Annotated in this window: 403 protein-coding genes, 6 tRNA genes, 4 pseudogenes and 2 riboswitches (2 of these 415 cut by a window edge); of the genes and pseudogenes, 240 read left to right on the plus strand and 173 right to left on the minus strand. The window is 71.0% G+C overall.

The genetic code is table 11. The features are described 5' to 3' along the window. The 3 genes from ACZ69Q_RS04310 to ACZ69Q_RS04320 form a co-directional block, all read left to right on the plus strand. A protein-coding gene (locus ACZ69Q_RS04310) for a 6-phospho-beta-glucosidase (RefSeq protein WP_471036084.1) crosses the window boundary here: on the plus strand, positions 1-1,241 show its 3' portion. The gene continues 100 nt to the left of window position 1, outside the view; 1,241 of the gene's 1,341 nt are visible here — the last part of the coding sequence; its start codon lies beyond the left edge, outside the window; it ends in the stop codon at positions 1,239-1,241. 88 nt (positions 1,242-1,329) lie between these two features. Continuing rightward, entirely contained in the window at positions 1,330-4,377 is a 3,048-nt protein-coding gene (locus ACZ69Q_RS04315; RefSeq protein WP_471036087.1) for an alpha-mannosidase, read from the plus strand. Further along, the gene (locus ACZ69Q_RS04320; protein ID WP_471036091.1) at positions 4,377-5,627 is read left to right on the plus strand and encodes an alpha-L-fucosidase; all 1,251 of its coding nucleotides are present in this window, start codon (positions 4,377-4,379) and stop codon (positions 5,625-5,627) included. The genes ACZ69Q_RS04315 and ACZ69Q_RS04320 overlap by 1 nt, the downstream gene beginning before the upstream one ends. 215 nt (positions 5,628-5,842) lie before the next feature. Here the strand turns inward: ACZ69Q_RS04320 and ACZ69Q_RS04325 are convergent, their stop codons facing one another. Next, positions 5,843-7,525 carry a carbohydrate binding domain-containing protein gene (locus ACZ69Q_RS04325; RefSeq protein ID WP_471036096.1) on the minus strand — a complete coding sequence of 561 codons (1,683 nt, stop codon included), beginning with the start codon at positions 7,523-7,525 and terminating at the stop codon, positions 5,843-5,845. A gap of 152 nt (positions 7,526-7,677) precedes the next feature. Beyond that, on the minus strand, positions 7,678-8,817 hold the full coding sequence (locus ACZ69Q_RS04330) for an ATP-grasp domain-containing protein (protein ID WP_471036099.1): 1,140 nt from the start codon (positions 8,815-8,817) through the stop codon (positions 7,678-7,680). Positions 8,818-9,126: 309 nt separating this feature from the next. Here ACZ69Q_RS04330 and ACZ69Q_RS04335 point away from each other — a divergent pair, with 309 nt between their 5' ends. Both ACZ69Q_RS04335 and ACZ69Q_RS04340 read left to right on the plus strand, forming a co-directional pair. Further along, positions 9,127-9,987, plus strand: a complete 861-nt coding sequence (locus ACZ69Q_RS04335; RefSeq protein ID WP_471036103.1) for a metallophosphoesterase family protein — start codon at positions 9,127-9,129, stop codon at positions 9,985-9,987. After that, positions 9,984-10,664, plus strand: a complete 681-nt coding sequence (locus tag ACZ69Q_RS04340) for a 4'-phosphopantetheinyl transferase family protein (RefSeq protein ID WP_471036105.1) — start codon at positions 9,984-9,986, stop codon at positions 10,662-10,664. Before ACZ69Q_RS04335 ends, ACZ69Q_RS04340 begins: the two co-directional genes overlap by 4 nt. A 24-nt stretch (positions 10,665-10,688) precedes the next feature. Here the strand turns inward: ACZ69Q_RS04340 and ACZ69Q_RS04345 are convergent, their stop codons facing one another. After that, entirely contained in the window at positions 10,689-10,919 is a 231-nt protein-coding gene (locus ACZ69Q_RS04345) for a hypothetical protein (RefSeq protein ID WP_471036108.1), read from the minus strand. A 229-nt stretch (positions 10,920-11,148) separates the two neighbouring features. Between ACZ69Q_RS04345 and ACZ69Q_RS04350 the strand changes: the two genes are divergently transcribed. Then, a complete protein-coding gene (locus ACZ69Q_RS04350; RefSeq protein WP_471036111.1) occupies positions 11,149-12,192 on the plus strand; it encodes an alpha/beta fold hydrolase in 1,044 nt (347 codons plus the stop codon). Between the two features lie 28 nt (positions 12,193-12,220). Here ACZ69Q_RS04350 and ACZ69Q_RS04355 read toward each other — a convergent pair whose 3' ends face one another. Together ACZ69Q_RS04355 and ACZ69Q_RS04360 are read right to left on the minus strand one after the other, a co-directional pair. Next, positions 12,221-12,745, minus strand: coding sequence for a toxin-antitoxin system, toxin component (locus ACZ69Q_RS04355; protein ID WP_471040050.1), 525 nt, complete (start codon positions 12,743-12,745; stop codon positions 12,221-12,223). Positions 12,746-12,783: 38 nt separating this feature from the next. Next, positions 12,784-13,434, minus strand: a complete 651-nt coding sequence (locus ACZ69Q_RS04360) for a helix-turn-helix domain-containing protein (protein WP_471040053.1) — start codon at positions 13,432-13,434, stop codon at positions 12,784-12,786. A gap of 224 nt (positions 13,435-13,658) precedes the next feature. On the opposite strand from ACZ69Q_RS04360, the gene ACZ69Q_RS04365 reads away from it, so the two are divergent. The 13 genes from ACZ69Q_RS04365 (at position 13,659) to ACZ69Q_RS04425 (ending at position 28,468) form a co-directional block, all read left to right on the plus strand. Then, on the plus strand, positions 13,659-14,321 hold the full coding sequence (locus ACZ69Q_RS04365) for an MmyB family transcriptional regulator (protein WP_471036113.1): 663 nt from the start codon (positions 13,659-13,661) through the stop codon (positions 14,319-14,321). Positions 14,322-14,564: 243 nt separating this feature from the next. Continuing rightward, complete coding sequence (locus ACZ69Q_RS04370) at positions 14,565-15,716, plus strand: NAD(P)/FAD-dependent oxidoreductase (protein ID WP_471036116.1); 1,152 nt, start codon at positions 14,565-14,567, stop codon at positions 15,714-15,716. Then, a complete protein-coding gene (locus tag ACZ69Q_RS04375; protein ID WP_471036119.1) occupies positions 15,713-16,015 on the plus strand; it encodes a (2Fe-2S)-binding protein in 303 nt (100 codons plus the stop codon). The genes ACZ69Q_RS04370 and ACZ69Q_RS04375 overlap by 4 nt, the downstream gene beginning before the upstream one ends. Next, positions 16,008-17,429 carry an FAD/NAD(P)-dependent oxidoreductase gene (locus ACZ69Q_RS04380; protein ID WP_471036122.1) on the plus strand — a complete coding sequence of 474 codons (1,422 nt, stop codon included), beginning with the start codon at positions 16,008-16,010 and terminating at the stop codon, positions 17,427-17,429. Before ACZ69Q_RS04375 ends, ACZ69Q_RS04380 begins: the two co-directional genes overlap by 8 nt. Positions 17,430-17,514: 85 nt before the next feature. Continuing rightward, positions 17,515-18,411, plus strand: a complete 897-nt coding sequence (locus tag ACZ69Q_RS04385; protein WP_471040056.1) for a dihydrodipicolinate synthase family protein — start codon at positions 17,515-17,517, stop codon at positions 18,409-18,411. Between the two features lie 14 nt (positions 18,412-18,425). Further along, the gene (locus ACZ69Q_RS04390) at positions 18,426-19,427 is read left to right on the plus strand and encodes a proline racemase family protein (protein WP_471036125.1); all 1,002 of its coding nucleotides are present in this window, start codon (positions 18,426-18,428) and stop codon (positions 19,425-19,427) included. Between the two features lie 91 nt (positions 19,428-19,518). Continuing rightward, a complete protein-coding gene (locus tag ACZ69Q_RS04395; protein ID WP_471036128.1) occupies positions 19,519-20,229 on the plus strand; it encodes a GntR family transcriptional regulator in 711 nt (236 codons plus the stop codon). 38 nt (positions 20,230-20,267) lie between these two features. Next, entirely contained in the window at positions 20,268-21,266 is a 999-nt protein-coding gene (locus tag ACZ69Q_RS04400; RefSeq protein ID WP_471036132.1) for a LacI family DNA-binding transcriptional regulator, read from the plus strand. Between the two features lie 143 nt (positions 21,267-21,409). After that, the gene (locus tag ACZ69Q_RS04405) at positions 21,410-22,756 is read left to right on the plus strand and encodes an ABC transporter substrate-binding protein (RefSeq protein ID WP_471036136.1); all 1,347 of its coding nucleotides are present in this window, start codon (positions 21,410-21,412) and stop codon (positions 22,754-22,756) included. Between the two features lie 6 nt (positions 22,757-22,762). Then, on the plus strand, positions 22,763-23,719 hold the full coding sequence (locus ACZ69Q_RS04410) for a carbohydrate ABC transporter permease (protein WP_471036141.1): 957 nt from the start codon (positions 22,763-22,765) through the stop codon (positions 23,717-23,719). Then, the gene (locus ACZ69Q_RS04415; protein ID WP_471036146.1) at positions 23,716-24,576 is read left to right on the plus strand and encodes a carbohydrate ABC transporter permease; all 861 of its coding nucleotides are present in this window, start codon (positions 23,716-23,718) and stop codon (positions 24,574-24,576) included. The genes ACZ69Q_RS04410 and ACZ69Q_RS04415 overlap by 4 nt, the downstream gene beginning before the upstream one ends. A 72-nt stretch (positions 24,577-24,648) precedes the next feature. After that, positions 24,649-26,250, plus strand: a complete 1,602-nt coding sequence (locus tag ACZ69Q_RS04420) for a glycoside hydrolase family 13 protein (protein WP_471036148.1) — start codon at positions 24,649-24,651, stop codon at positions 26,248-26,250. A 76-nt stretch (positions 26,251-26,326) separates the two neighbouring features. Continuing rightward, positions 26,327-28,468 carry a discoidin domain-containing protein gene (locus ACZ69Q_RS04425; RefSeq protein WP_471036153.1) on the plus strand — a complete coding sequence of 714 codons (2,142 nt, stop codon included), beginning with the start codon at positions 26,327-26,329 and terminating at the stop codon, positions 28,466-28,468. Here the strand turns inward: ACZ69Q_RS04425 and ACZ69Q_RS04430 are convergent. Genes ACZ69Q_RS04430 through ACZ69Q_RS04445 form a run of 4 tightly spaced genes read right to left on the minus strand, consistent with a single transcriptional unit; the run spans position 28,437 to position 31,782 of the window. Then, the gene (locus tag ACZ69Q_RS04430; protein WP_471036156.1) at positions 28,437-29,249 is read right to left on the minus strand and encodes an ABC transporter ATP-binding protein; all 813 of its coding nucleotides are present in this window, start codon (positions 29,247-29,249) and stop codon (positions 28,437-28,439) included. The genes ACZ69Q_RS04425 and ACZ69Q_RS04430 overlap by 32 nt on opposite strands. A gap of 24 nt (positions 29,250-29,273) precedes the next feature. Then, on the minus strand, positions 29,274-30,050 hold the full coding sequence (locus tag ACZ69Q_RS04435) for an ABC transporter permease (RefSeq protein WP_471040059.1): 777 nt from the start codon (positions 30,048-30,050) through the stop codon (positions 29,274-29,276). Beyond that, a complete protein-coding gene (locus ACZ69Q_RS04440) occupies positions 30,050-30,817 on the minus strand; it encodes an ABC transporter permease (protein ID WP_471036161.1) in 768 nt (255 codons plus the stop codon). Before ACZ69Q_RS04440 ends, ACZ69Q_RS04435 begins: the two co-directional genes overlap by 1 nt. After that, on the minus strand, positions 30,814-31,782 hold the full coding sequence (locus tag ACZ69Q_RS04445; RefSeq protein ID WP_471036164.1) for an ABC transporter substrate-binding protein: 969 nt from the start codon (positions 31,780-31,782) through the stop codon (positions 30,814-30,816). The genes ACZ69Q_RS04440 and ACZ69Q_RS04445 overlap by 4 nt, the downstream gene beginning before the upstream one ends. A 156-nt stretch (positions 31,783-31,938) precedes the next feature. Here ACZ69Q_RS04445 and ACZ69Q_RS04450 point away from each other — a divergent pair, with 156 nt between their 5' ends. Further along, complete coding sequence (locus ACZ69Q_RS04450) at positions 31,939-32,790, plus strand: IclR family transcriptional regulator domain-containing protein (protein WP_471040061.1); 852 nt, start codon at positions 31,939-31,941, stop codon at positions 32,788-32,790. Here ACZ69Q_RS04450 and ACZ69Q_RS04455 read toward each other — a convergent pair. From ACZ69Q_RS04455 to ACZ69Q_RS04480, 6 genes are all read right to left on the minus strand, one after another. Continuing rightward, entirely contained in the window at positions 32,705-33,643 is a 939-nt protein-coding gene (locus ACZ69Q_RS04455) for a PDR/VanB family oxidoreductase (protein WP_471036168.1), read from the minus strand. The two genes, ACZ69Q_RS04450 and ACZ69Q_RS04455, sit on opposite strands and share 86 nt — an antisense overlap. Next, on the minus strand, positions 33,636-33,827 hold the full coding sequence (locus ACZ69Q_RS04460; protein WP_471036172.1) for a hypothetical protein: 192 nt from the start codon (positions 33,825-33,827) through the stop codon (positions 33,636-33,638). The genes ACZ69Q_RS04455 and ACZ69Q_RS04460 overlap by 8 nt, the downstream gene beginning before the upstream one ends. Then, positions 33,824-34,894, minus strand: coding sequence for an aromatic ring-hydroxylating dioxygenase subunit alpha (locus ACZ69Q_RS04465; protein ID WP_471036177.1), 1,071 nt, complete (start codon positions 34,892-34,894; stop codon positions 33,824-33,826). Before ACZ69Q_RS04465 ends, ACZ69Q_RS04460 begins: the two co-directional genes overlap by 4 nt. A gap of 159 nt (positions 34,895-35,053) precedes the next feature. Next, positions 35,054-36,790: a ubiquinone-dependent pyruvate dehydrogenase gene (gene poxB, locus ACZ69Q_RS04470; protein WP_471036180.1), complete on the minus strand. Its 1,737-nt coding sequence runs from the start codon at positions 36,788-36,790 to the stop codon at positions 35,054-35,056. Positions 36,791-36,894: 104 nt separating this feature from the next. After that, entirely contained in the window at positions 36,895-37,383 is a 489-nt protein-coding gene (locus ACZ69Q_RS04475; protein ID WP_471036183.1) for a hypothetical protein, read from the minus strand. Positions 37,384-37,606: 223 nt separating this feature from the next. Next, positions 37,607-38,905 (minus strand): MFS transporter, encoded by a 1,299-nt coding sequence (locus ACZ69Q_RS04480; RefSeq protein WP_471036185.1) that lies wholly within the window; start codon positions 38,903-38,905, stop codon positions 37,607-37,609. 162 nt (positions 38,906-39,067) lie between these two features. Between ACZ69Q_RS04480 and ACZ69Q_RS04485 the strand changes: the two genes are divergently transcribed. Further along, complete coding sequence (locus ACZ69Q_RS04485; RefSeq protein ID WP_471036188.1) at positions 39,068-41,119, plus strand: phosphocholine-specific phospholipase C; 2,052 nt, start codon at positions 39,068-39,070, stop codon at positions 41,117-41,119. A gap of 30 nt (positions 41,120-41,149) precedes the next feature. Here ACZ69Q_RS04485 and ACZ69Q_RS04490 read toward each other — a convergent pair whose 3' ends face one another. Beyond that, entirely contained in the window at positions 41,150-42,295 is a 1,146-nt protein-coding gene (locus ACZ69Q_RS04490) for a DMT family transporter (RefSeq protein ID WP_471036191.1), read from the minus strand. Further along, on the minus strand, positions 42,292-43,149 hold the full coding sequence (locus ACZ69Q_RS04495) for a phosphatase PAP2 family protein (protein ID WP_471036193.1): 858 nt from the start codon (positions 43,147-43,149) through the stop codon (positions 42,292-42,294). The genes ACZ69Q_RS04490 and ACZ69Q_RS04495 overlap by 4 nt, the downstream gene beginning before the upstream one ends. A 234-nt stretch (positions 43,150-43,383) precedes the next feature. Here ACZ69Q_RS04495 and ACZ69Q_RS04500 point away from each other — a divergent pair, with 234 nt between their 5' ends. Further along, entirely contained in the window at positions 43,384-43,998 is a 615-nt protein-coding gene (locus ACZ69Q_RS04500) for a TetR/AcrR family transcriptional regulator (RefSeq protein WP_471036196.1), read from the plus strand. Between the two features lie 174 nt (positions 43,999-44,172). Here ACZ69Q_RS04500 and ACZ69Q_RS04505 read toward each other — a convergent pair whose 3' ends face one another. The 3 genes from ACZ69Q_RS04505 to ACZ69Q_RS04515 all read right to left on the minus strand — a co-directional run bounded on the left by ACZ69Q_RS04505 (position 44,173) and on the right by ACZ69Q_RS04515 (position 48,271). After that, positions 44,173-45,336 carry a DUF2510 domain-containing protein gene (locus ACZ69Q_RS04505; protein ID WP_471036198.1) on the minus strand — a complete coding sequence of 388 codons (1,164 nt, stop codon included), beginning with the start codon at positions 45,334-45,336 and terminating at the stop codon, positions 44,173-44,175. Between the two features lie 447 nt (positions 45,337-45,783). Next, positions 45,784-46,938, minus strand: coding sequence for an anhydro-N-acetylmuramic acid kinase (locus ACZ69Q_RS04510; RefSeq protein WP_471036200.1), 1,155 nt, complete (start codon positions 46,936-46,938; stop codon positions 45,784-45,786). Positions 46,939-46,942: 4 nt separating this feature from the next. After that, the gene (locus ACZ69Q_RS04515; protein ID WP_471036202.1) at positions 46,943-48,271 is read right to left on the minus strand and encodes an MFS transporter; all 1,329 of its coding nucleotides are present in this window, start codon (positions 48,269-48,271) and stop codon (positions 46,943-46,945) included. 251 nt (positions 48,272-48,522) lie between these two features. On the opposite strand from ACZ69Q_RS04515, the gene ACZ69Q_RS04520 reads away from it, so the two are divergent. Further along, positions 48,523-51,192 carry an ATP-binding protein gene (locus tag ACZ69Q_RS04520; RefSeq protein ID WP_471036207.1) on the plus strand — a complete coding sequence of 890 codons (2,670 nt, stop codon included), beginning with the start codon at positions 48,523-48,525 and terminating at the stop codon, positions 51,190-51,192. A 102-nt stretch (positions 51,193-51,294) separates the two neighbouring features. On the opposite strand, the gene ACZ69Q_RS04525 is transcribed toward ACZ69Q_RS04520, so the two are convergent. From ACZ69Q_RS04525 to ACZ69Q_RS04560, 8 genes are all read right to left on the minus strand, one after another. Then, a complete protein-coding gene (locus ACZ69Q_RS04525) occupies positions 51,295-52,086 on the minus strand; it encodes an SDR family NAD(P)-dependent oxidoreductase (RefSeq protein ID WP_471036211.1) in 792 nt (263 codons plus the stop codon). Between the two features lie 70 nt (positions 52,087-52,156). Next, complete coding sequence (gene pcaDC, locus ACZ69Q_RS04530) at positions 52,157-53,284, minus strand: bifunctional 3-oxoadipate enol-lactonase/4-carboxymuconolactone decarboxylase PcaDC (RefSeq protein WP_471036215.1); 1,128 nt, start codon at positions 53,282-53,284, stop codon at positions 52,157-52,159. Further along, on the minus strand, positions 53,281-54,576 hold the full coding sequence (pcaB, locus tag ACZ69Q_RS04535) for a 3-carboxy-cis,cis-muconate cycloisomerase (RefSeq protein WP_471036219.1): 1,296 nt from the start codon (positions 54,574-54,576) through the stop codon (positions 53,281-53,283). Before pcaB ends, pcaDC begins: the two co-directional genes overlap by 4 nt. Then, a complete protein-coding gene (pcaG, locus tag ACZ69Q_RS04540; RefSeq protein WP_471036222.1) occupies positions 54,573-55,178 on the minus strand; it encodes a protocatechuate 3,4-dioxygenase subunit alpha in 606 nt (201 codons plus the stop codon). The genes pcaB and pcaG overlap by 4 nt, the downstream gene beginning before the upstream one ends. Positions 55,179-55,184: 6 nt before the next feature. After that, the gene (gene pcaH / locus ACZ69Q_RS04545; RefSeq protein ID WP_471036226.1) at positions 55,185-55,958 is read right to left on the minus strand and encodes a protocatechuate 3,4-dioxygenase subunit beta; all 774 of its coding nucleotides are present in this window, start codon (positions 55,956-55,958) and stop codon (positions 55,185-55,187) included. Positions 55,959-55,975: 17 nt separating this feature from the next. Further along, positions 55,976-57,178 (minus strand): thiolase family protein, encoded by a 1,203-nt coding sequence (locus ACZ69Q_RS04550; protein ID WP_471036230.1) that lies wholly within the window; start codon positions 57,176-57,178, stop codon positions 55,976-55,978. Continuing rightward, the gene (locus ACZ69Q_RS04555) at positions 57,175-57,819 is read right to left on the minus strand and encodes a CoA transferase subunit B (RefSeq protein ID WP_471036233.1); all 645 of its coding nucleotides are present in this window, start codon (positions 57,817-57,819) and stop codon (positions 57,175-57,177) included. The genes ACZ69Q_RS04550 and ACZ69Q_RS04555 overlap by 4 nt, the downstream gene beginning before the upstream one ends. Before the next feature lie 2 nt (positions 57,820-57,821). Then, the gene (locus tag ACZ69Q_RS04560; protein WP_471036236.1) at positions 57,822-58,601 is read right to left on the minus strand and encodes a CoA transferase subunit A; all 780 of its coding nucleotides are present in this window, start codon (positions 58,599-58,601) and stop codon (positions 57,822-57,824) included. 211 nt (positions 58,602-58,812) lie between these two features. Between ACZ69Q_RS04560 and ACZ69Q_RS04565 the strand changes: the two genes are divergently transcribed. Then, entirely contained in the window at positions 58,813-59,277 is a 465-nt protein-coding gene (locus ACZ69Q_RS04565) for a MarR family winged helix-turn-helix transcriptional regulator (protein ID WP_471036238.1), read from the plus strand. Between the two features lie 28 nt (positions 59,278-59,305). On the opposite strand, the gene ACZ69Q_RS04570 is transcribed toward ACZ69Q_RS04565, so the two are convergent. After that, the gene (locus ACZ69Q_RS04570) at positions 59,306-60,253 is read right to left on the minus strand and encodes a DUF3048 domain-containing protein (protein WP_471036241.1); all 948 of its coding nucleotides are present in this window, start codon (positions 60,251-60,253) and stop codon (positions 59,306-59,308) included. A 281-nt stretch (positions 60,254-60,534) separates the two neighbouring features. Here ACZ69Q_RS04570 and ACZ69Q_RS04575 point away from each other — a divergent pair, with 281 nt between their 5' ends. Next, positions 60,535-61,725, plus strand: a complete 1,191-nt coding sequence (locus ACZ69Q_RS04575; protein ID WP_471036244.1) for a zinc-dependent alcohol dehydrogenase — start codon at positions 60,535-60,537, stop codon at positions 61,723-61,725. A gap of 26 nt (positions 61,726-61,751) precedes the next feature. Here the strand turns inward: ACZ69Q_RS04575 and ACZ69Q_RS04580 are convergent, their stop codons facing one another. Further along, on the minus strand, positions 61,752-62,822 hold the full coding sequence (locus ACZ69Q_RS04580) for an ATP-dependent DNA ligase (protein ID WP_471036246.1): 1,071 nt from the start codon (positions 62,820-62,822) through the stop codon (positions 61,752-61,754). Positions 62,823-62,897: 75 nt separating this feature from the next. On the opposite strand from ACZ69Q_RS04580, the gene ligD reads away from it, so the two are divergent. After that, complete coding sequence (gene ligD, locus ACZ69Q_RS04585; RefSeq protein WP_471036247.1) at positions 62,898-63,929, plus strand: non-homologous end-joining DNA ligase; 1,032 nt, start codon at positions 62,898-62,900, stop codon at positions 63,927-63,929. A gap of 17 nt (positions 63,930-63,946) precedes the next feature. Here the strand turns inward: ligD and ACZ69Q_RS04590 are convergent, their stop codons facing one another. From ACZ69Q_RS04590 to ACZ69Q_RS04610, 5 genes are all read right to left on the minus strand, one after another. Further along, entirely contained in the window at positions 63,947-64,774 is an 828-nt protein-coding gene (locus tag ACZ69Q_RS04590; RefSeq protein WP_471036251.1) for a hypothetical protein, read from the minus strand. Continuing rightward, positions 64,774-67,566: a CHAT domain-containing protein gene (locus ACZ69Q_RS04595; RefSeq protein ID WP_471036255.1), complete on the minus strand. Its 2,793-nt coding sequence runs from the start codon at positions 67,564-67,566 to the stop codon at positions 64,774-64,776. Before ACZ69Q_RS04595 ends, ACZ69Q_RS04590 begins: the two co-directional genes overlap by 1 nt. After that, positions 67,556-68,467, minus strand: coding sequence for a chlororespiratory reduction 6 domain-containing protein (locus tag ACZ69Q_RS04600; RefSeq protein ID WP_471036258.1), 912 nt, complete (start codon positions 68,465-68,467; stop codon positions 67,556-67,558). The genes ACZ69Q_RS04595 and ACZ69Q_RS04600 overlap by 11 nt, the downstream gene beginning before the upstream one ends. Positions 68,468-68,593: 126 nt before the next feature. Then, positions 68,594-70,783, minus strand: a complete 2,190-nt coding sequence (locus ACZ69Q_RS04605; protein WP_471040063.1) for an OmpL47-type beta-barrel domain-containing protein — start codon at positions 70,781-70,783, stop codon at positions 68,594-68,596. A gap of 14 nt (positions 70,784-70,797) precedes the next feature. Continuing rightward, complete coding sequence (locus tag ACZ69Q_RS04610; protein ID WP_471036260.1) at positions 70,798-73,275, minus strand: ThuA domain-containing protein; 2,478 nt, start codon at positions 73,273-73,275, stop codon at positions 70,798-70,800. A gap of 178 nt (positions 73,276-73,453) precedes the next feature. Here ACZ69Q_RS04610 and ACZ69Q_RS04615 point away from each other — a divergent pair, with 178 nt between their 5' ends. Then, positions 73,454-74,452 (plus strand): multicopper oxidase domain-containing protein, encoded by a 999-nt coding sequence (locus tag ACZ69Q_RS04615; protein WP_471036264.1) that lies wholly within the window; start codon positions 73,454-73,456, stop codon positions 74,450-74,452. 14 nt (positions 74,453-74,466) lie between these two features. After that, positions 74,467-75,402, plus strand: a complete 936-nt coding sequence (locus ACZ69Q_RS04620) for an ornithine cyclodeaminase family protein (protein WP_471036267.1) — start codon at positions 74,467-74,469, stop codon at positions 75,400-75,402. A 34-nt stretch (positions 75,403-75,436) separates the two neighbouring features. On the opposite strand, the gene ACZ69Q_RS04625 is transcribed toward ACZ69Q_RS04620, so the two are convergent. Beyond that, entirely contained in the window at positions 75,437-76,336 is a 900-nt protein-coding gene (locus ACZ69Q_RS04625; protein ID WP_471036270.1) for a hypothetical protein, read from the minus strand. Between the two features lie 141 nt (positions 76,337-76,477). Between ACZ69Q_RS04625 and ACZ69Q_RS04630 the strand changes: the two genes are divergently transcribed. After that, the gene (locus tag ACZ69Q_RS04630; protein WP_471036273.1) at positions 76,478-77,515 is read left to right on the plus strand and encodes a LacI family DNA-binding transcriptional regulator; all 1,038 of its coding nucleotides are present in this window, start codon (positions 76,478-76,480) and stop codon (positions 77,513-77,515) included. Positions 77,516-77,537: 22 nt separating this feature from the next. Here ACZ69Q_RS04630 and ACZ69Q_RS04635 read toward each other — a convergent pair whose 3' ends face one another. Continuing rightward, the gene (locus tag ACZ69Q_RS04635; RefSeq protein WP_471040066.1) at positions 77,538-78,329 is read right to left on the minus strand and encodes a VOC family protein; all 792 of its coding nucleotides are present in this window, start codon (positions 78,327-78,329) and stop codon (positions 77,538-77,540) included. A 271-nt stretch (positions 78,330-78,600) separates the two neighbouring features. Between ACZ69Q_RS04635 and ACZ69Q_RS04640 the strand changes: the two genes are divergently transcribed. The 5 genes from ACZ69Q_RS04640 (at position 78,601) to ACZ69Q_RS04660 (ending at position 82,027) form a co-directional block, all read left to right on the plus strand. Continuing rightward, on the plus strand, positions 78,601-78,855 hold the full coding sequence (locus ACZ69Q_RS04640) for a WhiB family transcriptional regulator (protein WP_471036276.1): 255 nt from the start codon (positions 78,601-78,603) through the stop codon (positions 78,853-78,855). A gap of 198 nt (positions 78,856-79,053) precedes the next feature. Then, positions 79,054-79,127 (plus strand) — tRNA-Gly (locus tag ACZ69Q_RS04645). Positions 79,128-79,137: 10 nt separating this feature from the next. Then, positions 79,138-79,209: transfer RNA gene (locus tag ACZ69Q_RS04650), tRNA-Glu, on the plus strand. A gap of 236 nt (positions 79,210-79,445) precedes the next feature. Beyond that, positions 79,446-80,801, plus strand: coding sequence for an SDR family NAD(P)-dependent oxidoreductase (locus ACZ69Q_RS04655; RefSeq protein WP_471040068.1), 1,356 nt, complete (start codon positions 79,446-79,448; stop codon positions 80,799-80,801). Beyond that, positions 80,795-82,027, plus strand: a complete 1,233-nt coding sequence (locus ACZ69Q_RS04660) for a leucine-rich repeat domain-containing protein (protein WP_471036279.1) — start codon at positions 80,795-80,797, stop codon at positions 82,025-82,027. Before ACZ69Q_RS04655 ends, ACZ69Q_RS04660 begins: the two co-directional genes overlap by 7 nt. Positions 82,028-82,105: 78 nt before the next feature. On the opposite strand, the gene ACZ69Q_RS04665 is transcribed toward ACZ69Q_RS04660, so the two are convergent. Together ACZ69Q_RS04665 and ACZ69Q_RS04670 are read right to left on the minus strand one after the other, a co-directional pair. Next, positions 82,106-83,842, minus strand: a complete 1,737-nt coding sequence (locus ACZ69Q_RS04665; RefSeq protein ID WP_471040071.1) for an ATP-binding protein — start codon at positions 83,840-83,842, stop codon at positions 82,106-82,108. A gap of 102 nt (positions 83,843-83,944) precedes the next feature. After that, on the minus strand, positions 83,945-85,348 hold the full coding sequence (locus ACZ69Q_RS04670; protein WP_471036283.1) for a DUF2201 family putative metallopeptidase: 1,404 nt from the start codon (positions 85,346-85,348) through the stop codon (positions 83,945-83,947). Positions 85,349-85,437: 89 nt separating this feature from the next. Between ACZ69Q_RS04670 and ACZ69Q_RS04675 the strand changes: the two genes are divergently transcribed. After that, positions 85,438-85,513 (plus strand) — tRNA-Trp (locus tag ACZ69Q_RS04675). 23 nt (positions 85,514-85,536) lie between these two features. On the opposite strand, the gene ACZ69Q_RS04680 is transcribed toward ACZ69Q_RS04675, so the two are convergent. The 6 genes from ACZ69Q_RS04680 to ssgD all read right to left on the minus strand — a co-directional run bounded on the left by ACZ69Q_RS04680 (position 85,537) and on the right by ssgD (position 93,302). Next, positions 85,537-86,376 carry a hypothetical protein gene (locus ACZ69Q_RS04680; protein ID WP_471036285.1) on the minus strand — a complete coding sequence of 280 codons (840 nt, stop codon included), beginning with the start codon at positions 86,374-86,376 and terminating at the stop codon, positions 85,537-85,539. A gap of 102 nt (positions 86,377-86,478) precedes the next feature. Then, positions 86,479-87,453 carry an acyl-ACP desaturase gene (locus tag ACZ69Q_RS04685; protein ID WP_471036288.1) on the minus strand — a complete coding sequence of 325 codons (975 nt, stop codon included), beginning with the start codon at positions 87,451-87,453 and terminating at the stop codon, positions 86,479-86,481. A 219-nt stretch (positions 87,454-87,672) separates the two neighbouring features. After that, positions 87,673-88,449, minus strand: a complete 777-nt coding sequence (gene ddaH, locus ACZ69Q_RS04690) for a dimethylargininase (protein WP_471036290.1) — start codon at positions 88,447-88,449, stop codon at positions 87,673-87,675. 101 nt (positions 88,450-88,550) lie between these two features. Further along, on the minus strand, positions 88,551-90,935 hold the full coding sequence (locus tag ACZ69Q_RS04695; RefSeq protein WP_471036293.1) for an excinuclease ABC subunit UvrA: 2,385 nt from the start codon (positions 90,933-90,935) through the stop codon (positions 88,551-88,553). A gap of 10 nt (positions 90,936-90,945) precedes the next feature. Next, positions 90,946-92,571, minus strand: coding sequence for an ABC-F family ATP-binding cassette domain-containing protein (locus ACZ69Q_RS04700; RefSeq protein ID WP_471036296.1), 1,626 nt, complete (start codon positions 92,569-92,571; stop codon positions 90,946-90,948). Between the two features lie 314 nt (positions 92,572-92,885). Further along, complete coding sequence (gene ssgD, locus ACZ69Q_RS04705) at positions 92,886-93,302, minus strand: spore wall synthesis regulator SsgD (protein WP_471036298.1); 417 nt, start codon at positions 93,300-93,302, stop codon at positions 92,886-92,888. Positions 93,303-93,525: 223 nt separating this feature from the next. Here ssgD and ACZ69Q_RS04710 point away from each other — a divergent pair, with 223 nt between their 5' ends. Next, positions 93,526-94,629, plus strand: a complete 1,104-nt coding sequence (locus ACZ69Q_RS04710; RefSeq protein ID WP_471036301.1) for a WD40/YVTN/BNR-like repeat-containing protein — start codon at positions 93,526-93,528, stop codon at positions 94,627-94,629. Positions 94,630-94,691: 62 nt separating this feature from the next. After that, positions 94,692-95,015, plus strand: a complete 324-nt coding sequence (locus tag ACZ69Q_RS04715) for a plasmid stabilization protein (protein ID WP_471036303.1) — start codon at positions 94,692-94,694, stop codon at positions 95,013-95,015. Positions 95,016-95,018: 3 nt separating this feature from the next. Here ACZ69Q_RS04715 and ACZ69Q_RS04720 read toward each other — a convergent pair whose 3' ends face one another. Beyond that, a complete protein-coding gene (locus ACZ69Q_RS04720; RefSeq protein ID WP_471036306.1) occupies positions 95,019-95,315 on the minus strand; it encodes a YciI family protein in 297 nt (98 codons plus the stop codon). Positions 95,316-95,356: 41 nt separating this feature from the next. Here ACZ69Q_RS04720 and ACZ69Q_RS04725 point away from each other — a divergent pair, with 41 nt between their 5' ends. Both ACZ69Q_RS04725 and mmpA read left to right on the plus strand, forming a co-directional pair. Continuing rightward, on the plus strand, positions 95,357-96,046 hold the full coding sequence (locus ACZ69Q_RS04725; RefSeq protein ID WP_471036309.1) for an endonuclease V: 690 nt from the start codon (positions 95,357-95,359) through the stop codon (positions 96,044-96,046). An 85-nt stretch (positions 96,047-96,131) separates the two neighbouring features. Beyond that, the gene (gene mmpA / locus ACZ69Q_RS04730) at positions 96,132-96,278 is read left to right on the plus strand and encodes a morphogenic membrane protein MmpA (protein WP_164905106.1); all 147 of its coding nucleotides are present in this window, start codon (positions 96,132-96,134) and stop codon (positions 96,276-96,278) included. A gap of 11 nt (positions 96,279-96,289) precedes the next feature. Here mmpA and ACZ69Q_RS04735 read toward each other — a convergent pair whose 3' ends face one another. Then, on the minus strand, positions 96,290-97,468 hold the full coding sequence (locus tag ACZ69Q_RS04735) for a saccharopine dehydrogenase family protein (protein ID WP_471036314.1): 1,179 nt from the start codon (positions 97,466-97,468) through the stop codon (positions 96,290-96,292). A 91-nt stretch (positions 97,469-97,559) separates the two neighbouring features. Between ACZ69Q_RS04735 and ACZ69Q_RS04740 the strand changes: the two genes are divergently transcribed. From ACZ69Q_RS04740 to ACZ69Q_RS04760, 5 genes are all read left to right on the plus strand, one after another. Further along, a complete protein-coding gene (locus tag ACZ69Q_RS04740) occupies positions 97,560-97,940 on the plus strand; it encodes an MmcQ/YjbR family DNA-binding protein (protein ID WP_471036317.1) in 381 nt (126 codons plus the stop codon). Between the two features lie 128 nt (positions 97,941-98,068). Beyond that, entirely contained in the window at positions 98,069-99,217 is a 1,149-nt protein-coding gene (locus ACZ69Q_RS04745; RefSeq protein WP_471036322.1) for a CaiB/BaiF CoA transferase family protein, read from the plus strand. Then, positions 99,214-100,356 (plus strand): acyl-CoA dehydrogenase family protein, encoded by a 1,143-nt coding sequence (locus tag ACZ69Q_RS04750; protein ID WP_471036326.1) that lies wholly within the window; start codon positions 99,214-99,216, stop codon positions 100,354-100,356. Before ACZ69Q_RS04745 ends, ACZ69Q_RS04750 begins: the two co-directional genes overlap by 4 nt. Positions 100,357-100,379: 23 nt before the next feature. Next, positions 100,380-101,594, plus strand: coding sequence for an acetyl-CoA C-acetyltransferase (locus ACZ69Q_RS04755; protein ID WP_471036328.1), 1,215 nt, complete (start codon positions 100,380-100,382; stop codon positions 101,592-101,594). 34 nt (positions 101,595-101,628) lie between these two features. After that, complete coding sequence (locus ACZ69Q_RS04760; RefSeq protein WP_471036331.1) at positions 101,629-103,803, plus strand: 3-hydroxyacyl-CoA dehydrogenase NAD-binding domain-containing protein; 2,175 nt, start codon at positions 101,629-101,631, stop codon at positions 103,801-103,803. A 204-nt stretch (positions 103,804-104,007) separates the two neighbouring features. Here the strand turns inward: ACZ69Q_RS04760 and ACZ69Q_RS04765 are convergent, their stop codons facing one another. Beyond that, positions 104,008-104,763 (minus strand): MerR family transcriptional regulator, encoded by a 756-nt coding sequence (locus ACZ69Q_RS04765; protein ID WP_471036335.1) that lies wholly within the window; start codon positions 104,761-104,763, stop codon positions 104,008-104,010. Between the two features lie 221 nt (positions 104,764-104,984). On the opposite strand from ACZ69Q_RS04765, the gene ACZ69Q_RS04770 reads away from it, so the two are divergent. Next, positions 104,985-106,451 (plus strand): amino acid permease, encoded by a 1,467-nt coding sequence (locus tag ACZ69Q_RS04770; protein WP_471036338.1) that lies wholly within the window; start codon positions 104,985-104,987, stop codon positions 106,449-106,451. A gap of 183 nt (positions 106,452-106,634) precedes the next feature. Continuing rightward, on the plus strand, positions 106,635-107,537 hold the full coding sequence (locus ACZ69Q_RS04775) for a PfkB family carbohydrate kinase (protein ID WP_471036341.1): 903 nt from the start codon (positions 106,635-106,637) through the stop codon (positions 107,535-107,537). A gap of 79 nt (positions 107,538-107,616) precedes the next feature. Here the strand turns inward: ACZ69Q_RS04775 and ACZ69Q_RS04780 are convergent, their stop codons facing one another. After that, positions 107,617-109,110: a M1 family metallopeptidase gene (locus ACZ69Q_RS04780; protein WP_471036344.1), complete on the minus strand. Its 1,494-nt coding sequence runs from the start codon at positions 109,108-109,110 to the stop codon at positions 107,617-107,619. Positions 109,111-109,317: 207 nt separating this feature from the next. Here ACZ69Q_RS04780 and ACZ69Q_RS04785 point away from each other — a divergent pair, with 207 nt between their 5' ends. From ACZ69Q_RS04785 to ACZ69Q_RS04805, 5 genes are all read left to right on the plus strand, one after another. Then, complete coding sequence (locus ACZ69Q_RS04785) at positions 109,318-111,291, plus strand: Xaa-Pro dipeptidyl-peptidase (RefSeq protein WP_471036347.1); 1,974 nt, start codon at positions 109,318-109,320, stop codon at positions 111,289-111,291. Then, the gene (locus ACZ69Q_RS04790) at positions 111,288-112,547 is read left to right on the plus strand and encodes a M14 family metallopeptidase (protein ID WP_471036352.1); all 1,260 of its coding nucleotides are present in this window, start codon (positions 111,288-111,290) and stop codon (positions 112,545-112,547) included. The genes ACZ69Q_RS04785 and ACZ69Q_RS04790 overlap by 4 nt, the downstream gene beginning before the upstream one ends. Positions 112,548-112,635: 88 nt before the next feature. Beyond that, a complete protein-coding gene (locus tag ACZ69Q_RS04795) occupies positions 112,636-114,339 on the plus strand; it encodes a BCCT family transporter (RefSeq protein ID WP_471036355.1) in 1,704 nt (567 codons plus the stop codon). 170 nt (positions 114,340-114,509) lie between these two features. After that, positions 114,510-115,532, plus strand: a complete 1,023-nt coding sequence (locus tag ACZ69Q_RS04800; RefSeq protein WP_471036358.1) for an oxidoreductase — start codon at positions 114,510-114,512, stop codon at positions 115,530-115,532. 177 nt (positions 115,533-115,709) lie between these two features. Then, positions 115,710-117,350, plus strand: a complete 1,641-nt coding sequence (locus ACZ69Q_RS04805; protein WP_471036360.1) for an ABC-F family ATP-binding cassette domain-containing protein — start codon at positions 115,710-115,712, stop codon at positions 117,348-117,350. A gap of 22 nt (positions 117,351-117,372) precedes the next feature. Here the strand turns inward: ACZ69Q_RS04805 and ACZ69Q_RS04810 are convergent, their stop codons facing one another. The 4 genes from ACZ69Q_RS04810 to ACZ69Q_RS04825 form a co-directional block, all read right to left on the minus strand. After that, positions 117,373-118,542: a serine hydrolase domain-containing protein gene (locus ACZ69Q_RS04810; RefSeq protein ID WP_471036363.1), complete on the minus strand. Its 1,170-nt coding sequence runs from the start codon at positions 118,540-118,542 to the stop codon at positions 117,373-117,375. Between the two features lie 110 nt (positions 118,543-118,652). Continuing rightward, positions 118,653-119,204, minus strand: coding sequence for a putative glycolipid-binding domain-containing protein (locus ACZ69Q_RS04815; RefSeq protein ID WP_471036366.1), 552 nt, complete (start codon positions 119,202-119,204; stop codon positions 118,653-118,655). A gap of 107 nt (positions 119,205-119,311) precedes the next feature. Next, on the minus strand, positions 119,312-121,690 hold the full coding sequence (locus tag ACZ69Q_RS04820) for a Tex family protein (protein ID WP_471036369.1): 2,379 nt from the start codon (positions 121,688-121,690) through the stop codon (positions 119,312-119,314). Between the two features lie 300 nt (positions 121,691-121,990). Then, entirely contained in the window at positions 121,991-122,860 is an 870-nt protein-coding gene (locus ACZ69Q_RS04825; protein ID WP_471036373.1) for an SCO6745 family protein, read from the minus strand. Positions 122,861-122,973: 113 nt separating this feature from the next. Here ACZ69Q_RS04825 and ACZ69Q_RS04830 point away from each other — a divergent pair, with 113 nt between their 5' ends. Together ACZ69Q_RS04830 and ACZ69Q_RS04835 are read left to right on the plus strand one after the other, a co-directional pair. After that, positions 122,974-123,933, plus strand: a complete 960-nt coding sequence (locus ACZ69Q_RS04830; RefSeq protein WP_471036374.1) for a GlxA family transcriptional regulator — start codon at positions 122,974-122,976, stop codon at positions 123,931-123,933. 122 nt (positions 123,934-124,055) lie between these two features. After that, a complete protein-coding gene (locus ACZ69Q_RS04835) occupies positions 124,056-124,691 on the plus strand; it encodes a DJ-1/PfpI family protein (RefSeq protein ID WP_471036376.1) in 636 nt (211 codons plus the stop codon). Here ACZ69Q_RS04835 and ACZ69Q_RS04840 read toward each other — a convergent pair. Beyond that, a complete protein-coding gene (locus tag ACZ69Q_RS04840) occupies positions 124,678-125,433 on the minus strand; it encodes an enoyl-CoA hydratase/isomerase family protein (RefSeq protein ID WP_471036380.1) in 756 nt (251 codons plus the stop codon). The genes ACZ69Q_RS04835 and ACZ69Q_RS04840 overlap by 14 nt on opposite strands. Positions 125,434-125,701: 268 nt before the next feature. Between ACZ69Q_RS04840 and ACZ69Q_RS04845 the strand changes: the two genes are divergently transcribed. After that, positions 125,702-126,211, plus strand: a complete 510-nt coding sequence (locus ACZ69Q_RS04845; protein WP_471040074.1) for an ATP-binding protein — start codon at positions 125,702-125,704, stop codon at positions 126,209-126,211. A gap of 64 nt (positions 126,212-126,275) precedes the next feature. On the opposite strand, the gene idi is transcribed toward ACZ69Q_RS04845, so the two are convergent. The 3 genes from idi to galE (ACZ69Q_RS04860) form a co-directional block, all read right to left on the minus strand. Continuing rightward, positions 126,276-126,869, minus strand: coding sequence for an isopentenyl-diphosphate Delta-isomerase (gene idi, locus ACZ69Q_RS04850; protein WP_471036383.1), 594 nt, complete (start codon positions 126,867-126,869; stop codon positions 126,276-126,278). A gap of 222 nt (positions 126,870-127,091) precedes the next feature. Beyond that, positions 127,092-128,033: a cation diffusion facilitator family transporter gene (locus ACZ69Q_RS04855; protein WP_471036386.1), complete on the minus strand. Its 942-nt coding sequence runs from the start codon at positions 128,031-128,033 to the stop codon at positions 127,092-127,094. Between the two features lie 157 nt (positions 128,034-128,190). Then, positions 128,191-129,162 carry a UDP-glucose 4-epimerase GalE gene (galE, locus tag ACZ69Q_RS04860; protein WP_471036391.1) on the minus strand — a complete coding sequence of 324 codons (972 nt, stop codon included), beginning with the start codon at positions 129,160-129,162 and terminating at the stop codon, positions 128,191-128,193. Between the two features lie 280 nt (positions 129,163-129,442). On the opposite strand from galE (ACZ69Q_RS04860), the gene ACZ69Q_RS04865 reads away from it, so the two are divergent. The 20 genes from ACZ69Q_RS04865 (at position 129,443) to ACZ69Q_RS04960 (ending at position 150,667) form a co-directional block, all read left to right on the plus strand. Then, positions 129,443-131,269: a DUF5941 domain-containing protein gene (locus ACZ69Q_RS04865; protein ID WP_471036393.1), complete on the plus strand. Its 1,827-nt coding sequence runs from the start codon at positions 129,443-129,445 to the stop codon at positions 131,267-131,269. Further along, positions 131,266-132,018, plus strand: a complete 753-nt coding sequence (locus tag ACZ69Q_RS04870; protein ID WP_471036394.1) for a phosphocholine cytidylyltransferase family protein — start codon at positions 131,266-131,268, stop codon at positions 132,016-132,018. Before ACZ69Q_RS04865 ends, ACZ69Q_RS04870 begins: the two co-directional genes overlap by 4 nt. Continuing rightward, entirely contained in the window at positions 132,006-133,067 is a 1,062-nt protein-coding gene (locus ACZ69Q_RS04875; RefSeq protein WP_471036397.1) for an iron-containing alcohol dehydrogenase family protein, read from the plus strand. The genes ACZ69Q_RS04870 and ACZ69Q_RS04875 overlap by 13 nt, the downstream gene beginning before the upstream one ends. Further along, entirely contained in the window at positions 133,045-133,824 is a 780-nt protein-coding gene (locus tag ACZ69Q_RS04880) for a CDP-alcohol phosphatidyltransferase family protein (RefSeq protein ID WP_471036399.1), read from the plus strand. Before ACZ69Q_RS04875 ends, ACZ69Q_RS04880 begins: the two co-directional genes overlap by 23 nt. A 5-nt stretch (positions 133,825-133,829) precedes the next feature. Beyond that, on the plus strand, positions 133,830-134,702 hold the full coding sequence (locus ACZ69Q_RS04885; RefSeq protein ID WP_471036402.1) for a glycosyltransferase family 2 protein: 873 nt from the start codon (positions 133,830-133,832) through the stop codon (positions 134,700-134,702). A 93-nt stretch (positions 134,703-134,795) separates the two neighbouring features. After that, the gene (locus tag ACZ69Q_RS04890) at positions 134,796-135,725 is read left to right on the plus strand and encodes an ABC transporter permease (protein WP_471036407.1); all 930 of its coding nucleotides are present in this window, start codon (positions 134,796-134,798) and stop codon (positions 135,723-135,725) included. Then, positions 135,718-136,497: an ABC transporter ATP-binding protein gene (locus ACZ69Q_RS04895; protein WP_471036411.1), complete on the plus strand. Its 780-nt coding sequence runs from the start codon at positions 135,718-135,720 to the stop codon at positions 136,495-136,497. Before ACZ69Q_RS04890 ends, ACZ69Q_RS04895 begins: the two co-directional genes overlap by 8 nt. Before the next feature lie 391 nt (positions 136,498-136,888). Further along, positions 136,889-137,788 (plus strand): squalene synthase HpnC, encoded by a 900-nt coding sequence (gene hpnC / locus ACZ69Q_RS04900; RefSeq protein ID WP_471036415.1) that lies wholly within the window; start codon positions 136,889-136,891, stop codon positions 137,786-137,788. After that, positions 137,785-138,732, plus strand: coding sequence for a presqualene diphosphate synthase HpnD (gene hpnD / locus ACZ69Q_RS04905; RefSeq protein WP_471036417.1), 948 nt, complete (start codon positions 137,785-137,787; stop codon positions 138,730-138,732). Before hpnC ends, hpnD begins: the two co-directional genes overlap by 4 nt. Beyond that, entirely contained in the window at positions 138,732-138,875 is a 144-nt protein-coding gene (locus ACZ69Q_RS04910) for a DUF6380 family protein (RefSeq protein WP_471036419.1), read from the plus strand. The genes hpnD and ACZ69Q_RS04910 overlap by 1 nt, the downstream gene beginning before the upstream one ends. Continuing rightward, complete coding sequence (gene hpnE / locus ACZ69Q_RS04915; protein WP_471036423.1) at positions 138,872-140,299, plus strand: hydroxysqualene dehydroxylase HpnE; 1,428 nt, start codon at positions 138,872-138,874, stop codon at positions 140,297-140,299. The genes ACZ69Q_RS04910 and hpnE overlap by 4 nt, the downstream gene beginning before the upstream one ends. Then, positions 140,299-141,435, plus strand: a complete 1,137-nt coding sequence (locus ACZ69Q_RS04920) for a polyprenyl synthetase family protein (protein WP_471036427.1) — start codon at positions 140,299-140,301, stop codon at positions 141,433-141,435. Before hpnE ends, ACZ69Q_RS04920 begins: the two co-directional genes overlap by 1 nt. Before the next feature lie 143 nt (positions 141,436-141,578). Beyond that, positions 141,579-143,603 carry a squalene--hopene cyclase gene (shc, locus tag ACZ69Q_RS04925; RefSeq protein WP_471036431.1) on the plus strand — a complete coding sequence of 675 codons (2,025 nt, stop codon included), beginning with the start codon at positions 141,579-141,581 and terminating at the stop codon, positions 143,601-143,603. Beyond that, complete coding sequence (locus tag ACZ69Q_RS04930) at positions 143,603-144,244, plus strand: phosphorylase family protein (protein WP_471036433.1); 642 nt, start codon at positions 143,603-143,605, stop codon at positions 144,242-144,244. Before shc ends, ACZ69Q_RS04930 begins: the two co-directional genes overlap by 1 nt. 5 nt (positions 144,245-144,249) lie before the next feature. Beyond that, the gene (gene hpnH / locus ACZ69Q_RS04935; RefSeq protein WP_471036435.1) at positions 144,250-145,272 is read left to right on the plus strand and encodes an adenosyl-hopene transferase HpnH; all 1,023 of its coding nucleotides are present in this window, start codon (positions 144,250-144,252) and stop codon (positions 145,270-145,272) included. Positions 145,273-145,276: 4 nt separating this feature from the next. After that, complete coding sequence (gene ispG, locus ACZ69Q_RS04940; protein ID WP_471036440.1) at positions 145,277-146,452, plus strand: flavodoxin-dependent (E)-4-hydroxy-3-methylbut-2-enyl-diphosphate synthase; 1,176 nt, start codon at positions 145,277-145,279, stop codon at positions 146,450-146,452. A 31-nt stretch (positions 146,453-146,483) separates the two neighbouring features. Further along, positions 146,484-148,442, plus strand: coding sequence for a 1-deoxy-D-xylulose-5-phosphate synthase (gene dxs / locus ACZ69Q_RS04945; RefSeq protein WP_471036444.1), 1,959 nt, complete (start codon positions 146,484-146,486; stop codon positions 148,440-148,442). After that, entirely contained in the window at positions 148,439-149,824 is a 1,386-nt protein-coding gene (locus ACZ69Q_RS04950; protein WP_471036447.1) for an aspartate aminotransferase family protein, read from the plus strand. The genes dxs and ACZ69Q_RS04950 overlap by 4 nt, the downstream gene beginning before the upstream one ends. A gap of 94 nt (positions 149,825-149,918) precedes the next feature. Then, positions 149,919-150,551, plus strand: a complete 633-nt coding sequence (locus tag ACZ69Q_RS04955) for a helix-turn-helix domain-containing protein (protein WP_471036449.1) — start codon at positions 149,919-149,921, stop codon at positions 150,549-150,551. Beyond that, positions 150,548-150,667, plus strand: a complete 120-nt coding sequence (locus ACZ69Q_RS04960; protein WP_128379435.1) for a DUF6126 family protein — start codon at positions 150,548-150,550, stop codon at positions 150,665-150,667. The genes ACZ69Q_RS04955 and ACZ69Q_RS04960 overlap by 4 nt, the downstream gene beginning before the upstream one ends. 66 nt (positions 150,668-150,733) lie before the next feature. Here ACZ69Q_RS04960 and ACZ69Q_RS04965 read toward each other — a convergent pair whose 3' ends face one another. Beyond that, positions 150,734-151,531, minus strand: a complete 798-nt coding sequence (locus ACZ69Q_RS04965) for a tyrosine-protein phosphatase (RefSeq protein ID WP_471036453.1) — start codon at positions 151,529-151,531, stop codon at positions 150,734-150,736. A gap of 180 nt (positions 151,532-151,711) precedes the next feature. Here ACZ69Q_RS04965 and ACZ69Q_RS04970 point away from each other — a divergent pair, with 180 nt between their 5' ends. The 3 genes from ACZ69Q_RS04970 to ACZ69Q_RS04980 all read left to right on the plus strand — a co-directional run bounded on the left by ACZ69Q_RS04970 (position 151,712) and on the right by ACZ69Q_RS04980 (position 156,247). Further along, complete coding sequence (locus ACZ69Q_RS04970) at positions 151,712-153,781, plus strand: alpha-galactosidase (RefSeq protein WP_471036456.1); 2,070 nt, start codon at positions 151,712-151,714, stop codon at positions 153,779-153,781. 307 nt (positions 153,782-154,088) lie between these two features. Continuing rightward, positions 154,089-154,246: riboswitch (cyclic di-AMP (ydaO/yuaA leader) on the plus strand. Between the two features lie 4 nt (positions 154,247-154,250). After that, positions 154,251-155,189 carry a peptidoglycan DD-metalloendopeptidase family protein gene (locus tag ACZ69Q_RS04975; RefSeq protein WP_471036458.1) on the plus strand — a complete coding sequence of 313 codons (939 nt, stop codon included), beginning with the start codon at positions 154,251-154,253 and terminating at the stop codon, positions 155,187-155,189. Between the two features lie 272 nt (positions 155,190-155,461). Next, positions 155,462-156,247 (plus strand): SGNH/GDSL hydrolase family protein, encoded by a 786-nt coding sequence (locus ACZ69Q_RS04980; RefSeq protein WP_471040076.1) that lies wholly within the window; start codon positions 155,462-155,464, stop codon positions 156,245-156,247. 242 nt (positions 156,248-156,489) lie between these two features. Here ACZ69Q_RS04980 and ACZ69Q_RS04985 read toward each other — a convergent pair whose 3' ends face one another. Both ACZ69Q_RS04985 and ACZ69Q_RS04990 read right to left on the minus strand, forming a co-directional pair. After that, positions 156,490-157,110 (minus strand): TetR/AcrR family transcriptional regulator, encoded by a 621-nt coding sequence (locus ACZ69Q_RS04985; RefSeq protein ID WP_471036460.1) that lies wholly within the window; start codon positions 157,108-157,110, stop codon positions 156,490-156,492. A 68-nt stretch (positions 157,111-157,178) separates the two neighbouring features. Next, positions 157,179-158,375 carry a Glu/Leu/Phe/Val dehydrogenase dimerization domain-containing protein gene (locus ACZ69Q_RS04990; protein WP_471036463.1) on the minus strand — a complete coding sequence of 399 codons (1,197 nt, stop codon included), beginning with the start codon at positions 158,373-158,375 and terminating at the stop codon, positions 157,179-157,181. Positions 158,376-158,626: 251 nt separating this feature from the next. Between ACZ69Q_RS04990 and ACZ69Q_RS04995 the strand changes: the two genes are divergently transcribed. From ACZ69Q_RS04995 to ACZ69Q_RS05025, 7 genes are all read left to right on the plus strand, one after another. Then, positions 158,627-159,805: an MBL fold metallo-hydrolase gene (locus ACZ69Q_RS04995; protein ID WP_471036464.1), complete on the plus strand. Its 1,179-nt coding sequence runs from the start codon at positions 158,627-158,629 to the stop codon at positions 159,803-159,805. Between the two features lie 561 nt (positions 159,806-160,366). Then, positions 160,367-162,856, plus strand: coding sequence for a sensor histidine kinase (locus ACZ69Q_RS05000; protein ID WP_471036465.1), 2,490 nt, complete (start codon positions 160,367-160,369; stop codon positions 162,854-162,856). Positions 162,857-162,948: 92 nt separating this feature from the next. Beyond that, entirely contained in the window at positions 162,949-163,383 is a 435-nt protein-coding gene (locus tag ACZ69Q_RS05005) for a roadblock/LC7 domain-containing protein (protein WP_030956513.1), read from the plus strand. Between the two features lie 2 nt (positions 163,384-163,385). Continuing rightward, positions 163,386-163,757, plus strand: a complete 372-nt coding sequence (locus ACZ69Q_RS05010; RefSeq protein ID WP_194049910.1) for a DUF742 domain-containing protein — start codon at positions 163,386-163,388, stop codon at positions 163,755-163,757. Beyond that, on the plus strand, positions 163,735-164,334 hold the full coding sequence (locus tag ACZ69Q_RS05015; protein WP_030956515.1) for a GTP-binding protein: 600 nt from the start codon (positions 163,735-163,737) through the stop codon (positions 164,332-164,334). The genes ACZ69Q_RS05010 and ACZ69Q_RS05015 overlap by 23 nt, the downstream gene beginning before the upstream one ends. A 61-nt stretch (positions 164,335-164,395) precedes the next feature. Further along, positions 164,396-164,974 (plus strand): GAF domain-containing protein, encoded by a 579-nt coding sequence (locus ACZ69Q_RS05020; protein ID WP_471036471.1) that lies wholly within the window; start codon positions 164,396-164,398, stop codon positions 164,972-164,974. A 105-nt stretch (positions 164,975-165,079) separates the two neighbouring features. Continuing rightward, a complete protein-coding gene (locus ACZ69Q_RS05025) occupies positions 165,080-165,673 on the plus strand; it encodes a TetR/AcrR family transcriptional regulator (RefSeq protein WP_471036473.1) in 594 nt (197 codons plus the stop codon). A 22-nt stretch (positions 165,674-165,695) separates the two neighbouring features. Here ACZ69Q_RS05025 and ACZ69Q_RS05030 read toward each other — a convergent pair whose 3' ends face one another. Beyond that, positions 165,696-166,301, minus strand: coding sequence for a GOLPH3/VPS74 family protein (locus ACZ69Q_RS05030; RefSeq protein WP_471036474.1), 606 nt, complete (start codon positions 166,299-166,301; stop codon positions 165,696-165,698). Positions 166,302-166,538: 237 nt separating this feature from the next. Next, entirely contained in the window at positions 166,539-166,841 is a 303-nt protein-coding gene (locus tag ACZ69Q_RS05035) for a muconolactone Delta-isomerase family protein (protein ID WP_471036476.1), read from the minus strand. A 134-nt stretch (positions 166,842-166,975) separates the two neighbouring features. On the opposite strand from ACZ69Q_RS05035, the gene ACZ69Q_RS05040 reads away from it, so the two are divergent. From ACZ69Q_RS05040 to ACZ69Q_RS05115, 16 genes are all read left to right on the plus strand, one after another. After that, positions 166,976-167,905, plus strand: a complete 930-nt coding sequence (locus ACZ69Q_RS05040) for a LysR family transcriptional regulator (protein WP_471036478.1) — start codon at positions 166,976-166,978, stop codon at positions 167,903-167,905. 150 nt (positions 167,906-168,055) lie between these two features. Next, complete coding sequence (locus ACZ69Q_RS05045) at positions 168,056-168,769, plus strand: SDR family NAD(P)-dependent oxidoreductase (RefSeq protein ID WP_471036481.1); 714 nt, start codon at positions 168,056-168,058, stop codon at positions 168,767-168,769. Between the two features lie 68 nt (positions 168,770-168,837). After that, a complete protein-coding gene (locus ACZ69Q_RS05050; RefSeq protein ID WP_471036484.1) occupies positions 168,838-169,218 on the plus strand; it encodes a YybH family protein in 381 nt (126 codons plus the stop codon). A gap of 144 nt (positions 169,219-169,362) precedes the next feature. After that, the gene (gene tdh, locus ACZ69Q_RS05055; protein ID WP_030950389.1) at positions 169,363-170,391 is read left to right on the plus strand and encodes an L-threonine 3-dehydrogenase; all 1,029 of its coding nucleotides are present in this window, start codon (positions 169,363-169,365) and stop codon (positions 170,389-170,391) included. A gap of 36 nt (positions 170,392-170,427) precedes the next feature. After that, positions 170,428-171,621: a glycine C-acetyltransferase gene (locus ACZ69Q_RS05060; protein ID WP_471036491.1), complete on the plus strand. Its 1,194-nt coding sequence runs from the start codon at positions 170,428-170,430 to the stop codon at positions 171,619-171,621. 37 nt (positions 171,622-171,658) lie between these two features. Next, on the plus strand, positions 171,659-172,561 hold the full coding sequence (locus ACZ69Q_RS05065; protein ID WP_471036495.1) for a LysR family transcriptional regulator: 903 nt from the start codon (positions 171,659-171,661) through the stop codon (positions 172,559-172,561). A 46-nt stretch (positions 172,562-172,607) separates the two neighbouring features. Then, entirely contained in the window at positions 172,608-173,231 is a 624-nt protein-coding gene (locus ACZ69Q_RS05070) for a helix-turn-helix domain-containing protein (protein WP_471036499.1), read from the plus strand. Further along, complete coding sequence (locus ACZ69Q_RS05075; protein WP_471040079.1) at positions 173,231-173,743, plus strand: GNAT family N-acetyltransferase; 513 nt, start codon at positions 173,231-173,233, stop codon at positions 173,741-173,743. The genes ACZ69Q_RS05070 and ACZ69Q_RS05075 overlap by 1 nt, the downstream gene beginning before the upstream one ends. A 180-nt stretch (positions 173,744-173,923) precedes the next feature. Next, positions 173,924-174,406, plus strand: a complete 483-nt coding sequence (locus ACZ69Q_RS05080) for a YfbM family protein (RefSeq protein WP_471036502.1) — start codon at positions 173,924-173,926, stop codon at positions 174,404-174,406. 111 nt (positions 174,407-174,517) lie between these two features. Beyond that, the gene (locus ACZ69Q_RS05085; RefSeq protein ID WP_471036506.1) at positions 174,518-174,877 is read left to right on the plus strand and encodes an MmcQ/YjbR family DNA-binding protein; all 360 of its coding nucleotides are present in this window, start codon (positions 174,518-174,520) and stop codon (positions 174,875-174,877) included. A 168-nt stretch (positions 174,878-175,045) separates the two neighbouring features. Next, positions 175,046-176,353, plus strand: coding sequence for an MFS transporter (locus tag ACZ69Q_RS05090; RefSeq protein ID WP_471036509.1), 1,308 nt, complete (start codon positions 175,046-175,048; stop codon positions 176,351-176,353). Positions 176,354-176,453: 100 nt separating this feature from the next. Further along, positions 176,454-176,527 (plus strand) — tRNA-Pro (locus ACZ69Q_RS05095). A 478-nt stretch (positions 176,528-177,005) separates the two neighbouring features. Beyond that, positions 177,006-178,316: an ABC transporter substrate-binding protein gene (locus tag ACZ69Q_RS05100; protein ID WP_471036511.1), complete on the plus strand. Its 1,311-nt coding sequence runs from the start codon at positions 177,006-177,008 to the stop codon at positions 178,314-178,316. Between the two features lie 70 nt (positions 178,317-178,386). Continuing rightward, positions 178,387-179,346 (plus strand): carbohydrate ABC transporter permease, encoded by a 960-nt coding sequence (locus ACZ69Q_RS05105; RefSeq protein ID WP_471036514.1) that lies wholly within the window; start codon positions 178,387-178,389, stop codon positions 179,344-179,346. Beyond that, positions 179,346-180,179, plus strand: a complete 834-nt coding sequence (locus ACZ69Q_RS05110) for a carbohydrate ABC transporter permease (protein ID WP_030967155.1) — start codon at positions 179,346-179,348, stop codon at positions 180,177-180,179. The genes ACZ69Q_RS05105 and ACZ69Q_RS05110 overlap by 1 nt, the downstream gene beginning before the upstream one ends. 90 nt (positions 180,180-180,269) lie before the next feature. Further along, complete coding sequence (locus ACZ69Q_RS05115) at positions 180,270-181,457, plus strand: ABC transporter ATP-binding protein (protein WP_471036517.1); 1,188 nt, start codon at positions 180,270-180,272, stop codon at positions 181,455-181,457. Between the two features lie 428 nt (positions 181,458-181,885). Here the strand turns inward: ACZ69Q_RS05115 and ACZ69Q_RS05120 are convergent, their stop codons facing one another. The 4 genes and pseudogenes from ACZ69Q_RS05120 to ACZ69Q_RS05135 form a co-directional block, all read right to left on the minus strand. Then, entirely contained in the window at positions 181,886-182,653 is a 768-nt protein-coding gene (locus ACZ69Q_RS05120) for an NPP1 family protein (protein ID WP_471036519.1), read from the minus strand. A 13-nt stretch (positions 182,654-182,666) separates the two neighbouring features. Next, the gene (locus tag ACZ69Q_RS05125) at positions 182,667-183,776 is read right to left on the minus strand and encodes a glycoside hydrolase family 19 protein (protein WP_471040081.1); all 1,110 of its coding nucleotides are present in this window, start codon (positions 183,774-183,776) and stop codon (positions 182,667-182,669) included. A 93-nt stretch (positions 183,777-183,869) separates the two neighbouring features. Further along, entirely contained in the window at positions 183,870-186,074 is a 2,205-nt protein-coding gene (locus tag ACZ69Q_RS05130) for an RICIN domain-containing protein (protein WP_471040082.1), read from the minus strand. Between the two features lie 97 nt (positions 186,075-186,171). Beyond that, positions 186,172-187,050 (minus strand): annotated as a pseudogene (locus tag ACZ69Q_RS05135) (chitinase); the annotation flags it as partial. Positions 187,051-187,425: 375 nt separating this feature from the next. Here ACZ69Q_RS05135 and ACZ69Q_RS05140 point away from each other — a divergent pair. Beyond that, positions 187,426-188,079 carry a TMEM175 family protein gene (locus ACZ69Q_RS05140; protein ID WP_471036523.1) on the plus strand — a complete coding sequence of 218 codons (654 nt, stop codon included), beginning with the start codon at positions 187,426-187,428 and terminating at the stop codon, positions 188,077-188,079. Between the two features lie 22 nt (positions 188,080-188,101). Here ACZ69Q_RS05140 and rox read toward each other — a convergent pair whose 3' ends face one another. The 6 genes from rox to ACZ69Q_RS05170 form a co-directional block, all read right to left on the minus strand. After that, the gene (rox, locus tag ACZ69Q_RS05145) at positions 188,102-189,526 is read right to left on the minus strand and encodes a rifampin monooxygenase (protein ID WP_471036527.1); all 1,425 of its coding nucleotides are present in this window, start codon (positions 189,524-189,526) and stop codon (positions 188,102-188,104) included. Positions 189,527-189,690: 164 nt separating this feature from the next. Next, positions 189,691-190,218: an NUDIX hydrolase family protein gene (locus tag ACZ69Q_RS05150; protein WP_187284255.1), complete on the minus strand. Its 528-nt coding sequence runs from the start codon at positions 190,216-190,218 to the stop codon at positions 189,691-189,693. Between the two features lie 16 nt (positions 190,219-190,234). After that, positions 190,235-191,413, minus strand: coding sequence for an amidohydrolase family protein (locus ACZ69Q_RS05155; RefSeq protein WP_471036529.1), 1,179 nt, complete (start codon positions 191,411-191,413; stop codon positions 190,235-190,237). 1 nt (position 191,414) lies between these two features. Continuing rightward, positions 191,415-192,818: a glutamine synthetase family protein gene (locus ACZ69Q_RS05160; RefSeq protein WP_471036532.1), complete on the minus strand. Its 1,404-nt coding sequence runs from the start codon at positions 192,816-192,818 to the stop codon at positions 191,415-191,417. A 58-nt stretch (positions 192,819-192,876) separates the two neighbouring features. After that, entirely contained in the window at positions 192,877-193,686 is an 810-nt protein-coding gene (locus tag ACZ69Q_RS05165; protein WP_471036536.1) for an SAM-dependent methyltransferase, read from the minus strand. Between the two features lie 140 nt (positions 193,687-193,826). Further along, positions 193,827-194,639, minus strand: a complete 813-nt coding sequence (locus tag ACZ69Q_RS05170) for a hypothetical protein (RefSeq protein WP_471036540.1) — start codon at positions 194,637-194,639, stop codon at positions 193,827-193,829. Positions 194,640-194,829: 190 nt separating this feature from the next. Here ACZ69Q_RS05170 and ACZ69Q_RS05175 point away from each other — a divergent pair, with 190 nt between their 5' ends. From ACZ69Q_RS05175 to ACZ69Q_RS05205, 7 genes are read left to right on the plus strand one after another with little or no spacing between them, the layout of a single operon-like run. Further along, positions 194,830-195,501 (plus strand): helix-turn-helix domain-containing protein, encoded by a 672-nt coding sequence (locus ACZ69Q_RS05175; protein ID WP_471036543.1) that lies wholly within the window; start codon positions 194,830-194,832, stop codon positions 195,499-195,501. Positions 195,502-195,546: 45 nt separating this feature from the next. Then, positions 195,547-196,872 carry a M24 family metallopeptidase gene (locus tag ACZ69Q_RS05180; protein ID WP_471036547.1) on the plus strand — a complete coding sequence of 442 codons (1,326 nt, stop codon included), beginning with the start codon at positions 195,547-195,549 and terminating at the stop codon, positions 196,870-196,872. Further along, complete coding sequence (locus ACZ69Q_RS05185) at positions 196,872-197,849, plus strand: thiamine pyrophosphate-dependent dehydrogenase E1 component subunit alpha (RefSeq protein WP_471040085.1); 978 nt, start codon at positions 196,872-196,874, stop codon at positions 197,847-197,849. The genes ACZ69Q_RS05180 and ACZ69Q_RS05185 overlap by 1 nt, the downstream gene beginning before the upstream one ends. Next, on the plus strand, positions 197,837-198,817 hold the full coding sequence (locus tag ACZ69Q_RS05190) for an alpha-ketoacid dehydrogenase subunit beta (protein ID WP_471036552.1): 981 nt from the start codon (positions 197,837-197,839) through the stop codon (positions 198,815-198,817). The genes ACZ69Q_RS05185 and ACZ69Q_RS05190 overlap by 13 nt, the downstream gene beginning before the upstream one ends. A 22-nt stretch (positions 198,818-198,839) precedes the next feature. Then, a complete protein-coding gene (locus ACZ69Q_RS05195; protein WP_471036555.1) occupies positions 198,840-200,192 on the plus strand; it encodes an amidohydrolase family protein in 1,353 nt (450 codons plus the stop codon). Beyond that, positions 200,189-201,064: a cupin domain-containing protein gene (locus ACZ69Q_RS05200; RefSeq protein ID WP_471036557.1), complete on the plus strand. Its 876-nt coding sequence runs from the start codon at positions 200,189-200,191 to the stop codon at positions 201,062-201,064. The genes ACZ69Q_RS05195 and ACZ69Q_RS05200 overlap by 4 nt, the downstream gene beginning before the upstream one ends. Further along, the gene (locus tag ACZ69Q_RS05205) at positions 201,061-201,753 is read left to right on the plus strand and encodes an SDR family NAD(P)-dependent oxidoreductase (RefSeq protein ID WP_471036559.1); all 693 of its coding nucleotides are present in this window, start codon (positions 201,061-201,063) and stop codon (positions 201,751-201,753) included. The genes ACZ69Q_RS05200 and ACZ69Q_RS05205 overlap by 4 nt, the downstream gene beginning before the upstream one ends. A 10-nt stretch (positions 201,754-201,763) precedes the next feature. Here ACZ69Q_RS05205 and ACZ69Q_RS05210 read toward each other — a convergent pair whose 3' ends face one another. From ACZ69Q_RS05210 to ACZ69Q_RS05225, 4 genes are all read right to left on the minus strand, one after another. Beyond that, on the minus strand, positions 201,764-202,570 hold the full coding sequence (locus ACZ69Q_RS05210) for an SAM-dependent methyltransferase (protein WP_471036560.1): 807 nt from the start codon (positions 202,568-202,570) through the stop codon (positions 201,764-201,766). Between the two features lie 123 nt (positions 202,571-202,693). After that, a complete protein-coding gene (locus tag ACZ69Q_RS05215) occupies positions 202,694-203,026 on the minus strand; it encodes a DUF3140 domain-containing protein (protein ID WP_471036562.1) in 333 nt (110 codons plus the stop codon). A gap of 46 nt (positions 203,027-203,072) precedes the next feature. Further along, positions 203,073-203,555 (minus strand): Dps family protein, encoded by a 483-nt coding sequence (locus tag ACZ69Q_RS05220; RefSeq protein ID WP_471036565.1) that lies wholly within the window; start codon positions 203,553-203,555, stop codon positions 203,073-203,075. A 139-nt stretch (positions 203,556-203,694) separates the two neighbouring features. Then, entirely contained in the window at positions 203,695-204,504 is an 810-nt protein-coding gene (locus tag ACZ69Q_RS05225; RefSeq protein WP_471036568.1) for an alpha/beta hydrolase, read from the minus strand. A gap of 173 nt (positions 204,505-204,677) precedes the next feature. Between ACZ69Q_RS05225 and ACZ69Q_RS05230 the strand changes: the two genes are divergently transcribed. Continuing rightward, the gene (locus ACZ69Q_RS05230; RefSeq protein WP_471036572.1) at positions 204,678-205,865 is read left to right on the plus strand and encodes a thiolase family protein; all 1,188 of its coding nucleotides are present in this window, start codon (positions 204,678-204,680) and stop codon (positions 205,863-205,865) included. A 66-nt stretch (positions 205,866-205,931) separates the two neighbouring features. Beyond that, complete coding sequence (locus tag ACZ69Q_RS05235; protein WP_471036576.1) at positions 205,932-206,705, plus strand: sulfite exporter TauE/SafE family protein; 774 nt, start codon at positions 205,932-205,934, stop codon at positions 206,703-206,705. Here the strand turns inward: ACZ69Q_RS05235 and ACZ69Q_RS05240 are convergent. Both ACZ69Q_RS05240 and ACZ69Q_RS05245 read right to left on the minus strand, forming a co-directional pair. Then, positions 206,691-207,497: an HAD-IIA family hydrolase gene (locus ACZ69Q_RS05240; protein WP_471036580.1), complete on the minus strand. Its 807-nt coding sequence runs from the start codon at positions 207,495-207,497 to the stop codon at positions 206,691-206,693. The genes ACZ69Q_RS05235 and ACZ69Q_RS05240 overlap by 15 nt on opposite strands. 33 nt (positions 207,498-207,530) lie before the next feature. Continuing rightward, positions 207,531-209,000: an alpha/beta hydrolase gene (locus ACZ69Q_RS05245; RefSeq protein WP_471036584.1), complete on the minus strand. Its 1,470-nt coding sequence runs from the start codon at positions 208,998-209,000 to the stop codon at positions 207,531-207,533. Between the two features lie 288 nt (positions 209,001-209,288). On the opposite strand from ACZ69Q_RS05245, the gene ACZ69Q_RS05250 reads away from it, so the two are divergent. Further along, a complete protein-coding gene (locus ACZ69Q_RS05250) occupies positions 209,289-210,038 on the plus strand; it encodes a cobalt-precorrin-6A reductase (protein WP_471036588.1) in 750 nt (249 codons plus the stop codon). On the opposite strand, the gene ACZ69Q_RS05255 is transcribed toward ACZ69Q_RS05250, so the two are convergent. From ACZ69Q_RS05255 to ACZ69Q_RS05270, 4 genes are all read right to left on the minus strand, one after another. After that, on the minus strand, positions 210,025-210,426 hold the full coding sequence (locus ACZ69Q_RS05255; protein WP_471036592.1) for a hypothetical protein: 402 nt from the start codon (positions 210,424-210,426) through the stop codon (positions 210,025-210,027). The genes ACZ69Q_RS05250 and ACZ69Q_RS05255 overlap by 14 nt on opposite strands. 107 nt (positions 210,427-210,533) lie before the next feature. Next, complete coding sequence (locus tag ACZ69Q_RS05260) at positions 210,534-212,618, minus strand: MDR family MFS transporter (protein ID WP_471036596.1); 2,085 nt, start codon at positions 212,616-212,618, stop codon at positions 210,534-210,536. A gap of 110 nt (positions 212,619-212,728) precedes the next feature. Then, a complete protein-coding gene (cobF, locus tag ACZ69Q_RS05265; RefSeq protein WP_471036601.1) occupies positions 212,729-213,532 on the minus strand; it encodes a precorrin-6A synthase (deacetylating) in 804 nt (267 codons plus the stop codon). Positions 213,533-213,833: 301 nt separating this feature from the next. After that, complete coding sequence (locus tag ACZ69Q_RS05270; RefSeq protein ID WP_471036604.1) at positions 213,834-214,355, minus strand: DUF309 domain-containing protein; 522 nt, start codon at positions 214,353-214,355, stop codon at positions 213,834-213,836. Between the two features lie 116 nt (positions 214,356-214,471). Between ACZ69Q_RS05270 and ACZ69Q_RS05275 the strand changes: the two genes are divergently transcribed. From ACZ69Q_RS05275 to ACZ69Q_RS05285, 3 genes are all read left to right on the plus strand, one after another. Further along, positions 214,472-214,545, plus strand: a tRNA-Pro gene (locus ACZ69Q_RS05275). Positions 214,546-214,672: 127 nt separating this feature from the next. Then, positions 214,673-215,104, plus strand: a complete 432-nt coding sequence (locus ACZ69Q_RS05280) for an HIT family protein (protein WP_471036608.1) — start codon at positions 214,673-214,675, stop codon at positions 215,102-215,104. Between the two features lie 218 nt (positions 215,105-215,322). Then, positions 215,323-215,988: an NUDIX domain-containing protein gene (locus ACZ69Q_RS05285; protein ID WP_471036611.1), complete on the plus strand. Its 666-nt coding sequence runs from the start codon at positions 215,323-215,325 to the stop codon at positions 215,986-215,988. 470 nt (positions 215,989-216,458) lie between these two features. Here ACZ69Q_RS05285 and ACZ69Q_RS05290 read toward each other — a convergent pair whose 3' ends face one another. Further along, positions 216,459-217,004: a hypothetical protein gene (locus ACZ69Q_RS05290; protein WP_471036615.1), complete on the minus strand. Its 546-nt coding sequence runs from the start codon at positions 217,002-217,004 to the stop codon at positions 216,459-216,461. Positions 217,005-217,255: 251 nt separating this feature from the next. Then, complete coding sequence (locus tag ACZ69Q_RS05295) at positions 217,256-220,432, minus strand: putative bifunctional diguanylate cyclase/phosphodiesterase (protein WP_471036619.1); 3,177 nt, start codon at positions 220,430-220,432, stop codon at positions 217,256-217,258. A 172-nt stretch (positions 220,433-220,604) separates the two neighbouring features. On the opposite strand from ACZ69Q_RS05295, the gene ACZ69Q_RS05300 reads away from it, so the two are divergent. Together ACZ69Q_RS05300 and ACZ69Q_RS05305 are read left to right on the plus strand one after the other, a co-directional pair. After that, positions 220,605-221,588: an aldo/keto reductase gene (locus ACZ69Q_RS05300; RefSeq protein ID WP_471036621.1), complete on the plus strand. Its 984-nt coding sequence runs from the start codon at positions 220,605-220,607 to the stop codon at positions 221,586-221,588. A gap of 46 nt (positions 221,589-221,634) precedes the next feature. Further along, complete coding sequence (locus ACZ69Q_RS05305; RefSeq protein ID WP_471036623.1) at positions 221,635-222,450, plus strand: DUF427 domain-containing protein; 816 nt, start codon at positions 221,635-221,637, stop codon at positions 222,448-222,450. Here ACZ69Q_RS05305 and ACZ69Q_RS05310 read toward each other — a convergent pair. The 4 genes from ACZ69Q_RS05310 to ACZ69Q_RS05325 all read right to left on the minus strand — a co-directional run bounded on the left by ACZ69Q_RS05310 (position 222,416) and on the right by ACZ69Q_RS05325 (position 227,186). Further along, a complete protein-coding gene (locus ACZ69Q_RS05310; RefSeq protein ID WP_471036626.1) occupies positions 222,416-223,174 on the minus strand; it encodes a TetR/AcrR family transcriptional regulator in 759 nt (252 codons plus the stop codon). The genes ACZ69Q_RS05305 and ACZ69Q_RS05310 overlap by 35 nt on opposite strands. Before the next feature lie 84 nt (positions 223,175-223,258). Next, positions 223,259-224,878: a right-handed parallel beta-helix repeat-containing protein gene (locus tag ACZ69Q_RS05315; RefSeq protein ID WP_471036628.1), complete on the minus strand. Its 1,620-nt coding sequence runs from the start codon at positions 224,876-224,878 to the stop codon at positions 223,259-223,261. 5 nt (positions 224,879-224,883) lie between these two features. Beyond that, a complete protein-coding gene (locus tag ACZ69Q_RS05320) occupies positions 224,884-225,846 on the minus strand; it encodes a UDP-glucuronic acid decarboxylase family protein (protein WP_471036629.1) in 963 nt (320 codons plus the stop codon). Next, complete coding sequence (locus ACZ69Q_RS05325) at positions 225,843-227,186, minus strand: UDP-glucose dehydrogenase family protein (RefSeq protein WP_471036630.1); 1,344 nt, start codon at positions 227,184-227,186, stop codon at positions 225,843-225,845. Before ACZ69Q_RS05325 ends, ACZ69Q_RS05320 begins: the two co-directional genes overlap by 4 nt. A 217-nt stretch (positions 227,187-227,403) precedes the next feature. On the opposite strand from ACZ69Q_RS05325, the gene ACZ69Q_RS05330 reads away from it, so the two are divergent. Together ACZ69Q_RS05330 and ACZ69Q_RS05335 are read left to right on the plus strand one after the other, a co-directional pair. After that, on the plus strand, positions 227,404-229,245 hold the full coding sequence (locus ACZ69Q_RS05330) for a glycosyltransferase family 2 protein (RefSeq protein WP_471036631.1): 1,842 nt from the start codon (positions 227,404-227,406) through the stop codon (positions 229,243-229,245). Positions 229,246-229,265: 20 nt separating this feature from the next. After that, a pseudogene (locus ACZ69Q_RS05335) lies at positions 229,266-229,637 on the plus strand (glycoside hydrolase family 15 protein); the annotation flags it as partial. Here the strand turns inward: ACZ69Q_RS05335 and galE (ACZ69Q_RS05340) are convergent. The 7 genes from galE (ACZ69Q_RS05340) to iolC form a co-directional block, all read right to left on the minus strand. Further along, the gene (galE, locus tag ACZ69Q_RS05340; protein ID WP_471036633.1) at positions 229,595-230,665 is read right to left on the minus strand and encodes a UDP-glucose 4-epimerase GalE; all 1,071 of its coding nucleotides are present in this window, start codon (positions 230,663-230,665) and stop codon (positions 229,595-229,597) included. The pseudogene ACZ69Q_RS05335 and the gene galE (ACZ69Q_RS05340) sit on opposite strands and share 43 nt — an antisense overlap. A gap of 81 nt (positions 230,666-230,746) precedes the next feature. Then, positions 230,747-231,532, minus strand: a complete 786-nt coding sequence (locus tag ACZ69Q_RS05345) for a GntR family transcriptional regulator (RefSeq protein ID WP_471036635.1) — start codon at positions 231,530-231,532, stop codon at positions 230,747-230,749. Between the two features lie 23 nt (positions 231,533-231,555). Continuing rightward, positions 231,556-233,049, minus strand: coding sequence for a CoA-acylating methylmalonate-semialdehyde dehydrogenase (locus ACZ69Q_RS05350; RefSeq protein ID WP_471036637.1), 1,494 nt, complete (start codon positions 233,047-233,049; stop codon positions 231,556-231,558). Positions 233,050-233,078: 29 nt separating this feature from the next. Then, complete coding sequence (gene iolD / locus ACZ69Q_RS05355) at positions 233,079-234,956, minus strand: 3D-(3,5/4)-trihydroxycyclohexane-1,2-dione acylhydrolase (decyclizing) (RefSeq protein WP_471036639.1); 1,878 nt, start codon at positions 234,954-234,956, stop codon at positions 233,079-233,081. Between the two features lie 8 nt (positions 234,957-234,964). After that, the gene (iolB, locus tag ACZ69Q_RS05360) at positions 234,965-235,852 is read right to left on the minus strand and encodes a 5-deoxy-glucuronate isomerase (protein ID WP_471036643.1); all 888 of its coding nucleotides are present in this window, start codon (positions 235,850-235,852) and stop codon (positions 234,965-234,967) included. Between the two features lie 26 nt (positions 235,853-235,878). After that, complete coding sequence (locus ACZ69Q_RS05365; protein ID WP_471036646.1) at positions 235,879-236,757, minus strand: Cgl0159 family (beta/alpha)8-fold protein; 879 nt, start codon at positions 236,755-236,757, stop codon at positions 235,879-235,881. Positions 236,758-236,792: 35 nt separating this feature from the next. Continuing rightward, complete coding sequence (gene iolC, locus ACZ69Q_RS05370; RefSeq protein WP_471036648.1) at positions 236,793-237,752, minus strand: 5-dehydro-2-deoxygluconokinase; 960 nt, start codon at positions 237,750-237,752, stop codon at positions 236,793-236,795. A gap of 304 nt (positions 237,753-238,056) precedes the next feature. Between iolC and ACZ69Q_RS05375 the strand changes: the two genes are divergently transcribed. The 5 genes from ACZ69Q_RS05375 to ACZ69Q_RS05395 are packed head-to-tail and all read left to right on the plus strand — an operon-like array spanning position 238,057 to position 243,018. Beyond that, positions 238,057-239,073 carry a sugar ABC transporter substrate-binding protein gene (locus tag ACZ69Q_RS05375; RefSeq protein WP_471036649.1) on the plus strand — a complete coding sequence of 339 codons (1,017 nt, stop codon included), beginning with the start codon at positions 238,057-238,059 and terminating at the stop codon, positions 239,071-239,073. Continuing rightward, positions 239,073-240,152, plus strand: coding sequence for an ABC transporter permease (locus ACZ69Q_RS05380; protein ID WP_471036650.1), 1,080 nt, complete (start codon positions 239,073-239,075; stop codon positions 240,150-240,152). Before ACZ69Q_RS05375 ends, ACZ69Q_RS05380 begins: the two co-directional genes overlap by 1 nt. Before the next feature lie 5 nt (positions 240,153-240,157). After that, positions 240,158-241,066 carry an ATP-binding cassette domain-containing protein gene (locus ACZ69Q_RS05385; RefSeq protein WP_471036653.1) on the plus strand — a complete coding sequence of 303 codons (909 nt, stop codon included), beginning with the start codon at positions 240,158-240,160 and terminating at the stop codon, positions 241,064-241,066. Between the two features lies 1 nt (position 241,067). Then, positions 241,068-241,970: a sugar phosphate isomerase/epimerase family protein gene (locus tag ACZ69Q_RS05390; protein WP_471036656.1), complete on the plus strand. Its 903-nt coding sequence runs from the start codon at positions 241,068-241,070 to the stop codon at positions 241,968-241,970. 25 nt (positions 241,971-241,995) lie between these two features. Then, on the plus strand, positions 241,996-243,018 hold the full coding sequence (locus ACZ69Q_RS05395) for a Gfo/Idh/MocA family protein (protein WP_471036660.1): 1,023 nt from the start codon (positions 241,996-241,998) through the stop codon (positions 243,016-243,018). A gap of 54 nt (positions 243,019-243,072) precedes the next feature. Here ACZ69Q_RS05395 and ACZ69Q_RS05400 read toward each other — a convergent pair whose 3' ends face one another. From ACZ69Q_RS05400 to ACZ69Q_RS05415, 4 genes are all read right to left on the minus strand, one after another. Continuing rightward, the gene (locus tag ACZ69Q_RS05400; protein ID WP_471036663.1) at positions 243,073-244,095 is read right to left on the minus strand and encodes a Gfo/Idh/MocA family protein; all 1,023 of its coding nucleotides are present in this window, start codon (positions 244,093-244,095) and stop codon (positions 243,073-243,075) included. After that, entirely contained in the window at positions 244,092-245,096 is a 1,005-nt protein-coding gene (locus ACZ69Q_RS05405; RefSeq protein ID WP_471036666.1) for a Gfo/Idh/MocA family protein, read from the minus strand. Before ACZ69Q_RS05405 ends, ACZ69Q_RS05400 begins: the two co-directional genes overlap by 4 nt. 117 nt (positions 245,097-245,213) lie before the next feature. Continuing rightward, positions 245,214-245,990 carry an SDR family oxidoreductase gene (locus ACZ69Q_RS05410; RefSeq protein WP_471036670.1) on the minus strand — a complete coding sequence of 259 codons (777 nt, stop codon included), beginning with the start codon at positions 245,988-245,990 and terminating at the stop codon, positions 245,214-245,216. 16 nt (positions 245,991-246,006) lie between these two features. Beyond that, positions 246,007-247,173 carry a phytanoyl-CoA dioxygenase family protein gene (locus ACZ69Q_RS05415; RefSeq protein ID WP_471036673.1) on the minus strand — a complete coding sequence of 389 codons (1,167 nt, stop codon included), beginning with the start codon at positions 247,171-247,173 and terminating at the stop codon, positions 246,007-246,009. Positions 247,174-247,280: 107 nt separating this feature from the next. Here ACZ69Q_RS05415 and ACZ69Q_RS05420 point away from each other — a divergent pair, with 107 nt between their 5' ends. Then, positions 247,281-248,300: a LacI family DNA-binding transcriptional regulator gene (locus ACZ69Q_RS05420; protein ID WP_471036677.1), complete on the plus strand. Its 1,020-nt coding sequence runs from the start codon at positions 247,281-247,283 to the stop codon at positions 248,298-248,300. A 226-nt stretch (positions 248,301-248,526) separates the two neighbouring features. Here ACZ69Q_RS05420 and ACZ69Q_RS05425 read toward each other — a convergent pair whose 3' ends face one another. Further along, the gene (locus tag ACZ69Q_RS05425; protein ID WP_471036681.1) at positions 248,527-249,687 is read right to left on the minus strand and encodes a Gfo/Idh/MocA family protein; all 1,161 of its coding nucleotides are present in this window, start codon (positions 249,685-249,687) and stop codon (positions 248,527-248,529) included. A 133-nt stretch (positions 249,688-249,820) separates the two neighbouring features. Here ACZ69Q_RS05425 and ACZ69Q_RS05430 point away from each other — a divergent pair, with 133 nt between their 5' ends. After that, positions 249,821-250,825, plus strand: a complete 1,005-nt coding sequence (locus tag ACZ69Q_RS05430) for a LacI family DNA-binding transcriptional regulator (RefSeq protein WP_471036685.1) — start codon at positions 249,821-249,823, stop codon at positions 250,823-250,825. Here the strand turns inward: ACZ69Q_RS05430 and ACZ69Q_RS05435 are convergent. Then, the gene (locus ACZ69Q_RS05435; RefSeq protein ID WP_471036688.1) at positions 250,815-251,159 is read right to left on the minus strand and encodes a cupin domain-containing protein; all 345 of its coding nucleotides are present in this window, start codon (positions 251,157-251,159) and stop codon (positions 250,815-250,817) included. The two genes, ACZ69Q_RS05430 and ACZ69Q_RS05435, sit on opposite strands and share 11 nt — an antisense overlap. A 212-nt stretch (positions 251,160-251,371) precedes the next feature. Here ACZ69Q_RS05435 and ACZ69Q_RS05440 point away from each other — a divergent pair, with 212 nt between their 5' ends. The 9 genes and pseudogenes from ACZ69Q_RS05440 to ACZ69Q_RS05480 all read left to right on the plus strand — a co-directional run bounded on the left by ACZ69Q_RS05440 (position 251,372) and on the right by ACZ69Q_RS05480 (position 257,364). Further along, the gene (locus ACZ69Q_RS05440) at positions 251,372-252,022 is read left to right on the plus strand and encodes a GntR family transcriptional regulator (RefSeq protein ID WP_471036692.1); all 651 of its coding nucleotides are present in this window, start codon (positions 251,372-251,374) and stop codon (positions 252,020-252,022) included. Positions 252,023-252,084: 62 nt separating this feature from the next. After that, a complete protein-coding gene (locus ACZ69Q_RS05445) occupies positions 252,085-252,834 on the plus strand; it encodes a PIG-L deacetylase family protein (RefSeq protein WP_471036696.1) in 750 nt (249 codons plus the stop codon). Then, positions 252,831-253,517 (plus strand): annotated as a pseudogene (locus ACZ69Q_RS05450) (4-carboxy-4-hydroxy-2-oxoadipate aldolase/oxaloacetate decarboxylase); the annotation flags it as partial. The gene ACZ69Q_RS05445 and the pseudogene ACZ69Q_RS05450, both read left to right, overlap by 4 nt. A 227-nt stretch (positions 253,518-253,744) precedes the next feature. Beyond that, positions 253,745-254,809 carry a 4-oxalomesaconate tautomerase gene (locus ACZ69Q_RS05455; RefSeq protein ID WP_471040088.1) on the plus strand — a complete coding sequence of 355 codons (1,065 nt, stop codon included), beginning with the start codon at positions 253,745-253,747 and terminating at the stop codon, positions 254,807-254,809. Beyond that, positions 254,806-255,756 carry a catechol 2,3-dioxygenase gene (locus ACZ69Q_RS05460; protein ID WP_471036699.1) on the plus strand — a complete coding sequence of 317 codons (951 nt, stop codon included), beginning with the start codon at positions 254,806-254,808 and terminating at the stop codon, positions 255,754-255,756. The genes ACZ69Q_RS05455 and ACZ69Q_RS05460 overlap by 4 nt, the downstream gene beginning before the upstream one ends. A gap of 130 nt (positions 255,757-255,886) precedes the next feature. Beyond that, entirely contained in the window at positions 255,887-256,066 is a 180-nt protein-coding gene (locus tag ACZ69Q_RS05465) for a hypothetical protein (protein ID WP_471036703.1), read from the plus strand. Positions 256,067-256,110: 44 nt separating this feature from the next. Further along, positions 256,111-256,476, plus strand: coding sequence for an MFS transporter (locus ACZ69Q_RS05470; RefSeq protein WP_471036706.1), 366 nt, complete (start codon positions 256,111-256,113; stop codon positions 256,474-256,476). Further along, positions 256,404-256,841, plus strand: a complete 438-nt coding sequence (locus ACZ69Q_RS05475) for an MFS transporter (protein WP_471036710.1) — start codon at positions 256,404-256,406, stop codon at positions 256,839-256,841. Before ACZ69Q_RS05470 ends, ACZ69Q_RS05475 begins: the two co-directional genes overlap by 73 nt. Before the next feature lie 223 nt (positions 256,842-257,064). Beyond that, a complete protein-coding gene (locus ACZ69Q_RS05480) occupies positions 257,065-257,364 on the plus strand; it encodes a hypothetical protein (RefSeq protein WP_471036711.1) in 300 nt (99 codons plus the stop codon). On the opposite strand, the gene ACZ69Q_RS05485 is transcribed toward ACZ69Q_RS05480, so the two are convergent. Continuing rightward, entirely contained in the window at positions 257,357-258,298 is a 942-nt protein-coding gene (locus ACZ69Q_RS05485) for an alpha/beta hydrolase (protein WP_471036715.1), read from the minus strand. The genes ACZ69Q_RS05480 and ACZ69Q_RS05485 overlap by 8 nt on opposite strands. A gap of 175 nt (positions 258,299-258,473) precedes the next feature. Between ACZ69Q_RS05485 and ACZ69Q_RS05490 the strand changes: the two genes are divergently transcribed. Then, positions 258,474-258,547: transfer RNA gene (locus tag ACZ69Q_RS05490), tRNA-Pro, on the plus strand. 111 nt (positions 258,548-258,658) lie between these two features. Here ACZ69Q_RS05490 and ACZ69Q_RS05495 read toward each other — a convergent pair. After that, positions 258,659-259,900, minus strand: coding sequence for a PP2C family protein-serine/threonine phosphatase (locus ACZ69Q_RS05495; RefSeq protein WP_471036719.1), 1,242 nt, complete (start codon positions 259,898-259,900; stop codon positions 258,659-258,661). 266 nt (positions 259,901-260,166) lie between these two features. Continuing rightward, a complete protein-coding gene (locus ACZ69Q_RS05500) occupies positions 260,167-260,592 on the minus strand; it encodes an ATP-binding protein (protein ID WP_471036721.1) in 426 nt (141 codons plus the stop codon). A 150-nt stretch (positions 260,593-260,742) separates the two neighbouring features. Here ACZ69Q_RS05500 and ACZ69Q_RS05505 point away from each other — a divergent pair, with 150 nt between their 5' ends. Then, positions 260,743-261,510 carry an IclR family transcriptional regulator gene (locus ACZ69Q_RS05505; protein ID WP_471036723.1) on the plus strand — a complete coding sequence of 256 codons (768 nt, stop codon included), beginning with the start codon at positions 260,743-260,745 and terminating at the stop codon, positions 261,508-261,510. Positions 261,511-261,552: 42 nt separating this feature from the next. Continuing rightward, complete coding sequence (gene glpK, locus ACZ69Q_RS05510; protein ID WP_471036728.1) at positions 261,553-263,067, plus strand: glycerol kinase GlpK; 1,515 nt, start codon at positions 261,553-261,555, stop codon at positions 263,065-263,067. 111 nt (positions 263,068-263,178) lie between these two features. Here glpK and ACZ69Q_RS05515 read toward each other — a convergent pair whose 3' ends face one another. From ACZ69Q_RS05515 to ACZ69Q_RS05535, 5 genes are all read right to left on the minus strand, one after another. Continuing rightward, positions 263,179-264,090, minus strand: coding sequence for an ABC transporter permease (locus ACZ69Q_RS05515; RefSeq protein ID WP_471036732.1), 912 nt, complete (start codon positions 264,088-264,090; stop codon positions 263,179-263,181). After that, entirely contained in the window at positions 264,077-264,874 is a 798-nt protein-coding gene (locus ACZ69Q_RS05520; protein WP_471036736.1) for an ABC transporter ATP-binding protein, read from the minus strand. The genes ACZ69Q_RS05515 and ACZ69Q_RS05520 overlap by 14 nt, the downstream gene beginning before the upstream one ends. Positions 264,875-264,908: 34 nt before the next feature. Then, positions 264,909-266,015: an aliphatic sulfonate ABC transporter substrate-binding protein gene (locus tag ACZ69Q_RS05525; RefSeq protein WP_471036739.1), complete on the minus strand. Its 1,107-nt coding sequence runs from the start codon at positions 266,013-266,015 to the stop codon at positions 264,909-264,911. Positions 266,016-266,368: 353 nt separating this feature from the next. Beyond that, positions 266,369-268,330: an FAD/NAD(P)-binding protein gene (locus tag ACZ69Q_RS05530; protein ID WP_471036742.1), complete on the minus strand. Its 1,962-nt coding sequence runs from the start codon at positions 268,328-268,330 to the stop codon at positions 266,369-266,371. Further along, a complete protein-coding gene (locus ACZ69Q_RS05535; protein WP_471036746.1) occupies positions 268,327-269,340 on the minus strand; it encodes an amino acid ABC transporter permease in 1,014 nt (337 codons plus the stop codon). The genes ACZ69Q_RS05530 and ACZ69Q_RS05535 overlap by 4 nt, the downstream gene beginning before the upstream one ends. A gap of 601 nt (positions 269,341-269,941) precedes the next feature. On the opposite strand from ACZ69Q_RS05535, the gene ACZ69Q_RS05540 reads away from it, so the two are divergent. From ACZ69Q_RS05540 to ACZ69Q_RS05560, 5 genes are all read left to right on the plus strand, one after another. Next, positions 269,942-271,078, plus strand: a complete 1,137-nt coding sequence (locus ACZ69Q_RS05540; RefSeq protein ID WP_471036749.1) for an LLM class flavin-dependent oxidoreductase — start codon at positions 269,942-269,944, stop codon at positions 271,076-271,078. Continuing rightward, positions 271,075-271,590, plus strand: coding sequence for a GNAT family N-acetyltransferase (locus ACZ69Q_RS05545; RefSeq protein WP_471036752.1), 516 nt, complete (start codon positions 271,075-271,077; stop codon positions 271,588-271,590). The genes ACZ69Q_RS05540 and ACZ69Q_RS05545 overlap by 4 nt, the downstream gene beginning before the upstream one ends. Next, a complete protein-coding gene (locus ACZ69Q_RS05550; RefSeq protein ID WP_471036756.1) occupies positions 271,587-272,543 on the plus strand; it encodes an ABC transporter substrate-binding protein in 957 nt (318 codons plus the stop codon). The genes ACZ69Q_RS05545 and ACZ69Q_RS05550 overlap by 4 nt, the downstream gene beginning before the upstream one ends. Continuing rightward, a complete protein-coding gene (locus ACZ69Q_RS05555; protein WP_471036759.1) occupies positions 272,540-273,304 on the plus strand; it encodes an amino acid ABC transporter ATP-binding protein in 765 nt (254 codons plus the stop codon). The genes ACZ69Q_RS05550 and ACZ69Q_RS05555 overlap by 4 nt, the downstream gene beginning before the upstream one ends. Before the next feature lie 127 nt (positions 273,305-273,431). Then, entirely contained in the window at positions 273,432-274,721 is a 1,290-nt protein-coding gene (locus ACZ69Q_RS05560) for a sulfite oxidase (RefSeq protein ID WP_471036764.1), read from the plus strand. A gap of 9 nt (positions 274,722-274,730) precedes the next feature. Here the strand turns inward: ACZ69Q_RS05560 and ACZ69Q_RS05565 are convergent, their stop codons facing one another. After that, complete coding sequence (locus ACZ69Q_RS05565) at positions 274,731-275,639, minus strand: LysR family transcriptional regulator (RefSeq protein ID WP_471036768.1); 909 nt, start codon at positions 275,637-275,639, stop codon at positions 274,731-274,733. A gap of 138 nt (positions 275,640-275,777) precedes the next feature. Between ACZ69Q_RS05565 and ACZ69Q_RS05570 the strand changes: the two genes are divergently transcribed. The 7 genes from ACZ69Q_RS05570 (at position 275,778) to ACZ69Q_RS05600 (ending at position 282,129) form a co-directional block, all read left to right on the plus strand. Continuing rightward, entirely contained in the window at positions 275,778-275,858 is an 81-nt protein-coding gene (locus tag ACZ69Q_RS05570; RefSeq protein ID WP_351187348.1) for a putative leader peptide, read from the plus strand. 188 nt (positions 275,859-276,046) lie between these two features. Beyond that, complete coding sequence (gene sfnG / locus ACZ69Q_RS05575; RefSeq protein WP_471036772.1) at positions 276,047-277,174, plus strand: dimethylsulfone monooxygenase SfnG; 1,128 nt, start codon at positions 276,047-276,049, stop codon at positions 277,172-277,174. A 106-nt stretch (positions 277,175-277,280) separates the two neighbouring features. Then, positions 277,281-277,838, plus strand: coding sequence for an NADPH-dependent FMN reductase (ssuE, locus tag ACZ69Q_RS05580; RefSeq protein WP_471036775.1), 558 nt, complete (start codon positions 277,281-277,283; stop codon positions 277,836-277,838). Beyond that, complete coding sequence (locus tag ACZ69Q_RS05585; RefSeq protein WP_471036779.1) at positions 277,835-279,031, plus strand: SfnB family sulfur acquisition oxidoreductase; 1,197 nt, start codon at positions 277,835-277,837, stop codon at positions 279,029-279,031. Before ssuE ends, ACZ69Q_RS05585 begins: the two co-directional genes overlap by 4 nt. Before the next feature lie 26 nt (positions 279,032-279,057). After that, complete coding sequence (locus tag ACZ69Q_RS05590; RefSeq protein WP_471036781.1) at positions 279,058-280,215, plus strand: LLM class flavin-dependent oxidoreductase; 1,158 nt, start codon at positions 279,058-279,060, stop codon at positions 280,213-280,215. 144 nt (positions 280,216-280,359) lie between these two features. Next, complete coding sequence (locus ACZ69Q_RS05595) at positions 280,360-281,619, plus strand: acyl-CoA dehydrogenase family protein (protein WP_471036784.1); 1,260 nt, start codon at positions 280,360-280,362, stop codon at positions 281,617-281,619. A 51-nt stretch (positions 281,620-281,670) separates the two neighbouring features. After that, entirely contained in the window at positions 281,671-282,129 is a 459-nt protein-coding gene (locus ACZ69Q_RS05600) for an RrF2 family transcriptional regulator (protein WP_471036788.1), read from the plus strand. Positions 282,130-282,176: 47 nt separating this feature from the next. Here ACZ69Q_RS05600 and ACZ69Q_RS05605 read toward each other — a convergent pair whose 3' ends face one another. Beyond that, positions 282,177-282,917 carry a class I SAM-dependent DNA methyltransferase gene (locus tag ACZ69Q_RS05605; protein ID WP_471036790.1) on the minus strand — a complete coding sequence of 247 codons (741 nt, stop codon included), beginning with the start codon at positions 282,915-282,917 and terminating at the stop codon, positions 282,177-282,179. 462 nt (positions 282,918-283,379) lie between these two features. On the opposite strand from ACZ69Q_RS05605, the pseudogene ACZ69Q_RS05610 reads away from it, so the two are divergent. Then, positions 283,380-283,490 (plus strand): annotated as a pseudogene (locus ACZ69Q_RS05610) (BBE domain-containing protein); the annotation flags it as partial. Positions 283,491-283,565: 75 nt separating this feature from the next. Here ACZ69Q_RS05610 and ACZ69Q_RS05615 read toward each other — a convergent pair. After that, positions 283,566-284,840 carry a cytochrome P450 gene (locus ACZ69Q_RS05615; RefSeq protein ID WP_471036792.1) on the minus strand — a complete coding sequence of 425 codons (1,275 nt, stop codon included), beginning with the start codon at positions 284,838-284,840 and terminating at the stop codon, positions 283,566-283,568. Between the two features lie 35 nt (positions 284,841-284,875). Beyond that, positions 284,876-286,186, minus strand: coding sequence for a glutamine synthetase family protein (locus ACZ69Q_RS05620; RefSeq protein ID WP_471040090.1), 1,311 nt, complete (start codon positions 286,184-286,186; stop codon positions 284,876-284,878). 364 nt (positions 286,187-286,550) lie between these two features. On the opposite strand from ACZ69Q_RS05620, the gene ACZ69Q_RS05625 reads away from it, so the two are divergent. The 10 genes from ACZ69Q_RS05625 (at position 286,551) to ACZ69Q_RS05670 (ending at position 296,790) form a co-directional block, all read left to right on the plus strand. Next, the gene (locus ACZ69Q_RS05625) at positions 286,551-286,739 is read left to right on the plus strand and encodes a ferredoxin (protein WP_471036795.1); all 189 of its coding nucleotides are present in this window, start codon (positions 286,551-286,553) and stop codon (positions 286,737-286,739) included. Positions 286,740-286,744: 5 nt separating this feature from the next. Then, entirely contained in the window at positions 286,745-287,953 is a 1,209-nt protein-coding gene (locus ACZ69Q_RS05630) for an NAD(P)/FAD-dependent oxidoreductase (RefSeq protein ID WP_471036798.1), read from the plus strand. Between the two features lie 11 nt (positions 287,954-287,964). Further along, a complete protein-coding gene (locus ACZ69Q_RS05635; protein ID WP_471036801.1) occupies positions 287,965-288,777 on the plus strand; it encodes an acetoacetate decarboxylase family protein in 813 nt (270 codons plus the stop codon). A gap of 97 nt (positions 288,778-288,874) precedes the next feature. Next, positions 288,875-290,338, plus strand: a complete 1,464-nt coding sequence (locus ACZ69Q_RS05640; RefSeq protein WP_471036804.1) for an aldehyde dehydrogenase — start codon at positions 288,875-288,877, stop codon at positions 290,336-290,338. Continuing rightward, positions 290,331-291,269, plus strand: coding sequence for a 3,4-dihydroxyphenylacetate 2,3-dioxygenase (locus tag ACZ69Q_RS05645; RefSeq protein WP_471036807.1), 939 nt, complete (start codon positions 290,331-290,333; stop codon positions 291,267-291,269). The genes ACZ69Q_RS05640 and ACZ69Q_RS05645 overlap by 8 nt, the downstream gene beginning before the upstream one ends. A gap of 18 nt (positions 291,270-291,287) precedes the next feature. Then, on the plus strand, positions 291,288-292,133 hold the full coding sequence (locus ACZ69Q_RS05650) for a fumarylacetoacetate hydrolase family protein (RefSeq protein WP_471036810.1): 846 nt from the start codon (positions 291,288-291,290) through the stop codon (positions 292,131-292,133). A gap of 146 nt (positions 292,134-292,279) precedes the next feature. Continuing rightward, complete coding sequence (locus tag ACZ69Q_RS05655) at positions 292,280-292,858, plus strand: TetR/AcrR family transcriptional regulator (RefSeq protein ID WP_471040092.1); 579 nt, start codon at positions 292,280-292,282, stop codon at positions 292,856-292,858. 162 nt (positions 292,859-293,020) lie between these two features. Continuing rightward, entirely contained in the window at positions 293,021-294,469 is a 1,449-nt protein-coding gene (locus tag ACZ69Q_RS05660) for an APC family permease (RefSeq protein WP_471036813.1), read from the plus strand. A gap of 123 nt (positions 294,470-294,592) precedes the next feature. After that, positions 294,593-296,083 (plus strand): aldehyde dehydrogenase, encoded by a 1,491-nt coding sequence (locus tag ACZ69Q_RS05665; protein ID WP_471036816.1) that lies wholly within the window; start codon positions 294,593-294,595, stop codon positions 296,081-296,083. Continuing rightward, positions 296,080-296,790, plus strand: coding sequence for a gamma-glutamyl-gamma-aminobutyrate hydrolase family protein (locus ACZ69Q_RS05670; RefSeq protein WP_471036819.1), 711 nt, complete (start codon positions 296,080-296,082; stop codon positions 296,788-296,790). The genes ACZ69Q_RS05665 and ACZ69Q_RS05670 overlap by 4 nt, the downstream gene beginning before the upstream one ends. Before the next feature lie 229 nt (positions 296,791-297,019). Here ACZ69Q_RS05670 and ACZ69Q_RS05675 read toward each other — a convergent pair whose 3' ends face one another. Next, the gene (locus ACZ69Q_RS05675) at positions 297,020-297,598 is read right to left on the minus strand and encodes a MarR family winged helix-turn-helix transcriptional regulator (RefSeq protein ID WP_471036822.1); all 579 of its coding nucleotides are present in this window, start codon (positions 297,596-297,598) and stop codon (positions 297,020-297,022) included. 178 nt (positions 297,599-297,776) lie between these two features. On the opposite strand from ACZ69Q_RS05675, the gene ACZ69Q_RS05680 reads away from it, so the two are divergent. The 10 genes from ACZ69Q_RS05680 (at position 297,777) to ACZ69Q_RS05725 (ending at position 305,840) form a co-directional block, all read left to right on the plus strand. Next, a complete protein-coding gene (locus tag ACZ69Q_RS05680) occupies positions 297,777-297,887 on the plus strand; it encodes a putative leader peptide (protein ID WP_471036825.1) in 111 nt (36 codons plus the stop codon). Between the two features lie 56 nt (positions 297,888-297,943). After that, complete coding sequence (locus ACZ69Q_RS05685) at positions 297,944-298,840, plus strand: glutathione S-transferase C-terminal domain-containing protein (protein WP_471036828.1); 897 nt, start codon at positions 297,944-297,946, stop codon at positions 298,838-298,840. Positions 298,841-298,907: 67 nt separating this feature from the next. Then, positions 298,908-299,016, plus strand: a riboswitch (SAM riboswitch). Between the two features lie 29 nt (positions 299,017-299,045). After that, positions 299,046-299,195, plus strand: a complete 150-nt coding sequence (locus ACZ69Q_RS05690) for a hypothetical protein (protein WP_471036831.1) — start codon at positions 299,046-299,048, stop codon at positions 299,193-299,195. Between the two features lie 169 nt (positions 299,196-299,364). Further along, the gene (locus ACZ69Q_RS05695; RefSeq protein WP_471036833.1) at positions 299,365-300,348 is read left to right on the plus strand and encodes an amino acid ABC transporter permease; all 984 of its coding nucleotides are present in this window, start codon (positions 299,365-299,367) and stop codon (positions 300,346-300,348) included. Next, positions 300,345-301,130 carry an amino acid ABC transporter ATP-binding protein gene (locus ACZ69Q_RS05700; protein ID WP_471036835.1) on the plus strand — a complete coding sequence of 262 codons (786 nt, stop codon included), beginning with the start codon at positions 300,345-300,347 and terminating at the stop codon, positions 301,128-301,130. Before ACZ69Q_RS05695 ends, ACZ69Q_RS05700 begins: the two co-directional genes overlap by 4 nt. Before the next feature lie 67 nt (positions 301,131-301,197). Then, on the plus strand, positions 301,198-302,220 hold the full coding sequence (locus ACZ69Q_RS05705) for an ABC transporter substrate-binding protein (protein ID WP_471036837.1): 1,023 nt from the start codon (positions 301,198-301,200) through the stop codon (positions 302,218-302,220). 58 nt (positions 302,221-302,278) lie between these two features. Beyond that, entirely contained in the window at positions 302,279-303,025 is a 747-nt protein-coding gene (locus ACZ69Q_RS05710; RefSeq protein WP_471036841.1) for a GNAT family N-acetyltransferase, read from the plus strand. A gap of 11 nt (positions 303,026-303,036) precedes the next feature. Further along, a complete protein-coding gene (locus ACZ69Q_RS05715) occupies positions 303,037-303,171 on the plus strand; it encodes a putative leader peptide (RefSeq protein WP_471040094.1) in 135 nt (44 codons plus the stop codon). A gap of 75 nt (positions 303,172-303,246) precedes the next feature. Then, positions 303,247-304,446, plus strand: coding sequence for an LLM class flavin-dependent oxidoreductase (locus tag ACZ69Q_RS05720; RefSeq protein WP_471036844.1), 1,200 nt, complete (start codon positions 303,247-303,249; stop codon positions 304,444-304,446). 20 nt (positions 304,447-304,466) lie between these two features. Next, positions 304,467-305,840, plus strand: a complete 1,374-nt coding sequence (locus tag ACZ69Q_RS05725; protein WP_471036847.1) for an NtaA/DmoA family FMN-dependent monooxygenase — start codon at positions 304,467-304,469, stop codon at positions 305,838-305,840. A gap of 129 nt (positions 305,841-305,969) precedes the next feature. Here the strand turns inward: ACZ69Q_RS05725 and absR1 are convergent, their stop codons facing one another. Further along, on the minus strand, positions 305,970-307,055 hold the full coding sequence (absR1, locus tag ACZ69Q_RS05730; RefSeq protein ID WP_471036850.1) for a beta-glucuronidase AbsR1: 1,086 nt from the start codon (positions 307,053-307,055) through the stop codon (positions 305,970-305,972). A 94-nt stretch (positions 307,056-307,149) separates the two neighbouring features. Between absR1 and ACZ69Q_RS05735 the strand changes: the two genes are divergently transcribed. Then, the gene (locus ACZ69Q_RS05735; RefSeq protein WP_471036854.1) at positions 307,150-309,126 is read left to right on the plus strand and encodes a LuxR C-terminal-related transcriptional regulator; all 1,977 of its coding nucleotides are present in this window, start codon (positions 307,150-307,152) and stop codon (positions 309,124-309,126) included. A 269-nt stretch (positions 309,127-309,395) separates the two neighbouring features. Here ACZ69Q_RS05735 and ACZ69Q_RS05740 read toward each other — a convergent pair whose 3' ends face one another. Then, positions 309,396-311,963 (minus strand): CHAT domain-containing protein, encoded by a 2,568-nt coding sequence (locus ACZ69Q_RS05740; protein ID WP_471040097.1) that lies wholly within the window; start codon positions 311,961-311,963, stop codon positions 309,396-309,398. Positions 311,964-312,111: 148 nt separating this feature from the next. Between ACZ69Q_RS05740 and ACZ69Q_RS05745 the strand changes: the two genes are divergently transcribed. Genes ACZ69Q_RS05745 through ACZ69Q_RS05755 form a run of 3 tightly spaced genes read left to right on the plus strand, consistent with a single transcriptional unit; the run spans position 312,112 to position 314,662 of the window. Next, positions 312,112-313,542, plus strand: a complete 1,431-nt coding sequence (locus tag ACZ69Q_RS05745) for a S8/S53 family peptidase (protein WP_471036857.1) — start codon at positions 312,112-312,114, stop codon at positions 313,540-313,542. A 59-nt stretch (positions 313,543-313,601) separates the two neighbouring features. Then, entirely contained in the window at positions 313,602-314,177 is a 576-nt protein-coding gene (locus ACZ69Q_RS05750; protein WP_471036860.1) for an RNA polymerase sigma factor, read from the plus strand. 8 nt (positions 314,178-314,185) lie between these two features. Then, positions 314,186-314,662: a hypothetical protein gene (locus ACZ69Q_RS05755; RefSeq protein ID WP_471040100.1), complete on the plus strand. Its 477-nt coding sequence runs from the start codon at positions 314,186-314,188 to the stop codon at positions 314,660-314,662. 9 nt (positions 314,663-314,671) lie between these two features. On the opposite strand, the gene ACZ69Q_RS05760 is transcribed toward ACZ69Q_RS05755, so the two are convergent. Continuing rightward, positions 314,672-315,469 (minus strand): N-formylglutamate amidohydrolase, encoded by a 798-nt coding sequence (locus ACZ69Q_RS05760; RefSeq protein WP_471036863.1) that lies wholly within the window; start codon positions 315,467-315,469, stop codon positions 314,672-314,674. A 48-nt stretch (positions 315,470-315,517) separates the two neighbouring features. Here ACZ69Q_RS05760 and ACZ69Q_RS05765 point away from each other — a divergent pair, with 48 nt between their 5' ends. Beyond that, positions 315,518-315,859, plus strand: coding sequence for a DUF5713 family protein (locus ACZ69Q_RS05765; protein WP_471036867.1), 342 nt, complete (start codon positions 315,518-315,520; stop codon positions 315,857-315,859). 5 nt (positions 315,860-315,864) lie between these two features. Next, complete coding sequence (locus ACZ69Q_RS05770) at positions 315,865-316,971, plus strand: DNA glycosylase AlkZ-like family protein (protein ID WP_471036870.1); 1,107 nt, start codon at positions 315,865-315,867, stop codon at positions 316,969-316,971. A 100-nt stretch (positions 316,972-317,071) separates the two neighbouring features. Here the strand turns inward: ACZ69Q_RS05770 and ACZ69Q_RS05775 are convergent, their stop codons facing one another. Continuing rightward, a complete protein-coding gene (locus ACZ69Q_RS05775) occupies positions 317,072-319,291 on the minus strand; it encodes an NADP-dependent isocitrate dehydrogenase (RefSeq protein ID WP_471036874.1) in 2,220 nt (739 codons plus the stop codon). A 235-nt stretch (positions 319,292-319,526) separates the two neighbouring features. Here ACZ69Q_RS05775 and ACZ69Q_RS05780 point away from each other — a divergent pair, with 235 nt between their 5' ends. Further along, entirely contained in the window at positions 319,527-321,095 is a 1,569-nt protein-coding gene (locus tag ACZ69Q_RS05780; protein ID WP_471036877.1) for a M1 family metallopeptidase, read from the plus strand. A gap of 15 nt (positions 321,096-321,110) precedes the next feature. Here the strand turns inward: ACZ69Q_RS05780 and ACZ69Q_RS05785 are convergent, their stop codons facing one another. The 3 genes from ACZ69Q_RS05785 to ACZ69Q_RS05795 form a co-directional block, all read right to left on the minus strand. Next, positions 321,111-322,205, minus strand: coding sequence for a mechanosensitive ion channel family protein (locus ACZ69Q_RS05785; RefSeq protein ID WP_471036880.1), 1,095 nt, complete (start codon positions 322,203-322,205; stop codon positions 321,111-321,113). A gap of 490 nt (positions 322,206-322,695) precedes the next feature. Further along, complete coding sequence (locus ACZ69Q_RS05790) at positions 322,696-323,460, minus strand: crotonase/enoyl-CoA hydratase family protein (RefSeq protein ID WP_471036883.1); 765 nt, start codon at positions 323,458-323,460, stop codon at positions 322,696-322,698. 87 nt (positions 323,461-323,547) lie between these two features. Continuing rightward, positions 323,548-324,513 carry a lysylphosphatidylglycerol synthase transmembrane domain-containing protein gene (locus ACZ69Q_RS05795; protein WP_471036887.1) on the minus strand — a complete coding sequence of 322 codons (966 nt, stop codon included), beginning with the start codon at positions 324,511-324,513 and terminating at the stop codon, positions 323,548-323,550. A 150-nt stretch (positions 324,514-324,663) separates the two neighbouring features. On the opposite strand from ACZ69Q_RS05795, the gene ACZ69Q_RS05800 reads away from it, so the two are divergent. After that, complete coding sequence (locus tag ACZ69Q_RS05800) at positions 324,664-326,601, plus strand: ABC transporter ATP-binding protein (RefSeq protein ID WP_471040103.1); 1,938 nt, start codon at positions 324,664-324,666, stop codon at positions 326,599-326,601. A gap of 93 nt (positions 326,602-326,694) precedes the next feature. Further along, on the plus strand, positions 326,695-330,618 hold the full coding sequence (locus ACZ69Q_RS05805; RefSeq protein WP_471036890.1) for a glycoside hydrolase family 2 TIM barrel-domain containing protein: 3,924 nt from the start codon (positions 326,695-326,697) through the stop codon (positions 330,616-330,618). A 48-nt stretch (positions 330,619-330,666) separates the two neighbouring features. On the opposite strand, the gene ACZ69Q_RS05810 is transcribed toward ACZ69Q_RS05805, so the two are convergent. Then, complete coding sequence (locus tag ACZ69Q_RS05810) at positions 330,667-331,347, minus strand: DUF1345 domain-containing protein (RefSeq protein WP_471036893.1); 681 nt, start codon at positions 331,345-331,347, stop codon at positions 330,667-330,669. A 353-nt stretch (positions 331,348-331,700) separates the two neighbouring features. Here ACZ69Q_RS05810 and ACZ69Q_RS05815 point away from each other — a divergent pair, with 353 nt between their 5' ends. From ACZ69Q_RS05815 to ACZ69Q_RS05835, 5 genes are all read left to right on the plus strand, one after another. Further along, complete coding sequence (locus ACZ69Q_RS05815) at positions 331,701-333,098, plus strand: DEAD/DEAH box helicase (RefSeq protein ID WP_471036896.1); 1,398 nt, start codon at positions 331,701-331,703, stop codon at positions 333,096-333,098. A 103-nt stretch (positions 333,099-333,201) separates the two neighbouring features. After that, positions 333,202-333,444: a DUF5302 domain-containing protein gene (locus ACZ69Q_RS05820; RefSeq protein ID WP_471036899.1), complete on the plus strand. Its 243-nt coding sequence runs from the start codon at positions 333,202-333,204 to the stop codon at positions 333,442-333,444. A 402-nt stretch (positions 333,445-333,846) separates the two neighbouring features. After that, positions 333,847-334,269, plus strand: a complete 423-nt coding sequence (gene panD / locus ACZ69Q_RS05825; protein ID WP_471036902.1) for an aspartate 1-decarboxylase — start codon at positions 333,847-333,849, stop codon at positions 334,267-334,269. Between the two features lie 45 nt (positions 334,270-334,314). Continuing rightward, on the plus strand, positions 334,315-334,659 hold the full coding sequence (locus tag ACZ69Q_RS05830) for a GNAT family N-acetyltransferase (protein WP_471036905.1): 345 nt from the start codon (positions 334,315-334,317) through the stop codon (positions 334,657-334,659). 681 nt (positions 334,660-335,340) lie between these two features. Continuing rightward, entirely contained in the window at positions 335,341-335,505 is a 165-nt protein-coding gene (locus ACZ69Q_RS05835) for a hypothetical protein (RefSeq protein WP_471036908.1), read from the plus strand. Between the two features lie 100 nt (positions 335,506-335,605). Here the strand turns inward: ACZ69Q_RS05835 and ACZ69Q_RS05840 are convergent, their stop codons facing one another. The 3 genes from ACZ69Q_RS05840 to gndA form a co-directional block, all read right to left on the minus strand. Beyond that, complete coding sequence (locus ACZ69Q_RS05840; RefSeq protein ID WP_471036912.1) at positions 335,606-337,195, minus strand: alpha/beta fold hydrolase; 1,590 nt, start codon at positions 337,193-337,195, stop codon at positions 335,606-335,608. Continuing rightward, positions 337,192-338,451: an alpha/beta fold hydrolase gene (locus ACZ69Q_RS05845; protein WP_471040104.1), complete on the minus strand. Its 1,260-nt coding sequence runs from the start codon at positions 338,449-338,451 to the stop codon at positions 337,192-337,194. The genes ACZ69Q_RS05840 and ACZ69Q_RS05845 overlap by 4 nt, the downstream gene beginning before the upstream one ends. 601 nt (positions 338,452-339,052) lie before the next feature. After that, positions 339,053-340,492: an NADP-dependent phosphogluconate dehydrogenase gene (gene gndA, locus ACZ69Q_RS05850; RefSeq protein WP_471036916.1), complete on the minus strand. Its 1,440-nt coding sequence runs from the start codon at positions 340,490-340,492 to the stop codon at positions 339,053-339,055. Between the two features lie 292 nt (positions 340,493-340,784). Between gndA and ACZ69Q_RS05855 the strand changes: the two genes are divergently transcribed. Beyond that, positions 340,785-341,936, plus strand: coding sequence for a transglycosylase family protein (locus ACZ69Q_RS05855; protein ID WP_471036918.1), 1,152 nt, complete (start codon positions 340,785-340,787; stop codon positions 341,934-341,936). Here ACZ69Q_RS05855 and ACZ69Q_RS05860 read toward each other — a convergent pair. Next, positions 341,926-343,086 (minus strand): DMT family transporter, encoded by a 1,161-nt coding sequence (locus ACZ69Q_RS05860; protein WP_471036920.1) that lies wholly within the window; start codon positions 343,084-343,086, stop codon positions 341,926-341,928. The genes ACZ69Q_RS05855 and ACZ69Q_RS05860 overlap by 11 nt on opposite strands. 228 nt (positions 343,087-343,314) lie before the next feature. Between ACZ69Q_RS05860 and ACZ69Q_RS05865 the strand changes: the two genes are divergently transcribed. From ACZ69Q_RS05865 to ACZ69Q_RS05885, 5 genes are all read left to right on the plus strand, one after another. Continuing rightward, positions 343,315-344,052 carry a (2Fe-2S)-binding protein gene (locus ACZ69Q_RS05865; RefSeq protein WP_471036922.1) on the plus strand — a complete coding sequence of 246 codons (738 nt, stop codon included), beginning with the start codon at positions 343,315-343,317 and terminating at the stop codon, positions 344,050-344,052. A 41-nt stretch (positions 344,053-344,093) separates the two neighbouring features. Beyond that, positions 344,094-345,245 carry a glycogen synthase gene (gene glgA / locus ACZ69Q_RS05870; RefSeq protein WP_471036924.1) on the plus strand — a complete coding sequence of 384 codons (1,152 nt, stop codon included), beginning with the start codon at positions 344,094-344,096 and terminating at the stop codon, positions 345,243-345,245. Between the two features lie 51 nt (positions 345,246-345,296). After that, positions 345,297-346,517 (plus strand): glucose-1-phosphate adenylyltransferase, encoded by a 1,221-nt coding sequence (gene glgC, locus ACZ69Q_RS05875; protein WP_471036928.1) that lies wholly within the window; start codon positions 345,297-345,299, stop codon positions 346,515-346,517. Between the two features lie 297 nt (positions 346,518-346,814). Next, positions 346,815-348,152 (plus strand): wax ester/triacylglycerol synthase family O-acyltransferase, encoded by a 1,338-nt coding sequence (locus tag ACZ69Q_RS05880; protein ID WP_471036931.1) that lies wholly within the window; start codon positions 346,815-346,817, stop codon positions 348,150-348,152. A 121-nt stretch (positions 348,153-348,273) separates the two neighbouring features. Beyond that, positions 348,274-349,794 carry an SDR family NAD(P)-dependent oxidoreductase gene (locus tag ACZ69Q_RS05885; RefSeq protein WP_471036934.1) on the plus strand — a complete coding sequence of 507 codons (1,521 nt, stop codon included), beginning with the start codon at positions 348,274-348,276 and terminating at the stop codon, positions 349,792-349,794. On the opposite strand, the gene ACZ69Q_RS05890 is transcribed toward ACZ69Q_RS05885, so the two are convergent. Both ACZ69Q_RS05890 and ACZ69Q_RS05895 read right to left on the minus strand, forming a co-directional pair. Then, positions 349,773-350,660 (minus strand): SDR family oxidoreductase, encoded by an 888-nt coding sequence (locus ACZ69Q_RS05890; protein WP_471036938.1) that lies wholly within the window; start codon positions 350,658-350,660, stop codon positions 349,773-349,775. The genes ACZ69Q_RS05885 and ACZ69Q_RS05890 overlap by 22 nt on opposite strands. 25 nt (positions 350,661-350,685) lie before the next feature. Continuing rightward, positions 350,686-351,135, minus strand: a complete 450-nt coding sequence (locus ACZ69Q_RS05895) for a hypothetical protein (protein ID WP_471036941.1) — start codon at positions 351,133-351,135, stop codon at positions 350,686-350,688. A 472-nt stretch (positions 351,136-351,607) separates the two neighbouring features. Between ACZ69Q_RS05895 and ACZ69Q_RS05900 the strand changes: the two genes are divergently transcribed. The 4 genes from ACZ69Q_RS05900 to ACZ69Q_RS05915 all read left to right on the plus strand — a co-directional run bounded on the left by ACZ69Q_RS05900 (position 351,608) and on the right by ACZ69Q_RS05915 (position 354,202). Continuing rightward, positions 351,608-351,781 (plus strand): hypothetical protein, encoded by a 174-nt coding sequence (locus tag ACZ69Q_RS05900; RefSeq protein WP_269639534.1) that lies wholly within the window; start codon positions 351,608-351,610, stop codon positions 351,779-351,781. A 55-nt stretch (positions 351,782-351,836) separates the two neighbouring features. Further along, entirely contained in the window at positions 351,837-352,319 is a 483-nt protein-coding gene (locus ACZ69Q_RS05905) for a GNAT family N-acetyltransferase (RefSeq protein ID WP_471036947.1), read from the plus strand. A gap of 90 nt (positions 352,320-352,409) precedes the next feature. Then, positions 352,410-352,988: a TetR/AcrR family transcriptional regulator gene (locus tag ACZ69Q_RS05910; RefSeq protein ID WP_471036949.1), complete on the plus strand. Its 579-nt coding sequence runs from the start codon at positions 352,410-352,412 to the stop codon at positions 352,986-352,988. Between the two features lie 17 nt (positions 352,989-353,005). After that, on the plus strand, positions 353,006-354,202 hold the full coding sequence (locus ACZ69Q_RS05915) for a GDSL-type esterase/lipase family protein (RefSeq protein WP_471036952.1): 1,197 nt from the start codon (positions 353,006-353,008) through the stop codon (positions 354,200-354,202). A gap of 36 nt (positions 354,203-354,238) precedes the next feature. Here the strand turns inward: ACZ69Q_RS05915 and ACZ69Q_RS05920 are convergent, their stop codons facing one another. The 7 genes from ACZ69Q_RS05920 to ACZ69Q_RS05950 form a co-directional block, all read right to left on the minus strand. Continuing rightward, positions 354,239-354,991, minus strand: a complete 753-nt coding sequence (locus ACZ69Q_RS05920) for an SDR family NAD(P)-dependent oxidoreductase (protein WP_471036954.1) — start codon at positions 354,989-354,991, stop codon at positions 354,239-354,241. After that, positions 354,988-355,953, minus strand: a complete 966-nt coding sequence (locus tag ACZ69Q_RS05925) for a fumarylacetoacetate hydrolase family protein (protein ID WP_471036955.1) — start codon at positions 355,951-355,953, stop codon at positions 354,988-354,990. The genes ACZ69Q_RS05920 and ACZ69Q_RS05925 overlap by 4 nt, the downstream gene beginning before the upstream one ends. A gap of 88 nt (positions 355,954-356,041) precedes the next feature. Continuing rightward, complete coding sequence (locus ACZ69Q_RS05930; RefSeq protein WP_471036956.1) at positions 356,042-357,004, minus strand: VOC family protein; 963 nt, start codon at positions 357,002-357,004, stop codon at positions 356,042-356,044. An 11-nt stretch (positions 357,005-357,015) separates the two neighbouring features. Further along, positions 357,016-358,050 carry an amidohydrolase family protein gene (locus ACZ69Q_RS05935; RefSeq protein WP_471036960.1) on the minus strand — a complete coding sequence of 345 codons (1,035 nt, stop codon included), beginning with the start codon at positions 358,048-358,050 and terminating at the stop codon, positions 357,016-357,018. Then, positions 358,047-359,192: an FAD-dependent oxidoreductase gene (locus tag ACZ69Q_RS05940; protein WP_471036963.1), complete on the minus strand. Its 1,146-nt coding sequence runs from the start codon at positions 359,190-359,192 to the stop codon at positions 358,047-358,049. The genes ACZ69Q_RS05935 and ACZ69Q_RS05940 overlap by 4 nt, the downstream gene beginning before the upstream one ends. A 104-nt stretch (positions 359,193-359,296) precedes the next feature. Further along, the gene (locus ACZ69Q_RS05945; protein WP_471036966.1) at positions 359,297-360,277 is read right to left on the minus strand and encodes a cyclase family protein; all 981 of its coding nucleotides are present in this window, start codon (positions 360,275-360,277) and stop codon (positions 359,297-359,299) included. After that, complete coding sequence (locus ACZ69Q_RS05950; RefSeq protein ID WP_471036969.1) at positions 360,274-361,284, minus strand: fumarylacetoacetate hydrolase family protein; 1,011 nt, start codon at positions 361,282-361,284, stop codon at positions 360,274-360,276. Before ACZ69Q_RS05950 ends, ACZ69Q_RS05945 begins: the two co-directional genes overlap by 4 nt. A 134-nt stretch (positions 361,285-361,418) precedes the next feature. Between ACZ69Q_RS05950 and ACZ69Q_RS05955 the strand changes: the two genes are divergently transcribed. Both ACZ69Q_RS05955 and ACZ69Q_RS05960 read left to right on the plus strand, forming a co-directional pair. Beyond that, the gene (locus tag ACZ69Q_RS05955) at positions 361,419-362,363 is read left to right on the plus strand and encodes a LysR family transcriptional regulator (RefSeq protein WP_471036973.1); all 945 of its coding nucleotides are present in this window, start codon (positions 361,419-361,421) and stop codon (positions 362,361-362,363) included. Positions 362,364-362,482: 119 nt separating this feature from the next. Continuing rightward, a complete protein-coding gene (locus tag ACZ69Q_RS05960) occupies positions 362,483-363,742 on the plus strand; it encodes an MFS transporter (protein WP_471036976.1) in 1,260 nt (419 codons plus the stop codon). Between the two features lie 25 nt (positions 363,743-363,767). Here ACZ69Q_RS05960 and ACZ69Q_RS05965 read toward each other — a convergent pair whose 3' ends face one another. Further along, positions 363,768-365,111 carry an amidase gene (locus tag ACZ69Q_RS05965; protein ID WP_471036979.1) on the minus strand — a complete coding sequence of 448 codons (1,344 nt, stop codon included), beginning with the start codon at positions 365,109-365,111 and terminating at the stop codon, positions 363,768-363,770. A 250-nt stretch (positions 365,112-365,361) separates the two neighbouring features. Between ACZ69Q_RS05965 and ACZ69Q_RS05970 the strand changes: the two genes are divergently transcribed. The 3 genes from ACZ69Q_RS05970 to ACZ69Q_RS05980 are packed head-to-tail and all read left to right on the plus strand — an operon-like array spanning position 365,362 to position 369,943. Next, entirely contained in the window at positions 365,362-367,209 is a 1,848-nt protein-coding gene (locus tag ACZ69Q_RS05970) for a family 20 glycosylhydrolase (RefSeq protein ID WP_471036982.1), read from the plus strand. Positions 367,210-367,249: 40 nt separating this feature from the next. Then, positions 367,250-368,794, plus strand: coding sequence for an alpha-L-fucosidase (locus tag ACZ69Q_RS05975; RefSeq protein ID WP_471036986.1), 1,545 nt, complete (start codon positions 367,250-367,252; stop codon positions 368,792-368,794). A 42-nt stretch (positions 368,795-368,836) separates the two neighbouring features. Further along, a complete protein-coding gene (locus ACZ69Q_RS05980; RefSeq protein ID WP_471036990.1) occupies positions 368,837-369,943 on the plus strand; it encodes a serine hydrolase domain-containing protein in 1,107 nt (368 codons plus the stop codon). A gap of 72 nt (positions 369,944-370,015) precedes the next feature. Here ACZ69Q_RS05980 and ACZ69Q_RS05985 read toward each other — a convergent pair whose 3' ends face one another. Then, positions 370,016-371,062, minus strand: coding sequence for a LacI family DNA-binding transcriptional regulator (locus tag ACZ69Q_RS05985; protein ID WP_471036994.1), 1,047 nt, complete (start codon positions 371,060-371,062; stop codon positions 370,016-370,018). Positions 371,063-371,271: 209 nt separating this feature from the next. Between ACZ69Q_RS05985 and ACZ69Q_RS05990 the strand changes: the two genes are divergently transcribed. The 7 genes from ACZ69Q_RS05990 to ACZ69Q_RS06020 all read left to right on the plus strand — a co-directional run bounded on the left by ACZ69Q_RS05990 (position 371,272) and on the right by ACZ69Q_RS06020 (position 381,621). Next, complete coding sequence (locus ACZ69Q_RS05990) at positions 371,272-372,564, plus strand: ABC transporter substrate-binding protein (RefSeq protein ID WP_471036997.1); 1,293 nt, start codon at positions 371,272-371,274, stop codon at positions 372,562-372,564. Between the two features lie 6 nt (positions 372,565-372,570). Then, entirely contained in the window at positions 372,571-373,464 is an 894-nt protein-coding gene (locus tag ACZ69Q_RS05995; protein ID WP_471037001.1) for a carbohydrate ABC transporter permease, read from the plus strand. Then, complete coding sequence (locus ACZ69Q_RS06000; protein ID WP_471037005.1) at positions 373,461-374,369, plus strand: carbohydrate ABC transporter permease; 909 nt, start codon at positions 373,461-373,463, stop codon at positions 374,367-374,369. The genes ACZ69Q_RS05995 and ACZ69Q_RS06000 overlap by 4 nt, the downstream gene beginning before the upstream one ends. 29 nt (positions 374,370-374,398) lie before the next feature. Next, on the plus strand, positions 374,399-375,655 hold the full coding sequence (locus ACZ69Q_RS06005; protein ID WP_471037008.1) for a glycoside hydrolase 5 family protein: 1,257 nt from the start codon (positions 374,399-374,401) through the stop codon (positions 375,653-375,655). Further along, on the plus strand, positions 375,652-377,658 hold the full coding sequence (locus ACZ69Q_RS06010) for an endo-beta-N-acetylglucosaminidase (RefSeq protein WP_471037011.1): 2,007 nt from the start codon (positions 375,652-375,654) through the stop codon (positions 377,656-377,658). Before ACZ69Q_RS06005 ends, ACZ69Q_RS06010 begins: the two co-directional genes overlap by 4 nt. A gap of 33 nt (positions 377,659-377,691) precedes the next feature. Next, entirely contained in the window at positions 377,692-380,706 is a 3,015-nt protein-coding gene (locus tag ACZ69Q_RS06015; protein WP_471037014.1) for an alpha-mannosidase, read from the plus strand. A gap of 99 nt (positions 380,707-380,805) precedes the next feature. Then, complete coding sequence (locus tag ACZ69Q_RS06020) at positions 380,806-381,621, plus strand: N-acetylmuramoyl-L-alanine amidase (protein WP_471037017.1); 816 nt, start codon at positions 380,806-380,808, stop codon at positions 381,619-381,621. Between the two features lie 70 nt (positions 381,622-381,691). Here ACZ69Q_RS06020 and ACZ69Q_RS06025 read toward each other — a convergent pair whose 3' ends face one another. Continuing rightward, complete coding sequence (locus tag ACZ69Q_RS06025; protein ID WP_471037020.1) at positions 381,692-382,393, minus strand: FadR/GntR family transcriptional regulator; 702 nt, start codon at positions 382,391-382,393, stop codon at positions 381,692-381,694. Between the two features lie 163 nt (positions 382,394-382,556). On the opposite strand from ACZ69Q_RS06025, the gene ACZ69Q_RS06030 reads away from it, so the two are divergent. From ACZ69Q_RS06030 to ACZ69Q_RS06060, 7 genes are all read left to right on the plus strand, one after another. Then, positions 382,557-383,627 carry a sugar ABC transporter substrate-binding protein gene (locus ACZ69Q_RS06030; protein WP_471037023.1) on the plus strand — a complete coding sequence of 357 codons (1,071 nt, stop codon included), beginning with the start codon at positions 382,557-382,559 and terminating at the stop codon, positions 383,625-383,627. Next, positions 383,624-385,126 (plus strand): sugar ABC transporter ATP-binding protein, encoded by a 1,503-nt coding sequence (locus tag ACZ69Q_RS06035; RefSeq protein ID WP_471037027.1) that lies wholly within the window; start codon positions 383,624-383,626, stop codon positions 385,124-385,126. The genes ACZ69Q_RS06030 and ACZ69Q_RS06035 overlap by 4 nt, the downstream gene beginning before the upstream one ends. Further along, complete coding sequence (locus ACZ69Q_RS06040) at positions 385,119-386,144, plus strand: ABC transporter permease (RefSeq protein WP_471037030.1); 1,026 nt, start codon at positions 385,119-385,121, stop codon at positions 386,142-386,144. The genes ACZ69Q_RS06035 and ACZ69Q_RS06040 overlap by 8 nt, the downstream gene beginning before the upstream one ends. A gap of 38 nt (positions 386,145-386,182) precedes the next feature. Beyond that, complete coding sequence (locus tag ACZ69Q_RS06045) at positions 386,183-387,532, plus strand: L-fuconate dehydratase (RefSeq protein ID WP_471037033.1); 1,350 nt, start codon at positions 386,183-386,185, stop codon at positions 387,530-387,532. Then, entirely contained in the window at positions 387,529-388,284 is a 756-nt protein-coding gene (locus ACZ69Q_RS06050) for an SDR family NAD(P)-dependent oxidoreductase (protein ID WP_471037037.1), read from the plus strand. Before ACZ69Q_RS06045 ends, ACZ69Q_RS06050 begins: the two co-directional genes overlap by 4 nt. After that, complete coding sequence (locus ACZ69Q_RS06055; RefSeq protein ID WP_471037041.1) at positions 388,281-389,252, plus strand: aldo/keto reductase; 972 nt, start codon at positions 388,281-388,283, stop codon at positions 389,250-389,252. Before ACZ69Q_RS06050 ends, ACZ69Q_RS06055 begins: the two co-directional genes overlap by 4 nt. 61 nt (positions 389,253-389,313) lie before the next feature. Further along, a complete protein-coding gene (locus tag ACZ69Q_RS06060) occupies positions 389,314-390,147 on the plus strand; it encodes an amidohydrolase family protein (protein WP_471037044.1) in 834 nt (277 codons plus the stop codon). Here ACZ69Q_RS06060 and ACZ69Q_RS06065 read toward each other — a convergent pair. After that, complete coding sequence (locus ACZ69Q_RS06065; RefSeq protein ID WP_471037047.1) at positions 390,135-391,556, minus strand: lipase maturation factor family protein; 1,422 nt, start codon at positions 391,554-391,556, stop codon at positions 390,135-390,137. The genes ACZ69Q_RS06060 and ACZ69Q_RS06065 overlap by 13 nt on opposite strands. A gap of 137 nt (positions 391,557-391,693) precedes the next feature. Here ACZ69Q_RS06065 and ACZ69Q_RS06070 point away from each other — a divergent pair, with 137 nt between their 5' ends. From ACZ69Q_RS06070 to ACZ69Q_RS06080, 3 genes are all read left to right on the plus strand, one after another. Beyond that, positions 391,694-392,947, plus strand: a complete 1,254-nt coding sequence (locus ACZ69Q_RS06070; RefSeq protein WP_471037051.1) for a DUF6777 domain-containing protein — start codon at positions 391,694-391,696, stop codon at positions 392,945-392,947. Positions 392,948-393,034: 87 nt separating this feature from the next. Next, a complete protein-coding gene (locus tag ACZ69Q_RS06075; RefSeq protein ID WP_471037054.1) occupies positions 393,035-395,110 on the plus strand; it encodes a SpoIIE family protein phosphatase in 2,076 nt (691 codons plus the stop codon). Positions 395,111-395,163: 53 nt separating this feature from the next. Then, on the plus strand, positions 395,164-396,027 hold the full coding sequence (locus ACZ69Q_RS06080; protein ID WP_471037058.1) for an Fpg/Nei family DNA glycosylase: 864 nt from the start codon (positions 395,164-395,166) through the stop codon (positions 396,025-396,027). Positions 396,028-396,052: 25 nt separating this feature from the next. On the opposite strand, the gene ACZ69Q_RS06085 is transcribed toward ACZ69Q_RS06080, so the two are convergent. The 3 genes from ACZ69Q_RS06085 to ACZ69Q_RS06095 form a co-directional block, all read right to left on the minus strand. Further along, on the minus strand, positions 396,053-396,706 hold the full coding sequence (locus tag ACZ69Q_RS06085; protein ID WP_471037061.1) for a zf-HC2 domain-containing protein: 654 nt from the start codon (positions 396,704-396,706) through the stop codon (positions 396,053-396,055). Between the two features lie 151 nt (positions 396,707-396,857). Further along, positions 396,858-397,373: a hypothetical protein gene (locus ACZ69Q_RS06090; RefSeq protein WP_471037064.1), complete on the minus strand. Its 516-nt coding sequence runs from the start codon at positions 397,371-397,373 to the stop codon at positions 396,858-396,860. 146 nt (positions 397,374-397,519) lie between these two features. Then, entirely contained in the window at positions 397,520-398,065 is a 546-nt protein-coding gene (locus ACZ69Q_RS06095) for a sigma-70 family RNA polymerase sigma factor (RefSeq protein ID WP_030952315.1), read from the minus strand. A 213-nt stretch (positions 398,066-398,278) separates the two neighbouring features. Between ACZ69Q_RS06095 and ACZ69Q_RS06100 the strand changes: the two genes are divergently transcribed. Then, on the plus strand, positions 398,279-399,424 hold the full coding sequence (locus ACZ69Q_RS06100; protein ID WP_471037069.1) for a CapA family protein: 1,146 nt from the start codon (positions 398,279-398,281) through the stop codon (positions 399,422-399,424). Here the strand turns inward: ACZ69Q_RS06100 and ACZ69Q_RS06105 are convergent, their stop codons facing one another. After that, positions 399,425-399,898 (minus strand): MarR family winged helix-turn-helix transcriptional regulator, encoded by a 474-nt coding sequence (locus ACZ69Q_RS06105; RefSeq protein WP_471037073.1) that lies wholly within the window; start codon positions 399,896-399,898, stop codon positions 399,425-399,427. It lies immediately after the preceding gene. 57 nt (positions 399,899-399,955) lie between these two features. Here ACZ69Q_RS06105 and ACZ69Q_RS06110 point away from each other — a divergent pair, with 57 nt between their 5' ends. Further along, on the plus strand, positions 399,956-400,780 hold the full coding sequence (locus ACZ69Q_RS06110; protein ID WP_471037075.1) for an alpha/beta fold hydrolase: 825 nt from the start codon (positions 399,956-399,958) through the stop codon (positions 400,778-400,780). Between the two features lie 21 nt (positions 400,781-400,801). Here ACZ69Q_RS06110 and ACZ69Q_RS06115 read toward each other — a convergent pair whose 3' ends face one another. Further along, positions 400,802-400,969: a hypothetical protein gene (locus ACZ69Q_RS06115; RefSeq protein ID WP_471037077.1), complete on the minus strand. Its 168-nt coding sequence runs from the start codon at positions 400,967-400,969 to the stop codon at positions 400,802-400,804. Positions 400,970-400,996: 27 nt separating this feature from the next. Continuing rightward, entirely contained in the window at positions 400,997-401,458 is a 462-nt protein-coding gene (locus ACZ69Q_RS06120) for a universal stress protein (protein ID WP_471037078.1), read from the minus strand. Between the two features lie 87 nt (positions 401,459-401,545). On the opposite strand from ACZ69Q_RS06120, the gene lysX reads away from it, so the two are divergent. Beyond that, entirely contained in the window at positions 401,546-404,827 is a 3,282-nt protein-coding gene (gene lysX, locus ACZ69Q_RS06125; protein WP_471037080.1) for a bifunctional lysylphosphatidylglycerol synthetase/lysine--tRNA ligase LysX, read from the plus strand. A 105-nt stretch (positions 404,828-404,932) separates the two neighbouring features. Next, on the plus strand, positions 404,933-405,784 hold the full coding sequence (locus ACZ69Q_RS06130; RefSeq protein WP_471037084.1) for a polysaccharide deacetylase family protein: 852 nt from the start codon (positions 404,933-404,935) through the stop codon (positions 405,782-405,784). 28 nt (positions 405,785-405,812) lie between these two features. On the opposite strand, the gene ACZ69Q_RS06135 is transcribed toward ACZ69Q_RS06130, so the two are convergent. Then, on the minus strand, positions 405,813-406,475 hold the full coding sequence (locus tag ACZ69Q_RS06135) for a class F sortase (RefSeq protein ID WP_471037087.1): 663 nt from the start codon (positions 406,473-406,475) through the stop codon (positions 405,813-405,815). Between the two features lie 332 nt (positions 406,476-406,807). On the opposite strand from ACZ69Q_RS06135, the gene ACZ69Q_RS06140 reads away from it, so the two are divergent. Continuing rightward, positions 406,808-407,305: a hypothetical protein gene (locus ACZ69Q_RS06140; protein ID WP_471037091.1), complete on the plus strand. Its 498-nt coding sequence runs from the start codon at positions 406,808-406,810 to the stop codon at positions 407,303-407,305. 142 nt (positions 407,306-407,447) lie between these two features. On the opposite strand, the gene ACZ69Q_RS06145 is transcribed toward ACZ69Q_RS06140, so the two are convergent. The 3 genes from ACZ69Q_RS06145 to ACZ69Q_RS06155 form a co-directional block, all read right to left on the minus strand. Beyond that, positions 407,448-407,951, minus strand: a complete 504-nt coding sequence (locus ACZ69Q_RS06145) for a hypothetical protein (protein WP_471037095.1) — start codon at positions 407,949-407,951, stop codon at positions 407,448-407,450. A 240-nt stretch (positions 407,952-408,191) separates the two neighbouring features. Then, positions 408,192-408,956: a bestrophin-like domain gene (locus tag ACZ69Q_RS06150; RefSeq protein WP_471037098.1), complete on the minus strand. Its 765-nt coding sequence runs from the start codon at positions 408,954-408,956 to the stop codon at positions 408,192-408,194. Between the two features lie 15 nt (positions 408,957-408,971). Continuing rightward, on the minus strand, positions 408,972-409,550 hold the full coding sequence (locus tag ACZ69Q_RS06155) for a hypothetical protein (protein WP_471037102.1): 579 nt from the start codon (positions 409,548-409,550) through the stop codon (positions 408,972-408,974). A gap of 368 nt (positions 409,551-409,918) precedes the next feature. Between ACZ69Q_RS06155 and ACZ69Q_RS06160 the strand changes: the two genes are divergently transcribed. The 6 genes from ACZ69Q_RS06160 (at position 409,919) to ACZ69Q_RS06185 (ending at position 417,348) form a co-directional block, all read left to right on the plus strand. Continuing rightward, complete coding sequence (locus tag ACZ69Q_RS06160; RefSeq protein WP_471037105.1) at positions 409,919-410,893, plus strand: SCO0930 family lipoprotein; 975 nt, start codon at positions 409,919-409,921, stop codon at positions 410,891-410,893. A gap of 371 nt (positions 410,894-411,264) precedes the next feature. Continuing rightward, positions 411,265-412,077, plus strand: a complete 813-nt coding sequence (locus ACZ69Q_RS06165) for an SAM-dependent methyltransferase (RefSeq protein ID WP_471037108.1) — start codon at positions 411,265-411,267, stop codon at positions 412,075-412,077. Next, on the plus strand, positions 412,074-414,209 hold the full coding sequence (locus ACZ69Q_RS06170) for a putative bifunctional diguanylate cyclase/phosphodiesterase (protein WP_471037113.1): 2,136 nt from the start codon (positions 412,074-412,076) through the stop codon (positions 414,207-414,209). The genes ACZ69Q_RS06165 and ACZ69Q_RS06170 overlap by 4 nt, the downstream gene beginning before the upstream one ends. A 131-nt stretch (positions 414,210-414,340) precedes the next feature. Continuing rightward, the gene (locus ACZ69Q_RS06175; protein WP_471037117.1) at positions 414,341-415,243 is read left to right on the plus strand and encodes a LysR family transcriptional regulator; all 903 of its coding nucleotides are present in this window, start codon (positions 414,341-414,343) and stop codon (positions 415,241-415,243) included. A 131-nt stretch (positions 415,244-415,374) separates the two neighbouring features. Further along, entirely contained in the window at positions 415,375-416,385 is a 1,011-nt protein-coding gene (locus ACZ69Q_RS06180) for an alcohol dehydrogenase catalytic domain-containing protein (RefSeq protein WP_471037120.1), read from the plus strand. A gap of 72 nt (positions 416,386-416,457) precedes the next feature. Next, on the plus strand, positions 416,458-417,348 hold the full coding sequence (locus ACZ69Q_RS06185) for an SDR family oxidoreductase (protein ID WP_471037123.1): 891 nt from the start codon (positions 416,458-416,460) through the stop codon (positions 417,346-417,348). Between the two features lie 3 nt (positions 417,349-417,351). Here the strand turns inward: ACZ69Q_RS06185 and ACZ69Q_RS06190 are convergent, their stop codons facing one another. After that, positions 417,352-418,236, minus strand: coding sequence for a LysR family transcriptional regulator (locus tag ACZ69Q_RS06190; RefSeq protein ID WP_471037125.1), 885 nt, complete (start codon positions 418,234-418,236; stop codon positions 417,352-417,354). 120 nt (positions 418,237-418,356) lie between these two features. Between ACZ69Q_RS06190 and ACZ69Q_RS06195 the strand changes: the two genes are divergently transcribed. From ACZ69Q_RS06195 to ACZ69Q_RS06215, 5 genes are all read left to right on the plus strand, one after another. Beyond that, positions 418,357-419,028, plus strand: coding sequence for a succinate dehydrogenase (locus ACZ69Q_RS06195; RefSeq protein ID WP_471037130.1), 672 nt, complete (start codon positions 418,357-418,359; stop codon positions 419,026-419,028). A gap of 2 nt (positions 419,029-419,030) precedes the next feature. Beyond that, complete coding sequence (locus tag ACZ69Q_RS06200) at positions 419,031-420,977, plus strand: fumarate reductase/succinate dehydrogenase flavoprotein subunit (RefSeq protein WP_471037133.1); 1,947 nt, start codon at positions 419,031-419,033, stop codon at positions 420,975-420,977. After that, positions 420,974-421,720: a succinate dehydrogenase/fumarate reductase iron-sulfur subunit gene (locus ACZ69Q_RS06205; RefSeq protein WP_401548791.1), complete on the plus strand. Its 747-nt coding sequence runs from the start codon at positions 420,974-420,976 to the stop codon at positions 421,718-421,720. The genes ACZ69Q_RS06200 and ACZ69Q_RS06205 overlap by 4 nt, the downstream gene beginning before the upstream one ends. A gap of 398 nt (positions 421,721-422,118) precedes the next feature. Continuing rightward, entirely contained in the window at positions 422,119-422,889 is a 771-nt protein-coding gene (locus ACZ69Q_RS06210) for a GNAT family N-acetyltransferase (protein ID WP_471037137.1), read from the plus strand. A 14-nt stretch (positions 422,890-422,903) separates the two neighbouring features. Further along, entirely contained in the window at positions 422,904-423,893 is a 990-nt protein-coding gene (locus ACZ69Q_RS06215) for a lysophospholipid acyltransferase family protein (RefSeq protein WP_471037141.1), read from the plus strand. On the opposite strand, the gene ACZ69Q_RS06220 is transcribed toward ACZ69Q_RS06215, so the two are convergent. After that, entirely contained in the window at positions 423,883-426,234 is a 2,352-nt protein-coding gene (locus tag ACZ69Q_RS06220) for an ATP-binding cassette domain-containing protein (RefSeq protein WP_471037144.1), read from the minus strand. The genes ACZ69Q_RS06215 and ACZ69Q_RS06220 overlap by 11 nt on opposite strands. Before the next feature lie 170 nt (positions 426,235-426,404). Here ACZ69Q_RS06220 and ACZ69Q_RS06225 point away from each other — a divergent pair, with 170 nt between their 5' ends. Next, entirely contained in the window at positions 426,405-427,718 is a 1,314-nt protein-coding gene (locus ACZ69Q_RS06225) for a phytase (protein ID WP_471037148.1), read from the plus strand. A 25-nt stretch (positions 427,719-427,743) separates the two neighbouring features. Here ACZ69Q_RS06225 and ACZ69Q_RS06230 read toward each other — a convergent pair whose 3' ends face one another. From ACZ69Q_RS06230 to ACZ69Q_RS06265, 8 genes are all read right to left on the minus strand, one after another. Beyond that, complete coding sequence (locus tag ACZ69Q_RS06230; RefSeq protein ID WP_471037150.1) at positions 427,744-428,742, minus strand: LLM class flavin-dependent oxidoreductase; 999 nt, start codon at positions 428,740-428,742, stop codon at positions 427,744-427,746. Between the two features lie 54 nt (positions 428,743-428,796). Then, entirely contained in the window at positions 428,797-430,182 is a 1,386-nt protein-coding gene (locus tag ACZ69Q_RS06235; protein ID WP_471037154.1) for an FAD-binding oxidoreductase, read from the minus strand. 131 nt (positions 430,183-430,313) lie between these two features. Next, positions 430,314-431,987, minus strand: coding sequence for a LuxR C-terminal-related transcriptional regulator (locus ACZ69Q_RS06240; RefSeq protein WP_471037157.1), 1,674 nt, complete (start codon positions 431,985-431,987; stop codon positions 430,314-430,316). Positions 431,988-432,058: 71 nt separating this feature from the next. After that, positions 432,059-433,246, minus strand: a complete 1,188-nt coding sequence (locus tag ACZ69Q_RS06245; RefSeq protein WP_471037161.1) for a GTP-binding protein — start codon at positions 433,244-433,246, stop codon at positions 432,059-432,061. Positions 433,247-433,252: 6 nt separating this feature from the next. Then, complete coding sequence (gene rpmF, locus ACZ69Q_RS06250) at positions 433,253-433,423, minus strand: 50S ribosomal protein L32 (protein WP_346181028.1); 171 nt, start codon at positions 433,421-433,423, stop codon at positions 433,253-433,255. Between the two features lie 106 nt (positions 433,424-433,529). Continuing rightward, positions 433,530-435,134, minus strand: coding sequence for a sodium/solute symporter (locus tag ACZ69Q_RS06255; RefSeq protein ID WP_471037168.1), 1,605 nt, complete (start codon positions 435,132-435,134; stop codon positions 433,530-433,532). Then, positions 435,128-435,574: a DUF485 domain-containing protein gene (locus ACZ69Q_RS06260; RefSeq protein WP_471037171.1), complete on the minus strand. Its 447-nt coding sequence runs from the start codon at positions 435,572-435,574 to the stop codon at positions 435,128-435,130. Before ACZ69Q_RS06260 ends, ACZ69Q_RS06255 begins: the two co-directional genes overlap by 7 nt. Positions 435,575-435,835: 261 nt before the next feature. After that, complete coding sequence (locus ACZ69Q_RS06265; RefSeq protein WP_471037174.1) at positions 435,836-436,486, minus strand: methyltransferase domain-containing protein; 651 nt, start codon at positions 436,484-436,486, stop codon at positions 435,836-435,838. Positions 436,487-436,630: 144 nt separating this feature from the next. Here ACZ69Q_RS06265 and pgm point away from each other — a divergent pair, with 144 nt between their 5' ends. Continuing rightward, positions 436,631-438,271, plus strand: a complete 1,641-nt coding sequence (pgm, locus tag ACZ69Q_RS06270; protein ID WP_471037178.1) for a phosphoglucomutase (alpha-D-glucose-1,6-bisphosphate-dependent) — start codon at positions 436,631-436,633, stop codon at positions 438,269-438,271. A gap of 79 nt (positions 438,272-438,350) precedes the next feature. Here the strand turns inward: pgm and ACZ69Q_RS06275 are convergent, their stop codons facing one another. Then, on the minus strand, positions 438,351-438,737 hold the full coding sequence (locus ACZ69Q_RS06275; RefSeq protein ID WP_471037181.1) for a peptidase inhibitor family I36 protein: 387 nt from the start codon (positions 438,735-438,737) through the stop codon (positions 438,351-438,353). Between the two features lie 178 nt (positions 438,738-438,915). Here ACZ69Q_RS06275 and ACZ69Q_RS06280 point away from each other — a divergent pair, with 178 nt between their 5' ends. Next, the gene (locus ACZ69Q_RS06280; protein WP_471037184.1) at positions 438,916-439,299 is read left to right on the plus strand and encodes a hypothetical protein; all 384 of its coding nucleotides are present in this window, start codon (positions 438,916-438,918) and stop codon (positions 439,297-439,299) included. Positions 439,300-439,332: 33 nt separating this feature from the next. Further along, positions 439,333-439,824: a phosphatase domain-containing protein gene (locus tag ACZ69Q_RS06285; protein ID WP_471037187.1), complete on the plus strand. Its 492-nt coding sequence runs from the start codon at positions 439,333-439,335 to the stop codon at positions 439,822-439,824. Positions 439,825-439,835: 11 nt separating this feature from the next. Here the strand turns inward: ACZ69Q_RS06285 and ACZ69Q_RS06290 are convergent, their stop codons facing one another. The 5 genes from ACZ69Q_RS06290 to egtA form a co-directional block, all read right to left on the minus strand. Then, positions 439,836-440,051, minus strand: a complete 216-nt coding sequence (locus ACZ69Q_RS06290; protein WP_471037190.1) for a dodecin — start codon at positions 440,049-440,051, stop codon at positions 439,836-439,838. Positions 440,052-440,117: 66 nt separating this feature from the next. Further along, positions 440,118-441,080, minus strand: a complete 963-nt coding sequence (gene egtD / locus ACZ69Q_RS06295) for an L-histidine N(alpha)-methyltransferase (RefSeq protein ID WP_471037194.1) — start codon at positions 441,078-441,080, stop codon at positions 440,118-440,120. Then, complete coding sequence (egtC, locus tag ACZ69Q_RS06300) at positions 441,077-441,868, minus strand: ergothioneine biosynthesis protein EgtC (RefSeq protein WP_471037197.1); 792 nt, start codon at positions 441,866-441,868, stop codon at positions 441,077-441,079. Before egtC ends, egtD begins: the two co-directional genes overlap by 4 nt. Further along, positions 441,868-443,187 (minus strand): ergothioneine biosynthesis protein EgtB, encoded by a 1,320-nt coding sequence (egtB, locus tag ACZ69Q_RS06305; RefSeq protein WP_471037201.1) that lies wholly within the window; start codon positions 443,185-443,187, stop codon positions 441,868-441,870. Before egtB ends, egtC begins: the two co-directional genes overlap by 1 nt. Further along, positions 443,184-444,488, minus strand: a complete 1,305-nt coding sequence (egtA, locus tag ACZ69Q_RS06310; protein ID WP_471037204.1) for an ergothioneine biosynthesis glutamate--cysteine ligase EgtA — start codon at positions 444,486-444,488, stop codon at positions 443,184-443,186. Before egtA ends, egtB begins: the two co-directional genes overlap by 4 nt. A 310-nt stretch (positions 444,489-444,798) precedes the next feature. Here egtA and ACZ69Q_RS06315 point away from each other — a divergent pair, with 310 nt between their 5' ends. After that, complete coding sequence (locus tag ACZ69Q_RS06315) at positions 444,799-445,623, plus strand: TIGR02452 family protein (RefSeq protein WP_471037207.1); 825 nt, start codon at positions 444,799-444,801, stop codon at positions 445,621-445,623. Between the two features lie 3 nt (positions 445,624-445,626). Here the strand turns inward: ACZ69Q_RS06315 and ACZ69Q_RS06320 are convergent, their stop codons facing one another. The 4 genes from ACZ69Q_RS06320 to ACZ69Q_RS06335 all read right to left on the minus strand — a co-directional run bounded on the left by ACZ69Q_RS06320 (position 445,627) and on the right by ACZ69Q_RS06335 (position 449,409). Then, the gene (locus ACZ69Q_RS06320) at positions 445,627-446,073 is read right to left on the minus strand and encodes a type II toxin-antitoxin system PemK/MazF family toxin (protein WP_471037210.1); all 447 of its coding nucleotides are present in this window, start codon (positions 446,071-446,073) and stop codon (positions 445,627-445,629) included. Between the two features lie 43 nt (positions 446,074-446,116). Beyond that, on the minus strand, positions 446,117-447,592 hold the full coding sequence (locus ACZ69Q_RS06325) for an SPFH domain-containing protein (protein ID WP_471037212.1): 1,476 nt from the start codon (positions 447,590-447,592) through the stop codon (positions 446,117-446,119). Between the two features lie 134 nt (positions 447,593-447,726). Continuing rightward, positions 447,727-447,945 (minus strand): hypothetical protein, encoded by a 219-nt coding sequence (locus tag ACZ69Q_RS06330; protein ID WP_030961567.1) that lies wholly within the window; start codon positions 447,943-447,945, stop codon positions 447,727-447,729. Positions 447,946-447,984: 39 nt separating this feature from the next. Continuing rightward, complete coding sequence (locus ACZ69Q_RS06335; RefSeq protein WP_471037216.1) at positions 447,985-449,409, minus strand: amidase; 1,425 nt, start codon at positions 449,407-449,409, stop codon at positions 447,985-447,987. Between the two features lie 248 nt (positions 449,410-449,657). Here ACZ69Q_RS06335 and ACZ69Q_RS06340 point away from each other — a divergent pair, with 248 nt between their 5' ends. After that, complete coding sequence (locus ACZ69Q_RS06340) at positions 449,658-451,046, plus strand: glycoside hydrolase family 43 protein (RefSeq protein ID WP_471037220.1); 1,389 nt, start codon at positions 449,658-449,660, stop codon at positions 451,044-451,046. 21 nt (positions 451,047-451,067) lie between these two features. On the opposite strand, the gene ACZ69Q_RS06345 is transcribed toward ACZ69Q_RS06340, so the two are convergent. Together ACZ69Q_RS06345 and ACZ69Q_RS06350 are read right to left on the minus strand one after the other, a co-directional pair. Beyond that, the gene (locus tag ACZ69Q_RS06345) at positions 451,068-452,000 is read right to left on the minus strand and encodes an RNA polymerase sigma-70 factor (RefSeq protein WP_471037224.1); all 933 of its coding nucleotides are present in this window, start codon (positions 451,998-452,000) and stop codon (positions 451,068-451,070) included. 45 nt (positions 452,001-452,045) lie between these two features. Next, complete coding sequence (locus tag ACZ69Q_RS06350) at positions 452,046-452,939, minus strand: sigma-70 family RNA polymerase sigma factor family protein (protein ID WP_471037227.1); 894 nt, start codon at positions 452,937-452,939, stop codon at positions 452,046-452,048. A gap of 206 nt (positions 452,940-453,145) precedes the next feature. On the opposite strand from ACZ69Q_RS06350, the gene ACZ69Q_RS06355 reads away from it, so the two are divergent. Next, positions 453,146-453,424 carry a WhiB family transcriptional regulator gene (locus tag ACZ69Q_RS06355; RefSeq protein ID WP_471037230.1) on the plus strand — a complete coding sequence of 93 codons (279 nt, stop codon included), beginning with the start codon at positions 453,146-453,148 and terminating at the stop codon, positions 453,422-453,424. Between the two features lie 43 nt (positions 453,425-453,467). Further along, positions 453,468-454,148, plus strand: coding sequence for a sigma-70 family RNA polymerase sigma factor (locus tag ACZ69Q_RS06360; RefSeq protein WP_471037234.1), 681 nt, complete (start codon positions 453,468-453,470; stop codon positions 454,146-454,148). 96 nt (positions 454,149-454,244) lie between these two features. Here ACZ69Q_RS06360 and ACZ69Q_RS06365 read toward each other — a convergent pair whose 3' ends face one another. After that, on the minus strand, positions 454,245-454,991 hold the full coding sequence (locus ACZ69Q_RS06365; protein ID WP_471037237.1) for an SDR family oxidoreductase: 747 nt from the start codon (positions 454,989-454,991) through the stop codon (positions 454,245-454,247). A gap of 115 nt (positions 454,992-455,106) precedes the next feature. Then, positions 455,107-456,654: the 3' portion of an FAD-dependent oxidoreductase gene (locus tag ACZ69Q_RS06370; protein WP_471040107.1), read on the minus strand. Its footprint extends 153 nt past the window's final position; the window shows 1,548 of its 1,701 coding nt (coding positions 154-1,701); its start codon lies off the right edge, out of view; it ends in the stop codon at positions 455,107-455,109.

Raw genomic sequence — 456,654 nt, forward strand, 5'->3', positions numbered from 1 at the left:
TGCACGACCTGGACGCCGGCCGGCTGAACGCCGTCACCCGCGTCCTCGCCGAGCAGGCGGCGGGCGTGCCCGACGCACCCGAGGTGACCGCCACCACCGACCTCGACGAGGCACTGCGGGGCGCCGACTTCGTCTTCTCGGCGATCCGCGTCGGCGGCCTCGAAGGCCGGGCGAACGACGAGCGGGTCGCGCTCGCCGAGGGCGTCCTCGGCCAGGAGACGGTCGGCGCGGGCGGCATCGCCTACGGCCTGCGCACGGTCCCGGTCGCCGTCGACATCGCCCAGCGCGTGGCCCGTCTCGCGCCGGACGCCTGGGTCATCAACTTCACCAACCCCGCGGGCCTGGTCACCGAGGCCATGTCCCGCCACCTCGGCGACCGCGTCATCGGCATCTGCGACTCACCGGTCGGCCTCGGCCGCCGTATCGCCCGGGTGCTCGGTGTGAAGAACCCCGGTGAGGCGTGGATCGACTACGTCGGCCTCAACCACCTCGGCTGGGTGCGCGGCCTGCGCGTCGCCGGCCGTGACGAGCTCCCGCGGCTGCTCGCCGACCCCGACCTGCTCGGCTCCTTCGAGGAGGGCAAGCTCTTCGGCGTCGACTGGCTCCGCTCGCTCGGCGCCATCCCGAACGAATACCTGCACTACTACTACTTCAACCGCGAGGCCGTCCGCTCCTACCAGCAGGCCGACAAGACCCGCGGCGCCTTCCTGCGCGACCAGCAGGCCGGCTTCTACGAGCAGATGCGCGACCCCGATGCCCGCGCCCTGGAGGTCTGGGACCGCACCCGCGCCGAGCGCGAGGCCACCTACATGTCCGAGAACCGGGAGACGGCAGGCGCCGGCGAGCGAGACGCCGACGATCTCTCCGGCGGCTACGAGAAGGTGGCGCTCGCGCTGATGCGGGCCATCGCCCGTGACGAGCGCACGACCCTGATCCTCAACGTCCGCAACCAGAACACGCTCTCGGTGCTCGACTCCGACGCCGTGATCGAGGTGCCCTGCCTGGTCGACGCCAACGGCGCCCACCCGGTCGCCGTCGCCCCGCTGCCCGACCACGCCACCGGGCTCGTCTGCTCGGTGAAGGCGGTCGAGCGGGAGGTGCTGGCCGCCGCCGAGTCCGGCTCCCGTACGACGGCCGTGAAGGCCTTCGCACTGCACCCGCTGGTCGACTCGGTCAACGTGGCCCGCAGGCTGGTCGAGGGCTACACCGGGGTGCATCCCGGCCTCGCGTACCTTAGGTAGCGCCCGCCCCAGAAAGCGCTTCCAGCGCTTGTCCCCCTCGCAGTCCCCTCGCTTCCCATCTCCGTTCTCTCCCTCCCTGGAGACCCTGATGCACGACGAACGCCGCCGGATCGAGGAACGCGTCGAGCGCGTCCACAACCAGCGCATCAAGCCCGCGATCTACTCGGCCACCGTTCCCTTCGAGGTCGAGGCCTGGCAGGCGCCGGGCGAGCCGGTCTCCTTCGAGGAGGCCGCGGCCGCCCGGTACCAGCCCTTCGCGATGGACACTCCTTGGGGACCGCCCTGGGGCACCACCTGGTTCCGGATGCGCGGACAGGTGCCCGCCGAGTGGGCCGGACGACGCGTCGAGGCGGTCATCGACCTCGGCTTCGTGGGGGACTGGCCCGGCAACCAGGCCGAGGCCCTGGTCCACCTCGCCGACGGCCGCCCGCTGAAGGCGGTCAACCCGCTCAACCAGTACGTGCCGATCGGCAACCCGGTCGCGGGCGGCGAGAAGATCGACTACCTCGTCGAGGCCGCCTCCAACCCGGACATCCTGGCGAACGACTTCGCGGTCCCGACCCCGCTCGGCGACGTGCTGACGGCCGGCGACAAGCCCCTCTACACCTTCCAGCGCGCCGACATCGCCGTCCTGGACGAGGAGGTCTGGCACCTCGACCTGGACCTTCAGGTGCTGCGCGAACTCATGGTCCACCTCGGCGAGCACGAGCCCCGCCGGCACGAGATCATGCACGCCCTCGACCGGGCCATGGACGTCCTCGACCTGGACGACATCTCCGGCAGCGCCGCGGCCGTACGCGAGGTCCTCGCCCCCGTCCTGGCCAAGCCCGCCCACGCGAGCGCCCATGTCGTGTCCGGTGTGGGCCACGCGCACATCGACTCCGCCTGGCTGTGGCCGATCCGCGAGACCAAGCGCAAGACGTCCCGCACCTTCTCCAACGTCACGTCCCTCGCGGACGAGTACGACGACTTCATCTTCGCCTGCTCGCAGGCCCAGCAGTACGAGTGGGTGCGCGACAACTACCCGCACGTGTGGGCCCGGATCCAGGAGTCGGTGAAGAAGGGCCAGTGGGCGCCGGTCGGCGGCATGTGGGTCGAGGCCGACGGCAACCTGCCCGGCGGCGAGGCCATCGCCCGCCAGCTCATCCACGGCAAGCGGTTCTTCATCGAGCACTTCGGCGTCGAGACCAAGGGCGTCTGGCTGCCGGACTCCTTCGGCTACACGGCCGCCTACCCGCAGCTCGCCAAGCTCGCCGGCAACGAGTGGTTCCTGACCCAGAAGATCTCCTGGAACCAGACCAACAAGTTCCCCCACCACACCTTCTGGTGGGAGGGCATCGACGGCACCCGCATCTTCACCCACTTCCCGCCCATCGACACCTACAACGCCCGCTTCAGCGGCGAGGAGATGGACCGCGCGGTCCGCAACTACTCCGAGAAGGGCGGCGGTACGCGCTCCCTCGCGCCCTTCGGCTGGGGCGACGGCGGCGGCGGTCCCACCCGCGAGATCATGGAGCGGGCGCGCCGGCTCGCCGACCTGGAGGGCTCGCCCAAGGTCGTCGTGGAGCACCCGGACGAGTTCTTCGCCAAGGCCCGCGCCGAGTACGAGGACGCCCCCGTCTGGAACGGCGAGCTCTACCTGGAGCTGCACCGCGCCACCTACACCTCCCAGGCCCGCACCAAGCAGGGCAACCGACGCAGCGAACACAAGCTGCGCGAGGCCGAGTTGTGGGCGACGACGGCCGCGCTGCACGCGCCGGGCTACAGCTACCCGTACGAGAAGCTCGACCGCCTCTGGAAGACGGTCCTGCTGCACCAGTTCCACGACATCCTGCCGGGCTCCTCGATCGCCTGGGTGCACCGCGAGGCGGAGGCCGAATACGCCCGCGTCGCCGAGGAGTTGGAGACGCTGACGGCCGAGGCGGTCGCGGCGCTGGGCGGGGGGCAGGCCCGCGTCTTCAACACGAGCCCGTTCGAGCGCGCCGAGGTGGTCCGTACGGCCGAGGGCGCACCGGCGTATGTCACGGTGCCCGCGAGCGGCAGCGCGCCCCTCGCGTCGCAGGAGCCCGCGCAGCCGGTGTCCGTCACCGGCCGTGTCCTCGACAACGGCCTGGTCCGCGTCGAGGTCGCCGAGGACGGCACCCTGTCGTCCGTGTTCGACCTGCGGGCGAACCGAGAAGTCCTCGCCGACCAGGGCAACCTGCTCCGCCTGCACACGGACCTGCCCAACTACTGGGACGCCTGGGACATCGACAAGCACTACCGCAACCGCTACAAGGACCTGCTGGAGGCGGAGTCCCTGACCGTCGTCGAGGACGATCCGCTCATCGGCGCGATCCGGGTCACCCGCGCCTTCGGCAAGGGCTCCAAGCTCACCCAGACGATCACCCTGCGCGCCGGCAGCCCCCGGATCGACTTCGAGACCGAGATCGACTGGCACGAGGCCGAGAAGATCCTCAAGGCGGGCTTCCCGGTCGACATCCGCGCCCCGCACTCGTCCGCCGAGATCCAGTTCGGTCACATCCAGCGGCCCACCCACACCAACACGAGCTGGGAGGCGGCCCGCTTCGAGGTCTCCGGCCACCGCTGGGTGCACATCGCCGAGCCCGGCTACGGCGTCGCCGTCATCAACGACTCGACGTACGGCCACGACGTGACCCGCACGGTCCGCGAGGACGGCGGTACGACGACCCGGGTCAGCCTCAGCCTGGTGCGCGCCCCGCGCGTCCCGGACCCCGAGGCCGACCAGGGCATGCACCGCTTCACCTACTCGCTGCTGCCCGGCGCGAGCATCGAGGACGCCGTCGCCGAGGGCTACGCCCTCAACCTCCCGCTGCGCGTGGCGGACGCCGCCGGCGCGCCCGAGCCGGTCGTCTCGGTGGACGGCGACGGTGTGACCGTCGAGGCGGTCAAGCTGGCCGACGACCAGTCCGGCGACGTCGTCGTACGCCTCTACGAGTCGCGGGGCGGCAGGGCACAGGGCGTGGTGCGCACCGGGTTCCCGCTGGCCGGTGCGCAGATCACCGACCTCCTGGAGCGCCCGCTGGAGGTCGCCGAGGTCGACGGCGGAGTACCGGTCTCGCTGCGCCCCTTCCAGGTGCTGACCCTTCGCCTCCAGCGCGCCGAGGTGCACTGATGGCGATGCAACCCTGGTTCACCGACGCCAAGTTGGGGATCTTCATCCACTGGGGCATCTACGCCGTCGACGGCGTCCAGGAGTCCTGGTCGTTCTACGACGACATCGTCCCGTACGACCGGTACATGTCCCAGTTCGACCGGTTCACCGCCGCCCGCTACGAACCGCGCGACTGGGCGAAGCTCTTCGCGCGGGCCGGCGCCAGGTACGCCGTCCTGACCAGCCGCCACCACGACGGCGTCGCCCTGTGGGACACGGCCCACGGCGATCTGAACGTGGGTCGCGACCTGATCGCCGGCTACGCCGACGCCCTGCGCGAGCAGGGCCTCAAGGTCGGCCTGTACTACTCCCACTCGGACTGGAGCCACCCCGACTACGCCTCCACCCGCAAGCCCGGCCGCCCGCCGGAGCTGGAGGACAACCGGTACTCCGAGGTCGCCGCCGAGGACGAGGACCTTGCCGCCTGGGAACGCTTCCTCGGCTACCGGGACGGCCAGATACGGGAGTTGGCGTCCCGCTACAAGCCGGACCTGATGTGGTTCGACGGCGAGTGGGACCGCAGCGAGGAGCAGTGGCGCATCCCGGAGCTGGCCGCACTGATCCGCTCCGAGGTGCCGGACGTCGTTTTCAACGCCCGCATGCTCAGCGAGGGCGACTACGCCACGCCCGAGCAGGGCGCCCCGGTCGTCCCGCCCGACGGCCCCTGGGAGCTGTGCCTGACGATCAACGACTCCTGGGGCCATCAGCACCACGACCACAACCACAAGTCGGTCGACCAGCTCATCCGCTACTTCACCGAGACGATCGGCGGAGGCGGCAATCTGCTGTTGAGTGTGGGCCCGCGTGAGGACGGCATGATCCCGGCCGAACAGGCCGAGAAGCTGGAGGGGCTCGGCGACTGGATCGCCAAGCACGCGGAGGCGGTATACGGCACCGGACGCGGCCTGCCGGCCGGGCACCACTACGGCCCCAGCACCCTCTCCAAGGACCGTCGCACCCTGTACCTGATGCTGTTCGACGCCCCGCGCGCCGAGATCAACGTACGCGGGCTGCTCGGCGGGGTACGGCGGGTCACGGTGCTCGGCAGCGGCCGGGAACTGGCCCATCGGGTCACCGGCGGTCTGCACGAGACACCCGGGGTGCTCTGGATCGAACCGCCCGCCGGGGCGGACCTCGACCCGCACGCCACGGTGCTCGCGGTCGAGCTGGACGGGGAGCTGGAGCTGTACCGGGGCTCGGGCCGCTTCTGACCCACCACGCTGCGGTTCATTCGGGCCGGTCGGCCGCCGCCCCGTGACAGCGGTCGGCCGGCCCGAATCCCCCGTGCTTCCCCCGTGGTGGTGCTTCCCCCGTGTTCCCTCGGTCCCCCGTTGTTCCCCCGTTGCCTTTCACTCTTATGAGCACGGCGTCGGCGCCCTGATACACCCTCCCGGGAAAAAACTTTCCCGGGAGGGCGACCGGGGCCTCAGCCGGTGAACCCGGCCGTGATCGAGGTGAACTGCCAGTTGCTCTGGCTGATCCCGGAGCAGTTGCTCGTCACGCCGCCGCCGGGGCACGGCCGGTCGCGGTTGACCGACCAGAACGCGAGGCGGGCGATGTGATGGGAGTTCGCCCAGTCCCGGATCTGCGTCCAGGTCGCGGGCGAGGTGAGCTCCTGCTGGTCGGACAGGCCGTTCATGCCGGAGATGCCGATGTGGGCGTAGGCCGTGGCGTCGTCCCACCCGAAGGTGGACTTCAGCTTGTTCTTCAGCCCCTCCGAGGCGTTCACGGTGTTGCCGTACATGTCGGCGCCGCCGCCGAAGTCGAACGGCATGATCGTGAAGACGTCGATGTCCGCGTTCAGCGCCTTGGCCTGCTCGATGAGCCGGTTGCCCCAGTACGTCGGGCCGGTCGTGGAGGTGCCGAAGGTCAGGATGGTCCGCAGGCCCGGGTTGTTCGCCTTGACGATCTTCAGGGCGTTCAGGATCCGGTCCTGCACGGTCGCGTTCTCGAACTCGTCGGTGTTCTCGATGTCGACGTCGATCGCCTTCAGCCCGTAGGCGTCGATGACCTTCTGGTACGCCCCCGCCAGCGCCTCGGCGCTGGAGCAGTTCGGCCCGAGCTTGTTGCCGCTCCAGCCGCCGATCGACGGCACGATGTCACCGCCCGCGGACCGGATGGAGTTGATCACGCTCTGGTCGTTGCCGCCGGTCAGCGGCCGTGACCCGTCCCAGGCGGGGTTGCAGCCGCCGGAGGAGAGGATGAACGCCATCGTGTACCACTTGATCCCGGTCGAGCTCATCACCGAGGTCGCGCTCGGCGGATCGCCCCAGCCCAGGTACAGATACGGCGCGGCCTGCTTGAAGCCGGTACCGCCACCGCCGCCCGCGTCCGTCGTGACGGAGACGGCATTGGAGGCGGCCGACACGTTCCCGGCCGCGTCCCGTGCCTTCACCGTGAACGTGTAGCCCGTGCTGGGCGACAGCCCGCTGACCGTGGCGCTCGTACCGGAGACGCTGAGCACCTGGGTGGAGCCGCGGAAGACGTCGTACCCGGTCACCCCGACATTGTCCGTCGAGGCGTTCCACGCCAGCGACACGCTGGACGAGGTCTTGCCGGTGGACCGCAGACTGCCCGGCACGCTCGGCGCCTGGCTGTCGGAGCCGCCGCCCGGCCCGTCGAGGCTGATGTCGTCGGCGTAGTAGGTGCCCTGGGCGTACCAGCCGTGCACATACACCTGGGCGCTGGTCTGGGAGGCGCCGGTCGTGAAGGACAGCGACAGCCGGCTGTACGCCGACGGCGACGACGTCCAGGTGGAGGCGCCGCCGTCCACACCGAGGTAGACGTAGGACCCGCGCACCCAGCCGCTGAGGGTGTAGGCGGTGTTCGGCTGCACCGCGACGGTCTGGCCGCACTTGGCGATGTCACTCGAACTGACCGCCCCCGCAAGGGCTCTGGACCCGCCGTGCACGGGCGAGGAGACGACCGACCCGAGGTTGCCGGTGCAGCTCCACGGGGAGAGCCCTCCCGACTCGAAGCCGGCGTTGGACAGGACGTTGGCCGCTTGGGCCGTACCGGGAAGGGCGACGGCTCCGGTGATCGCGAGAGCGGTGGAGCCGAGCAGTGCCAGAAGTCGACGTCTCAGACGTCTGAGGGGTTGGTTGCGCACGTGATCTCCCTGGGAAAGTGGGGTGTTCGGGAGTGCACAGATGCAGAGATGTGCAGAGAGGTGCGCAGACCAAGTTGGTATGGACCAATTCCGGTGTCAAGCTCTGACACAGGGATTGGTCCATACCGAAGGTGTGATGAGCGGCAGAACAGCTAGAGCGGCAGTACCTGAGCCGCCCCGCTCTTCTCGACCGATTCGACCGGCGTGGGCGCCGGTACGGCAGGCAGCAACGGCTCCGTCTCCTCCGCCGCACGCTGCTGCGGAATGGACACCGGCCTGAGCTGCCGCGGCCCCGAGACGACCGTGTAGTCCTGCCCCAGGAACGGCGGAACGACCTCGCCCGGGTCCTCGCCGAGCGCCAACTGCACAGCCAGCCAAGGCACATTGACGCCGCACAGCGAGAGCTGGTGCAACCCGCCCGCAGGGCGCGTGTTGACATCCATCAGCACCGGCGTGTCCCCGAACATCCGGAACTGGATGTTCGACAGGTAGTGCAGCCCGAAGCCTTCCGCGATCAGCCGCGCCGGCTCCAGCCACTGCTCCTGGAGCGTGAACCCACGCCGGCGCCCGCTCTTGCTGCGTCCGATCGCCAGCCGCACCCGGTTGTCCGGCCCGGTCAGGCAGTCCACCGACACCTCCGGCTGCTCCAGCCGCGGCATCACCAGCCAGTCCACCGGCTCGTCGGTCCGCCGCAGGGCGTCCACCACCAGGTCAAGCTGCACATAGGGGGTCGGGAACCCGCTCAGGTGCATCAACGAGAACGGGGATCGCGTGATCACCCGGAAGCCCACCCCGCCCGCGCCGGACGCCGGCTTGAAGCAGGCCTTGTGCCCGGCCTCTTCCAACTCCTCTACGGCGGCGACGAGTTCGTCGGCGTTGCGCACCCGCCACCACGGGGGCACCGGCACCCCGACGGCCTGCACGGCCTCGTACGCGATCACCTTGTCCTGGAAGACGGCCACGGCCTCCGGCGGCGGCGCGAGCAGCGCCGTACCGACCGCCTCGAACTCCGCGCGGTGCGCCACGATCGCCGACTGGTGCAGCCGGGGCACGAACACGTCGATGCCGCGGCGCCGGCACTGGGCGAGGGCGTACTCCACGTACCCGGCCGGGGACAGGCCCTCCGGCTCCAGCTCGGCGGTGTCGGCGGCGGCCAGCACGGGCGAGTCGGCGTCCCCGTGCGTCGCATGGATCTCCACGGCCCGATCGCTGGGATTTCGCCGGAGCTGATCCATGAAGAACACGTTCTCCGCGTACGTGCGGTTGAGCCAGACGCGTACGCGAGAGACCATGCAGGGCCGTCCTTTCGGGGTTCGCGGGCACGCCGAAGCAGGCCCGTGCCCGGGCAGGGTGGTTGGAGGGACACCAAACCGCCCCTTGCGAAGGGACGTTCACGGCGGTGGTGTTGGGGCGATCATACGGGTTTCAAGGGGGGCCGCGTGCAACGTACGTGTTACGGAATTGCGGATGCCTCCTGACCGTCCGGAACACCCGAGGTACTCCTGACGGTGACGACGTGATCCGACCTTGTACCCGTGGGGCACTCTGTGTTCTGGTGGTCCTGTTCGAGTGATCGTTCCGTGTGATCGGAAGGGGCGAAGGTGACGTCGACGGCCCGCGGTGCCGGAAAGCTGCTGGCCATCAGCGACCTGCACATCGGATACGAGGAGAACCGCGCCCTCGTGGAGAAGATGCGCCCCGACTCGGACGACGACTGGCTGCTCGTCGCCGGCGACGTGGCGGAGACCGTCGCCGACATCCGCTGGGCCCTGAAGACGCTCGCGGACCGCTTCGGCAAGGTCGTCTGGGCACCCGGCAACCACGAGCTGTGGACCCACCCGAAGGACTCGGTCACCCTGCGCGGCGTCGAGCGCTACGAGCACCTGGTCGAGGTGTGCCGCGAACTCGGTGTGACGACCCCCGAGGACCCCTACCCCGTCTGGGAGGGACCCGGTGGCCCGGCCGCGGTGGCGCCGCTGTTCCTGCTGTACGACTACTCCTTCCTGCCCTCCGGCTGCGCGACCAAGGAGGAGGGGCTGAAGTACGCGCACGGCACCGGGATCGTGTGCAACGACGAGTACCTGCTGCACCCCGACCCCTACCCGACCCGCGAGGCCTGGTGCGAGGCCCGGGTCGCCGAGACCGAACGCCGGCTCGCCGCGCTGCCCGAGGACCTGCCCACCGTCCTCGTCAACCACTACCCGCTGGACCGGCATCCCACGAACGTGCTGTGGTACCCCGAGTTCGCGATGTGGTGCGGCACCCGGCTGACCGCCGACTGGCACCGCAGGTTCCGCGTCGAGACCATGGTCTACGGCCACCTCCACATCCCGCGGACCACCTGGCACGAGGGCGTCCGCTTCGAGGAGGTGTCGGTGGGGTACCCCCGCGAGTGGCGCAAGAGACCGGACCCGCCGGGCCGTCTGCGTCGCATTCTGCCGAAGGAGGGCACGGCCCGTTGATCGAGGAACTGCTGCCGGACCCGGTGGTCACCGTCGAGGCGTACGGCAACGGCGAGCACGCGGGCGCGGCCCTGTACCCCGAGGAGGAGGCCGTCGTCGCCAAGGCGGTCGACAAGCGCCGCCGGGAGTTCGCCGTCGTACGCTCCTGCGCGCGTCGCGCCATGGAGAAGCTCGGCGTGCCCCCGCAGCCGATCCTGCCCGGTGAACGCGGCGCCCCCGGCTGGCCGGCCGGTCTGGTCGGCAGCATGACCCACTGCGACGGCTACGGCGCCGCAGCCCTGGTCCGCGCCGCCGATCTGGCCTCCCTCGGCATCGACGCCGAACCCCACCGGACGCTCCCGGAGGGCGTACTGCCCGCCGTCGCGCTGCCCGCCGAGTCGGACCGGCTGCGCAGGCTGGCCGGCGACCACCCGGATGTCCACTGGGACCGGCTCCTGTTCAGCGCCAAGGAGTCCGTCTACAAGGCGTGGTTTCCCCTCACCGGCAAGTGGCTGGACTTCACCGAGGCCGACATCGACGTCTTCGCCGATCCCGGTGAGCGGCACAGCGGCGGACTGCGCGCACGGCTCCTCGTGCCGGGCCCGCTGGTGGGCGAGCGCCGGATCGACGTCTTCGAGGGCCGGTGGACCGTCCAGCGGGGGCTGGTGGCGACCGCGGTCAGCGTGCCCCACACCTGAGCCCCCGCCAGGCGCCGCGACCCGCTAGGGCTCCGCCGGGCACCAGCTCGTCAGCAGCCGGAAGAACGCCTCCTCGTTGCCCGTCAGACCCGCGGCCGCCAGAGCCTGTTCCGCCTCGGCGAGCACGGCGGGCGGCACCATGGGTGGCCGGCCCTTCCCGGGCGGACCGTCGAACGCGGCTCGTACGGTGTGCAACAGCCGCAGGTAGGCCTGGACGGCGGTGCGCTCGCGATCGGTCAGTACGGCAGTGGGCATCGGTCGGCTCTCCCCAAGTCGGCGTCGTCGCGTCACGCCCGCACATGAGGGCGCACCACCAGCTTGCCGTCCACCACTGACAATCGGGCCCGTCCACATCGGCGTTCGCCCGCTTAGCGGAGGCGAAACCTCCCCGAAATCCCTGGTGGGAAAGGCGTCCTACGCTGAGAGGAAGGGCTTTCGGCCGCGCGCGCGGCCGGGGCGATGCGGCACGAACGGAGGTGGGCGCATGGCCGACGTCCAGGGGCGGCGCGCTGCGCGCGCCGTACGGCTGCGTTCGGTGGGCGACAGGGAACTCGCGTTGCAGTACCGCGTCGTGCACGGCTACCGGCGTGCCTTCCGCATGGCCGGCGAGGGGCCGGTCCTGGTGCTGATCCACGGCATAGGAGACTCCTCCGACACCTGGGCCGAGCTGATCCCCGACCTCGCCCGGACGCACACCGTGATCGCCCCCGACCTGCTCGGCCACGGCGCCTCGGACAAGCCGCGCGCCGACTACTCGGTCGCCGCGTACGCGAACGGCGTGCGCGACCTGCTCACCACGCTCGGTGTCGAGTCGGCGACCCTGGTCGGGCACTCGCTGGGCGGGGGCGTGGCGATGCAGTTCGCCTACCAGTTCCCCGAGCGCACCGAGCGGCTGATCCTGGTCAGCGCGGGCGGCGTGGGCCGCGAGGTCAATCCGGTGCTGCGGCTGGTGTCGCTGCCCGGCGCGCATCTGCTTCTGTCGACACTGCGGCTGCCGGGTATGAAGCTGCAAGTGGGGCTGGCGGTACGGCTGATGAAGCTCCTCGACACCGATCTCGGGCAGGACGCGCCGGAACTGCTGACCCTCGTCGACGCCCTGCCCGACGAGACCTCGCGCAACGCGTTCGTCCGTACTCTTCGAGCGGTGGTCGACTGGCGCGGACAGGTGGTCACCATGCTGGACCGCTGTTATCTGACCGAGGGCATGCCGACCATGCTGCTGTGGGGCGACCGGGACAGCGTGGTGCCGGTGCGGCACGCCTACGGTGCGCACGAGGCGATGCCCGGCAGCCGGCTGGAGATCTTCGAGGGGGCGGGCCACTTCCCGTTCCACACCGACCCGGCCCGTTTCGTGGCGCTGGTCGAGGAGTTCACCAGTGCCACGTCCCCCGCCGACTGGAGCCGCGAGAACTGGCGCGAGACGCTACGCGCGGGGCGGCCCGGCACGGCGGCGGGGCAGCCGGACACGGCCCGTTCCCGCGCGGTCGAACGGGAGCTGCGAGAGGCGAGCGAGCGCAGCGCGACCTGATCCCGGTCGCCGCCCGGCGCGCCTCCGATCAGCCCTGCGGCCCCAGATAACCCAGCGACGCCTCGATCCGCCCCGCCAGATGGTCCCGCTGCCCCCGCACCGAGGAGTCCGCCAGCCAGGTGCGGCACCTGCTGGCCAGCAGCAGGCCGAAGCTCTCGGCCTCCTGCTCCTCGGCCTCGTCGAAGCGGCTACGGGCAGCGACCTTCAGCACGGTGGAGCGCAGGTCGGCCTCGTCGCTGAGCAGCCGGGCCGCGACGGAGGCGCCCTCGATGCTGTGGGTGCAGTGACCTGCCTTCATGTGCCACAGCTCGTGGCCGAGGATCACCAACTGGTGGTCGGGCGCGGTGCGTTCCTCGATCACGACCAGGTCCTGGTCGGCCATGTCGAGCCACAGCCCGCTGGCGGTGCCGGCCGGGAAGGCGGCCGTACGGAAGTGGACGGGACGGCCGCGGCGTCTGCTCATCGCGTCGCACAGCGCGCCGTACAGCATGCCGGGCGCCGCGGGCGCGGGGAGCTCCAGCTCCGCGACCAACTCGCCGCACAGGCGGCGCATTTCCCTACCGATGCCCACAGATCTCCCGTCTCCCCGGATCACGACTCGGGTCGCTTGACGCTCTCCAGGAGCATGTCCAGCCACTCGGCGACCTTGTCGCGGTGCTGGTCGGTGGGCAGTTGGGCGGCACGCCACGCTATGCCGCGCACGCCGTGGTCCTGGAGGAGCTTCTCGAGCGGGTCCTCGGCCGCCTGGGCCGCCTCGCGCTCGGCGAGTTTCTGGAGCAGGTCCTGTTCGGTGCGCTGGAGGGAGCCCGCGAGCGCCTCGGGGTCCTCGGCGGTGAGGAATCCGGCGTGCACCCGGAAGAAGCGCTGGATGGCGTCGCAGTGTTCCATGGTGGGACGCCGGTCGCCGTTGATCAGGGCGCCGGCCTGCTGCCGGGACATGCCCGCGCCGTCGGCGATCTCCTGCTGGGTGTACTTACGGCCGTTCGGCTTCAGCCGGGTCCGGCGCAGCAGGTCGAGCCGCTGGAGGAAACGCTCCTGCACGTCGGGCTCACCTGCGGGACGGCCGCTCAGCAGGGCCTTGACGACCGGCTCCGGGACGCCGGAGGCGACGGACAGCCGCCCGGTGTCGCAGACCTCCGCGTGCGACACGCCGAGCCGGTCGGCGAGCGCGGTGACACGGGCGACGACGGCCGGCAGCGCTACCGTCGGCGTGGCGCCCGAACCCTCGAAGCCATCCGTCACCGGCAGATCTCCTACGTCTCTCACAGGCTCCTCACAAGCCCTTCCCGTGAACTCGACGGACATTACCGGGTAGTTCGAACTCACATCCAGGTCTCGCCACAACTGTGGCCAATTTCAGCCGTCAACAGGCATGAAATGCCACGATAGTTGACACGGCTCGGGCTCGGGCAGCAGGATCGGGGCGCCGCGTGAAGGCCCGCAAAGGCAAGAGGGGTGACCTCCCGATGGCATATCAGGCAGGTGGGGAGCGGTCCGTGCCGCGCCCCGTCCTCGAGAGGCCACAGGCCCAGGCCTATCTGCGGGACTACGCCGCCCTCGTGGAAGCCGTGCCCTTCCCGTCCGTGGTGCTCGACCACCGCTGGGACGTCGTTCTGGCGAACACCGCTTTCGCGTCACTTTTCCGCGGTGTGGGCTCGCACCCGACGGCGATGCCCGGCGACAACTTCCTCAGATTCGTGCTCTTCCACCCGGACGCGAGCACGGTCCTCGGCGAGCACGAGTCGAGCTGGTGCCTGCCGATGCTGGCCCACTTCGCCGCCGCCGTGGAGCGGCACGGCCACGACCACGGGTTGCAGGCCATCCGCCGTGACATCGCCCAGGACCCCATCATGGAGGCCGCCTACCGGCAGGGCCTGCCGCACTGGATCCGCGCGGTCGGCGAGCAGGCCGTCGCCCGGGACGGCGCCGTACGTCCGCTGCTGCACCCCGACCCGCGCTGGGGCGCGACGGAGTGCCGGGTCGTCGACGAGACGCCGAGGACCCTTGAGGAGATGGGGTACACCCGGCTGACGCTGGTGCTGCGCGAGCTGCGCCGCGAACGGCCCCGGACGCGAGGGGCGCGCCGTGGTGCCGCCCATCTGCGCGTCGTGCCCGCCACCGAGAACTGAACGGGGCACCGTCGGCGTTCAGGTCGCCGGCGGCGCCCCGTCAGCGCGCGGGGAGGTTCGGCCCGGCGGCGTCCTTCGGCGCGCTCCCCTTTTTTTGGTGAGGCGGCGGCTCTTTCTGCGGGGTGACCCTTTCTATGGGGGACGCCTTCTGTGAGGCGACGCTTTTTGTGAGGCGACGCTTTTTGTGAGGCGACGCCCGTCGGGACCATTCCGTCTCTGAGTGGTGTGTGACATAGTACTGGCGTGAGCAAGCGACTGACCTGCGACGTCGTGGTCGTCGGAGCCGGCATGGTGGGTGCGGCCTGCGCGCTGTACGCGGCCAGGGCGGGCCTGGACGTGATCATCGTCGACCGTGGCCCGGTGGCGGGCGGCACCACCGGCGCCGGTGAGGGCAACCTCCTCGTCTCCGACAAGGAACCGGGCCCCGAACTGGACCTCGCCCTGCTGTCCGGCCGTCTGTGGGCAGAGCTGGCGGGGGAGTTCGCAGCGGCCGTCGAGTACGAGGCGAAGGGCGGTGTCGTCGTGGCATCGTCCCCGGGCGGGCTCGCGGCGCTGGAGCGGTTCGCCGACGGACAGCGCGCCGCCGGGGTCGTCGCCGAACCCGTCGCGGGCGATGCCCTGTACGCCCTGGAACCCCACCTCGCCCCCGGTCTGCCGGGCGGTGTCCACTACCCCCAGGACTGCCAGGTCATGCCCGCCCTTGCCGCCGCCCACCTCGCCCGCGGCTCGGGCGCTCGCCTGTTCACCGGCCGTACGGTGACCGGCGTACTGCGCACGCGGGCCGGCGCGGTGCGCGGGGTCCGCACGGACAAGGGCGACATCCACGCCCCGGCGGTCGTCAACGCCGCCGGCACCTGGGGCGGTGAACTCGCCGCACTCGCGGGCGTGCCGCTGCCCGTCCTCCCGCGCCGGGGCTTCGTCCTGGTCACCGAACCCCTCCCGCGCAAGGTCCGCCACAAGGTCTACGCCGCCGACTACGTGGCCGACGTCGCCAGCGACTCGGCCGCGCTCCAGACCTCCCCGGTCGTCGAGGGCACCGCGGCGGGCCCGATCCTGATCGGCGCGAGCCGCGAACGCGTCGGCTTCGACCGGGCCTTCTCGCTGCCCGTCGTACGGGCGCTGGCGGCGGGCGCGACGCGGCTGTTCCCGTTCCTGACGGACGTCCGCGCGATGCGCGCCTACCTCGGCTTCCGCCCGTACATGCCCGACCACCTGCCCGCCGTCGGCCCCGACCCCCGTGTGCCCGGTCTGTATCACGCGTGCGGCCACGAGGGCGCCGGCATCGGACTGGCCACCGGCACCGGCCACTTGATCGCACAGGCCCTGACCGAGCAGACCCCCGAGCTGGACCTGACGCCGTTCCGTCCCGACCGCTTCGCCGAGGAGGCCGTATGAAAACCCCCCTGGAGCTCGCCGACGCCCATCCGGGCCCGGCCTTCACGGTCACCCTGGACGGGCGCGAGATCCAGGCCCTGCCCGGACAGACGGTCGCCGCCGCGCTCTGGGCGGCCGGGGTCGTCTCCTGGCGGACCACCAGGGGAGAGGGCCGTCGGCGCGGCGTCTTCTGCGGTATCGGGGTCTGCTATGACTGTCTGATCACCGTCAACGACCGCCCGAACCAACGGGCCTGTCTGGTGCCATTGCACCCGGGCGACGCGATCCGGACCCAGGAAGGGACGGGTCACCATGACTGACCGCGACCGTGAGCGGGCGGCGGTCCCGCACCTCGCCGTGATCGGCGCGGGGCCCGCCGGGCTCGCCGCGACCGTCGCCGCCGCTGCCCGAGGTGTCCGGGTCACGCTGATCGACTCGGCCGCCGAGGCGGGGGGCCAGTTCTATCGGCAGCCGGCCGCCGGGCTTCGTGCCCGCAGGCCCGAGGCCCTGCACCACCAGTGGGGGGCGTGGGAGCGGCTGCGGGACGCGCTGGCCGGGCACGTGGAGGCAGGCCGCGTACGGCATTTGACGGATCATCACGTCTGGTTCGTCGAGCGCCTGCCCGACGGCGGTTTCACCGTGCACGCCCTGCTCGGCCCCGAACAGCAGGAGCCTGCCGAGGTGCGGGCCGACGCCGTGCTCCTCGCCACCGGCGGCTACGAGAAGGTGCTGCCCTTCCCCGGCTGGACCCTCCCGGGCGTCGTCACGGCGGGTGGCGCCCAGGCCATGCTCAAGGGCACCCTCGCGACCTCCGGGCGCACCGCGGTCGTCGCCGGGACCGGCCCGCTGCTGCTCCCCGTGGCGACCGGGCTCGCCGCGGCCGGCGTCGCAGTGGCCGCCCTCGTCGAGTCGGCCGACCCGAAGGCTTTCGTACGGCGCGCCCGAGCATGGGCTGCACAGCCCGCAAAGGTCGCCGAAGGCGCGCAATACGCCTCCCTGTTGCTGCGACACCGTGTGCGGCTGCTCGCGCGGCACACCGTCGTCGAGGCGCACGGCACCGAGCGGCTGGAAGCCGTGACCGTCGCCGCGCTCGACGTCGACGGGAGGGTCCGGCCCGGCACCGGGCGCCGCATCCCCTGCGACACCCTCGCCGTCGGCCACGGGATGCTCCCGCACACCGATCTCGCCGAGACGCTCGGCTGCCGTCTCGACTCACTCGCCGTACGCGTGGACGACGAGCAGCGCACCGACGTGCCCGGCGTGTGGGCCGCGGGGGAGACGACCGGCGTCGGAGGGGCGGCGCTCTCGCTCGCCGAAGGGCACATCGCCGGGCGTTCCGTCGCCGCCTGTTTGCGAGGTGTGCGGCCCGACCCGGCCGGATGGGCGGCGGTGGCCGAGGTCCGTACCCGACTGCGTGCGTTCTCCGCCGCGCTCGACTCCGTGTACGCCCCGCCGGCGCGGTGGGCAGAGCGGATCACCGACGACACCGTCGTCTGCCGCTGCGAGGAGGTCACCGGCGGTGCGATCCGTGCGGCGGTGGCGGAGTTGGGCGCCGGGGACGCGAGGACCGTGAAGCTGCTGACCCGGGCCGGGATGGGATGGTGCCAGGGGCGGGTGTGCGGGCCGGCGGTCGCGGGCCTCGCGGGCTGTGAACTCGCCGCTTCGCGCAGGCCCTTCGCCCGGCCCGTGCCGCTCGGCGTGCTCGCGCGGGCGGGGGAGAGGGAGGACGACTGAGCGCCGTAGTCATCGGGCGCCCGGGCAGCAGTCCCAAGTTCAATGCAATGTCACACTCCACTGAGAGGGAACCGAGATGACCGACCTGACCGTCACCGAACACCGTCCCTGGCGCGGCGTCCTGGTCGCCACCGCCCTCCCGCTCGACGACGATCTCCGCGTCGACCACGGCAGGTACGCCGAGCACTGCTCCTGGCTGGTCGAGAACGGCTGTGACGGTGTCGTGCCGAACGGCAGCCTCGGGGAGTACCAGGTGCTCACCCCCGAGGAGCGGGCGAAGGTCGTGGAGACGGCCGTCTCCGCGATCGGCGGCACGCGTGTGATGCCCGGTGTGGCCGCCTACGGTTCGGCCGAGTCCCGGCGCTGGGCGGAGCAGGCCCGTGACGCGGGCTGTGCGTCCGTGATGCTGCTGCCGCCGAACGCCTACCGCGCCGACGAGCGCTCCGTCCTCGCCCACTACGAGGAGGTCGCCGGGGCGGGCATCCCGGTCGTGGCGTACAACAACCCCATCGACACCAAGGTCGACCTCGTCCCCGAACTGCTCGCGAAGCTGCACGGCGAGGGGTACATCCAGGCGGTGAAGGAGTTCTCCGGCGACGTCCGCCGCGCCTACCAGCTCGCCGAACTCGCCCCGGAACTCGATCTGTTGATCGGTGCCGACGACGTCCTGCTGGAGCTCGCGCTCGCCGGCGCCAAGGGCTGGGTGGCCGGCTACCCGAACGCGTTGCCCCGTTCCACCGTCGAGCTGTACCACGCCGCCGTCGGCGGCGACCTCGGCACCGCCAAGAAGCTCTATGAGGAGCTGCACCCGCTGCTGCGCTGGGACTCCAAGGTCGAGTTCGTGCAGGCGATCAAGCTCTCCATGGACATCGTCGGCCGGCACGGGGGACGCTGTCGTCCACCACGGGTGCCCCTGCTGCCGGAGCAGGCGGCCGTGATCCGCGCCGCCACCGAGAAGGCCGTCGCCGCCGGGCTCGCGTGAAGGAGGCTGGTCCAATGCGCAGCAAACTCGTCCTGCACGCCGTCGACTCGCACACCGAGGGCATGCCCACCCGCGTGATCACCGGTGGGATCGGGACCGTCCCCGGCGCGACCATGAACGAGCGGCGCCTGTACTTCCGTGAGCACCGCGACGACATCAAGCAGCTCCTGATGAACGAGCCGCGCGGCCACTCGGCCATGAGCGGCGCAATCCTCCAGCCGCCCACCCGCCCCGACTGCGACTGGGGCGTGCTCTACATCGAGGTCTCCGGCTATCTGCCGATGTGCGGGCACGGCACGATCGGGGTCGCGACCGTGCTCGTCGAGACCGGCATGGTCGAGGTCGTCGAGCCGGTCACCACCATCCGGCTCGACACCCCGGCGGGCCTCGTCGTCGCCGAGGTGGCCGTGGAGGACGGCGCGGCCAAGGCGGTCACCCTCCAGAACGTGCCGTCCTTCTCCGTCGCCCTCGACCGCAAGATTGCCCTCGCCGACGGGCGCACGGTGACATACGACATGGCGTACGGCGGCAACTTCTACGCCATCCTGCCGCTGGAGCAGTTCGGGCTGCCCTTCGACCGCTCCCGCAAGGACGACATCCTCCAGGCCGGCCTCTCCCTGATGGCGGCGATCAACGCCGAGGAGGAGCCCGTCCACCCTCAGGACCCGTCCATCCGCGGCTGCCATCACGTCCACCTGATCGCCCCCGGCGCCACCGCCCGGCACTCCCGGCACGCGATGGCCATCCACCCGGGCTGGTTCGACCGCTCGCCCTGCGGTACGGGCACGAGCGCCCGCATGGCGCAGCTCCACGCACGGGGTGAACTGCCGTTGCACACCGAGTTCGTGAACGAGTCCTTCATCGGCACCCGCTTCACGGGCCGGCTCCTCGGCACCACCGAGGTCGCCGGCCGCCCCGCCGTCCTGCCCAGTTTCACCGGCCGCGCGTGGATCACCGGGACCGCGCAGTACCTGCTCGATCCGTCCGACCCGTTCCCGGCCGGGTTCGTGCTGTAGGGAAGGGGCCCGGCAGGGCACCGGAGCCGGGGATAATGGCGGTTACCGCGTGACGGTAGCGCGTGACATTGCACCAGCTAGGAGACACCGCATGGCCGCCCAGCGCACCGGCGCCCCGTCCACCGCAGCCGCCCCGGCGCTGCCGAGTCTGGGCGGCAGGAAGAGCAGCTACCGGGAGCGGGTCGCCGACGCCCTGCGGGCCGCGCTGATCGCCGGGGAACTGCTCCCCGGCGAGGTGTACTCGGCGCCCACGCTCGCCGCCCGCTTCGGCGTCTCGGCGACGCCGGTGCGCGAGGCCATGCTGGACCTGGTCAAGGAGGGCCTGGTCGACACGGTCCCCAACAAGGGGTTCCGGGTCACCGCCGTCTCCGAGAAGCAGCTCGACGAGTACACCCACGTCCGGGCGCTCATCGAGGTCCCGACGGTGGTGGAGCTGGCCCGCACCGCCGACAAGGTCTCCCTGGAGGCACTGCGCCCCGCCGCCCGGGAGATCGTCCAGGCCGCAGTCACCGGTGACCTCATCGCGTACGTCGAGGCCGACACCCGCTTCCACCTCGGCCTGCTCGCCCTCGCCGGCAACGCCCACCTGGTCGAGGTCGTCGGCGACCTTCGCAAGCGCTCCCGGCTCTACGGCCTCACCGCACTCGTCGAGGCCGGTCGCCTCCTGGCCTCCGCCGAGGAGCACCTCGAACTCCTCGACGCGCTGATCGCCCGCGACGAGAAGGCCGTACACGAGGTCATGACCCGCCACCTGGGGCATGTCCGCGGACTCTGGGCGGCGAAGAAGGAGAAGGCAACGTAACGCAAGCGGCTTGCGCTTCTTGCGCTATTCTTGCGTGTATGACGCGACGACTTGCTGAGGTGGCGAAGAAGGTCGGGGTCAGCGAGGCCACGGTCAGCCGGGTGCTCAACGACAAGCCCGGTGTCTCCGAGGCCACCCGGCAGGCGGTGCTCTCCGCGCTGGACGTCCTCGGCTACGAGCGGCCCACACAACTGCGCGGCGAACGCGCCCGGCTCGTCGGTCTGGTGCTGCCCGAGCTCCAGAACCCGATCTTCCCGGCGTTCGCCGAGGTGATCGGTGGCGCGCTCGCCCAGCTCGGCCTGACGCCGGTGCTGTGCACGCAGACCAAGGGCGGGGTGTCCGAGGCCGACTATGTCGCGCTGCTGCTGCAACAGCAGGTCTCCGGGGTGGTGTTCGCCGGCGGGCTGTACGCCCAGGCCGACGCACCGCACGACCACTACAAGGAGCTCGCCGACCGCAACATCCCGGTGGTGCTGGTCAACGCGGCCATCGAGCACCTCGGCTTCCCGGGTGTGTCCTGCGACGACGCCGTGGCCGTCGAACAGGCCTGGCGGCACCTGGCGTCGCTGGGGCACGAGCGCATCGGATTGGTGCTCGGGCCGGCCGACCACATGCCGTCGGCGCGCAAGCTGGCCGCCGCGCGCGGCGTCGCCGGCGAGCTGCCCGAGGAGCGCGTGGCGCGGGCCATCTTCTCGATCGAGGGCGGGCACGCGGCCGCCTCCCGGCTGATCGACCGGGGCGTCACCGGCATCATCTGCGCGAGCGACCCACTGGCGCTCGGCGCGATCAGGGCCGCCCGCCGCAAGGGACTTGACGTCCCGTCGGAGATCTCCGTGGTCGGGTACGACGACTCGGCGTTCATGAACTGCACGGAACCCCCGCTCACCACCGTCCGCCAGCCCATCGAGGCCATGGGCAGGGCGGCGGTCGAGTTGCTGAACGCGCAGATCGGCGGCACCGCCGTACCTGCGGACGAGCTGCTCTTCGAGCCGGAGCTGGTGGTGCGCGGCTCCACGGCGCAGGCCCCGCGCGCCTGACGCCCGGCCCTCGCCCACTCCGTCGTCCCTCGAGATCCATTCAACTGTTCAAAAATTTCAAATCTCGCGCGACATCTTGCGTTCAGATGTCGCCGGTGCTTGAGTGTGCGGCGCCCACCGCTCCTGCCCAGAGGGGTCCACCGATGAGAAGCACCGGGTTCCGCCGTACCTTCGCCGCGCTGAGCGTCTGCTCCCTCGCCCTGGCCGTCTCCGCCTGCGGGTCGGGCGACGACTCCGCGAGCGGCAAGACCCGCATCACGGTCAACTGCATGCCGCCCAAGAGCGCCAAGGTCGACCGCCAGTTCTTCGAGCAGGACATCGCGGCCTTCGAGAAGGCCAACCCGGACATCGACGTCGCGGCCCATGACGCGTTCCCCTGCCAGGACCCGAAGACCTTCGACGCCAAGCTCGCCGGCGGGCAGATGGAGGACGTCTTCTACACGTACTTCACCGACGCCCGGCACGTCGTCGACATCAACCAGGCCGCCGATCTCACGCCGTACGTGAAGGAGTTGAAGAGCTACGGGACGATCCAGCAGCAGCTCCGCGACATCTACACCGTCGACGGCAAGATCTACGGCATCCCGCGCACCGGCTACTCGATGGGCCTGATCTACAACAAGGCGCTCTTCGAGAAGGCCGGCCTCGACCCCGAGAAACCCCCCGCCACCTGGGACGAACTGCGCGCCGCCGCCAGGAAGATCGCCGCTCTCGGCAACGGCACGATCGGCTACGCCGACTACAGCGCCCAGAACCAGGGCGGCTGGCACTTCACCGCCGAGCTCTACTCGCAGGGCGGCGACGTCGTGAGCGCCGACGGCAAGAAGGCCACCGTCGACACCCCCGAGGGCCGCGCCGTGCTGCAGAACCTGCACGACATGCGCTGGACCGACAACTCCATGGGCAGCAAGCAGCTCCTCGTCATCAACGACGTCCAGCAGATGATGGGTTCGGGCAAGCTCGGCATGTACCTCTCCGCCCCCGACAACATCCCGATCCTGGTCAAGGAGAAGGGCGGCGACTACAAGGACCTCGCGCTCGCGCCCATGCCCGGCGGCCAGGGCACGCTCATCGGCGGCGACGGCTACATGTTCAACAAGAAGGCGAGCCCCGAGCAGATCCGCGCCGGCCTGAAGTGGCTGGACCACATGTTCCTCACGCCCGGCGACGGCTTCCTCGGCGACTACGCCCGCGCCAAGAAGAACGACGCCCCCGTCGGACTGCCCGAGCCCCGGCTGTTCACCGGTGCCGCCGACGCCAAGGACCAGCAGGTCAAGGAGGCCAACGCCAACGTCCCGGTGGACAACTACCAGGCGTTCCTCGACGGCAACCAGAGCCTGGAGATGAAGATCGAGCCGCCGAACGCCCAGCAGATCTACTCCGTCCTCGACGGTGTCGTCTCCGCCGTCCTCACCAAGAAGGACGCCGACATCGACCAGCTCCTCAAGGACGCGTCCGGGAAGATCGACGGCATCCTGTCCCGGGGCTGACGGACCATGACCGAGACGGCTCAGCGAGCGACCGCCGCGAAGGTCGCGGTCCGCCCGATGCAGGCGCCGCCCCCGGCAGGGGACCGGAGGCGGCGCCGCCTCGCCGACCAGGCACGCGCCTACGGCTTCCTCCTCGGCGGCCTCGTCTGCTTCGCCCTGTTCTCCTGGTACCCGGCGATCCGCGCCGTCGTGATCGCCTTCCAGAAGTACACGCCCGGCAGCGACCCCGAGTGGGTCGGCACCGCCAACTTCACCCGCGTCTTCGCCGACCCGGAGTTCGCCGCCGCCTGGCGCAACACCCTCACCTTCACGCTGCTCGCCCTGCTGCTCGGCTTCGCGATCCCCTTCGTACTCGCCCTGGTCCTCAACGAGTTGCGGCACGCCAAGGCGTTCTTCCGGGTCGTGGTCTATCTGCCGGTGATGATCCCGCCGGTGGTCAGCGCCCTGCTGTGGAAGTGGTTCTACGACCCCGGCACCGGCCTCGCCAACGAGGCGCTGCGGTTCCTGCACCTGCCGACGTCGAACTGGTCCAACGGAGCCGACACGGCACTGGTCTCCCTGGTGATCGTCGCCACCTGGGCCAACATGGGCGGCACCGTCCTCATCTACCTCGCGGCGCTCCAGTCCATCCCGGGGGAGCTGTACGAGGCGGCCGAGCTCGACGGCGCCAACCTCCTGCAGCGCGTCCGGCACGTCACCATCCCGCAGACCCGCTTCGTGATCCTGATGCTGATGCTCCTTCAGATCATCGCCACGATGCAGGTCTTCACCGAACCGTTCGTCATCACGGGCGGTGGCCCGGAGAACGCCACGGTCACCGTCCTGTACCTGATCTACAAGTACGCCTTCCTCTACAACGACTTCGGCGGCGCCTGCGCCCTCAGCGTCATGCTGCTCGTGCTCCTCGGCGCCTTCTCCGCCGTATATCTGCGCCTGACGCGCACCGAAGGGGAGGACGCATGACCACCCGGACCCTGCTCTCCCCGGCGGCGCTGGCCCGCCCGCGCGGCAGGGCCGTCTACTGGTCCGTCTTCACCGGCACCGTCCTGCTGTTCACGCTCGCCTTCCTCTTCCCCGTGTACTGGATGGTGACGGGCGCGATGAAGTCGCCGGACGAGGTGGCGCGGACCCCGCCCACGCTCGTACCCGAGCAGTGGCACCTCAGCGGCTACACGGACGCCTGGGACCTGATGGCGCTGCCCGGTCACCTGTGGAACACGGTCGTCCAGGCCGCCGGCGCCTGGCTGTTCCAGATCGTGTTCTGCACGGCCGCCGCATACGCCCTGTCCAAGCTGCGCCCCGTCTTCGGCAAGGTGGTCCTGGGCGGCATCCTCGCCACCCTGATGGTCCCGGCCCAGGCACTGGTCGTACCGAAGTACCTGACGGTGGCGGACCTGGGGCTGCTCAACGACCCGCTCGCCATCTGGCTGCCGGCCGTCGCCAACGCCTTCAACCTCTATCTGCTGAAGCGGTTCTTCGACCAGCTCCCGCGCGATGTCCTGGAAGCCGCCGAGATCGACGGTGCCGGAAGGCTGCGCACCCTGTGGTCGATCGTGCTGCCGATGTCCCGTCCGGTACTCGGCGTGGTCTCGATCTTCGCCCTGGTGGCCGTCTGGCAGGACTTCCTCTGGCCGCTGATGGTCTTCTCCGACACCGAGAAACAGCCGATCAGCGTCGCGCTCGTCCAGCTCTCGCAGAACATCCCGCTGACCGTGCTCATCGCCGCGATGGTGATCGCCAGCATCCCCATGGTCGCGATGTTCCTTCTCTTCCAGCGGCACATCATCGCCGGGATCGGCGCGGGCAGCACCAAGGGCTGACGCCCCCGCCTCCCGGACACCGCCCGCCCTGCGGACGCCCGCCCTCCTCCTTCCGACAGAAAGGGCCGCACCGTGGCACAGTCCCGTCATGCCGCCGCACAGTGGTGGCGCTCCGCCGTCATCTACCAGGTCTACGTCCGCAGCTTCGCGGACGGCGACGGCGACGGCACCGGCGACCTCGCGGGCGTCCGCGCCCGGCTGCCGTATCTCGCCGAACTCGGCGTGGACGCCCTGTGGTTCACGCCCTGGTACGTGTCACCGCTGAAGGACGGCGGCTACGACGTCGCCGACTACCGCGCGATCGACCCGGCGTTCGGCACCCTCGCCGAGGCGGAGAAGCTCATCGCCGAGGCACGTGAGCTGGGCATCCGCACGATCGTCGACATCGTGCCCAACCACGTCTCCGACCAGCACCCGTGGTTCCGGGCCGCGCTCGCCGCCGGTCCCGGCAGCCCGGAGCGCGAGCTGTTCCACTTCCGGCCCGGACGCGGCCCGGACGGGGACCTCCCGCCCAACGACTGGCCGTCGCAGTTCGTCGGCTCCACCGAGCCCGTGTGGACCCGGCTGCCGGACGGCGAGTGGTATCTCCATCTGTTCACGCCCGAGCAGCCCGACCTCAACTGGGCCCACCCCGCCGTCCGTCAGGAACACGAGGACATCCTGCGCTTCTGGTTCGAGCGGGGCGTGGCGGGTGTGCGCATCGACTCGGCCGCGCTGCTCGCCAAGGACCCCGCGCTCACCGACCTCGCCGACGCACCCGACCCGCACCCATTCGTCGACCGCGACGAACTCCACGACATCTACCGCTCCTGGCGGACCGTGGCCGACGACTACGACGGTGTCTTCGTCGGCGAGGTCTGGCTCCCCGACCCCGAGCGCTTCGCCCGCTATCTGCGCCCGGACGAGCTGCACACCGCCTTCAACTTCGCGTTCCTGTCCTGCCCCTGGGACGCCGAGCGGCTGCGGGCGTCCATCGACACGACCCTCGCCGAGCACGCGCCCGTCGGCGCCCCCGCGACCTGGGTGCTGTGCAACCACGACGTCACCCGCACGGTCACCCGCTACGGCCGCGCCGACACCGGCTTCGACTTCGCGGCGAAGGCCTTCGGCACCCCGTCCGACCGGGCCCTCGGCACCCGGCGCGCACGGGCGGCGGCCCTGCTCTCGCTCGCCCTGCCCGGCGCCGTCTACCTCTACCAGGGCGAGGAACTCGGTCTGCCCGAGGCCGACATCCCCCTGGACCGCATCGAGGATCCGATGCACGCCCGCTCCGGCGGCACCGACCCCGGCCGGGACGGCTGCCGGGTGCCGCTGCCCTGGGCGGCCGAGGCGCCGCACGCCGGCTTCGGCTCGCAGGAGGAGCCCTGGCTGCCGCAGCCCGCCGACTGGGCCGCGTACGCCGCGGACCGGCAGGCCGCCGACCCCGGTTCGATGCTCGGCCTCTACCGCCGGGCGATCGCACTGCGCCCGGAGTTCGGCGACGGCCCGCTCACCTGGCTTCCGGCAGCCGAGGGCGTGCTCGCCTTCACCCGGGCGCCGGGCGTGATCTGCGTGGTCAACCTCGCCGACGTGCCCGCCGACCTGCCCGACCACACCGAACTGCTCCTCACCAGCGGCCCCCTGGACACCGGCGGTCGGCTGCCGAAGGACACCGCGGCCTGGCTGCGCGCCTGACCGCGGACCCGCTATCCCCGTACCCCCACCACGAAGGGATCAGCACATGCAGTACACGCGCAGATCTGTCAGGATCATGCCAACCGCGGTGACGGTCGCCCTCGCCGCCGGCCTGCTCACCACGACTGCCCCCACCGCCCACGCGGCCGCCGGCGCCACCCTCCCGTTCACCTCGGTCGAGGCCGAGTCCGCCACCACGACCGGCACGAAGATCGGCCCCGATTACACGCAGGGCACCCTCGCCTCGGAGGCCTCCGGGCGTCAGGCCGTACGCCTCGCCTCCGGCCAGCGCGTCGAGTTCACCGCGCCGCGCGCGGCCAACGCCCTCAACGTCGCCTACAGCGTCCCCGACGGCCAGACCGGCTCGCTGAACGTGTACGTCAACGGCACCAAGCTGGCGAAGACCATCACCGTCACCGCCAAGTACTCCTACATCGACACCGGCTGGATCCCGGGCGCCAGGACCCACCACTTCTACGACAACGCCCGGCTGCTGCTCGGGCAGAACGTGCAGGCCGGCGACAAGGTGGCCCTGGAGGCGACGAACGCCCAGGTCACCCTCGACGTCGCCGACTTCGAGCAGGTCGCGGGCGCGGCGAGCCAGCCCGCCGGGTCGGTGTCGGTGACCTCCAAGGGCGCCGACCCCACCGGCCAGGGCGACTCCACGCAGGCCTTCCGGGACGCCATCTCCTCGGCCCAGGGCGGCGTCGTATGGATCCCGCCGGGCGAGTACAGGCTGACGTCCTCCCTGAGCGGGGTCCAGAACGTCACCCTCCAGGGCGCGGGCAACTGGCACTCGATCGTGCGCACCTCGCGCTTCATCGACCAGTCGAGCTCCTCCGGAGGCGTCCACATCAAGGACTTCGCGGTCATCGGCGAGGTCACCGAGCGGGTCGACTCCAACCCCGACAACTTCGTCAACGGATCGCTGGGGCCGAACAGTTCCGTCTCCGGAATGTGGCTCCAGCACCTCAAGGTCGGCCTCTGGCTGATGGGCAACAACGACAACCTGGTCGTCGAGAACAACCGCTTCCTCGACATGACCGCCGACGGCCTCAACCTCAACGGCAACGCGCGCGGGGTGAGGGTCCGGGGCAACTTCCTGCGCAACCAGGGAGACGACGCGCTCGCCATGTGGTCGCTGTACGCGCCGGACACGAACAGCAGCTTCGAGAACAACACCATCACCCAGCCGAACCTGGCCAACGGCATCGCGATCTACGGCGGCACCGACATCACCGTCAGGAACAACCTGATCTCCGACACCAACGCTCTCGGCAGCGGCATCGCGATCTCCAACCAGAAGTTCCTGGACCCCTTCCACCCGCTGTCCGGCACCATCACGGTCGACGGCAACACCCTCGTCCGCACCGGCGCGATGAACCCCAACTGGAACCACCCGATGGGCGCCCTGCGCGTCGACTCCTACGACAGCGCCATCGAGGCCCAGGTGAAGATCACCAACACGACCGTCACCGACAGTCCGTACAGCGCCTTCGAGTTCGTCTCGGGCAGCGGTCGCGGCTTCGCGGCCAAGAACATCACCGTCGAGGGCGCCACCGTCCGCAACACCGGCACGGTCGTCGTCCAGGCCGAGGCCCAGGGCGCCGCCACCTTCCGCAACGTCACCGCGACCGGCGTCGGCGCAGCCGGCATCTACAACTGCCCCTACCCCGCCAACTCCGGCACCTTCACCCTCACCGACGGCGGCGGGAACTCCGGCTGGAGCAGCACCTGGTCCGACTGCTCGACCTGGCCGCAGCCCGGCCAGGGCAACCCCGACCCGGACCCGGCGCGCAACCTCGCCAAGGGCCGTCCGGCCACCGCCACCGGCTCGCAGGACGTCTACACGCCGGGCAAGGCGGTCGACGGCGACGCCAACAGCTACTGGGAGTCCAGCAACAACGCCTTCCCGCAGTCCCTGACGATCGACCTCGGCGCCGGCGAGGCGGTGCGCCGTCTGGTGCTCAAGCTGCCGCCGTCCTCGGCGTGGGGCGCCCGCACCCAGACCGTGACGGTGCTGGGCAGCACCGACGGCTCGAGCTACTCCACGGTCGTCGGCGCCACCGGCTACCGCTTCGACCCGGCCACCGGCAACACGGCCACCGTCGCCCTGCCCGGCGGCACCAACCTGCGCTATCTGCGGCTGTCGGTCAGCGCCAACACCGGGTGGCCGGCGGGCCAGTTCAGTGAGGTGGAGGCGTATCTGACTTCGTGACCGCGTCCTGCGCGACCCCGCGCTTCGCCGCCTGGATCTGCTCGTACACATGGGTGCGCAGTTCGGCGAAGCGCGGGTCCACCCGAGTGTGCAACTGGTCGCGCTCGGCGGGCAGATCGACCTTGAGCTGCTCACGTACGACGGTCGGGGACGCGGACAGGACGATCACCCGCTCACCCAGGTACACGGCCTCGTCGATGTCATGGGTGACGAACAGGATCGTCATGTCGCGCTCCCGCCACAGCCCCCGCACCAGGTCCTCCAGATCGGCCCGCGTCTGCGCGTCGACCGCCGCGAACGGCTCGTCCATCAGCAGTACACGGGGCTCGTACGCGAGGGCGCGGGCGATGGCGACGCGCTGCTGCATGCCGCCGGACAGTTGCCACGGATACGCCCCCACGGCGTCCGCCAGCCCCACCGACTCCAGCGCGTCGCGGACCAGCTCCCGACGTCGCGCCTTGCCCAAGTCCTTCTGTTTCAGGGGGAGTTCGACGTTCTCGCCGACCCGCATCCAGGGGAAGAGGCTGCGCCCGTACTCCTGGAACACGAACGCCATCCCCGGTGGCGGCCCGCTCACCCCGCGCCCCTCCAGGAGCACCTCACCGCTCGTCGGCGTCAGCAGTCCGCCCATGCACTTCAGCAGGGTCGTCTTCCCGCAGCCCGACGGCCCGACGAGACAGACGAGTTCTCCGGCGTCGACGGTGAAGGTGAGGTCGCGCACCGCCTCCACACGCCGCCCGGAACCCTCGTAGACCTTCTTCAGGCCGCGTACGTCGAGCATGACCCGCCCCTTCACGGTGTTCACTCAGGACCGCCGGGTGGTGGCGCGCAGACCGTGGTACCAGCCGAGCACCCGGCGCTCGACCGACTGGAACACGACGGAGAGCAGAAAGCCGAGCAGGCCGAGGACGAGGATCCCGGTCCACATGTCGGGGACCGCGAAGCTGCGCTGGAACTGGACGACGGTGAAGCCGATGCCGTTGTTGGCGGCGAACATCTCGCTGATGACCATCAGGATGATGCCGATCGACAGCGCCTGGCGCAGCCCGGCGAAGATCTGCGGGCTCGCCGAGGGCAGCACCAGATGCCGCAGCCGGGCGAGGCCCGAGACGCCGTACGAACGGGCCGTCTCCAGCATCACCGAGTCGACCGCGCGCACGCCCTCCACGGTGTTCAGCAGGATGGGCCACACGCAGCCGCTCGCGATCACGACGATCTTCATCGTGTCGCCGATGCCCGCGAACAGCATGATGACCGGCACCAGCACGGGCGGCGGCACCGCCCGCAGGAACTCCAGGACCGGCTCGCACACCGCGCGCACCGTCCGGTAGGAGCCGATGACCGTGCCGAGCGCGACGCCGGCCAGGGCGGCGAGCGCATAGCCCGCGAGGAGCCGCAGCAGGCTCGGTAAGACGTCGGTTCGCAGCCGGTCGGCCGTCCACACGTCCGGGAAGGTGTCGAGGATCGTCCGCAGCGGCGGCCAGAAGGGGTCGGTGCTGCCGGCCGACGCCGCCCACCACACCGCGACCAGGACGATGGGCAACGCGACGACGAACAGCGCTCTGAGCAGCAGGCGCCCGATCACACCGCCACCTCCCCGCGCACCGACTGGTGCCAGGCCAGCGCCCACCGCTCGACCGTGCGCGCGCCGACGTTGATGAGCAGCCCGAGCAGGCCCGCGACCACGATCAGCGCGTACATCTCCGGCACCGCCTGCGAGGTCTGCGCCACCGCGATCTGCCGGCCCAACCCCGGCGCACCGATGACGAGTTCGGCGGTGATGGCGAGGATCAGCGCCACCGCGGCGGCCAGCCGGACACCGGTCATGACGTACGGCAGCGCGGTCGGCCACAGCACATGGCGGACGCGCGCCCAGGTGCCGAGGCCGTAACTGCGTGCCGTCTCCTCGGCGACCGGGTCGACGTCCTGGACGCCGTACAGGGTCTGGATCAGCACCTGCCAGAACGACGCGTACACCACCAGCAGCAGCACCGACCGCAGTTCGGTGCCGTACAGCAGCACCGCGAGCGGGATCAGTGCCACCGACGGGATCGGGCGCAGGAACTCGATCGTGGAGGCCGTCGCCGCGCGCAGATACGGCACGACGGAGACGACGACGCCCGCGACGACACCCGCGCAGACCGCGATGGCGAGGCCCAGCGCCCAGCCGGTGAGGGTGTCGCCGAGGGCGTCCCAGAAGGCGGCGTCGGATAGTTCGTCCCCGAGGGCTGAGGCGATCCGGCTGGTCGGCGGGAAGTACGCCTCCTTGACCAGGCCGAGCCGCGGCACCGCCTCGCCCAGGGCGAGGAAGGCCGCGAGCCCGGCGGCACCGAGTGCGGTGTTCCTCACGGGAGGAGCGCGTCCAGATCGGGCGTCTTCTTGAAGAGGCCGTCCTCCTCGCCGAGCTTCATGAGGGCCTCGATGGAGGGACGGTTCGCCTCGGCCGGCCACTTCGGCAGGACGACCTGCTCCAGTACCGACACCGGGATCTTCGTGTACGTCGTGACGATCTGCCGGGCCTCGTCCGGGTGGGCCTCGGCGTACGCGAGGGACTCGGCGGTGGCGTCCTGGAACTTCTTGACCAGGTCCGGGTGTTGCTGCGCGTACTGCGTCGAGGTGAAGTACATCGCGACGGTGAGCTCGGGTGCGATGTCGATCAGCGGCGAGGCGATCTCCCGACCGCCCTGGCTGCGGATGGTGGCGGTCGCCGGTTCGACCACGCACGCGGCGTCGATCTGGCCCTGGTCGAGGGCGGCCGGCATCTGGTCGAAGGCCATCTCGACGAGCTGCACCTTGTCCGGGTCGCCGCCCGCCTCGCGCACCGCCTGGCGGACCGCGGTCTCGTTGATGTTCTTCAGGGTGTTGATGGCGACCTTCTTGCCCTCCAGGTCCTTCGCCGACTTGACGGGGCTGTCCTTCTTGACCATCAGGCCGTTGAAGTCCTTGCCCCGCACGCCGGTCGACGCGATGCCGTTGGCGACGGCCTTCACGGGGACGCCATTGCTCTGAGCCACCATCAGGGACGTCACATTGCTGAAGCCGAACTGGAACTGACCGCTCGTCACCCCCGGCACGATCGCCGCACCGCCCTGAGCGGTGGTGAACTCCAGCTTCAGGCCGTGCTTTTCGAATAACCCCTTCTTCTGGCCGAGATACAGCGGCGCGACATCGACGATCGGGATGAGTCCGAGCTTGACGGTGGTGACACCACCGGACGACGCGCCCGCGTCCGACGATCCGCCGTCGGACGTGCCACAGGCCGTCGCGACGAGCAGCAGGGCGCCGGCGCTGAGACCGGCGGACAGACGACGCATGGCTCCTCCTGTACAGACAACGTGCAACGGTGTTCCGACAGGTTGTGCGCAAGGCGCACAGTAGTGCGCAGGGTTGCTCAGCGGGAAGGTAGAAGCCTCAAACGCATCCGGTCAATGGATTCGCCGACAAGATTGTTGACAATTCTGGAGGTGGCGATGTCCGCCGAGGCCCGCGCACCGCACTTCGTGAAGTCCTTCGAGCGCGGACTCGCCGTCATCCGCTGCTTCGACGCCGACCACCCCGCGCGCACGCTCAGCGAGGTCGCCCACACCTGCGACCTGACCCGCGCCGCCGCACGCCGCCTGCTGCTGACCCTCGCCGACCTCGGCTACGTCCACCAGGACGGCCGCCTCTTCCGCCTCACCCCGCGAGTGCTGGAACTCGGCTACTCCTACCTCGCCGGCTACACCCTGCCCCAGATCGCCGAGCCGCATCTTGAGCAACTCGTCACGCAGGTACGGGAGTCGTCGTCGCTGTGCGTCCTCGACGGCGACGACATCGTGTACGTCGCCCGCGTGGCGACCCGGCGCATCATGACGGCGTCCATCACGGTCGGCACCCGCTTCCCGGCGTATGTGACCTCGGTGGGCCGGGTGATCCTCGCGCATCTGCCGGAGCGGGAGGTCGAAGTGCGGCTCGAACGGGCCGAGTTGAAGCCGCTGACCGCGCGCACCCTCACCTCGCCGGACGCCCTGCGGGCAGAACTGCGCCGCGTCCGCCGGCAGGGCTACGCCCTCGTCGACCAGGAACTGGAGGAGGGGCTGAGGTCCCTCGCCGCCCCGGTGCGGGACCGGGGCGGCGAGGTGGTCGCGGCCGTCAACATCGCGGTGCACGCCGGTCGCAACACGGTCGACTCCGTGCGCCGGGACCTGTTGCCGCCGCTGCGGGCGACGGTGGCCCGGATCGAGGCGGATCTGCGGATCACAGGTCCAGGACCAGCCGCTTCCCCCGGCAACGTGACACACAGATCATCATCGTCTCGCCACTCTCCCGCTCCTCCCGAGTGAGCACGGAGTCCCGGTGGTCCGGGGCGCCGTCGAGGACGTCGGTCTCGCAGGTCCCGCAGGTGCCCTCGGTGCAGGAGTACAGCACCTCGATGCCGGCCGCCCGCACGGTGTCCAGCACGGAGACGCCGGGCACGACGGTGAGCGTCCGCCCGCTCTGCGCGAGTTCGACCTCGAACTCCCCGTCCTCACCGGTGAGTTGTTCCTTGGGCTGGAACCGCTCGATGTGCAGCACCCCGGCCGGACACCGCTCCTCCACGGCGTCGAGCAGCGGACCGGGCCCGCAGCAGTAGACGAGCGTGCCGTCGGGGACGTCGCCGAGCACCGAGGCGAGGTCGAGCAGCCCGGACTCGTCCTGCGGGGCGACGGTGACCCGATCGCCGTATCGCCCCAACTCCTTCGTGAACGCCATGGACTGACGCGTTCGCCCGCCGTACAGCAGCGTCCACTCGGCGCCCGCCGCCTCTGCCGCCGCCAGCATGGGCAGGATCGGGGTGATGCCGATGCCGCCCGCTATGAAGCGGTAGCCGGGAGCGGGCTCCAGCCGGAAGTGGTTGCGGGGTCCGCGCACCCGGACCTTGTCGCCGTGTCCCAACTGCTCGTGCACATGGGCGGATCCGCCTCGGCCGTCCGGCTCCCGCAGCACCGCTATCCGCCAGGCGGCACGGTCCGCCGGATCCCCGCACAGGGAGTACTGCCGTTCCAGCCCCGGCCCGAGAACGACGTCGACATGGGCGCCGGGCTCCCAACCGGGGAGCTGCTCGCCCAGCGGGTGCCGCAGGGTGAGGGCGAGGACCCCGTCGGCGGCGAACTCCCGCCCTTCCACGACGAGTTCGGCCTCGTACACATCACTCATGACCGGTTCCTCGCGGCTCGTGTCCCTGCGGCTGGTGCCCCTGGGGGTGGGCGAGCATCCACTCCCACATCTCCACCGGGTCCTGCGCGGTGTGCTCGCGGCCGCAGTGACAGGTGCCGTGCAGGACGTCGGTGCCCGGCAGCCAGTCGATGCGGTAGATCTCGCCCGTCGAAGAAGTGCTCACAGGACCTTCTCCACGGGCTTGTCGCCCTCCTCGGCCAGCCGGGCGAGGATACGGCGGGCGGCCAGGCCGCCGGTGTCGATGTTGATGCTCAGCTCCTGGTAGCCGTGGCGCTCGGTGCCGAGGGTCTTCTGGAGCAGGTTGAGGGCGTTGACGTCCTGCATGACGACCGTGTGGTTGTTGCCGCGCAGGAACTCGGTGACCTCGTCGTCGTCCGTCGCCCAGTCCCGCGAGACCGCCCAGAAGTCGTACACCTTGCCGTCGCCGGACGGCGTGATGGCGTACGTGATCTCGGTGTGGAAGCCGTTCGGGTCGCTGCCGTCCGCCTCGGGCAGCACGCCGACCGGCGCGATGCGGCTGTGCAGCAGGTACAGGCACGGGGCGTGATACTCGATGTCCTGCCAGCGGGTGATCCGGCCCTCGATGCCGGTCGACCTGGCGTAGAACGGCGGGCACTCGGCGTCGTCCATGTGCCGGCTCACCCGCACGATCCCGGCGCCCTCGTCGACCTCCGTGGTGATCGGCGTCTCGGCGACCTCGGGGGTGCCGATGTAGCCGCCGTGGAGGTAGGTCTCGTGGGAGAGGTCGAGGAGGTTGTCGACGAGGAGGCCGTAGTCGCAGTCGATGGGCTCCATGCCGCGAACGGTGACCCAGCCCGGCGAGTCCAGGTGCCTGGCCCGCGGGATGCCCTGCGGGTCGGCGAGCGCCGGGTCGCCGATCCACACCCATATCAGGGAGTCCTGCTCGACGACCGGGTACGAGGCCACGCGCGCGGTGCGCGGGACGCGCTTTTGGCCCGGCACGTACACGCACGTCCCCGTCGTGTCGTAGGTGAACCCGTGGTATCCGCACACGATCCGGTCGCCGTCCAGCCGGGTCGGCGCCTCGGACAGCGGGTAGCGGCGGTGCACACACCGGTCGTGCAGCACGACCGGCGTCCCCTCCTCCTCGGTCCGGTACAGCACGAGCGTCTCACCGAGAATCGTCCGGCCGAGCAACTCCCGCCCGACCTCATGGCTGTAGGCGGCGACGTACCACTGGTTCCTGGCGAAGGCGGTGGTGTGAGGCATGGCGTTCCCGTCCCTGAGAGCGGGGCGCCCTCGCCCCGCGTGCCGTGGTTGGACTCAGGGTCGTGACGGCCGCGGCAGCGGCGCAAGGCCGCTTCTGCCAGGCGGAAGGGCTTACGCAAAGATGCTGGTCAGCGCGGTGGCACCGAGCGGCCGGCCACCCTACTCAAGGCTGAGCTGGCGAAGATTGGTCCTGGTGAGCTCGACGATCTCGTCACCGCGTCCGGAGAGAACGGTGCGGGTGGCGAACAGCGTGAACCCCTTGATCTGCTCAAGGGTGAGCTTCGGAGGAAGCGAGAGCTCCTGGCGCTCGGTGTGGACGTCGACCAGTGCGGGCCCGTCGTGCGCGAACGCCTCTTGCAACGCGTCCTCCAACTCCTCGGCGCGCCGGACGCGCGACGCGTGCAGGCCGGCCGCGCGGGCCTGGGCGCTGAAGTCGGGATTCTCCAGGCCGGTGCCGTAGGTGACGACGCCCGCGGCCTTCATCTCCAACTCGACAAAAGCCAAGGCCGAGTTGTTGAAGACGATGACCTTCACCGGAAGGTCCAACTGTCGCAGGGTGATCAGCTCGCCCAGAAGCATCGCCAGGCCGCCGTCGCCGGAGAGCGCGATCACCTGCCGCCCGGGGTGAGCGGCCTGGATCCCGATCGCGTGCGGCAGGGCGTTGGCCATCGAGCCGTGATTGAACGAACCGATGAGCCGTCGCTCGCCGTTCATGCGCAGATAGCGCGCCGCCCAGACGGTGGGCGTGCCGACGTCGGCGGTGAAGGCCGCGTCGCGGGCGGCCAGCCGGTCGACGGTGGCGGCGACGTACTGCGGGTGCAGCGGGGAGTCGGTGGGTTTGGCCTCGGCCAGCCGGTCCAGGCGGGTACGCACCCGCTCGTAGTGGCCGGTCATCGTCTTCAGGAAGCCGTCGTCGCCTCGACGTTCGAGGAGGGGAAGCAGCGCCTGGGCGGTGTCCTTGACGGTCCCGACCAGGGGTACCTCCACCGGCGTACGGCGGCCGATGTGCTCACCGCGCACGTCGACCTGCACGACGGAAGCCTTCTGCGGGTAGAACGAGCGGTAGGGGAAGTCGGTGCCCAGCATCAGCAGGGCGTCGCAGTGCTCCATCGCCCGGTAGCCGGAGCTGTAGCCGATCAGCCCGGTAAGGCCCACGTCGTAGGGGTTGTCGTACTCCAGGAACTCCTTGCCCCTCAGGGAGTGCACCATGGGCGCCTGCAGCGCCTCGGCCAGCGCCAGCGCCTCGTCGTGGGCCCCTTCGCAGCCGGCCCCGGCGAGGATCGTCACCCGGTCGGCCCCGTTGAGGACCTGCGCCGCACGGGCCAGCGAGGCGTCGTCCGGGCGGACGTGGGACGAGGTCTTGAGCACCGGGTGCTGGGCGGGTCTGTCGGGCGCCGGCGCCAGGAACAGTTCGCCGGGGACGACCAGCACCGCCACCCCCCTGCGTTCGAGGGCGGCGCGCAGAGCCATGCCCAGGAGCCAGGGCACCTGTTCCGGCATGCTCGCCAGTTCGCAGTACACACTGCACTCGCGGAAGAGCAGCTCCGGATGGGTCTCCTGGAAGTACTGGCTGCCGATCTGCTCCTGCGGGATCTGCGCGGCCACCGCGAGCACCGGCACCCGGCTGCGCTGTGCGTCGAACAGCCCGTTGATCAGATGCAGGTTGCCCGGCCCGCAACTGCCGGCCGCGACCGCCAGGCGCCCCGTCACGCCCGCGTCGGCAGCGGCGGCGAAGGCCGCGGCCTCTTCGTGGCGGACATGCCCCCACGCGATGGTGCCGTCACGGCGCAGGGCGTCGGTGAAACCGTTGAGGGAGTCGCCGGGCAGGCCGTACACCCGTCGCACACCGGACGCCTTGAGCATGGAGACGATGAGGTCGGAGACCGTGTCGGCCATGATGTGACGTCCTCCTGACCCGGGCTGCGGACGGCGGTGGACTCATCGAGGTCCTGCCCTCAGGATGGCCCGGCTCGGGGGAGCCCGCACCCGCTGTCCGCGGCTCAGCGGGGCGCCGGGACACCGCCGAGGAGCCGGTTGAACACGCTCACCGTCACCACCGCGTAGGCGAGGTGGGGAACGATGTCGGCAATCCAGTCGGACCTGGCCCAGGTCCGGGGATCGGTCACCCCCAGGACGGTCATGGGCCCGTTGGTGGCCACCAACGCCCCCACCACGGCCACCGCGTACTGGGCGCCTGGAGCCGGACGCCAGCCGGCCGCGTGCGCCAGCCCCAGCATCGCGCCCATACCGGTCCCGGCCGCCAGGCCCGTCAGCGCACCGAGAGCCTCGACGCGACTGTCCTGGGCCAGGCCCTCGCCGGGGATGTGCAGGTGAAGTTTCTGCGCCAGCCTGCGCACCGTCGTCTCGGGCGTGGAGCTGGCAGGCCGGCCCCGCACCACCATGTCACCGTAGGAGACCACGTTGAGCGCGGTCGTACCGGCGGCTCCGGCGGCGGCCCCGTACAACAGCGGGCGCGTGAGACACACCATGGGAACCCTCCAACTCCCTCCCCTCAGGATGCGCCCCATCCGCCTCCCTCGCCACAGCACGTCGTGCGCGGGGACATCACCGAGCCGCGTGACGGCTGACCTGGGACGCGGGCGCCTCATGGACTCCGGTCGTGTCCAACGGGGTTTGCGGATGTGCCGGTCAGCCCAGAGGACGTTCGAACCTTCTCGCCCGGGTGTTCGCCACACGGGCGTCCTGCCAGGCTCACCGTTCCAGCGGCTTGTGAGCGGTCTCCGGCAGGCGCAGATACACCAGCGACGAGCCGAGGCAGAGTACGGCGACGTACCAGGGGAAGAGATCCGCGTGGCCGAGCTCCTTGAACAGTGTGCCGACGTACGGTGCCGTGCCGCCGAACATCGCGACCGTCAGCGAGTACGGGAACCCGATGCCCGCCGCCCGCACCCGGGGCGGGAACACCTCCGCGTTCACGGCCGCGCTGATCGAGGTGAAGCCGGTCAGCAGCACCATGCCCGCGCACTGCACCAGCAGCAGCACCGCGAAGGAGTCGCGCAGGGCGTGCAGCAGCGGGACGGTGAGCAGGGTGAAGCCCAGGCCGAAGAAGAGGAGCAGGGGGCGGCGGCCGAAGCGGTCGGACATGAGGCCGCCGATCGGCTGGAGCAGGGCGAAGAAGGCCAGCGAGATCGTGCCCGCGAGCAGCGCGTCCGACTTCTCGATGCCCGCGTTGAGTTCGGCGTACGTCGGCAGGTACGACGTCCAGGTGTAGTACGCGATCGTGCCGCCCGCGGTGATGCCGCAGATCAGCAGGGACTGCCGGGGATGGCGACGCAGCGCCTCCAACAGGCCGGGGCGCGGCGCCTGTTGCTGCTCGGTGCTCCGTGTCTCCTGGGCGCCCTGCCGGATCCAGAAGCCGACCAGGCTGAGCACGGCACCGAGGACGAAGGGCAGCCGCCAGCCCCAGCCGTTCATCTGGCCCTCGCTGAGAGTGTCCACCAGCAGTGTCGCGATACCGGACGCGACGAGCTGACCTGCGGTCGTCGACACATACTGGAAGCTGGAGAACAGCCCGCGCCGGCCCGGCCCCGCCGACTCCACCAGGAAGGTCGTCGACGCCGCGAACTCGCCGCCCACGGACAGGCCTTGGAGAAGGCGGGCCAGGACCAGGGTCACCGGAGCGAGGACGCCGGCCGCTTCGTACGTCGGGGTCAGGCCGACCAGCAGGCTGCTGCCGCCCATCAGCAGGATGGTGACCGTCAGCGCGGCGCGCCGGCCGCGACGGTCCGCGATCGCGCCCATGAGCAGCCCGCCCACCGGCCGCATGAAGAAGCCCACCGCGAAGACCGCGAACGTCGACAGCAGCGGAACCAGGGAGTTGTCCGCGCTCTTGGGGAAGACCTCGGCCGCGATGTAGGTGGCGAGGAACGTGTAGGCGTACCAGTCGTACCACTCGACGGCGTTGCCGACCGAGGCGGCGAGGAGCTGGCGTACGGGCCGTGAGGCCGGCGGGGAAACCGTGCGCGTCGTCTCTGTCATGATCGCGACCATCCCCGTGCCCCGGCCCCGGCACACCTCACGTACCCGCGACTTTCACACGAGCGCCACCGGACCCTTCCCTGACGTTTGGTGCTCCTGGAACACTCCTTCCGCGCGCATTCCGTCACATGCCGTTCGGTCAAATCACCCCTATTGGGAAGAGGTCCCTCACTCATGCCCGAAGTCAATCGCCGCAGATTCATTCAACTCGCGGGCGCGACCACGGCGTTCACCGCTCTGTCGAGCAGCATCCAGCGGGCCGCCGCCATCCCGGCGAACCACCGCACCGGGTCGATCGAGGACGTCGAGCACATCGTCGTCCTGATGCAGGAGAACCGTTCTTTCGACCACTACTTCGGTAAGCTGCGCGGCGTCCGCGGCTTCGGCGACCCGCGCCCGGTGGCGCACGACAACGGCAAGTCGATCTGGCACCAGTCGAACGGCACCAAGGACATCCTGCCGTTCCACCCGGACGCCGACGACCTCGGCATGCAGTTCCTGGAGGGCCTGCCGCACGGCTGGACCGACGGCCAGCAGGCCTACAACCGCGGCAAGTACGACAAGTGGATCCCCGCCAAGGGCACCACGACGATGGCGTACCTGAACCGCGAGGACATCCCCTTCCACTACGCGCTCGCCGACGCCTTCACCATCTGCGACGCCTACCACTGCTCGTTCATCGGCTCCACCGACCCGAACCGCTACTACATGTGGACGGGTTACACGGGCAACGACGGCCAGGGCGGCGGCCCGGTCCTCGGCAACGACGAGGTCGGCTACGGCTGGACGACCTACCCCGAGCGCCTGGAGCAGGCCGGCATCTCCTGGAAGATCTACCAGGACATCGGCAACGGCCTGGACGCGGCCGGCTCCTGGGGCTGGATCGACGACGCCTACCGGGGCAACTACGGCGACAACTCGCTGCTGTACTTCAACAAGTACCGCGAGGCCAAGCCCGGCGACCCCTGGTTCGACAAGGCCCGCACCGGCACCGACGTCAAGAACGGCGACGGCTACTTCGACCGGCTGAAGGCCGACGTCAAGGCCGGCAAGCTGCCGCAGATCTCCTGGATCGCGGCCCCCGAAGCCTTCTCCGAGCACTCCAACTGGCCCTCGAACTACGGCGCCTGGTACATCGCCCAGGTCCTGGACGCTCTCACCTCCAACCCCGAGGTCTGGTCCAAGACGGCCCTGTTCATCACCTTCGACGAGAACGACGGCTTCTTCGACCACGTCGTACCGCCGCTGCCGCCGAAGGACGCCTCCCAGGGCAAGTCCACCGTCGACGTCTCGCTCGACCTCTACAAGGGCGACAGCAAGCGCCCGGCCGGCTCGTACGGCCTCGGCCCACGGGTGCCGATGCTGGTCGTCTCGCCGTGGAGCACGGGCGGCTACGTCTGCTCCGAGACGCTCGACCACACCTCGATCCTGCGCTTCATGGAGCGCCGCTTCGGCGTCAAGGAGACCAACATCTCCCCCTGGCGCCGGGCCATCTGTGGCGACCTGACCTCGGCCTTCGACTTCTCCCGCAAGGACAGCCGCCCGGCCGCCCTGCCGGAGACGGACGAGTACGAGCCGCAGGACCGCGAGCGGCACCCCGACTACAAGCCGACGCCGCCGGCCGATGCCGACATGCCGAAGCAGGAGCGTGGTCTGCGCCCCTCGCGCCCGCTGAAGTACGCCCCGCACGTCGACGGTTCGGTGGACTCCGCGGCCGGCAAGTTCACGCTGTCCTTCGCCTCCGGCGCCAAGGCCGGTGCCGCATTCCACATCACGTCGGGCAACCGCACCGACGGCCCGTGGATGTACACCACCGAGGCCGGCAAGGGCATCGCGGACACCTGGAACTCGGCGTACTCGGGCGGCTCGTACGACCTGACGGTGCACGGCCCGGCCGGTTTCGTGCGCTACTTCAAGGGCTCGAACAAGGTGGCCGGTCCCGAGGTCACCGCCCGCCACCAGGGCGACGACATCGAGCTGACCTTCACCAACAAGGGCACGACGAGCGTCCGCCTCAAGATCGCCAACGGCTACGGCGGCCGTCCCTCGACGGTGACCGTGCGCCCCGGCGCCAAGGTGTGCCGGACGGTCGACCTCGCGGCGAGCCGGCGCTGGTACGACCTGACCGTCACGTCCGAGGCCGACCCGGCGTTCCTGCGGCGCTTCGCCGGGCACGTCGAGAACGGGCGGCCGGGCGTGAGCGACCCGGCGATCATCTCGGAGTAGTCCGGACCGCCGTGCCGCCCGGCGCACGGTTCACAGCGCGGTGAGGTGCCCCGGCCCGGGTTGCCGGGGCACCAACGCCGGTTCCTGGGCTGCGGACTCGGGTTCCAGAGCCAGTACGGCGGCGACGGGGTGGTCCTCGTCGGCGGCCGGGTCCTGCGAGCCGCGGTCATTCTTGGCGAGGTCGGTCGTGCCGAGTGTGTTCGTGGTGAGGCCGGTCGTGCCGAGTGTGTTCGTGGTGAGGCCGGTTGTGTCGAGTGTGTTCGTGGTGAGGCCGGTTGTGTCGAGTGTGTTCGTGGTGAGGCCGGTCGTGGCGTGCGTGTTCGTGGCGACGACGATCGAGGCGCTCGACTCGGCCGGCTTCGGTGTCGCGCGGCTCAGCAGCACCACACCACACGACGCCAGGCCCGCTCCGGCCAGCGCGAGCAGGATTCCCGCCGGCCCGCCCTGAAGGCGCTCGCCGAGCAGGACGAGCCCGATCACCGCGGCCGCCAGCGGGTTCGCCAGCGTCACCATCGCGAGCGGGGCGCCGAGGCCGCCCCGGTAGGCGGTCTGCGACAGCAGCAGCCCGCTCGCCGCGAGGGCCGCGACCAGCAGAGCCACGCCGACCACCTGAAGGCCGAGCAGTGGGGCGGAGTGGTCCGTCGCGGCGACCGTCACGGTCTGTGTGAGCGCCGAGGCGACACCGGAGGCGAAGCCGGACGCGGTCGCGTGCCGCAGCCCCGGGGGGGGGGCCAGTCGCGACAACATGCCGAGCCGGGCCGCCACACCCACCACACCCACCCACACTTCCCAAATGCTCCCCCCGTCGTTAGGTGCGGGCCCGGACGCCGTGACGAGGATCGCGCCGAGGCCGGCCAGGGTCAGTGCCGTACCGCGCCACTCGACCCCGCTGACCCGCCGCCCCGCCAGGCGCGCGCCCAGCGGCACCGCGGCGACGAGGGTGAGCGCGCCGAGCGGCTGCACCAGGGTCAGCGGACCGTACTTCAGGGCCACGACGTGCAGCAGCGCGCCCGAGCCGTTGAGCAGGACCGATCCCCACCAGGCGCCGGAGCCCAGCAGCCGCAGCAGGCCCGAGCCCGGGGCGCGGGAGGCCAGCCGCTCCTGGGCGACGGCCGCGGCGGCATAGGCGACGGCGGAGAGCAGCGACAGGGCGACGGCGAGCACGGTGGCGTTCATCGGGTCGCTCCCACGAGCACGGACTCCTCGTCGACGGCTTCCTCGCCCCGGGCCGCCGGAGCGAGCTGCCCGGCGCCGCGTCCGGCCTTCGCCGCGGTGCGCTTCGGCGAGCGGAGCGAGATGGGGGTCCGCCCGGACGAAGTCTGGGGGACGATCACGGCGAGGGCGATGCCGAGCATGGCCGTCGCCACGATCGCGTCGAGCCAGTAGTGGTTGGCCGTGCCCACGATCACCAGCAGGGTCAGCAGCGGGTGCAGCAGCCACAGCCGGCGCCAGCGCGACCGGGTCGCCACGATCAGGCCGATCGCGACCATCAGGGCCCAGCCGAAGTGCAGCGACGGCATCGCCGCGAACTGGTTCGACAGGTGGTCGGTCTGGGGTGAGCCGTACACGGACGGGCCGTAGAGCTGTCCGGTGTCGACCAGTCCGGTCGCGGCCAGCATGCGCGGCGGGGCCAGCGGGAACGTCAGGTGCACCACCAGGGCGGCGGCCGTGACGGCGGCGAGGACGCGGCGGGCCCAGACGTAGTGCGTGGGGCGCCGCAGGTACAGCCAGACCAGGAAGGCCGCGGTGGCCGGGAAGTGGACGGTCGCGTAGTAGGTGTTCGCGATGTGTATGAGCGTGTTGCCGTGCAGCAGCAGGTTCTGCACCGAGCCCTCGCCGGGCAGATGGACCGCCCGTTCCAGGTCCCACACGCGGTCCGCGTTGCGGAAGGCCTCATCGGTGTGGCCGGTGGCGAGCTGGCGGCCGAACTTGTACACGAGGAAGAGCCCTGCGACGAGCAGGAGCTCCCGGACGAGAGGAGGCCGCGCTATCGCGGTCTCGGCCTCTGAAGGCTCGGTGCGGGCATTCATTCCCCCGGCCCTTTCGCTGACGTGGGTGGTGCTGGCTGTGCTGTCGAGCTGATGACTCCGCGGGTACGGCGAACTCATCGGTACGGGGGCGTACCGAAACGCCCCTGTACCGATACGCCACTGTACCGATACGTTGGCGTTCCGGTACAGTGACGTTTCGATAGACGTGCGACACACTGGAAGGCGACCCCCCGGACACGGCGGGGCGTGGCACCCGAGCGAGGAGACGAGCAGATGACGTCGCAGGCCGCGGACGGACCGGAGACGGTCGCCGCCTCGCGCCGCTCCAAGATCACGCCCGAGCGTGAGCAGGAGTTCTTCGACGCCGTGCTCGAACAGGTCCGCGCCTGCGGCTACGACTCCGTCACCATGGAGGGTGTCGCCGCCAGCACGCGGTGCAGCAAGGCCACGCTCTACCGGCAGTGGAAGACGAAGCCGCAGTTCGTGGCGGCGGCCCTGCGCGCCAACAGGCAGACCCGGTTCGACGGCATCGACACCGGCACGCTCGCGGACGACCTGCGGGAAGCCGCACGGGCCGCGGGGGCGTGGTCGGCCAAGGACACCCGGCTGCTGCAGGCCCTCGGTCACGCCGTCATGGAGGACCCGGAGCTCAAGAAGGCGCTGCGCGAGGCGCTCATCGACCCCGAGATCGACGCGCTGCGGCAGATCCTGAGGCGGGGCGTCGAGCGGGGAGAGGTGGCCGCCGACAATCCGGCGCTGGAGTACATCCCCGCCCAGATCTTCGGGGTATTGCGCGCCCGGCCCGTGCTGGAGGGCGAGGACGCCGACCCGGAGTACATCGTCCGATTCGTGGAGGCCGCCGTGCTGCCCACGCTCGGACTCACATAGGACCCAGGCCGCCGTCCACGGGATGACTGGACGGTGACCTGTTCCGCGCCGCACCGTGGGGACGGGGGCGGCGCGCACCACCCGGCCGGGTGGGGTTCCTCTTGAGCGGAGGGGAGCCCCCACCCGGCCGCCTGGTGTCCGGGGCCGCCGGGTGGGGGTTCGGTCAGGGGCGGATCAGACGTCCTGGCCGTTGCCGCCGCCGGTGGACACCTTGATGCCCTTGGTGATCTCGTCGAGGACCGACTGCTTCTCACCGACGTCGACGCCGAAGCGGACCACGACCATCTGCCGCGCATTGGCGGGGGAGGGGAAGGCGAGCGACTCGACGTAGCCGTCGGAGCCCTTGCTCGTGACCGCTTTCCAGCGGACCAGATAGCCCTTCTGCCCGGCAACGGTCACCGCCTTGGAGGCCAGCACCTCGTGCGAGGTGATCTCGCCGTACCCCTTGCCGTAGGACTCCTCGGCGTTCGCCGCGATGTCGGCCTTGGCGACCTCCTCGGGGGTGTCGCCCTTGGCGCCGTGCACGAGTGCGGGGGCCGAGTAGGCGCCGCCCTTCATGCAGGTCTCGGAGGTGTCGGCGGGGCACTTGTACGACTCCTTCGACGACACCTGCGCACCCACGCGGATCTCCTGGCCGTACCAGCCGTCCGGCACGGGGATGCTGATCCCGTTCACCGGATCGGTCACCGAACCGCTCTCGATCCTCGGCGCCTCGGAATCCTCCGGCGCGGGCGACTGCCCACCGGATCCGCCGTCGCCGCCGCCGGAGTCCCCGAAGGGACCGCCCTGACCGCCGCCGGGACCGCCCTGCCCGCCCTGGCCGTCCTGCCCTCCCGGGCCCCGCTGGGAGTTGGCGCTGCCACCGCCCGAGCCGTCGTTCGCGGTCAGCGCGTACACGCCGACGCCGATGCTCGCGAGGACGACCACGGCCACCCCCACGGCTATGCCCGTGCGCAGCCCACGCCGACCGCCGGACTGCACCTGACCGGGATACCCCGGGTGCGTGGGATACCCAGGGAGCGCGGGATATCCCGGCTGCACCGGATGGGCCGGGTACTGCGGGAGGCCCGGACCCTGCGGGTGGCCCGGATCCTGTGGCCGGCCGAGACCCTGCGGGTGGCCCGGATCCTGCGGGTGGCCCGGACCCTGCGCCTGGTCCGGAAACGCCGAGGGCTCCCCGTCGGCCGGTGGCTGCTCCGGAGGGTTCCCTCCGTCGGTCGACCCCGCGGGCCGGACCTGGTCCGTCCATGCCTTGCCGTCCCACCAGCGCTCGGTGGGCGGACCGTCACTTTTCCGGCCGGGGTCGGGGTACCAGCCGGGAGGAGTCACCTGCGTCATGTGCACACCGTATGAGGCGTCGGTGAAAGCGGGATGAGAGGCCCCGGCCCGATGCCCGGAATGTCAGCCCGCGCCGCTCTGCATATCGCCCGCGACGTGCTGGAATGCGGCCCGCGACGCCTTGGCGCTTCGGCCGCGACGCCCTGCTGCATCGGCTGCGACGCCCCGGAATGCGGCTGGCGATGCCCTGGTACATCGGCCGCAACGCCCCGGAATGCCGCCCGCGACGCCCCGGCACATCGGCCGCGATACCTCGGAATGCGGCCCGCGACGCCCCGGCACATCGGTCGCGACGCCCCGGCACATCGGCCGCGATACCTCGGAATGCGGCCCGCGACGCCCCGGCACATCGGTCGCGACGCCCCGGCACATCGGCCGCGATACCTCGGAATGCGGCCCGCGACGCCCCGGCACATCGGTCGCGACGCCCCGATATATCGCCCGGCGTCACTCCACGACGAGCCGCACAGGCCGCTGCCCGGCCGGCGGTGGTAGCCGCAGTGCGTGCCGTCCCGGGGTGATCGAACCCAGTACGCGTGTGTGCCGGGCGCCGGTGGCCGAGGGCTCGGTGCCGGGCAGGCCGTGTGCGGTCAGGAAGCCCAGCACGGCGAAGGCGTACGCCTCCTTCGCGGCCGACGGCAGCCCGAGCTCGTCGGAGGTGCGCAGCGCCACCCCGGGCAGCCGCTGCCCGAGCATCCGCATCAGCACGGGGTTGCGCGTCCCGCCCCCCGAGGCGATGACCTCGGTCGCACCCAGCGTGCTCACGGCGTCGGCGACCGTCCGTGCCGTGAGCATGGTCAGCGTGGCGACGACGTCCTCGGCGGGCAGGGTGCCGACACCCGACAGCGCGTCTCGCAGATGGCCCAGGTGGAACAGTTCCTTGCCGGTCGTCTTCGGCGCGGGCAGCGCGTAGTACGGCTCCTCCAGCAGCCTCAGCAGCAGTGGCTCATGGACGGTGCCGCGACCGGCCAGCGCCCCGTCCACGTCGTACGACAGCCGTCCGCCGCTGAACCCGCGTGCTGCCGCGTCGATCAGTGCGCAGCCGGGCCCGGTGTCGAAGGCGGTGCCGTCGGGCGCGGTGAGGTTGGCGATGCCGCCGAGGTTGAGGGCGGCCGGTGCCCCCGGCCGGCCGCGCAGCCACAGCAGGTCGACCAGGCTGACCAGCGGCGCTCCCTGGCCTCCGGCGGCGATGTCGCGCGAGCGGAAGTCGGCGACCACGGGCAGCCCGGTGGCCTCGGCGATCCACGCGGGCTGCCCGAGCTGGAGCGTTCCGTGCACCCGGCGGTCCTCGGCCCAGTGGTAGACGGTCTGCCCGTGCGAGGCGATCAACTCCGCCCGCCCGTCGCACACTTCACGCACCGCGCGCACTGCCGTCGCGGCGAAGGCCTGCCCGATGCGGGTGTCGAGCCGGCACACCTCGGCCATCGAGGTCGCCCCCGGCGGCAGCGCCGCCGCGAGTGCTTCCCGCAGCGTCTCGTCGTACGCCTCGCTCACCAGCCCCAGCGGCTTGAGGACGAGGCTGTCGCCGTCGAGGCTCAGGTCGGCGGCGCCGGCGTCGATGGCGTCGTACGACGTGCCCGACATCAGACCGATCACCCGCATACGATCAACTCGCCTTTCCCTTCGCATCCTTGGCCGGGGCCGCCGAAGCCCCGGTCCTCGGGCCGCCGGCCGCCGCCGTCGGTGTCCAGGCCAGCGCCAGGACACTCACCGCGCACGTGGCCGCCGCGTAGTGGGCGGGGATGTCCACGCTCCCCGTCCGTTCGATCGTCTCCGTGATGATGAGGCCGGCGCATCCGGAGAACACCGCATTGGACAACGCGTAGGCGAGTCCCAGCCCGGTGTAGCGCACATTCGTCGGGAACAGTTCCGCGAGCATCGCCGGTCCCGGTCCCGCCATCAGCCCCACCACGGCTCCCGCGCCCCACACTGCCGCACCCTTCACGGTGAGGGAAACGCCCGGGTCCTGAAGAAGGTTGAGCAGCGGCACCGCGAGCACCACCACGAGCACCGCTCCCGTCAGCATCAGCGGCCGCCGTCCGAACCGGTCGCTGAGCCATCCGGCCGGCACGATCGTCACCGCGAAGCCGAAGTTGGCCAGCACTGTCGCGATCAGCGCCTGCTGGAAGGAGGCGTCCAGCGTGGACTGGAGATACGACGGCAGCACGACCAGGAACGTGTACCCGGCCGCCGCCCACCCCATGATCCGCCCGGCACCCAGCGCGATCGCGCCCGCGACCTCGCGCGCGGGCGGACGCTCGGCCCGCCGCTCCTCCCGGAACGCTGGCGTCTCGTCCAGTCGCAGCCGCAACCACAGCGCGCCAAGACCCAGCGGCAGCGTCAGCAGGAACGGCAACCGCCAGCCCCAGTCGCCGAGTTGTTCCTCGGTCAGCACGGTGGCGAGCAGCGCCGCCACCCCCGCGCCGCCCAGCAGCCCGAGCGCGACCGTGAACGACTGCCACGACCCGTACAGCCCGCGCCGCCCCGGTGGCGCGAACTCGGTCAGCACCGACACCGCGCCACCGAACTCCCCGCCCGCCGAGAGCCCTTGCAGCACCCGCAGGAACGTCAGCAGCCACGGCGCGAGGGCGCCGGCGGTGGCGTACGTCGGCAGCGCGCCGATCAGCGTCGTCGCCACGGTCATCAGCGTGATCACCAGGATCAGCACCGGACGCCGGCCGATCCGGTCGCCGAGCCGGCCGAACAGGGCCGCCCCGACGGGCCGGAAGAAGAACGCCAGCGCGAACGAGGCGTACGTCCTGACCAGCGCCTCGACCTCGCTGCCGCCCTCCGGGGTGAAGAAGCGTGCCGCGATGATCGTCGCGAAGTAGCCGTAGACACCGAATTCGTACCACTCGATGAAGTTGCCCACCGACCCCGCGACCAGGGCCTTGCGGGACCGGACCGTGCCTCGTTCGTGGAAAGCCAACGTCATCCCCGCGCCTTCGCAAGCCGCCCGGAGGCCGGCCGGGCGTCGAGTGCGTGTCGACTGAATACCGGTTCGACCGTCGGTTTTTGACTGCCATTCAGTTTTTCCGGAGCAGGTCGCGGGCCCTGCGCGTCGCCTGCCCGTACCCGCTGTCACCCATCACGGCAAGAGCTGCCCGGACCGGCCTCCACTTAGGCACCCGGACGGCTACGCTCGAGGTCTGTACGTCGTCAGGGCGACAATGGGGAGGTAGCGGGATGACGCAGGTACGGCCCACGCCGGCCGCCTCGGCCTCCCTCTGGGAGCGCGACGAGGAACTCGCCGCGGTCGAGGGGGCCCTCGACACGCTGTGCGCGGACAACTCCTCGTCGGGCAGCCTCCTGGTGCTCCGAGGCGAGGCGGGGCTCGGCAAGACCGCGCTGCTGGCCGAAACCCGTCGTATCGCCGAGCTGCGCGGCTGCACGGTGTGGTCCGCCCGCGGCAGAGAGACGCTGAGCTCGGTCCCGTTCAACGTCGTACGGCAGTTGCTCCAGCCCGCGCTGCTGTCGCTGATGCCGGAGGAGGCGCGGGAGTACCTCGGCGACTGGTACGACATCGCCGGACCCGCCCTTGGCATAACGGACCCCGGCGAGCGTCAGGCCGACCCGCAGGGCGTGTGCGACGGCCTGGTCGCCGCCGTACGCCGACTGGCCCGGCGCGACTGGCCGCTGGTGCTGCTGATCGACGACGCGCACTGGGCCGACCAGGAGACCCTGCGCTGGCTCGCCGCGTTCGCCGAGCACGTAGGCGAACAGAACGTGCCGGTCGTCGTGGCCCGCCGCCCCGGCGAGACAAGCGGCGACAGCGCCCGCCATCTCGACACGGTCGCCGCCGCGGGCTCCTCCGTCGCCACCCTGAGCGCTCTCACACCGGACGCCACCACCGGCCTGACCCGCGCCACCCTGGGCGCGCACGCCGACGCCCCGTTCTGCCGCGAGGTCTGGGCGGTCACCGGCGGCAACCCGTACGAGACCGTCGAGCTCCTCGCCAAGGTCCAGGACAGCGAGTTCGAGCCGACCGAGTCCGCGGCCGCCGAGCTGCGCGCCCTGAACCGCGAGGCCCGTGGCGGCGGCCTCGTCGCCCGTCTGGAGACCCTCGGCATCGAGGCCACCCGGTTCGCCTGGGCGGCCGCCATCCTCGGCACCGGCATCTCCGTCGACCTGGTCGCCGAACTCGCCACCATGAACCCGGACGAGGCCGTGCGCTGCGCCGAGAAGCTGCGCACCGCCCGCATCCTCACCGAGTCCGACCCCGCGGGCGTCCAACCGGACGACGGCGAGCTCCAGTTCGTGCATCCGCTGATCGCCACCGCCGTCTACAACTCCATCCCGGACGCCCTGCGCACCGCGATGCACGGCATCGCCGCCCGCGTCGTCACCGACAACGGCCACGGGGCCGCGGTCGCCGCCCGTCACCTCCTGGAAGTGCACCCGGACGACGACGAGGAACTCGTCGAGCAACTGCGCGAGGCCGCCCGCGAACACCTCGCCGTCGGCGCCCCCGACGCGGCCCGCCGCTGCCTGGAGCGCGCCCTGCTGGAGCCGCCCCTGCCCGCCGTCCACGCGCGCGTGCTCCACGAGCTCGGCTGCGCCACCCTGCTGACCGCACCCGCCACCACCATCGACCACCTCCAGACCGCTCTCGCGATGCCCGGACTCGACGGCGGCGAGCGCGTCGACGCCGTCTACCGCCTCTCCCAGGCCCTCCTGCACAACGACCAGTTGGAGGAGGCCGTCCGCACGGTCGAGGCGGAAGCCGCCCGGCACCCGGTGGGACCGGCCAGGCTGCGGCTCCAGGGGGTGCAGTTCATGTGGGAGGGCATCCACGCGGGCGAGACGACCTCACCCGGGCGCTCCGCACGCCTCGCCGAACTCGCCAAGACCTGCACCGGCCGCGACAACTCCGAGCGCGCCCTGCTGATACTGCGCGGCTTCGACGCAATGGCCCGCGGCGAGAACGCCGAGGAGGTCGTCGAAGTGTGCGACCGCGCCCTCGTCAACGGCCGTCTCGCCCCCGGACTCGGCTGGACCGACCCCGAGTGGGGCATCGAACTGCCGATGATGCTGGCCAGCGCCTACGCCTACACGGACCGGCTCGACCGCGCCGAGGCCCTCTACAACGAGGCGCTGCGCGCGTACGAGTCCGCCGGCTGGAGCGGCGGCCACCTCTCCCTGGCGCACGCATACGTCGGACTCGGCCTGCGCCGGCGCGGGCGGCTCCGCGAGGCGGAGGCGTCCCTGCGCAAGTCGCTCGCGCTCGCCGAGCGCGTCGGCCGACGGCTGCCCCTGCACTGGTCCGCCACCTGCAACCTCGTCGACACGCTGCTCGCCCGCGGCCATGTCCAGGAGGCCTGGGAACTCGCCGAGCAGTACGGCTTCGCCCCGCCCTACCCGTCCACCATCGTCCTGCCGGACCCGCGCTCCGTGCGCGGCCGTCTGCTCCTGGCCGTCGGCCGCACCAAGGACGGCATCAACGAACTGGAGGCGGCGGAGAAGGCGGCCGAAGTGCGCGGCCACCACAACCCGGTGCTCGTCCCCTGGGCCGTGGACCTGACCCGGGTCCTGGCCAGTGAGGACCCGGCGCGCGCCGCCCGCCTGGCCACCGAGGTCCGCCGCAACGCCGAGCGCCTGGGCACCGACACCGCCATCGGCGAGGCCCTGCGGTGCGCTGCCGCGCTGGAGACCGGGCAGCGTGCGGTGCGCCTCGCCGAGCAGGCCGTCGCCTATCTGGAAGCCTCGCCGTGCCAGTACGAACACGCCGCCGCCCGCGTCGAGTACGGCATCGCCGCGCGTTCCGCCACGGAGCTGCGGCGGGGGATCACCCTCGCCCGGTCGTGCGGTGCGGACGGGCTGGTGCTCCAGGCCGAGGCGGCGTTGGCGCACCGCTAGGGGGCCGAGGAGGTCGTTTGTCGGCTGCGGTGCCTTGGGGCTGGGCGCGCCGACGCGGCGGAGCCGCACATCGATACAGCCCCGCGCCCCCTTCGGGGCGCGTCAGAGTTCGAGGAGCTGATCCGTGACGGCGGTCAGCCGTCGTCGGACGCTCGCCTCGTACGCTTCCTCGTGTGCCCGGGCCGGGGTCGTGCCGTCGAAGTACCTGCCCGTGCCCAGGTCCTGTGTCGCCAGGGCCAGGACGCCCGGTGCGCCGTCGGCGACCGTGCTCCACGGTTCGATGCCGCCCTCGCGGACCATCCCGGTGTCCATGAACGTCGCCGGATGCAGCACGTTGACGGCGACCCCGGTGCCCGCCAGCTCCTCGGCGAGGGCGAACGTATGGGCCGCGAGGGCGAACTTGCTGCGCCGGTACGCCGCGGCACCGTCGTAGCCGCGGGTCATTTCGGGGTCGTCGAAGTCGAGCGGCTCCTGGCCGGCCGAACCCACGTCGACGATCCGCGCGGGAGCGTTCGCGCGCAGCACGGGAAGCAGGGCACGGGTCAGTACGACCGGCGCCAAGTAGTTCACCGCGAGCCGCAGTTCATGCCCGTCGGCACTGAGCTCACGGCCCGAGCCGGGCGAGCCGAAGCCCACCCCCGCGTTGTTGATCAGCACGTCGAGCTCGGGATGCTCCCCGGCGACATGCGCCGCGAGCTGACGCACCTGCCCCAGCGAGGCCAGGTCCGCCGTGAACCCCTCGGCCTCGCCCTCGGCCCGCAGCTCCTCGACGAGCCGCTCCGTACGGCCCGCGTCCCGCCCGTGCGCGAGGACCCGATGCCCGGAGCGGACCAGCTCGAAGGCGACGTGGCGGCCGAGACCCGAGGTGGCGCCGGTGATCAGAATCGTGGACATACCCCCACCGTAGGCACGCGGAGCGGGCATGTGCGAGGCGCTCCTGGACCTACGACCGCCAGGGTCACCCTCAGGTGCCGGACTCCGGCTCCGCCTCCTCGGCGAGCACCCGCTGGGCCGTCGCGAACGCCGAGTTCGCCGCCGGGACCCCGCAGTACACGGCCGTCTGGAGCAGTACGGCGCCGATCTCCTGCGACGTCAGCCCGTTGCGCAGCGCCGCCCGGACATGCATGGCCAGCTCGTCGTAGTGGCCGTGCGCGACCAGCGCCGTCAGGGTGATCATGCTGCGCTCGCGGCGGGAGAGCGTCGGGTCGGTCCAGATCTCGCCCCAGGCGTAGCGCGAGATGAAGTCCTGGAAGCGCGCGGTGAACGGGGTCTGCCGGGCCTGCGCCCGGTCCACGTGCGCGTCGCCGAGGACCTCGCGCCGCACCTCCATGCCCCGCCTCGCGCCCCCGTCGAAGTGCGCCCGCAGCGCCGTGAGCACGGCTTCCGGGCACTGCGCCGGCGCCAGGTGCGAGGCCCCTGGGATCTCGACGAGCGCGGCGCCCGGCACGGCGTCCGCGATCTCCCGGAGGTGGACCGGCGGGGTCGCCGGGTCCTCGCGCCCGGCGATCAAGAGAGTCGGGGTGGAGATCTCGGCCAGTCGGTCGCGCAGGTCGAAGGCGGCGAGCGCGTCACAGCAGGCGGCGTACGCCGCGGGATCGGCGTCGCGGTGGTCCTGGACCAGCTCCGGCACGGTGAACCGGGGCGTGAACCAGCGGGCGTTCGCGCTCTCGGCGAGCCCCGCGAGCCCTTCGCGGCGCACCAGCGCGGCCCGCTCCTCCCACGGCTTGGAGCCGTTGAAGTGCGCCGACGAGCAGATCACGGCCAGGGAGTGGACCCGCTGCGGATGGTGCACGGCGAGATGCAGTCCCACCGCACCGCCCAGCGAGACACCCGCATACGCGAACCGCTCGATGCCGAGCGAGTCGGCGAGCGCCAGCACCAGGCCGGCGAGGTCGCCGACCGTCGCGCCCGCCCCGATGAGACCGGCACTCGAACCGCCGTGCCCCGGCAGCTCCCAGCGGACCACCCGATGGGTGATCGACAGCTCGGGCGCGACCTTGTCCCACAGGGCGGACGATGTGCCGAGCGAGGGTCCGAGCAGCAGCGGCGGCGCCGAGGCGGGCCCTTCGGCACGGTGGTCGAGGAGTTTCAACGTCGCTCCAGAGCACGGTCGGTGAGGGCTCCGGCGGAGCCGGTGTAATGGGTGGGGTCGAGGTCGACGTCCGCCAGCTCCGGGGCCCCGGCGAGCGGACGCCCCTCGGCGGCCAGCCGGGTCAACAGCTCCTTGGCCCCGGCCCGGCCAAGCACCGGGGCCAGCTCGGCGGACAGCCGCTCGGAGACGATCAACCCATGGGTGAGATCAAGGTGTTCGCGCATGACACCGGCCCTGACCCGCAGTCCCTCGGCCAGCTCCACGGCATCCCGGGCGGCCCCGCCGATCAGCCGCAGCAGATCCCTCAGCGGTTCCCACTCGGCGTGCCAGGCGCCGGCCGGCCGCTCGTCCTCCGCCGCCAGTGACCCGTACAGCGTGGCCGCGAGCTGCGGCGCCCGTCGTGCGGCGGAGGCGATGAGCGTGGACCGTACGGGGTTGGACTTGTGCGGCATGGCGGAGGACCCGCCGCCGCTGCCCTCCGCGACCTCGGCGATCTCGGTGCGGGAGAGGGTGAGGACGTCCACGGCGACCTTGCCGAGCGCGCCCGCCGTGAAGGCGAGGCATCCGGCGAGATCGGCGACGGGGGTGCGCAGGGTGTGCCAGGGCAGGTCGGGCGCCCGGAGGCCGAGCTCCCGGGCGTACCCGGCCGGCAGCGCGGTCGGATCGCTCGCGCCGTACGCCCCGAACGCCGCCAGCGTCCCTGCCGCGCCGCCGAGTTGGGCGGGCAGCGAGTCCCGTACGGCCCGTACCCGGTCCCGTGCGTCGAGCACCAGCGCCCGCCACCCGGCCGCCTTCAGCCCGAACGTGGTCGGTACGGCGTGCTGGGTCAGCGTCCGCCCGGGCATCGCGGTGTCGCGGTGCTCGGCGGCCAGCCGGGCGAGCGCCGCTGCCGTGCGGTCCAGGTCGCCGAGGACCAGGTCGAGTGTGCGCGCGGCGACCAGCATCGTCGCCGTGTCCATGATGTCCTGGCTGGTCGCGCCCCGGTGGACATAGGGGCCGTACTCCTCGCCGACGGCCTTCGTCAGGTCGCCGACCAGCGGGATGACCGGGTTGCCGCCGGCGCGGGAGCGCTCGGCGAGCGTCCGTACGTCGAAGCGTCCGGCGTCCGCCGCCTCGGTCACCGCCACCCCGGCCTCGGCCGGGGCGAGGCCCAGGGCGGCCTGGGCCCGGGTGAGGGCGGCCTCCGCGTCGAGCAGGGCCTGGAGCCAGGCCGTGTCGCCGGTCGTGGAGGCCGCGGGGGAGCCTGCCCACCCGGGGGCGAGCAGGCCGGTGTCGTCGCCGGCAGAAGTCACTGGAACTCCAGGAAGACCGTTTCGCCTTCGCCCTGAAGGCGGATGTCGAAACGGTATGTGTCCCCGCCCTGCCCGGCGGCGATCAGCGTGTCGCGTCGCGCCTCGTCCAGTCGGGCGAGCAGCGGGTCGGCGGCCAGCGCCGCGTCGTCGCCCGGCAGGTAGATCCGGGTGAACAGGTGGACCAGCAGCCCGCGAGCGAACACGCACACGCTGATGTACGGCGCGCTTTGCCCACGCGCCCCCGGCCGCAGGGTACGGGCCGTCCATTGGCCGTTCGCGTCCGTCTGGACACGTCCCCAGCCGGTGAACTCCACGCCGTTGCGGCCCAGGAATCCGCCGCTCGCCGGGTCCCGCCGCATCGAGCCGTCGACCTGGGAGACCCGGCCGTCCGGGTCGGCACCCCACAGCTCCACGAAGGCGTCAGGGAGCGGCTTGCCCTCGCCGTCGAGGACGTACCCCTGGAGCGTGATCGTGTCCGGATGGCCGACGGGCGCGATGTCGCCGCCGCCGGGGAAGGGCAGGGCGTGGCCGTAGAAGGGGCCGACCGTGTGCGACGGAGTGGGGAGCACCGTCTCCGGACGGCTTGTGTCGATCTTCGTCATGGCAGGTCAGCGCCCTTCTTCGATCCAGGTGGCGGCGGGCCCGTCGAGCACGATGTCCCAGCGGTAGCCCATCGAGAACTCCGGCACGGACAGGCTGTGGTCGTACGTCGCCACCAGCCGCTGCCGGGCCGCGTCGTCCGTCACCGACTGGATGATCGGGTCGTACGGGAACAGCGGGTCGCTCGGGAAGTACATCTGGGTCACGAGCCGCTGGGTGAACGCCGTTCCGAACAGCGAGAAGTGGATGTGGGCCGGCCGCCAGGCGTTGTCGTGCTGGCGCCAGGGGTAGGGGCCCGGCTGGACGGTGGTGAAGCGGTAGAAGCCGCTGTCGTCGCTCAGCGTGCGGCCGACGCCCGTGAAGTTCGGGTCCAGCGGTGCGTCGTGCTGCTCGCGCTGATGGGCGTAGCGGCCGGCCGAGTTCGCCTGCCAGATCTCGATCAACTGGCCGCGGATCGGGCGGCCGTCGCGGTCGAGGAGGCGGCCCTCGACGGTGATGCGTTCGCCGATCGGCTCACCGGTGTGCTGCCGGGTGAGGTCGTTGTCGATCTCGGTGATGTCGCGCTCGCCGAAGGCGGGGGAGTGCAGCTCCACCAGCTCCGGGTCCTTGCTGACGTCGATGGCGATCGGCGGCTGCTTCGGGTGGCGCAGGACGGAGGAGCGGTACGGGGCGTAGTCGCGCCGCGGGTGGTGCTCGACGGGGGCGCCGTCGGCGACCCGCTTCTCGTACGCGGCGTGCTCGGCCGCGATCTCCTGGTCGATGTCGTGCTGGGTGAGAGTCATGGGAGTTCCTCGGGTTCCTAACGCTCCAGAACGAGGGCGAGGCCCTGGCCCACGCCGATGCAGAGGGTGGCGACGCCGACCCCGGCACCCTTGCGGGCCAACTGGTGGGCGACCGTGCCGGCGAGGCGGGCACCGGAGGCGCCCAGCGGGTGGCCGAGGGCGATGGCGCCGCCCTGCGGGTTGAGGATCGCCGGGTCGAACTCGGGCCATTCGGCGACACAGCCCAGCACCTGGGCGGCGAACGCCTCGTTCAGCTCGAGCACGTCCAGATCGCCGAACCCCTTGCCCGCCTTGGCGAGAGCCCGGTTGACGGCCTCGACGGGCGCGAGGCCGAAGTAGTGCGGGTCGAGGGCCGAGACGCCGGTGGCGGAGATCCGGGCGAGCGGTTCGCGGCCGGTGGCCCTCAGGCCCTCCTCGTCGGTCAGCAGCAGTGCGGCGGCACCGTCGTTGAGCGGGGAGGCGTTGCCGGCGGTGACGGTCCCGTTCTCCTTGCGGAACGACGGCTTCAGCCGGGCCATCGCGGCGAGGGAGGCGTCCTGCCGTACGCACTCGTCGGCGCCGAAGGCGACCGGGTCGCCCTTGCGCTGCGGGACCGGCACGGGCGCCAGCTCGGCGTCGAACAGGCCGGCCTGCTGTGCCTTCGCGGCCTTGAGATGCGAGGCCAGCGCGTACTCGTCCTGCTGCTCCCGGCCGATCTTGTGCTTGTCCGCGATCAGCTCGGCCGATTCACCCAGCGGGACGGTCCACTGCGGCTCCATCGCCGGGTTGACCATGCGCCAGCCGAGGGTGGTGGAGTACAGCTCCGTGTGCCCGGCGGGGAACGGCCGGTCGGACTTGGGCAGCACGTACGGCGCCCTCGTCATCGACTCCACACCGCCGGCCACCGCGATGGAGGCGTCCCCGACGGCGATGGCGCGGGCCGCCTGGATCACCGCTTCGAGGCCGGAGGCGCACAGCCGGTTGACCGTCACGCCCGGCACGGAGGTGGGCAGTCCGGCGAGGAGGGCGGCCATCCGGCCGACGTTGCGGTTCTCCTCGCCCGCGCCGTTGGCGTTGCCGAAGTAGACGTCCTCGATCCGGGACGGGTCCAGGTCGGGCGTACGGCCCATGAGTTCGCGGATCGCGTGGGCGGCGAGGTCGTCCGGGCGCACGCTCGCCAGGCCACCGTTGTGGCGGCCGATGGGGGTGCGGACCGCGTCCACGAGGTAGACGGTCTTCACAGCAGGCCCTCCGCGACGGTGAGTTCGGCGTCGGTCTTCGCGATGATCTCGTCCGTGCTCACCCCGGGCGCCGTCTCCACGAGCAGCAGGCCTTCCTCGGTGACGTCCAGGACGCCGAGGTCGGTGATGATCCGGTTCACACACGCCTTGCCCGTGAGCGGCAGCGCGCACTCGGCGAGGATCTTCGCCGAGCCGTCCTTGGCGGTGTGCGTCATCACGACGATGACCGTGCGCGCCCCGTGCACCAGGTCCATCGCCCCGCCGATGCCGGTGATCATCTTGCCGGGGATGGCCCAGTTCGCCAGGTCACCGGTCTGGGACACCTGCATGGCGCCGAGCACGGCGACGTCGATGTGCCCGCCGCGGATCATCGAGAACGACAGCGCCGAGTCGAAGAAGGAGGCGCCGGGCAGGACCGTCACGGTCTCCTTGCCGGCGTTGATCAGGTCGGGGTCGACCTGGTCCTCGGTCGGGTAGGGGCCGGTGCCCAGGATGCCGTTCTCGGACTCCAGGATCACCTCCACGCCCGGCGGCAGATAGTTCGGGATCAGGGTCGGCAGTCCGATGCCGAGATTGACGTACTGGCCGTCCTGAAGCTCGCGAGCGGCCCGCGCGGCCATCTCTTCCCGCGTCCACGCCATGATCAGCTCTCCGTCCCTCGTGCCCGGGGCACGGAAACCGTGCGTTGCTCGATGCCCTTGTCCGCGGCCTGCTCCGGGGTGAGCGCCACGACCCGCTGCACGAAGATCCCCGGCAGATGCACCGCGTCCGGATCGATCTCGCCGGGCTCGACGAGTTCCTCGACCTCGGCGATCGTCACCCGCCCGGCCATAGCGGCCAGCGGGTTGAAGTTCCGGGTGGACTTGTTGAACACCAGGTTCCCGTGCCGGTCACCCTTGGCGGCCCGCACCAGCGCGAAGTCGGTGCGGATGCCGCGCTCCAGCACGTACTCGGTGCCGTCGAACTCGCGCACCTCCTTGGGCGGGGAGGCGAGCGCGACCCCGCCGGAGCCGTCGTAGCGCCAGGGCAGCCCGCCCTCGGCGACCTGGGTGCCCACCCCGGCCGGCGTGTAGAACGCGGGGATCCCGGCGCCGCCGGCCCGCAGCCGCTCGGCCAGCGTGCCCTGCGGGATCATCTCGACCTCCAGCTCCCCGGCCAGGTACTGGCGGGCGAACTCCTTGTTCGCGCCGATGTAGGAGCCGGTCACCCGGGCGATCCGCCCCGCCGACAGCAGCACCGCGAGGCCGGACTCCATCGCCCCGCAGTTGTTGGAGACGACCGACAGCCCGGACACGCCACGCTCGTACAGAGCCTGGATCAGTACGTTCGGCACACCGCTCAGCCCGAAGCCACCCACCGCGAGCGACGCGCCGTCGCCGACATCGGCCACCGCCTCCAGGGCCGTGGCGACCACCTTGTCCATCCGAGAAGCCCCATCTCTTCCGAGCTCCCAGCACCCTAATTAGTCAGGGCACTGATTATTTCTGCGAGGTTCCCCCTCACGCTGTCACTGGAGCGGGAAGCCGTCAAGACCTCGGTAAATGTGATGCCGGCCGGGCCTGCTGGGCCGCAGACAGTTAGGGCAAGGCCGGGTATTGTTCAGTGCACCGACGAAATGACCAGGGGGAGTGCGCATGGCTGCCGTGGACCTCACCACCCACCCCGGGCACCTGGCCCGGCGGCTCCAGCAGGCGCACTACCTGCTGTGGAACACGATGGTCTCCGAGGAGATCACCTCGCCCCAGTTCGCCGTGCTCAACACCCTCGTCGCCGAGCCGGGCCTGGACCAGCGGACGGTGGGGGAGCGGGTCGGACTCGACCGGTCCACCATCGCCGAGGTGATCAGCCGGCTCGGCCGGCGCGGGCTGCTCGACAAGGTCCGCGACCCCCAGGACGGCCGCCGCTTCCTGCTGCGCCTCACGGACGAGGGCCTGCGCACCCACAAGAAGCTGACCGTGCGCACGGCCCGGATGAACCAGGTCTTCCTCGCCCCGCTCTCCGCCGAGGAGCAGACGCTGTTCTTCGACCTGATCCGGCGCGTGGCGGACGCGGCCGAGGGGCTGCGCAACCCGGGGGAACCCCTGGTCGCACAGCCCTGATCCGCTGCCTTCCGGCGCGTTCGGATGTTCAGGAGGCGTTCGCGAACACCACCCACACCTGGCCGTGCTGGAAGTTCATCCGCTTGCCGCTGTTCGTCGTGAACGTCGTTCCGTCCGACGCCTTCGGGCGCTTCCACCTGACGTCGTAGGCGCGCCCGTCGCGCAGCACCCGCGCCTTTCCGGAGCCGACCGTCTCGGTGTACGGCGTGTAGTGGCCGAGCTTGTCGTGGAACGGGGACTTGCGGATCTTCACGTACTGCACGACGACCGTGCCGGCCATGACCCGCTTGCCGTCCGTCGTACCGGCGGCCTTGCCGTCCATGGCGACCAGCCAGCGGTCCTGGCTCCTGGACCAGGTGAAGGTGTACCGGGCCGCGTCGTAGCGCACCGTCTGCGAGGTGGTGGGCTTGCCGCCCGCGGGGGGTGAGCCGAAGCGGAAGCCGGTCGTCAGGACGGACGTACCGGGCGGCTTGGCCATCAGCCGGTGGGGTCGCAGATAGAGGTTGTGCGGTGCGGGCCGGTACTTGCCGCGGAAGTAGGCGTCGGTCGCCTTCTCGGGCGGCTTCGCCTGTACGGGGGTCTTGTCGATCAGCGGCAGGAGCTTGTTCTGCGCCCCGGAGAAGGCGAGCACCGGCCGGTCGAACTGGCCCAGCAGCTCCAGGTCGGTCTCGCGGGCGCTGCGCACCGGCCCGATCGCCTTCGGCAGCTTCTGCGCGTACACCGCCATCAGCCGGCTGAGCCCGCCCTCGACCTGCTCCACGTAGACGATGTCCGCCTCGTTCAGGCCGGTGTGCGGCCGTGCGTGCCGGGAGTTGTCGATCTTCACGGCCAGCACCGAGCCGCCCTTCGCAAGGCTCTCGCCGTCGCCGGGCGCCGTCGAGCGGCCCTGGCCGCGGCCGTCGTCGCGTGAGCCGCCGGACGTCGTGCAGCCCGCGGCCAGGGAGGCCGCCAGTGCGGCGGCCAGCAGTCCGGTCATGGTCGTGGCGCCTCTTGTGCGCGCCGCTCGTTGCCTGCCCACCTTGGTCACCCGTAGCCACCCGTCCGGTTCATGCCATTAATTGTGCGCTTATCTGTTCATAGGGTGCATACCCGATCGGGTCCCGCGCTCCTCGCCATTGCGCCGATCGGCTCACCCGGCGCACCTGGCGGAGCAGGGGCGGGCTCCTGTACGTCGGCGATTCGGCCGGGGAGCGCGCGGGTACCCGGGTCGCCCACCGTACGAGGGCCGTGCGCGGACGACCGGAGGGAGCGCGGGCGATGAGGGCAGTGACCTGGCAGGGCAGGCGGGACGTGCGGGTGGAGACCGTGCCCGATCCCGGGATCCAGGAGCCGACGGACGCCGTCGTCCGCATCACCTCCAGCGGGCTGTGCGGCTCCGATCTGCATCTGTACGAGGTGCTCACCGCGTTCATGACACCGGGGGACATCCTCGGGCACGAGCCGATCGGCGTCGTCGAGGAGGTCGGCGCCGCAGTGCCGGACCTCCAGGCCGGCGACCGGGTCGTGGTGCCGTTCCAGATCGCGTGCGGCAACTGCTGGATGTGCCTGACCGGGCTGCCCACCCAGTGCGAGACCACCCAGGTCACCGGCGAGGGCATGGGCGCCGCCCTGTTCGGCTACACCCGTCTGTACGGCGCGGTGCCCGGCGCGCAGGCCGAGTACCTGCGGGTCCCGCAGGCGCAGTACGGCCCGATCAAGATCCCCGAGGGGCCGCCCGACGACCGGTTCGTCTACCTCTCCGACGTGCTGCCCACCGCCTGGCAGGCGGTCCGCTACGCCGAGGTTCCCGATGGCGGCAGCGTCGCCGTGCTCGGCCTCGGCCCCATCGGCGACATGGCCTGCCGCGTCGCCCAGGTGACGGGCGCGGGGAGGGTGTTCGGCGTGGACCTGGTGTCCGAGCGGCTGCGGCGGGCACGGGAGCGGGGCGTCGAGACGTTCGACCTCAGGAGCTTCGACGACGAGAAGGAACTCGTCACCGCCATCCGTGACCGGACCGACGGCCGCGGCCCCGACGCCGTCATCGACGCGGTCGGCACCGAGGCCCACGGCAGCGCGGCGGCCCGGCTCGCCCAGCAGGCCTCGACGCTGCTGCCCCGCAAGCTGGGCGCACCGCTCGCCGAGCGCTTCAGCGTCGACCGGCTGGCCGCCCTGTACACCGCGATCGACCTGGTGCGGCGCGGCGGCACGATCTCGCTGTCCGGCGTCTACGGCGGCACGGCGGACCCGATCCCGCTGCTCACGCTGTTCGACAAGCAGATCCAGATCCGGATGGGGCAGGCCAACGTACGCCGCTGGGCCGACGACATCCTGCCGTACCTGACGGACGAGGACCCCCTCGGCGTCGACGACTTCGCCACCCACCGCCTGCCGCTGAGCGACGCCCCGCACGCGTACGAGATGTTCCAGCACAAGCAGGACGGCGCGGTGAAGGTGTTGATGAAGCCCTGACGGGGCCGACGTGGACGTCCCGTCGGTCAGGCCTGTGGACCGAAGATCGCCGCGAGGTCGTACCGGACCGGCTCCTCGAGCTGGGCGTACGTGCAGCTTTCCGGCGTGCGGTCCGGGCGCCAGCGGCGGAAGCGGGCGGTGTGCCGGAAGCGCACGCCGTTCTCCATGTGGTCGTACGCCACCTCGGCCACCCGCTCCGGTCGCAGCGGTACCCAGGACAGGTCCTTCTTGCCCGACCAGCGGCTCGGCGCGCCGGGCAGCCGGGCCGACTCGTGCGCCGCCTCGTCGGACCACGCCGCCCAGGGATGCCCCACGGCGTCCTCCATCCGCAGCGGCTCCAGCTCCTCGATCAGCTCGGCCCGCCGCTTCATCGAGAACGCGGCCGACACACCCACGTGCTGGAGGGTGCCACGGTCGTCGTGGAGGCCGAGCAGCAGGGAGCCCACGATCGGTCCGCTCTTGTGCAGCCGGTAGCCGGCGACGACGACGTCCGCCGTGCGCTCGTGCTTGATCTTGAACATGGCCCGCTCGTCCGGGAGGTAGCGCAACGTCAGCGGCTTGGCGATCACACCGTCGAGACCCGCCCCCTCGTACTGCTCGAACCACCCCTGCGCCGTCTCGACGTCGGTCGTCGCGGGCGCCACGTGCACCGGTGCCGACACCCCGGACAACGCCATCGTGAGCAGCGCCCGCCGGTCCGCGAGCGGGGTCTCCACCAGGGACTCGTCCGCCAGCGCCAGCAGGTCGAAGGCCACGAACGACGCCGGCGTCCGCTCCGCCAGCGTCCGCACCCGCGAGTCGGCCGGGTGGATGCGCTCGGTGAGCGCGTCGAAGTCCAACCGCCCCTCCCGGGCGATCACGATCTCCCCGTCCAGCACGCACCGCTTGGGCAACCGCTCCTTCAGCCCCGCGATCAGCTCGGGAAAGTACCTGGTCAGCGACTTGGTGGTACGGCTGCCCAGCTCGACCTCGTCCCCGTCGCGGAACACGATCGCCCTGAACCCGTCCCACTTCGCCTCGTACTGCATGCCCGGCGGGATCTTCGCCACCGACTTGGCGAGCATCGGCTTCACGGGCGGCATCACCGGCAGGTCCATGCCCTCGATTCTGCTCGCATCCGGCAGGCGCCGCCCGGTGTGCGAGCGGTACGTCGTGCGCCTACCGTGGCTCGCATGGGCGAAGCGGTGGAACTGGAGGCGGGCGGGCGGACCGTGCGCCTGTCCAACCCGGGCAAGATCTTCTTCCCGGAGCACGGCTACACCAAGCTGGACCTCGCCCGCTACTACATCGCCGTCGGCCCCGGCATCCTGCGCGCCCTGCGCAACCGCCCCACCACCCTGGAGCGCTACCCGGACGGCCTGAACGGCGAGTGGTTCTACCAGAAGCGGGCCCCCAAGAACATGCCCGACTGGATCCCCACGGCCCACATCACCTTCCCCAGCGGCCGCAGCGCCGACGAGATGTGCCCCACCGAAGAGGCGGCCGTCCTGTGGGCCGCCCAGTACGGCACCCTCACCTTCCACCCGTGGCCGGTCCGCCGCGACGACGTCGACCGCCCCGACGAACTGCGCATCGACCTCGACCCGCAACCCGGCACCGACTTCGACGACGCCGTACGCGCCGCCCACGAACTGCGCGCCGTCCTGGACGAGTTCGGCGGCCTGCGCGGCTGGCCCAAGACCTCCGGCGGCCGCGGCCTGCACGTCTTCGTGCCCATCGAGCCACGCTGGACCTTCACCCAGGTCCGGCGCGCCGCGATCGCCGTCGGACGCGAGCTGGAGCGCCGGATGCCCAAGCAGGTGACGATCAAGTGGTGGAAGGAGGAGCGCGGCGAGCGCATCTTCGTCGACTACAACCAGACGGCCCGCGACCGCACGATCGCCTCCGCCTACTCGGTGCGTCCCCGCCCGCACGCCCCGGTCTCCGCGCCCCTGAGCTGGGACGAGGTCGGCGTGGCCCACCCCCAGGACTTCGACATCACCACCATGCCGGCCCGCTTCGCCGAACTCGGGGACGTGCACGCCGACATGGACGACCAGCGCTTCTCCCTGGACGCCCTGCTCGAACTCGCCCGACGCGACGAACAGGACCACGGCCTGGGCGACCTGCCCTACCCGCCGGAGTACCCGAAGATGCCGGGGGAGCCCAAGCGGGTGCAGCCGAGCCGGGCCAAACGGAACCCGACAGAGCCGGGAAGCGCCTAGGCGTATGGATTGCCGCCTCAGCCTGCGTCGTCACCGGGGGCGGGATCCAGTTGGCCGGGAAACTCCAGGGCGATGTCAGGGCTTTCCCTGATCTCCTCCAGGACGTCCGCCGGCACGTCGCGCGGCCGGTTCGCCGAGGTACGCAGCGTCCGCACGTCTCCGTACACGCCCTCGACGCCCCGGATGAACCGGCGTCGCAGCCGCATCACGCGGTAGAACGGCGTCACCTGCTTGCCCAGCAGTTCCAATTCGAGCCCGGAGGAACGGGCACCGCGTACACCGGCCGCCAGGTCGGCCAGCGTGGCCGGAGCTTCGCCGAGGGCCGCACGCGCGTGCATCTCTATCAAGGCACCCTTCTGGCCCGCGACCAGCACGGTTCCCGATTTGGCCGTCACCAGATGGCTGACCACGTACCAGTCGAGCTGCCAGGTGCCCGCCCAGTAGCGTTCGATCAGTCCCCTGGCCAGGAGCGGCTGGTCCGCCAGGCGGTGCTCGGTCAACCCCCGATAAGCGACCAGCAGGGCGTTCTCGCGGGAGAACTCGACCAGGGCGCCCGCCTGGGCGTCGGCCAGCATGGCGAACGGGCCACCCGCCTGTCCCGCCGACTTGTAGGTCACGCTGACCCCGCCCCTGGTACGCCAGGTCAGCTCGTCCCGGCTGGTGGGAGCGACCTGAGAGGTCGCGATCCCGATCTCGTCGAGACTGGTGATCGGCACGAGCCCCTGACCCCTGGCCGTGCCGACATCGCCCAGCCGGTACCGGGCGGAGGGGTGCCAGGTCACCCAGTAGCCCTTGCCCCAGACGTCGGCCAGCGCACGGATGAACAAGCGGGAGGGATCGGCCATCAGTCGACTCCATAGTGCTGGAAGCAGTCGGTGTACACGCTGTCCGCGAACGGCGGGTCGAACGGAGGCAGATCGTCCGTGCCCAGGACGGCGACCGCCTCCGCACGACTGATCGAGGCGAGGCGCTGCCGTGCCATGGCCAGCGCGGCGGAGGGGGGCGGGTTCGAAGCGGCGGCGCTCGCGGTGTAGAAGGCGTTCATGAGCAGTGCCGCGGCCGCGTCGTGAGCCGGCCACAGGGAGGCGATGACGTTGCGGGCCCCGGCGATCAGGAACGCGCCCGGCAAGCTGGTGAACTCGCTGGCCGCGTGGTGCCGGGGCAGTCCGGAGTCACAGGCCGACAGCACCACGAGAGCACAGTGCGGCAGCAGCAGCCGGCCGGTGATCTGAGCGGCGGTGAACAGTTCGAGGCCTGCCCTGCGCTGTTCCTCGCGGGCCCCCAGCGGGTCCGGCAGGGACGACACGGCCACTTCGAGCCCGGAACGGTAGGCGCTGTCGGGGTCGAAGTGCCCGTGGCACGCGAAGTGGACACGGCCCGCGCCGGGCAGGGTGGCGAGCAGAGCCTCGGTCTCGGGAGGACACGGCTGGTAGCCCAGCGACTCAGGGATGTCCCGGGCCGTGTGACGAAGGGTTCGGGAGGGATCCGAAACCGAGATCCACGGCCGCCTGCCGTCGCGGCGCCGGGCCCGCAGCAGGGGCAGCGCACCTGAAGTCGGCAACACGCTCACGACGGAGCCCGGCAACAGGTCTGCCAAGCGCCAGTACGGCAGTTGGAACAGCTCGTTCTCCGGGCTGACGAACAGCCGCACCGGAGGCTTGGAACACACGTCTCCCACCGCCCCGGCGATTTCGGCGAACAGCCCTTCATCGAGCCGGCGCGCGCTCTCCTCGGCCAGGGCCCGGGTCTCCTGGAGATCGTCGGGATGCGCGTTCAGATACTCGCGACGCACCCGTTGGAGCCGCAGCAGAGTACGGCGTCGAGTCAGTGCACCCCACTTGAACAGCCGGGCCGTGGTTGCGCCGTCACTGCTGAGACATGTGATCGTCACGCCATCGGGCACTGCCAGAAGGTCGACCAGAACATCCCCCGGGGCGAGCACTCCCGCCAGTTGCTCGATGGGCACCGGATCGGCGTTCACGCGCAGTGAGCTGCCCGCCATGGCGGAGGCTCGCTCCAGTTCGGTCGCGGCGCGCTCGCGCTCGGCGATCGGCTCAGCCAGGCCTTTGAACTCGGCGGCAGCGAGCTGCAGTGCGGCCTCCGCGGCCCGCAGCCCGAGAACCGCGGACTTCAGCGCCGGATCCGCGTCGGCCTCCACGACCTCCCCGACGCGCAGTTCCTCGGTCATGGTGGCGGCACGCGCTCGTTGCCCCATCTCGAGCAACGAGCTTGTGCGCGAGGGGAGCTCTGCCGGATCGTCACTCTCGTCCACCGGTTCGCCCGACTGGTGGAGTACGGCGGTTACGAACACGTGCGCGTCGTATGCCGCGGACAGGGCCACGGCGACGCTCTGCCGAAGCTCGACGGTGACGGCCCCTGCTCGTAAGCGCTCGCCGAGCTCGATGGCCGGGGCCACCTCCGCCATGGCTTGATGGGCCTTGCCTTGATGGATCAGATTGCGCACCAGGTCAATGCGGTAACGCACAGAGCGCAGCATGTCCCCGCTGCGCTCGGCTGCCCGCACGGCCGTACGCAGGGCGACTTCGGCCTGTGCCGAGTTGCCGCAGAGGCCGTGGGCGATCCCCAGTGCATGGCGAGCGTCGGCCTCGTACACAGGTGAGTGGAGTCCCAGTGCCTCGGCGATGCATCCCCTCAGCAGAGGAACCGCCTCGGCGGCCCGCTCAGGTTGCCGGTTGATGATCACAGAAGCCCGCCGCCAGGCCCATCCCTTCTCGTACCGGTCGTCCACTCCGTCCGTGAACTCGCCCCGCCACTCGGCCGCCCAGTCGTGACGTCCGAGCCTCTCGGCCTCCGTCGCTGCCTGCTCGACCATCCGCGTGCTCCGCTCCCGCTCGCCGAGGAAATTCCAGGTGCGTCCCGATTCCTGCAACATCAGGGCGGCAAGATCGGAATCACCGGCCGCGAAGGCGAGTCCCCGGGCCTCTTCGAGTACCTCGAGGGTCTCCTCGAACAGACCTGCCTGCCGTGCGATCAAGGCGTGTTGATAGGCAAACGACACCAGGGAGTACACAGGGCCCCCGTCGTGAGCCCGCACTGTGCCGCGGATGCGGCGAGCCACCCGTACCGTGTCAAGAGCAGTCCTCGCATCACCGCTCTGTGCCGTGACATCAGCCTGGTCCATGAGCGCCATGCTGAGGTCCACGCGGCTGTCCAGCCGCTCCGCTTCGGCGACGACGGCAGGACAGTCGCGGCGGAACTCGTCGTGGCGGCCCAGCAGGGCAAGGGTTTGCAACCGGAGCCGACGAGCCGTTAGCCGGATCGGTTCATCGGCCTCGAGAAGGCTCAAGGCCCGCTCGAGGAAGTCGAACGCGGGGGCGGGAGCGTCCAGCGCGATGAGCCGCAGAGCTCCTTGCATCAGGATGTATCCGCGGGTCTCGGCGGGAAACAACGTCGCAGCCGTGACGCCGAGCTCGGTTGTGGTCTGGGCGTGCAGTGCGGTGGGGGCCGTACCGATCCTGTCCACGAGATCTGTGAGCTCCTGCCCCCGGGTCTCGAAAAAGGACCGGTCGTACCACTCCGGATCGCCCTTGAGTTGCTGCTCCGCATCGGGCAGTGACAACCGTCCCTCCAGCACGTCTGTCACCACCCGAGCCACCGTGCCGTCCTCACTCGTCATGGCTGAAGACCTTCTCGACGAGGGAGATGACGCGGGACCTGAACGGAGGGGGCAGAGGAGCGAACACCGAGGCACACGCGTCGTCGGGATCGTCGCCCAACAACTCGGCCAGCAGTCGCGTCGCGTGCATGCTCCAGGCGGTGACGGCGACGACGTGGTCATTGTCCAGGTCCAAGTTGCCCTCGGAGCAGGCATGGGCCGGCGTCAGGCAGGCCAGCCACATGAACAGTGAGCCGCTGTCCTGAGGTTTGAAGTAGTAGGGCAGATACGGCAACTGATCGCTGAGCCGGTCCACATAGGATCGGATCTCGGGGATCTCCCACACCTCGCGAGGATCGGAGTCCGGAACTTCGAAGGTGACCATGTACCTGCCGTGGCGCTTCCTGAGCTCGGCGATCCGCTCCGGCCCGAGCCCCTGTGCGCGGTGGGAGAACATGACGACGAAGGGGTAGATGTCGCCGCCCTCGACAAGATCGAGGGAAATGGAGAACCGCACCGGCTTCTCGGCCGGTGGACCCGGACTCTCTTCCGTAGGGACCCAGTCCGGCTGGCGGACAGTGATCCCAGCGGCATCGAACGCGGATTCCACAAACTCCGTCAACGTGTCGTCGCGGAACTCCAGGTCATAGAGCGCGGCGATGACGACGGCCAGTTGGGCGAAGCCGTGCCAGGTGCCTTTCCGTGCCTTGGCCTTGTCGACCAGATGGCGGCATGCCGAGGCCGTCTGCTCGGCGTCGGACGCGACCAGTTCTCTGAGCTCACGGCCGTCCATCTGCTGAGTGCCGTCCCCAACGGGCACGGCGAGAGCCTCGATCCGTCCGAAGAATCCGCCGAGAGGCTGCTCGTCGGCGCCCTGTTCCTCGGCGTTCAGCCCCGCGGAACGCCGCTCCCCCTCGGACATGTCCGACCCCCGTTCCGGACAAGGTGACGTTGGGCACGCCACCTTGCCGGAATTGTACGGTTGGTCATCAAAGATCGTGACTGTCTTTCCGGATGAACCCTGACACGATCCCTGCCCGTCCTCTTCTCACAACTCCTTGATCCGGATGTCCCGGTACGACACCACGTCCGTCGTGCCGTGCACCTGGAGTCCGACGTAGCCGGAGGCGAACCGCCGTCCGTCCGTGCCCGGGTCGTCCGAGCGGGGCGGGACGAAGTCCTGGCCGCCGGTGTTGTCGAACTCGTTGATCAGCACGCCGTTGCGGTAGACCGAGTAGTGCTGGTCGACCACCCGGATCTCGTAGTCGTTCCACGCGCCCTTCTGGGTGACGCCGGCACCGGCGAGCCCCACCCGGTCGAAGCCGTAGATCGAGCCCGTCTTGTACATGTCGCCGTCAGGACGGTCGAACACCTGCACCTCGTGCCCGTACTTGATGGCGGCCCACTCCGGCCGTGGCTCCTCGGGATGGTCGTGGACCCACGGGAAGCGGACGAAGACGCCGGAGTTGGCGTTGCCCGTGCCCGGTGCGTCGTCGCGCCACTGGAGCTTGAGCGAGAAGTCGCCGTACTTGCGCTCGGGGAACCACAGCATGCCCAGGCCGGCCTTCGTCGTCCCGGACGTGATCGAGCCGTCGCCGTTCGGCGCGAACGAGCCACCGCCCACCTGCTGCCACTTGGCGAACGACGCCGCGCTGCCGTCGAGGATCGTGCGGTAGCCCTCGGTCTGTCCGGGCTTGCCGATCCCGGACTGGCGGGCCGCCTTGCGGACGGCGTTGTACTCGCGCTGGTCGACGACGCCTTCCTTGAGGAGCTTGTCCAAGACCGTCGTCACGTGCTTGAGGAACAGCGCGTGGGACGTCCACTCCCTCTCGTCCTCGATCAGCTCGTTGATCCGGCACCGGCTGTTGGTGAGCCGGTTCGGGACGCCCGAGTCGACCGTGCCGACGATCACCGTCAACCGCTCGTCGAACTCCGGGCAGTTGGGGGCGGGGACCTGGCCGGACACCACGGTGAAGGTCACCGTGCGGGCGGCGGAGGTGTTGCCCGCCTTGTCGGTGGCACGGTAGGCGAGGGTGTGCGTGCCCGCGCGGTCGACGACCACCGGGGCGGTGTACGCCAGGTACGGCCCGCCGTCGATCGAGTACTCGATCCGGTCGACGCCCGAGCCGTGGTGCTCGTCGGTCGCCGTGACGGTCACCTTGGCGTTGCCGATGTACGCCCCGGACGAGTTCTTCGTGCCCTCGACGCTCACACCCGTCACCGGCGCGGTCGTATCCGGCTGGGGCGCCGCCACGACCGTGAACTGCACGCTCTTCTCGGCGGCGACGTTCCCCGCCTTGTCGGTGGCCCGGTAGCGCACGGTATGGGAGCCGACCTCGTGCACCATCACCGGACCGGTGTATGCCTGCCAGGCACCGGAACCGACCGCGTACTCGATGGTGTTGACGCCGGAACCGGTGTCGGAGGCCGAGACCGTGACCGTCGCCATGTCGATGTACGTGCCGTCGGGGTTCTGCTCGCCACCGACGGTCGCCGAGGTCTCCGGCGCCGTCGTGTCGTCGGTCGGCGGCGGGACCACCGTGAAGGTGACGCTCTTCTCCGCCGAGACGTTCCCCGCCTTGTCGAGCGCGCGGTAGCGGATCTTGTGGTCGCCGACCTGATCGACGACGACCGGGGTGGCGTACGGCGTCCAGGCGCCCGCGTCGCCGACCGCGTACTCGACACGGTCGACCCCGGAGCCGCCCTCGTTGTCGGTGGCGTGCAGTGCCACGCTCGCCGAACCGACGTACTGCCCCTGCGCGTTCTGTGTCCCGCTGACATGCGCCGACGCCTCGGGTGCCGTCGTGTCCTCGCCGGTGCCCTCGGTCACCACCAGGATGCCCTGCATCTGCCCGTGACCGGGGATCGTGCAGTAGAAGCGGTAGCGGCCGGGGGTGAGCGTGACCTCGGCGGTGTGGCGGCCGCCCTGGTCGTCGTTCGGGTTGGCGAGGATGTTGAGCTGGACGTCGTTGTTGAACTCGGGATCGGAGGTGTCGAACGTCAACGTGTGCGGCATCCCGGTGGTGTTGCCGGTCGCCTTGCTGTTCTCGAAGACGATCGTCGTCGCACCCGCCACGGCCGTCGTGGGGGCCGAGACGTACTTCGTGATGTCGTCGCCGGCCGTCCAGGTGAGGACCTGCGCGGCGGCCGCCTGAGGCTGCGGTTGCGGCTGTCCGGTCGCGGGCAGGGCTTGCAGCCCCAACACCACCAGCAGTGCGGCCAGCAGGGCCGCCCACATTCTTCGTTGCCGTGTCACTGCGCCCCCCTCGCGAGCTGGTCGGCGGCCGGTGTCGGCCCGCCGCCCGTGTAGGTGACCCGCCACAGCGCCGACCTGGCGTCCGAGGTGAAGAAGCCCCGGCCGTAGTCGAGCACGTACAGCGCGCCGTCCGGACCGAACTTCCAGTCCATGAGGTTCTTGATGCCGTCGTTGCCGATCGGCACGATCTTCTTCAGGGACTCCGAGTGGACCGGCAGACCGCCGTCCCCGTGCGTCTTCGGGTCCGTGATCACCGCGTTGCGCGGCTGGTCGGCGTCGTAGAAGTCACCGACGAACCACTTGCCGTCCCAGTAGGCCGGCCACTTGGTGCCGCTGGTGCTCGCCGCGTCGTACCGGTAGACCGGACCGTTCATCGCGGCCTGGCCGCCGCCCTTGAGCCACGGCAGACCGTAGGTGGCCTCCTCCTGCTTGTACGACGGCACGCCGTTCGCGTCGCGCGGGAAGTCCGGGGCGCCGCCCTGGGGCGAGTACCAGATGTTGTTGCCGGTGACCGGCGGGAGGTTGACGAGGCCGTCGTTGTTCGGCGACTCGTTCTTCGGGTGGTTGCAGTCGTACCAGCCCAGCGGCTTGCTCGGATCGGGCAGGTTGCGGTCCCGGTAGGGCTGCTTGTTGCCCATGCAGTACGGCCAGCCCCGGTTGCTCGCCTTGGTGATGACGGCGAACGTGTCGTACTTCGCCGGACCCCAGGTCGTCGACGGCGCGCCCGCGTCGGGGCCGACCCAGCCCGCGTACAGGATGTCCGTCTGCTTGTCGACGAAGATGCGCGCCGGGTTCCTGACGCCCATCACATAGATCTCGCCGCGCGTCTTCCCGCCGCCCTCCTCGGTCTCCTTGCCGGTGAAGAGGTTGCCCGCCGGCAGCGTGTACGTGCCGTCCGGCTCCGGGTGGATGCGCAGGATCTTGCCGTTGAGGTTGTTGGTGTTGCCGGCGGTGCGGCGCGCGTCGGCGAACGAGACGCCCTTGTAGTTGGGCTCGGGGTTGTTGCCCGAGTAACCCCCGCTGAAGCCGCTGGAGTTGTTGTCGCCGGTCGCGATGTACAGGTTGCCCTTGGAGTCCCAGGTCATCCCGCCACCCGAGTGGCAGCAACTGTGCACCTGCACCGGCCACTTGAGCAGCACCTTCTCACTGCCCAGGTCCAGCTTGTTGGTGGCCAGGTCGAGCGTGAAGCGGGAGACGCGCCGCTCCGCCATCCGCGTGTCGCGGTTGAGCTGCGAGTGCGGGGTGTAGTGCAGATACACCCAGCCGTTCTCCTCGAAGCGCGGGTCGAGCTCGATGCCGAGAAGGCCTTCCTCGACCTTGATCAGCTCGTCGCCGCCGCCCTTGTTGCCGAACACGGTCAACGCCCCGGCCAGGGTGACCTTCTTGGTCTTCGGGTCGTAGACGTGGATCTCGCCCTTGCCCTTGCCGATGTCCGGGTTGTTCCAGTCGGTGACCACCGGCTGGGAGGAGTCGGCGCCGCCCCGGCCGATGTACAGAACCCGGCCGTCGGGGGCCGTCACCAGGCCGTGCGGTTCGCCGATCTGGTCGTTCTGGCCGGCCTGGTTGGGCTGGGTGAGGCGCTCGGCCTTGTAGTTGCCGTTGATGGTGGCCTTGCAGTCGGCCTGGGACAGCCGGGTCGTCCACAGCAGGGCGCCGCGCAGATGCGTACGGAAGTCGGTCTCGTCGTACGACGACACCGTGCCGCCCATGCCCGTGTAGAAGGAGCGGCCGCCGTCGTAGTCACGGCACCAACTCACCGGGTGGTCCCAGCCGTTGGCACTCGACCCCGGCTGGTAGCTGGACTCCCGCACGCGGGCGACCGTGTGCACCGAACCCGACGGGTTCTTCGTCCAGTTCAGCCACTTGTCCGGCCGTTTCCACTGAACCGGCAGGTCCTTGGTGGCCGGATGCCGCCGGTCGCCGACCTCGACGACCGCGCGCTGCGCGTTCGTCGGGCCGCCGGCCGCCGGGCGGGCGCCGACGAGGCCGGTGAACCAGTCCGAGTACGGCTCGGCGCGGGCCGCGTCATGGACGCCGACGAAACCGCCGCCCGCCTCCATGTAGGCCTCCAGGCCTGCCTCCTGCTCCGGGTCGAGGACATCGCCGCCACCGGTCAGGAACACGATGGAATTGAACCGGCCCAGCCTGGTCTCATCGGTGAACACCGAGGCGTCGTTGGTGGCCTCGGTCTTGTAACGCTGGTCGGCCGGGCCCGACAGGCCGATCTTCTCGATCGCCTCGATGCCGGCGTTCACCAGCGGCGACTCCTCGCCGGAGGCGGCGGACCCGTAGAAGATGAGCACCCGTACGTTGGCGCCGCCCGGAGGCGACTTGATGGACATCGTTGTCAGGGGTGGTTCCGGGGCAGGGCGTGCGTCCGCCGCCGGGGCTGCCATCAGCCCGGCGGCGACAATCCCTGCCGTCACGGCAGCCACCCAGGTCTGTCTTCTCGTGCTCAACCCTCGTAAGTGCATGGGCACCTCCACGGTCACAGCAACAGCGACAAGGAAGCTAGACCCCTTTGAGCGACAGGCCAATACCTATGACCTGACTGAGACGAACTTTGTCCTGAGTGTGGATAAACGAGGGAGTGGCCGGTACCGTCTCACCGGTTCATCCCCGTAATTTCCGTACCGCCGTGGGGAGTTCGGCATGGACAGACGCAGCTTCAACAGACGTGTACTGCTGGGCGGCGCCACCGTCGCGACATCGTTGTCGCTGGGATCGGTACCCGAGGCCGTCGGCGCTGACGCACCACCGCGTACCGCCCCGGCCGGAGGTGAGGTCCGACACCTGAAGCTGTACGCCGAGAAGCTCGCCGACGGGCAGATGGGCTACGGCCTGGAGAAGGGCAAGGCGACCATCCCCGGTCCGCTGATCGAGCTCAACGAGGGCGACACCCTGCACGTCGAGTTCGAGAACACCATGGACGTGCCGGTGAGTCTGCACGTCCACGGCCTCGACTACGAGATCACCAGCGACGGCACGAAGCTGAACAAGAGCGACGTCGAGCCCGGCGGCACCCGCACCTACACCTGGCGCACCCATGCCCCCGGCCGCCGCAAGGACGGCACCTGGCGGGCGGGCAGCGCCGGTTACTGGCACTACCACGACCATGTCGTCGGCACCGAGCACGGCACCGGCGGCATCCGCAAGGGCCTGTACGGGCCGGTGATCGTGCGGCGCAAGGGCGACATCCTCCCCGACGCGACCCACACGATCGTCTTCAACGACATGCTCATCAACAACAAACCCGCGCACAGCGGCCCCGACTTCGAGGCCACGGTGGGCGATCGGGTCGAGATCGTGATGATCACGCACGGCGAGTACTACCACACCTTCCACATGCACGGGCACCGCTGGGCGGACAACCGCACGGGCATGCTCACCGGCCCCGACGACCCCAGCCAGGTCATCGACAACAAGATCGTCGGCCCCGCGGACTCGTTCGGCTTCCAGGTGATCGCCGGTGAGGGGGTCGGAGCCGGTGCGTGGATGTATCACTGCCATGTGCAGAGCCACTCCGACATGGGCATGGTGGGGCTGTTCCTGGTGAAGAAGACGGACGGCACGATTCCCGGCTACGACCCGCACGAACACGGTCACGAGCCGGCCTCGGCGTCCGCGCACGAGCACGAGCACGAGCACTGACGGATCATGGACGGGTGACTCTTGTTCTGACACGCAGTGACCTGGAAGCGGTGCTGGCACCCGGGACCTGTCTGGAGGTGCTGCGCGACGGCTTCCGCCGGGCGCGGGACGCCACGGTCGCGGGGCAGCGGGTGCGCACCGATCTGCCGTTCCCCGGCACGGCCACCGCGCTCATCCCCGGCGTCCTGCCGGGCATCGAGGCGTACACGGTGAAGGTCAACGCCAAGTTCCCCGGCGCCCGGCCCGCCCTGCGCGGGGTGATCTGCCTGCACAGCGGCAGGGACGGGGAACTGCTGGCGCTGCTGGACTCGGCCACGGTGACGGCGTGGCGCACCGGGCTGGCGGCGGCGCTGGGGACGCACGCGCTGGCCGGTCCCGGCGACGTCCTCGGTGTGGTCGGCGCGGGCGCCCAGGCCGAGCTGACGCTGCGTGGGCTGGCGGAGCTACGGCCCTGGCGTGCCCTCGTCGTCCATGACACGGATGCCGGGCGGGCCGAGGAGTTCGCCGCACGGCACGCCGGCCGGACGGCGGCCTCGGCACAGGAGGTCGCGGCGGACGCCGACACCGTACTGCTGGCGACCTGGGCCCGGGAGCCGCTGCTGCGGCTGTCGGACACGCGGGACGGCCAGCACTTCACGAGCCTGGGCGCGGACGAGCCCGGCAAGCAGGAGCTCGCCGCCGACCTGCTGCGTGCCGCGCTGCTCGTCGTGGACGACCGTGAACTCGCCGCGAGCACGGGCGCCTTGGCGGCAGCCGGCCTGCCTGCCACCGCCGCCGACGCCGAGCTCGGGGACCTCCTTCGGGGCGACCACCCGGGGCGGGTGAGCGCCGCAAGCCGCAGCGTCTACGCGCCGGTCGGGCTGCCCTGGCAGGACCTGGCGCTCGCGTGGACGGCGTTCCGGGCCGCGGAGCGGGAGGGCGTGGGACGGCAGGTCGACCTGCTGGCCTGAACGCCACTCGTCCCAAGCTCCCTCGCCCCCTTGCTCAGGAGATGTCGAGCACCGTCCACTCCAGGCCGGGCTCCTCCTGGACGTAGATCCGCGGACCGCGGCAGACCAGACGGCGGCGGCCGACAGGGCTGCCGTCCGGACGGAGCAGTCTGCCCGCGGCGGCCGTATCGACGGTCCGCTCGGTGATACGGCAGTCCACCAGCCGGTCGTGGTCGGTGCCGTATCCCCCGAAGAACACGAGCCGGTCGGCGTGCACGGCCATCCCCTTCGCGCCCCGGACGCAGGACTCACGCACCCGCATCGCTGCGTCGCTCCGGATCTCCAGAACCGGGAAGAGATGGTACGGGCACGCCCAGGCGGTCCGGCCGTGCACGTTGAGGGCGTAGCAGTCGGAGATCTCCCCGGCTCCCGGACCGCCGCGGTAGGTCCACAGAGGTTCACCCGACGAACTCCAGCGACGCAGGCCGGGCCGACTCAACGCATCGTCGCCGTAGATGCCTTCGTCGAAGTAGCCCACCCACAGATCGCCCGCCTCGTCGGCAAGGAGATGCTCGATCGCGTCCCCGACCCGGAACGTCGCCGTGCAGCGTCCCAGCGCGTCGAAGACCTGCACCTGCTCCTCGTGCGGGCGGGCGCGGGGGGCCGCGATCACGAAGCCACCGTCCGGGAGGGCCTGCAGCCGTGGGGAACGCGCCGACACGGCACTGAGGTGCGTCTCTTGGGGATATCCGTCCGCGACGGTGACCACCACCGCCTCGTACGGGTCGCGCGCTCCGCCGGGGTCCTGCCCGGTGAGCAGCCAGTGCGCGCGGCCGTAGGCGTCGACCGTGCTGTGCGCGATGTGCGCGATGTGCCGGTCGTGGTGGCGGCGGGGGAGCCGGGCGTACGGCACGAGCCGGGGCTCGGGGTGCTTGCCGGGGCGCCTACTCGGCATGAGCCTTTCTCATCGTCATGGCGCCGATCCTCACCGGCACCGGGCTCGGGGGCAAGGCGTTTTCGCCCGGGCGAGAGCGCTCTCACGTGCGGCTCACGGCGGGGCTATCCTGATCGGCATCCGTCGACGAGGAGCAACGCAGTGACCGACACCGCCCCGCGCCCCACCCTGGAGGCAGTCGCCGCGCGGGCCGGGGTCTCGCGGGCCACCGTGTCACGCGTCGTCAATGGCGGGGACGGAGTCAGGGAGCCGCTCGTCGAGCGGGTCCGCAAGGCCGTGGACGAGCTGGGCTACGTGCCGAACCAGGCCGCCCGCAGCCTGGTGACCCGGCGCCACGACGCCATCGCGGTCATCGTCGCCGAACCCGAGACCCGCGTCTTCGCCGACCCCTTCTTCGCCCTGCAACTGCGCGGCATCAGCAAGGAGTTGACGGCCCACGACAACCAGCTCGTGCTGCTGCTCACGGAAGGGCGGGACGACCACGCTCGCGTCGGCCGCTATCTCGCCGGCGGGCATGTCGACGGGGCGCTCGTCTTCTCCCTGCACCTCGACGACCCCCTGCCCGAACTGATCCAGCGCGCCGCAGTGCCCACCGTCTTCGGCGGACGGCCCGGCTGGAGCGGGGACCGAGGCGGTGTCGTGTACGTCGACGTGGACAACCGCGGCGGCGCCCGCGACGCCGTACGGCATCTCGCCGGCCTGGGCCGCACCCGGATCGCGCACATCACCGGCGCCCTCGACCAGACCTCGGCGGTGGACCGGCTCGACGGGTACCGGGACGTCATGGTCGACGCCGATCCACGGCTGATCGTCGAGAGCGACTTCACACCGGCCGGCGGGGAACGGGCGATGCGCGAACTGCTGGCGCGATGCCCGGACCTGGACGCCGTGTTCGCCGCCAACGACCTCACCGCCGCCGGGGCGCTGCGGGTGCTGCGGGAGGCCGGGCGGCGGGTGCCGGACGATGTCGCCGTGGTCGGCTTCGACGACATGCTGCCGGTGACCGAGCAGACCGAGCCGCCGCTCACGACGATCCGTCAGGACATCGAGGAGATGGGCCGGCTGATGGCCCGGCTGCTGCTGCGCGGCCTGGAGCGCAACGCCGCCGACCAGGGCATCGCGGCCACGCCGTCCAGCGTGGTGCTGCCGACCACGCTGATCCGGCGGGCGTCCGCGTAGGCCCGAAGCCCGGCGGCGCTCGTCAGCTCCGTGCGGGCGCGCTCTTGATCACCGCGAAGCGGGCGCCGTAGGGGTCGGTGAGCTTGGCGATACGGCCCACGTCCGGCAGATCCGTGGCGGGCATGCGGACCGTGCCGCCCAGCTCCTGGGCCCTCGCGAGTGTCGCGTCCGTGTCGGCGACCTCGAAGTACGGCAGCCAGTAGGCAGGGCCCTGCGCCTCCGCCGGGTCGTCCGCCTTGTCGACGACACCGCCGAACATGGCGTCCTCACCCTGACCGGCCGGGCTGAACGTCGTGTACGTGCCGCCGTAGAAGTCGAGGGCGAAGGTCTCCAAGCCGAGCGTCGCGTTGTAGAACCCCGCCGCGGCCGGCACGTCCGTCGTGTACAGCTCCAGCCAGCACAGCGAACCGGGCTCCTGGACGACGTCGAGGCCCTTGTTGGTGCCGGGCTGCCACAGGCCGAAAGACACGCCCGACTTGTCGGCGAGGATGGCCATGCGGCCCATATCCATCACGTCCAGGGGCTGCATCAGCACCGAGCCGTGCGCCTGCTCGGCCGCCTTCGCCGTGGCGTCCGTGTCCGGCGTCTGGAAGTACACCGTCCAGGACGGCGGACCCTGCTCCTCGGTGGTCTGCATACCGCCGGCCACCGTCTTCCCGTCGAGCTGGAAGAGGCCGTAACCGCCGGTCTCGGGCCCGCCCGGCTGGAACCGCCAGCCGAACAGACCGCCGTAGAAGTAACCGGCGCCACCGATGTCGGGTGTGCCGACGTCGATCCAGTTCGGCGCGCCGGTGACGAAACGGGTGGTGAGCATCATCGCCCTCCTCGGAAGGGTCCCGCTGTCTGCACTGCCGAGTCTTGCACCGCCCACTGACAATCGCTGCCGGAACGCCGCCGTCTGCCGGGACCTCCGATTCCGGTCACTGTCAGTGACGGTCGAGCTTCTCGTTGTTTTCTTCCGGCTCCGCGCGCCGCCGTGCGCCGCGGCGAAACGAAGGGGACCATCGGGTCGGCCGGGGGCCCTGCGACGCGGCGTTGATCCCGCGTTGATCGAACGTTTTTCGCCGACCGGCACGATCCTGCGCATGCACACCGACACGATCACGATGATCACCTCGCCCGACCTGGCCTGGCAGGAGGAGGCGTTGTGCGCACAGACCGGGGCGGACTTCTTCTTCCCCGAACCAGGAAGCTCCGTCCGGGAGGCGAAGCGGATCTGCGGCATGTGCCCGATCCGCTCCGCCTGCCTGGAGTACGCCCTCGACAACGACGAGCGCTTCGGCGTCTGGGGCGGCCTGTCGGAGAAGGAGCGCCTGGAGATCAGGCGCACGTCACGCTGACCGGCAGGCGCCAGGTCCGTCGCGGCGAGCCGCCTCCGCCGAACAGGTCGACGAGCGGGCGCAGATCGCCGCATGACCTCGTAGAACCGCCCCTCATGGGTCCGCGCGACGGTGTGCACCCCCTGCGTGCACCGCTGCATCGCGGCGCGTAAATCGGTGCGGAGCGCCGCACGCCGGCGGTTAGGATCCGGGAGCGCACCCGGGGTAGCGCAGAGGCAGGCGCACTCGCCTTGCCCAGGCGAAAGACATCGGTTCGAATCCGATCCCCGGGCTGCGTCCGTGGGCCCTGTAGAGCAGAGGCAGACTCGCCGCCCTCTCAAGGCGGATACGCCGGTTCGAATCCGGCCGGGGCCCCACACCGGCACGGAGTGCGGGACACAGGGCACGGGCGGGGATTCGGGGCGGGAATGACGGGCGACGCGAGCGGCACCGGTATCGGCTCCGGCATCAGCACGGGCTCCGGCATCGGCTCGGACTCCGGCATCGGCTCGGGCTCCGGCATCGGCTCGGGCTCCGGCATCGGCTCGGGCTCCGGCATCGGCTCGGGCTCCGGCATCGGCTCGGGCTCCGGCATCGGCTCGGACTCCGGCATCGGCTCGGACTCCGGCATCACTCAGGAGGAGCTCGCCGCCTTTCACCGTACGGTCGGACGGCTGCGCGCGCTGCCCGCGGACGACCCGGTACGGCTGCGGGCCGAGCAGGTCGCCGCGTCCTTCGCCCGGGACGGACGGCTGCGCCGGCGCAAGGTGCGGGACGCACAGGCGTCGGCGGCCGACGCGGCGGTGATGGCCGCGACCTCGACGGGCGCTGTGGACAGGCGCGAGGACGCGCCGCTCCCTGTGCCTGCCTCTGTCCAGGAGGCGCCGGGCGACGCGGGCGTTTATCGCAGGCCGCGAGGTTGCTACGTCTGCAAGTCGTCCTATCGACAGGTCGACTCCTTCTATCACCGGCTGTGCCCGCGGTGCGCCGCCGACAACAGGTCCCGGCGCGCCCTGAGCACCGACCTGAGCGGGCGCAGGGCACTGGTCACCGGCGGCCGGGTGAAGATCGGGTTCCAACTGGCCCTGATGATGCTGCGGGACGGCGCCGAGCTGCTGGTGACCAGCCGCTTCCCGCACGACACCGTGCGCCGATTCCGGGAGGCGCCCGGCAGCGAGAAGTGGCTGGACCGGCTCACCGTCGTCGCCGTCGACCTGCGCGACCCGCGCCAGGTCCTGGGGCTCTGCGAGGAGTTGCGACGCGAAGGCGAGCCGCTGGACATCCTCGTCAACAACGCCGCGCAGACGGTACGGCGGCCCGTGGAGTCCTACGCCCTGCTGGCCGCCGGGGAGTACGACGCGCTGCCCGAGGGCGCTCGGCGGGCGCCCGGGTTCACGCCGACGCGGATGCTGGAGAGCGGTGCCGCCTCCCTGCCCGTCGCCCTGCGCGAGGCCGACGAGGCCGGGCTGCTGCCCGACCCGTCCCCGGAGAACTCCTGGTCGGCGCGGCTCGGCGAACTCGACCCCGCCGAGGTGCTGGAGACCCAGCTCGTCAACGCCCTCGCGCCCGCGCTGCTGTGCGACCGGCTGCTGCCGCTGCTGCTGGCCTCGCCGCACCCACGGCGCTACGTCGTCAACGTGACCGCGGTGGAGGGGCGTTTCGCCGTCCGCAACAAGATGGCGGGGCATCCGCACACCAACATGGCCAAGGCCGCCCTCAACATGCTCACCCGCACCAGCGCCGCCGAACTCGCCGAGCAGGGCGTGCACATGTGCGCCGTCGACACCGGCTGGATCACCGACGAGAACCCCGCGCCGAAGAAGGCACGCATGGCCGGGGCCGGCTTCCGTACGCCGCTGGACATCGTGGACGGGGCGGCGCGGGTGTACGACCCGATCGTGCGGGGCGAGGTGGGGGAGCCGGTGTCCGGGGTATTCCTGAAGGACTACCGGGAGGCGGCGTGGTGAGCGACGAGGCCGGACGGTCGGTGCAGGCAGAGGGACCGGCGGTCGAGGCGGCGGCGCCGGCCGCCTTCGCCGGGGTGCCGTCCGTCGTGCCGCGCCCGACCGTGGAACTCGGACCGCTGCTGGACTGGCTGCGCGCCGGGCGCCCCGCCGGGCAGCGGCTGGACTTCGCCGCGGGTACGGCGCTGCCCGACGGGCGGCTCGACCTGTGCAAGCAGGGGCTGGGCGCCGAGGGCGCCGCGCTCGTCGCGGACGCGCTGGCCGTGGGGCCGTCTCCGGTACGGCATCTGCTGCTCGGCACCGACGGGCTGGGCGACGAAGGCGCCGCCGCGGTGGCCGCAGCCGCCACGGACGTGGAGACGCTGTACCTCGGCTGCAACGGGATCACCGCGGGCGGGGCCTGCCGGATCGCCGACCGGCTGCGGGCGTCGCCGCAGGCGCTGACCGGTGTCTGGCTCAAGCGGAATCCGCTGGGCAGCAGGGGAGGGCGGGCCGCCGCCGAACTCATCGAGTCGGTACGGTCGTTGCGCACGCTCGACCTCGTGCAGACCGGGCTCGACGCGGGCGCCGTCACCGCTTTGGCCGACGCGGTGCTGGCCGCCGACGGGAACGGTCGGCGGATCGAGCGGCTCTTCGTCGGCGGGAATCCGCTGGGGGAGGCCGGAGCGCGGGCACTGGCCGCGGTGGTCGAGGCGGGCGCGGTCGATGAGCTGTACGTGTCCGCTGCGAAGCTGGGGGACGCTGGGGCGCTGCGCCTCGCCGACGCTCTGGAGCGGGCACCGTACGGGCGGCTCACCCGGTTGTCCCTCGCCAGCAACGGCATCGGGCCGCGGGCGGCGGCCCGACTGGTGACGGCGGCGACCGCTTCCGGCGTCACCCTGCTGGACCTCGGGCGGGTGCGGGCGGCCGCGGTGCTCGGGGCGGCGGACAACCGGGTCGACCTTGCCGCTGCCGAGGCGATGGCGCAGGTGCTGGCGAGGCGGGAGCATCGGCTGTCCCATCTGGTGCTGGTCCACACCGGTATGCGCAGCCGGGAGGCCCACCGGTTGCTCGACACCGCGCCGAATGCCGCTACGGCCACCCGGTTCGTGCTGGGGCAGGGGATTGCCGCGAGTATCAAGCGGCGGCTGGAGGTGCTGAGCGCGCGTGTTCCTCCGCCGGCGGTTCCGGCCGACGTGGCCGCCGTGCGCAGCGTGCACCGGACGGCTCCGCCGTCGCCGGGTGGCTGACGAGGGTTCCTCGAACGCCGGACGGACTGAAGGACGCGGGCCCGCCCTGAGCGGCGCCGGCCGGACCGCCCCGTCATCTCACCGCCGCATCCCCACGAACACCTCCGTCCAGAACCGCTGCTGCCGCTCCGACGCCCCCACCAGATACGTGGCCCGCAGTTTCGGTGGCAGCAGGGCCACCAGGCGGGTCACCACCGATCGGTGCTTCCTGAGCTGGGACAGTTCCGCGTTGGCCAGGATCTGATGGACCACGTCCGTGTCGTCCGCGCCCTCGTCCGAGGCCTCGGCGGCGCGGCGCAGACGGGACTCCCAGGCGTCCACGTCACGGGCCAGCTCGCGCAGGCCCGTGACCGGGCGGCCCTTGAAACGGTCCATGAGGGCTGTCAGGGGCACCGGGGCGTACTCGCCGTCGCCCAGGTAGACGGTGGCCATCTCCAGGGGCAGGCCCCGCCGGTGCAGCTTGATGAGCCGTTCGAGGGTGCGCTTGGTGATCCAGGCGCGGCCGTCGTCGTCGATGTCGTGCTTCCACCACTCGAGCACCGTCTCGGCGTCCTGGCCGTAGCGCGCGAGCAGCCACTCGTTCGCCGGGATGTCCTCGGGCCGCACCTCCAGGGACGCCGTGAACCGGGTCGCCTGGGCGATGTTGTTCCGAGCGACCAGCAGCTTGCGGCCCAGGTGGTACGGCGGATTCTGGACGGCGATCTGGGCCCGCAGGTCGGCTATGCGCCGGCCCGCCAGCGACCACTCCTGGGTGATCTCCATGAGCTTGGCGAACGCCGCCTTGTCCTTGGGGCGGTTGTACTCGTCCCACACGATCGCCTTGGGCTCCGGCCCGGTGAACTTCGCCGCGAGCAGGTTGTCCAGGGTCCCGTCGGCAGACGGGACCGGCGCGCACAGATCCTCGACGTTCGTCACCGGCAGCGAGAAGTACAGCGCGTCGCGGCCCAGGCCCTCGCGCACCGTCTCCCGCACCAGCTCCGTCTTGCCGCAGCCCGGAGGGCCTTGCAGCAGCACGGTCCAGCGGTTGCGCAGGGCCGCCCGGACCACCTGCCGTACCGGATCGGGGACGGCTGCCGGGTTGGGCGCGCCCAGGGCCTCGGCGATGCGGTCCAGGATCTCCGCCGTGCGGTTCTGACCGGGCCTGCCGTCCGGGCCCGGCTCGGCCAGCCGCAGCCGCTCCCCGTCGACCAGGGGCAGGCCCCAGCGGAGCGGGAAGCCCTCCTTGGCGTTGGCCAGGATGTGGTCCAGGGTGCGCGGGGACAGCAGTTCGCGCAGGGCCGGGGACAGCGAGGCCCAGAGCGAGAACACCGGGCGCAGGTCCCACGGGCGGTACTTGGCGGCCAGATGCCGCCGCCAGGCCGTGTCGTTCGCCGTGATCCGCATCGTGACCATGCGGTCCAGCAGCGCGAGGTCGCTGCGCCGTGCCGACGTCTCGGCCGGCGACTCGTTGTCGGTGAGGAACACGCCCACGCAGCCCAGCGCCCGCAGATCGTGCTCGCCGAGCGTCCAGTTGCAGGCGATCTGCATGAGCTGCGACTGGATCGTGTCGCCCGCCTGGAGCGAGTCGTCGATCAGCAGCACGAACGGCCTGCCCGGCTTGAGCCGGCTCATCACCAGTTGGCGCAGCACGAGTTCACCGGTGTGCGTGTCACGCACCGGCGCGTTGACGAGCAGATCGTCCGGCGTCAGGTTCGCCGCCGGGACGTACACCAGCTCGGTGCCCTCGTGGGCGCGGGCGATGTGCGTGAAGAACGTCGCCGTCTTGCCGATGCCGTGCTCGCCGAAGATCTGCCCGGTCTGCCCCATGTCGATCATCGCGTCGATGAAGGACTCCAGGTGGGACCGGTCGGCCGGATGGCCCCCGCCCCGGGTGGAGTCCTCCCCGGACACGTCCGTCCGCCGTGCTTGCGTGGTCATCTACCGGGTTCCTGTCGTGACGCGATGGCAGTCCATCGCCGGGTGGTGCGTCTCGGGCCACTCGCTGCCGCCCTCGGTGATCAGCCAGATCCACTTCTCCGGCTCGGCGGGAGTGATCGGCGGCGCGTATCCGTCGGTGAGGACGACGACCGCGTCCGGCACGACGTCCAACCGCCGTCCGTTCACCTCCGTGCGCCCCTCCACGTAGTCGGCGACCACCCGGAAGCTCGTGCCGCCTCCGCCGTACACCCGCTCGCCCGGCGCGAACGGCATCACCACGGCGTCGAAGGACAGCCAGTGCGCCTCCACGCCGTCGATACGGCCCACCAGTTCGGTGAGCCAGGTGATCACACGGGCCGGCATCGAGCCCGAGGTGTCGTACGCGATGACGAGCACCTTGTCCCGCACCGGGCCGCGCCGCGCGAGCATCGGGTCCTGGCCGAGTGCCGCGAGCAGCGCGCCCCGCTTCTTCGGGTACACCAGCCGCTCGCCGTCGCGCAGCTTCGAGCCGAGCACGTCGACCAGCCAGCGCTGCCACCAGTCGACCGTGCGGGTGCGCGTCGTCTCGCCGCGCAGGGCGCCCGCGCCGAGGTTCCCCCAGAGCTTTGCGGCCCGGGGATTGCCCTCTTCGCTGCGGCCCATCAGCTCCAGCAACTCCCGCTCCGCGCCCGCGTGTCCGCGCCGAGCCGTGAGCAGGGCGTTGAGCAGGGCCGAGGAGGCCGCCCCGTCCACGGTCTCCTGGTCGGCGGGGACAGCGCCGTCCAGCAGATGCACGCACAGGCGTCGCGCCGGCACCGGCGGGCGGTGCATGCGCTTCAGCTCGCCGTAGACCCGCATGTCCGTCTCCGTGAACGTCTCGTACGGCACCGGCTCCAGGCCGTGCGCCGTCAGGTCCGCACGGTAGGCGTCGTGGACCTCGCGCGGGTCGACGCCCGTCGGCCGGCCGTCCAGCAGCGGCAGTTGCCCTCTGCCGAGCCGGATCAGTGCCACGTGGTTGATGGAGACCTCGCAGGCCAGCTCGAACACCGGGTCCTCACGCAGCTCCGGGTCGGTGAACAGATGCCGGTGCACGAGATGGCGGGCCTCGTGGAACAGCACGAACTTCACGCCGTCCAGGCCGAGTCGGACGAAGAAGTGGGGGTTGTAGAGCAGCAGGCAGGTGCCGTCGCCGGAGGCCACCACGGCCGCCGTGTCCACGGCCGTCGTCGGGATCTGGTGGTGGCACTTCGCGTACAGCCAGGACGCCACCGCCGACTCGGTCAGGCCGAAGTCCAGCAGCGCGGCCTCCTTGAGCCGGCGTGCCCGTTCGATCACGTCCGGGTCGGCCGGCCGGTACCGCTCCAGCGCCCTGCGGTCGGCGAGGTCGACCACCGGGGCACGCCGTCCCCGCTCTCCGTACGTCATACCGAGCCCCCGTACCGAATTTCCCCCGGACCTCATTGGTAGCAGCGCCCACTGACAACGGGCCAACGCATTACGCTCGGGGATCAAGGGCGGGGTCGTAGCGCAGAGGCAGGCGCACCGGTCTCCAAAACCAGAACACGCTGGTTCGAATCCAGCCGCCCCGCCCCCTTACGCCCGGGAGTCCGACGTCAGGCGATCGCACCCGCCGTCATCACCAGCTCCGGCGTCCTCCCGTGGAACGTCTCCATGAGCTGCGCCAGCACCGCCCAGGCCTCCTCACGCTCGCCCAAGTGGTCCCGCACGAGCGGGCGCAGGGCGTCCTGCGCCTCGTGGACGCGCGAGGGGAACAGCAGGTGCCCCATCGCCAGGACCTCCAGGACGTCGACGGCGGGTCCGTGGCCCGTCGCGTACTCGGCCGGACCGTCGATGATGCCCGCCGTACGCACGCGATGGGCGAACTTGGCATGTGAGCCGAACCCTTCGCGCACCTCAGGCGGGCAGTCCGGACGCACGGCGAGCGCCCAGCGGGCGTAGCCGGGCAGCGGGCGGTCGAGGTCCGCCTCCGCGACCGTCCACCAGTCGTCGGCCGTCAGCACCATGGACGCGGCGGCGCGCCCCTGGCCCATCGACGTGACGGCGCGCAGCGCGCCGACGAGGCCGTGGCGGACGTAGCTGTCGGGCACTTCGGGCTCCTGCTCCCGCAGGACCCGGTCGACGGGCAGGGGATCGGTGCGGCCCTGCCCGAAGGGCACGCCACGGGCGACCGCCCGGCGCAATCCCGCGTCGGCGGCGATGTAGTGCCACACCACGCCGTTGAGCGCCGGATCGTCGTTCTCCAGGATCCACAGCGCCACGGAGGACGGCAGACGCCGGGCCCACGTCCACGCGCGCGCCAGTCGGCGCCGGGACACGGCCGGGTCCTCGGGCCCGGGCAGCCCGGTGCGCGCCCGGACCCGCTCGGCGGTCTCCGCATCGACCAGTTGGAGCAGGAAGCCGACGGCCTGCTCCACCCCGCTGTTCTCACGCATGGCGTGCATGATGCCGCAGGCCAGGGCGGACGCGCATACGAAAAAGCGACGGCCGGCCCGCTTAACGGCGGGCCGGCCGTCGGTGACCGTGGGGGCCGGCGGTCAGCCGGCCGCCCGTGCCGCCATGCGAGCCTTGCGCGCGGCCAGCTTCTCGTCGAACTTCAGGGCCTCGGCGTTCAGACCGCCCATGAACAGCCCCAGCTCCTCCTGGGCCTTCTGGCCCTCCGGGCCCAGGCCGTCGATCTCCATGACCTTCAGGAAGCGCAGGACCGGCTCGAGGACGTCGTCGTGGTGGATGCGCATGTTGTACACCTCGCCGATGGCCATCTGGGCGGCGGCCCGCTCGAAGCCGGGGATGCCGTGGCCGGGCATGCGGAAGTTGACCACGACGTCGCGGACCGCCTGCATGGTGAGGTCGGGGGCGATCTCGAACGCGGCCTTCAGCAGGTTCCGGTAGAAGATCATGTGGAGGTTCTCGTCGGTCGCGATGCGCGCGAGCATGCGGTCGCAGAGCGGGTCGCCGGACTGGTGGCCGGTGTTGCGGTGCGAGATGCGGGTCGCGAGCTCCTGGAAGGAGACGTAGGCGACCGAGTGCAGCATGGAGTGCCCGTTGTCCGACTCGAAGCCCTCGCTCATGTGGGCCATGCGGAACTGTTCCAGCTTGTCCGGGTCCACCGCGCGCGAGGCGAGCAGGTAGTCGCGCATCACGATGCCGTGGCGGCCCTCCTCGGCCGTCCAGCGGTGCACCCAGGTGCCCCAGGCGCCGTCACGGCCGAAGAGCGAGGCGATCTCGTGGTGGTAGCTGGGCAGGTTGTCCTCGGTGAGGAGGTTGACCACCAGGGCGATCCGGCCGATCTCGGTGACCTTGGACTGCTCCTTGTCCCAGGCCTCGCCGTCCTCGAAGAAGCCCGGGAAGTTGCGGGCGTCCGACCACGGGACGTACTCGTGCGGCATCCAGTCCTTGGCGACCTTCAGATGCCGGTTGAGTTCCTTCTCGACCACTTCCTCCAGCGCGTGCAGCAGACGGGCGTCGGTCCAGACGGCAGAGCTGCCGAGGTGCGGGGAAGTGATCGTCACGGGAACTCCAGGGGGACGCGCAACACAGGAAAAAGGTGACCGGCGAGCGGTTGCCGGAACCTACGGGATCGTAGGCTACGAACCCGTAGGTTACGAAGCCGTAGGGTAAGAGCGGTGTAAAGACCGCTGATCAGCCAGCGTTCCGCCGGAAGTTCACAGGGCTGTGCGCAGCGCCAGGACTCGCAGGTCCCGGGCTGAAAAGGCGATCGGCTCAGCCGGTCAGGCGTACAGTTCCCGCATTCGCACCGAGAGGCAAGTCACACATCCTTCGAGCTTCTCGAACTCGCTGATGTCGACCAGTACGGTCTCGTGGCCGAGGTCGGAGAGCAGCTCCGCCGTCTTGGGCGCGCTCGCCGCCAGGAGCAGCTTGTCGCCGCCGAGCAGCACGACGTGCGCCCCGGACTCCTCCGGCACCGGCAGGAAGCGCGGGAACAGCGACGGGACGTCCAACTGCGGGATACGGCCCAGAATCGTTCCGTCCGGCAGCGCCGTGATCGCCGACTTCAGGTGCAGCACCTTGCTCACGGGGACGGCGACCACCCGCGCCCCCAGCGGCTCGAACGCGGCCCGGAGCTGCTGGACGCCGGCCGCGTTGGTACGCCCGCCCCGGCCGACGTAGATCGTGTCGCCGACCTTCAGGACGTCGCCGCCGTCCAGCGTGCCCGGCTCCCAGATCCAGTTCACGGAGCAGCCGAGCGAGGCCACGGCCTCCTCGACGCCCTCGGTCTCGCCGCGCCGGGACTCGGCGCCCGAGCGGGCTATCAGGGCGACGTTGCGGTACATGACGACCGTGTCCTCGACGAACACCGAGTCGGGGCAGTCGTCGGCCGGGTCGACCTCGATCGTCTCCCAGCCGTGCGTGCGCAGCGCCTCCGTGTACGCCTCCCACTGCTCGACCGCGAGATCGACGTCGACCTTCTCCCGCTCGACGTGCGTGACCAGCCCTTCGGCGAGGCGCGGGCTCGGGCGGCGGATGAGGGCCTTCTTGCTGGGCACGACGGGATCTCCGGATCGGTGGCAGGTTTCGGCGCCCATGATGCATGGGCCACCGACCCGCCATGATGCAGGGCCTACCCGCCCGTAGAAAACCCTCGCGGTCAGGCTGTGGCCCTCCTGAGATGCGCCGCGGTGAAGGAGTCGCGGTCTTCGAGGAGCTCTCGTGGCGTTCCCTCGAAGACCACCCGGCCACCGTCGCGGCCGCCGTCCGGACCCAGGTCGATGATCCAGTCGGCGTGCGCCACCACGTCCAGGTCGTGCTCGACGACCACCACGGTGTTGCCCGCGTCGACCAGCCGGTCCAGCAGACCGAGCAGCCCCTCGACGTCCGACATGTGCAGCCCGGTCGTCGGCTCGTCGAGGACGTACACCGCTCCGGTGCTGTTCTTGTTGCGTCGCCTCCGGGGCGCTCCAGCCGGTGTCGAGAGCTCGACCGTGCCCGGCCCTTCGGGCCTCCGAGCGCTCGAACTCTCGACACCGGCGCCCCCCTCCGGCTCCTGGTGCAGCCGCGTCGCCAGCTTGATGCGCTGCCGTTCCCCGCCGGAGAGCGTGGACAGCGGCTGCCCGAGGGTGAGGTACGTCAGCCCCACGTCCCGCAGCGCGCACAGGCGCCGTCGTACGCCCTTGTCCTCGAAGGCATCCAGCGCCTGGTCGGCCGTCATCGCCAGAACGTCCGCGATGGAGTTCCCGTCCACGGTCAGCCGCAGCACCTCGTCCTTGAAGCGGCGCCCCTCGCAGTCGTGACAGGTCGTGGTCACCGGATCCATGAAGGCGAGGTCGGTGTAGATGATCCCGCGGCCCGCGCAGGTGCCACAGGCGCCGGACGAGTTGAAGCTGAACAGGCCCGCCTGGGCGCCCGTCCCGCGCGCGAAGATCTTCCGTACCGTGTCCATGATCCCCAGGTACGTCGCCGGGGTCGACCGCCCGGAGATCCCGATCGACGACTGGTCCACGACCACCGCGTCGGGGTGGGCGGCGGTGAACTCTCCGACCAGTGTGCTCTTGCCGGATCCGGCGACCCCGGTCACCACGGTGAGCACCCCGGTCGGGAACTCGACCGTCACCTCCCGCAGGTTGTGCCGGTCGGCGTCCTTCACCCACAGCCCGCCGCGCGCCGCCCGCACCGCCTCCTTGAGCACCGTACGGCGCCGCAGGCACCGCCCGGTCACGGTGCCGGACCCGGCGAGCTCGTCCGGCGTGCCCTCGAACACGACCCGTCCGCCGTCCGCGCCGGCCCGCGGCCCCATGTCGACGACATGATCGGCGAGCGCGATGACGTCCGGGTCGTGCTCGACCACCAGCACGGTGTTGCCCTTGTCGCGCAACCGCAGCAGCAGATCGCCGAGCCGGCCGACGTCGCGCGGGTGCAGTCCGACGCTGGGCTCGTCGAAGATGTACGTCATTCCGGTGAGGCTGGAGCCCAGGTGGCGCACGGTCTTCAGGCGCTGCCCCTCGCCGCCGGAGAGGGTGGCCGTCTCGCGGTCGAGGCTGAGGTAGCCGAGACCGATGGCGTCGATGCGTTCGAGGGCGGTCACGGCGGCCCGGGCGATGGGGCCGGCGACCGGGTCGTCGATGTCCCCCAGCGCGGTGATCAGGTCGGTGATCTGCATACGCGTGCAGTCGGCGATGCCCAGGCCGTTGATCCTGGTCGCGAGCGCCGCCGCGTTCAGACGGGCCCCGTCGCAGACCGGGCAGGTGCCCTCCACGAGGTACTCGCGCACCAGGTCGCGGGTCTTCTGGCTCATCGCCGACAGGTCCCGCTTCAGGTACAGCCGCTCGAAGCGGGTGGCGAGGCCCTCGTAGTCGGTGGTCCAGGTGCCGCCCGTGCCGTTGACGGTGACCTTGCTGCCGGGGCGGCCGCGCATCAGGAACTCCCGCTCGGCGGGCGTGAACCGGCCGACGGGTGTGTGCGGATCGAGGTCGGCGCTGTTGGTGTACGCCTGCCCCTGCCAGGTCCCCGCGGCGAACGGCGGGAAGCGGACCGCCCCGTCGGCGAGCGAACGGTCCGGGTCGAGGATGCGGTCCCAGTCCGGCCGTACCGTCCGGCCCAGGCCGTCGCACTCGGGGCACATACCGGCAGGGTCGTTGAACGAGTACGCGGTCGCCGGCCCGGCGCTCGGCGTGCCGTGCCGGGAGAACAGCACCCGCATCACCGAGTAGATGTCGGTCATCGTGCCGACCGTGGACCGGGAGTGGCCCCCGATCGGCCGCTGGTCGACGACGATCGCGGGGGAGAGGTCCAGCAGCTCCTCCGCGTGCGGGCGCTCGTACTTCGGCAGCCGGTTGCGCACGAACCAGGTGAAGGTCTCGTTCAGTTGGCGCTGCGACTCCACCGCGATCGTGTCGAAGACGATCGAGGACTTCCCCGATCCCGAAACGCCGGTGAACACGGTCAGCCGGCCTTTCGGGATGCGGAGCGTGACGTCCTTGAGGTTGTTCTCCCTGGCTCCGGTGATGGTGATGAACTGCGGTGTGAAATCGGGCATGCCCCCGAAGCTAGGCCGGATACCCGACAGCTTCTGGCGTGATTTCCTTCAGTTCTCCCTCCTCCACCATCAGCCAGCGCGTGATGCCGATCGACTCCAGGAACGGCAGGTCGTGGCTGGCCACGATCAGCGCGCCCTCGTACGACTCCAGGGCCGTGGTGAGCTGCCGCACGCTCGCCATGTCCAGGTTGTTCGTCGGCTCGTCCAGCATCAGCAACTGCGGCGCGGGCTCGGCCAGCATCAGCGCGGCCAGCGCCGCACGGAAGCGTTCGCCGCCCGAGAGTGTCGCCGCCTGCTGGTCGGCTCGGGCACCCCGGAACAGGAAGCGGGCCAGCCGCGCCCGGATCCGGTTGTTGGTGGCGCCCGGCGCGAACCGGGCCACGTTCTCGGCGACCGACAGCTCACCGTCGAGAACGTCCAGCCGCTGCGGCAGGAAGCGCAGCGGCACATGTGCCGTCGCCTCGCCCGCCACCGGCGCCAGCTCGCCGGCGATCGTCCGCAGCAGCGTCGTCTTGCCCGAGCCGTTGCGCCCGATCAGCGCGATCCGCTCCGGACCGTGCAGATCGAGACCACCGCCCACCCGCGCGCCGTACACCATTTCCAGGTCGCGCAGCGTGAGCACGCTGCGGCCAGGCGGTACGGCCGTGTACGGCAGGTCGACGCGGATCTCGTCGTCGTCCCGTACGGCGTCCACCGCCTCGTCGAGCCGGTCCTTGGCCTCGGCGAGCTTCTCCTCGTGCATGATCCGGTGCTTGCCCGCGGACTCCTGCGCCGACCGCTTGCGCGCACCCATGACGATCTTCGGCTCGCGCTTCTGGTCCCACATCTTCTGGCCGTACCGCTTGCGGCGGGCCAACTTGACCTGGGCGTCGACCAGTTCGCGCTTCTGCTTCTTCAGGTCGGCCTCGGCGACCCGCACCATGCGCTCGGCCGCCTCCTGCTCGGTGGCGAGCGCCTCCTCGTACGCCGAGTAGTTGCCGCCGTACCAGGTGATCTCCCCGGAGCGCAGATCGGCGATCTGGTCGACCAGGTCGAGGAGTTCACGGTCGTGACTGACCACCACCATCACCCCCGGCCAGGACTCGACGGCCGAGTACAGCCGCCTGCGGGCGTACAGGTCGAGGTTGTTGGTGGGCTCGTCCAGCAGCAGGACGTCGGGCCGGCGCAACAGCAGCGCGGCCAGGCGCAGCAGCACCGACTCGCCGCCCGACACCTCGCCGATCGTGCGGTCCAACTCGACGTGGCCGAGCCCGAGTTCGCCGAGAGTGGCGAGGGCGCGCTCCTCCACGTCCCAGTCGTCGCCGACGGCCTCGAAGTGCTCCTCGGCCACGTCGCCCGCCTCGATGGCGTGCAGCGCGGCCCGCTTGGCGGCGATGCCGAGGGCCTCGTCGACCCTGAGGGCGGTGTCGAGGGTGACGTTCTGCGGGAGGTAGCCGAACTCGCCCGCGACGCGCACGACGCCGTCGGCCTGGGCGAGCTCACCGGCGATGAGCTTCAACAGGGTTGATTTTCCCGACCCGTTGATCCCGACGAGCCCGGTCCTGCCGGGACCGAACGCGACGTCCAGACCCTCGAAGACGGCGGTGCCGTCGGGCCAGGCGAAGGAGAGGGAGGTACAGCTAATGGAAGTAGGCATAAGGGCGCCTCCGCGGTTGCTCGAAACGATCAGGGGCAAACGCGTATCGAGACACCGGCGACCAACGGGCGGTGAGAGGCACTGGGCATGAGAAAAGCCCTGTTCCGTGAGGACGGCTCGAACGCCGAGGTCGCACGCGGCGTACACACACTTCAGGTGTGACGCGGTGTCTCAGACCTCAGACGAGCAACGTCCTTCTCCAATCGACGGCAACAGGACCGATATACACCGTACGAGGGAGCCGCGACGGTGTCAACGGGATTAGGCGGGCCCGGTGCGCGGCCCTTGCGGGCGGGGGAGCCCGGCGGGGCGCCTCAGCAGGCGTCCCGCATCAGCTCCGCCAGGTCGCGGTCCAGGTCGAGCTGGAGGTGCTCCAGACCGAGCGGCACCAGGTCGCTCGTCGACTTCAGGAAGCGGCGCACCTCACCGCTGCGGATGTGCACGACCGCGGTGCCCTCGGGGGCGTGGAACTCCAGGACGGTGCGGTCGAAGCCGTACGGCCGTACCCGGACGTCGCCGTCGCCCTCGGGGCCTTCGAGGCCGGCCAGCAGCAGTTCCCGGCTGAAGGTCCAGCAGACCTCGACACCCTCCAGGGTGGCCGGGGCCGGGAAGGTCATCCGGACGGCGAACGGGTCGCGCCGGTCGTATTGCAGGGTGGCTGGAATGCTCGGCATCCGCGGCGCGGCGGCGACGAGACGGGCCTCAACGGGCTGCTCGATGACGGTGGACAACGCCTTGCTCCCTTGTTACGGCTGGACCAACATCCGGTTGGACAGGACCGGGCACTCGTAGAGACGACGGAATCGGTGAATCCGTGCACCCTGATGCCGAGTGACCTCTGTCACCGCCTTCATGCATGGGAGTGGGGCGTTCGTCCTTCAGTGACCGGATGATCGCCTGTGGCCGGTGTGGCCATCTGGACGGCAACGGGGCGGTGGACTAGCTTCGCCCGCCATGAGGCGTTCGGGAAGCACGCGACGGGTGGGGCGTACGTTTCGGACAGTGGCCGCGGGGGTGGCGTGCGGGGCGGCGCTGGCCGCGCTGACGGCCGTACCGGCGCAGGCGCACGAGCCGGAGCGGCGCGCGCCGCACTGGGAGCTCAAGGACAGCGGCACGCCCGAGGTGCGCTTCCGCGGTCTGGCCGCGGTGAGCCGGCACACGGCGTGGCTGGCCGGGACCGCCGGCACCGTGCTGCGCACCACCGACGGCGGCGCGAGCTGGCGTAACGTCTCGCCGCCCGGCGCGGCCGAGCTCCAGTTCCGGGACATCGAGGCGTTCGACGCGCGGCGCGCGGTGGTGCTGGCCATCGGGGAGGGCGAGGCGTCCCGGGTGTACCGCACGGACGACGGCGGCGCGACCTGGACCGAGTCCTTCCGCAACACCGATCCGCGGGCCTTCTACGACTGCCTCACCTTCTTCGACCGCCGCCACGGTCTGGCGATGAGCGACCCGGTCGACGGCAGGTTCCGCATCCTGTCGACCGGCGACGGCGGCCGTACCTGGAAGGTGCTCCCCGGCGACGGCATGCCCGCGGCGCTGGAGGGCGAGGCCGGGTTCGCGGCGAGCGGGCAGTGCCTGGTCACCTCCGGGCCGAAGGACGTCTGGCTGGCCACCGGCGGGGCGTCGCGCGCGCGTGTGCTGCACTCCGCCGACCGGGGGCTGACCTGGACGGCCGCGGACACGCCGATCCCGGCCGGGGACCCGGCCCGCGGTGTCTTCGGGCTCGCCTTCCGCGACCGTACCCACGGCCTCGCGGTCGGCGGCGACTACCGCCCCGACCAGGGCTCCCCGCAGGCCGCGGCCCGCACCGGCGACGGGGGCGCCGCCTGGCGGTCCGCGACGACGCCGGTGCCCGCCTACCGCTCCGGCGTGGCCTGGCTCCCGCACAGCCGCAGCTCCGCCCTCGCGGTCGGCCCCACCGGCACCGACCTGACGACCGACGGCGGCCGGACCTGGCGGACCGTGGACACCGGCTCGTACGACACCGTGGACTGCACGCCCGACCTGGGCTGCTGGGCCGCGGGGGAGAAGGGGCGGGTCGCGCGGCTGGAGGGGTGAGCGCCGGAATGCGGGTACTCGGACGCGGATCGCGTAAGGAGTCCGCGAGAGGAGTGACGCACATGCCGGCCGGATCGAACGCGAAGCGGGAACGCCAGTACGAGCACATCAAGAAGAGCGCCCAGGACCGCGGCGAGAGCACCTCGCGTGCCGAGGAGATCGCCGCGCGGACGGTGAACAAGGAACGCGCGCGCTCCGGCGAGTCGAAGACCGCCAGCCGTACGTCCACCGAGGACATGTCCTCCGGCAGGCGGGGCGGGCAGCGCTCCGGGAAGGGCCCGCAGGGTCCCACCTACGACCAGCTCTACGAGGAGGCCAAGCGGCGCAACATCCACGGGCGTTCGGACATGAACAAGGGCCAGCTCAAGCAGGCGCTGGGCAAGTGAGGCTCACCGGGGCGCCTCGCGGTACCGATCCAGTTCCGGCGCCGTCTTGGTGGCGACGAACTCGGTGACGCGGTAGGCGCAGACGCCCGCGCCGACGAACGGGTCGGACGCGGCGATCCGCTCGATCCCGGCGCGGTCCTCCGCGACGGCGAGGATCACCCCGCCGTCACGGGGGTCCTTGCGCCCGGACGCGAGGAAGATCCCCTTCGCGTACTGCTCGTCGAGCCACGCCACATGGGCCTCCAGCACGGCGTCGACGTCCTCGATCGGTGCGGTGTAGGTCAGCTCCAGCACGAACATGATCGCGAGCCTACCGCCGGGCCCGTACGCTCGTGCCCACCATGACGACCGTACGCATTCCCGCGGGCTGGCCCGCGACCGAGGAGGAGGCCCGCGCCGTCCAGGACGAGCTGCGGGCGCGGGTGGTGCTCGACGAGCCGGGGCCACCGCCCGGATCCGGACACGTGACCGGCGTGGACGTGGCCTACGACGACGAGCGCGACGTGGTCGCGGCCGCGGCGGTCGTCCTCGACGCGGCGACCCTCGACGTCGTCGCCGAGGCCACGGCCGTCGGGCGGATCTCCTTCCCCTACGTCCCCGGCCTGCTCGCCTTCCGCGAGATCCCGACGGTGCTGGCCGCCCTCGAAGCCCTGCCCTGCCCGCCCGGCCTGGTCGTCTGCGACGGCTACGGCCGAGCCCACCCGCGCCGCTTCGGCCTCGCCAGCCACCTGGGCGTCCTCACCGACCTGCCCACGATCGGCGTCGCCAAGAACCCGTTCACCTTCACGTACGACGCCCCCGCCGCCCCCCGAGGATCCTGGACCCCCCTCCTGGCAGCAGACGAGGAAGTCGGCCGGGCCCTGCGCACCAGCGACTCCGTCAAGCCGGTCTTCGTCTCGGTGGGCCACCGCGTGACCCTGGAGAACGCCTGCGCCCACACACTGGCGCTGACCCCCGAGTACCGCTTGCCGGAGACGACCCGCAGAGCGGACTCGTTGTGCCGGAAGGCGCTGAAGGAGGTGACTTCCTGACGGGGCGGCACCGCGCGATCTGAGTACCGGGACTGAGTACCCGTACGGATGCCGCCGCCCCGCCCTGGTCGGCAGGCTGAACCCCATGACGACGCACCGCTCCCCGAAGCCCCTCGCCGATCCCGACCGTCCCGTTGAGCGTGCCGTGACGGCCGCGCTGGTGTTGGCCACGTTGGCCGGGCTGGGGTGGATCGTCGGGATGATCTACACCATCGCGGGGTGGCCGCTGTAGGGCAGGGGGCTTCAGCGGGTGGCCGCCACCCGGAAGGTGATGCCCGCCGTGCGCAGGCGTTCGATCAGGGTGTTTCCCATCGCGACGGCCGTGGTGACCTGGCCGGCTGTCGGCGGCAGGTCGTCGAAGGCGAGCGAGAGGGCCGACTCGGCGAACATCTTCGCCGTCTCGCCGTAGCCGGGGTCGCCGCCGGACACCTCGGTGAAGACCCGCCGGCCGCCGCCCTCGCCGACGAAGCGGACCGAGAACCAGCTCTTCGCGCGCTTCTCCGGACCCGGTCCCTCGCCGGGCTTGAGCCGGTCCGACAACCAGCGCCGGGCCGGTGCGAGCTGGGCGGCCGAGAAGAGCGCGCCCATCGCCGCGACTCCGCCGACCGCGACGGGAAGGGTCCGTACGGCGGCGTAGTGGCGGTAGCGGAAGTCGGGGCCGTAGCGGTCCAGGGCGCGCGCGGACCGCTTCACGATCTGCGGGTCGATCGTCGGCAGCGGCAGCGCCCACGCGCCGACCTCCCCCGCGAACCGGGGCACCCCCGTCGGCGCCTGCGCCCGGCGCCCCATCAGCCGCGGCTCGTGCCGGGCGCGGTCGCGCGCGGCGGTGATCATCTGGCGTCCGCGCGCGAACTGGTTGAGCGCCGAGGCGAACGTACCGCCCGAGAAGGTGGCGTCGGCCGTCACGAACCCGTCCACCGTCAGCGGCACGTCCTGCGGCAGTTGCTGCACGGTGAAGTACGCGCCCAGGTCGTGCGGGATCGAGTCGAAGCCACAGGCGTGCACCAGCCGGGCGCCCGTCTCACGCGCGCGTGCGTCGTGCCGGACGTACGTCAGGTCCACGAACTCCGGCTCACCGGAGAGGTCGAGATAGTCGGCGCCGGTGTCCGCGCAGGCCGCCACCAGGTCCTCGCCGTACTTGATGTAAGGGCCCACCGTCGTGGCCACCACGCGCGCCTGCTCGGCGAGCCGGCGCATCGAGGCCGGATCGGCGACGTCCGCCTCCAGCACCCCGACCCCCTCGCCGCCCGGCAGCGACTCGCGCAGTCGCTCCAGCTTCTCGGCGCTGCGGCCGGCGATCGCCCAGCGCAAGCCCTCGGGCGCGTTCTCCGCGAGATACTCCGCGGTGAGTACCCCGACGAAGCCCGTCGCTCCGAAGAGCACGATGTCGTACGGACGATCCGTCCTGCCCAGCCTGCTCATGACACCCCTCGGTCCCGCACCACGCGCCGTTGTCGGTGGCCGAGGCTAGCGTGAGGTGTGCGGAGCCCGACGACGAGCCCGGAGGTATGCGGTGGCCGTACCCAGGTCTGCCCTGAAGAAGTGGGAAAAAGTACGCGAGTTCGCCCTCGGCATGCCCGGTGCCGTCGAGGAGTTCCCCTGGGGTGAGACGGTCGCGAAGGTCAACAAGAAGGTGTTCGTCTTCCTCGGCGTCGCCGACGGCAGCTATCCGATGGGCGTCACCGTGAAGCTCAAGGACGAGTCGGCCCACGCCCACGCGCTGACCTGCCCGGGCGCCGAGCCCGCCGGATACGGCCTGGGCAAGGCCGGCTGGGTCAGCCTCCCGCTGGAGCAGAAGGGCGCCCCGGCGGCGGAGCTGCTGTGCGACTGGGTGGAGGAGAGCTACCGCACGATCGCGCCGAAGCGGCTGATAGCGGAGCTGGACGCGCGCTGATTGCGCCGGGATGGTTCGCGACCCGGCTTCCGGCGAGTAACTTCCTAAGCGCTTGCTCTTGTATCCGTCCGGACACTTTCTTAGCATCGCTGGTGTTACAGCAGTAGTGTCACACCCCTGGGGGCAGGATGGCGACGACGCCAGGACAGGGCCCGCTCACCGGCGTACGCGTGGTCGAGCTGGCCGGAATCGGGCCCGGCCCGTTCGCCGCCATGCTCCTCGCCGACCTCGGCGCCGACGTCGTCCGCGTCGACCGGCCCGGCGGCACCGGGCTGGGCATCAACACCGAGTACGACATCACCAACCGCAACAAGCGCTCGGTGGTCGTCGACCTGAAGTCCCCCGAAGGCCCCGCGCGCGTCCTCGACCTCGCCGCCCGCGCCGACATCCTCATCGAGGGCTACCGCCCCGGCGTCGCCGAGCGCCTCGGCGTCGGCCCCGAGGCCTGCCACGCCCGTAACCCCGCGCTGGTCTACGGCCGGATGACCGGCTGGGGCCAGGACGGACCGCTTGCGCACCGCGCCGGCCACGACATCGCGTACATCGCGGTCACCGGCACCCTCGGCATGATCGGGAACCCCGACGAACCACCGGCCGTCCCCGCCAACCTGGTCGGCGACTACGCGGGCGGCTCCCTGTACCTCGTTGTCGGTGTCCTCGCCGCCCTGCACCACGCGCGCGCCACCGGCACCGGCCAGGTCGTCGACGCCGCCATCGTCGACGGCACCTCCCACCTCTCCGCGATGATCCACGGCATGCTCGCGTCCGGCGGCTGGCAGGACCGGCGCGGCGCCAACCTCCTCGACGGCGGCTGCCCGTACTACGGCACCTACGAGACCGCCGACGGCCGGTACATGGCGGTCGGCGCCCTTGAACCCCAGTTCTACGACGAGTTCCTCCGGCTCCTCGGCGTCGAGGACTTCGCCTCCGCCCGCAAGGACTTCTCCCGCTGGGGCGAGCTGCGCGACGCGGTCGCCGCCCGCTTCAAGTCCCGTACGAGGGACGAATGGACGGCCCTCTTCGAGGGCTCCGACGCCTGTGTGGCCCCCGTGCTGTCCCTGGGCGAGGCCCCGCGGCATCCGCACCTCGCCGCCCGCGGCACCTTCACCGACCACGGCGGCATCACCCAGCCCGCCCCGGCGCCCCGCTTCTCCGCGACCCCCACCGCCGTACGCACCGGCCCCGCGCAACCGGGCGCCGACACCGCGGCCGTGGCCCGCGACTGGGAAGTACCCGACCTCCTGAAGCACCAGGAACCCACGAAGGGCCTCGAATGAAGCGGCAGATCTTCGCCCCCGAGCACGACGCGTTCCGCGCGACCGTGCGCAGCTTCCTGGACCGGGAGGTGCTGCCGTACTACGAGCAGTGGGAAAAGGACGGCATCGTCTCCCGCGAGGCCTGGCGCGCGGCCGGCAAGCAGGGCCTGCTCGGCTTCGCCGTGCCCGAGGAGTACGGAGGCGGCGGCACCGACGACTTCCGCTACAGCGCCGTCCTCGCCGAGGAGTTCACCCGCGCGGGCGCCCCGGGCCTCGCCCTCGGCCTGCACAACGACATCATCGGCCCCTACCTGACGAGCCTCGCCACCGACGAGCAGAAGCGCCGCTGGCTGCCCGGCTTCTGCGACGGCTCGATCATCACCGCCATCGCCATGACCGAACCCGGCGCCGGCTCCGACCTGCAGGGCATCCGCACCCACGCCGAGGACCGCGGCGACCACTGGGTGCTCAACGGCTCCAAGACGTTCATCTCCAACGGCATCCTCGCCGACCTGGTGATCGTCGTCGCGAAGACCACCCCCGAGGGCGGCGCGCACGGGCTGTCGCTGCTCGTCGTCGAGCGCGGCACGGACGGCTTCGAGCGGGGCCGCAACCTCGACAAGATCGGCCAGAAGTCGCAGGACACGGCCGAGCTGTTCTTCCGCGACGTCAAGGTGCCCAAGGAGAACCTCCTCGGCGACCTCAACGGCGCCTTCGTGCACCTGATGACGAACCTCGCGCAGGAGCGCCTGAGCATCGCCGTCTCCGCCATCGCCGCCGCCGAGCACCTGCTCGAGATCACCACCGAGTACGTCAAGGAGCGCGAGGCGTTCGGCCGGGCGCTCGCCACCAAGCAGCACATCCGGTTCGAGATAGCCGAGATGGCCACGGAGTGCGCCGTCACCCGCACGTTCCTCGACCGCTGCATCGAGGACCACTCGAACGGGGAGCTGGACGCCGTCCACGCCTCGATGGCCAAGTGGTGGGCGACCGAGCTCCAGAAGCGGGTCGCCGACCGCTGTCTGCAACTGCACGGCGGCTACGGCTACATGAGCGAATACCCGGTCGCCCGTGCCTTCACCGACGGCCGTATCCAGACCATCTACGGCGGGACGACCGAGATCATGAAAGAGATCATCGGCCGTTCCCTGCTGGGCTGACCCTCACCTCGAAAGGCTTACCAGTGAGCACCGAAGCGTATGTGTACGACGCGATCCGCACCCCGCGCGGCCGCGGCAAGGCGAACGGCGCCCTGCACGGCACCAAGCCCATCGACCTGGTCGTCGGCCTGATCCACGAGATCCGCGCCCGCTTCCCGGACCTGGACCCGGCGGCCATCGACGACATCGTGCTCGGCGTCGTCGGCCCGGTCGGCGACCAGGGCTCCGACATCGCCCGGATCGCCGCCATCGCCGCCGGGCTGCCGGACACGGTCGCGGGCGTACAGGAGAACCGGTTCTGTGCCTCGGGTCTGGAAGCCGTCAACATGGCCGCCGCCAAGGTCCGTTCGGGCTTCGAGGACCTCGTCCTCGCGGGCGGCGTCGAGTCCATGTCCCGCGTGCCGATGGCCTCGGACGGCGGCGCCTGGTTCAACGACCCGATGACCAACCTCTCCGTCAACTTCGTGCCGCAGGGCATCGGTGCCGACCTCATCGCCACGATCGAGGGATTCTCCCGCCGAGACGTGGACGAGTACGCGGCGCTCTCCCAGGAGCGGGCGGCGACGGCCTGGAAGGAGGGCCGCTTCGACCGGTCCGTCGTCCCGGTCAAGGACCGCAGCGGCCTCGTCGTCCTCGACCACGACGAGCACATGCGCCCCGGCACCACCGCCGACTCCCTCGCCAAGCTGAAGGCGTCCTTCGCGGACATCGGAGACCTGGGCGGCTTCGACGCCGTCGCGCTGCAGAAGTACCACTGGGTCGAGAAGATCGACCACGTTCACCACGCGGGCAACTCCTCCGGCATCGTCGACGGCGCCTCCCTGGTCGCCATCGGCAACAAGGAGGTCGGCGAGCGGTACGGCCTGACGCCCCGCGCCCGGATCGTCTCCGCCGCCGTCTCCGGCTCCGAGCCCACCATCATGCTCACCGGCCCCGCCCCCGCCACCCGCAAGGCCCTGAAGAAGGCCGGTCTGACCATCGACGACATCGACCTCGTCGAGATCAACGAGGCGTTCGCGGCGGTCGTCCTGCGCTTCGTCAGGGACATGGGGCTGTCCCTGGACAAGGTCAACGTCAACGGCGGCGCCATCGCCCTCGGCCACCCGCTCGGCGCGACCGGCGCCATGATCCTCGGCTCGCTCGTCGACGAACTGGAGCGCCAGGACAAGCGGTACGGCCTCGCCACGCTCTGCGTCGGCGGCGGCATGGGCATCGCCACCATCGTCGAGCGCATCTGACCCCCTCCCGACGGATCACACGGAGCACCTCCACATGAGCACTGAATCCACCACCATCCGCTGGGAACAGGACCGCGACGGCGTCGTCACCCTCGTCCTGGACGACCCGAACCAGTCCGCGAACACCATGAACCAGGCGTTCCGCGACTCGCTCGCCGTGGTCACGGACCGGCTCGAGGCGGAGAAGGACACCATCCGCGGTGTCATCATCACCTCCGCCAAGAAGACCTTCTTCGCCGGCGGCGACCTGCGCGACCTCATCCGGGTCACCCCCGAGACCGCGCAGGACCTGTTCGAGGGCGGCATGGCGATCAAGCGCCAGTTGCGCCGCATCGAGACCCTCGGCAAGCCGGTCGTCGCCGCGCTGAACGGAGCGGCCCTGGGCGGCGGCTACGAGATCGCCCTCGCCTGCCACCACCGCATCGCCCTCGACGCGCCCGGCTCGAAGATCGGCTGTCCCGAGGTCACCCTCGGCCTGCTGCCCGGCGGAGGCGGCGTCGTCCGCACCGTCCGCCTCCTCGGCATCGCCGACGCCCTGCTGAAGGTCCTCCTCCAGGGCACCCAGTACAACCCGCAGCGCGCCCTGCAGAACGGCCTGATCGACGACGTGGCCACCACCCAGGAAGAACTGCTCGCCAAGGCACGCGCGTTCATCGAGGCCCACCCCGAGTCGCAGCAGCCCTGGGACAAGCCGGGCTACCGCATCCCCGGCGGCACGCCCGCCAACCCCAAGTTCGCGGCGAACCTGCCCGCCTTCCCGGCCAACCTGCGCAAGCAGACAGGCGGCGCGCCCTACCCGGCCCCGCGCAACATCCTCGCGGCCGCCGTCGAGGGCTCCCAGGTCGACTTCGAGACCGCGCAGGTCATCGAGGCGCGCTACTTCGTGGAGCTGGCCGCCGGCCAGACCTCCAAGAACATGATCCAGGCGTTCTTCTTCGACCTCCAGGCCGTCAACTCCGGCGCCAACCGCCCCAAGGGCATCGAGCCCCGCAAGGTCCGCAAGGTAGCCGTCCTGGGCGCCGGGATGATGGGCGCCGGCATTGCCTACTCGTGCGCCCGCGCGGGCATCGACGTCGTCCTGAAGGACGTGTCGGCGGAGGCCGCCGCCAAGGGCAAGGCCTACTCGGAGAAGCTGTGCGCCAAGGCGGTCTCCCGGGGCCGTACGACGCAGGAGAAGGCCGACGCGCTGCTCGCCCGCATCACACCGACGGGCGACCCGCAGGACGTGGCCGGCTGCGACGCGGTCATCGAGGCCGTCTTCGAGAACCCGGAGCTCAAGCACAAGGTCTTCCAGGAGATCCAGGGGATCGTCGAGCCGGACGCGCTGCTGTGCTCCAACACCTCGACGCTGCCGATCACCGTCCTCGCCGAAGGCGTGGAGCGCCAGGCCGACTTCATCGGACTGCACTTCTTCTCGCCCGTCGACAAGATGCCGCTCGTCGAGATCATCAAGGGCGAGCAGACCGGTGAGGAGGCGCTGGCCCGGGCGTTCGACCTGGTCCGGCAGATCAACAAGACGCCGATCGTCGTGAACGACTCCCGCGGCTTCTTCACCTCCCGCGTCATCGGCCACTTCATCAACGAGGGCGTGGCGATGGTCGGCGAGGGCATCGAGCCCGCGTCGGTCGAGCAGGCGGCGGCCCAGGCGGGCTACCCCGCCAAGGTCCTGTCCCTGATGGACGAGCTGACGCTCACGCTGCCCCGCAAGATCCGCAACGAGTCCAAGCGGGCCGTGGAGGAGTCGGGCGGCACCTGGACTGCGCACCCCGCCGAGGCGGTCATCGACCGGATGGTCGACGAGTTCGACCGCCCCGGACGCAGCGGCGGAGCCGGCTTCTACGACTACGACGAGGACGGCAAGCGGGCCGCCCTGTGGCCGGGCCTGCGCGAGCACTTCACCCGTGCGGGCGCTGAGATCCCCTTCCGGGACATGCAGGAACGCATGCTCTTCTCCGAGGCCCTGGACACGGTCCGGCTCCTGGAGGAGGGGGTGCTGACGTCCGTCGCGGACGCCAACATCGGCTCCATCTTCGGCATCGGTTTCCCCGGCTGGACCGGCGGCGTCCTGCAGTACATCAACGGCTACGAGGGTGGAGTCGCCGGCTTCGTGGCACGCGCGCGTGAGCTGGCGCAGACGTACGGAGAGCGCTTCGCGCCGCCCGCGCTGCTGGTGGAGAAGGCGCAGAAGGGGGAGACCTTCGGCGACTGACGCCGTATCGCGGCGTGTCGTTCAGCGATACGCCGGCCCTGCTCCCCGGGAACGGCCCCCGAAGCCGGCGGACGAACCGTCCCCACTCCGGTGCCCGGCCCCGGGGAGCCCCCATGGGATCCCGCCCCGCCTGATCGGTCCGCTCGACGTCCGCCGCTCCCGCACCCGGTTGGTGCGAACTGCGCGACGCCGCGCGCCAACGTGTCAGGCGGATCCGCGTTCCGTCGGGTCGCCGCCCAGCCACTGCCGCAGCTCCTCGCGCAGGGACCGCTGAAAGGTCGTCAACAGGGCCTGCACGATCACGGGTTGCATATAGGCGGACAGCGACTTCACGTCCTGCGCGGTGCGCTCCGACACCTCGCCGCGGAAGAGCTGCGACAGCTCGTGTGCCGCGGCGCGCGAGTGCTCGATGAGGACCCCCCGCGCCGCGAGGATCGCCTCCTGGGAGAGCGGTACGTCCAGCAGTCCGACGCCGAGCCGCAGCAGCCCCAGGTCGACGCGGTAGTCGCGGTGACCGTCGCCGTCCGTCTCGCCGCCCCCTTCGCCGGACTCGACCACGCCCATCGCGGCCAGCCGCTCCAGGTCGTCGTCGCCGAGGGGGCGCCCCGCCCGCCGCTCCAGCTCGTCCCGCGACACCGTCTCCACGGTCTCCGGCGCCCAGGAGGCCACCACGGACCGGTGCAGGGCGAGGTCGTGGGCGTCCAGATCCGGCGGCAACTGCTGGAGATACCGCTCGATCGCCGCCAGCGTCATGCCCTGCTGCTGAAGCTCCTCGATGAGTGCCAGCCGGGCCAGATGCTCGCGTCCGTAGTGCCCCACCCTGCGCGGACCGATCACCGGCGGCGGCAGCAGCCCCTTGGTGCCGTAGAACCGCACCGTGCGGACCGTCATACCCGCGCGCGCGGCAAGCTCGTCGATCGTGAGGGTGGGCCGGGTCGGTTCCTCGGTGCCGGTCGTCATGTGCAGCAGTATCGCTGTCTCACCACTGCTGTGACACCCGACGGGACCGGCGGGACGTCCGTGTGAGAAGTGACGCTCTGTGACGTGCGCCACCGTATGAGGTGCGCTCCGTGGGGGAAGGTGGCCCCTTGGTCTGTGCCTTTTACGGAGGGCGCAGGCCATACGTTCGTCCGGACACCCGAGCGCGATCCGCTCGGGCGCACCAGAGATTGGTACCACCCGTGAGCAAGGACGCCGTGAACACGGCAGTGGCCGCATCCCGTACCGACGCGGCCCAGGTGCCCGCGGACGCGGGCGACGCCGGTTACAGCAAGGACCTCAAGGCCCGCCACGTCAACATGATCGCCATCGGCGGGGCCATCGGCACCGGCCTCTTCCTCGGCGCCGGCGGCCGCCTCCACAACGCGGGCCCGGCCCTCGCCCTCGCGTACCTCGTCTGCGGCGTCTTCGCCTTCTTCGTCGTGCGCGCCCTGGGCGAGCTGGTCCTCTACCGCCCCTCGTCCGGCTCGTTCGTGTCGTACGCGCGCGAGTTCCTCGGCGAGAAGGGCGCCTACGTCGCCGGCTGGATGTACTTCCTGAACTGGTCGACGACCGGCATCGCCGACATCACCGCGATCGCGCTCTACACGCACTACTGGAGCCTGTTCACCGACATCCCGCAGTGGGTGCTGGCCCTGATCGCGCTGGCGGTCGTGCTGGCCGTGAACCTGATCTCGGTGAAGATCTTCGGCGAGATGGAGTTCTGGTTCGCGATCATCAAGGTCGCCACGCTCGTCGGCTTCATGTTCGTCGGCATCTTCCTGCTGGCCACGCAGCACGAAGTGGGCGGTACAACGCCCGGCATGAGCGTGATCACCGACAACGGCGGTGTCTTCCCGCACGGCCTGATGCCCGTCGTCCTGGTCATGCAGGGCGTGATCTTCGCGTACGCCGCCCTGGAACTGGTCGGCGTCGCCGCGGGTGAGACCGCGGAGCCGGAGAAGATCGTCCCGCGCGCGGTGAACTCGATCATGTGGCGCGTCGGCCTCTTCTACGTCGGCTCGGTCGTCCTCCTCGCCCTGCTTCTGCCCGGCTCGGTCTACTCGGCCGACGAGAGCCCCTTCGTGACGGTCCTGTCGAAGATCGGCATCCCGGCGGCGGGCGACGTGATGAACCTGGTGGTCCTCACGGCCGCCATGTCCTCCCTCAACTCCGGCCTCTACTCCACGGGCCGCATCCTGCGCTCCATGGCGATGGCGGGCTCGGCCCCGAAGTTCACGGCCCGCATGAACCGCAGCCAGGTGCCGTACGGCGGCATCCTGCTCACCTGCGCGGTGTGCGTGCTCGGCGTCGGCCTGAACTTCCTCATGCCCAGCCAGGCCTTCGAGATCGTGCTGAACGTGGCATCCCTCGGCATCATCTCCACCTGGGTGATCATCATGGTCTGCCACCTGATCTTCGTCCGCCGCGCCAAGGCGGGCCTGGTGGAGCGCCCCTCCTTCCGCCTCCCGGGCAGCCCGGTCACCGAGATCGCCACGGTCGTCTTCCTCCTCGCCTGCCTCGGCATGATGTGGAACGACCCCGAGGTCGGCCGCAAGACCCTCCTCCTCATCCCCGTGATCGCCGTGATGCTGGTCGGCGGCTGGTACGCCGTCCGCCGCCGCGTCAACCGCACGGAGGACCAGGAACTGGCCGAGCTCACGAAGTAATTCCGGGGCCGTTGTCAGTGCCGGCCTCTACGGTGGCGTCATGTCGGAGATCACTTACATCCGGGGTGACGCCACCGTTCGGAGCCTTTCGGCGTACGGCCACGCATGCGCGGCGAGCCGACCTGCCTCCGCAGCGAAGTGCCCCGTCGCCGTCACGGTCTACGACCATGGGGAGGGTGCGAGTTGAGCCGTGACATCGACGTGCTCGTCCTGGGCGGGGCGGGCGTCGACACCATCGTGTACGTGCCGGAACTGCCGCTGCCGTACGCCGACAGCTACATGATCGATTCGGGTATCCGTACCCGCGCCGGGCAGACCGGTGACTTCGTCGCCCTGGGCCTCGCCGCCCTCGGCCTGCGGGTCCACCACCTCGACATGCTCGGGGACGACCCCGAGGGCGACCTGGTCCGAGCCCTGCACCGCGAGAAGGGCATCGCGCTCACCGCGATCCCGCAGCCCGCGGGGACGAAGCGGGCCGTCAACCTCGTCAGCCCCGACGGCAGACGGCTGTCGCTGTACGACACCAGCCGCGGCCACGCCGACGACCGCCTCCCGCATGCCACCGTGCGTGCCCTGGCCGGAGCGAGCCGCCACGTCCACGTCACCATCACCCAGCCCTGCGCCCACGCCCTGCCCCTCCTGCGCGAGTCGGGCGCCACGCTCTCCACCGACCTGCACGACTGGGACGGCGAGAACCCGTACCACGAGCCGTTCGCGCAGGCGGCGGACGTCGTCTTCCTGTCCGCCGCCGCCCTGGACGACCCCGAGCGCACGATGCGCCGCATCGCCGACCGGGGCCGGGCCGAGGTGGTCGTGGCCACGGCAGGCGCGAAGGGCGCCTACGTACTCGCCGACGACGAGCTGACCCGCCTGCCCGCCGCGACACCGCCCGCGCCGGTGGTGGACTCCAACGGCGCGGGCGACGCCTTCGCCGCCGCGTTCCTCTACGCCTGGCTGAACCGCGAGACCCCCAGGCGCAGCGCCCTGTACGGCACGCTCGCCGGCGCCCACGCCTGCACGGTGCCGTCGACGCAGACGCACGCGATAGGGCGAGACGAACTGCTCCGGCTCACTGCAACCCCCTGAGGGGCGCGGGGAACTGCGCGATCAGCCACGGCACACCCGCAGGCGCCCGACGGCATGATGAGGCACCCCCAACGGCGACTCAGTGCTCATGCCCGTGCACATCATTGGTCGCGGCGATCTTCTTCCACGACTTCGGCTGCACCGGCGCCGACTTGGCGATCGACGCACTACGCGCCGCAGGCGCACCTGGCTTCGACGGCTCGAACAACCACGTGTCGAACAGCCCCGCCAGCGGCTTGCCGGACACCTCCTCGGCGTACCGCTCGAAGTCATCGACCGAGGCGTTGCCATAGGCGTACTTCTGCGGCCAGCCCTTCAGAATCGCGAAGAACGCGTCGTCACCGATCTCGTTTCGCAACGCCTGAAGCGTCAGCGCACCCCTGTCGTAGACGGCGATGTGGAACTGGTTCTCCGGCCCCGGATCCCCGGGCTTGACCGACCAGAACGCGTCGCCGGCCGACCGCGAGGCGTACACGTAGTCGGCGATCTCCTGCGCCGTCCCCTCGCCCTCGTGCTCGGACCACAGCCACTGCGCGTACCGCGCGAAGCCCTCGTTGATCCAGATGTCCTTCCACTTCTCGACGGACACCAGGTCGCCCCACCACTGATGGGCCAACTCATGCACGACCACGGAGGTGTTCGACCCGTTCGCGAAGTTGGAGGGGCTGTAGAACGGCCGGGTCTGCGTCTCCAGCGCGTACCCGGTGTTCGTGTTCGGCACATACCCGCCGAGCGCGTTGTACGGATACGGCCCGAAGTACTCGCTCAGCCAGTCGGCGATCTCCCCGGTCCGCTCGATGCTCGCCCGCGCCGCCCCCGCACGGTCGCCGAGGTCCTTGCTGTAGGCGTTGATGACCGGAATTCCGCTCTCGGACGTCCCCGTGGTGACGTCGAAGCGTCCCGCCGCGAAAGTGGCCAGATAAGTGGCCTGCGGCTTGTTGGAGCGCCAGTTGTAACGGGTCCAGCCCGCCCGCGAACTCGTCGACTGGAGCGTTCCGTTGGAGATGAACTGCGTGCCGTTGGGCACCTGCACCGACACGTCGTAGGTCGCCTTGTCGAGCGGGTGGTCGTTGCTCGGGAACCACCACCAGGCCCCCTCGGGCTCACCCGCTGCGACGCCGCCGTCCGAGGTGCGCAGCCACACGTTGAAGCCGTACGCCTCCTTCGTCGAGGGCACACCGTGGTAGCGCACGACGACGGTGATGGGCGTGTCCTTGGCCAGCGCCTTCTTCGGCGTGATCTCCAGCTCGTGCTCGCCCGAGGCCGCGAACGACGCCTTCACGCCGTTCACCCGCACCTCGCTGACGTCCAGCAGGAAGTCCAGGTTGAACCGGGACAGGTCCTGCGTGGTCTTCGCCAGCAGCGTCGCCGTGCCCTCCAGCTCGTCCGTGGCCGGCTGGTACTTGAGCCGGAGGTCGTAGTGGGAGACGTCGTAGCCGCCGTTGCCGTAGGCCGGGTAGTAGGGGTCGCCGATGCCCGAAGCTCCGGGGGTGTGACTGGCCGCCGACGCCGGGATCGCCAGCATCAGCGAGGCAGCCGCCAGTGCGCCCGGCGCCATGATTCTGCGGTGCACAAAAGCTCCAAGTCGTAGGGGCCGAAGTCTGTCCGGAGCCTATTGAGTACCTGTGCCCCCTGCGTGTCCATGGCCACCGCTGTCACACGATCGCCATTCGGCCGACATGAGTGGATCCGCCACAAGGGTGTTTATCGGCCACAGGAGGTCTCATACGGCGTCAGTCGCCCTCTTCTGCACAGGAGTTGACCGATGTACCGTCCGCGCATGCCGAAACGCACGCGCTTCACGATCTGGAGACCGCTCGCGACGGCGGCCGCGGCCGCCCTGATGGCCACGTTCCTCGTGCCCTCGACGGCACACGCCGGCCCCGGGGCGAGTGGCCCGCGGGAGAGCACACCCGTCTACTCCTACGACAACGCCGTCCGCGAGGCGGTCTGGGTGGACACCGGACTCGACCTCGACGGCGACGCCGGGCACGACCGCGTCGCCGTCGACATCGTCCGGCCCCGCGAGGCGGCCGCGCAGGGCCGCAAGGTGCCCGTCATCATGGACGCCAGCCCGTACTACTCCTGCTGCGGGCGCGGCAACGAGAGCCAGAAGAAGACGTACGACGCGAGCGGCAACCTGGTCCAGGCGCCGCTGTTCTACGACAACTACTTCGTGCCCCGCGGCTACGCGTTCGTCGGCGTCGACCTCGCCGGCACCAACCGCTCCGACGGCTGCGTGGACGTCGGAGGCCGCTCCGACATCCTCTCCGCGAAGGCCGTCGTCGACTGGCTCAACGGCCGCGGGAAGGCGTACACGACCCGCACCGGCACCACCAGCGCCAAGGCCACATGGACCAACGGCCGCACCGGCATGATCGGCAAGAGCTGGGACGGCACCATCGCCAACGGCGTGGCCGCGACCGGCGTCGAGGGCCTGAAGACCATCGTGCCGATCAGCGCCATCTCCTCCTGGTACGACTACTACTTCCAGCAGGGCGCCCCGCTGTACGACTCCGGCCCCGACTGGCTCTCCGACTACGTCGACAGCCCCGACGCCCGCGCCAAGTGCGGCGCCGTCCAGCAGATGCTCGCCGACGGCGCTCCGCGCACCGGAGACTGGACGCCGCTGTGGACCGAGCGCGACTACGTCAAGGACGCGCGCAAGGTACGTGCCAGCGTCTTCGCGATCCACGGCATGCAGGACCTCAACGTCCGGATGAAGCACCTCGGCCAGTGGTGGGACGCCCTCGCGAAGAACGGCGTCGAGCGCAAGATCTGGCTCTCCCAGACCGGCCACGTCGACCCCTTCGACTTCCGTCGTGCCGACTGGGTTCGGACCCTGCACCGCTGGTTCGACCACGAACTGCTCGGCTACGACAACGGCATCGACCGTGAGCCGATGGCCGACATCGAGCGCCACCCCGACCAGTGGGCCACCTCCAAGGTCTGGCCGCCGCGCGGCACCGACACCACCACCCTGCGCCCCGCCAAGGGCGCCGAGGCGGGCGTCGGCACCCTCGGCCTGCGCAAGGGCAAGGGCACCGAGGCCTTCACCGACGATCCGCAGCACAGCGAGACCGACTGGGCCACGCACATCGACGCGTCCACCCCGGACAAGGTGGGCTTCACGACCGGCCCGCTCACCCGGGACCTGCGCCTGTCAGGCTCCTCCGAGGTCACCGTCACCGCCACCCCGAGCACCTCGAGCGCCCACCTCTCCGCCGTCCTGGTCGACCTCGGCCCCGACACCATCCGGGACTACGCGGCGAGCGGCGAGGGCATCGCCACCCTCACCGACCGCACCTGCTGGGGCGCGAGCACGAGCGGCGACAGCGCCTGCTTCAAGGAGACGAAGGCCAAGACGGCTGACGTCGACCACACGGTCGTCAGCCGCGGCTGGGCCGACCTCGGCAACCACGCCTCCGACCTCAAGGGCGAACCGCTGACCCCGGGCAAGGCGTACACGATCACCATCGACCTGGCCGCCACCGACCACGTCGTCCCGGCCGGCCACCGCCTGGCCCTGATCGTCGCGGGTACCGACAAGGACCTGATCGACCCTCCGGCCACGAAGCCGACCCTCACCCTCGACCTCTCCCGCACGAAGGCCCGCGTCCCGCTGGTCGGCGGCGCCTTCGCCTTCGCGCGCGCCACCGCCGACGCGCCGTCAGCCGCCCCGGCGGCGGGGCTCCTCGACGGCGTGACGAGCGTGCCGCGCCCCACCCACCGCATCCCGGAGGGAGCCCGGTGAACCGCGTCCGAGCCCTCACCCTGACCGCGGCGGCCCTCGCCGCGTCCCTCGTGGCCGTACCCGCCCACGCCGCCGACTCCCCGCCCCGCACCGGCTTCGAGCAGTCGGGCGGCGCCCGCTGGACCGGCCAGAGCGAGGAACAGGAGTTCCTGGCCGCCGTCGACAAGGCGACCGACCGGGTCTCCGTCGACGAGATCGGCACGACGAAGCAGGGCCGGCCGCTCCAACTGGTACGGATCGGCGAACACCCCGCGCCGAACAAGGTGCTGCTCGTGTGCAGCCAGCACGGCGACGAACCCTCCGGCCGCGAGGCGTGCCTGTCCACCATCCGCGACCTGGCCTACGCCAAGGACCGGCAGACCCGGCGCTTCCTGGAGCGCACCACCGTGCTGGTCGTACCCACCGCCAACCCCGACGGCCGGGCCGCCGACACGCGCGGCAACAGCGACGGGGTGGACATCAACCGCGACCACCTGGCGCTGGCGACCGCCGAGGGGCGGGCCATGGCCGCGGTCGTCCGCGACCGGCGCCCCGACGTGATCTACGACCTGCACGAGTACGGCGCCACGCCCCCGTACTACGACAAGGACCTGTTCGACCTGTGGCCGCGCAACCTCAACACGGACGACGACGTCCACGACGCGGCGCGGGACCTGTCCGAGTCGTACGTGCGCCCGGCCGCCGCGGCCGGCGGCTACTCGACCGGCACGTACGGCATCTGGACCGACCCCGAGACGGGGGATCCCATCCGGCAGGTCGCCGGTGACGGCCAGGAACGCATCCTGCGGAACATGTCCGGCGTCAAGCACTCCGTGGGCCTGCTCATCGAGAGCCGTGTCGATCCGCTGACCGAGGCGGAGAAGGCAGACCAGGCCCTGAACAACCGGCGCCGGGTGAACTCCCAACTCGGCGCGCTGGAGGGCCTGTTCGGCTTCACCGATGCCCGGCGCGGCCGGATCGAGGCGGCGACCGGCCTGGCCCGTCTGACCGGCTACGCCGACACCGGGCCCGTGTACGTGGGCGGAGCCGACAACGACCCGCCCGAGACCACCGAGGTGATCCAGGACCCGCCCTGCGGCTACCGGCTCACCGACGACCAGTACGCGCAGGTGAAGGACGAACTCGCCCTGCACGGAGTACGGACCCACGGCACCTACGTCCCGCTCCGTCAGTCCCTGCGGGCCCTCGTCCCACTGCTCCTCGACGAGCGCGCCCCGTACCACCTCACGGTCGGTGAGCCTGACACCGACTGCTGAACGGCTGTGATCGGCGGGATCTGTGGTAGGTCCTGGGAAACGACGTGGAAACCGGCGTATCCACTGTTTCCAGGGGAAGGTGCCGCTGATGACTGAGGATCTGAAGAACAGGAGTGGTCGGCCGGAAGGTCACGCGGACGCTTCCGGCCGCCACACCGATCGAGTGGTGTTCGGGGTCACTGCCGCCATCACGCTGGCGTTCGTGATCTGGGGCTGGGCGGGCACGGACTCGCTGGAGAGCGTGTCCACGAAGATGCTCAACGGCCTGATCCACAACGGCGGCTGGGCCTTCATGCTGTCCGCGTCCGCTTTCGTGGTCTTCGCACTGTGGCTCGCCATCAGCCGCTACGGCCGCATCCACCTGGGCACGGAGGGCGAGGAGCCGGAGTTCCGCACCGTGTCGTGGGTCGCGATGATGTTCAGCGCCGGCATGGGCATCGGCCTGATGTTCTACGGCGTCAGCGAACCGCTCGCGCACTACACGACCCCGCCGCCGGGAACCGACCCCGCCAACTCCGGTGAGCGCATGGAGACGGCGATGGCCACCACCCTCTTCCACTGGACGCTGCACCCCTGGGCGATCTACGCGGTGGTGGGGCTGGGCATCGCCTACAGCACCTTCCGCAAACGGCGCCGCCAGACCATCAGCGCGGTGTTCACCCCGCTGATCGGTGAGAAGCACGCGAACGGCGCCGCGGGACGGGTGATCGACATCCTGGCGATCATCGCCACCGTCTTCGGCTCCGCGGCCTCGCTCGGCCTCGGCGCGCTCCAGATCGGCTCCGGCTTCCAGGAGCTGGACTGGATGGACGACGTGAGTACCGGCCTGCTCGTCGCGATCATCGCCGTCCTCACGCTGGCGTTCGTCGCCTCGGCCGTCTCCGGCATCGAGCGGGGCATCCAGTGGCTGTCCAACACCAACATGGTGCTCGCCCTGATCCTCGCGGTGTTCGTGTTCATCGCGGGCCCCACGATCATCGTGCTCGACCTGGTGCCGACCTCGATCTTCGCCTACCTCGGCGATCTGCCCCAGCTCGCCGGCCGCACCGAGGCCAGCGGCGGCGAGGGCGTCGCGGACTGGCTCGGTAGCTGGACCGTCTTCTACTGGGCCTGGTGGATCTCCTGGACGCCCTTCGTCGGCATGTTCATCGCCCGCATCAGCCGCGGCCGCACCATCCGGCAGTTCGTCGGCGGCGTCATCCTCGTGCCCAGCACCGTCAGCCTCATCTGGTTCGCGATCTTCGGCGGTACGGCCATGAAGCTGAAGGAGGGCGGCGCGCTCGGCGGCGAGGAGACCCCGGAGGGCCAACTCTTCGGCCTCCTCCAGGAGTTCCCCATCGCCACCGCCACCAGCCTGCTGGTGATGATCCTGGTCGGCATCTTCTTCGTCTCCGGGGCCGACGCCGCCTCCATCGTGATGGGCACGCTCTCCCAGAAGGGCGCCCTTGAACCCGGCCGGTTCGTGGTGGTGTTCTGGGGCGTGGTGACCGGCGCGGTCGCCGCCATCATGCTGCTCGTCGGCAGCGGCCAGGGCGGTGCGCTCACGGGCCTGCAGAACCTCACCATCCTGGCCGCCGCGCCGTTCGTCCTCGTGATGATCGGAATCTGCTTCGCCCTCATGCGCGATCTGCGCCGGGACCCGATCATCGTGCGCGGCGAGATGGCTTCCGAGGCCGTCGAACTCGCCGTGATCACGGGCCACAAGAGGTACGACGGGGAGTATGAGATCAAGGTCGGCCCGGGCCCGGGCACCGAGGCGGAGGGCGATCCGCTGGGGCACGACCACGGCTGATTGACGCGCACGCGCCGGGCGGAGGCGAGCCGGGCAGCCTCCGCCCCGCGCGCCTTCACGCCCCCTCCTGACCGGGAACAACCTCGGCCACCTGTTCTTTTCCCATGCCGGACGTAGCGGAATATGTCATGCCGCGCTCATATCGGTCTCGCTCTGGGGATACTCACAGCATGTCTGCCGAGTACGCGACCTTCGGCCTGGCACCGGCGATGCGTGCCGGTGGCGTCCTCGCCAACGGTGACTTCCAGGTGCACCGGGACTTCGTGGACTTCATCGTCGACGGACGCCCGCTGCTGTTCCAGCTCTCCGACCTCGACGCCGTCTCCCCGCTCGCCTCCGACGTCCCGCCCGCCATCTTCACCGCGCAGGTTCGCAGCCTGCTGCTGGAGGCGGAACCCCCGCTTCCGGGCGGCCGGTACGTCATCTACGGCTGCCCCGAATGCGCGGACCTCGCCTGCGGCGCCGTCACCGCGGTCATCGACAAGGAGGACGACGACTACATCTGGCAGGACTTCGCCTGGCAGACCGACGAACACGCCGACCTGGAGCTCAACGGCTACCACGGCATCGGCCCGTTCCGCTTCCAGGGCGCCGAGTACCGCGCGGCGCTCGGCGCCCTGCTCGACCGGGCCGCCGAGGCCCCCCGCCGCCGGGTGCTCCTCATCGGCGCCCGCGTCGCCGTTCTCGCCAAGCTCGCCGCCGCCCTGCGCACCATCGGCATCGGCGCCGAGATCACCCATGACCTCAGCGGCGTCCCCGCCGACGAACTGCGCACCTACGGCGCCGTCGCCTTCGGCCGCGGGATCGGCGGGGAACAGCGCGCAGCCGTGCGCCGCGCCTTCACCGACGCCGGGGTGGAGGTGACGTACGTCGACGGACTCGCGCCGATCGTGCCGCTGCTCGTGGCGCAGATCGAACACGCCCTGGACCGCAGCCCGGTCGAGCAGCGCCGCCTGACCCGGCTCGTGGCCGCCGACGGCGAGGCGGGCGTCGAGGTCACCTCGCCCTGCCGGGTGCGCCTGACCGCGTACCGCCTCGACCGCCTCTACCGCACCCACACCCACGAGGTCTTCGACGGCATCCTGGAAGCGGGCCGGCACCGCATCGCGCTGGACGCGAAGGCCGTGAAGGGGGAGTCGTTCGTCGTGGCGCGGACGTCCGGGAGCGTGCTGGTGGAGGCGATGGCACGGTAGCGCTCCGCCGGGTCGGCCGCGCGAGGAGGGTGCCGCGATTGCCGTCGCGTGTCTGCGGGCGGGTTGTGGCTGGTCGCGCGGTTCCCCGCGCCCCCTGAGGGGCGCCGGGCGTCCGGCGATCTCGTGCCCCGATATCCCGACGCCGCCACGGCGGCGCGGCCACTAGGATCGCTCCCTGTGACTGCCACCCTCGTCGCCAAGAACCTCGCCGCCGGCCACGGTGACCGCTCCCTGTTCACCGGGCTCGACCTCGTCGTCGCGCCCGGAGACGTGATCGGCCTGGTCGGGGCCAACGGCGCGGGCAAGTCCACCCTGCTGCGCCTGCTCGCCGGGCTCACCGCGCCGGAGGAGGGCGAGCTGCGGCTGTCCCCGCCGACCGCGACCGTCGGTCACCTCCCCCAGGAGCCGGAGCGGCGCCCCGGCGAGACCGTACGCCAGTTCCTGGCCCGCCGCACCGGAGTCGCCGAGGCCCAGCGGACCATGGACGAGGCGACACAGGCCCTCGTCGACGGGGCGCCGGGCGCGGACGACGCCTATGCGACGAGCCTGGAGCGCTGGCTGGACCTGGGCGGCGCCGACCTCGACGAGCGGGCGGAGGAGACCGCCGACTCGCTGGGCCTCGCCGTGGACCTGGACCAGCCGATGACCTCCCTGTCCGGTGGCCAGGCCGCCCGCGCTGGACTGGCCTCACTGCTCCTTTCCCGCTACGACGTCTTCCTGCTGGACGAGCCGACGAACGACCTGGACCTCGACGGCCTGGAACGCCTGGAGGCGTTCGTCTCCGGCCTGCGCGCCGGCACGGTCGTCGTCAGCCACGACCGCGAGTTCCTCACCCGCACGGTCACCAAGGTCCTCGAACTCGACCTCGCCCAGCAGCAGATCAACCTCTACGGCGGTGGCTACGAGGCGTACCTCGAAGAGCGCGAGGTGGCCCGCCGGCACGCCCGCGACGACTACGAGCAGTACGCCGACAAGAAGGCCGCCCTCCAGGACCGGGCGCAGATGCAGCGCTCCTGGATGGACAAGGGCGTCAAGAACGCCCGGCGCAAGGCGAGCAACGACAACGACAAGATCGGCCGCAAGTTCCGCAGCGAGGCCAGCGAGAAGCAGGCCGCCAAGGCCCGCCAGACCCAGCGCATGATCGAGCGCCTGGACGTCGTCGACGAGCCCCGCAAGGAGTGGGAACTGCGCATGGAGATCGCCTCGGCCGCCCGCTCGGGCGCCGTGGTCGCGACCCTGCGCGACGCCGAGGTACGACGCGGCGGCTTCACCCTCGGTCCGGTGTCCCTCCAGATCGACTGGGCGGACCGCGTGGCGGTCACGGGCGCCAACGGCGCGGGCAAGTCGACGCTGCTGGGCGCCCTGCTGGGCCGCGTCCCGCTGACCGCCGGCCAGGCGTCGCTCGGCTCCGGTGTGCTGATCGGCGAGGTCGACCAGGCCCGCATGCTGTTCCACGGCGAGGAGTCCCTGCTGGACGCCTTCTGTGCGGCGGTCCCGGACACCGAACCGGTCGAAGTGCGCACCCTCCTGGCCAAGTTCGGTCTCAAGAGCGGTCACGTCATGCGCTCCGCCGGCACCCTCTCGCCCGGCGAGCGGACCCGCGCCGCCCTCGCGCTCCTCCAGGGCAGGGGCGTCAACCTCCTGGTCCTGGACGAGCCCACCAACCATCTCGACCTGCCGGCCATCGAGCAACTGGAGTCGGCCCTGGACGCCTACGAGGGCACACTGCTCCTGGTCACCCACGACCGGCGCATGCTCGACGCCGTCCACGTCACCCGCCGCCTGGACGTCGCCGACGGCAAGGTGACGGAACGCTAGGGCGTCATCCCGCGCACGCCGGTCAGCGCAGCAGCGCGCAGACGAAGTCCTCCTGCACCGCCCGCAGTCGCTCCAGCAGCGCGGGCTTCAGGGTCCGGTTGATCTGGGTCGTGGTGGAGAAGGTCAGCGACCGCCGCCCGTCCGGCGTGGCCGCGATGAGCTGCGTGTAGCCCGGCGTGTTGCCGGTGTGCCCCAGCACCGTCCCGCACCTGGTCGTGTACCGGAAGATGGCGAGCCCCGCGTCGTTGCGCCCCGGCCCGGCCGGCTCGGACGCGCCCCCGAGGATCCAGCGCCGCTGCTCCCGTACGACGTGATGGCCGTACAGCCGGCCGCCGGCGTAGCCACGGATGAAGCGGGTCAGGTCGACGGGCGTGGACACGATGCCGCCCGAGGCCCACACACCGGACATGCTGAGGGCCTCACTGATGTCCTCCGGCGGCGCGGGCGGGCTCACGTCGTAGCCGTGCAGATAGGGCGTGGGCATCCGGTAGCCCTGCGGCAGGCTGGTCCGGCGCAGACCGAGCGGCCGGTACACCAGCTCCGCCAGCAGGTGCTCGTACGGCACGCCCGTGGCCGCCTCGGCCATCAGGGCCACCGTGATGTTGTCGGAGTTGGAGTACTGGTACCGGGAACCGGGCCGGAACCGCAGCGGCCGGTCCGCGACGTAGTCGAGCAGCCGGCGGGAGTCGAAGTGGTGCCGCGGGTCGGCGTTCAGCGTCTCCAGGAACGCCGGGGCCTCGGTGTAGTCGGGCAGCCCGCTGGTGTGGTTCAGCAGCTCGCGCAGTGTCACGGAGCCCCATGCGCGGGGCAGTCGGGGCAGCCGTGCGCGCAGGGTGTCGTCGAGCCGCAGGCGGTGGCGGTCGACGAGGGACAGCGCCACGGCGCCGCTGAACGCCTTGGCCGTACTGGCGATCCGCATGTGGTCGTGCGGGTCCGGTCGGTGGCCGGTCCGCAGATCGGCGACACCGGCCCGGACGACCCGGCTGCTCGTGCCGTCGGTGAGGACGGCGATGACGCCGGGCGGGCCACCCGGCGCGCGGACCAGTTCCTCCAGTTGCCGTTGGAGGGTGTCGTCAGGGTGCGGTCCGGGCCGCGTGGCGGCCTGCGCACCGGCCGGGAACAGCGTGGCAAGACAGGCGGTGACGAGGGAGACCGCCCCGAGTCGGGTACGGCGGCGAAGGCGAGGGGGCATCGGCTCTCCTGAGCGGCGACGGGCACGCGGATCGGCGTCCAGCCTCACCCGCCCGCAGCTCTACGGCCGCTCGTGCTACTGCACATGGCGCAACGCCCTGTGCCGCCGCCTCAGCCGAGCCGGCCGGCCAGCCCCGGGTAGTCGACGACGAAACCGTCGTCGTCGAACTCGATCTCCGTGCGGAAGTCCTCGGAGACGAAGCGAACCCGGCCGGGGCCCAGATGGGTGTACATCTGCGGCGAGGCGACGACGGTCAGCTCGGGCACCGACACCCAGGCCATCAGGAACTCCCGTTCCCCGGGCGCCCGATGGAGCCCGTGCCGCAGCACCGGCATCGTGTTGGTGAGCGGGCACAGCCCGAGGTCGCAGTCGAGGGCGCCGTCGACCTGCGGGATGCGCTCACCGTTCATGGTCCAGCGGCCTTCGCCGTCGTGACGCAGGTCGAGGAGGCGGGTGCCGTGCGTGGTGGCGGCCTCCACCAGAAGACGGCGGGTGACGAAGCCGTCGGCCGTGTCGAGCGCGTACGAGATCCAGTACGGCTCCGACGCCGTCCCGACCGAGCGACCGCGCGCCCTCAGCGCATCACCGTCGAAGTCGATCCAAGCGGTCTCGAACCCCTTGCTCTGGAACACTTGCCAGGTGATGACGCGCGAAGCGGGCATGCCGGTCACTCCCTAGGTGGGGAAGGCGCGCCGGGCGCCTCTTCCAAGGGCGCAGGGGAACCGCGTGACCCGCCGCGGCGGGCCCGCAGTTCCCCACGACGCATCCGTCAGCGCTTGCCGTTCTTCGGATCGAGCAGCCCGGCCTTGCGCAGAGCATCGGCCATCGCGCTGTTGGCCGGAGGCGGCGCCTGGCGCGAACCGGCGCCCTGACCGCCACGGCCGCCGCCCTGGCGCTGGCGCTGCTGGGGCGGACGCCCGCCACGCTGGCGCCGCTCACCTCCGCCGCCCTGCCTGTCCTGCGGCGCCGACTCGTCGTCCAGCCGCAGCGTCAGCGAGATCCGCTTGCGCGGGATGTCGACGTCGAGGACCTTCACCTTGACGATGTCACCCGGCTTCACCACGTCCCGCGGGTCCTTCACGAACGTCTTCGACAGCGCGGAGACGTGCGCGAGACCGTCCTGGTGGACACCGACGTCGATGAACGCCCCGAACGCCGCCACGTTCGTCACGACGCCCTCCAGGACCATCCCGGACACCAGGTCGGAGATCTTCTCCACGCCCTCCTTGAAGGTGGCCGTCTTGAAGGCGGGACGCGGGTCGCGCCCGGGCTTCTCCAGCTCCTTGAGGATGTCCGTGACGGTCGGCAGACCGAACGTCTCGTCCACGAACTCCTGCGGCTTCAGCGAACGCAGCACACCCGTGTTGCCGACGAGCGAGGCCACCTCCTGGCCCGACGTCTTCACCATCCGCCGGACGACCGGATAGGCCTCGGGGTGCACGCTGGACGCGTCCAGGGGGTCGTCGCCGCCGCGGATGCGCAGGAAGCCCGCGCACTGCTCGTACGCCTTCGGGCCGAGCCGCGCCACGTTCTTGAGCTGCGCGCGGGACGTGAACGGGCCGTTGGAGTCCCGGTGGGACACGATGTTCTCGGCGAGCCCGGAGGTGACGCCGGAGACGCGCGCGAGCAGCGGCGCGGAGGCGGTGTTGACGTCGACGCCGACGCCGTTCACACAGTCCTCCACCACCGCGTCCAGCGAGCGCGAGAGCTTCACCTCGGACAGGTCGTGCTGGTACTGGCCGACACCGATCGACTTCGGGTCGATCTTCACCAGCTCGGCGAGCGGGTCCTGGAGCCGGCGGGCGATGGACACGGCGCCGCGCAGCGACACGTCCATGTCGGGCAGTTCCTGGGAGGCGAAGGCGGACGCCGAGTACACCGAGGCGCCGGCCTCGGACACCATCACCTTGGTGAGCTTCAGCTCCGGGTGCTTGGTGATGAGTTCACCGGCGAGCTTGTCCGTCTCGCGGGACGCCGTACCGTTGCCGATCGCGACCAGCTCGACCGCGTGCTCCTTCGCCAGGCGCGCCAGCTTGGCGATCGCCTCGTCCCACTTGTTCGCCGGGACGTGCGGGTAGATGACGTCCGTCGCGACGACCTTGCCGGTGGCGTCCACGACGGCCACCTTGACGCCCGTGCGGAAACCGGGGTCCAGGCCGAGCGTCGCGCGCGTGCCGGCCGGGGCGGCGAGCAGCAGGTCGCGGAGGTTCTTCGCGAACACGTCGACCGCCTCGTCCTCGGCGGCGGTGCGCAGCCGCAGCCTGAGGTCGATGCCGAGGTGCACCAGGATCCGGGTCCGCCAGGCCCAGCGGACCGTGTCCGTCAGCCACTTGTCGGCGGGACGCCCGCGATCGGCGATCTGGAACTTGTGGGCGACGATCCCCTCGTACGACGAAGGACCGTCGGTCGGCTCCTCGGGCTCCAGGACGAGGTCGAGGACCTCTTCCTTCTCGCCGCGCAGCATGGCCAGGATGCGGTGCGAGGGCAGCTCGGTGAACGCCTCGGCGAAGTCGAAGTAGTCGGCGAACTTCGCGCCCGCCTCCTCCTTGCCCTCGCGCACTTTGGCGGCCAGCCTCCCGCGCACCCACATGCGCTCACGCAGCTCGCCGATCAGGTCGGCGTCCTCCGAGAACCGCTCCGTGAGGATGGCCCGGGCGCCGTCCAGGGCGGCCTGCGGATCGGGCACGCCCTTGTCGGCGTCCACGAACGCGGCGGCAGCGGCCAGCGGCTCGACCGTCGCGTCCCCGAGCAGTCCCTCGGCCAGCGGCTCCAGCCCGGCCTCGCGGGCGATCTGCGCCTTGGTCCTGCGCTTGGGCTTGTACGGCAGATAGATGTCCTCGAGCCGCGCCTTCGTCTCGGCGCCGCGGATCTGGGCCTCCAGCTCCTCGGTCAGCTTGCCCTGCTCGCGCACCGAGTCGAGGATCGCCGTCCGCCGCTCCTCCAGCTCACGCAGATAGCGCAGCCGCTCCTCGATCGTGCGGAGCTGCGCGTCGTCGAGCATCTCGGTCGCTTCCTTGCGGTAGCGGGCGATGAAAGGCACCGTCGAACCGCCGTCGAGCAGCTCCACGGCAGCCTTCACCTGCCGCTCCCGTACGCCGAGCTCCGCGGCGATCCTGCCTTCGATGGACCCTACGAGGGGTGTCGTCACGATCCCGTCCCGCCTTCTCACTGAGGTTGCGCGGCAATTGTGGCAGGTGACACCGACAACCGGGGATCAGGGCGCCAACCCGGCCCGTCGCGCCACACATCACCACTCGACGCCGGTCCGTACAACTTCAGCCCGTCCGGCGTTCGGGAGCTCGCTGCATCATCCAGCCCGTCCGGCGTTTGAGGACGAGGCCCGTTCAGGGCCGAAGCGGGGTCTGGGGCGGCAGCCCCAGCGGGGTCGAAGGGGCGGAGCCCCTTCAGGACGGGACGGGTAGGGGCGGCGGGGGCGAGAATCCGCGGCTCAGCCCTTGCCGAGCAGATCCGCCGGGAACGCCCCCGCCGTCACCGCCGCCTGCGCGAACCCGGCGGCGAGCTCGGTCAGCCGCGCGACGCCCTGAGCCCCGAGGTGCTCGTACGGCGCCCGGTCAAGGCGATCCGTCTCGGCCTCGATCTCCGCACGCAGCGCGACACCCTCGGACGTGAGCTCACCGCCATCGTCCAGAAGGCCGCGCCCGCGCAGTCGCCCGGACGCCGCATCCCAGTCCTCCTGCGTCCAGCCGCGCGTGGAGAACACCCACTTCGGCGTCATCCCCTTACCGGTCGCCGTATGGGTCACCACCGCCTCCAGCCCGTCGAGCCCAGCGGCCATCAGCACGGCGAGATGCCCGTCACCGCGGTGCTCACGCAGCAGCGTCGTGGCATGGAAGTACGCCAGATGCGGCTCCTCCGGCACCGGCAGATCCGCGTACGCCGAGTACAACGGCCGGGCGCTGCGCGAACACGCCTCGGTCGCCCGCAGCGCGAGCTGAGCGGCCTCCGTCATCTCCGCGGACGTCACGGCCTCCTCGCCGAGCAGCCGCCGCAGCGCCGCGTCGACCGCACGCGCGCGTGCCGCCAGCACGACCTCGGGCGAGGCGGCCGCCCAGACCGCGGGGACGTGCCGGGCGACCAGTTCGTGCTTGTAGTTGTAGAACGTCGCCGTCACCGCGCCGGCACCGACCGGACCCAGTGCGGCGGCCCGCACCGCGAAGTTGACCGCCCTCGGGTGCGTGATCCCCACAGCGGCCAGTTCCCTGCCCAGCTCGGGAGCGAAGTACGACGTCGCGTGCAGGGAGTTGAGCATGTTGTGGCAGCGGCGGCCGGCACGGGGCTCAAGGACGGCAGTAGTCATGTCCGGCAGGTTACCAACCGCTTGGTACGTTGCTCCGGCCCGAGCGCATCATGGCAGGAAAGGTGGGGAGCCCGTCATTGCGGCCATCGCGTCGGTTCCGAAGAATCGAGGACATGGCGCAGCGAACCGTTCTCTTCCTACTCTTCGACGCGGTGCAGAGCCTCGATGTCACCGGGCCGCTGGAGGTCTTCGCGGGGGCCGAGAAGCACGCTCCGGGCACGTACCGCATCCGCACGGCCTCCGTGGACGGCGCTCCCGTACGCACCTCCAGCGGTCTGACCCTCACGCCGGACCAGCCCCTCGGTGACCGGCTCGACGCGCACACCCTCGTCGTCCCCGGCGGGGAGGGCACCCGCACCCCGGACCCCGGCCTGGTGGAGTGGCTGCGCGAGCACGGCCCCCGCGTCGACCGCCTGGTCTCCGTGTGCACCGGCGCGATCCTGCTCGCCGCGGCGGGCCTGCTGGACGGCCGCCGCGCGACGACCCACTGGGCGTACTGCGACAAGCTCGCCCGCGACCATCCGGCCGTCGAGGTCGACCCGGACCCCATCTATGTGCGCGACGGACATGTCGCCACCTCCGCCGGTGTGACCTCGGGCATCGACCTCGCCCTCGCCCTGGTCGAGGAGGACCTCGGCCGGGACGTGGCGCTCGGCATCGCGCGCCATCTGGTCGTGTTCCTGCGCCGGCCCGGGAACCAGGCCCAGTTCAGCGCCCAGCTCGCCGCCCAGACCGCCCAGCGGGCGCCCCTGCGGGAGGTCCAGCGCTGGATCACCGAGCACCCCGACACCGATCTGACCGTCGAGTCGCTCGCCACCCGCGCGAGCCTCTCACCGCGCCACTTCGCCCGCGCCTTCCAGACCGAGACCGGCATGACCCCCGGCCGCTACGTCGACCGGGTCCGCCTGGAACACGCCCGCCGGCTCCTGGAGGACACCGCCGACGGCATCGAGGAGATCTCCCGGGCCAGCGGCTACGGCACCCCGGAGGCCATGCGACGGGCCTTCGTCAAGGCCCTGGGCGCGGCCCCGGCCGAGTACCGCCGCCGGTTCCGCCCGGCACCGGCCCGCTGAACACGCGTACCGACCACGAAGACACAAGCTGAAGACGCGTATCGACCCCGAAAACACAAGCCGAACACGCCTACCGACGCCGAAGACACGAACCGGCGGATCCGCCACCGAAAGGGAGACCCATGCAGATCGCGATGGTCCTCTACGACCGCTTCACCGCCCTCGACATCGTGGGGCCCTACGAGGCACTGAGCCGGCTCCCGGACGCGCGCGTGGACTTCGTCGCCGAGACCGCGGGGCCCGTGCGGGCCGACACCGGGTTCCTGGCCATCACGGCCGACAAGGCCCTCGCCGACGTACCGCATCCCGACATCGTCGTGGTGCCGGGCGGCCCCGGAACCTTCGACCAGATCGAGAACGAGTCCCTCCTGGACTGGCTGAGGACTGCCGACACCACGAGCACCTGGACGACCTCCGTCTGCACCGGCTCGCTGCTCCTCGCCGCCGCGGGGCTCCTCGACGGGCGCCGCGCCACGACCCACTGGCTCACCCTCGACTTCCTGGCACAGTACGGCGCGGAGCCCACGGGTGAGCGGGTCGTGCCCGACGGCAAGTACGTCACCGCGGCCGGCGTCTCCTCCGGTATCGACATGGGCCTGACCCTGGTCGGCCAGATCGCCGGCGACGAGCACGCCCAGGCCGTACAGCTCCTGACGGAGTACGACCCGCAGCCGCCCTACGACGCCGGTTCACCGCAGAAGGCGCCCGCGCACCTCGTCGAGGAGTTCCGCACGAACAGCCGGTTCAGCCTCGCGTAGGCACGTTCCAGGTGAAGTGCGGCTGCCTGCGCTCCAGGAACGCGGCGACGCCCTCCGCGGTGTCGCCGCTTCCGCGCGCCTGCCGGGCCCAGTGGTCGTCACGGTCGGTGTGCCCGTTCGCGAACTCCTTCGCCGCGGCCTGCGTGAGCTGCGAACGCGACGCCAGGATCCCGGTGAACTCCGCCACCCGCTTGCCGAGTTCGTCCTCCGGCAGCACCTCGTCCACCAGACCCGTGCGCAGCGCCCGCGCCGCGTCGATCAACTCGCCCGAGAACAGCAGGTACTTGGCGGAGGCCGGCCCCACCAGCGACACCAGCCGCCGGGTGGAGGACGCCGGATAGACGATCCCGAGCTTCGCCGGCGTCACTCCGAACAGCGATCCCTCCGCGGCGAACCGCAGGTCACAAGCCGCCGCGAGCTGCGATCCGCCGCCCACACAGTGCCCCCGGATCGCCGCCAGAGTCGGCTTCGGGAACGCCGCCAGCGCCTCCTCCGCGGCCACGGCCAGTTCCTGTGCCTCCTGCGGCGACCCCTGGAGCGTGGAGATGTCGGCGCCCGCACAGAACGTGCCGCCCTCGCCGGTCAGCACCAGCACCCGTACGGCCGGGTCGGCGGCCAGAGTCTCGAGCAGCGGGGGCAGCGCGCGCCACATCGCGGCCGTCATCGCGTTGCGCTTGGCCGGATGGTGGACGACGACGGTGGCGACCGAGCCGGCGATGTCGTGCAGTAGCTGGGGCTCCATGCGGCGGATGCTATCCGCTGGCGCCGAACGGCCGATCACCGAGGGCTGCACGGCATTGGGCAGGGGCGGCAGCAAACCCGTACAACCCGAATAGTTCCCCAAGTCGGCACGAGCGGCACAGGAGCGGTCCCACAACTGACCGTGTCATACGCCAACGGTCAGAAACGCTCGATACCTGCTGACTTCTGTTCAGTTCAACGGCCCGGACCTGCGCGTTACCAACACTCGAGTTGTGGTGACAATCGAGCGCGAGGGTGGCGACCGGACGATGGAGAACCACGGGCGCGGGTCCGGCCCACGCCCAGCAGGCGGCGCGAACGAGCCCGTCGATCCGCGGCCGCCGAATTCCCTGCCTTATGAGGGCGTCTGGCGGTTCACCGCCCCCGCCGTGGAAGCCTCGGTCCCGCAGGCCCGGCACGCCGTACGGGACCTGCTGTACCGCCAGGGCGTGCCGGTCTCGGACGATCTCGTCCAGGGGCTGCTGCTGATCGTCTCGGAGCTGGTCACGAACGCCGTCCGGCACGCGGCGCTGCTGTCGCCGATGCTCGCCGTGGAGGTCGCCGTCGGCGCCGAGTGGCTGCGGGTGTCCGTGGAGGACAACCACCCCTACCGCCCGACCGCTCTGGAGGCCGACCACGGCCAGACGGGCGGCCGAGGGCTGCTCCTGGTGCGCGAGGTGGCCCGGGAGGCGGGCGGCGTGTGCGACGTCGAGCACACGGCGAGCGGCGGCAAGGTGATCTGGGCCGCAGTACCGCTCAAGCCCGTGCACGTGCCCTAGGGGGTGTCCGCCGGATCCTCCGGTTCGTCTTCGTCCCGCGTCCGCGGGACACCCCCGGGACAGGTCACCAGCCGGCCGACGGACCCGTCAGCTCGCGCATCGCGGGACGGGCCGTGTCCAGCACGGTCATGAACCAGGCCGAGAAGGTGTCCTTCGCATGGCGCTCCGCCAGCTCGGCCGGCGTCACGAAGGCCGTCTCGCCGACCTCCTCCGGGTCCGGGCGCAGCGGGGACTGCACCAGGCCGACGAAGAGGTGGTTGTACTCCTGCTCCACCAGGCCCGAGGCCGGGTCCGGGTGGTTGTAGCGGACCGTGCCCGCCTCGGCGAGCAGCGACGGGGAGACGCCGAGCTCCTCGAACGTCCGCCGGGCCGCGGCCGCGAAGGGCGCCTCGCCGGGGTAGGGGTGGCCGCAGCAGGTGTTGGACCAGACGCCGGGGGAGTGGTACTTGCCGAGCGCGCGCTGCTGGAGCAGCAGCCGGCCCTGCTCGTCGAAGAGGAACACCGAGAAGGCGCGGTGCAACTGTCCCGGTGGCTGATGGGCGGCGAGCTTCTCAGCGGTGCCGATCGTCACACCGTTCTCGTCGACGAGTTCCAGCAAAATCGCGTCAGCGGCCCCGTTCGACGGACTGTGCGTCGTGGTGGCAGGTGTGATCGACATACCCATCCTTCACATCGGTCTTGCGCCCCAAGTGTGCCGTACGCGTACGACACTCCCGGCAGTTGATCGTGCCCGGCGCGGCGGGTGCGGAACCGTCCGAGGCGGGGCTGTGAGCAGGAGGACGCGGCAGGCCACCGGATCGCTGCATTCCGTCCGTACTGACGTCTTATAGGACCGCACGGTTGTTTTAGTGGGGTCCTTGGTGCCCGTGGTGCCCGTGCGTCAGTGGCAGAGCCGGGCCTCGTGCTCTGCGTGCCCGATCGGCTCCAGTTGGAAGGTGCAGTGCTCCACGTCGAAGTGGTCGCCGAGGCAGCCCTGGAGCTCGTGCAGCATCTTCTCGTGGCCGATCGCGTTCAGGACGTCGGAGCGCACCACCACGTGGGCCGACAGCACCGGCATGCCGGACGTGATCGTCCATGCGTGCAGGTCGTGGACGTCCTCGACGCCGTCCAAGGCGAGTATGTGGGTCCGGACCTGGGCCATGTCGACGTCCTTGGGTGCCGACTCCAGCAGTACGTCGAGGGTCTCGCGCAGCAGCTTCAGCGTGCGCGGCACGATCATGAGGCCGATGACCAGCGAGGCGATCGGGTCGGCCGCCTGCCAGTTGGTGGTCAGGATCACCGCGGCGGAGATCATCACCGTGAGCGAGCCCAGCGTGTCGGCGGCGACCTCCAGGAACGCGCCGCGCACGTTCAGGCTCTCCTTCTGGCCCCGCATCAGCAGCGTGAGCGAGATCATGTTCGCGACCAGGCCGATCGCGCCGAACACGATCATCAGGCCGCCCTCGGTCTCCGCGGGCGTGAAGAACCGCTGGATCGCCTCGTACAGGACGTAACCGCCCACGCCCAGCAGGAGCAGACAGTTGGCGAGAGCGGCGAGGATCTCCGCGCGGGCGTAGCCGAAGGTGCGGTTGGTGCTCGGCGGGAGGTTCGCGAAGTGGATCGCGAGGAGGGCCATGCCCAGGCCCAGCGCGTCGGTCGCCATGTGCGCGGCGTCCGCGATCAGCGCGAGCGAGTCCGCCAGCACACCGCCGACGATCTGGACCACCATGACGCCGAGCGTGATCGACAGCGCGACGCGCAGCCTCCCGCGGTACGCGGCGGCCGCGGTACCGGTCGGGGGCGCGTGCGAGTGCCCGTGCCCGTGGTCGTGCCCAGCCCCCATGAAAAGCCGCCCTTCTGTGTCCGTCGGACGATCGGAATCTCCGTCCCGGGATCACAGTGAACTACGGGTGGGGGGTATCGGGCAACGCGGCACTGAACACCGTTGTCATGTGCCCTGACCTGCGGAAACGATCCGCAGGTCAGGGTGCTGCGCATGATCAGTGGCCGTGGTGGAGCTGCCAGCCCGCCCACGCCGACTCGACCATCTCGCGTACCCCGCGCCGGGCCGTCCATCCGAGCTGCTCGGCTGCGAGCGCGGCCGAGGCGACCGCACGCGGGGCGTCCCCGGGCCGCCGGGGCTCCACGACGGCCGCACGCCGGTCGCCGCTCACCTCGCCGATGACGGTGATCAGCTCGCGCACCGAGACGCCCTCGCCGCTGCCGATGTTGACCGTGAGATCGCCGTCCGCGTCCGCCTCGGTCAGGCGCCGGGCCGCCGCCAGGTGCGCCTCGGCGAGATCGGCGACGTGAATGTAGTCACGGACGCAGGTGCCGTCCGGCGTCGGATAGTCGTCGCCGAAGATCCGCGGGGCCTCGTCGCGGGTGAGCCGGTCGAAGACCATGGGGACGATGTTGAAGACGCCCGTGTCGGCCAGCTCGGGCGAGGCGGCGCCCGCGACGTTGAAATAGCGCAGACATACGGTGGAGATCCCGTGTGCTCGCCCCGCCGCGCGCACCAGCCACTCCCCGGCGAGCTTGGTCTCGCCGTACGGGTTCACCGGCGCGCACGCGGTGTCCTCCGTGATGAGCTCCACATCCGGGTTGCCGTAGACGGCGGCGGACGACGAGAACAGGAACCGCTTGATGCCCGCCTCCGCGACCGCTTCCAGGAGCGTGGTGAGACCGCCCACGTTCTCCCGGTAGTAGCGGGTGGGCTGGGCCACGGACTCACCGACCTGCTTGCGCGCCGCGAGGTGCACCACACCCGTCACCGCGTGCTCGGCGAACACCCGCTTCAGCAGCTCGCCGTCCAGTGATGAGCCCTCGACCAGCGGGACGTCCTCCGGGAGCCGTGCGGGGTACCCGGCCGAGAGGTCGTCCAGTACGAGCACCCGTTCCCCGGCGCCGGTCATGGCCCGCGCCACATGTGCCCCGATGTAGCCGGCTCCGCCTGTGATCAGCCATGTCATGGTCGCCCACCCTATGCGCAGCCTTTCGCGCGCTACGCAATGTCGTCGATGCCCCGTTCTGTGCGCTCGGGTTTGTGGGCGGACCCCGGAATCCCTGATGATGATCGCGGCGGAGGTCCGGGCAAACCACGTTGATCGCTTCGCCAAACGGCCGGTGAACGTTGTCTTCCAATCATCCGATAGCCTCTGCCGACACACCGCCCGGCCGCACCGCCGACAGGCGCTGCCACCCACGTACACGACCGGCGCGGACATGCCGGCACCCAGGGAGTGAGTTCGGTTGTCGACCGCCATCCTCACCGGTCAGCCGGTCCCCGGATCGTCGATCGAGGGCGACCTGCGGTCCCTCGGCTACGACGTGCGGGCCGCCGCCGACGCGGCCGATGCCGAGACGCTGCTCGCCCAGGTGCCCGGTGACCAGCGCGTCGCCCTGGTCGACGCCCGTTTCGTCGGCCACCAGCACGCGCTGCGCCTCGGTCTGACCGACCCGCGCTTCCCGCTCGCCGCGATCCCGGGAGCCCTGACCGCCCAGGCGGCCGGCCGGCAGGCCCTGACCCGTGCGATGGCGCGCGAGAACTCGGGCGGCTCCGCCGAGCTCTCGGCCCCGCCGGAGCAGGGCGGCGCCCCCACCGTCGCCGTGGACAGCCTCGCCGACCGTATCGTCACCGCCCTCGACGACGACGGCGCCGACGTCCACCGTCCCGAACTCGGCAGCCTCGTCGCCGCCGTACCGGCCGACCCGCAGGCCCGCAACGAGGCGCGGCAGGCCGTCGCGTCCGTCGACGACGAGGCCATACGCCTGAAGTCGGCCGTGAAGGCCCGCGACGGCTTCTTCACGACCTACTGCATCAGCCCCTACTCCCGCTACATCGCCCGCTGGTGCGCCCGCCGGGGCCTGACCCCCAACCAGGTCACCACCGCCTCCCTGATCACCGCGCTCATCGCGGCGGGCTGCGCGGCCACCGGCACCCGGACCGGGTTCATCGCGGCCGGCCTGCTGCTGATCTTCTCGTTCGTCCTGGACTGCACCGACGGCCAGCTCGCCCGCTACTCCTTGCAGTACTCCACGCTCGGCGCCTGGCTCGACGCCACCTTCGACCGGGCCAAGGAGTACGCCTACTACGCCGGCCTCGCCCTCGGCGCGGCCCGCGGCGGCGACGACGTGTGGGCCCTCGCCCTCGGCGCGATGATCCTGCAGACCTGCCGGCACGTCGTGGACTTCTCCTTCAACGAGGCCAACCACGACGCCACCGCCAACACCAGCCCCACGGCCGCCCTCTCCGACAAGCTCGACAGCGTCGGCTGGACGGTCTGGGTGCGCCGGATGATCGTCCTGCCGATCGGCGAGCGCTGGGCGATGATCGCGATCCTGACGGCGGCCACGACGCCGCGCATCACCTTCTACGCACTCCTCATCGGCTGCGCCTTCGCCGCCACGTACACGACGGCGGGCCGCGTGCTGCGCTCGGTGACGCGTAAGGCGAAGCGCACGGACCGGGCTGCCAGGGCACTGGCGGACCTCGCGGACAGCGGGCCGCTGGCAGAGCTGCTGGCGCGCGCCGCGAGCGGCAGGAGCAAGGCCCCCGCCGCCGGTGCCGCCGCCGTCGGTGCCGCCCTCGTGGTGATCCCCGCCACTCTCTGGGGCGCGAGCTGGCAGACCGCCGTGTTCGCCGTCGCCTATGTTCTCGCGGCTGCCATCGCCGTCGTACGCCCGCTCAAGGGCCCCCTCGACTGGCTGGTTCCGCCGCTGTTCCGGGCCGCCGAATACGGCACCGTCCTGATCCTCGCGGCCAAAGCCGAGGTGAACGGAGCCCTTCCGGCAGCTTTCGGACTGGTGGCCGCTGTCGCCTACCATCACTACGACACGGTGTACCGCATCCGCGGCAACGCCGGAGCGCCCCCGGCCTGGCTGGTGCGCGCCATCGGGGGGCACGAAGGACGGACGCTGCTCGTCACCGTCCTTGCCGCGGTGCTCTCCGCCTCGCAGTTCAGCGTCGCGCTCACGGTGCTCGCCGTGGCCGTGGCCCTCGTGGTGCTCGTCGAGAGCATCCGCTTCTGGGTGTCCTCCGGGGCGCCCGCCGTACACGATGAAGGAGAACCCGCATGATCGGCCTCGTGCTGGCGGCCGGCGCCGGACGGCGTCTGCGCCCCTACACCGACAGCCTTCCCAAGGCTCTCGTGCCGGTGGGTCCTGCGGGTATAGAGGGCGAACCCACGGTTCTCGACCTCACTCTCGGCAACTTCGCCGAGATCGGTCTGACCGAGGTCGCCGTCATCGTCGGCTACCGCAAGGAAGCGGTGTACGAGCGCAAGGCCGCGCTGGAGGCGAAGTACGGCCTCAAGCTCACCCTCATCGACAACGACAAGGCCGAGGAGTGGAACAACGCCTACTCCCTGTGGTGCGGTCGTGACGCCCTCAAGGACGGCGTGATCCTCGCCAACGGCGACACCGTGCACCCGGTCTCCGTCGAGAAGACGCTGCTCGCCGCCCGCGGCGACGGCAAGAAGATCATCCTCGCCCTGGACACGGTGAAGAGCCTCGCCGACGAGGAGATGAAGGTCGTCGTCGACCCCGCCAAGGGCATGACGAAGATCACCAAGCTGATGGACCCCGCCGAGGCCACCGGTGAGTACATCGGCGTCACCCTCATCGAGGGCGACGCCGCCCCCGAGCTGGCCGACGCCCTGAAGGCGGTGTGGGAGACGGACCCGCAGCAGTTCTACGAGCACGGCTACCAGGAGCTCGTGAACCGCGGCTTCCGCATCGACGTGGCGCCGATCGGCGACGTCAAGTGGGTGGAGATCGACAACCACGACGATCTCGCCCGTGGACGGGAGATCGCGTGCCAGTACTGACCCGGCTGATCCCCTCGCCGCTCGTCGTCGACATCCGCCCGGGTGCCCTCGACGACCTGGCCTGTGTGCTCGCCGATGAGCGCATCTCGCACTCCGGCAAGCTGGCCGTCGCCGTCAGCAACGGCTCCGGTGCCCGGCTGAAGGAGCGGCTCGCTCCCGCGCTGCCCGGCGCGACCTGGTACGAGGTCGGCGGCGGCACCCTCGACGACGCCGTCCGGCTTGCCGGGGACATAAAGTCCGGCCACTACGACGCCGTCGTCGGCCTCGGCGGCGGCAAGATCATCGACTGCGCCAAGTTCGCCGCGGCGCGTGTCGGCCTGCCGCTGGTCGCCGTACCGACGAACCTCGCGCACGACGGCCTGTGCTCGCCGGTCGCCACCCTCGATAACGACGCCGGGCGCGGCTCCTACGGCGTGCCGAACCCGATCGCCGTCGTCATCGACCTCGACGTCATCCGCGAGGCCCCCGTGCGCTTCGTCCGGGCCGGCATCGGCGACGCCATCTCCAACATCTCCGCCATCGCGGACTGGGAGCTGGCCAACCGGGTCAAGGGCGAGAAGATCGACGGCCTCGCGGCGGCCATCGCCCGGCAGGCCGGCGAGGCGGTGCTGCGCCACCCCGGCGGCATCGGGGACACCGACTTCCTCCAGGTGCTGGCCGAGGCGCTGGTGCTCAGCGGTATCGCCATGTCGGTGTCGGGCGACTCCCGTCCGTCCTCCGGCGCGTGCCACGAGATCAACCACGCCTTCGACCTGCTGTACCCGAAGCGCGCCGCCGCCCACGGCGAGCAGTGCGGGCTCGGCGCCGCCTTCGCGATGTACCTGCGCGGAGCCCACGAGGAGTCGGCCTACATGGCCGAGGTGCTGCGTCGGCACGGGCTGCCGGTACTGCCGGAGGAGATCGGCTTCACGGACGACGAGTTCGTCCGCGCGGTGGAGTTCGCTCCGCAGACCCGGCCCGGCCGGTACACGATCCTCGAACACCTCGACCTGACAACCGACCAGATCAAGGACATCTACGCCGACTATGTCAAGGCCATCGGTAGCTGAACTCCGCCCCGTCGTTCACCCCGCGGGGGTGAAGGACCGGCGCAGCGGTGAGCACTGGATGGGACGCCTCTACATGCGCGAGGTGTCCCTGCGGGTCGACCGCTACCTGGTGAACACCAGGGTCACGCCCAACCAGCTCACGTACCTGATGACCGTTTTCGGTGTGCTCGCGGCCCCGGCGCTTCTCGTGCCGGGGATCCCGGGCGCGGTGCTGGGCGTGGTGTGCGTCCAGATGTATCTGCTCCTTGACTGCGTCGACGGCGAGATCGCGCGCTGGAAGAAGCAGTACTCCCTCAACGGCGTCTACCTGGACCGTGTCGGCGCCTACCTCACCGACGCCGCCGTGCTCGTCGGTTTCGGCCTGCGCGCCGCCGACCTGTGGGGCAGTGGCCGTATCGACTGGCTGTGGGCCTTCCTCGGCACCCTGGCCGCGCTCGGCGCCATCCTGATCAAGGCCGAGACCGACCTCGTCGGCGTCGCCCGTCACCAGGCCGGCAAGCCGCCGGTCCAGGAGTCGGCGTCCGAGATGCGTTCCTCCGGCATGGCCCTGGCCCGCAAGGCCGCCGCCCTGCTCAAGTTCCACCGGCTGATCCTCGGCATCGAGGCCTCGTTGCTGATCCTGGTCCTGGCGATCGCCGACCAGGTCCGCGGCGACCTGTTCTTCTCCCGGCTCGGCGTCGCCGTACTCGCCGGCATCGCGCTGCTCCAGACCCTGCTGCACCTCGTGTCCATCCTCGCCTCCAGCAGGCTGAAGTGAACGGCATGAAGGTCGGCGCGGTCATCATCACCATGGGCAACCGCCCCGACGAGCTACGTGCCCTTCTCGACTCGGTCGCCAAGCAGGACGGCGACTCGGTCGAGGTCGTCGTGGTCGGCAACGGCTCCCCGGTGCCCGACGTCCCCGAGGGCGTACGCACCATCGAGCTGCCCGAGAACCTCGGCATCCCCGGCGGCCGCAACGTCGGCATCGAGGCCTTCGGCCCGAGCGGCCGCGACGTCGACATAGTGCTCTTCCTCGACGACGACGGCCTCCTCGCCCACCACGACACCGCCGAGCTGTGCCGCGAGGCCTTCACGGCAGACCCGAAGCTCGGCATCGTCAGCTTCCGCATCGCCGACCCCGAGACCGGCGTCACCCAGCGCCGCCACGTCCCCCGGCTGCGCGCCTCCGACCCGATGCGCTCCTCCCGGGTCACCACCTTCCTCGGCGGCGCCAACGCCGTGCGCACCCAGGTCTTCGCCGAAGTCGGCGGCCTCCCGGACGAATTTTTCTACGCCCACGAGGAAACCGACCTGGCATGGCGGGCCCTCGACGCGGGCTGGATGATCGACTACCGGTCCGACATGGTGCTGTACCACCCGACGACCGCGCCCTCGCGGCACGCGGTCTACCACCGCATGGTCGCCCGCAACCGTGTCTGGCTGGCCCGCCGCAACCTCCCCGCCCCCCTCGTCCCGGTCTATCTGGGCGTCTGGCTGCTCCTCACCCTGGCCCGGCGTCCCTCCCGCCCCGCTCTGCGAGCATGGTTCGGCGGATTCCGGGAAGGCTGGACCACTTCGTGCGGTCCCCGCAGGCCCATGAAGTGGCGTACGGTGTGGCGGCTGACTCGACTGGGCCGACCTCCTGTCATCTGACAGGCTCGACCCTGAGAGTGACCGGGCCCAACGGCCCCAGGTTCATGCCAGGCCCGCACAGTCTGCGCATCTCGAAGACGAAAGTTTCAACTGGTGAGTGAGACAACGCACGACGGCTCGGTCGCGGTGAGCGCGCCGCCGTCGCCCGACGAGGGACTCACGGCGTCCGAGCTGGCCGCCAAGTACGGGCTGGCTGTCAGCGGCGCCCGCCCCTCGCTGTTCGAGTACGTCCGCCAGCTCTGGGACCGGCGGCACTTCATCCTCGCGTTCTCGCGGGCGAAGCTGACCGCCCAGTACAGCCAGGCGAAGCTCGGCCAGCTCTGGCAGGTGGCCACCCCGCTGCTGAACGCGGCCGTGTACTTCTTCATCTTCGGCCTGATCCTCCAGGCCGACCGGGGCATGCCCCGCGAGGTGTACATCCCGTTCCTGGTCACGGGCGTCTTCGTGTTCACCTTCACCCAGAGCTCGGTGATGGCGGGCGTACGCGCGATCTCCGGCAACCTGGGCCTCGTGCGCGCCCTGCACTTCCCGCGCGCCTCGCTCCCCATCTCCTTCGCGCTCCAGCAGCTCCAGCAGTTGCTGTTCTCGATGATCGTGCTGTTCGCCGTGGCGATCGGCTTCGGCAGCTACCCGAAGCTGAGCTGGGTGCTGATCCTGCCGGTGCTGGCGCTTCAGTTCCTGTTCAACACCGGCCTCGCCCTGATCATGGCGCGCGCCGGCGCGAAGACCCCGGACCTGGCCCAGCTCATGCCGTTCGTGATGCGTACGTGGATGTACGCGTCCGGCGTGATGTTCTCCATCCCGATCATGCTGAAGGACAAGCCGGACTGGATCGCCACCGTCCTTCAGTGGAACCCGGCAGCGGTCTACATGGACCTGATGCGCTTCGCCCTGATCGACGGCTACGGCTCCTCGAACCTGCCCGACCACGTCTGGGCGGCGGCGGCCGGCTGGGCCGTGCTGTTCGCGGTCGGTGGCTTCGTGTATTTCTGGAAGGCGGAGGAGAGGTACGGCCGTGGCTGAGCAGAGGGCGGATGCGCACATCCCCACCGTCATCGCGGACGAGCTCCACATCGTCTACCGCGTCAACGGCGCCAAGTCCGGCAAGGGCAGCGCCACGGCGGCCCTCAGCCGCATACTGAAGCGCGGCGAGGACCGAGGCGTGCGCAAGGTGCACGCCGTCCGAGGCGTCTCCTTCGTCGCCTACCGCGGCGAGGCCATCGGCCTGATCGGCTCCAACGGCTCCGGCAAGTCCACCCTGCTGCGCGCCATCGCCGGCCTGCTCCCGCCGGAGAAGGGCAAGGTCTACACCGACGGCCAGCCCTCCCTGCTCGGTGTGAACGCGGCCCTGATGAACGACCTCACCGGCGAGCGCAACGTCATATTGGGCGGGCTCGCCATGGGCATGTCCCGCGAGCAGATCAAGGAGCGCTACGAAGGGATCGTCGACTTCTCGGGCATCAACGAGAAGGGCGACTTCATCACCCTGCCCATGCGCACCTACTCGTCCGGCATGGCCGCCCGTCTGCGCTTCTCCATCGCCGCCGCCAAGGACCACGATGTCCTCATGATCGACGAGGCGCTGGCCACCGGCGACCGCAAGTTCCAAAAGCGCTCCGAGGACCGCATCCGGGAGCTGCGCAAGGAAGCGGGCACCGTGTTCCTGGTCAGCCACAACAACAAGTCGATCCGCGACACCTGCAACCGTGTGCTGTGGCTGGAACGTGGCGAGCTGCGTATGGACGGACCGACGGACGAGGTCCTCAAGGAGTACGAGAAGTTCACGGGCAAGTAGTCCACCCGGACATGGGCCGTGCGGCCCAGCAAGCTTCCCGGGGCCCCGCCGGAACTGCGACCGGCGGGGCCCGCGTCTGCAAAGGAAACGTCAACTCCGGCTTGCGCCAGGAATCTTGACGCCAATCGGTGTGTTGTTGTGATGTGCAGGACACCCGCACGGGCCACGCCGCGTTGTACAACGTAAGCTGTACCGGTACCGAAACGCGGCAAGTGGGGCGATAAGGCGCGACACCCCTCTCTCCGGGCTGCTGCGCGGACCGCCGGGCGGCGTGTCCGAAATAGTGTGCATTGGGTCGGCGGTGTAGAACGGGAGATGTGACGGCAATGGCTACGGAAACTCCCCAGCTCAAGGCATCCGCCTGCGCCGTCCCCGCCCCGGGCAGTCCACGGTGACGGCAACCGGCGCGCGCGCGGACGATCCGGAGCGCGGCACGCTGGACAAGGCCGCCGCGGAGAACTTCCCCGTTGCCCCGTTCTTCCTGCCCAAGGCCTGGCGAGCCGACCTCATGGCGGTCTACGGCTTCGCCCGCCTCGTCGACGACATCGGTGACGGCGATCTCGCCCCCGGCGGAGCCGACGCCCGCCTCCTCGGCGTTTCGGCCAAGGAGGCCGAGGACCGTCTGATCCTGCTCGACGCCTTCGAGGCCGATCTGCACCGGGTCTTCGAAGGCACCCCGCGCCACCCCCTGCTGCACCGCCTCCAGCCGACGGTCCGCCACCGCTCGCTGACCCCCGAGCCCTTCCTCGGTCTGATCGCCGCCAACCGCCAGGACCAGCTCGTGGGACGGTACGAGACCTACGACGATCTCCTTGCCTACTGTGAACTGTCCGCCAATCCCGTCGGCCGTCTCGTCCTCGCCGTCACCGGCACGGCGACGCCCGAGCGGATCCGCCGTTCCGACGCGGTGTGCACGGCGCTCCAGATCGTCGAGCACCTCCAGGACGTCGCCGAGGACCTCGGTCGTGACCGGATCTATCTGCCCGCAACGGACATGAAGCGCTTCCACGTCGAGGAAACCGACCTCGGGGCGAAAACGGCGGGCGCATCGGTGCGCGCACTGGTTGCATACGAAGCCGAACGTGCCCAAAACCTCCTGAATGAAGGCACCCCTCTGGTGGGTAGCGTCCACGGCAGGCTCAAGCTGCTGCTCGCGGGTTTCGTGGCGGGGGGAAGGGCGGCGATCGGTGCGATCGCCGCCGCCGAATACGACGTACTGCCCGGCCCGCCCAAGGCCAGCAGGCTACGGCTGCTGCGCGAGGTGGGCGTGACTCTGCGAGGAGAGGGGTGATCCGGACCGTGGAGTCTGCACCACACGCGTCCGCACCGGTACTCGCCGCCTACAGCTACTGCGAGGCCGTCACCGGACAGCAGGCACGGAACTTCGCCTACGGCATCAGACTGCTGCCCACGCCCAAGCGCCGGGCGATGTCGGCGCTGTACGCGTTCTCGCGCCGCGTCGACGACATCGGTGACGGCGCCCTGAGCGGCGAGGTCAAGATGGCCAGGCTCGAGGACACCCGGGCGCTGCTGACCCGGATCCGCGACCGCGCGGTCGACGAGGACGACATCGATCCCGTGGCCGTCGCCCTCGCCCACGCCGCCGACGCCTTCCCGATCCCGCTCGGCGGACTGGACGAGCTGATCGACGGCGTGCTGATGGACGTGCGCGGCGAGACCTACGAGACCTGGGACGACCTGAAGGTCTACTGCCGCTGTGTGGCGGGCGCCATCGGACGCCTGTCGCTCGGCGTGTTCGGCACCGAACCGGGGGTGCGCGGCGCCGAACGCGCCCCCGAGTACGCGGACACGCTCGGCCTGGCGCTGCAACTGACCAACATCCTGCGTGACGTCCGTGAGGACGCCGAGGGAGGGCGCACCTATCTGCCCTCCGACGACCTCGCCAAATTCGGCTGCTCGGCCGGCTTCAGCGGGCCGACACCACCGGAGGGCTCCGACTTCGCGGGCCTCGTGCACTTCGAAGTGCGTCGGGCCCGCGCCCTTTTCGCCGAGGGCTACCGGCTGCTCCCCATGCTCGACCGGCGCAGCGGTGCGTGCGTCGCCGCCATGGCCGGCATCTACCGCCGCCTCCTGGACCGCATCGAGCGCGACCCGGAGGCCGTGCTACGCGGCCGGGTCTCCCTGCCCGGGCGCGAGAAGGCGTACGTCGCCGTGCGCGGTCTGTCCGGTCTGGACGCCCGGCATGTCACCCGAACCGTCAGGAGGCGCGCCTGATGGACATTTCGGCCCAAGGTGATGCCGCCGGGGAAAAATGGCAGGCAACCCTCCGCCGTCAGGCGGCGTCCCTGACTGAGACGACCGGCCGTGCACCGTTGAACCATCGGCACAGCGGTCGCGCAGGGGAGGGTGCACGATGACCGACGGCATGCGGCCGGACGGGTCGCTCGCGGACATCCCGGGACGCGCCGGGAAGGACGCGGTCGTGGTCGGCGGGGGGCTCGCCGGCATCACCACCGCGCTCGCGCTCGCCGACGCGGGCGTCCGCGTCACCCTGATCGAGGGCAGGCCGAGGCTGGGTGGCCTGGCCTTCTCCTTCCAACGCGGCGACCTCACCGTCGACAACGGACAGCACGTCTACCTGCGCTGCTGCACCGCCTACCGCTGGTTCCTCGACCGGATCGAGGGGACGGCGCTGGCTCCGCTCCAGGACCGGCTCGACGTGCCCGTACTCGACGTCGACAAGCCCGAGGGCCGACGGCTCGGCAGACTGCGGCGCGACGCGCTGCCCGTACCCCTGCACCTGGGCCGGAGCCTGGCGACGTATCCGCATCTCTCCCTCGCCGAACGCGCCAAGGTCGGGCGTGCCGCGCTCGCGCTCAAGGGGCTCGACCTCGCCGATCCGACCCTGGACACCCAGGACTTCGGAAGCTGGCTGACCGCGCACGGTCAGTCGGCGCGTGCCGTCGAAGCCCTCTGGGACCTGGTCGGGGTCGCCACCCTCAACGCGGTCGCGGGCGACGCCTCGCTGGGGCTCGCCGCGATGGTGTTCAAGACCGGTCTGCTGTCCGACCCGGGCGCGGCCGACATCGGATGGGCGCACGTCCCGCTGGGCGAACTGCATGACCGGCTGGCCCGCAAGGCGCTCGACACCGCGGGCGTGCGTACCGAGGTCCGTACACGCGTCACCTCCATCTCTACTGACGAGAACGGACGTTGGAGCGTTCAGGTTCCCGGCGAGACGCTCCACGCGGACGCGGTCGTGCTCGCCGTGGCCCAGCGCGAGGCGTACGACCTGCTGCCCGGCGGTGCCCTCGACGCCCCCGAACAGCTCCTGCAGATCGGCACCGCACCGATCCTCAACGTCCATGTCGTCTACGACCGCAAGGTGCTCGGCACGCCGTTCCTCACGGCCCTGGGCACCCCGGTCCAGTGGGTGTTCGACCGCACCGACGCCTCCGGGCTGAAGGAGGGCCAGTACCTCGCCCTGTCCCAGTCGGCCGCACAGGACGAGATCGACGAACCCGTCGCCGCCCTGCGCGAGCGGTATCTGCCCGAGCTGGAACGGCTGTTGCCCAGGGCGCGCGATGCCCGGGTGAAGGACTTCTTCGTGACCAGGGAGCGCACGGCGACGTTCGCCCCCACCCCCGGCGTCGGGCGGCTGCGGCCCGGCGCCCGCACCAAGGCATCCGGCCTGTACCTGGCCGGAGCGTGGACCGCCACAGGGTGGCCCGCGACCATGGAGAGTGCGGTCCGCAGTGGCGTGAGTGCGGCCGAAGCCGCGCTGAGCGCTCTGGGCCGGCCTCGCCCCAGCCACCTCTTCGACGTCGAGGAGGCGGCGTGATGCTGAACGAGCAGTCGGCGGCAGGCCCCCGCACCCCCCGTAGCGCAACAAGAGGAGAGAACGTGCCCACTGTGCCCCCGGCCGAGAAGGCCGCTCGAGAGACCGCGGTGGACGTGACCGCGCTCCTGGAGCGCGGTAGGACCCTGACCACGCCGGTTCTGCGGGCGGCCGTCGACCGCCTGGCTCCTCCCATGGACACCGTTTCCGCCTACCACTTCGGCTGGATCGACGCCGACGGAAAGCCCACGGCCGGCGACGGCGGCAAGGCCGTGCGCCCCGCCCTCGCGCTGCTCTCCGCCGAGGTCACCGGCGCCGCGCCCGAGGCCGGTATCCCCGGCGCCGTCGCCGTCGAACTGGTCCACAACTTCTCGCTGCTGCACGACGACCTGATGGACGGCGACGAGCAGCGCCGCCACCGGGACACGGTCTGGAAGCTGCACGGCCCCGCCCAGGCCATCCTCGTCGGCGACGCCATGTTCGCGCTGGCCAACGAGGTGCTGCTGGAGCTCGGCACCGTCGAGGCCGGTCGTGCCACCCGCCGCCTGGCCACCGCCACCCGCGCCCTGATCGACGGCCAGGCCCAGGACATCTCCTACGAGCACCGCGACCGCGTCAGCGTCGAGGAGTGTCTGGAGATGGAGGGCAACAAGACCGGCGCCCTGCTCGCCAGCGCCAGCTCCATCGGCGCGGTGCTCGCCGGCGCGGACGACCACACCGCCGACACCCTGGAGAAGTACGGCTACCACCTGGGGCTCGCCTTCCAGGCCGTCGACGACCTCCTCGGCATCTGGGGCGACCCGGTCTCCACCGGCAAGCAGACCTGGAGCGACCTGCGCCAGCGCAAGAAGTCCCTGCCGGTCGTGGCCGCGCTCGCGGCGGGCGGCTCCGCCTCCGAGCGGCTCGGCGAGATCCTCGCCGCCGACGCCAAGAGCAGCGACTTCGAGAACTTCTCCGAGGAGGAGTTCGCCGCCCGCGCCGCCCTCATCGAGGAGGCGGGCGGCCGCGAGTGGACCGCCGGGGAGGCGCGCCGTCAGCACGCGGTCGCCGTCGAGGCCCTCGACGCCGTCGACATGCCCGACCGGGTGCGCGCACAGTTCACGGCGCTCGCCGACTTCGTCGTCGTACGAAAGAGATGATCACCGCCGGGCGAAATGAGATGATCAGTATCGGTCGAATAGCCCTCGCATAGTCGCCGGCTGGTGTCGCTGGAAGAAGCGCGCCGGCCGACGGCGGACCCGTAGCAGACGCACTACCTGTAGCACTGCACGAAGGGGAAGCCATGACAGCGACGACCGACGGAAGCACCGGGGCGCGGCCGCCCCGGGCAGCCGCGGCCAGCGACACCGACAGCGAGAACCCCGTGGCGGCCGGGGTGCACGAAGCCGCCGCAGGCGCGGTCCGGCGCGCCACCGACTTCCTGCTGGCGAAGCAGGACGCCCAGGGCTGGTGGAAGGGCGACCTCGAGACGAACGTCACCATGGACGCCGAGGACCTTCTGCTCCGTCAGTTCCTGGGCATCCGCGACGAGAAGACGACACAGGCCGCCGCGCTCTTCATCCGCGGCGAGCAGCGCGAGGACGGCACCTGGGGCACCTTCTACGGCGCGCCGGGCGAGCTCTCCGCCACCGTCGAGGCGTACGTCGCCCTCCGTCTGGCCGGCGACGCGCCGGACGCACCGCACATGGCACGGGCCTCCGCCTGGGTCCGCGAGCAGGGCGGCATCGCCGCCTCCCGGGTCTTCACGCGGATCTGGCTGGCCCTGTTCGGCTGGTGGAAGTGGGAGGACCTGCCCGAACTCCCGCCGGAGCTCATCTACTTCCCCAAGTGGGTCCCGCTCAACATCTACGACTTCGGCTGCTGGGCCCGGCAGACCATCGTCCCGCTGACGATCGTCTCCGCGAAGCGACCGGTACGCCCCGCACCCTTCGCGCTCGACGAGTTGCACACCGACCCGGCGCTCCCCAACCCGCCCAAGCCCCTCGCCCCGGCGGCGAGTTGGGACGGCGCCTTCCAGCGGCTCGACAAGGCGCTGCACCAACTGCGCAAGGTCGCCCCGCGCAGGCTGCGCAGAGCCGCGATGAACAGCGCCGCCCGCTGGATCATCGAGCGGCAGGAGAACGACGGCTGCTGGGGCGGCATCCAGCCCCCGGCGGTGTACTCGATCATCGCGCTGCACCTGCTCGGCTACGACCTTCAGCACCCCGTGATGCGCGAGGGTCTCGCCTCGCTGGACCGTTTCGCCGTCTGGCGCGAGGACGGGGCCCGGATGATCGAGGCCTGCCAGTCGCCGGTCTGGGACACCTGCCTCGCGACCATCGCGCTCGCGGACGCGGGCGTACCCGCCGATCACCCGCAGCTCGTCAAGGCCGCCGACTGGATGCTGGGCGAGGAGATCGTCCGGCCCGGCGACTGGGCGGTCAAGCGGCCCCAACTGCCGCCGGGGGGCTGGGCGTTCGAGTTCCACAACGACAACTACCCCGACATCGACGACACCGCCGAGGTGGTCCTCGCCCTGCGCCGGGTCCGGCACCACGACCCGGAGAAGCTGGAGAAGGCGATCGGCCGCGGTGTGCGCTGGAACCTCGGGATGCAGTCGCGCAACGGGGCGTGGGGCGCCTTCGACGTCGACAACACCAGCCCGTTCCCCAACCGGCTGCCGTTCTGCGACTTCGGCGAGGTCATCGACCCGCCGTCGGCGGACGTCACCGCGCACGTCGTCGAGATGCTCGCGGTCGAGGGCCTCGCCCACGACCCGCGCACCCGGCGCGGCATCCGGTGGCTGCTCGCCGAGCAGGAACCGGACGGCTCGTGGTTCGGCCGCTGGGGCGTGAACTACGTCTACGGCACCGGATCCGTCGTACCCGCCCTGGTGGCCGCCGGCATGCCGGGCTCGCACCCCGCGATCCGGCGCGCCGTCACCTGGCTGGAGTCCGTCCAGAACGACGACGGCGGCTGGGGCGAGGACCTGCGCTCCTACAAGTACGTCAAGGAGTGGAGCGGCAGGGGCGCCTCGACGGCCTCACAGACCGGGTGGGCGCTGATGGCGCTGCTGGCCGCGGGGGAGCGGGACTCCAAGGCCGTCGAACGCGGCATCGAGTGGCTCGCGGCGACTCAGCGGGAGGACGGCTCCTGGGACGAGCCCTACTTCACCGGCACCGGGTTCCCCTGGGACTTCTCCATCAACTATCACCTCTACCGGCAGGTCTTCCCGCTGACCGCGCTCGGCCGGTACCTGCACGGGGAGCCCTTCACCGACAAGAGCGGCGGGCCCAGGAGGTCGCTCGCCGAGGCCAAGGGGAGCTGATGAGTCCGCAGCCCGCCCCGGCCCCGCTGCTGATCGCCTGCGCGCTCGGCATCGAGCAGTTCGCCCTGCGCGCCGGCGAGCGGGGCGGGGCCGGCGGGCCGGTCACCGTGCTCCGTACGGGCATGGGACCCCGGGCGGCCGAACGCTCCGTGGCCCGGGTGCTGGCCGACCCGGCCCTCAGCGGGGCCGCCGTCCTCGCCACCGGCTTCTGCGCGGGGCTCGCCCCCGGGATGCACCCCGGCGATCTGGTGGTCGCCGAGGAGACCCGGGATCCGGCGGGAACCGTTCCGTGCGTGGGGACCGACCTACTCGTCAAAGAACTCGTGCGGACCATCCCGGGCCGCACCGTCCACACCGGACCACTCACCGGCTCCGATCATGTCGTCCGCGGTCAGGAACGGTCCGATCTGCTCGCGACCGGCGCAATCGCGGTCGACATGGAGTCGGCGGCCACACTCCTGAGCGCCGTCCGCACGGGCGAGCGCCCGGTTGCGGCCGTCCGGGTGGTCGTGGACGCTCCAGAACATGAACTCGTCCGGATCGGCACGTTGCGCGGTGGAATATCGGCTTTCCGCGTCCTTCGTACCGTTCTTCCCGCATTCTACGAATGGCACCGTTCTTTGCTGCTCCCCAGGAGGTGAGCCAGATGGCCATGCCGCTGCGTCAGTCCATCAAGGTCGCTACATACTTGGCCGAACAGAAGCTCCGTAGGCGTGACAAGTTCCCGCTGATCGTGGAGCTGGAGCCGCTCTTCGCCTGCAACCTCAAGTGCGAGGGCTGCGGCAAGATCCAACACCCGGCCGGAGTCCTGAAGCAGCGCATGCCGGTGGCCCAGGCCGTCGGTGCGGTGCTCGAGTCCGGTGCGCCGATGGTGTCCATCGCCGGCGGCGAGCCGCTGATGCACCCGCAGATCGACGAGATCGTGCGGCAGCTCGTGGCCAAGCGGAAGTACGTCTTCCTGTGCACCAACGCCATGCTGCTGCGCAAGAAGATGGACAATTTCACGCCCTCGCCCTACTTCGCCTTCGCCGTGCACATCGACGGCCTGCGCGAGCGCCACGACGAGTCCGTCGCCAAGGAGGGCGTGTTCGACGAGGCGGTGGAGGCGATCAAGGAGGCCAAGCGGCGCGGCTTCCGGGTGACCACCAACTCGACCTTCTTCAACACCGACACCCCGCAGACCATCATCGAGGTGCTGAACTTCCTCAACGACGACCTCAAGGTCGACGAGATGATGATCTCGCCCGCCTACGCCTACGAGAAGGCCCCCGACCAGGAGCACTTCCTCGGCGTCGAGCAGACCCGCGAGCTGTTCAAGAAGGCCTTCGCGGGCGGCAACCGCAGGAAGTGGCGGCTGAACCACTCGCCGCTGTTCCTCGACTTCCTCGAGGGCAAGGTCGACTTCCCGTGCACCGCGTGGGCGATCCCGAACTACTCGCTGTTCGGCTGGCAGCGCCCCTGCTACCTGATGAGCGACGGGTACGTTCCGACGTACCGGGAGCTGATCGAGGAGACCGACTGGGACAAGTACGGCCGCGGCAAAGACCCGCGCTGCGCCAACTGCATGGCGCACTGCGGCTACGAGCCCACCGCCGTCCTCGCCACCATGGGCTCGCTGAAGGAGTCGCTGCGCGCCATGCGCGAGACGGTCTCCGGAAACCGGGAGTGACGCCATGACCGCCATCTCCTTGGGCGTCCCCGAGGTACCGGTCCGGCCGGTCGCCGAGCGACGTGTGTCGCGGCAGATCCACGTCGGCCCGGTGGCGGTCGGGGGCGGTGCCCCGGTGTCGGTGCAGTCGATGACGACGACCCGTACGTCCGACATCGGCGCCACCTTGCAGCAGATCGCGGAGCTGACGGCGTCCGGCTGCCAGATCGTGCGCGTGGCCTGTCCGACGCAGGACGACGCGGACGCGCTCGCGACCATCGCCCGCAAGTCGCAGATCCCGGTGATCGCGGACATCCACTTCCAGCCGAAGTACGTGTTCGCCGCGATCGAGGCCGGCTGTGCGGCCGTACGCGTCAATCCGGGAAACATCAAGCAGTTCGACGACAAGGTCAAGGAGATCGCGCGGGCCGCCAAGGATCACGGCACCCCGATCCGGATCGGCGTCAACGCCGGTTCGCTCGACAGGCGGCTGCTGCAGAAGTACGGCAAGGCGACCCCGGAGGCGCTCGTGGAGAGCGCGCTGTGGGAGGCGTCGCTGTTCGAGGAGCACGGCTTCCGGGACATCAAGATCTCGGTGAAGCACAACGACCCGGTCGTGATGATCGAGGCGTACAGCCAGCTCGCGGCGCAGTGCGACTACCCGCTGCATCTCGGGGTCACCGAGGCCGGGCCCGCCTTCCAGGGCACGATCAAGTCGGCGGTCGCCTTCGGCGCGCTGCTGTCGCGGGGAATCGGAGACACGATCCGGGTGTCGCTGAGCGCCCCGCCCGCCGAGGAGGTCAAGGTCGGCATCCAGATCCTGGAGTCGCTGAATCTCAAGCAGCGGCGCCTGGAGATCGTCTCCTGTCCGTCGTGCGGGCGTGCGCAGGTCGACGTCTACAAGCTGGCCGACGAGGTCACGGCGGGCCTGGAAGGCATGGAAGTGCCGTTGCGGGTGGCCGTCATGGGCTGTGTGGTCAACGGCCCCGGCGAGGCCCGGGAGGCCGACCTCGGCGTCGCCTCCGGCAACGGCAAGGGGCAGATCTTCGTGAAGGGCGAGGTCATCAAGACGGTCCCCGAGTCGAAGATCGTCGAGACGCTGATCGAAGAGGCGATGAAGATCGCCGAGCAGATGGAGCAGGACGGGGTCGCATCGGGCGCCCCCACCGGCACGGGGAAACCGGCAGTGACGGTGAGTTGAAGCAAGGCACGGACCGAGAGGGGGCCCGAACGTGACGATTCTGGAGAGCATCCGGGGACCACGTGACCTGAAGGCGCTGTCCGAGGCAGAACTCGGTGAACTGTCCGACGAGATCAGGGAGTTCCTGGTGCACGCGGTCGCCAGGACCGGCGGACATCTCGGGCCCAACCTGGGGGTGGTGGAGCTCTCCATCGCGCTCCACCGGGTCTTCGAGTCGCCGGTCGACCGCATCGTCTGGGACACCGGTCACCAGAGCTACGTGCACAAGCTGCTGACGGGTCGGCAGGACTTCTCCAAGCTGCGCGGCAAGGGCGGCCTGTCCGGCTACCCCTCGCGGGAGGAGTCCGAGCACGACATCGTCGAGAACAGCCACGCCTCCACCGCGCTCGGCTGGGCCGACGGGCTCGCCAAGGCGCGTCAGGTGCAGGGGGAGAAGGGGCACGTCGTCGCGGTGATCGGCGACGGGGCGCTGACCGGCGGCATGGCCTGGGAGGCGCTGAACAACATCGCGGCGGCCAAGGACCGGCCGCTGATCATCGTCGTCAACGACAACGAGCGCTCGTACGCACCGACCATCGGCGGCCTTGCCAACCACCTGGCCACCCTGCGCACGACGGACAGCTACGAGCGGGTCCTGGCCTGGGGCAAGGACGTGCTCCAGCGCACGCCCGTCGTCGGCAACACCGTCTACGAGGCCCTGCACGGCGCGAAGAAGGGCTTCAAGGACGCGTTCGCACCGCAGGGGCTCTTCGAGGATCTCGGGCTGAAGTACGTCGGTCCGATCGACGGGCACGACATCGGGGCCGTCGAGTCCGCGCTGCGCAGGGCCAAGCGCTTCCACGGGCCGGTGCTGATCCACTGCCTCACGGAGAAGGGGCGCGGCTACGAACCCGCCCTCGCCCACGAGGAGGACCACTTCCACACCGTCGGCGTGATGGACCCGCTGACCTGCGAGCCGCTCGCGCCGTCGGGCGGTCCGTCCTGGACGTCGGTGTTCGGCGACGAGATCGTGCGGATCGGCGAGGAGCGGGAGGACGTCGTCGCGATCACGGCGGCCATGCTGCATCCCGTCGGGCTCGGCAAGTTCGCGGAGCGGTTCCCGGACCGGGTCTGGGACGTCGGGATCGCCGAGCAGCACGCGGCCGTGTCGGCGGCGGGGCTCGCGACGGGCGGGGTGCATCCGGTCGTCGCCATCTACGCCACCTTCCTGAACCGCGCCTTCGACCAGCTCCTCATGGATGTCGCGCTGCACCGCTGCGGAGTGACGTTCGTGCTGGACCGGGCCGGCGTCACGGGCGCCGACGGCGCCTCCCACAACGGCATGTGGGACATGTCGATCCTCCAGGTCGTCCCCGGTCTGCGGATCGCCGCGCCGCGCGACGCCGACCAACTGCGGGCGCAGTTGCGCGAGGCCGTGGCCTGCGACGACGCGCCGACGCTCGTACGATTCCCGAAGGAGTCGGTCGGGCCGTCGATCCCGGCGGTCGACCGGGTGGGCGGGCTGGACGTGCTGCACAGGGACGCCGGTGAGCCGGACGTCCTGCTCGTCGCCGTCGGCGTGATGGCCCCGGTGTGCCTCCAGGCGGCCGAGCTGCTCCAGGCCCGCGGCATCAACTGCACCGTCGTCGACCCGCGGTGGGTGAAGCCCGTCGACCCCGCGCTCGCACCACTCGCCGCGCTGCACCGACTGGTGGCCGTCGTCGAGGACAACAGCCGCTCGTCCGGGGTCGGCTCGGCCGTGGCGCTGGCGCTGGGCGACGCCGATGTCGACGTACCGGTGCGGCGCTTCGGCATCCCGGAGCAGTTCCTCGCGCACGCCAAGCGGAGCGAGGTGCTCGCCGACATCGGGCTCACGCCCGTGGAGGTCGCGGGCCGGATCAGCGCGAGCCTGGCCCTCAAGGAGGCCGAGGAGAGCGTCGCCGGCGCGGAGCGGGCCGAGGGGAGTCATGACGGTCCTGCCGTCGTGCCAGTCAAGGAGAAAGCTGAATGACGAGCGAGTTCGACCTCGGCCGGCTCCTCGCCGAGCGCGGAGCCGAGCGCTACGAGCTGCACACCAAGTACCTGAACCACCAGCTCCCGCGCATGCTGCACACCATCGGCTTCGACAGGGTCTACGAGCGGGCCGAGGGCGCGTACTTCTGGGACGCGGACGGCGACGACTACCTGGACATGCTCGCCGGGTTCGGGGTGATGGGCCTGGGGCGCCACCACCCCGTCGTCCGCAAGGCGCTGCACGACGTCCTCGACGCCCAGCTCGCCGACCTCACCCGCTTCGACTGCCAGCCGCTGCCCGGGCTGCTGGCGGAACGGCTTCTGACCCACAGCCCGCACCTGGACCGGGTGTTCTTCGGCAACAGCGGGACGGAGGCGGTGGAGACCGCGCTGAAGTTCGCGCGGTTCGTCACCGGCAAGCCGCGGGTGCTGTACTGCGACCACGCCTTCCACGGGCTGACCACCGGTTCCCTGTCCGTCAACGGCGAGTCCGGCTTCCGGGACGGCTTCGCCCCGCTGCTGCCGGACACGGCAGTACCCCTCGGCGATCTCGACGCCCTGGCCCGGGAGCTGAAGAAGGGCGACGTGGCCGCCCTGATCGTCGAGCCGATCCAGGGCAAGGGCGTGCACGAGGCCCCGCCCGGCTATCTGCGGGCCGCCCAGGAGCTGCTGCACAAGCACAAGGCGCTGCTCATCGCCGACGAGGTGCAGACGGGACTGGGCCGGACCGGCGACTTCTACGCCTACCAGCACGAGGAGGGCGTCGAACCGGACCTGGTGTGCGTCGCCAAGGCGCTCTCCGGGGGCTATGTACCGGTGGGGGCCACGCTCGGCAAGGACTGGATCTTCAAGAAGGTCTACTCGTCCATGGACCGCGTGCTCGTCCACTCGGCGAGCTTCGGATCCAACGCCCAGGCCATGGCGGCCGGGCTCGCCGTGCTGTCGGTCATGGAGAACGAGCAGATCGTCGCGAACGCGCGGGCGACCGGGGAGCAGTTGCGGTCCCGGCTCGCGGCGCTGATCGACAAGTACGAACTGCTCGCCGACGTCCGCGGCCGGGGCCTGATGATCGGCATCGAGTTCGGCCGTCCCGACTCACTCAAGCTGCGCGGCCGCTGGACCATGCTCCAGGCCGCGCGCAAGGGACTGTTCGCGCAGATGGTCGTCGTACCGCTGCTGCGGCGGCACCGGATCCTCACCCAGGTCTCCGGCGACCACCTGGAAGTGATCAAGCTGATCCCGCCGCTGATCATCGGCGAGCGGGAGGTGGACCGGTTCGTCGACGCCTTCACCGATGTGATGGACGACGCACACAGTGGGGGCGGGCTGATGTGGGACTTCGGCAAGACGTTGATCAAGCAGGCGGTCGCGAACCGGTGAGCCCCCGGCAGCCCTCTCAGCTCGGCCCTTCGCAGATTTTGCCTCTGAGGCAAGAAATTTGCCGCTGAGGCAAGCCTGCGGCTGAATGGAGAGCATGAGCTCTCCCGAGACCTCGCCTGAAGGCGATACGGCGGTGCCGGTCGACGCCCTGCCCGCAGTCGCGCCTCAGCTTCGGGCCCTGCGTCGTCGAGCCGCCCTCACCCTGGAGGCCGCGGCCCGCTCCGCCGGGCTGTCGCCCGCCCACCTCTCCCGACTGGAGACCGGGCAACGCCAGCCCTCGCTGCCGATGCTGCTCGCGCTCGCGCGTATCTACGGTACGACGGTCTCCGAGCTGCTCGGCGAGACGGTCGCCGACCGGGACGCCGTCGTGCGCGCCGCCGACATGGAACCGACCGCGGCGGGCGGCTGGACGTACTGGCAGGCGGGCGCGCCCGGGCGCGGGATGCAGGCTCTGCGCGTCCATGTGCCGCACGGCGCGCAGGGCGACATCGTGCGGGTGCACCCCGGCGAGGAATGGCTCTATGTCCTCGAAGGGCGGCTGCGGCTGCGCCTCGGGGACACCACACACCGGCTCGCGCCCGGCGACAGCGCGCACTTCGACTCGCTGACCCCGCACCGCATCGCCGCCGAGGACCCGGGCGGGGTCGAGCTGCTGTTCGTCCACACCTTGTTGCAGAGCCCCACGGCCACCCTGTGCCTGGGCCCCACCCCTGGAGAGACGCCATGAGTGACATGGAGGAGAAGTTCCCGCGCGCCCTGTGGGTGCGGCTCATCATCTACATCGCGGTGGGGCACGTCTTCGCCGCCTTCATCTACTTCCTGTTCGAGGCGGGCGCGAAGTAGGCACGGGTGCGCGGTGGCGGCCGGCGCCGGTCGAGCGCATGGGCGCGCGCCGGCGCGGACGCGGCGTCAGTCGAGCAGCCGCTCCCGCAGCCGCTCCCGGGACTCGGGGCTCAGCCGCACGCCCTGCTCCAGGTAGGTGTCGACGCCGCCCCACGTCTCCTCGATCGTCTCGAAGGCCGCCGTCAGATACTCGGCCCGCGCGTCGAACAGCGGGCTGAGCAGCTCCATGACCTCGGGCGAGTAGGCGGAGGCGTCGCTGCCGTTGCGGCGCACCTTGTAGCGGCGGTGCTTGGCGTTGGACTCCAGGTAGTCGGCGACGATCGCCTCGCGTTCCACGCCGAGGGCCAGCAGCGTCACGGCGATGGTCAGACCCGCGCGGTCCTTGCCGGCAGCGCAGTGCATCAGAGCTGGGACGCTGTCCTCGGCGAGCGAGTGGAGCACCTGGGAGTGTTCGCCGGTGCGCTCCTTGATGATCGAACGGTAGGAGACGATCATCCGGTTCGCGCCCTTGCCGTCCGCCAGGATCCCGCGCAGTTGGTCGAGATCGCCGTCCCGGACCATCTTCCAGAACTCCGCGCCGTCCGCCGGGTCGGACAGCGGCAGGTTGACATTGCGCACGCCGGGCAGCTCGATGTCCGGTCCTTCGAGCTTCTGGTCGGCCGCGTTGCGGAAGTCGAAGATCGTGTGCAGCCCCAGCGAGCCGAGGAAGCCGGCGTCCTCGGCGGTCGCGTGCGCGAGATGGCCGCTGCGGAACAGCACTCCGTGCCGCACCCGTCGTCCGTCCACCGTGGGCAGGCCGCCCACATCACGGAAGTTGCGAACCCCGGCCAGTTCGGGCTCGGTCGACGGGATCTGCTGCGTCACGGGGGCTCCTCCCGGTCGGCCCCGGCGGCGCGGCTCGGCGATGCGGCCGACGGGGTGCGATCTCGACCATACGACATGGATTCCAGGGCCAATGAGTTGTCCACAGGCGTTGCCTCAGGGCCGCACGACCCTTGATGATGTTGGTACTTGATCGCGCCTGTTCGTCTCTGTGAGGGTTTGATGCTGGACATCTCCGACAACGGCCGTACGTGGGTCCTCTCCGGGCCGACCAGCAGCTACGCCGTCCACCTGACCGACGGGGACGAGCTGCTGCACCTCCACTGGGGCCCGCGCATCGGGCTCGCCGACGCCGAGGCCCTCGCCGTCCGCCCGCTGCCGGAGTACTGGCCCTTCGAGTCCCCGCTGGACGGGCGCGAGGAGTACCCGGTCGAGGGCGGCCCGCGCTTCGTTCGGCCCGCCCTGTCCGTGCGCAGCGACGAGCGGCGCGGCACCGAGTGGAGCTTCGAGCGGCATGAGTCCGAGGGTGACGAACTGCGGTTGCTTTTTCGTGACGGCGCACTGAAGGTCACGCTGCACTACCGGATGCGCGAGGACGTCGTAGAGCGCTGGGTGACCCTGGACAACCAGGGAGGCGATCTGGAGCTGCTGCGCGCCGACTCGGCCACCTGGACGCTGCCGGAGAGGGAGGGCTGGCGGCTGTCCCAGTTGCACGGCCGCTGGGGCGCCGAGTCACGGCTGGCGCGGGCCCCCCTCACCTACGGCGAGAAGGTCATCGGCAGCCGCCGCGGGCACACCGGGCACCAGCATCTGCCGTGGGTCGCGCTCGACACGGACGCCACCGAGGAGCGCGGCGAGGTCTACGGCTGCGCGCTCGGCTGGTCGGGGTCCTGGCGGATCGCCGTGGCCCAACTCCCGGACGCGCGCGTGCAGGTCACCGGCGGCGCCGGACACGACGACTCCGGCCTGCTGCGGCTGGCGGCGGGGGAGTCCTTCACCACGCCCGTCTTCGCCGGCCTGTGGAGCGACGGCGGCTTCGGCGGCGCCAGCCGCGCCTGGCACGCGTATCAGCGCGCGTACGTGATCCCGGACGCCGACCAGGACCGGCCGGTGCTGTTCAACTCCTGGGAGGCGACGGAGTTCGACATCTCCGAGGAGCAGCAGAGCCTCCTCGCGCGGCGGGCCGCGGCCATCGGCGTCGAGCTGTTCGTGGTGGACGACGGCTGGTTCGGGACGCGCACCAGCGACCGCGCCGGGCTCGGCGACTGGACGCCCAACCCCGACCGCTTCCCCTCCGGCCTCAAGCCGCTCGCCGAGTACGTGCACGCGCTCGGCATGCAGTTCGGCATCTGGGTCGAACCGGAAATGGTCAATCCGGACAGCGAGCTGTACCGCGCGCATCCCGAGTGGGTTCAGTATCAATCGGGACGAAAGCGGACGGAATTCCGCAATCAACTAGTGCTGAACCTCGCCCGCGACGACGTCCGGGAGTACCTCTGGGAGCAGCTCGACGGGCTCCTCTCCAGTGCCCCGATCGACTATGTGAAGTGGGACTTCAACCGCTGCTTCAGCGACGCGGGCTGGCCCGGTGAGCCGTACCCGCAGCGCCTGTGGGTCGACCATGTGCGCGCCCTGTACGACCTGCTGGACCGGCTGCGCGCCGCTCACCCCGGCGTCGCCTTCGAGTCCTGCTCGGGCGGGGGCGGACGCATCGACCTCGGCGTGCTCGGCCGTACGGACCAGGTGTGGACCTCGGACAACACCGACCCCCTCGACCGGCTCGCCATCCAGCACGGCTTCAGCCAGATCCACCCCGCCCGGGCCATGGCCGCCTGGGTGACCGACAGCCCGAACGCCATGCTCAACCATCGCGCCAGCTCGCTGCGCTTCCGGTTCGTGAGCGCGATGGCCGGCGTGCTCGGGGTCGGCGGTGACCTTGCCCAGTGGACCGAGGAGGAGCTCGCCGAGGCGCGGGAGTGGGTGGAGCTCTACAAGGAGATCCGGCCCCTGGTGCAGCGCGGCGACCTGTACCGGCTGCGGGCCCCGCGGGGCGGGCTGAGCGCGGTGCAGTACGTGCTCGGGGACGAGGCGGTCGTCCTCGCCTGGCTCCAGGCGCAGAGCTTCGGCGAGCCCCTTCCGGCGCTGCGGCTGCGCGGCCTGGATCCGACAGCAGCGTATGAATGCCTTGAAACGGGCGAAATTCACCGAGGTGCCGTACTGGTGCATCACGGACTGCGTACCGGCTTGCGAGGCGACCTTGATGCGGCAGTTATTCGACTCCGTCGCATCTAGGCGTTCTGTCCGAATTGGCGCCTTCATTCCAACTCGCTCTGCAATAAGGAAAGCTGGAGCAGTGTCACGTGAGGAGCGTCATATCCGTGACCGTGAGTCGCCCGTCATGTCCACGTAATTCGTATGCTTTTCAAGGGGCTTTGGGTCCGGCGGCACTCCTGTATTTAACGGACGGTGACGGTTAATTCCCACAAGGGATCAACAGGAACGCATTCGGACGGAACCTCTCACTTGTTCCCATGCGTCTTCCTCGCTTACGTTCGCCACCAATCCGGACGGACGCCCAATCCTGCCGCCGCTCGGATTCCGCGCAAACTCACCCGTCCACGGCAGGAGCGGGGGACCCACAGGTAGAACCGCCTGTTCCGGTCTCCGGAACGGCTAGGGGTCAAGCCGCACCTCGGCGCGGCCGGGCATCTCCAGCCCGCACCCGACAGCTCACCTCGCAGGCGCCGGAGAGGAATTCGCCATGCCCGCGAAGGGTAAGCATCGCCGTCCGAAGTCCCTGCGCTTCACCCGCTCCATCGCCGTCGCCGGAACCGGTGGCGCCGCTCTCGCTCTCCCGCTCATGGGGGCAACCGGCGCCCACGCCGCTCCCTCGCAGTCCGTTTCGGAAAAGGCCGTTCAGTCCCTTCCGGTCGTCGGCCAGAAGGCCGTTGAGAAGAAGGCCGCCCAGAAGAAGGCTGACGTACGGACCTATTCTGTGAAGGTCGGCGACTACCTTTCGAAGATCGCCGACGAGCAGAACGTGAGCGGCGGCTGGAAGCGGCTCTACTCCGACAACCGCGAGGCCGTCGGCTCCGACCCGTCGCTGATCCACCCGGGACTCAAGCTCGCCATCGGCGGCAAGAAGGCCGCGACGACCGCCCCCAAGTCGTCGTCCTCCGCGCCCTCTTCGACGCACAAGTCGTCCTCGAAGGACTCGTCCGCCTCGAAGTCCTCCACGCCGAAGAAGGCGCAGAAGGCGACCACGGCCGCCGAGACCACCAGCACCGTCAACGGCTTCTCCGCCCCGCTGACCGGCGCCTCCCTCGGCACCGGTTACAAGGTCGCGGGCAGCATGTGGTCCAGCGGCTACCACACCGGCGTCGACTTCGCCGCCGCGACCGGCACCCCGCTGAAGGCGGTCGGCGCGGGCACCGTCGTCTCGGCCGGCTGGGGCGGCGCGTACGGCAACCAGGTCGTCATCCAGCTCGCCGACGGCTACTACGCCCAGTACGCCCACCTGTCGTCGCTCTCGGTCTCCAGCGGCCAGACCGTGACCGCCGGCCAGCAGATCGGCCTCTCCGGCGCGACCGGCAACGTCACCGGCCCGCACCTGCACTTCGAGATCCGCACCACGCCGGACTACGGCTCGGACGTGGACCCGGTTGCCTACCTGCGCGGCAAGGGTGTCGCCATCGGCTGACGCGACCCACGCGACAACCACTTGCCTGACACGCGGCCGAAGGCCGGACCCCGATCCCCGGGTCCGGTCTTCGGCATGTTTCGGGGGGTGTCGACAGGGCGGTTTGGCTTGACCACAACACCCCTGCTCAGAGGGTTATTCCAGGTTTGGTGAACACTTTAGGAGTGGCTTATCTCACCGATCGTCAACCCTTTCCTACGGTCGCGTAGGTCACATTCAAAGGTGAATCATGTGCCGATGTGGCAGACGATTCGAAGAGTGACAGCAGTGCAGTGATCGGGTCGTACGTTGCGGTGGGGGACAGCTTCACCGAGGGCGTCGGCGACCCCGGCCCCGACGGGGCGTTCGTCGGCTGGGCCGACCGGTTCGCGGTCCTCCTCGCGGACAGGCGACCCGAGGGCGACTTCAAGTACACCAACCTCGCCGTACGCGGCAAACTGCTCGACCAGATCATCGAGGACCAGCTTCCGAAGGCCGTCGAACTGGCCCCGGACCTGGTCTCGTTCTGTGCGGGCGGCAACGACATCATCCGACCCGGAACCGACCCCGACGAGGTCGCCGAGCGCTTCGAGCGGGCGATCATCCGGCTCACCTCGGCCGTCGGCACCGTCATGGTGACGACTGGCTTCGACACCCGTGGCGTACCCGTGCTGAAGCATCTGCGCGGCAAGATCGCCACGTACAACGGACATGTGCGGGCCATCGCCGACCGGTACGGCTGCCCGGTGCTCGACCTGTGGTCCCTGAAGACCGTTCAGGACCGCCGGGCCTGGGACGACGACCGGCTCCATCTGTCCGCCGACGGGCACACACGCGTGGCGCTCCGGGCGGGCCAGGTCCTCGGCCTGGAGATCCCCGCGGACCCGGACCAGCCCTGGCCGCCGCTCCCGCCCCGCGGCACCCTCGAGGTCCGCCGGGACGACGTCCACTGGGCGCGGGAGTACCTGGTGCCGTGGATCGGCCGACGACTGCGCGGGGAGTCGTCGGGGGACCATGTGACGGCCAAGGGCGCTCTTTCCCCGGACGACATCAAGATGCGGATCCGATCGGTGGCTTGAGAACCGTTCGCGAGCGAGCGATAGGTCCGGGCCGTACCGATGGCTGATCGGTGCGGCCCGGACGTACGCATGGGGTGCGGGGTGCGGGGTGCGGGATTCGGTGCTGCGTACGACACATGGCGGCATCGCACACAGCGTCCCGGCACATGGCGGCATCGCACACAGCGTCCCGGCACATGGCGGCATCGCACACAGCGTCCCGGCACATGGCGGCATCGCACACAGCGTCCCGGCACACAGGCTCACCGGTTCGACGCCGTCAACGCCTTTCGCTCCAGCCCGAGTTCCCGGGCGAGCGCCTCGTCCACCCACTCCTGGGCACGCGCGCGTGAGATCGCGCCCGGGTACGACGTGAGCTGTACGGCGAGGCCGTCGAGCAGGGCCGTCAGGCGCAGGGCCGTGCCGTTCGGGTCCGGGCAGTGGAACTCCTCGGCGGCGACGCCCTCGGCGATCACCTCGGTGATCGCCCCCTTCCACTGCCGGTCGAGGTCCCGGGTGACCTCCTGGAGCGCGGGTTCGCGCAGCGCCGCCGCCCAGCCCTCGATCCACAGCCGCCAGCCCTTGGCCTGGCCGGTCGGCGCGTACCAGCGCACGGCCGCCCGCAGCCGCCGCAGTGCCGTCGTGCGGCGCCCGAGGAGCCGGCGCAGATGGGCCAGGTCGCCTTCGGCCGCGTGGGTGAACGCGGCCGCGACGAGCTTTTCCTTCGTGTCGAAGTGATAGAGCACCAGCGCGTTGCTCACGCCGAGCACCGAGGCCACGTCGGCGATCCTGACCGCCGCCACGCCCCGCGCCTCTATCTGCTCGACGGCGGCACGCAGCAACTCCTCACGCCGCTCCGCCACGCTCAACCGCACTCTTGCCACGTCGTCACCCTAAAGCCTCGTCACCGACCGGTCCCGAGCCAGGTCGGGCAGGGCCTGCGCGACCGCCGTCACCGGTGCCAGCCGAACCGTTCGGTGATCAACGGCAGCCGGTCCGCGGCGACGGCGTGCGCGGCCGCCCGCGGAGCCGTCCCGTCCGCCTCGGCGCGGGCCAGCGTGAGGTCGGTCAGGGCGCGCATCGAGCGCCGTGTGTGGGCGAACGCCTCGTCCGCGTCCGGGCCGATGTCCCCGAACAGCGTCCACCACCACCAGGCGTTCGTGCCCGAGTTGACCACGACGTCCGGCAGCACGGTGACGCCGCGCGCGGCGAGTAGTTCCTCCGCGTCGGGCCGTACGGGCATGTTGGCCGCCTCGGCGATCCAACGCGCGGTGATCCGGCCCTGGTTCGCGGCGTCGATCGCATACGACACGGCCGCAGGCACCAGCACCTCCGCCTCGGTCGACAGCCAGGCGTCGCCCGGCAGTTCGCGGTCCCCGGGACGCAGCGCGGCTCGGTCGACGGTGCCGTACGCGTCGCGTGCCGCCAGCAGGCTCTCGATGTCGAGTCCGGCCGGGTTGGCGATGGTGCCCTTGATGTCGGCGACGGCGACGACGGTGAGCCCCGCGCGCGTGAGGAAGCGAGCCGTGGCCCCGCCCATGGTCCCCAGGCCCTGCACGGCGACGCGTGTCCTCCAGTACGGCACACCGGCCCGGTCCAGCGCGGTCAGCACCGACTCCGCGACCCCGCAGCCGCCGACCAGCTCGTCGAGGCCGATGCCGTCGACCTCGACCGCGAACGCCTCCGCGAGCCGCCGCCGTGCACCGACCTCGTCGTCGAGCAGCGGGTACACGGCCTGGACGGACGAGACGAGCCCCGCCTCGGCCGCCGCCCGGTCGACGACGTCCTGGGTGAGTCCGAGATCCTCGCCCGTGGTCCAGAAGTTCTCGATGTACGGCCGCATGCTGCGCAGGTAGCGCACCAGGAGCCCGTACGCCTCCGGGTCCCGGGGATCGCAGTCGATGCCTCCCTTGGCGCCGCCGAGGGGGACGTACCGGGCCTCGGGGTCGTAGTGCAGGGCTTCCTTCATGCTCATGCCCCGAGCGAGCCCGGTGACCTCGTCCAGCGTGCAGCCCGGCCGCATCCGCAGCCCGCCACTGGCCACGCCGCGCACCAGCCGGTCGACGACCAGGAAGCCCTGACGGCCGGTGATGTGGTCGGTCCAGGTGAGGGAGAGCAGGGGGGTGGTGGGGGCGGCTGGGGTGGTCATGGGGTCTCCGGGGTCGGGGGCAGCCCTCTTCGGGATCGAGGGGCCCCGCGCTGCTACTGAACGATGAGTCAGTATCGGAGTGGGACGGGGACATGTCAAACGTGGTGCAGGGGCTTCGGTGTCGGGATGACCAGCGGGAGGCACCGGAGCCCGGCCGGACGTGGCGGACCCGGGCATATCCAGGGGGTATCCGGGGTTGTCGGAGGTGCCGACCATAATGGAAGGCCTCACCGAATCCACCTGGAGGTAGCGTGGCCGGTTTCCGTTTCCCGAGCTCCGGGCTGCGCGCCCTGCGGCCCGAGGCCTTCGGCGTGGATCCGAGCGGTGAGCGCATGGCGCGTATCCGCAGATCACCCCACTTCAAGGACGGGGTGTTCCAGAACCCGGGCGGCGAGGCGCGGACGAGGCCGTCCGGGTCGATGCTGGAGTTCGGCAAGGTCTTCTTCGACAAGGAGTCCCGGCCCCACCGGACCCCGAAGGGCACCGTGCCGGTGCACCCCACCACTTACGCGGACCTGGCCAAGCCGCCCGCCACGGGGCTGCGCCTTACCTGGATGGGGCACTCCAGCATCCTCGCGGAGATCGACGGTCGCCGGGTCCTCTTCGATCCCGTGTGGGGCGAGCGCTGCTCCCCGTTCCCCTTCGCCGGGCCGAAGCGGCTGCACCCGGTACCGCTGTCGCTCGCCGCGCTCGGCCCGGTCGACGTCGTCGTCATCTCGCACGACCACTACGACCACCTCGACATGCCCACGATCAAGGCACTGGCCGACACCGACACGGTCTTCGCCGTGCCGCTCGGCGTCGGCGGCCACCTCGAACACTGGGGCGTGTCCCCCGACCGGCTGCGCGAGCTGGACTGGCACGAGGCCACCAAGATCGGCGGGCTCACCCTGACCGCCACCCCGGCCCGCCACTTCTGCGGCCGCGGACTGCGCAACACGCAGCACACGCTCTGGGCCTCCTGGAGCGTCGCCTCCGACGAGCACCGGATCTACCACAGCGGGGACACCGGCTACTTCGACGGCTTCAAGGACATCGGCGCCGAGCACGGCCCGTTCGACGCCACGATGATCCAGGTCGGCGCCTACTCGGACTTCTGGCCCGACATCCACATGACGCCGGACGAGGGCGTCCGTGCCCACCTCGACCTTCAGCGCGGCGACCCGAGCGCGGGCGTCATGCTGCCGATCCACTGGGGGACCTTCAACCTGGCGCCGCATCCGTGGGCGGAGCCGGGGGAGTGGATGATGCGGGCCACCCACAAGGCCGGGGCCACGATGGCGGCTCCGCGCTGCGGCGAGCCCTTCGAACCGGCCTCCGTGGCACCCGTGACGCCGTGGTGGCGAGACGTCGCCGAGGCGCCCGCCCAGGGGTGGCCGGCCTGGCCGCCGGTTGCTCCGGCGCCGGACGGCACGGTGCAGTTCTCCTAGCGCGAGCGCCGCAACCACCGTCGAGGGACGACCCATGGGGCGCGGACGGCAACAACTCGCGCCCCTACGCGGCGATTCACGCGGGGCGTGCAGGAGTGCTCCTGAGCGCTCGCGCGGCATCGCGCGCCGCTACTGTCAGTGATGCTCTGGGGGTCGGGGCGTCGGGCGGGTGAGGTGCTGAAACGTCCCCACCGGGACGGTCGGGGGCGAGGAAGCGAGACGTAGTCGAGGGGCGGGGCACGGAAAGTGCCCCGCCCCTCGGCCTTTCCTCGTGACCACTTCTGACCAGGTCCGATCATTCGACTGCCCCTTGTGGGCGAACGGCGTGACGGGTTATCGGTCTGTCGTACGAGGCCTCATACCAGAGCGGGACGCTGCCTGCGGGAGTTTGTCAACTGCCCACCGCACTTGATGCGAAGGCGACTACTGTCAGTGTCCGTCGGGCGACGCGGAGCCGAATTCGTCGGCTCTGTCGACCGACATCGCGATGGCGCACGCCCCGGGCCGCGCAGACCGCGCGCACCCCCAGGCCCCGACCGACGGACCAGTACGAGGACCCCGATGTCTCATCTACGCGCCCCGGCCGCACGCGCAGACCGCCGTGAGGGCGGGCGGCACGGGCGCCCGGCCACCCGCACGGCACCCGCGCTGCCCGAGACCCATATACGGCCCCAACTGCTGCGGCTGGCCGTGCTGCCACCCGTCGCGGTGACCCTCAGCGCCTCGGCGGCCGTGCTGTTCGCGGTGCGCTCCACGGGCGCCCGGCCGAGCCTCACCCTGTGGGCCGTGCTGGCCGGCGCGGTCTCGGTGACCCTCGCCGGCATCCTGATCGCTGCCGTGGCCGCCAACCGCACCGCCAGGTCAGTGAGCGACCGCATCCGTGCACTGCGCCGCAGCAGCGCGCGTGGCGAGGCCGAACTGCGGAACCTGGTCGAGACAATGCGCCGCGGCGAAGCACCGCCGAAGCGCAAGTCCCGCAGCGGTCCGCCCGAGGGCGCCGACGACTTCGAACTGCTCGCCGCCGACCTGGCCCACGCCCACGACGGCGCCGTCACCGCCGTCGTTCAGGCCGCCCAGCTCTCCAGCCAGGCGGGCAGCGAACAGAAACTGGAGGTCTTCGTCAATCTCGCCCGGCGCCTTCAGTCGCTGGTGCACCGGGAGATCTCCATCCTCGACGAGCTCGAGAACGAGATCGAGGACCCCGACCTGCTCAAGGGCCTCTTCCACGTCGACCACCTCGCCACCCGCATCCGCCGCCACGCGGAGAACCTCGCCGTCCTCGGCGGCGCCGTCTCCCGCCGGCAGTGGAGCAACCCGGTCTCGATGACCGAGGTGCTCCGCTCGGCCATCGCCGAGGTCGAGCAGTACTCGCGGGTGAAGCTGGTGCCGCCCATCGACGGCACCCTGCGCGGCCACGCCGTCGCCGATGTCATCCACCTGCTGGCCGAACTGGTCGAGAACGCCACGGTGTTCTCCGCCCCGCACACCCAGGTACTGCTGCGGGCCAACCTCGTGACCTCGGGCCTCGCCGTCGAGGTCGAGGACCGCGGGCTCGGCATGCCCGTGGGCGAGCAGAACCGTATGAACGCCCTGCTCACCGACCCCGACCAGGTCAATGTCGCCAGCCTGCTGGCGGACGGACGCATCGGGCTGTTCGTCGTGTCGCAGCTCGCGAAGCGTCACGGCATCCACGTGCGCCTCCAGACCAACATCTACGGCGGTGTACAGGCCGTACTCGTCGTGCCGCAGGGGCTGTTGGGAAGCGAACCGGGGGCACGGGCGGGTGCGGCGCGAGGGCAGGAGCCGCAGGGCGTTGCCGGTACCGCCATGCCGCCGCAGGCTCCTCCGTCCTCGCCACAGGCACGTCAGCAGCAGGCGCCGGTGCCGCCTCAGCAGCGACGGCACGCCGCGTCGGCCGGGTCGGCGTCAGTGGCCGCCTCGGTCGGAGTGGAGAGCGGAGGGCAGCGGGGTGCGGCCGAGGCGTCGTCCCAGACGCCGTCGGTGTCGCACGACGCCCCCCGTCGGCAGGAACCGTCGGCCGGCGCAAGGGGCGCGACCGGAGGCGCGGCCCCCTCGGCGAACGGCACCGGACCGGCTCCGCTGCCCGTACGCGGCGCCCAGGAGGAACGGGCCAACCCGGCCGAGGCCGTACCCGGCATCAGGCCTGACGAACGCCGACGCGTCGAGGAGAACGCCGGCACGCCGCCGACCCCGCGTGTCAGCACCGTCCGCGGCACCATGGGCAAGCCCCAACTTCCGCGCCGCCGCGCCCAGGAGCACATCGCACCCCAACTCCGTGGTGGTCCCGCACCACGACAGGAGTCCGACCATCTCGCCGGGCACGACCCGGGGCTGATGGCCGCCTTCCAACGGGGAATCGGACTGGCCGAGACGCAGCAACACATGGAGTCGGCGCGGGCGGACGCCGAGCATGTGGATGCGGGGTATCTGGACGCCGACCACATGGACGCCGACCACGTGGGCACCGACTACATGGGTGGCGGCCACGTGGGCGCCGACCACATGGGTGGTGACCACTTGGGCACGGGCACGGGCACGGGGCACGCGGCTACAGGTCAAACGAGCTCGGGCCACACCGGCACAGGCCACACGTCCACGGGTCAGACGAGCACGGGGCACATGGGGACGGGCCACATGGGCGCAGGCCACATCGACTCGGCGCACACGTCCACCACTCACGGGATCACCCCCGCCTACACCCCTTCACCCCACACGACATCCGAGACCACGTCACCCGCCCCGGAGCCGACCCACCCGGATCCCCTGGTCTCCCAGCCCACTCGCCTGGAGTCAGTACGCCCGGCGCCCAGCCGTCTGGAGCCGACGAGCGTCGACACGGCTCGCGCGCAGCCCACACGTCTGCGTCCGACGTCCCTGGATGCACTCCACATGGACGTGACGTCCATGACCACCCGGGCCTCCATGGACGTATCGCCCATGGACCCGCCCCACATGACCGAGCCGCACCCCGGGCCCGCGCCCGGTACCGACCACACCACCTGGCCTGACGGGAGCGCACCAGCCGGATGACCACGACCGTGACCAGCTCGAAGTCCGCCTGGGAGACCACCCCCAACCCCGGCGCTCCCGCAGACCTTCGTACCTCAAGGAGTCGATCCACCATGGCGAGCGAAGCGCCGACCGCCCATGTCTCCGACCTCGACTGGCTGATGAGCGGCCTCGTCCAGCGCGTACCGCACACGACCAGCGCGGTCCTCCTCTCCTGCGACGGTCTCGTGAAGTCGGTTCACGGCCTCGACCCGGACAGCGCCGACCACATGGCGGCCCTGGCCTCCGGCCTGTACTCCCTCGGCCGCAGCGCCGGAGTCCGTTTCGGCGAGGGGGGAGAGGTGCGTCAGGTCGTCGTGGAGCTCGACTCGACCCTGCTCTTCGTGACCACGGCCGGATCCGGCACCTGTCTCGCCGTGCTGGCGGGCCGCGAGGCCGACGCGGCGGTGCTGGGCTACGAGATGGCGATGCTGGTCAAGAGCGTCCGCCCCTACCTGGTCACCGCACCCCGGCAGCACTCCGTCGAACCCTCGGCGCTGAGGCCTTGAACATGACGGCGGCCGGCGACGGGCCCTGGCTCGACGACGCGGCCGGACGGCTGGTGCGTCCTTTCACGGTCAGCAACGGCCGTACCAGGCCCACCGTCGCGCTCGACCTCATGTCACAGGTGATGGCCACCGGGGCGACCCCCCTTGGCTACCTCGGCCCCGAGCACGAGCTGGCGCTCGACCTGTGCCGCGCTCCCGTCTCGGTCGCCGAGGTGGCCGCCCACCTGAAGCTGCCGGCGGCGGTCACCAAGGTGCTGCTGTCGGACCTCGTCGACTGCGGGGCGCTCACCACCAAGCCCCCCGAGTTCCACCACAACCCGACAGACCGGGCCCTTCTGGAGGCAGTGCTCGATGGACTACGACGACAGCTCTGACCCCTTCCCCACCGCACTGAAGATCTTGGTGGCGGGAGGGTTCGGGGTAGGCAAGACGACCTTCGTGGGCGCGGTCAGCGAGATCGCGCCGCTCAGCACGGAGGAACTGCTCACCACGGTCAGCGCAGCGACCGACAGCCTCGAAGGGGTCGAGAACAAGGTCGAGACGACGGTGGCCATGGACTTCGGCCGCATCACGCTCGATCCGGAACACGTCCTGTATCTGTTCGGCACACCGGGACAGGAACGGTTCTGGTTCATGTGGGACGAACTCTCGGAGGGCGCGCTCGGCGCGGTGATCCTCGCCGACACCCGGCGCCTGGAGGACTGCTTCGCCGCCGTCGACTTCTTCGAGCAGCGCGGCCTCGGCTTCATCGTCGCGATCAACGAGTTCGACGGCGGGTACCGGTACGACCCGGAAGAGGTCCGAGCCGCCATCGACCTCGACCCGGAGATCCCCATCGTCCGCTGCGACGCCCGGATCTCCAGCTCCGGCGTGCAGACCCTGCTGACCCTGGTACGGCACCTCATCGCCCACACACCGGCACCTGCGCCAAGCCATGGCGCCCACATGTGACAGCCGCACACACCCGCACGGAGCCGCATATGACGTACGCCCACAGGGACGGAATCCGCCCATGAGCTACGGCCCACCCCACCCGGTCGCCCGACTGCTGCTGACCCCCGAGGACAAGGAGGCACCCGCCCGCGCCCAGCGGCTGTTCCGGCTGGGGCTGGGGGACCATGCCGACCCGGCACTCGACGTCTTCGCGGACCATCTCGCCGAGCTCACCGGGGCGCCGTACGCCATGGTCAACTTCATCGACGAGAACCGGCAGTTCTTCGCGGGGCTCCACGCACGGCACCGGGTCACCCTCACACGGGCCGATGATGCCAAGAAGGAGCTGGGGCGCCATATGGAGCGGGACCATGGGTTCTGCCCCCATGTGGTCGTGCGACGCAAGGCACTGGTCCTGGAGGACGTCTGCGACTATCCACGGTTCGCCGGCAATCCGATCGTCGACGAGTTCGGCATCCGCTCCTACATGGGCGCCCCGCTCATCGACAGCACGGGGATGGCGCTCGGCACCGTGTGTGTCGCGGACGTGGAGCCGCGGCCGTGGGGGAGGGCGGGCCTGGACACCATCAAGGCGTCGGCGGTGGACCTGATGACCCGGCTGCAACGACGGGAGGCGGACGGGCTCCCGCTGCTCTGACGGCGGCATCGGCGGCAACGGCAGCGCCGGTGCTGGCGGTACAGGGCAGATGTGGTGCGGCCATGACTTCTAGCCGACCGGTCTAGTACTCCGTACACTTGCCCTGTGGGACGCACCAGTGATGCCAAACAGAAGATCCTCGGTGCCGCGCGCTCGCTGATCGAGGGGCGTGGCTACTCGGCGCTGGGTGTGGCCGAGATCTGCAAGGCGGCCGGAGTGCCGAAGGGCAGCTTCTACTACTTCTTCGAGTCCAAGGAGTCCCTCGCGCTCGCGGTCGTCGACGAGCACTGGGCGGTGCAGCGGAGCGACTGGGCGCGTGTCCTGGACGGTGACGGGGAACCGTTGCAGCGGCTTCGGCGGCTGTTCGAGGAGACCCAGGCGGGCCAGCGCGCCGTCCAAGAGGGCTGCGGGACCGTGTCGGGGTGCCTGTTCGGGAACCTCACGCTGGAGTTGAGCAACCAGACGGAGGCGGTGCGCACACGACTTCAGGAGATCTTCGACGCGCAGGCCGACATGGTCGAGACGGTCGTCAAGGAGGCCCGGGAGCGCGGCGACGTCACTGTGACGGACACGCGCGAGGCGGCGCGGGCCGTGGTGGCCCAACTGGAGGGCCAGGTGATGTTCGCGAAGCTCTACAACAGCACGGAACGCCTGGCCCCCTTGTGGGACAACTGCCGGGCGCTGCTGGGCGCCCGCTGAGCGTCGGTCTCTGATCGGCCACTCAGTAGCCGCGCCACACATTGTCGAACGCGGCGTCCTCGATCGCCCGCCGCTGCCGTACGGCCTCCAGTTCCATGACTGCGTCGCCGAGCGCGGCCAGCACGGTCGTGACCGTCTCGTCGGTGAGTTTCTCGGCGTCGTCGTCCGTCTCGTCGCGGATTCCGGCTGCGGTGGCCAGGGCGGCCAGGACCGGCTCGCCCGAGGTCAAGCGCTCCTCGGCCTGGCGCCGGGCCGCCGAGTCGACCGGCACTCTCGGCGCGGCACGCAGCGAGAACCGGGGGCCCCGTGCCCGGGCCGTGAGCCCCACGCGCTCCAGATCGTCGACGTAGGCCGCGGACAGGCCCCGGCCCCGGCGCCACAGCCAGTCCTCGACCGACTCGTACGGTTGCTGCCGTACGAGTGCCGAGGCGGCCTCGTCCAGCAGGCGGTCGCCCGTGGGCGCCTGGGCGCTGGGCGTGATGAGGTCGCCGTCCAGGACGAGGGCCTGTGCGTCGAGGAGGTCGAACACCTCCGCGGCGGCGAGCGCGAGCGACAGATCGCCTTGTTCCACTGTGTGGTCCGACGCCATGTCCAGGGTGACGATCGCGAGATCCCGTGCGGTGTTCATGAGCGGCTCCTGGTCAGTCGGCCGAGTGCGGGACGCGAGCAAAGAGGCCGTCCACGGCGGTCCGGACGTCCTACGCCGATTCTCGCTGTCATTCAGGCCCTGTGTGTCGTACTACCACCATGTGGTGCGGGACCCCGATTCTCAGCCCGGCGGTGGTTGCGGCAGCCATGAGGACCACGAGGGCGGCCGGAAGCAGGGCCGGACGATAGCCGCGTGCAGCAGCGGGGCGAGGGGCGGCTACCGGGAGCCGTCGACCCGGGCCGGGTCGTTGGGGTGGGGTTCCAGCGGGGTGACGGTCAGGTTCATCCATGGGCGCAACGGCAGTGTGCCGAGGACCTTGTCGTGGAGTTCCTCCTCGTCGGCGGCCCGCCACACACCGATGCTGCGCAGCTCGCCGACGGGGCGCCACAGGCGGGCGAGGTTCCCGGTGGCGGCCAGTTCGAAGGCGCGGACCGCCTCGGCGGCGCGCCGGCGGTCGACCTCCTCGGGATCGGTGCCCTCGGGGACGGTGGTGGTGATCTCGACCAGGAACTCGCGCATCGCCGCTCTCCTTCGGGACGGGCCACGGCGTGGTGGTGGCGGCTGAACTGCTCCCATCGTGGGCCCGTCACCTGCGTGGATGCCACGATCGGCTTTCTCGCTTCTGATAGGCGCAGCCTCCCAGCGCGCGTAGCATGACCGCCGTGGAGCTGCGTCAGTTGCGGTACTTCGTCGCCGTCGCCGAGGAACTGAACTTCGGCCGGGCCGCCGAGCGGTTGCTCATCGCGGGGCCCTCGCTCTCCCAGCAGATCAAGGCGCTCGAACGGGACCTGGGTGTGCGGCTGTTCGACCGCGACCGCCGCTCGGTCTCCCTCACCCCGGCCGGCGCCGCGCTGCTCCCGCACACCCGGGCCCTGCTGGAACGGGCCGAGGACCTGAAAGCTTGGGCCGGCCGGCTGGCGGGCTCGGAGTCCGTGCGGCTGGGGTACGTCAACTGGCTCCCCGCGGACCTGACTTCGCGTACCGCCTCGGTGGCCCGGGTACACGTCGACGCATGGGTGGCGCCCTCCCACACCCAGGCCGCCCGGGTCGCCGACGGCAGCCTGGACCTCGCCGTGTGCTGGGTGCGCACCGAGGATCTGAAGCGGCTCGGACTGCGGGCCCGGTTGATCGGCGCCGACCGGCTCTATGCCGTGGCCAAGGGCACGGACACCGGCGATGTGGCGGCCCGGGACACCGATGTGCTGATCGACGACGACGTCACCTCCTGGGCGTCCTGGAACGCGTACGCCGAAGAGCTGACCCGGGACGCCGGGTCCCGGGCCGTGCGCATCTCCGACGGGGCCATCACCGGGCCCGCCTTCTTCGACCACGTCCGCCGCTGCACACGGCCCGTCATCAACTCGCCCAAGGGGCAGACGGCTGCCCTGCCGCCCGACCTGGTCCGCCGGGAGGTCGTCGGACCGCAGGTGTGGTGGACCTGGTCCCTGGTATGGCGTGAGAGCGAGCTGCGCGCCGGCGTCCTGGGCGTCGTGGACGTGCTGTGCGACGGCGTCGGCGATCTCGGCATCCACACCCCGGACTCCTGGCTGCCGTCGGGCGACCCGCACGCACTCCGCCCCTGACCTGTGCTGGGAGTCTGTGCCTTCCACGCGGGAGGAAACGGGTCCCGCGTGAACCCCTTCTGACCTTTGACGTTGCCGCGTGCCCGGCCTACGTTCCGAATAGTCGACCGGTCGGCTAGTAACCGGTCATCAGCTTCGGAGAAGGTCATCATGAGCACTCAGCAGCAGAAGGTCGCGATCGTCACCGGTGCCTCGCAGGGCATGGGCGCCGCGCTCGTCGAGGGGTACCGCAAGCTCGGATACGCCGTCGTCGCCACCTCGCGCACCATCGCCCCGGTCGACGACGCCGACGTCCTGACCGTGCAGGGCGACATCGCCGATCCCGCCACCGCCGAGCGCGTGGTCGCCGCGGCCGTCGAGCGGTTCGGCCGGATCGACACCGTGGTCAACAACGCGGGCATCTTCGTCGCCAAGCCGTTCACCGAGTACACGGCCGAGGACTACGCCGCCGTGACGGGGATCAACCTGGCCGGCGTCTTCCACCTCACCCAGCAGGCCGTGCCGCACCTGCTCGCCCAGGGCGGCGGGCACATAGTGGCCATCACCACCAGTCTGGTCGACAACGCGGACGCCAAGGTGCCGTCCGTCCTCGCCTCGTTGACCAAGGGCGGTGTGCAGGCCGCCACCAAGTCGCTCGCGATCGAGTACGCGACGCGTGGCATCCGCGTCAACGCCGTGTCGCCCGGCACCATCAAGACACCCATGCACCCGGAGGAGACCCACGATTTCCTCGCCGCCCTGCATCCGGTCGGGCGGATGGGCGAGGTCTCCGACATCGTCGACGCCGTGCTCTACCTGGAGACGGCCCCGTTCGTCACCGGAGAGATCCTGCACGTCGACGGCGGCATGAGCGCCGGACACTGACATCCCGTCAGGACAAGGATCAAGGAATCCCCCCAGGGAACGACCAAGGAAAGAGCCAAGGAGCGGACATGACCACCACGAAGGACGCGAAGGCGATCCTGAGCGGCGTCCTCGACCGATGGAAGGACGCTGTCGACGGGCACCGACCCGAGAGCGTCGCCTCCCTCTTCACCGAGGACGCCGTCTTCCAGGGGCTGCACCCCTACAGTGTCGGCCGGGCAGGTGTGGCCGAGTACTACGCCTCGCAGCCGCTCGGTCTGCGGGCCGAGTACAGCATCCTCGAGACCAGGCAGCCGGCCGACGGCCTCGTCGTCGGCTACCTGGACGTCCGGTTCTCGTTCACGGACCGGCCCGTCCTCGACGTCAAGCTCGCGGTTCTCGTGACCCGCGTCGGCGACGACTGGTACATCAGCCACTACCAGGTCTCCCGCCTCGACCAGACGGCGTGAAGGAAAGCTGTGGCGCCGCTTAAGAAATCCTCGATGGACCGGGGCGCCGCCGTACGGCAGATTGCTACGCGATTCCACCCCCCTCCCCGGCCGCGGGCTGCCTCGGTATGCCCGCGGCCGGGACTCGAGCACAGGAGCCGTAGCGTGAAGGCGCTGGTCAAGGAGAAGGCGGAGCCCGGGCTGTGGCTCGCGGACGTTCCGGAACCGGCCGTCGGACCCGGCGACGTACTGATCAAGGTGCTGCGCACCGGCATCTGCGGCACCGATCTGCACATCCGGTCCTGGGACGGCTGGGCGCAGCAGGCGATCCGCACCCCGCTCGTGCTCGGGCACGAGTTCGTCGGCGAGGTCGTCGAGACCGGCCGGGACGTCGCCGACATCAAGCCGGGTGACCGGGTCAGCGGCGAGGGCCACCTGGTCTGCGGCAAGTGCCGTAACTGTCTGGCCGGCCGCCGCCACCTGTGCCGTGCCACGGTCGGCCTCGGCGTCGGACGGGACGGCGCCTTCGCCGAGTACGTCGCCCTGCCCGCCGCCAATGTGTGGGTGCACCGGGTGCCCGTGGACCTCGACGTGGCCGCGATCTTCGACCCGTTCGGCAACGCCGTGCACACCGCGCTGTCGTTCCCGCTGGTCGGCGAGGACGTCCTGATCACCGGCGCCGGCCCGATCGGCCTCATGGCGGCGGCCGTGGCCCGGCACGCGGGTGCGCGCCACGTCATGATCACCGACGTGAGCGAGGAGCGGCTGGAGCTGGCCCGCAAGGTCGGCGTGAGCCTCGCCCTGAACGTCGCCGAGGCGAGCATCGCCGACGGGCAGCGCACCCTCGGTCTGCGCGAGGGCTTCGACATCGGCCTGGAGATGTCCGGCCGCCCCGAGGCCATGCGCGACATGATCGCCAACATGACGCACGGCGGCCGTATCGCCATGCTGGGCCTGCCCGCCCAGGAGTTCCCGGTCGACTGGGCCCGGATCGTCACCTCGATGATCACCATCAAGGGCATCTACGGCCGTGAGATGTTCGAGACCTGGTACGCGATGTCCGTGCTGCTGGAAGGCGGCCTCGACCTCGCGCCCGTCATCACCGGCCGGTACGGCTACCGCGACTTCGAGGCGGCGTTCGCCGACGCGGCGAGCGGCCGCGGCGGCAAGGTCATCCTCGACTGGACCGCGTAACTCCCCTTCGGCGACGGCATTTTAGGAGCCTCCCTCATGTTCGACTCCGTGCGCGACGACCTGCGCGCCACCCTCGACGAGATCCGCGCCGCCGGCCTGCACAAGCCCGAGCGCGTCATCGACACCCCGCAGTCCGCGACCGTCAACGTCAGCGCGGGCGGCCGCCCCGGCGAGGTCCTCAACTTCTGCGCCAACAACTACCTCGGCCTCGCCGACCACCCCGAGGTGATCGCCGCCGCCCACGAGGCCCTTGACCGCTGGGGCTACGGCATGGCGTCGGTGCGCTTCATCTGCGGCACGCAGGAGGTGCACAAGGAACTGGAGGGCAGGCTCTCGGCGTTCCTCGGCCAGGAGGACACGATCCTGTACTCCTCCTGCTTCGACGCCAACGGCGGTGTCTTCGAGACCCTGCTCGGCCCGGAGGACGCGGTGATCTCCGACGCCCTCAACCACGCGTCGATCATCGACGGCATCCGGCTGTCCAAGGCGCGCCGCTTCCGTTACGCCAACCGCGATCTGGCCGACCTGGAAGCCCAGTTGAAGGAGGCCCAGTCGGCGCGCCGCCGGCTGATCGTCACCGACGGCGTCTTCTCCATGGACGGCTTCGTCGCCCCGCTGCGCGAGATCTGCGACCTCGCCGACCGCTACGACGCGATGGTCATGGTCGACGACTCGCACGCCGTCGGCTTCGTCGGCCCCGGCGGCCGCGGCACGCCCGAGCTGCACGGCGTCATGGACCGCGTCGACATCATCACCGGCACCCTCGGCAAGGCGCTCGGCGGCGCGTCCGGCGGCTACGTCGCCGCGCGTGCCGAGATCGTCGCCCTGCTGCGCCAGCGCTCCCGGCCGTACCTGTTCTCCAACACCCTGGCCCCGGTGATCGCGGCGGCCTCCCTCAAGGTCCTCGACCTGCTGGAGTCCGCGGACGACCTGCGCGTCCGGCTCACCGAGAACACGGCGCTCTTCCGGCGCCGGATGACGGAGGAGGGCTTCGAGATCCTCCCCGGCGACCACGCCATCGCGCCCGTGATGATCGGCGACGCGTCCAAGGCCGGACAACTGGCGGAGCTGCTCCTTGAGCGCGGTGTGTACGTGATCGGCTTCTCGTACCCCGTCGTACCCCAGGGCCAGGCCCGCATCCGGGTGCAGCTCTCCGCCGCGCACTCGACGGACGACGTCAATCGCGCCGTGGACGCCTTCGTCTCGGCCCGGGCCGAACTGGAAGGCTGACGTCCGGCCCACGCCGGACCTTGCGATAATCGATCTCATGATCGAAGCGCGGCGGCTCCACATCCTCCGTGCGGTGGCCGACCACCGCACCGTGACGGCGGCTGCCGCCGCGCTGTATCTCACCCCCTCCGCGGTCTCCCAGCAGCTCGCGGCACTGGAGCAGGAGACCGGCCACCGCCTGGTGGAGCGCGGCGCCAAGGGTGTACGGCTGACCCCGGCCGGCGAGATCCTGCTCAGCCACACCAACGCCGTGCTCGCCCAGCTCGAGCGGGCCGAGGCCGAGCTAGCGGCGTACAGCTCGGGCGCGGCCGGCACGGTCACGGTCGCCTCCTTCGCGACCGGCATCGCCCTGGTCGTCGCGCCCGCGGTGGCTCGCCTCGCCGACACGTCCCCCGGCATCCGCATCCGTGTCCAGGACGCCGAGGGGGACGCCAGCCTGCCGATGGTGCTGGACCGGCAGGTCGACATCGCGGTGGCCGTCGAGTACCGCGGGGCGCCGCCCGCCGACGACCCGCGCCTGGCGCACGTACCGCTGTACGCCGAGCCCTTCGACGCGGTCGTCCCGGTCAGGCACCGGCTGGCCGACGCGGCCGAGGTCCCGCTCGCCGAGCTGGCGAAGGACACCTGGATCGGCCCCTACCCCGGCAACCCCTGCCATGACGTGGTCGTCCTGGCCTGCGAGAACGCCGGCTTCCAGCCTCGCCTCGAACACTCCTCGGACGACTTCCGCGCCGTCGTCGCCCTCGCCTCGGCAGACGCCGGAGTCGCGCTCGTCCCGCGCTCCGCGCTGCGCGGCATGGACCTCGCCGGGGTGGTCGTACGGCCCGTGGACGGGGTGGCGCCCACGCGCCGGGTCTTCGCGGCCGTGCGGCGAGGGGCCGAGGAGCATCCCCTGATCCGGCCGGTGCTGGAGGCGCTCGACGAGGCGGCCGGGGAGTGAGTCTCCCGTAACGTCGTCGTCCCATATCTGGGATACCGTCCCGAATATGAAACAGACGGCGGGCGGCGACGAAGCCCCGGACACGGCCGAGACCCAACCCGGCACCGACCCCGACAGCCATCTCGACACCCGTCTCGGCTCCCGCCTGGCCGAGCTGCGGGCCGAACATGGCTGGTCCCTCGGGGAGTTGGCGGAACGCAGCGGCATCAGCCGCTCGACCCTCTCCCGCGCCGAGCGGGCGGAGATCAGCCCCACCGCCTCACAGCTCAACCGCCTCTGCAACGTCTACGGCCGCACGATGTCCCAACTGCTCAGCGAGGTCGAGTCCGAGCCGGCGCTGCTGGTTCGGGCGGCCGAGCAGCCGGTGTGGGAGGACCCTTCCGCCGGATTCGTACGGCGTTCCGTATCGCCCCCGCATGCGGGACTGCGCGCCGAACTCGTCGAGGGACGTCTCACGGCGGGCGCCGACATCGCCTACGACCGGCCGCCGGTGCCGGGGCTGGAACAGCACATCTGGGTACTGGAAGGGGCGCTCGACGTCACGGTCCAGGAGGTCGAACAACGTCTCGGCGCCGGGGACTGCCTGCGGATGCGGGTGTGGGGGCCGACGCGGTTCCGGTGCGCGGGGCCCAGGCCGGTGCGGTATGTGCTGGCGGTGGTGCTGCCGTGATCGTCGTGACTCGACTGGACGAGGCTCAACTCCTGGACCGGATCGGTGACTTGGCCGCCCTCCTGGTGGACACGGTGGACGACGGCGCTTCCGTCGGCTTCCTCGGACCCCTCGACCGTACGGCGGCCCGTGCCTGGTGGACGGAGCGCGCGGGCGCCGTCGGCGACGGGCGGCTGGCGGTGTGGGTGGCGTGCCGGGACGGGCGGACCGTCGGCACGGTCAGCCTGGCGTTCGCCGACAAGCCCAACAGCCGCCACCGCGCCGAGCTCGTCAAGCTGATGGTGCACCGGGACGCTCGGGGGCAGGGCCTCGGCCGCAGACTCCTGAGGACCGCTGAGGTGGCGGCGACCGACGCCGGCGTCACCCTCCTCCACCTGGACACCGAGACCGAAAGCCCGGCCGAGCGCCTCTACGACTCGGCCGGCTGGACCCGGGCCGGGGTGATCCCGGACTACGCGGCGAGCCCGGCGGGAGTGCTGCGGCCCACCACGATCTACTTCAAATACGTGTGACCGGACCGGTCTGTCTCGAGTAGGTGTGACGGGTCCGCTCTGTCTCGAGTAGGTGTGACCGGTCCGCTCTGTTTCGAGGCGACCGATGGGCCCCCTGATTGTCAGTGCCGCGTGGAAAACTCCCCGTCATTGATCGGTGAAGAGGCCGAACAGGCAGTACACCAAGGGGGATTACCTGCCATGGGCGTAAGCATCTCGTTCATCAGCGCGACGACGGAGGAGCTGGACAGGGCGGAGAAGGATCCGGACTGGGCGGATCAGTACGTGTCCGACCTGTACGGCGTCGACTATCCGCTGCCGGACCGGCCCGACGCCGGCCCCGACAAGGCGTTCGGCGGCCTTCAGTTCCTGTTCGACGAGGCCGAGGTGTCGCTCGAGTTCGTGATGGACGGATTCCAGATACTGGACGGCGGCACCCTGTTCGGGTGGACCGCCGAGCAGGTCGACGGCGTGGCACGGGAGTTGCGGGCGACCCCGTGGGAGCGGTTGGCGGCGTACTACGACCCTGAGCGCATGGCGAAGGAGGACGTGTACCCCAACATGTGGACCTTCGACCCCGATGGTCAGTTGGACTGGCTGGAGGCCGCCTACGAGGAACTCGTCGCGTTCTTCTCGGCGGCGGCCGAGCGAGGCTACGGGGCGTTCATGAACTTCAGCTTCTAGGGGCCGGCCGTGGGTGAGGGGCTCCGAACTGCGCCCCCGAGAACGGACGGACCGACCGACCGACCCCCTCTCACCAGGTGAATGTCAGTGGTGGGCGCTACCGTGCCTGTCATGCCGGATGCCGAAGACGTACGCCGTATCGCCCTCTCTCTGCCGGACACGACGGAGAAGATCGCCTGGAGCATGCCCACGTTCCGGGTAGCGGGCAAGATGTTCGCCACGCTGCCCGAGGACGAGACCTCCATCGCGGTGCGGTGCCCCAAGGAGGAGCGCGACGAACTCGTCATGGCAGAGCCCGGGAAGTTCTGGATCGCCGACCACGAGGCACAGTTCGCGTGGGTACGGGCCAGGCTGGCGGCGCTTGAGGACGAGGGCGAACTGCGCGACATCCTCGCCGACTCCTGGCGCCAGGCCGCTCCGACCCGCCTGCTGGACGCCTATCCGGAGCTGGGGCTGGCGACGGGGGACTGAAACGCGCGGGCGTTGTCAGTGCACCCTGTCATGATCCGAGGGCAGGAGTGGGAGCCGGGGCGGAGGGGGCATCGGCCACCACGGGGGTTTGTGTGACGCGGGCACGGGCGCCGGCGCGGGGCGCGGGCGGCGGTTCGGCCGGATAGGGACATGAGGGGGATCAGGGGGATGAAGACGGGCAAGGAGGCCGGAGCGCGGCTGGCGCGGCCGGTGTGGTCACGGGACTTCGCCCTGTTCTTCGTCGCTCGTGCCGTCGCTCAGCTCGGGGACACCATGTTGCCCGTGGCCCTCGCTGCCGGTCTCCTCCAGCACGGGTACGGCGCCGGCGCGGTCGGTCTCGCCCTGGCCTCGACGTCCGCCGCCTTCGCCGGGCTCATCGTGTTCGGCGGGGTCATCGCCGACCGCTTCAGCACCCGCCGGCTGATGATCGGTGCCGACCTGGTCCGTCTGTGCACCCAGTCCCTGGCCGCCGCGCTCTTCTTCTGCGGGCATGTCGTCCTGTGGCAGATCTGCGTGATCGGTTTCGTCAACGGGGTCGCGGGCGCCGTGTTCCAGCCCGGCGTCGCCGGCACGGTCCGCCGGCTCTCCACCGACGTCCAGGGCGCGAACGGCACCATGCGGATCGCCGAGGCCGTCGCCCAGCTCGCCGGACCGGCGTTCGCGGGCGTGCTCGTCGGCTTCGCGTCACCCGGCGGCGTGTTCACCGCCCACGCGACCACGTACGCCGTCAGCGCCCTGTGCCTCCTCCTGCTGCGCCTGCCCGCGCAGACCCGCTCGCCGGGCGACGCCCGGGCCGATCGAGGAACCCGCGCCTTCGCCGCCGATCTGGTGGAGGGCTGGCGGGAGTTCAGAGCCCGTACCTGGCTCTGGGGCGTCATAGCCGTCTGGTGCGTCTACATGATCACCGTGTGGGGCCCGACCGTCCCGCTCGTGGCGACAGAGGTGGTCCAGCAGCACGGCGCGCGCTCCTACGGCCTGATCAACTCCGCCCTCGGCGCGGGCACCGTCGCCGGCGGCCTGCTCGCCCTGCGGCTGCGTCCACGCCGAATGCTCCGCGCCGGCGCGATCGGTCTCTTCGCCTTCGCCGGCTTCCCGGTTACCGTCGGCGCCGGTCTCGGCGTACCCGCCATGGCCGCGGGGGCGGCGGTCGCGGGGGCGGGCATGGCCTTCTGGAGCGTGATGTGGGCGACCAGCGTCCAGACACAGGTGCCGGGCGATGTCCTCAACCGCATCCACGCGTACGACGTCGCGGGTTCCCTGGCGATGATGCCGGTCGGCCAGGCCATCGCCGGCCCGGCCGCCGCGACCCTCGGCGCCGGTCATGTGCTCCTGGTCGCAGGCGGGATGAGCCTCGTCGTCGCGGGCGCGCTGCTCTCGGTGCGGTCGATCCGGGGCCTGGTCCGGGCGGACGCCCCGACGGCGGCGCGGTCGGCGCCGGTGACGGCGGACGAACGCGTGCGGCCCGAGCCGCGCTGAAGCGGACGGGTGCGCATAAACGGGTGCGCGACCACCGACCCGAGTGCGGTATTGTTTCCCTGCACGTTCAGCCGGGGGAAACCCCAGGTCAGACGGGCACCGGGACGTGGCGCAGCTTGGTAGCGCACTTGACTGGGGGTCAAGGGGTCGCAGGTTCAAATCCTGTCGTCCCGACTTGTGAAGTCGCAGGTCGGAGGTCATTTCCAGTTGATCGGAAGTGGCCTCTTCGTCGTTCTTGGGGACCTGATGGGGACCGAGCGTCATGAGGCGGTTGTGTAACGCACCTTGACTCGGTCAAGGTGCGTTTCCGGGGCGATCGTCGAACGCTCTGACCTGTGTGGACGTTTCCCTTGATGCCGCGTCCGGCCGACAGCGCACGGCCGCGCACAACTGGCGCTCCGATCGGGTTCGGCGGACTCTTCCATGTCGAACAGATCGCGCACCCTGCCGTAGAGCAGTGGAAGTGGCCGAAGTTGATCGTCCCCCTTCCGTGTCCGCAGATTCGCAGAGTCGATCCCGCTGGTGGGCCGGACTGGGTAATTAGATGTGATATGTGCTTGATCTTGCTTTATGTTCTCTTTAGTGTCGCCGGGAGGGAAACGCTGCGAGGTCCGAGTCCCGTGCCACCGTCCGGAAGCGAGGTGTGGAGCGCGTGCACGCGAGGTACGGCTGCCGGCCCGTTTCGGGTGAGAAGGGACGCCTCAGAGGGGCGCGATGGCTGCGGACGTTCGCCGTACTGCCGTTGCTGGCGTCGGTGCTCGCCGCTTGCGGCAGTGATGAGGGCTCCGGTAGGCCCACCCTCAACTGGTACAACTTCCCCGACGACTCCGGTGCGCTCCAGAAGGCGGCGGACCGGTGCAGCCAGGCGTCGGGCGGCCGCTACAGGATCAGCTACAACAAGCTCCCGCGTGCCGCGGACGGCCAGCGCCAGCAACTTGTCCGCAGACTCGCCGCCGAGGACGACTCGCTCGACATCCTGGGCCTCGACGTCACCTGGGCGGCGGAGTTCGCCGAGGCGCGCTGGATCCGGGAATGGACGGGGACGGCAAGGCGGCAGGCCGTAGAGGGCACCCTGCGCGTACCGCTGCAGACCTCGACCTGGAAGGGCAAGCTGTACGCCGTCCCGTACAACACCAACACCCAGCTCCTGTGGTATCGCAAGGACCTGGTGCCCACCCCACCCAGGACCTGGGCCGAGATGCTCGACATGGCCGGCGCCCTCGCCCGGCAGGGCAAACCGCACTTCGTGGAGATCCAGGGCGCCCAGTACGAGGGCCTGACCGTCTGGTTCAACACGCTGATCAACAGTGCGGGCGGCTCCATCCTCAACGCGAGCGCGACCGAGCCCTCGCTCGGTCCTCCTGCCGTGCGGGCCGCCGGGATCATGCGTGATCTGGCGAACTCCCCGGCCGCGGACCCTTCCCTGCCCAACCAGATGGAGGACCAGAACCGCCTCGCCATGGAGTCGGGGACGGCGGCGTTCGAGCTCAACTACCCGTTCGTCTATCCCTCGATGAAGGCGAACAACCCCGCACTGTTCAAGAACTTCCGCTGGGCGCCGTACCCCCGGGTCGACCCGAACCGCCCGGCACGACCCACCATCGGCGGCATCGACCTTGCGGTGAGCGCCTATTCGCGCCACCCCGACCTGGCCTTCGAGGCGGCGCTGTGCCTGCGCAACCGGGAGAACCAGCTCACCGCCGCGCTCGAGGGTGGTCTGCCGCCCACCCTGCGCGCCCTGTACGACGAGCCCGCGTTCATGAAGGAGTACCCCTTCTCCAAGGACGTGCTGGCCGCCCTGGAGTTGGCGAGCGTGCGCCCGATCACTCCGGTCTACCAGAACGTGTCGATCGCGGTCTCCCACACGCTGTCTCCGCCGTCCGGAATCCAACCGGTGAGCTCCGTCAACACCATCGGAGAGCAGATCGACGATGCCCTGCGATCCGAGGGTGTGATCCCGTGAACCACCTCCCACCGCACCGCTCCGCCGGCCTGCGCCGCAGCGCACGGGCCTCGTCCTCGGGCGGCCCGAGATGAGCACGCGGGCGCAACCGGCCGGAGCACCGCCGCCCCCCGAGTCGGAGACGGAGCAGGCGGAGCCGGACCGGGCGGCACTCTCGGCGGGCGCCAGGCAGGAGCGGCGGCTCGGCTGGCTGCTCTGCGCGCCCGCGGTCGTCGTCATGATCGCGGTGACCGCCTACCCCATCGGGTACGCCGTCTATCTGTCCCTCCAGCGGTACGACCTGCGCTTTCCCGGACGAGCGGAGTTCGTGGGCCTGAGCAACTACGGGGCGGTGCTGTCCTCCCCGTTCTGGTGGGACGCCTTCTGGGTCACGCTTTTCATCACCGCCGTGTCAGTGGCGATCGAACTGGTCCTCGGAATGGGGCTCGCCCTGGTGATGCACCGCACGATCTTCTGGCGCGGCACCGTCCGCACGTCGGTCCTCATTCCGTACGGGATCGTCACCGTGGTCGCCGCCTTTTCCTGGCAGTACGCCTGGACCCCGGACCTCGGGTACCTCGCCGAACTGCTGCCCAGCGGAGAGGCCCCGCTGACCGAACAGTGGCCCGCCCTCTGGCTGATCATCCTTGCCGAGGTGTGGAAGACGACGCCGTTCATGGCCCTGCTGTTGCTCGCGGGCCTCGCGCTGGTCCCCGAGGAGACCCTGAAGGCGGCCATGGTGGACGGTGCCACCGCCTGGCAGCGCTTCACCAAGATCATGCTGCCGCTGATGAAGCCGGCCATCCTGGTGGCACTGCTCTTCCGCACACTGGACGCGTTCCGGATCTTCGACAACATCTACATCCTGACCGCGGGCGCCCAGGGGACCGGCTCCGTGTCGATCCTCGGGTACGACAACCTGTTCACCGCCCTGAACCTGGGCATCGGGTCGGCGATCTCGGTCCTGATCTTCATCTGCGTCGGGATCATCGCCTTCGCCTTCGTGAAGCTGTTCGGCACTGCAGCACCCGGCGCGGAGGTGAAGCGCTGATGGCCGCGGTGGGAAAGACACATGCCGTCCGATGGGGAGTCCTGAACGCGGTGGTCGTGCTGTACGCCCTGTTCCCGGTGTGGTGGATCGCCGCGCTGTCGTTCAAGGACCCCAGCACCCTGACGGACGGCAACTACATCCCCACGGACTGGACCTGGGAGAACTACCAGGGCATTTTCGAGACCTCCGAGTTCACCCGTGCGCTGATCAACTCGATCGGTATCGCCCTGATCGCCACGGTGATCGCGGTCGCGCTGGGCACCATGGCCGCCTACGCGGTGGCCCGGCTGCGCTTCCCCGGCAAGCGGGTACTCATCGGGATGTCACTGCTGATCGCCATGTTCCCCCCGATCTCCCTGGTGTCACCGCTGTTCAACATCGAGCGGATCATCGGGATCTTCGACACCTGGATCGGCCTGATCATCCCGTACATGACCTTCTCCCTGCCGCTTGCGATCTACACCCTGTCGGCGTTCTTCCGGGAGATCCCCTGGGATCTGGAGAAGGCCGCCAAGGTCGACGGGGCGACACCCGCGCAGGCCTTTCGGTTGGTCATCGCACCGCTGGCCGCGCCGGGCGTGTTCACCACGGCCATTCTCGTGTTCATCTTCTGCTGGAACGACTTCCTGTTCGCGATCTCCCTGACGTCCACCGAGTCCGCGCGCACCGTGCCTGCCGCGATCGCGTTCTTCACCGGGAGCTCCCAGTTCCAGCAGCCCACCGGATCGATCGCCGCGGCCGCTGTGGTCATCACGATCCCGATCATCGTTTTCGTCCTGTTCTTCCAGCGGCGGATCGTCGCCGGACTGACCTCCGGGGCAGTCAAGGGATGAGCGGGCCGACCGCGGCAGACAGGCCACCGGTCCGGGACACCGACCGGGGTACCCGGACCCGGAAGGCATGAAGGCAAGGAGGCACCATCCATGGCTGAGATCATCCTGGAGAAAGTCACCAAGCGCTTTCCCGACGGGTCCCTCGCCGTGAAGGACGTGGACCTCGAGATCGCCGACGGCGAGTTCGTGATCCTGGTCGGTCCGTCGGGATGCGGCAAGTCCACCACCCTGAACATGATCGCCGGACTTGAGGACATCACCGAGGGAACCCTGCGCATCGGAGACCGAGTCGTCAACGACCTGGCTCCCAAGGAACGCGACGTCGCCATGGTGTTCCAGAGCTATGCCCTGTACCCGCACATGAACGTCCGGGAGAACATGGGGTTCCCGCTGCGCCTGGCCAAGGTGGACAAGGACACCATCGAAGCCAAGGTGACGGAAGCCGCCCGGATCCTCGATCTCACCGAGCACCTGGACCGCAAGCCCGCCAACCTCTCGGGCGGTCAGCGCCAGCGGGTGGCCATGGGGCGGGCGATCGTCCGTGATCCCAAGGCGTTCCTGATGGACGAGCCGCTGTCCAACCTGGACGCCAAGCTCCGGGTACAGATGCGCACCCAGATCTCCCGGCTGCAGCGGAGCCTCGGAACGACCACCGTGTACGTCACCCACGACCAGACCGAGGCGATGACGCTCGGCGACCGGGTCGTGGTCATGAGGCAGGGCCTGGTCCAGCAGATCGGCACGCCTGCCGAGCTGTACGACCTCCCGCGCAACATCTTCGTCGCGGGGTTCATCGGCTCCCCGGCGATGAACTTCCTGAACGCCACTCTGGAGGGCGGTGCCCTGCGCTCGCCCCTGGGCGACCTGACCCTCGACGACCGTACGAGGCAGGCGCTGGAACGTCAGAACGCACCCCGTGAGGTCATCGTAGGGCTGCGACCGGAGGCATTCGAGGACGTCGCCCTGTCACATGACCGGGACCGGACGGGTCCGGTCTTCACCGCCACCGTGGAGGTACTGGAGTCACTGGGCTCCGATGCGTATGTCTACTTCACCGCGGAGGGCGGGCCCGCGACGACCACCGAGTTGGAGGAGCTCGCCAAGGACTCGGGTCTGCGCGACACCGGCGCCGACACGCATAGCATCGTGGCCCGCCTGGACGCCGCCACGCGTGCCCGCGAGGGCGAACCGGTGGAGCTGCAGGTCGACATGGCCAAGGCTCACGTGTTCGACCCGGCGACCGGAGCGAACCTTACGCATCCAGTGAGGGCGGACTGACGATGCACCACACAGGGCGCGATCCGTATTCGTGTACCCGGCGACTCAAGACCCGGCTGGTCTTTGTCGACTGCGAGAATGTAGATGGCGCGTAGTTCTGGGGGGCAAGGGGTCGCAGGTTCAAATCCTGTCGTCCCGACCAGCTTGATAGCAGGTCGGAGGTCGTTCTCTCAGGGATGAGGGGACGGCCTTTCGTGTGTATGGGGTCCCCTGGCCGCTGCGTATCGCGCGGCAAGTTGGGGTCGGCTCACGGCGGTGCATCCGAACAAGGCAAACACGGTCCTCCGAGGCGCCCGCGAGGGAGGGCTTCCGGTTCTTCATCTTCCTCAACGCCGCCTCCAGCGCGCTGACCGCCATCTACCTTAGTCACCGCACGCAATGGGACGGCCCCGCAGGCGAGTGCCTGCGGGGCCGTGCGCCGTCGAGCGTCAGGTGTAGGCGTCGAAGGGGATTCCGGACGGCTTCGCGTAGTTGAGGGCCCACTGGAAGTCGCCGTCGTCGATCTTGATGGTGGCCGAGCCGAAGTCGGCGCTCATGAGCTTGTCGCGGTATCCGGCCGGATAGCCCTCCCAGCCCACCAGGCGCGGGAAGAACCAGTTGCCGGTGGCGTTCTCCGCCGGTTCGTCGTTGTTGCCCGCGAAGCGGAAGCAGTGACTGGAGACGCCGTCCTTGTGGTAGACGATCTTCGGGTGGGTGCCGTCGAAGCGGATCGCCGAACGGGCGGCGAGCTGGTAGGTGTTGTGCTGGGACACCGACACGTACTCGGCCTGGTTGCCGCTGACCCACACGATGACGTGTTCCCAGTCGTGCGTGTGCCCGAGGGCCGCCGGGCCGAGGGTGATCTGGTCCTTCTCGAAGTAGCTGGCGTACATCACCGCGCACCACCCGTTGTTGCATTTCGCGCGCGAGTAGGTGTTGGCGTTCGCCAGTTGGGCGTAGTCGTGGCACTTGCCGTTGACGTCGCCGCCGAGCTTGAGACCCGGGTTGAGGGTCCCGTCGGCGCCGATGGCGGCCGTGGTGTAGCAGCCGTCGCCGTCGTAGTCGTAGGCCGGGGAGAACGTCTGCTCCAGGCCGTCGGCGTTCTGCGGCAGGAGGGTCAGGACGTTCGCGTGGGCGTTCGCCGGGAGGGCCACGACGAGCGTCATCGCGCCGAGGGCACCGAGGGCGACCTTGGCGAGGGATCTCAACTTGCGCATCACGGCTCCCGGTTCAGCAGTAGAGGTTGCCGCCCGGCGAGACGCCGAGGATCGAGGTGAACCGGTTGTAGGCGTCGACGCGGCTCTGCACCTGGGCCGGGTTCTTGCCGTCGCACTCAAGGGAGCCGTTGATGGAGCGGATGGTCTGGCCGAAGCCGGCCTGGTTCACCATGGCGTTGTGCGGGGTCATCGTCCCCGGACCGGACTGGGTGTTCCAGTACCAAAGGCCCGTCTTCCAGGCGACGGCCGACTCGTTCTGGACCCGCCAGGGGTTGTTGAGCAGGTCGATGCCGAGCGCGTCACCGGCGGCCTTGTAGTTGAAGTTCCACGAGAGCTGGATCGGGCCGCGGCCGTAGTAGGCGGCCTGACCCGCGGGGCAGCCGTAGGGCTGGTTCCAGTCACAGTAGTGGGGGTAGTTGGCGGTGTTCTGCTCCACGATGTGGACGAGGCCGCCGGTCTCGTGGTTGACGTTGGCGAGGAAGGCCGCCGCCTCCTGCTTCTTCACGGTGTCGCTGCCGGTGTTCGCGAAGCCGGGGTATGCGCTGAGGGCGGCGACCAGGCCGCTGTACGTGTAGAACGAATTCCGGCTCGGGAACATCTGGTTGAACTGGGCCTCGCTGACGACGAAGCCGGACGGGTTGCCGCCGCCCCCGCTCGCGGGCGCGTTCCACTTCTGGTTCGCGGCGCCCGTGCAGGTCCAGATCTGCAGCCGGGTGCCGTTGGCGCTGCTGTTGTCCCGGACGTCCAGGCACTTGTTCGCGGCCGGGTTCACGATGTCACGCGCGCCGCTGACCACCCACTGCTGGTTCGCGCCGCCCGAGCAGTCCCAGAGCTGGACCGCGGCGCCGTCCGCCGTGCTGCGCTCGACGACGTCCAGACACTTGCCGAGCGCGCGCAGGGTGCCGTCACCGGAGTTGGACCAGATCTGCGCGCCGGTCCCGTTGCAGTCGTAGAGCTGTACGGCGGTGCCGTTGGCGTTGCTCGCGCCCGCCACGTCGACGCACTTGCCGGCGAGGCCGGTGATCGTGCCGTCGGCGGCCCGGGCGGGAGTCACGGTGAGCAGGGCGGTGAGGACGGCGGAAAGCACCGCGAAGATCGCGAGCCGGGGTCTGAGCTGGGTCATGGACATGGTTGACGACGCTCCTTTGAGGTGTCGGGGGGTGAGCCGGCCGCCCCTCTTCGCGAGGGGCGGCCGGCGGCAGAGCTCAGGGACGCGTTACGGGTAGTTCGTCAGATTCGCCACGTTGGAGGCGGAGTTGGACGGGCCGCCCGTGTTGTTGACGACGTGCCGGATGGTGCCCGTGCCGCCGAGGGAGACCGTCACCATGCTGGTGAACCGCACTCCCGCGTTGTTCGGTGCCTCGATGGCGCGCTCGGCGGTCACACTCGGGTTGACGTTGAAGAAGCAGTAGCTGCCGAGGCCGTAGGCCTGGTGGCTGGTGACGGAGTCGGCCACCTTGTAGGCCGCGTAGCCCTGGGTGGAGCCGTTCATCCAGGCGGCCTGGTTCGGCGGGTCGTACGGCATCTCGTTCTGGTAGAAGTACGTCCGGCCGCCGTTGCCGTTCCAGATGGTCTGGTACTTCTGGTAGTGCTCGACGAACAGGCCGTACGCGGTGACGTTGTCGCCGTTGACGATCAGGCCGGTGTCCCCGGTGTTGGTGTTCCAGCCGACGCCGCTGCCGTGGTCGGCACGCCAGATCCACATGTGGTCGCCGATGACGTTGTCGCTGTTGACGACGAGGCTGGTGGTCGCCTTGCCGACGGCGGCGCCGCCGACGCGGAAGTACACATCGTGCAGCGAGGTCGGGTTGGCGGCATGGGACGCGGACGAGCCGGTCGGGCCGACCTCCATCAGGGTGGGCGAGTTGGTGGTGCCCGCGTCGAAGAGGACGCCCGCGATCTTCACTCCGTCGACGTCGGCCACCTTCATGGCGGTGACGCCGTTGTCCGGGATGAACGTGGCGAGACCCAGGCCGAGGACGACGGTGTCGGCGCGGTTCACCTGGAGGGTCTGGTTGAGGTGGTAGACACCTGGGGTGACCAGCAGGTTCTTGCCCGCCGCCAGCGCCGCGTTGATGTCGGCTGCGGTCGCGCCCGGCTTCACGACGTAGAAGGAGTCGAGGGACAGCGAGCTGCCGGACGGGGAGCCGCCCGCCCAGCTCGTGGCGCTGGAGTTGGACCGCACCGACGGCACGAACACCTTGTACGCGCCGGCACCGTCGACGTACAGGAACGGCTTCTCCCGGCTGACCGGGGTCTGCGCGACCGTGGTGTACGGCGGGTTGGGGAAGCTGGTGCCGGGGACGCCCTGGCTGCCGACGAAGACCATGTTCCAGTTGGAGCCGGTCCAGCTCCCGAGCTGGGAGTTGCGGGTCAGCCACTGCTGCTGGGTGCCGGAGTTGACCTGGCCGTCGACCTTGGTGTCGGCGAACAGGCCGCCGCTGGACCAGCCGCCGTCGTCCAGGGCGAGGTTGCCGCGCAGATGCATCCGGCGATAGGCCGACGCCTGCGAGACCGCCCAGCGGTCGGCGCCGCCCGTCGGGTTGACGGACAGGTTCTCGGCGCCGCGCCAGAAGTTCTGCGTGGCGTTGTGCGGCGGGAACCAGTCGGCCTCGGCGTGCACCGCGCCGTTGATCGTGACCGCGTCCGGGGACAGACCGAGCCCGGCGACCTGCGTGTAGAAGCCGACGTTCACGTCCGCGCTGTAGGAGCCCGGCTTGAACAGGACGGCGTAGCGCTGCGAGCCGAACTGGTTGGTCTCCTGCTGCTGGAAGATCGAGTTGAGCCGGTTCTGGATGGTCGACGACGACATGGACGGGTCGAAGACGACCACGTTCGGGCCGAGATCCGGATTGGCGGTCGACTGGTTCACCGGCACCACCTGGAACCGCTGGGCGGCACTGCCGTTGCACGTGTACTGCACGAACTGCACGCTGTCGGCGAGCGAGGCGCCCGGGTCGTCCAGGCACTTGCCGCTGTTGCGGTTCACGAAGCGGTACACGCCGCCGCCCTCGTCGACGGGCAGCCACTGCTGGTTGGCGCCGCCGCCGTAGGCCCCCAGATGGACCGGCGCGTTGTCGGCGGTGGAGACGTCGGCGACGTCCACGACCTGGCCGGTGTTGTTGCGGTTGTTGATGCGGACGTAGCCGTCACCGGTGGGCGTGAAGTTCCAGTTCTGGGCCGTCGAGCCGTTGCAGGCGTACTGCTGCACGACGGTGCCGTTGGCGGTGGCGGCCGCCCGGGCGTCCAGGCATCTTCCGCTCGCGGCGTTCATGACGGTCGCGAAGTCGGCGGGCAGCGCGGCCGCCGCGCTCTCCGCGGCGCCGGCGGGCGCGGGCGCCGAGGTGAGCAGGGACGCGGCCGCAACGGTGACGACCGTGACAGCGGTGGATCTGCGGAGGCGCCTGAGCGCGGGACGCACAAAGGTGGGCACTGATTCTCCTCGCCGAGCGAAGCGATACGGGGGTTCCCCCGGCCGGAGCCGGGGGAGGGGCCGACCGCTGGTGGGGGTGGCTGGATCAGCCGGTGTATCCGGCGAACACCCGGGTGAAGTCCCAGTCGGACTGGTTCACGCCGGAACAACTGTCGGCGGGGCCGCCGGTGCAGGGGCGGTCGCGGTTGACGGACCAGAACGTCAGCCGCGCCAGGTGGTGTTGCTGGGCGTAGGCGAGCATCGCCTTGAAGTCGTTGACGGTGACGGTCTCGTTCTGGTCGGTGACGCCGTTCATCGACGAGATGCCCATGGACCGGTAGGCCTGGTCGTCGCTGTATCCGTACGCCGACTTCAGCGAGTTCTTGAGCCCCTCTGCGGCCCGCACGGACAACTCGCCCATGTTCTGTCCGTTGCCGCCGAAGTTGAACGGCATGATCGTCCAGGCGTCCACCGTCAGACCGGTGTCGGCGGCCCGGTCGATCAGGCTGGTGTCGGGGCCGTTCTGGCCGGTGCCGATGGTGATGTACACCTTCAGGCCGGAGTTGTCGGCCTTGACCTTCTTCAGGGCGTCGACCGTGCGCTGCTGCACGGTCGGGCTGTCGTAGGCATCGGCTTCGAGGTCGATGTCGATGGCCTTGAGCCCGAAGGCGCTGATGACCTTCTGGTAGGCGGCGGCCAGTTCGCCGGCGCTGGAGCAGGAGCTCTCCAGCTTGTTGCCGCTCCAGCCGCCGAACGACGGGACGACGTCACCGCCGTTCGCCCGCACGGTCTCGATCGTGCGCTGGTCGACACCGCCGGTCAGCGAACGGCCGCCGTCCCACTGCGGGTTGCAGTAGCCGTTGCTGAGGACGAAGGCGAGCGTGAAGTACTTGACGCCGGTGGCGTTGCTGACCGTGGTGGGGTTCGGCGGGCTGCCCCAGCCGTTGTAGAGGTAGGGCGCCACCGCCATCGGAGCGGCAAGGGTGCCTGGATCGTCGGGTGCGGCCTGTGCGGGGGGCGTGGAGAGCAGGCCGGTGGTGAGGGAGAGCGCGGTGAGGGATATGGCCGCGGGGAGAGTTCTGGGCATGTGCGCGGAAGCCCTTCGTGGGGGGTGAGCAACCGGGCCGCGTTCACCTTCTGAACGGTGAGTGCGTCACGTGGTGGTCTGGCTGACCCGTGAACCTAAAGGTCTGGACCACTTTCGTCAAGACGTGAAGTAAGCTTTGGCAACAATTAATTGCGGGCTTGATCGGAACGGGCCGACTCGCCTCCGCGAGCCCCGCCGCGGCACGTGGTACTTCTTGCCTTCCCGGCCCCGCCGCCGTACCAGACCGTCGACGATCCGCCTGGTGGCACCGATATGACGAACCGCCCCACCGGCCTGCGCCGCCGTCACGCGGCCGTGGGTCCCGAACGACTGCTCGCCCTCGGTGACGCCGTGTTCTCCATCGCGATGACACTGCTCGCGCTCGACATCACCGTCCCGGACGGCCTGCCCGAGACCGAGGTCGCCGGCGCCGTGGCGGACGCCGTGCCCACCATGGGCGCCTATCTGCTCAGCTTCGCCGTCATCGGCACGCTCTGGCTGGTCCAGCACGGCCTGTTCCGCCTGATCGAGACGCTCGACCGCTGGCTGCTCCTGCTCTACTTCACGCTCCTGGCACTGGTCGCCGCACTGCCCTTCCCGACCCGGCTGATCAGCGAGTACGGCGAGACGACCACGGCGACCGCCTGCTACGCGGCGGCGATCGCCCTGGCCGTGTCCCTGATGTGCGGCATGTACGTGCGCCTGCTCGTGAACCCCGCCTCGGCGGCGCCGCACACCTCACCCACGATGCTGAGGGGAGAGATCCGCCATGGCGTCCTGCTGACCCTCGTCTTCGCCACTTCGATCCCCGTCGCCTTCTACTCCCCGAGCCTCGCCAAGTACTGGTGGCTGCTGGCCATCGGGACACGGCTGCTGTACCGCAGGCCGGCCGGCACCTCGCGGGCACCGGCCGACGCGGGGGAGTGACGCCTCGCCGGACGCCGTGGGCTCAGCCGGCGTCGCCGAACCACCGGCGCAGCCGCTCGACCAGCTCCGCCTGGTCCTCACCGACCCACGCCACATGACCGTCCGGCCGCAGCAGCACCGCGGGCACGTCCAGGTCCTCGCTGATGTCGACGACATGGTCGACCCGGTCCGCCCAGCCCTGCACCGACAGCCTGCCGGTCCGGTCGAGCAGCAGTCCGCGGCCGTCGTGCATCAACTCATAGAGGCGGCCCTGCTTCAGAGGCACGTCCCGCATACGGCGGCCGAGCAGGTCGTGGCCGTCACCGAAGTCGTAGCGGACCTCGACCGCGGTGATCATCCCGGTGATGTACCGATTCACCTCCTCGAAGTCCATCAGCTTCGAGAACAGCTCCCGCAGCGCGGTCGGGCCCGGTTCCGTGCCCAACAGGGTGATCTGCGCCCGGGTGTTGGCCAGCACGGCCGCGCCCACCGGGTGCCGTTCGGCGTGATAGGTGTCCAGCAGATCCTCCGGAGCTTGGCCCCGGACCGCTGCGGCCAGCTTCCAGCCGAGGTTGAACGCGTCCTGGACACCGAGGTTGAGCCCCTGCCCGCCGGTCGGCGGGTGGATGTGCGCCGCGTCGCCGGCCAGCAGCACCCTGCCGACCCGGTAGCGCTCGGCCTGCCGGGTGGCGTCACCGAACCGGGAGAGCCAGCGCGGCGAGTGCGCACCGAAGTCGGTGCCCGCGACGGCCCGCAACTGCCCTTTGAACTCCTCCAGGGTCGGCTCGCTCGCACGGTCCTCGGCAACGCCGTCGGCGGGCACCACGACGCGGTAGACCCCGTTCGCGTCGGCGGCGGCACCGAACCGCAACTGGGTCCTGCGGACTTCGGCGACCACCGCGGCGATCGTCTCCGGATCCTCCGTCAGCTCCATCTCGCCCAGCAGCGTCTCGACCGTGGCGGCCTCGCCGGGAAAGCCGACGCCGAGCAGCTTGCGGACCACGCTGCGGCCGCCGTCGCAGCCGGCGAGGTAACGCGAGCGAAGCCGCGTACCGTCCGCCAGCTCCACGCTCACCCCGTCCTCGTCCTGGCTCAGGGCGACCACTTCGCAACCGCGCCGGATCTCGGTGCCGAGTTCGAGGGCACGCTCATTCAGCAGTCGCTCGGTGACCGGCTGCGGGGTCGCCAGGCCGTACGGGTGAGCCGTGTCCAGGCGGTCCGGCCACGGCTTGGCGATGCCGCCGAAGAGACCGCCGACCTGGAACCTCTCACTGACCGCCGTGAACCGGTCCAGGATGCCGCGCTGGTCCATGATCTCGACGCTGCGCGTGTGCAGCCCCTGCCCACGGGACTGCGGGGTCGGTTCGGCCAGCTTCTCCAGCACGACCACGTGCACGCCGTGCAGCCGCAGTTCGGCCGCCAGCATCAGGCCGGTGGGCCCACCGCCGACAACGATCACATCGATCATCACAATCCCCGTTTCCGCAGGTCCAGGCTTCGGTTGGTGATTGTGCTGCACGAGGGGGGCCTTGTCGCAAGCCCCCCTGTGCGCTATACGTTGAGAGCGGCAAGGGGGCAATGACTCCTTGCCTCCGTCGTTTCCGGCGTGACGCGCCGAGGCGGATCAGGCGGTCAGATCACGCAGCCCACATGCGCCAGCGCCTGCTTCAGCAGCACCCCGTGCCCACCCGGCATCTCGCTCTGCACCGCGGGCGACAGAGCCTCCTGCGGGCTGAACCAGACCAGGTCCAGGGCGTCCTGGCGCGGCCGGCAGTCGCCGGTGACCGGGACGACGTAGGCCAGGGACACCGCATGCTGGCGCGGGTCGTGGTACGGCGTGACGCCGTGCGTCGGGAAGTACTCCGCGACCGTGAACGGCTGCAGGGACGTCGGCACCCGGGGGAGCGCGACGGGGCCGAGGTCCTTCTCCAGATGGCGCAGGAGTGCGTCGCGGACGCGCTCGTGGTGCAGCACGCGGCCGGAGACCAGGGTCCGGCTGACCGTACCGTCCGGTCCGATGCGCAGCAGGAGGCCGATGCTGGTGACCTCACCGCTGTCGTCGACGCGCACGGGCACTGCCTCGACGTACAGGATGGGCATGTTGGCGCGTGCATGCTCCAGCTCGTCGCTGCTCAGCCAGCCGGGCGTGGTTTCGGTCATGTCAGACATTGCTTGATCATACTTTCCGGGATTGCGAACGCTCGGTCGCGAGGGGGACGGGGTCGGGGTCGGGCAGTCCGTAGAGGCGGCGGGCGTTGTCACCGGCCGCCCACGCCGCGATCCGCAGCGCGTCCGGCAGGCCGAGCTCATCGGCGTCCACCAGGTCCTGGAGCAACTCGCCCAGGCCGCGGCGGAACGCCAGTGCGCCGAGCCGGTACAACTCGGCCAGACCATACGCGTCCGAGCTGTACAGCAGCTTGCGGAACGGGGTGATCTCCAGCGCCTCCGCCAGGATCGTCCGGGAGCGGGCGGTGCCCACATGGTGCAGGGTCAGGCCCACGTCCAGGTACACCTGCTCGAAGACCGCCGCCAGATAGGCGGCCTGCCGCTGGTACGGCCAGCAGTGCAGCAGCAGGACGGGGATCGTGCCCCGGGTCAGATGCAGCCAGTCCGTGAGATGGGTGGGGTCCACCCGGTGCAGGCGGATGTCGTTGTCGCCGAAGCCGGTGTGCAACTGGAGCGGCAGCCCCAGGTCGACCGCAGTCCACAGCAGATGCCGGACCAGGACCGGGTCGGCCAGCCGTCCGCCGTCCGCGAGCCACTGCCGGGCCGCCGCGACGACGAGCGCGTCCGGCGGGCGTGCCGGGTCCAGGTCGAAGCCGGTGCGGTAGGCGGCCACCGACTTCACGGCCACCACGCCCGGCCGGCGTACGGCCTCCTCGGCGGCCGTGCGAAACGCGGCGGGGTACGCCTCCGCCTCGACTCCGCCGGCCGCGACAGCCTCGGCCACCGACTCAAGCCGTACGACCTCGTACGCCCTCGCGCCGGCGATCCGCGCGAGTTCCCCGGGCGCCGTGATCGGGAGGGGCGTGTACCCGGTGTCGACGCAGAACGCCTCCGTCGCGGCGGCCGTCAGGAAGCGCCGGTCGACCTCGTGCGGGCCCAGTTCCGCACGCCGGGCCAGATAGTCGTCGGCGGGCGCGTGGCGCGGCAGGTCCAGCAGGGGTGCGCAGTGGCGGCGGACGGCGAGGCCGAGCGGGGTGTCGAAGGGGGAGCTGCCGGGCCAGGGTTCGCCCTCGGTGAGCAGGGACTCGAAGCCGGCCCGGTCCGGTTCGGCGGTGAGGATCCCGTGGCAGTGATGGTCCACCAGCGGCAGCGCCGCGAGCGCCTCGTGGACCGGCCCTGTGGCGCCCACGTCAGTACTTCCACCGGTATGCGGCGGCCACCTGGTCGTCGTCGAGCCCGGCCACGGCCTCGATCTCGCCCTGCCGTACGGCGATCACGGCGTCCGCGAGCACCGGGCCCAGCGCCGCGCGCATCAGCCGGCCGGCCCGGAACTCCTCGACGGCCTCGCCCAGTGACGTCGGCAGCCTGCGCACCTTCCGCGCGGCCGCTGCCTCCGCGTCGAGCCGCGCCGGGTCACCGGTGATCTCCTCGGGCAGCCGCGCGCCCGATCCCAGACCGTCCAGCCCGGCGGCGATCAGGCAGCCCAGGGCGAGATACGGGTTGGCGGCCAGGTCCACCGGCTTGACCTCCAGATTGGCCCCCTGGTCGCGATGGCCCGCCGTGCCGGTGACCACACGCAGGCCAGCCTCCCGTGTCTCGCGGCCCCACGCGGTGAACACCCCGGCCCACTGCGAGGGTCTGAGCCGCAGATAGCTGGCCGGGCTGGGCGCGGTCACCGCGGTCAGGGCGGGGAGATGACCGAGCACGCCGGCGACGAATGACTCGGCCTCGGGCCGCATACCGTGCCGGCCGTCACCGCCCGCGTGCAGGTTTTCCCCCTCACGCCAGGCGGAGAGATGGATGTGCCCGCCGTTGCCGACGCCCTGCCCGAGGACCGCCGGGGAGAAGGACACCGCGAGGCCGTGGCGCTGCGCCACCGCGCGGATCGTCTGCCGGACCAGGACACTTCGGTCGGCCGCCGCCACCGGGTCGAGCGCCGCCACCGACAGCTCGAACTGCCCTGCCGCGTACTCCGGATGGAACTGGTCGACCTCCACGCCCTGCCGCGCGAGCGCCGCCAGCAGATCGGCGGAGCAGTCGCTCAGCTCGACCTGGCGGGTGGCGCCGTACGCCGGACCTGTCACCGCCGGTACGAACGCCCCGTCGGCGCCGGGCGGCCGGGCGACGGCCCACTCGATCTCGATGGCCGCCCGGAAGGTGACATCGTGGCGTTCGGCGGCCTCCTGGACCGTCCGCCGCAGGAACGTGCGGCTGCACCCGGGATGCCGCTCGCCGTCCTGTGTGATCCGGTCGACCGGCGCCCACGCCCAGCCGGGCTGACCGGCGAGCTCCACCAGGTGTTCCAGGTCGGGGTACAGACGCAGATCGCCGTCCGGGGAGCCGAGGACATCGGTGGTGACGATGGAGTCGTTCGCGAGGAACGTGTCGAACACCGGCGACATCCCGACACCCCAGGCCGCCGCCGAGGCCAGCTTCGCCGTCGGGATCGTCTTCACCCGGCCGATGCCCGCCGTGTCGACGTAGGCCAGGACGATCCCGTGCACGCCCCGCCCGGCCAGCTCGCCGCTCAGCGCGGCGGCACGCTCGACGTCGCCGGGACGCCCGCCCGGGACGGGGTCGGCAAGGGTGGTCATGCGGTCTCCTCGACGAGCTCGGCCGTTCCGCGGCGGTCCGGGTGTGCCCCGCTCGGTGTCAGGGTTTCACGCCCACCGCTCCGTACTGCGGCACCGCGAGGGGAGAGCCGGGGGCGCGCCACTGCGAGCAGGACACCATCCCCGGCTCCAGCAGCTCCAGGCCCTCGAAGAAGGCGGCGATGTCCGTGCCGCTGCGGGCGGTGATCGGCGGCGTGGCGTTCTCGTTCCAGAACTTCATCGCCGGGATCTGGCCCTCGCCGCCGAGCGCCGGGTCGAAGGTCGGGTGGGTCAGGACCAGGAGGCTGCCGGAGGGAACGGCGGCCATGACGCGCCGCACGATCTCGCGGGCCTTGTCGTAGTCCAGGACGAAGTTGAGGATGCCCAGCATCATCACCGCGACCGGCCGGGTGAAGTCCAGGGTCTGCGCGGCGCGTTCGACGATGGCGTCCGGGTCGTGCACATCGGCGTCGATGTACGCGGTGGCGCCCTCACGGGAGCCCGTCAGCAGGGTGCGGGCGTGCACCAGCACGATCGGGTCGTTGTCGACGTACACGATCCGTGAGTCGGGCGCGACGCGCTGGGCTATCTCATGGGTGTTGTCCGCCGTCGGCAGCCCGGTGCCGATGTCCAGGAACTGCCGTACGCCCTGCTCCTCGGCCACGAAGCGCACGGCGCGGCCCAGGAAGTCGCGGTCCGCGCGGGCGATGTCCCGGATGATCGGGAACATCCCGGCGACATGCTCGCCGACCTGCTGGTCGACCTCGTAGTTGTCCTTGCCGCCGATCCAGTAGTTCCAGACGCGCGCGTTGTGCGCCACACCGGTGTTCAGCCTCGCCGACCCGCCCGACGGGGTGTGGCCATCACTCACGACTCGTCCTCTCCTCGCACGAACGACCGAAACCGGTCATCGTCGCCATTGTGCCGTTCCGTTGATCACGCTGTCCCGGGAATCGGCAGAGCAGGCGGGGCCGTTGGCGTGCCTGCTGAGAGAGAGGTGGGCGGGCCGGGCTAGTCGAACTCGCTGGGGGTCGGCGCGGGCGTCTTGCCGGCCAGGACGTCCTTCAGACGCTGTGTGCCGAGCTTCACCGCCTGTTCGACGGAGTCCGGCTGGCCCCCGTCGAGGCCGCCCGCGGTGACGGTGATCGCGTCGTTGCCGACGCGCACGGCGGCGACGTCCTCGGTGAGGGTGGTCGGCTCGCCGTTCGACGTCCCCGTCATGGTGACGCGCAGGCCGACGCGGTCGTCGCCCACCTTGGGCGGCGACGTCTCGATGACCTGGACCGTGCGTTGCCCGGCGCCGTTGCTTCCGGTGACGCTGAACTGGTCGCACTCCTGCGGCAGGGTCTCGAGCCAGGCCAGGGCCTCCTGCGGGTCGGTCCGCTCGTAGGCGGCCACCTGGTACAGCAGGCGCGACTGGCCCTGCTGGAAACCGCGCAGCGCGGACGCCCCGGACGGCTTGCCGAGCAGTTGGTCGGTGTAGAGGCCGTCGAGCAGCCGCTGGCAGTCCGCGGCGTCCGTCTTGCCGGTGAGGAAGTCGTCGACGTCGACATCGCCGATGAGCAGGCTGTCGTGCCACTTGGCCACGTCCGAATCCTTCACCTGCGTCCAGTCGTCCTCGATGTCCGCGGCGGTGATCAGCGCGGCCTCGGCGCCGGACTCGCTGAGAGTGGCGGTCGGTGAGGGGCTCGAGGTCTGCCGGGCGACGGCCCCGGCCTGGGAGACGTCGCCGCCGTCGTCCGAGCAGGCCGCGGTGGACAGCAACGCCCCGACGGCCAGGGCCGAGGAGAGTACACGGACAGGACGGGACGGCCGACGGATCATCTGTGTGCCTCCTGGGGACGCGACGGGTGTCCCCAGCGCACCACCGCTCCCGACGGCCCACCAGCGGCGCCGGACCGTTCGAGTGAGCGCATCGGACCCCGGCGATTTCCGGTACCGATACCTTTCGGGCCCCGTTCGCTGTTCAATGAGAGCGAACGGTGCCGTTCCGACGCCCGAGAGGAGCTGCCCCATGTCACCCGCCGCCGTCCCGCCCGTCGGCGCGCGCATCCGGCAGGCGCGCCTCGCACACGGGACGAGTCTGCGGGCGCTCGCCCGTGAGATCGGGGTGTCGGCGAGCCTCGTCTCGCAGATCGAGAACGGCAAGAGCCAGCCCTCGGTCAGCACCCTCTACGCCATCACGACCGCCCTCGGCATCTCCGTCGAGGCGCTCTTCGACGCGGGCGAGCCCGCCGCGGCGACCGCACTGACGGCGTCCCGCACCCCGCCGGGCGCCCCACCCGGCACCGTCCTGCACGCCTTGGCCGCCTTCGCCGCCGACCCCGGCCGCCGCATCGGACCGCTGGTCACGCCGGCCGAGCGGGAGGCGCTGGAGCTGGACTCCGGTGTGGTGTGGGAGCGTCTCGGCCACGTTCCCGGCACCCACGTCGACTTCCTTCAGGTGACCTACCGGCCCGGCGGCGCCTCCTCCAGCTCCGGCGGTCTCATGCGCCACGCCGGCACCGAGTACGGATGTCTGACCTCGGGCGAACTGATCCTCACCCTCGGTTTCGACGAGTACACGCTGCGCCCGGGGGACGCCGTCTGCTTCGAGTCGACGACCCCGCACCGCTACCGCAACGATGGAGACGTACCGGCCATCGGTACCTGGTTCGTGTCCACCGAGATGTTCAGTGACACTTGACACTCGTCCTGGACAGTCGTTCACTCCGAAGTGGGGGTGGTCGCCATGGCGATCCGCACGTTCGGACCCAACGCCGTCGACTGGGAAGAGCGCGTCGACCTGGACCGGCTGCGCAAGCAGCGGCTGGCCCGCCTCAACGAGACCCTGAACCGCTCCGAGCTCGGCGCGGTGCTCAGCTTCGACTTCGCCAACATCCGCTACATGACCGCCACGCACATCGGCACCTGGGCGATGGACAAGCTGATCCGCTTCGCCCTGCTGGTCCGCGGCGGCGAACCCGTCGTCTGGGACTTCGGCTCCGCCGCCCGCCACCACCAGCTCTACAACCCGTGGCTCGACTACAGCGACGGCAAGGGCGGCCCGCCCACCGGCGCCCGCGCCGGCATCTCCACCCTGCGCGGCGCCTTCCACCCGGACGCGGGGATCGCCGAGGACGTCGCCGCGAAGATCGCCGCCGAGCTGCGTGAGCACGGCCTGGCCGGTGAGCCGCTCGGCATCGACGTCGCCGAGATGCCCGTCCTCACCGCCCTGCGCGCCGAAGGCATCGACGTCGTCGACGGCCAGCAGGTCTTCCTGGAGGCCCGCCGCATCAAGACCCCGGACGAGATCTCCCTGCTCACCCAGGCCTGCGCGATGGTGGACGCCGCGTACGAGGAGCTGTACGGCTATCTGCGCCCCGGAGTGCGCGAGAACGAGTGCGTCGGTGTGGTCAGCAAGGTCCTCTACGACCTCGGCAGCGAGTACGTCGAGGGCGTCAACGCGATCTCCGGAGAGCGCTGTTCACCGCACCCGCACGTCTACAGCGACCGCCTGATCCGCCCCGGCGACCCCGCCTTCTTCGACATCCTGCACAGCCACCTCGGCTACCGCACCTGCTACTACCGCACCTTCGCGGTCGGCAGTGCCTCCGGCGCCCAGCGTGACGCGTACGTCCGCTGCCGCGAGTACATGGACCGGGCCATCGCCCTCGTCCGCCCCGGGGCGACGACCGCTGACATCGTCCAAGTCTGGCCGCGCGCCGAGGAGTTCGGCTTCGCCGACGAGACCGCCGCGTTCGCGTTGCAGTACGGCCATGGCGTCGGCCTGTCGATCTGGGAGAAGCCGATCTTCAGCCGGCTGGTCTCCCTCGACCACCCCGAGGTCCTCGAAGAGGGCATGGTGTTCGCCCTGGAGACCTACTGGCCCGCCTCCGACGGCTGGTCCGCCGCCCGCATCGAGGAGGAAGTGGTCGTCACCGCCGACGGCTGCGAGGTCATCACCAAGTTCCCGGCGGAGGAACTCCTTGTCGCGGGCCGCAAGTACTGGACGGTGGGCGGCGAGCTGAACACCCGCCGCGAGGCGCAGTCCCACCTGAACACCGGGACGCCATGATGGACCCGGCCGAACTCCTCGCCGCCTACGAGCAGATGACCGTCATCCGCCGTACGGAGAAGGCCGCCCACGACCTGTTCCTCCAGGGCCTGGTGAAGGGCACCACCCATCTCGCCGCCGGACACGAGGCCATCGCCGTCGGCGCGAGCGCAGCCCTGCGTCCCGACGACTACGTCTTCGCCACCTACCGCGGCCACCATCACGCCATGGCACGCGGCGCCACCCCCGAGGAGTGCCTTGCCGAACTCATGAGCCGGGCAACGGGGTTGTGCGCAGCCAAGGGCGGCTCCATGCACCTGACCAAGGCGTCCACCGGCATGCTCGGCTCCTACGCCATCGTCGGCGCCCACCTCCCGATGGCCGCCGGCGCCGCATGGTCGGCCAGGCTGCGCGGCACCGACCAGATCGCCGTCGCCTTCTTCGGCGACGGCGCCACCAACATCGGCGCCTTCCACGAGGCGCTCAACCTGGCCGCCGTATGGAAGCTGCCGGCGCTGTTCGTGTGCGAGAACAACCTGTACATGGAGTACACGCCGATCGCCGACGTCACGGCGGTGGCCCGGCCCGCCGCTGACCGGGCGCCCGCCTACGGCATCCCCGGCGAGGTCGTGGACGGCAACGACGTCGTCGCCGTCCAGGAGGCGGTGACCCGCCTCGCGGCGCGGGCCCGGGCAGGAGACGGGCCCGCACTGCTGGAGGCGCAGACCTACCGGCACTTCGGGCACAGCCGCGCCGACCCGGCCACCTACCGTCCGGCCGAGGAGGTCGAACGCTGGCTGAAGCACGACCCGCTCGACCTGGCGCGGGGGCGGCTGATCGAGATGGGGGTGCACGAGGCCGTCGTCGGCGAGGCGGACGAGCGCGCGACGACCCTCGTACAGCAGGCCGTCGAGGCCGCGAAGGCCGCCCCGCCGCCCGATCCGGACCAGGCGCTGACCGACGTATGGGCCGACGGAGGTGCGGCGTGGCGGACGTGATCAGCTATCGGGAGGCGGTCGCCGAGGGCATCGCGCGGGAGATGCGACGCGATCCGTCCGTCGTCTGCCTGGGCGAGGACATCGGCGAGGCGGGCGGGGTGTTCAAGACGACCGCCGGGCTGTTCAAGGAGTTCGGGCCCGAGCGGGTGTGGGACACACCGATCTCCGAACAGGCCATCGTGGGAGCCGCCATGGGCGCCGCGATGACCGGGATGCGGCCCGTCGCCGAGATCATGTTCTCCGACTTCCTGGCCTGCTGCTGGGACTACCTCGCCAACGAGATCCCCAAGGTCCGGTACATGACGGGCGGTCAGGTCACCGTCCCGCTCGTGGTGCGCACCGCCAATGGCGGCGGGCTCGGCTTCGGCGCCCAACACTCCCAGGCCACCGAGAACTGGGCGCTGACCGTGCCCGGCCTGAAGATCGCCGCACCGGCCACCCCCGCCGACGTGATCGGCATGATGGCGGCGGCCATCCGCAGCGACGACCCGGTCGTCTTCTTCGAGCACAAGGGGCTCCTCGCGTCCAAGGGCGCTCCTCCGCCTGCGGACCACGTCGTCGAGCTGGGCCGCGCAGCCGTCGTCCGCGAGGGCGCCGACGTCACCCTCGTCGCGCTCGCCTCGATGGTGCCGATCGCCATGAAGGCCGCCGAACTGCTGTCCGGCGAGGGCATCGAGGCCGAGGTGGTCGACCTGCGCTGCCTGGTGCCGCTGGACGTCACCACCGTACTGACCTCGCTCGGGCGGACCTCGCGGCTCGTCACCGTCGAGGAGAACCCGTACCAGGGCGGCTGGGGCGCGACGCTCGTCTCCGTCGTCGCAGACGAGGGGTTCGCTCTGCTGGACGCGCCGGTCAGGCGGGTGGCGGGGGAGTGCGTCCCGCTGCCGTTCGCCGACGCGCTGGAGGAGCGGGTGATCCCCACCGTCGACAAGGTCGTGGCGGCCGTACGCGGCCTCGCCGCCTACTGAACACCCCATGGGAGGAAGGGCGATGACCAATCGGACAGTCCTGAGCGGCGGTCACGTGCTGTCGATGGATCCCGGCATCGGGGACCTGCCCCAGGGGGACGTCCTCATCGAGGACGGCAGGATCGCGGCGGTGCAGCCGCAGATCAGCGCCGACGCCGAAGTGCTCGACATGACCGGCCGCATCGTGATCCCCGGCTTCGTGGACACCCACCGCCACACCTGGGAGGCGTCCATCCGCAATGTCGCCCCCGACGCCACCCTGGACGACTACTTCGTCGACATCCTCGACACCTTCGCCCCGCTGTACACGCCCGAGGACGTGTACGCGGCCAACCTCGCGGGCGCGCTGGAGTGCCTGAACGCCGGCATCACCACGCTCGTCGACTGGTCCCACATCAACAACTCCCCCGAGCATCCGGACGCGGCGATCCGGGGCCTCGCGGAGAGCGGCATCCGCGCCCAGTACGCGTACGGCAGCGCCAACACCTCCCTCGCCGACTACTGGTTCGAGAGCAAGATCGCGATTCCGGGCGACGACGTCCGGCGGATCCGGGGAGAGTACTTCGCCTCCGACGACGGCCTGCTCACCATGGCGCTGGCCACCCGTGGCCCCGGTTTCTGCCTCAACGACGTCGTCACCGCCGAGTGGGCGCTCGCCCGCGAACTGGACATCCCGATCACAGTGCACGTGGCCATGGGCCGCCTCGCCGGCCGCTTCGGCATGGTCAAGCAACTGAACGACCTCGGGCTCCTCGGCGCCGACACCACCTACATCCACTGCTGCTACCTCAGCGACGAGGAGTGGCAGATGGTCGCCGACAGCGGCGGCACGGTCTCGATCGCGCCGCAGGTGGAGGTGCAGATGGGGCACGGCTGGCCGCCTGTGATGAAGGCCGTCGAGTACGGACTGCGGCCGTCCCTGAGCATCGACGTCGTCACCACCGTGCCCGGCGACATGTTCACCCAGATGCGTGCCGCCTTCGGCGCCGAGCGAGCCCGCGTGAACGCAGACTGCTGGAAGGCCAACATGCCGGTACCGGAAAGCATGTTGACGGCACGTCAGATGCTGGAGTTCGCCACGCGCAACGGCGCCCACGTCGCCGGCGTCGAGGACCGCACCGGCTCGCTCACCCCCGGCAAGCGCGCCGACGTCGTCGCCATCGACGCCACCGCGCTGAACGTCGCCCCCGTGCACGACGCGGCCGCCGCGGTGACCCTGTCGGCGGACGTCTCCAACGTCGACACGGTCATCGTCGACGGCGTGATCCGCAAGCGCGACGGCAGGCTCGTCGCCGACGTCGACCGCGCCCGGCGGCTGGTCCAGGAGTCCCGCGACCGGCTCCTGGCCGCGAAGGAGGCGAAGGGCGCCGCATGACCCGACACCTGGTTCGCCTCGCCGCCGACCTGCCGGAGCCGCCGTACGACGAACTCCGCTACCGGCGCCGTGAGTTGGTGGGGGAGTCGGACGGCAGCGTGCACACCGGCTTCGGCCTGTGCGAGATACGGCCCGACGGACGGGTCGACGCACATGTGCATTCGTACGAGGAGAGCTTCCACGTCCTCGACGGGGCCGTGGTCCTCGACGTGCCCGAGGGCTCGTACCTCCTCGAGGAGGGCGACTACGGTCTCCTCCCGGTCGGCGTCCCGCACGCCTGGCGCGGTACCGGGGACACGGGTGGACGCTGGGCCGACATGCTCGCGCCGGTGCCGCGGGCCCGCTACGGCCACGACACCCAGGCCCTCCCCGCGCTGCCGGAACGCGACCCCGTCCGCATCGACGTACGCGACCCGCGCACCAGGTCCTTCGGCCACTTCGAACCGGCGCAGATGGACCCCGGCAAGCAGTCGCAGGACCTGCTCGCGGTGTCGGCGAGCATGCGGACCGCGCTGCTCGTGTACAGCGGCATCACCGTGAAGATGATGGTCGACAGCGACCTCGGCGCGGTCGCCTCGACCATGTTCATGGTGCAGTACGCCCCCGACGGCGTCGCGGGCAGCCACGACCACCCCTTCGAGGAGACGTACCTGATCGTCGAGGGCCTGGTCGACGCGACCTTCGACGGCGAGCGGTACCGGCTCGGGCCGGGGGACGTCGCGTGGGCGGGCGCCGGCTGTGTGCACGGGTTCTCCAACGCGGGGGAGGGGCCGGTGCGCTGGCTGGAGACACAGGCGCCGCAGCCGCCGCCGCGGCACTCGTACCGGTTCACTCGGGACTGGGAGTATCTGAGGGAGGCCCTGGGTCGATGAACAGTGTCCTTGTGGTGGGCGGCACGTCCGGGATCGGCCGGGAGTTCGCCCGCCTGCGCGCGCGGCGGGGTGACGAGGTGGTCGTCACCGGCCGGGACGCCCATCGCGCGGACACCGTCGCCAAGGAGATCGGGGCCGGCCAGGGCCTCGCGCTCGATCTCTCCCGGCCGACGGAGATCGCCGCCGCGCTCGCCGGGGTCGGCCGTGTGGACCATCTGGTGATCGCGGGCGTCTCACGGGACGAGAACCGGGTCGCCGACTACGACATCGAGGCCGCCCTGCGTCTCGTCACCCTCAAACTCGTCGGCTACACGGAGGTCGTGCACGCCCTCGGCCCACGGCTGCACGACGACAGCGCCATCGTGCTGTTCGGCGGCCAGGCCAAGGAGCGACCGTACCCGGGGGCGACGACCGTGGCGACGGTCAACGCGGGCGTGCACGGCCTGGTGAACACCCTCGCCATCGAGCTGGCGCCCGTGCGGGTCAACGCCGTGCATCCCGGGGTCGTGGCCGACAGCCCTTACTGGGCGGGCAAACCCGAGGAGGTACTGGCGGGGCTGCGCGCCAGGACGCCCGGCGGACGGCTCGCCACGATGGCGGACGTCGTGGACGCGGTGGACTTCCTGCTGCGCAACCGATCGGTGAACGCGGTCGAACTCGCCGTGGACGGCGGGTGGTTGCTGGGCTGACGGGGTGCGGTCAGCGCTTGAGGCCGACCGCTCCGTACAGGGAAACGGGCTCGCCGCGCTCCCCGTCCTCCCCCTCGCCGGGCCGCCAGTCCGACAGGGAGACGATGCCCGGCTCCAGCAGCGCGAGTCCCTTGAAGAGGCGGCCCACTTCGGCGTGCGAGCGGGCCACGAGGGTCACCCCGCTCGCCTTGTAGGCCGCGATACCCCGCTGGACGTTCTCCGGTTCGAAGTCCGCCGTCATCGCCGACAGCACCAGACAACTGCCCGGCGCCAGCGCGCCGACCAGCGTGTTCACGAGCTCATGGGCGCCGTCGTCGTCCGCGATGAAGTGCAGCAGCGCGATCAGCGACAGGGCGACGGGCCGGTCCAGATCGAGCACGGCGCCCACCGCTTCGAGGATCCGCTCCGGTTCCCGCGCGTCGGCCTGCACATACTCGGTCACACCCTCAGGGGTGCCGCGCAGCAGGGCGTCCGCGTGCGCGAGGACGATCGGGTCGTTGTCAACGTACACCACCCGGGCGTCCGGGACGACGGACTGGGCGATCTGGTGCAGGTTGGGCTCGGTCGGGATGCCGGACCCGATGTCCAGGAACTGGCCGATCCCCGTCTCCTGGACGATCGCCCGCGTGGCCCGCTCCATGAACCGGCGGTTGGCGCGCGCGTGCCGTGGAGCGTCACCCTGCATCGCGGTGATCCGCCGGCCGAGTTCCTCGTCGACGGGGTAGTTGTCCTTGCCGCCGAGGAACCAGTCGTAGACCCGGGCCGGATGCGGCCTGCTCGTGTCGATCCTCGATATGGCCGGCTCGGACCCGGTCACACGAGCCTCCCTGCGCTCGACGACAACGTGTCCGAGCAGTCTGTCACGATCATGAGGCCCGGCGGAGGCTGTCTTCGGCCACCTCCCTGCCGAGCGAGGCCGGCACCAACTGCCTGTCGTGGGTCATGGCTTGAGCGGATCGTGGCCGATCGTCATGAGCCGATGCCGCCGACGCGTCTGTTCGGCTTCGGGTTCGTTCTCCAGGTCCGCTTCCTCGGTCACGGTGTCCACGACCTCGAACATCACGTCGACGTCGTCTTCCGTGAGGTCCATGCGCCGCTTCTGGAGGATCGCGAGGACGTGCTGCCCGGTCGGCGGGCCGGCCTGGTCCGGCAGCGGCTCGCTCTCCTCCTCGGCGTCCCTGACCCGCAGCCAGCCGGCCAGCTCCTGCGAGGTCATGTTCACCACGCGGTGGAACTCCTCCCACAGCGCGTCGAGTTCGAGAGCGTCGGTCACGGTGTGCCCCCTGTCTCCGGGTGGTCGTCCGATACGGCAGGCCGTGTCACTCGCCGCGCGGCCAGTTCTCGGCGTCGAACATCCACCGCTGCTTCTCCAGCTCGCCCGTGATGCCGATCAGCAGGTCCTGGGTCACCGGGTCCGGCTCCGCGGTGGCGGCGATGCGCTCGCGCAGCCGCTCGATGGCCGCGCCCAAGGTGTCCACGACCAGTTGGACGGCCTCCGTGTCGCGGATCCAGCCCTCCTTCGGGCCGGGCAGCGTGTAGGCCGCGGCGATCGTCTCAGGCCGGCCGTCGGGCGGCAGGCCGAGCGCCGAGGAACGCTCCGCGACGGTGTCGGCGTACGAGCGTGCGGTGGAGACCACCTCGTCGAGCTGGAGATGGATCGACCGGAATCGCGGGCCCACGATGTTCCAGTGCGCCTGCTTCCCGATCAGTGAGATTCCCAGAAGATCGACGAGCGTGCTCTGAAGTGCGTTCCCGGCGACCTCGCGGGCCGGCTCGGGAAGCGTGCTGTTGACCCCGTTCATTCCGTGTTCCTCCCTCTGGCTTGGTCCAGGCCGGAACGGAGCGATGCGGTGCCGGTGCGGTGTCCGACCACTTCAGCCACCGCAACCACTCCATGCCGGCGCGGGTGCCCAGGCCCGCAAGGTGCAAACGCGACGTGTCTCAGTGTGCGAGCACGCCGTCCAGGAAGCGGATCAGGTGCGCGAAGACCTCCTCCTTGTTCGTCTCGTGAAACACCTCGTGCCGGGCTCCGGCGTAGACGCGCTCGGTCACGTCGCTCCCGCGCAGCTCCTCGATCCCGACACGGCTGCCGGCGAGCGGGACGAGGCGGTCGTCGTCGCCGTGCAGCCACAGCAGCGGCAGGCGTCCGACGGCACCGCTCTTGGACACGGTGTCCAGCATCCGGGCGAACGCCTCCACCGTCGGCCGCTTCATCGGCCCGTGCCAGACCAGCGGGTCACCCGCGTACGCCGCGGCCACCTCGGGATCGCGGGACAGGGCGGCCGGGCTGATGGGCGTGCCGGGGATCTCCTCGTGGGCGAGCAGCCGCCGCGGCAGCTCCCAGTCGCCGATCACCGGCGCGGACAGCACCAGGGCGGCCGGCTCGTCGCCGTGCAACTGTGCGTACCGTGCCGCGACCAGTCCGCCCATCGAGTGCCCGACCAGGACGAGCGGTACGTCCGGATGCGCGGCCCGGGCCAGACCGGCGACGGCGTGCAGATCGGCGACCACGTCCTCGAAGTCCTCGATCACCACGCGCTCGCCCGCCGACCGCCCGTGCCCGACGTGATCCGGCCCGAACACGGCCGCGCCCCGCCCGACCAGCACCTGAGCCACCTCGGCGTATCGGCCCACGTGCTCAGCGTAGCCGTGGGCCAGGAGCGCGAGGAAACCGGGCCGAGGATTCGGCCATTCGCTCACGACGATCGATCCCCGGCGTCCGTCCAGGGCATGCTCGCGGATGTCGGCCATGGCTCCTCCGGCTGCGATCGGCGGTGATCGGCTGCGTGATCGTCTGTGTTCGGCGGCGTCGGTGAAGGTCCCCGGGGGGATCTTCCCAGGGTGCGCCGGGTCGGTCTATAGTCAAAAACTAGCGGTGCTAATTAACAGGGTGCCGTCCATACTGCCCGGTCAGGAGTCCTGTCGTGCGTCCCGTCCACTTCGCGGCCGCCCGCCGCACCCCCATCGGCAAACTGCGCGGAGCGCTGTCCTCCGTCCGGCCCGACGACCTCGCCGCCGCCGTGATCAAGGGCCTCGTCGCCGACGTCCCCGCACTCGATCCGGCGCGCATCGAGGACGTCTACTGGGGAGCCGCCAACCAGGCCGGCGAGGACAACCGCAACGTCGCCCGCATGGCGGCGCTGCTCGCCGGCCTCCCGGAGTCCGTCCCCGGTGCCACGGTCAACCGCCTCTGCGCGTCCGGCCTGGAGGCGGTCACCACCGCCGCCCGCACCATCGCCGCCGGCGAGGCCGACATCGTGCTCGCGGGCGGCTCCGAGTCCATGAGCCGCGCCCCCTTCGTGCTGCCCCGCCCCGACGAGGCACTGCCGCACCGCATCGAGACCTACGACACCCGGCTCGGCTGGCGCCTGGTCAACCCGGCGATGAAGGAACTTCACGGCCTGCTGTCCATGGGAGAGACGGCGGAGGAGGTCGCCGGGCGCCACGGTGTCTCGCGCGAGCGGCAGGACGAGTTCGCGCTGCGCAGCCACCAACGCGCCGCCGACGCCCGCAAGAACGGCCACTTCGACGACGAACTCCTGCCGGTGACCCGCCCCGACGGCGTCCTCGTCGACAGCGACGAATGCATCCGCGAGGACACCTCGTACGAGAAGCTGTCCCGGCTGAAGCCGGTCTTCCGCGAGGGCGGCACCGTCACCGCGGGCAACGCCTCACCGATGAACGACGGTGCCGCCGGACTGCTCCTGGTCAGCGAGGAGGCCCTGAACGAACTGGGCCTTGAGTCCCTCGGCCGCTATGTCGCCGGCGCCTCCGCGGGCGTCCACCCCGACGTCATGGGCATCGGCCCGGTCCCTGCCACGCGCAAGGTCCTGGCCCGCGCCGACTGGACGATCGCCGACATCCAGGAGGCCGAGTTCAACGAGGCGTTCGCCGCCCAGGCACTCGCCTGCGTGGACGAGCTGGGGATCGACCCCGAGCTGGTCAACCCCAGTGGCGGCGCCATCGCCCTGGGCCATCCGCTGGGCTGCTCGGGCGCACGGATCCTCACGACGCTGCTGCACCGGATGAAGCGGACGGGGGCGGAGCGGGGTCTGGCGACGATGTGTGTAGGTGTGGGGCAGGGCAGTGCGGTGCTGGTGGAGAGGCACTAGCAATCTCCCGACTGGCGAGACGCTCCTTACCAGTACCTGTTGTCTGCACATACCATCGGTCTCCGCATGGACACGATGACGCTTTGGCACATAACAGGCTGGGAGTTCGCCGCGCTCGCCTTCGCGGCCCTGCTCGTCGGCTTCTCGAAGACAGCCGTGAGCGGGGCCAACACGGTCAGCCTCGCGGTCTTCGCCGCCGTACTGCCCGCCCGCGCCTCCACCGGCATCCTGTTGCCGATCCTGATCGTCGGCGACGTGCTCGCCGTGCTCACCTACCGGCGGCACGCCCACTGGCCCACCCTGTGGCGGCTGTTCCCCGCGGTCGCCGCCGGCGTGGTCCTCGGCACGCTGTTCCTGGTGTGGGCAGACGACGAGATCGTCCGCACGTCGATCGGCGCGATCCTGCTGCTGATGGCGGGCGTGACGGTATGGCGCCGCCGTACGACCGACAAGGAGGCCGAGCCGGATTCGGTCACCACCCGGGCCGGCCGGGTCAAGGCCCGTTCGTACGGGGTGCTCGGCGGCTTCACCACGATGGTCGCCAACGCCGGCGGCCCGGTGATGTCGATGTACCTGTTGTCGGCCGGCTTCCGAAAGCTCGGCTTCCTGGGGACGTCCGCCTTCTTCTTCCTGATCGTCAACGTCTCCAAGGTGCCCTTCAGCGCCGGGCTCGGTCTGATCGACGGGTCCTCCCTGCTGCTCGACGCCGCGCTGGTGATCTTCGTCGTGCCCGGCGCGGTGCTCGGCAAATGGGCCGTGGACCGCATCAACCAGCGGCTGTTCGAGCAGCTCGTGATCGCGGCGACGGTCGTCGGCGGCCTGCAGCTACTGCTGCGCTGATCCCCGCACCTCCCTCAGCAGGGCGGGCAGGCCGGCGAACGATTCGATCACATGGTCCGGCGTACCGCTCGCGTCCCGATGCGTCCGCGGCAGATACTTCCCGGTCCGCACCAGCACCCCCGTGACACCGGCCCGCTGCGCAGCCAGCACATCGGACTCGATGTCGTCCCCGACCATGACCGCCTCGTCGGCACCGACTCCGACATGGGCGAGAGCCGCCTCGAAGAACGCGGCCGACGGCTTCCCGGTGATCTCCGCCTCGACCCGCGCGGCCTTCTCCAGCCCGGCCAGGAACGCGCCGGTGTCCAGCCGCAGCCCCTGGTCCGTACGCCAGTACAGATTCCGGTGCATGGCCACCAGGTGTGCCCCGCGTTGGAGGTACCCGAAGACCCGGTCGAGCGCCGCATAGCCGAATTCGGGCCCGGCACCGCCGACGACCACGACGTCGGGCCCATCGGCCTCGTCAGCCCCGACGACCGTGATCCCCGTCAGGTCCTCCGCGATGTCCCCGCTGTTCAGCAGCGCACACCGCGCCCCCGGCCAGTGCTCGGCGAGATGGGCGGCGGTGACGGCGGGCGCGGTCAGAATGTCCTCGGCGGACACCGGGAACCCGGCGTCCGCCAGCGTGCGCGCGATCGACGCCCGCGTCCGCGAGGTCGTGTTCGTCACCAGCGCGACACCGAGCCCGCACTCACGCAGCTCCCGCAACGCCTCGACCGCCCCCGGCAGCGGCTGCCAGGAGACGGTGAGGACTCCGTCGATGTCGATGAGGACGGCGCGTACGGATGCCATGCCTGGACGATAGACCGGCCCGGCCTGCCTCGCTCAGGGAGCGATCCCGACACCCTCGATCCTGCTCCAGGCCCGCTCCTGACCGGCCGTCATGGCCGGCCACCGCAGCCCGCCCGGCCGCGGCTCGACACGCGAGGCGTACGGCGCCGGGCGGAAGTCGGGGTCGTACAGGCAGCCCGTGCCATACCGCTCGTCGAAGGCGCCGCACGCCGCCGCGACCGACTTCTGCGTGGGCTTCCTCCCCTTGCGCACCCACGTGTCCAGGGCCGCGATGGACGTGGCGTACTCCGCGTCGCTCAGTTCACTGTGCTCGTGCTCCCGCGTGAACGTCTGCACCAGGTGCCCGTCGCGCCCGGCGCCCTGGAGCGTGGCCCGGTAGGCCGCCTCGTGCTCCACGAACGCCGTCGGGTCGTCGATCGCGTGCAACGTCAGCACCGGGATCGAGACCTTGCCGGTGAGATCGCTGTCGTAGGACAGGTCCCGTACGGCGGTGGGGTCGGGGGCGAAGCGTTCGACACCGGCGTTGAGCGCCGCGTCGTCATGGGACCCGGAGTAGCGGACGCCCTCGTTGCCGAAGGGATTCCGGTCCCCGAGACGCTCGTGCACGATGTCCCGGAACGTGAAGGTCGCGAACCGCAGATGCGACTCCAGCGTGCGCTCGGGGATGTGCGTGACCCCGAGGATGTCGTCGAGGTTGCGCTGCTGGAGGGCGGTCCGCTCCGCCGCCGGCGACGCGAACCCGGTGCACTCCTGGAGGCGGGCGCGCAGCCCGGCGGACGTCATGGTCGAGCCAGCGCGCAGGCCCTGCCACAGCGGGTACTGCGGCTCGGTCGGGCGGGGGTGGTTGCCGCAGTAGTACTGGTAGACGACACGCAGGTCGACGCGGTAGTCGTAGCCGCGCGAGCCGCCGCCCAGGACGCCGTTGGTGAGCAGCGCCCCGTCGTAGGCCCCCTTCTGCCCGCCGTACGTCTCCACGACCTTCGCGGCGACGTTCCCGCCCCACGACTGGCCGTGCACATACGTCCGTCGTGGCTTGCCGAACTCCTCGACGAACAGTCGGCGCGCGCTCTCCGTGTCGGCGGCGGCCATCCGCGTGCCGTAGCCGCCCCGGCGGTAGGACGACCCCACCCAGGCGTAGCCCTCCTTCACCATCACCGACCAGCGGCCCAGGTCGTCGATGCTGCGCGTGGGGTCGGACTCCGCGCCGAGGTCGGGGCCGCCGTGGGCGTGCACGACGAGGGACTTGTTCCAGTCGTCGGGTATGGCGATGGCGTAGTAGGCGCCCCTCGTGTCCCGGCCCGTGTAGCAGTCGGCCTTGCCGACGAGATCGGCGGGGCACTCGGCGAGGGCCGGTCCCTCTGCCGTCTCGCCCCGGGCGTTGGAGGCGCCGACGAGGATGCCGACGGCGAGGGCACCGGCCAGCACCGCGGCCAGCGTCGTGCGCCGCCCTGCGGGCGATGGGACAGACCTGCGGATCACTGAGTTCGTTCTCGTCCAGTCCAAGACGCTGCTCCTCGTCCTCGTCGGCGCGTCGGCGAGCCGTGCGCCGCGATGCTAGGGAGCGGCGGGCCGGGGGACCACGATCTGGCCGTTATGTTCATAGTGTTCGCAGGGTCGAACAGGAACGGGCGCGGTCACGAGCCCCCGTGGACATCGGAATGGACGAATCCGGGCACGGCGGACGCCCGAGCGGGCATGGGTGTGTACGCCGGCCGGCGGGCACCTGACCTCCACCTCCCGACCCCGACGCCCGACTCCCGCGTGCCCCACCTCACCTCGTAGGCTCGCACCATGTCTCCCCGCCACATCCTGATCCTCGGCGGCACCACCGAGGCCCGCGCACTCGCCGCCGCGCTCGCGGTGCGGCCCGGTGTCAGCGTCACCACCTCGCTCGCGGGGCGGGTATCACGGCCGGGCGCTGTCGAAGGGGACGTGCGGATCGGGGGCTTCGGCGGTGCGGACGGCCTGGCAGAGTGGCTGCGCGCCGAGAGCGTCGACTTCCTCGTCGACGCCACGCACCCCTTCGCCCAGTCGATCACGGCGAACGCCGTCCGAGCCGCGAGGTCGGCGGCCGTCCCGACGGTGGTCCTGCGCCGCCCCGGTTGGCACCCCGGCCCGGGCGACCACTGGCACGACGTGGCCTCCCTCGAAGAGGCCGCCGCCCTGCTGCCGAGCCTCGGACACCGCGTGTTCCTCACCACCGGCCGCCTGGGCCTCGCGGCCTTCGCCCACCTGACGGACCTGCACTTCGTGGCCCGCTCCGTCGAACCGCCCGAGCCCCCCATGCCCCCGCACACCGAGGTGCTCCTGGCCCGCGGCCCCTTCACCCCGGCCGAAGAATCGGCCTTGCTGCGCGAGCACCGCATCGACGTCCTGGTGACCAAGGACAGCGGCGGAGACGCGACCTCCGCCAAACTCACCGCCGCCCGCAGCCTCGCCCTGCCGGTCGTGGTCGTACGCCGCCCCCCGCTGCCGGAGGGCGTCGGCACGGTGCCGGACGTGGCGGGGGTGCTGGAGCGGCTCGGCCTCAGCGGGCGGTGACCGAGGCGCGGATGCGGTCGATGGCCCGCAGCACCTCGTCGCGGTTCCTGGCGCGTTTGATCCAGGCCGGCAGCCGCGCGAGATAGGTCAGCTTGCGACCGTGCTCGTACCAGGGCGGCCGCTCCCGTAGCGGTGCGGCCACGAACTGCCTGAGCAGGTCGAGTTGTTCGAGGTTGTAGGCCCACACGACGCCATGCCTGGTGTCGGTCCGCAGCCAGAGAGCCGGGTGGACACTCCGCTCGCCGCCGCACTGCCCGTCCCGCGCCAGACCGCAGGACGGGCAGATCAGACGCCGTTGTGGATACGGCCTGCCCCGCTCGTCGGGGCCGGCCGCAAGGCGGCGGTCGTAGTGCGCGAGTCCGTCGCAGCGCGGGCAGCGCACCAGCATCGTGTCGGTGAATTCGAACAGCTTGGTGAGGGGATCGCGGAACGCGCCGGCGCGGCAGACATCCCGCGAGTATCACGGCGTCCCGGCACGGGCCGCACCCGGATTTCTCAGTTTCGGGACTCGCTCAGCGCCCGCTCCCGCACCCGCCCCGTCAGGCCTTCCGTGAGGTCCTCGACCAGGAGGCGCTTGGCGATGGTGTGGACGGCGGCGCGCAGGTCCGTGCCGGGTGGGCGGCCGATGTCTCTATGGACCTGTTCTTCCAGCCAGGACGCCCAGGCCGTGCCGATGGCGCTGGCCTCGCGGGCGCCGGCCGGGGTGTGGGAGAGCAAGGAGCCGTCACGGGTGAGATAGCCCTCGTCGACCATCCGGTCGAAGACCGGGAGCAGTACCTCCGGAGGGACGTGGCGGCGGGCCGCGATCAGGCCGAGGCCGGCGTGGCCGACCAGGATGTTCAGGATCTCGACCTGCATCACCGCCCAGGCGCCGGCCACGTCGAGGCGGGTGTCGGAGGCACTGATGACCCGGCGTGCGGCATCGGGGCCCGCGCCTCCGATGATCTTCCCGACGGCCGCTTCCAGCACCCGCTGGGCGTTGGGGTCGTGGGGGGACGCGAACCCGTCGCCCAGGTCGGTGGACGCCATGCGCGCGCTGTCGCGCAGGGGGACCTGTTTGAGGAAGAGCGCGACGACGAAACCGAGGGCCGCGACCGGCACCGTCCACAGGAACACGGTCTGGAGCGTGTCGGCGTACGCGTCGACGATCGGAGCGGCGACCGCCGACGGCAGCCCGTCCAACCCTTCGGGGCTGGTCGCGGCCCGGGTGATGGCCGCCGGATCGAGCCCGGAGCCCGCTCTCGCGGCGGCCTCGACCCCGTCGGCGAGGTTGGGCGTGAGCGTGTTGGTGTAGATCGTGCCGAAGACGGCCGTGCCGAACGAACTGCCCAGCGTACGGAAGAAGGTGACGCCGGAGGTCGCGGTGCCGAGGTCGGCGTAGTCCACTGTGTTCTGCACGGCGATCGTCAGGACCTGCATGCACAGCCCGATGCCGGTGCCGAGCACGAACATGTACAGCGACTCCAGCCAGGCGCCGGTCGACGGCCCCATGCGGGACATCAGGAACAGCCCGACGCCCATCACCGCAGAGCCGACGATGGGAAAGATCCGGTACGACCCGGTCTTGCTGACCACGTTGCCGCTGAAGACGGAGGCGATGAGCAGCCCGATCACCATCGGCAGGGTCCGCACACCCGACACCGTGGCCGAGTCGCCGTCGACGTACTGGAGATACGTCGGCAGATACGTCAGCGCGCCGAGCATCGCGAAGCCGACGATGAAGCTGAGCACGGAGCAGACGGAGAAGACCGGGTCGGCGAACAGCCGCATCGGCAGCATCGGTTCGGCCGCCCGCGTCTCCGCCCAGCAGAACAGCCCGAGCGCGACCGCGCCCCCGACGAACAGGCCGATGATGACGCCGGAGCCCCACGCGTACTCGTTGCCGCCCCAGCTCGTCGCCAGGATCAGCGCACTGGCGCCGACCGCGACGAGCCCGATGCCCAGATAGTCGATCACCGGCCGGGACGCCGACTTGACCACCGGAATCGTCCGGGCCGCCGCGAAGACGACGACGATCGCGATCGGGACGTTGACGTAGAACGCCCAGCGCCAGGTGAGATGGTCCGTGAACAGCCCGCCCAGCAGCGGTCCGATCACCGTCGCCACGCCGAACACCGCGCCGATCGCGCCCTGGTACTTGCCGCGCTCGCGCAGCGGGATGACGTCCGCGATCAGCGCCATCGCCGTCACCATCAGCCCGCCGGCCCCGACGCCCTGCATCGCCCGCCACAGGATCAGCATCGTCATGTTCGAAGCCAGACCGCACAGGAACGAGCCCGTGATGAACACGATCGCGGAGACCTGGAAGACCAGCTTCCGCCCGAACTGGTCGCCGAACTTGCCGACCAGGACCGTCGCCACGGTCTCCGCCAGCAGATACGCCGTCACGACCCACGACATGTGCTCGGCGCCGCCCAGGTCCGACACGATCGTCGGCAGTGCCGTACCCACGATCGTCTGGTCGAGGGCCGCCAGCAGCATCCCCAGCATGATCGTCACGAAGACGACGTTCCGGCGGCGCGTGTCCAGCACGGGCGGCTGGGAGGCGGCGGGCGGGGCGGATTCCTCGGCGAGCGTCACGGGGCCACGATCACAGCGGCGAACCGGGGCCGCATGCGGGAACGGTCCACTCGGGTGGCGTAAAGACCACAGGCCCCGGGTGGCCCGCCGCCGCTCCCGGAGAGGCGTCCCTACTGCCCCTTCTGGTCCTTCTGGTCCTTCCGCTCCTCCGTGTCCCGGCGGCGCAGCAGATACGTGTCCATGATCCAGCCCTTGCGCTCTCGCGCCTGTGCACGCAGCCGCTCGATACGGGGCGCGGCCTCGGCGATCGGACCCGAGGCGAGGATCTCGTCCGGAGTGCCGATGTAGGCGCCCCAGTAGATCTCGATGTCCTGGTCGGCGTACTGCCGGAAGGTCTGCTGGGCGTCCAGCATCACGACCACGTCGTCGACACCCTCCGGGAAGCCCTCGGCCAGCCGCCGCCCCGTGGTGATCTGCACCGGCCGGGCGACCCGGTTCAGCCCCGTGCGATGGCGGGCGACGAGCGCGGAGACGCTGCTGATGCCGGGCACGACGTCGTACTCGAAGTCCACCGCGCCCTTTTCCAGCACCTCCTGAAGGATCGCGAGCGTGCTGTCGTACAGCGCGGGATCACCCCACACCAGGAACGCGCCGGTCTCGTCCTCGCCCAGCTCCTCGGCGATCAGCCGCTCGTAGATCCCGGCGCGGGCGCTGCGCCAGTCCCCGACGGCGGGGGAGTAGGCCGAGCCCCCGGCCGACCGGTCCCGCTCCGGGTCCCGGGCCTCGACGACCCGGTACGTCCCCTCGGGTATGTGCGCGTCCAGCATGTCCCGGCGCAGCTTCGTGAGGTCCGACTTCACCTCGCCCTTGTCGAGGATGAAGAACACGGCCGTACCGCGCATCGCCCTGACCGCCTGGAGCGTGAGCTGCTCGGGGTCGCCGGCCCCGATCCCGATGACATGAATCTTTCGCACCCCCCGAGTCTGCCGCACGCCACTGACAGCGCGGTCACCGAGTCCATGCAGGCGGCACCGGGTGCCGGTCCCGGGCCCCGCCGCGCGGCCGGGAACCGGCCCCGCCGCGCCATGCGCCGAGCCTGCCTACGCCCGTCCTCGCAGCCGGGACCGCCCTGCACCACGCGGCGCAACAGCCCGGCCTGGGGTGGCCGCCCGCGCGCGTCGACCGGCCCGCCGCGCCATGCGCCGAGCCGGGCTCCGCCCGTCCCCGCAGCCGAGGCGCCCGCTCCCGCGCGCCCACCGGCCCACCGTGCCATGCCTACGCCCGTCCCCGCAGCCGAGGCGCCCGCCCCTGCGCGTCCACCGGCTCGCCGCCGTCCTCCACGACCGCCGCCAGCTCCCGCGCCCACGCCGCCAGTCCCGCGAGATCCATCCCGTACGGGCGCGGCTCCCCGCCATCGGCCGCCCACTCCTCCACGGCCCGGGCCCCGCGCCGCAGCAGCCTCGCGCCACCCGTCACGTTCCCCCGCGCCGAGTGCGTGAGCCCGACGGCGAGCTGCGCCAGCCCGCGCCACAGCGCCCGCTCCTCATCCGGCCCCGTCTTCCACGCGTCCTCGAACACCTCGTGCGCATGGAAGGGTTTCCCGGCGTCCAGCAGCTCCTGCGCCTCCGCGACCGACGCCTGCGGAGTACGTCGGACGCCCTCCGGCTGGCGGGCGACTCCCTCCGCGCCGTACGGCAGAGGCCGCCCGAGCCCGTCCCGGGGCCGCGCGTTGCGCGCCCGCCCCTCGCCGTCCCGGTCCCGTGCCTCCGCCTGCCGTCCTGACGATGTGCTCCCCATACCCCCGATTGTCCATCGTCCCGTCCCCGGGCGGACGGACGCCCGCTTCGGCGCGGTCGTCGACGTGAGGTAAAGTGCTCTTCGCGCGATCACGCGGTTCACCGCGCGAGAGGCACCGGGACGTGGCGCAGCTTGGTAGCGCACTTGACTGGGGGTCAAGGGGTCGCAGGTTCAAATCCTGTCGTCCCGACGGTGCGAAGGGTCTTCGAGGGCAGCAGCCTGCGGAGGCCCTTTTCGTGTGCTCGAAACCGCGATCGAGTGCCCGCGCGGCTGCGTAGGCTCGGCTCCGACAGGTCATCCGCAGCGAAGGGGCATCCGTGACCACCGTTTTCTCCCGGATCATGGACGGCGAGCTGCCGGCCCAGTTCGTCTGGCAGGACCCGCACGCGACGGCGTTCCTGTCCCACGCGCCCCTCACGCCCGGCCACACCCTCGTCGTGCCCCGGCGTGAGGTCGACCAGTGGACGCAGGCCGACGGCGAGCTGCTGGCCCACTGCATGCAGGTCGCGCAGGCGGTCGGCCGGGGCGTGCAGCGGGCGTGGGACGCGCCGCGCGCCGGACTGCTCATCGCGGGCTTCGAGGTGCCGCACCTGCACATTCATGTGGCCCCGATGTGGGGCATGGGCAACCTGAACTTCGACCACGCGAAGCCGGTGGAGGACACGGCGGCCCTGGACGAGGCGGCGGACAGGCTCCGCGCCGCGCTGGGCGAGCTCGGGTTCGAGCACGCCGTGCCGCCGGGGTCCTGACGGCCCTCCCGGGGGCGGCAGTCGCGAGGGATCGAGGGTCGCGCACAGCCCGGGCGAGCGCGTGATGACGCCCGCACGTCCCCGCCCGGACGTCCCCGCCAGGGAGTGATGACGCCCGGACGTCCCCCGCCCGTCACCCGGACCGCGCGACGCCGACCGCGCCCGGATGGTAGACAGCGGACCATGACCAACTCGCTCATCCATCCGGCCGGTGCCCGATGACCGCCGGCATCGACACCCCCGACCGGCGCGGCCGCACCGGACTCGACCAGGTGGGCCGGGACCTGACCGGCAATCCCCGCGTCAAGGTGCGGGACGTGCGGCTCCTGTCCAGCCACTGGTACGTCGAGCGCGCCACCACCTTCGACTTCCAGCACGCCGACGGCACCTGGCGCACCCAGCAGCGCGAGACGCACGACCGCGGCAACGGCGCGACCATGCTGCTGTACGACGCCGAACGCGAAACCGTCCTGCTGACCAGGCAGTTCCGCTTCCCGGTCTATGTCAACGGCCATCCCGACGGCATGCTGATCGAGACGCCGGGCGGGCTGCTCGACGACGATGACGAGCACCCGGAGATCGCCGTGCGGCGCGAGGTCGTGGAGGAGACCGGGCACACCATCGGCGACGTCCAGCACGTCTTCGACATCTACATGAGCCCGGGATCGGTCACCGAACGCGTCAGCTTCTACGCCGCCGCCTACGGCCCCTCGACCCGCACCCACGAGGGCGGCGGCCTGGACGAGGAGGGCGAGGACATCGAGATCCTCGAACTGCCCTTCCGGCGAGCCCTGGAGATGATCCGCACCGGGGAGATCGCCGACGCCAAGACCATCATGCTGCTGCAATGGGCCGCGCTGGAAGGGCCGTTCGCTCGGACATGAGGGGCCGTCCCGGAGTCGTCGTAGTCCGGGGGAGATAGGCGACGTTGGCCGCGACCGCCTCCACGGCGTCGACCCGACGGCCGGCGCCGGCGGCCGGCATGAGCGGGTACGGGTTGGGCCCGGCCCGCTCACCTCCTCCGCCTCAGCAGGCGTCGCTCGTCGAGCTCGCTCAGCGTGGCGTTGAGCCGGTCGATGTCCGCGTCGGAGTTGAGTGCCGTGACCTGGATCCGGAAGCCGACCCGGTCCCGCGGGACGAGGGGTGTGTGCCGCGAGGGTCACGTAGACGCCGCGGTCCCACAGGAACCGGGCGACCGCGTCCAGGTCGGACGCGTCGGCGAGCGGGATCTCCACGATCGGGAACCCGCGGACGCCCGGCGTGTCCAGGGCGAGGCCGTGGACGTGCCGGAGCACGCGCGCGGTCTCGCGGTACAGGTCGGCACGGATCGCGTCCCCGCGGCGGTCGTTGACCGTCAGACCGGCGAGCGCGGTGGCCAGGGACGCGGTCGGTGAGGGACCGGAGTAGAGATGGAGTAGAGATAGGGACCGGCGGCGGTCTTCAGCCGGTCCTTGAGCCGGGACGGCAGGGCGAGGAAGGCCGGCAGCGACGAGTACGCCTTGGAGAAACCGCCGACCAGCACGATGGCGTCGTACGTCTCACCCGTGTGCCGACGACGCAGTCGCCGCGCGAACCGTAGGGACACGGCTCCGCCGCCGTGCGCTCCCCGATGCGGGATCACCGACGCGTGGATCAGGGTGGCCGTGGGCAGCAGCAGCGTGTCCGGCGCACCGAGCAGAGCGGCGAGCCGCTCCTCGATCTCCGGGTAGAGCCGAGTGCTGCACAGCAGCCGCGACCGGCTCGCATGCGTGCCCCACCGCCGTACGGCCGGTTCGATCGCCTGGATGATCTCGGGGTCCTGGTCGAAGCCCAGGTAGTTGCAGGACGCGAAGTCGATCAGCCAGCGGTCGCCGCTGCGGATGTGCCGGCCGCGCACCTCGTCCGGCACGGCGTCGCTCATGGGGCTCGTGCGCCGCAGTTGGTCGAGGTCGTCCGACCGCGGAGCTTGCCGGCCGGGGGAGGGTCGGCGTCGATCATGGGGCTCGTGCGCCGCAGTTGGTCGAGGTCGTCCGACCGCGGAGCTTGCCGGCCGGGGGAGGGTCGGCTTCGATCATGGGGCTCGTGCGCCGCAGTTGGTCGAGGTCGTCCGACCGCGGAGCTCGCCGGCCGGGGGAGGGTCGGCTTCGATGTCCCTCGCGCGCATGGTGCCGCTCACCCCGGTCCAGCCCTTCGACCCGGCCGGACGCCGCCGTTCTGCCGGAGCACTGCCTCTCCCTGCTCCACCGTCATCGGCCGGGCGAACAGATAGCCCTGCCCGTACCCGCAGCCGATGTCCGCCAGCAGGTTCCGCTGCCGCTGTTCCTCGACGCCCTCGGCGATCACCTGAATCCCCATCGTGTCGGCGAGATGGACGATGCCCTCGACGAGGGCGACCTGTCTGGGGTCCTGCGGGATGTCGTCGATGTACGTCTTGTCGATCTTGAGCACGTCGATCGGGAAGTCCCGGAGATAGCGCAGCGAGGAGTACCCGGTGCCGAAGTCGTCGATCGCGATGCGCACACCGAGGTCCTTCAGCGCCAGGATGAGCGTGTCGATCTGCTCGGTCCGCTGCATGAGCACCGTTTCGGTGAGCTCCAGTTGGAGCGTGCCCGGGTCCATGGACGAGGTGTCCAGGGCCCTGCACACCTCGTCCAGAAAGCCTCTGTCCCGCCACTGCCGGGCGGACACGTTGACACTGAGGTACGGCGCCGTGATGCGAGGGGCGCTGTGCTGGAGCCGGGCGATGTCGGCCGTGGCGTGGTGCAGCACCCAGGTGCCCAGGACGGAGATACGGCCCGTCTCCTCGGCGAGCGGGATGAACTGACCCGGCGGGACCGGCTCGCTGCCGAGGCGGAGCCAGCGGGCCAGCGCCTCGAAGCCCACGATCCGGCCCCCGCGGATGTCCACGACCGGCTGGTAGCGCAGGGTGAACTCCTGCTGCGCGAGCGCGGTGGTGAGGCGCGCCTGGAGGTCGTGGCGTGCCACCACGCGGGCCCGCTGCTGCGGCTGGAAGCGGCGCCACTGGCACTTTCCGGAAGCCTTCGCCGCGTACAGGGCCAGATCGGCGAGCGCCAGCAGTTCCTCGGGGTCGGTGCTGTCCCTGGCGGTGGCCACCCCCACGCTGGCGGAGACGCTCACCGCCTCATCGGTCAGCGTGAACGGCCGATTGAGCGTCTGGATCACCTGCGCCGCCAGGAGCTCGGCGTCGAGGGGCTGCTTCGCGTCCTCCATCAGCACCGCGAACTCGTCGCCGCCGAGGCGGGCCGCCGTGTCGCTGCGGCGCAGCGTCCGCGACAGGCGCTCCCCCACGGCACACAGCAGTTGGTCGCCGACCGTGTGACCCAGCGTGTCGTTGACGACCTTGAAGTCGTCCAGGTCGATGAAGAGCAGGCAGGTGATCGTCGATTCCCTGCGGCTGCGCAGCAGCGCCCGCTCCGTCCGCTCAAGCAGCAGAGTCCGGTTCGGCAGACCGGTCAGCGAATCGTGAAAAGCCCGCTGGGTGAGCTCGTGCTCCAGCTCACGCTGCTCGGTGACGTCCCGCAGCGTCACCACCAGACCGCCCACCGTCCGGTCCTGCCGCAGGTCGCGGCAGCGCACCTCCACCTCGATACGGTCCGTCTCCCGCACCACCCACCAGTGGTCGTGGGCCTCCTGCCGCCCACCGCTGCGCAGGGCCGTCAGAGTGCGGACCACCCGGTCCCGGTCCTGCGGATCCAGCAGCTCCGGCAGCGGCCTGCCGGTCAGCTCGACGCTGCTGCCGAACACGGCCTGCGCGGACGGAGTGGCGTAACGGACGGTGGTGTCGTCGTTGACGATGAGGATGACGTCCGTGGCGTTGTGCACCAGCGTGCGGAAGTACGCCTCGCTCTCGCTGCGGATGATCTCCCGCCGCAGCACCATGCGCCCCGTCGCCTGCCCCGCCTGCGAGGCCAGGATCTCCAGCGAGTTCTGTGTCTCGGCCAACTGCCGCTCGGGGCCGGCCACCAGCAGCGCGCCGGGCAACTCGCCGCCGGCCGGGCGGTCGGGCTGGACCATCGGGCAGACCAGGGCGGTCTTCAGACCCGCGAGCCGGTCGGCGATGGCCGGCTGCAACGCGGCGACGGGAACCTTGAGGGTGCGATGGAGGGCCGGCGTGTCCGAGCCCCGGTGCGCGGGCTCGCTCCCGGAGCCCCCGGAGCTCCCGGAGCTCCCGGAGCCCCCGAAGCCGACGGGGGAGTGCGCGAGGCGCTGGTACAGGTGCTGGGCGTCCCGGGCCGACAAGAGCATCGCCCTGTGCCGGGATTTCGGGCCGAACAGCGTGGCCGCCGCCGTGTCGCAGGCCTGGGCGATCTCCTGCGGCCAGAGTGCCGAGACCAGCGAGGCCGCCGCGGTGCGCAGGGCCTGCTCCCGCGCCAGGGCCTTGCGGTGCGCCACGACCATCACGGCGAGCCGCAGGATCACCAGCAGGAACAACACGCTGGAGAACGCGCCCAGCACCGCCGCGTCGCGCACATGGCCCATGCTCTCCTCGTACACCAGGATCGCCGGCGGGATCAGCGTGGCCACCGTGAGGAGCAGCAGCCGGCGCCACGGCGGCAGCAGGGACCGCGGCTCCGCCTCCGCGGCGGTCAGCTCCGCCATCGAGGGGTGCAGCGCGGCCAGCCCCCAGGCGGTGTAGAAGACGACCCAGCCGCAGTCCAGCAGCGTGCCGGCCTGCCAGTCACCGCTGAGCTGGATGATCCCGTAGGCGATGTCGGAGCAGAGCACCGTGAGGGTGCCCACGACGAGGAGCTGCACGGCGCGGTTGGAGCCGGACACGGGGCTGGGAGTGAGCAGGCGGACCAGGAGCGCCAGCACCAGGATGTCCCCGAGCGGGTAGGCGATGCTGATGGCACGCTGCTGCCAGGTGAGGCCCTCCAGGCGGGCCAGCGGCTGCACCAGGTACACCCAGACCGGCAGGGCGAGTCCCGCGGTGATGACCAGTGCGTCCAGCAGGCTCGGCAGATCGCGGTCCACCCGGCGATACCGCACCAGACCGAACAAGCCGGCGGTGAGCAGCGGATACACCGCGAGATAGCAGGCGTCCGCCGGGGACGGGAACGGACTGGACGCGGCGAAGTACGACTCCTGCACGTTGTAGTAGGCGTCGCCCGCGGCGAAGGCGAGTAACCCTGCGGCGAACATCCACCACGGCCAGCGATGTGCGGGCCGGTGGAGGTGCACGCCGGTGAGGACGGCGACGGCGCCCACCAGCCCGATGACGGCCCACAGCGGCGTGCGCAGGTCCGGGACGGCCATGTACAGGCCGGTGATGGCCACGACCAGCGCGATGAGGGCGGCCATCAGCCGGTGCGCCGTCGGCAAGGTCATACGCCTCCCGGATCGGAGGAGACCGTGCTGTGCGGAATACCCCGACTCGGGCTTCCTTCAATGATCGTGGCACGGGGGGCACCCCGCTGCATCTCCTCTTGACTTGGAGCGCTCTTCAAGTTGAAGACTCCCTCCCGTGCCCCGAACGCGGGCACATACGGGAGGGATCGTCATGAAGTACCGCACCATCGGCACCGCCCCCGGTACCCGGCGAGAAGTCAGCGTGCTCGCGCTCGGCGCGATGCTGTTCGGCTCACGGACGGACGAGCGGACGTCCTTCGCCGTGCTCGACCGCTATGTCGAGGCCGGCGGCACCTTCATCGACACATCCGACAACTACGCCTTCTGGGAGGACGGGGGCCAGGGTGGCCAGAGCGAGGAACTGCTCGGCCGGTGGCGCCGCAGCCGCGGCATCGGCGACGAGATCGTCATCGCGACCAAGCTCGGAGCGCGGCCGCTCGCTCCAGGAACCGGCTTCGTCGACAACGCCGAGGGCCTGTCCGCCAAGGTGATCCGCGAGTCCGCCGAGCGCAGCCGCGACCGGCTCGGCATGGCGAAGCTGGACCTGCTCTACGCCCACATCGAGGACCGGAACGTCCCCCTTCAGGAGACCGTCGAGGGATTCGCGGAACTGGTCGGCGAGGGCACCGTCGGTCTGCTCGGCGTCAGCAACCACGCGATCTGGCGGGTCGAGCGGGCACGCGCGCTCGCCGTGGAGGCCGGACTGCCCGGCTACGAGGTCCTCCAGTACGCCCACAGCCATCTGCGGCCCCGCTTCGACGTCCCCGCCGGCCTGTTCCCCGACGGCAGCCTCGGCCACGCAGGCCCCGAGCTGCTGAGCTATCTGCGGGCGGAACCCGGCCTGGCCCTGGTCGCCTACTCCCCGCTGCTGCAGGGTGCCTACGCCCGTCCGGACCGGCTGCCCGCCGACTTCGACCACCCGGGAACCGCGTCCCGTCTGACCGTGCTGCGCGAGGTCGCCCAGGAGACGGGCGCGACCGTCAACCAGGTCGTCCTGGCCTGGCAGATAGGCGCCGAGCTCCCGATCGTCCCGCTGGTCGGCGCGTCCTCCGTGGCCCAGCTCGACGAGAGCCTCGCCGCGGTGGACCTGGAGCTGAGCCCGGGGCAGCGGGCCCGGCTCGACGCGGCCCACTGACCACTCGCGCAGTAGGCTCCGAAGAGGAGCCGAAGGAGAGTGGGCCATGCCTCTGTTCCCGAACGAGCGGTCCGTCCGGACGACCCCCGAGGGCCTCCTGTGGGAGCCGAGTGAGCGCTGGGTGCGGGGCCGCAAGGGCGATGTGACCGTCGTCGACAGCCGGCGGCCCGTTCTGGTCTGGGAGCCCGATCTGCCCGTGCCCTGTTACGCCTTCCCGCGCGAGGAGGTCCGCACCGACCTCCTGAGCCCGGCCCGGAACCCGCCGACGGGCTCGCACACGGGGTCGCAGATCTTCTACGACCTCGAAGTCGAGGGCGAGTCGGTGGAGAACGCGGCCTGGACCTTTCCCGCGGCCGACCTGGCCGGGTACATCGCGTTCGAATGGTTCCTGCGCTGGGGCAGCGGCCTCGACCACTGGTACGAGGAAGAGGAAGAGATCTTCATCCACCCGCGCGACCCGCACAAACGGGTGGACGCCATGCCCAGCAGCCGCCACGTCCAGGTCGAGATCGCCGGGACGGTCGTCGCGGACACCCACCGCCCTGTGCTGCTGTTCGAGACCGGGTTGCCGACGCGGTACTACATCCCGCCCGAGGACGTCCGACTCGACCTGTTCGAAGCCACCGACCACCGCACAGGGTGCCCGTACAAGGGCAGGGCCCAGTACTGGAACCTGCGCGGTGGGCGGGAGGTCCCACCCAACATCGTCTGGAGCTACCACGAGCCGCTGCCCGCCCTCGGCCCGATCAAGGACCGGCTGGCCTTCTACAACGAGGCGGTCGAGATCACCGTCGACGGCAGGCGGCTCGATCGCCCGGTCACGCCGTTCAGCGAGACCCTGCGCCCGCCGCGTCGCCGCTGAACCGGTCGAGCAGGGCGTCCAGTCCGGCCGCCAGTCCCTCGGGACCACCCCGCTCGGCGAGCGCGGGCGCGATCTCGCGCAGCACGGGAAGCTCCTGGGGCGGCATACGGTGCAGCCCGAGCCGGAACGACGGATCGGATTCGTCGGGGTTGTCCACCATCGGCCGCAGTTCCACCGTCACATAGCCGAGCAGCCAGGCGGTGAAGGCCTGGTGGACGGCGGCGGCGCGCAGATCGTCGAACCCGGCCGCGCGGAGCAGCGCGAGGACCCGTTCCTGCTCCTTCAGCACGGCGAGCGGACGGCGGGCCAGCGGGACGGCGAGCATGCGGGTGGCGAGCAGCGGCACCGCCTGGGGGTGGGTGAGGAAGACGTCGTAGGTCGCCCGGGCGATGTGCTGGAGGCTCGCGCGCCAGGCCGGTGAACCTTCGGCCGCGGCGGGCCCGGGCTCGGCGTCGAGCCTTTCCTGCAGCTCCAGGTACAGCGCCTCGACCAGGCCGTCCAGCAGCGCTTCCTTGCTCGCGGCGTAGCGGTACAGCGCCATGGCCTCGACACCGAGCTCGGCGCCCAGGCGCCGCATGCTGAGCGCCGAGAGGCCCTCGCGGTCCACCAGCTCCAGTGCGCTGGCCAGCACCCGCTCCCGGCTCAGTCGTCCGTACCGGCCGCGGTCGGCGGCGCGTCGCGCCGGCGTGTCCTGCTCGACCCGATCGGCCCGCTCCCTGGCCATGCCCTTGCCTCCAGACGGTCGGTAGGAGTCATGATCCCGCACCTCACGGGGTGACTCCAACCCGCGCAAGCCGGCGCGGCGTCGTCAGTGCTGCGCGGCCCCGGTGTCGGGCGGTGCGGTGACGGCGCGGCCGAAGTAGTCGGCCTTGACGGGGACGATGCCGAAGTGCTTCTGCAGGTCGAGTCCGGCGTGCGGGCATCCGGGAACGACCCGGCGGGCCTCGGAGGGCGATTCGATGTCCGGCAGGGAGCCCTCGTCGAAGCAGGGCGAGGCGGTGACGCCGGTCGGGCGCCCCTTCAGGCGTTCCTGCCCCGTGTCCTCGCGCCACGACTTCAGGTTCCGGTAGCGCTGGTCGCCCCACTTCAAGATCCACTGACCACCGGCGGCGTAGAACTGGTTTCCCTGGAAGACGACCTGGCTTGTGGCGAGGTCGGTGTCCGACACGACGAGCGGATCCCCGTCGGTGGCGATGAGGTTGTTGCGCACGCTCACGGAGCTGTTGCCGGGGCGCACGCGCACGGCGGCGCCCTCGCCTTCGGACGAGCGCCCCATGAGCACGGTGTTCTGATAGACCTGCAAGTCCCTGATCTTGGACCCGTGAATGGTCATCCCGCCATGCTCCGGCATCTTGCGCGCGTCGTTGCTGGTGATGTTGTAGCGGACGGTGTTGCCGGAGTGCGGATGCGGCCAGCGCGAGAAGATGTAAAAGCCCGAACCGTCGTTCTCGAACGACAGGTTGTACTGCAGGGTCGAGTTGAAGACGCTCGTGTCGAGGCCGAAGCCTGCGCCGTCCATTCGGGAACCGGTGTGGTTCCGGTAAGCGGCGCTGTGTTCGATCAGCACGTCCCTGGAGTCGTACGTCCAGATGCCCGCCGGTCCGTACCGCGCCTCGGCCGGGGCCTGGGTGCCGTTGTCGTGGGCACTGGAGTTGCGCACCGTGGCGTCGCGGACGGCACCGAGGACGATGCCGTTGCCGGTCGGGCGGTAGAGCGCGTTGGGGTCGCCGGGGTTGCCGTAGGACTGCACGTCCTCGACGGTGACGTTCTCGTGGGCGTAGGAGGGACGGCCGTCCTCGAACTGCGGGCCGTAGGTGAGCAGGCCGGTGTCCTTGTTGCCGTGCACTCGTGCCCGGCGGATCGCCACATCGGCGAAGCCGGTGCCGGTGATGGTGGAACCGACCCCGATGCCCACCTGGAAACCGGAGGCGTCGATGTCGGAGACGATCACGGAGGCGTGCCGTGCGTCGGTCGGGGAGTCGTTGTACAGGTTGACGCCGGCCTGGCTGGTGCGCGCCGAGCCACGCCCTCGGAGGATGAGGTCGTGGATCTCGACGCCCGCCGTGTTGTGCACGGAGACTCCGGCTGAATTGGTGGCGACGACGGTCGCCCGCCCCTTCCCGTAGGAGTCGACGACCACCGGGCGATCGGCGTCCCCCGCCTCGTCGTTGTCGATCGTGATCGTGCCGGCGAAGCGGGTCCCGCCTTCGAGGAGCAGGCGGTCACCGGGGCGCAGCGTCGCCTGTGAGGCGCGGCTCAGCGAGCGCCAGGCATCGTCCTTCGAAGTCCCGTCGGCCGAGTCGTCGCCCCGGGCGCTCAGGTAGTACGTCCGCGGTGACGGGGAACCGTAGTGCGGCACAGCGGTGCAGCCCCCGATCAGGACCACGAGGACGGCGGCGACGAAGCCGAGGGTGCGGGGGCGCCACATGGGGATCAGATCTCCAGCGGCTGCCGGAGCCGTTCGGAGGCGAGGGCGTCGGCGAACCAGCCCAGCGTGCGGCGCAGGCCGTCCTCCAAGGTGATCGCGGGCGCCCAGCCGAGCAGCTCACGGGCCCGGCTGATGTCCGGGCAGCGGCGCGTGGGGTCGTCGACGGGAAGCGGTCGGTGCTCCAGGGGGGAGGACGAGCCGGTCGCCGTGAGGACGAGTCCGGCCAGTTCGCGGACGGTGTACTCGGCCGGGTTGCCCAGGTTGACCGGCCCGGCGCAGTGGCTGTCGAGCATGGCGATGAGGCCGCGGACGAGGTCGTCGACATAGCAGAAGCTGCGGGTCTGACTGCCGTCACCCTGGATCGTGAGGGGATCGCCTGCCAACGCCTGGCGGACGAACGTGGACACCACGCGGCCGTCGTGGGGGCGCATGCGGGGACCGTACGTGTTGAAGATCCGCACGATGCCCGAGTCGACCCCGAGGGTGCGCCGGTGTGCCGCGGTGAGCGCCTCGGCGTAGCGCTTGGCCTCGTCGTAGACGCTGCGGGGTCCGACCGGACTGACGTTTCCCCGGTACTCCTCGGGCTGCGGATGCACCAACGGGTCGCCGTAGACCTCGCTGGTCGAGGTCAGCAGGAAGCGGGCCCCGTTCTGTTCGGCAAGCAGCAGCGCGTTCTGTGTGCCGAGGCTGCCCGCGGTCAGGGTCTCCAGGGGCAGCCGGTCGTAGTCGGGCGGTGATGCCGGGCTCGCGAGGTGGGCGACGGCGTCCACCGGCTCCGGCACGGTGCAGGCGCGGCTGACATCGGTGCGCACCAGCCGGAAGCGGGGATGGCCGACCAGGTGCGCCACGTTCACGGCCCGGCCGGTGCAGTGGTTGTCCAGGCACCAGACCGTGTCGCCGCGGCTCACCAGTGCCTCGCACAGATGGGATCCGAGGAAGCCGCTGCCGCCGGTCACCACCACCTTCACGACGCACCGTCCACGACAGGGCCCGGCTCGGTGCGCAGCGGGCGGCCCGGTGCGTGAAAGGCCCAGCCCGCGGCCCGCCAGGACTCCTCGTCCAGGGCGTTGCGCGCGTCGAGCAGCGCAGGCCGGCGTACCACCGCGGCGAGGACGGCCGGGTCGATCCGCCGGTACTCGGGCCAAGCCGTGAGGTGCAGGACCAGGTCGGCTTCCTCGCACGCTTTGGGCACGTCCAGGGCGTAGGCGAGCTCCGGCCACGCGGCGCGGGCGGTGTCGAGCGCCTCGGGGTCGTGCACCCTGACGAGGGCCCCTTCCGCTCGCATCGCGTCGGCGACGGTCAGGGCCGGTGAGTCGCGCACGTCGTCGCTGCCGGGCTTGAACGCGGCACCCAGCACCCCGATCCGCCGGCCGGTGAACTCCCCGCCGACGAGCCGGCGGGCCAGGTCGACGGTCCGGTGCCGCTGGCGGGTGTTGATGCGGTCCACCTCGTGCAGGAACGCCACCGCCTCGCGCGCCCCGAGCTCCTCGGCGCGAGCGGTGAACGCGCGGATGTCCTTGGGCAGGCAGCTACCGCCGAAGCCGAGTCCGGGTTCCAGGAAGAGCGGGCCGATCCGCGAGTCCGCGCCCATGGCGCGAGCGAGGAGCCTGGCGTCGGCCCCGGCGGCCTCGCAGACCTCGGCCATCGCGTTGATGAACGAGATCTTGGATGCCAGGAAGGAGTTGGACGCCGCCTTCACCAGTTCCGCGGTGGCCGGGTCGGTACGGAAGTAGGGCGTCCCGTTGCGCAGCATGGGCCGGTAGATCCGCCGCAGTACCCCGTCGGCACGGTCGGAGGTGACACCGACGACGATCCGCTCCGGGTGCATGGTGTCGTCGACGGCCGTGCCCTCACGCAGGAACTCCGGGTTCCAGGCGACCTCGCAGCCGTGCGCCGCGGAGTCGATGCGCTGCCCGAGCCGGGCGGCGGTGCCGACCGGGACCGTCGACTTCCCCACGATCAGGCTGCCGGGGCTCAGATGCGGAGCGAGGCCGTCGACGACGGCGTCGACATATCGGAGATCCGCCGCCGCGCCGTCCCTGCGCTGAGGGGTGCCCACGCAGATGAAGTGGGTCCCCGCGAAACGGGTGCCCTGGATCAGCGAAGTGGTGAACCGCAGACGCCCCGAGGCGATGGTGCGCGCGAGCAGTTCGCCCAGACCGGCCTCGTGCACGGGAGCGCGGCCGGCCGCCAGCGACGCGACCCGCTCCGCATCGATGTCGATGCCGAGCACTTCGTGGCCGATGTCCGCCATGCAGGCGGCGTGGACCGTACCCACGTATCCGGTTCCGATGACTGTCAACCGCATGGTGGCTCCTTCGCACTCGGCCACCCGCACGAGCCGGCGAGGCCGCGGGGCCTTCGCGCTAAAGATCCAGATTTGTATGTTTACGCTGTATATGTACAGCTTGGTCCCATCGTTTCCGGGCGTCAAGCGGGATACGATGTAAACAGGAGTTGTAAACAAGAGATGTAAACGTACGATGAAGATCGGGAAGTCCCGCGCGCCAACTGGGATGTGCCTGATGATGCAACCACGGAGAAAACTCGACGAACGGGAACAGCGGGCCCTGGAGCGCCAGCTCAGGGATCTCTCGGACGGCAACGTCGGCCGGATCACCCCGCACGGGCCCCTCTTCGCCAGGCCGCCGCGAACTCTCCAGGCGGACCGGGGCACTTATGTGCCCGCCCTTTCCCGCCGCGACCGGGCGATCATGGCCGGTCTCGCCGTCATGTGGGCCTGTGCCTTCGCGTGGTTCTGGCTGTGGTGGCTGCAACCGGGGCACCTGGTGTCCTGGGCCGGGATGGCCATCACCAGCCTCCTGCTGCTGTATCTGTCCACCCAGGCCAGCTACTTCCTCATCGCGGTGGCGCGACTGCCGCGTGTGCAACCGGCGTTGAGGATCCCGAGAGTGCGACTGGCCATCGCGGTGACCCGCGCTCCCTCCGAGCCCTGGGCCATGGCCAAGCGCACGCTACTGGCGATGAAAACGCAGGAATTCCCGTACGCGTACGACGTCTGGCTGTGCGACGAGGATCCGTCGCAGGAGATCCGCCGATGGTGTGCCGGGCAGGGGATCCGCGTGTCGACGCGGAAAGACGTACCGGAGTACAACCGCAGCACTTGGCCGCGCCGCACCAAGTGCAAGGAGGGCAACCTCGCCTATTTCTACGATCACTGGGGCTACCGGGAATACGACATCGTCGTACAACTCGACTGCGACCACGAGCCGTCCCCCACCTATCTGACGGAGGTGGTCCGGCCCTTCTCGGACGAGGCCATCGGCTATGTGGCGGCGCCGAGCATCTGCGATGTCAACGCCCGGACGTCCTGGGCGGCTCGAGGCCGCCTGTACCGGGAGGCTCCGTTCCACGGCCCCTTCCAGCTCGGACACGCGGACCGGCTGGCGCCTGTGTGCATCGGATCGCACTACGGGGTGCGTACCCGCGCCCTGCGTGACATCGGTGGCCTGGGTCCCGATCTGGCGGAGGACTTCACCACCTCCTTCCTGTTCAACTCCGCAGGATGGCAGGGGGCCTTCGCGATCGACGCGGAGGCTCACGGTCTGGGCCCCATGACGTTCGCGGACATGGTGACGCAGGAATACCAGTGGTCGCGCAGTCTCGTCGCGATGATGTTCGGGATGATCCCGCGGCACATGCATCGCCTGCCCATACGGCTGCGCATCCGGTTCTCGATCGTGCTCATGTACTACCCGCTGCTGGCGCTCGCGGCGATAGCCGGACTGGTGTTGCCCGTGGTGGCGGCGGTGACCGGCAGTCTGTGGGTCAGCGTCAACTACCTCGCGTTCCTGGCCAACTTCTTCGCCATGGGCGTCTGCATGCTCCTGCTCCTGTTGCTGTTGCGGCGCCGCGGCCTGCTGCGCCCGCGCACGGCACCGGTGCTGAGCTGGGAGCTGTGGCTCTTCACCCTTGCCCGATGGCCGTGGGTGGCCTGGGGGGTGCTGGGGGCCATCGTGCAGGAGACCTTCCGGCAGCCGATCTACTTCAAGGTCACCCCCAAGGACCGCAGCGGGTCCGAGGTGCTGCCGAAACGGCTGGTCCTGCCCTATGCGTTCATCGTGACGATCCTGTCGGCGGCGGCCATCGTCGGTGAGCAGACCGGTCCGGCGGTGGGCTACGTCTTCCTCTGCATCCTGGGCGCCTGCGCGTACGCGGTGGTCGGCGTCGCCGTGTCCGTGCTCCATGTCGTGGAGGCCGCCAAGGCGGCGGGGACCCGGCTGCGGTCCGCCGTGATCACGGCCCGCACGCCGCTGCTGCTCGCCCTGGCCCCGTTGCTGCCCCTGGCCTTCGCCATCTGCGTCTTCCCTCCCTACCTCCTTGCCGTGCTGGGCGGCCAGGGCTGAACGGTGAGCCGGGGCTCGAGGTCGACGGCCTGGCCGGCCGGGAGGGTGCGTTCGTGGCCTGTTCGCTGTGGCACGCCGACGCCCTCGCCGTGACCGGTCACCCGGAGCAGGCCCGGGAGACGTTCGAGCGCGTTCGCAGCGACGCCGGTCTGCTCGCCGAGCAGTGGGACCCCGACGCGGGCCGCCAACTCGGCAACGCCCCCCAGGCGTTCAGCCGCATCGCCCTGATCGAGACGGCCTTCGCTCTGTCGCCCGAGACCCTGCCGCTGGCCGGAGCGCGGCCTGCAGCGGGTGAAGCGCCCCAGACGCCGGGGCCCGGTCAGCAGTCCTTCGGCTTCGGGCGCCGGGGTCAGCAGTCCTTCGGCTTCGGGCGCCGGGCGGAGCACTCGTAGCCGTGCGGGTTGAGCCGCTGGAAGCGCCAGGCGTCCCGGCACATGCCGGTCAGGTCCCGGGTGGGACGCCAGCCCCAGGCGCGGCTCACGGCCGTCGTGTCGGCGACCAGTGCGGCCGCGTCGCCCGGCCGGCGGGGCGCGAACTCGTACGGCACGGGCCGGCCGCACGCCGCGGAGAACGCGGCGACCACCTCCAGGACCGAAGTCCCCCTGCCCATGCCCAGGTTGTACACGTGCATGCCGGGCGCGTCGGCGAGGTGGTCGAGCGCCACGCGGTGTGCCTCGACCGTGTCCATGACGTGGAGATAGTCCCGGACGGCGGTCCCGTCCGGGGTGGCGTAGTCGTCGCCGAAGACCTGCAGGCGCTCACGGCGGCCGACGGCCACCTGGGCCACGTACGGCAGCAGGTTCTCGGGCGTGCCCCGCGGATCCTCGCCCAGCAGCCCGCTGGGATGGGCGCCCGCCGGGTTGAAGTACCGCAGGCACAGCACCGTGTACTCGGGGCGGTGCCGGCACACGTCGGCGAGGATCCGCTCGCACAGCCACTTGGAGGCCGCGTAGGGGCTGGCGGGGCGGGCGGGAGTGGTCTCGTCGAGCGGACCCGGGCCCGCGTCCCCGTAGACCGAGCACGAGGAGGAGTAGACGAGCCTGTGCACCCCGTGTTCCTGCATGCTGCGCAGCAGGGACAGGGTGCCGCCGACGTTGATGTCGTAGTACTCGACGGGGCTCTGAGCCGAGTCGCTCACCGACTTCAGTCCGCCCAGGTGGACGACGGCGTCCACGGAGTGCCGGTCGAAGACCGCCGACAGGGCCTTTCGGTCCCGGATGTCCAGTTCGTAGACCGCGCCCACGAAGCGGCCCGCAAGCCGCTCCACCCGTGCGAAGACCTGTGGGGCGCTGTTGGAGTAGTCGTCGACCGCGATCACTTCGTAGCCGTGGTCGAGGAGTTCCACGCAGGCATGGCTGCCGATGAAACCAGCCCCGCCTGTGACGAGGACGGTCGACGGTACCGGTTCGAAGGTTGCCATGACGGGAAGCTCTCGACAACGCCGTACGTTTACGTCGTATATGTTCGACTCTCCTCCCGTCGACCCCCGGAGTCAAGGGGCTCAGGGCCTGACCAGGAGCTGGAAGTCGAACGCGTACCGGGACGCGCGGTAGATGTGTGTCCCGTACTCGACCGGCCTGCCCGTGTCGTCGTACGCCGTGCGCTGCATGGTCAGCAGGGCGGTGCCCTCCTTCTCGTCCAGTCGTTCCGCCTCCTCGGCCGTGGCGCTGCGGGCGCCGATGGTCTGCCGGGCGCTGTGCAGGGTGATGCCGACGGCCCGCATCATCCGGTACAGGCCGGTCGACTCCAGCCGGGCGGTGTCGAGATCGAGCAGGCTCGCGGGCAGGTAGTTGCAGAGGACGGCCACGGGCTGCCCGTGCGTGCAGCGCAGCCGCTCCAGCAGCGTGACCTCCGCGCCCTCCGCGATGCCGAGCGCGGCCGCGACGTCGGCGGTCGCCGGGACGCGCTCGTTGCGGACGACCTGCGTGGTCGGGCCCTGCCCGGCCGCCTCCAGGTCGTCGTAGAGGCTGCTGAGCTCCAGCGGGCGCTTGACCTGGCTGTGCACGACCTGCGTGCCCACCCCGCGCCGCCGCACCAGCAGCCCCTTGTCGACGAGCGACTGGATGGCCTGCCGGACGGTGGGCCGGGACAGGCCCAGCCGCACCGACAGGTCCACCTCGTTGCCCAGGAGGTTGCCCGGGGCGAGCGCCCCGTGCTCGATCGCCGCCTCCAGTTGCTGCGCGAGCTGGTAGTACAGCGGCACGGGACTGCCCCGGTCCAGGGCGAAGTCCAGCGAGTCCAGCGCGGAGGCGGACGCGGTGCGTGCGGAGCCGCGGGTCTTCGCCATGGGACGACCTCCCTGTCAGGGTGTCAGGAGTTGCTGGGGAACCCGAGGTTGATGCCGCCGTCGGACGGGTCCGGCCAGCGCGTGGTGATGACCTTGCCCTGGGTGTAGAAGGCGATGCCGTCGTTGCCGTAGATGTGCAGGTCGCCGAAGAGCGAGTCCTTCCAGCCACCGAAGGAGTGGTAGCCGACGGGCACCGGGATCGGCACGTTCACGCCGACCATGCCCGCCTTCACCTCGAGCTGGAAGCGGCGGGCGGCGCCGCCGTCGCGGGTGAAGATCGCGGTGCCGTTGCCCCAGCGCGAGCCGTTGATCAGCTTGATGGCCTCCTCGTACGTCTCCGCACGCACCACCGCGAGGACGGGGCCGAAGATCTCGTCGCGGTAGGCGTCCGCCGTCAGCGGCACCCGGTCCAGCAGGGAGACACCGAGGAAGAAGCCGTCCTCGTGGCCCTCGACCGAGTAGCCGGTGCCGTCCACGACGACCTCGGCGCCCTGCTCGGCGGCGGAAGCCACGTAGGACGCCACCTTGTCGCGGTGCTCGCGGGTGATCAGCGGCCCCATCTCGGAGGCGGGGTCGTTGCCGGGGCCGATGCGCAGGTTCTTCGCCCGCTCGGCGATCTTGCCGACCAGCTCGTCGCCCGTGTCACCGACCGCCACCACGACCGACACGGCCATGCAGCGCTCGCCCGCCGAACCGTACGCGGCGTTGATCGCCTGGTCGGCGGCGAAGTCCAGGTCGGCGTCCGGCAGGACCAGCATGTGGTTCTTGGCACCGCCGAGGGCCTGCACGCGCTTGCCGTGCTCAACCGCCTTGAGCTGGATGTACTTCGCGATCGGCGTCGAGCCGACGAAGGAGACCGCCTCGATGTCCGGGTGCTCAAGGAGCCGGTCCACGGCCACCTTGTCGCCCTGCACGACGTTCAGCACACCCTCCGGCAGCCCGGCCTCGGTGGCCAGCTCGGCCAGCCGGTACGACGCCGACGGGTCCTTCTCGGACGGCTTCAGCACGAAGGTGTTGCCGCACGCGATGGCCAGCGGGAACATCCACATCGGCACCATGGCCGGGAAGTTGAACGGCGTGATGCCGGCGACCACGCCCAGCGGCTGCCGGATCGAGGCCACGTCCACGCGGGACGACACCTGCGTCGACAGCTCGCCCTTCAACTGCACGCTGATCCCGCAGGCCAGCTCCACGATCTCCATGCCGCGCGCGACCTCGCCGAGCGCGTCGGAGTGGACCTTGCCGTGCTCGGCGGTGATCAGTTCGGCGATCTCGTCGCGGTGGGCGTCCAGCAGTTCGCGGTACTTGAACAGGATCGCCGTCCGCTTGGCCAGGGACGACTGGCCCCAGCTCTCGAACGCGGCCTTGGCGGAGGCGACGGCGGCGTCCACCTCGTCCACGGTCGCGAAGGCGACCTGCTTCTCCTGGGCGCCGGTGGCCGGGTTGTAGACGGGGCTGAAGCGGCCGGAGGTGCCCTCGACCGGCTTGCCGTCGATCCAGTGGGTGATGGTCTTCATGGTGCGAAAGTGCCTTTCGTAAGGGGAGTTCAGAGGTGACGGCGGCGTCCGGCGACGTGCTGGTCGTAGCGTTCGCGGGCCTCGACGGCGGACTCGCGGGAGGCGACCTCGGCCACCGGCACGTCCCACCAGGCCTCGGGGCCCGGCGAGGTCGGGTTGAGGATGTCCGTCTCGACGTACACGCAGGTCGGCCGGTCGGAGGCGCGGGCCGTGGCCAGCGCCTCGCGCAGCTCGCCCACCGTTTTGGCGCGCAGGACCTCCATGCCGAGGCTGGCCGCGTTGGCGGCGAGGTCGACGGGGAGCGGGGCGCCGCTGAAGGTGCCGTCGGCGGCCCGGTAGCGGTAGTCGGTGCCGAAGCGCTCGCCGCCGGTCTCGGCCGACAGCCCGCCGATGGAGGCGTAACCGTGGTTCTGGATCAGGACGATATTGACCGGCAGGCCCTCCTGGACGGCGGTGACGATCTCCGTCGGCATCATCAGATAGGTGCCGTCGCCGACCAGCGACCACACGGCCGTGTCCGGGGCGGCCTGCTGGATGCCGATCCCGGCCGGGATCTCGTAACCCATGCAGGAGTAGCCGTACTCCAGGTGGTACTGGCGCGGCGAGCGCGACCGCCACAGCTTGTGCAGGTCGCCCGGGAGCGAACCGGCCGCGTTGATGACCACGTCGTCGTCGCCGACGACCGCGTCCAGCGCGCCCAGCACCTGGGTCTGCGTCGGTACGGCCGTCTCGTCGTCGGCCCGGTAGGCGGCCTCGACCACCGCGTCCCAACGCTCCTTGCCGGCGCCGTACTCGGCCTCGTACGCCGCTTCCACCCGGTGGCCGGAGAGCGCCTCCGTCAGGGCCGTGAGTCCCGCCCGCGCGTCGCAGACAAGGGTCCGCGCGGCCAGCTTGTGCGCGTCGAAACCGGTGATGTTGAGGTTCAGGAAGCGCACGCCCGGGTTCTGGAAGAGGGTGCCGGAGGCGGTGGTGAAGTCGGTGAATCTCGTGCCCACGCCGATCACCAGGTCCGCGGCGCGGGCGATGTCGTCGCTGACCGAGGTGCCGGTGTGGCCGATGCCGCCGAGGTCGGCGGGGTGGTCATGACGCAGGGAGCCCTTGCCGGCCTGGGTGGAGGAGACCGGGATGCCGGTGGCCTCGACGAAGGTCTTGAGCGCAGCCTCGGCCTCGCTGTGGTGGACACCGCCGCCCGCCACGATCAGCGGGCGCTCGGCGGAGCGGATCGCCTCGACGGCCGCCGCCAGCTCGACCGGGTCGGGCGCGGGACGCCGTACGTACCAGACACGGTCGGCGAAAAACTCCAGCGGCCAGTCGTACGCCTCCGCCTGGACGTCCTGGGGGAGGGCCAGCGTGACCGCGCCGGTCTCGGCCGGGTCGGCGAGGACGCGCATCGCGTTCAGCGCGGACGGGATCAGGGCCTCAGGGCGGGTGATCCGGTCGAAGTAGCGGGAGACCGGGCGCAGGGTGTCGTTGACCGACACGTCCGCCTCGGTCGGGTGCTCCAACTGCTGGAGCAGCGGGTCCGGGGCGTGCGAGGCGAAGTAGTCGCCGGGGAGCAGGAGGACGGGCAGACGGTTGATGGTGGCGAGCGCGGCACCGGTGACGAGGTTCGTCGCGCCCGGGCCGATCGACGTCGTCACCGCCTGCGCGGAGAGCCGGTTGAGCTGCCGGGCGTAACCGACGGCCGCGTGCACCATGGACTGCTCGTTGCGGCCCTGGTGGTACGGCATGACGTCCTCGCCCGCCTGGAGGAGCGCCTGCCCGAGGCCGGCCACGTTGCCGTGGCCGAAGATGCCCCAGGTGCCGGCGACCAGCCGGTGCCGTACGCCGTCGCGCTCGGTGTACTGGGCGGACAGGAACCGCACCAGCGCCTGGGCGACGGTCAGGCGGACGGTGGATGGGCTCATCGGGGACCTCACTGGGACGGAGCGGTGTAGAGGGGCAGACGGGGGTCGACGGGCTGGTCGGGCCAGGTGCCGCGGATCCAGGCGTGATCGGGGTGGTCGCAGATCAGCCAGGCGCGCTCGGCCTCGGGCCCCGCCATCACGTTGAGGTAGTACATGTGGTGGCCGGGCACGGCCATCGAGGGCCCGTGCCAGCCGTCGGGGATCAGTACGACGTCGCCGCCGCGCACCTCGGCCAGGACGTCGGTGTTCCGGCCGTGGCCGGACGGGGAGACGCGCTGGTAGCCGAGGCCGGGGGTGCCCTCGTGGTCGGCGAACTCGAAGTAGTAGATCTCCTCCAGCACCGACTCCTCACCGGGGCGGTGCTCGTCGTGCTTGTGCGGAGGGAAGGACGACCAGTTGCCGCCCGGCGTGATGACCTCGACCGCGATGAGCTTGTCGCACTCGAAGACCCCGGCCGCGCCGAAGTTGTTCACCTGACGGCTGCTGTTGCCGGTGCCGCGCAGCTCCACCGGCACCGACGACGCCGGTCCGTAGCGGGCGGGCAGCCGCCGCGAGCAGCGCGCGCCGGTCAGCGCGAACCGTCCGCCCTCGGTGGACGTCACGGTCGTACGGGCGTCCCGCGGCATATAGGCGAAGTCGGTGACCCCGCTGAACACGCCCTTTCTGCCGGACAGTTGGAAGGTGTCGTGGCCGAAATCGTCGGTCGCCTCGACCGTGCAGCCGCCGCTCAGCGGCAGCACGATCCACTCGCTGTCGCCGGTCTCGAAGGTGTGCGAGCCGCCGGGCGGCAGCTCGAGGACCTTCAGGCTGGAGTAGCCCCAGCCCGCCTTCTCGGGCGTGACGTCCACGACGTACGGGCCGCCGAGCGCCTTTCCCGCAGGAAGGTGATACGTCATTGCGTTCCTCCGCGTCACAGTCCGGGTCACAACAGGCCGACGGCCGTGTCCACCGCCGTCTCCACACTGCCCTCGCCCGGGTAGAGCAGCGAGCGGCCGACGACCATGCCCTGAACGGTGGGCAGCCGCAGCGCCTTGCGCCAGCGCTCGTACGCGCCCTCCTGGTCCTCCCCGACCTCGCCGCCCAGCAGGACGACGGGGAGCGTCGACGTCTCCAGGACCTCGGCCATGTCGTCGGGGTCGTCGGTGACGGGCAGTTTCAGCCAGGTGTAGGCCGACGTGCCGCCGAGGCCGGACGCGATGGCGATCGACCTGGTGACGGCCTCGGCGGACAGGTCGTTGCGCACCCTGCCGTCGACGCGCCGGGAGATGAACGGCTCGACGAACAGCGGCAGCCGCAGCGCGGCCATGGCGTCTATGGCACGGGCGGTCGACTCCAGGGTCGTCAGCGAACCGGGGTCGTCGTAGTCGATACGGACCAGCAGCTTGCCCGCGTCGAAGCGCAGCCGGGCGATGTCCTCGGCGCGGTGGCCGGTGAAGCGGTCGTCCATCTCGAAGGTCGCGCCGGCCAGGCCCCCGCGGTTCATGGACCCCATGACAACCTTGTCCTCCAGGACGCCGAGAAGCAGCAGGTCCTCCAGGATGTCCGCGGTGGCCAGCACTCCGTCGACGCCGGGCCGGGACAGTGCGATGCAGAGACGTTCCAGCAGATCGGCCCGGTCGGCCATGGCCAGGCGCCGGCCGCCGACGCCGAGGGCGCCGCGCGCCGGGTGGTCGGCGGCCACGATCATCAGGCGCCCGCTGTCGCCGATCAGCGGGCGGCGCACCCGGCGGGCCGCGGCCTCGGCGATCGCCTCGGGGTGCCGGGCTCTGATCGCGGTGAGGTCGGGGATGGTGATGCTCAAAGGAGGCTCCGTTTCAGGGGTGGCTCGGCCGGCCGTCATGACGCCCGCGCGAGGAGGTCGTCGACCTCGGACCCGGTGGGCATCGCGGAGGAACAGGCGAGGCGGGAGGCGACGAGCGCGCCGGCGGCGTTGGCGTACCGCATGACCTTCCCCAGCTCCCAGCCGGACAGCAGGCCGTGGACCAGCGAGCCGCCGAAGGCGTCGCCCGCTCCGAGCCCGTTGGCCACCTCGACCGGCACCGGCGGCACCTCGGCCTCCGTGCCGTCCCGGTGCACCGCCAGCACACCCTTGGGGCCCTGCTTGACGACCGCCAGCTCCACACCGGCCGCCAGCAGCGCCTCGGCGCACGCCCGGGGCTCACGGACGCCGGTGGCGACCTCGCACTCGTCGAGGTTGCCGACGGCGACCGTGGCATGCCGCAGGGCCTCGGCGTAGTACGGGCGGGCCTCGTCGGGATCGGACCAGAACATCGGGCGCCAGTCGAGGTCGAAGACCGTGGTGCCCGCCTTGTCGCGCGACTTCAGGGCGGCGAGGGTGGCCGAGCGGCTCGGCTCCTCGCTCAGCCCGGTGCCGGTGATCCAGAAGACACGGGCCGCCCGCACTGCCCAGTAGTCGAGCTCGTCGGAATGTATCTCCAGGTCAGGCGCCTTAGGCTGCCGGTAGAAATACAGCGGGAAGTCGTCGGGCGGGAAGATCTCGCAGAACGTCACGGGCGTCGGGTACGCCGCGACGGGCGTGACCCAGCGGTCGTCGACACCGAAGTCCCTGAGGGCTTGGTGCAGGTAGGTGCCGAACGGGTCGTCGCCGGTGCGCGTGATCACCGCGCTGGTGCGGCCGAGCCGGGCGGCGGCCACCGCGACGTTCGCGGCCGAGCCGCCGAGGAACTTTCCGAACGTCTCCACACGCGTCAAGGGGAGGCCGGACTGCAAGGGATAGAGGTCGACTCCTATTCTTCCCATCGTGATCAAGTCGAAGGACTTGGCTGAGTCGGCCATGCGCGATGCTCCTAGAACTGAACAGGGGTTGCGGGTCCCCAGGGGCCTGCCGCCTCCCAGGTGTAGGACGTGGAGGCCGACGCTGTCAATAGTTTGTACTTACATTCGGACCTGAGTGTGAAATGATGTCTTAACAAAGTATTGACAGCGGGCGCATCTAGGGATTGGATCCCGTCCCAGCGAACCCGCCGTGTTCCACGGCACAAGACCCGGACTTCTCCCACCGGTCCGGGCCCATGGATCCCAGTGATCCCGACCCTTTCCCCCGTCGCACACCCCGTCGCACAGTGAGGTGCAAGGAAAGATGGACCGCTCTTACTCCCGCTCCCGCAGGCTGGCCCCCGTGGTCGCCGTCGCCGCAGCCGCCGCTCTGACGCTCGCGGGCTGCTCCAGCAGCTCCGGCGGCAAGTCGGCCGAGGAGAGCGCGGAGGGCGCCTCCGCGGGCAAGGCCAACACTCCCCGCATGACGGTCGCACTGGTGACGCACCAGTCGCCCGGTGACACTTTCTGGGACATCGTCCGCAAGGGCGCCGAGGCGGCCGCCGCCAAGGACAACATCAAGCTGATCTACTCCGCCGACCCGAACGCCGGCAACCAGGCCAACCTGGTGCAGAACGCGATCGACCAGAAGGTCGACGGCATCGCGATCACCCTCGCCAAGCCGGACGCCCTCAAGGACGTCGTCAGCAAGGCGAAGAAGGCGAACATTCCGGTCGTCGGCCTCAACTCCGGCGTCAGCGAGTGGCAGAAGCTCGGCCTGATGGAGTTCTTCGGCCAGGACGAGACGGTGGCCGGCGAGGCGCTCGGCAAGCGGCTCAACGAGGCCGGCGCCAAGAAGGCCGTCTGTGTCATCCAGGAACAGGGCAACATCGGCCTCACCCAGCGCTGTGACGGGGTGAAGAAGACGTTCGAGGGCACGACCGAGACCCTGAACGTCAACGGCACGGACATGCCGTCCGTGAAGTCCACGATCACCGCCAAGCTCAAGACGGACAGCGACATCGACTACGTCGTCGCCCTCGGCGCCCCGTTCGCGCTGACGGCCGCGCAGTCCGTGGACGAGGCGGGCAGTAAGGCGAAGGTCGCCACCTTCGACCTCAACAAGGAACTGACCGGCGCGATCAGCAAGGGCGACATCGAGTTCGCCGTCGACCAGCAGCCCTACCTCCAGGGCTACCTGGCGATCGACTCCCTGTGGCTCTACAAGAACAACGGCAACTACATGGGCGGCGGCGAGGCACCGGTGCTGACCGGTCCGGCGTTCGTCGACAAGACGAACGTCGAGAAGATCGACGCGTTCGCCGCGAAGGGCACTCGGTGATGAGCATGACCCAACAGGCTGAGCCGGCGGTGACCACACCGCCGGCCTCCGGCCCCGGCAAGGAATCCGACGGGCGGACCCGCCAGCGGCCGCTGGCGCTGCGCCTCCTCGCCCGTCCCGAGGTGGGTGTCTTCCTCGGTGCTGTCGCGGTGCTGATCTTCTTCCTCATCACGGCCCCGGCCGTGCGTGACGGCAGCTCGATGGCGAACATCCTGTACCAGTCGTCGACGATCGGGATCATGGCGCTGCCCGTGGCCCTGCTGATGATCGGCGGCGAGTTCGACCTGTCCGCCGGTGTCGCCGTGATCACCTCGGCCCTGACCGCGAGCATGGTCAGCTACCAGTTGACGATGAACGTCTGGGTCGGCGTGATCGTCGCCCTGATCGTGTCCCTCGCGGTCGGTCTGTTCAACGGCTGGCTGCTGGTCAAGACCGGACTGCCGAGCTTCCTGGTCACGCTCGGTACGTTCCTGATCCTCCAGGGCGTGAACCTGGCGGTGACCAAGCTGGTCACCGGCAACGTCGCCACCGACGACATCAGCGACATGGACGGCTTCGACCAGGCCAAGGCGGTCTTCGCCTCGTCCTTCGACGTCGGCGGCGTACAGGTGAAGATCACCGTGGTGTGGTGGCTGGTCTTCGCGGCGCTGGCCACGTGGGTGCTGTTGCGTACCAAGTACGGCAACTGGATCTTCGCGGTCGGCGGCAACCAGGGCAGCGCCCGGGCCGTCGGTGTGCCGGTGACGTTCACGAAGATCTCGCTGTTCATGCTGGTCGGGTTCGGTGCCTGGTTCGTCGGCATGCACCAGCTCTTCTCGTTCAACACCGTGCAGTCCGGCGAGGGCGTGGGCCAGGAGCTCATCTACATCGCCGCGGCCGTCATCGGCGGCTGCCTGCTCACCGGTGGTGCCGGTTCCGCGATCGGGCCGGTCTTCGGCGCCTTCATGTTCGGCATGGTCCAGCAGGGCATCGTCTACGCCGGCTGGAACCCGGACTGGTTCAAGGCCTTCCTCGGCGTGATGCTCCTCGGCGCCGTTCTCATCAATCTGTGGGTCCAGCGCACGGCGACCCGGAGGTGACCCGAATGACCAGCAAAGAAACCGGCACCCACGGCGCCGTCCTCCAAGACGAGGCCCCCGTCACTGACGCCCCGATCGTCGAACTGCGCGGCGCGGGCAAGTCCTACGGCAACATCCGCGCCCTGCACGGTGTCGACCTGAAGGTGTTCCCCAGCCAGGTCACCTGCGTCCTCGGTGACAACGGCGCCGGCAAGTCGACCCTCATCAAGATCATCTCGGGTCTGCACCAGCACACCGAGGGCGACTTCCTCGTCGACAACGCACCCGTGCGCTTCTCCACTCCGCGCGAGGCGTTGGACAAGGGCATCGCGACGGTCTACCAAGACCTCGCCGTCGTCCCCCTGATGCCGGTCTGGCGCAACTTCTTCCTCGGCTCCGAGATGACCAAGGGCCCCTGGCCCGTGCGCCGTCTCGACATCGAGAAGATGAAGAAGACCGCCGACGAGGAACTGCGCAACATGGGCATCGTCCTGGACGACCTCGAACAGCCCATCGGCACCCTCTCCGGCGGCCAGCGCCAGTGCGTGGCCATCGCCCGCGCCGTCTACTTCGGCGCCCGCGTCCTCATCCTGGACGAGCCCACCGCCGCCCTCGGCGTCAAGCAGTCCGGTGTGGTCCTGAAGTACATCGCCGCCGCCCGCGACCGCGGCCTCGGCGTCATCTTCATCACCCACAACCCGCACCACGCCTACATGGTCGGCGACCACTTCAGCGTCCTGCGCCTGGGCACCATGGAACTGAACGCCTCCCGTGACGAGGTGAGCCTGGAAGAGCTGACCAACCACATGGCCGGCGGCACCGAACTCGCCGCACTCAAGCACGAACTGTCCCAGGTACGCGGCGTCGACGTCGAGGAACTCCCCGAAGCCTCCGACCTCACCGCACCCGTGGCCTCCTCGGAAGGGAAGTCCTGACATGGCCCCTGCGCTGGACCGTATCCGGGTCGGCTCGGCCCCCGACTCCTGGGGCGTCTGGTTCCCCGACGACCCCGTCCAGGTGCCCTGGGAACGCTTCCTCGACGAGGTCGCCGAGGCCGGCTACGACTGGATCGAACTGGGCCCGTACGGCTACCTGCCGACCGACCCGGCGCGTCTGACCGACGAGATCAACAAGCGCAACCTCAAGGTCTCGGCCGGCACGATCTTCACCGGCCTGCACCGCGGCCCCGCCGTCTGGGAGTCGACCTGGCAGCACGTCAGCGAGGTCGCCGCGCTCACCCAGGCCATGGGCGCAAAACACCTGGTCGTCATCCCGTCCTTCTGGCGGGACGACAAGACCGCCGAGATCCTGGAGCCGCCGGAGCTCACCGCCGAGCAGTGGGCCCACCTGACCAAGGGCATGGAGCGCCTCGGGCACGAGGTGAAGGAGACCTTCGGTCTCGACATCGTCGTGCACCCGCACGCCGACACGCACATCGACACCGAGGCCCACGTCGAGCGCTTCCTCGACTCGACCGACTCCGACCTGGTCAACCTCTGCCTGGACACCGGTCACTACGCCTACTGCGGCGGTGACAGCGTCAAGCTGATCGAGACCTACGGCGAGCGCATCGGTTACCTGCACCTCAAGCAGGTGGACCCGGAGATCCTCGCGGACGTGGTGAAGAACGAGATCCCGTTCGGACCCGCCGTCCAGCGCGGCGTGATGTGCGAACCCCCGTCCGGTGTACCGGCGTTGGGGCCGGTCCTGGAGGCGGCGCAGAAGCTCAACGTGGACCTGTTCGCGATCGTCGAGCAGGACATGTACCCCTGCGAGCCGGACAAGCCCATGCCCATCGCGGTCCGTACCCGCAAGTTCCTGAGGTCCTGCGGCGCCTGACGACCCGAAAGGACGGCCGATCACCATGACTCAGCGTCCGCACACGCTCGGAGTCGCAGTCATCGGTACCGGAAAGATGGGCGCGGACCATGTGCGCCGCATCCAGGAGGCCACCAGCGGGGCCCGGGTGACCGCCGTCGTGGACGTCGACGCGGAACGCGCCAAGTCGGTCGCGGCCCGTGTCGACGGCTGCACCGCCCACACCGACCCGGCCGCCGCGATGGCGTCGGCCGACGTCGACGCGGTGATCATCGCCTCGCCGGGGCCCGCCCACGAGGCGGCGCTCCTCACGGCATTCGAGCACGACCTGCCGGTGCTGTGCGAGAAGCCGCTCACCCCGGACGCGGCGTCCGCGCTACGGGTCCTGGAGGCCGAGCAGAAGCTGGGCCGGCGCCGGGTCCAGGTCGGCTTCATGCGGCGTTACGACGCCGAGTACATGAAGCTCAAGTCCGTACTGGAGACGGGCCAGTTGGGCCGCCCCCTGATGGTGCACAACCGGCACCGCAATGTCGCCAGCCCGCCCGGCTGGACCTCCGAGATGCTCATCAACGACTCCGTCACGCACGAGATGGACGTGACCCGCTGGCTGCTCGGCCACGAGATCACGGCCGTCACCGTGCTCGCCCCGACGCCGTCCGGGAACGCTCCGGACGGCATCCGCGACCCGCAGTTCGTCGTCTTCGAGACGGACGGCGGCGCGATCGTCGACGTGGAGATCTACGTCAACTGCGGCTTCGGCTACCAGGTCCAGGCCGAGGTCGTCTGCGAACGCGGCACCGCCCGCGTCGGCGACGGCCACGCCATGGTCACCAACGCGGCCGGCCGCTGGGGCGGCATCATCGCCCAGGACTACATCGAGCGCTTCGCCGACGCCTACGACCGTGAGGTCCAGGCGTGGGTGGACGCAACCAGGCGCGGCGAGGTCACCGGCCCGAGCGCCTGGGACGGCTACGCGGTGGCCGCGGTGTGCGAGGCGGGGGTACGGGCGCTGGAGGAGGGCGGCCGGGTCCCGGTGGACCTGGCCGAACGGCCCGCGCTGTACGCCTGACGACGAACAGGAGGGCCGGGGGAAGCTCCCCCGGCCCTCCTTCGCGCTGCGCGGTCAGCCCGCGAGCGTCGTGCGCGGCCGTGGCTCGAAGCCCGCCGCGCGGTAGGAATCGTCGATCAGGGACATCGTCGCGAGCGCGTCCTCCGCGTCCGGTCGGAGCGGCGCGTCCCGGCGGATGTGCGCGGCGAACGCCTCCAGTTGGTAGGTGTACGACGACCGCGTGCCCAGCCGCTCCGTGCGCTCGCCGTCCGCCGTACGCACCACGACCCGGTCGTCCAGGTGCGGCAGCACGAAGTTCGGCGCCAGCGCCTCGCCCCGCGAGCCGACGATCCGGCAGCTCATCTCCACCTCGTCGTACGCCATGTGGCAGCGCGCCGACGCGGTCGCCCCGCCCGGGAACTCCAGCTCGGCGTCCAGCCACTCGTCGACGCCGGGCGCGCCCGCCCGCTCCCCGCCACGCGCCGAGACCAGCCGTGGCGCGCCGCCCGCCCAGGGCGCGAGCATCCGCACCGCGTGCAGGCTGTAGCAGCCGAGGTCCATCAGTGCCCCGCCCGCGAGGGGGAGCGACCAGCGGGGGTCGGCGTCGCCGGGTGCCGGTATGGCCACGAGCGTCTCCACCCGCTGGAGCTCTCCCAGTTCACCGCTTTCGAGGATCTCGTGCAGGCGCCGGGTGACCGGGTGGAAGAGGTAGTGGAAGGCCTCCATGAAGACGCTCCCGGACTTGGCGGCCGCATCCCGTACCTCGGCCGCCTCCTCGGCGTTGCTCGCCGACGGCTTCTCCGACAGGACGTGCTTGCCGGCCGCGAGCGCGGCGAGGTTCCACGGTCCGTGCAGGCCGTTGGCGAGCGGGTTGTAGACGACCTCGACCTCGGGGTCGGCGAGCAGGTCGGCGTAGGAGTCCACCACCCGCTCCACGTCGTGCTCGTCGGCGAACGCCGCCGCGCGGGCCCGGTCGCGCGCGGCCACCGCCACGAGGCGGTGGCCGGTCGTCCGGGCCGGAGCGACGAGGGAGAGCTCGGTGATGCGTGCCGCGCCCAGCACACCGATGCGCAGCGGTTCCCGGCCCGAGTCGTTCATCCCTGCCGAACCTCCTCGATCGTCACCGGACGGTGCTCGTGCAGCGACAGTGTGCACGCGTCGGCGATCCAGCCCGCCTCCAGCGCGTCCTCGATGGTGCACGGGGAGGGCCGGGTGCCGGCCACGACCTCGGTGAACGCGGTGAGTTCGGCGCGGTAGGCCGCGGTGAAGCGGTCCATGAAGAAGTCGTGCGGGGTGCCCGCCGGGAAGGTCACGCCGGGCTCGACCGAACGCAGCGGCAGCTTGTCCTCCAGGCCGACCGCGATGGAGTCCGTGAAGCCGTGGATCTCCATGCGGACGTCGTAACCCCGGGCGTTGTGACGGGAGTTGGACACCACAGCGATGGTGCCGTCGTCGAGGGTGAGGATCGCGCCGGTGGTGTCGGCGTCGCCCGCCTCCTTGATGAAGTCGGCACCCCTGTTGCCGCCGACGGCGTACACCTCCGTCACCTCGCGGCCGGTCACCCAGCGGATGATGTCGAAGTCGTGCACCGAACAGTCCCGGAAGATGCCACCGGAGGCGGCGATGTACGCGGCGGGCGGCGGCGCCGGGTCCAGCGTCGTCGAGCGCACGGTGTGCAGCTTGCCCAGCTCGCCGCTCTGCACGGCGGCGCGGGCGTTGACGAACCCGGTGTCGAAGCGCCGGTTGTACCCGATCTGGATCGGGACGTCCGTGCCCTGGACGGCCCTCAGCACCTCGACGCCCTCGGCCATGGTCTTCGCGACGGGCTTCTCGCAGAAGACGGGGACGCCGGCCTCGACGCCGGCCAGGATCAGCGCGGGGTGGGCGTCGGTCGCGGCGGCGACGACGATGCCGTCCACACCGGCCGACAGCAGGGCCTCCGGCGAGTCCACGACCTCCGCGCCGAACCGGTCCGCGGCGGCCTTGGCGGCCTCCGCGAACGGGTCGGTGACGACGAGGGAGTCGACCGCGTCGAGTCCGGAGAGGGTCTCGGCGTGGAAGGCGCCGATGCGGCCGAGGCCGAGGATGCCGATTCGCATGGGTGTTGCTCCTTGAGATTGATGCGGGGGGTACTGCAGCGCCCTCAGGGGCGCGGGGAACTGCGAGACCGGCCACGACGGCGCCGCAGACGACCGGCGCCACATCGTGGCAACTCCTCAGTCGAGTCCTCCAAGTACGTTCTGATCCCAGTCGATCACCGAGCCGGTGACCACCCCGGACCGCTCCGACAACAGGAACACCACGAAGTCGGCGATCTCGTCGGGCTGGCCCAGCTTGCCCATCGGCAGCCTCGCGGCGGCCTCCTCACGCCAGTCGTCCCCGGCCCCGTGGAAGGCCTTCTGCGTGGCGTCCTCGCCCTCGGTCGCCGTCCAGCCGATGTTCAGGCCGTTGATCCGGATCCGGTCCCAGCGGTGCGCGTGCGCGGCGTTGCGAGTGAGCCCGATCAGGCCCGCCTTGGCGGAGACGTACGGCGCGAGGAACGACTGCCCGCCGTGCGCCGAGGACGTGATGATGTTGACGATCGTGCCGGGTGCCTTTCGGGCGACCATGTCCGTCACGGCGGCCTGCATGGCGAAGAACGGCGCCTTGAGGTTGATCGCGATGTGCTGGTCGAACAGTTCGGGCGTGGTGTCGAGCAGCGTGCCACGGGATGTCAGCCCCGCCGAGTTGACCAGGCAGTCGACCCGCCCGTAGGCGTCGACGACCTCGGCGACGGCCCCCTTGGCCTGCTCGGCGTCCGACAGGTCGGCCTGCACGAACATGGCCTTGGCGCCTTCGGCTGCCAGCTCGGCCACCAGGGCCTCACCGGGTTCCGGGCGCCGCCCGGTGACGGCCACGACCGCCCCCTCGCGGGCGGCCGCCCGCGCGATGGCGGCGCCGACGCCCTGGCTGCCGCCGTTGACGAGGACGACCTTGTCGTCGAGAAGTCCCATGTCTTTCCGGTTCCTTTCAGCTCTGGCGCCGCTCGGCGCCGACCCGCAGCTCGTCGCGCAGCGCCTTCGGGGTCCATGTCCCGGCCAGCGCACGGCGTACGACATCCGCCTGCGAGGGCGGCGCGAGGCCGTCGACCGGCGGGTCGCTGTCGAGGTTGGTGGGGAAGGGGTAGCCCTCGGCGCTCGCGGCGATCACGTTCGCCGTCCACGCCTCGTCCGCACCCTCGTTCGCACGCTTCAGCAGCACGGGGAACACGGCGTTCGCGACGGCCTCGCGGTCCACCGTCTCCATCGCCCGCCCGAACGCGGAGGACACCTGGAGCAGGTTCGCCATGCGCCGGATGTCCGCGGACCGGTTGGTGCCGGCCGCGTGGAACAGCGCCGGGTTGAAGAAGGCCGCGTCGCCCTTGGCGAGCGGGAGCTGGACGTGGTGCGCCTCGAAGTACTCCTGGAACTCCGGCAGCCGCCACGCGAGGTAGCCCGGCTCGTACGTCTGCGAGTACGGCAGGTACATCGTCGGCCCGGACTCCACCGGCATGTCGCAGTGCGCGACGGCGCCCTGGAGGGTGAGCACGGGGGAGAGGCGGTGGACGTGGGCCGGGTAGGCGGCCGCGGCCTCGTTGGAGAGGAAGCCCAGGTGGTAGTCGCGGTGCACACTCTGCGCCGCACCGCCCGGGTTGACCACGTTGACCTGCGAGGTCACCTGGTAGCCGGGCCCGAGCCAGGCGGTCGAGACCAGGGCCAGCACGTCGTTGGCGTAGTAGTCGGCGAACGCCTCGGGATCGTAGAGGGCCGCCTTCTCCAGCGCGTTCCAGACCCGGTCGTTGGCGCCCGGCTTGGCGAAGTGGTCCCCGGCCGTCGCGCCCGAGGCGTGCTGCTCGGCGATCAGGGCGTCGAACACCTCACTGAGCCGGTCGACGACGCCATGGTCGGCGAAGGCTCCACGGAAGACCACGATGCCCGGTCCGTCGGTCAGGGCACGGGCCAGTTCGGCCCGCACCGCACGGTCGTCCTCGGCCTTGCGCAGCCGGTCGCTGTCGTAGAGCAGGACATTGCGCTCCACCGAGCAGGCGTACGAGTAGTCGGCGAGGTCGGTCGTCCGTTCGACCAGCTCGCGGAAGTCTGCGAGGTCGCAGTCGCGCTCGGACAGCCAGGCCCGGCGGTGTACGGAGGTGAAGGACATCGGTGTCCTCTCGGTGACAGTGGCGACTCAGCGATGCCATTCTTGTCATGACAATCCCGTCGAACAACCAGCAGGCGACCATCAAAAACCCCTCAAGGAGCCGTCGCATGGGCCACCCTTTCCCGATCCGCGAGATCGCACGTCAGGCGGGCCTGAGCGAGGCCACGGTCGACCGGGTGCTCAACGGCCGGGGAGGGGTGCGGGAGAGCACCGCGCGGGAGGTCCAGCAGGCGATAGCCGATCTGGACCGGCAGCGCACCCAGGTGCGACTGCTGGGCCGCACCTTCATGGTCGACATGGTGGTGCAGGCGCCCGACCGGTTCACCACCGCCGTACGCGCCGCACTGGAGGCCGAGCTGCCGTCGCTGCACCCGGCGGTGGTGCGCTCGCGCTTCCACTTCCGCGAGACCGGGCCGGTGCCGGAGCTCACCCGGACGCTGGACCGCATCGCGCGGCGCGGCTCGCAGGGCGTGATCCTCAAGGCCCCGGACGTCCCCGAGGTGACCGCGGCCGTCGCCCGGCTCGCCGACGCCGGCATCCCGGTGGTGACCCTGGTGACCGACCTGCCCTCCACCGCCCGCCTCGCCTACGTCGGCATCGACAACCGGGCCGCGGGCGCGACCGCCGCCTACCTCATGGGCCAGTGGCTCGGCGACCGCCCCGGCAATGTGCTGACCAGCCTCAGCAGCGGCTTCTTCCGCAACGAGGAGGAGCGCGAGATGGGCTTCCGCAGCGCCATGCGGACCCTCCACCCCGACCGTACGCTCGTCGAGATCGCCGAGGGCCAGGGGCTGGATGCCACCCAGTACGACCTCGTGCGGGCCGCGCTGGAACGCGACCCGGACATCCGTGCCGTCTACTCGATCGGCGGCGGCAACATCGCCACGCTGAGGGCCTTCGAGGACGCCGGCCGCGAATGCGCCGTGTTCATCGCGCACGACCTCGACCACGACAACACCCGCCTGCTGCGCGAGCACCGCCTCTCCGCCGTTCTCCACCACGACCTGCGCCAGGACATGCGCGAGGCCTGCCACATCGTCATGCGGGCGCACGGGGCCCTGCCGCCGACGGGGCCGACGGGTCCTTCGGCGATTCAGGTGGTCACGCCGTACAACATGCCGAGTTAGGCGGTCTCGCGGCTGCGGGTGTGTTGCGGCTGCTCGAGCCCACGCGGCGGAGCCGCACATCGGTACAGCCCACCGCCCGTTGGGGCGCGCTGCTCGCCAGGGAAACCGATGCCGCACCGGCGGCGGAGCTCGTCCATCACCCGCGGGGCTGCGACCGAGTCGGCCAGCCTGTGACGTCGTGGCACGCGGCGAACTTACGTGGCGCCGATCACGCCCACCCGGACCGTCATGCCGGCACCTCCACGTCCACCCACGAACCGCTCTCGGCGGACCGGGACATGGCGTCCAGTACGGCGGCGCTGTGCACGGCGTCCGCGAGGGTCGCCCCGTGCGGGGTGCCCTCGGCGATCGAGCGCAGGAAGCGGTACGCCTCGATCACCTTCAGGTCGTCGTAGCCCATGCTCGTCGCGGCGCCCGGCTGGAACACGCCGTACTCGCCCTGCGCCGGGCCGACATAGAGCGTGCTGACCGGCTGGTCCTGATAGCTGGTGCCCCGGCTGATGCCGAGCTCGCCCATGCGGCGGAAGTCCCAGAACACCGCGCCCTTGGTGCCGTGCACCTCGAAGCCGTAGTTGTTCTGCTCACCGACCGACACCCGGCAGGCCTCCAGCACACCGCGGGCGCCGGAAGTGAAGCGCAGCAGGCAGTTGACGTAGTCCTCGTTCTCGACCGGGCCGAGCTCACCGGTGGCGAGGGTGTGCCCGGCGGTGGCGCCCGTCGGCCGGGCGCGCTCGGGTACGAAGATCGCGGTGTCGGCGGTCAGCGAGGCGATGTCGCCGAGCAGGAAACGGGCCAGGTCTGCGCCGTGCGAGGCGAGGTCGCCGAGCACGCCGCTGCCGCCGCGCTCACGCTCGTAGCGCCAGGTCAGAGCGCCCTGCGGATGGGCCGCGTAGTCGCTGAACAGCCGGACGCGGACATGCGTGACGGTGCCGATCTCACCGGAGGCGATCAGCTCGCGGGCGGTCTCGACGGCGGGTGCGTTGCGGTAGTTGAAGCCGACGGCGCTGTGCACGCCGGCCTTGGCCGCCGCGTCGGCCACCGCGCGGGCGTCCTCGGCGGTCAGGCCGACCGGCTTCTCGATCCAGATGTGCTTGCCTGCCTCGGCCATCGCCACGCCGATCTCCCGGTGCAGGAAGTTCGGCGCGGTGATGCTGACGGCCCGCACGCGCGGGTCGGCGGCGACGTCACGCCAGTCGCGGGTCGTCGAAGCGAACCCGAACTGCGCGGCGGCCTCCTCGGCCCGGCCGGGCACCTCCTCGGCGACGGTCAGGAGCTGTGGACGCAGGGACAGTTGCGGGTAGTGGTGCGGGACGCGGGCGTACGCCTGGGTGTGCACCCGTCCCATCCAGCCGAATCCGACGACGGCGACGCCGAGCGTGTCCACCATTGCAGCCCCTCTTTGGACCGGTCCATTTTCTGTCCAGGCCACCTTGGGTTCCCCCTGTGACCGGTGTCAACCCCTCTGGCACCTCTCCGGCTCCCTTTGACAAGGGCGGGTGCCTGTGGAACGGTCCATCTCCATGAGACCGCCGACGATTCGTGACGTGGCCGACCGGGCCGGCGTGTCCAAGTCGCTGGTCTCGCTCGTGCTGCGCGGCTCGGAGCAGGTGCGCCCGGAGAAGCGGGAAGCCGTCCTGCGGGCCGTGACCGAACTCGGCTACCGACCGAACGCCGCCGCGCGCAGCCTCAGTGAGCAGCGCACCCGCACGGTCGGCGTCCTCCTCAACGACCTGCGCAATCCCTGGTTCGTGGACATGCTGGAGGGCCTCAACTCCCTCCTGCACGACAACGGCCTGCACATGCTCCTGGCCGACGCCCGCCTCAACCGCCGCACCGGCCAGGATCCCGCCGGGCCCTTCCTGGACCTGCGGGTCGACGGCCTGGTCGTGGTCGGCACGCTGCCCGACCCGGCCGCGCTCGGAGCGGTCGCCGAACGGCTCCCGGTGGTGGTCGCGGGCGCGCGCGAGCCGGCGCTGCCGGGTGTGCACGTCGTCGCCAACGACGACGAGCGGGGCGCCCGCCTGGTCACCGAGCACCTCATCGGGCTGGGCCACCGGCGCATCGCGCACATCGCGGGGTACGGCGCGGTCGGCGAGCTGCGCCGCCGCAGCTTCGAGGCGACGATGCGGGCGCACGGCCTCGCGGACGAGGCTGTCATCGAGTCGAGCGACATGACCGAGGAGGGCGGCTACCGCACGACGGTCCGGCTGCTCAGCCGCACGGACCGGCCGACGGCCGTCTTCGCCGTGAACGACATCGCCGCGATCGGCGCGCTCTCGGCGGCCGAGGAGTCGGGACTACGGGTGCCGCGCGACCTCTCCGTCGTCGGCTACGACAACACGAGCATCGCCCGCCTGCGCCACGTCTGGCTCACCACCGTCGACAACGCCAGCCACGAGGTGGGCCGCCGCGCGGCCCGGTGCCTGCTCGACCGGTTCGAGGGCGCCACCGGGGCGGGCGAACTCCATCTCGCGGCGCCGACGTTGGAGATCCGGGGCACGACGGCGCCCCCGCTCACAGATTGATCGCGTAGGCCTTGCGCAGCGTCTCGTGCACCGTCCACGTCGTACGGTCGCCCTCGCGCAGTACGGCCATGTCGCCGGGCCCGACCTTCAGCGTCGGCCCGCCCTCGACCTCGATGGTGGCCGAGCCGCTGATCACGACGAACAGTTCGTCGGCCTCGGTGTCGGTGACCACGCCGGGCGTGATCTGCCAGATGCCCCGCACCTGACGGCCGTCCTGCGACTCCCACACCACCTTTCCGATCACCTCGGGCGTTCCGGAGACGATCTGTTCCGGGGCGAGGGGCTCGGGTTCGAGGTCGGCGTCGGGGATGTGCAGTACGAAGCTGTGCGTCATGCGGCCGACCCTAGCCGGGGCGGGCGGGGGAGCGGCCTGGACAGAGTGTGGGGTGTCGGCGGGGCCGGGCGGACACTCCGTCGGCATCACGGTCGAGCATCCATTCCCGCGCCACCCACGCGCCCTCCCTGCGTCCAATCTGGCGGACAAAATTGTTGACAATTCTGTTTGGCTAGATTTACGTTCGACAGGCACTCACTCAGGGAGGGCACATGCCGAAGGAAGCCCGTCCGGGCACCGGAGAGCAGGCCAAGCAGCATGCGCTCGCGCAGTTGCGGCAGGCGATCCTGCACGGCGAGATGGCACCGGCCCAGCGGCTGGTGGAGAACGAACTCGCCGAGCAGTTCGGTGTGACACGGGCCAGCATCCGTGCGGCACTCATCGATCTGGAGGCTCAGGGACTGGTCGAGCGGATCCGCAACCGTGGCTCACGGGTGCGGGTGGTGACCGTGGAGGAAGCGGTCGCCATCACCGAGTGCCGCATGGTGCTGGAGGGACTCTGCGCGGCCAAGGCGGCGGTCGTCGCCAGCGACGAGCAGTTGACCGTGCTGGCGGATCTGGGCACGGCCATGACCAAGGCCGTCAACGACGGCGAGCCGATGACGTACTCCGAGCTCAACCAGGAACTGCACGCCAGGATCCGGGAGTTCTCCGGCCAGCGGACGGCCGTGGAGCTGCTGGAGCGGCTCAACGCACAACTGGTGCGCCACCGCTTCCAGTTGGCGCTCAGGCCCGGTCGTCCGCAGCACTCCCTGAACGAGCACCTGGCCATGATCGAGACGATCCGGTCCAGGGACCCGCAGGCGGCCGAGGCGGCCGTCCGTGCCCATCTCACCAGCGTGATCGAGGCGTTGCGCGACTGACGCACACGCACCGGACGCGGGGGGAGGCGGGCGCCCACCTGTCCACCTAGGAGATCGCACCCATGACCCAGGCCAACGCGCCCGCCGTCCCACGTTCCACCCTCGTCATCACCGCGCACGCCGGCGACTTCGTGTGGCGGGCGGGCGGCGCCATCGCCCTGGCCGCCTCCCGGAGCGAGAAGGTCACCATCGCCTGCCTGACCTTCGGCGAGCGCGGCGAGTCCGCCAAGGCCTGGCGCGAGGGCAGGAAACTGGAGGAGATCAAGGCGATACGCCGAGACGAGGCCGAGCGCGCCGCCGCCACCCTCGGCGCCGAGGTCCGCTTCTTCGACGCCGGCGACTACCCGCTGCTCCCCACCGCCGAGCTGACCGACCGGCTCGTCGCCCTCTACCGCGACACCCGGCCCGACGTCGTCCTCACCCACCCGGCCGAGGACCCGTACAACGGCGACCACCCGGCCGCCAACCGCATGGCCGTCGAGGCCCGGATCCTCGCCCAGGCCATCGGCTATCCGGGCGACGGCGACGTCATCGGCGCCCCGCCCGTCTTCTACTTCGAGCCGCACCAGCCCGAGATGAGCGGCTTCAGGCCCGAGGTCCTGCTCGACATCACCGAGGTCTGGGACACCAAGCGGGCGGCCATGGAGTGCCTCGGCGCCCAGCGGCACCTCTGGGACTACTACACCGACCTCGCCGTCCGTCGCGGCGTCCAGCTCAAGCGCAACGCCGGCCCCAACCTGGGCCTGGCCCACAAGACGATGGCCGAGGCGTACATGCGCCCCTACCCGCAGATCGCGCAGGAGCTGGCATGAGCGGCGTCATCGTCACCAACCCGCCGAAGGCGGAGCTGAAGGACGTCGACGCGCTGGCCGGCTTCGGCGTCGCGACCGTGAGCGAGGCCATGGGCCGAACCGGCCTGCTGGGCCCGGGGATCCGCCCCGTCCAGCAGGGCGTACGGGTCGCCGGCACCGCCGTCACGGTACTGAGCTGGCCCGGCGACAACCTCATGATCCACGCGGCGGTGGAGCAGTGCGGCCAGGGCGACATCCTCGTCGTCACCACCACCTCGCCGTCCACCGACGGCCTCTTCGGCGAACTGTTCGCCACCGCTCTGCAGCAGCGCGGGGTGCGTGGAGTGGTCCTCAACACCGGGGTCCGCGACACCCAGGAGCTGCGCGAGATGGGCTTCGCCGCCTGGTCCCGCGCCGTCTCCGCGCAGGGCACCGTCAAGGCCACCGGCGGCTCGGTGAACGTGCCGGTCGCGATCGACGGCCAGGCCATCCGCCCCGGTGACGTGATCCTCGCCGACGACGACGGCGTCGTGGTCGTCCCCCGCGAGCGCGCCCGGGAGACGGTCGCCAAGGCCGAGGCCCGCGAGGCCAAGGAGGCCGCGACCCGCGCCGCTTTCCTCGACGGCCAACTCGGCCTGGACCGCTACGGGTTGCGGGAGACGCTCGTACGGCTGGGCGTCGTCTGCAAGTCGTACGACGAGTTCGTGCGGGACGAGTTCGTGCGGGACGAGTTCGTGCGGGACGAGTTCGTGCGGGACGAGTACGTGCGGGACGAGTACGTGCGGGACGAGTTCGTGCACGACGAGTTCGTGCGGGACGAGTGCGCGCGTGATGACTACGCGCGTGATGACCACGGTCGAGACGACCGCGGCGACGCGCGACGCGCCGGAGAGCCGTCGTGACCCGGCTGCCGCCCGCCGAGGTCCGCTGCATGCTGATGCGCGGCGGCACCTCCAAGGGCGCCTACTTCCTGGCCACGGACCTGCCCGCCGACCCCGCCGCCCGCGACGAGCTGCTGCTGCGGGTCATGGGCAGCCCGGACGAGCGGCAGATCGACGGCCTGGGCGGCGCGCACCCCCTCACCAGCAAGGTCGCCGTGGTGTCGCCCTCGGCCGATCCGCGGGCCGACGTCGACTACCTGTTCCTCCAAGTTGCCCTCGACCGGCCGAAAGTGAGTGCTCGTCAGAACTGCGGGAACATCCTCGCCGGAGTCGGCCCGTTCGCCGTGGAGCGCGGGCTCGTCCCGGCGGGGGAGGGGGAGACCTCCGTGCGGATCCGCATGGTCAACTCCGGTGACCTCGCCACTGCGACCTTTCCGACCCCCGGCGGCCGGGTCGACTACACCGGCGACGCCGAGATCTCCGGGGTGCCCGGCACCGCCGCCACCGTGGTGATCGAGTTCCCGCCCGGCGCCGGGAAGCTGCTGCCCACGGGCACGGCCCGCGACACCCTGGATGGCACGGCGGTGACCTGCGTGGACAACGGCATGCCGACCGTACTGATCACCGCGACGTCCCTCGGCATCACCGGCTACGAGACGCCCAAGGACCTGGAGGAGGATCTGACCCTCGCCGACCGGCTCCGCGAACTCCGCCTGGCGGCAGGCCACTTGATGGGACTCGGCGACGTCTCGGACGCCACCGTCCCCAAGCTCACCCTCCTCGCCCCGCCCCGCCACGGCGGCGCGATCACCACCCGCACCTTCATCCCGGTCCGCTGCCACACGTCGATCGGTGTGCTCGGCGCGGCGAGTGTCGCCGCCGGTCTGCGCGTCGAGGGCGGCGTCGGGGCGGATCTCACCCGCCTCCCTGACCGCGGCGACCGCATCCGTATCGAACACCCCACGGGATTCCTGGACATCGAGAGCAGCCTCGCCACCGACGCCGCGGGTCTTCCCACCGCCCGCCGTACGGCCGTCGTCCGTACCGCCCGAAAGATCTTCGACGGCACCGTCTTCCCCAGGCCCGCCGCACAACCCCAAGGAGGCCCCCGATGACCCCGCCGCTCGGCGACATCGCCCACATCGGCCACGCCCAGCTCTTCACCCCGGACCTGGACGCCAGCGTCGCCTTCTTCACCGACTACCTGGGACTCACGGTCAACGGACAGCGGGGCGACACCGTCTACCTGCGGACCTACGACGACTACGAGCACCACAGCCTGGTCCTCACCGCCCGCGACCAGCCCGGCCTCGGCCGCCTGGCCCTGCGCACCGCCGGCGAGGAGGCACTGCACCGCCGTGTCGAGGCCGTCGAGGCGGCGGGCGGCAGCGGCAAGTGGGTCGAGGACGAGCCCGGACTGGGCAGGCTGTACCTCACCACCGACCCCGACGGGCACGAACACGCCCTGTACTGGGAGAGCGAGTACTACCAGGCACCCGAGGAGCTACGGCCGGCGCTGAAAAACCAGCCGCAGGCCAAACCCAACCGGGGCGTCGGCGTACGGCGCCTGGACCACGTCAACTTCCTCGCCGCCGACGTGCTCGCCAACGCCGAGTTCCAGCAACAGGTGCTGGGCGCCCGGCCCACGGAGCAGATCCGGCTCGACTCCGGCCGCGTCGCGGCGCGTTGGCTGACGTACACGAACAAGTCGTACGACGTCGTCTACACCTCGGACCGGACCGGCTCCAGCGGCCGGCTGCACCACATCGCCTTCGCGACCGACACCCGCGAGGACGTCCTGCGCGCCGCCGACCTCGCCATCGACACCGGCGTGTTCATCGAGACGGGCCCGCACAAGCACGCCATCCAGCAGACGTTCTTCCTGTACGTCTACGAGCCCGGCGGCAACCGCATCGAGCTGTGCAACCCGCTCACCCGTCTCGTGCTGGCCCCGGACTGGCCGCTGATCACCTGGACCGAGGCCGAGCGGGCCAAGGGGCAGGCGTGGGGCCTGAAGACGATCGAGTCCTTCCACACCCACGGGACACCTCCGGTCGCCTGAGACGGCACCCCTGCGCCAGGCGCTTCCTTCAAGCACCCTGGATTGTCGCTGAGATTGTTGACAAAAATGTTGACTCTCCCGCGCTCCGCTCCTTAGCGTCTGGCGCACAACGCGCGAGAGGAAAACAAGGATGTCCTCCTCCCCCTCCCCATCCGTTCGCGGCGGCAGACTGGCCGTGGTGGCCGTCGGTCTGTGCTGGCTGGCCGTCCTCTTCGACGGCCTGGACATGTTCATCTACGGCTCGGTGCTGCCCCACATGCTGGCCGAGAAGGCCCTCGGGCTGACCCCCGCGAGAAGGCCCTCGGGCTGACCCCCGACCAGGCCGGTGACCTGGGCAGTTACGCCACCTTCGGCATGCTGGTGGGCGCCCTGACGGCGGGCACGGTCGCCGACCGGATCGGCCGCAGGAAGCTGATGGTGGCCTGCGTCGCACTGTTCTCGCTGGCGTCCGCGCTGTGCGCGATGGCGGGCAGCGTCGCGGTGTTCGGCCTCGGCCGGACCCTCGCCGGCATCGGCCTCGGCGGTCTGCTGCCGACCGCGATCAGCATGGTCTGCGACTACGCCCCGCGCGGCCGCGGCGCCCTCACCATCGGCATGCTGATGACCGCCCACCACGCGGGCGGCATCCTCTCCGCCTACGTCGCCCTGTGGATCGTCGAACCCCTCGGCTGGCGGACCGGTTCGGTGCCCCGCGGATCTCGGCGATCTGGTTCGCGCTGACCGCCGCCGGGGTCTTCCTGCTGAGCATTCACATGCCGCTGGCACTCACCTTCACGGTGGTGTTCCTGACCGGCGTGTTCCTCAACAGCGCGCAGACCATGATCTACGCGACGGTCTCGATCCGCTCCGGCCCCGAGAACCGGGCCACCGCCGTCGGCTGGACCTCGGGCATGGGCCGCTTCGGTGCCGTCTTCGGGCCATGGCTCGGCGGCCAGTTGCTCGCAGCGGACAAGGGCGACTGGGGCTTCACCGCCTTCGCCCTCGCGGGCCTGTCTTCCATGGTCTTCATCGGGATCGCCGCGCTGCGCGGCTCCAGGAGGACGGCCGCCAGCGGCAGCGAACAGGAGCTGATCGCCGCTCACTGACCGGCGGACGCCGACCCTCGGGGGGAGAGAAACGAGGCGCCGCTCGCCACGGCCGTGCGGCGAGCGGCGTCCGTCATATCAACTGGCCCGTCATATGTACAGATGGTCCGAACTGGGTTATACGACGGTCTCGCGTATTGTTGCGTCATATGCCCGCTGTGACGCGTGGCGGCTCTCGGGACGTCGGGGGTAAGTGAGTTGAACTTGAAGGGGGACGGGGGACGTGGTGGCACTTCTCGCAGTGGTGGCCGTCGTCGGATACATGGCCAAGGCCGGCCTGCCCTGGTGGGTGGTCGCGACCGTGGCCCTGTTGACGGCGGGATTCGCGGCGGGGGTGTCCGGGAGCCCGACCCGAGGCGCCAGAGGCGCGACGCCGTCCGGCCCGGCCGCACAGCCGGCCATGCCGCCGATGGACGACATGGAGGCGGACGCCCCGCCGGTCGGGGTGAACGCAGGGGTGGCGGCCCCGGACGGATGGGACACGCCGGCGCCGACCGCGGGGTCGGACCGTGCCCTCAGGTGAGCCGACCGCCCGCGGACTCCCGCAGATGCCGGGCGATGAGCGCGTAGACCTCTCGTGCCGCGGCGTCGTTCTTCCCGTCGTACCCGTGATCGAAGCCGGCCACGTCGTGGTGCTCGACCAGCGCCCCGGCCCGGCGCAGCCGCTCGGCGTAACGCTCGCCCTCGGCCCGCAGCAGGTCGTACTCGGCCGTGATCAGCAGCGCCGGAGCGATGCCCTTCAGGTCGGCGGTGTCCGAGGGATGTGCCGGGGAGGCGAGCCGGTCGGTGCGCTGCCGGACGTCCGGGATGTACGACGTGTCGAAGACGTCGGCCATCCAGGGCCGCAGCATCGGCTTGGCGGCGGCGGCGCGCTTGTCGCGGGCGTTCGTCGCCAGGTCGAGCGGGGGATAGTGCAGCACCTGAAGGGCGATCGAGGGTCCGCCCTCTTCGAGTGCCTGCCGCGCCACGGCCGCCGCGAGCCCGCCCCCGGCGCTCTGCCCGCCCACGGTGAGCCGCTCGCCGTCCCAGCCCTCCTCGGCACCGTGCTCGGCGACCCACCGGACCACCTCGTACGCCTGCCGCGGCGGGCCCGGGAACGGATGCTGCGGGGCAACGGCATAGTCCACGTTGATCACGACCGCCCCGGCCTCGACCGCGAGCAGACGGCACAGCGGGTCGTCGATCTCGGTGAGCGTCATGACATAGCCACCGCCGTGGAAGTTGACGTGCACCGGCGGAGCGGGTTCGTCGTTCGGGGGCAGATACACGGTGGCGCGGGCGGGCGCGATCGACGTGGGAATCGTCAACTCGCGTACCTTGCGCGGATATTCGGGAAACCGCGCATGCCAGGGCGAGACGGCCTTCCGGCCGGCGGCACGGCGCTCCGCCATCACGGTCACACGCTGCATCACCTTGGCGACCAGAGCGGCCACCGAGGGCCGGGCCAACACAGACATACGGCTCCGATCGGTCGCGGCCCGCGGGGCCGCCCAGTCCACTGTGAGACTCTGTTGAGTTAGGCAATTATAGGCGCCGACAATTATGGGTCAAGGCCTGAGCCACGTCGGGGCGGGCGCGTACATGAGGTAGTGTTGACCTGCGTGATCACGCGGTACGCCGCGTGACGGGCACCGGGACGTGGCGCAGCTTGGTAGCGCACTTGACTGGGGGTCAAGGGGTCGCAGGTTCAAATCCTGTCGTCCCGACTGGAGTCCGCTCCGTAGTCGCAGGCAAGGGCCCTGTCTCACATCATGTGAGACAGGGCCCTTGATCGTTTCTGAGCTCTCGTCTCACAATTTCTCACCCTTGGAAACGGGTCACAGTCGAACGACGACGAGGGCGATGTCGTCCCGTCGGCTGCCGCCGGTGACGCAAAGGTGGGCCAGCAGTCCGTCGGCGAGTCCTTCCACTGGGAGGGTGCCGTGCTGGGCCAGGGCATCGGTCAGCCGGGCCAGGCCCGTATCGATGTCTTCGCCGCGGCGCTCGATGAGCCCGTCGGTGTAGAGCACGAGAGTGTCCCCCGGGGTGTAGGGCAGTCCGGCCTGAGGACGGGGGACATGATCTGGTCGAGCACCTAGCGGCGGGTCGGTTGCCTGGTCCAGCAGATGCCAACTGCCGTCTGGATGGAGCAGTATCGGCGGCGGGTGACCTGCGTTGCTGTAGATGATCAGCCGGCTGCGCGGGTCGATGAGTACCTTGACCACGGTGGTGGCCAGGGCGCCGTCGACCGCCCTGGCATACAGGCCCAAGACCTCCAGCGCCTGTGCGGGGCTAGGAACGGCCCGAATGGCTGCGCTCAGGGCGCTGCGCAGCATGCCCATGACGGCGGCAGCCTCAAGGCCGTGGCCGACGACGTCCCCGACGGCGATGGCGTAGCGGTCGGGCGGCAGGTCGACCACGTCGTACCAGTCGCCGCACACGTTGAGCGATCCACTGGCCGGCAGGTAGCGCACGGCGATGTCCCGGTCGTGCCTGACCAGGTCTGGCGAGCGGAGCATGACCTCCTGCAGAGTGACGGCAACTTCGCGTTCGCGGGCATGCGCCTGACGAAGCTGCTCATTGAGCTGTTCCAGATGGCGCGACCGGCCATACACCTGAGCCGCAATCCCTGTCGCCTGGTTGCTCAGCGGCTGGGCGAGCTCATGGATGACAGGGGAACGCATGAACTCGGTGACGTCGTCGGCCCGCGCGATGATCCACTTCACCGTGCCGTCCGGCCCCAGGACCGGGCTGGACATCCCGCACCACCATCGCTCCTCAAGTTCACCTGGGCGGCCGGCGACGGGAATGTCGAATCGCTTCGGTGCCACGACATCGGGCTCGCGGGAGTCGAGCACGCGCTGGAGTGAGGCGCCGAAGTCACGCGCCGCGTCCGGCGCGGCAGGAGTGTCCGGGAACGCCTCCAGGATGGGCTGCCCGACCAGCTCCTCGCGGGTCCTGCCGGTGACCTGAAGGTAGGCCCGGTTGGCGTAGCGGACCACCAGATCGGCGTCCAGCACCAGGTACGAGTTCGGCGCGGCGTCGAACAGCTCCGCGAAATCGATCTCCGCTGTCGTCACGCGCGTGACCTGCCGATCTTTACGAGCGCGACCGTTTCATCTCCAATCTACGAGGTGTCCGCCAGATGCGCCCGACGGGCCACTGCCGGTCCAACGAAGCACCGGACCCAGGGCTCAGTAAGAAACGGAACCAAGTCGCCAAGTGTTGCTGGATGCCATTTTCTCAACTCTGGTGTGTCGTCGGAAGCCTGGGGAATCCGGGCGCTTCGACTGCCGCTTCCGAGCGGGAAGTTCGGTGACCGCGAGGCCGAGGATCACCCTTGGTTTCAGGCGGACGGCAGCTCTGCCCAGCGGCTGGTTCCGCCGGAGTGGATGTGGATGCCGCAGTGGGACGCCAGCGCGTTGACGATGTCGAGGCCGCGGCCGTGTTCGTCCGGGTCGATGGCGGAGGTCGGATGGCCGGCCGGTGTCGCGGGGCCGTGGTCGGTGACCTCGACGCGGACCGACCCGCAGCCGTCCGTCAGGGTCCGCGAGAGCCGCAGTGTGGCCGGGGGTATGGCGTGGACGATCGCGTTGGTGAGGAGCTCCGAGACCACAAGCAGTACGTCGGCGGCGCACTCCGCCGTCAGGTTCCAGTCGGACAGGACCGCACGGACGCGTCGACGTATGCCGGCGACGGCCCCCGGCACGTGCGGCAGGGAGAAGACCTCGACCTCCCCACGGGGCGCGGCATCGAGCTGCGCTGTTGTCATCTGTCCTCCTCGGGGCAGTCCCTGCCGGCCACTGGGTCGGGCGTAGGCATCATGGAACGCTAAACAAAGCGAACCCACCGGTCAACGAACATAGGTCGGCATTACCGAACGACAGCCCCGAACAGGGAAAACTCGGACTACCATCGCCTCATGGCCGGCCCAGTCCAGTCCATCGAGCGGGCGGCGGCGATCCTGCGACTGCTCGCCGGCGGATCCCGCCGACTGGGTCTCGGGGAAGTGGCCTCGTCGCTGGGGCTCGCCAAGGGCACCGCCCATGGAATCCTGCGCACCCTGCAACATGTGGACTTCGTCGAGCAGGACCCGGCGACCGGAAAATACCAGCTCGGGGCGGCTCTGCTGCACCTCGGCACCAGCTACCTCGACGTCAACGAACTGCGTTCGCGCTCCATCAACTGGGCCGACGCCCTGGCCGCCCGCAGTGGGGAGGCCGTCCGGCTGGGCACACCCCTGGAGGGCAGGGTGCTCGTCATCCACCATGTCTTCCGGCCGGACGACACCCTCCAGACCCTGGACGTCGGCGCGCTGCTGCCCCTGCACGCATCCTCGCTCGGCAAGGTCCTGCTGGCCTACGGAGCGACCCCGGTGGAACCGCTGCTGGAGGACGAACCGGAGGCGTACACCCGGCACACCCTGGTCCACCCCCCGGAGCTGAACCGGGCGCTCGCCGAGATACGGGACCTGGGCTGGGGCGCCGAAGTACAGGAGATGAGCATGGGTGAAGCCGGAATCGCCGCGCCGATCCGGGGACAGGGCGGCCTCGTGGTGGGCGCGATCGGCGTGTCCGGCGCCGTGGAGCGGATCTGCGACACCAAAGGCCGGCCGCTGCCGGCCCTGATCACCGTGCTGCGGGAGGCGGCACGCGCGATCTCCAGAGACCTGGGCGCGGCTCGCTGGTAGGCCCCCAGCACCTGGCCGACACATCGGAAGGCAGGGCCGATCATGGTTGAACGGTATGTGATGTCCATCGACCAGGGCACCACGTCCACCCGCTGCATCCTGTTCGACCACGGCGGGCGACTGGTGTCGGTCGCGCAGCGGGAGCACCAGCAGTTCTTCCCCCGGCCGGGCTGGGTCGAGCACGACGCCGTCGAGATCTGGCGCAACCTCCAGCGAATCGTCCCCGAGGCACTGTCGAACGCCGGGATCGACGCGAGCCAGATCTCGGCCATCGGGATCGCCAACCAGCGCGAGACGACCGTGCTCTGGGACCCGCGGACCGGCATCCCGCTGGTCCGGGCGATCGTCTGGCAGGACACCCGCACCGCCTCGCTCGTCGACGAGCTCAGGAGCGACCCGGGCGACGACTTCTTCCTCGACCGCTGCCGCCTGCCCCCGTCGACGTACTTCTCCGCGCCCCGGATCCGCTGGCTGTTCGACAATGTCGACGGGCTGGAGCGGCGCGCCCGCGACGGAGAGGTGCTGTTCGGCACCATCGAGAGCTGGCTGATCTGGAACCTCACCGGCGGCGCCGACGGCGGCCTGCACATCACCGACGCCACCAACGCCAGCCGCACCATGCTCATGGACATCCGCACCCTGACCTGGGACTCGGAGCTCATGGCCTTCTTCGGCGTGCCACACGCGATGCTGCCGGAGATCCGGTCCTCCGCGGAGAACTACGGCGAGGCGAGCGCCCTGCTCCCGGGCGTACGGATCACGGCCGCCCTCGGCGATCAGCAGGCGGCCCTGTTCGGGCAGACCTGCTTCTCGCCCGGCGAGGCGAAGTGCACCTACGGCACGGGCAGCTTCCTCGTGATGAACACCGGCACCGACCTCGTCCGTTCCGAACACGGGCTGCTGACGACCGTCGCGTACAAGATCGGGGACCAGCCCACCATCTACGCGCTGGAAGGCCCGATCGCCGTCACCGGCTCACTGGTGCAGTGGTTCCGCGACCGGCTCGGCCTGATCCACAGCGCTCCCGAGATCGAGACGCTGGCCCGCACCGTCGAGGACAACGGCGGCTGCTACATCGTCCCCGCGTTCTCCGGTCTGTTCGCACCGCACTGGCGCAGCGACGCCCGCGGTGTGATCGTCGGCCTCACGTCGTACATCACCAAGGGCCACCTGGCCCGCGCCGTCCTGGAGGCCACCGGCTGGCAGACCCGGGAGGTCGTCGACGCCATGAACGCCGACTCCGCGCTCGCCCTGAAGCAGCTCAAGGTCGACGGCGGCATGACGTCCGACCATCTGCTGATGCAGATCCTGGCCGACGTGCTCGACGTTCCCGTCGTACGGCCCCTCGTCGCCGAGACGGTGTCCCTCGGAGCTGCCTACGCGGCCGGTCTGGCGGCCGGTTACTGGCCGGACCTGCAGGTCCTGCGCCGCAACTGGCACCGGGCAGCCCAGTGGCTGCCGGACATGGACGCAGAACGGCGGGACTGGGAGTACGAGTGCTGGAAGCGGGCCGTCGAGCGGTCACTGGGGTGGATTCAGCCACCGAAGCGGCCGTGACGCACAGGCCCGGTTCGCATCCCGTCCTCCCTGAGATCCGGCCCAGCGGGTCTGCCGCCGACCGCAGACCCGTTGGGTGCCCAGCCCCCAGGCCGGTCGTGGCCGGGTGACTCAGCGGGTGACCAGCAGACCGCGGCTGCGCAGCACCCGCCGCTCCAGCGGGCTGAAGATCAGCAGGTCGATGGCGATACCGACGAGCAGGATCAGGAAGATGGCCAGGAAGACCTGGGACATGCTGCTGTTGTTGCGGCCGTTCTCCAGCAACTGGCCGAGGCCGACACCGAGGTCGGGCGAGGACGCGATGATCTCCGCCGCCATCAGCGAGCGCCAGGAGAAGGCCCAGCCCTGCTTCAGGCCCGCCAGATAGCCGGGCAGCGCCGCCGGCATCACCACATGCCGGGCCTCGCGCAGACCGGTCGCGCCCAGGGTGCGACCGGCACGCAGGAACAGCGGTGGGATCTGATCGATGCCCGCGACGAGGCCGTTGGCGATGGACGGGACCGCGCCGAGCAGGATCACGGCGTACATCATCGAGTTGTTCAGACCCAGCCACAGCACGGCCGGCGGCACCCAGGCCACCGACGGCAGCGACTGGAGGCCGGACAGGATCGGCCCGATCGCCGCGCGCACGAACCTCACGCGCGCGACCAGCAGGCCGAGCGGCGTACCGATGGCCAGCGCCAGCAGGAAGCCGAGCAGGCCGCGTGAGACGGACGTCCAGATGTAGTCGAGCAGCGTGCCCTGAAGCCAGGCCTCGCGCACCTCGCCCCACACGTCGGCAGGTGAGGGCAGCTTGTACGCGGGGACGACCTCCGCCCACACGAGCAACTGCCAGACCACCAGCACCAGCGCGACCGCGGTGACGGGCGGCAGCACCTTGCGGGTCAGGGTCTCGCGCAGCGGGGTACGGCGGACCTGTACCGAGTCCAGGGCGTCGAGCCCGGCCTCCAGCCCGGCCAGGTCCTCGGCGCCGTTCTTCTTGGCGTCGACCTTGATGTCGACGCCGTTGTCAGTGCCGGCCATGGCGGCGGATCTCCCCACGCAGTTCTTCGGTGATCTCGGCGGACAGTTCGGCCACCGCCGCGTCCTCGATGCGACGCGGCTGCGGAATGCCGACCGTCCATTCCCGGGCGATACGGCCCGGGCGCGAGGACAGCAGGACGACGCGCTGCGCCAGCCGTACCGCCTCGCGCACGTTGTGCGTCACGAACAGCACCGACACGTCCGTCTCCCGCCAGATACGGGTGAGTTCGTCGTGCAGCACGTCCCGCGTGATCGCGTCCAGTGCCGCGAACGGCTCGTCCATCAGCAGGAGCTTGCTGTCCTGGGCGAGCGCCCGCGCCAGCGCGACCCGCTGGCGCATGCCGCCCGACAGCTCGTGCACCCGCTTGCCGTACGAGCCCTTCAGCCGGACCAGTTCGAGCAGTTCCTCGGCCCGCTCGCGCCGCTCGGCCTTGGCGACCCCGCTGAGTTTCAGGGCGAGTTCGATGTTCTTGCCCGCGGTCAGCCACGGGAACAGGGCGTGCTCCTGGAACATCAGAGCCGGCCGGCCGTCCGTGCCGATCGAGCCGGCGGACGGCAGGTCGAGCCCCGCGACCAGGTTGAGCAGAGTGGACTTGCCGCAGCCCGAGGCCCCCAGGAGGGTGACGAACTCACCCGGCGCGACATCGAGGGTGATGTCGTCGAGGACGAGTTGCTGCCCGGCCGGCCCGGCGAAGGACTTCGAGACGTGCTCGATCCGGGCGGCGTAGGGCACCGCCGTGGCGTCCTCGGCGACCTTGGCGGTCGTGGCCGTCGTCGTGGCCATGGTCGTCACCTCCTGGGAACTCTCGGAACGGTGTTTACTTGGCGCCGAGACCGGCGTCGTCGACCTCGTTCGCGCCCTCGGCCTTGAGGACCTTGTTGAGCGGCGCGAGGTCGTAGATGCCCTTCAGGTCGGGCTTCTCCAGCAGACCGGCCTTGACCGCGTGCTCCGCCTCGGTGCCGAGGGTCGCGGCCAGCGGATCGTCGAGGAAGGTGATCGACTTCCAGGCCGGGTCGATGACGTCGGCGGGCAGCGCCTTGCCGGAGAGCTCCTCCAGGGCCTTGTTCGCGGAGGCCTTGGCCTTGTCCGGGTTGGCGTTGATCCACTTGTTGGTCTTCACCGAACCCCGCAGCACGGCCTCGACGACGTCCGGGTGATCCTTGAGGAAGCTCTGCGACACGATGATGTTCGTGATCACGAACTTCTTGTCCGGCCACAGGTCGGCCTCGTCGAGGAGCACCTTGCCGCCCTCGGCGACCAGCTTGGACGCGGTCGGCTCGGGCACCCACGCGCCGTCGATCGAACCGGACTTGTAGGCGTCCGGCGTGATCTTGTTGTCGGTGCGGACGACGGAGACGTCGCCCTTGCCGCTCTCGGCGTCGACCTTCCAGCCCTGCTCGGAGATCCAGTTGAGCAGCGCCACGTCCTGGGTGTTGCCGAGCTGAGGCGTGGCGATCTTCTTGCCCTTGACGTCCTTGAGGGACTTGATCTTCTCCGGGTTCACGACGAGCTTCACGCCGCCGGAGGCCGAACCGGAGATGATCCGCAGGTTCTTGCCGGCCGCCTTGCTGTAGCCGTTGATGGCGGGGGAGGGGCCGATCCAGCCGATGTCGATCGAGCCGGAGTTCAGCGCCTCGATCTCCGACGGGCCGGCGTTGAAGGTCGACGGCTTGATCTTGGTGCCGCCGAGCTCCTTCTGGAGCAGGCCCTCCTGGACGCCCACCAGGGCGGTGGCGTGCGTGAGGTTGGGGAAGTAGCCGATCTTCACCTCGTCGGCGGAGAGCTTCTTGGCGTCCGCCGCGACCTCGGCCTGCTTGCCGTCGTCGGTGGACTCGGCGCCGTAGCCGCAGGCGGTCAGCAGCAGGGGGAGCGCCGCTATGACGGCGAAGGTGCGCAGGGTGGTGAGCGGTCTTGCGGCAGACACGGAGGTGTCCTCTCGGGGAAGGCGGTCAGGAAAGGTGATTCAAGGGCTGCTGCCACAGGCGTTGCGCCCGTCGGCGTGCACCGGCACACCACTCACCCGCCATCCCGGGGGGACGGCAGGGAGCGCAGCGGTGTGGGGGATGCGTGGGGGGGTTCCGCGGAGAGCCTCAGACGCGGCGACAGATGGCGCTGGACGTGCGCCCGAAGTCGATGTGGCGACGGCAGGTCAGAAGGGGCAGCAACAGGACTGTGTGGTTGCGCGTTCTCATGCCCACCCCACCCCACAGATTCCTAGTTTTCCTACCTGGTTGATGGGGATCGTGGCAGAAGGTTGCGTCCGCCCCAAGGGGTTGTTCACATAGTGGACGCGGTCATCTCGCCAATTGAGAAGCGCGAGCTCAGGGCCTGTAGCAAGGTGCGGGCAACCGCGTCATTCTGTCGAAAAGCGGGCGCATTGGTACGAGGTCTGGCGAAAGCGGCGACGGCTCGGGTGTTGGTCGGCGCGCCGAGGGCGATGCGGCGAGGGTGGTCACCGCCGAGGGACGGGTCCACGACGTGGCCGTCCGTGGGGGAGACGGCGAGCAGACCGGAACGGTGGGTGTGGGTGGGGTCGGCGATGACCTCCTCGGTCAGGGCGCCCACTCGGTGCAGCTCGCGCAGGAGCGGGTCCTCGGTGCGGTCGAGCGAGGGTGTGGGCAGATACGCCTCGATGAGGGCCGTGGCGTGGACGGTGTGACCGGGGACGGTGGCACCGGTCGCGGTGAAGGTGCCGGTGCCCTCGTCGGTGCCGATACGGACACCCGCGCCCAGGAAGTGGACGATCCCGGCCCGGGACAGGGCCAGGAGCTGGCGCAGCCGGAAGCCGGGCGGGCCCGAGGCGAGGAAACTGAAGAACCCGTGCCACCAGCCGTCCAGGTGCCCGGCGACGGAGCGCGCGGTCAGCCGTCCCGAGGCGACCAGGCCGGGTAGCTGTCCGTATACGGAGAGCAGGGCGAGGAACGCCCCGAGATCGGCACTGAACTCCGGGTCCTCGCGACGGCTCACGTCCCGGGCGATGTGGTCGCGCAGATGGTCCTGGAAGGCGTCGGGCGTGGGGAAGGCCAGGCCGTCCAAGGGGTGGTCCAGGGTCTCGAAGTCCAGGCGGTCCGCCGAGTCGGGTACGGCCGTGGCGACCAGGGCGGCCATCTCCTCGCCGTACCAGTCCAGACGGTCGTAGGCGCTGACGAACTCCGGCCAGGGCAGAGTGGTGCGCTCGGGATGGGCGTGGAAGAGCTCGTGATAGTGGCCGAAGCCGATCTCCTTGGCCATCAGTGGCCACACGTCGCGCCGCAGGTCCAGCGGGCGCTCCTCGGCGAGCAGCGCGTCGACCTGGGCGGGCCCGAAGTGGCGCGGCAACGGCGGCCGCGGGCCCTGGAGCTGGTAGCGCGTCTTGGAGTGGTACGGCACTCCCCGCCGCGATCCGACGTGCAGCACGGGTTCGCGGCCGGACGGGAGGTAGGTGAGGGTGCCGTCGGCCTCGGTGCGGAACGTGCCGCCGCGGCCCTCGGTGAGCAGGGACATCAGGTCGATGAACGCGAGCCCGAAGCCGCGCAGGATGACGTCCTCGCCAGGCCGCAGGGCGGACAGGTCGGCGTCGGCGGAGAACTCCGGCGGGAGGTGGAAGCGGCGGTGCCGGCGGGCGAAGTCGGCGTGCGCACGGTACTCGGCGGCGGGCGTGGAGCCGAGGTGGCCCTGCGCCAGGACCACCAAGTCGGCGGTGAGCGGGGCGGCGCGGTCGGCCAGGTGCACCTGCTGCGGGCCGTCCGGGGGGCCGGTGACCGAGGTCGCGGTGGTGCGGTGCCACTCGACCGTGACGGTGGGCGGCAGCTCGGCCAGCGCCCGGCGGAACACCCAGTCCAGATAGGCGCTCTGGGCGCGGCGGGTGGGGAAGTCGCTCCCGGCCAGCGAACGCAGCTCGGCGAGCACGTCCGGGTCGGCGGGCTCGGCGAAGGGGGCGCGGCGCGGGCCCTCGCCGGAGAACTGGGCGGCCCACTCGGCGAGGGAGGGCCCAGGACGCACCGGGCCCTCGATGGTGGACGACTCGTCCGTGAACATGGTGACGTCCTCGGCCATGGAGTTCATCCGCAGCAGCGCGGACTGCTCCCGGCGCCAGACACGTCCCGGGCCGGGCGGGTGCGGATCGACCAGGTGGATACGCAACTCTCTTGTCCCGTCCCAAAGTTCGGGGGCGTTGGCCGCGATCCGCTCCAACAGGCCCGTGGCCCGCGGACCCGCGCCGACGACGACCAGGACGGCGGTGGAGGGGCTGCCGCTCATCGGTCACCGCCGGTCACCGGGCGGGCGTCGGCGGCCGTCGCGGCGCTCAGCCGGAGCGTTACGGCGGTGAGGTGTCCGCGCAGCCGCTGGAGCGGGGTGGGCGGCAGGGTGCGGGAGTCGCCGCGTGCGTAGTACCGCTCGACGTAGAACTGGCCGGCGCTGAGCACCGTGGTGACCGCGATGTACCACAGGGTGGCGACCATCAGCAGCGGGATGATCTGGTAGGTCTGGTTGTAGATGAGCTGCACCGAATACAGCAGGTCGTGCACGGCCAGCACGCTGACGATGCTGGTGCCCTTCAGGGTGCCGATCAGCATGTTCCCGGCCGTCGGCACGATCGAGCGCATCGCCTGGGGCACGACGATCCGGCGCAGGGTGCGGCGTCTGCTCAGCCCGAGCGCCTGGGCCGCCTCGGTCTGCCCGGAGTCCACGGAGAGGATGCCGCCGCGCACGACCTCGGCGGCGTAGGCGGTCTCGTGGAGGGTCAGGCCGATGACGGCGGTGAGGGTCGGCCCGAGCAGGTTGACCGTCTTGATGGTGAGGAACTGCGGGCCGAACGGGATGCCGAGGCCGAGCGTCGGGTACAGCGCACCGATGTTGAACCAGAACAGCAGTTGGACCAGCAAAGGGGTGGACCGGAAGACCCACACGTATCCCCAACTCAAGGTGCGCAGCACGGGGTTGGCGGACAGCCGCATGACCGCGAGCAGGGTGCCGAGCACAAAGCCGAGCACCATCACCAATGCGGTCAGCCACAGGGAGAGCAGCAGTCCGTCGAGCACGGCGGACGTGGTGAAGTACCGGCCCACCACGTCCCATTGGAAGGCGTCGTTGCGGATCACGGAATTGAGCACCATCGCGAAGACGAGCAGCGCGACGGCGGCGGTCAGCCATCGGCCGGCGTGCCGGCGCGGCACGATACGCGGCAGGTCCTCGTCGGGTGGGCCGGGTGGCCGAACGGACTTCGGGGCTGGGACGGGGACGGACGTGACATCGGACGGCGTGACCATGGGGAGGCTCTCCGGGGGAGGGGTGGCAGACGTGGATGACCACCCGATGGCACTCGTGGGCGCGCGGCGCAGGAGCGGCGCGGGTACGGTGCGGTCGGGTTCGGCGTCGTCACGTAGCCGCGTCCCTCAACGCGGCCGGAAGGGCTGCCGCGTAGGGCGCAGCCTGTCCGTCATCGATCGTATGTGCCCACAGCGCGGATGTGTCAACAACCGGTGAGGGGCGCCGGACGAGGTGGTCCGGCATCCGGGCCCTGCTTGACGGGAAGCACGATGTACTGCTCAATTAATCGCATGAATGCCCAGCGGCGCTTGGTCTCGCGCGGTCACATCGACTTCTGTCGGGTGTGGTCCGCGGCGTGTTGCGCCTGACTCGGCAGCGGGCCGTCTGACCGGCCCTTCCCTCCCTCGGTGACCCCGTCGCGGGCCGAGCTCTCTTCGCGCGCTGCCGCAGCACAACTTTCCCGCTTCACCGACGCCCGGCGTCGTCACGCCCCTTGCTGAAGCTGTCGGCCCATTACCTGACGGTTCGTCATTCATGCCTGTGCGCAGGGCAGTTCGGTCATGCCCGGCCGCGCACCGCACACCCCGAAAGGTCACCTCCATGCCCGTGGAGTTCCTCGGCATCGCCGCCACCAACGACGGCTCCGAAACCACGCCGCGCTCCGGCGCCGCCTTCGACAAGGACTACACACTCCGGCTCGCCCGGGCACACGAGGACCACGGCTGGGACCGGGTGCTGTTCGCCTACGGCTCCGGCTCGCCGGACCCCGCACCGGCCGCCGCGTACATCGCGAGCAATCTGGACCGCCTACAGATCCTGCTCGCCCACCGCCCCAACGTCTCCTACCCGACCTTCGCCGCCAAGACCTTCGCCACCCTGGACCGGATCAGCGACGGCCGGCTGACCGTGCACTTCATCACCGGCGGCAACGACCACGAGCAGGGCCGCGAGGGCGACACCCTCACCAAGGACGAGCGCTACGCCCGCACCCTCGAGTACATCCGCATCGTCAAGAAGATCTGGACCACGCACGAGCCCTTCGACCACGAGGGCGAGCACTACCGCTTCCACGACTTCGTCAGCGACGTCTTCCCCGTCCAGCAGCCCCGCCCCGGCGTCTCGTTCGGCGGCTCGTCGCCCGCCGCGTACGCCGCCGGAGGAGCCGAGGCCGACATCTACTGCCTGTGGGGCGAGCCGCTCGCGAAGACCGCCGAGCAGATCGAGCACGTGAAGGCCGCCGCGAAGGCCGCGGGCCGCACCGACGTGCCCCGCATCCAGGTTGCCTTCCGCCCGATCATCGCCCCCACCGAGGAGCTGGCCTGGGAGAAGGCCCACCGCACGGTCGGCGCGATCAAGGCCCGCAAGGAGAAGGGCGAGGCGATCACCAAGCGCCACAACGGGCACGCCCAGCCGCAGAACACCGGTTCGCAGCGGCTGCTCGCCATCGCCGAGGCCGGCGAGCGCTACGACCGCGCCCTGTGGACCCCGACCGCCGCCGCGACCGGCGGGGCGGGCAACTCCAACGCCCTGGTCGGCACCCCCGAGACGGTGGCGCAGGCCCTCCTCGACTACTACGACCTCGGTGTCGACATCCTCTCCGCGCGCGGCTACGACCTGCTGGGCGACGCCATCGACTTCGGCCGCCATGTGATCCCGATCGTCCGCGAGGAGGTCGCCAAGCGCGACGCCGAGCGGGCCGCGCGCGGTACGCAGGGCCTGGCGGCGGTGAACGGATGACCTCCGCACCGGAGTTGACGGTCGTCGAGGTGCCCGTCTCCGACGCCAGGGTCGAGCCACTGCTGCGCGAACTCGGCGACGAGTACTCCAGACGCTACGGCGGCGACGCCCACGCCGAACTCGCCCGCTATCCCGACGAGGAGTTCACCGCACCGCACGGCGGTGTCCTGCTCCTCCTCATCGAGGACGGGCAGCCGGTCGCCGGCGGCGCCTTCCGCCGGTACGACGGGACCACCGCCGAACTCAAGCGGATCTGGACCCACTCCGCGCACCGCCGGCGCGGCCTCGCCCGACGTGTCGTCGCCGAGTTGGAGCGCGAGGCGGGCGCCCGTGGCTACCGGCGCGTCTATCTGACGACCGGCCCGCGCCAGCCCGAGGCCCGCGGCCTCTACCTGGCCGCCGGCTACACCGCCCTGTTCGACACCGAGGCCGACCCGGAGACCATCGGGCCGCTGCCCTTCGAGAAGCACCTCGCAGAACCGGAACACACGGGAAAGGCCTCCACCCTGTGAACATCCGCACGATCAGCGGCCGCCTGCGCGGCGCCGCCGCCCTCGCGCTGCTGCCCCTGCTCGCGCTGACCGCCTGCGGCTCCGGCGACACGAGCGGCGCGGCGGCGGTGGGCGCCCAGGCCTCTCCCGCGCCGACCGACGACCCGGTCGCCGCCGTGCGCAAGGTGGACTCCGCCGCGGCGCTGCTGCCCGCCGACGTGCGGGAGGCGGGCACGCTCAAGGTCGGCAGTTCGATCGGGTTCCCGCCCGGGGCGTACTACCCGAACGGCACCGACAAGGCACCCGCCGGTCAGGACATCGACCTCGCCGACGCCGTCGCCAAGGTGCTCGGCGTCAAGCTGGAGCGCCAGGACGCCTCCTTCGAGACGATCCTGCCCGCCCTCGGCAGCGGCAAGTACGACTTCGGAACCGGCAACTTCGGGGTCACGAGCGATCGCTTGAAGACCATCGACTTCGTCACCTACATCAACGACGGCCAGGGCTTCGCGGTGAAGAAGGGCAACACCGAGCTGAAGACGAAGGTCACCGACCTCACGCAACTGTGCGGGCTGACCATCGGCACCGGCGCCGGCACCACCTTCGAGGCGACCCTCAGCGCGCAGAAGGGAGTGTGCGCGAAGGCAGGCAAGAAGCCGTACGACGTGAAGGTCTACTCGGAGAACGCGGCCACGCTCACCGCGCTCCAGCAGGGCCGCATCGACGTGATCATGTCGACCATCAACGGCCTGCGCTATCAGGCTTCGCAGCCCGCGTCGCAGACCGCCTTCCTCGGCGAGTTCCACCGCCTCGACGTCGGCTTCGCCTTCAAGAAGGGCTCCCCGCTCACCAAGGCGTTCCGGGCGGCCGTCGACGAGCTGATCAAGGACGGCACCTACAGCCGCATCCTCAAGAAGTGGGGCACGTCCGCCTCCGCGATCGACGCCTCGCGGATCAACCCGCCCGAGCACACATGAGTGCCGTCATGGTCGACGTCCACGGCGTCCACAAGAGCTTCGGCCCGCTGGACGTCCTGCGCGGCGTCGACCTGACGGTCCGCGCGGGTGAGGTGACGGTGATCCTCGGCCCGTCCGGCTCCGGGAAGTCCACACTGCTGCGCACCATCAACCACCTGGAGAAGGTGGACCGCGGCTGGATCAGCGTCGACGGCGAACTCATCGGCTACCGACGCTCGGGGAACAAGCTGCACGAGCTGAAGGAGAAGGAGGTGGCGAAGCAGCGCACGAACATCGGCTTCGTCTTCCAGAACTTCAACCTGTTTCCCCATCTGACCGTGCTGGACAACCTCGTCGAGGCCCCCGTCTCCGCACTGCGTCGCCCCCGGAAGCAGGCGGATCAGACGGCTCGCCGGCTCCTCGACCGGGTCGGCCTCGCGGACAAGGCCGACGCCTTTCCGCGCCAGCTCTCCGGCGGCCAGCAGCAGCGTGTGGCCATCGCCCGCGCGCTCGCTCTCGAACCGAAGGTGCTGCTCTTCGACGAACCCACCTCGGCACTGGACCCGGAACTGGTCGGTGAAGTCCTCGACGTCATCAAGGACCTGGCCGGCACGGGCACCACCATGATCGTCGTGACCCATGAGATCGGCTTCGCCCGCGAGGTCGCCGACGCGGTGGTGTTCATGGACGGCGGCATCGTCGTGGAACAGGGGCCACCGGCTGCCGTCCTGGACAACCCGCGCCAGGAGCGGACCCGCGCCTTCCTGTCCAAGGTCCTTTGACCGAACGGGTCGGCAGTGGAGTTCCGGCAACAGCCGTACGCTCTAACGCCGTTGTGACCACAACCCGGCTCGCACTGTTGACCTCTTGGCCCGTGCCCGTCCCCAACTCCGACGACGAGGACCCGTCATGACCGCATCCGCAGCGCCTTCACCCCGTCCCCCGGCCCGACTCGACGAGACCGCCCACGACCGCCGCAGACTGCGCCAGTGGCTCGCCGGGGAAGCCAGAGCGGACGGGGTCAGCCGCCGCACGCTGCTCACCCTGCTCGCCGCCACGGCCGCCGCGACCGTGCTCCCCGCGCCGGGTCCGGCCCGCGCGGCCGGCACCCCGATCGTCAAACCGCTGCCGCCCGAGTGGTTCATCCAGCGCGGCACCAACGCCGAGACCCGCTGGGAGGCCCTGCGCGGGACGGGCCACCACACGCCCAACGAGCTGTTCTTCGTCCGCAACCACACCACCACCCCCGTCCTGGACGCCCACGACTGGCGGCTGCGGCTGTGGGGCAGCGGGCTGCGGGGCACGCCCGGCGAGGACAAGCCGGTCGAGTTCGGGTACGACGATCTGCGCGCCCTGCCCGCCGTCACCCGGACCGCGTTCGTCGAGTGCGCCGGGAACGGCCGTAGCCACTACACGACCCAGCAGGGCGAGACGGTCACCGGCACCGCCTGGACGCTGGGCGCGGTCGGCGTCGCCCGCTGGCGCGGGGTGCGTCTGGCCGACGTACTGCGCAGGGCGGGGCTGTCCCCGTACGCCGTGGACGTGCAACCGCGTGGCCTGGACGCCGAGTACGTCAGCGGCGGTGAGAGCCTCGGCCGGGTGCGCCGTCCGCTGCCGCTGGCCAAGGCGATGGACGACGTCCTCCTCGCGTACGAGATGAACGGCGAGCCGCTGCCGCCCGACCACGGGTATCCGGTGCGGGTGCTCGTGCCCTCGTGGGTGGGGATCTCGTCGATCAAGTGGGTCGGCGACATCGAGGTGTCCGCGCAGCCGCTGTTCTCACCGTGGAACACCACCTTCTACCGGCTGTACGGCCCCTCCTACCCCGAGGGGGGCAGCGCCCCGCTGACCCGGCAGACGCTCAAGAGCGCCTTCGAGCTGGCGAGCGGCGCCACGTTCCCGGCGGGACAGGGCCAGGTGCTGCACGGCCGGTCCTGGTCCGGCGCGGGCGCCGTCGCACGGGTCGACGTCAGCACCGACGGCGGCGCGAGCTGGCGCAGGGCCCGACTGCACGACCGGCCCCGCGCCGACACCTGGACCCGCTGGTCCATCCCCTGGAAGCCCGAGACACCCGGCACCACCCACCTGCTGGCCCGCGCCACCGACACGGCCGGCCGCCGCCAGCCGGACGTCTCCGTGCCCAACACACAGGGCTACCTGTTCGACGCGGTGGTCCGGCATCCGGTGACCGTCACCTGACCGGGCGCCTCACGAAGAGCCGTCGTACGCACGGGCGTTGCGTACGAACAGCTCGTGCAGATCGCGGACGGCCCGGGGCACCGAACCGGAATGGCGGCGTTGCAGGACCAGCAGCACCTCGGTGGCGTCGCCCGCGAGCGGCCGGACGGTGATCGCGCCGCGCCGCTCCAACGGGTCGCCGATCACACTGAAGTCGGGCAGCACGGTCGCCCCCAGTCCCTCGGCGACCATCAGCTTGCCCATCTCGGCGCCGTCGGTGGAGTAGGAGAAGGACGGCGTACGGCCGTCGAGCAGCCGGTGCAGGAAGCGGTGCATGACATAGCCGGACCGCATCACCACCAGCGGCTCGGTCAGGAGACTGTCCGCATCCACCGTTTCCAGGGCGGCCAGCGCGCTGTCCGGCCGTACGCACACCACCGGCCGGCCACGCAGCAGTTCGGTGGTCTCGAAGCCGGGCGGCAGGTCGTCGCCCCCGAGGTAGTTCACCAGCCCCAGATCGAACGCGCCCTCCAGCAGCCCACGATGGATCTCCGACTGCTGGGCGCCGACCAGCTCGACCTGGGTGAGCGGGTGCGAGCCCCGGAACTCCCGCACCGTCGGGATCACCAGCGGGACGGTGGCCGTGTTGACCGTGCCGAGCCGGACCATACGGCTGATGCGGTGCTGGTCGCCGGCCGCGCTCCGCAGCCGGTCGACCGCGTCCAGCACGCTCATGATGTGCGGGAGCAGCTCCCGTCCCTCGTCGCTGATCTTCGCCCCGGACCGCTTGCGTTCCAGCAGGTCCACGCCGAGCTCGCGTTCCAGATTGCGCACGGTCTCGCTCAGCGCCGGCTGGGAAAGATGCAGTTCCTCGGCGGCGCGCCGCAGCGACCCCGAACGCGTGACTGCGGCGATGTATTCGAGCTGTTCGATACGCACGACAAGGACCCTGCCGTCCGCCGCTCACCGCGTTCAAGGGAATCCCTGTCACAACCTCGTGAATACCTGCTCTCAGAATGTGGAATCAGCACCGGGCATTCTTGACCGTCCCGAGTCACCGCTGCTTTGATCGATGACATGAAGCGACAGGACCTCACGCGGCGACGCCACGTCGACCTCGCGCGTGTCTCCAGTTCCTGCTGTCGCTGTCGGATCTGAGCGCACCCGAGGGAAACCCTCGCACTCGCGCCGTACCCCCTTCGCGAATTCCACTGCCGGCCGTATTCCACGGTGATTTCGGCTTTCCCGGGAACGTCGTCCCCGCACGTCCGAATCCCGATCACTGAACACCTTTCCCTGTCACGCACGCGCCCATTCGCGCGTGCGCAGTCCTGCAGGAGTTCCCCATGCCCGTACCGCCCGGATCCGACCCCGTCCGCTTCGCCTACTGGGTGCCGAACGTCAGCGGCGGCCTGGTCACCAGCACCATCGAGCAGCGCACCGACTGGGGCTACGACTACAACCGCGAACTGGCCGTCCTCGCCGAGAACAACGGCTTCGACTACGCCCTCAGCCAGGTCCGCTACATGGCCAGCTACGGTGCCGAGTTCCAGCACGAGTCGACCAGCTTCAGCCTCGCCCTGCTCCTCGCCACCCAGCGGCTCAAGGTCATCGCCGCCGTCCACCCGGGCCTGTGGCACCCCGGCGTCCTCGCCAAACTCGGCGCCACCGCCGACCACCTGTCGAACGGCCGATTCGCGGTCAACGTCGTCAGCGGCTGGTTCAAGGGCGAGTTCACGGCGCTCGGTGAGCCCTGGCTGGAGCACGACGAGCGCTACCGGCGCTCGGAGGAGTTCATCCGCGCCCTGCGGCAGATCTGGACCGAGGACCACACCGAACTCGCCGGTGACTTCTACCGGTTGCGTGACTTCTCCCTCAAGCCCAAGCCGCTCAACACCCCCGAGCGACCGCACCCGGAGATCTTCCAGGGCGGCAACTCCACCGCCGCCCGCGCCATGGCCGGCCGTGTCTCCGACTGGTACTTCAGCAACGGCAAGGACTTCGACGGCGTCAGCGAGCAGATCGCCGACGTCCGCGCCTCCGCCGCCCAAGTGGGCCGCACCGCACCGAAGTTCGGCCTCAACGCCTTCCTCATCGCCCGCGACACCGAGGCCGAGGCCCGCGACACGCTCCGCGAGATCGTCGCCAAGGCCAACACCGAGGCCGTCCACGGATTCCGCGACGCCGTCCAGCAGGCCGGCCCGTCCACCGCCGACGGCAAGGGCATGTGGCAGGACTCCAGCTTCGAGGACCTCGTCCAGTACAACGACGGCTTCCGCACGGGCCTGATCGGCACGCCCGAGCAGATCGCCGAGCGGATCGTCGCCTACAAGCGCCTCGGCGTCGACCTCTTTCTCCTCGGATTCCTGCACTACCTGGAGGAGGTCGAGTACTTCGGCAAGCGGGTGCTGCCCCTCGTCCGCGAACTGGAGGCCCAGGAAGCCGAGTTCGCGCCCGCCGGCGCCCGCGCCTGACCACCCGAGGCCCGCGGAGCGGCGGCCTGCAAGCGCCGCGAGACCGGCCGCAACCCTTCACCGGCGAACTGCCGCAGCCCACCCGGTACTTCTGAAAGGTCCTCCCATGGCCACCATCCTCTCCGTCTCCGGCAGCCCCTCCGCCACCTCCCGCACCGCGCGGCTGCTGCGCCACCTGGACGGCCGGCTCCTCGCCCAGGGACACGACGTGATCCCGCTCGACGTCCGTACCCTCCCGGCCGAGGCCCTGCTGCACGCCGACTTCCGGCACCCGGCGATCGTCGAGGCCACCGCCCTGTTCGAGCGCGCCGACGGCATCGTGATCGGCACCCCCGTCTACAAGGCCGCCTACTCCGGCCTGCTGAAGTCACTGCTCGACCTGCTCCCGCAGTACGCGCTGGCGGGCAAGACCGTCCTGCCGCTGGCCACCGGCGGCACCACCGCCCACGTCCTGGCCATCGACTACGCCCTGCGCCCGGTGCTGAACTCCATGGGTCCCGCCCACATCACCCCGGGCTGGTTCACCCTCGACAAGGACATCAGCGTCGGCGACGACGGCAGCCTGGCCGTCGCGTCGGGCCCCGCCGAGGCCCTGGCCCAGGTCACCGACCAGTTCTCGCTCGCGCTCGGTGGCCGTCCGACCCTGCTGGCGGCCACCGGATGAGCGCCGCGACCGTGATCGCCGACGACGCCGAGGCCCTCGCGGTCGCCGCCGAACTGGCCGACGGGTTCCGCAAGGAGGCAGCCGAGCGGGATGCGCAACGCCGGCTCCCGTACCCGGAGATGGCGCGGCTGTCCGCCTCCGGGCTGCTCGGGGTGACGGTTCCCGCGCAGTTCGGCGGCGCGGACGTCCGCGCGGAGACACTGGCCGAGGTGTTCCGGCTGCTGGCCTCGGCCGACGCCAGCCTCGCCCAGATCCCGCAGAGCCACTTCGTGTACGTCAACGTGCTGCGCCGGCAGGGGACGCGGGAACAGCAGGCGTTCTTCTTCGGCGAGGTGCTGGCCGGCAAGCGGTTCGGCAACGCCCAGTCAGAGGCGGGCACCAGCCACGTGCAGGACATCCGTACACGGCTCGGGCGCCGCCCCGACGGGTCGTACGTCCTCGACGGCGTCAAGCACTACTCCACCGGCGCCCTGTTCGCGGACTGGATCCCCGTCCTCGCCCGCGCCGACGACGACAACCTGCACGTGGCGTACGTGCCGAGAGACGCGCCCGGCGTGACGGTCGTGGACGACTGGGACGGCATGGGCCAGCGCACCACCGCCAGCGGAACCGTCCGCCTGGATTCGGTGCCCGTGCCCGCCGACCGGGTCGTGCCGCACCACCTCACCTTCCACGGACCCCAACTGCACGGCGCGGTCGCACAGTTGCTGCACGCCGCGATCGACGCCGGGATCGCTTCCGGCGCGCTCGCCGAGGCCGTGGAGTTCGTCCGCACCAGGAGCCGTCCCTGGTTCGAGAGCGTCGGCGAAGGACACGCGACCGCCGCCGAGGACCCCCTGCTGATCCAGCGGTTCGGTGAACTGGCGATCCGGGTACGGGCCGCCGACGCCCTGCTCGCCGCCGCGGCGCGGTCCGTCGACGCCGCCCACGCCGACCTGACCGACGACTCGGCCGCCGAGGCCTCGATCGCCGTGGCCGCCGCCAAGGCGACGGCGGCCGAGACGGCCGTGGAGGTCGGCAGTGCCCTCTTCGAGGTCGCCGGCACCCGGTCGGCGCTCGACTCCCTGGGCCTGCATCGCCATTGGCGCGACGCGCGCACCCACACCCTGCACGACCCGGCCCGCTGGAAGGTCCAGCACATCGGCCGCTACGTGCTCAACGGCACCCGGCCGCCCCGGCACGGGCTGCTGTGACGCACGACCTCGATCGGAGACCCCCCATGGCACTCACCTTCCACTGGTTCCTGCCCACCAACGGCGACAGCCGCGATGTCGTCGGCGGCGGCCACGGCACCCCGGCCACCGTGTCCGGGCGGGACCGGCCGCCGACGGTGGCCTACCTGAGCCAGATCGCCCGTGCCGCCGAGGACCTGGGATTCGTGGGCGCGCTCACCCCCACGGGCGCCTGGTGCGAGGACGCCTGGCTGACCACCGCGATGGTCAGCCAGAACACCGAGCGGCTGAAGTTCCTGGTCGCCTTCCGGCCCGGCTTCGTCTCACCGACCCTCGCCGCGCAGATGGCGTCCACCTTCCAGCGGCAGAGCGGCGGACGGCTGCTGCTGAACGTGGTGACGGGCGGGGAGAGCCACGAGCAGCGGGCCTACGGTGACTTCCTCGACAAGGACGACCGTTACCGCCGTACCGGCGAATTCCTCCAGATCGTGCGGGGGCTGTGGGAGGGCAAGACCGTCGATCTGGTCGGCGAGCACCTCCAGGTCGAGGACGCGAGGCTGGCCCGGGTGCCCGACCCGGTCCCCGAGGTCTACTTCGGCGGGTCCTCGCCGATCGCCGGGGAGATCGCCGCCCGGCATGCCGACGTCTACCTCACCTGGGGCGAGCCGCCGGCCGCCGTCGCCGAGAAGATCGCCTGGATCCGGGCGCTGGCCGAGAAGGAGGGCCGCAGCGTCCGTTTCGGCATCCGGCTGCACGTCATCACCCGGGACACCGGTGAGCAGGCGTGGGCGGAGGCCCGGCGGCTGCTGGACGGCTTCGACACCGAGACCGTGCGAGCCGTACAGGCCGGGCTGGCCCGCAGCGAGTCCGAGGGGCAGCAGCGCATGCTCGCGCTGCACGGCGGCAGCTCCGACGGACTGGAGATCCACCCGAACCTCTGGGCGGGCATCGGGCTGGTGCGGGGCGGCGCGGGCACGGCGCTGGTCGGCAGCCACGACGAGGTCGCCGAGCGGATCGCGGAGTACCACCGGCTGGGCATCGACGAGTTCGTGCTCTCCGGGTACCCGCACCTGGAGGAGGCGTACTGGTTCGGCGAGGGCGTCCTGCCGAGGCTTGAGGCGCAGGGTCTGTGGCGGCACCCCTTCGACCGGCGGGTGACCCCCTCGGCCCAGGTCCCGTTCGCCGGTGCCGGGACCGCGCGATGACCCGCACCGGACGAGGGCGGCCGCTGCCACGAACTCGCCAGACGGGGGTGCGAATCAGCCAGAGAGGAAACGTATCCCTAGCTTTCCTATCGAATTACTAGGGAAGTGTTGACCCCCGCCGACGGGGCGAGTGAGGATGACGCCATGACGATCGCCCCTCCGGCCCCGGCCGCTCCGTTCGGCGACCCCGGGCGGGACGCCCTTGTCCCGTCGGCGGACGGGCCGGCCGACTGGCTGCACATCGCCCGCGAACTCGCGGACGACCTCGCCACGGACGCGGCTCTGCGCGAGGAGGCCGGCAAGCTCCCGCTCGACGAGGTGGCGCGGCTGCGCGAGTCGGGTCTGCTCGCCCTCCTGGTGCCGGCCGCGCACGGCGGAGCGGGCGCGGACTGGCGGGCCGCGTACGCCGTCGTACGGACCGTCGCCGCGGCCGACGGGGCCGTCGGCCACCTCCTGGGCAGCCACTACTTCCTGTCCTGCAGTGCCCGGTTCTTCGCCGCGCCCGACCGTGCCGTCCGCGTCGAGCGGGCGTCCGCGGCGGGCCAGTGGTTCTGGGGCGGCGGCATCGCCTCGCAGGAACCGCCGCTCATGCTGACGCCGACGGCGAACGGCTACTTGCTGGACGGCCATCAGCGGTACGGCTCCGGAGTCGGCGTCGCCGACCGGTTGCTGGTCCGCGCCGCCGTGCCCGGCACCGGCGAGCCTCTCGCCGTCCTCGTCGACCCCGCCCACCCGGGCGTGGTGAGCGGCGGCGCGGGCGACACCTTCGGGCAGCGGCTGGCCGCCGCCGGCGCCGTCACGTTCGACTCGGTGCCGGTCACGCACCACGACGTACTGGGCTCCCTGTCCGCCGACGACGGAGCCCTGTCGCCCTTCGCCGGCCTCGCCGTGCCCACCGCACGACTGGTCTCCGCCCAGTTCTGTCTCGGCGTCGCCGAGGGACTGCTCGGTGAAGTCCGCGAGCACGGACGGGCCGTGCACTCGCCCTGGGATTCGCTCGCACCCCAGCCCTGGGCGGGGATCCCGCCGCAGGACCCGTACGTGCTCACCGCGTACGGCGAACTCGCCGTCGCCGCACGAGCCGCGTCCGCCCTCGCCGACCAGGCGGTGGACGCCCTCACCCGTGGCCTCGGCCGGGGCGAGGACCTCGACGACGAGGAGAGCGCGGAGATCGCCGTGCTCGCGAGCGCGGCCGAGGCCGCCGCCGCCCGGGCCGCGCAGGAGATCACCAGCCGTGCGCTGGAGGCCGTCGGCGCGCCCGCGGCCTTCACCCGGCACGGTCTCGACCGCTTCTGGCGCGACACGCGCACCCACACCCTGCGCGAGCCGGTCGCGCACAGGCTGCGTGAGGTCGGGGACTACTTCCTGAACGGCGCGCATCCGCCGTTCAGCCTTCCCGCCTGACCGGGGCGGCCGCCGGTGAGGACCGGCGCGGCGGTGAGGGATAATCTCAGCATGCGGATCTCGGCCAGAGCGGACTATGCGGTGCGGGCGGCGTTGGAGCTGGCCGCCGCAGGAGACGACACGTCACTGAAGGCCGAAGCCATCGCCGACGCACAGGGCATCCCGCACAAGTTCCTGGAGGGCATCCTCGGCGATCTGCGCCGGGGCGGCCTCGTGGTCAGCCAGCGCGGCGGCAAGGGCGGCTACCGGCTCGCCCGTCCGGCGGACTCGATCGCCATCGCCGAGGTGATCCGCGTGGCGGACGGCCCCCTGGTCTCGGTGCGCGGCGTCCGCCCGCCCGACCTCTCCTACATCGGCCCCGCGGAGTCCCTGCTGCCGCTGTGGGTCGCCGTACGCGCCAACGTCCGCAAGATCCTCGGCGAGGTCACGCTCGCCCATGTGGCCGCGGCGAAGCTGCCCGACGACGTGCTGAGCCTCGCGGACGACCCCGAGGCATGGACGAACCCCTGACCGGTGTCCCGCCGACCGGCGGCCCTTGAGGCGCGGCGACGAGACCCTCAGGCGGCCGGCTTCTCCCACACCGACACGTGCTTGCCGCTCTCTCCGGTGAACGGCTCGCGCGTGAAGTCCTCCCACCGGACGCGCAGCCTCAGTCCGGCCAGTCGGGCCATCAGGTCCAGCTCGGCCGGCCACACGTACCGGAACGGGACGGACCAGTGCTCGGCCCGCCCGTCGGTGATGGTGACGTAGTTGGAGCTCATCGCCTGGGTGGCGACGTCGTAGGTGTCGAACGCCCAGCGTGTGTCGCTGATGTGGAACGGTACGGCGCTCTGCCCGGGCGGCAGCCGGCGCAGATCGGGCACGCCCACCTCGACGACGAAGCAGCCGCCGGGCCGCAGATGGGCGGCGGCGTTGCGGAAGCAGTCGACCTGGGCGTCCTGGGTCGTCAGATTGCCGATCGTGTTGAACACGAGGTAGACGAGGGTGAACTCGCCCGCCACCCGGGTCGTCGCGAAGTCCCCGATCGTCACCCCGACGGCGTCACCGCCGGGCTTCGCCCGCAGCTTCTCCACCATCGCGCGGGACATGTCGATCCCGTGCACCGGGATCCCGCGGCCGGCCAGCGGCAGCGCGATCCGGCCGGTGCCGACGCCGAGTTCCAGCGCCGGGCCGTCACCGGCGAGTTCGGCCAGCAGGTCCACCGCCGGGTCCACCACGTCGGCGCGGAACATGTCCGCAGCCGAATCGTCGTACCCGGCCGCGATGTTCTCTCCGAAGTAGCCGTCGTCATCGCTCACGCCGGGACCGTACTGCCGGCCGCCGCGCCGAGGCACCCGAATTTCCGCGGGCCGTGGATCCGGGTGCCGGCACCACCCCGACCCGGGGGCTGGGACGACTGCCTCCGGCGCCCTCGCGCCCTAGCTTCGAGACCGAGGCAGGAGCGAAGAGTCCCACGGCAGTCCCAGGAGACGTGATGAGCGCATTGAGCAGGAGGAACGTGCTGCGCGGCGGACTGGTCGCCACGACGGCGGGGGTCATGGCGCCCGGGCTGGGCGCGGGGGCCGCGGCGGCGGCCACGGAGGGTACGGCCTGTCCCGCGCCGCCCGGACCCGCCATGGTCGGGCCCGGCGATCCGCGATTCCGGTCCCTGGCGAGGCGGGGCTACAACCGCCGGTTCGTGGGCCGGCCCGAGCACGTCTGGATCGTCGGCACGACCTCGCATGTCGTACGTGCCGTGCAGCAGGCCGTCGACAGCGGCCCCTTGGCAGACGCTGTACTTCGGCGACAACCACCGCCGGCTCCAGCGCGTCAAGGCGAAGTGGGACCCCCGCGGCGTCTTCCACCACGCGCTGTCGGTGCGCGCGGCCTGAAAAGGGCGGCGGGCGCGGGATTCCGACCACAGTCGCTCCCGCGCCCGTCGCCTCGATGCCCGGGCGGTCACGTACTCATGCGAGCGTGACCTTGACCGGCAGCTTCTTGATGCCGTTGACGAAGTTGGAGCGCACGCGCGGCACTTCGCCGGCCAGCTTGATGTCGGCGAGGCGCGGGATCAGCTCCTCGAACATGATGCGGATCTCGGTACGGGCGAGCAGGTTGCCCAGGCACAGGTGCGGGCTGCCCTTGCCGAAGGTGACGTGGTCGTTGTCGGCGCGGGTGACGTCGAAGTCGTACGGGTTGCCGAAGACCTCCTCGTCGCGGTTGCCGGAGGCGAACCACATGACGACCTTGTCGCCCTCCTTGACCCGCTTGCCGCCGAGCTCGACCTCCCGTGTCGCGGTGCGGCGGAAGTGGTAGACCGGGGAGGCCCAGCGCAGGAACTCCTCGACGGCCGCCGGGATCAGGGAGGGGTCCTCCTGGAGGCGGGCGAGCTGCTCGGGGTGCTGGAGCAGGGCCAGCATGGAGTGGGTGATGGTGTGCCGGGTGGTCTCGTTGCCGGCGACCACCAGCAGCAGGAAGTAGTTGTCGAAGTCCTGCGCGGACAGCGGGACGCCGTCGCGCGGAACCGTGTTGACCAGCTTCGACACCAGGTCCGTGCCGTCGCCGCCGCGCCGCTGCCGGGCCAGCTCGCGGCCGTACTCGAAGACCTCGACGGACGCCGGGGAGCGGAACGGCAGATCGCGGTACTTCTCGCTCTCCGCGCTGTGCAGCAGCACGTCCGCGTAGTCGGGGTCGGTGTTGCCGATGATGCGGTTGCCCCAGTCGATGAGCTGCTGGTTGTCCTGCGGCGGCACGTCAAGCAGCCGTGCCAGGACGTTGATCGGGAAGTCCGCGGAGACGTCGGCGACGAAGTCGAACGTGCCCTTGGCGAGCGCCGCGTCCAGCGTCGTCGCGGTCAGGCCGCGCAGGAAGTCGGCGTAGCTGTTGATGACGCTCGCGCCGAACTGCCGCTGGATCACGCTGCGCAGTGCCCGGTGCCGTACGCCGTCCATCTCCAGGATGGAGGCGCGCTTCTTGATCTGGTCGTCGTCGACCTCCTCCAGGTTGACGAACCTCGTCGAGGTGAAGGTCTCCGGGTCGCGGTCGACGCGGGCGATGTCGGCGTGCCGGGTCACCGCCCAGAAGCCGGAGTTGGGGGCGTCCTCCGGCTGCCAGTGCACGGGGTCCTCGTGGCGCAGGGTGTGGAACATGCGCCAGGGCGTCACACCGTCGGTGAACTTGTCGAGGTCCGTGAGGTTCACGTCGGCGATCGGCATCGGCTCGGAGGCGGAAGCGGAAGTCATCGATGGCTCCTGGGTGTCACAAGGATCTGCTGGGGTCACAGGTGGTAGGCGTACTCGGTGAACTCCCAGTCGGTGACATGCCGTTGGAAGCGTTCGACCTCGTTGCGCTTGTAGGTGAGGTAGGAGGTGGTGAAGCCCTTGCCGAGCAGTTCGGTCAGGGCGGTGTCCGCCTGAAGCGCGTCGAGCGCGGCGGACAGATCGGTGGGCAGCACCGCGGACCGCGCGGTGTCGTAGCCGTAGCCCTCCAGCGGGGGCGGCGGCTCCTCGCCGGCCCGGATGCCGAGCAGGGCGGCGGCGAGTGTGGCGGCGACGGCCAGATAGGGGTTGGCGCTCGCGTCGCCGAGGCGCAGTTCCAGGCGGGCGCCGGTGCCGCGCTCGGGCGGGATGCGGATCATGGCGCTGCGGTTGTCCAGTCCCCAGTCGATCAGCCAGGGCGCGAGGGTGTCCGGGCCGAAGCGTTTGTAGGAGTTCACCGTCGGGTTGAGCAGCGCGGCGAGGGCGGGCGCGTGGGCGACGATGCCGGCGAGCGCGTGCCGGGCGACGGCCGAGAGGCCGTGGGCACCCGCGGGGTCGTCGAAGGCGTTGCGGCCCTCGGCGTCGTCGCAGGACAGGTGCAGATGGAAGCCCGAGCCGCCCGCGTCGCCGAACGGCTTGGCCATGAAGGTGGCCAGCAGGCCGTCCCGGCGGGCCAGCTCCTTCACCGCGGCCTTGAAGCGGAATGAGCGGTCGGCCGCGTCCAGCGCGTCGGAGTGGGTGAGGTTGATCTCGTACTGGCCGCCGTCGAACTCGTGGTTGCCGGTGATCACGCCGATGCCGAGGTCGCGCAGGTGGCGCAGGGTGCGCAGCAGATGGTTCGAGGGGTCGGCGCGCAGGCCGGCCGTGTAGACGGCGCCGGTCGTCTCGGGGTGGCGGCGCCATCCCGCGGGGGTGTTCTCCAGCAGGAAGTACTCCAGCTCCGGTCCGACGATCGGATGCAGGCCCTGCTCGGCACAGTGGGCCAGCACGGTGCGCAGCAGATCGCGCGGTGACTCCGGGGCGGGTGCGCCCGTCGCCGGGTCGGTGACCTCGCCCAGACAGGTGGCGACGCCGGGCTCCCACGGGAGCACGGTCAGGGTGGACAGGTCGGGGCGCACGGTCACATCGGGCAGTCCGGCGTCCAGGCCGCCCGCGACCGGGACCACGTCGCCCTGCGGGCTGGTGTGGTAGACGGCCCGGCAGAAGGCCAGACCGTGCTCGCAGGCCGCCGGCAGGTGGTCCACCAGCACGTCACGGGCGCGGTCGGTGCCGATGAGGTCGGGATAGGTCACCCGGACCACGTCGACACCCTCGGCGGTGAGCCGCTCCATGTGCCGGCGGATGTCTGGTTTGTCGTGAGCGCTCACCGATGTCTCCTCGGGCGGATGGGGAAGGGTGGCGTGCGGACGACCTGAGCAGAGGGTGCGAGGTGGGGGAGAGGCGACCCCGGGTCGTCGTTTGAACCCGAACGGTATGGAGGGGATTCGCCGTCCCGCAAGGGGGCGGCCTCAAAAATTTATCCACCTGGACAGGTATTGACCAGGGTCGAGCGGCTTCCTATGTTGTTTGAAGCCAAACGAGTCAGGGGTGCGGCTCCCGCACCCCTTTGGCCAAGCGGGGTCCGGCCGCTCAGCTTGCCGGGCCCCGCATCCCCTTCACTCCGCTCCGACGCCCTCACCTCCAGGAGGACCGGCCATGAAGGTCGTAGTCGACATGAACAAGTGCCAGGACCACGGCCAGTGCGTCTTCGCGGCCCCCGACGTCTTCTCGATGGACGTCGACGGACACCTCGTGCACGTCTCCGACCCCGACGACGCGCTGCGCGACGAGGTCGAGGAAGCCGCCGACGTCTGCCCGCTCCAGGCCATCCGGATCGAGGGCTGAGCCCCATGACCGGACGCGTAGTCGTCGCCGGCGCCTCGATGGGCGGCCTGCGTGCGGCCGAGCAGTTGCGCGCGGCCGGCTGGACCGGCGCGATCACGGTGGTGGGCGACGAGCCCCACATGCCCTACAACCGGCCTCCGCTGTCCAAGGAGGTCCTCGCGGGCAACGCGCCCTTCGAGTCGCTGGCCTTCACCCCGAAGGCGGCCGCCGCCGACGTGGAGTGGCGCCTGGGCACGAGGGTCGCCGCCGCCCAACTGGCCGAGCGCACCGTCGCACTCGACGACGGCTCCGAGATCCCGTACGACGGACTGGTCGTCGCCACCGGCATGCGCCCCCGGCGGCTGCGCTGCCCCGGTCCGCTCGCCGGCCGCCACACCGTCCGCACGCTCGCCGACGCCCAGGGACTGCGGGCGGCACTGACCCGCCCCGATGCCCGCGTGGTCGTGGTCGGCGCCGGGTTCATCGGCTGCGAGGTCGCCGCGACCGCCGTAGGACTGGGCGCACACGAGGTGACCGTCGTCGATCCGCTGCCCCTGCCCATGGTCGGACCGCTCGGCGAGCTGCTGGCCCGCACGCTGCTGAGCCGGCACGAGGAGCGCGGGGTGCGCTTCGCGCTCGGTACGGGCGTCGCCGCCTTCGAGGGCGACGAGCGCGTGACGGGCGTGGTCCTGAGCGACGGCACGGTGCTGCCCGCCGACGTGGTGGTCGAGTCGGTCGGCTCGGTCGCCAACGTCGAATGGCTCCAGGGCAACGGCCTCGACCTCTGCGACGGCGTCCTCACCTGTGAGCGGCTGCGGGTCGGCGGGCGGCCGGAAGTCGTCGCCGTCGGCGATGTCGCCCGCTTCCCCAACGCCCGCTACGACGGTGTGCCCCGGCGCGTCGAGCACTGGTCGATCCCGACCGACACCGCAAAGCACGCCGCGAAGACGCTCGTCGCTCATCTCACCGGTGCGGAGGGGGAGTCTGCCCCCTTCGCGCCCCTGCCCACCTTCTGGAGCGACCAGCACGACTTCCGGCTCCAGTCGTTCGGCGCGCCCGTCCTCGGCCTCGACGACGTACGCGTCCTGGACGGCGACCCCGAAGGCGACGTCCTGGTGGGATACCACGCCGGCGACCGGCTGGTCGGCGTCGTCGCGCTCGGCGGGCACAGCGCCGCCAAGGGCGCCGCCCGCTACCGCGCCGAGCTGCTGAAGCAGCCCGCCCTCACCACGTAAGGAACCCCGTCATGTCCTCAGTTCGTGGCTACTTCCACCCCAAGACCGCCGGCGGGCTCTCGTCGCTGATTCCGTCGCCGCCCTGGCGCTACTCCGGTGACCTGCTGACCGTCGAATACCGCACGGATCCGGCACGGGTGCGGGAACTGCTGCCCGAGCCGCTGGAGTTGGCCGACGAGGATCCCGGGGCCGTCGCCCTGATCTGGGCCGACTGGCAGTCGTGCTCGCAGTCGGGCGCGGAGCTGCTCGACCCCGTGCTGTCGCAGTACAAGGAGGCGTTCGCGGTCGTCCGGTGCAGGTACCGGGGGCAGACCTACTCGCGGTGCGTCTACATCTGGGTCGACAAGGACTTCGCCATCGCCCGCGGGCTGCACCAGGGGTATCCGAAGAAGCTCGGGTCCATCCACCAGACGCGGCCCCATCCGTACGGGCCCGCTCCGCGGATCGAGGCGGGGGCGCGGTTCGGGGCGACGCTCGCTGCGGCGGACCGGCGGCTCGCGCAGGCCGTGGTCACCTTGCGGGAACCGTCGGACGGCAACGGGTTCGTCAACGCGCATCCGATGGCTCACCACCGGTGGCTTCCCTCGGTCGAGAAGGGGAAGGGGCTTGCGCTCGACGAACTGATCGAGACCGGGGCGGCGTCCTTCGAGGCCGGTCAACCGTGGGTCGGGGACGCCGAGTTGGAGCTGTTCGAGGCGCCGACGGAGGAGCTTGCGCGGTTGGAGATCCGGGAGCCGATCGCCGCGTACTACCGGCAGGTCGGGGTGGTCTGGGACGGGGGGCGGCTGTTGGAGGCCGGTACGTCCGGAGCGTCTGCCGGGTGAGGTTCGTGGTCGGCCGCGGGTGGGTCGTGGCCGGTCGCGCAGTTCCCCGCGCCCCTGGGTGAGTGCCCGAACCCCTCCTTTGATTGGAGCTCTTCTCATGCCTGACAAGATCGTCGTCTCCGGGATCTCTGTCGATCCCCGGCACTGGATCGGCGGCCGACGCGTCGCCTCCTCCGACACCTTCACCGACACCTCTCCCATCGACGGCAGCACCCTCGGTGAGATCGCCCGCGGCGGACCCGCCGAGGCCGAAGCAGCCGTCGCCGCCGCCCGCGAGGCGTTCCCCGCCTGGGCCGCCACCCCCCGCGCCGAACGCGCCCGCATCCTGCATGCCATCGCCGACGGCGTCGAGAAGCGGATCGAGGAGCTCGCCGTCGTCGAGACCACCGACAACGGCGCTCTGCTGCGCTCGCACCGCCGGGGCGTCATGCCCCGCGTCGCGCACAACTTCCGCTTCTTCGCGGACTGGTTGCTCACGCTCGACCACGAGGACTTCGAGACGCGCGGGCACACCAACCACGTGTCGTGGGACCCCGCCGGGCCCTGCGTGCTGATCACGCCGTGGAACGCCCCGCTGATGCTGGCCACATGGAAGGTCGCCCCGGCGCTCGCGGCCGGCGACACCGTCGTCCTCAAGCCGGCCGAGTGGTCCCCGCTCACCGCCTCCCTCCTCGCCGACATCGCCGCCGAGGCGGGCCTGCCCGCCGGTGTCCTCAACGTCGTCCAGGGCTACGGCTCCGAGATCGGCGACGCACTCACCTCGCACCCGGACGTGCGCCGGATCAGCTTCACCGGTTCCGTGCCGACCGCCAAGCGGATCGCCGCGTCCGCCGCCGCGAACCTGACCCCGCTCAGCCTCGAACTCGGCGGCAAGTCACCGCTGTTGGTGTTCGCCGACGCCGACCTGGAGCTCGCGGTCGACCTCGCCGTCGAGCAGTACGACAACGCCGGGCAGGTCTGTCTCGCGGGGACCCGTCTGCTCGTCGAGGAGACGGTCGCCGAGGAGTTCACGCGCCGGTTCGTCCAGCGGGCGCAGAGCCTCAAGCAGGGCGACCCCCGCGACGAGGCCACCGACATCGGGCCCAACATCCATCCGCGCCAGTTGGAGAAGATCGACGGGTACGTGCGGCGGGCCGTCGAGGCAGGAGCCCGCGCGGTCATCGGCGGGCAGCGCCGGGACGGGCAGTACTACGCGCCGACCCTGCTCACCGATGTCGCCCAGGACTCCGAGATCGTGCAGGAGGAGGTCTTCGGGCCGGTCCTCACCCTCCAGACCTTCGCCGACGAGGACGAAGCGGTACGGCTCGCCAACGACACCCGCTTCGGGCTCGCCGCCACCCTCGCCACCGGCGACCCCGAGCGCGCCGAACGCGTCACCGCGCGGCTCGTCGCCGGCACCGTCTGGGTCAACTGCTTCTTCGTCCGCGATCTTCAGGCGCCCTTCGGCGGCTCGCGCCAGTCCGGCGTCGGACGCGAGGGCGGCACCTGGAGCTTCGACTTCTACTGCGACCTGAAGAACACCGTGACCGCCCCGAAGGGATGGAGCCAGAGCCATGGGTGAGATCGTCGGGGCCGGGCTGCTGGCCCACGTCCCCACCATCGTGCTGCCGCAGGCCGACCGGCTGGAGCTGAACGAGGGCAAGGAGATCACCCTCGTCACCGGCCTGAAGGAGCTCCGCGCGGAGGTCTTCGAGCGGGACGACTACGACACCGTCGTCGTCCTCGACTCCCACTGGGCCACCACCGTCGAGTTCGTCGTCACCGCACAGCAGCGCCGCGCCGGCCTGTTCACCTCCGAGGAGCTGCCGCGCGGGATGTGCAGGATGCCGTACGACTTCCCCGGCGACCCCGAACTCGCCGGGAACATCGAGAAGTTCGCCGACAGGCACGGCACCTGGATCACCGCGATCGAGGACGAGTGCCTGCCGATCTACTACGCCACCATCAACCTCTGGAAGTACCTGGGGGAGGGGCTGCCGGACAAGCGGTGGGTCACCATCGGCGTCTGCCAGACCGGTGACATGGAGGACCATCTGCGGCTCGGCCGGGCCCTGGCCGACGGCATCGCCGCCACTCCGGGCCGCCGCGTGCTGCTCATCGCCTCCGGTGCCCTGTCGCACACCTTCTGGCCGCTGCGCGAGCTGCGCCACCACGAGGCGAGCGACCCGGCGCATATCTTCACGCCCGAGGCCCGCGCGGCCGACCACGAGCGCATCGCCTGGTTCAAGGAGGGCCGCCACGACAAGGTCCTCGACACCATGGACGAGTTCTGGAAGTACAAGCCCGAGGCGAAGTTCTTCCACTACCTGATGATGGCCGGCGCCCTCGGCGAGCAGTCCTGCGCCGCCAAGGCCCGCCAGTACGGCGAGTACGAGAACTCCATCGGCACCGGCCAGGTCCATCTCTGGTTCGACCGGCCCGCCGACGGCTGGACCGGCACCGGCCTGCCCGCCGCCACCTCGTCCCCGCGCACCCCGCACAGTCGTACCTAGTCGTTTCCAGGAGCCCTCATGCCCGAATACCGCCGCATCCTGCTCGACGGCGCCGCCGTCCAGGTCACCGTCGACGGGGACGAACTCGTCGCCGGGGACGGCCGCCGCGTCAAGACCGAGGACGCCCATCACCTGCCGCCGGTGGTCCCTTCCAAGGTCATCGCCGTCCACCTCAACCACCGCAGCCGCGTCGACGAGTTCCGGATCGACCTGCCGGACACCCCGACCTACTTCCACAAGCCGACCTCGTCCCTCAACTCCCACAAGGGCGCGATCGTCCGCCCCGACGGCTGCAAGTGGCTCAACTACGAGGGCGAGGTCGCCATTGTGATCGGGCGGACCGCGCGGAACGTCTCCCCGGCCGAGGCGGGGGAGTACATCGCCGGCTACACGATCGCCAACGACTACGGGCTGCACGACTTCCGCGACACCGACGCGGGCTCCATGCTCCGGGTCAAGGGCTCCGACACCCTGTGCCCGCTCGGACCGGGCCTGGTCACGGACTGGGACTTCCACGGCAAGCGGCTGCGGACGTACGTCAACGGCGAGGTCGTGCAGGACGGTTCGACCGACGAGATGAAGTGGGACATGCACTATCTCGTCGCCGACATCGCCCGCACGATCACCCTCTACCCGGGGGACGTCCTCCTGTCCGGCACCCCGGCCAACTCCCGCCCGGTCCGGCCGGGCGACGTCGTCGAGGTCGAGGTCGAGGGCCTCGGCCGGCTCACCAACCACATCGTCACCGGCCCGACCCCGGTCCGCACCGACGTGGGCGCCCAGCCGACCGAGTCCGAGGAGGTGCTGTCCACCGCGCTCGGCGGGGACTGGGAGTTCCGCGGCATCCGGCCGCCCAGGCGTTGACCGCGCGTACGGCCGTGTCGGACCCGGCGGGTAAGGTCGCGAACATGACCGCATCCGCCGAGGGACCCGCACGATCCAAGAGGTCGACGGGCTCCGAGGCCCCCAAGGCCAAGGCCGCCGAGGGGGACCGCAAGCCGCGCCGGCGCATGAACTACGGCGAGGGCCGCGAGGCCCTGCTCAACGCCGCGGTGCGGGTCGTGGCGCACGGCGGGCTGCGCAAGCTCACCTACCGGGCGGTCGCCCAGGAGGCCGGCACCACGCACGGCCTCGTCGTCCACCACTTCGGCTCACGCGACGCGCTGATCGAGGAGGCCCTCGCCCACGCGATCCGCACCTCGCTGAGCACCAGCGCGCTCGAACCGGGCACCGGCAAGGTCGCCGACTTCTCGGTGGGCGTGTCCGACATGGTCACCGCCGATCCGGACATCCAGGCCTTCCAGTACGAGCTGCTGCTGGAGGCCCGCCGCCGCCCGGAGCTGCTGCCGCAGATCCGCGCCCTGTACGACGACTACTTCGACGCCACCCGGCGCGAGCTGTCCCGGATGCTCCCCGAGGACGCCGGGCACCCGCTGACCCGGCTGATCTTCGCCGCCCTGGACGGGCTCGTGCTGCACCAGCTCGTCTTCGGCGAGCCCGGGACCACCGACGCCGCGATCGAGGAGCTGCGCGGGCTGCTCCGGCTGCTTGCGGCCGACGGTCACGAGGCGCCGGAGAACGACGTCTGACCTGTACCTTCAGGGACCCCGGGCACCCGTGGCCCGGGGTCCCTTCGCGTGGTCCCAGCAATTCTCGGCGTCACCCCTTGCCAAACGGATAGTTCCAGCCCACCATAAGGCAACTCGTTTGGCCTGAAACGAAATCCTCCTTTCCCCTGGCAGGTGATCCGAGTGGACAGTCAGACGGCGGTCCCGAACCAGACCGCGCCCGACGCCTCCACCGCAGGCAAGCTCAAGCCCAACTCTCTCGGCGTGCTGGGCATCCTCTTCTTCGTCCTCTCCGCCCAGGCGCCGCTGACCGGCGTCGCGGGCGCCGTCCCCATCGCCGTGGCCATCGGAAACGGCGCCGGGGCGCCGGCCGCCTATCTCGCGGCCGGTCTGATCACCCTGCTGTTCTCGGTCGGCTTCGTCGCCATGGGCCGGCACGTGGTGGACGCCGGGGCCTTCTACCGGTACATCGGCAAAGGGCTCGGCCGGGACCTCGGCAACGGCAGCGCGGGGATCGCCCTCTTCGCGTACTGCGCGATCCAGGCCGCCATGTACGGCCTGTACGGCGCCACCGTGAACGGGCTGCTGGTGCACTACGCCGGCATCGACGTGCCCTGGTGGGTGTGTGCCCTGGTCACGATGGCGATCGTGCAGGTCCTCGGTGCCCTCGGCATCGAGATGGGTGCGAAGGTGCTCGCCGTGTTCGTGCTGGCCGAGTTCAGCATCCTCAGCGCCTTCGCCGTCGTCACCTTCGCCAAGGGCGGCGGGCCCGAGGGCCTCGGCTTCGCGGACACGTTCTCGCCGGGCGCTGCCCTGGACGGGGCGCCGGGCGTGGCGCTGATGTTCGCCGTGGCGTCGATGATCGGCTTCGAGGCCACCGCGATCTACGGCGAGGAGGCCCGCGAGCCCCGCAGAACGGTGCCCCGGGCGACGTACGCGGCCGTCGCCCTCGTCACCGGCTTCTTCGCCTTCGCCTCCTGGATGCTGATCTCCTCCTACGGCGCCTCGAAGGCGGCCGGCGCCGCGGGCAAGGCGCTGGAGGGCGGTGACTCGACGGCGTTCGTCTTCGCGCCGATCGCCGCCCAGTTCGGCACCTGGGTCAACGACGTGCTGCCCATCCTGCTGGCCACCTCGCTCTTCGCCGGCATCCTGGCCTTCCACAACTCGGCCAACCGCTATCTGTTCTCGCTCAGCCGCGAGGGCCTCCTGCCCCGCCGGGTGTCGGCGGTCAACCGACGGCACTCGCCCGGTGTCGCGGGCTTCGTGCAGACGTCGATCGCCGTCCTGCTGGTGATCCCGTTCGCTCTGGCCGGCAAGGATCCGGTGCTCACCCTGTTCTCGTGGGGCAGCGGCATCGCCGTACTGGCGATCATGCTCCTGTACTTCCTGACCTCGGTCTCGGTCGTCGCCTTCTTCCGGCGCGAGCGCCTCGACACCCGGGCGTGGAACACGCTGGTCGCCCCGCTGCTGGGGGCGGCGGGAATCGCCGGGGCGATCTGGCTGATCGTCGAGAACTTCACGACCCTCATCGGCGGCGACCGGACCACCGCCCTGTGGCTCCAGGTGACGGTGCCGGCCGTCCTGGTGCTGGGGGTCGTCACGGGCCGTCTGACGCGCTCGGCCCGCACGTAGGCGACGCCTGCCGTCCGGCCGAGCAGCCGTCGGCCGGACGGCGGGTGCCTGCCGGTGGATGCCCGGTGGGTGCTCGACTCCAACCGTTTTGTACGAGATCAGACGTCACCTGGAGGTCCTCGCATGCCGGCCGTCACCCACGAAGAGTGGCTGCGTCGCGCCAAGTCCCTGCACCTTTCCGGCGCCCATCACATCGACGGCGCCGACGAGCCGGGCGGGGGCGGGACCTTCGCGGCCGTCTCGCCCCGGGACGGCCAGGTGCTGGCGCGGGTCGCCGACGGGGGCGCCGCCGAGGTGGACGCGGCCGTCGCCGCCGCCCGGCGCGCCTTCGACACCGGGCCCTGGCCGCGCCTCGCCCCCGTCGAGCGCGGCCGTGTGCTGCTGCGGATCGCCGACCTGCTGGAGGAACGGCGCGCGGAACTGGCACTGACCGTCAGCCTGGAGATGGGCAAACCCATCACCGACGCCCATGACATCGAGCTGCGCGCCGCCATCACCACCTTCCGCTGGTACGGCCAGCTCGCCGACAAGCTCACCGACGAGTCCCCGCACACCGCCCCCGACGCCCTTGCCCTGGTCACCCGGGAGCCGGCCGGCGTCGTCGGTGCGGTCGTGCCCTGGAACTTCCCCCTGACGCTCGCGGGCTGGAAGGTTGCCCCGGCGCTCGCCGCCGGCTGCACGGTCGTACTGAAGCCGTCCGAGAACTCCCCGCTGTCCGCCCTCCTCCTCGGCCGGCTGGCCACCGAGGCCGGGCTGCCGCCGGGTGTGCTCAACGTGGTGAACGGCGAGGGCCCCGTCGCCGGACGGGCCCTCGGGCTCCACCCCGACGTCGACGTCCTGGCCTTCACCGGCTCCACCGCCGTCGGCCGGCACTTCCTGCACTACGCGGCCGACTCCAACCTCAAGCGCGTCTGGCTCGAGCTCGGCGGCAAGTCACCCAACATCGTGCTGCCCGACGCCCCCGACCTGGACCGGGCCGCCGCCACCGCGGCCTGGGGCATCTTCTTCAACCAGGGCGAGATGTGCACGGCACCGTCCCGGCTCCTCGTGCACTCCTCCGTCGCCGAACGCGTCACCGAGGCCGTCGTACGCCGCGCCCGCGAGCTGCGGATCGGCGACCCCCTGGACCCGGCCACCGAGATGGGCGCCCTGGTCGGCGAGGCCCACCTCGGCCGCGTCCTCGGCCACATCGGGGCCGGCCGGGAGGAGGGCGCCCGGCTGCGCACGGGCGGTGAGCGCATCCTCGCCGAGACCGGCGGCACCTACCTGGAACCGACCGTCTTCGACGGCGTCGCCCCGACGATGCGCCTGGCCCGCGAGGAGATCTTCGGCCCCGTCCTGTCCGTCCTCGCCTTCGGCGACCTGGACGAGGCGGTACGACTGGCCAACGCCACGGAGTACGGCCTGGCCGCCGGCCTGTGGACCTCCGACCTCTCCACCGCCCACCGCGTCTCCCGCGCCCTCAAGGCCGGCACGGTCTGGGTCAACTGCTACGAGGAGGGCGACCTGACCGTCCCCTTCGGCGGCATGAAGCAGTCCGGGAACGGCCGCGACAAGTCCGCGCACGCCCTGGAGAAGTACACCGAGCTCAAGACGACCTGGATCCAGTTGTGACCCGCCCGCTGATCGCCGTCCCCGCCCGCTTCTCCGCCACGACCTCGGCCCTTCGGTACGCCGCGGAGGTGAACGCCCGCGCCCTGATCGAGGCGGTGTGGCGATCGGGCGGCGAGCCGGCGAGCATCCACCCGGCCGACCCCGCGAACGCCGACGTCGCGGACCGGCTCGCCCGCTTCGACGCCGTCCTGCTCCCCGGCGGCGGCGACCTCGCCCCGCACCGCTACGGCTCCTCCGTCGCCCACGCGAGCGTCTACGACGTGGACGACCTCCAGGACGCCTTCGACCTCGAAATCGCGCGGCGCGCACTGGACGCCGGCATCCCCCTGCTGGCGATCTGCCGGGGCCTGCAGGTCGTGAACGTCGCCCTCGGCGGCACGCTGGAGCAGGACATGGGCGGCCCCGAACGCGAACACCGGCACCTCGTGCACCCGGTGGCGATCGAGCGCGGCACCTTGCTGGAGCGTGCCCTCGGCGCGCAGAAGGCGGAGGCCTCCTGCTACCACCACCAGCGGGTGGACCGCCTCGGCACCGGCCTGACGGCCACGGCCCGCGCCGCCGACGGAACGGTGGAGGGCCTCGAACTCCCCGGCGCGCGAGGCTGGTTCACGGCAGTGCAGTGGCACCCCGAGGACACCGCCGCCGACGACCCGGCACAGCAGGGCCTCTTCGACGCCCTGGTCGGGGCGGCGGGCGGGCGGCGCTGAGCGGGGGGTTGGGGGCCTCGGGGCAACCCTCGGTCCTGAGTCAGGTGGGGCGCCTCGCCGCTGAGCTGGGCGGGTGGGTGTCTTCGGCCGTCAGCCGATCGGGCGGCCCCCCGTCGATGCTGAGCCGACGGCCGGGCACCCCTCGATCCTGACCGGAGGGGTGGAGCGAGCCTCGACCCTGAGGCGGGCAGCCGGAGTGCGGCTCTGCCGAGTGGGCCGGGGCGTGGCCTCAGTCCTCCGTCTTCGCCCGGCGCCCGCTGCGGCGCGGTGCCGGTTCGGCTCCGTCGAGGAGGGTGAGGCGGCGTTCCTCGCCGTTCTCCTCGACCTGGAGGACCACCCGGCGCAGCCCCTCCGCGACGCTGCGGCACTCCTCGTCGCTGAGCTGCCCGGCGACGAACGCCTCCTCCTCGTTGAAGGCCGGGAAGAGCCGACGCATCAGCGCCTCGCCCTCCTCGGTGAGGCTGAGCAGCACGAGCCTGCCGTCACTGGGGTGCCCGGCCCGCTTCACCAGCCCCCGCCCCTCCAGCGTCCGCGCCACGCCCGTGAGCGTCCCCTTGGAGATCCCGGCCTCCTCCGCGACATGCCGGGTCTCCGACTCGCCCCACACCCAGACCACCCAGAGCACCACGAACGCTGTCCAGGTCAGATCGGCCCCGCGCAGTACGGAGTTCTCCAGGTGCTGCCGGACCGTCGAGGCCGCGCGATAGATGTTGGCGACCACCGCCATCTGCTCCCGGTGCAGCGGGATACCGCCGAGCTTGGCCTCGGCCAGCTTCTCGGCGGCGGTGATCGATCGTTGGCCGGGCATGGGCACACTCCTTGGGCCGCGGCGTCGGACAGGCGGTGTCGGACGGGAACAGGTGTTTTCGTTCGGGTTCAAATTGTACGGAAGGGGCCACCGCTTCCCGGACCCTGGACGCCCTCTTGACGTCGACCGCGGACGGACCGACACTCGATCAGGATTCCTAGTGAATTGGTAGGGAAACATGGGGCGTCGTGAGCCGGTCACCGGTCGAGTGATCCGTACGCCCCTTCTCACGTCCCGCCGCCACATCGATCTGCTCCGCGTATGCAGCGCGCTCAGCCCGCTGGGCTGAACCCCACGTCGCTTCCGCCGACCGCGTACATCCGCACGCCTGCTCCGGGGAGACTCATGTCCGTCACACCGCTGGCCGCCCACGCATCCACCCAGTCCGCCCCCGCCTTCAGGGGCCGAATCGGCCGGGACGCGCGCAGCGGCCACTACGCCGTGCCGCGCCGCTACCGCCTCCATCTGTCCACCGCCTGCCCGGACGGCCTGCGCATCGCCGTCGCCCACGCCCTGCTGGGCCTCGACGACATCTGTCCCGCGACGTTCCTGCCCCCGATCCCGGACTCCCCTGACGGCGGCCACACCGTGCTGCGTCCGCTGTACGACGCCAGTGCCCACCGCTACGCCGGACCGGCACTCGCACCGGTCCTCAGCGACGACTGGTCCGGGCGCATCGTGAGCACGCACGCACCCGACATCACCCGAGACCTCGCCCGGCGCTTCGACCGCGGGCGCAGCGAGCTCTACCCGTGCGGCGCGGAGTCGGAGATCGAGGCCGTCGAGCGCATGTGCGCGCAGGACATCGAGGAGGCCGCGCAGGGCGCGGGGGCGGTCGGCGCCGATCCGGCGGAGCGCGAGGAGGCGCTCGGGACACTGCTGCGCGCACTGGGCGCGCTGGACCGGTGGCTCGACGGACGTGGCTACATGATCCGTAATCAGATCACCGCCGCGGACGTCGAGTTGTGGGTCACCCTGGTCCAGCTCGACACCGTCCACCGGCACCACCTGGACGCGGCAGCGGTGCAGCGCATCGCCGCCCATCCCGCCCTGTGGGGCTACGCCCGCCGGCTCACCGCGCACCCGGCTTTCGGAGCGCACCTCGACCTGGACGCCATCTCCCGCCGCCACCATGCCCGTTGTCAGGGCCTGGAGGCCGCCGGCGCCGCCGTCCAGATCCTGGACTGGGCGGCCCACGCGGCAGCCGGGACCGGTGCTCGACCGCTGGTCGACGGGGTCTGACCCGGTCCACACCGTGGACCGGCGTTGACATTCGTTCGGGCAACTGTCTTAACTTACGGCCCAGAACGGTCATGAGCGTCAGCGACAAGCCCTGGCTCGCTGACCGGCAACCCTCGCGTCGCGGTGGGGTGCCCCAGGTGACGACCGGACCGGATGACATTCGGTAAGCGCGAGGCCCCGAGGGGCCGGAAAAGCGAGTGACGACATGGACGCAGCTCCCAGGACGGCCGTACGCCGCTCCCAGAGCCGCGTCCTGCCGTTCGTGAACCTGCTCGTCGCCGACCGCACCGTCGATCTGCTCCGTGTCAACAGCGCACTGTGTACCGCACCGGGCTGTGCCCGCTGTCGTGGCTGACCCTTTCTCTGCGCCACGCACTCTCTGACGAACACCGCCTGAGCGGTGTGCCGTTGCCCGCCCAGCCCCCGGTACCTGCGCCTCCCGTGAGACGACGCGCCGCCCAGCGGCCGTCGTCGCCACACCCTGTGCCGGGTCCGGGGAATTCCGACTCCTGCCGGAGCCCTCCATGAGTGAACCCCCAGGCGCCGCCGTGTCCCTCGCCGAGGCACCGCCGCCCACCGACACCCCGTCAAGACCACTCGCCGCACAGCGGGTTCTGCCGCTGCGGCGGCCCGGTCGCTGGATCGCCACCGCGGTGGTCCTGGTCCTGGCTGCCCAGTTCGTCAACGGCCTGGTGACCAATCCGTTCTACCAGTGGGACCGCTTCGGCTACTGGTTCCTGCGGCCGGCCATCCTCGACGGTCTCCTCGTCACCCTCGAAGTCACCGCCTACAGCGCGGTGCTGGGTCTCCTCGGCGGCATCCTGCTGGCGCTGGCCCGGCTCTCGCGCAGCCCGGTGCTGCGAGCGGTGAGCTGGATCTACGTCTGGGCGTTCCGCTCCGTCCCGCTGATCGTGGTGCTGCTGTTCCTGTACAACTTCAGCGCCCTGTACAAGACGCTGAGCGTGGGCGTGCCCTTCGGCCCCGCCTTCTTCTCATTCGACGAGTCCAAGCTCGCCACCGACATCGTCATCGCGGTCGTCGGCATCAGCCTCCACGAGTCCGCGTACGCCGCCGAGGTCGTCCGCGGCGGCGTCCTCTCCGTCGACCAGGGCCAGCACGAGGCGGCCGCGGCCCTCGGCCTGCCGAAGGGCTACCAGTTCAAGAGGATCGTGTTCCCGCAGGCGCTGCGCTCCATCATCCCGAACTACGTCAACCAGCTCATCGGCCTGATCAAGGGCACCTCGCTGGTCTTCTACGTGTCCCTGCTCGACCTGTTCGGCGCCGCGCAGTCCATGGGCTCCACGTACCCCGGCGACATCGTGCCGCTGCTGATGGTCGCCACCGTCTGGTACCTGATCCTCACCAGCGTCGTCTCCGTCGTCCAGTTCTACGTCGAGCGGTACTACGCCCGGGGCGCCACACGCTCCCTGCCGCCGACCCCGTTGCAGAAGCTGCGGACCGCTCTCACCGACCTGAGGGTCCGCATCCGCAGGGAGGCCGCCGTATGACCGCCGAAACCCTCCGGAGCGTGGGCGCCACCGTGGAAGTGCACGACGTGCACAAGTGGTACGGCGCCCACCGGGTGCTCAACGGGGTCGACCTGACCGTACGGCCCGGTGAGGTCACCGTGATCCTCGGCCCGTCCGGCTCCGGCAAGTCCACCCTGCTCAGGGTCATCAACCACCTGGAGAAGCCCGAGATCGGCCATGTCAGCCTCGACGGCGAGCTGATCGGCGTACGCCGGCACGGCGAGCGGCTGAAGGAGCTGAGTGAGCGGGCCATCCTCACGCAGCGCAGCAGGATCGGCTTCGTCTTCCAGAACTTCAACCTCTTCCCGCATCTGACGGTCCTCGACAACGTGGCCGCGGCCCCGGTGGCCACCGGCAAGCTCGCCAAGGCCGCGGCCCTGGAACTCGCCCGCGACCTCCTCGGCCGGGTCGGACTCGCCGACAAGGCCGGCGCCTACCCTCGGCAGTTGTCGGGCGGTCAGCAGCAGCGCGTGGCCATCGCCCGCGCCCTCGCCCTGCGCCCCGGCGTCATCCTCTTCGACGAGCCGACCTCCGCTCTCGACCCCGAGCTCGTCGGCGAAGTCCTGTCCGTCATCAAGGACTTGGCGACCAGCGGCACCACCCTCGTCATCGTCACCCACGAGATCGGCTTCGCCCGCGAGATCGCCGACCGGGTCGTGTTCATCGACGGCGGCCGGATCGTCGAGCAGGGCCCGCCCGCCGAAGTCCTCGACAAGCCCCGGCACGAGCGGACCAGGGACTTCCTCAGCAAGGTCCTGTGAACACCCCGCTCCCCACGAACTCCCCCCACGCGCCACCTCACCACCCTCTCGAACACCAAGGACGGCCATGCCCACCCACATCTCCCGACGCAGCCTGATACGCGGCATCACCGCGGCGACCGCCGTCGCCACCCTCGCCACCGGGCTCGCCGCCTGCGGTGGGGACAGCGACGCCGCCACCAGGACGAACGACAGCGCCGGCACGGTCACCGTCGGACAGCTCTCCAACGGCGCCGCCAAGGAGACCACCCTGAAGGTGTCCGAGGTGAAGTCCATCAGCGCGAAGCTGCCCGACGCCCTCAAGAAGAGCGGCCGACTGGTCATCGGCTCCGGCACCCTGCCCTCCGGGGCCCCGCCGCTGGGCTTCGTGGGCAGCGACCAGAAGACACTCACCGGCTCCGAGATCGACCTCGCCCGGCTGGTCGCGGCCGTCCTCGGCCTGAAGCCCGAGGTCAAGCGGTTCACCTGGGAGAACCTCTTCGTCGGCATCGACAGCGGCAAGGTGAACGTCGGCTTCTCGAACATCACCGACACCGAGGAGCGCAAGCAGAAGTACGAGTTCGCCTCCTACCGCAAGGACGACCTCGCCTTCGAGGCGCTCAAGGACTCGAAGTTCAGCTTCGACGGCGACTACCAGGCCCTCGCCGGCAAGACCGTGTCCGTCGGCGCGGGCACCAACCAGGAGCGCATCCTGCTGGAGTGGAAGGACAAGCTGGAGAAGGAGGGCAAGAAGCTGACCGTCAAGTACTTCCAGGACAACAACAGCACCTACCTGGCCCTGGGCAGCGGCAAGATCGACGCCTACTTCGGCCCGAGCCCGAACCTCTCCTACCACGTCACCCAGACCAAGAGCACGCCGAGCCCGACGAGGATCGCGGGCCAGTTCTCCGGCGCCGGGGCGACACTCCAGGGCCTGATCGCCGCGACCGCCAAGAAGGACAGCGGCCTCGCCCAGCCTCTCGCCGACGCGATCAACCACCTGATCGACAACGGCCAGTACGCCAAGTGGCTCGCCGCCTGGAACCTCTCGGGCGAGGCCGTCGCCAAGTCGGAGGTCAACCCGCCCGGGCTGCCGCTCGACAACTCCTGACAGCTCGTCACCTCACCTGAGCCGCATGCAAGTTCACGCAAGAAGGGACTCCGCCTCCGTGGCACACCCGATCGACGTCCGCGGAGGCGGAGCCCCGCCCGTCACCGAGCAGCACCCCCTCGACAACGCCGTCTGGGCCGCTCTGAACGGCCCGCACGCCCATCTCGCCGAACGCGTCGGACTCGCGGCCCGCTACCCGGCCGACGTGTACGCCTTCGCCGCACTGGCCGACCCGGCGGACCCCGCCGCCTGGGCCGACCTGCACACCCTCGTCGGGCCCGGCGCCGTGGTGCGAGCCAAGCCGCTCGACCGGGTGCCGGACGGCTGGGAGATCGTCGGCGGGGGAGAGGGCGTCCAGCTCATCGACACCGGGCTGCGTGCCGAGCCCGCACCCGAGGCGGTCCGCCTGGGGCCCGGCGACGTACCGGAGATCCTCGATCTCGTAGCCCGTACGAAGCCGGGACCCTTCCTCGACCGGACCATCCACATGGGCACCTACCTCGGTATCCGGCACCGCGGCCGACTGATCGCCATGGCCGGCGAACGCCTCCGCCTGCCCGGCTGGACCGAGATCAGCGCGGTCTGCACCGACCCCGCCCACCGTGGCAGGGGGCTCGCGACCCGCCTGGTGCGCGCGGTCGCGGCCGGCATCCGCGACCGTGGTGAGACCCCTTTCCTGCACGCCGCCGCCGACAACACCCCGGCGATCCGCCTGTACGAGTCGATCGGCTTCACCGTCCGCCGCCGTTCGGTCATCCGCCTGGTGCGCACACCGGGAACAGCCCCCGAGGCCGGGGCGTTGTGACTCACGACGAGATGTGCGCGGTGCCCAGGCGCGCGACGCGACGGACGGAGGTGGCGGACGTGACGCACCTTTTCCACGCCGTCCACCTCCACTCCCGGCCCCACATCGACCTCCAGCGCGTGGCCGGCGCGCTCTGTTGTTCCTGACGTTCCCTCAACCGCCGTGCCCCGCCAGAGCGGGGGCCGGCGCTCTCGTACGGACTTCCAGGAAGGCACTGACTCGTGTCCCCAACCCCCTCTTCCGCCCTGCATCTCGCCGTCGCCCTGGACGGCACCGGCTGGCATCCCGCGTCCTGGCGAGAGCCGGCGGCCCGCCCTCATGACCTGTTCACCGCCGCCTACTGGGCCGACCTGGTCACCGAGGCCGAGCGAGGCCTCCTCGACTTCGTCACCATCGAGGACGGCCTCGGCCTCCAGTCCTCCCACTTCCTGGACCCGGACGAGCGCACCGACCAGGTACGCGGCCGCCTCGACGCCGTCCTCATCGCCTCCCGGGTGGCCCCGTTGACCCGGCACATAGGTCTGGTGCCGACGGTGGTCTCCACCCACACAGAGCCGTTCCACATATCCAAGGCGATAGCCACTCTCGACTACGTCAGCACCGGCCGCGCCGGACTGCGGGTGCAGCTCACCGCCCGCCCGAACGAGGCCGCGCACTTCGGCCGCCGCACCATCGCGCGCATCGAGGCCTACGACAGCCCCGCCACGCAGGACGTGGTGACCGACCTGTTCGACGAGACCGCCGACTACGTGGAAGCGGTCCGCCGTCTCTGGGATAGCTGGGAGGACGACGCCGAGATCCGGGACACCGCCACGGGTCGCTTCATCGACCGCGACAAGCTGCACTACATCGACTTCGAGGGCAGGCACTTCAGCGTCAAGGGCCCGTCCATCACACCCCGCCCCCCGCAGGGCCAGCCGATCGTCAGCGCCCTCGCCCACGACACCGTCCCCTACCGGCTCGTGGCCCGCGCCGCGGACATCGGCTACGTCACCCCGTACGACGCCGACGAGGCCCGCGGGATCGTCGCCCAGATCCGGGCCGAACAGAACACGGCAGGGCGGGCGGCCGAATCCCTGCATGTCTTCGGCGACCTGGTGGTCTTCCTCGACGACGACCCGGGTGCCGCGACCGCACGCCGGGAACGGCTCGACACGCTCGCGGGACAGCCGTACACCAGCGATGCCCTGATCTTCGCCGGTACCCCCGTCCAACTCGCCGACCTGCTCCAGGAGTTGCACCAGGCAGGACTCTCCGGATTCCGGCTTCGGCCCGCGGTCGCCGGCCACGACCTTCCGGCGATCACCCGGGGGCTCGTCCCCGAGCTCCAGCGCCGCGGCGCCTTCCGCCGCGCCTACGAGGCCGACACCCTGCGCGGCCTGCTGGGGCTTGCCCGCCCCGCCAACCGCTACGCCGCCTGAGCCGGAAGGACCCCGCAGCCATGACCAAGCCGTTGAAGCAGATCCACCTGGCCGCCCACTTCCCCGGCGTCAACAACACCACCGTGTGGAGCGACCCGCGGGCCGGCAGCCACATCGAGTTCAGCTCCTTCGCCCACTTCGCGCGGACCGCCGAACGCGCCAAGTTCGACTTCCTCTTCCTCGCCGAAGGACTCAGGCTCCGCGAACAGGGCGGACAGATCTACGACCTGGACGTCGTGGGCCGCCCGGACACCTTCACCGTCCTCGCCGCGCTCGCCGCCGTCACCGAGCACCTGGGGCTGACCGGCACCATCAACTCCACCTTCAACGAGCCCTACGAGGTCGCCCGCCAGTTCGCCAGCCTCGACCACCTCTCCGGCGGCCGCTCCGCCTGGAACGTCGTCACCTCCTGGGACGCCTTCACCGGGGAGAACTTCCGCCGCGGCGGCTTCCTGCCGCAGGAGGAGCGCTACTCCCGCGCCAAGGAGTTCCTCGCCACGGCGAACGAACTCTTCGACGCCTGGCGCGGCGACGAGATCCTCGCCGACCAGGAGACCGGCACGTTCCTGCGGGACGCCAAGGCCGGCGCCTTCGTCCACACGGGGCAGCACTTCGACATCCACGGACAGTTCAACGTCCCGCGCTCGCCACAGGGCCGCCCGGTCGTCTTCCAGGCCGGCGACTCCGAGGAGGGCCGCGAGTTCGCCGCCGCGGAGGCCGACGCCATCTTCAGCCGGCACGGCACCCTCGACGCCGGCCAGGCCTTCTACACCGATGTGAAGTCCCGCCTGGCCAAGTACGGCCGCCGCCCCGGCCAGTTGCTCATCCTGCCCGCCGCCACCTTCGCACTCGCCGACACCGACGCCGAGGCCGAGGAACTCGCCCGCGAGGTGCGCCGTCAGCAGGTCAGCGGAGCCACCGCACTCAAGCACCTGGAGTTCGTCTGGAACCGGGACCTGTCGGCGTACGACCCGGAAGGGCCCCTCCCCGACATCGACCCGGACGTCAGTGACAACCACATCTCCAAGGGGCGCGCCCAGGTCCGCATGTACCGGGACCCGCTGGCCACCGCCCGCGAGTGGCGCGAGCTGGCCGAGGCCAACAACTGGTCCATCCGCGACCTGGTCATCAACACGGGCAACCGACAGAACTTCGTCGGCTCCCCGGCCACCCTCGCCAGGACCATCAACGACTTCGTGCAGGCCGACGCGAGCGACGGCTTCATCCTGGTCCCGCACATCACGCCGACGGGCCTCGACGAGTTCGCCGACAAGGTCGTCCCGCTGCTCCAGGAACAGGGCGTGTTCCGCACCGAGTACGAGGGCACGACCCTGCGCGACCACCTCGGCCTGGCGCACCCCGACGAGGCACCGGCCGAACGGATCGCGTCGTGAAATGACGGCGAGTGGACGCCGGCGTGGCCGGGAATCGTCGCCCTCCCCCGAAGGCGGCGTTTCCCGGCCACTTCCCCCGGCGCCGGACTGTGGACTGTCGTGTCCGTGCGCGTCAGCGGATCCGTGCCGTCACCAGCACATGACCGCCGTCTGACCCGAACCCCAGTTGGCGTAGAGGCGCACCCGGACGAAATAGCGGCGGCCCTTGACCAGGCGCGCCTTGAGCGTGGCGTTGTGCGGGGTGCCGCCGTCGTCCTGAGCGGTGAGGTAGCGAGGCTCGCCGTCGCGTTCCTCGAAGACCACGACGACGGTGTCGCTGTCGCCGAAGGTGCCCACCGTGTACTCGCGTGTCTCCGGCGGCTCGAGGACGAAGTCGGCCTGCTCCGCCGGGCCGAGCCGCAGCGCGACCGAGTGGAAGGGCACCAGCTCGCGCGGGCCGGGCGTCTGGGCCGGCGGGTACCAGCGGCGGACGAACTCCTTGTCGGCCCCCGACAGCACACCCGGCGGATTCAGTCCCCCGCGGAACTGCTCCGGCTCCAGGATCAGCCCGCCCGAGAACGGATACTCCATGATCGACTGCGGATCCCAGGCGGAACCGTTGACCTCGTTCGCGTCGAGCTTGCGCAGGATGTTGAAGAACGTCTTGTCCCGGCTCCAGAAGTTCGGCGGGCCGGCCAGATCCGCGTACACGGCCTCGTCGTCCCAGTGGATCCCGGCGAACGGGCTCTGATGCTCGTGCAGCATGCCGAGCGCGTGCCCGATCTCGTGCAGAGCCGTCCCGCGCTCCCCGGGCACCGTGAGGTCCCAGCCGAAGTTCATGGTGCGCTCGTTCAGACCGACCTGGAGCGCGTCCTTGCCCACGGTCGACCAGGAGCCGTCGCCGAGCTGGAACCCGATGCGCAGCTCGGCCTCCGACCGGTCGCCCACCTCCACGAACGACAGCCCGATGCCCAGGCCCTTCCACTCCTTGAAGCACTCGCGCACGACATCCCGCTGCTCCTTGCCGCCGACCCACGAGACATGCCTGCTCTCGCCGGTCTCCGGGTCCGGGATCGAGGATCCGTCGGAGTCCCGGTCGAAGAAGTGGTAGTGCAGCACGGTGCCGTTGACCCACATACGGCGTCCGCCGATGAGCGCACTGAGCCGCTCGGCGGCCAGCCCCGGTGCGAAGGCGGGCGCCGACTGCTGCGCGAGGGAGCAGTAACGAGCGGTCATGCGGACAGGCTGCCGTGAGACCGCGCCGGGCGCCTGAGTCGGGGGCTACTCAAGTACCCGTGTATCAGATGTGAGTCACCGCGCTCCTATTGCCGTGACGACCTACGTACGCGAGGCGAAGACCCTGGAGCTGCCCTGGCCGTTCACCGGCCGGGAGGAAGAACTGGCGCTGGTCCGCGGGGCCCTGGCCGCGGGCCGGCACGGCATCGTGATCACGGGCCCGGCCGGCAGCGGCAAGACCCGGCTCGTCACCGAGGCCGCCCGCGGCACCGACTTCGCCCGGGTGGCCGGCACCCCCGAGACCCGCCGTATCCGCTTCGCCGCGTTCGCACACCTCGTCCCCGAGACGGCCTCCCTGCACGGCGCGTTCCAGCATCTGTCCGGCGTACGGCTGCTGCTGGTCGACGACGCCCATCTGCTCGACGACGCCTCGGCCGCCCTGGTCCACCAACTGGCCGTGCACGGACGCACCCGGCTCCTGGTCGTCACCACCGACGGGGCCACGGTCCCCGGCGCGATCTCCCGGCTGTGGACCGGCGAACTCCTGCCCCGTCTCACCCTGGAGCCGCTGCCCCGCGAGGACACCGCCCGGCTGCTGGCCGCCGAAGCGGCGGGCGCCGGCCTCGAACCGCTCACCGTCAACCGGCTGCACCGCTTGTGCCGGGGCGACCTGCGACTGATGCGCGACCTGGCGGGCGCGGTGCGCGAACGCGGGCTGCTCACCCGCGTCGAGGACACGCAGGAGTGGGCGTGGCGCGGGCCCGTGCCGATGACCTCGACGGTGCGAGAGCGCACCGCGCACGTCCTGGACCGCACCTGCGCCGAGCAGCGCGAGATCCTCGAACGCCTCGCCTTCGCCGAGCCGTTACCGCTGGACCTGGAGGCGGACCGGCTCGAGCTGCGCGCTCTGGAACACCTGGAGGCCGACGCCCTCGTCCACGTCGACGACCGGGGCGCCGTCCGCCTCGCCCACCCCCTGCACGGCCCGGTGCTGCGGGCTGCGGCCGGCCGCCTGCGGGCGAGGCGGCTGTCCCGTACGCCGGAACAGTGCGGTGCCGCCCTCGACGCCGAGCGGGCCGCGCTGAGCCGCCGTATCGAGCGGGCTGACGTCCGGGCGACGTCCGCGCCGGTGGGGGAGTGGCTGGTCGCGGAGGGCGCGCCGGTACCGGCCGGATACGCGGCCGTACGGGCCCGGTTCGCGCGACTGCGCGGTGAGCTGCGGGAGGCGGCGGCATGGGCGCGGGAGGGGCTCCCGGCCGGCGCCGACGAGCCGTCCTGCCGACTCGAACTCGCTCTCGCCGCAGCGCAGTCGGGCGACGCGACGGCCGCGCACCAGATCTCGGGTGGCCGCTCCCACGGGGGTGGGGCGGTCACCCGGCCGACGGCGACCCGCGGCGACGCGGGCGGGATGGCCGGGGCGATCGGTGGCGACGCCGGCGGGGCGGCGGGGGCGATCGGTGGTGACGTCGGCGGGGCGGCCGGGGCGATCGGTGGTGTCGTCGGCGGGATGGCCGGGGCGACTGGTGGTGACGTCGGCGGGGCGGCCGGGGCGATCGGTGGTGACGTCGGAGGGATGGCCGGGGCGATCGGCGGCGATGCGTACGACGCCGTCCGCCTCGGTGACCCCGAGCGCGCCGCGGGGCGCCTGACCGGTGTGTTCGCCGAGCACGCCGACGCGCTGGCCCGCGCCGACGGTCCCGCGCTGGATCGGGTGGCCCGACAGCTCCAGGAGCGCGGTTTCCTGCTCTTCGCGGCCGAAGCGCACGCCCAGGCCGTACGGGCGCACCGCGATCCGCGCGCCGCCCGCACCTCACGCACGCGTGCCGTGGCGCTGGCCAGCCGCTGCCAGGGCGCGCGCACCCCGGCGCTGTCCGGGCTGGTCCTCGGTGAACTGACCGCCCGGCAGCGCCAGATCGTGACGCTCGCGGCCACGGGACTGAGCAACCGGCAGATCGCCGAGAAACTCACCCTCTCCGTCCGCACGGTGGGCAACCACCTCTACAGCGCGTACGCCCGCCTGGGCACCGGCGACCGCGGAGCCCTGCCGTGTCTGGTGGAACAGCCGGCGTGAGTGACAGCGCGACCCAGGGGACGCGGGGCCGCAATCGATGTGCGGCTGCCGCCGCGTGGGCGCGACCAACCACAACGAGGCCGCAGACGACCGACGACACATCGCGAACGAGGCCGCAGGCGATCGACGACACATCGCGAACGAGGACGCAGGCGACCGACGACACATCGCGAACGAGGCCGCAGGCGATCGACGACACATCCCGTACGAGGCCGCAGGCGATCGACGACACATCGCGGCACTTGCATCGCGGCGTCACCAGCGGAGCGTCACGCCGCCCCGAATGCCGAAAACGCCCACCCCGTGGCCCGATGCAGCGCGTCGCCGGGCAGCGCCGCCCGCGCGTCGCGCAGCGCCTCGGCGAGGGACAGCCCCTCGCTGAGTCCCTTGTGCAGTGCGAGCATCAGCGGCACCACCGCGGCGTCGTTGACGGGGGCCGTGCACGCCACGACCCCCGCCGTGCCCAGCGGCAGCAGCGCGGTGACCAGGCCGAGCAGTTCGTCGGCGCCGACGGAGGCGAACCGGGCGGTGTCGCAGCAGGACAGGATGATCCGGTACGGGCTGCGGTCCAGGCGCTCGAAGTCGTGCACGATCAGCGGCCCGTCGGCCATCCGCAGCGACGAGAACAGCGGGCCGTCCGCGCGGAACGTGCCGTGGGCGGCGATATGGGCCAGCGCGGCGCCGTCGAGTTCCTCCAGCACCTGCGGGACCCGCGCGTCGGCGTGCTCCAGGACGACGGCACCGCCGTACCGGCCGGCCAGATGGGGCACCTCAGCGCCGCCCGTTGCCAGGCCCGGCCCGCGCACCAGCACCTGACGCCCGCCCGGCGGCGGCTCGGTCTCCCGTGCGCGCAGCCAGCCGCTCGCCGACGGCGACACGCTGAGGACCCGCTCCCGCAGCGACGGCAACAGGGCCCACGGCACGCGGTGCAGCCGGGCGGGCGGTACGACCACCACGGGACCGTCGCCCAGATGCGCCGCCGCCGGGCCGAGCAGCAGCTCCTCCAGCCGCCGCCCCGCGGCCTCCACCACCGGCAGCCGCCCCTCCGCGCCCGGGTGGGCCAGCCGCCGCAGCCCGGCCTGGACATGCTCCGCCTCGGTCTCCGCCTCGGTCAGCAGCCCAGCCTCGTACCGACGCACCCGCCCCTGACCGCACAGCAGCACCTGTACCCGCCCGTCCAGCACGGCGAGTTCGACCAGTCGTACGTCGTCGCCCAGCCGCTGAAGCAGCCGGCCCGGGTCGAAGCGGTGGCCGTCGCCGGGCGTGTCGCCGCGCAGATGCAGCGTCCGGGACCGTATCTCCCGCTCCAGGCGCCGCTGTTCACGCTCCAGGGCCGGCACCGGGCGGGCCTCGCGGCGGGCCTCCTCGGCGCGCGCCGCGATCTCCCGGAACGCGGTCAGATCGCTCTGCAGCTCCGGATCGGCCGGCGGCCGGGTCGGCGGTGTCGACAGCGCGGTGGCCCGCCAGCGCTCGCTCCACACCAACAGCCGGCGCGGGCTGCCGGAGTCGAGGCTGGCCTGCTGGGCCAGCGCGGCCAGTTCGGCGCCCTGCGCGGTGGCGCGGGCCCGGAGCTCCGAGGCACCCAGCGTCATCCGGTGGGCGTCGAGCACGTCAAGGCCGCGCCGGCACGCCTCCAGGACACCGCGTCCGGACCCGGCCGCCTGCGCCCGCAGCGCCTGCGCCGCCCAGCCCGTCATCCGCGCCAGCGGCGGCCCGCTGCGCCTGCTGCGGGCGGCGACGCCCAGATGCCGCTCCGCGTCCGCCGTCCAGCCGAGCCCGAGCGCGATCCGGCCGGCGAGCAGCGAGGCCTCCGGCGCGGCCGGCGCGCCGAAGGAGGCCAGCCGGTCGGCGACCGCCGCCGTGTCGGCCACCAGCCGCCCCGAACTGCGTCCGGCGGCCACCCGCGCCTCGATCAGCACCAGCCGGGCATGCGTCTCCCACCAACTGCGCCGCTGCCCGGCGAACAGCCGCACGGCCATGTCGGCACGCGCGATCGCCGTGTGCGCGTCGTCCGCCAGCCTGGCGGCTCGCGCCGCCGCCAGCAGCAGCTCCGCCTTGCGGGTGGACTGGCCGCCGATGCCGTCGAGCACGGCGATCGCCGCGTCGGCCTCGGCCAGCGCCTCCGGGGCCAGCCCGGCCGCCATCAGCACCTCGCAGCGCCGGATGTTCAGCATGAACGTCGGTGTGCCGAGCTTGGCGTAGCGCTCCTCGGCCTCGTCGAGCAGCCTCAGTGCCACCGGGATGTCGCCCGACCGGAACGCCGCCAGGCCCCGGCTCTCCACCGCGTCGGCCTTGTCGTGTTCCTGGCCCGTGGTGTCCCACAGCGCCTCGGCCGCCGTGAAGTCGGCGTCCGCCCGGTCCACCGCACCCAGTGCCAGATGCACGGTCGCGCGCAGCGTCAGCGCCCGAGCCGTCCAGATGACGTCGTCCACCTGCCGCAGCACTGGAATCGCCCGGCGCACGTCCTCCAGTGCCTCACGGTGGTGGCCGAGGACCCAGCGGGCGTAGGCGCGGCGGAACAGCACCCGGGCGCGGGTGTGTCCGCTGCCGCGCTCGATCCCGCGCTCCAGCGCGGCCAGCCCCTGCTGAGTGCGCCCCGCATGCACCAACGCGACCCCGAGCGCCGCCAGGACATCCGCCTCCCGGTCGGCGGAATCCGCTCGTGCCGCGAGATCCCGGGCGCGCCGCAGGTGATGGAGGGCGATGCGCATGTCGCCCCAGTCCCGCTGCCAGATGCCGATCACCTGGTGGGCGACGGAGGCGTGCAAGGGCGAGGGATCGGCGTCGAGCAGCCCCTCCGCCCTGGCCAGCGCGTCGTTCGGGGCGGCGAACACCATCGGCAGCAGTTCGAGAACCGATTCGCTTCCCGCGGTCACTCCACGGATGGTAGTTGCCCCGGAACCGTGCCACACGGGTTTGGCGCTGTATCAATCAGCGACCACGTGGCTCAATTTGACGACCGTCGCCCCAGTGGGAGGACACGCCATGGCACCACAGCGATTCCACGAGCAGTTCGAGCAGATCCAGCGCTCCATGCCCGACGTCCCCCTCGCGATGGGACCGGACGACTCCGCCGAGTTCATCTACGAGAAGGGCTATGTCCTCGTCCGTGACGGCGAGGACGCCCGCGTCGTCGAGGACACCGTGCGCGCGCACTTCACCGCCGAGCCCGACCTGGTGCAGGACCATGTCCGGCGGGCGAGCCCGCAGACCAACCGCTCCGGCATCACCCGCATCCAGGTCGGCGACCCCGGCGAGGGCGACCGCGAGGGCGACCGCCCGGTCGCGCACGCCCTGCGCGCCCTGCGGGAGTCGGAGGGCCGGGCGGGGCGGCGGCTGGTCAGCCGCAACCACCTGGTGTCGATCGCGGTCAACTCCTGTCCCGGCGACGAGCCCGTGCCCGTCGCGCAGGCCGACGGACTCAACCCCGCGCCGGCCGAGGGCACTTACGACGTGGACAGCGCGATCGGCGTCCTGGTCGTCGACACCGGGCTCATGCATGACTTCCGGTCCTCCCCGCTGCTGGCGCACACCGACGGCGACGCGCAGATCAAGGAGTGCGACGACGACGGCGTACTCCAGCAGTACGTCGGCCACGGCACGTTCATCGCCGGGCTCGTGGCGGCTGTGGCACCCAACACGGGCATCACCGTCCGCAACTCACTGAACGACGCCGGCGCCATCCTGGAGTCCGAGTTCGGCGAGAAGCTCTTCGAGGCCGTCGACGCGGGCGGGTGGCCCGACATCCTCAGCCTCTCCGCCGGCACCTCCAACGGCCGCACCGACGGCCTGCTCGGGATCGAGGCCTTCATGCGGGAGCTGCGCGACCAGCGCACACTGCTCGTCGCCGCGGCCGGCAACAACGGCAGCGCCACGCCCTTCTGGCCCGCCGCCTACGCCGATCTGCCCGACTACCAGGACGTCGTCCTGTCGGTCGGCGCGCTGCGCGGCGACGGCGAGTTCGGCGCCTGCTTCAGCAACCACGGCCCGTGGGTGAAGGTGTACGCGCCCGGTGAGCGCCTCACCAGCGTCCTCACCGGCTTCGACGCGCCCATGCCGTACATCTACCAGCACTCCACCTACGACACCTGCCGGTACGGCTTCGGCTACGCCTGCACCTGCGTGTCCCCGCGCCACACCGGCGTGCTGAGCGAGCAGGGCGGCTCCACCAAGCCCGACCAGGTGATGTTCGAAGGGCTCGCGCATTGGAGCGGCACCTCGTTCGCCACCCCTGTGGTCGCGGGTCTGATCGCGGCCCACATGACCACGCAGCAGGAGAGCGACCCGCGGGTCGCCCGCTACAAGATGCTCGCCGCCAACTCCGGTTACGCGGAGGTGCGGGGGGCGCACGTACCGGCGCTTCGCCCCGGGACCTGGCGTCCTGTGCCCGTTCTGCCGCCGGCTCCTCGGTCATGAGGGTCGGAACCGTCCCCTCCGCGGCGTACGATGACTTGCCGTACACGAGGGGTGGGGCTGTGGACCGTGCAGATGTCGGCGCGTTGGTCCAGTCCGCCGTCGACGGCGACGCGGCGGCCTGGAAGGCGCTCGTGGAAGGGCTGAGCCCACTGGTGTGGTCGGTCGTGCGCGCCCACCGCCTGAGTGACGCCGACGCCCATGAGGTGTACCAGACCGTCTGGTTCCGCTTCGCGCAGCACCTCGGGCGCATTCGGGAACCCGAGAAGGCCGGGTCGTGGCTCGCGAGCACCGCACGGCACGAGTGTCTGAAGGTGCTCAAGAGCTTGCGGCGACTGACCGTGACGAACGATCCCCAGTTACTGGACCGGGTCAGCGAGGACCGCACGCCCGAACAGTCGGTCCTGGACTCGGAGGAGGCCGCCGCCGAGTCCGAGCGCATCCGCTGGATGTGGCAGGAGTTCGAGGAACTCGGCGAACGCTGCCGCCAGTTGCTGCGCGTGCTGATGGCTTCGCCGCCGCCCAGCTACCAGGAGGTGTCCGCCGCACTGGGCATCGCCGTGGGCAGCATCGGGCCGCTGCGGCAGCGCTGCCTGCGCCGGCTGCGGGCCCGACTCGACGCGCGGGGGGCGCTGTGAACGACGACATGCACGACGACCTGACGGGCGAAGGATCCCCCGGCGACGACGGTTTCGACATCGGGCTGCTGGAGGAGGAACTCCGCCAGGCGGCCGCCATCCTGGACCCGGTACCGGCCCAGTTGCGCCAGATCGCCGTCGAGGCGTTCGCGCTGCACGACCTCGACGCCCGGATCGCCGAGCTGACCTTCGACTCGGTCGAGGACGCCATCCCGGTCAGGGGCGCGACGGACGTGCCGCGGATGCTGACGTTCCGCGCCGGCGAGGTGACCGTCGACGTGGAGGTCACCGCGCAGGGGCTGATGGGGCAGGTACTGCCTCCGCAGCAGGCGCGGATCGAGGTGCTCGGCGGCCCCCAGACGGCGACCCCGGTCGTCGCCGACGACATGGGCCGCTTCACCAGCGACGCCCCGCCCAACGGCCCGTTCGCCCTGCGGCTGCGGACCGGCGGGGAGGTCGTCGTCACCGAGTGGCTGCGGGCCTGATCCAGGCGGTCAGCGTGCGGCGGCGTCCACCAGCGCCGCCAACGCCCGCGTGAGCCGGGTGAGTCCGGGACCTGCCGGACCGCCCGGCTCCGCCATGTACGTGTCCCGGCGGATCTCGATCATCAGGGCGGACACCCGGGCCTCGACGCCGTAGAACTCCAACGGCACGTACGTGCCGCTGAACGGGCTGTCCAGCCCCGTCTCCCCGCACGGGGCGAACGCCTCCCGCGCCGCGGCGAGCAGCTCAGCGGGCGTGTGGAAGGAGTCGGTGCCCAGGCAGACCGGCGGCCGCGGGCCCTCGCCGTGCAGCTCGTAGGGGAGCCGCGCGGTCGGATAGGAGTGCACGTCGATGATCACGGCCCGTCCGGTGGCGGCGAGCCGGCCGGCCACGGCGTCCGTCATGGCCCGCGCGTACGGCCGGAAGTACCGCTCGATGAGGGGTTCCGGGTCGGTGCCGGCGGGCCGTAGCTCCGCGAGGTGCGCGGTCCGGGTGTAGACGGCGCCCATCCCCACGGCGAGCATCTCCTCGCGCTCGTCGGGGAACCGCTCCGGGTCGACGACCAGCCTGGAGAGTCGGTTCACGAACCGCCACGGGGTGATCTCCGCCGCCCCGGCCACCTCCTGCGCGAGCCGCGCGGTGTGCGCGTCGACGATGTGGTCGAGCTCCCGCTCCAGAGCGCGGTCGTCCAGTGTGATCCCTTCCCGCACCTCGGGAGGTATCTCCCGCGAGGAGTGCGGCACATGCAGGATCACCGGCGATCCCTCGGCCCCGGGGAGCAACTCGAAGGACGGCGCGGCGAAGGTCATGACGGCTGCTCCCGGGGCGTTGTCAGTGGCGTGGTGCACCATCACAGCATGAGCATCAGCAACGAGCGGGTGATCGCGCACCCGTTCCTCAAGGCGCTGTACAGCGACGACTACTACCCCGACGCGGTGGTGGACCGGGGCAAGGCCGTCCTGCTGCGGCTGTGCGAGCGCATCGAGGCCGAGCGGCCCGCCGGCCCGGCCGAGCTGTACCCCCTCACCCACGCCGCCACCGACGAGTTCAACGCGCTTCAGGACGAGTTCTGGGCCGCCGGCAGCGAGATCGAGACCGTGGCCCGCGAGGAGATAGCCGAGGACTTCTGGTTCGTGGCCGTCGCCTACGGCTTCGCGGACGCCGACATGGAAGAACTGATCGCCACCCGGGACTGGTGACACCGATGACCGTCCACGAGCTCTCGCGGGCCGACGCCCGCCGGATCGCCGTGCGCGCCCAACTGCTGGAGGCCACCCGGCCGGACGGGCTGGCGGACGTCGTACGGCGGCTGACCCTGCTCCAGATCGACCCCACCGCCGCCGTCGCGCCCAGCGCCGACCTCGTGGCGTGGAGCCGGCTCGGCGCCTCGGGATACGCGCCGGCCGACCTGACCGCCGCCCTTGCGGACCGGACGCTGCTGGAGCTGCGGGCGATGATCCGGCCCGCCGAGGACCTCGCGCTCTACCGCGCCGAGATGGCCGAGTGGCCGGAGCGCGGGACGCCGACGTCGTGGCGCGAGTACCACGGCACGTGGGTGGCCGCCAACGACGCCTGCCGCCGGGACATCCTCGACCGGCTCGGCGCGGCGGGGCCGCTGCCCTCCCGCGAGCTGCCGGACACCTGCGCGCTGCCGTGGCGGTCGAGCGGCTGGAGCAACAACCGCAACGTCACCAAGCTGCTGGAGCTCATGGTGCAGCGTGGCGAGGTCGCGGTGGCGGGACGCGGCGGCGGTGACCGGCTCTGGGACCTGGCCGAGCGGGTCTACCCCGACACGCCCGCCGTTCCCGTGACGGAGGCGCTGCGCGTGCGGGACGAGCGCCGGCTGCGCGCCCTGGGCATCGCGCGGGCCAGGGGCCCGGAGTGCCAGGTCGAGCCGGCGGACGTGGGGGAGGCGGGTGAGCCGGCCGTCGTCGAGGGTGTGCGGGGCCGTTGGCGGGTCGACCCGGCCCAGCTCGGACAGCCGTTCGCCGGGCGGGCCGCCCTGCTCTCTCCGTTCGACCGGCTCATCCACGACCGCAGACGGACCACCGAGCTCTTCGGCTTCGACTACCAACTGGAGATGTACAAGCCTGCCGCCAAGCGCCGCTGGGGGTACTTCGCGCTGCCGATCCTGTACGGCGACCGTCTGGTGGGCAAGCTCGACGCCACCGCGGACCGCAAGGCCGGGGTGCTGCGCGTCGACGCGCTCCACGAGGACGAGGAGTTCGACAAGGCCGTGACCGACGCGGTCGGCCACGAGATCGAGGATCTGGCGCGCTGCCTGGGACTGGAGCTCGTGCTGCCCCGTTAGCCCGTGCACATGGCTCCGCCCCGGCCGGGCAGTGCTCGGCCGGGGCGGTTCGCTCAGGAGGTCCTGTCGGGCCTCCGGGCCCCTGTCAGGGGCCTTTGCGTCAGCTCAGGGACGCGAGGGCCTCGTTCCACGTGGCCGACGGGCGCATGACCGCGGCGGCCTTGGCCGGGTCGGGCTGGTAGTAGCCACCGATCTCGGCCGACTTGCCCTGCACGGCGTTCAGCTCGTCCACGATCTTCTGCTCGTTCGACGCGAGCGACTCGGCCAGCGGCGCGAAGGCCTTCGCCAGCTCGGCGTCGTCGGTCTGCTTGGCCAGCTCCTGCGCCCAGTACAGGGACAGGAAGAAGTGGCTGCCGCGGTTGTCGATGCCGCCGACGCGACGGGTCGGGGACTTGTCCTCGTTGAGGAAGGTCGCCGTGGCACGGTCCAGCGTGTCCGCGAGGACCTTCGCGCGGGTGTTCCCGGTCGCGGTCGCGTACTGCTCCAGGGACGGCACCAGCGCGAAGAACTCACCGAGGGAGTCCCAGCGCAGGTAGTTCTCCTTGACGAGCTGCTGGACGTGCTTCGGCGCGGAACCGCCGGCGCCCGTCTCGAACAGGCCGCCGCCCGCCATCAGCGGAACGACCGACAGCATCTTGGCGCTGGTGCCCAGCTCCAGGATCGGGAACAGGTCGGTCAGGTAGTCACGCAGCACGTTGCCGGTCACCGAGATGGTGTTCTCGCCGCGGCGGATGCGCTCCACCGACAGCTTGGTGGCGTCGACCGGGGCGAGGATGCGGATGTCCAGACCCTCGGTGTCGTGCTCCGCCAGGTAGGCGCCCACCTTGGCGATCAGGTTGGCGTCGTGCGCGCGGGTCTCGTCCAGCCAGAAGACGGCCGGGTCGCCGGTGGCGCGGGCGCGGGTGACGGCCAGCTTCACCCAGTCCTTGATCGGCGCGTCCTTGGTCTGGCAGGCGCGGAAGATGTCGCCCTCGGCGACCGGCTGCTCGATGACCACGTTGCCGGCCCGGTCGACCAGGCGGACCGTGCCGGCGGCCTTGATCTCGAAGGTCTTGTCGTGGGAGCCGTACTCCTCGGCCTTCTGCGCCATGAGGCCGACGTTCGGGACGGAGCCCATGGTCGACGGGTCGTAGGCGCCGTGGGCGCGGCAGTCGTCCAGCACGGCCTGGTAGACGCCGGCGTAGGAGGAGTCCGGCAGCACCGCGAGGGTGTCGGCCTCCTGGCCGTCCGGGCCCCACATGTGGCCGGAGGTGCGGATCATGGCCGGCATCGAGGCGTCGACGATCACGTCGGACGGCACGTGCAGGTTGGTGATGCCCTTGTCGGAGTCGACCATGGCCAGCTCCGGGCCCTCGGCGATCTCCGCCTCGAAGGACGCCTTGATCTCGGCGCCGTTCGGCAGGGACTGAAGGCCCTTGAGGATGCCGCCCAGACCGTCGTTCGGGGACAGGCCGGCGGCGGCGAGGGCCGCGCCGTACTGCTCGAAGGTCTTCGGGAAGAAGGCGCGCACGACGTGGCCGAAGACGATCGGGTCGGAGACCTTCATCATCGTGGCCTTCAGGTGCACGGAGAACAGCACGCCCTCGGCCTTGGCCCTGGCGACCTGCGCGGTCAGGAACTCGCGCAGCGCGGCGACACGCATCACGGAGGCGTCGACGACCTCACCGGCGAGGACCGGTACGGACTCGCGCAGCACCGTGGTCGAGCCGTCCGCGGCGACGTGCTCGATCTTGAGCGCGCCGGCCTCGGAGATCACGACGGACTTCTCGGTGGAGCGGAAGTCGTTCTGCCCCATGGTCGCCACGTTGGTCTTGGACTCGGCGGTCCAGGCGCCCATGCGGTGCGGGTGGGCCTTGGCGTAGTTCTTGACCGAGGCGGGGGCGCGGCGGTCGGAGTTGCCCTCACGCAGGACCGGGTTCACGGCGGAGCCCTTGACCTTGTCGTAGCGGGCCTGGATGTCCCGCTCCTCGTCGGTCTTCGGGTCGTCCGGGTAGTTCGGCAGCGCGTAGCCCTGGCCCTGGAGCTCGGCGACGGCGGCCTTGAGCTGCGGGATCGACGCCGAGATGTTCGGCAGCTTGATGATGTTCGCGGCCGGCGTCTTGGCGAGCTCACCGAGCTCGGCGAGGGCGTCCGGGATGCGCTGGTCCTCGGTCAGGTACTCCGGGAACACCGCGATGATGCGGCCGGCCAGCGAGATGTCACGCGTCTCCACGGCGACACCCGCCTGCGAGGCGTACGCCTGGACCACCGGCAGGAAGGAATACGTCGCCAGGGCCGGGGCCTCGTCAGTGTGCGTATAGATGATGGTCGAGTCAGTCACCGGGTGCTCCGCTCCACGTCTGCAACATTGCTCGACATCAAGATATCTCGTGATCGACCCGCACTCGACAGGGGTCCGCACACCGGTGCGGTATGTCTGCCGAGATCTCGGATCCGCGCAAACGGATGCGGTGCCTCCGTGCAACCGGATCAGCCGGTCCGACAGTCATCTAGGGAGATCAACACCGATCCGGCGACCGGCCCTGACCACCCGGCCGCCCAAGCGAAAGCGGACCATGAGATATCGCAGCAGAGTGACGGCCCCCGCGGCCGCCCTGATCGGCACGGCGGCTGCCCTGGCCGCCGCTCCCTCCGCCCACGCGGCACCGACGCGCACGGGGACGTCGGCCGCCAAGACCGCAGGCACCCCGGGCCCCGAGACCCTCGGCGACACCGTCTACCCGGCCCTCGGCAATGACGGCTACCGCGTGTCGGCCTACCACCTCGACTTCTCCTACGACGCCACGACGCGGCTGGTCGACGCCACCGCGACCCTGAAGATCCGCACCACCCAGGCGCTGTCCCGCTTCTCCCTCGACTCCCTCGGCCTCGACATCCGCTCCGTGCGCGTCGGCGGCCGCAGCGCGACGTACGAGCAGGTGGCCGAGAAGCTGCGCATCACGCCCGCACGGACCCTGCCGAACAAGTCCTGGGTGACCGTGTGCGTCGAGTACTCGGCGGACCCGCGCCGTATCCTGCCGCCGCACACCGGCTGGGTCGACACGCTGGACGGGTTCGCAGTCTGCTGCCAGCCGAACTTGGCCCACACCGTCTTCCCGTGCAACGACCACCCCTCCGACAAGGCCGACTTCACGTTCCGCATAACCGTCCCCGGCGGCCTGCGCGGCGTGGCCACCGGCCTGCTCGAACGCACCGAGAGCCTCGCCGGCGGCCGTACCGCGTACACGTACCGCTCCCGCGAGCCCATGGCCACCGAACTGGTGCAGATCACGGTCGGCGACTACGTGATCAAGGACCGGCAGGGCCCGCACGGCCTCCCGCTGCGCGACGTCGTCCCGGTCGCGCGCGCCGAGGCACTGGAACCGGCGCTCGCGCTGACGCCGAACCTGGTCGAGTGGCTGGAGGCGCGGCTCGGGGCCTACCCCTTCGAGACGTACGGCCTACTGCCCTGCAACTCCGACGCCCCGAACGCCTTCGACTTCACCGGCCTGGAGAGCCAGACCCTGACCATCTACAAGCCGAACTACCTGCTCCAGGCGGAGCCGAAGATCGGCTCGCACATGATGCACGAGCTGGTCCACTCCTACTTCGGCAACAGCGTCAGCCCCGCCACCTGGGCCGACCTGTGGATCAACGAGGGCCACGCCGACTTCTACGGGTTGCTCTACCGTTACGAGCGCGGCTGGCCGGACTCCCTGGGCCTGACCACCATGGAAGCCCGGATGAAGAACACCTACGCCCAGGGCGACCAGTGGCGGCGCGACTCCGGGCCGGTCGCCGCGCCCAACGAGGCCAACCTGTTCGACGGCCAGCGCTACCTGGGCGGCGTGCTGGTTCTGTACGCGCTGCGCAACCTCGTCGGCGAGAGCGCCTTCAACGCGCTGGAGCGCGCCTTCCTCGACCGGTACCGCAACTCCTCGGCGTCGACGGCCGATTACATCGCCGTCGCCTCGGAGGTCTCGGGTCAGGATCTGTCCGGATTCCTCCGGGACTGGCTGTACGGCACGAAGACGCCGCGGATGCCGGGGCACCCGGACTGGACGGTCACGCCGGTGAACCCGGCGCTCGCCGCGCCGCACAGCCGTAAGCGCAGCCGCTCCCACGACAACTCGGCCACCCTGTAGGGACGTCCGGGCAGGTCAGTCGAGGCGGACGGGGGCCACCTCGTCCGCCTCACCGGGGACGCGCTGCAACGGTATCGACACCGTCCCCTGCTGGATCGCCACCGTCCGGGTGGGCGCGGGGATGCTGATGCCCTCCGTGCGGTAGCGCCGGTGCAGGCGCTTGATGAACTCGTGCTTGATCCGGTACTGGTCGCTGAACTCGCCCACGCCCAGGATGACGGTGAAGCCGATCCGGGAGTCGCCGAAGGTGTGGAAGCGGATGATCGGCTCGTGGTCCGGCAGGGCGCCCTCGACCTCGGTCATCACCTCGCCGATGACCTCGTTGGTCACCCGCTCGACGTGGTCGAGGTCGCTGTCGTAGGCGACGCCGACCTGGAGGAGGATCGTCAACTCCTGCTCGGGCCGCATGAAGTTGGTCATGTTCGTCTTCGCGAGCTCCCCGTTGGGGATGACGATCAGGTTGTTGGAGAGCGCACGCACGGTCGTCTGGCGCCAGTTGATGTCCTCGACGTAGCCCTCCTCGCCGCTGCTCAGCCGGATGTAGTCGCCGGGCTGGACGGTCTTGGAGGCGAGGATGTGGATGCCCGCGAAGAGGTTGGCGAGCGTGTCCTGAAGGGCGAGCGCGACCGCCAGACCACCGACGCCCAGAGCGGTGAGCAGGGGCGCTATGGAGATGCCCAGCGTCTGGAGCACCACCAGGAAGCCGATGGCCAGGATCAGGATCCGGGTGATGTTGACGAAGATCGTGGCGGAGCCGGCGACGCCGGGGCGGGACTGCGTGACCGTCCGCATCACGCCGGCGATCCCGCGGGCCACCGCCAGCGTAACGACGAAGATGAGCAGCACGGTCAGGATCTGATTGACGTTGTGCTGGACCGTCTTCGTCAGCGGCAGCGCGGCGCCCGCGGAGGCGGCGCCGCCGAGGAAGGCCGCCCACGGCACCACGGTCCGCAGTGTGTCCACGATGAGGTCGTCGCCGCTCCAGCGGGTGCGGTCGGCGTGCTTGCCCAGCCAGCGCAGCAGCATCCGCAGCAGGAACGCCGCGAGGAGGCCCGCGGCCAGCGCGATACCGGCGAAGACCAGGTCGTCCACGGTGAGCGCTCGGTTCACCGGTCACCTCCGGGGAGAAGAACTGCGGCGAATCCCTCCGCCGACGGCCGGATGTGAAGTCTCGTCACGTTGTCACCTGCTCGATTCCGCGATGTGCCGTCGTGCCGGTCACCCCGTCCCCCGTGACCGGCACGAGGGCTCATCCTGCCGTATCGGGTACATGTGTTCGTGCCGGGACCGCCGGCCGGACTGCCTCATCGGCCCCTTTCGGGCATTCTCCCCCGCACTGCGGCTCCTCGGAGGGCCGAACGACCGCACGCCGGGGCTCGCTTGATGCGCGAAGACGGCACACGGGTCGCACACCGCGGTGCGCGCTCCGGCGGCGCCGGGGACGGCGTCGGCCCGCGCCACCCGGCCCCACGGCCTCGTCACATGTCCGTGAACAAGCCGCGCCACCCGGTCCCACGGCCTCGTCACAGCCCCGGCACCCGGTCCCACGGCCTCGTCACACGGCCGTGAGTGAACCCCGCCACCCGGCCCCACGGCGTTGTCACATGTCCGAGAACGAACCGTGCCGCCCGGCGCCGGAGGCGAAGCGGGCCGCGCCCTCCAGGCTCTCGGCCAGGACGCCCATGCCGTGCGCGAGTTCACCGCGCATGGCCGCCGGCTCGTCCAGCCCGTCCTGCTCCAGCACCGAGGCGCGGTCGGCGCGCAGGCACGCCTGCGGGAACCCCGCGATCACCCCGGCCAGCTCCTCCGCCTCGGCGCGGGCACGCCCTCTCGGCACGACACGGTTGGCGAGCCCCATGTCGTGGGCCTCGCGGGCGGTGACCGGCCGCCCGGTCAGGATCATGTCCAGCGCGCGGCTCGTGCCGATCAGCCGGGGCAGCCGTACCGTGCCGCCGTCGATCAGCGGCACGCCCCAGCGGCGGCAGAACACCCCGAAGACGGCGTCCTCCTCGGCCACCCGCAGATCGCACCACAGGGCGAGTTCCAGGCCGCCCGCCACCGCGTGTCCGGCGACCGCCGCGATGACCGGCTTGGACAGCCGCAGCCGCGTCGGCCCCATCGGGCCGTCGCCCTCCTCTGCCACCCGGTTGCCCCGCTCGCTGCCGAGCGCCTTGAGGTCGGCGCCCGCGCAGAAGGTGCCGCCCTCACCCCACAGCACCGCCACCCTCGCCTCGTCGTCCGCGTCGAACTCCCGGAAGGCGTCCGCGAGCTCGGTGGCCGTGGGGCCGTCGACCGCGTTGCGGACCTCGGGGCGGGAGAGGACGACGGTGGTGACGTATCCCTGACGCTCGACACGGACCGGCATGGCGGGGCCCCTTCCCTAGATCGGACCCCGTACGTTACTGGCCGGTCACCTGGCCTTCCAGTCGAACCGGGCGGTCGGATCCGGCGCTCATATGACCTTGAAGCGCACCAGCGCCCCCAGTGTCAACGCCCCCGGCAGCAGCGGCAGCCACACCGTGATGATCCGGTACGCCAGCACCACCGCGGTCGCCACCGCGACCGGGCCGCCGGCCGCCACCAGGGCCACGATCAGCGCCGCCTCGACCGAGCCGAGGCCGCCGGGAGTCGGCACCAGGGCCACGGCGACGGTCGCCGCGAGATACGCGAGGGCCATGTGCGCCGGCGGCACGTCCAGGCCCAGCGCGAGTCCGACCAGGACCAGCCCGGCCGCCTGAAGCGCGGGGAAGGCGATCGAGCCGCCCCACAGCGCCAGCGCGCGGGAGGGGCGGGTGTGCACCGAGCGCGCCTCACCCAGCGCGGTGCGCAGGAACGACAGCACGGCGGTGCGCAGTTTCCGGATCAGGGCGAAGAGGGCGACGACCACGACCACCACCGCGCCGATGATCAGCAGCAGCGGGCCCCACGCCCCCTCGGGCAGCAGCGGCCCGAGCTGGAGCGCGTGCGGGAAGGCGATGAGCAGCGCGGCCAGCAGGCCGACCCGGGCCACGCTCTCCGCCAGCAGATACAGCGCCAGCGCGGCCGAGGAGCGGGCGAGCGGCAGCCCGCACACCGTCATGAAGCGCAGGTTGACCGCGCTCGCGCCCAGTCCGGTCGGCAGCAGATGGTTGGCCGAGCCCGCCGCGAACTGCGTGACGAGCAGCCGGAGCTTGGGCAGCCGGTCGACCACGGCACCCTGCCGGGTCACCGCCGCCGCCACCCACGTCAGGCAGGTGGCACCGGCCGCGGCGAGGAGCCACGGCCACTTGGCCGTCGCCAGATGCCCGATGCCCTCGGCGAGCACGGTCCGGTGCCGCACCGCGACCAGGATGACGAGGGCGAGCGGAAGCAGGACCAGTATCTGGCGGAGCGGGATGCGCCGGAGCAGGCGTCCCGCGTGGAGTCGTACTGCGGTCACACTGGGAGAGGTTTTCCGTGTCGCGACAACGGCGGGTTGCGGTAGCGGAGACGGCGTCTTACGGACCGGCTGCGGACGGACACCGATCTTCGCGAAGTCGGCGATATTGACCTCAACATCGCTTGAGGTCCTACGTTTCCTCCCATGAGCATGGAGACCACAGCCTGGACCCAGTTGCACAGCGTCATGAACGCGGAACGGGAGCGCCGCCCGTTCGCCCGCGCCACGCTGCGCCGAATCGGCGCCTTCGCCCGCCCGCACCGCCGCAGGATCGCGCTCTTCGTCGTGCTGGGGGTGATGACCGCGCTGCTCGCCGTCGCGACCCCCGTCCTGGCCGGACACATCGTCGACGCGATCGTGACGCGGGGCGACGAGGGCACCGTCGTCCGCCTCGCCCTGCTGATCGCCCTGATCGCGGTCGCGGAGGCGGCACTCGGGATCCTCGCGCGGCGCCTGTCGGCGGCCCTCGGCGAGGGCCTCATCCTCGACTTGCGGACGGCTGTGTTCGATCATGTGCAGCGCATGCCGGTCGCGTTCTTCACACGTACTCGTACGGGAGCGCTGGTCTCCCGTCTCAACAACGACGTGATCGGCGCCCAGCGCGCCTTCAGCAACACGCTGTCCGGCGTGGTCAGCAACTTCGTCACCCTGCTGCTCACCGTCGCCGTCATGCTCACCCTGTCCTGGCAGATCACCCTGCTCGCCCTCGTCCTGCTCCCGGTGTTCGTGATCCCGGCCCGGCGCATGGGGCACCGCATGGCGGGGATGCAGCGGGAGGCGGCCGCGCTCAACGCGGCGATGGGCACCCGTATGACCGAGCGCTTCTCGGCCCCCGGCGCCACGCTGGTCAAACTCTTCGGACGCCCGCGGCAGGAGTCGGAGGAGTTCGCGGACCGGGCCCGGCGCGTCGCGGACATCGGCGTGAAGACGGCCACCGCCCAGTCGGTGTTCATCACCGCGCTCACCCTGGTGTCCGCGCTCGCCCTCGCCCTGGTCTACGGCCTCGGCGGCTGGTTCGCCCTGCGCGGCACCCTGGAGCCGGGCGACGTCGTCGCGCTGGCGCTGCTGCTGACCCGTATGTACGCGCCGCTCACCGCGCTCGCCGGCGCCCGGGTCGAGGTCATGAGCGCCCTCGTCAGCTTCGAGCGCGTCTTCGAGGTGCTCGACCTCAAGCCGCTCATCGAGGAGAAACCGGATGCCAAGGAGGTCCCCGAGGGCCCGGTGCCGGTGGAGTTCGACAACGTCCGCTTCGGCTACCCGTCCGCCGACAAGGTCTCCCTCGCCTCCCTGGAGGAGGTGGCCACCCTCGACACCCGCGGCGGCGCAGAGGTGCTGCACGGCATCTCCTTCCGCGCCGAGCCCGGACAGACCGTCGCCCTGGTCGGCTCGTCCGGCGCCGGCAAGTCCACCGTCGCGCAGCTCCTGCCGCGGCTGTACGACGTCGACGAGGGCGCCGTACGCGTCGGCGGCGTCGACGTGCGCGACCTGAGCGCCGAGTCCCTGCGCGGCACGCTCGGCATGGTCACTCAGGACGGTCACCTCTTCCACGACACCGTCCGCGCCAACCTGCTGCTCGCCCGGCCCGCGGCGAGCGACGCCGAACTCTGGGACGCCCTGCGCCGTTCCCGCCTCGACGAACTCGTACGGTCCCTGCCCGACGGCCTCGACACCGTGGTCGGCGAGCGCGGTTACCGGCTCTCCGGCGGCGAGCGTCAGCGGATGACCATCGCCCGGCTGCTGCTGGCCCGCCAGCGCGTCGTCATCCTCGACGAGGCCACCGCCCACCTCGACAACACCTCGGAGGCCGCGGTCCAGGAGGCGCTCACCGAGGCGTTGGAGGGCAGGACGGCGGTCGTGATCGCGCACCGGCTGTCGACCGTGCGGACGGCGGACCTGATCCTGGTCGTCGAGGCCGGCCGGATCGTCGAACGCGGCACGCACGAGGAGTTGCTGGCGGCCGGGGGCCGGTACGCCGAGCTGTACCGCACGCAGTTCAAGCAGATGGATTCGGCCAAGGTCGAGGACCGTACCCATCAGGAACACACAAACAACGACAGCATCATTGCTTCCCCTGTGTTCACAACCTAATGTGCGTTGGGTTTCCGAACAGCACCGCACATGATCTGACGCTCCCTCAAGCCGTGCAGCGCCGCACTGTCGTCCCGAGGAAGGCCATTGTCGATGCCGCTCTCTCCCGCGTCCCCTGCCGGCCCGTCCCGCTCGCCGGGCGTGCCGGTCAGCCGCCGCCGTCTGCTGGAGGGAGGAGCCGCCCTGCTAGGCGCGCTCGCCGTCTCCGGGTCCTCCGCCACGGTGCACGCGGCCGACGGGACGCCAACGGCGGCCGGCACCCCGGAGTGGAACGGCCACATCGACCTCTTCCGGATCGGCACCCAGCCGCCGCACACCACGCTCATGCCGTACGCCGACGTCGCACAGGCGCTGGACGCCGACCGCACCCGCTCGCCGTACCGCCTGAGCCTCGACGGCAGATGGAAGTTCGCCTACGCCGACCGGCCCGACGACCGGGACGCCGACTTCCACCGCACCGACGTCGACGACAGCGACTGGGACACCATCCCCGTCCCCTCCGTGTGGCAGATGCACGGCTACGACCGGCCGATCTTCGTCAACATCACCTACCCCTGGTGGGGTCCCAACGGCCTCGGCGAGGAGGCGCAACCCCCGGCCGCGCCGACCCGCTTCAACCCGGTGGGGCAGTACCGGCGCACCTTCACCGTGCCGCGCGGCTGGGCGGGACGGCGGACCTTCCTGCACTTCGAGGGCGTCAAGTCCGCGCACTACGTGTGGATCAACGGGGAGTTGGTCGGGTACGCCGAGGACTCCTTCACTCCCGCCGAGTACGACATCACCGAGCACCTGCGCCCCGGCACCAACCAGATCGCCGTGGAGGTGTACCGCTTCTCCGACGGGGACTGGCTGGAGGACCAGGACATGATCCGGCTGAGCGGGATCTTCCGTTCGGTCCACCTCTACTCCACACCGGCCGTCCATCTGCGCGACTTCAAATTGGACACCCCGCTCAGTGACGACTACACGGCGGCCGAACTGGCCGTGACCGCGAGCGTGCGCGCGTACGAGGGCCAGGGCGAGGACGGTTATTCCGTCGAGACGCAGTTGTACGACCAGCGCGGCCACGCCGTCTGGCCCAGACCGCTCCAGCAACCCGTCGACCTCACCTCCGCGCCCGCAGGAGAGGACGTGACCGTCCGCGCGAGCAGAGCCGTGCCCGCGCCCCGGTTGTGGTCCGCCGAGCACCCGAACCTCTACACCGCCGTGCTGCGGCTGCGCGATCCGGCCGGCAAGGTGATCGAGACCCTCTCGCACCGCGTCGGCCTGCGCGAGTTCGCGATCGAGGACGGCCTGATGCGGATCAACGGCAAGCCCGTCTCGTTCCGCGGCACCAACCGGCACGAGATGCACCCCGACAGCGGCATGGCGCTCACCCGCGACCACATGGTCAAGGACATCGAGATCATCAAGCGGATGAACATGAACTCCGTCCGCACCTCGCACTACCCCAACAACCCGCTGTGGTACGAACTCGCGGACGAGTACGGCCTCTATCTCGTCGACGAGACCAACCTCGAGACCCACGGCATCCGCGGCGAGTACCCCGGCAACCACGCCGACTGGACCAAGGCGTGCGTCGCCCGCGCCCAGGCCATGGTCCACCGCGACAAGAACCACGCCTCGGTGGTCATCTGGTCGCTCGGCAACGAAGCGGGCGGCGGCAGCACCTTCGTCGCCATGCACGACTGGATCAAGTCCTACGACACCACGCGCGTGATCCAGTACGAGGGCGACGACCGGCCGGCGATCAGCGACATCCGCTCCGAGATGTACGACAGCCCCTCCCGCGTCGAGCAGCGCGCGAAGGACACCGCCGACACCCGGCCGTACGTGATGATCGAGTACGCGCACGCGATGGGGAACTCGAACGGCAACTTCAAGGAGTACTGGGACATCGTCCGCCGCTACGACGTCCTCCAGGGCGGCTGGATCTGGGACTTCGTCGACCAGTCGCTGAACTGGCCCGTGCCGGTGCGCAAGATCCTCACCGAGTCCGGGCCCGGCGGACTGCGCGGCGAGATCCTCACCGCCAGCGGCACCTTCGACCGCGCCAAGGGCGTCTCCGGCGCCACCGTGTTCCCCCGTGACGCACGCCTCGACCTCACCGGCTCCCTCACCCTGGAAGCCTGGATCACCCCGCACTACACCGGCTACCACCAGCCCATCCTCGCCAAGGGCGACACCCAGTACGCGCTCAAGCAGACGGACCGGAACCTGGAGTTCTTCATCTACGGCGGTGGCCAGTGGATCACCGCGAGCTGGGCGCTCCCGGCCGACTGGACCGGCAGCGAGCACCACATCGCCGGTGTCTTCGACGCGGACGCAGGCACGCTGACCCTGTACGTGGACGGCGTGGTGAAGGCCACCCGGACCACCACGCGCAGGCCCGCGACCAGCACCGCGCCCCTCGCTCTGGCCACGGACGTGGACAACTCCACCCGTGAGTTCAGCGGCACCATCCGCCGGGCACGCGTGTACGCGCGTGCGCTGAGCGCCGCCGAACTCGGCTCCGACGGCCGCGGACCCGGCGACGACGGCGTACGGTTCTGGTTCGACGCGGCCACCGTCGGCCTCACCGAGAAGCGGCCCCGCCAGAAGACCTTCTTCCCCTACGGCGGCGACTGGGGCGACAACCCCAACGACGGCACCTCCAACGCCGACGGCATCGTCACCGCCGACCGCCGCCACACCGGCAAGGCGGCCGAGATCAAACGGATCTACCAGGCCGTCCACGCGGCCCCCGCCTCGGGTGACGCATTGACCCCGGGTTCGGCGATCACCCTCACCAACGAGTACCTGTTCACCAACCTCCGTGAGTTCGACGGCTGTTGGGAGCTGGTCGCCGACGGTCAGGTGGTGCGGCGCGGGAAGCTGAGCCGCGCCCAGCTCGACGTCCCGCCGCTGAGCGGCAAGGACATCACGGTCCCGGTCCGCCTGCCGGACGACCCGGCGCCGGGCACCGAGTACTTCCTCCAACTGTCCTTCACCACCAAGGAATCCACCCCGTGGGCGAAGGCCGGCTTCGAGGTGGCCAAGCAGCAACTGCCCCTCGTCGCCGACGTCCCGGCAGTGACGCCCGCGCCCCTTGCGAGCGTGCCCGTGCTGAAGCACACCGACGCGGACAAGGCCGTCACGGTCAAGGGCAAGGACTTCTCCGTCACCGTCGACAAGAGCACCGGAATCATCACCTCCTACGAGGCCCGGGGCACCCGGCTCCTCACCTCGGGCCCGGTGCCGAACTTCTGGCGGGCGCCCACCGAGAACGACCGCGGCAACGGCCAGCACACCCGCAACCAGACCTGGCGCGACGCGGGCACCGACCGCACCGTGACGGAGGTCAAGACGCGCCCCCTGGGCGACAAGGCCGTCGAGATCAAGGTCGCCGGCACCCTGCCGACGACCGTCGAGTCGACGTACACCACCACCTACACGGTGTTCGGCAACGGCGAGATCAAGGTCGACAACACCCTCCACCCGGGCGCCGCTTCCCTGCCCTACATCCCGGAGGTCGGCACGCTGCTGTTCCTGCCCGGACGTTTCGAGCGGCTGCGCTACTACGGCCGCGGGCCCGAGGAGAACTACGTCGACCGCAACGACGGCACCGACGTGGGCGTGTACTCCGGCAAGGTCTCCGAGCAGTGGACCCCCTACATCCGGCCCCAGGAGAACGGCAACAAGACCGGCATCCGCTGGATCGCCCTGACCGACGCCTCGGGCAGCGGCCTCCTCGTCTCCGGGGAGCCCCTGCTGGAGGTCAACGCCTCGCACTTCACCCCTGAGGACCTGTCGTCCGGCGTGCGCCACGAGTACCAGCTCACCCCGCGCGACGAGGTGGTCCTGCGCGTGAACCACCGGCAGATGGGCCTGGGCGGCGACAATAGCTGGGGTGCCCACACCCACGACCGGTACAAGCTGTTCCCGAGCCGCGACTACTCCTACACCTACCGGCTGCGGCCGCTGACCGACGTGGCCGAGGCGATGTCGGCCTCGCGCAGGCCGACGGCCGTGGAGTGACGGACGCGACCGACGTGACCGGGGTCCCGGTGTGTGGCCGGACCCCGGTCAGCGGGTGTCCAGGGCACCCACCAGGCTCGCAACCGTCACGGTGTTGAAGACGAACGCGATGGCGGAGTTGGCCCCCACCGTGCGCCGCATCTCCCGGGAGGTCACCGATACGTCCGTGGTGCCGAACGTCGTCATGACCGACAGGGCGAAATAGACGTAGTCGGCCCAGGCGGCGGACTGATCGCCCGGGAAATCCAGGCCCTGTTCGTTCTCCAGCAGGTTGTCGGCCTGGAAGGTGACCGCGAAGGACACGCACACACAGATCCAGGCCATGACGACGAGAGCGAGCGCCGTCAGCACCCGGGGCTCCACGGGGAACCGCGAGCCGAGATGCCCGGGGCGCCACACGACGGCCACCACGAGCGCGCCCGCCGCGATGAACAGGGACACTCCGGGGCCGGGCGCGGTCCCGAGCACATATCGCTGCAGCACCGTGCCCCGGTCGCTGCGCTCGGCCCAGTTGCGGATCCGCTCCTCGGAGGCGGTCGAGAAGGCGGGCACCGTGAGAACGAGATACGTGAACAGATAGGCGAACAACACCAGCACGCCCCCGTCCGCGCCGGAGAACGCCGGCAGATCGAAGTCGAGCGCGGCCACGACGACCAGGACCACTGCCACGCCGACCGCGACGAGGGAGCTCACTCCCGCTCGACGGCGTTCGGAGAGCCAGGAATGCACCGACGAGCTCCTCTGGATCGCGGCTTTCATACCGATCTCACCCTGTTCGGGCGAAGCCGTAGCTTAGTGGTCCGGCGCCGGTTTTCAGCCGCTCACGCGCAGACGGGGATCACAACTCCGGCCGCTTGCGATGCTGCCTCAGGCGGTCACAATTCGCCGTGCGCGAGCCCCTTTTGCAGGCAAGCGTGGTGGCGGGGCGATCGGTACCACGGCGCGATGTTGTGCCTTGTGCTAGTGTCACGCGTTTGCGTGGTCGTCGCGGTGGGCGATTCTGCCTGTTCGGTTCCGCTGGTGCGTGGGCTGTTCAATCCTGCCGGGCCTTCCTCGGTACGTCCCCCTGCGGAAGGCTGTTCATGAAGCATCCCGACGACTCCGGCATCGCTCACGGCGGTCCGGCGCTGCCCCCGGCCGTCTCCTTCGCCGACCTGGAACTGCCGGTGGAGGTGCTGCGGACACTGAGCGGACTCGGGGTGCGCGAACCCTTTCCGATCCAGGCCGCCACACTGCCGGATGCCCTGCAGGGGCGCGACGTCCTGGGGCGCGGGCGCACCGGATCGGGCAAGACGCTCGCCTTCGGCCTGCCGCTGCTGACACGTACGGCCGGGCGGCGCGCCGAACCGAAGCAGCCCCTCGCTCTGATCCTCGTGCCCACCCGGGAGCTGGCCCAACAGGTCGTTCAGGCGCTGGCGCCGTACGCCGAGGCATTGCGGCTGCGGATGGCCACGGTCGTCGGCGGCATATCGATCGGCCGGCAGGTCGCCGCGCTGCGCCAGGGAGCCGAGGTGGTCGTCGCCACCCCCGGACGCCTGCACGACCTGATCGAGCGCAACGCCTGCCGCCTGGGACGGGTAAGGATCACCGTGCTGGACGAGGCCGACCAGATGTGCGACCTGGGATTTCTGCCGCAGGTTGCCGACGCGCTCGACCAGGTGCACCCCGACGGCCAGCGGATGCTCTTCTCGGCCACTCTGGATCGCGACGTCGATGAGCTCGTCCGCCGCTACCTCCACGACCCCGTCGTCCACTCGGTCGACCCGTCCGCGGGCACCGTCTCGACGATGGAGCACCACGTTCTTGTCGTCCACGGCCCTGACCGCTACGCCGTCACCACGGAGATCGCCGCCCGCGACGGCCGCGTACTGCTGTTCCTCGACACCAAGCACGCCGTCGACCAGCTCACCCGGCATCTGCGGGCCAGCGGGGTGCACGCCGGGGCCCTGCACAGCGGCAAGTCCCAGCCACAGCGCACACGGACCCTGGCGCAGTTCAAGAACGGCCAGATCACCGTTCTGGTGGCGACCAATGTCGCGGCCCGCGGCCTGCACATCGACGACCTCGATCTCGTGGTCAACGTCGACCCGCCCACCGACCCCAAGGACTACGTGCATCGGGCCGGCCGCACCGCCCGCGCCGGTGAGTCCGGCAGCGTCGTCACGCTCGTGCTGGCGGGCCAGCGCCGCGAGACGAGCCGAATGATGGCCGGGGCCGGCATCGAGGCGACCGTCACCAAGGTGCGCTCGGGCGAGGCGGAGCTGAGCCGGATCACCGGCGCCAAGGCTCCCTCAGGCACGCCGCTCGACGGCGGGCCCGCCGTCCCCCGACCCAAGAACAGCAACGCTCCCTTCCGCGGCCTCGGCACCAGCAAGGACACCTCCCGCGGCGCCGGCGGCAAGTCCCGAAAGGCCGGCGAGGCCCGCAAGCTCGCCGAGGCCCGCAAGGCCGCCCTCGTGCGTCGCGGCGGCGGCCGTTGAGTGGGATAGAGGTCGAAACGGAGCAGCAGGATGTTGCCGGCGCCCGACACCGCGCCCGGCATGACAAGCTGTGCTGGCCCACTTTCGAACCCAGGAGGTCACCATGACCGCAGAGCCCGAAACTACGGAAGGTTCGGAGTCGGCTGTCCCCGAGACGTCCCCTCTGGCGCCGGACAGCGACGGCAACTACGACCTCAAGCGCAAGTTCCGTCAAGCCCTGGCGCGCAAGCGCGGCGCGCAGGCGGACGCGGCCGATGCTGCCGCCAGCCCGGATGCGTCGAAGGTGCGTGCGGCGCACGGCCCGGCTGCGAGCCAGCGGTCGTTCCGGCGTAAGAGCGGCGGCTGAGTCGATCGGTCCCGCGGTCCGGCCGCTGACCGGCACTCTGCGCGCTGTCCACGCGCGCCCGGTGTCGTGGCCCGCAACGTGCGCATGTCCGTGTGCGCGTTGCGGGCGAGGTGTAGCCGGCGGTCGGGGTCGCGTTCGTGCCCTTTGTCGCGGCATGCTCCGTGACGGGGCTCTCAGTGCGGTCCGGAGCGTCGTTCCGTAGCCTGGTCCCGCCTGTTGACCTGAACAGTGCCCCGGTACGTCTCCACGTCCGTCTGGCACAGGATCAGGAAATTCAGTAATCGGTCAGCATTGATGCCTGAACAGCAGGCGGCAAATCAGCGCGAAGTCAGCCGATGTAGGGTGAAAAACCGCCCTTGACCTGCGAGAGCAGGCAGGGAGCCGATCACCAGGAGCGCCCCAATGCTGCGTACTCTCTTCAAGTCCAAGATCCATCGAGCCACGGTCACCCAGGCCGACCTGCACTACGTGGGATCGGTGACCATCGACGCGGATCTGCTCGACGCCGCCGACCTGCTGCCCGGCGAGCTCGTCCACATCGTCGACATCACCAACGGTGCCCGTCTGGAGACCTACGTCATCGAGGGCGAGCGCGGGTCGGGGGTCGTCGGGATCAACGGGGCCGCCGCCCACCTCGTCCACCCCGGCGACCTCGTGATCATCATCAGCTACGCTCAGATGACGGACGCCGAGGCGCGGGGGTTCGAGCCGCGGGTCGTGCACGTGGACGGCGCCAACCGGATCGTGGCCCTGGGCGCCGACCCGTCCGAGCCGGTGCCGGGCTCCGACCAGGAGCGCAGCCCGCAGGCCGTGCCGGTGGCCTGACCGCCCTACTCGGCCTCACAGGGAAGACGGACCAGGGAGCGTGCCATGAGCGACATCGAGATCCGCGACGACCGTGCGGCGGGCCGCCTGGAGGCCCTGAAGGGCGACGAAGTCACCGGCCACATCGAGTACTTCGTCCTCGAGTCCCCGGCACGCGCCCTCGTCCCCGTCCACACCATCGTGGAACCGGCCCACGAGGGGAAGGGCATCGCGGGTTCCCTGGCACGTGAGCTGTACGGCATCGCGGCGCGCGAGGGAATCGTCGTGGCGCCGCTGTGCCCGTACGTCGTGAAGTGGGCCGAACGCCACCCGGACGAGGCCCCGGCCGCCGACCCGGCGCTTCTGGAGGCGGCCAAGGACTGGCTGCGGGCGCACCCCGAGCGGTTCTGACGCGAGGCGGTTCGGGGAAGGGCGGTTCAGGGGCGGGGCGTCCGGGGCGACACTGGTCCTGACGGGCCCACTCGGGCGCCGTCAGTGACGCGGGTGAGTGACTGGTGGCTCGGCCGTCGGGTACGCGGGGGAGTAGTCCAGAGCCGATGTCACGCAGTGGCTGGAGGACGCCATGACCAACCCGTATCCGGACCCGGTCCATCCGGGACCGACCCCGGGCCCCGAGCCGCCGCACCCGGAGCCGCACCCGGTTCCACCCCCTGAGCCTTCACCGGCTCCCGAGCCGCCCCCACCAGGCCCACCCCCACCGGGCCCGCCCCCGACCCCCGGTCCCCCGCCCACGCCGCAGCCCCCGGACCCTTCGCCGTCGCCGATCCCGCCGGGACCGGAGCCGGTGCCGAACCCCGAGCCCGGGCCTCCGCTCACCTGAGCCCGCCGTGCACGGAGGGTGAGATTTTCTCATCACGAAACCCCGGTGGGCATGTACTTCAGCCGCCAGTACCCGGATTCGTCTGCGACGACTCCATCCGCCGGCTGGCACCCTGCGGCGCCCGCGCCAAGCTCGGCGCCTGGACCAACGTCTGGCGGGACACGGACCCGCTCGGCGGACGGGTCGGCATCACCTGCGTCGACCGGCAGTGGCCCGACGACGCCGAGGACTGGCAGGGCGCCCGGGGCGTGATGGCGCTGCGATCGGAGCGGCACCCGGTGTTCCCGCCGATCAACGGCCACCGCAACTACACCACGGACGACCGGATGATCCCCGAGCGAGACCGGCTCCTGGAGCGGCTGCTGCGGGCCCGCGCGGCGGACGACGAGAAATCGCCACCCACCGCACGCGCCTAGGAGCGCGGGGAGCCGCGTGATCAGCTCCCCGCGCACCCCCGCGCCCCCTGGGCGCAGACAGCCCGCGCGCGAACCCGCCCGGCGAACCTCCCCGACCGTCCTACGGCGCGATCTCGAACCGAGGCGGCTGGAGCCCCGCCAGGCACGACTTGTTCGGCGCCGTCGGAGAGTCGAAGAAGGAGACGGCGATCGAGCGCGCGCAGGGCGATTCGGCGAACGCGACATGGGCGACGTAGGGAACCGTGACGACCGTCGACCGGCTCAGTGTGCGGGCGACGTAGGCGCCGTTGCTCGCCCCGGTCTGGGCGTCGAACCCCGCCGACATGACGAGCGTCGGGATGCTGCTGCGCGTCACGTTCCTGATCGAGTGCGGGGCCGGGGGGACGCTCCAGGCACGGCAGTCCGCGTGAAGGAAGGGGAGCTGCGGTGCGTTGGCCAGGACCGAGCGGGGGAACGACGGGAAGGCGCGCCGTCCTGCCCGGATCACGTCGGCCTCGCTCTCGAAGGGGGTCCACTCGGAGCAGAAGACGCCGTAGGCGAGGCCGTGGGCGAGTCTGCCGATGGCCTGGGGGCTGAGTTTTCCTCCGGCCCACTGCTCGGCGATGCGCTGCGGGTCGCCGTGGGCCAGCTCGTCGATGGAGCGGGGTACTCCGGCCGCCAGGTGGGTGGCGGAGGTCAGCCAGTTCACCAGGACTCCGCCGTCCAGCACGACCTTCACCGGCGCCGGGCGGCCCGGGACCGTCACGGTCGTGGTGATCGGCCGGACCTCGAGCTGACGGACGAGGCGCTCGAAGGTGTCCGACAGGTGCGGGTAGCGCCGGTTGCAGGAGCGCTGCTGGGCGCACGCCTTGAACAGGCCGTCGAAGCCCTGGCGTGCGGCACTCCAGGTCAGGCTCGCCCCGGCGAGGGACGGCGGGAGGACGCCGTCGATGCCGACCGAGCGGACGCCCTGCGGAAACTTGCGCATGTAGGTGAGGGCCAGGTCGGTGCCGTAGGAGATGCCGAACACGTTCCACTGCCTGATGCCCAGCGCGACGCGCAGGGCGGCGTAGTCGGCGGCGCTCTCACCGGTGTTGTAGGCGCTGAGGGCGGCCCCGTGGCGCTTCAGATGTGCGCGGCAGTTCCGCGTCGCCCGGACGTGCAGGCGCCCGGTGGAGGGCGCGCCGTAGACGAGGCCGAGGGAGTCGGCGTTGAACTCGTCGATGTTCGGGCAGGTCAGCTCGGGATCGGCCGAGTAGGTTCCGCGCTGGGACATGAAGACGACGTCCCGGTCCCGGTTCAGGCCGCCGTCGATCGCCAGTTGGGCCTCGGAGACCGCGTCGTCGCCCGGTCCGCCGGCGAACCACACGATCGGGTCGGCCGCCCGTCTGGTCACCGCCGCCACGATCGCGACGCCGAGGGTGATCTTTCGTCCCTTGGGCCGGTCATGCTTCTCGGGCACGGTGAGCGTGCCGCAGCGGGCCCCTTCGAGAGCGGGAATCGGATCCGCGGTCCTCGGGCAGGGACCCGGCACGAAGCGGGCGTTGCCGACCGTGCGGGCGACCGTGCCGAGAGGCGGTCGGGGGCCGTTCTCGGCATGGGCGGGCGCCGCGGTGAGGCCGGCGAGAAGGAGACCGGCGGTGGCTCCGGCGAGGGTGGCCGAAAGCCGTCGCGCGGTGCGCCGGTGGTGGGGCTGACGGACGGACATCATGCGGTCTCCGGGGTGGGCGTGATGGTGAACGGCTTCGGCGAGAGTCCCGACACACAGCGGGTGTCGGGTGCGGTCGGACGGGCGAGGAAGGAGGCCAGGACGTTCTGCGCGCAGGGCGACTGCGGGACCACCCAGTGGCCGATTCCGGGAATCCGCACGGTGGTCGACCGGGGCAGCGTGCGGGCCGCGTACGCGCCCCAGCGCGCCCCGGTCTTCGCGTCGAAGGTGCCGGAGAGCACGAGCGCCGGCACCGTGCTGACGGTCGTCACCCGCTGGACGGCGGTGCGGTCCGGGACGCTCCAGGCGCGGCAGACGTCGTACTCGAAGGGAAGCTGCGGTGCTTGCGCCAGGACCGTGTCCGGGAATCCGGGGAAGGCCCGGCGCCCCGCCCGCAGCAGGTCGGCCGGCGAGTAGCCCGGCACCCACTCGCTGCACGCCACCGACTGCGTCAGGCCGTGCGCGAACTCGCCGATGACGGGCGTGGCACCGGCGGCCCGGGCCCGTGCGAAGCGGGTCGGATTTCCGTGGGCGAGCTCGTCGAGCGCCGCGGGGACGTCGACGGCAGGGACGGCGTTGGCGACCAGCAGGTTGACCAGCGCGCCCCCGTCGAGGACGACCTTCACCGAGGGTCCGCCCGCCGGCGGCTGCGCCATCAGCGTCAGGGGCCGTGCCTCCAGCCGCCGGACCTGTTCCGCCAGCACGCGCCGCAGGTTCGGGTAGCGGCTCTCGCAGCGCGGCTGTGCCGCGCACGCCGCGAAGATCGTGTCGATCCCCTCACGGGCGCTGTCCCACGTCCACGGCAGGCTGACGATCTGCGGAGGCACGACCGAGTCGATCGCGACCGAGCGAACGCCCTGGGGGTGCCGGCGCAGATAGGTCAGGGCCAGGTCGGTGCCGTACGAGTACCCGTAGACGTTCCACCGGTCGATGCGCAGCGCCCTGCGCAGGTCGGCGAAGTCCGCCGCGTTCTCCGTGGTGTTGTAGGCGCTCAGCCCCACCCCGCGGGCCGTGACGCGGGTGAGGCGGTGCCGGCACTCCTTGGTCGCGCGCAGCAGGAGCCGCCCGGTCGACCGCGCGTCGTAGCGCAGCCCCACGGCATCGGCGTAGAAGCGGTCGATCTCCGGGCAGGCGAGGTCCGGCCGGGAGTGGAGCGTGCCGCGCTGGGCCATGACGATCAGGTCGCGGTTCCGGTTCACGCCCGAGTCGATCAGGAAGGGGATGTCCCCGATCGCATCGCCTCCGGGACCGCCCGTCATGAACACCACCGGGTCCGCCGCCCGCCTCGACGAGGAGGCCGGGATGATCGCGACGGTCAGCCGGATGGTCCGCCCGCCGCGCCGGGCGCGATTCTCGGGGACTTCGAGGTACCCGCACCGCCCCGGAATCGGCTCGGGCGTGTCCGGGCAGGCGCCGGGCACGAACCGTGCGGGAGCCACCGGCCTCGGCTCGCTCAGAGGCGCCGCCACGGCAGCGCTCGGCGTCGGGGCGAGCACGGCCAGGAAGGCCAGCCCCACCGCGGCGCGGGCGTGCCGTCCGCGTCTTTGTGCGTACCCGTACCGATTCCGTCTTCGTACGGACCCGCCGCTCCCGTGAACGGACGGCAGGCAGCCCGCCGCGATGCCCCATTGCGCCATGTGATCCCGTTTCTCCGACATCCCGGACACGCCGACGTCGACGACGCCGCGTGGCGCCGCCCGCCACCACAGGCTTCGGCGGGCACGGCGTAGGTCAGCCTGAGCGGGCGGACGGGCGCCCACCACTCGTGGGCGCCGGTCGGAGCAGTCCGGACTCACCCGGACGCGCGTCCGCCCCGTGCCCGGATCGAGAACCCGGGCACGGGGCGGAGGGGGTCAGGTCCTAGGCGGATGCCTCCGAGCGGTCACCGCCCCACAGCGTGTGGAACGAGCCGTCCCGGTCGGTGCGCCGGTAGGTGTGCGCGCCGAAGAAGTCGCGCTGCCCCTGCGTGAGCGCCGCCGGCAGCCGCTCGGCGCGCAGCGCGTCGTAGTACGCGAGGGCCGCGGCGAAGCCCGGCGTGGGCACACCCTGCCGGGTGGCGGCGATCAGCACCTCACGCCAGTCGTCCTGCGCGGCCGCGATCTCCTGCGCGAACGTGTCGTCCGACAGCAGGCTCGGCAGGTCGGCGCGGGCGTCGTAGGCGGCGCGGATGCGGTCCAGGAAGGCCGCGCGGATGATGCAGCCGCCACGCCAGATGGCCGAGACCGCGCCCAGGTCGATGTCCCAGTCGTACTCGCCGCGCGCCGCGTCGATCTCGTGGAAGCCCTGCGTGTACGACACGATCTTCGACGCGTACAGCGCCTGCTCGACCCGGTCGGCGAAGGCGGCCGCCTCGGACTCGCCGAGCGGCGTCGCCTTCGGACCGGCCAGCCCGCGCGAGGCCTCGCGCAGCGCCGCGTGCCCGGACAGGGAGCGGGCGAAGACCGCCTCGGCGATGCCGGACACCGGCACACCCAGGTCGAGCGCGATCTGCACGGTCCACCGCCCCGTGCCCTTCTGCTCGGCCTGGTCGACCACCACGTCGACGAACGGCTTGCCCGTCGCCGCGTCCACGTGCGACAGCACCTCGGCCGTGATCTCGATCAGGTAGGAGTCGAGCCGGCCCTGGTTCCAGGTCCGGAAGATCTCCGCGATCTGCGCGGGCTCGTACCCGGCGACATCCCGCAGGAGCTGGTACGCCTCGCCGATGAGCTGCATGTCGGCGTACTCGATGCCGTTGTGCACCATCTTCACGAAGTGACCCGCGCCGTCCGGACCGACGTGCGTCACGCACGGCGCGCCGTCCTTCGCCTTCGCGGAGATCTTCTCCAGCATCGGGCCCAGCGAGTCGTACGACTCCTTCGGGCCGCCGGGCATGATGCTCGGCCCGTGCAGCGCGCCCTCCTCGCCGCCGGAGACGCCCATGCCCACGAAGTGGATGCCCTGCTCGCGCAGGTCCCGCTCACGGCGGCGGGTGTCGGCGAAGTGCGCGTTGCCGCCGTCGATGATCATGTCGCCGGGCTCCAGCAGCGGCGCGAACTCCTGGATCACCGCGTCGGTCGGCTCACCGGCCTTCACCATGATCACCAGTCGCCGCGGGCGCTCCAGCGCCGCCACGAACTCCTTGGCGGTCTCGGCCGCGATGAACTCGCCCTCGCTCCCGAACTCCGACACCAGCGCCCGCGTGCGCGCGGGCGTCCGGTTGTGCACCGCGACCGTGTAGCCGTTGCGGGCGAAGTTCCGGGCGAGGTTGCGGCCCATGACCGCGAGACCCGTGACGCCGATCTGCGCCGAAGTGCTCATGCGTTGGCTCCTAGTGACCTCGATATAACAGCGGTGCCGGTCATGCCCGCCAGTATTGCCCCATCGTCCATCCTGACGTGCTGGTACTCCGAGCGCACATCCGGGGTGGCGTGATGTCGCAGGCACATACGCACGAAACGCCCCGGCGCACTCAGCCGTCCCGGGTGTCGGACAACGTGCGCCCTTTCCGCGCCACTTGGCGTACACGGGCGGCTGATTTTCCGTCTTGTCATGGCCTGTTCGCAGCGCTTACTTTTGCCCCTCCTGACGCACGTCAATGGGGGGCTCCTTCATGGCCGTACGCGGCCGGCACCGCCGGTACCAGCCGAACAGGATCAACCGCGCCTCACTCACCGTCACCGCGGGCGGCGCCGGGATGGCGCTCCCCCTCATCGGCACCGGCGTCGCGCACGCGGCCGACGTGGACACCTGGAACAAGGTCGCCGCGTGCGAGTCGACCAGCAGGTGGCACGTCAACACCGGCAACGGCTTCTACGGCGGACTCCAGTTCGCCCAGTCGACGTGGGAGGCCTACGGCGGCACGCGGTACGCGGCGCGCGCGGATCTGGCCACCAAGGACCAGCAGATAGCGGTGGCGGAGAAGGTGCTGGACGGGCAGGGGCCCGGCGCCTGGCCGCTCTGCTCGGTACGGGCCGGGCTGACCCGGGGCGGGGACACCCCCGAGATCCAGCCGGCCGGTACCACGAAGAAGACGCCGAAGAAGACCCCGAAGACCTCCGTCCATGACGTCCAGCCGCAGACCACGCCCCAGTCACGGGCGGGCAAGGCCGAGATGTACACCGTCGTGCGCGGCGACACCCTCTCGGAGATCGCCGAGTCGCAGGAGGTCAAGGGCGGTTGGCGGGGCCTGTACGCCGCGAACCGCAAGGCCATCGGGGCCGACCCCGACCTGATCCTGCCGGGGCAGCGGCTCGCCGTGCGCGGCAAGGCCGCCACGGCCACGGAGCCGGCGCCCACCACCAAGTCCGCGCCGAAGAAGACCTCGTCCGAGCCGCAGGAGCAGGCCACGACGAGCTCCCGTTCGCTGGTCGCCCCGGTGAGTGCGGCCACGGGCACGCCGTACCGCAAGGCGGGGGCCTCCTGGTCGAAGGGGTACCACACAGGCGTCGACTTCGCCGTGCCGACCGGCACGTCCGTGAGGTCCGTCGGGTCCGGGCAGGTCGTGAGCGCGGGGTGGGAGGGCTCTTTCGGCTACCAGGTGGTGATCCGGCACGCCGACGGCCGCTATTCCCAGTACGCCCATCTCTCGGCGATCTCCGTGAAGGACGGGCAGTCGGTCGGGGCGGGGCAGCGCATCGGCCGGTCCGGGTCCACGGGCAACAGCACGGGCCCGCACCTGCACTTCGAGGTGCGGACCGGGCCCGGCTTCGGCTCCGACGTCGATCCGGTGGCGTACCTCCGGGCCGGTGGCGTCAGGATTTGACGCGCATCCGGTGCCGGTCCAGGACCGGCAGCGGGACGTACGGGCCGCCGTAGAAGGGGCCGTAGAGGTTCGGGGTCTCGTGGCTGTCGGGTTGTGCCGGCTCCGGCTCCTCGTACGGCCCCTGCGCGACCTGCGCCGGGATGAGGATGCCCTCGATGCCGTCCGGGACGAGGACCTCCTCGTGGAGCTCCTCGCGCGGCACCGCCACGGCCCGCTCCGCAAGCGTGTCGAGCAGCTCGGCGGCGGGGACCGCGTCCAGGTCCCGTCCGGTGGGCGTCGCCTCGGCCGGCACGGTCTCCGGGACCGCCGTCTCGGCCTCGGTGCGGGCGATGCGCTCCGTCGTCAGCAGGATCAGGCCGCCCGCGGCCACCACACCGCAGCCGAGGGCGAGCACGGTGCCGGTGGTGCCGTAGCGGAAGGTTTCGCCGAACATCGTGATGCCGACCGCGGCCGCCACCACCGGGTTCACGACCGTCAGCGTGGCCAGCGGCGCCGCGAGGCCCGCGCCCCGGTAGGCGGCCTGCGACAGCAGCAGTCCGGCCGTGGCGAAGACGCCTATCGTCGCCAGGGCGGGCACGTCCGCCGCCGACACCCCGCCGTTCCAGTCCACGGCGACGATCTTCGTGAACACCGAGGACATGCCGAAGGCTATGCCGGACGCGGTCGCGAGCAGCATGCTGCGCACCGCCGGGTGCCGGTGGGCCGCGCGGCCCGCGACCATCAGCGCCGCCACCATCCCGCCGGTGACCAGGGCCACGGCCACCCGCTCCGCGGTGTCCAGCGACTGCGACTCCGAGGCGCCGACCAGGGACAGCAGCCCGGCGAGCCCGACCGTCGCCATGATGGCGCCGCGCCAGGCCGTCGACCCGGCCTTGCGACCCACGAAGAGCGCCGCCATCGGCAGCGCGAACACGATCGTCAGGGCACCCAGCGGCTGCACCAGACTCAGCGGACCGAAAGCCAGCGCCACCACGTGCAGCAGACCACCGAGGCCGTTCAGCCCGACCGCCGCCCACCAGCCCGGCCGGCGCATCGGCGCGAACTGCTGCCCCGGCGAGGACACCGCGACACGCTCCTGCACGATCGCCCCGCCCGCATAAGCGACTGCGGAGACGAGCGACAGGAGCACGGACAACGCGAGGGCGCTCATCTGCAGCTCCTCTGCGTGAGGCAAGGGCGTGAACCCCGGCGCGGCGAACGGTCGGCTTTCATAATCAACACGATGCCTCGAAAAGCTCTTCCCGTCGTCGTACCAGAGCACGCACTGTGTCGTACTGCCGATGGAGTACTACGGCGCCGGACTCATCCCCAAGAGGGGTGACCCGGGGCGGAGACCCCCAGGTGAAGACCCCGACACCCCCTGGTACTACTGCTCTTCGTGGACCTCGACCCCCATCTCGCAGCGCTCGGGCCGCTCGGCGGCTTCTTCGTCCTACACGCGACCGGGGAAGCTCTTCGGCCAACCTCGACGCTGGCGCAGGCGTACGCGCGGCCGGCCTCCACAGAAGACCAGGATCCTCTTGCCTTCCGGGTCCGGAAAGTCGGGCACGCCCTGCGCGCCCCCGAGCCGCGCATCGCCGCCTCCGTGGCCCAGCAGGGCCTCGCCGCCCGGCTGTGGTCGGTCACCCTCGGCTGCGCCGCCCTCTACGACGCCGTCCCCGACCTCGACCCGCGCCTGCTGCACTGGGACCCCGACGGCAGCGCCCCCGACGACCTGTGGCTGCCCGACGTGCGCCCACGCCCCGCCGACGCGGCGAGTGTGGCCGACGTCGTCCTGCACGGCCACCTCGAACCCCTGGGCGCCGCCCTGCGCTCGCGGTACCGCGTCGCCGACGGCCTGCTGTGGGGCAACGCGGGGTCCGCGCTCGCGGGCGCGGCCCGGCAACTGGACCAGTGGGCGCGTGCCCACGGCCGTGCGGACATCGCCGCACGCTCCCGCGCCCTGACCGTCGGGCTGTTCGCCCACCCCCTCCTCGCCGGCACCGGAACGCTCACCGAGGCCGGGTTCAAACGGCGTAGCTGCTGCCTCTACTACCGGGTGCCGGGCGGCGGCGTGTGCGGTGACTGTTGCTTCACACGAGCCCCGCGCTCTTCCCCACGCGCCCCATCTGGGTGACCATGAAAGGGCAACCAGCCGCTGAGAACAGGGGGTTCCGGGTGCGAGTGGGACTGCTGACCCGGGAGTACCCGCCGGACGTGTACGGCGGCGCGGGTGTCCATGTCGAGTTCCTCGCCCGGGAGTTGCGGGATCTCGTCGACCTTGAGGTGCACTGCTGGGGCGAGGGCCGCGCGGTCGGCGTGCTGCGCCACCGGCCCTGGTCCGCCCTCGACACCAGCAACGACGCGCTGCGCACCTTCTCGGTGGACCTCGCCATGGCCGCCGGCCTCCAAGGCCGCGAACTCGTCCACTCCCACACCTGGTACGCCAACCTCGGCGGCCATCTCGCCAAGCTGCTGTACGGCATCCCGCACGTGATGACCGCCCACTCCCTGGAGCCCCTGCGCCCCTGGAAGGCCGAGCAACTCGGCGGCGGATATGCCCTGTCGAGCTGGGCCGAGCGCACCGCGATCGAGGCCGCCGACGCGGTGATCGCGGTCTCCGGGGCCATGCGCGAGGACATCCTCGGCTGCTATCCGGCGCTCGATCCGGAGCGGGTCCACGTCGTGCACAACGGCATCGACACCACCCTGTACCGGCCCGACCGCCGCACCGACGTCCTCACCCGCTTCGGCGTCGACGCCGGGCGCCCGTACGTGCTGTTCGTCGGCCGCATCACCCGCCAGAAGGGCGTGCCCCACCTGCTGCGCGCGATCCGGCACATCGACCCGGCCGCCCAGGTCGTGCTGTGCGCCGGCGCGCCCGACACCCCCGAGATCGACCAGGAGTTCCGCGACCTGTACCAGGAGCTGAGCCGGGTCCGCGAGGGTGTGCACTGGATCCCGCAGATGCTGCCCCGCCCGGAAGTGATCCAACTCCTCACGCACGCCGCCGTGTTCGTCTGCCCCTCGGTGTACGAACCGCTCGGCATCGTCAACCTGGAGGCGATGGCCTGCGGAACCCCCGTGGTGGCCTCCGAGGTCGGCGGCATCCCCGAGGTCGTCGACGACGGCAAGACCGGACTGCTCGTCCCGCTGGACGACGACTTCGAGGCGGGTCTCGCGCACGCGCTGGACTCGGTCATCGGCGACCCGGAGGCGGCCCGGCGGATGGGGGAGGCCGGACGGGAACGCGCGCTCGGGGAGTTCGGCTGGGACGCGGTGGCACGGCGGACGGCGGGGCTCTACCGGGAGATCCTCAAACAGGCTTAGTGCGCGCTGCCCGGGGGCAGGCTGGCATCAACCACGGTGAGGGGAGCGGCCATGCGTCGTGGCGGACCTTCGGTGCTCGGAATCGTACTCGCGGGCGGAGAAGGCAAACGCCTGATGCCCCTGACCGCAGACCGCGCGAAACCAGCGGTCACCTTCGGCGGAACGTACCGCCTCGTCGACTTCGTCCTGTCCAACCTCGTCAACGCCGACATCCTGCGCATCTGCGTCCTCACGCAGTACAAGTCGCACTCCCTGGACCGGCACATCACCACGACCTGGCGGATGTCCAGCCTGCTCGGCAACTACGTCACCCCGGTCCCCGCCCAGCAGCGCCTCGGCCCGCGCTGGTACCTCGGCAGCGCGGACGCCATCCTCCAGTCCCTGAACCTCGTCCACGACGAACGCCCCGAGTACGTCGCGGTGTTCGGCGCCGACCACGTGTACCGCATGGACCCGCGCCAGATGCTCGCCCAGCACATCGAGGGCGGCGCGGGCGTCACGGTGGCGGGCATACGTGTGCCGCGCGTGGAGTCGTCGTCGTTCGGCGTGATCAGCCCCGGCTCGGACGGGCAGAGCGTGGACCGCTTCCTGGAGAAGCCCGCCGACCCGCCCGGACTCCCGGACGACCCGGAGTGCGTCTACGCCTCGATGGGCAACTACATCTTCACCACCAAGACCCTCGTCGAGGCGCTCCAGCGGGACGCCGAGGACGAGAACTCCGTGCACGACATGGGCGGTTCGATCCTGCCCCAGCTCACCGGCCGGGGCGAGGCCCAGCTCTACGACTTCAGCGCCAACCACGTCCCCGGCGAGACCAACCGCGACCGCGGCTACTGGCGGGACGTCGGCACCCTGGACGCGTACTACGACGCCCATATGGACCTGATCGCCGAGCGCCCCGCCTTCAACCTCTTCAACCGGAGCTGGCCCATCTACACCCACTCGGGCCAGCTCTCCCCGGCGCGCTTCAACGCGGGCGGCATGGCCAGCGAGTCGATCATCAGTGCCGGGTGCCTGATCCGCGGGCAGGTCACGCGGTCCGTGCTGTCGCCGGGGGTGGTCGTCGACCCGGGGGCGGTGGTGCAGGGAGCGGTGCTCCACGACAACGTGCGCATCGGGCGGGGCGCGGTGGTCAGGGGCGCGGTGCTCGACAAGAACGTCGACGTGCCCCCGGGCGCGACGATCGGCGTGAATCCGGGGCGGGACGCCGACCTCTACACCGTTTCCAAGGGCGGCGTGATCGCGCTGGGCAAGGGGCAGCAGGTCTCGTAACCGGCGCCCGGACCCGCCGGACACGGCAGCGCGCTCGGGCGCGACATCGCCCTCCACCGGCGTCGGTCATGGACACGACGGATGGTCCCGCGGTGAGTCCTCCCGGGTGACGTACTCGGGATGCCCGGTGCCGCTACCCGTGGTGAAGTGACCTCATATGCACCATGAGTCCCGCCCCTTTCGCGAGGGGCGGGACTTAATCTGTCGTTAACTGAGCGTAGCTTGATCGTACTTGACTGTAATCGCCAGAGGGCGATTGACTGCTGGCCCACCCCTTCGTCGACGCGAGGCACGCCATTGACTTCCGACCTGCTCGCACCCCTCGACCTGGCGTTCTGGAACATCGAGTCAGCGGAACATCCCATGCACCTGGGTGCGCTCGGGGTCTTCGCGGCGCACTCGCCGACCGCCGGTGCTCACGCGGCCGACCTGCTCGCCGCGCGGGCCGCTGCCGTGCCGGGGCTGCGGATGCGCATCCGGGACGCCTGGCAGCCGCGCGGCCTGCTACAGCCGTTCTCCTTCGGCGGCGCCGCCCGTGAGAGCGCGCCGGATTTCGACCCGCTCGACCACGTCCGGCTGCACGCCCCGACCGCCGACTTCCAGGCGGTGGCGGGCCGGCTCATGGAGCGCCCGCTGGAGCGCGGCCGGCCGCCGTGGGAGGCGCATGTGCTGCCGGGGGAGGACGGCGTGTCCTTCGCGGTGCTGTTCAAGTTCCACCACGCCCTGGCCGACGGACTGCGGGCGCTGACGCTCGCCGCCGCCGTCCTGGACCCGATGGACCTGCCCGCGCGCAAGCCCCGCCCCGAGGAGCCCTCCAGCCGCCGGCTGCCCGATGTGCGCAGGCTGCCGGGGCTGGTGCGTGGCGCCCTGTCCGACGTCGGCCGGGCCCTGGACATCGGCGCCTCCGTCGCCGTGTCGACGCTGGCGGCGCGCTCGTCGTCCGCGCTGACCGCCGAGCCGAGCGGCACCCGCCGTACCGCCGGGGTCGTCGTCGACATCGACGACGTGCACGTGATCCGCAAGGCCGTCGGCGGCACTGTCAACGACGTCACCATCGCGGTCGTCGCCGGCGCCCTGCGCCGCTGGCTCGACGAGCGCGGCGACGGCAGCGAGGGCGTGGCGCCGCGCGCCCTGATCCCCGTCTCCAAGCGCCGCCCGCGCACCGCGCACCCACAGGGCAACCGGCTCTCCGGCTACTTGATACGGCTCCCGGTGGACGATGCCGAGCCGCTGCGCCGCCTGGCCACGGTGCGCGCCTCCATGGACCGCAACAAGGACGCGGGTCCCAACCGGGGCGCGGGCGCCGTCGCGCTGCTCGCCGACCACGTCCCGGCGCTCGGTCACCGGCTCGGCGGACCGCTGGTCGGCGGGGCCGCCCGGCTCTGGTTCGACATCCTCGTCACCAGCGTGCCGCTGCCCGGCATCGCCCTGAAGCTCGGCGGCCACGCCGTCACCGAGGTCTACCCCTTCGCCCCGCTGGCCCGCGGCCAGTCCCTGGCGGTGGCGATCTCGACGTACCGCGGACGGGTTCACTACGGACTCGTCGCCGACGCCGAGGCCGTACCCGACCTCGATGTGCTCGCGCGGGCCCTGTCCGAGGAGGTGGCCGGACTGATCACCGCCTGCGCTCCCTGAGCCCCTGTTTTCCAGGCTGATTCGCCGGATTTTGGTGGAGAGGCCCGGCGCTCCGTAGAATTCCGCGTTCGAAAGCGGGCGCGACCGGAGCGCCGCGGGTGATCAGGGAACGGCAGCGGCGATGACGGTGACAGAGGACGGCGCGACGGCGACCACGGCGGACGTCGTGCACGAGCCCGGTGAGGAGGTCGTGTACGGCCCCGGCATCGACCCCGAGCGGCTCGCCCTGTGCTTGAGCGTGCTGGAGGAGCTCGACAGGCTGGAGGTCGACCACCCAGACGCGATCGCCGTGCGCCGGGCCACCGCCGGCATCTACCGCACCGTCAAGCAGCGCCGCCGCCAGGAGCGCCGGGCCGCCAAGACCGCCCATGACAAGGCGGTCACGGAGGCCACGGCGACCGGCTCCGCCCAGCGCATCGACGACGAGACCGAGGGCCTCCTGCCGTCGTCGGCGACGGAGGAGGGCCGGATCGCCGGGATACTCCAGCGCCCGCGCTCCTGCTACACCTGCAAGACCCGGTACGTGGAAGTCGACTACTTCTACCACCAGCTCTGTCCCGACTGCGCCCGCCTGAACCGCGACAAGCGCGACGCCCGCGCCGACCTCACCGGCAAGCGCGCCCTGCTCACCGGCGGCCGCGCCAAGATCGGCATGTACATCGCACTCAGGCTGCTGCGCGACGGCGCGCACACCACGATCACCACGCGCTTCCCCAAGGACGCCATCCGCCGCTTCAAGGCCATGGACGACTCGGCGGACTGGATACACCGTCTGGAGGTCGTCGGCATCGACCTGCGCGACCCGGCCCAGGCCGTGGCCCTCGCGGAGCAGGTCACCGAGGCGGGCCCGCTCGACATCCTCGTGAACAACGCGACCCAGACCGTACGCCGGCTGCCCTCGGCCTACGCCGCCCTGGTCGACGGCGAGAGCGCCCCGCTGCCCGCCGGGGAACTCCCCGCCCACCACGTCATCGGCGCCTTCAACTCCGGCGCGGTCGACGGCATCGCCGCGCTGCCGCTGGGCACCAGCGGCCTCGACGCCCAGAAGGTCGCCGACCTCGCCCTGGTCGCGGGCAACGCCAGCGTCGCCCGGCACCTCGACGGCACCGCCATCGACGCGGGCGGCCTCGTGCCCGACGTCGTCGAGTCCAACACCTGGGTGCAGACCATCGACCAGATCTCCCCGGTGGAGCTGCTGGAGACCCAGCTCTGCAACTACACCTCTCCCTTCATCCTGATCAGCGCGCTGCGCCCGGCCATGGCCGACGCCGCGAAGAAAGCCGCGAGCGGGCGCGCCTACGTCGTGAACGTCTCCGCGATGGAGGGCGTCTTCGGCCGCGGCTACAAGGGCGCGGGGCATCCGAACACCAACGCCGCCAAGGCCGCGATGAACATGGTCACGCGCACCAGTGCCCAGGAGATGTTCCAGACCGACGGCATCCTCATGACCTCGGTCGACACCGGCTGGATCACCGACGAACGCCCTCACTACGACAAGCTCCGCCTCGCCGAGGAGGGCTTCCACGCGCCGCTGGACCTGGTGGACGGGGCGGCGCGGGTGTACGACCCGATCGTGCGCGGCGAGGCGGGGGACGATGTGTACGGAGTCTTTCTGAAGGACTACGCGCCGGGGAAGTGGTAGCGGGGGAGTGGCGCGCCGCGGTCAGCCGCGGCTGGTGCGCGGCTGGTCGCGCAGTTCCCCGCGCCCTGGGTCGGCTCGTGTGCCCGGAGTCGTTCGTGGACCGTGTATGCGGTGGTCGTCCCGGCGGAGCGCACCCGTGTGCCGCCGTCCACGAGCAGATCAGCCCCGGTGATCCACTCCGCCGCGTCCGACGCCAGCCACACCACCGCGCGGGCCACGTCCTCCGGCTCCCCGATCCGGGCGAGCGGTAGCCCGGCGGCCACCTCCTCCTCGCCCGGCTCCCACACGAAGCGGGCCATCTCGGTGCGGATCAGTCCGGGCGAGACGGAGTTGACCCGCACTTTCGGGCCCAGTTCGCCGGCGAGCTGCCCGGTCAGATGCAGGAGGGCCGCCTTGCTCGTGCCGTAGGCCCCGATGCGGGGGCCGACATGGGCGGCGCCCTCCGTGCAGATGTTGACCACCGAGCCGCCGTGTTCGCCCATCCAGGCGTGCCAGGCGCACTGCACGAGCCGCAGCGGCGCCTCGACGTTCACCGTGAACGCCTCGCGCCAGGCGAGTGGATCGACGTCCATGAGGGGGCCGTACGGCAGGTTCGTCGCCGCGTTGTTCACGATCACGTCGATCCGGCCGAACTCGCGCAGGGCGACGTCCACCACCGCGCCCGCATGATCGGCGTCGGCCATGCTCCCGGCCACCCCGACGCCGCCCAGCTCGGCGGCCGTCCGCCGGACCTCCTCCGCGTCCCGCGCGGTCACGCAGACCAGCGCCCCGGCGGCGGCCAGTTGCCGGGCGACGGCGTGGCCGATGCCGCGCGTGGCGCCGGTGACGATGGCGGCCCTGCCCTGGAAACGGTACGGCTGCGTCATCGCCGTACCGTCTCATGACGGGTCGTCAGTTGGCAGCCCCGAGCGGCGAGTGCCTGGACGCCACCAGCTCCAGGACCGCCCGCCAGTCCTCCAGTACCCCGGCGTCGAACTCCGCGCTGCGGCCCTCCTCGTCGGCCTGGTGCAGGCGCAGCAGGTCGTCGTCGGCCACGTCGCGGGCCCGCCAGTGCTCGCGCACGAGGTGGGAGACCCGCTCGCCGAGAAGGGGCCGCACCGCGTCCGCCGCGCAGTCGGCGTGACGGGTGACGTCGCCCGGGCGCAGCAGCGGGCCGATGGCATGAACGAGCCCCGCGACCTGGAGTTCCTTGTCGGCGGGGCGGACGCGGCGCAGCAGGGCGGCCGTCTGGAGTGCGTGTTGGTGGAGATCGACTCGGGTGCTTCCGAGGCCCGGGGAGTCCCGGGTGCCCCGGCAGGCGTACAGCAGATCCATCAGCTCTTCGACACTGCGCAGCTCCATGCGTCAGTCCTCCCGCCGGACAAGCCGTTGCCGTCCGTCAGCAGATCATGGCCGCCTTGCGAATCGGCCAACGGGACTTGAACTGCGCTGCGTCCATCGGCCCCGGGCCGGGCGGCGACGCGTCGTTGAGCCGATCGGGTGACTTGTAAACAGCACATTACGTAAGAAAACAACGGATAGCGGGCAGATGAAAACCAGTCGACTCCGGATAGTTACAGGTTGTTTGCAGCCCCATCGAGCGGGCGCCCGCTCATTTGGTTAATCTGTAGCGGACGGACAGCAACACAGGGTCCCAACCCACACCCATGGTCCGTCCCGGGACAAGCCGGTGCACAACGGCCTGCTCTCACGCCAGTTATCCGGCGCCACCGCGTCCGAGTCGACTTTGAGTAAGACCCGAGCGGGCGTCAGGTGCCGGACCGCAGACTGGCCGGCCCGCCCCGAGGGTGATCCGACACAGAAGGAGTGCGCGGTGACACCTGAGAAGACGAATCGCGAGCAGCGCCCCAAGGAACGCACGGAGCGCGCGGGCCGCAGGTCCAAGGAGCTCGGCAGTCTCGACGTGTGGGCCAGGTCCGCCCCCATTCGCCTGGCGGGGTACGAGGACGACCTCGCCGAGCCCCACATCCTGCCCAGCGTCGACTGACCTGGCGGAACCCCTTCGCGATCGCCGACGGCATGGGCGTGCGAAACTCGCGCCCATGCTGATCAGAGAAGCCGCGGCCGACGACTGGCCGCGGATTTGGCCTTTCTGGCACCGGATCGTCGCCGCCGGCGAGACCTACGCATGGGATCCGGACACCTCTGAGGACGCCGCCCGGGCCCTGTGGATGGGTCCCGCCAAACGCGTCTATGTCGTCGAGGACGACACCGGATCCATCGTCGCCTCCGCCTACGTCACCGCCAACTACGGCGGCCCCGCCGCCGGGATCGCCAACGCCGGCTTCATGGTCGACCCCGAGCAGGGCGGCCGCGGCATCGGCCGCGCCCTGGCCGAGCACATCCTGGCCGTGGCCCGGGCCGACGGCTACCGGGGCATGGTGTTCAACGCCGTCGTCGAGACCAACCCGGCCGTAGGCCTGTGGACCTCCCTCGGCTTCACGATCCTCGGCACCGTCCCGGACGCGTACGACCATCCCCGGCACGGCCGGGTAGGGCTGCACATCATGTACCGCGCGCTCTAGCGGACCCTCCAGGCTACCTCCAAGCCCTCTCTATTTGCCTAAAAGCTTTAGGCAGATGCATACTCGATTTCGGTATGCGAGAGGATGGTTATGGCGCGCGTAGGGCTGACCACGGAACGTCTGGTCCGGGCCGGGGCGGAGCTCGCCGACGAGATCGGATTCGAGCAGGTGACCGCGTCGGAGCTCGCCCGGCGCTTCGACGTCAAGGTCGCGAGTCTGTACTCGCATGTGAAGAACTCCCAGGACCTCAAGACGCGTATCGCCCTGTTCGCGCTTGAGGAGCTGGCCGACCTGGCCGCCGACGCCGTGGCAGGGCGGGCGGGCAAGGACGCCCTGGTCGCCTTCGCGAACGTCTACCGCGACTACGGGCTCCAACACCCCGGCCGCGCCGCCGCCGCGCGCATGACCCTCGACCCCGAGACGGCCGCGGCGAGCGCCGGCGTCCGGCACGCGCAGATGACCCGCGCCATCCTGCGCGGCTACGACCTGACCGAGCCGGACGCGACCCACGCCGTACGGCTGCTGGGCAGCGTCTTCCACGGCTACGCCAGCCTGGAGCTCGCGGGCGGCTTCAGCCACAGCGCGCCCGACTCCGAGGAGACCTGGCACCGGATCCTCGACGCCCTGGACGCCGTGCTGCGCAACTGGCCCACCGAGCCCACCCCTTGACCGACAGGCTGAAGGACATGGACACCGAGCACGACTGGATCACCACGACCGTCACCGCCGACCTGCTGCGCGGTGCCCTCGACGTCGAGCGGACCGACCACGGCCTGCTGCCGCACCGGCTGCCCGCCCGGGCGCGTGCCCAGAACACCGACGGGCAGCTCGCCATGGCCGAGTCGCAGCCCTCCGGCGTACGGCTGGCCTTCCGAACCCGCGCCACCGCCGTCGAACTGGACACGCTGCCCACCAAGCGCAGCTATGTCGGCACCCCGCCCCGTCCGGACGGCCTGTACGACCTGATCGTCGACGGCCGCCCCGCCGGGCAGGGCAGCGTCACCGACGGCAATGTCCTGATCATCGACATGACGGCCGGAACCACCGAGCGCCGGCCCGGCCGTCCCGGCACGGTCCGGTTCGCCGGGTTGCCCGCCCGGGACAAGGACGTCGAGATCTGGCTGCCGCACAACGAGACCACCGAACTGATCGCCCTGCGCACCGACGCCCCCGTCGAGCCGGCCCGCGACACGGGCCGCAGGGTGTGGCTGCACCACGGCAGTTCGATCAGCCACGGCTCCGACGCCGCCAGCCCCACCGGCATCTGGCCGGCGCTCGCCGCCTCACTCGGGGGCGTGGAGCTGATCAATCTGGGGCTGGGCGGCAGCGCCCTGCTCGATCCGTTCACCGCCCGCACCCTGCGCGACACCCCCGCCGACTTCATCAGCGTCAAGATCGGCATCAATCTCGTCAACCTGGACCTGATGCGGCTGCGCGCCTTCGGTCCCGCGGTCCACGGCTTCCTCGACACCATCCGGGAAGGGCACCCGACGACCCCACTGCTGGTCGTGTCGCCCATCCTGTGCCCGATCCACGAGGACACACCCGGCCCCGCCGCACCGGACTTCAGCGGCCTCGGCCGAGGCCAACTGCGGTTCGTGGCCATGGGCGACCCGGCGGAAGAGGCGAGCGGGAAGCTGACGCTGCGCGTCATCCGGGACGAGTTGTCCCGCATCGTGAGGCAGCGGGTGGCCGACGACCCGAACCTGCACTACCTCGACGGCCGCGAGCTGTACGGCGAGGCCGACTCGGCCGAGCTGCCGCTGCCCGACGACCTGCACCCCGACGCCGCCACCCATCGTCGTATGGGCGAACGCTTCGCACGGCTCGCGTTCACCGCCGAAGGGCCGTTCGCGGAGCCGGGCCAGGGCAGGTCCGCCTAGGGTCCGCACGGCGGACGGCCGCACCCGGTCGGAGGTTCAGCCGGACGCCGGCCGCAGGGCGTCGGAGATGGACTTGGCGCCGCCGTGTGCGGTGAAGCCGCCGTCGACGGGGATCTCGGCGCCGGTGATGAAGGATGCGTCGTCGGAGAGGAGGAAGACCACCAGCGGGGTGATCTCGTCGACGGTGCCGGTACGGGCCAGCGGCGTCTCGCGGATGTTCGCCTCGCGGAAGGCGGGCGCGGCGGAAGCGGTCATCTCGGTCTCGATGAAGCCGGGATGGACGGTGTTCACACGGATTCCCCGCGGGCCCAGCTCGACACAGGCCGCCTTCGACAGGCCGCGCAGCGCCCACTTGCTGGCCGTGTACGCGACCGGGTAGTGCCCGGTGAGCCCGGCGGCCGAGCCGACGTTGACGATCGACGAGCCCGGCGGCATCAACGGGGCCAGATGCTGGATGCCCAGCAGCGGGCCGGTGACGTTGACCGCGTGGACGCGGGCGAAGTCCTCGGGCGTGACCTCGTCGAGCCGCGCGCGCCAGGTGATGCCGGCGTTGTTGACCAGGCCGTGGACCTCTCCGTACCGGCGGCGCAGCTCTTCCGCGAGCGCCGCCCACTCCTCCGCGTCGGTGACGTCCAGGCGCAGACAGCCCGGAGCCTCGGTCACATCGGTGCCGACGACCACCGCCCCCGCCCGGGTCAGCGCCTCGGCCTCGGCCGCGCCCTGCCCGCGCGCGGCTCCGGTGACGACGACGACCTTGCCGTCCAGCCTGTTCACGGCCCCGCGGTTCACGGGCGCAGCCTCGGGCGCTTGCGGGCCCGGGGGACCGGTACCGGTCCGGCGCCGGGCACCACGGTGTTGGAGACGGTGCCGATGCCCTCGACGGTGAGGGTGACGGTGTCGCCGGGCTTCAGCGGCGGCGGGTCCTGCCGGCCGCGTACGCCCCACAGCTCGGCCAGGCAGCCGCCGTTGCCGCAGGTGCCGGAGCCGAGGACGTCGCCGGGACGGACGTATGTGCCGCGCGAGGCGTAGGCGACCATCTCCTCGAAGGTCCAGCTCATGTTGGACAGCAGGTCCTCGCCGACCACCTCGCCGTTCACCGACGCGGTCAGCGCCAGCCGCAGGAAACCGTCGCCGTCCCGGTACGGCTCCAGCTCGTCGGCGGTGACCAGGTACGGGCCGAGGGTGGCGGCGGTGTCCTTGCCCTTGCAGGGGCCCAACCCCACCCTCATCTCCGCGGATTGGAGGTCGCGGGCGGACCAGTCGTTGAAGATCGTGTAGCCGATGATGTGGTCGCGGGCCTGAAGGGGTGTGAGGTCGCGGCCCTCGATGCCGATGACGGCGGCGACTTCGAGTTCGAAGTCCAGGACCGAGGAGCCGGGCGGCACGGGCACGTCGTCGTGCGCGCCGATGACGGCGTACGGATTGGTGAAGTAGAAGGTCGGCGCGTCGTACCAGGCGTCGGGAACCCCGGCCGCGTTGTCGACGCTGCGCCGTACGCCCTCGACGTGCTCCTCGAAGGTGACGAAGTCCCGTACGGACGGCGGCTGCAGAGGCGGCAGCAGCCGCGCCTGCGAGACGTGCGGGCCGTCCGGCACGTCCCGTGCGGCGTTGCCCGCCTCTCGTAGGGCCGCGGGGCCTGCGCGGAGCAGGTCGAGCAGCGAGGCACGGCCGGGGACGGGACGGAGGGTGCCGTCGTCGTCGACGGTGGCGACGCTGTGGCGGCCGTGGTGTTCGTACGTGGCGAAGCGCATGGCGATCCTGGGGTGCGGCGTAGGAGTGGACCGGGGGTGCGGGGGGAGTCAGGCACGGGTTGTTCCGCGCCCCCGGTGTCGAGGGGGATCAGACCGGCGGTGCGACGAAGACGCCGCGGTCGACGTCGTTGAAGGACTCCTTGGCGACCAGCTCGTTCATCGGGTTCGCCGTGCCCCACTGGTCGGTGACCTCGGGCTGGGAGAAGTCGTAGACATGCGGATGCCAGGTGTCCTCGTCGAGTTCCTCCAGCTCCGTCGTGTACTCGACGGTGTTGCCGTGCGGATCGAGGAAGTACGTGAAGGTGTTGTCACCCGCCATGTGCCGGCCCGGTCCCCAGATCTTGCGGGCGCCGGAGCGCATCACGCGCCCCGAGCCTCGCATGTACTCGTCCAGGCCGCGCAGCTCGAACGAGACGTGGTGCAGGGAGGCGTACGGGCCCTTGGAGATGGCCATCGAGTGGTGCCGGCTGCTGATCCGCATGAAGTGCATGACCTCGCCCATGTGCGGGGAGCTGAGAGTGTCGGACAGCCGGAAGCCGAGGTGGCGCTCGTACCAGGCGCGGGTGGCGTCCAGGTCGGGGGAGTTGAGGACGACGTGCGAGAGGCGGACCGGGATGGCCTCCTTCTCCTCGATACGCCGGTGCTGCCGGGTCTCGACGTCCGCCGAGACCTCGATGGTGCGGCCGTCGCCGTCGAAGAAGCGGAAGCCGTAGCCGCCGCCGGGGGTGTCGACCTTGCCCGGCTGCGAGATCAGCCGCACGCCGTCCGCGAGGAGTCGCTCGGCGAGCGTGTCCACGTCGGTGGCCGACGCGGCGCCGTAGGACACGAGGTCGAGCCGCTTCTCGTCCGCCTTGCGGAGCCGGATGACGTAATTCTCGGGGCTGCCCTCGGCGGCCAGGAAGGAGATGCCCGAGTCCTCGGCGACCTTGGTCAGGCCCCAGACTCCGGCGTAGAAGTCGAGCTGCTTGTCGTAGTCGGGCACGGCGAGGTCGACGTGCCGCAGGTGGGTGAGCAGGCGGTTGGACAGAGGGCTGGGGAGGTCGTTGGTCATGTGGGGGCTCCTCAGAACAGGCGCAGCAGCGCTGCCGCGTTGCCGCCGCGTACGGCGTGGAAGTGGGGGTCGGGCAGGTCCGTGGCGGCGCGCAGCGCGCCGACGGGATCCACGGTGCCCATGTCGAAGGGAAAGTCCGAACCGAGCAGGACCCGGTCTGGGCCGGCCACCCTGATCAGTTCGCGCAGGACGTGCGGGTCGTGGACGAGCGAGTCGAAGTACAGCCGCTTGAGGTAGCTGCTCGGCTCGGCCGCACAGCCCCGTGCGTCCGGTCTGGCCCGCCAGGCGTGGTCGGAGCGGCCGATGTGGGTGGGCAGATAGCCGCCGCCGTGCGCGGCGATCACCTTCAGGCCGGGGTGGCGGTCCAGCACCCCGGAGAAGATGAGGTGGGAGAGCGCGACGGCGTTCTCGGTGGGCTGGCCGACCGTGTTGGACAGGTACCAGCGGTCCAGGCGCTCGTCGAGCGTGCAGCCGAAGGGGTGCAGGAAGAGCACCGCGCCGGTTGTCTCGGCGAGCGCCCAGAACGTGTCGTAGGCCGGGTCCGAGAGCTCGCGCCCTGGTGCGTGGCTGGAGATCTCCACTCCGCGCAGGCCCAGGCCGAGGGCGTGGTCGAGGGCCTTGACGGCGAGGTCCGGGTGCTGGAGCGGGACGAGGCCCAGTCCGTGCAGCCGGTCGGGGGCCTGGGCGACGTGGGCGGCGGTGCCGGTGTTGGCCAGCTCCCACACCGTGCGGGCCAGGTCCTCGTCGGCCCAGTAGTGGTAGTGCGACGGGGAAGGCGAGACCAGTTGGACGTCGACACCGGAGGCGTCCATCGCGGTGAGCCGGGCCTTGACGTCGGTAAGGAGAGGGATGCGGTCGCGGACCATCGGGCCGTTGACGGCGAGCGCCTCGGGGCCGTTGCGACGGGCATCCAGACTGCGGGCGGCGGCCAGCCCGGGGTGCCCGGCGACGGCCTCCTCGACCTGCGGGAGCAGGACGTGCGCGTGGACGTCGATGGTGGGGATGGCTGCGGTCTCTGGGGTCGCCAGGGTGTCCGGGGTCGTCACGGGGTCTCCTTCAGGACCGACATCGTGCGGCCGATCAGGCCGGGCACGTCGGCGTCACGGACGCCGTCGAGCTGCCACTGGCCGAGTTGCATCGAGGCTTCGACGACCATGCGGACACGGCCGATGCGGCGCTCGTGGTAGCGCTTCAGCGGGTCGTCGAGGGAGTCCCACGACTCCTCCGCGCTCAGCAGTTCGGCCAGTACGGAGGCGTCCTCCAGCGACATGGCCGCGCCCTGCGCGAGGGTGGGCGGGCAGGCGTGGGCGGCGTCGCCGACCAGCACGACCCGGCCGCGGTGCCAGGGCCCCTCGACGAGCAGCCGGTCGAACCAGGTGTAGTTGACCTCCGCAGGGTCGGTGATGCTCGCGGCGATCTCGGGCCAGGCGCCGCCGTACGGGGCCGCCAGGCGCCGCATCTCGTCCGCGTACGAGGCCGGGTCGATCGAGGCGCGGTCGCGGCTGGCCTCGACGAGATAGGCGTAGATGGTGTTCTCGCTGGTGGGGCAGTAGCCGGCGATGTAGCAGGGCCCGCCGTAGGCCAGGTCCGTGCGCTCCACGCCCGCCGGGCGGGGTGCGGCGACGCGCCAGATGGCCATGCCGGTCGGCTCGGGCTTCTCGCCGATGCCGATCATCGCGCGGGTCTGGGAGTTGAGACCGTCGGCGGCGACGACGAGGTCGTAGCGGCCCTCGGTGCCGTCGCTGAAGCGGGCGGTGACGCCCGTGTCGTCCTGGACCAGCTCGTCGGCGGTGGTGCCGAGGCGGATCGTCGCGCCACTGACCCGGACCGCCTCGCACAGGATCTCCTGGAGCCGGGGCCGCTGCATGCCGATGGTCGCGGGCAGGTCCTCGCCGCCGGTACGGATGTCCTGCTGGACGTGGAACACGTGGCCGTCGGGCGTGGCCAGGCCCACCGAGTCGAAGGCGTAGCCGCTCTCCCGGACCTTGTCCCACACGCCCAGCTCGCGCAGTACGCGCAGCGCGTTGCCCTGGAGGGTGATGCCGGAGCCGAGGACGTTCCAGTCGGGCTTGGCCTCGATCAGGTCGACGGTGATGCCCGCTCGCCGCAGCAGCACGGTCACGGCGTTGCCGGAGGCGCCGCCGCCTATGACGAGGACGGTGCGGGGGCGGGGGCCGGGGTCGGTCATGGGGTCTCCCTGCGGTGGAGCCGCGCGACTTCGAGCGGCGGGGGCAGTGGTGCGGGCCGGATGGATGTGGCTGTCGGGGCGGCCCACTTGGCCGGTCCGGGGTGTTACTTGACGGCGATCGGGTTCACGGGGGAGCCGACGGCTCCGGTGATCGGCAGCGGAGCGGCGGTGAGCCAGAACTCGTACCGCCCGTCGGCCGCGCAGTGCTCGGCCAGGGCGTCGAGGTCCCACATCTCGCCTATGAGCAGGCCAATGTTGGGGATGGCGACCTGGTGCAGCGGCTGGAAGGCGTTCTCGAACTCGTTGGGCCGGACCTCGAAACCCCAGGTGTCGGTGGCGATCCCGGCGATCTCGCTGCGGTGCAGCCAGCCGGCGGTGGTGAAACTCAGCCCGGGTGAGGGGCCGCCCGCGTACTCGCCCCAGCCTTCGCGTTTGGCGCGGGCCAGCCGTCCGGTGCGGACGAGGACGAGGTCGCCGCGGCCGACGGTGACGCCGTGTGCCTCGGCAGTGGCGGTCAGGTGCTCCTCGGTGATGGCGAAACCGTCGGGCAGTTCGCCGTTCCGGCCGACGACCAGGCCCACGTCGAGGAGGACGCCCCGCCCGGCCACGTACGGCGCCATGTGCTCGATGCCGGTGACGAGGTCGCCGTCGGAGGTGACGACCTTCTCGGCGGCCCGCCCGTTCCATGCCTTGCCGTGGTCGAAGATGTGGCCGAGGCCGTCCCACTGGGTGGAGCACTGCAGCGGCATCGCGATCACGTCGTCGGCGCCGCCGATGCCGTGCGGGAAACCCTGGTTGCCCAAGGCCGCGTCGGTGCCGGTGTCGAGCATGGTGTGCACCGGGTTCGTACGCCGCCGCCAGCCCTTCTGCGGGCCGTTCATGTCGAAGCGCTGGGAGAGCGAGAAGCTGACGCCGTCGCGGACGAGTGCCGCGCCCTCGCGGCGCTTTACGGCGTCCAGGAAGTTGAGCGTGCCGAGGACGTCGTCCTCGCCCCAACGGCCCCAATTGGAGTACGCCTTGGCGGCCTCGGCTATCGCACCCTCGGCGTCCTTCGCGTCAGGCACAGTGGTAGCGCGGTCGCTCACGGCGCCTCCTCAGCGACGCAGTGGGTGCGCTGGGCTCCGAGCCCTGTGACGGATCCGTCCATCACGTCACCGTCGCGCAGCAGTCGGCCCCAGTGCATGCCGTTCCCGGCCGGGCTGCCGGTCAACACCAGGTCGCCGGGCAGGAGTTGGGCGCTCTGGGAGATGTACGAGACCAGCCGCGCCACGCCGAAGATCATGTCCTTGGTGGACTCGTCCTGCATGGTGTCGCCGTTGAGCTTCAGGGTGACCCGCAGGTCGGACGGGTCGGCGATGGACCCGGCCGGGACGATCCAGGGGCCGAGCGGGGTGAAGCCGGGAGCGTTCTTGCAGCGCAGCCAGTCGGTGCCGATGGCGGGCATGTCCCGGCGGAAGACGGTGGCCCGGTCGGTGAGGTCGTTGGCGATCGTGTAGCCGGCGACGTGTTCGAGGGCGTCTTCCACCGTGACCCGGTGGGCGGGGCGGGAGATCACCGCGGCCAGCTCCAGCTCCCAGTCGGGCTTCTTGGCCCAGGAGGGCAGTACGACGTCGTCGTAGGGGCCGGTGATCGTGGTCGGCAGGCCGATGAAGACGTACGGGAGGTCCTCGGCGGCCCGCTTGTCCATGATCGCCGCGATCTCGGCGCGGGCCTCCTCGACGGTGCGCGGATCGTCCTTCGCGCGGTGCGCGACCTCCAGGTCGATCACGTGCTGCCGGTAGTTGGCGCCGGACTGGAAGATCTGCCGGGGCTCGACGGGCGCGTGCACGGACAGGTCGTCCAGCGGCAGCCAGTCACCGGCCGGATCGCCCGCGAGGCCGTGCAGGCGCGGCAGTTCCTCGTCCCAGTGCTCCAGGAGAGCGAGGGCGGTCAGGGCGGGATCGTCCAGTGCCGCGCGCAGGTCGAGCACGCGGCCGTCCGGCACCACGAGGGCGGGGAACGCGGCGCCGCCCGGAGCGGAGAGAGTGCCGATGGCGAACGGGCCGGCGAAGAGGGGCGCCGACGTGGCTTCGGCTGCGGCTGCGGATTTCACGGAGATGTCCTCCCGATTGCGGTGCCACCAATCTGGCCCGTAAATTGCGATCGGGGAAATCGATTCCTTGGATGCTCTGGATCCAGGCGACAAATACCTGGGCCACGGCCTCCTCCTCCGTACAGGGATTTCGCGTGAACCTGGCCAGCCTGGACCTCAACCTCGTCGTCGCCCTGCGTGCCCTCCTGGAGGAGCGCAACGTCACCAACGCGGGACGGCGCATCGGGCTCAGCCAGCCCGCCATGAGCGCCGCCCTGGCCCGGCTGCGCCGCCACTTCGACGACGACCTGCTCACCCGGGTCGGCGGACGCTACGAGCTGACCGCCCTCGGCCTGGCCCTCCTCGACCGCACCGCCACCGCCTGCGACCTGCTCGAACGCGTCTTCACCAGCCAGGCGGTGTTCGCCCCCGCCCATGAGGAGCACGAGTTCACCCTGCTCGCCTCCGACTACGCGGTGGCCGTCTTCGGCGCCGAACTCGCCCGCGTCGTCCACACCGAGGCGCCGGGGATCCGGCTGCGCTTCAAACAGCCCCCGACGGACATCACCGAGAACACGGGGGCGCTGCTGAGCACGGCCGACGGGCTGCTGCTGCCGCACGGCATCATCGGCGACTTTCCCGCCGTGGAGCTCTACCGGGACCGCTGGGTCTACCTCGTCGCCGACGACAACCCCGAGGTCGGCGAGCAGCTCACCCTCGACGACCTGGCCCGGCTCCCGTGGGTGACGTACCAGCGCACGTATGACGCCCCCGCCGCCCGGCAGATCGGCATGCTCGGTATCGAGCCACGCGTCGAAGTGTCCGTCGACAGCTTCCAGTTGATGCCCCTCCTGGTCGCGGGCACCCGCCGGGTCGCCCTGATCCAGGGGCATCTCGCCGACCGGCTGGACGGACTCGTCCCCGTACGGGTCATGGAACCGCCCTACGACGCCGTGCCGCTCCGGGAAGCCCTGTGGTGGCACCCGGTGCACACGCACGACGCGGCGCACATCTGGCTGCGGGAGACGGCGGCACGGGTCGCCGAGACCATCCACGGCAAGGATGATCGCGATCCGGGAGATCGATCGGGCAGAGGCTAGGCAGGGCTGGGTCGCTCACTCATAGTCGACCCCAGTTCCTCCGCACGCTCCTCTCCTCGGGGTGTCTGTTCCCTGATGGCGTGCCGCCCCTCCCCAACCTCGCCACGTGGAGTTCCCGCATGCCCGCTTCCGTGCCTCCGCCCCCGCCCGCCTACACGGAACCAGTGCCGCCATCCGGTGCGATCCTTCCGACGTCCGGTGCCGCGCACCGGCTGCGCGTCGCTCTCCTCATGGCCGGCAGTTGTCTGCCGATCCTCGGGGCCGTCCTGATCGCGCCCGTGCTGCCCAAGATGCAGGACCACTTCGCCGACGTGCCCGGCGCAGACGCACTGGTCCCGATGGCCCTCACCGTCCCGGCCCTGTCGCTGGGCCTGCTGGCACCCTTCGCGGGCGTCATCGTCGACCGGCTCGGCCGCAAGCGCCTGCTGATCGTCGCGACCGTCTTGTACGCGGCCTTCGGCACCGCCCCGCTGTGGCTGGAGTCGCTGGGTGCCATCGTGGCCGGCCGCGCCCTGGTCGGTATCGCCGAGGCCGCCATCATGACCTGCTGCACCACGCTGATCGGCGACTACTACAGCGGCCGGGTGCGGGACCGCTACCTGGCCCTCCAGACCATGTGCGCCTCCGCCTCCGCGACCGCCTTCTTCGTCATCGGCGGTGCGGCGGGGTCGGCCGGCTGGCGGACCCCGTTCTGGATCTACGCCGTCAGTCTGCTCATCGCCCCGCTCATGGCCATCGGGCTGCCGAAGCCGACGGCGGTCACGACGGTCACCCCGGACATCGCGGTCGCCCCGAAGCGCCCGTTCCCCTTCCGGCGGTTGGCCGGGATCTGCGGACTCACCGTGTTCGGGGCCCTCGTCTTCTACACCGTCCCGGTGGAGATGTCCTACCTGCTGGACGACCTCGGAGTGACGGCGACCAGCGTGATCGGGCTTGCCACGGCCATCGCCAGCGCCGCCACCGTGGCCGGCGCGATCACCTTCACCAAGCTGCGCGGAGCCCCGGCGCCCCGACTGCCACTCGTCTTCGCGCTGTGCGCGGCCGGGTTCGCGGTGATGTGGCTCGCGGACAGCGCGCCGCTGCTGATCGCCGGCGCCGTACTCAACTGCCTCGGCACCGGTCTCCTGCTGCCTTCCCTGCTCACCATCGCCATGTCCAGGCTGGACTTCGCCGACCGCGGCCGTGGCACCGGCCTGTGGACCGCGTCCTTCTTCATCGGCCAGTTCATCTGCCCGCTGGTCCTGATCGCGGCCGAATCCGCCCTCGGCACCCTGGCCGCCGCCGTCGGCCTGCTCGGCCTCGCCTCGGCCGTCGTCGCGGCAGGCCTCTTCCTGACCGCGCGACGCAGGGCCGCGGCCGTCGCACCGTTGGCCCTGTAGCGGGAGCTCGTATTCCGGCCCCGCCCTAGTCCAGCGGCGCCGTCCGCCGCCACGGCCGCAGTTCCTCCATCCGCTGCGCCAGTGCCAGCAGTTCCGCCTCCGAGCCGGGACGTCCGACCAACTGCACGGCGGTGGGGGCGCCGGACGGCAGCGTGCCGAGCGGGATCGCCATCGCCGGCCAGCCGGTGAGGTTCCACGGCGGGGTCAGCGGCGAGTAGTTCGTGTTGGCCACGATGTTGCGCAGCCAGCCCCGCTCGTGCCAGGGCTCGGACCGGGGGGAGCGGCGGGCGAGCGCCGGGGTGAGCAGCACGTCGTACTCGGCGAAGAACGGCTCCAGCCTCCGGCGCAGCTCCGCCCGGCTCGCGCCGACGCGCGCCCGGTCGACGAACCGCTTCCCGACAGCGGCGTGGACCCGAGTCCGGCGGGTGAGCCGCTGCGGGTCCAGGCCCCGGGCGTCCACGGCCGTCCCCGCGGTCCAGTGGGTCAGCGAGGTCACGCCCAGCGACATCGGGTACGGCGGGTCGGCCCGCCGCACCTGGTGACCGGCCTTGATCAGCAACCCCGCGGCCTCGCGGGCGGCGGTCGCGTACGGCTTGCTGATGACGACCCCGGCTATCGGGCTGCGCAGGGACACGGCGATCCGGTACGTGGCGGGGGTGGCCGGGCGTACGACGTCGGTGTCGGCGAGGACCGACAGCATCAGGCGGGCGTCCTCGACCGTGGTGGCCAGCGGGCCGTTCTCCGACATGCCGAACCAGTCGCCGTCGCTGACGCCGGCCGGGACCACACCGGTGCCGGGCTTGATGGTGACCAGGCCGCAGTTGGCCGCGGGTATGCGCAGTGAGCCCATGCCGTCGTTGCCCAGGGCGATCGGCACCATGCCCGCGGCGACGGCGGCCGCGCTGCCGCCGGACGAACCGCCCGCCGTGCGCGAGGTGTCCCACGGGTTGCGGGCGGTGCCGTGCACGCCCTCCGTGGTGCCGAAGACACACAGCTCCGGCACGTTCGTCAGCCCCACGACCACCGCGCCGGCGGCCCGCAGCCGGGCCACGGTGACATGGTCGGCCTCGGCAGGCGTGTCCGGCGTGGCCGCGGAGCCGACGCGCTTGGACTCGCCGCGCACCGCGAGGTTGTCCTTGACGGCCACCGGCACGCCGGCCAGCGGCAGTTCGGCGAGGTCGCCGCGCGAGTCCACCTCGTCGGCCTCGGCGAGCGCCGCCTCGGCCCGCACCACCCGGAACGCGCCGACGCCGCCGTCGAGGCGCTCGATCCTGGCCAGGTGCTCGGCCACCACCTCCCGGGCAGTGGCCCGCTTCTCGCGTACGGCGGCGGCGATCTCGGCGGCGGTCCGACCGACCAAGCTGGTCACGGGCGCTCCTCAGGGCTTACTCGCGAGTATGTAGGAGGAACTCTGCCCCTCGGCGGGCCCGGCGTCGAGAGGCCGCCGGGCTTGGATATTCGCGTAGCTCTTGTTGGACTTTTCGCGGGGCCTCGCTTCCATACCGCCCCGTTGACCTGCGCGTCATCGGACCAATGAGTCAACTCGACTGCTCTCGGCTCCCATTGACAGCCCTTGGGGCCCGCTCAATCATCAGACATCCGATGAATAGGGGTGTCTTATGAGGAGACGCTGGAGACCGGCCGGAGTCCTCACGGCGCTGACGCTTCTGCTCACGGCGCCGCTGCCGGCCATCGCCCAGGAGGCACCGGCGACGCCGGCGCAGGCTCCGGTCACGGTGCCCGCCCTGGCCGACTGGACCCCGGCGTCCGGCAGTTACCGCTACGCGCGCTCCACTCGCCTGGTGGCCGACGGTGCGAGCGAACGACGGGTCGCCGGCACGCTCGCCGACGATCTGCGCGACGCGGGACACGGCACGGTACCCGTGGTGCCCGGCGGCGCGAGGACCGGTGACATCGTCATCGACGTCCGGCCCGACCGGACCTCCCTCGGTGCCGAGGGCTACGAACTAAGCGCCGGCAAGCGGCTGTCGGTGACCGCGGCGACCGAGAACGGCGCCTTCTACGGCACCCGAACCCTCCTCCAGCTCCTCGCCCAGGGCGACCGGATCCCGGCAGGCCGCACCATCGACGCACCGCGCTACAAGGAGCGGGGCGTAGGCGTCTGCGCCTGCTACGTCCACATCTCGATGCCCTGGCTGGAGAACCTGGTCCGCGAGATGGCGTACCACAAGCTCAACCAGTTGCTCCTCGAACTGAAGGTGAAGAGCGACGCCCACCCCGAGGCCGACACCTGGGGCTACTACACCAAGGACGAGATCCGCGGCCTGGTCGCCCTCGGCAAGCGGTACCACGTCGAGATCATCCCGGAGATCAACTCCCCGGGCCACATGGACCCGTGGATCGAGAACCGTCCCGACCTGCAACTCACGGACTCCGACGGCAACAAGCAACCCTCGCGCCTCGACATCACCAGGCCGGAGGCGTTCGCCTACTACACCGGCCTGATGGACGAGTACGCGCAAGTCTTCACCTCCACGTCCTGGCACATGGGCGCCGACGAGTACATGCTCGGCTCCGACTTCGCCAAGTACCCGCAGATCCTGAAGTACGCCCAGGACAGGTACGGCCCAGGCGCCACACCTCAGGACGCGTTCATCGACTTCGTCAACCGCGTGCACGCCCACGCGGCGGACAAGGGCAGGAAGCTGCGCATCTGGAACGACGGGCTCACCGGCGCCAACACCGTCCCGGTGACCGCGGGCACGACGATCGAGCACTGGCTGAACGTGGCGACGAAACCGAGTCAACTCCTGGCCCAGGGCTACCCGTTGATGAACGCGGCCTACGCCCTCTACCTCGTGCGCGGCGGCTTCCACAGCGACGCCAAGGGCCTGTACGACCAGAGCTGGGACCCGCGCAGCTTCGAGGGCGAGAAGCTGGCCACCTCCGACGGCGTCACCGGTGCGAAGATCAGCCTCTGGCCCGACAACGGCCGGGGCGAGACCGAGAACGAGGTCGCGGTCGCCCTGTGGCCCGCGCTGCGGCACATCGCCCAGTCCACCTGGGGCGATCCGCACCCCGACGCCACCTACGCCGGGTTCACCGCGCGCGGTGCGGCCGTCGGGCACGCGCCGGGGTGGCGGGATCTGACGCGGGTGCCGGTGGCGGACGGCTCGTACACCTTCCGGACGCGAGGCCGGTCCTTCGACGCCGAGGTGGCGCGCACCGCCGACGGCTATGCGACCGTGCGGACGGCGGACGGCTGCCTGGAGGTCCGGGGCGGGAAGCTCACGCTCAACGTGCCGCTCCAGCCCGGCGTCGAGGCGGCGCCGCAGGCGTGCGACCCCGGCAACACTCTCCAGCGCTGGCAGTTGGAGCCCGCCGCCGGCGGCTACCGGCTCGTCAACGCCATCACCCGCATGCCGCTGGGCGTCACGGACGACGGGCGGCTCGCCCAGTACCCGCCGGATCAGCGCACCCCCGCCATATGGCACCTGAGCACCTGAGCACCTGCGCATCTGAGCATCTGACCCGAGGAGCCTTCCCATGGCCGTTTCCCGACGCGTGTTCCTCGCGACAGCCGCCGTCCTCGCCGCGACCGGCGTGAGCAGACCCGCCCTGGCGGCACCCGCCGGCACGGCGGAGGACCCCCGCTACCGCATCCCCGTCAGCCCCGACGACACCGAGGCGGACCTGGTCCGCAAGGCCTCCCAGGTCCGCCCCACCGCACGGCAGATCGCCTGGCAGCGCCTGGAGCGCACCGCGTTCCTGCACTTCGGCGTGAACACCTTCACCGGCCTGGAGTGGGGCACCGGCGACGAGGACCCCGACGTCTTCCAGCCGGCCGGCCTCGACACCGACCAGTGGGCCCGCGCCCTGCGCGACGGCGGCTTCAGGCTCGCCATCCTCACCGTCAAGCACCACGACGGCTTCGTGCTCCACCAGACCCGGTACACCACCCACTCGGTGGCGTCGAGCAGTTGGCGCGACGGCCGGGGCGACGTCCTGCGCTCCTTCGCCGACTCCATGCGCCGCCACGGCATCAAGGTCGGCGTCTACATCTCGCCCGCCGACGAGAACCAGTACCTCCACGGCGTCTACGCCAACGGCAGCGCCCGCACCGACCGCACGATCCCCACCCTCGTGGCGGGCGACGACCGCACACCGCCCCGCTCGTACACCCTCCCGGCCACCGACTACGGCGCCCATATGCTCAACCAGCTCTACGAGGTCCTCACCGAGTACGGGCCGGTCGACGAGGTGTGGTTCGACGGCGCGCAGGGCCGCATCCCGCCGGACAAGGTGGAGAAGTACGACTGGGACAGTTGGTACACCCTCGTCCGCGCCCTCGCACCCGACGCCGTGATCGCCGTGTCCGGCCCCGATGTGCGCTGGGTCGGCAACGAGGGCGGCTTGGCCCGGGAGGACGAGTGGAGCGTCGTACCGGTCCAGGAGAAGGACTACGGCCGCACCGACTACGCCCTCGCCTACGACGCGCCCGACATGGGCAGCCGCGCCGCCCTGGTCAAGGCCCGGCCGGTGGCCGACCACCTGCAGTGGTGGCCGGCCGAGTGCGACGTGTCGATCCGCGACGGCTGGTTCTACCATGCCGACCAACAGCCCAAGAGCGTCGAGCAGTTGACGGACATCTACTTCCGGTCGGTGGGCCGCAACTCGGTGCTCCTGCTCAACATCCCGCCCGACACGGACGGCCTGCTGCCCGCCGCCGACGTGGCCAAGCTGCGGGAGTTCCGCGAGCGCGTGGACCGTGAGCTGCCCGAGGACCTGGCACGCGACGCCCGCACGACCGTCTCACCGGGCCGTGTCACCGTCGACCTCGGACGGGAGCGGGAGGTGGACCGGATCCGACTCGCGGAGGACATCCGACACGGGCAGCAGGTGGAGGGGTTCGTGGTGGAGGCGCAGCGCGACGGCTCCTGGTCCGAGGTGACCCGGGCCGGAACGATCGGCGCGAGCCGGATCGTGCTGCTCCCGGCCCCGGTGCGGGCCAGACGGTGGCGGGTGCGGGTGACCGGCTCGCGCGCGGCGGCGCGGATCGCGGAGTTCGGGCTGTACCGCTCACGGGTTTAAATCGGTTGACCGGGGCGGGGCCGCGCGGGCTGGATGGGGTGCATGGCCGACATCCAGGGCACCTACGACCGTCTGTTCATCGCCGTGCCGAACGCGCTGGCCGACATGCTGGACGCGGGGGACGCGGGCGGTTCCGTCGCGGTCTTCGTGGACGGCGAGCCGGTCGTGGACGTCTGGGGCGGCTTCGCGGACGCCGACCGCACCGTCCCGTGGGAGCGCGACACGATCGTCAACGTGTGGTCCGTGACCAAGACGATGACGGCGCTGTGCGCCCTGGTCCTCATCGACCGGGGCGAACTCGACCCGGACGCGCCGGTCGCCCGCTACTGGCCGGAGTTCGCGGCGGAGGGCAAGGAGAAGGTGCTTGTACGGCACCTGCTCTCGCACACTGCGGGCCTGCCCGACTGGGACGGGCCGGTCGAAGAGCTCTACGACTGGCCGGCCGCCACGTCCCGGCTCGCCGCGCGCACCACCCGCTGGGAGCCGGGCACCGCCGCCGGATACCACTCCCTCACCCAGGGATTCCTGGTCGGCGAGGTCGTGCGCCGGGTCACCGGCCGCAGCGTCGGGGACTTCCTCGCCGCGGAGGTGACGGGTCCGCTGGGCGCTGACTTCCACATCGGCCTGCCGGCCGAACACGATCACCGGGTCGCCCCCGCGATTGCGCCGACCGGCCGGGACGAGGACTACGCGGCGAGCGCGCCGGGCAATCCGGAGGGCTCCGAGGCGGGCAACGGCGTGCGCGTCCGCGACGGCAACAGTCAGGCATGGCGCCGCGCACAGATCCCCGCGGCGAGCGGATACGGCAACGCCCGCTCGGTCGCGCGGGTCCAGTCGGTCCTGGCCTGCGGGGGAGAGGTGGGCGGCGTACGGCTGCTGTCCCGGGCCGGCTGCGACCGTGCCTGGGAGGAGCAGTTCGACGGCGACGACCGCGTCCTGGGCATGCCCATGCGCTGGGGCCTGGGCTACGGCCTCTTCGGCACCGCGTACGGCTGGGGCGGCTGGGGCGGATCCCTGATGATGCTGGAGCCCGACAGCCGGATGGTGGTGGCCTACGTGACCAACCAGATGCGCGAGCCCGCGGAGGACACCCGGGGTATGGAGATCGTGACGGCGGCCTATGAGGGGCTTCAGGGGCTGCGCCTCTGATCCGGGCGACGGGCGACGAGCGACGGGTGGCGCGTGAGGCCGACCGGGCCGGACGGCGACGGCACCGGCCCGTCACGCACCCCGCGCCACCCCTGTGCTCCCACGCTCGATCAACCGCGGCACCGGCACGCGCACCGCGCGTGCCGACCCGCCGTCGAGCAGCGCGGTCAGTTCGTGGGCCGCCGTGCGGCCGAACTCCACACTGTCCCGGGACAGGGCCGACAGCCATGGCTTGACCATGCGGCACAGGGCCGAGTCCTCCCAGGAGACCACCGAGACGTCCGCCGGTACGGAGAAGCCGAGTTCGGTCGCCGCGGCGGCACCGGCGACGGCCATCACGTCGTTGTCGTAGATCAACGCGGTCGGCGGAGCGGTGCCCTCCAGCACCCGGCGGGTGACCGCCGCGCCCTCGGCGTCGGAGTAGTCGGTGGTCACCGACCGCACCTCGGACAGGCCGCGGCGCCCGGCCTCGGCACGCAGGGTGCGGATGCGGCGCTCGGTGTGGGCGAGCCCCGGCAGACCGGCGATGTGCACGATCCGCCGGTGGCCGAGCGCGTACAGGCCGTCCACCACCGAGGCCATCGCGCCCGCGTCGTCGGCCCAGACGGTCGACAGACCCGGGTGGCGTTCGTCGGGCGCGCCGCCGATCACCACGGCCGGCAGGCCCAGTTCGTCGAGGAGGTCGGGGCGGGGGTCGTCGGTGCGCGGGTCGACGACCAGGACACCGTCGACACGGTGCTCGGCCCACCAGCGCCGGTACACCGCGCACTCGTCGGCGATGTCCTCCACCACCTGGAACAGCAGCCCGAGATGGCGCTCCGCCAGCACCTCCTGGATGCCCGAGACGAGCTGCAAGAAGAAGGAGTCCACGCCCAGCTTGTCGGCCGGACGCGCCAGCACGAAGCCGACCGTCGCCGCGCCCTCCCCGGACAGCGCGCGCGCCGCCGTGCTGGGCCGCCAGCCGAGCTCCTCGGCGACCCGGCGCACCCGGTCGCGGGTGTCCTCCGACACGCCGGGCCGGCCGTTCAGCGCGAAGGAGACGGCGCTCTGGGAGACCCCGGCGTGCCGCGCTATGTCCTTCATCGTCGGACGCCGGGCCGGTGACCGCTTGCCTGACATCGTGATCCCCCCATTCCGGCGGCACATTCCCGGAGCAGTATGCACTAATGCGGTTCAGCGGCGTGATCCTAATGCGGTTCAGTTCGGTGACCCTAATGCGCATTAGTCACTAAAGAAATTAGCTGCGCGAGAGCCATTGACGGGCCCGTGGAGCGGCGTGCAGGGTCTGCCACGTCGACCAACCCGCCCGCAAAGGAGGCCGGTTCACGGTGCCCATATCCCGTAGAGCCCTCGCTGCCGCATTCGCCGTCTGTGTCGCGCTGCCGCTCAGTGCCTGCGGTTCGTCAGGCGGTGACAGCGCCGCCACCGACGCCTCCGGCAAGGTCGAGGGCGACATCACCTTCCAGACCTGGAACCTGCGCGCCAATTTCAAGGACTACTTCGAGGGCCTGATCGCCGACTTCGAGAAGAAGTACCCCGGCACGAACGTCAAGTGGATCGACCAGCCCGCCGAGGGCTACGCCGACAAGATCAGCGCCGACGCCGCCGGCGGCACGCTCCCCGACGTCGTCAACGTCTCGCCCGACCTGGTCGCCCCGCTCGCCAAGGCGGGCCTCGCGATGGACCTCGACAAGGCCGCCGGGAAGTACAAGAAGGAGTACCTGGACGGGGCATGGGCCAGCCACCAGGTCCCCGGCATGCAGGGCACGTACGCCTTCCCCTGGTACCTCAACACCGGCCCGCTCTTCTACAACAAGACGCTGTTCAAGGAGGCGGGCCTCGACGCGGAGCAGCCGCCGAAGACGTACGACGAGGTCTTCGACGCGGCCCTGAAGATGGCGAAGGAGACGGACGGCAAGGTCGCCACCCTCGCCAACGTCCCCACCGTCGAGGACTTCGGCCGCTACGGCGTGGAGCTGATGAACAAGGAGGGCACCGCCTTCACGTTCAACGACGCGAAAGGCGTCGAGCTCCTCACCAAGTACAAGGAGCTGTACGACGCCAAGGCCCTCGACCCGCAGGCGCTGACCGCCACCCCCGAGTCGTCGGGCAAGAAGTTCCTCACCGGAGCCGTCGCCATGAACCCCGGCAGCGCGCTCGACCTCGGCAACTTCAAGAAGCAGGCGCCGAACCTGTACAAGAACGTCGGCATCACCGACCAGATCACCAGCACCGGCCACGTCAACATGTACGTGATGGGCGTGATGGTCAACGCGCAGACCAAGCGCACGCCCGCCGCGGTCGCCTTCGCGCACTACGTCACCGACGCCGAGCACCAGATGTCGTTCGCCAAGCAGGTCGCCATCTTCCCCAGCACCGCCGGCTCGCTCGACGACCCGTACTTCACCAAGGAGGACGGCACCGACGAGACACGCGTACGGGTCGCCGCCGCCAAGTCCCTGAAGAACGCCGTCAATTACACGCCCGTGCTGTTCAGCGAGCAGATGAAGACCGAGCTGCGCAACGAGGTCGCCAAGGCGTTGCAGGGCAAGGAGAGCCCCAAGGAAGCTCTCGACAACGCTGTCAAGGCCTGCAACACGCTGCTCCAGCAGCAGGGGTAGTACGCGATGGCCCTCTCCACCGTCTCCCGGGTGCGGCGCCAACTGCCCACCAGCCCCTGGCTGTTCGCCGCCCCGGGACTGCTGATCACCGGCGCCTTCATCCTGTACCCGTTCCTCTCCACGCTGGTCAACGCCTTCACCGACCGCCGCACCCTGATCCCGGGGAAGTTCGTCGGCCTCGCCAACTTCCGCGAGCTGCTCAGCGACGACATGTTCTGGATCGGACTGCGCAACAGCACGCTGTACGTCCTCGGCGTCGTCCCCGCCCTCGTCGTACTGCCCCTGCTGCTCGCGCTCCTGGTGCAGAAGAACATCCCCGGCATCACCTTCTTCCGGTCCGCCTTCTACACCCCGGTCGTCGCCTCGATCGTGGTGGTCGGGCTGATCTGGGTGTGGCTGCTCGACGAGCGCGGCCTGGTGAACTCCGTGCTGGAGACGATCGGCGTCGGCCGGGTCGGCTTCCTCAGCGACCAGTGGCTGCTCCTGCTGAGCGCCATGGCCGTGACGGTCTGGAAGGGCCTCGGCTACTACATGATCATTTATCTGGCCGCGCTCGCCAACGTGCCCCGCGAACTGCACGAGGCGGCGGCCGTGGACGGCGCCGGCGCGATCCGCCGCTTCCTCACGGTCACCGTGCCCGCCGTCCGCTCCACCATGGTCCTGGTCGGCGCGCTGTCCTCGGTCGCCGCCTTCAAGGTGTTCTCCGAGGTGTACCTGATGGCCGGCCCGAGCGGCGGCCCTGCGGGCGAGGACACCACCCTCGTCATGCTCGTCCAGCGCACCGGCACCGGACTGACCGGCCGCGTCGGCTACGCCTCGGCCATCTCGGTCGTCGTCTTCGTCGTCACCGTCGCCCTGATGCTGCTCGTGCTGCGCGCCGACCGGAGGGAGGAGTCATGAGCGTCATGGAGAAGGTACGGCCCACCCCCGCGAAGCCGGCCGCCCCGCGCGAACCCCGGATCACCGACGAACACGGCCGCCGCGTCCGCGTCTGGGAACTCGCCCTGCGCTACCTGCTCCTGCTGGCCGTCCTCGCCCTCACCGTCGGCCCGTTCCTGTGGCAGCTCTCGACCTCGCTCAAGGGTCCCACCGAGGACATCTTCAGCTCCCCGCCGAAGTTCTTGCCGGGCGACCCGACGCTGCACAACTACGAGCGGGTCTCCGAGACCATCCCCGTCTGGGACTACGCCCTGAACTCGCTGAAGGTCGCCACCGCCAACGTCGTCACCAACTGCGTCGGCGCGGCACTCGCGGGCTACGCCCTCGCCCGGCTGCGCTACCGGGGCCGCCGGGTGGCCACGCTCGTCTTCGTCCTGGCGATGCTCGTGCCCGTGGAGGGCATCATCATCGCCCAGTTCACGACCATGCGGGAGCTCGGCCTCAACAACACCCTCATCGGTGTCGTCCTGCCCGGCTGCATCAGCGCCCTGAACGTCCTGCTGATGCGCAACGCCTTCCTCAACCTGCCGTACGAGATCGAGGAGGCGGCCTACGTCGACGGCGCCAACGTCTGGCAGCGGTTCCTGCGCATCGCGCTGCCGTCGGTGAAGGGGACCCTCGCCGTCGTCGCGATCTTCGCCTTCATGGGCGCCTGGGACGACTTCCTGTGGCCGCTGATCGTGCTGAGCGACCCGTCGAAGTTCACGCTGACCATCGGCCTCAACTACCTGCACGGCACCTTCGCCAACGACGAACGCCTGGTCGCCGCCGGCACGATCATCGCCGTCGCGCCGCTGATCGCCCTCTTCGCCTGTCTGCAGCGGTACTTCTTCCGCGGCGTCGGCGAGGGCGCGGTGAAGGGCTGAACCTCCCCCACCGAGTGCAAGGACACCGCATGCCTTCTGCCGTGCGCTTCGGCGTCAACTACACCCCGAGTGAGGGGTGGTTCCATCACTGGCTCGACTTCGACCTCGACTCCGTACGCGCCGACCTCGACTCCATCGAGGCGCTGGGCCTCGACCACATCCGGGTCTTCCCGCTGTGGCCGTACTTCCAGCCCAACCGCACCCAGATCCGCCCCACGGCCGTCGAACAGCTCGTCCGGCTCGTCGACGCCGCCGCCGAACGCGGCCTCGACGTCAACGTGGACGGTCTGCAGGGCCACTTGAGCAGCTTCGACTTCCTCCCGGCCTGGACCCGGACCTGGCACCGCCGCAACCTCTTCACCGACCCGGACGTCCTCGACGGCCAGGCCGCCTACCTGCGCACCCTCGCCGCCGCCCTCGCCGACCGGCCGAACTTCCTCGGCATGACCCTCGGCAACGAGGTCAACCAGTTCTCGGCGGGCCCGCACCCGGACCCCGACCGCGCCACCGAGGACGAGATCGACCGCTGGCTCACGCGCATGCTCGCCGCCTGCGAGGAGGGTGCCCCGGGGCGGCTGCACCTGCACGCCGAGTACGACGCCACCTGGTACCAGGACGACCAGCCCTTCACCCCGGCCCAGGCCGCCCGGCACGGTGCCGTCACGGCCGTGCACTCCTGGGTCTTCAACGGCACCGCCCAGCGCCACGGCCGCACCTCCGTCCCGGCCGAGCACCACGCCGGCTACCTCGTCGAGCTGAGCAAGGCGTGGGCCGACGACCCGCATCGGCCCGTCTGGCTCCAGGAGGTCGGCGCACCCGCGCCCCTGGTCCCGCCCGAGCACGCCGCCGCCTTCACCGCGGCGACCGTCGCGAACGCGCTGGACTGCCCCGACCTGTGGGGCATCACCTGGTGGTGCTCCCACGACGTGTCCCGTGAGCTGGCCGACTTCCCCGAACTCGAATACGGACTGGGCCTGCTGACCAACGACCGCAAACCGAAGGACACGGCCCGGGTGCTGGAGCGGGCGGCCCAGGAGGCGCCACGCACACCCGTGCCGCGTACGACGGCGCTGATCGTCCCCGCCGATCCGGCCGATCGCTCGCTCTGCGCACCGGGCGGCCCGGTCTTCGACGCCTATTTCCGGCTGGTCGCCGACGGCGCCCGCCCCACCACCGTCCTCGATGCGCGTGCCGCCGACCAGGAACACCTCGCGGCACGCGGCATCACCGAGGTCGTCGCTCCCGATCAGGTACTCCCCACCCCACAAGGAGGCACCCGCTCGTGAAACCCACCAGACGCACCGTCCTCATCGCCGCCGCCACGGCCGCGATGCTCCCCTCGTCACCGACGACGGCGGCACCGGGGCCCAAGGCCGCCGCCCTCCAGCCGTACGCGTCCTACTGGTACCCGGACTCACTGCCCTCCGGCAGCCCGGGCACCGGCATCACCTGGCGCAGCCTGAAGTCCTGGCGCCCGGCCGACGACGCGGACCTCGCCTTCAACGCGTCGAGCGTCCCGCTCGCCCAGCGCTTCACCCCGGCCCCGGTCAACCCGACCGCCCGTGCGGGCCAGGCGCGTATCCAGTCCCTGGTGTCCTTCGGGCCCACCGCGAGCAACCCGTCGCAAGGCTCGGCCACGGCCGACTACTACGCCCTCACGCACTGGGCGTACATCGACGAGCTGGTGTTCTGGGGCGGCTCCTCCGGCGAGGGGCTGATCCTGGCGCCGAACGCGCCGATCGTGGACGCCGCCCACCGCCACGGCGTGCCCGTCCTCGGCAACATCTTCCTGCCGCCGGTCGCCTACGGCGGGCAGTTGCAGTGGACCCGTGACCTGGTGCAGAAGGACACGGCCGGACGGTATCCGCTGGCCGCACAGCTCGTCGCGGTCGCCGCGGCGTACGGCTTCGACGGGTGGTTCGTCAACGCCGAGACCAGCGGCGGGAACACCGCGCTGGGCGCCGACATGCTCGGCTTCCTGCGCGAGCTGAAGACCCTCGCCAAGGCCAAGGGCCAGCGGGTCACCTGGTACGACTCGATGACCGTGAACGGCAGCGTGAGCTGGCAGGGCGCGCTCAACTCGCAGAACGAGGCGTTCTTCCAGGCCGCCGACGACATGTTCGTCGACTTCCGCTGGACGGCCGCGAAACTGACGTCGTCGGGGCAGCGAGCCGCCCAACTGGGCCGCAGCCGTTACGAGTTGTGGGCGGGAGTCGACGTCGAGTCGAACGGCTGGAACTCGTCCGTGAACTGGGACGCCATGGTGCCCCGCGACAAGGCGCACGTCGTGTCGGTCGGCTTCTACCGGCCCGAGTGGACCCGCAACCACCTGCCGGCCGACGGCCGGACGCCGGGCGACTTCCACGCCGCCGACGACCGCTTCTGGACCGGGCGGTCACTGGACCCCTCGCGGCCGGACGGCACGGACACCTGGCGGTCGCCGGCCGTCTCGGTCGCCGACCGGTCGACGGTCACCTCGATGCCGTTCGCGAGCGTCTTCAACACCGGCCACGGACTGCGCTGGTACGAGGACGGCCAGGTGACGTCGGACGTGCCCTGGAACCACCTGGGCCTCCAGGATCGGCTGCCGTCCCGCCGCTGGGTCGTGCACACGGACGGGCAGCGACCCGCGGTGACCTTCGACTTCGCGGCCGCGTGGCGAGGCGGGAGCAGTGTGCTCGTCGACGGGGCACTGGACCGGCCGGCCGTACTCGACGTGTATGCGACACGGCTGCCGATCACAGCCGACACGGTCGTCGAGCTGACCCACCGGGCCGACGCGGGCGCCGTCAAGGTCGAGCTGGCCGTCGCCACCGCCGAGCCCACCGCACCAGGGGCCACACCGCCGTACACCTACTTCCCCGTGACCTCGGGCAGCGGCTGGCAGACCGCGACCGTACGGCTCACCGGCCTGACCGGCACCGTGCGGGCGATCGGCGTCCGGCTCACCGCGGCCGACGGCGGTCCGGTGCGGTGGCGGCTCGGCGGCCTCGCCGTCCGCAGCGCCCCACACACGCCCGCCGCCCCGGCAGGCTTCCGCGTCACCGCGGCCTCGGGCGGCGACCTGCGCCTCGCCTGGACCCCGGCACCCGGCGACACCCGCCACCACACCATCCACCGCCTGCTTCCCGACGGCACCCGGCGCTTCCTCGGGGGCACCTGCCAGAGCGCGTACTTCCTCGGCGGCCTGCGGCCCGAACAGGGCGAGCAGGAGGCACGGTTCGAACTGCGTGCCGTAGGGGAGCTCTACACCACGTCGGCCCCCGTGACCGTCACCCACCGCTGGTAACCACCCGCCCGGACGACCTACGGAGCACCCCGCATGCATGACGACCGCAACCTGGTCGAAGCCCGCCTGAGGCGTGTCCTCGACGAGCGTGTCCGCCCCGCCGTGTACCCCGAGTCCGTGCCGCTGGACGTGGCGGTGTGGCACGCGCCCGGCGAGCCGGTGCCCGTCGCCGAGGGGCTCGCGGCCGAAGCAGAGCCGATCGAGGTGGGCGCCCGCTGGGGTGCTCCGTGGGGCACGAGCTGGTTCCGGGTCACCGGGACCGTGCCCGAGGCGTGGGCCGGGAGGACCGTCGAGGCCCTGCTGGACCTCGGGTTCGACGAGAACATGCCCGGCTTCCAGTGCGAGGGCCTGGTCTACCGGCCCGACGGCACCCCGGTGAAGGGCCTCAACCCGCGCAACCAGTGGGTGCGCATCGGCGCCCCCGTGGAGGGCGGCGAGGAGGTCCGGCTGCACATCGAGGCGGCCTCCAACCCCGTCATCCTCGACTACCACCCCTTCCTGCCCACGCAACTGGGCGACAAGGAGACCGCCGGCAGCGCCCCCCAGTACACGCTGACCCGCATGGACCTCGCCGTCCTCGACGAGAACGTCTGGCAGCTCGTCATCGACCTGGAGGTGCTCGGCGAGCTGATGGCCGAGCTTCCGGTGGATTCGGCGCGGCGCTGGGACGTCCTGCGGGCGGTGGAGCGGGCGCTCGACGCGATCGACCTCCAGGACGTGAACGGCACGGCGGCGCGGGCCCGGGAGGCACTGGCCGAGGTGCTCGCCGTGCCCGCGGTGCCGTCCGCCCACCGCATCAGCGCCGTCGGGCACGCGCACATCGACTCGGCGTGGCTGTGGCCGCTGCGCGAGACGGTGCGCAAGGTGGCCCGTACGACGTCCAACATGACCGCGCTCATCGAGGACGAGCCCGACTTCGTCTTCGCCATGTCGCAGGCCCAGCAGTGGGCGTGGGTGAAGGAGCACCGGCCCGAGGTGTGGGCGCGGGTGAAGAAGGCGGTGGCGGACGGCCGGTTCGTGCCGGCGGGCGGCATGTGGGTGGAGTCGGACACCAACATGCCCGGCTCGGAGGCGATGGCCCGGCAGTTCGTGCACGGCAAGCGGTTCTTCCTCGACGAGTTCGGCATCGAGAACGACGAGGCCTGGCTGCCCGACACCTTCGGCTTCGCCGCCGGACTGCCGCAGATCATCAAGGCGGCGGGCTCCAAGTGGCTGCTGACCCAGAAGATCTCCTGGTCGCAGACCAACAAGTTCCCGCACCACACCTTCCGGTGGGAGGGCATCGACGGCACCCGGATCTTCACGCACTTCCCGCCCGTCGACACCTACAACTGCTCCATGAAGGGCAGCGAGATCGCCCACGCGGCCCGCAACTTCAAGGACAAGGGAGCGGCCCGGCACTCCCTGGCCCCCACCGGCTGGGGCGACGGAGGCGGCGGCACCACCCGCGAGATGATCGCCAAGTCGGCCCGGCTGCGCGATCTGGAGGGCTCGGCGACCGTCGTCTGGGAGACCCCGGACGCCTTCTTCCGCAAGGCCGAGGCCGAATACCCCGACGCGCCCGTCTGGGTCGGCGAGCTCTACCTCGAACTGCACCGCGCCACCCTCACCAGCCAGGCCAAGACCAAGCAGGGCAACCGCCGCAGCGAACACCTCCTGCGCGAGGCCGAGCTCTGGGCCGCGACCGCCGCAGTACGCACCGGTTTCCGCTACCCGTACGAGGAGCTGGACCGGATCTGGAAGACGGTGCTGCTGCACCAGTTCCACGACATCCTGCCCGGCTCGTCCATCGCGTGGGTGCACCGGGAGGCCCGCGCCACGTACGAGCGCCTCGCGGGCGAGCTGAACGCGATCATCGACGCGGCCCAGCGCGCCCTGGCGGGCGAGGGCACGACCGAGCTCGTCTTCAACTCCGCCCCGCACACCCGCGAAGGCGTACCGGCGGGCGGGGCACGCCCCCCGGTGACCGAGGGCCGGACGTCCCTCGCACCGCGCCCCGACGGCGGCTTCGTCCTCGACAACGGCCTGCTGCGCGTCGAGATCGACGCACGGGGCCTGGTCGTGTCGGCGTACGACATCGAGGGCGACCGCGAGACGATCGCGCCGGGCGGCGCGGCCGGCCTGCTCCAGCTTCACCCCGACTTCCCGAACATGTGGGACGCCTGGGACGTCGACGCGTTCTACCGCCACACGGTCACCGACCTGACCGACGTGGACGAGATCGCCCCCGGTGCGGACGGGGCCTCGGTGAGGATCACCCGGACCTTCGGCGACTCCCGCGTCACCCAGCGCCTGTCCCTCGCGCCGGGGGAGAAGCGGCTGCTGCTCGACACGGAGGTCGACTGGCACGAGACGGAGAAGTTCCTGAAGCTGGCCTTCCCGCTCGACGTCCACGCGGAGCGGTACGCCTCGGAGACCCAGTTCGGGCACTTCCACCGGCCCACCCACACCAACACGAGCTGGGAGGCCGCCAAGTTCGAGGCCTGCAACCACCGTTTCGTCCACGTCGAGGAGCCGGGCTGGGGCGCCGCCGTCGTCAACGACTCCACGTACGGCCACGACGTGACCCGTACGGTCCGCACCGACGGCGACCACGGTACGACCACGACGGTCCGGGTCTCCCTCCTACGCGCCCCGCGCTTCCCGGACCCCGAGACCGACCAGGGCGTCCACCGCTTCCGGCACGCCCTCGTGCCCGGCGCGGGCATCGGCGACGCGGTACGTGAAGGCTGGCGGATCAATCTGCCGGAGCGGCGGATCACCGGCGAGGCGGAGGTGTCCCCGCTGGTGACGGTGGACCGGGACGCGGTCGTGATCACGGCGGTGAAGCTGGCCGACGACGGCAGCGGGGACGTGGTCGTGCGCCTGCACGAGGCCCACGGCGGCCGGGCACGGGCCACACTGACGGCGGACTTCGAGGTCGCGGACGTCGCGGCGACGGATCTGCTGGAACGTCCGCTGCCGGAGCCGCCGTCGCGCGACGGCGCGCGCATCGCGCTCCGGCTGCGCCCCTTCGAGCTGGTCACGCTGCGGTTGCGCCGATCGTAGGTCCACGGACGGGAGACGGCGGCGCGTCGGCGCGAGGCCGTCGGGAACTGCTTCCACACTCAAGGAGGTTGGCGTCACTCTCACGTCCCGGAGGCACATGTGAAGCTTGTCACGCGAGCTCAGCTCGGCTGGCCGAAGTCCGCCGCACCCACCCAGGCATCGGCCAAGGGCGTGAAGGTCCACTACGAAGGCGCACCGGTGAGCGTCAACCTTCTCGACAACCACGACCTCTGCATCGCCAAGTGGAAGCAGATCCGCGTCGACCACCTGGCGAACAAGAAGGAGAACTACTCGGACATCGCCTACAACTACGGCGCCTGCCCGCACGGCTTTCTCCTGGAGGGCCGCGGACTCGGCAGGCGCACCGGGGCGAACGGCGACCAGCCCCTCAACCGTGCCCACTACGCGATCATGGGCCTGGTCGGCTCGGAGGGGCTGACCGAGCCGACGGACGCGATGCTCGGAGCGATCCGCGACGGCATCGAGCTGCTGCGCAGCCACGGCGCCGGCAACGAGATCAAGGGGCACCGGGACGGCATCTCCACGGAGTGCCCGGGCAAGCACCTGTACGCCTGGGTGAAGAAGGGTGCCCCGCGCCCCGGCGGTTCGACGCCCGAGCCCGGCCCGCGACCGGTGGTCGACGTCTCGAAGACGGTCACGGCGGCCCTGCGCGACCCGGGCGAGGCGGGCGCACCCGTGTCGTACGCCGGTGTGAAGACCGTGGAGCAGGCCCTCGTCGCGGAGGGCCTCCTCGCCGCGAACCTGGCGGACGGCCACTTCGGCGCGGCGACCGTCGAGGCGTACGCCGCCTGGCAGCGCCGCTGCGGGTTCTCGGGCGACGACGCCAACGGCATCCCCGGCTTCACTTCACTGCAGAGGCTCGGACAGGAACACGGCTTCGACGTGACGCCGTAGGCCGGGCATGACAGGGGCCGTTCCCCTCCCCCGCGGGTGAGGGGAACGGCCTTGTGCGTCGTGGCGGTGCTCAGCCGCCGAGCTGCGCCCGCAGCCACTCCTCCACCTCGCCCACATGGGCGGCCGCCGCGGCCCGGGCCGCCTCCGGATCGCGGGCCACCAGGGCCCGGTGGATCGCGGCGTGTTCGCGGCGGGTGCGCTCGAAGGCACCCTCCTCCTGGTAGCCGCGCCAGACGCGGGCGCGGAAGGTGCGGGAGGACAGGCCCTCCAGGATCGCCGCCATCGTGTCGTTGCCGGCAGCCGCCGCGATCTCGCGGTGGAACGCCAGGTCGTGGGCGAGGATCTCCTCCGGGTCGTCCGTGGCGTTCATCGCGGTGAGGTGCTTCTCCACCTCCGCCAACTGGTCCGGCGTGATCCGCGCCGCCGCCAGGGCCGTCGCCGTCGACTCCAGGATGCGGCGCACCTCCAGCAGCTCCACCAGCCGCGGGCCCCGGGACAGATCGGCGACCACACCGAACGTCTCCAGCAGATCGCCGGCCTCCAGTTGGGTGACGTAGATCCCCGAACCGTGCCGGGCCTCCAGCACACCCAGCACCGTCAGCGCGCGGATCGCCTCGCGCACCGAGCTGCGGGAGATACCGAGCTGCGCCGCCAGATCGCGCTCGGTGGGCAGCCGCTGGCCGGGTTCCAGCCGCCCCTGCGCGATCATCGCCTTGATCTGCTCGATGGCGCGCTGCGTCACGGTGCCCTTCTGCGGGGCTGTCTCGTCCACGCCATTCCTCCACTCGCCGGGTGCGGCGCAGTCTAATCATCGAGGTGGTCGGACCACTATGGCGAGAAACCGCGATTTTCTGCTCCCGGAGGGTGTTGTTTCGTGGAAGTGGTCTGATAAATATGCGGCACCTGCTCGAACACGCTCAACGAGGAGCCGCCAGATGCCCGGCAGTGCAGTGCGGAAGCAGAACTCGTCACGGATCGTCGGCGCGATGGCTGCGGTCATCGGCGCCTCGCTCGTGCTCGCCGGATGCGGCAGCACCAAGGACACCGGCGCCGCCGGCGCCGAAGGCGGCGGCAGCGGGAAGGTCGGAGTGATCCTGCCCCTGCTGACCTCGCCGTTCTGGCAGTCGTACAACGACTACGTGCCGAAGATGGCCGACTCCGAAGGCGTCGACGCGCTCAAGACGGTCAACTCCAACAGCGACCCCTCCCAGCAGATCACCGACATCAACAACCAGCTCAACCAGAGCGTGAAGGGCCTGGTCGTCGCCCCGCTGGACAGCGCGGCCATCGAGGCCGGCCTCGACCAGGCCGAGCGCAAGGGCGTGCCGGTCGTCGCCGTCGACGTGGCGCCCGACAAGGGCAAGGTCGCGATGGTGGTGCGCGCCGACAACGTGGCGTACGGCGAGAAGGCCTGCCAGTACCTCGGTGAGCAGATCCCCTCCGGCAAGGTCGTGCAGATCATGGGCGACCTCGCCTCGGTCAACGGCCGGGACCGCTCCGAGGCCTTCCGGGCCTGCGTGAAGAAGAACTTCCCGAAGCTCAAGGTCCTGGAGATACCGGCCAAGTGGGAGTCCGACACCGCGGCCTCCAAGCTGGACACCCTCCTGAACGCCAACCCCGACATCAAGGGCATCTACATGCAGGCCGGCGGCGTCTACCTCGCCCCGACCCTGCAGACCCTGAAGTCCAAGGGAATGCTGAAGAAGGCCGGACAGGACGGGCACATCACGATCGTCTCCAACGACGGCATCCCGCAGGAGTACGACGCCATCCGCAAGGGCGAGATCGACGCGACCGTCTCCCAGCCCGCCGACCTGTACGCCAAGTACGGCATGTTCTACATCAAGGCGGCGATGGAGGGGAAGACGTTCCAGCCCGGCCCCACCGACCACGACTCGACGATCGTCAAGCTGCCCAGCGGCATCCTGGAGGACCAGTTGCCCGCCCCGCTGGTCACCAAGGACAACGTCGACGACCCCAAGCTCTGGGGCAACACGGTCAAATGACGACGCCACTCGCCCAGGCGCGGGACATCGTCAAGCGCTACGGCCCCACCACCGCCCTCGCCGACGGACGCCTCACCGTCCTGCCCGGCGAATCGCACGCCCTCGTCGGCCGCAACGGCGCCGGCAAGTCGACCCTGGTCAACATCCTCACCGGACTCCAGGCCGCCGACGAGGGCGAGGTCCGCTTCGACGGCGAGCCCGCGCCCCCGCTCGCCGACCGCGACGCCTGGCGCCGCAAGGTGGCCTGCGTCTACCAGAAGCCCACCGTCGTCCCCGAGCTGACGGTCGCCGAGAACCTGTACATCAACCGGCAGCCGCTCAACCGCGGCCTCATAAGCTGGCGCAAGCTCCGCTCGGAGGCCGCCGAACTCCTCGCCACCTGGGACGTGCACGTCGACCCCGAGGCCCGCACCGCCGACCTCAAGGTCGAGGACCGTCAAATGGTGGAGATCGCACGGGCGTTGAGCTTCGGCGCCCGCTTCATCATCCTCGACGAGCCCACCGCGCAGCTCGACAAGCGGGAGATCGAGCGGCTGTTCACGCGCATGAGGGCGCTCCAGGACTCCGGCGTCACGTTCCTGTTCATCTCGCACCACCTCCAGGAGGTGTACGAGGTCTGCCAGACCGTCACCGTCCTGCGCGACGCCCGCTGGATCACCACCGCCCCGGTCGCCGAACTCCCGCGCCGGGCCCTGGTGGAGGCCATGGCGGGGGAGTCGCTCGAGGCCATCGCCGAACAGGCCGTGGACCCGCAGGACGTCGACCGCGACGCCCCCGTCCTGCTCGAAGCGCGCGGCCTCACCTCACCGGCGTACGAGGACATCGACCTCACCGTCCGCCGCGGCGAGGTCGTCGGGCTCGCCGGGATCAGCGGCAGCGGCAAGGTGGAACTCGCCGAGTCCTTCGCGGGACTGCACACCCCGACCGGCGGAACCGCTCGACTCGGCGGCGAGCGGCTGCCGTTCGGCGACGTGCGGGCCGCCCTCGAGGCCGGCGTCGCCTGCGTGCCCCGAGACCGGCACGACCAGGGCCTCATCGCCGGCATGACCATCGGCGACAACGCCACCATGAGCGTCCTGGAGCGGCTCGGCCGCTTCGGGTTCGTCGGCACCGAACGCAAGCGCGGCCTCGCCACCGCCCTCATCGAACGCCTGGACATCCACACCGAGGGCCCCGACCAGCCCGTCTCCGACCTGTCCGGCGGCAACGCGCAGAAGGTCGTCATGGCCCGCGCGCTGGCATCCGACCCACGGCTGCTCGTGCTGATCAACCCCACCGCGGGCGTCGACGTGAAGTCCAAGGAGTCCCTGCTGGCCCGGGTGGACAGCGCCCGTGAGGACGGCATCGCCGTGCTCGTCGTCTCCGACGAACTCGACGACCTGCGCCGCTGCGACCGCGTCCTCGTCCTGTTCCACGGCCGTGTCGTCGCCGAGCACCCGGCGGGCTGGCGCGACCACGAGCTGATCGCCTCCATCGAAGGAGTGGACCACCATGGCTGACACCAAGGCCCCACCGGCCCTGCCCGTGAAGGTGCCGGACGCCCGTGCCGCCAGGACCGTCCTGCTCCGCCGTGCCCGCGAACTCGCCCTGGTCCCCGCGCTGTTGCTGCTCCTGGTGCTCGGTGCGGTGGTCAACGACTCGTTCCTCACCGAGCGGAACCTGATCTCGATCCTCGGCGCGTCCGCCGCGCTCGCGATGGTCGTGCTGGCCGAGTCGCTGGTCCTGATCACCGGCAAGTTCGACCTGTCCCTCGAATCGGTCGTCGGCATCGCGCCCGCCGTCGGGGCGCTCCTCGTGCTGCCCGCCGCGCAGTCCGGGTGGGGCACCGAACTCCCCGCCGCCCTCTCCCTGCTGGCGATCCTCCTGGTGGGCGCGGCCGTCGGCGCCTTCAACGGCATCCTGGTCGTGAAGTTCAAGCTCAACGCGTTCATCGTCACGCTCGCGATGCTGATCGTCCTGCGCGGACTGCTCGTCGGCGCGACCAAGGGCAAGACGCTGTTCGGGATGCCCGAAAGCTTCTACTCCCTGGCCACCACGACCTTCATCGGCATCCCGATGTCGGTGTGGCTCGCGGCAGCCGCCTTCGCGTGCGCCGGGTTCGTGCTCAAGTACCACCGCATCGGACGCGCGCTGTACGCCATCGGCGGCAACGCGGACGCCGCCCGCGCGGCCGGTATCCGGGTCGAGCGCGTGATGCTCGGCGTGTTCGTCGTCGCGGGCACCCTCGCGGCCGTCGGCGGGATCATCCAGACCGGCTACGTCGGCGCGATCAGCGCCAACCAGGGCAACAACATGATCTTCACCGTGTTCGCGGCCGCGGTGATCGGCGGGATCAGCCTGGACGGCGGCAAGGGCACCATGTTCGGCGCCCTGACCGGCGTACTCCTGCTGGGCGTGGTCCAGAACCTGCTCACCCTCGCCCAGGTCCCGTCGTTCTGGATCCAGGCCATCTACGGCGGAATCATCCTGATCGCCCTCATGATCGCCCGTGTCACGACGGGTCGGGCCCAGGACTGACCACGGCCGCCAACCGCCCCTTGACGGAAAGGACTTCAGTGTCCCAGGCCCCCGGCACCCCCACCCGTGTAACCGCGGTCGACACCTATGACATCCGCTTCCCCACCTCGCGCGAGCTCGACGGCTCCGACGCGATGAATCCGGACCCCGACTACTCGGCCGCGTACGTCGTGCTGCGCACCGACGCGGCGGACGGCCACGAGGGGCACGGATTCACCTTCACCATCGGGCGGGGCAACGAGGTCCAGGTGGCCGCGATCGAGGCGCTGCGCGGCCATGTCGTGGGCCGGCCCGTCGACGAGCTGTGCGCCGACCCGGGGATCCTCAACCGCGACCTGATCGGCGACAGCCAGTTGCGCTGGCTCGGCCCCGAGAAGGGCGTGATGCACATGGCGATCGGCGCGGTCATGAACGCCGTGTGGGACCTGGCCGCCAAGCGGGCTCACAAGCCCTTGTGGCGGCTCCTCGCCGACGCCGACCCGGAGTGGATCGTCCGGCAGATCGACTTCCGGTACATCACCGACGCGCTCACGCCCGAGCAGGCTCTCGCCTTGCTGCGCCGGGGCCGCGAGGGCGTTGCGGAGCGCACGGCCCACCTGCTGGAGCGCGGTTACCCCGCCTACACCACCTCCGCCGGCTGGCTCGGCTACGACGACGACAAGCTCGGCCGGCTCGCGGCCGCGGCCGTCGCCGACGGCTTCCGGCAGATCAAGCTGAAGGTCGGCGCCGACCTGGAGGACGACGTACGGCGCTGCCGCGTCGCCCGCGAGGTCGTGGGGCCGGATGTCCGCATGGCCATCGACGCCAACCAGCGCTGGGACGTGGCCGAGGCGATCCGCTGGACCAAGGCGCTCGCCGAGTTCGACCCGTACTGGATCGAGGAGCCCACCAGCCCCGACGACGTCCTCGGCCACGCGGCCATCCGCGAGGCCGTCGCCCCGGTGAAGGTGGCCACCGGCGAGCACGTGCAGAACCGGGTCGTCTTCAAGCAGCTCCTCCAGGCCGGCGCCCTCGACGTCCTCCAGATCGACGCGGCCCGGGTCGGCGGCGTCAACGAGAACCTCGCGATCCTGCTGCTCGCCGCCAAGTTCGGCGTACCGGTCTGCCCGCACGCGGGCGGCGTCGGGCTGTGCGAACTCGTCCAGCACCTGTCGATGTTCGACTACGTGGCGGTCACCGGCACCACCGAGGACCGGGTCATCGAGTACGTCGACCATCTGCACGACCACTTCCTCGACCCGGTGGTGATCAGGGAAGGTCACTACACGGCACCCGCCGCGCCGGGCTTCTCGGCCGCCATGCGGCCCGAGTCGATCGCTCGGTACACGTTCCCGGACGGCGCCTTCTGGGCCGCCGACCGCGATGAGAAGAAGGGGCACGCGGCATGAGCGACTTCGACGGTCTCAAGGCGCTGGTGACGGGAGGCGCCTCCGGCATCGGCCGGGCCACGGCCGAACTCCTCGCCGCGCGCGGCGCCCAGGTCGCCGTCCTCGACCTGGACCCGTCGTCCGTCGACAAACCCCTGCTCGGCTACCGCGCCGACATCGCCGACGACGCCTGCGTACGCGAGGCCGTGGCGGCCGCCGTGGCCGACCTCGGCGGACTGGACGTGCTGATCAACAACGCCGGCATCGGTGCCCTGGGCACCGTCGAGGACAACGACGACGCCGAGTGGCACCGGGTCATGGACGTCAACGTTCTCGGCATGGTCCGGGTCTCCCGCGCCGCCCTTCCGCACCTGCGCGCGTCCGCGCACGCGGCGATCGTCAACACCTGCTCCATCGCCGCCACGGCCGGGCTGCCGCAGCGGGCGCTGTACAGCGCGAGCAAGGGCGCCGTGTACTCGCTCACCCTCGCCATGGCCGCCGACCACGTCCGCGAGGGCATCCGCGTCAACTGCGTCAATCCGGGCACGGTGGACACCCCCTGGGTCGGCCGCCTCCTCGACGCCGCGGCCGACCCGTCCGCCGAACGCGCCGCGCTGGCATCCCGCCAGCCCACCGGCCGCCTGGTGTCGGCGGCCGAGATCGCCGGCGCCGTCGCCTACCTGGCGAGCCCGCTCTCCGGCGCCACCACCGGCACCTCCCTCGCCGTCGACGGCGGCATGCAGGGGCTGCGCCTGAGGCCGGTCGGCCGGTGAACCGGCTCGGTCGCACCGACGTCGAGGTCAGCCCGCTGGCCTTCGGCGGGGCCGCCCTGGGCAACCTCTACAGCGAGGTCGGCGACGAACAGGCGCACGAGGCCGTGGCCGCCGCCTGGGATGCGGGCATCCGCTACTTCGACACGGCCCCGCACTACGGCCTCGGCCTGTCCGAACGGCGCCTCGGCGGCGCGCTGCGGGAGTACCCGCGTCAGGCGTACACGATCTCGACCAAGGTCGGCCGCCGTCTGGAGCCGGTGGCGGACGCGACGGGCGACGACCTGGCCAACGGTTTCGCCGTCCCCGCCGACCGGCGCCGCGTCTGGGACTTCAGCGCGGACGGCATCCGGCGCACCCTCGACGCCAGTCTGGAGCGGCTCGGCCTCGACCGCGTCGACGTCGTCTACCTCCACGACCCCGACGACCACGCGGAGCAGGCCTTCCGCGAGGGCTACCCGGCGCTGGAGAAGCTGCGCTCCGAGGGTGTGGTGGGCGCGATCGGCGTGGGGATGAACCAGACCGAGATGCTCACCCGCTTCGTCACCGACACCGACGTCGACGTGGTGCTGTGCGCCGGCCGCTACACGCTGCTGGATCAGAGCGCGCTGGATGATCTGCTTCCCCTGGCAGTCGAGTGCGGCACTTCCGTCGTCGTCGGCGGCGCGTTCAACTCCGGCCTCCTGGCGGATCCGAGACCGGACGCGACGTACGACTACACCCGGGCGCCGCGGAAGCTGCTGGACCGCGCACTGGGCATGAAGGCCCTCGCCGACCGCCACGGCATCACCCTGCGGGCCGCCGCCCTCGCCTTCTGCGCCGCGCACCCGGCCGTCGCGAGCGTCCTCGTGGGCGTCCGGTCGGCCGACGAAGTCCGCGACTGTGCCGAGCAGTTCGCGACGGAGGTGCCGATGGCGTTCTGGCAGGAACTGCTGGAGTCCGGCCTGCTGTCCGACAAGGAAGCGTCATGAGAGCAGCCCCGCACACCAAGGTCCGCGCGGACGCCGGGCTGTCCGTCGTAGGGGAGCTGCCGTGACGATCGTCGACGCCCACCACCACGTGTGGGACCTGTCGGTGCGGGACCAGGACTGGATCACCGGGCCCGAACTCCGGCCTCTGCGAAGGAACTTCACCGTCGCCGACCTCGCCCCCGAGGCGCGGGCGGCCGGAGTCGGCCGTACCGTCCTCGTCCAGACGATCACCGTGCCCGAGGAGACCCCGGAGTTCCTGGCGCTCGCCGCCGAGCACGAGCTGATCGCGGGCGTCGTCGGCTGGACCGACCTCACGCGCCCCGACATCGCCGATGAACTGGCCCGGCTGCGGGAGCTGCCCGGCGGGCGCTACCTCAAGGGCATCCGCCACCAGGTCCAGGGCGAAGCGGACCCTGAGTGGCTGCTGCGCGCGGATGTACGGCGCGGTCTGGCGGCCGTGGCCGAGGCGGGCCTGGTCCACGACCTCGTGGTGCTGCCCCACCAGCTCCCCGTCTGCGCCAAGGCGGCCGCCGACCTCCCCGAACTCACCTTCGTCCTGGACCACTTGGGCAAGCCGCCGATCGCCTCCGGCGCCCGCGAACCCTGGACCCGTGACGTCCGTGCCCTCGCCGCACTCCCCAACACCGTCTGCAAACTCTCCGGCATGGTCACCGAGGCCGACACGGCGGCCTGGACGGTGGCCGACCTGCGCCCGTACGCCGACGCGGTACTGGAGGCATTCGGCCCACGGCGCCTGATGTTCGGCTCGGACTGGCCGGTGTGCACCCTCGCGGCGACCTACGGTCAAGTCCTCGCCACAGCACAGGAACTGACCGCGGAGGCCGACCGCCGGCAGATCTTCGAGACGACCGCCACTCGCGTCTACGACCTCTGAGCCACCCCGGCCAGCCTGGTCGGCGGCAGATACTCGCGCACGTACGTCCGTTCCCAGCACGCGCCCGTCTCCCGCAGTTCCCGCCAGGTCGTGTACCGGTAGCGGAAGAGGCGGGCGCGGATGTGGCGTGGTGGGTCGTCGGGTGGGAACGGCGAGCGGCGCAGCAGCTTCAGGGTGTCGCGGTCGTTCTCCAGGAGCCGCTCCACCAGGGCCCCGAACCACGGGCCGGCGTAGGCGGGCGACAGTGCGGCGAACCACATCAGCCAGTCCAGCCGCAGATGGTACGGCGCGAACTGCCGTGGCCAGCGGCGGGGATCGCCCGGCTTGCCCTTGAACTCGTACTCCCGCCAGTCCGAGTCCGCGCGCGGCACGTCGTCCGCCGTCCCCTCGATGACCACCTCGTAGCGGATCCTGCTGACGCTGCCGAACGCGCCGTAGGTGTTGACCAGATGGAGCGGGTCGAAGGAGCGGTTCATGACCTGACGGCGGGAGATCATGTTCGCGACCGGGTGGTAGCTGAGGAACAGCAGCAGCGCGGCGACCGCCAGGACCACCACCTCGTACCACAGCGGTGCGTCCGGCACGGACGGCTGATCGCCCGGGAGCCCCAGCGCCGACAGGGCCAGAACGATGGTGATCCAGTTCAGCCAGGAGAAGTTGCCCGACAGCACCAGCCACAACTGGGTGACGATCATCAGGGTGGCGGCGGCCGTCGCGATCGGCTGCGGGGTGAAGAGCAGGATGGGCACGACGAGTTGGGTGAAGTGGTTGGCGGCCACCTCGACGCGGTGCACCGGCTTCGGCAGATGGTGGAAGAACCAGCTCAGCGGGCCCGGCATCGGCTGGGTCTCGTGATGGTGGTCCAGGCAGGTCAGCTTCCGCCAGCAGGCGTCGCCGCGCATCTTGATCAGGCCCGCGCCGAACTCGACGCGGAACAGGATCCAGCGCAGCAGGAACAGCACCACGACCGGCGGCGCCACCTCGTCGTTGCCGAGCAGCACGGCGAGGAAGCCGACCTCCAGCAGCAGCGACTCCCAGCCGAACGAATACCAGGTCTGGCCGACGTTGACGATCGACAGGTACAGCGCCCACGGGACCAGCCACAGCAGCATCGCAGCCCACAGAGGCACCACCGAGTCGAGCCCGGCCAGCAGTGCCGCCGACACCGCGCAGCCCGACCAGGCGCAGCTTGCGAAGAACCGGTCCGAGTAGTGCAGTTGGAACAGGCTCGGAGCCGCTCTGAAGCGCACCTGCGCGACGAAGCGCGGCACGGGCAGCATCCCCCGCTCGCCGATCAGCGCCCGGAACTGAAGGGCCGCCGTCAGGAACGCGACGAGGTACACGCCGGCCAGAGCCCGCTGGAAGACCAGCCGGCTCGTCCAGTAGTCCGGTGCGACGAACCAGTCCACGGCCGTACGCCTCCTCTCCTCATTGTCGCGCCACGCGCCCCAGGTGACTCTCCGTATACCACTTCTCCGCTTGCGTAACCCATGCGAGTGAAGCAGACAATGGTGACGAATTTCCCGACAACCGGCGGGAGGACGTGGTGCGGACACCCACCCGATCACCCATCCGAACCATCGTCACCGCCTGCGCGCTCTCGGCGGCGCTCCTCTTCGCCGGCTGCGCCGGCGGCATTGACGCGAACACGGCATCGAGCGGCGAGGTCTTCCTCCAGCCCGCGGCGGACCGGGGCCCGGATCCCTTCACGGACTCCACGGCGACCGCCGCGGCAGCCGCCGCGCCCCTCACCCGAACGCCGCAGCCCGCCCGGTCGGGGCTCACCGGGCCCCGGTCCCTGTCCGGCGAGACGCCCGGCCTGTACGGCGGCACCCGCGGATCCGGAAGCTGCGACGTCCAGCGGCAGATCGACGCCCTTGCCGCCGACCGGGCCAGGACCCGCGTCTTCGCCCAGGCCTCGGGTGTTTCCCAGGCGTCGATCCCGGGCTATCTGCGCGGACTGACCTCGGTCGTGCTGCGGGCTGACACCCGGGTCACCAACCACGGGTTCCGCGACGGGGTGGGCACCGGCTACCAGTCCGTCCTCCAGGCGGGCACCGCCGTCCTCGTCGACCAGCACGGAGTACCCCGCGTCCGCTGCGCCTGCGGCAACCCGCTCGCCCCGCCCGTCGGCACCCGCGGCGAGACGGGCGTCGGCGGCCGCGGGTGGTCCGGATACCGGCCCGGCCGGGTGGTCGTGGTGGCACCGGCGACCCAGGTGGTCACCGACATCACGATCATCGACGTCGTCGACAACACCTGGATCGAGCGGCCCGTCGGCCATCGGGGCCACGACCACGACCATGTCGTACCGCCGGCGAAACCGACGCCGTCCCACCGGGACCCGCACGACCGCCCATCCGGCGACCGGCCCGGACAGGACAGCGGCACGCCCACGCACGAGAGCGCGTCCCCGTCCGGCGAGCCCACCTCCCCGGACAGGACGCCCGCCGACTGCGTGACCCCGGACGTCACCGTCACCCCCGGCGCCACGGACGACACCCAGGCCAAGGCCCCCTCGGACCCGGGCCGCCGGGCCGGCGACTGCCCCACGGCCACCGCCACCCCCACGGCGCCGCCCTCGTCGGCAGACCCCGGCAGCACGCGCCCCTCACCCGAAGAGCCCAGCGCCCCCGGCTCCCGTACCGAGCCGGAGACCTCCCCGGGCTCCTCGGAGGAGGTCGGCCCCGAGGCCGTCCCGGACGGCCCGGACGCGCCCGACGGCGGTGGGCTGATCCCCGACGACCCGGGCGCCACCGACAGCATCTTCGGCAGTCCCACCGACGTCTTCGCCGGCTGACCGGCACCCGGACGAGAACCGGGCGCCGAGCGAGGACATCGCGTCGCCCCAGTCGAAGAATCCGGCAAACCCTGGCAAGGTGGGCCCATGGTTGATCGGGGAGCGAGCGCCCTGTCACTCCCGGACGACTGGCCCGCCCACCCGGACCCGATCCTGGCGCTCAATCGCATGGGCACCTTCGACTGGGACCTGGACAGCGGCGTGTTCCACATGGACGCCCAGGCCCACGAGGTCTTCGACCTGCGCCCCGACGAGTACGACGGCAACCCGATGACCCTGGCGATCAGGGTGCCGCGGCCGGAGGGCTACCGGCTGGACGGCCTGGTCTCCCAGGCCATGAAGGACGGCAGCGAGAACTACGGCGCCTACTTCCGCATCCGCTGCCGTGACGGCACCCTGCGCTGGACCCACACCCAGGGCTACATCCGCCGCGACGAGACCGGCCGGCCGCGCCGCATCGTCGGCATCGTCCGGGACGCCACCGACGAGCTCGCCGAACGCGAGGAGCGGCGCGAGCAGGCGGCCGAGGACGAGGCACGGCGCCAGCAGACCAGCGTCGTGCAGATCACCACGGCCGCCCTCGCCCACGCCCGCACCATCCAGGACGTCATCGACATCCTCAAGGACACCCACGGCCTGACCCACCTCGGTGCCACCAGCCTCGTCATGGGCCTCGTCGAGGCCGGCCGTATCCGGCTGGTCGCCGAGGGCCCCTCCGGCAGCTTCGTACCCGGGACCCTGATCACCCGAATAGACGAGCAGTACCCGATGAGCGAGGTCGTACGGACCCTCAGCCCGCGGTTCATCGAGTCGCCGGAGGAGTTCGCCGACAGCTACCCGATCCTGTGGCCGCACATCACCGACCTGCACATCACCTCCGCCGCCTACATGCCGCTGATCGCACAGGCCAGGCCCATCGGGGCCATCGGCCTCCTCTACAGCGACCGGCGCGGCTTCTCCCCCGAGGACCGCAACGTGCTCGTCGCCCTCGGCAGCAGCATCGCGCAGAGCCTGCAGCGGGCCATGTTCTACGAGCAGGAGAAGGACCTCGCCTCCGGCCTCCAGCAGGCCATGCTGCCGCGGACCATCCCCAGCGTGCCCGGCGCCGACGTCGCCGTCCGCTACCGCTCCGCCTCGCTCGGCCGGGACATCGGCGGCGACTGGTACGACCTGATCCCGCTGCCGGGCGGCCGGGTCGGCGCCGTCATCGGCGATGTCCAGGGCCACGACACCCACGCCGCCGCCGTGATGGGCCAGCTCCGCATCGTCCTGCGCGCCTACGCCGCCGAGGGGCACACCCCGGCCACGGTGATGGCCCGCGCCTCGGTGTTCCTGCACGAGCTGGACACCGACCGTTTCGCGACGTGCCTGTACGCCGAGGCCGACCTGTCCACCGGTGTCGTGCAGGTGGTGCGGGCCGGCCATATCGACCCGCTGATCCGCGAGCCCGGCGGCGCCTGCCGTCGGATCTCCGTCGAGGGCGGGCTGCCGCTCGGCCTGTCCGCGGAGTTCGGGCAGCTCGAATACCCGGTCAGCACGATCGAGCTGGACTCCGACCACACCCTGCTGCTGTGCACCGACGGCCTGGTCGAACAGCCCGGCACCGACCTGGACGACGGCATGCAGACCCTCACCGCGCTCATCGCCACCGGCCCGAAGGACGTACGCGACCTCGCGGACCACCTCATCGACGTGGCCGAGGAACGCGGCGGCGACGACGACGTGGCCCTGCTCCTGCTGCGCCGCCGCGTCCTGGACGCCCCGCAGGCCGGCGGCCGCCTCCAGCAGCACGTGGCGCCCGGCGACCCCGAGGCCCTGACCGCGGCCCGGCACATGATCCGCGCCGCCGTACGGGCCTGGGGAGCGGCCGACCGGGCGGACGAGATCGAGCTGGTCGCCGACGAGCTCATCACCAACGCCCTGATGCACACCGAGGGCTCGGCCGTGGTGACCCTGCGGGTCCTCGCCGGCCCCGAGCGCCGGCTGCGCGTCGAGGTCGAGGACTCCTCCAGCGCCCTGCCGCGCCGCCGCGAGGCAGGGGAGTCGGGTGTCTCCGGCCGTGGGCTGCTCCTGGTCGACCTGCTCACGGACGTGTGGGGCGTGGAGGCCCGGGGCGGCGGCAAGGCGGTGTGGTGCGAGTTCGCGGTGCCGGCGCGGTCCTGAGGCACCCGAGGGAACCACCCGGCACTGTCGGCGCCGGATGGCACTCTGGACGTATGCCGGAACTGCCCGAGGTCGAAGCGCTCAAGGACTTCCTGACCGAGAACCTGGTCGGCCACGAGATCGTGCGGGTGCTGCCCGTCGCGATCAGCGTCCTCAAGACGTACGACCCGCCGGTCACCTCCGTCGAGGGCCACGAGGTCACCGCCGTGCGCCGGTACGGCAAGTTCCTGGACCTGGCGACGGCCGGCGGCCCGCATCTGGTGACCCACCTCGCCCGCGCGGGCTGGCTCCAGTGGAAGGACCGGCTCCCGAGCGGTATGCCCCGCCCCGGCAAGGGCCCGCTCGCGCTGCGCGTCGCCCTGGAGACCGGCGCCGGCTTCGACCTGACGGAGGCCGGCACGCAAAAGCGCCTCGCGGTGTACGTCGTGCAGGACCCGCAGGAGGTCCCGGGCGTGGCGCGGCTGGGCCCGGACCCGCTCGCCGACGACTTCGACGAGACACGGTTCGCGGGACTGCTGAAGGGCGAGCGCCGCCAGATCAAGGGCGCCCTGCGCGACCAGAGCCTCATCGCCGGGGTCGGGAACGCCTACAGCGACGAGATCCTGCACGCGGCCAGGATGTCGCCGTTCAAGCTGGCGGCGACCCTGACCCCGCAGGAGACGCAGCGGCTGTACGAGGCGCTGCGGACGACCCTCACGGAGGCGGTCGAGCGTTCGAGGGGACTTGCGGCCGGCCGGCTCAAGGCGGAGAAGAAGAGCGGCCTGCGCGTCCACGGCCGCACCGGCGAGCCCTGCCCGGTCTGCGGCGACACCATCCGCGAGGTCTCCTTCAGCGATTCCTCGCTCCAGTACTGCCCGACCTGTCAGACGGGCGGGAAGCCGCTGGCGGACCGGAGGATGTCGCGGCTGCTCAAGTAGCCGGAACCGGCGAGGGGGGCGAGCGCTAGCGGGGCATGAGCGTCACCAGATGCTCGCCGTCGGCCGTGCGCACCTCGTAGCGCGCGATCTCGTCGGTGTGCATCGCCGACGCGCCCGTCATGGTGTTCTCGCGGGCGTCGTGGTGGGCCGCGGACCAGCTCGTCACGGTCTCCTGCGAGCCGTCCCGGCCGATGGCGATCAGATGACAGGGGCGCGGACCCGCGCCGTCCTTCACCTTCAGCTCCACCTGGCTGCCGTACATCTCGTTCTCGGTCGTGACCTGCGCCCACACCCCTGACCGCTCGTCCGTCGCCTGGACGACCTGGACGGATCTGTCGTCGCCGCCCGCCATGATCGCGATGCCGGGGGCGGCGAGCGCGATCACCACCGACGCGGCCACGGCGTACAGGGTGCGCATGCGCCGGGCGCGCCGGCGCACCGCCACCGCTTCGAGCAGCCGGTTCAGCAACTGCGGGCCCGGCTTGGCCATGGGGCTCACGAACTGGGGCGTGGACCGTCGGTACAACATCAACTGGCGGGTGACGGGCCCGAACTCGGTCACGTGTGCCGCACAGCGGGGGCACTCCATGAGGTGGTCCTCGAAGCGGAACGCCTCCGCTTCGGTCAGCACGCCGAGCGCGTACGCGGCGACGTCGCGATGCCTCTCCAGGGACCTCATGCCGAATCCTCGTGCCGTTGGGTGTGGGGTGTGTTACTCCTTGCGCCCACTGGTACGCACCAGACAGTCGAATCACTCAAGCCACTTGGAGAATCGCAACCAAGGGATTCGGAGCGGTCGGCGTCGAGGATTGGTCCGAGGAGAAAAGAACTTAAAAAAGGTGGATGGCGAGGTGCCCGAGCGGCAGTCCGAGCTGCCACGCCGGTGTCCACACCTTCGGTCCCTCGTCCTCTCCGACCAGCGCACCGCCGCCCGGCACGGCGTTCAGGTCGGGTGCCAGCAGCTCGGTCTCCTGGAGCCAGCGCCAGGCCGCCTCGGCGAGTTCCAGGTCGGGCGCGGGCCCGCCGGAGTCGGCCGCCTCGGCCGCGAGGCCCGCCATGCGCTCGCGCACCCAGTCCTGCCACGGCTGGTCGTAGGCCGTCAGCGAAAGCCAGGTCTCGAGCTGGGTGATCACCCTGATGCCGGAGAGCTCGCCGTCGGTGTCGGACAGGAAGATGGTCAGCGCCAGGGCGTCGCGCCCGGCGCGGAACTCGAAGGACGTCGGCGGCATGAGATCGCCGGTGCGCAGCAGCTCGTCGGCGATGTACTCGGCGTACAACCACGCCATGGGGACGGCCAGTTCACCGCCACCGGTGCCGTCCGTGCTCTCCTGACCTCTGTGCAGCATCCCTTCCTGCCTTCCTCCGGTGAGTGCGTTGCCCTACCCCGGGGCCGTGGGCCCTTGCCCAATCCGGAACACGGATGAGGACAGCCGATTACTCAACCGGGGTGTTCAGCAAGGCGCTTTACGGAGGTTTGACTCAGCCTTCGGTTTCACCGCAGGTCGGCCGCGTATCCGGGAAGCACCCGACGCAGGGCCCGCAGCGCGTAGTACGCGCGGGACTTCACCGTACCGGGCGGGATACCAAGGGTTTCCGCGGCCTCCGCAACACTCGCCCCTTGGAAGTACACGAGCACCAGGACTTCACGGTGCTCCGGAGTGAGTGTCTTCACAGCCTCGCGGACGTCGAGCATCTCGGCGGCCCGCTCGGCGTGGTCGGAGATCACGCGCGCGTTCTCCAGGATCGCGTCCCCGACCTCCGGCGGCCGTGCCTGCCGCGCCCGCCGCGCGTCGATCGCGAGGCGCCGCCCGACGGTCAGCAGCCAGGGCCGCACCGAGTCGAAGTCGTCGGCGCGCAGGGCCTCGGGATGCTGCCAGGCGCGCACCAGCGTCTCCTGCACGAGGTCCTCGGCGCGCTGCCGGTCGCCGTCGCAGAGCCGGAGCAGGAGCGCGAAGAGGGGCCGGCCGTGCTCCCGCTGCAGTGCGGCGAGCTCGTGCTCGGCGGTCGTCCCGTTCGTGAGGGTGGTTCCGGCCGTCATGGCCGTATGGCATCGCAGGTGGCAGTTCCGGGACAGGGAGCGCGCAGGGATCTGCGGCGGACGGTCGATCGCGTCGGCGAACGGTTCGGTGAACGGTCCCTTCCGCAAGCCGGGTCGGGCCGGACGGGCTAATGGAAACGGTGGGATTGTTTGCGAGCGTGCTCTATTTCGTACCTATTTTGGTGCGTATATACGACCGCAAGGGGTGAGCTGATGATCGCACGCAGTCGGCTTGTGGCCATCGCCGTCATGGCCGTGCTTGCCGCAGGTGCCGCCTGCCAGGCCCACAACCGCGAGGCCTCGGGCCGTCCGGCACCCTCCGCCGGCACCCGTGGCTTCACCCTCGTCGCCTCCGGAGACGTCCTCCCGCACACCGCGATCATCGATCGCGCCCGCTTCGACGCGGGTGGCAAGGGGTACGACTTCCGACCGATGTTCGCCGGCGTACGACCCGTGGTCTCCCGCGCCGATCTGGCGCTGTGTCATATGGAGACCGTCTACGGCGAGAACGGCGACTACACCGGCTACCCCCTGTTCAAATCACCGCCGGAAGTGGCGCGCGGCCTCGCCTCCGCCGGCTACGACGGCTGCTCCACCGCCTCCAACCACAGCCTCGACGACGGCGCCGCCGGCATCCTGCGCACGCTGAACGCCCTCGATCAGGCGAAGGTGAAGCACGCGGGCACGGCGCGCACGGCGGGCGAGGCGCGCAGCGTGACCGTGCTGCGCGCGGGCCGCGCCAAGGTCGCGCATCTGGCGTACACCTACGGCGTCAACGACTTCCCGCTGCCGCCCGGGCAGCCCTGGGCGGTCAACCTGATCGACCGGGAGAAGATCGTCGAGGATGCCCGTGCCGCCCGGAAGGGGGGCGCCGACGTGGTCGTCGTGTCGATGCACTGGGGCACCGAATGGCAGGACACGCCCGACGAGGACCAGTTGAACCTGGCCCGCGCTCTCACCTCCGCCCGCTCCGGCGACCGCCCCGACATCGACCTGATCCTCGGCACCCACGCCCATGTCCCGCAGGCGTACGAGAAGGTGAACGGCACCTGGGTGGTCTACGGCATGGGCGACCAGGTCGCCGGCGCGATGTACAACCACCAGGGCGTGCAGGACCCGCGCGGCAACCAGTCCACCCTCGCCCGCTTCCGCTTCGATCCGCCCGCCCGGGCCGGCGGTCGCTGGGAGGTGTCGAAGGCCGAGTTCGTCCCGCAACTGTTCGACATCGACGCCGGCCGGGTGCTCAACCTCAACCAGGCCATCGCCAAGGGCGCCGAACTGCGCGGCGTGCGCGACCAGATCCGCGAGGTCGTGCTCAGCCGTGGGGCGGGCGACGACGGGCTGGTGATGGGGGAGTAGTCAGTCCACGTCCCCGTGGTCGAAGGTCTTCAGCATCTCCTTCAGCACGCGCACGCACGCCTGGAGCTCGCCGTCGGTCAGCTCGCCGCCGACCTGCCGGTTCAGGGCGTGCTCGCGCGCGAGGATCGCGGTGATGACGGCCTCGCCCTCGTCGGTGATCCGGATCAGCGAGGACCGCTGGTGCGCGGGATTGGGTGTGGCCTCGACCCAGCCCCTGGCCGTCGCGTCGTTCACCATGCGCTGCACGAACTGCCGGGTCAGCGTCATGACCCGGCCCATCTGGGGCACCGTCATGGGTCCGTACCTGTGCAGCAGCGCCAGCACGGAGCGCACGCCGACGGACACCCCCTCGACCTCTTCGCCCTGTTCGAGCTTGCGCAGGCCGCGCCGGTAGAGCGCGCCGATCAGATCGAACACCTCGCTGACCCGGTGGCCGAGATCGTCGGGGGAGAGGGGCTTGGGGGAGTCGTTCACCGGGCCATCATGACACCTGGGTTGCCAAATTGCTCGAAGAATGACACCTTGGTTGTCATGACGACAGCGACGAAAGCTTCGGACCTGCGCACCTTCGCCTCAGCCGACGGCGACCTCGCCTACCTCGACACCGGCTCCGGGGACCTCGTGGTCCTCCTTCACTCCGGTTACGTCGACCACAGGGTCTGGCACGCCCAGATACCGGCCCTCGCCGCCGGGCACCGCGTGATCGCCCCGGATGTACGCGGCCACGGCTCCTCCGCCAACGCGAGCGAGCCGTTCCGCTGGGCCGACGACCTGGCCGCCCTGCTGCGCCACCTCGACGCGGGCCCCGCGGTCCTCGTCGGCCTGTCCATGGGCGGGCTGATCGCCACCAACACCGTGCTGGAGTACCCGGAACTCGTCCGCGCCGTCGTCACCTGCGGTGCCGCGACCGGGGAGTTCCAGTACACGGACTCCTGGACCCGCCGGCTCCAGGCCGAGATGGCCCAGGCCCTGGAAGCAGCGGACATCGACGGCTGGCTCGACGCCTTCGTGCAGGTCCTGCCCGGTCCGCAGCGGACCCTCGCCGACGTCGACCAGGACAGCCTGCGCCTGATCCGGGACATGGCGCGCGGCACGCTCGCCAAGCACACCCCCGGCGAGAAGGACTGGTTCGTGCCCGTGCCGGACACCTTCGCCCGCGCGGCGGAGATCACCGCGCCGCTGCTCACGCTCAACGGCGGCCTGGAACCCGCCGACATGCTCGCGGCGGCCGAGCGCCTCGCCGGCACCGTCCGCGACGGCCGCGCCGAGGTAGTCGACGGCGTCGGCCACTACCCCAACCTGGAGAAGCCGGAGGTCTTCAACAAGATCCTGCTCGACTTCCTGCGAACCCTCTGAGCCCCGCCGCCGCCTGTCGGCTCAGCGTGCGACCGGGTAACTCAGGTCCAGCACGCTGAGCGACGCCGGCTCGAAGGCGCCGTCCTCCCAGCGGAACCAGACGGGGCGCACCGTCGGTCCGTTCGCCGCGATGCGCGCGGTCAGCGGCCGCTGGAGGAAGGCGTCCGCATCGAAGTCATGAGAAGCCATGATGAGTCATCACCCGGATCCATGCCCCTACGGCACCACCGTCACCGGCCAGCGCCCCGCCTTCACCAGCCGGATCGCGACGGAACCCACGATCCGGTGCCCGGCCTGCTCCGAGGCGCCCACCACCACGGCGTCGGCCTTGAGGTCGTCCGCCGCCGTCACCAGGCCGTTGTAGGGGTCGCCCTGGAAGGTGTGGAACTCCCAACGGACGTCGAATATCCCCTTGAGGCGCTCCGTGGCCTCCCGGATGTAGGCGATCAGGGACTCGGCGATCTCGTTGGTCGTGTCCGCGACCGGCGCCCCGAGCGCCGCGCCCGCCGTCATCACCGGCTGCACGTACACGACGGCGAGCAGAGCGTTCTGCCGTCGGGCCAGGCCACCGGCGTAGGCCGCCGCGCGCAGCGAGGAGTCGGAGCCGTCCACCCCGACCACGATGACCTTGGGCCCGTCCGTGCCCCGCTCGAACTGGTGCGAGTGCTGTTCCGTCACGGCAGGAGGCTATCGGAAGCCCCAGGTCCCGCTGCCGGGCGGGACGCTCGACGGGCGAGGAGGCGTGGGGCTTCCTACAGTCGGAACATGAGTGCCACCGTGGAGGCCGCGCGGGACAAGGACGCCACAGGCCCGGCACGGCCACCCGGACACGGCCTGATGAGCAGGGTGCCGGAGGGTTTCGCGACCTTCTTCGGCGCCCTCGGACTGCTGTGCGTCCTGCTCGCCCTGATCCCGCCGCTGCGGGTCGCGCTGCGCCCCGTCGTGCGCGCCCTCGACCAGATCATCGTCCCCGTCAGCGCCAACCTCGCCTACGCCGTCTTCCTCTTCCTGCTCGCCGCCGCGACGGCCGCCCGCAAGAAGATCGCCTGGTGGCTGGTCGTCGTCTATCTGGGCCTGCTCGTCCTCACCGACATCCTCGGCACGGTCATCGGCGACTACTCCGACTCCGTCCCGTCCCTCATCGTGTGCGGCCTCGCCCTCGCCCTGCTGATCGTCGCCCGGGGGGAGTTCTACGCCGCCTCCCGCAGAGCGGCCGTACGAAGAGCCCTCGGCGTCCTGCTCGTAGGGCTCGTCATCGGCATCCTGATCGGCTGGGGACTCGTCGAACTGTTCCCCGGCACGCTGCCGCAGAGCCAGCGGCTGGCCTGGGCCGCCGACCGGGTCTGCGGCGGTCTCGTCTCGGGCACCACCTACGACGGACGGCCGCCGCGCCCCCTGTACTTCCTGCTCGGCCTGTTCGGCGCGCTCGCCCTTCTCAACGCCGCCGCGACGCTGTTCCGCTCGCAGCGCATGGAGGCGGCCCTGCACGACGACGAGGAGGCCCGCATCCGCGCCCTCCTCAAGGCCTACGGCGACCAGGACTCGCTCGGCTACTTCGCCACCCGGCGCGACAAGGCCGTCGTCTTCTCGCCCAGCGGCAAGGCCGCCGTCACCTACCGCGTCGAGGCCGGCGTGTGCCTCGCCAGCGGGGACCCGGTCGGCGACCGGGAGGCCTGGCCGCACGCCATCGCCCTCTGGCTGGCCGCGGCCCGCCGGCACGCCTGGGTGCCCGCCGCGATGGGCGCCTCCGAGGACGGCGCCACCGCCTACGCCCGCGCCGGACTCGGCGCCCTCCAGCTCGGCGACGAGGCGATCCTGCGACCACAGGACTTCGACCTCGACGGCCGCGACATGCGGGTGACCCGGCAGGCCGTCCACCGTGTCCGCCGCACCGGCGCCCACTGCCGTATCCGCCGCCACTCCACCCTCGGCGAGGCGGAGATGGAGGAGGTGATCCGCAAGGCCGACGCCTGGCGGGACACCGAGACCGAACGCGGCTTCTCCATGGCCCTGGACCGCCTCGGCGACCCCGCCGACGGCGACTGCCTCCTCGTGGAGGCCCTCGGCGAGGACGGTCGGCTCCTCGCCCTGCTGTCGTTCGTGCCCTGGGGCCGCGACGGCGTCTCCCTGGACCTGATGCGCCGTGACCGCGCCGCCGCCCCCAACGGCGTCATGGAGTTCATGATCGCCGAAGTGTGCGACGCGGCACCCAAGCTCGGCATCCGCAGGATCTCCCTGAACTTCGCCGTCTTCCGCTCGGTCTTCGAGGAGGGCGCCCGCATCGGCGCCGGACCCGTGCTGCGGCTGTGGCGCCGCCTGTTGCTGTTCTTCTCCAAGTGGTGGCAGCTCGAGGCCCTCTACCGCTCCAACGCGAAGTACCAGCCCCAGTGGTTCCCCCGCTTCATCTGCTACGGCGAGGCCGCCTCCCTCGCCCGCATCGGCATGGCGTCCGGCATCGCCGAGGGATTCGTCTCCGTACCGTCGCTGCACAAGCTCCGCAGGAAGGGGCACCCGAGGAACGGGCCCCGCCCCGCGACCACCGAAGGACTGCCCTCGCTGGCGGCGCTCGGCCTCGAAGGAGGGGACGAGGCCGGGGCGGCCGGGCCGGACGCGGGCCTGCCCGAACAGGTCCGCGTCCGGCACCACACCCTGGACCGGCTGCGCGCCGAGGGCGTCGACCCCTACCCGGTCGGCATCCCGGCCCGCACCCACGCCCTCGCCGAGGTCCGCGCGGGCGAACAGGTCACCGTCGCCGGCCGGATCATGCTGGTCCGCGACTTCGGCGGCCTCGTCTTCGCCGTGCTGCGCGACTGGTCCGGCGACCACCAACTCGCCCTCACCCGCAAGGACTCCGGCGCCGCCCTCGACCAGTTCACCGCCGACACCGACATCGGCGACCTGATCAGCGCCACCGGCCTGGCCGGCGTCAGCGACAAGGGCGAACCGACCGTCTTCGTCACCTCCTGGCAGCTCATCGGCAAGTGCCTGCGCCCACTGCCCGACAAACGCCGCGGCCTCGCCGACCCCGAGGCCAAGGTCCGCATGCGCTATCTCGACCTGGTCTCCAGCCCCGCCGCCCGCGACACGGTCCGCGCCCGCTCCACCGCCGTCCAGGCGCTGCGCCAGGGCCTGCTGGAGCGCGGCTATCTGGAGGTCGAGACACCGGTGCTCCAGCAGATCCACGGCGGCGCCAACGCCCGCCCCTTCACCACCCACATCAACGCCTACGACCTCGACCTCTATCTGCGCATCGCCCCCGAGCTGTATCTCAAGCGGCTGTGCGTCGGCGGCCTGGAGAAGGTCTTCGAGATGGGCCGCACCTTCCGCAACGAGGGCGTCGACTACAAGCACAACCCCGAGTTCACGATCCTGGAGGCCTACCAGGCGTACGCCGACTACGACGTGATGCTCGACCTCGTGCGCGAGCTGATCCAGGGCTGCGCGCGGGCCGCCTTCGGAACGCCGGTCGCCCACAAGGACGGAAAGGAGTACGACATCTCCGGGCAGTGGCCGGTCAAGACGGTGTACGGCGCGATCTCCGAGGTGCTGGGCGAGGAGATCGACCCCGACACAGAGCTGCTCAGACTGCACCGGTACTGCGACCGCGTCGGTGTGCCGTACGTCGCCGACGACGGTCACGGCGACGTGGTCCTGGAGATGTACGAGCGGCTCGTCGAGGAGAAGACCCACCTGCCGACCTTCTACAAGGACTTCCCGACCGACGTCTCCCCGCTCACCCGCCAGCACCGCAAGGACCCGCGGCTCGCCGAGCGCTGGGACCTCGTCGCCTTCGGCACCGAACTGGGCACCGCCTACTCCGAGCTCACCGACCCCGTCGAACAGCGCCGCCGCCTCACCGCCCAGTCCCTGCTCGCCGCCGGGGGAGACCCCGAGGCCATGGAGCTCGACGAGGAGTTCCTCGACGCCCTCGAATACGCCATGCCGCCCACCGGCGGACTCGGCATCGGCGTCGACCGGCTGGTCATGTTCCTCACCGGCCTGACGATCCGGGAGACCCTGCCGTTCCCGCTGGTGCGCCGCCGTTGAACGGTGCCACGAGCGGCCGATGGAGCAGGTCCGTGCGGGTGCTTTCGTGCGGCCGTACCAGTGCCGTACTGGTGCGTCGGTCTCTCACCGGGCGACCCATGAGTCATGACGAAGGATCAGTTCCCCCCGCGTCTGCTCACCCGACGCCGCGCGCTGCTCGCCGGCGCCGCCGCCGCCGGAGCCGCCGGCACCGCCGGCCTGTTCACGACCTTCGCGGGCGACGAGCCGGTCCGGCGCGCCGCCGCCCCGGCCACGGGCCCGCAGGCGCGCACCGCGCTCAAGCCGTCCTCGTACCGTCTGACGCCGCTGATGGGATACGGCCCGCCCAAGGCGGCCCCGCGCCGTACCCTCGTACGCCGCGCACCCATGCTCCAGGTGTCCGGACGCGGCCGCCGGATGGTGCTGACCTTCGACGACGGCCCCGACGCCCGCTACACCCCGCACATCCTGGACACCCTGCGCGAGTACGACATCCGCGCGATGTTCTTCGTGTGCGGCGAGATGGTCGCCGAGAACCAGGACCTCGTCGCCAGGATGGCCGACGAGGGCCATGTCGTCGGCAACCACACCTGGTCCCATCCGCTGCTCACCCGGCTCAGCCGCCGCGCGATCCGCAGGGAGATGGAGCGCACCAGCGACGTCATCGAGGACTCGTGCGGCGAGCGCCCCGCCTGGTTCCGCGCCCCCTACGGCGCCTGGAACCGCGCCGCCTTCCAACTCGGCGCCGAACTGGGCATGGAACCGCTGGCCTGGACCGTCGACACCCTCGACTGGACCACCCCCGGCACCCGCACGATCGTCGACCGGGTCGAGAGCGGCGCCGCCCCCGGCGTCGTGGTGCTCTCACACGACGCCGGGGGCGACCGCTCCCAGAGCGTGACCGCGCTGCGCTTCTACCTGCCGCGGCTGCTGGACTCCGGGTACCACCTCACCGTCCCGGAACGGCATTACGCGTGACGGCCTTCGCCGCCCGGTCGGGGAACGCTCAGCGGACCTCGACCAGGCTGGCGAAAACGACGACGTTCCCGTCATAACCGGTCTGCTTGGAGAAACCGCCACCACAGGTGATGACCCGCAATTCGGCGGTTCCCTTGGAGGCGTAGACCCGGTCTCCGGGGAAGTTGTCCTTCTGGAACACCTCGACGCCGTAGATCTCGAATACGGCCGTCTTTCCGTCCTTGCGGACGATCTCGACGCGATTTCCCTTCGCCAGTGAGCCGAGCCCGTAGAACACGGCAGGCCCCTGCAAATTGTCGACGTGGCCGACGACCACGGCGGTGCCCTTCTCGCCGGGCGAGACCGAGCCGGTGAACCAGCCCGACAGATTGGGGTCCTCCGGCGGGGGCGCGCCGACCCAGCCGTCCACGTCCAGGCCGACCGGGATCGCCGGCGCGTCGACGTTGATCGCGGGGATCCTCACCCGGTCCGGCAGGGCGAACGGCAACGGCTGAGCGGCCCGGGCGAACACCGTGCCGGGCAGGTGCCGGTCCGCCGCGGCCGCCGAGGCGGGCTGCGGCGGCCCCACGTCGAACTCGCCGGAGCCGTTGCGGACGAGCGCGAGACCGGTCAGCAGCACAAGCGCTATCACGCCCCAGGGAGCACGCTTCCTCCGCTGCTCCTCCTCTTCGGCCAGCTCGAAACCGGACATTCGACTTCCCCTCTCGACGCGGCCGTCGCCACGTCATTCGCGCATACGAAAACGCTAAGTCCCGCACGCGAAACCGGCGACGGGGCAGATACGAACGGGTGGTGCGAACTCCTTCGGTGCGCCATCCGAGTTGCCACCGGCCGGAAAATTCTGACGGTCCGTGACCTGCGGCAATTCCGATTGCGGGGTTGTCCTCCGGCGTGTCCTCTCACCAGGACGGACCATCGCCGAAATGCGGCCTCGGGCACGGCAACTGAGGGTCTTTCTGGGAGGCGCTTTCTCGCCGATCGATACCGGGGACGGTTCCCGGGGCGTCTTCCGCGGAGGATCACATGCGAAGCACTCGTACCCTGGCGGCCACCGCCACCGCGGTCGCCGCCCTCGGTCTGGCCGCCCCGGTGGCCGCGGCACGCGACGGCATGCCCGTCGGCCCGAGCAACATCGTCGCCCTGCCCAGCGTCATCGCCCGCGGCGGGCAGCTCACCATCACCGTCGACGGCTGCCCGCAAGGCGGCACCGCGACCTCGGACGCCTTCCGGCCCACGACGCTGACCCCGGTCGGCGGCAGCACGGCCAAGGGCACCGCGACGATCGACCGGAACGCAAGGCCGGGTTCCCACAGCATCACGGTCACCTGCAGAGGGGCGGGCCAGCCCCTGACCCATCCCAACGCCTTCTCCGTCATCGGCGGCGTCCGAGGCGGCCTCGGCGGCAGCACCTCCACGGGCGCGACGCCGACCGACATGGCCATCGGCGGCGGGCTGATCGCCGTGGCCGTCGTCGGCGGTGCGGTGTTCTGGATGCGGCGCCGGGCGGAGAAGCGGATCTGATCCGCTGTCCGTCGGGAACCGTCGAGGTCAGCCGTTCGCCGAGGACGGTTCACAGCAGGAGACAGGCCGCACGTGCACAGACCTTCGCCCCGGCCCCCTCGCGGGGATCCGGGGCGAAGGTCTGAGTGTGCGGGTGCCGGTGTCAGGCGCCGTCCTCGTCGGTGCGGCGCCGGGAGAGTTGGTACGCGGTGCCGAGCGCGGCCGTGATGAGCGCGGCGCCCAGGCCGATCTCCTTCAGATCCAGTCCGGCCAATGTGCCGCCCTCGCCCGCGCGCGAACCGTGCTGCGGGTGGTCGGGCCGGTCGGGCCGGCCGCCGGCGATGGTGAGGTCGACGCTCTGCCAGAAGGTGCCGCAGTAGAACGACACTTCGTAGACGGCCCCGCGTCTGGCGTCCCGGTCGACCGTGGCCCAGGCCGTCGTCCGCCACCGGGGGATGGTGACCGTGTCGAAGACCCCCGACGAGACGGTCACGCTCTGCTCGCAGCCCGTCGCCCGCAGCCGGACGTGCTCGCCGGGCGCGACGGTGGTGGGCCGGACGGTGGCCCAGAAACCGGAGTTGTCGCCCTGCGCCTGCGCGGCGGGGGCGGTCACGGTGAGGGCGCTGACCCCGAGCAGCGCGGCAGAAGCGACGCGTATCGCACGCATGGTGTCCTCCGGTCCCCGAGGAGCCGTAGCGGACCTCTTCCGCTTGCGCCAGAAATGCACCCCGGTGACCGAAACGCTAGGAAGGTGCGCAGACCCGCGCGATCGGTGTCGTACGAATGGGGCAAGCGTGTGGGCCGCTCAGGGGACGGCGTTCCCGCGAGCGGGTGACGGCGGCGGCGTGGCGGCTTCACGTCGAGTGCCGTCACCACCGGTCGCCGCCGTCCCCCGAGCGCGTGCCGGTCAGCCCATGGAATGCGGGAAGAGCGCGAGGAACGGCTCCGTCGACGCCGTCACACCGCGGCTGTAGGGATCGTCGAAGTCCCAGATGAGGAAGAGCAGGAAGGCGATCAGCGCGGAGAACAGCCCGGCGAGGATCAGCTCACGGGCCGTGCGTCGGATCTGGAGGGCGAACACCATCCCGATGGTGACGACACCGCCGGCCAGCAGCCCGAACCAGACCACGCCCGGCATGGTGTCCCCGGTCGAGTTCGCGCGGGCCTGACGCGCCTGGTCGGCGGCGGTCACCTGGTCGAGGAGCGGCTGGTATGCCTGCGCTTCGAAGTCGTTCCTCGGCTCGTAGTCGGTGACGTCGTCACGCACCCGCTGAAGCAGCTCGGCGCCGCGCTCGGTGACGTCGCCGTGATCCATCATGGCCTTCCACTCGGTGGTGACGACGTGTCCGACATAGGCGTTGACATCGTCCCGAATGCGGTCGCGCACGTCGGCCGGATACACCCGGACCCGTTCGGAGACCTCGTGCAGCGCCACGGCTTCCGCCTGGACGTGGTCCTGGGCGGCACTGCGGGCCTCCCACACCCCGGCGATGGCCAGGCCCAGCACGATGGCGTACACCACGCCGATCCACATCGTCATGTACTCGATGACGTCCGGGGTCTCGGAGGGGTCCTCGTCCTCGGGGGCCGTGCGGTGCCGTACGAGGGTGATGACGACCACCACGAGGCAGGCGGCCAGCATCGCGAGGGTGAGAACAAGCCATTCCGGCAAGAGAGGCCTCCAGGGTCAGCGCGGACGCAGTGCGGCGACGGCGGCGATGGCCGGCACCGCGATGAGCAGGACGAAGGTCAGGGGCGACTGGGCGCGGTGCGCGGCCCGCTTGTGCGGGGTGGCGCGATACGGCGGGTAGTGCACCGGGGTCGCGGACGGGCTCGGGGTGGGCTTGACCGACGGCTTCGGCGTCGGGGTGGGAGTGGGCGTCGGCGTGGGGACCGGCCGCGGGCGTGGCGGCGCGGGCGGGGGAGCCGGCTTCGCCGGGGGCGGTGGTGGCGGCTTCGGCTTCGGGGTGGGCGTGGGTTTCGGCGGTGGTGTGGGCGTGGGCTCCGGCGCGGGCGTCGTCTTCGGCGGTGGCGGCGAGGGAGTCGGGGTCGGCGTAGGGCTGGGCGGCGGGGTCGGTGTCGGGCACTGCGGGGGCGTCGGCCAGGTGTCGGGTCCGGCCACCGCGACCGCCCGCGCGCCGTCCGGCCCGGTGTCGGCGACCGCGACCACCTGCGCGCCGTCCGGCCCGGTGCCGACGTACGCGCAGGACGTGGCCACGGCCGCCCCGGACGGCGCCGACACCAGGAGCCAGGTCAACGTGACCACCGCCAACACCCTTGTCGTCAGGGTGGATTGGGTCGGTTCGAGTGCATGCACGACGAAGATCTTGGGGCCACCGTGTGCACCGACGTGCGGTAGAAGGGGTGGAATGCCCCGAACGAAGGACGGACGACCCTCGAAAGGTTTGTTCAGGGGGCGCGGGCGTGACCGACGGGGCGCACGCGCGTGCGAGGGAGGCGCGCGGAGTCATGGCGGTGCTGCGGTTGTTCACAGGTCCGACGCGGGTGCCGTCACAGGTTCCGGAAAGAAATTTGTGCGCCGGTTGAACACGAGAGTGCCTTTCGTGCGTACCTCTTGTCGTGCGGCGGCGCAGCAGGGCGCTGCAACACCCTTGTGATTATGGGGAGTTGACGATGAAGACCTCGTGGCGGAGCGCCTCGCTCGTGGTGAGCGCCGTTGCAGTGGCGGCGCTGACGACGGCATGCGGCTCGGAAACCGCCCCGCCGGCGAGCAGCCAGAACGTGGGTGCCACGGCCGCGGCCGGTGGGTACGGAAACGGGACCGGCCTCGGATCCGGCTACGACGCGGGTGCGGCGGGCCAGGAAGGCGCCGCCACCCAGGCCGCCTCCGCCGGTGAACTGACCGTTGCCACCAACGCGGAACTCGGCGAGGTGCTGACCGACAGCGACGGAATGACCCTCTACCGCTTCGACAAGGACGTCGCCGAGCCGCCCAAGTCGAACTGCGACGGCGACTGCGCCACGAAGTGGCCGCCGGTCCCCGCGGACGACGCCACGGCCGGCGTGGGCATCGACAAGAACAAGCTCGGCTCGGTCACCCGCACCGACGGCACGAAGCAGCTCACGATCGACGGCTGGCCGGCCTACCGCTTCGCCAAGGACACCAAGGCCGGTGACGTCAACGGCCAGGGTGTGGGTGGCACTTGGTACGCGCTCGCCCCCACCGGCAAGAAGGCGCAGGGCGGTGCCGAGGCGGCCGATCTGCCCGGTCTGTCCACGCGCAACGACTCCAAGCTCGGCGAGATCGTCATCGACAAGAACGGCCACACGGTCTACCGCTTCATGAAGGACTCGCCCTGGCCGATGAAGACGGCATGCACCGGCGAGTGCCTGGAGAAGTGGCCGGTCATCGCGCCGGTCGACGCCGAGGACACCGAGGGCATCGACCTGAAGGGGTCCGGTCCCAGGGGTCAGGGTTACGTGGTCTTCGACCGGCCCGACGGCATCAAGCAGCAGACCATCGACTGTGTGCCGATCTACACCTTCGCCGGTGACAAGAAGCCCGGCGACACCAACGGTCAGGGCGTCGGCGGCACTTGGTTCGCCATCCGCCCCGACGGCAAGCCGGTCGGCGCGTCGGAACAGTAAGGATCACACCTCCCCAGGGTTGATCGCCCCACCCGGTCGAGAAGGTCCATGGAAGGGAGTCACGAGGACGCGAGAGTGCCGGACGAACGGCCGGCGCGCCGACTCACCGGTCTGCCCCCTGAAGCTCCACGCTCAGGGGGCGGACCGGTTTGCCTGCATTCACCCTGGTTCTTCGCCTTCCTTCACCATGGTTCGGAACTCTGTGGAATGCTTCGGATACTTTTCGTAGAGGGTGCGAGGGGCCTCAATTCGGCACGTGCCACTGGCAGTGACCGGGAACGGATGGTCAATTTCCGTTTCCGCTCGCTCCTTTGGCGGGCGATCAGTAGCCTCAGCTCGAACACCGGATCGCCTACGCCTTGGAGAGATAGATGGAGCGTCCCGCCTGGGCCCCCCGGAGCATCGACATCTCGGTGCCCAGCGTCTCGCGGATCTACGACTACTACCTGGGCGGTTCGCACAACTTCGAGGTCGACCGGGAAGCGGCCCGCAAGGCCATGGACTTCATGCCGGGCCTCCCCAAGATCATGCAGGCCAACCGGGCGTTCATGCGCCGCGCGGTGCGCTTCGCGCTCGACGAGGGCATCACCCAGTTCCTGGACATCGGCTCCGGCATCCCGACGTTCGGCAACGTCCACGAGGTGGCCCAGGCCGCAACTCCCGGCGCCCGCGTGGTGTACGTCGACCACGACCCGGTCGCCGTCGCGCACAGCCAGGCGGTCCTGGCGGGCAACGACGACGCGGACATCGTCGCCGCGGACCTGCGCAAGCCGCAGGAGATCCTGACCAGTTCCGAGGTCGAGCGCCTGATCGACCTGAACCGGCCAGTGGCACTGCTGCTCGTTGCCATACTGCACTTCGTGGAGGACGAGGACGAACCCTTCGAGGCGGTGGCCCAGCTACGCGACGCGCTCGCGCCCGGAAGCCTGCTGGTGCTCACGCATGCCTCGTACGAGGGAATCCCGCTGCCCGAGGAGCGGGCCAAGGGCACGGTCGACGTTTACAAGGACATTCGCAACCCGCTGATCATGCGTTCGCGCGATGAGATCGCGCGGTTCTTCAAGGGGTACGACATGGTGGAACCCGGACTGGTGCCGATGCCGCACTGGCGGCCCGACACCACACCGGAGGACGAGGATCCGTGGGCCTTCTCCGGGTTCGCCGGCGTGGGACGTACGGCGTGAGCGCGGGGCCGGACGGGCCGGAAGACAGACTGCGCCGGTTCGCGACGATCTGGAGCCGGGCGGTCTTCCCGGTGACCTCGACGTCGTCGACCCGGCCGGAGTTCGAGGAACAACTGCTGCCGCTCGCCAGGCGGTTGAGCGAGGCGCTCAGAGCCAGGGCGTTCGACGGGGACGAGGGCAGGGCCGTCGGCGCCGCGCTGGTCACCGCGCACTGCACCGACCCCGAGGCGCTCAGCCGCTCGCTGGACTGCGTCGACGCCTATCTCGTGCTGTACTGCGGCGACGGCGGTGACCAGGAGGACCTGCGGGCGCGTTCGTCGCGGCTCCAGCACGCCATGGCCGCCGGGTTCGCCCAGGCGCTGCGCGAGCGGACCCTCGCCGAGCAGGAGGCGATCTCCGCGGCCGCGCTCAAGGCTCAGGGTGTGGTCGCCCAGGCGCTGCACGACACCGAGGCCCGCTTCCGCGCGGTGTTCGAGGGCGCGGCCATAGGAATCGGCATCGCCGACCTGACGGGCAACATACTGCAGGTGAACGGCGCCCTGCTGCGCATGTTCGGCGTCTCCGACCAGGCCATCCGCAGCCGCAACGTCAAGGAGTGGACCCACCCCGAGGACGCGCCGCAGACCTGGACGCTCTACGACGAGCTCGTCCGCGGCGAGCGCGAGCACTACCACGTCGAAAAGGCCTTCTACCGCCCCGACGGAACGGTCCTGTGGACCAACCTCACGGTCTCCCTGCTGCGCGACGCCGACGGCCAACCGCAGTACCAGCTCGCCCTGATGGAGGACACCACCGAACGGCGGCTGCTCAACCTGCGGCTGCGCTACGAGGCCACGCACGACGCGCTCACCGGCCTGCCCAACCGCACCTTCTTCTTCGAGCGCCTGGAGAAGGCACTGGGCGCCGGAGAGGGCCAGCGGTTCGGGCTGTGCTACCTCGACCTGGACGGCTTCAAGACCGTCAACGACAGCCTCGGCCACGCGGCCGGCGACCGGCTGCTCGTCGAGGTCGCCGACCGGCTCCAGTCCTGCACCACCGCGCCCGGCGAGATGGTCGCGAGGCTCGGCGGCGACGAGTTCGTGGCGCTGACCACCGGCCCCGACACCGAGCGCGAGGTCGACGAGCTCGCCGCCCGGATCATGAACGTACTGGTCGCCCCGATCAGCGTCGACGGCCGGGAGCTGACCGTGCGCGGCAGCATCGGCATCGTCGAGGGCCCGGCGGGCGAGCGCGGCCCGGCGGAGGTGCTGCGCAGCGCCGACATCACGATGTACCGGGCCAAGTCGGCGGGCGGCAACCGCTTCGAGCTGGCCGACCCGGAGGCCGACGCCCGCGCCATCACCCGGCACGGCCTGACCACGGCGCTGCCGACGGCCCTGGACCGGGGCGAGTTCTTCATCGAGTACCAGCCGCTGGTCCACCTCGGCGACGGCAGCGTGCGCGGCGCGGAGGCCCTGGTGCGGTGGTTGCATCCGCAACACGGCGTCCTCGGCCCGGACCGGTTCATTCCGCTGGCCGAGCACACCGGGCTCATCGTGCCGCTCGGCCGCTGGGTCCTGGAGCAGTCGGTGCGCCAGGCCCGCGCGTGGCGAGAACGGCACGACGACGCCGTGCCGTTCCGCATCAACGTCAACCTCTCGCCGTGCCAGCTCACCCACCCCGGTCTCGTGAAGGACACCGTCGACATCCTGGAGCGCGCGGGCATGGAACCCGACGCCCTCTGCCTGGAGGTCACCGAGTCGGCCCTCATCGGCGCCGACGCCGACCTGCTCAAACCCCTGCGCCGGCTGGCCGAGATGGGCGTCGACATCGCCCTGGACGACTTCGGCACCGGCTACTCCAACCTCGCCAATCTGCGCCGGCTTCCGGTGAGCATCCTCAAGCTGGACCGCTCCTTCACGCAGAGCATGCAACGGTTCCCGGCCGACCCCGTCGACCTCAAGATCGTCGAGGGCATCGTCTCCCTGGCGCACGGCCTGAACCTCTCGGTGACGGTGGAGGGCGTGGAGACCGGCGCGCAGGCCGAGCAGTTGCGGATACTGGGCTGCGACACGGCCCAGGGCTGGTACTACGCCCGCCCGGGCCCGCCGGAGCGCCTGCACGAACTGGCGCTGGTGGACGCGACGGGCTGAGCCGCCGCAGGTGCACGGGACGCGGAGCGACCGGCTCCCGTCCCGTGCGGTTGCCCGCCGGTCGGATAGCGTGAGGAGCATCGACGGCGGTACCGCACGCCCGGTCGGTGAGCGGAAAGGCAGGGCCCGCCATGCCCGACAGGCCGATCGACCTGGATCTGCGCAAACTGCGCTATTTCGTGGCCGTGGCCGAGCGCCGGCACTTCGGCCAGGCGGCCGTCGCCCTGCACGTCACCCAGCCCGCGTTGTCCCGGCAGGTGCGGCAACTGGAGCACGAGCTGCGGGTCGAGCTGTTCACCCGCAGCACCCGCGATGTCGCGCTCACGCCGGCCGGCGAACAGTTCCTGCGCGACGCCAAGGCCCTGCTCGCCGCCTCCGAGGCCGCCCAGGAGCGGGCCCGGCGCATCGGCGCCGGGGACAACGCGCTGATCGTCGGGTTCATGCTCGGCACGGACGTCGGCCTCGCCCTGAACGCGTTCTCCGCGCGGTTCCCCCGCGTGTCCATCGAGCTGGTCCGGCTGCGCTGGTGGAGCCAGGCACGGGCCCTGCTGGACGGCAGCGTCGACGTCGGGTTCGTCCGGCCGCCCCTGGAGGCCGAGGGAGTCGACCTCCTGCCCCTGTACCCCGAGCACATCGCCGCCGTCCTGCCCGTCGACCATCCGCGCGCACACGACGCGAAGGTCGCCCTCGCCGCCCTCACCGACGAACCCGTCCTGGAGTACGCGGAGGCCACCGAGGCATGGTCGGCCGTCTGGAACGCCGATCCGCGCCCCGACGGCACCCGGCCCGGCCACGGCCCCGCCTTCCACGACATGGAGGAACTGCTGGGGTACGTCCGTGGCGGGCGCGGCATGGCCTTCGTACCGAGCTCCGTCGCGGCCGCGTTCCCCCGGTCCGACATCGCCTACGTCCCGGTCGCCGACGCGGCGCCGGGGCAGGTGTCATTGGCCTGGAACGCCTCGCGTCCCTCGCACCTCGTGACCGGCTTCGTCGAGACGGTGCACGCCGCCGCGCGGGCGCGGGGCACGGCGTAGACCTGCTCCGATGCCGCCTGGGCATCAATCGGGCCGCAACCGGCATTGGACGCGCCCCCAGAGGGCTCACAGACTCGGAAAGCACCAGGAACTCACCGGAGTACCTCCCCGATCCCCCTTTGGAGCCCGAGATGCGTGCTGCTGTCGCCACCGGCCCGAACCTCCCGCTGGCCCTCGACAACCTCGACGTCCCCCAGCCCGCCGCCGGTGAGGTCCTCGTCAAGGTCACCGCCTGCGGAGTCTGCTTCTCCGACCTGAACCTGCTGCGCGGCCACTACCCCTTCGCCCGGTATCCCGTCGTCCCCGGCCACGAGATCACCGGCGTGGTGACGGCCGTCGGCGAGGGCGTGACCTTCCCCGAGGTCGGCACGGTGGTCGGCGCCCAGTTCCTGTACGACTCCTGCGGGCACTGCGACTACTGCGTACGCGGCGACCAGATCCTGTGCCCCCGCAAGCGGATCACCGGCATCGTGGCCGACGGTGGCTACGCCGAGTACGCCCTGTTCAAGGCCGGCTTCGTCACCCCGCTGCCGGAAGGCCTCGACCCCGTGGCCGCGGCGCCGCTGATGTGCGCCGGCCTCACCGCCTTCAACGGTCTGCGGCAGGCCGGCGCGACAGCCGGTTCCCGGGTCGCCGTCGTCGGCCTCGGCGGAGTAGGTGCCCTGGCCGCACGCTACGCCACCGCCATGGGCGCCCGTCTCGCCGTGGTGGGCCGCTCCCGGCGCGGAGAGGACCAGGCCAAGGCCCTGGGTGCGGAGCTGTTCGTCGCCACCGACGAGTCCGACCCGGCCGACGCCCTCAAGGCCTGGGACGGCGGCGCGGACGTGGTCCTGAACGCGGCCCCGTCCACCGCCGCGGCCGCCGCCACCCTGGGCGGTCTCGCCCCCGACGGCACCCTGCTGCTGCTCGGCTACGGCAGCGAGCCGCTCACCCTGCCCACCCCGCCCATGATCCTCAACCGGCTGCACGTGGTCGCCTCCCCGTCCGGCTCCCCGCACGACCTGCGCGACACCCTCGCCTTCTCGGCCGCCCACGGGATCCTGCCCGAGGTCACCCCGATCACCCTGGAGCAGGCGCCGGCCGCCCTCGACGCGATGGCCGACGGAACCGCCCGCGGCCGCAGCGTGATCACCTTCGGCTGACCGGCCGGATCACCGGTCCGAGCCTCCTCGCACGCCCTCACACCCTCCCGCACACCCCGCAAGGAGTTCGCCATGCCCTCCGTCGTCCTCGTCACGGGTGCCTCCAGCGGCTTCGGCGCCCTGACCGCCCGAGCCCTCGCCGACGCCGGACACACCGTCTACGGCGGCATACGGCAGACCACCGGCCGCAACGCCGCGGCCGTCGCCGACGCCAAGACCTACGCCGACGAGCACGGTGTCGCGCTGCGCACCGTCGAACTCGACGTCTCCAGCCAGGAATCCGTGGACGCCGGTGTCGCGCGGGTCGTGGCCGAGGCGGGCCGGATCGACGTCGTCGTGCACAACGCCGGGCACATGGTGCTCGGCCCGACCGAGTCGTTCACACCGGAGCAGATCGCCGAGATCTACGACACCAACGTGCTGTCCACGCAGCGCGTCAACCGCGCGGTCCTGCCCGCGATGCGCGAGCGGCGGGACGGCCTGCTGCTGTGGGTGGGCTCCTCCAGCACCTACGGCGGCACCCCGCCCTACCTCGGCCCGTACTTCGGCGCCAAGGCCGCGATGGACCACCTGGCCAAGAGCTACGCGGTGGAGCTGAGCCGCTTCGGCATCGACACGGCCATCGTGGTCCCCGGCTCCTTCACCTCGGGCACCAATCACTTCGCCCACGCGATGCACCCGCAGGACACGGCCACAGCGGAGGCGTACGACGCCTTCTACGCCGGTCTGATGGACGAGGTCGGCAAGGCGCTGGCCGCCCTGTCGCCGGCCGACGCCGACGTCCGGGAAGTCGCCCGCGCCATCGTCCGCATCGTCGACACCCCGAAGGGCGAGCGCCCCTTCCGCACCACCATCGACCCGGCCGACGACGGCTCGGAGCGGGTCAGCGACGTCGCCGACGCAGCCCGCATCGAGTTCTACGGGCGCATCGGCATGACGGACCTTCTGACTCCCCGCATCTGACGCTCACCGCTCCAGCAGCATCCGCTGCAACTCCCGCGCGGCCCGCGGCGGCGCCACGTCGCTGCGGTGGGCCAGCGCGATCGTCCGGTTCAGACCGGGCCGGGCCAGCGGCGTGACCCGCAGCCCCCGGCCCGACCGTGCCGCCACCATGCGCGGTACGACGGCCAGCCCGAGGCCCGCCCGCACGAACCCCAGCACCGCGTCCATCTCCCCGCCCTCGACCGCGAAGTCCGGTTCGAAGCCCTCGGCGCGACACGCGGCCACAGTCAGTTCCCGCAGGTCGTAGCCGTGCCGGAACATCACCAGACGCTCGCCCTCCAGGTCGGCGACGCGCACGGTGCGCCGGCCGCCGCCGGGGCGGGGAGCCTCGGGGGAGGAGACGACCACGAGGTCCTCGCGCAGCAGCTCCACCGTGGTCAGCGCCGGGGACGGGGTCGGCAGGGGCAGCACCACCAGGGCCAGGTCGAGGGCGCCGCGGGCGAGCTGCCGTACGAGGTCGTGCGAGCCGCCCTCCTCGATCAGGAGCTGGATACCGGGATAGCGGTCGTGGAAGGCGCGCAGCACGTCCGGGAGCAGGCCCGTGCACAGGCTGGGCGTCGCGCCGAGGCGGACCCGGCCCCGGCGCAACTGCACCAGCTCCTGCACCTCGTGCCGCGCGGTGTCCGCGTCGGCCAGGATGCGCCGGGCCAGCGGGAGCAGGGCCTCTCCGGCGTCGGTCAGGGAGATGTTGCCGCGCGCCCGCAGGAACAGGTCCGCGCCCAACTCCCGCTCCAGCGCCTTGATCTGCTGCGACAGCGAGGGCTGCGCGACATGAACCAGGTCGGCGGCCCGGGTGAAGTGCCGGGTCTCGGCGACCGCCACGAAGTACTGGAGCTGCTGGAACTGCATCCACCCATCATAGGCTCCAGCTATTGAAACGAGCCGGACCATGTCTTGGACCGATGGGGCCGTTCGGCCCTAGCGTCGTCTTCCATGGCTCTGGCAACGCGGACGGATCGACGGCCGTCCATGGCACGCACGGTGTGGGACTCCACCGTCGGCAAGAAGACCGTGATGGCGGTCAGCGGGCTGATCATGCTGCTGTACCTGGTCGTCCACATGATCGGAAACCTGAAGATCTTCTTCGGGGCGGGTGAGTTCAACCACTACGCGCACTGGCTGCGCACCGTCGGCGAGCCGTTCATGCACTACGAGTGGACGCTCTGGCTCGTCCGCGTCGTGCTGGTCGTCGCCGTCGTCGCGCACGCCACCTCGGCGTACCAGCTCAGCCGCCGCGACATCCGGGCGCGCCCCAGCAAGTACGTGCACAAGAAGCCGCGGGCCAGTTACGCCACGCGCACCATGCGCTGGGGCGGCATCATCCTCGGCCTGTTCATCGTCTGGCACATCCTGGACCTGACGACCGGCACCGTGCACTCCGGCGGCTTCCAGGAGGGCCACCCGTACCAGAACGTCGTGGACACCTTCTCCACCTGGTACGGCAACGTCATCTACATCGTCGCGATGCTCGCGCTCGGCCTGCACATCCGGCACGGCTTCTGGAGCGCCGCCCAGACCCTCGGCGCCGGCAGCCGCACCCGCGACCGCGCCCTGAAGGCCACGGCCAACGTTCTCGCGCTGCTGCTCACGGTCGGGTTCATCGCCGTACCCGTGGGCGTCATGACCGGAGTGGTGAGCTGAAGATGACCTACACCGACTTCTCGACCGGCGAACCCGTCGGCGACACCAAAGCCCCGTCCGGCCCCGTCAACGAGCGCTGGGACACGCGCCGCTTCGAGGCCAAACTCGTCAACCCCGCCAACCGGCGCAAGCACACGGTGATCGTGGTCGGCACGGGCCTGGCCGGCGGCTCCGCCGGAGCCACGCTCGCCGAACAGGGCTACCACGTCGTCCAGTTCTGCTACCAGGACTCCCCGCGCCGCGCCCACTCCATCGCCGCCCAGGGCGGCATCAACGCGGCGAAGAACTACCGCAACGACGGCGACTCCATCCACCGCCTCTTCTACGACACCGTCAAGGGCGGCGACTTCCGGGCCCGCGAGTCCAACGTCCACCGCCTCGCGCAGATCTCGGTCGAGATCATCGACCAGTGCGTGGCGCAGGGCGTGCCGTTCGCCCGCGAGTACGGCGGACTGCTCGACACCCGCTCCTTCGGCGGCGTGCAGGTCTCCCGCACCTTCTACGCCCGCGGCCAGACGGGCCAGCAGCTCCTCCTCGGCGCCTACCAGGCCCTCAGCCGGCAGATCGCCGCGGGCAACATCGAGATGCACCCCCGTACCGAGATGCTCGACCTGATCGTCATCGACGGGAAGGCGCGCGGCATCGTGGCGCGCGATCTCATCACCGGCCGCATCGACACGTACTTCGCGGACGCCGTCGTCCTCGCCAGCGGCGGCTACGGCAACGTCTTCTACCTGTCGACGAACGCCATGAACTCCAACGCCACCGCCGTCTGGCGGGCGCACCGGCGCGGCGCCTACTTCGCCAACCCCTGCTTCACGCAGATCCACCCGACGTGCATCCCGCGCACCGGCGACCACCAGTCCAAGCTGACGCTGATGAGCGAGTCGCTGCGCAACGACGGCCGGATCTGGGTGCCGAAGGCCAAGGGCGACGACCGTCCCGCGAACCGGATCCCCGAGGACGAGCGCGACTACTACCTGGAGCGCATCTACCCGTCCTTCGGCAACCTGGTGCCCCGCGACATCGCCTCCCGCGCCGCGAAGAACGTCTGCGACGAGGGGCGGGGCGTCGGCCCCGGCGGGCAGGGTGTCTACCTCGACTTCGCCGACGCGATCAAGCGGATGGGCCGGGGGGCGGTCGAGGCCAAGTACGGCAACCTCTTCGACATGTACCAGCGGATCACCGACGAGGATCCGTACGAGGTGCCGATGCGGATCTATCCGGCCGTGCACTACACGATGGGCGGCCTGTGGGTGGACTACGACCTCCAGACCACCGTCCCCGGCCTGTTCGCGATCGGTGAGGCCAACTTCTCCGACCACGGCGCGAACCGCCTCGGTGCCTCCGCCCTGATGCAGGGCCTGGCCGACGGCTACTTCGTGCTGCCGGCCACCATCAACGACTACCTCGCCCGCAACCCGCACCACGAGCAGGTCACCGACGAACACCCCGTCGTCCAGGAGGTGCTGGCCGACACCCACGACCGGCTCAACCTGCTCCTGGCCGTGGACGGCGACCGCACGCCGGACTCCTTCCACCGCGAGGTCGGCGAGCTGATGTGGGAGTTCTGTGGGATGGCCCGCACGGAGACCGGGCTGCGCAAGGCCCTGGAGCGCATCCCGCAGATCCGCGAGGAGTTCTGGCGCCGTATCAAGGTTCCCGGCACCGGCGAGGAGTTCAACCAGTCGCTGGAGAAGGCCAACCGCGTCGTCGACTACCTGGAGCTCGCCGAGCTGATGTGCCTCGACGCGCTGCACCGCGCCGAGTCCTGCGGCGGCCACTTCCGGGAGGAGTCGCAGACGCCGGACGGCGAGGCGGCCCGCAAGGACGACGAGTTCGCCTACGCGGCGGCCTGGGAGTTCACCGACACGGGCGCCGCTCCCGTGCTGCACAAGGAAGACCTGGTCTTCGAGTACGTCCACCCCACCCAGCGGAGCTACGCATGAAGCTCACCCTGCGCGTCTGGCGGCAGAAGAACGCCGACGCCGACGGCGCCATGTCCACGTACGAAGTGGACGGCATCTCCTCCGACATGTCCTTCCTGGAGATGCTCGACACCCTCAACGAGGAGCTCATCCTCAAGGGCGAGGACCCGGTCGCCTTCGACCACGACTGCCGCGAGGGCATCTGCGGCGCCTGCTCGCTCGTCATCAACGGCGACGCGCACGGGCCCGAGCGGACGACGACCTGCCAGTTGCACATGCGGTCGTTCAAGGACGGCGACACGATCGACATCGAGCCGTGGCGGGCGTCGGCGTTCCCGGTGATCAAGGACCTGGTCGTGGACCGGTCGGCCTTCGACCGGATCATCCAGGCGGGCGGCTACATCACGGCGCCGACCGGTGCCGCTCCCGAAGCGCACGCGACGCCGGTGCCCAAGCCGGACGCCGACCTCGCCTTCGAGCACGCCGAGTGCATCGGGTGCGGTGCATGTGTGGCGGCCTGTCCCAACGGGGCGGCGATGCTGTTCACTTCCGCCAAGATCAACCACTTGAACGTGCTGCCGCAGGGGGCGCCCGAGCGGGAGACGCGGGTGCTGGACATGGTGGCGCAGATGGACGACGAGGGGTTCGGGGGGTGCACGCTCACGGGCGAGTGCGCCACCGCATGCCCCAAGGGCATTCCGCTGATGTCCATCACCAGCATGAACAAGGAGTGGCTGCGCGCTACCCGGAAGGTGAAGCGGTAGCGCCGTAGCGGGGACGGCGGTTCGGCGGGTGCGGGCTCGTCGTGGCTTGTCGCGCCCACGCGGCGGAGCCGCAAATCAATACTGCCTCGCGCCCCTTTGGGGTGTTGCAGTGAACGTTCGCAGGGATGTGCGGACGGGCGGGGTCGGGAGGTGCTCCCCGGCCCCGTCTCGCCTTTTCTGCACCTGCCGAGTGAACGGCACCGGACCATCCGGCTGACCGGACGGGCACCGGAATGTGGACGACCGGTACCGGCCCACGCCGTTCAACATCCGCACATCCGCGCTCCGGGCACAGGTCACGCGAACGCCAACCGGCATAGGAAGAACAGGGGCGGCACACCGCACTGCTCGCAACTGCATGCCGCTCGCCGTCCCCGGCCCGTGACCAGGAGTAAGCCATGACCGGCGTACTGACCGTCGACCGTCCCCCGCAGCCCACGGCACCCACCCGTTACACCGTGGGACTCGCCCGCAACGAGGAGGACGTGCGCGCCGCCCAGCGGCTGCGGCACGACGTCTTCGCCGGCGAGATGGGGGCCCTGCTGACCACCCCGCAGCCGGGTCACGACATCGACGCCTTCGACGCGTACTGCGACCACCTGCTCGTCCGTGAGGAGGTGTCCGGACAGGTCGTCGGCACCTACCGGCTGCTCCCGCCGGAGCGGGCCGCGGTCGCGGGCCGACTCTACTCCGAAGGCGAGTTCGACCTCAGCCGGATCGACTCCCTTCGTCCGAATCTGGTCGAGGTCGGCCGGTCCTGCGTCCACCCCGACCACCGCGACGGCGCCGTGATCAGCCTCATCTGGGCCGGCATCGCCCGCTACATGGTCGACCGCGGCCACGAGTGGCTGGCCGGCTGCTGCTCGATCCCGCTGGCGGACGGCGGCACCCTCGCCGCCGGGACCTGGGACCGGGTGCAGGCCAAGCACCTGGCCCCGGAGGAGTACCGGGTACGGCCGCTGCGGCCCTGGGAGCCGACCGCCCCGGTCCCCGCCACGCGCGTCGAACTGCCCGCCCTCCTGCGCGGCTACATCCGCCTGGGCGCCTGGGTGTGCGGCGAGGCCGCGCACGACCCGGAGTTCGGGGTCGCCGACCTGTACGTGCTGCTGTCGATGCGCCGGGTCAACTCGCGCTATCTGCGGCACTTCCTCTCCCTCGTGCCGGCGTGACGGACGTGGCGGCCATGAGCACCACCTCCCTCGGTGCCGTGGGTGTCCCCGCGGCGATCGCCCCCGCGACCGGCACACCGGCCGCGGGCACCACGAGCCACGCGGCCGACGCGGGAACCCTCTGGCGGCCCAGTGCTCCCTGCACCCCGCGGACCTGCATCGAGGCGACGGGACCGGCCAGGGCCATACCGCTGGCCGCCCTGCGGATCGTGGCGGTCCTGCTCCTGCTGGTCGTCGGGTGCGCGGCTATGCCGCTCGGCGGGATGATCCCCGCCGGACTGGTCCGCCGCTGGAGCCGGTGGGTCGTACGGGCCGCGGGGGTCCGGGTACGGATCGCCGGTCCCGCGGCACCTCGGGGCGGGCTGCTGCTCGTGGCCAACCACGTCTCCTGGCTGGACATCCCGCTGCTCGCCGCAGTGCGCCCGGCCCGGATGCTCGCCAAGTCGGAGATCCGTCACTGGCCGGTCGCTGGGTGGCTGACCGCGCGCAGCGGCGCGCTGTTCATCGACCGCGACCGGATCCGCGCCCTGCCGGAGACGGTGGCCCGGATAGCCCGGGCCCTACGGGCCGGCGAGGCGGTGACCGTCTTCCCCGAGGGCAGCACCTGGTGCGGCCGGGCCCAGGGCAACTTCCGCCGCGCCGCCTTCCAGGCCGCCCTCGACGCGGGCGTCCCCGTGCAGCCGGTGCGGCTGCGCTACCGCGTCGTGGACGGCGAGTCCGGCACGGCCGCCGCGTTCGTCGGCGACGACTCGCTGCTGGCGTCGGTGTGGCGGGTGGTCAGGGCACGCGACCTGGTCGCGACGGCGGAGGTGCGGGAACCGATCGTGCCGGGCAGCCGATCCGACCGCCGCTCCCTGGCCGCCGCGGCCGAGACGTCCGCGCTGCCGGACCAGCGTCAGGTGCGGGTTCCCCGGCGGGAGCGCGCCGTGCCCCTCGTGACGCCCGTCGCCGGGACGGACCAGACGGTGTCGCCGGCCCCGTCCCGCGAGCCCCTCACGGCATGACCCGGGTGAGATAGGGGGCCGTCGCGCTCCCCGTCTCCTGCGCCACCCGAGCGGGCGGACCCGCCGCCACGATGTGTCCGCCCGCGTCACCGCCGCCCGGCCCCAGGTCGATCACCCAGTCCGCGCCCGCGACGACGGACATGTCGTGCTCGACCACGACGACGGTGTGCCCGGCGTCGACGAGCCCGTGCAACTGGCGCATCAGCACATCGACGTCGGCCGGGTGCAGCCCGGTCGTCGGCTCGTCGAGGAGGTAGAGCGTGTGGCCGCGCCGGCCGCGCTGCAACTCGCTCGCCAGCTTGATGCGCTGGGCCTCGCCGCCGGACAGCTCGGTGGCGGGCTGGCCGAGCCGCAGATAGCCGAGGCCCACGTCGAGGAGGGTGGCCAGGCTGCGGGCCACCGTCGCGGTGTCCGCGAAGAACTCCGCCGCGGCTTCCACCGTCAGATCCAGCACCTGCGCGATGTTCCGTCCCCGGTACGTCACTTGCAGCGTCTCGGGGTTGTAGCGGGCCCCGCCGCAGTCCGGGCACGGCGCGTACGTGCTCGGCAGGAACAGCAGCTCGACGCTGACGAACCCCTCACCCTGACAGGTCTCGCAGCGTCCTCCCCCAGAGGGGGTACCCCCAGCGACATTGAACGAGAAGCGTCCGACGCCGTAACCACGCGCCCGCGCCTCGTCGGTGGCCGCGAACACCTTGCGCACCACGTCGAAGAGGCCGGTGTAGGTGGCGAGATTGGAGCGCGGGGTGCGGCCGATCGGCTTCTGGTCGACGGAGACCAGGCGCCCCACACCCACCAGGTCCTCGGTGATCTCGCCGATGAGCGTCGACTTCCCCGAGCCGGAGACGCCCGTGACGGCCGTGAACACGCCGAGCGGGAACTCGGCGGTCACCTCGCGCAGGTTGTGCCGGGTCACCGGGCCGACCTTCAACCGTCCGTGCGGGGCCCGTACTTGGCGTTCGGCGGCGGGGGAGTCGTCGAACAGGAAGCGTGCCGTCGCCGACTCCGCGACCGACGCCAGCTCCGCCACCGGACCGCTGTGCAGCACCCGCCCGCCGTGCTCTCCGGCCCGCGGCCCCACGTCCACCAGCCAGTCGGCGCCCCGCATGACGTCCAGGTGGTGCTCGACCACGAACACCGTGTTCCCGGCCGCCTTCAGCCGCGCCAGTACCCGCAGCAGCGCCTCCGTGTCCGCCGGGTGCAGTCCCGCGGACGGCTCGTCGAGGACGTACACCACGCCGAAGAGCCCGGACCTGAGCTGGGTGGCGAGCCTGAGGCGCTGGAGTTCGCCCGCCGAGAGGGTGGGCGTGGCCCGGTCCAGGCTGAGGTAGCCGAGACCGAGCTCGACGACGGGCCCGATACGGGACTTGAGGTCCTCGGTGAGGACACGGGCCGTCTCCGAGGCGCCGCCCTCCAGGCTGTCCGCCAGCTCGATCAGCGGCAGCGCGGCCAGCTCGGCGATCGTGCGCCCCGCGAAGGTCACCGCCAGCGCCTCGGGCCGCAGCCTGCTGCCGCCGCACACCGGGCACGGCGCGGCGGCGAGGAACCGCTCCGCCTTGGCCCGCAGGGTCGCGCTCTTGGAGTCGGAGAACGTCTTCATCACATACCGCCGGGCACTCATGTACGTGCCCTGGTACGGCCGTTGGATGCGGTCGGCGTCGCGCACCGGATGCACGGTGACGACCGGCTGTTCGTCGGTGAACAGGATCCACTCCCGCGCCTCGGCGGGCAGGTCGCGCCAGGGCCGGTCGACGTCGTACCCGAGCGCGTCGAGGATGTCGCGCAGGTTCTTGCCCTGCCAGGCGCCCGGCCAGGCGGCGATCGCGCCCTCCCGGATCGACAGCGCGGGATCGGGGACCAGCGACTCCTCGGTCGTACGGTGCACCTGTCCGAGCCCATGGCACTGCGGGCACGCCCCGGCCGCCGTGTTCGGCGAGAACGCGTCCGAGTCGAGCCGTTCGGCGCCCGGGGGGTAGTCACCGGCCCGGGAGTAAAGCATCCGCAGGGAGTTGGAGAGGTTGGTGACCGTGCCGACGGAGGAGCGCGACATCGGCGCCGAGCGGCGCTGCTGGAGGGACACGGCCGGCGGCAGCCCGGTGATCTCGCCGACCTTCGGCGCGCCGACCTGGTGGATCAGCCGGCGGGCGTACGGCGCGACCGACTCGAAGTAGCGGCGCTGGGCCTCGGCGTAGATCGTGCCGAAGGCGAGGGAGGACTTCCCGGACCCGGACACCCCCGTGAACACGGCCAGCACATCCCGCGGAATGTCGACGTCCACGCCCTTGAGGTTGTGCTCACGGGCGCCACGGACACGGACGTACGAGTCGTGCGGGGAGTGCATGGGCCGGCTGCTCCGGAGGGTGGGCGGTGAGGGGTGCGGGCAAACCCCGCGATTGTATGCGAACCAGGCGCGGTGCCCGCATGAGCCACCTGTTGTTCACGACGACGTCGGCCCACCCACACCGGTCGCCCATAGCGTCTCGCCAGTCTCTCTTCCTACCGAGGAGTATCGTGAGCGCTTCCGCTCTGAGCACTCTCACCGCCGCGCTGCTGATGGTCACGGGCGCCTCCGCCCCGCAGCCGGTCCCCGTCTCCGCGCGCGCGGAGACCCCCGCCGTGTACGACGACGAGGCGGGCGGCAACGCCGACGCCGACGACCCGGCGGTCTGGGTGGACCCCCGCAACCCGGGCCGCAGCCTCGTGATCGGCACCCTCAAGGAGGCCGGCCTCGACGTCTACGACCTGGACGGCAGGCGCCTTCAGCACATAGCGGCGCCCGCCGCGCCGGGCGAGGACGCCGCGCCGGGCCGCTTCAACAACGTCGACGTCGTCTACGGATTCGAACTGGGCGGCAAGAAGACCGACTTGGCCCTGGTCAGCGACCGCGGCCGGGACCGCGTGCGGGCCTACGCCATCGACCCGGCGGCCGTCGCCGCGGGCCGGCCCCCGCTGAGGGACGTCACGGCTGCCAACGCCGCGCCGGTCTTCTCCGCGAGCGAGACCGAGGTCGACGACCAGCGCACCGCCTACGGTCTGGCAGCCTTCACCGACGACGACAACGCCTACGTCGTCGTCTCGCGCCGCTCGGAGACCCGCGTACGGCTGCTGCAACTCCAGGACCGCGGCGGACGCGTCGGCTACCGCACCGAGGACACCCTCGACCTGCCCGGCTCCTTCACCCTGCCGAACGGGAAGAGCTGGACGCCGTGCGCCGACCCCGGCGATCACGCGCAGGTCGAGGGCATGGTCGTCGACCAGGAGAAGCACGTCCTGTACGCGGCCCAGGAGGACGTCGGGCTGTGGCGCGTCGAGCTCGACGACGAGGAGTTCGAGCAGCCGAAGCTCATCGACCGGGTACGGGAGTACGGCACTCCGTGGACGTATGACGCCGAGGAGGAGTGCGTCATCGACACCGCCCACGACCCCGGCTACGGCGGTGAGCACCTCAGTGCCGACGCCGAGGGCACCGCTGTCTACCACGCCGCCGACGGCAAGGGGTACCTGCTCGCCTCCAGCCAGGGCGACAACACCTTCGCCGTGTACGAGCGCCAGGGCCGAGGCGCCTACCTCGGCTCCTTCACCGTCACCGACAGCGCCGCCACCGACGGGGTGCAGCACTCCGACGGCGCGACCGTCGTCAACGTCCCGCTGGGCCGGTCCTTCCCCAAGGGCCTGCTGGTCACCCACGACGGTGAGGCGACGCCCGCGGACGGCGACCGGGAGGGCACCAACTTCAAGTTCACGCCCTGGGATTCGGTGGCCGGCGCGTTCCCGAAGCCGCTGACCATCGACACCAAGTCCTTCGACCCGCGCGACACGGACTGACCCTCCGCCCGGCGGCCCGCCCGGATCACGCCTCGGCGATCCGGGCGAGCCGCCGGTAGGAGTCCACCAGAGCCGCGCGGTCGTAGGTACTCGTCGTGACCAGCACCTCCTGCGCTCCGGTCTCCTTCAGCACCGTCTCCAGCTCGTGCGCGACCTGCTCCTCGGTGCCGGCGATGTGTCCGGTGAGGCCGTTCTCGTAGAAGCCGCGTTCCTTGTCGGTCATGGCGAGCGCCTCGACGCGCTCGGCGGGCGGCAGCGGCGGGAAGGTGCCGTGGGTGCGCGAGTGGGCCATCGACCAGGCCTCCGGCACGAGCAGCCGCCGCGCCTCTTCGGGCGTGCCGGCCACCGCGATCGTGCCCGAGATCACGACGTACGGCTCGCTCGCCCAAGGGGAGGGCCGGAACCGGTCGCGGTAGTGGTCGATGCCACGCCGCATCTTCTCCCGGTTGCGCAGGTCACCGATCACCATCGGCAGCCCGGCGCGGGCCGCGATGTCCGCGCCCTCGCCCATGGCCAGCACTAACGGCGGCACGGTCAGGCCCTCGGCGGGCCGTGCGTGCACCCCGGTCGGCGAGGTGCCGCGGAACCAGCCGAGCAGTTCCTGGAGCTGCGCCGCGAAGTCCTCCGCGTCCCCCTTGTCGCGGCCCAGCGCCCTGCGCACGCCGTCGGTGAAGCCGACGGACCGGCCGAGCCCCATGTCGACACGGCCGGGGAAGAGGGACTCCAGCACTCCGAACTGCTCGGCCACGATCAGCGGTCGGTGGTTGGGCAGCATCACCCCGCCGGTGCCGACCCGGATGGTGCGCGTCGCACCGGCCACGGCGGCGGCAAGCACGGTCGGCGCCGAACCGGCGACACCGGGCACGCCATGGTGCTCCGAGACCCAGAACCGGTGGTAGCCGAGCGCCTCGACCTCCCGCGCCAGCCCCACGGTGTCGCGCAGCGCCTCCGCGTTGGTGTGGCCCTCGCGGGTGCGGGAGCGGTCGAGGACGGAGAAGCGGGTCGCGGCGATCACGGAGCTCATACAGGGTTCAACACCTGGGAGCCCGCAGGATTCCTCAGCGGTCCTCAGCGGTTCTCAGGGCGCGATGTTGTGGTTCAGGCGGAACAGGTTGCCCGGGTCGTAGCGTCGTTTCAGGTCGTGGAGACGGTCGTAGTTCGTGCGGTAGTTGGCCCGTACGCGGTCCTGGTCGTCGGCGTCCATGAAGTTCACGTAGCCGCCCTCCAGGGAGTGCGGCTCCAGCCCCCGGTGGAAGGCGCGCACCCAGTCCTTCTGGGCCTCGCAGTCCTCCCGGGTGGTGAGGGTCGGGCTGAGCGCGATCGCGTAGTCGGCGTCCCGGTAGGAGAAGGCGGTCTCCTCGGGTCCGACCCGGTGGCAGGCCCCGTCGATCGGGAAGACGACCGTCACGCTCTGGATGGACGGCGTGTCGGCGCCGTACTCGACCAGGGTGTCGACGGCTCCGTCGGGCAGGCTCTGCGTGAAGGAGCCCTTCCAGTAGTGGTACAGACCGGCCGGTACCAGGTCGTCGAAGAGGGTGTTGATCACGGGGTAGGGCATGCGCTCCAGATGCCGGCCCAGCACCGGTCCGAGCGCCGCGACCCGGTCCCGGATGCGGTCGTCCTCGTCCTGCGGCCCGGTCCAGCAGGCGACCATGCCGCACAGCGGCCGCCCGTGCCAGCGCTCCGGCAGGAACGGCACCGGTGGTCCGAGGCCCACGAGGAAGACGGCCCCGAGCCGCTCGTCCGCCTCGGCGACCAGCTCCCGGTAGCGGCGGATCACGTCCGCGTCCAGCGGGAAGAACGTCGGCCCGCCGAGGATGTCGTCGATCGGGTGCAGCCGGTACGCGAACGACGTGACGACGCCGAAGTTGCCGCCGCCCCCGCGCACGGCCCACATCAGGTCGCTGTGCTGGTCGTCCGTACAGGTGACGAAGGATCCGTCGGCCGTCACCAGGTCCACCGAGACGAGGTTGTCGCAGGCCAGCCCGCAACGCCGGGCCAGATGTCCCAGGCCGCCGCCGGTCGTCAGGCCGCCCACGCCGGTGGTGGAGACGATCCCGCCGGTCGTTGCCAGTCCGAACGCGTGCGTGGCGTGGTTGACGTCCGCCCAGGTGCAGCCGCCCTCCACCCACGCCGTGCGGGTGTCGGGATCGACGCGGATCCCGCGCATCAGGCCGAGATCGAGGACGACGCCGCCGTCGCAGGTGCCGTAGCCGGGGACGCTGTGGCTTCCGCCGCGCACGGCGAACGGCAGGCCCTGCTCGCGGGCGAAGTCGACGGTTGCCATGACGTCGCCCGTGTCGACGGCCTGCACGACGATCGCCGGCCGGCGGTCGTGCATGGCGTTGTAGACCTTGCGTGCCTCGTCGTAGGCCGGATCGCCGGGTTCCACGACGGTCCCGCGCAGGGCGCCGCGCAGCCGGTCCAGCAGCCGGTCGTCGAGTGTGGGTGTGTAGGTGGCCATGACCCCACCTGCTTTCCGCTCCTGGTCGGGAAATGGGTACCTCTCCGGTCTACGCCGAAGCGCCCGCGGGTTCATCGCCGAAATCACCCATCGCCGCGGACCGGTATGGGCAGAACGGCCCATGGGCGGTGTCAGGCGAGGCCGTGCCGGAAGGCGTACGCCGTCGCCGCCGCCCGCGAGGACACGTCGAGCTTGGCGAAGATGTTGTTCAGATGCCGCGCCACGGTGTGCTCGCTGATCACCAGCTCCGCGGCGACCGCACGGTTCGTACGGCCCGCCGCGACCAGCCGCAGCACCTGGATCTCCCGCTCGGTGAGCCCGCCCGGCCGCCGCCGGCGCACATCGGCGAGCAGGGCGGCGGCCCGGCGCGCGTCGGGTGCGGCACCGAGCCGCCCGAACTCCTGCTCCGCGGCCCGCAGTTCCATCCGCGCCCCCTCGGTGTCCCCGGCGGCCCGGTCGGCGGCGGCCAGGGTCATCCGCACCTGGGCCGCCTCGTACGGCACCCGGAGCTCCAGCCACAGCTCCAGCGCGTGGCGCAGCCGGGGCAGTGCACGGTCCAGGTCGCGGGCGGCGAAGGCCACCGCTCCGGCGGCCGCCGCCGCGCTCGCGTGCAGCGGGGTCGCCTGCGAGCCGCACCGCCGCTGCCAGTCCCCGGCCAGCCTCTGAAGCTCCCCGGCGGCCGTACGCGCCTCGGACGTGCGGCCCAGCGCGAGACAGACCTCCACCTGGGCCGCTAGCAGGGCGCACCGGTCGAGTCCGCCGGTCTCGCCGGTGTCGGCGAGCGCGAGCCGCAGGGCCGTGGCCGAGGCGTCGGCCTTCCCCTGGGCCAGCCGCAGCAGCGCGAGACCGGGCTGCGGGTCCCGGCCGAGCTCATGGGTGCGGTCGTACGACTCCTCGGCCGCCGTGAGCTCTCCGCGCCGCCGCTGGATCTGGCCGACCGGATAGACCGCCTCGGCGGCCGTCCGCCGCTCGTACGGCAGCAGTTCCGCGCAGGTCCGCTCGGCCTCGACCAGCGCCTCGGACCAGTCGCCGCGCAGCTCCAGCACCTGCACGCGGTGCACCCGGCACAGTCCGCGGAAGTTGTTCTCGGCCGGCATCGCCGCGCACCACCGCATGGCCGCGTCGGTCCACTCGGCGGCGCGTTCCAGATCGGCGCAGGCCATGGACTGCTGCAGGCCCAGGCAGTAGACCCAGCCGGTGAAGAAGGAGCTGAGCTCGCCCGCCATGGCCGCGCACATCGCCTCGTCCAGCAGGTCGAGCCCCTCGTCGACGCGCCCCTGGGCCACCAGCACGCCCGCCTGCGCCTGTATGCCCATGGCGAGCAGATCCGGGCTGCCGCCCCGCCGCGCGAGCGCGGCCATGTGCCGGGCCGCCGTCATCGCCTCGTCGAACGCGCCACGCCGCTGGGCGTCCTCGGTGTCGACCCAGACGAGGTAGCACTGCTCGACGCACTCGGGCTCGTCGCGAAGCTGCCGCCGCGCCCGGCGCAGCCAGCCGGCCGCCAGGGCGGCGCGCCCCGCGAGCTGGTGCTCGTAGAACAGCAGCCAGGCCATGTGCCCTGCCCGCCGGGCCGCACCGGCCGCGACATAGCCGGCGTAGGCCCGCATGCGGTGGACGACCGACTCATCGATCCGCCTCGTCCACCATGCGGCGTCGGCGAACGCGGCGCAGTCGTCGGGGGTGAGGCAGGCGGTGTCCAGACCGTCCAGCAGCCGGTACGCCTCGCCCCACGCCTCACGCGAGACGGCGTCCCTGGCCTGCCGCAAGGTGTCCGCGGCCGCCCTGTCGATCGTCCGCTCGGTCACCGCGGCTCCCTTCTCGCGCTCAGCGAGCAGAACCGGCCCCCACCAGGATAGGCAGGACGGACGCCGCAGGGTCAGGGAACCGGCATCTGGAGCGGTGCCACCTGCTCGTGGTCGCAGGTGTCGTCGATGCCGTAGGTGTCCCAGGCCGGGAACGGATCGTCGGCGGCGGCCGGCAGGTCCTCCCCGTCCGCCATGAGACAGCCGGCCAGGGCCGCCTGCAGCGCTTCGGCGTCCAGCAGCGTGCCGATGAGGACCAGCTCCTGCGCGTACGGCGCCTCGGCGTCCCGCGCGGCACTGGGCTCGAACCGGGCGACGGACCCGGCCTGCGACCACAGCCCCGTCACCCGCGGCCGGCTGGCGAGCGTGAAGAACCCCTTGGAACGCAGCACCTTCCCGTACGCGCCGCTGTCGAGGCCCTCCGCCACGAAGGTCCACAACCGCCCGGGGTGGAAGGGGAGTTCTGAGCGGAACACGGTGGAGGAGATGCCGTACTCCTCGGTCTCCGGCACATGGTCGCCGTTGAGCTCCCGCACCCAGCCCGGCGCCTGCTGGGCCCGCTCCAGGTCGAACAGCCGCGTACCGAGCACCTCCTGGAGCGGCACCCGTCCCTGCACGGCGTCGACGAGCCGCGCGACGGGGTTGAGCCGGCGCAGCGCCGCCCGCATCCGGTCCGCCGCCGCGTCGTCCACCAGGTCGAGCTTGTTCAGTACGAGGACGTCCGCGAACTCGACCTGGTCGACGAGGAGGTCGCTGACGGTGCGCTCGTCGTTCTCGTACTGGTCCAGGCCGCGTTCGACGAGTTCGTCGCCACTGTCCAGCTCGGACAGGAAGGAGGCGGCGTCGACGACCGTGACCATGGTGTCCAGCAGGGCCAGGTCGCCGAGGGTGGCGCCGTCGTCGCGGGCGAAGGCGAAGGTGGCCGCGACCGGCATGGGTTCGGAGATGCCGGACGACTCGATGAGGAGATGGTCGAAGCGGCCCTCGCGGGCCAGTCGGTCGACTTCCTCCAGCAGGTCGTCGCGCAGGGTGCAGCAGATGCAACCGTTGGTCATCTCGACCAGGCGCTCCTCGGTCCGCGACAGCGCGGCCTCGCCGCCCCGCACCAGGGCGGCGTCGATGTTGACCTCGCTCATGTCGTTGACGATGACCGCCACACGCAGTCCCTCGCGGTTGGCGAGGACGTGGTTGAGCAGGGTCGTCTTGCCCGCCCCGAGGAAGCCGGACAGGACGGTGACGGGCAGTCGGCGGTCGTACGGCATCTGCGGTCAGCCCTCGGGGCGCAGCAGGCCGCGTTCGTACGCCTTCACCAGGTGCTGCGGCACGAGGTGGCGCACGCCGTCGATCGTCACGGGCACGAGCGACGGCGTGGCCGCCTTCCACTGGGCGCGGCGGTGGCGGGTGTTGCTGCGGGACATCTTCCGCTTGGGAACGGCCATGAGCGACCTCCTCGGTGAACTCGGTGGGTGAACACCGAGGACGCTACATGAAAATGGATCCCATTAACAATTGGCTCCCGGCCCCCCTCTTGCTGGTGCTGGGCGCTCACTCCTTGGCGCCCACCAGCATCCGCACCTCGAACTCCTCGTAGGCGGCGTCGTCGCGCGGTTGCCGCCGGTCGCTCAGTACCGTGCCGAGCCAGCCGAGGAGGAAGCCCGCCGGGATGGAGACGATGCCCGGGTTCTGGAGCGGGAACCAGGCGAAGTCGGAGTCCGGGTAGAACGAGCCCGGCGTTGAGGAGACCACCGGTGAGGACAGCACCAGCAGGACCGAGCAGACCAGGCCGCCCCAGAGGCTGAGCAGCGCCCCCTCGCCCGTGAAGCGGCGCCAGAAGAGGGTGTAGACGATCGTCGGCAGGATCGCGGACGCCGCGATGGCGAAGGCGAGGAACGCGAGCGTCGCGGTGTTGGCGCCCCAGGAGACGAGCGCGAGCAGCATCGCGAGCACGCCGATGACGGCCGCGGACAGCCGGGCCACCATCAACTCCTCGGTCTCGCTCGCACGGCCCTTGCGGATGACCTCGCCGTACAGGTCGTGGGCGAGCGAGGAGGCGGCGGCCAGGGTGAGGCCGGCCGCGACGGCGAGCAGGGTGACGAAGGCGAGGCAGGACAGCAGGGCCGTGAGACTCCCGCCGCCCAGGGCGTTGGCGAGGAGCAGGACGGCCGCGTCGCCCTTGTGGTCGGTCTCGGCGATGGTCTCCCGGCCGACGACGGCGGTGGCGCCGAGGCCGAGGACTCCGGCCGCCAGGCAGACCAGGCCCACCAGGCCCAGCGCCCAGACGAGGGAGGAGCGCAGCACGTCGACCTTGCGCGGGGCGAGCAGGCGCATCAGCACGTGGGGGAGCGCGGCGAGGCCGAGGACGATCGCCAGTTCCAGGCTGAAGAAGTCGAGCTTGCTGGTGGTGCTGGCGCCGTAGCGCAGCCCGGGTTCGAGGAACCGGGCGCCGGTTCCGCTGTGGTCGGCGGCCGCGGAGAGCAGGGCGCCCGGGTTCCAGTCGTAGCGGTGCAGGACCATGACGGCGGTGATCGTCACACCGGCCAGCAGCATGACGGCCTTGATGATCTGGATGACGGTGGCGCCGGGCATGCCGCCGATGGCCGCGTACACGATCACGACGGTGCCGATCACGATCACGCACAGGGTGCGGGTGGCGGGGCTGGGCTCGCCGGTGAACTGGGTCAGCAGGGCGATGCTGCCGACGAGCTGGGCGACCAGGTAGAGGGTTGTGATGGTCAGCGTGCACACGGCCAGGGCCAGCCGGGCGGGGCGTTGCAGCCGGGTCAGGCGCAGCGCCAGTGTGTCGCCGAGCGTGAACCTGCCCGCGCGGCGCAGGGGTTCGGCGATCAGCAGAAGAACCATCATCCAGGCGACCACGGTGCCGCCGAGGTACAGCAGGCCGTCGTAGCCGGTGAGGGCGACCAGTCCGGTGCTGCCGAGAAGCGTCGCGGCCGACAGGTAGTCACCGCACATCGCCAGGCCGTTGCGCAGCGGGGACATGGTGCGGTTGCCGAGGTAGAACTCGCTGATCTCGTCGCGGTGCGGGGCCGTCAGCAGCGCCATGAACAGCGTGACCACGACCACCGACAGGAACAGCACGAACGTCAGTTGCAGGCTGAACCGGTCGACGATGCCTTCGGACACGGTCACCACGTGCGGTACCCCCCGGAGCCGGGACGGACGGCCTGCTCGGCCTCGCCCTGCCGGGCGGGTGCACGGAGCCGCCCCGTCTCGTGCTGTTGCAGGCGCGAGCCCAGGCCGCGGGCGATCGGGTCGACCCGGGTGCGCATGTGGCGCAGGTACCACCAGGCCGTCAGGCCCATCACGGCGAACTGCCCGAGGCCGATGGCCAGGCCGAGGGTGAGGTCACCGGCCAGTCGCCGGTTCATCAGGCCGGGAACGGAGTGCGACAGGAGCACGTACAGCAGGAATCCGCCGACCGACAGGAGCGTCGCGCGGACGCCGAATCTGCGTTGAGCGCGGCGCAGGGAGTGAAATTCGGGATCTTCGGATATGCGTTTGACCGGTGCAGGTTCGCTATTCGGTGAACCGTATGTGAGGGAATTGTCGTGCCATGGTGAAAACTCGGGCACAGGCGCACCTTCTTCGCTGCGTCATGCCGAACGCGCTGGCGAGCGCGGGCTTTTGGGGACGGAAGCCGGAGTATGTCAGCGGCCTCTTTGAACAATCAACTGGCGTGGTGAATTGCCGTCCCGCGGTGGCGCATTCAAGCCCCTCGTGAATCGTCCAGGATCTTCCGCTGCCTGCGAAAAAGGGATCCTGGGTAATTAGTCCGGACTATTTGTTTCGGTCGGACTGTCTCAAAAAGGGTTGACGATCTCCGGGCCCGGGCGTCAGTGGCCGGATGTCTCGGCGCGGCGGCAGTGCAGGAAGAGGTGGGGTTCGGGGCCGGCGCCGGGGTGGGCCGGGGTGAAGATGCTGTTGTGGCTGGACAGCACCGTCAGGCCCGCCGTCTCCAGCAAGGCGGCGAGGTCGTCCTCGGCGAAGCTCGTCGCGCGGGCCCGGTGGCCCATGAAGAGCACCTCGACGTCCTCCACGTCCGCGGGCACCGTGGCCAGCACCAGATGACCGCCGGGCCTCAAGGCCACGGCCAGCCGCCGCAGCAGGGCCGACTGCTCGGCGCGGGTCATCTGCAGCAGCGAGAAGAACACGCACACGCCGTCGAACGAGTCCGCCTCGAGCGGGAGGTCCCGGATGTCGGCGTGGCGGAACTCGGCCCCTGGGACCTGACGGGCGGCGACTTCGACCATGACCGGGGAGACGTCGACGCCCAGCACCGAGTGCCCCGCCTCGATCAGCGCGGCCGCGGTGGGCCGTCCGGTGCCGCTGCCCACGTCCAGGGTTCGCGCGGCGGGCGGCAGCCGTTCGATCAGCCACTCCAGCGCGGACAGGTGCGCGGGGGCATGGGCGAAGGCCTTCTCGTAGTCGGGGCCCAGCGCGTCGAACAGCACGGCGGCGGGCGGCCGTTGGTCCTCGTGCCTCACGTCGGTGCCCCTCTCGTCGCCGACCCGCATCGTCGCATTCGCGGCACGTGTGCCACAACGGGCGCCCGGTGCGCGTCCCGGCGGGCCGGGCAGGGGAGAATGAGGGCTGTACCCAACCGTCGACCCTTGCGGAGGAGCGGGCAGATGCAGCACGAGCGAGCGGGGCAGGTCGCCGGGCCCGAGGACCTCATCGATGTGGCCCGCCTGGTCACGGCGTACTACGCGCTGCACCCCGACCCGGCCGAGCCAGGGCAACGAGTGGCGTTCGGCACCTCGGGACACCGCGGATCGGCCCTCGCGACGGCGTTCAACGAGGACCACATCGCCGCCACCAGCCAGGCCATCTGCGAGTACCGCACCGCCCAGGGCACCGACGGCCCCCTCTTCCTGGGCGCCGACACCCACGCCCTGTCCGAGCCCGCCCGGATCACGGCCCTCGAAGTCTTCGCCGCCAACGACGTGACCGTCCTCATCGACCAGGCCGACGGCTACACGCCCACCCCGGCGGTCTCCCACGCCATCCTCACCGCCAACCGCGGCCGCACCTCCGGCCTCGCCGACGGCGTGGTCGTCACCCCCTCGCACAACCCGCCCGCCGACGGCGGCTTCAAGTACAACCCGCCCAGCGGTGGCCCCGCCGGATCCGAGGCGACCTCCTGGATCCAGGACCGCGCCAACGAGATCATCACCGGCGGCATGAAGGACGTACGGCGCATCCCCTACACCCGCGCCCTGGCCGCGCCCGGCACCGGCCGACACGACTTCCTCGGCGCCTACGTCGCCGACCTGCCGAACGTGCTGGATCTGGACGCCGTCCGGGCCGCCGACGTGCGCATCGGCGCCGATCCGCTCGGCGGTGCCTCCGTCGCCTACTGGGGCCGTATCGCCGAGCAGCACGGGCTCGATCTGACCGTGGTGAACCCGCTCACCGACCCCACCTGGCGGTTCATGACGCTGGACTGGGACGGCAAGATCCGCATGGACTGCTCCTCGCCGTACGCCATGGCCTCGCTCATCGAACAGCGCGACCGGTACGACATCGCCACCGGCAACGACGCCGACGCCGACCGGCACGGCATCGTCACCCCGGACGCGGGCCTGATGAACCCCAACCACTATCTGGCCGTGGCGATCTCGTACCTGTTCTCGCACCGGCAGCAGTGGCCCGCCGGCGCGGGGATCGGCAAGACCCTGGTGTCGTCCAGCATGATCGACCGGGTCGCGGCGGACGTCGGCCGGCCGCTGGTCGAAGTCCCGGTCGGATTCAAGTGGTTCGTGGACGGCCTGTCCGACGGCACGCTCGGCTTCGGCGGCGAGGAGTCGGCGGGCGCGTCCTTCCTGCGCCGCGACGGCTCGGTGTGGACCACCGACAAGGACGGCATCACCCTGGCCCTGCTCGCCTCCGAGATCACGGCGGTCACCGGCAAGACCCCGTCGCAGCACTACGCCGAGCTCACCGACCGCTTCGGCGCCCCCGCCTACGCGCGCGTCGACGCCCCGGCCTCCCGCGAGGAGAAGGCGCTGCTCGCCAAGCTGTCCCCGCGCCAGGTCACCGCCGACACCCTCGCCGGCGAGCCGGTCACCACGGTCCTGACCGAGGCCCCCGGCAACGGCGCCGCACTCGGCGGCATCAAGGTCGCCACCGCCAACGCCTGGTTCGCGGCCCGCCCTTCGGGCACCGAGGACGTCTACAAGATCTACGCGGAGTCCTTCCTGGGCGCGGACCACCTGAGCCGGGTCCAGGAGGAGGCCAGGTCCGTGGTGCTCGCGGCGCTCGGCACCTGACACGGCGAAGTCCTGAGCGGCGTGCGCCGAAGCCGCGCACGCCCCTCAGGACCACGCCCCCGACCGGTCCGCGATCAGCTCAGCATTCGCCGCCCCACACCGCGCTGTGCAGGGTGATGGGGCCAAGGAAGGAGTCGCGGTTGGGGTCGTTGGGGTAGTGCAGGCAGCCCTGGATGTTGCCGCCGTACTGAGCGGTCAGGTTGAACCGGATGTGGTCGGCGCCCGGGAAGCGCACGCCGTTGTTGACGATGACCATCCCGTGGTCGGAGTGCAGGTCGTACAGGTTCCCTGTCGACTTCCACCTCGGCTGACCCCACGCCACGTCGTTGTCCCACACGCAGACGTATTCCCTCGGGCAGTCCGACTCGGCGGCCGACGCCGAGGGTGCCGAAGCCATCGCCGTGCCCGCCGTCATCAGCAGTGCCGCCACGCTCACGCCGGCCTTCTTGCGAAACCGTGCCTTCAAGGTTTCCTCCATCTGAGTCAATGGCCGCCTTCGAGTGACCAAGCATCGCGGCCCGCCCAAGGCACCGGTCCCTGACAGATGTCAGGGACCGAGGCATGACCGGCATGCCTAATGTGCGGGGCGACGACCGAGGGGACTTTCCCGCGAGTCGGCCCGACAGACCGTCGAAGGGGACAGCATGCGCAAGTGGACCGCGGCACTCGCCGCTGCCGGGGCACTCGCCCTCGTGTTCACCACCTCCCAGAGCGCCTCGGCCGCGGGCCACGGCCGTGGCTGGTACGGCGTGTGGGCGGACGGGGTGAACGTCCGCGACATGAACGAGGGCAACTGCGCCACCTCGCCGAGCACCGCGAACTGCCCCTCGATCGTCGGCCAGATCAACTCCTGGGACGAGGTGTTCATCTACTGCCAGATCCCGGGCCAGTCGGTCGGCGGCAACCCGTACTGGGTGATGGTCGCGCCGCGGGGCTGGGACAAGTACGGGATCATGTCCAGCTACTACATCGAGAACAGCAGCAACTGGATCGACGGCCTACCCGGCCCGAACGGCTGCGCGATCTAGGGTCCGTTGCGGCGATCTCCTAGGGTGAGCGGTGTGACCGACAGCAACAAACCCCCGCTCGCCGTGTTCGACCTCGACAACACCCTCGCCGACACCGCGCACCGGCAGCGTTTCCTGGAGCGCAAGCCGCGTGACTGGGACGCCTTCTTCGCGGCCGCCCCGCAGGATCCGCCCATCGAGGAGGGGGTCGCGATGGCGCGGGAGAGCGCCGAGGAGTGCGAGGTCGTCTACCTGACCGGGCGCCCCGAGCGCTGCCGGCGCGACACACTCGACTGGCTCGCGGCGCACGGGCTGCCGGAAGGGCGGGTGTACATGCGGCGCAACGACGACCGCCGGCCCGCCCGGCGCACCAAGCTGGAGATCCTGCGCCGCCTCGCCCGCACCCGTGAGATCCGGGTGCTGGTGGACGACGACGAACTCGTGTGCGAGGACGCCGAACGGGCCGGGTTCACCGTCGTACGGGCACGCTGGACCGCCCCGTCCGCGGAGCTGAAGGTGGCGCAGGAGCGGGAGGGGCGGACCTGACCGGGGCCGGCCTACTCGGATTCGTCCAGGCGGAAGCCGACCTTCATGGTCACCTGCCAGTGCGCGATCTCACCGTTGTCGAGCTGGCCACGCACCTCGACCACCTCGAACCAGTCCAGGTTGCGCAGGGTCTGTGAGGCGCGCGTGATGCCGTTGCGGATCGCCTGGTCCACGCCCTCGGGCGAGGTGCCGACGATGTCGGTGACCCGGTAGGTGTGGTTCGACATGTGAGTGCTCCTCTCGCACGCGTCACTCCACGGTGCCCCAAGGTGGGGCAACGCGCGAGCCGTCCGTCACCGCGCCACGCTCAGTGACAGCGCGAACCTGCCCTGACCGTCCGTCCACCAGTGCGCCAGCTCCAGTCCGGCCGCCGACAGTTCCGCGCGGACACCGTCCCTGCGGAACTTCGCCGACACCTCGGTGCGCATCTCCTCACCGGCGGCGAAGTCCACGGCGAGGTCCAGCGCGGGCACCTTCACCGTCTGCGCCGTACGGGAGCGCAGCCGCATCTCGATCCACTCGTTGTCCGCGTCCCAGACAGCCACGTGCTCGAAGGCACCGGGATCGAAGTCGGCGCCCAACTCGCGGTCGATCACGGTCAGGACGTTCTTGTTGAACGCGGCCGTCACACCGGCGGCGTCGTCGTACGCCTCGACGAGGACCTTCTCGTCCTTGACCAGATCGGTCCCCAGCAGCAGCGCGTCACCGGGGGAGAGCAGGGCGCGGACGGAGGCGAGGAACGCCGAGCGCTCGGCCGGCAGCAGATTGCCGATCGTGCCGCCGAGGAACGCCACCAGCCGGGGCCCCGGTGTGTCCGGCAGGGCCAGCCCGACGGTGAAGTCGGCGATCAGGGCATGCACGTCCAGCCCCGGCCGCTCCTCGATCAGCGCCTGCCCCGCCTGGGTGAGCGCGCTCTCGCTGACGTCGACGGGGACGTAGGTGTGCAGCCCGGTCAGCGCGTCGAGGAGGAACCGCGTCTTCTCGGAGGAGCCGGAGCCCAGTTCGACCAGCGTGCGGGCGCCGGTGGCCACGGCGATCTCGCCGGCCCGGTCGACGAGGATCTCGCGTTCGGCTCGCGTGGGGTAGTACTCGGGCAACTCGGTGATCTTCTCGAAGAGTTCGCTGCCCTGCGCGTCGTAGAACCACTTCGGCGGCAGCGTCTTCGGTGTGCTCGTCAGGCCCTTCAGGACGTCGGCGCGCAGTGCGGCGTCGGTGGCGTCCTCGGGCAGGGTGCGGGTGAGAAGGAACGGACTCACGTGCTGGGCTCCTTCGGTCGTGCCGGTACCAGGGTGTCGCTGGGGTCCTTGAGCGGGGTGAGCAGCACATCGGTGCCGCTCGCGGCGAGGAGGGTGCGGTCGGGGACCTCCTGCCAGTGCGGATCGTCGTCGTAGGGCTCGGAGGCCACGACGGTGCCGCCGCCTGGGCGGGTCAGATACCAGAGCGTGTCGCCCCAGGCGGTCGCGGCGATGCTCTCGCCGTCGGTGAGCAGCAGGTTGAGCCGGGACCCGGGGGCCGCCTCGGCGACCTCCAGGACCGTGTCGGCCAGCGCCTGCCCCTGCTCGTCGCCGCCGCGCAGCCGCGCGAGGACCAGCGCCCACACGAACGCGGAGTCGTTGCGGGCCTCCAGCGACAGCAGGTCCACCGGCGGGACACCGGAGACGAGCGGGGCCATCGATCCCGGCCAGCCCTTCACCGCGCCGTTGTGGCTGAACAGCCAGGGGCCGCCGGCGAACGGCGCCGCCGCGGCCTCCCCGTCGGCTCCCGCCATCGTCGCGTCCCGTACGGCGGCGAGCAGCGCGCCACTGTGGACGACCCGGGCGAGATCGGCGAAGGACAGGTCCGCCCAGATCGGACCGGCCCGACGGTAGCGGGCCGGTACCGGGTCCCCTTCCGCGTACCAACCGACCCCGAAACCATCGGCGTTGACGGTCCCGTGCCGCTGTCGCCGAGGTGCCCAGGACTGGCGGTACAGGCCGTGCGGGGGCTCCACGAGGAGCCGGCCGAGCGGCTCCTCGGGGCCGAGGTACGCCAGATGACGGCACATCAGACGTCCCCCGCGGAGCGGGCCGTACGGAACCCGGAGAAGATCTGGCGCCGGATCGGATAGTCCCAGTTGCGGAAGGTGCCCCGGCAGGCGACCGCGTCCACGGCGAACGCGCCGCCGCGCAGCACCTTGTACTCGGGTCCGAAGAACACCTCCGAGTACTCCTTGTACGGGAACGCCTGGAACCCCGGGTACGGCAGGAAGTCGCTCGCCGTCCACTCCCATACGTCGCCGATCAACTGGCGTATGCCGAGCGGCGATTCGCCCTCCGGGTAGCTCCCGGCGGGCGCGGGCCGCAGATGGCGCTGGCCGAGGTTGGCGTGCTCCGGCCCGGGATCGGCGTCGCCCCACGGGTAGCGCGTGGAGCGGTCGCCGGCCGGGTCGTGCCGGGCCGCCTTCTCCCACTCGGCCTCGGTGGGCAGCCGGCGCCCGGCCCACCGGGCGTAGGCGTCGGCCTCGTACCAGCACACATGCAGCACCGGCTCGTCGGGCGGGACGACCTCGGTTGCGCCGAAGCGGCGCCGCAGCCACTGCTTGCCGTCCCGGCTCCAGAACAGCGGCGCGTGGATCGAGTGCTGCCGGATGTGCGCCCAGCCCTCCGGCGTCCACCAGCGCTCGGTGTCGTAGCCGCCGTCCGCGATGAACGCCTGGTAGGCGGCGTTCGTCACGGGCGTGGTGTCCATGTAGAACGCCGGCACCTCCCGCCGGTGCGCCGGGCGTTCGTTGTCCAGCGCCCACGGCTCGGTGGACGTGCCCATGGTGAACGGGCCGCCGGGGACCAGGACTTCCGACGGCCCCGTGAACAGCGGCACCGGGTCCGGGTCAGGGGCGGTCAGGGCCTGCGGGCCCTTGCGGAGCTGATGCGTGATCAGCATCGTCTCGTCGTGCTGCTGCTCGTGCTGCGCGATCATCCCGAAGGCGAAGCCCGCCTCGGTCAGCCGCGTCCCGTGGAACGCGGTGCTCTCCAGGATGTCCAGCACTCTGCCGCGCACTTCGGAGGCGTAGTGCCGGGCCTCGGTGGGCGGCAGCAGCGGCAGCGAGGGGCGTGCGGCACGTGGGTGCTCGAAGGCGTCGTAGAGGCCGTCGATCTCGGGCCGCATCGGCTCCCGCCCGCCGACCGCCCGCAGGAGCCACATCTCCTCCTGGTTGCCGATGTGGGCGAGGTCCCACACCAGCGGGGACATCAGCGGTGAGTGCTGGGCGGTGAGGTCGGGCTCCTCCACGCAGGAGGTGAGCAGGGTCGTGCGGGCACGGGCGGTGGTGAGATTGGTCAGCGCCCGCTCGCGGAGAGTGTCGGCGTCGAAAGCGGGGTCGGTCATGTGCGGATGTCCCTCCCATGCAGAATGCGGTCCGTGCCGTACAGCTCGTCCAGCAGGTCGTCGGCGGGGCAGCGGGCCCGGGCGACATAGCGGTCCCGGTACGCGGCCACCGCGTCCGTGACCTCGGTCGTGGCGCCCAGCCGGGGCAGGGCCTCCAGCGCCGCGGCGAAGCAGGTGACCGCGACCTCCCGCAACTCGGGATCGGCGAGGCCCGAGCGGGCCGCGTCGAGCCACAGCGGGTTGTGCGGCGCCGGCCGCGACAGGGCGCGCTCGGCCAGCGGCTTCACGGCCCGGTAGGCGGTCTCTGCGGCCTCCGGGTCGTCGAAGAGCGCGGTCGCCACGGCGAGCGGCACGATCCAGCCGTCCTCGCCGGGCTGCGCGTCGATCATGCGCAGTTCCAGATGGCCACGCGGCCTCACCGGCGGGAACAGCGTGGTGAGGTGGTACTCCAGATCCTCCTGCGTCGGCGGCCTGGGCGCCCCCGATCTGGTCCACTCCCGGAACGACAGGCCCTCCGGTACGTCCCAGGGGCCACCGTCCTGCCTCACGCACATCACCGGCGCGTCCACGACGTGCCGCGCCCACGAGGCTCGTGGGTCACCGTCCAGCGGGGGAGCGCCCGCGCGATCCGCGCCTATCTCCATCCACAGAAGCTGCCGGGTGGAGAGCCAGCCGGTGGGCTCGCGCCCGGCCAGCGGGGAGTTCGCGAAGGCCGCGACCAGGACCGCGCCCAGTTGGTGCGCCAGCCACCAGCGCCGGCCGTGCCCGAGCGGGCCGGGCTCCTCGTAGCCGGCGTCCAGACACACCTGTACCGAGGCCGAGGTGCACATCATGGCGCGGCCGGCCGGGCCGGCGCGGTCCAGGTAGGCCTCCATGGCGTCATAGCGCGGCTGGCGCAGGAAGCGCCGGGGCGAATGCCAGGGATCATTGCCGATGCCGACCAGACCCAGATCGTGCTCGCGCAGTACGGCGCGAGCGGCGTCGAGGTCGGCGGAGACGGTACCGATGCACTCCATCAGCGAGGTGGCGGGCGGGGAGCTCAGTTCGAGCTGGCCGCCGGGTTCGACGGTGAGCGCCGACCTCAGGGGCACGGTCCGTAGTGCGGCGTAGGCCGCTTCGAGGCGTTCGGGTGTCACGGGGAGCTGCGGGCTGCGCAGCTCATGGACGAGCCATTCCACTTCGACCCCGAGGGTACGGGGCGGGCCGGTCTTGAAGCAGATGCCCCGGACCAGGGCCTCCACCTCGGCTTCGGTGACCGCGGTGCGGGGCCGCTCCGTACAGTCACTCACCGAATCTGACATGTCGGGATCCTCCTGAGAGTCCTCGATGCCGCCCGGCCCGGATCTTGTGGGCGGGCCGGCACACTCGTCCCACCCAAGACCCTCATGTCGTTTCGCACAAGGGTGCGTACCGGCACGTTCCGGGTCGGTAATCTTTGCTCTCCGGGTGTTGGCTGGGGCTTTTCCGGCCGTTCCCGGTCGGCCGTGGGGGTCCGGAATTTCTGTTGCGGCGCATGACCAGCATCGCTCACGATGCCCACATGAGCACGGCGGGGGAGATCGCGGGCGGCCCGGACGGTCGCGTGGGTATGACGCGCCCGCAGGCGGCGCGATGAGCGCGCGTCTGCGCGGCATCGCGCAGCAGACGGAACAGATAGTGGCGGCCGGCAACTACCGCGCGCCGGACGGCCGGGAGGTGTCCGTCGCGGCGGCGATCGAGGCGGCACGGTTCGGCACGCGGATGTACGGGCCGGAGCCGGTCAAGGTGCCGCGGCTCCCCGCGGGGGAGACGTTCTTCGAGGTCACCGAGGAGAGCAGCCTTGAGGCCGCCCGCCGGCTCGGCGGCGACACGGCCGTACTGAACTTCGCGTCGGCCCGCAATCCCGGCGGCGGCTATCTCAACGGCGCCCAGGCCCAGGAGGAGGCCCTGTGCCGGGCCTCGGCGCTGTACACCTGCCTGCTCGGGGTCCGCGAGTTCTACGACCACCACCGCGCCCACCGCGACCCGTTCTACACGGACCGTGTCATCCACTCACCCGGCGTGCCCGTGTTCCGGGACGACCGCGGCCGCCTGCTGGACGAGCCGTTCACCGCGGGCTTCCTCACGGCTGCCGCGCCGAACGCGGGCGTTGTGCGGCGTACCGCCCCCGGGAGCACGCCCGAGCTGCCCCGCGCACTCGCGAGCCGCGCCGAACGGGTGCTGGAGACCGCCGCCGCGCACGGATACCGGCGACTCGTGCTGGGCGCCTGGGGCTGCGGGGTGTTCCGCAACGACCCGGCGCAGGTGGCGGGCGCGTTCAGAGCGCTGCTCGGGCCCGGCGGACGGTTCGCCGGGGCCTTCGAGCACGTGGTGTTCGCGATCCTCGACCGCACGCCGGACAGCCCGGTACGGGCGGCGTTCGCACGGGCGTTCCCGGAGCATGGGCTCCGGGACTAGGACTCAGGTCCAGCCGTACCGCTCGTGCAGCCGCTGCCTGACCAGGTTGAACCGCCCCCGGTCCAGGGCGCACGCCTCCCGGCGCATGCCCCGCTCGTGCAGGCGCAGGATGCGGTCCACGTCCACCCAGGAGTCGCGGCCCGACTTGTCCCACGGTCCGCTGCCGATCGCCACCCACTCCCGGTCCCCGTCGTGCCGCTTGCTGGAGAGCTGCACGGCGAGGAAGGTCCCGCCGGGCTCCCGCGCGACGACGAGCACCGGGCGGTCCTTGCCCCGTCCGTCGTTCTCCTCGAAGGGGACCCAGGTCCACACGATCTCCCCGGGGTCGGGGTCGCCGTCGTGCGCGGGGGAGTACTCGGTGCGCACCTTGCCGACCGCGCGCGGGTCGGCCTCGGTCGTGGCGGTGGGGCCGAAGCGGCCCGGGACGTTCTCGTCGGTATACGTGCTCACGGGGGCACCTTAGGGGCTGCCCCCGTGAGCTGTGCGTGAAGGGTCACTTCTCGTCCATCGGCACCTTCTGGTTCGGTGCGAGCCCGTTGAGCGGTGAGGCCTCCTTCGGCGCCTGCCCGTTCTGCTGCATCGACGCGAGCAACTGGCGCGCCAGGCCCAGCCCCGTGCCGCCCATGGTGAGCGCCTTGGCGAACATGTCCGCCATACCGTCGGCGCCGTTGAGCACCACCATGTTGTCGACGTTGCCGAACGCGGACGCGCCCGCCCGGACGATCTCCGGCCAGTTCTCGGCGAGTTGCTGGGCGACCACCGCCTCCTGGTTCTCGGCGAGGGCGGCGGCGCGGGCCTTGATGGCCTCCGCCTCCGCGAGTCCCTTCGCCTTGGTGGCCTCGGCGTTCGCCAGACCCTTCGCCTGGGCCGCGGCGGCCTCGGCCTCACCGGTGGCCCGGGTGGCGGCCGCCGTGGCCGCGCCGCGCGTCTTGGTCGCCTCGGCCTCGGCGCCCGCGGCCGCCTTGACCCGGGTCGCCTCGGCGGCGGCCGCCAGTTCCGTCTCCTTCGCCTTCGCCTCGGCGGCCGAGATACGCGCGTCACGCTCGGCCTCGGCCAGCGTGCGCTTCTCGTAGGCCATGGCGTCGGCGGGCTTGCGTACGTCGGCCTGGAGCTGCTGCTCGCGCCGGTGTGCCTCCAGCTCCGCCACCCGCGTCTCCTGGACGACGACCTCCTGCCGGGCGGCCGCGTCGGCGAGCGGTCCCGCCTGCCGGGACTTGGCGCCCGCCTTGTCGCGCTCGGCCTGATAGCCGGCCTGGAGGATCTCGCTGTCCCGGGTCGCCTCGGCCATCCGCGCGTAACTCTGCTGCTCCGCCTCGGTGGCCAGCCGGTTCGCCTCGGCCTGCGCGATACGCGCGTCCCGCTGCACGGCCGCCGCGTGCGGGGCGGCGAGGTTCTGGATGTAGCCGGTCGGGTCCTCGATCTCATGGATCTGGAGCGAGTCGACGATGAGCCCGAGCTTCTCCATCTCCGTACCGCACGCGGCACGCGTCTGCCCGGTGAGCTTCTCCCGGTCGCGGATCATGTCCTCGACCGTCAACCCGCCGACGATGGACCGCAGATGACCGGCGAAGACGTTGTGCACCCGCTCGGACATCAGCTTCTGCTGGTCCAGGAAACGGCGGGCCGCGTTGGCGATCGACACGAAGTCGTCGCCCACCTTGAAGATGACCACGCCCCGCACCTTCAGCGGAATGCCCTGGTGGGTGACGCAGTCCACCTGCAACTCGGTCTCGTTCAGGTCGAGAGACAGCTTGCGCACCGCCTGCACACCCGGCAGCACGAGCGTGCCCCGCCCGGTGACGATCCTAAAGCCCATCCCCTCTTCGAGGCCCTCCGTGCGGTGCTTGGAGCCGGAGATGACCAGTGCCTCGTTGGGTTCGGCGACCCGCCACATCATCTTGAACAGACCGATCAGAACGAGAACGGCGGCAACCGCCACCCCCGCCACGACGCCGACAACCATCGGCATACGCCCCCTTTGCATGGTGCCCTTTCGGCACCGAACGAATGGGAGTGTGCGCCTGTGCCGGGCGCAGGTACAGACGTTGACGGATCCTTGTCGCAACCTTGACGCACGGGTCTCTCACCTGCGACGGAGCGAGCTCAACTGTCGTATGCCGCCTGGACGTAGACCGTGCGCGGTGGCTGGTACTCCACCACCATCACCACCGTGCCGCGCTCGATCCGCTCGGTGCCGGTGGCCGGATAGGCGAGGAAGTGCTCGGCGCCGCCGCGCACCCGCACGATCACCTCACCGACGAGTCCCGGCCCGACCGTCCCCGTGACCCGCCCCATGAGCCCGACCATCGACGCGTCGTCCATGGTCACAGAGTAGGGCCTGAGCCGGTGAGCCGGAGTGGCTCAGGCGACCGCGCTCGGCGCCGTCTCGTCCTGCTGCGGCGGCCACAGCTCGTGCCACTTCAGCTCCGCCTCCAACTGCGCGGCCAGCGAGATCAGCAGCGGCTCGCTGTTCGCGGGCCCGAGGAGCTGGCCGCCGACGGGCAGCCCGCCCGCGAATCCCGCGGGGACGTTGACGCCGGGCCAGCCCAGCACGTTCCACGGCCAGGCGTAGGGGCAGGCGGCGATCATCGCGCGGTCGGTGGCGAATCCGCCGAGGCCGAGCATGGCGCCGATCCGGGGCGGGGGAGCGGCCGTCGTGGGCGCGAGGACGACGTCGTACGACTCGTAGAACCTGCCGATACGACGGTGCAGGACCGCCTCCGCGCGCCGGGCCGCCCGCAGCGGGGCCCCGCCGAGCAGCCGGCCAAGTCGGGCGGCGCTCTTGGTGCGCGGGTCGAGCAGGGCGGGGAAGGGCACCTCGCCGGCCCACTCGGCGATACCGGCGGTCGCGCGCGGGACGAACGTCAGCCCGATCTGGCCGTACGGCGGATCGGCCTTCTCGACGTGGTGCCCCAACGCACTGAGTTTCTCGCCGAGTTCGACAATCCTGGCCCGCACCCGTGGGTCGAGCCGGGCGGGCACGGCGGTGAACGGCGGCTTCAGGGCGAGCGCGATCCGTAGCCTGCCCGGGTCGCGGCCGACGGCCTGGGAGGCGTCGATGGACGGCGGCCGGTGCGGGTCGAGTTCGTGGTTGCCGGCGGCGGCGTCCAGCAGCAGGGCCGCGTCGGCGACCGTGCGGGCGAGGGTGCCGTTGACGGTGATGCCCTTGAAGGACTCGCCGCGCGGCCAGGTCGAGACACGGCCGCGCTGCGGCTTGATGCCGATCAGGTTGGTCCAGGACGCCGGGATCCGCACCGAGCCGGCGCCGTCCGAGCCGAGTGCGGCGGGGACGAGCCCGGCGGCGACGGCGGCGGCCGAACCGCCGGACGAGCCGCCGGGCGTGTGGTCCCGGTGCCACGGATTGCGGGTCGCGCCGAAGGCGGGTCCCTCGGTGAACGGCCACTGCCCCAGCTCACAGGTGTTGGTCTTGCCGACGATCACGGCGCCGGCCGCGCGCAGCCGCCGTACCGCCTCGGCGTCCTCGGCGGCGGGCGGGAACTGGCCCGAACAGCCGAACGCGGTCGGCTCGCCCGCGACATCCGTGTCGTCCTTCACCGCGATCGGCACGCCGAGGAGCGGTCGGCGCACTCCGGCGGCGAGTTCCACGTCGGCGGCGTCCGCCTCGGCGAGCGCGGCCTCGGCCCGCACCACCCGGAAGGCGTTGAGGGAGCCCTGCGTCGCCTCGATCCGCGCGAGCGCCTCCTCGACCAGAGCCCGCGACGTCACCTCCCCGTCGGCCAGCGCACGGGCGGACTCCGCGAGGCCTGCGGCACGGTCGGGCGTCATACGGGGCACCTCCGGGGCGACGTTGTCTACCGAACGGTAACCTCCGGTGGGTCGACGGCGGAACGTTTTCGCCCGGTGCGGCTCCGAGGTTCACCACAGGTTTCACCCAGGTCCCGCCTCTCCGTGCGCAAACCATTGACGCGCCAGAGCCTCACCCCTACCTTCTGATCGAATTTCCGAACCACGTTCGAAATTGCGAACGTTCGCCTGTTCGGAGTCGTCCCTTGAACCGTTAGGGAGAGCCGCACGTGACCAGACGCCCCCACACCCCGTCCCGCCGCGCCCTGCTCCGCGCGATGGCCGCCCTGCCCGCCTCGGCGCTGGTCCTGGGCGAGGCCCCCGGACTGCTCGGCACGGCGCTGGCGGCCGCACCGCCGAGCGGCTCGGCCACCCGGTACACGATCGTGCCGTTCCTGAACAGCGACGACGGGACCGTGAACGTCTATCAGTCGGACGACGCCACCGACTTCCGCCTGGCCCGGGCCTCCGCCTACACGCCGCCGAGCAACCGCATCCGCGACGCGAGCGTCTTCAAGCACACCAACGGCTACTACTACGTCACCTACACGACCCACACCTGGCAGGACACCAGCACCACCATCGGCTTCGCCCGCAGCACCGACCGGGTCAACTGGACGTTCCTGTACGACTACACGGTCCCGATCGCGGGCCTCTCCCGCGCCTGGGCGCCGGAGTGGTTCGTCGACAGCGACGGCAGCGTGAACGTCATCGTGTCCTGCTCCACCACCGACGACGAGTGGATCTTCACGCCGTACCTGCTGAAGGCCTCCAACTCCGGGCTGACGACATGGAGTTCACCCGTAGCCCTGTCCGGCATCGGCGAGAACCACATAGACACCTTCGTCGTGAAGACCGGCTCGACCTACCACGCCTTCACGAAGAACGAGACGACGAAGTACATCGAGTACGCGACGGCCTCTGCGCTGACGGGCCCCTACACCATCTCCAGGACCGGCAACTGGGCCGGCTGGGGCAGCTACCGCGAGGGCCCCGCCCTCATCCAGCTCGACAACGGCGGCTGGCGGCTCTTCTTCGACGGCTACGGCGACGGCACGTACTACTACAGCGACAGCTACGACACCTTCGCCACCTGGTCCGCCCCGGCCGCCCTGCCCGCCGTCTCCGGAACGGCCCGCCACTTCACGGTCATCAAGGAGACCGTCTCCGGCGGCCCGGCCCTGACGAAGAACGTCACCCGCTCCTTCCAGTCGGGCAACTACACCACCCGCTACTGGCAGACACAGTCCTCGCTGCTCAACCTCCCGGTGGTCAGCGGGTCCAGCACCACCGCCGAGAAGCAGGCGTCGACCTTCACCGTCGTGGCCGGCCTCGCCGACGCGGGCGGCTACTCCTTCCGTGACTCGTCCGGAAAGTACCTGCGCCACTACGACTTCCGCGCCCGTTTCGACACCAACGACGGCACGTCCACCTTCGCCAAGGACGCCACGTTCATCGCCCGCACGGGCACGCCGAGCGGCTCGATCCGCTGGGAGTCGTACAACTACCCCGGGTACTACCTGCGGCACTACAACTACCAACTGCGAGTGGAGCGGGCGGACGGCACGGATCTGTTCCGGCAGGACAGCTCGTTCGTACCGGTGACCGTTTGGAGTTGAACCCCTTCCAGAGCCCGAGTGTCAAGTTGCGGCTCGGACGGCGAGTGCCCCGGTGTTGCGGGAGGCCGAGTCCATGAACGCGGCGATCTTGCTCGGGTTGAACATCCACATCAACTGGTGAATGCCCGCCCGCGAGGCCGCCATCGTCATGAACGTCGTGGGCCGGCCGTCCCGGTGGAGCAGCACCGCGCCGCGTCCGTTGGCCTCGACGCGGCGGACCTCCACCCCGCACCAGAACCGCCGGGTCGCCGTCGCCAGGTTCGCCACGCGCGCACGGCCGAGCACGGGGACGCGGGCGGCGCCCCGGATGCCGTTGCCGTCGGACAGGCTGACGGCATCCGGCGTCAGGACGGCCTCCAGTGAGGCGATGTCGCCGTTGCGCGCCGCCGACACGAAGGCGTCGAGGAGCTGCCGATGTGCCACCGCGTCGACGGCCTCGCGCTGGCCGGCCCCCAGATGCTTACGGGCCCGGCTCACGATCTTGCGTACGTTGACGGGGCTGAGCCCAAGCATCTGCGCGATCTCGGAGTAGGCGTAGTCGAACGCCTCCCGCAGGACGTAGGCGGCCCGCTCCGTGGGATTCAGCTTCTCCAGCACGAGGAGCAGCGCGAATTCGAGAGCCTCCGCCCGTTCGGCGCCGACCTGGGGATCGTTGCTGGTGTCGACGGGCTCGGGCAGCCACGGGCCGATATAGGTCTCGCGGCGGACCCGGGCGGACTGGGCGACGTTGATGGCCAGCCGGGTCGTGGTGCTCGACAGAAAGGCGGCGGGGCTGATCACCACCGAGCGGTCGGTCCGCTGCCACCGCATCCACACCTCCTGCACCACGTCCTCGGCCTCGGCGGCGCTTCCCAGGACGCGGTAGGCGATACCGAAGAGCCGCGGGCGGAGCTTCACGAAGACAGAAACGGCCTCGTCCAGGGTGTTTTCCGGGGGGGACGTCTCGAGATGCATGATCCTGCGGTCTCCGTTCCTGCGAGCAGCGGTGCCCGGTGGTGGTCATCGGACGTCACGGCTCTTCCCAACTCGTCCGCTTGACTGACCGGCGGGCTCCCCGTTCTGTGACAGGTCTGCCGCATGTCGAACCGTGTGATTCCAGGTCCGGAGTTTGTCGGGGTTGAGGATGACCCAGACCTGCACGACCTGCGGGCCGGCGACATCGAGGCTGATGACCGCGGCGACCTGACGTCCGTAGCGCACCACCAGCCCGGTCCGGCCGTTGACCGCATGCGTGTCCAACGTGGTCCACGGATGCCGCGCCAGCAGCGTCAGCAGACTGCGCGCCACCGGCGCACCCCCCTGCACCGGCCTGACCAGCGCCCGGACCTTCCCACCACCGTCGAAGAACGCCGTCGCGTCCACCGCGAGCAACGACGTCAGCACCGCCTCGTCCTCACCCGCACAGGCGTCACGCACCGCCCGCACCACCGCGTCGTGCTCACCCGCCGACGTCGGCCGCCCCCGCAGGGCGCGCAGGCTCCGCCGCGCCCGCTCCGCCGGCTCCACACACCGCGGCTCGCTCTGCCGGACGATGTCCGCGACCGCCCGCGGCGCCGTCCCGAACGCATCGGTCGGCACGAACGCCGCCCGCTCCGCCGGGGACAACGAGTCCCACGCGTCCAGCAGCACCCGGCCGACCTCGTCCGCCCCGTTCTGCACGGGCGACATCAACCGGGACAGGCAGACGCCTCCCACCACCCGGGCCAGCCACGACCGCGGCTCCGCGATCCGCGCCCGCTCCGCCTCGGACAGCCCGAACCACCGCCGGTACGCCTCGTCGATCACCCGCTCGGCGTCGCGCCCGCTCCCCAGCATCCAGAACGCCACATCGAGCAGGTGCCGCCGCTCGTCCAGCAGCTCCACCAGCGACACCGCATCGCCCGCACCCGCCACGGCCCGACCTCCCTCGCGCGCAGCCCCATACGACGACCACCACATCGATCTCGTGATGCGTCCGCTCGTCAGGTGTGACCGGACAGGCCCGCCTCCTGTGACATGCGCCCGCTTGTCACACCTGCGCCGGCCATCCGGTCTCCACTTGCGACAGACCGTGCCGTGCCCCGTGCGGCACCGACCGCCGATCGCCGAGGAGGTCTTCCGTGGAGTGGCGTGAAAGGGCGATCTGCCTGGCCGAGGACCCTGATCTGTTCTTTCCCATCGGGAACAGCGGCAGTGGCCCGACGCTGATCCAGACGGACGAGGCGAAGGCCGTGTGCGGGCGCTGCCCGGTGCGGGAGCAGTGCCTCGACTGGGCTGTCGGCGCCGGTCCGGTGGAGGGGATCTGGGGCGGCACCACGGAACAGGAACGCCAAGCCATGGCCCGGCGATCGGCAGGCCGCGAGGTGCGGTCGGCCGTCCGCGGCGAGATGTTGGAGTAGGCCCCTTTTCGGGCCGCCGACCCACCGAGCCAGGGAGCCGGTCGTGGACACGCATATGGTCGAAGCCGGGCCGGGCCGGAAGCGGGCGGGCACGACGGCCGCCTCGGCGACGGTCCTGGCGGATGACGCGACATCGGTGTTCGTGCAGGCCAGACCCGGACTCCTCAGGATCGCCAACCGGATCGTCGGCGAAGCGTGCGAGGCGGAGGACGTCATCCAGGAAACCTGGCTGCGGTGGCAGGGGGCGGACCGTACGGTCGTCCGCAACCCGTCGGCGCTGCTCAGGACGACCACCGCGCGGCTGGCGATCAACCTCGTCCAGTCCGCCTTCAAGCGCCGGGAGTCCTGTGCCAGTCCCTGGTTCCCGGAACCGACGGACCTCGATGCCACACCGGAAGCGGTGGCGGAGCGGCACGACGCCGCCGAGGGGGCGGTTCTGCTGCTGATGGAGAGGCTGACGCCGAGGCAGCGCGCGGCCTACGTCCTGCGGGAGGGGTTCGACTATCCGTACGGCCGGATCGCCGAGCTCTTGGGTATCGGCGTCGCCAATACGAGGCAGCAGGTCTCAAGGGCCCAGGAGCGGCTCGCCGCGGACCGTCCCCGGCAGCCCGTGGATTCCGTCGCGCACCGGCGGCTCGTACAGGCATTCCTCGCGGCGGCGCAGTACGGGGACCTCGCGTTTTTGGAAACGGTGCTCGCGACGGAGGCGGGGGCGCGCGCATAGGCCGTGCGGCCGCCGCTCCAGTCGGCGCGAATTCATGAACGAATTGGCGTGAATGAAGCGGCCCCTGCCCGCCGGCAGGGGCCACCCGGCGGTTTTCTACTTCTGCCGCGCGATCCAGTCGGACAGCTTGGTCTCCGCGATGTGCGCGTCCGGACCGGGCAGGAGCGTGGTCTCCTGAAGCCGGGCACCGGAGTACGGCGCCTTCGGGTCCGTGACGACCGTGCGAGGGTCGTTGTTGTCGGACAGCGTCTTGCGGATCAGTTCGTCGAGCTGGAACACATCGGGGCCCGCGATCTCCACCACACCGTTGACGGGCGTGGCGACCGCGGTGCGGCCGACGGCCGCGGCCACGTCGTCGGAGTAGATCGGCTGGAACTTGGCCGGGGCCAGGTGCACGGTGTCGCCGTCGGTCGAGATGTCGGCGATCCCCTTGATGAACTCGAAGAACTGGGTGGCGTGGACGATGGAGTAGGGCATGCCGGACGCCTTGATGAGCTCTTCCTGCGCCTGCTTGGCCCGGAAGTACCCGCTCTCCTGGAGCCGGTCGGTGCCCACCACGGACAGCGCGACGTGGTGCGTCACACCCGCCTCCGCCTCCGCCTTGAGGAGGTTGGTGGTGGAGGTCCGGAAGAAGTTCAGGACGGCGTCGTCCTCCCACGACGGCGAGTTGGACACGTCCACCACCACCGACGCGCCCTTCAGGACTTCGGCGAGACCCTCGCCCGTCAGGGTGTTGACGCCGGTGTTGGGCGCGGCCGCGACCGCCTCGTGCCCGTGCTCGGCGAGCTTGCCGACCAGCTTCGAGCCGATGAGCCCGGTTCCACCGATCACTACGACCTTCATCACGGATTCCTCTCGGAGAAAATTCTCTCTGTACTGGAAGAGACCGGGCAGGGGTTCTGCCTGTGACAGACGCCGGGGCAGAAATCCAGAGAATTCCCTGCCTTGCGCCGGCGGCTCATTCGACAAGCTTTCCTTCGGTGGAGACTTCCTGCATCAGGGCGGAAATCTCGTCCGGAATATCGGGGATGCTCTCGCGGGTCACACCGGTCGCCGGGGACCACACGAGATTGACGCGCAGAGCGGGATCCAGGTCCGGGTGGTCGCTGCGGTTGTGGCAGCCACGGGTCTCGCGACGCTCCAGCGCCGATTCGAGGGTGGCCCGCGCGGCCAGGGCGGCAGCCTTCAGATCGAAGGCGTGCGCGAGGTCCTGATAGCCGGCGATGTCCGGGTGCACGCCGACGTCCGCCATCCGCTTCTCGATCACCGAGAGCTCCGCGAGGCCCGCGCGCAGGCCCTCTTCGTCGCGTACGACTCCCGCGTGCTCCGTCATGGTGTTGCGGATGGCGCGTTGCAGCGCGCGCACGTTCTCCGGCCCGTCCGCGGCGAGCAGGTCGTCGATATCCGCGCGGGCCTCGGCGACGGCCGCCGCCGAACGCCGCTGCACGGTCAGGGACTGCGAGTAGGCGGCGGCCGCCCGTCCCGTGATCCGGCCGAAGACCAGCAGCTCGATGAGGCTGTTTCCGCCGAGCCGGTTCGCTCCGTGCAGCCCGCTCGACGCCTCACCGATGGCGTACAGCCCCGCCACATCGGTGCTGTGGTCCTCGGGACGCACCCACACCCCGCCCATCGAGTAGTGCGCGGTGGGCGCGATCTCGATGGGCTCGCGGGTGATGTCCAGCATCTGGAGGTCGAGCATCGTCTGGTAGACGCGGGGGAGCCGCGTCATGATCGTCTGACGGGGCAGATGGGAGACGTCGAGCCACACACCCCCGTTGGGGGTGCCCCGCCCTTCCTTGATCTCCGTGTAGGAGGCCAGGGCAACCCGGTCGCGGGTGGACAGCTCCATCCGGTCGGGGTCGTAGCGGGCCATGAACCGCTCCCCGAGGGCGTTGCGCAGGATCCCGCCCTCGCCGCGGGCGGCCTCGCTGACCAGGGTCCCGGCCGCGTTCTCCGGCTCGATGATCCCGGAGGGGTGGAACTGGACCAGCTCGGCGTCGCGCAGCCGGGCACCGGCGTCCACCGCCAGCCGGAAGGAGTCGCCGGTGTTCTCGTCCCGCCGTGAGGAGGTGCGCCGCCAGATACGCGTGTGGCCGCCCGCGGCGAGGATGACCGCGTCCGCGTGGATCACATAGCGCCTGCCGCTAGCGAGGTCGAAGCCGTAGGCACCGAAGACGGTGCCGTCGTGCACCAGCAGCCGGGTGATGTAGACGCCTTCGAGCACGGGGATGTCGAGCTGCTGGGCGCGCCTGATGAGGGTGCGCTGGATCTCCAGACCGGTGTAGTCGCCGGCGAAAGCGGTGCGCCGGAACTTGTGCGCGCCGAAGAACCGCTGGGAGATACGCCCGTCCTCCTCACGGGCGAAGGCCATGCCGTACCGCTCCAGGTCGTCGATGCCCCGGGCGGCGCCCTGGGTGACGATCTCGACCGTGCGGGGGTCGGCCAGAAGGTAGCTCTCCTTGATCGTGTCCGCCGCGTGCTGCTGCCAGCTATCGTCGGGATCCAT

This window comes from Streptomyces sp. NPDC036764, assembly GCF_055609385.1.

Bases quoted from the DNA above. Each gene is read 5' to 3' on its own strand.
- ACZ69Q_RS05640 (WP_471036804.1), top strand. From the start codon at position 288,875: ATGCCTGACAAGATCGTCGTCTCCGGGATCTCTGTCGATCCCCGGCAC.
- ACZ69Q_RS04595 (WP_471036255.1), bottom strand. From the start codon at position 67,566: ATGACGAGTGAGGACGGCACGGTGGCTCGGGTGGTGACAGACGTGCTG.
- ACZ69Q_RS04785 (WP_471036347.1), top strand. From the start codon at position 109,318: ATGCCGAAACGCACGCGCTTCACGATCTGGAGACCGCTCGCGACGGCG.
- ACZ69Q_RS05000 (WP_471036465.1), top strand. From the start codon at position 160,367: ATGTCTCATCTACGCGCCCCGGCCGCACGCGCAGACCGCCGTGAGGGC.
- ACZ69Q_RS05160 (WP_471036532.1), bottom strand. From the start codon at position 192,818: ATGACCACCCTTGCCGACCCCGTCCCGGGCGGGCGTCCCGGCGACGTC.
- ACZ69Q_RS05325 (WP_471036630.1), bottom strand. From the start codon at position 227,186: ATGCGGTTGACAGTCATCGGAACCGGATACGTGGGTACGGTCCACGCC.
- ACZ69Q_RS05290 (WP_471036615.1), bottom strand. From the start codon at position 217,004: ATGAGCGACGCCGTGCCGGACGAGGTGCGCGGCCGGCACATCCGCAGC.
- hpnE (WP_471036423.1), top strand. From the start codon at position 138,872: ATGACCGACGGCATGCGGCCGGACGGGTCGCTCGCGGACATCCCGGGA.
- ACZ69Q_RS04750 (WP_471036326.1), top strand. From the start codon at position 99,214: ATGAAGCGGCAGATCTTCGCCCCCGAGCACGACGCGTTCCGCGCGACC.
- ACZ69Q_RS05765 (WP_471036867.1), top strand. From the start codon at position 315,518: ATGAGCATCAGCAACGAGCGGGTGATCGCGCACCCGTTCCTCAAGGCG.
- ACZ69Q_RS05020 (WP_471036471.1), top strand. From the start codon at position 164,396: ATGAGCTACGGCCCACCCCACCCGGTCGCCCGACTGCTGCTGACCCCC.
- ACZ69Q_RS04320 (WP_471036091.1), top strand. From the start codon at position 4,377: ATGGCGATGCAACCCTGGTTCACCGACGCCAAGTTGGGGATCTTCATC.
- ACZ69Q_RS05225 (WP_471036568.1), bottom strand. From the start codon at position 204,504: ATGGCCGACATCCGCGAGCATGCCCTGGACGGACGCCGGGGATCGATC.
- ispG (WP_471036440.1), top strand. From the start codon at position 145,277: ATGACCGCCATCTCCTTGGGCGTCCCCGAGGTACCGGTCCGGCCGGTC.
- ACZ69Q_RS04635 (WP_471040066.1), bottom strand. From the start codon at position 78,329: ATGCTCACCACCCGTTTCGTCACCGGCGCGCCGAACTGGATCGACGTC.
- ACZ69Q_RS06085 (WP_471037061.1), bottom strand. From the start codon at position 396,706: ATGAGGTCCCTGGAGAGGCATCGCGACGTCGCCGCGTACGCGCTCGGC.
- ACZ69Q_RS05285 (WP_471036611.1), top strand. From the start codon at position 215,323: ATGACCGCCGGCATCGACACCCCCGACCGGCGCGGCCGCACCGGACTC.
- ACZ69Q_RS04525 (WP_471036211.1), bottom strand. From the start codon at position 52,086: ATGTCCACGATTCTGATCACCGGCGCCACCTCGGGTCTCGGCCGCCAC.
- ACZ69Q_RS05270 (WP_471036604.1), bottom strand. From the start codon at position 214,355: ATGGGGAGCACATCGTCAGGACGGCAGGCGGAGGCACGGGACCGGGAC.
- ACZ69Q_RS04330 (WP_471036099.1), bottom strand. From the start codon at position 8,817: ATGGTCTCTCGCGTACGCGTCTGGCTCAACCGCACGTACGCGGAGAAC.
- ACZ69Q_RS06290 (WP_471037190.1), bottom strand. From the start codon at position 440,051: ATGTCGAACCACACCTACCGGGTCACCGACATCGTCGGCACCTCGCCC.
- ACZ69Q_RS05255 (WP_471036592.1), bottom strand. From the start codon at position 210,426: ATGCTGGTGCGCTGCCCGCGCTGCGACGGACTCGCGCACTACGACCGC.
- ACZ69Q_RS04950 (WP_471036447.1), top strand. From the start codon at position 148,439: ATGACGAGCGAGTTCGACCTCGGCCGGCTCCTCGCCGAGCGCGGAGCC.
- ACZ69Q_RS05555 (WP_471036759.1), top strand. From the start codon at position 272,540: ATGAGTGCCGTCATGGTCGACGTCCACGGCGTCCACAAGAGCTTCGGC.
- ACZ69Q_RS05015 (WP_030956515.1), top strand. From the start codon at position 163,735: ATGGACTACGACGACAGCTCTGACCCCTTCCCCACCGCACTGAAGATC.
- ACZ69Q_RS05930 (WP_471036956.1), bottom strand. From the start codon at position 357,004: ATGACCAACGACCTCCCCAGCCCTCTGTCCAACCGCCTGCTCACCCAC.
- ligD (WP_471036247.1), top strand. From the start codon at position 62,898: ATGGGCGAAGCGGTGGAACTGGAGGCGGGCGGGCGGACCGTGCGCCTG.
- ACZ69Q_RS04415 (WP_471036146.1), top strand. From the start codon at position 23,716: ATGACCACCCGGACCCTGCTCTCCCCGGCGGCGCTGGCCCGCCCGCGC.
- ACZ69Q_RS05770 (WP_471036870.1), top strand. From the start codon at position 315,865: ATGACCGTCCACGAGCTCTCGCGGGCCGACGCCCGCCGGATCGCCGTG.
- ACZ69Q_RS05910 (WP_471036949.1), top strand. From the start codon at position 352,410: ATGGCGCGCGTAGGGCTGACCACGGAACGTCTGGTCCGGGCCGGGGCG.
- ACZ69Q_RS05080 (WP_471036502.1), top strand. From the start codon at position 173,924: ATGGGCGTAAGCATCTCGTTCATCAGCGCGACGACGGAGGAGCTGGAC.
- ACZ69Q_RS06110 (WP_471037075.1), top strand. From the start codon at position 399,956: ATGACGACAGCGACGAAAGCTTCGGACCTGCGCACCTTCGCCTCAGCC.
- pcaG (WP_471036222.1), bottom strand. From the start codon at position 55,178: ATGACGAAGATCGACACAAGCCGTCCGGAGACGGTGCTCCCCACTCCG.
- iolC (WP_471036648.1), bottom strand. From the start codon at position 237,752: ATGGCCGACTCAGCCAAGTCCTTCGACTTGATCACGATGGGAAGAATA.
- ACZ69Q_RS04465 (WP_471036177.1), bottom strand. From the start codon at position 34,894: ATGCCTCACACCACCGCCTTCGCCAGGAACCAGTGGTACGTCGCCGCC.
- ACZ69Q_RS06190 (WP_471037125.1), bottom strand. From the start codon at position 418,236: ATGCAGTTCCAGCAGCTCCAGTACTTCGTGGCGGTCGCCGAGACCCGG.
- ACZ69Q_RS05835 (WP_471036908.1), top strand. From the start codon at position 335,341: ATGGCGCTGCGATCGGAGCGGCACCCGGTGTTCCCGCCGATCAACGGC.
- ACZ69Q_RS06210 (WP_471037137.1), top strand. From the start codon at position 422,119: ATGACCGGCGTACTGACCGTCGACCGTCCCCCGCAGCCCACGGCACCC.
- ACZ69Q_RS05150 (WP_187284255.1), bottom strand. From the start codon at position 190,218: ATGACCGAAACCACGCCCGGCTGGCTGAGCAGCGACGAGCTGGAGCAT.
- ACZ69Q_RS05925 (WP_471036955.1), bottom strand. From the start codon at position 355,953: ATGCGCTTCGCCACGTACGAACACCACGGCCGCCACAGCGTCGCCACC.
- ACZ69Q_RS05820 (WP_471036899.1), top strand. From the start codon at position 333,202: ATGACCGCAGAGCCCGAAACTACGGAAGGTTCGGAGTCGGCTGTCCCC.
- ACZ69Q_RS06090 (WP_471037064.1), bottom strand. From the start codon at position 397,373: ATGCTGCACAGAGGTCAGGAGAGCACGGACGGCACCGGTGGCGGTGAA.
- gndA (WP_471036916.1), bottom strand. From the start codon at position 340,492: ATGAGCACTTCGGCGCAGATCGGCGTCACGGGTCTCGCGGTCATGGGC.
- ACZ69Q_RS05885 (WP_471036934.1), top strand. From the start codon at position 348,274: ATGACGGTGACAGAGGACGGCGCGACGGCGACCACGGCGGACGTCGTG.
- ACZ69Q_RS05350 (WP_471036637.1), bottom strand. From the start codon at position 233,049: ATGAAGACCATCACCCACTGGATCGACGGCAAGCCGGTCGAGGGCACC.
- idi (WP_471036383.1), bottom strand. From the start codon at position 126,869: ATGTCGATCACACCTGCCACCACGACGCACAGTCCGTCGAACGGGGCC.
- ACZ69Q_RS05975 (WP_471036986.1), top strand. From the start codon at position 367,250: ATGGCCGTTTCCCGACGCGTGTTCCTCGCGACAGCCGCCGTCCTCGCC.
- ACZ69Q_RS04930 (WP_471036433.1), top strand. From the start codon at position 143,603: ATGAGTCCGCAGCCCGCCCCGGCCCCGCTGCTGATCGCCTGCGCGCTC.
- ACZ69Q_RS05185 (WP_471040085.1), top strand. From the start codon at position 196,872: ATGGACCCGGCCGAACTCCTCGCCGCCTACGAGCAGATGACCGTCATC.
- ACZ69Q_RS04565 (WP_471036238.1), top strand. From the start codon at position 58,813: ATGGCTGCCGTGGACCTCACCACCCACCCCGGGCACCTGGCCCGGCGG.
- ACZ69Q_RS05715 (WP_471040094.1), top strand. From the start codon at position 303,037: ATGTGCGCGGTGCCCAGGCGCGCGACGCGACGGACGGAGGTGGCGGAC.
- ACZ69Q_RS05405 (WP_471036666.1), bottom strand. From the start codon at position 245,096: ATGCGAATCGGCATCCTCGGCCTCGGCCGCATCGGCGCCTTCCACGCC.
- ACZ69Q_RS05585 (WP_471036779.1), top strand. From the start codon at position 277,835: ATGAGCGCCGCGACCGTGATCGCCGACGACGCCGAGGCCCTCGCGGTC.
- ACZ69Q_RS05700 (WP_471036835.1), top strand. From the start codon at position 300,345: ATGACCGCCGAAACCCTCCGGAGCGTGGGCGCCACCGTGGAAGTGCAC.
- ACZ69Q_RS05395 (WP_471036660.1), top strand. From the start codon at position 241,996: ATGACTCAGCGTCCGCACACGCTCGGAGTCGCAGTCATCGGTACCGGA.
- ACZ69Q_RS05390 (WP_471036656.1), top strand. From the start codon at position 241,068: ATGGCCCCTGCGCTGGACCGTATCCGGGTCGGCTCGGCCCCCGACTCC.
- sfnG (WP_471036772.1), top strand. From the start codon at position 276,047: ATGCCCGTACCGCCCGGATCCGACCCCGTCCGCTTCGCCTACTGGGTG.
- ACZ69Q_RS04605 (WP_471040063.1), bottom strand. From the start codon at position 70,783: ATGTGGGCGGCCCTGCTGGCCGCACTGCTGGTGGTGTTGGGGCTGCAA.
- ACZ69Q_RS06235 (WP_471037154.1), bottom strand. From the start codon at position 430,182: ATGGCCACCTACACACCCACACTCGACGACCGGCTGCTGGACCGGCTG.
- pcaH (WP_471036226.1), bottom strand. From the start codon at position 55,958: ATGACTCTCACCCAGCACGACATCGACCAGGAGATCGCGGCCGAGCAC.
- ACZ69Q_RS05940 (WP_471036963.1), bottom strand. From the start codon at position 359,192: ATGACCGACCCCGGCCCCCGCCCCCGCACCGTCCTCGTCATAGGCGGC.
- ACZ69Q_RS04520 (WP_471036207.1), top strand. From the start codon at position 48,523: ATGACGCAGGTACGGCCCACGCCGGCCGCCTCGGCCTCCCTCTGGGAG.
- ACZ69Q_RS05460 (WP_471036699.1), top strand. From the start codon at position 254,806: ATGACCCCGCCGCTCGGCGACATCGCCCACATCGGCCACGCCCAGCTC.
- ACZ69Q_RS05655 (WP_471040092.1), top strand. From the start codon at position 292,280: ATGAACTACGGCGAGGGCCGCGAGGCCCTGCTCAACGCCGCGGTGCGG.
- ACZ69Q_RS05310 (WP_471036626.1), bottom strand. From the start codon at position 223,174: ATGGCCAGGGAGCGGGCCGATCGGGTCGAGCAGGACACGCCGGCGCGA.
- ACZ69Q_RS06205 (WP_401548791.1), top strand. From the start codon at position 420,974: ATGAAGCTCACCCTGCGCGTCTGGCGGCAGAAGAACGCCGACGCCGAC.
- ACZ69Q_RS05830 (WP_471036905.1), top strand. From the start codon at position 334,315: ATGAGCGACATCGAGATCCGCGACGACCGTGCGGCGGGCCGCCTGGAG.
- panD (WP_471036902.1), top strand. From the start codon at position 333,847: ATGCTGCGTACTCTCTTCAAGTCCAAGATCCATCGAGCCACGGTCACC.
- ACZ69Q_RS05665 (WP_471036816.1), top strand. From the start codon at position 294,593: ATGCCGGCCGTCACCCACGAAGAGTGGCTGCGTCGCGCCAAGTCCCTG.
- ACZ69Q_RS04555 (WP_471036233.1), bottom strand. From the start codon at position 57,819: ATGGCGTGGACGCGGGAAGAGATGGCCGCGCGGGCCGCTCGCGAGCTT.
- ACZ69Q_RS04625 (WP_471036270.1), bottom strand. From the start codon at position 76,336: ATGCCGAGTAGGCGCCCCGGCAAGCACCCCGAGCCCCGGCTCGTGCCG.
- ACZ69Q_RS04710 (WP_471036301.1), top strand. From the start codon at position 93,526: ATGAGGCGTTCGGGAAGCACGCGACGGGTGGGGCGTACGTTTCGGACA.
- ACZ69Q_RS04800 (WP_471036358.1), top strand. From the start codon at position 114,510: ATGTCTGCCGAGTACGCGACCTTCGGCCTGGCACCGGCGATGCGTGCC.
- ACZ69Q_RS05540 (WP_471036749.1), top strand. From the start codon at position 269,942: ATGCCCGTGGAGTTCCTCGGCATCGCCGCCACCAACGACGGCTCCGAA.
- ACZ69Q_RS04575 (WP_471036244.1), top strand. From the start codon at position 60,535: ATGAGGGCAGTGACCTGGCAGGGCAGGCGGGACGTGCGGGTGGAGACC.
- ACZ69Q_RS04560 (WP_471036236.1), bottom strand. From the start codon at position 58,601: ATGGACAAGGTGGTCGCCACGGCCCTGGAGGCGGTGGCCGATGTCGGC.
- ACZ69Q_RS06195 (WP_471037130.1), top strand. From the start codon at position 418,357: ATGGCACGCACGGTGTGGGACTCCACCGTCGGCAAGAAGACCGTGATG.
- ACZ69Q_RS04410 (WP_471036141.1), top strand. From the start codon at position 22,763: ATGACCGAGACGGCTCAGCGAGCGACCGCCGCGAAGGTCGCGGTCCGC.
- ACZ69Q_RS05985 (WP_471036994.1), bottom strand. From the start codon at position 371,062: ATGTCAGGCAAGCGGTCACCGGCCCGGCGTCCGACGATGAAGGACATA.
- ACZ69Q_RS04725 (WP_471036309.1), top strand. From the start codon at position 95,357: ATGACGACCGTACGCATTCCCGCGGGCTGGCCCGCGACCGAGGAGGAG.
- ACZ69Q_RS06075 (WP_471037054.1), top strand. From the start codon at position 393,035: ATGGTTGATCGGGGAGCGAGCGCCCTGTCACTCCCGGACGACTGGCCC.
- ACZ69Q_RS06095 (WP_030952315.1), bottom strand. From the start codon at position 398,065: ATGACGGCCGGAACCACCCTCACGAACGGGACGACCGCCGAGCACGAG.
- ACZ69Q_RS05680 (WP_471036825.1), top strand. From the start codon at position 297,777: ATGGGGCGTCGTGAGCCGGTCACCGGTCGAGTGATCCGTACGCCCCTT.
- ACZ69Q_RS06035 (WP_471037027.1), top strand. From the start codon at position 383,624: ATGACGACGCCACTCGCCCAGGCGCGGGACATCGTCAAGCGCTACGGC.
- ACZ69Q_RS05115 (WP_471036517.1), top strand. From the start codon at position 180,270: ATGGCTGAGATCATCCTGGAGAAAGTCACCAAGCGCTTTCCCGACGGG.
- ACZ69Q_RS04975 (WP_471036458.1), top strand. From the start codon at position 154,251: ATGCCCGCGAAGGGTAAGCATCGCCGTCCGAAGTCCCTGCGCTTCACC.
- ACZ69Q_RS04475 (WP_471036183.1), bottom strand. From the start codon at position 37,383: ATGGTGTGTCTCACGCGCCCGCTGTTGTACGGGGCCGCCGCCGGAGCC.
- ACZ69Q_RS04910 (WP_471036419.1), top strand. From the start codon at position 138,732: ATGGACATTTCGGCCCAAGGTGATGCCGCCGGGGAAAAATGGCAGGCA.
- ACZ69Q_RS05125 (WP_471040081.1), bottom strand. From the start codon at position 183,776: ATGACCCAGCTCAGACCCCGGCTCGCGATCTTCGCGGTGCTTTCCGCC.
- ACZ69Q_RS05705 (WP_471036837.1), top strand. From the start codon at position 301,198: ATGCCCACCCACATCTCCCGACGCAGCCTGATACGCGGCATCACCGCG.
- ACZ69Q_RS05240 (WP_471036580.1), bottom strand. From the start codon at position 207,497: ATGGCATCCGTACGCGCCGTCCTCATCGACATCGACGGAGTCCTCACC.
- glgC (WP_471036928.1), top strand. From the start codon at position 345,297: ATGCGTCGTGGCGGACCTTCGGTGCTCGGAATCGTACTCGCGGGCGGA.
- ACZ69Q_RS04445 (WP_471036164.1), bottom strand. From the start codon at position 31,782: ATGCGTCGTCTGTCCGCCGGTCTCAGCGCCGGCGCCCTGCTGCTCGTC.
- ACZ69Q_RS05040 (WP_471036478.1), top strand. From the start codon at position 166,976: ATGACCGCCGTGGAGCTGCGTCAGTTGCGGTACTTCGTCGCCGTCGCC.
- ACZ69Q_RS05425 (WP_471036681.1), bottom strand. From the start codon at position 249,687: ATGGTGGACACGCTCGGCGTCGCCGTCGTCGGATTCGGCTGGATGGGA.
- egtC (WP_471037197.1), bottom strand. From the start codon at position 441,868: ATGTGCCGTCATCTGGCGTACCTCGGCCCCGAGGAGCCGCTCGGCCGG.
- ACZ69Q_RS05895 (WP_471036941.1), bottom strand. From the start codon at position 351,135: ATGGAGCTGCGCAGTGTCGAAGAGCTGATGGATCTGCTGTACGCCTGC.
- galE (WP_471036633.1), bottom strand. From the start codon at position 230,665: ATGGCAACCTTCGAACCGGTACCGTCGACCGTCCTCGTCACAGGCGGG.
- ACZ69Q_RS04665 (WP_471040071.1), bottom strand. From the start codon at position 83,842: ATGATCGACATGGGGCAGACCGGGCAGATCTTCGGCGAGCACGGCATC.
- ACZ69Q_RS04960 (WP_128379435.1), top strand. From the start codon at position 150,548: ATGAGTGACATGGAGGAGAAGTTCCCGCGCGCCCTGTGGGTGCGGCTC.
- ACZ69Q_RS04495 (WP_471036193.1), bottom strand. From the start codon at position 43,149: ATGAATGCCCGCACCGAGCCTTCAGAGGCCGAGACCGCGATAGCGCGG.
- ACZ69Q_RS05470 (WP_471036706.1), top strand. From the start codon at position 256,111: ATGCTGGTGGGCGCCCTGACGGCGGGCACGGTCGCCGACCGGATCGGC.
- ACZ69Q_RS04315 (WP_471036087.1), top strand. From the start codon at position 1,330: ATGCACGACGAACGCCGCCGGATCGAGGAACGCGTCGAGCGCGTCCAC.
- ACZ69Q_RS05790 (WP_471036883.1), bottom strand. From the start codon at position 323,460: ATGCCGGTCCGTGTCGAGCGTCAGGGATACGTCACCACCGTCGTCCTC.
- ACZ69Q_RS04680 (WP_471036285.1), bottom strand. From the start codon at position 86,376: ATGCGTGAGAACAGCGGGGTGGAGCAGGCCGTCGGCTTCCTGCTCCAA.
- ACZ69Q_RS05465 (WP_471036703.1), top strand. From the start codon at position 255,887: ATGTCCTCCTCCCCCTCCCCATCCGTTCGCGGCGGCAGACTGGCCGTG.
- ACZ69Q_RS04365 (WP_471036113.1), top strand. From the start codon at position 13,659: ATGGCATATCAGGCAGGTGGGGAGCGGTCCGTGCCGCGCCCCGTCCTC.
- ACZ69Q_RS04615 (WP_471036264.1), top strand. From the start codon at position 73,454: ATGGACAGACGCAGCTTCAACAGACGTGTACTGCTGGGCGGCGCCACC.
- ACZ69Q_RS04425 (WP_471036153.1), top strand. From the start codon at position 26,327: ATGCCAACCGCGGTGACGGTCGCCCTCGCCGCCGGCCTGCTCACCACG.
- ACZ69Q_RS04380 (WP_471036122.1), top strand. From the start codon at position 16,008: ATGACTGACCGCGACCGTGAGCGGGCGGCGGTCCCGCACCTCGCCGTG.
- ACZ69Q_RS04670 (WP_471036283.1), bottom strand. From the start codon at position 85,348: ATGACGTACGGAGAGCGGGGACGGCGTGCCCCGGTGGTCGACCTCGCC.
- ACZ69Q_RS06365 (WP_471037237.1), bottom strand. From the start codon at position 454,991: ATGAAGGTCGTAGTGATCGGTGGAACCGGGCTCATCGGCTCGAAGCTG.
- ACZ69Q_RS05070 (WP_471036499.1), top strand. From the start codon at position 172,608: ATGAAACAGACGGCGGGCGGCGACGAAGCCCCGGACACGGCCGAGACC.
- iolB (WP_471036643.1), bottom strand. From the start codon at position 235,852: ATGACGTATCACCTTCCTGCGGGAAAGGCGCTCGGCGGCCCGTACGTC.
- ACZ69Q_RS04720 (WP_471036306.1), bottom strand. From the start codon at position 95,315: ATGTTCGTGCTGGAGCTGACCTACACCGCACCGATCGAGGACGTCGAC.
- pgm (WP_471037178.1), top strand. From the start codon at position 436,631: ATGCAGCACGAGCGAGCGGGGCAGGTCGCCGGGCCCGAGGACCTCATC.
- ACZ69Q_RS06245 (WP_471037161.1), bottom strand. From the start codon at position 433,246: ATGCCGTACGACCGCCGACTGCCCGTCACCGTCCTGTCCGGCTTCCTC.
- ACZ69Q_RS05625 (WP_471036795.1), top strand. From the start codon at position 286,551: ATGAAGGTCGTAGTCGACATGAACAAGTGCCAGGACCACGGCCAGTGC.
- ACZ69Q_RS05980 (WP_471036990.1), top strand. From the start codon at position 368,837: ATGGCCGACATCCAGGGCACCTACGACCGTCTGTTCATCGCCGTGCCG.
- ACZ69Q_RS04715 (WP_471036303.1), top strand. From the start codon at position 94,692: ATGCCGGCCGGATCGAACGCGAAGCGGGAACGCCAGTACGAGCACATC.
- lysX (WP_471037080.1), top strand. From the start codon at position 401,546: ATGAGTGCCACCGTGGAGGCCGCGCGGGACAAGGACGCCACAGGCCCG.
- poxB (WP_471036180.1), bottom strand. From the start codon at position 36,790: ATGGCCGACACGGTCTCCGACCTCATCGTCTCCATGCTCAAGGCGTCC.
- ACZ69Q_RS05505 (WP_471036723.1), top strand. From the start codon at position 260,743: ATGGCCGGCCCAGTCCAGTCCATCGAGCGGGCGGCGGCGATCCTGCGA.
- ACZ69Q_RS05595 (WP_471036784.1), top strand. From the start codon at position 280,360: ATGACGATCGCCCCTCCGGCCCCGGCCGCTCCGTTCGGCGACCCCGGG.
- ACZ69Q_RS05330 (WP_471036631.1), top strand. From the start codon at position 227,404: ATGATGCAACCACGGAGAAAACTCGACGAACGGGAACAGCGGGCCCTG.
- ACZ69Q_RS05905 (WP_471036947.1), top strand. From the start codon at position 351,837: ATGCTGATCAGAGAAGCCGCGGCCGACGACTGGCCGCGGATTTGGCCT.
- ACZ69Q_RS06050 (WP_471037037.1), top strand. From the start codon at position 387,529: ATGAGCGACTTCGACGGTCTCAAGGCGCTGGTGACGGGAGGCGCCTCC.
- ACZ69Q_RS05445 (WP_471036696.1), top strand. From the start codon at position 252,085: ATGACCCAGGCCAACGCGCCCGCCGTCCCACGTTCCACCCTCGTCATC.
- ACZ69Q_RS04355 (WP_471040050.1), bottom strand. From the start codon at position 12,745: ATGCGCCGCCTGTGCGGCGAGTTGGTCGCGGAGCTGGAGCTCCCCGCG.
- ACZ69Q_RS04580 (WP_471036246.1), bottom strand. From the start codon at position 62,822: ATGGACCTGCCGGTGATGCCGCCCGTGAAGCCGATGCTCGCCAAGTCG.
- ACZ69Q_RS04700 (WP_471036296.1), bottom strand. From the start codon at position 92,571: ATGCCTACTTCCATTAGCTGTACCTCCCTCTCCTTCGCCTGGCCCGAC.
- ACZ69Q_RS04830 (WP_471036374.1), top strand. From the start codon at position 122,974: ATGGCGCAGCGAACCGTTCTCTTCCTACTCTTCGACGCGGTGCAGAGC.
- ACZ69Q_RS05840 (WP_471036912.1), bottom strand. From the start codon at position 337,195: ATGATGTCCGTCCGTCAGCCCCACCACCGGCGCACCGCGCGACGGCTT.
- ACZ69Q_RS05120 (WP_471036519.1), bottom strand. From the start codon at position 182,653: ATGCGCAAGTTGAGATCCCTCGCCAAGGTCGCCCTCGGTGCCCTCGGC.
- ACZ69Q_RS05440 (WP_471036692.1), top strand. From the start codon at position 251,372: ATGCCGAAGGAAGCCCGTCCGGGCACCGGAGAGCAGGCCAAGCAGCAT.
- ACZ69Q_RS05170 (WP_471036540.1), bottom strand. From the start codon at position 194,639: ATGATCCGTCGGCCGTCCCGTCCTGTCCGTGTACTCTCCTCGGCCCTG.
- ACZ69Q_RS05995 (WP_471037001.1), top strand. From the start codon at position 372,571: ATGGCCCTCTCCACCGTCTCCCGGGTGCGGCGCCAACTGCCCACCAGC.
- ACZ69Q_RS05970 (WP_471036982.1), top strand. From the start codon at position 365,362: ATGAGGAGACGCTGGAGACCGGCCGGAGTCCTCACGGCGCTGACGCTT.
- ACZ69Q_RS06325 (WP_471037212.1), bottom strand. From the start codon at position 447,592: ATGCCGATGGTTGTCGGCGTCGTGGCGGGGGTGGCGGTTGCCGCCGTT.
- ACZ69Q_RS04815 (WP_471036366.1), bottom strand. From the start codon at position 119,204: ATGCCCGCTTCGCGCGTCATCACCTGGCAAGTGTTCCAGAGCAAGGGG.
- ACZ69Q_RS06130 (WP_471037084.1), top strand. From the start codon at position 404,933: ATGACGAAGGATCAGTTCCCCCCGCGTCTGCTCACCCGACGCCGCGCG.
- ACZ69Q_RS05030 (WP_471036474.1), bottom strand. From the start codon at position 166,301: ATGAACACCGCACGGGATCTCGCGATCGTCACCCTGGACATGGCGTCG.
- ACZ69Q_RS06215 (WP_471037141.1), top strand. From the start codon at position 422,904: ATGAGCACCACCTCCCTCGGTGCCGTGGGTGTCCCCGCGGCGATCGCC.
- ACZ69Q_RS04450 (WP_471040061.1), top strand. From the start codon at position 31,939: ATGTCCGCCGAGGCCCGCGCACCGCACTTCGTGAAGTCCTTCGAGCGC.
- ACZ69Q_RS06175 (WP_471037117.1), top strand. From the start codon at position 414,341: ATGCCCGACAGGCCGATCGACCTGGATCTGCGCAAACTGCGCTATTTC.
- ACZ69Q_RS05435 (WP_471036688.1), bottom strand. From the start codon at position 251,159: ATGACGCACAGCTTCGTACTGCACATCCCCGACGCCGACCTCGAACCC.
- ACZ69Q_RS04745 (WP_471036322.1), top strand. From the start codon at position 98,069: ATGGCGACGACGCCAGGACAGGGCCCGCTCACCGGCGTACGCGTGGTC.
- ACZ69Q_RS04640 (WP_471036276.1), top strand. From the start codon at position 78,601: ATGCACACCGACACGATCACGATGATCACCTCGCCCGACCTGGCCTGG.
- ACZ69Q_RS04760 (WP_471036331.1), top strand. From the start codon at position 101,629: ATGAGCACTGAATCCACCACCATCCGCTGGGAACAGGACCGCGACGGC.
- ACZ69Q_RS05760 (WP_471036863.1), bottom strand. From the start codon at position 315,469: ATGACCTTCGCCGCGCCGTCCTTCGAGTTGCTCCCCGGGGCCGAGGGA.
- ACZ69Q_RS05645 (WP_471036807.1), top strand. From the start codon at position 290,331: ATGGGTGAGATCGTCGGGGCCGGGCTGCTGGCCCACGTCCCCACCATC.
- ACZ69Q_RS04880 (WP_471036399.1), top strand. From the start codon at position 133,045: ATGTCAAGGCCATCGGTAGCTGAACTCCGCCCCGTCGTTCACCCCGCG.
- ACZ69Q_RS05960 (WP_471036976.1), top strand. From the start codon at position 362,483: ATGCCCGCTTCCGTGCCTCCGCCCCCGCCCGCCTACACGGAACCAGTG.
- ACZ69Q_RS04505 (WP_471036198.1), bottom strand. From the start codon at position 45,336: ATGACGCAGGTGACTCCTCCCGGCTGGTACCCCGACCCCGGCCGGAAA.
- ACZ69Q_RS04350 (WP_471036111.1), top strand. From the start codon at position 11,149: ATGGCCGACGTCCAGGGGCGGCGCGCTGCGCGCGCCGTACGGCTGCGT.
- ACZ69Q_RS05860 (WP_471036920.1), bottom strand. From the start codon at position 343,086: ATGAGCGCCCTCGCGTTGTCCGTGCTCCTGTCGCTCGTCTCCGCAGTC.
- ACZ69Q_RS05630 (WP_471036798.1), top strand. From the start codon at position 286,745: ATGACCGGACGCGTAGTCGTCGCCGGCGCCTCGATGGGCGGCCTGCGT.
- ACZ69Q_RS04870 (WP_471036394.1), top strand. From the start codon at position 131,266: ATGATCGGCCTCGTGCTGGCGGCCGGCGCCGGACGGCGTCTGCGCCCC.
- ACZ69Q_RS05305 (WP_471036623.1), top strand. From the start codon at position 221,635: ATGCCTCTGTTCCCGAACGAGCGGTCCGTCCGGACGACCCCCGAGGGC.
- ssuE (WP_471036775.1), top strand. From the start codon at position 277,281: ATGGCCACCATCCTCTCCGTCTCCGGCAGCCCCTCCGCCACCTCCCGC.
- ACZ69Q_RS06230 (WP_471037150.1), bottom strand. From the start codon at position 428,742: ATGAGCTCCGTGATCGCCGCGACCCGCTTCTCCGTCCTCGACCGCTCC.
- ACZ69Q_RS05400 (WP_471036663.1), bottom strand. From the start codon at position 244,095: ATGAACGACTCGGGCCGGGAACCGCTGCGCATCGGTGTGCTGGGCGCG.
- ACZ69Q_RS05295 (WP_471036619.1), bottom strand. From the start codon at position 220,432: ATGACCTTGCCGACGGCGCACCGGCTGATGGCCGCCCTCATCGCGCTG.
- ACZ69Q_RS04990 (WP_471036463.1), bottom strand. From the start codon at position 158,375: ATGACCACCCCAGCCGCCCCCACCACCCCCCTGCTCTCCCTCACCTGG.
- ACZ69Q_RS06000 (WP_471037005.1), top strand. From the start codon at position 373,461: ATGAGCGTCATGGAGAAGGTACGGCCCACCCCCGCGAAGCCGGCCGCC.
- ACZ69Q_RS05685 (WP_471036828.1), top strand. From the start codon at position 297,944: ATGTCCGTCACACCGCTGGCCGCCCACGCATCCACCCAGTCCGCCCCC.
- ACZ69Q_RS05010 (WP_194049910.1), top strand. From the start codon at position 163,386: ATGACGGCGGCCGGCGACGGGCCCTGGCTCGACGACGCGGCCGGACGG.
- ACZ69Q_RS06135 (WP_471037087.1), bottom strand. From the start codon at position 406,475: ATGTCCGGTTTCGAGCTGGCCGAAGAGGAGGAGCAGCGGAGGAAGCGT.
- ACZ69Q_RS04430 (WP_471036156.1), bottom strand. From the start codon at position 29,249: ATGCTCGACGTACGCGGCCTGAAGAAGGTCTACGAGGGTTCCGGGCGG.
- ACZ69Q_RS06145 (WP_471037095.1), bottom strand. From the start codon at position 407,951: ATGCGTGCGATACGCGTCGCTTCTGCCGCGCTGCTCGGGGTCAGCGCC.
- rox (WP_471036527.1), bottom strand. From the start codon at position 189,526: ATGATCGATGTGATCGTTGTCGGCGGTGGGCCCACCGGCCTGATGCTG.
- ACZ69Q_RS05060 (WP_471036491.1), top strand. From the start codon at position 170,428: ATGTTCGACTCCGTGCGCGACGACCTGCGCGCCACCCTCGACGAGATC.
- hpnH (WP_471036435.1), top strand. From the start codon at position 144,250: ATGGCCATGCCGCTGCGTCAGTCCATCAAGGTCGCTACATACTTGGCC.
- ACZ69Q_RS06140 (WP_471037091.1), top strand. From the start codon at position 406,808: ATGCGAAGCACTCGTACCCTGGCGGCCACCGCCACCGCGGTCGCCGCC.
- ACZ69Q_RS06040 (WP_471037030.1), top strand. From the start codon at position 385,119: ATGGCTGACACCAAGGCCCCACCGGCCCTGCCCGTGAAGGTGCCGGAC.
- ACZ69Q_RS05375 (WP_471036649.1), top strand. From the start codon at position 238,057: ATGGACCGCTCTTACTCCCGCTCCCGCAGGCTGGCCCCCGTGGTCGCC.
- ACZ69Q_RS04695 (WP_471036293.1), bottom strand. From the start codon at position 90,935: ATGCCCGATTTCACACCGCAGTTCATCACCATCACCGGAGCCAGGGAG.
- ACZ69Q_RS06180 (WP_471037120.1), top strand. From the start codon at position 415,375: ATGCGTGCTGCTGTCGCCACCGGCCCGAACCTCCCGCTGGCCCTCGAC.
- ACZ69Q_RS05175 (WP_471036543.1), top strand. From the start codon at position 194,830: ATGTCACCCGCCGCCGTCCCGCCCGTCGGCGCGCGCATCCGGCAGGCG.
- ACZ69Q_RS04400 (WP_471036132.1), top strand. From the start codon at position 20,268: ATGACGCGACGACTTGCTGAGGTGGCGAAGAAGGTCGGGGTCAGCGAG.
- ACZ69Q_RS05315 (WP_471036628.1), bottom strand. From the start codon at position 224,878: ATGTGGCGCCCCCGCACCCTCGGCTTCGTCGCCGCCGTCCTCGTGGTC.
- ACZ69Q_RS05745 (WP_471036857.1), top strand. From the start codon at position 312,112: ATGGCACCACAGCGATTCCACGAGCAGTTCGAGCAGATCCAGCGCTCC.
- ACZ69Q_RS05195 (WP_471036555.1), top strand. From the start codon at position 198,840: ATGACCAATCGGACAGTCCTGAGCGGCGGTCACGTGCTGTCGATGGAT.
- ACZ69Q_RS06030 (WP_471037023.1), top strand. From the start codon at position 382,557: ATGCCCGGCAGTGCAGTGCGGAAGCAGAACTCGTCACGGATCGTCGGC.
- ACZ69Q_RS04765 (WP_471036335.1), bottom strand. From the start codon at position 104,763: ATGACGACCGGCACCGAGGAACCGACCCGGCCCACCCTCACGATCGAC.
- ACZ69Q_RS05005 (WP_030956513.1), top strand. From the start codon at position 162,949: ATGGCGAGCGAAGCGCCGACCGCCCATGTCTCCGACCTCGACTGGCTG.
- ACZ69Q_RS05535 (WP_471036746.1), bottom strand. From the start codon at position 269,340: ATGGTCACGCCGTCCGATGTCACGTCCGTCCCCGTCCCAGCCCCGAAG.
- ACZ69Q_RS06160 (WP_471037105.1), top strand. From the start codon at position 409,919: ATGAAGACCTCGTGGCGGAGCGCCTCGCTCGTGGTGAGCGCCGTTGCA.
- ACZ69Q_RS05740 (WP_471040097.1), bottom strand. From the start codon at position 311,963: ATGGTGTTCGCCGCCCCGAACGACGCGCTGGCCAGGGCGGAGGGGCTG.
- ACZ69Q_RS05620 (WP_471040090.1), bottom strand. From the start codon at position 286,186: ATGGAGCGGCTCACCGCCGAGGGTGTCGACGTGGTCCGGGTGACCTAT.
- ACZ69Q_RS05600 (WP_471036788.1), top strand. From the start codon at position 281,671: ATGCGGATCTCGGCCAGAGCGGACTATGCGGTGCGGGCGGCGTTGGAG.
- ACZ69Q_RS04810 (WP_471036363.1), bottom strand. From the start codon at position 118,542: ATGCCCCCTCGCCTTCGCCGCCGTACCCGACTCGGGGCGGTCTCCCTC.
- ACZ69Q_RS04855 (WP_471036386.1), bottom strand. From the start codon at position 128,033: ATGGGGGCTGGGCACGACCACGGGCACGGGCACTCGCACGCGCCCCCG.
- ACZ69Q_RS06005 (WP_471037008.1), top strand. From the start codon at position 374,399: ATGCCTTCTGCCGTGCGCTTCGGCGTCAACTACACCCCGAGTGAGGGG.
- egtB (WP_471037201.1), bottom strand. From the start codon at position 443,187: ATGACCGACCCCGCTTTCGACGCCGACACTCTCCGCGAGCGGGCGCTG.
- ACZ69Q_RS04500 (WP_471036196.1), top strand. From the start codon at position 43,384: ATGACGTCGCAGGCCGCGGACGGACCGGAGACGGTCGCCGCCTCGCGC.
- ACZ69Q_RS04480 (WP_471036185.1), bottom strand. From the start codon at position 38,905: ATGGTCGCGATCATGACAGAGACGACGCGCACGGTTTCCCCGCCGGCC.
- glpK (WP_471036728.1), top strand. From the start codon at position 261,553: ATGGTTGAACGGTATGTGATGTCCATCGACCAGGGCACCACGTCCACC.
- egtA (WP_471037204.1), bottom strand. From the start codon at position 444,488: ATGTCAGATTCGGTGAGTGACTGTACGGAGCGGCCCCGCACCGCGGTC.
- shc (WP_471036431.1), top strand. From the start codon at position 141,579: ATGACAGCGACGACCGACGGAAGCACCGGGGCGCGGCCGCCCCGGGCA.
- ACZ69Q_RS05250 (WP_471036588.1), top strand. From the start codon at position 209,289: ATGTCTCCCCGCCACATCCTGATCCTCGGCGGCACCACCGAGGCCCGC.
- ACZ69Q_RS05035 (WP_471036476.1), bottom strand. From the start codon at position 166,841: ATGCGCGAGTTCCTGGTCGAGATCACCACCACCGTCCCCGAGGGCACC.
- ACZ69Q_RS06115 (WP_471037077.1), bottom strand. From the start codon at position 400,969: ATGGCTTCTCATGACTTCGATGCGGACGCCTTCCTCCAGCGGCCGCTG.
- ACZ69Q_RS06080 (WP_471037058.1), top strand. From the start codon at position 395,164: ATGCCGGAACTGCCCGAGGTCGAAGCGCTCAAGGACTTCCTGACCGAG.
- ACZ69Q_RS04885 (WP_471036402.1), top strand. From the start codon at position 133,830: ATGAAGGTCGGCGCGGTCATCATCACCATGGGCAACCGCCCCGACGAG.
- ACZ69Q_RS05650 (WP_471036810.1), top strand. From the start codon at position 291,288: ATGCCCGAATACCGCCGCATCCTGCTCGACGGCGCCGCCGTCCAGGTC.
- galE (WP_471036391.1), bottom strand. From the start codon at position 129,162: ATGACATGGCTGATCACAGGCGGAGCCGGCTACATCGGGGCACATGTG.
- ACZ69Q_RS04795 (WP_471036355.1), top strand. From the start codon at position 112,636: ATGACTGAGGATCTGAAGAACAGGAGTGGTCGGCCGGAAGGTCACGCG.
- ACZ69Q_RS06200 (WP_471037133.1), top strand. From the start codon at position 419,031: ATGACCTACACCGACTTCTCGACCGGCGAACCCGTCGGCGACACCAAA.
- ACZ69Q_RS05570 (WP_351187348.1), top strand. From the start codon at position 275,778: ATGAAGCGACAGGACCTCACGCGGCGACGCCACGTCGACCTCGCGCGT.
- ACZ69Q_RS05385 (WP_471036653.1), top strand. From the start codon at position 240,158: ATGACCAGCAAAGAAACCGGCACCCACGGCGCCGTCCTCCAAGACGAG.
- ACZ69Q_RS04590 (WP_471036251.1), bottom strand. From the start codon at position 64,774: ATGGCCGATCCCTCCCGCTTGTTCATCCGTGCGCTGGCCGACGTCTGG.
- ACZ69Q_RS05205 (WP_471036559.1), top strand. From the start codon at position 201,061: ATGAACAGTGTCCTTGTGGTGGGCGGCACGTCCGGGATCGGCCGGGAG.
- ACZ69Q_RS05755 (WP_471040100.1), top strand. From the start codon at position 314,186: ATGCACGACGACCTGACGGGCGAAGGATCCCCCGGCGACGACGGTTTC.
- ACZ69Q_RS04390 (WP_471036125.1), top strand. From the start codon at position 18,426: ATGCGCAGCAAACTCGTCCTGCACGCCGTCGACTCGCACACCGAGGGC.
- ACZ69Q_RS06185 (WP_471037123.1), top strand. From the start codon at position 416,458: ATGCCCTCCGTCGTCCTCGTCACGGGTGCCTCCAGCGGCTTCGGCGCC.
- ACZ69Q_RS05085 (WP_471036506.1), top strand. From the start codon at position 174,518: ATGCCGGATGCCGAAGACGTACGCCGTATCGCCCTCTCTCTGCCGGAC.
- ACZ69Q_RS05690 (WP_471036831.1), top strand. From the start codon at position 299,046: ATGGACGCAGCTCCCAGGACGGCCGTACGCCGCTCCCAGAGCCGCGTC.
- ACZ69Q_RS05050 (WP_471036484.1), top strand. From the start codon at position 168,838: ATGACCACCACGAAGGACGCGAAGGCGATCCTGAGCGGCGTCCTCGAC.
- ACZ69Q_RS05915 (WP_471036952.1), top strand. From the start codon at position 353,006: ATGGACACCGAGCACGACTGGATCACCACGACCGTCACCGCCGACCTG.
- ACZ69Q_RS06280 (WP_471037184.1), top strand. From the start codon at position 438,916: ATGCGCAAGTGGACCGCGGCACTCGCCGCTGCCGGGGCACTCGCCCTC.
- ACZ69Q_RS04845 (WP_471040074.1), top strand. From the start codon at position 125,702: ATGGAGAACCACGGGCGCGGGTCCGGCCCACGCCCAGCAGGCGGCGCG.
- ACZ69Q_RS05420 (WP_471036677.1), top strand. From the start codon at position 247,281: ATGGGCCACCCTTTCCCGATCCGCGAGATCGCACGTCAGGCGGGCCTG.
- ACZ69Q_RS04840 (WP_471036380.1), bottom strand. From the start codon at position 125,433: ATGGAGCCCCAGCTACTGCACGACATCGCCGGCTCGGTCGCCACCGTC.
- ACZ69Q_RS04395 (WP_471036128.1), top strand. From the start codon at position 19,519: ATGGCCGCCCAGCGCACCGGCGCCCCGTCCACCGCAGCCGCCCCGGCG.
- ACZ69Q_RS06220 (WP_471037144.1), bottom strand. From the start codon at position 426,234: ATGCACTCCCCGCACGACTCGTACGTCCGTGTCCGTGGCGCCCGTGAG.
- iolD (WP_471036639.1), bottom strand. From the start codon at position 234,956: ATGAGCCCATCCACCGTCCGCCTGACCGTCGCCCAGGCGCTGGTGCGG.
- ACZ69Q_RS05675 (WP_471036822.1), bottom strand. From the start codon at position 297,598: ATGCCCGGCCAACGATCGATCACCGCCGCCGAGAAGCTGGCCGAGGCC.
- ACZ69Q_RS05815 (WP_471036896.1), top strand. From the start codon at position 331,701: ATGAAGCATCCCGACGACTCCGGCATCGCTCACGGCGGTCCGGCGCTG.
- ACZ69Q_RS05180 (WP_471036547.1), top strand. From the start codon at position 195,547: ATGGCGATCCGCACGTTCGGACCCAACGCCGTCGACTGGGAAGAGCGC.
- ACZ69Q_RS05500 (WP_471036721.1), bottom strand. From the start codon at position 260,592: ATGACAACAGCGCAGCTCGATGCCGCGCCCCGTGGGGAGGTCGAGGTC.
- ACZ69Q_RS05590 (WP_471036781.1), top strand. From the start codon at position 279,058: ATGGCACTCACCTTCCACTGGTTCCTGCCCACCAACGGCGACAGCCGC.
- ACZ69Q_RS06345 (WP_471037224.1), bottom strand. From the start codon at position 452,000: ATGCATCTCGAGACGTCCCCCCCGGAAAACACCCTGGACGAGGCCGTT.
- ACZ69Q_RS06015 (WP_471037014.1), top strand. From the start codon at position 377,692: ATGCATGACGACCGCAACCTGGTCGAAGCCCGCCTGAGGCGTGTCCTC.
- ACZ69Q_RS06100 (WP_471037069.1), top strand. From the start codon at position 398,279: ATGATCGCACGCAGTCGGCTTGTGGCCATCGCCGTCATGGCCGTGCTT.
- ACZ69Q_RS05380 (WP_471036650.1), top strand. From the start codon at position 239,073: ATGAGCATGACCCAACAGGCTGAGCCGGCGGTGACCACACCGCCGGCC.
- ACZ69Q_RS04515 (WP_471036202.1), bottom strand. From the start codon at position 48,271: ATGACGTTGGCTTTCCACGAACGAGGCACGGTCCGGTCCCGCAAGGCC.
- ACZ69Q_RS05485 (WP_471036715.1), bottom strand. From the start codon at position 258,298: ATGTCTGTGTTGGCCCGGCCCTCGGTGGCCGCTCTGGTCGCCAAGGTG.
- ACZ69Q_RS05455 (WP_471040088.1), top strand. From the start codon at position 253,745: ATGCTGATGCGCGGCGGCACCTCCAAGGGCGCCTACTTCCTGGCCACG.
- ACZ69Q_RS04955 (WP_471036449.1), top strand. From the start codon at position 149,919: ATGAGCTCTCCCGAGACCTCGCCTGAAGGCGATACGGCGGTGCCGGTC.
- ACZ69Q_RS05725 (WP_471036847.1), top strand. From the start codon at position 304,467: ATGACCAAGCCGTTGAAGCAGATCCACCTGGCCGCCCACTTCCCCGGC.
- ACZ69Q_RS04510 (WP_471036200.1), bottom strand. From the start codon at position 46,938: ATGCGGGTGATCGGTCTGATGTCGGGCACGTCGTACGACGCCATCGAC.
- ACZ69Q_RS06315 (WP_471037207.1), top strand. From the start codon at position 444,799: ATGAGCGCGCGTCTGCGCGGCATCGCGCAGCAGACGGAACAGATAGTG.
- ACZ69Q_RS05200 (WP_471036557.1), top strand. From the start codon at position 200,189: ATGACCCGACACCTGGTTCGCCTCGCCGCCGACCTGCCGGAGCCGCCG.
- ACZ69Q_RS05345 (WP_471036635.1), bottom strand. From the start codon at position 231,532: ATGGCGAAGACCCGCGGCTCCGCACGCACCGCGTCCGCCTCCGCGCTG.
- ACZ69Q_RS06165 (WP_471037108.1), top strand. From the start codon at position 411,265: ATGGAGCGTCCCGCCTGGGCCCCCCGGAGCATCGACATCTCGGTGCCC.
- ACZ69Q_RS04345 (WP_471036108.1), bottom strand. From the start codon at position 10,919: ATGCCCACTGCCGTACTGACCGATCGCGAGCGCACCGCCGTCCAGGCC.
- ACZ69Q_RS04600 (WP_471036258.1), bottom strand. From the start codon at position 68,467: ATGTCCGAGGGGGAGCGGCGTTCCGCGGGGCTGAACGCCGAGGAACAG.
- ACZ69Q_RS05065 (WP_471036495.1), top strand. From the start codon at position 171,659: ATGATCGAAGCGCGGCGGCTCCACATCCTCCGTGCGGTGGCCGACCAC.
- ACZ69Q_RS05635 (WP_471036801.1), top strand. From the start codon at position 287,965: ATGTCCTCAGTTCGTGGCTACTTCCACCCCAAGACCGCCGGCGGGCTC.
- ACZ69Q_RS05545 (WP_471036752.1), top strand. From the start codon at position 271,075: ATGACCTCCGCACCGGAGTTGACGGTCGTCGAGGTGCCCGTCTCCGAC.
- ACZ69Q_RS05235 (WP_471036576.1), top strand. From the start codon at position 205,932: ATGGACACGATGACGCTTTGGCACATAACAGGCTGGGAGTTCGCCGCG.
- ACZ69Q_RS05430 (WP_471036685.1), top strand. From the start codon at position 249,821: ATGAGACCGCCGACGATTCGTGACGTGGCCGACCGGGCCGGCGTGTCC.
- ACZ69Q_RS04375 (WP_471036119.1), top strand. From the start codon at position 15,713: ATGAAAACCCCCCTGGAGCTCGCCGACGCCCATCCGGGCCCGGCCTTC.
- ACZ69Q_RS04405 (WP_471036136.1), top strand. From the start codon at position 21,410: ATGAGAAGCACCGGGTTCCGCCGTACCTTCGCCGCGCTGAGCGTCTGC.
- ACZ69Q_RS04735 (WP_471036314.1), bottom strand. From the start codon at position 97,468: ATGAGCAGGCTGGGCAGGACGGATCGTCCGTACGACATCGTGCTCTTC.
- ACZ69Q_RS05110 (WP_030967155.1), top strand. From the start codon at position 179,346: ATGGCCGCGGTGGGAAAGACACATGCCGTCCGATGGGGAGTCCTGAAC.
- ACZ69Q_RS05415 (WP_471036673.1), bottom strand. From the start codon at position 247,173: ATGTCCTTCACCTCCGTACACCGCCGGGCCTGGCTGTCCGAGCGCGAC.
- ACZ69Q_RS05045 (WP_471036481.1), top strand. From the start codon at position 168,056: ATGAGCACTCAGCAGCAGAAGGTCGCGATCGTCACCGGTGCCTCGCAG.
- ACZ69Q_RS04835 (WP_471036376.1), top strand. From the start codon at position 124,056: ATGCAGATCGCGATGGTCCTCTACGACCGCTTCACCGCCCTCGACATC.
- ACZ69Q_RS05805 (WP_471036890.1), top strand. From the start codon at position 326,695: ATGCCGCTCTCTCCCGCGTCCCCTGCCGGCCCGTCCCGCTCGCCGGGC.
- ACZ69Q_RS05140 (WP_471036523.1), top strand. From the start codon at position 187,426: ATGACGAACCGCCCCACCGGCCTGCGCCGCCGTCACGCGGCCGTGGGT.
- ACZ69Q_RS05220 (WP_471036565.1), bottom strand. From the start codon at position 203,555: ATGAACGGGGTCAACAGCACGCTTCCCGAGCCGGCCCGCGAGGTCGCC.
- ACZ69Q_RS05845 (WP_471040104.1), bottom strand. From the start codon at position 338,451: ATGACGGGCGGTCCCGGAGGCGATGCGATCGGGGACATCCCCTTCCTG.
- ACZ69Q_RS05515 (WP_471036732.1), bottom strand. From the start codon at position 264,090: ATGGCCGGCACTGACAACGGCGTCGACATCAAGGTCGACGCCAAGAAG.
- ACZ69Q_RS05800 (WP_471040103.1), top strand. From the start codon at position 324,664: ATGGAGACCACAGCCTGGACCCAGTTGCACAGCGTCATGAACGCGGAA.
- ACZ69Q_RS05090 (WP_471036509.1), top strand. From the start codon at position 175,046: ATGAAGACGGGCAAGGAGGCCGGAGCGCGGCTGGCGCGGCCGGTGTGG.
- ACZ69Q_RS05105 (WP_471036514.1), top strand. From the start codon at position 178,387: ATGAGCACGCGGGCGCAACCGGCCGGAGCACCGCCGCCCCCCGAGTCG.
- ACZ69Q_RS04490 (WP_471036191.1), bottom strand. From the start codon at position 42,295: ATGAACGCCACCGTGCTCGCCGTCGCCCTGTCGCTGCTCTCCGCCGTC.
- ACZ69Q_RS04970 (WP_471036456.1), top strand. From the start codon at position 151,712: ATGCTGGACATCTCCGACAACGGCCGTACGTGGGTCCTCTCCGGGCCG.
- ACZ69Q_RS04570 (WP_471036241.1), bottom strand. From the start codon at position 60,253: ATGACCGGACTGCTGGCCGCCGCACTGGCGGCCTCCCTGGCCGCGGGC.
- ACZ69Q_RS05530 (WP_471036742.1), bottom strand. From the start codon at position 268,330: ATGAGCGGCAGCCCCTCCACCGCCGTCCTGGTCGTCGTCGGCGCGGGT.
- ACZ69Q_RS05560 (WP_471036764.1), top strand. From the start codon at position 273,432: ATGACCGCATCCGCAGCGCCTTCACCCCGTCCCCCGGCCCGACTCGAC.
- ACZ69Q_RS06330 (WP_030961567.1), bottom strand. From the start codon at position 447,945: ATGGACGACGCGTCGATGGTCGGGCTCATGGGGCGGGTCACGGGGACG.
- ACZ69Q_RS04610 (WP_471036260.1), bottom strand. From the start codon at position 73,275: ATGCACTTACGAGGGTTGAGCACGAGAAGACAGACCTGGGTGGCTGCC.
- ACZ69Q_RS05695 (WP_471036833.1), top strand. From the start codon at position 299,365: ATGAGTGAACCCCCAGGCGCCGCCGTGTCCCTCGCCGAGGCACCGCCG.
- mmpA (WP_164905106.1), top strand. From the start codon at position 96,132: ATGACGACGCACCGCTCCCCGAAGCCCCTCGCCGATCCCGACCGTCCC.
- ACZ69Q_RS04485 (WP_471036188.1), top strand. From the start codon at position 39,068: ATGCCCGAAGTCAATCGCCGCAGATTCATTCAACTCGCGGGCGCGACC.
- rpmF (WP_346181028.1), bottom strand. From the start codon at position 433,423: ATGGCCGTTCCCAAGCGGAAGATGTCCCGCAGCAACACCCGCCACCGC.
- ACZ69Q_RS05410 (WP_471036670.1), bottom strand. From the start codon at position 245,990: ATGGGACTTCTCGACGACAAGGTCGTCCTCGTCAACGGCGGCAGCCAG.
- ACZ69Q_RS05520 (WP_471036736.1), bottom strand. From the start codon at position 264,874: ATGGCCACGACGACGGCCACGACCGCCAAGGTCGCCGAGGACGCCACG.
- ACZ69Q_RS05615 (WP_471036792.1), bottom strand. From the start codon at position 284,840: ATGACTTCCGCTTCCGCCTCCGAGCCGATGCCGATCGCCGACGTGAAC.
- ACZ69Q_RS05890 (WP_471036938.1), bottom strand. From the start codon at position 350,660: ATGACGCAGCCGTACCGTTTCCAGGGCAGGGCCGCCATCGTCACCGGC.
- ACZ69Q_RS04825 (WP_471036373.1), bottom strand. From the start codon at position 122,860: ATGACTACTGCCGTCCTTGAGCCCCGTGCCGGCCGCCGCTGCCACAAC.
- ACZ69Q_RS06335 (WP_471037216.1), bottom strand. From the start codon at position 449,409: ATGACGCCCGACCGTGCCGCAGGCCTCGCGGAGTCCGCCCGTGCGCTG.
- ACZ69Q_RS05300 (WP_471036621.1), top strand. From the start codon at position 220,605: ATGAAGTACCGCACCATCGGCACCGCCCCCGGTACCCGGCGAGAAGTC.
- absR1 (WP_471036850.1), bottom strand. From the start codon at position 307,055: ATGACCGCTCGTTACTGCTCCCTCGCGCAGCAGTCGGCGCCCGCCTTC.
- ACZ69Q_RS05855 (WP_471036918.1), top strand. From the start codon at position 340,785: ATGGCCGTACGCGGCCGGCACCGCCGGTACCAGCCGAACAGGATCAAC.
- ACZ69Q_RS05780 (WP_471036877.1), top strand. From the start codon at position 319,527: ATGAGATATCGCAGCAGAGTGACGGCCCCCGCGGCCGCCCTGATCGGC.
- ACZ69Q_RS04920 (WP_471036427.1), top strand. From the start codon at position 140,299: ATGCTGAACGAGCAGTCGGCGGCAGGCCCCCGCACCCCCCGTAGCGCA.
- ACZ69Q_RS04455 (WP_471036168.1), bottom strand. From the start codon at position 33,643: ATGAGTGATGTGTACGAGGCCGAACTCGTCGTGGAAGGGCGGGAGTTC.